Raw genomic sequence first — 461,373 nt, 5'->3', positions numbered from 1 at the left:
CTGACACAATCGGCGGTGAGCCGCCAACTCAGCCAACTCAGAAGCCTGTTGGCTGATCCTTTGCTCATTCGCGAAGGCAATACGCTGATCCCTACGCCCAAGGCGTTGCAGCTGCAAACAAAGCTTGATCACTGGTTTGTTGAGCTGGATGATCTTTTGGTGGCGGATACATTTGACCCGAGACATTGGCGCGGTGAGTTTGTGTTCTCGTCCAGTGACTATGTGGCACAGTATCTTCTTCCGGATGTGGTCGAATTATTGGCCGAGCAAGCACCTCAGGTGACGCTGACGTATCATCTCTGGCAACCTGATTTGGTTCGCCAGTTGGCCACGTCCTCTATTCAATTAGCCTCCAGTATGTCACTGACTCAACCCGAAGGGGTGTCGTCTGTGCAAATCGGTGAAGACAGCTCTGTTTGTGTGATGAGAGACTCGCACCCCTTGGCTTTAAAGGCGCACATCACGGTGGCCGATATGCTGGATTATGCCCATGTCAAAGTCATGGGGGGTGGCGACAAAGACAGCTATGTTGACGAAGCGCTCGCCAAAACAGGACAAAAGCGTCGCATTGCTCTTAATGTGCCCTTTTTTCATGCGGCGTCTCAATCCTTATGTCAGAGTGATTGTTTGCTGGTCATTCCAGAGCACATTGCGCGTAATTTAAAGCATCACTTTCCTCTGACCTATAAGCCGCTTCCTGTTGCCACACCACGGCATAAGTATTGGCTGATTTGGCATGCAAAATACGATAACGACCCTTCCCATATCTGGATTAGGACGCTGGTTTTGCAAGCTATGTCAAAAACCACCTATTCAATAGGCTATGATTTGAAATCATGATTACCATGCAAAATGATGATTTCATATAATAACGTCCGCTTGTTAAGCTGCCGTCTTCAATAGGCAGTGCCTGAATTCAAGGTGTATTATGACGTTATCTATTTGGTTTTCGCTTTTCACAATTTGTCTTCTTGGTGCCATGTCGCCTGGCCCGAGTCTCGCCATTGTCATGAAGCACAGTTTGGCTGGCAGTCGTCTTAATGGTTTAGCCACCGCATGGGCCCACGCCGCCGGAATAGGCGTGTATGCTTTAATTTCGTTACTCGGTCTTGCCGTGGTGTTTCATCAGCTACCGATACTGTTTAAAGCCATCAGCTACGCGGGAGCCGCGTATTTAGCCTACCTCGGCTTTAACGCGCTGCGTTCAAAAGGCGGTATCGCGGAGAAAATGGAATTGGGCCGCGCTGTTAGTGTGTTTCAGTCGGCGAAAGAAGGCTTTTTGATCTCGATTTTAAGCCCCAAAATTGCACTATTTTTCGCCGCGTTATTCAGCCCTTTTGTGGCTGAGGTAAGTGGTCTAACGGAAAAAACCCTAATGGTGGCGACGCCCTTTCTTGTTGATGGATTATGGTACACCTTGATGACCCTTCTGCTTTCCAGCCCCTTATTATTAGAGCGACTACGACGCAATGCGGTGATTGTTGATCGCTTATCTGGGGTGATGTTGATGCTTTTGGCGCTGCATATTCTGCTGTCCGTCTCATGAAACGATTACAACGATTAGCCCAGCACGATGCGGCGTTTTTACTTCTGTTTATATTCCTAGTGGCGCTGAGCCTACGTGGTCCAGTGACTGGCTTGCCGCCTTTGTTGGATCGAATCAGTGCCGATTTGCACCTCAGCAGTTCTCAGTCTGGTTTGCTAACCAGTTTACCCTTGCTGGCGTTTGCGTTTTTTGCCCCTGTGGCGTCTTGGCTCACTCGGTTCTTTTCCATTGAGCGCATTCTAGCGACCGGTGTGGGCTTGATTGCCGTGGGCATGGTAATTCGTGCCTTTGGCTCTATCAGCACCTTATATGTGGGAGCGATCTTTATCGGGGCGGGAATAGCCATCGGTAATGTGCTCTTGCCTAGCTTGATCAAGCGTGAGTTTGCGTCTTATGTGGTGCAACTCACGGCCATTTATGTGTTGATGATGAGCATCGGTGGCTTTTTGATGTCGAGTCTGGCTGTGCCCTTGAGCCAGTTCGCAGAGCAGCCGAGTGTCAGTTTGCCCATGAGTGGTTGGTCGTTCGCGCTGGCGTGCCAAACGCTGATGATTATTGTGCCTTTGGTGATCTGGTTTAGCGGTAAAATTCCCTTACATCCAGCACCAAAAACAGCCAGCAATGAGCCCGCTCAAACTATTTGGCGTTCTGTTACCGCATGGCAAGTGGCGGGTTTTTTGGCCTTTAATTCCTTACTCAATTACAGTGTGGTGGCGTGGGTGCCGTCCATCTTGGTGGATTATGGTTATACCGATTCCACCGCTGGGCTTTACCAAGGCTACTTGCAGTTAGCGGGGGCGCTGCCCACCTTGATTTTGGCGCCGTTTCTGAATCGCCTTGGCAGTCATCGACGGCTCTGCCTGTTCGCCACTGTTTTAACGTGTCTGAGCCTGCTGGGGTTTCTGCTGTTACCAAGCTGGTCTGGTCTCTGGTCGGTGGTTTTTGGATTTGGTATCAGCATGGGATTTATATTAGGGTTATCGTTTGTTAGTCTACGTACACACAGCCCCAAACACGCCGCTGCGTTGTCAGGTATGGCCCAGCTAATGGGATACACCTTGGCAGCAATAGGGCCCTATTTCATTGGGGTCTTGTACGATCGGCAGCACGCGTGGCAAGGCCCCTTGTATGTGATGTTGGGCATTGGGTGTGTTTGGATGTTGTTAGGTTGGCTGGCAAGCCCCACACCTCAACCCCACAAAAGCGCATCGAATTACAACGCCTAGTCAACGCGATGTCTGCCTTGTGGTACACTGCGTTACTTGTTATTTCGACGCTAACTATCGGATGTAAAGACCCTTATGGATCAACACACTGGCAACTTATTTATTTTGTCCGCGCCTTCGGGAGCGGGTAAATCTTCCCTGTATAAAGCGCTTTTAAAGGCCGATGACAAGGTGCGAATTTCTGTGTCTCACACGACACGTGCCCCCCGTACAGGTGAAGAACATGGTCGTGAGTACTATTTTGTCGATCATGAGTCCTTCTTGGATATGATCGCCGAAGACGCTTTTTTTGAGCACGCTCAAGTATTTGACAATTATTATGGCACTTCTAAAGCGTCCATTTTTAGTCTGCTTGAACAAGGCTTGGATGTGATTTTGGAGATAGATTGGCAAGGAGCACGTCAGGTCCGCCAACTTTACCCCAATGCCATTGGCATTTTCATTTTGCCGCCATCGCTACAGGCACTAGAAGAGCGTTTGAAAGGCCGTGCAACCGATGCTGACAATGTCATCCAACGTCGCATGTCTGAAGCCGTCAGTGAAATGTCCCATTACCACGAATACGACTTTGTCATCGTAAATGAGGATTTTGAAACAGCCTTATCTGAGATGTCAGCGATTTTTACGGCGATGCGCACCAAAACGGCCGTTATGCAGCAAAAAAATGGCAATCTTATAAATGATCTCTTGTCATTGTGAGAAGCCGTTAAGTAGAATCACCATTGGATAAATAGATAACCGAACACAGAGGTCAAAATGGCTCGAGTTACCGTAGAAGATTGTTTAGAAAATGTAGATAACCGCTTTGAATTAGTGATGGTCGCGTCAAAGCGCGCTCGTCAACTTGCGACTGGCGGCGAAGAGGCAAAAGTGCCTGCTGAAGACGATAAAGTCACCGTGATTGCACTGCGTGAAATAGCGGCAAATTTGATCAATGCAAAGAATGTTGATCAGCAAAAACGCCCACTGCACGAATTTTAATCTTGATGGTGTCATTCATGTCACAGTTGCCATGCTTCATTCATTTGTCAATGTGAGGTGAGCGATGTATACCATTGAAGATTTAGCACTGACCTTAAGTCAATATTTGCCTTACGAGCAAATCGCTAAAGTTAAACGCGCTTACTATTACGCTGAACAAGCCCACGACGGGCAAAAACGTAAAAGTGGCGAACCCTACGTCACCCATCCTCTCGCTGTCGCTGAAATTCTTTCTGAACTTCGGATGGATTGCGATGGGTTGACCGCTGCGTTGTTACACGACGTAATCGAAGACACAGGCATCAGTCGTGACGCATTGACCGAGCAATTTGGTGAAGGCGTTGCAGGCCTTGTGGATGGCGTCAGCAAACTGACCCACCTAGAATTTAATAGCCAAGTCGAAAAACAAGCCCACAATTTCCAAAAAATGGCCATGGCCATGGCCGATGACATTCGTGTGATCTTGGTTAAATTGGCCGATCGTCTGCATAATATGCGCACGCTCGATGCTATGCCAGCCCATAAAAAACGCCGCATTGCGCGGGAAACGTTGGACATTTATGCGCCTATTGCGAACCGACTTGGCATGTACAATGTCAGGGTAGATTTAGAATCCTTAGCCTTTCAAGCGTATTACCCGATGCGCGCCCGCATGTTACAAAAAGCCATCCATAAAAAGTATGGCCAACAACGCATCAAAGACACTCAAAAGCTCGAAGACACCATACGTTCTGAACTCGCCGCCGATTATATAGAAGCCAGCATCAGTGTCCGAGAAAAGCACATTTACAGTATTTACCAGAAGATGGACAAAAAACGTCGTTCTTTAGGTGAAATCATGGACGTAATGGGCGTGCGTATTGTCACTGACCGCCATGACAGCTGTTATCGTATTTTGGGCGTCATTCATGCCCTCTTCAAACCGATTGAAGGACGCTTTAAAGACTACATCGCCGTTCCGAAATCCAATGGCTATCAGTCGCTTCATACCACAGTATTAGGCGCCAACGGTATTCCCATGGAAATTCAAATCCGCACCGAAGAAATGGATTTAGTCGCCAACAACGGGATTGCAGCGCATTGGGCTTACAAAGTCAGTGGCACCTCAAACATGCCGAGCAACCATGACCGTGCGACAAAATGGGTGAAGAGTCTGTTGGAAATCCAACAAAAAGCCCGTAACCCTGTGGAGTTTGTTGATAATGTCAAAAGTGATCTGTTCCCTGATGAGGTGTATGTGTTTACGCCCAATGGCCAAATCATTGAATTACCGTCTGGGGCGACACCGGTGGATTTTGCCTATGGCGTTCATACAGAAATCGGCAATACCTGCATCTCTTGCCGAATAAATCGACGCTTAGCGCCATTAAGTACCCAGCTAGAAAGTGGTCAAACGGTTGAGATTATTACCGCCAAGAATGCTCAACCCAATGTGGCCTGGTTAAGTTTTGCCATTACGGGTAAAGCCCGCACCAATATTCGCCATTATTTAAAAGACAAGCAGCGTGAAAACGCCATTGTCATTGGTCATCGACTGCTGACTCGTTCACTGAATGCGTTTAAAACCAATATCGATGAACTGACCACTGAACAAATCACACAAGTATTATCAAACCACCAGCTCGCCACCATGGACGATTTGTTAGAGTCCATCGGTAAAGGCCGTCATGTGGGCTATTTGGTTGCGAGAGAACTGTTTCCCAATATCGATGAAGACACCTTGGTCACCCCAAAATCTTTCAAGGTCAATGGCTCCGAAGGCATGTTAATTTCGTATGCCAAGTGCTGTGCGCCTATACCGGGTGACCCTATTGTGGGCTATGTGCAGGTCGACAAAGGCATAGTGATTCATCACTCAAACTGCCCAAACATCCAAGATCACTTATCCAGCCCAGAGCGCTTTATTCGCATGGCTTGGGGCAAAGAAATCGAAGAAGAACTGAACATCAGCCTCATTGTCAGTTACATCAATGAGCGTGGCGCCGTCGCAAAAATTGCCAGTTCGATCAGCGATACCGATTTCCAAGTCTCTAACCTCGACATCATCGAACGTGGCCGTGTGAGCCGCTTGCGGTTGAGCATTACGGTAGCAAGCCGCGTAGGATTAGCGGATGTCATGCGTCGTATTAAAGCGGTACGCTGCGTAGAGAAGGTCACACGAGAAACCATTGTTGGGCGTTAAAGCGCCCGTACTTTTCCATTGATAGGATATTGACCATGTCAAAACATGTAATTCACACTGAAAACGCTCCTGCCGCTATTGGCCCTTATTCTCAGGCTGTTCGCGCTGGCAACACGGTTTATTTATCTGGCCAGATTCCTTTGGTTCCAGAAACGATGGAAGTGATCAGCGAAGACATCGTTGAACAAACCACTCAAGTGTTTAAAAACCTACAAGCCGTTTGTGAAGCAGCTGGTGGCTCTCTTCAACATGTTGTGAAATTTAACATCTTCATGACAGATTTGAGCAACTTCGCTACGGTTAATGAAGTCATGACACAGTTCGTTAAAGAGCCTTACCCTGCTCGTGCTGCGATGGGCGTGCGCGCTTTGCCTAAAGGTGTTCAGGTAGAAATCGAAGGCATCATGGTGTTGGAAGACTAATCTTCTTTACACCTATGCTCTGTCGATGAAAATTCGTCATAAAAAAGAGGCTTAGGCCTCTTTTTTATCGTGATGCGCCTCTCGCTATTTAGGCCTTGCCACCTCGTAGGGCATTAAACTCACGCAACAATACCTGATACCCGGCCACATAACTGGGATAACGTGGCACCCAGCCTTGCGATAACAGAAATTGCCCTTGGATGCGCTTTCCTGACGCCGGAACAAATTGGCTGGTGTCCTTTACTGCCACGCTGGCCCCTAGGCAGGTTGCTAGCCAAAGTTTTACTTCCCACATAGAGACCGGCGTTTGATCGGTCACAATTACCTGCTCAGGTAAGGTGTGCTGCGCTAATGCCATGTTAGCCAGGATCACTAGTGCAGAGACGACATCATCCCTGTGAATTCGGTTGGTCCAACTATTGGCCTCCCACTCTTTTCCGCTCAGTACCGTGTCTAATAACCTAAAACGCCCTGGTCCATAAATACCAGAACATCGCACAGTCACACTGGGCAGAGCAGCGGCCAATGCTTGTTCCGTTTCAACCAGTACTTTCGCGGTTGCTGAAGTAGGATGGGCGGGCGTGGTGTCATCTACCCATTCGCCTTGGTTTTGGCCGTAGACACTGGTGCTCGAAACAAAAACTACCGTTGGCAGTGTGTCCGTATTTTGATAGCGACGAATCAATACTTGGACCGTATCAAAATACGCCGCCCGATACGCATCTGCATGGCGTCCGTTAGGCGTCATGATCAAAAATATCAAGTCCGCGTCTGGCAAATCCTCATCGCGCATGTTCAGTAAATCTTTGGTAATACCTGTTACGCCCTCAGGAAAGACGCTTTTTGTGCGTCGAATGCCTGTGACGTCATGGCCTGTTGCAACCAGCTCTGCGGCTAAACCTGCCCCTAAATCACCGCAACCAGCGATCAGTACCTTTGCCATTTGTTTTCTCCAAAATCACCGTATGTGTCTATCGTCTTTGATGCTCAACCAGATTCCTCTAACACAGTCGTTCAGACCTTCCATTACGACAATCTATTGAGAAAAAAAGACGAAGTATTATTAAATTATGTATTATCATAGTTATTAACAATGAATCAGCCAAGGTAAAAGGTGTGCTATGACATTAACGGAATTGAAATACATTGTAATGCTGGCCGAAGAAAAACATTTTGGGCGCGCCGCGGATCGCTGTTATGTATCGCAACCCACGCTCAGTGTCGCCGTTAAGAAACTGGAAGAAGAACTCGGTACGGCGATTTTTGAACGCAGTAAAAGCTCCGTTTATGTCACACCTCTTGGCGAGCAAATCATCACCCAAGCCAAGCGGGTGCTGGATCAAGCGAACACCATCAAAGAGCTGGCGTCGTCTGGAAAGAACCAATTAAAAAGCCCACTCAAGATAGGCGCGATTTTTACCATTGCGCCTTACCTGTTTCCTTTTATGATTCCGTCCCTACACAAAATCACCTCAGGTATGCCGTTAATCATTGAAGAAGACCTCACTGAAAATTTACGCCCTAAACTGCGTAACGGCGAGTTAGACGCCATTATTGTGGCTTTGCCTTTTCGTGAGCCGGATGTGGTTACTCAGCCGATTTACGAAGAAGATTTCATGGTGCTGATGCCCAAGAATCACCCTTGGACCAAGCTCTCCAGCATAGAAACGGATCAACTATCGACCGATAACCTCTTGTTGCTTGGCAAAGGGCACTGTTTTAGTGAACAAGTGCTTGAGGCCTGCCCCTTGGTGACGGAAAGCGAATTTGGGGATGGCCGCACCATTGTTAATGGCAGTTCGTTAGAAACCATACGTTATATGGTGGCGTCTGGTTTGGGGGTCACTGTGTTGCCCAAGTCAGCCGCGATGAATATTAATCACGAGATGCTCGAAGTGCGTCCTTTTACGGCACCGGCACCAAAACGTACGGTGGCATTGGCCTGGCGCGCCAGCTTCCCTCGCCCTAAAGCCATAGAAGCGGTTAGCCAGTCTATTCGTGACGCTTGTACGCAATTGGATTTATAGAGAGGCGGCATGATCGACGGATTAGACACACAGGATGTTCGCGAGCTAAAAGGCGTTGGCGATGCAATGGCGGAAAAATTAGCCAAGCTGCATTTGAATACGGTACAAGATTTGCTGTTTCATTTGCCGATTCGCTATCAGGACAGAACCCGTGTTGTGCCCATTGGACAGTTGCGTTTTGGCGACGAAGCCGTGATAGAAGGACACGTCACTGGGTGTGAAGTCAAAATGGGCAAGCGTCGCAGCTTGTTGTGTCGAATCAAAGACCACACGGGCACCTTGTGTTTGCGTTTTTTTCACTTTTCCGCTGCGCAAAAAAAACAACTAGAAGCCGGTGTACGAGTCCGTTGCTTTGGGGAGATTCGTCGTGGCAGCAGCGGATTTGAAATCTATCACCCTGAATACAAGGTGATAGGCGAAGAGGAAACCCAAGAGGAGTCGGCACAGCTCACGCCAATCTACCCGCTTACCGAAGGGCTAACGCAAACCAAGATACGCCTGCTTTGTGAGCAAGCCTTAGAACGACTAACGCCCTATAACCTGCAAGAGTGGCTGCCAGACGAAATACGCGCTCAATTCAGCTTACCACCGCTCTGCGACGCGATTCAGTTCCTACATCATCCGTCAAGAGAAGCCAACCTAGATCAACTAAGATCGGGCAGCCACCCTGCGCAATACCGCTTATCATTTGAAGAGCTCATGGCCCATCAGCTATCGTTGATCGGTAAACGAGTCAAAGCCAAACAAGATGTCGCCATCAAGGTGCACGCCGCTGGTGAACTCAGCCAACAGCTGTTGCAACAATTGCCTTTTTCTCCCACTAAAGCCCAACAGCGCGTGTTTGGCGAGATTCTTGCGGATCTTGGTACAGGTCACCCTATGCTGCGATTGGTGCAAGGAGACGTTGGCTCAGGGAAAACCCTAGTGGCTGCCCTCGCCGCTGCGTCCGTCGTGCAAGCGGGCTATCAGGTGGCTATTATGGCACCGACCGAAATCCTCACCGAACAGCACTATATCAACTTTACCCAGTGGTTTACTCCTTTAGGACTAAAAGTAGCGTGGATGACAGGCAAGCTTAAAGGGAAAGTTCGGGAGAAAGAGCTGGCCGACATCGCGTCTGGCGCAGCACAAATCGTTGTCGGTACTCATGCACTCTTTCAAGACACGGTGGAATTCGATCGTTTGGCAATGGCTATCATCGATGAGCAGCATCGTTTTGGGGTGCATCAGCGTATGGCGTTACGAGAAAAAGGCATGAAGCACGGCTTTCAGCCCCATCAGCTCATCATGACCGCCACGCCCATTCCACGAACCTTAGCCATGTCGGCTTATGCCGATTTGGATTGTTCCATTATTGATGAGCTTCCACCCGGACGAACGCCTATCAACACCATTGTGGTATCGGACCAACGCCGACAAGAAGTAATTGATCGGGTAAAAAGTGCCTGTGAAGAAGGCAAGCAAGCCTATTGGGTTTGCACCCTAATAGAAGAATCCGAAGCCTTGCAATGCCAAGCCGCAGAAGACACGGCTCTTCTATTGCAAGAACAGCTTAGCGAGCTGCGTATTGGCTTGGTACATGGGCGACTAAAAGCACAAGAAAAAGCCGATATCATGGCGCAATTCAAAGCCGGCGATATCCAGCTGCTCGTTGCGACGACCGTCATTGAAGTGGGAGTCGATGTGCCTAACGCCAGTCTCATGGTGATCGAAAACCCAGAACGACTTGGGCTTGCGCAGCTTCATCAGCTGCGCGGACGTGTGGGTCGAGGTCAAGCCGCCAGCCATTGCGTCTTGCTGTACAAAGCGCCGTTAGGACAACAGGGCAAGGAGCGTCTTTCAACCATGAGAGAAACCAGCGATGGTTTCAAGATCGCTGAAAAAGACCTTGAACTGCGTGGTCCAGGTGAATTACTCGGCACTCGACAGACCGGACTCTGGGAGTTTAAGGTCGCCGATCTTCAGCGAGATAAAGGCTTACTGGACGACGTTCAGCGCGCGGCAAGCTTGCTGTACCATCACTATCCTGATCGTATTTCCCCTCTTTTATCGCGCTGGTTGCCTAATCACGGTCAGTACTTAAACGTGTAACCGCTTTTGTGGTCCAGTTTTTACAAAAATAGCGGTATTTACTTGCGCCTGAGCAAAAATTAATCAAAAATCTCCCCCATAAAGCCTGTTGGCTTAATTTCGTTTTTTACGCGCCATTACCGCCACAGTCGGCTAGAAGGAACTAACATGGACAGCTTATCCCCCCATTTTGAATACCCCATGCTCAGCCTACAAAACAGCGCTTATCGAATAGACGAGGACCGCATCGTTATTACGGTTGAACGCATTAGTAATCACAGAGACATAGACAACCTGAGTGGCACACTGCAATTACAACTGTGCGGGGTTCGTCAAGAGACGTTCGGCGCTTCAGAAACGCACGTTTTAGCGTCCACGACACTCGGTGAGTTACAAGGTCAACACGGCTTAATAGACTGTCATTACGATTTACTTTTCCAGTCGCCACCAGAGGGTATTTGGCAACTCGTGTTGCAACTGAGTGAATGGAACGGTACTGAATACCTGATATGTGATTCTGCCGATTTTACAGTGCCTTACCACGCTAACCCGCCTCACTTTTCTGTCGATACAGAAGAGGTCGTCGAGGCTGCATTAGAGCCCACTGTCGAGCCTGTTTTAGAATCGACTGTAGAACCCGTCGCTGAGCCTGTGACTCACGTAAAAAAAAACGCCACTGGTGGCGTCGATGGTTATCTCGCCATTAACAAGTCAAAAGTGGAAACGCTTTTAAGTATCAAAGGCGTGCCGAAGAAAACACTCGAGAAGTTGGTAAAAGAACGACCTTTTTCATCGGACAAAGCCGTTCTCAACATAAAAGGTGTAGGTCCTGTGATGTTGCAAAGGATAGTGACAGGGTTGATCACAACAAAACATAAAAAACAGTAGGCTATGTGGTTTCGGTCAAGAACAGCCCTGCTCATTGAACTAAGGAATACTCACTACCGTCGTATTCTTTACTTCTTCCATTGCCACATAAGTACGCGATTCTCGAACATGGGGCAGAGTCAATAGCGTCTCCCCTAGCAACAGGCGATAGGTATCCATATTAGACACGCGGGCTTTGAGCAGATATTCAAAATCCCCCGCGATTAAGTGGCATTCCAATATTTCTGGGATTTCAGTGACCGCGGCTTTGAACTCATTAAACCCCTCAGGAGAGGTGGTTTTGAGGCGAATTTCGACAAACACTAACAATCCGGCGTCTACTTTTTTGGGGTTAACCAAAGCACAGTAGCCCGTAATATAGCCATTGCGCTCCAAGCGACGCACGCGCTCTAAACAAGGGGTCGCACTTAACCCGACTCGACTCGCTAATTCCACATTTGATAAACGACCATTTATCTGCAACTCACGAAGAATTTTCTTATCTAAGCGATCAAGCGGTTTTGCTGAGTTGTCCATCTGGCGTGGATCTCCTTACATGACGTCAATTAATGTTCAATTCATAGAAGTCTACCACGCAGATCACAAATTATGGAAAGTGCTTTATTCATTATATTCAACATGGTTATTCAAACATGACACAACAAAGCACCAAAATGATGCAAAAAATTCATTTTGCTCCAAAAAAATCTTATCCTTTAAAAAACGCCTCATATTAGTGCAATTGAAAAGTCGAAATTTGTCGCTAAAGCCGCATTTTATTTGGTCTGGCGAAGGGCTGCTTTGACTTAAGTGAGCATTATTTTCACAGAAATCCGCCTTAAAAAGTGTAAGTAATGCGTATACCCCTCCTCTTTTCTGACATTTTATCCTTGACTACGCCTCAAAAGAGTAATTCTATAGAGGCATGCGATGAACTTTATAGAGACTTCGTCTGCATATACTTCATAACAAGAATAATCAAATGTTGGCATCATCCTTGCTTCGTTTACGATGAGTATTAAATACAAAGATTCTACAATCTGATATTCAACATAAAAGCAAAATGAAGATAACAGCAGTATGTAAAATAACCGCCTGGGAGGCTCAATATAATGAAATCGAATGTTGGTAAACTACTGTCTACAGCAGCAATCGCCGCCACAATCAGCGCTGGTGCTACCGCAGCAACGCTTGACGATGTTAAAGCAAAAGGTTTTGTTCAATGTGGCGTTAGCCAAGGTGTACCTGGTTTCTCTAACGCAGATGTTAACGGCGAATGGTCTGGTATCGACGTTGATGCTTGCCGAGCAACCGCTGCCGCTATTTTTGGTGATGCACAAAAAGTAAAATTCACCCCACTTTCTGCTAAAGAGCGTTTCACTGCGCTTCAATCCGGTGAAATCGATTTACTAGCTCGTAATACCACTTGGACTTACACTCGTGACGCTTCACTAGGTTTGGACTTTACCGCTGTAAACTTCTATGACGGTCAAGGCTTCATGGTTCGTAAAGACCTAGGTATTGATTCTGCAAAAGATCTTGACGGTGCAACCGTATGTACTGAGCAAGGAACGACAACAGAATTGAACATGGCGGATTTCTTCCGTAAGAACCAACTGTCTTACGTTCCGGTTGTAGTTCAAAAAGCCGATGAAGCACTGTCTGCATACGCTTCTGGTCGTTGTGATGTCTTCACAACGGATAAATCTGGCCTAGCGTCTCACCGTACTAAATTAGCCAATCCTGATCAGCATGTGATTCTTGATGACACTATTTCCAAAGAGCCTCTTGGCCCCGTTGTTCGCCATGGCGATAACCAGTGGAAAGACATCGTCACTTGGGCATTGTTTGTTCAAGTAAACGCTGAAGAAATGGGTATTTCTTCTAAAAACGTAGATCAGATCAAATCTGGTACAACCGATCCAGGTATCAAACGCTTGCTAGGTGTTGAAGGGGATATGGGCGCACAACTTGGCCTACCTGCTGAATGGGCTTACAACATCATCGCGAAAGTAGGCAACTACGGTGAAGTATTTGAACGTAACGTTGGTCCATCTACACCAGTAGGTTTGCCACGTGGTATCAACAAACTATGGACAGATGGCGGTGTCATGTACGCACCACCAGTACGCTAATAACGGAAGTATAACCCGCCTTGGGTATTGGCTCAGCGGCCTTGTCGCCGCTGAGTTTCTCCCCCCTTTCTTACACATCTGACGAGCATTTCATTTGCCTGAATTAAGATGAGCGATAAAACAAAACCTAATAACAGCATGTTGAATGATGCCGGGACTAGAGCCCTAATATTTCAAGTTTTGCTTCTCAGCGTTGTAGTTTTTGTAGGTTATTTCCTGTTCACCAACTTACAAAACAACCTTGATAATCGTGGAATCTCAACGGGGTTTGCATTTTTTAATGAGCCCGCTGGTTTTCCTATTCTAATGCATTTAATTGAGTACACAGATTCTGGTACTTATGGACGCGCCTTTGCCGTCGCGTTAATTAACACCTTCGTCATTTCTATGTTGGGTATCGTGTTGGCTACCGTTATCGGTGTCATCGTCGGTTTAGCAAGATTGTCCAATAACTGGCTTGTGGCTAGACTGGCCACTGTTTATGTGGAAACCTTGCGTAACCTGCCGTTACTGCTGCAAATGTTCTTCTGGTATTTTGCGGTACTTGCTGCCCTACCAGCACCACGTGACAGCTATGAATTTGGCGATTTTTTACTTAACAAACGAGGAATTTACTCACCTAACCCTTCATTCCAAGATGGATTTGGTCTTGTTGTCATGGGCTTTATTCTGTCTATTTTTGCCGCTATGGCATTAGTGGTTTGGGCGAAAAAACGTCAAACCAGAACAGGATTGTGGTTCCCAGCTTATTGGTCATCACTTGGTCTTATTATTGGTATTACTTTTCTAGCGTTTGCTATCGCTGGCTTTCCTTTAGAATTTGATCTACCACAAAAAAGTCGCTTTAACGTAACGGGCGGTATGGTATTACCCCCTGAGTTTGTTGCCGTGTTAGTCGCCTTGGCCACTTACACTGGGGCATTTATCGCTGAAATCGTGCGCGCAGGCATATTGTCTGTTAACTGGGGACAAACTGAGGCTGCGCGTTCATTAGGGTTACGCGATAACCTAACTCAGCGTCTAATCGTATTGCCACAAGCATTGCGTGTGATTATTCCTCCATTGACCAGTCAATACCTAAACTTAGCGAAAAACTCGTCACTTGGGGCTGCGATTGCTTACCCTGAATTAGTGTCTGTGGTTATGGGAACAACGCTCAACCAAACAGGTCAAGCGATTGAAACCATAGGTCTGTGTATGTTGGTGTACGGTTCATTGAGTTTAACCATCTCTATGTTTATGAACTGGTACAACAAGAAAATGTCTTTAATTGAGCGCTAGGAGGTAGATCATGGCTATTGAATTTAAACCATCACCCAGCCTTCCACCTCCAGTGAACTCTGTAGGTGCTGTGGCATGGCTGCGTAACAACTTGTTATCGTCGCCTCTTAACGTTGCTTTGACGTTATTCAGTTTATACATCTTGTATTTGCTGGTTCCTCCCATGATTCAATGGGGCATCGTCAATGCTACTTTCACTGGTGATACCAGAGCGGCGTGTACTGGTGGCGGTGCGTGCTGGGCATTTATTGGGGCGTATTTTGAGCAGTTTATGTACGGCTTGTACCCATCCGAAGAGACATGGCGTATTAATTTGTCATTGATCGCTTTGGTTGTGCTACTGGGCGCATTTGCGATTAAAACCATCAATAAATTTTACCTTTCTTTAGTGATTACTCTAGTTTACCCCGTCGTTGCTTACTTCTTGTTTGCCGGTGGTGTATTTGGTCTAGTCGTTGTTGAAACGTCTTTGTGGGGCGGTTTGTTCTTAACTACCTTGCTCGGTGTAGTGGGCATTGTTGCGTCCTTCCCACTTGGGGTATTGCTAGCGCTAGGACGTCGTTCAGACATGCCAGTAGCAAAGTCAGTGTGTATTGTGTTCATCGAAACCATTCGTGCTGTTCCCCTCATCACAATCTTGTTTATGGCGTCAGTTATGATTCCACTTTTCCTACCTGATGGTATGAATTTTAACAAGTTAATGCGTGTCATCATTGGCATCACTTTGTTTTCTTCTGCTTACATGGCGGAAGTAATACGTGGTGGTTTACAAGCCATTCCAAAAGGCCAATATGAAGCGGCTGATGCGATGGGCTTAACGTATTGGCAATCCATGATTCTGGTGATTTTACCGCAAGCGCTGAAGCTTGTTATACCGGGTATCGTAAACACCTTTATCGGCTTGTTCAAAGATACTACCTTGGTGTATATCGTTGGTATGTTTGACTTATTAGGTCGGATCCAAGCGGCTAACCATGACGCAAACTGGCTAGGCACCACCGTTGAAGGTTATGCCTTCGCAGGGTTTGTTTATTTTATTATCTGCTTTGGCATGTCGCGATACAGTATGTCGATAGAACGCAAGTTAGACACCGGACATAAGCGGAACTAGTTAAGAATTTGAGGCCTTTACAATGACAGATAGAAACATGGCACTTGCCCAACTTGAGCCGGGCGAGGAAGCGATCATAGAGTTTAAAGATGTTAATAAATGGTACGGTGATTTTCACGTCCTAAAAAACATCAATTTCAGTATTAAAAAAGGCGAGCGCATCGTGGTGTGTGGTCCTTCTGGTTCAGGTAAATCAACGATGATTCGTTGTATTAACCGTCTAGAAGAGCACCAAAAAGGAATCATTTCCGTTGACGGTGTGGAAATGAACGATAACCTCAAAAACATCGAGGCAATTCGTAAAGATGTGGGGATGATTTTCCAACACTTTAACTTGTTTCCTCATTTGTCGATTTTAGAAAACCTCACCTTGGCACCAATTTGGGTTCGTAAAAAGCCCAAAAAAGAAGCCGAAGAAATGGCCATGCACTATTTGGAGCGCGTCAAGATCGCCAACCAAGCATTGAAGTACCCAGGCCAGCTTTCTGGCGGCCAGCAACAGCGTGTGGCGATTGCCCGTGGTCTGTGCATGGAGCCTCGTATTATGCTGTTTGACGAACCTACATCGGCTCTTGATCCAGAGATGATCAAGGAAGTATTGGATGTTATGGTGCAGCTAGCCGACGAAGGCATGACCATGGTGTGTGTAACACACGAGATGGGCTTTGCGAAGAAAGTGGCGGACCGTGTGGTCTTTATGGACGCAGGGGAAGTCGTGGAATCTAATGAACCCCATGAATTCTTCAATAATCCACAACATGACCGTACACAAATGTTTTTGAGTCAGATTCTGAATCACTAATCAGAATCCAAATGCAAAATCTGTTATATTTACAAAGCCCCTTATTTGGGGCTTTTTTTGTTTTCGCTTTCACAAGGTAGAACCATGGAATCCGTCGTTGATTGTCAGCCAAGTCAGAGGTTACGTATTGTGCATTTAGCCGACAATACAGGGCGTTTGCAGGTTATTTTTCCTGAGAATTGCATGGTGGACATTGCTGCGGTGTCTCGCATCACTAAGCGACGCTTTGAACCCGTGGCGTGCTCTCACAGCGCAGGGAATACATTGGCCAAGCCAAACAATATGAGCACGCTGTTGGAAGCGTCCATTTTGCAAGAGGACTACGTCACCATTAAAACAAAAAGCGATGCAAGCCCCCGGAAAATAGACACATCAGCACTGAAAACATTATTTTCGGGACCGTTAAACCGCTTTGAAAACATCGCTATTAACACCCAAAAAATCAAGCGGCCTGCCGATAACCACGAAGAAGACGAAGCTCAAATTCTTCATGCTCTGGGTAAGTTTCAATCCATTCGATTAAAAACACGACTTGAGGAAACACTGGAGATTCCGCCATTACCAGCCTCTTCACACCGCATCATCCGCTTATCTTCGGACGAAACCGCGGGTACCGATGAGCTATGTGATGTGATCGCTCTGGACCCAAGCTTAGCCGCTCAGGTCGTCAGCTGGGCATCGTCGCCGTATTACAGCGCACCCGGTAACATAGAATCCGTCGAAGATGCCATCATTCGCGTATTAGGTTTTGATATGGTGATGAATTTAGCACTGGGCCTATCTATGGGAAACGGCTTTCAATCGCCCGACAATGGCCCACGCCATTATGAAGATTTTTGGATAGACTCTGTTTCTAATGCCGCCTTGGTGGAGTCTCTCGCAAAGCATACCCCAAGCCACCTTCGCCCGAAACTAGGCCATGCTTACCTTGCTGGACTACTCAATAATTTTGGCTACTTGGCAATCAGTACTATTTTTCCACCTCATTTTGCCATCTTATCTCGATACCAAGAAGCGAATGCACACCTACCATCAGAGTGGGTGGAAATGCAGGTATTGAATTTTACTAAAGAACAGCTAGGTTCTTGGTTATTACGTTATTGGAGTCTTCCAGACAGCATATGGATGGCCATTCGTTATAGCAAAAAACCGCACTATGATGGCCAACATGCGACCTTAGCAAAATTGCTTTATATTTCACGCTGCCTACGCCATGAAGAAGCAATCGACCCTGCGGCACTGGTTGCTGTGGGCCTTAGTATAGACCAAGCAGAAGCCTGTCGAGAGGCGGTTTATCAATCGTCTACGGAGCTAAAAAAAATGGTCGATTTAATGAATAAGATGAATGCATCCTAGTATTTTATGACAGTCATGAATTCAGCCGCAGCCCAACAGTTTGACTACCGCTGGGCCCCCGTTCATCGGATCAGCAAAACCAAGATTCCATCAGTTCTTTGGTATTGGTTAACCACACCCGCTTCTTTAACGGCCAAATTGCAGTGTCTAGGCGAATTGACCGTAGAGGTGATCGAAGATACCTGGGGTGAGCCAACATCACGGGAAAAAAAACGCCTAAACTTAAGACCAAGAGAAGCGGCTAGAATTCGCACTGTATTACTGCGCGTCGATGGTAAAGCGGTGATTTATGCACGTTCAGTGATTCCTGCTCGGTCACTAAGGGGGCACTGGCGACAAGTGAAGCATTTAAACAATAAACCCTTGGGAGGTTACTTGTTTCAACACCGATCTCTGAGACGCAGTGGCATTGAGATAACGCAATTGCCAAAACGTATGTTTCCCGATCAACCCACTGCGGTATGGGCAAGACGCTCTGTGTTTCATCAGTACGGTCCTGGCATACTGGTCAATGAAGCGTTTTTTGAGAGTATCCAACAATTGAAATCGCCTTTTGGAAGTATATGAACAAGATAAAAGACTACGCAGAATTAACTCGCTTTAACCGACCGATCGGCTCGTTATTGCTATTATGGCCGACTTTATGGGCTTTATGGCTCGCAGCAGACGGCCTGCCTCAATGGCATCTCATCGTCATTTTTATACTGGGTGTGTTTAGCATGCGTTCTGCGGGATGCGTCATCAATGATTACGCCGATCGCAAAGTGGATGGCCACGTGGAACGTACCAAAAACCGTCCCTTACCTTCCGGCAGAGTATCGGAAAAAGAAGCATTAGTCCTGTTTGCTGGGCTTTGCGTGGTGAGTTTTATCTTGGTGCTGTTCACCGACACCCAAACGATTCTTCTGTCTTTTGTCGGGCTGGGGCTTGCTGCCTTATACCCCTTTATGAAACGATACACTCATTTACCACAGCTTTTTTTGGGATTGGCTTTTTCTTGGGCGATACCCATGGCCTACAGCGCTCAGGGAGGCGATTTAGCGAGTTATGAACTGTGGATGCTGTTTGTCGCGAACTGTTTCTGGACCATTGCCTACGATACTTACTATGCTATGACTGACCGACCCGATGATATTAAAATCGGCATTAAGTCCACCGCCATCTTGTTTGGCCAGTACGATTTGTTGGTTATTATCGGCTTGCAAGGATTAACCCTCTCGTTGCTTGCTTGGATTGGCGTGATCGGTGGACTGGATTGGCCCTACTTTGTTTCCTTGATTGTATGCCTTGGACTTTTTTACCAGCAGTTCTCTCAAGCTAAGACACGGGACCGTCAGGCTTGCTTTCGTTCTTTTTTGGACAATAACCGCGTGGGATACTGTGTTTTTATCGGCTTGATAATGAGTTATTTAGTCTAAAATGTGGCAAACATGTGACATTTTAACCAAATTGTCACATTTACCCGCTTTAATAAAAACCGTTCCTGAGATGAGGATAATCCTGTGACCGGTAAAAAAGTATTAATTATAGATGACGAATCTTCTATTCGTGAAATGATCGCCATTGCACTTGAAATGGCAGGGTATGAATACCTTGAAGCGGAAAATATTCAGCAAGCCCATGAGATGATTGTGGACCATCGACCTGATCTGGTATTAGTGGATTGGATGATGCCAGGGGGCAGCGGTGTTGAGCTGACTCGTCGACTCAAAAAAGACAGCACAACCGCAGAAATCCCTGTGATTATCTTGACGGCAAAAAGCGAAGAAGATAACAAAATTCAAGGTTTAGAAGTGGGCGCAGACGATTACATCACCAAGCCTTTTTCACCAAGAGAATTGGTCGCTCGTCTAAAAGCCGTGTTGCGACGCGCCACTCCTCAGGGTGTTGACGAACCGATTGAAATTGAAGGCCTAATGCTGGATCCTGTCAGCCAGCGCGTCACGATTGGCAGTCGTCCTTTGGACATGGGACCAACAGAATATCGACTGTTGAAGTTTCTCATGACACATCAGGAACGTGCGTATTCAAGAGCGCAATTATTAGATCAAGTTTGGGGCGGCAATGTGTATGTTGAAGAACGTACTGTTGATGTTCACATACGTCGCTTACGTAAAGCCATTGGTAGCACCCACGACTTCTTGATACAAACAGTCAGAGGGACAGGCTACCGCTTCTCAACAAAAAGGGTTGTATGAAAACAATTTGGCGAAACACCATCACAACATGGTTTATCGGTCTTGCTGCCTGCATCGTTATTGGCTTAGTGCTGGGGCAATTGCTGGGTGTTTTGCTTTTATATGTTTTAGGGTCTTTGTACTGGCAGCTGTATCAGCTGTATCAGTTTCATAATTGGTTACGCCACTCTGGCCGTGCAGCTCCTCCTGAATCCGGTGGGATTTGGGGTGAAGTCTTTGATTCTGTGTATCGTTTACAAAAGAAACAGCGCAAATCAAAGCGTCGCATGCGTCAAGCGCTTACCCGTATAGAAAGCTCGACCACCGCTTTAAAAGAAGGCGTGATCATGGCGGATCACCAAGGTAATTTAGAGTGGTGGAACAATTCTGCTGCGCATTTTTTGGGGTTACAACGCCCTGTCGATCGGGGTCAGGTCATCACCAATATTGTTCGCAATCCGGACTTTTTTCGCTATTTTAGCCAAAAGCGCTTTGGAGAGCCTCTTGTCATCAAGTCCCCCGCAAAAGATGGCGTTTACTTAGAAATACAAACCACGCTGTACGATAAAAACGATCACCTAATTTTTGTGCGTGACGTTACTCGCTTGCATTTGCTTGAACAGATGCGCAAAGATTTTGTCGCTAATGCGTCCCACGAGTTAAAAACACCACTCACCGTTATTAAGGGTTATCTGGAAACCTTAGAATTATTCAAAGACAGCCTACCTGCGAGTATGCAAAAAGGCATTGTGAATATGTCTGAACAATCGGAACGCATGGAGCAACTCATCGAGGATCTTTTACTATTGTCTCGCCTTGAGAGCGACGATAAACGAGAAGAAAATCAATGGTATAAAGTCACCGACTTAATCAATGCCATTACTAAGGTGACCAATTTAATCCTCACCGATAAACACAAGGTGACACTGGACATTCCTAGCGACGCTCGCTTATATGGATCCTACAAGGAACTATACAGCGCCTTTTCGAATCTTGTGGTCAATGCGGTGAAGTATTCTCCAGATGGTGGCGACATCCTGATCAAGTGGGAAAACAATGAATTTAACGGCGTCTTTTCTGTTAAAGACAATGGCATTGGTATCGAACCTAGGTACATTCCAAGGCTCACAGAACGCTTCTTTAGAGTCGATAAAGGGCGTGGCTCAAAAACCGGCGGTACAGGGCTGGGACTAGCCATTGTGAAACACGTCTTACTTCATCACGACGCCAAACTGCAAATTCGCAGCCAACCTGGCTTTGGCAGCACCTTCTCCTGTCATTTTCCGGCGCATAGAACGCGAACCGACACTATTCCCGCGATTACCTCCAATAACAGCGAAACACCAAGTACTTAAAGGAAATCTTGCTCGTATCCCTTTTTACTAAAAAAGGGATACGAGGACTAAAAGTAAAAATAACGCTTACAAGCTGTCAAACAACTGGCTAATAAAGGCTTCTTTCTCACTGTCTTGATCAATCAAGCTCAATATTACCGTCAAAAACGTCGAGTCGTGCTTTTTCTCAGTCGTAGCGACCGACTGGATATAATAATTCAGACGATTAACCTTACCGCCAAACTCCAAGTCCAACACCGCTTGCCCCAAGACTTGAGGAACAATGTCGTCACTTTTTATAAACATGGTGGCTTCGGTCTTACTGAACTGCACGATCATGCAGCGAAATTGCTTCCCTTCAAACCTTACTGAAGTAGGAATTTTGACGTCTTTTATCACCGCCGCCGTGGCATCAGGGTTGATGAACTTGGTGGCTTTCACCGGGCTTGCTGCCTTGCCGGCCCCCATTAATACATCCAGTGATGACGTTGAACTGCCAGGTGCGTTTTTATCCCGTGGCTTTTGTGACGACAAACGATCTTCAATATTGTGTTTCTTCGCAGCCGATAAGACCTTGTTAATCAGTTGCTCACTTGAAAAAGGCTTACCAAGGTAATCGGTGACACCCGACTGCACGGCTTCAACCACATGACTCTTATCACCTCGGCTGGTGATCATCACAAAAGGCACACTATCTTTTTTGTATTTTGGCTGTTCACGACACCATTTTAAAAGCTCGACTCCCGTCATTTCAGGCATTTCCCAGTCACACAACACCATGTCAAACTGGATTTTTTCCATCATTTTTTGCGCTTTTCGGCCATTTACCGCGTCTTCAATCTCTGCCGCAGGAAATTGCTTACGTAAGGTGCGGCGGATCAAATCCCGTGTGAAAGAGGCATCATCGACAACCAATATTTTAAATGACATTACAAAATCCTATTCGTCGAAGGTAACAAGGTAGCATGCTCGCCCTGTTGTGACTGAAATACCGAAACCCATAAAAGAGTCGCAGCAACCACTGCGATCGGCATAACAAATAAATTAAAAAAAGGAATCGCTAAACTGACCATGACGATGCCGCCAAAAGTCCAACATAATAAGGGTTTCGAGCGCAGCGCCATTCTCATGTTATTAAAAGAAACTTTGTTGTTATCAAACGCATAATCCATATATTGCAACGACAACATCCACATAGAAAACAGCAGCAACAAAATGGGGGCAATCACATTCACCAAGGGCACAAACGTCAATAAAATCAACAACAAGAAACGAGGCAGAAAGTACAAAATCTTCTGACACTCACGCTGTAAGCTTTGACCAATTACCTTCATCACCACACTAAAAGTTAAACGCTCGTCAAACACTTTCCCCGTTTGTTTTTCTTCCACTTTTTCTGCCAAAAAAGCCATAAAGGGCGCCGCCAAGATATTCACCCCCACTGAAAAACTGTAAAACAACAGAATTCCTAACAGTGCCATAACGACTAATTCAAGTAACCAGTCAATAAATGAAACCCACTCAGGAAGATACCCCATTACAGACGCTACACCATCATCAAGGTAGCGAAAAGCCACTAGGTACAACAGGGCTATTAAAAGAACATTCGCCAATAACGGCGCTAATATGAACAATCTCAAATCTTTCGATAACACCAAGGGCAACGCCTTAATAAATGCCCCTGCGGCTTTAAACGGGTGTGTAATCACAATCTAGCAGTACCTTCATTAGGTTATATATGAAGCGAGAGAATATCATGAGGGCTTTCGAGGCTCCACAAAGCCCGTATAAAATAAAAGTGTCTCACGTAAATAAGTGGGTTTATTTGTCTATTCCCAAAACTCTTGTATTATGACGTAGCTGTATTGTTCGTTTTCATTATACACGCCAATCATAAAAGGCTTTTTATGCGTTTATTATCCTCTTTCATGACCTTGCTATTAGTACTGTCTAGTTCGTCTGTCAGCGCTTCAGATCAAGCCAAAGGTAGCGTGTTGCTGACGGTTTCTGGTGCGATTGATGCCAACGAAACACTTGAAGACATCGAATTTGACATGGCTATGCTCAACAAGCTACCGCAGTACACAGTGACGACACAAAATCCTTGGGCGAAAGGGCTTCATACTTATCAAGGTTTCTCTGCCGTAGATTTAGTAGCGCGTCTTGGTAGCCAAGCCAACCTGCTCCAAGTCAGTGCGTTAAATCGTTATATGACAGAGATTCCTCTCAATGATTTTGTCGAGAACGGTGCTATTTTTGCGACTCATCAAAACGGCCACGCCATGAGCGTTCGCAATCTTGGCCCTATCATGGTGATTTACCCATTTGATGATCGTAACGATTTAAAGTCCGAGGTCTTCTATGGTCGTTCTATTTGGCAAGTAAACCAAATAAAACTGGTGGTTACTCCAGAGTAGAAAGGGGCATCGTTTGAAAAACAAAGCGTGGTTTTCAAGGCTGAAACAGTGGAGTTTATACGGCTTCATCACGCTCATTCTGACCATCACTCTTGCCGTATTTGCTATCATTACTTATACCAGTGACAGTTCGAAAAACAATGGCCGCCGTATTTTCGAAAGCTCCATCTGGAACGCATTACAACTTCAAGTACAATCTTACCGTTTTATTAATTATCTCATCTTGCTGGAGGAAGAAGATCACCCTCTTGACGGTAAAGCGTATTTCGAATTCGATCTGCTGATGAGCCGCGTTGATCTTCTGAGAGTCGGTGAAGTGGGTGATCTGATTCGTACCTTTGAAAACGGTCGCACCTCTAGGTTATTGAACATCATCAATGGCGAGCTTGAACTGCTGAGTTTTCATTTATCCAAAATTGAAAGTGGCGATCTTGCTTATTTGCCCAGTCTCTTAGAGCGTCTGCAAAGTTTAGACGATCAAATCAATGAATTTATCACCCTAGTCAACAAGGGTAGCAATGAATTCATCACCGCTCAAAATGATCGGTTACAAAGTAATCTAAATATCATTCAAGTGCTTTCCATTGTGCTCTTGACCTTGTTGCTATGCTTATGCTTTTTCACCATTAAGGTCTTTATCGAACTAAAAGCGACTTTTCAACGACATAGCAAACTGCAAGCAAGCATTCAAGCGGTGCATGAAGACAAAGCCGATATGCTTTCTTTCATCACGCAAGAAATACGTTCGCCAGCTAGCGCTATTTTAGGCGTCGCTCATTCACTAAAAAACACCTCCTCTCATCAAGAAGCCAAGGCTCTATCGAAGCATGTTGAGGAGTCTGGTCAGCAGCTATTACAAACCGTAGAAATGCTATCTGACTTGGCTTTAATTGATGCTAAAAAACTCGATATTACGCCAACGACCGAATTTTTACAGAATCAAATAGAACGCTGTATGTGGTTGTTTGAGCCACAACTAACGCGCAAAAGCCTGTATAGCGTGGTGTATATCGATCCGTTGTTACCGAAGTTTATATCATTGGATTTCAATAGAATCAGGGTCATCATCACCGCACTACTGCAAAATGCCATTGCCCACACACCATCTGGCAGTATTAGTTTACAAATCCGACCATCGAGCTTAGTCATAACACCGGATCCTCTTCAGGAGGGCCAGGGCACCACTCGCATGTTCCAAATCGCCATCAGAGACACTGGACTGGGTATGTCCGATCAATTACAGCAAAGCTTAAGAATTAACCCCGCTTTGCCAATGCAGCAAGAAGGCCCCTTGCCAAGCGCCGTTGGCTTAAGTTTGGCGTTGTGCCACAAGCTGGTGTACTTCCTTGAGGGGCAAATGCATTTTTCTTGCGCATCACAAACAGGCTGTGAGTTTTGGGTGGACCTTCCCTATCAGGAAGCAAACCAAGCACCAGCGGAAAAATCCCCCCGTTTTCAGTGTTCACCACAAAAGCACGCCTTGATCATTGAAACCGATACGCATTTAGCCAAAATGATTGGGTTGCAACTGGCGAGCTTCAACATTCACGCTTCTTTATCAAAAGAGGGCTATCTTCACGAGAACAAAGAATACGATCTGATTATTCTGGGCAATACACCACACTTTGATCGCGACGGTAAGGAAGCCTTGCAACAATGGAAAAGTGTCTCATGCGCTGTGCTGAGCTACCATCCTAAGGCAATCAACACCATTGGCTACTCCGTAATGCCATTGTCGTTTCCACTCACACAAAGCCAGCTAGAGCCGCTACTAAGAACCTTATTCACTGTCCCGACAATACCTAAAACGACCAATACCTAAAACGACCAATTACAGTCCGTCGCTGCAATAAAAGTCGCCACAAAAGCAGCTAACCCCACTTGGTCTATCTCTGTAAATCGCCCTACTTTTGGGCTGTCCATATCAAACACGGCCACCAGCTTGCCATCCACTACCACCGGTAATACCAACTCAGAGGCCGAAGCAGCATCGCAAGCAATGTGGCCATCAAATGCATGAACATTCTTGATACGTTGAATTTGTAGACTTTCCGCCGCTTTACCACACACCCCCTTACCAAATGGAATACGCGTACAAGCCACTTTGCCGACATAAGGCCCTAATACCAGTTCATTATCACGTGCGAAATAAAACCCAGACCAATTCAAATCTTCCACTGTTTGCATCACAAAAGCAGAAAATTGCGCGGCATTGCAGATAAGGTCGCGTTCGCCACTTAGCAAGGCCGCTAATTGGGCGTTAAGGTCATGATAGCGCTCATCAGGTGAACAAGTAGGGGCAAGGTCTAGAGTAAACATAGCGGGTAACGCCTCATCGAAAAGGAAACGATGATAGCAAAGTCAGCCGAATAGCCCACCCGTAAAGACGTTTTTTACGTGAAATAAACAGGCCGTCGATTGAGGAAGCAGAAATCAGTATGGCAAAAAGTAACATCGGCTTCTTGACTGATCTGATCAGCCAAGAAGCCTAAGCACATGATCTATTTGGGTTTATAGTCGGCCGTAAGGTCGTTGAGACTCACGTGACGAACATCAACGCCCTTGATCATGAAGATCAAATGTTGACAAGTATGACGCGCATGGTCACCAATACGTTCAAGAGAGCGAAGTACCCAGATCACGTTGATCACGCGTGAAATACTGCGTGGATCTTCCATCATATAGGTCACTAAAGAACGCATCGCCGTGTTGTATTCTTGGTCCACAGTACGGTCTTGTTTGGCGACTTTCACCGCCAACTCGATGTCTAAACGCGCATAGGCGTCAAGCGCATCATGCACCATTTTCGATACCATCTGACCGATACGGTTGATCTCAACGTAACCACGCGGAGACTCCCCTTCCGACACGAGATTCAGTGTGAGGTTGGCAATTTTTTTGGCTTCATCACCAATACGCTCCAATTCACTCACCGCTTTACTGATGGACAAAATCATGCGTAAGTCGGAAGCCGCTGGCTGACGCTTAGCCAAAATACGGCGACACTCTTCGTCGATTAAACCATCCAATTGGTTAACGGTAGTGTCTTGATCTTTGACGTCTTCGGCCAAAGAGCCGTTACTATCAAGCAGCGCCTGCACGGCATCTTGTACCTGACTTTCAACCACGCCACCCATGGTTAAAAAATGCTGACGCAGGGCTTCCAACTCGTTATTAAACTGCTGGGAGATATGATCCGTTGTTAATTCTTTCATAATGCGTCCTCCGCCTAGCCGTAGCGGCCCGTGATGTAGTCTTCTGTTTGTTGTTTGTCAGGGTTAGTAAACAAGGTATTAGTATCACCAAACTCCACCAAATCACCCAAATACATAAACGCTGTGTAATCCGACACCCGTGCCGCTTGCTGCATGTTGTGCGTCACAATGGCAATGGTGAACTCATTTTTTAATTCGTGAATCAATTCTTCAATTTTTAACGTCGAAATCGGGTCCAATGCCGAAGCAGGCTCATCCAACAAAAGTACTTCTGGCTTAACCGCTACCGTACGAGCAATGACCAAACGCTGCTGCTGACCGCCCGACATACCCAGAGCACTTTCGTGCAAACGGTCTTTCACCTCATCCCATAGTGCGGCAGAACGTAATGCCCACTCAACAGTTTCATCTAACAAGCGCTTTTTATTAATGCCTTGTATACGCAAGCCATAAGCCACGTTTTCGTAGATGCTTTTCGGGAATGGGTTAGGCTTTTGAAAAACCATGCCAACACGACGACGAAGCTCAGCGACATCCGTCCCTTTCGCGTAAATATTTTCATCATGAAGGTTGATTTCACCGGTGATTCGGCACGTATCCACCAAATCATTCATACGGTTAAAGCAGCGTAACAAGGTAGATTTACCGCAACCAGAAGGTCCGATAAACGCGGTTACTTTTTTCTCAGGGATGACCATATTCACCCCTTTCAGAGCCGCTTTGTCACCGTAATATAGGTGCAAATTGTTGACCGATAGACAAACCTTCTCGTCTTCGATACGCAAAGCTTGTTGGCTACGCTGCATTGATGAAATATCAATAGAATGTGTTTTTACGTTGCTCATAATAATCTCTTCTCCGCCGCTTACATTTCCAGCGATTTGTATTTTTCACGTAGATGGTTTCGAATCGTTACGGCTGAGAAATTCAGCAAGGCAATAACAATCACTAGCAATAAGGCTGTTGCGTACACAAGAGGTCGTGCCGCTTCGACATTTGGACTTTGGAAACCCACATCATAAATATGGAAGCCTAAGTGCATAAACTTTTGGTCTAGATGAATGTAGGGGTAATTGCCATCTAAAGGCAGTGACGGCGCTAATTTTACCACACCCACCAACATCAAAGGAGCCACTTCACCGGCCGCACGCGCTACCGCCAGGATAACCCCTGTCATGATAGCCGGACTCGCCATAGGCAGTACCACACGCCATAAGGTTTCCGCTTTCGTTGCGCCCAAGGCCAAACTGCCTTCACGGACGTTGCGAGGAATACGGGCCAAACCTTCTTCCGTAGCCACAATTACCACGGGTAAAGTCAGTAATGCCAATGTGACAGATGCCCACATCAAGCCACCGGTACCGAAGGTCGGAGATGGCAAGGCTTCAGGGAAGAACGCCTGATCGATGCTAGACCCTAAAAAGTAAATGAAGAAACCCAAACCAAAAACACCATAAACGATAGAAGGCACACCTGCTAAGTTATTCACAGCAATTCGTATGGTTCGAGTTAGCCAACCCTGTGAAGCGTATTCGCGAAGATAAACCGCGGCAACGACACCAAAAGGCGTTACCAAGATGGTCATCAAGAACACCATCATTACGGTACCGAAAATCGCTGGGAAAACCCCACCTTCGGTATTCGCTTCACGAGGTTCGTCAGACAAAAACTCCCACAATTTAACAAAATAGAAGCCAATCTTCTCACCCACACCCATTGCATTCGCACGGTAAGCGTGAACAATTTTCGCTACGCCAATTTCTTGCACAGAACCGTCCATCGCCTCAACCGTAAAGCTATCGCGGTTAATTTGCGCATATAAGTCGATCAGACTCTGTTGAAGCACCTTGTACTCTTCATCGTACTGACTACGCTCTACCGTAAGATCCGCTTCGGCCGCTGGCGTCAACTCACCTTTTAACTCAAGGCTGCGTTGCTTTAAGCGAATACGCTCAAGACCATAGTTAATTTTACCTATGTCTTTTTTCTCGATTTTCTTAATTTCTTGGTGGATTTTATCCGCACGTTCGATGCTCTTTTGGAACACTTCCCATGTCGCTAAAGCCGATTCGGTTGGTTCATAATCGGCTGTTTCAGCCACGATTTGACCATTTTCTTTTACCGATTTTAAGTAACCGTACAGATTACCCCACTCATGACGCTCCGCCGTAAACAGCATCTCCGGGCGTTTTGATTCGGTAACGTATTCATCCAGCACCCAACGGAAATCCGTACCGTACACATCACGGTTACCCGTTTTGATCAGCGTACGTTGCATGAGATCAAAATCACCTGGAATATTGATACCCGCTTCTCGTAACTGAGCCACAGGCACTTCCACACTTTCAACACGCTCACCTATTAATTTGTAAGCGGGTTGTCCTGGCAACTCGTAGCGCGCCTCGACCACATCGGCAGGCCAAAAATGCCCTAGACCACGCACGGCAATCAGCAATAACAATCCGACAACCATGATCACCGAAATTGCTACAGCACCGGCGTTTAGCCACACCCATGGATCACCAGATTTTACCCATTCGGATACGGATTTTTTCTTAACTTTCATTTGAGTACTCATTATAGCGACCCGTATTTTTTGCGTAGGTGCTGACGCACGACTTCAGCAATTGTGTTCACCATAAAGGTAAAGATAAAGAGCACAAATGCCGCGAGGAATAAGATACGATAATGCGAACTGCCCACCGCAGACTCAGGCACTTCTACCGCTAAGTTGGCGGCCAAAGTACGCATACCTTCAAAGATATTGAAGTCCATAATCGGTGTGTTACCTGTTGCCATCAGTACGATCATGGTTTCACCTACCGCTCGGCCCATACCTATCATCACCGCAGAAAAGATACCTGGGCTCGCTGTAGGCAAAACAACACGAGTCATGGTTTGCCAATAGGTCGCACCCAAAGCCAAAGAACCTTGAGTGAGTGACTTTGGCACACTAAAGATAGCGTCTTCAGTAATAGAGAAGATAGTAGGAATAACCGCAAAGCCCATAGCAAAACCCACAACCAAAGCATTACGCTGGTCAAAGGTGATACCAAGATCATTGGTAATCCAACCACGAATATTACCGTCAAAGAAATTCAGCTCTATAAAAGGGCTCAAAGCCAAACAGAACCAAGCAAGGAATACCACAACCGGAATAAGCACCAGCGGTTGCCAACCTTCAGGCACCAACCAGCGAATTTGCTGAGGCAAACGGGACCACAAATAAGCAAACAAAATAATGCCTACTGGAAGCACCACTAGAATGCTAAACGTCGCCGCCAAATTTTCTTCTAGGAAGGGCGCAAAGAAAAGACCTGCCAAGAAGCCCAGGATGACCGTTGGTAATGCTTCCATCAATTCGATAACAGGCTTGATTTTTCGACGTAGGGCAGGCGCCATAAAATACGCCGTATAAATCGCACCACAAATGGCCAGTGGTACTGCCATCAGCATGGCGTAGAACGCCGCTTTTAGAGTACCAAACGCCAACGGCGTCAAGCTGTATTTTGGTTCAAAGTCGTTGTTCGCTGCGGAAGATTGCCAAGTATAAGTAGGCTCTTGATAACCTTCATACCAGACTTTGCCCCAAATAGAAGACCAAGATACTTCAGGGTGTTCGTTGTCGACGAAAAAGTAATGCAGGCCCTTACTGTCTTCTAGCAGCAGACCGTTAGCACGAGGTAAGAAACTGATTAGGCTTGCTGTACCGTCTGTTAATTTTTCATCCACAACTTGACGTGTCGACGTCGCATTGTAAATTGCCACGATACCGCGATCGTCTAGTGTGGCAAAACCCTTACGACGATGTTCCATCGCAAGATTTACCAAAGGCGCGGGCTGTTTCACATCACGAATAAACGTTAGGTGTTCTTCATTCGTAGCATTGTCGCGCACATTAAACCACTGACTCACACGACCAGACGAATCCGCCACCATGATGGAAGATTGACCTAGTAGATAAGACATGGAGACAAGGTTGGCATCGTCCTCAAACAAAGAAAGCGTATTTTTGAGCGTCAAGCTATCAAAATCACGAAGATCAAACTCACTCAATAGGCCTTTACGAGTCGCCACGTACAAGTAACGCTGGTCGCCACTGACTAACACACTGACAATGTCTTCGACGAAAGGCAGAGGCTGACTTTGCTCGCTCAACTCCACTTCGCCAGTAATGAAGTTAACGTCTTTGGTCACCTTAGTAACGGCACTTTGCTGATCGCCCACCGCCACCAAGGTTAAACTGTCACTGCCATCACGAATGCTGAGCTTTTTAATGGCAAAGTCCGCAACATTAATCGGTTCTTGACCGTAGGGGTATTCAATCACTGGGGTTATTTTACGCACACCGTCTGGATAAGAGATACGGTAGTCGTGTTTCACAATTAAGGCTTTACCGTCACTGTAACCAAATGCCATCAGCTGACTGGTATCAGACTCAACCGCAAACGCGGTTACTTCTTCGGTACGCAGGTTATCAACTGTATCCATCACACTACCATCGGCAACCGAGAAGAAGACCACATGGCCTTGATTGGTTACTCGCATACCCACTTCTGATTGCTCTTCTGCTGTTAGATAAAGACTGTCGCCTTTTTCTTCAGCGGGTACCGCGTAACTGGCTCTGGATTCAATAGTAGCCCCAGAAAAGAGCGGTGCTACTTCGTAAAGTAAATAAAAGCAAATCAGCAATACAGCTAAGATTACGCTGTTGCCTCCAATGGCAATGCCCATACTAGCCGTACGGTCTTTTAGGGCGCGAATTTTTCGGTGACGCTTTAATGCTGGAGTATTAAAGTCCAGCTCAGGCATCCGATGGTCAGTTGATTTAGTCATCCGCATTCATCTTTTTTAGTGTGACGTTTTTGTGACAACCTACAAACTAGAGAAAAGCAGGAAAGCCTCTCGGCTCCCCTACTTTATGATTCTCATGTGTAAGCCCGCTACGATGCTGCTTAGTTAATACCTAAATCTTTCAGGTACTTGTTTGCAACCGTTGCTGGTAGAGGAACATAACCGTCTTTTACAACTACCTCTTGACCAACTTTAGACAAGACCATTTTAATGAACTCACGCTGTAGTGGTTCTAATGGCTTGTTTGGTGCTTTGTTTATATAAACGTAAAGGAAACGAGACAGTGGGTATTTGCCAGCCGCTGCGTTTTCTTTTGTTGCTCCAACAAAAGCATCACCTTCTCTTTTCGCAATAGGTAGAGCACGAACGGACGACGTTGTGTAACCAATGCCAGAATAACCAATACTATTCAGCGAAGTAGAAACAGACTGCACAACAGAAGCTGAACCAGGCTGCTCGTTTACGCTGTTCTTAAAGTCACCTTTATAAAGAGCGTTTTCTTTAAAGTAACCGTAAGTACCAGACACTGAGTTACGACCAAACAACTGAATATCGCGGTTTGACCAAGCGCCTGATAGGCCAGCTTTACCCCATTTGTCGATGTTTTCGCTGTGGCCACCTTTACGAGTAGAAGAGAAAATAGCATCAAGCTGAGGAAGAGATAAACCTTCGATTGGGTTATCTTTGTGTACGAAAACCGCTAGCGCATCAATCGCAACAGGAACCGCTGTTGGCGCGTAACCGTGTCTTTTTTCGAAAGCGGCGATTTCAGTGTCTTTAAAAGCGCGAGAAGAAGGACCAAAGTTAGACGTGCCTTCTGTTAGTGCTGGTGGCGCAGTAGAAGAGCCGGCGGCTTGGATCTGAATATTAACATTTGGGTATAGACGCTTGAATTCTTCCGCCCATAATGTCATCAAGTTAGCTAAAGTGTCCGAACCGATGCTTGAGATATTGCCCGAAACGCCACTTGCTTTGTTGTAAGAAATCAAATCCGCATCCACACTCGCAGAAGCGTTCAAAGAAACGCCTACTGCTGCTGTCATTGCTAAACCTGCAACTAATTTTTTCATCACATAAACCCCAGTGGTTATAGTCAAAAATTTATGAGCAAATGCCCATAGCTCGTTCGATGGTTTTCACTATAAGGGGGATATGTGACAAAAATGTTAAAGAATGAAATATTTTAAAAAAACGTTTTAAGGACGTTTTCAATTGAGTCGATTGTTATGATCAATCAAGACTCGACTGCAAAATGCGGTATGATCGAGACCATCACACTAAAAAAACAATAGGACAACATCATGAAAGCCATGCAAATACAGGACTACGGCCCAGCCACTGATCTAATGCTTGCCGACGCTCAGCAGCCCAGCATTAATGAAGACCAAATATTGGTTCAAGTCGGCGCGGCTGGAGTCAATCCCGTAGACACTTACATACGTTCTGGCATCAATAACTATACGGCTAGCCGCTTTCCTCATACGCCGGGTTCCGACGGAGCAGGCACTGTTGTGGCATTAGGCACCAAGGTCACTGGATTTGAAATTGGACAGCGAGTCTACTTCAGCCGCAACCTAACCGGCTCTTCGGCGGAATATACTGTTTGCGCGGCCACACACACCTATCTGCTAGCGGATGCCTTGTCGTTTGAAGAGGGCGCCTGCTTGGGCATCCCTTATACCACCGCACACCGTGCTTTGTTTGGTCGTGCTAACGCCAAAACCGGCGATAAGGTACTGGTTCACGGTGCAACCGGCGCAGTAGGCCTAGCCACTGTCCAGCTGGCATTGGCGGCAGGCATGGACGTTATCGCCAGCGCTGGCACAACAGCGGGCGCCGAGCTGCTCCGTCAGCAAGGGGTTACTCAGGTAATCATGCACAATGAAAGTGACCATCTTGCCCCTTTCCAAACACTCGACAAAGGCTTCGACATCATTATTGAAATGTTGGCTAACCATAATTTAGACCAAGATCTTAAAGCCCTCGCGTTTGGTGGCTGTGTGGCCGTGGTAGGTAATCGCGGCACAGTAGAAATTAACCCACGAGATTTAATGGCGCGCGATGCGTCTGTGGTCGGTGTGGCGCTGGCCAACACCAAGCCACATGAGCTCGCCTTAATCGCCAAAGCGTTACGACCCTTATTTGAAATGGGGGTATTAAAACCTGTGATTCGCCACAGCTATGCGCTTACTGAGTTGGCTCAAGCCCACGAAGACGTTCTAAAAAGCGGCGCGCTCGGTAATCTAGTGGTACGAATTAACGACTAACCTTTCCTTTTTTATAGCCTTTATAAGCCTCGCGGCAGCGTCCTTTTGGTGATTACCCGTCGGTGCCGCGAGAATCATTTGCAGAAAAGGCGCTATTAAAGCGCCAATAAGGCCGTTATACTTTTGCTTTAAAAAGCGTGTTCCAAGCAACACATCTTAACTAGGGCGCATTTTGACAAAGTCTGATTCCGATGTTTTCAGCCTGCCAAGTGAAGCGGACACCCACGAACATGACTATCACCAATTGGTGGTCGTCCTTGACGGAAATACCGACTTCGATATCCAAGGCAAAGGCAAACAACTGCATACCGGTGAAGGGTGTATCCTTCCATCGGAGAACAGTCACGCATTTGCAGGGCTTGGTGATAATCGCATCATGGTGGTGAATTTGCCGGTGCCGCCCCAAAAAGGCATTACTGATGAAGAATACGAAATTGTCTCTCGTTTATTCGACCAAGCCGCCTATTTTCAGCTTAACCCCCGTTTACAGATTCTGGCATCCGCTTTGTCGGGTGAATTACAGCAATATCCAAACGATACCATGCTAGCGCGCGCCTGTGGCAACACATTGCTCAGTGCTATTCGCCATCAGGTGAACAACAAGGACATTCGTACTCGCGGTAACCACCTAGATATCGACAAACTCGATCAATTTATTGAACTGAATTTGTCTCGTCGTGTGCACATAGACCAGCTGGCAAATTTCTGTTTTTTAAGTGTCAGCCAGTTCCATGAACGTTTTAAAGATCGTACCGGCATGACGCCACACCAATACCTGATGCGCAAACGTCTTGAGCGTGCACAAAGTTTGCTAGCAGAAGGCTTCCCCCCTATTCAAGTGGCCGAAATGTGTGGCTTTTCCAGCCAAAGTGCCATGACCAATATTTTTTCCCAAACACTTGGTATTACCCCCTTAAAATACCAAAAGCAATTCGGCGGACGCTAGCCTTAGCGTATTCTTGACGTATTTCTAGATGATTTTATTAACCTGCCTTTAACCGCCCCATTTCTGGGCGTTAGCGTCCTTTCCCCTCTCGTTCTGCACAAGAAAGCAACACGCCTCTATTTATTCTTAGCCAGTCGGACTTTCTTATAAAAAAAAACGATTTTTTCGAAAGACAACCCCTCGGTTCTGTCACTAAAGTGTCAATATTATCCAGACATGCATTTTTTTGATTTTGTAGACCAAAAAGTGGTCAAAAAAGCATTAGATGCTCTATAACACTATGCGGCCTTAGTAAAAAATCGGTCGATTTTTTATATTAACGCGGGAGAATCCAACCATGTTTAAAGCGATTGAGGTGTTACAACCTAACTTCATTCAGCGTCCACTCAATGAATTGTGGCAGCTCATTTCCCCTCTTTATAAGATGGATGAAGAGAAATGGTTAAAGGAATTACTGCCTTTAGCCAAACCCAGCGACGCAGAGTTAATAGAACACACGGAAGCGGCTTCTAAACTGATTACCGCCGTGCGTAAAGACGACGACAGCATGTCAATGATTGACGCTCTATTGCTTGAATACAGCCTAGACACCAAAGAAGGCATCTTGCTGATGTGCCTAGCAGAAGCTTTAATGCGCGTACCAGACAAAGAAACCGCGGATGCCTTTATCAAAGACCGCTTAAGCGTGGCGGACTGGGCGTCACATGCCAAAAATTCTGACTCGTTTTTTGTCAACGCATCCACATGGGGCCTATTACTCACCGGCAAAATTGTCACCATGGATGAGAAAAAAGACGGCACACCAGCGAACTTGGTTAACCGCATGGTAAACCGCGTTTCTGAGCCTGTGATTCGTAAAGCCATGAACCAAGCCATGAAAATCATGGGCCACCAGTTTGTGCTTGGTCGCAGCATCAAAGAAGCTCTATCACGCGGGAAAGACTATCGTGAAAAAGGCTACACCTATTCCTTTGATATGCTGGGTGAAGCCGCATTAACGGCACAAGACGCCGACAAATATTTGCGCTCCTATGAACAAGCCGTAGAAAGCGTGGGCAATGATAGCTTTAAAAAAGGTCACCGTCCGACGATTTCGATCAAACTCTCCGCGTTGCACCCACGCTATGAAGTCGGCTGCGAAGAGCGTGTGATGACAGAATTGTTTGCCAGCGTGAAAGGGTTGATTGCCAAAGCCCGCGCGCTTAACGTCGGTATTACCATTGATGCCGAAGAAGCAGACCGTTTAGAGCTGTCTTTGCACTTGTTTGAGAAACTCTACCACGATGACGTTACTCGCGGCTGGGGATCATTCGGTTTAGTGGTTCAAGCGTACTCAAAACGCGCTTTACCCGTCCTTGTTTGGTTAACCGCATTGGCAAAAGAGCAAGGTGATCGCATTCCTGTTCGTCTTGTCAAAGGCGCCTATTGGGATTCTGAAATCAAACTGTGTCAGCAACGTGGTGTAGAAGGCTATCCAGTTTACACACGCAAAGAATCCACTGACGTGTCTTATCTTGCTTGCGCTCACTTCCTTTTGAGTGAACACGCTCGTGCCAATATCTTTCCACAGTTTGCGAGCCATAACGCTCACACCATCGCAACGATTAATTGCATTGCTACGAAACTGGGTGCCACCACCCAAGAGTTCGAATTCCAACGTCTACACGGCATGGGCGACGCCCTTTATAACTGTTTAATCAAAAACAGCGACATTTGTGTGCGTATTTACGCGCCGGTTGGCAGCCATAAAGATCTGCTCCCTTACTTGGTTCGTCGTCTTCTTGAAAATGGTGCTAACAGCTCCTTTGTTCACCGCCTCATTGATGCCAGCTACCCAGTGTCTGAACTGGTTGACCATCCGGTTACCACATTGGAAAAACGCAAGTCCTTGGCAAACCCACATATTAACTTACCGTCTGGTTTGTTTGAGGATCGTAAAAATTCCTTCGGTCCTAATATTGAGATTGAATCCGACTGGACGCCCTTTAAAGCGCAAATCGACACCTTCATGGGACAAGACGTTCAATGGCGTGCTTTCCCGATTGTCGGAGGTGAAAAAGTCGCTACAGGTCACACCTACTCCATTAACAGTCCTTATGACCACAGCCAAACCGCTGGGCAAATCGATTGGGCTGACGCTGGCACAGTGACTAAAGCCATTGACCTTGCCGAAGCCGCTTTCCCAGCCTGGTCAGCACGCCCTGCATCAGAACGCGCTGATTGCCTAGACAAAATGGCCGATTTAATGGAAGAAAACTACCCTGAGCTGATGGCACTTTGCCACCGTGAAGCGGGTAAAACGATCCAAGACAGCATTGACGAAGTGCGAGAAGCGGTCGATTTCTGTCGCTACTACGCGCAACAAGCTCGTAGTCATTTTGCTAACCCAACGCACTACAAAGATTTCTTAGGCCAAGACAAACAAGCCAAGCTAAACGGCCGCGGCGTGTTCACCTGTATCAGCCCATGGAACTTCCCATTGGCCATTTTTACTGGCCAAGTAGTAGCTGCCCTTGTAGTCGGTAATACCGTCGTCGCAAAACCCGCTGAACAAACCAGCTTGATCGCATTCCGCGCGGTTGAAATGTTGCATCAGGCCGGTGTTCCTGCTGATGTGCTTCACTTGCTTCCAGGTGACGGTGCCACTGTTGGCGCGCCATTGACCAGCGACAAGCGCATTGCTGGCCTGGCTTTCACTGGTTCCACTGGCACCGCGCAATTAATCAACCGTACCCTAGGGGCGCGTGACGTGGCTCCTGTGCCCATTATCGCTGAAACAGGTGGCCAAAACGCCATGTTGGTTGACTCAACGTCTTTGCCAGAACAAGTGGTTCGAGATGCAGTACGCTCAGCCTTCGCTTCTGCGGGACAGCGTTGTTCAGCTCTGCGTGTGCTATTCGTTCAAGAAGACATCGCTGATCGCGTCATTCCTATGATCAAAGGCGCCATGGCAGAGCAAAGCGTTGGCTTACCGTATCTGCACAGCACAGACGTTGGCCCTGTGATTGATAAAAAAGCCCAAAAAATGCTGCTTGATCACATTGAGCACATGAAAGTAGAAGGAAAATTAATCGGCCAAACTGCGCTGCCTGATTTTGCTGAAAACGGCACCTTCGTCGCACCAACTGCCTTTGAAATTGCCAGCATTGATCAGCTTACGGATGAAAAATTTGGTCCTATCATGCACGTTGTACGCTACAAAGCGCGCGATCTCGATAAGATCATAGACACCATCAATAATTCTGGTTTTGGTCTAACACTTGGGGTTCATAGCCGAAACGAAACCACCTGTGCACGCATTGCTAGCCGTGCAAGAGTCGGTAACCTTTACATCAACCGCGACCAAGTGGGTGCTGTGGTAGGCGTTCAGCCTTTCGGCGGACAAGGGTTATCCGGCACAGGACCAAAAGCCGGTGGTCCACACTATTTGCAACGCTTCGCTATCGAGCAAGACCTTTAAGGGGAGACATTACTATGACAATCGTACAACCTATCCAAATTCAGGTCGCTCAGAAAGTGTTTGAAGCGTGGGACAAAATAGGCGTCCACGGACGCGCGGATAAACTGTTACAAAGCCTCAACGCTTTCCAAAGCGACGAGAAAAAAATGGCCGTTTGGCAAATTGAAAACGCCAAAGCCAGCATCGCTGAAAAGCGCGTAATGCCAGGGCCAACTGGAGAGCGCAACGAGCTATCGACACAAGGTCGTGGTCCTTTCTTATGCATCAGCGCCCTAGAAGGTCGTCACGCTAAAATTGGTCTAGTGGGTCAGGTATTTGCCGCACTGATTGCCGGCAACCCTGTTATTACCGTAGGGCCCATCGGACAAGAAATCATGGATATGATTTCCCCCTTCGTTCCCGAAGGCGTGGTGCAAAACATTGCTGAGTCGGCACAAGATTCTTTAGTGGATGCCGACCACCTTGCAGGTGTTGCCACCCTATGCGACGCGGCACAAGCTCAACAACTGAGCCAACGCCTAGCGGCGAAAAGTGGGCTTATTTGCCAACTTATCGAAGAAACGGACGCGGAAAAACTCAGCGTTATTGCCAAACCGCATTACATACTGCGATTTGTCACCGAACGCACCGTGTCTAACAACACCACCGCTATCGGCGGTAACGCTACCTTGCTTGAACTGGGCAGTAAGAGCGACTAACATCCGCTCAATCTCAGAATAAAAAAAGCCCTTCTCTGATAAAGAAGGGCTTTTTCGTGTCTATATCAGAAAGCATTACATTATGGCGCAGTGTAATTCCACGACATGCGCTGACCACTTTCTGCTGAAAACTCCGCCAAGCACAAACCATACACCAATTGACACGCTTGCGTCATCGACACTGGCGCCTCGCCTTTACCAAGAATCGCATCGCGCAATTGTCCATAAAACGCGGCGTATTCTCCTTGGGTCGATGCCTCTTGAATCAACACAATCGTATCTTGAGAATGCGCCACAAAGCGCGTGTTACGCTGCTGAGCGGCTTGAGAAGGAAAACCGTCCTGCCAAGGCATCTGCCCCGCACGCAGTGCTTCTTCTTGTGGATCTAAACCCACACACTGCCAACTGCCTTTCGTAAATCGTGCATTAAACCGACGCATGTCACCCGCTTCAAACGGTGTTGATGCTAAACGAATGCGTTTATCATCGTAGCCCAGCTCAACCTCAAACCAATCGTGAGCCTGACCGCCCTCTCGCAACGTATCAATACTGGCGTGAAGCCACTTCGGCGGACCAAACAAACACAATGCCTGATCAAAAATATGCGGCCCTAAATCCCAAAAAATCCCCGTGCCAACACCAGGCTCTTCACGCCAGCGAGCTTGTGCCGTGGGACGAAAGCGATCAAAGCGCGAATCCAAATGCTTCAACTCGCCCAACTCACCACGATCAATCAGTCCTTTAAGACGCAAAAAATCCCCATCAAAACGACGATTCTGGTAAACACAAAACACCAAGCCTTTTTGCTTTGCTAGGGTACACAAGGCTTCTATCTGAGATAATTTGGTCACAGAGGGCTTTTCTAACAACACATGCTTACCGTTTTCCAACGCCAGCTTTGCCTGATCAAAATGCAAGGCATTCGGCGTCGTAATCACCACCAAATCCACATCAGACGCCGCAAATACAGCCTCAGCCGATGACACCACCGACGCCTCAGGAAACAACGCCCTCACCTCATCCGCTTTAGAACTGCAAACATACGCCAACGTCATGTCAGGATCATTCACCACAAACGGCGCATGAAACACCCGCCCAGACAAACCAAAACCCACCAACCCCACACGAATCGCCATGCTACACTCCTTTTCAAACTAAATACTTACAACTCTAAACAGTTTACATCTAATTGAAAAAAATTGCTTAGATTATCTAACCGCCTGATTTGCACTGACGCGCTTTGCTTGAAGGGCAAACGCAAAAGTGACAAAAGTAAGCTGAATCTTAATTCCTGCTGACGCGCTGAGCTGCGATGCATACACAAAGAAGTACTCTATTAGGTTATCTCGTTGTTTGATTTGCGCTGACGCGCTGAGCCTGCGAAGCAGGCGCAAGCAAATCAAATAACGAGATATTCCATCTACACCAAAGCTACAAAACTTCCAGTTTAGCAAACGACAACACCAGCCATTTAGTGCCTTCGTCGTCGAAGTTGACCTGTACTCGTGCTTGTGGGCCTTGGCCTTCGTAGTTGATCACCAAGCCTTCACCAAACACAGGATGATTCACTCGATCGCCCATATTCACCGTGACTTCTGGCGCCTTGTAAGCGTTTAATAAACTGCTGTTTTGCAATTTATTCTTTTCAGACTGGTAGTCTGGACGCTGCAACGACACAGGGCGACTGACTTGTGAACGCAGACGCACTTCCTCCAAACACTGCGGTGGGATTTCTTTAATAAAACGAGAGGGGCTATTAAACGACTCACTGCCAAACAAACGACGGGATTCCGCATAAGTGATATAAAGCTTTTCCATAGCTCGGGTAATGCCCACATAACAAAGGCGTCGCTCTTCCTCTAGGCGTCCTGGTTCTTCAAACGACATCTTGCTCGGAAACAGGTTCTCTTCCACGCCGGTTAAGAATACCAATGGGAATTCAAGACCTTTCGCCGAATGCAAGGTCATCAGCTGCACCGCGTCTTGATATTCATCCGCTTGTGCATCGCCCGCGTCTAATACCGCTTTATCCAAAAACGCCATCAGCGGAGAACTAAACTCTTCGTCCTCATCGTTCCAACTGAACCCTCCTGCAGCCCCCACCAATTCTTTTAAGTTTTCAATCCGCGCTTCGCCCTTCTCGCCTTTCTCCTTTTCATGGAACGGAATCAAACCGGCTTCCTCAATGATTTGCTCAAAAATGTCGTTCAGGTTCAAATCGGGTTGCTGGACTGTCGTACTCAAACCCTCAATAAGATGCAAAAACGCCTTGATCGCGTTGGTCGCGCGGCCCGGCATCAAGGACTGACGCACGACCTCTTGCGCGGCTTGCCACATAGAACAGCCGTTATCACGAGCGATTTCTCGCAAGGTTCCAATGCTACGTTCACCAATACCACGAGGCGGAACGTTAATAACTCGCTCCATCGCACCATCGTCATTCGGATCCAACGCCAAACGTGCATAGGCCAAGGCATTTTTGATTTCAAGACGGTCGTAGAATCTATGCCCACCATAAATCCGATAAGCAATCTGTTCCCTAACCAAGCACTCCTCAATCACCCGTGACTGAGCATTGGAGCGATACAGAATCGCCATGTCCGACAACGCCGTCCCCTTGTCACGCCATTGTTTGATAATGCCAAGAATAAAACGCGCTTCGTCTTGTTCATTAAAGCCAGCATAAAGAGAAATAGGCTCGCCTTCGCCACTGTCGGTCCAAAGCTCCTTACCAAGACGATCATCGTTGTGCTTAATCAAGCCATTCGCCGCATTCAAGATGTGCCCCGTAGAACGGTAGTTTTGCTCCAAGCGTATGGTTTGCACGTCTTTAAAATGCTTACTGAAGTGGTGAATGTTTTCGATTTTGGCCCCACGCCAGCCATAAATAGACTGATCGTCGTCGCCAACCGCGGTAATCGTGCCCTGATCACCCACCATAATACGCAACCAAGCATACTGAATGGTATTGGTGTCTTGAAACTCGTCCACCAGCACGTGGCGAAAACGCTCTTGATAGTGACGCAGCAAAGCTGGCGTGCTGAGCATCAGCTCATGAGCGCGCAATAGCAACTCGCCGAAGTCCAATAATCCACCACGCTCACAGGCTTCTTCGTAATGGTAGTACAGCTCGCGCATGCCTTTGGAGAAAGGATCATGGCTGTCAGGCACATGAGCGGCGCGACGACCTTCGTCTTTTTGTGCATTGATAAACCAAGAGACTTGCTTAGGAGGCCAGCGAGTGTCATCGATACTAAGCTCACGCATAATACGCTTAATTAAACGTAGCTGATCATCACTGTCCATGATTTGGAAGTTTTCTTTCAATCCAGCATCACGCCAATGGGCACGTAATAATCGATGCGCTAAACCGTGGAAAGTACCCACCCACATACCTTGTGGAGGAACGCCCACCAGCTGTTCGATACGACCCTGCATCTCGCGAGCGGCTTTATTGGTGAAGGTCACGGCCATCAGGCTGTAAGGTGATAGCTCGTAAGCGTGCATTAGCCAAGCGATACGATGGACCAAAACACGGGTCTTACCCGACCCAGCTCCAGCCAACACAAGGCTATTTTGTAAGGGAGCGCCAACGGCTTCCCGTTGCTTGTCATTCAATGAGTCGAGGATAAAAGAAACGTCCATAGATTCCGCCGTGGTTAATTAATATTTTTGTCATAACAAACGCGTAAAAATAAGTTGATTTTTAATCGATTTGCGTTTTTTATTAACGTGAAAATGAGTTGTCCGTCTATTTTGACTTTTTTCAACTGTCGATGACAGTGATCTATGCATTTCAATGTCATCGAACGTCCAGAAGGGTATAACGATGAGTAATTTTGCTGAAACACTAACTGAAGTAAAAACCGACATCATGCACGCCTCTATTAGTTTGGATAATGAAACAAAGGAGCGAAGCCAAAAGGAAGATGCCGCACGTATGTTAAAAGCCCGACGCGCCATTGAACAACATTTGGAACAGAAACGTTTAGATCGCGTTATTGCCAATGGCTGGGACGATTAACATTCCCTAGCAAGTACCAACGACAGACAGCGAGACCTAACAGCATGCTGGGTCACGCTTGCTCGTGTTTAATACATCATCGCGGCCCAGTGAGTTACACAAGCCTACTTTGACCGAACGTGCTCATGCTCAGTAAAGTCTTTTCCTAAAAATTCTAAAACAATGACATTTGTCTATTCTTTGTGCCGTTTTGGCTCAAATTATAGCGGTTACCCACGTCATGGAGTACCATAGCGCCTGATTTTGATATCTTTTAATCCATAATAAAAAAGAAAATAACCCTCTTGGGGAGTTACCATGTTTGAACATATCCAAGCTGCTCCTGCAGACCCAATTCTTGGCCTGAATGACGCTTACAGAAATGATCCAAATCCACATAAAATCAACCTAGGGGTTGGTGTTTATAAGGACGAACAAGGCAATACACCTATTTTAAAAGCCGTTAAACAAGCAGAAGAACGTTTGTTGGCCCAAGAAATCACCAAAAACTACCTTAGCATCGAAGGCGCTCCTGCTTACCGATCGGCTGTGCAAACGCTTTTGTTTGGTAAAGATCATCCCATTATTACCAAACAGCTTGCTCAAACGGCTCATACACCAGGCGGTACAGGCGCGTTGCGCGTCGCAGCAGAATTCATTAAAAAACACTTACCAGAAGCGACGATTTGGGTCAGTAACCCAACGTGGGCCAACCATCAGTCGGTTTTTCAATCTGTTGGTTTAGAAGTCGGCAGTTATGCCTATTACAATGCAGACAATAAATCCCTCGATTTTGAAGCGGTTCTCGCCAGCTTGTCACAGGTGCCTGAAGGGGACGTTGTGTTGTTTCATGGCTGCTGCCACAATCCAACCGGCATAGACCCAACCCCTGAGCAGTGGTATCAATTGGCTAAGCTTTGCAGCAAACAAGGCTTTTTGCCCTTGTTTGATTTCGCGTATCAAGGGTTTGGCCAAGGCTTAACCGAAGACGCACACGGCTTGCGCAAGTTTTTAGAGTACGTACCAGAAATGCTCATCGCCAGTTCATTTTCAAAGAACTTTGGCCTTTACAACGAACGTGTTGGTGCCTTGACTATTTTGTGTGAAACGGCTGAACAAGCCGAAACCACGTTTACACAAATCAAACGCTGTATCCGCACCAATTATTCCAACCCGCCTTCCCATGGCTCCGCCGTCGTCGCAGAAATTCTCAATGATGCGGAATTATATGCATTGTGGGAGAGCGAATTAAAAGCCATGCGGACTCGTATTCATGAAATGCGCAGCCTATTTGTGAACACGTTACGAGCAAAAGGCGTCAGCCAAGATTTCTCGTTTATCTCACATCAACAAGGCATGTTTTCTTTTTCTGGGCTAACACCGGATCAAGTGGCTCAATTACGCAAAGAATACGGCATCTACATTGTTGGCTCAGGACGCATTAGTGTGGCGGGTATGACCCACGATAACATGGGCCCACTTTGTGATGCGATTGCCGCGATTTTAAAGGGCTAAGCTCACATTTACTCGCCTTATTTACTCACCTTAGTGTGACGCAATAAAAACGGCTCCAACAAGTATGTTGAAGCCGTTTTTTTGGTAACTGGAGCGAGTATTTACTCAGTGCTCAATGGCGCTCAATTAACCAAAATCGTGATTGATTAAATCCAGCATGGGGTTGTAAAGCGGCTCCGTGGTTGCGCTCTGAGGTTTGCTCTCCGTCACCCTAGAATCTGGTGATGCAAGATCACTTTCGATGGCCTCAACCATCTCCGTCTTGTCGTCTTGATCATCTGCCTGTGCCTGATCTGACAGATCATCCGTCGCGGCCTCATCCGTTACTAGAGCATCAACGGCCAAATGCTCTGCCAAGGCTTTTGCTAACGGCTCAACATCATCAAGCGTCACATTCACCGCCAACCAATGGTCTGCGTCGGCTTCGTGACTGACCAGAGCCCCTGGCACGATCGCATGACGAAAGCTGGCCAATAACGCCGTCAAACGCGTCGAAGGTAATGGTGTAGACAAATACATCCACAAAGATAACCCTCCTTTGCTGGCAACAAAGCTCACGTGGTGACCAAGACGTGCTTCTAAATGCGCTTTAATGCGCTCAGCGTTCGCCCATACGTCTCGCGCACGCCGTGTTAGGGAACGCTTGCTATCTGACTGTAGAGCATCGCTTAACGCTTGCTGTTGGCCGTCATTCAGCGCCATGTCGGCACTTAAAAACGCGCCCTCTAATAACGCCTGATGTCGCCCCGGTACACACCAGCTGGCAGAACGACCCGCTTCTTTCGATTCCACGCCACCGATGTAAACAATATGATCTGAGGAATCCAGCGATTTGTAAGTCATAACAGAGCCAGCACGATAAGCAAGGTGTGAGCATAAATCCCACTCAATCACTGGTAGCTTAGTTTCTTCAATAATCGCCAACCAACGACGCAGGCTTAAGTTGCTGATTAGTTGCCCTGCAGGAAAAGAGAATTGACCAGGCAAGACAATCAAACGTACTGGCTTATCACGCAAACAACGCACGACCAAATCTAGATCGACACCCCGTTCTCCCGCGCTTAAAGTCACCACTTGGCGTCCTAAACTTTGCAATGTGGAAGTGATTCTCGGGTCACACGGTGTTAATACCAACACGATATCGCCACGCTGCGTCAAGGTTTGCACACTCTGAGTGAACATCACCAAAGGAGAGTGTCCCAACCAGAGGTGTGAGGCGTGCGTTTTGATGCCCAAACCTCTTAAATAGGTACTGACGGCCTCGCGTACCGCTAGATGACCTTTGCCTAATACAGGCAAAGGAGCTTCTTCTTGACGGACGTTGGGAAGCAGTAAGGTATCACCTTGATCCACCAACGCCACATGATGGGCCAGACACGACCATGCGGGCTTAGTACCAGCCTGGGCTAATTCCTGCAATGTATCCCCTGCAAGGAAAAGCGCCGCTTTGGTTTCGCTACGGTGACACACAAAATAGCCTGATTTAGGGCGAGATTCGATCCAGCCCTCTTCGCTCAATAACTCATATCCATGAATAACGGTATTTAAGCTCAAGCCCAATTGTTTTGATAATGTTCGTAGAGATGGCATACGGTCACCAGGAGAAATGGCTTCTTGCGACATTTGCTCCAAAAACCAGTCTACGACCCCTTTATATAAAAAATCCGCCACGCTTTTGTACCTTTTCTAGGGTAGGTGTTTAAATCTGTATTCAATCATTGTTGTTACACCCAAAAAACGCAAGTAAAACCCCTTATTTTCCGTTTTTAGTTTTTCTATTTTGATTTCTCTATTTTGGCGCGAATAAGGTACAATTTCTCTTATTTAGGGCTGATCTCATGGTTTTTGATCCTACATCACTTCGTCCCCTTTTCCCTATCTTGTCGCAACCCGCCTACGATCACCCATTAGTTTATCTAGATAATGCCGCCACGACTCAAAAGCCACTGTGGGTGCTGGACGCGATTCAAGACTATTATCGAAGCTTCAATGCCAATGTTCATCGAGGCGCACACTTTCTAAGTGATCGCGCCACCAACCGTTTTGAGCAGGCCAGAGAAACCGTCGCGCGTTTTATTAACGCGCCATTACAGAGCCACGTGATTTGGACAAAAGGCGCCACCGAAGCCATCAACACCGTGGCTTATGGTCTTGAGCACTTGCTCGAAAAAGGCGATGAAATCCTCATCACCAGTTTAGAGCACCACGCCAATCTAGTGCCTTGGCAACAACTGGCGTTTCGTACCGGCGCACGTTTACGCGTATTACCACTCACATCAAAAGGCGAATGGGAGGAAGAATATGCGCGTTATTTTACCGATCGCACACGTATCTTCGCTGCCACACAAATCTCTAACGCCATAGGTACAAGTACCCCGTTACAAGTCATGTTAGACCTCGCTAAACAGCAAGGCGCTTTTACGCTGGTAGACGGTGCCCAAGCGGTGGCCCATTACCCTGTTGATGTACAAGCATTAGACTGTGATTTCTATGTGTTTTCCGGTCATAAAATGTATGGTCCAACGGGGATCGGGGTCTTGTATGGCAAAAATCATGCATTAGAAGTCTTGATGCCGTATCAAACGGGCGGTGAAATGGTGCGCCATGTTTCTCATCAAGCCACCGAATTTAATGTGCTACCTTATCGACTCGAAGCAGGCACACCGCATATCGAAGGCGTTATCGGCTTGGCCGCAGCGTGTGATTTTCTCTGTACACAGGATCGCTTGGCTTTGTTGGCGTGGGAACAATCTCTCGCCAGACACGTTTACACAAGACTGCATAAGGCAGGTGGTATAGAGCTTTATTCGCCTGAGAAGAACACCACCTTGGTTTCACTAAGTGTACCCAATATCCATATCTTGGATTTGAACGCTTACCTAGATAGCCAAGGTGTCGCTGTCCGAGCAGGCAGTCACTGTGCCCATCCGTTAATGGCACAACTTGGCGTAGCCGGAACTTTACGTGCCTCCTTCGCTTGTTACAACACCATGGAAGAAGCCAATCGCTTCTGTGATGTTCTATTAGAAGCCATAGATCTATTAAACGAGGAGTAACAAGCAATGACTGACCCTTTAGGACAACAAAGGCCAATAGACATAAAAGCCCAACTACAAGCTTGCCGTAGCAAAGAAGACACGTTCAAAACCTTGGTGATGTTGAGCAAAACACAACCAAGACTGACAGCTGAAGAAAAGACCGAAGACAATAAAATAAAAGGCTGTGAAAGCGCGGTTTGGCTCATCATTGAAGAAAAAGATGGTCTACGCCATTTCAAAGCTGACAGCGACGCCAAACTTATGCGCGGCGTACTCGTCGCCATACTGAGCTTAGTAAAAGGAAAATCTCTCGCAGATATTCAACAAATGGATCTAAAAGCCGAACTGGCCGAACTCAACTTATCAAGCTACCTAACCAGCTCTAGAACCAATGGCGTATTAGCGATTTTGGACAAAATAACATCACACTAAAACTCTTCATTATCATCTTGCTTTAGGTTATTGATCTTAGTTTTACCCAAGATTTTCAACAACAGGTTACGACAAGATCTTAATATTGGGTATAAAATAGCTGCTACCCTTTTGGAGCTAAACAGCCAATAATTCAAACGGTTAAATACGCCAGATCGGCCGTTCAGCAAGGCTAAAAGATGAATAGCGTCCGCACCGTAGTATAGTTGCCCATCCATTTTCAACACCATACCTTGATCAAGGTCCAAACCCTTGGCGCTGATTTCTTGCAACACGGCTGGATTTTCTCTCGCATCAATAAGTACTAATTGCCCGACACTTTGACGTATGCGAACAATTTGACAATAAAAATGACAAGCAGGACATTCCTTGTCATAGATGAGCAGAATTTGTTTGTCTGTCATGCGTTAATTCGCTTTCTGAGCCAGTTTTTCCAATACTCTCGACACCGCCACAAACGCAAAAGAAGCCGTTACGGCGGTGCTAGCACCAAAGCCAGTGTCGCAGTTCATTTTGGTTTCTGTATCGCCTTTTAAACGCTGATGAGAAACCGTGCCGTCTCCTTGCGGGTAGCGCAATTGCTCGGTGGAATACACACATTCGATGTCAAATCGACGTTTCGGGTTGCGTGTAAAATTGTAGTAACGTCGTAGAAAGTTACGAAGTTTCGCTGCTAACGGGTCTCTTTCTGTTTTCGCAAGATCGCCAATTAGAATTTTCGTCGGATCAATTTGACCACCGGCGCCGCCAACCGTAATCACTTTGCGTTTATTACTTTTACTCCACGCCATTAGAGCGGCTTTAGGTTTAATACTATCTATACAATCTATAATATAATCAAACGGCTTGGAGAGAAGCTCAGGAATGTTATCTGGGGTAATGAAATCTTCGATGCAAGTTACTTGGCAATTTGGATTAATCAACTTGATACGTTCCGCCATAACATCGACCTTCGATTGACCAATGTTGCCATCTAAAGCATGTATTTGACGGTTGGTATTGGTGATGCAAACATCGTCCATATCAATAAGGGTAATGTGTCCAATACCTGAGCGAGCCAAGGCCTCAGCCGCCCAAGAGCCAACGCCGCCAATGCCGATGACACAAACCTGTGCTTGAGTAAAAAACTCATACGCAGCATCGCCATATAGACGGCGAATACCACCAAATCGTTGATCATCTGTCACTTCTTTTCTCCTCACAGGACGATCACCCTGCGCTTTTTGATGTCAATACGTGTATTCTTTGACTCAGTTAAGTACTAAAAATACCTATTATATTAAGACGAAAAATAATGAGCCCTAGCATTCAACAAGCCTTTGAACAACTTGGTTTGACACCAAGAGAAACTCAGCTTTACCAGACTCTATTAAAACTCGGTCCCTCGTCAATTCGAGATATTGCTGAACACAGTGGCATCAATCGAGGAACCACTTATGAGTCGCTTAAACAATTACAAAGTAAGGGTGTTGTGAGTTATTTTCCAAAAGGCAAACGCCGTTTTTTTACCGCTGAAAACCCGGATATTCTGTTAAATTTAGCGGAAGAAAAACGCAGCCGCCTTGATAAAACCATTGAGTCCTTAAAAAATACCATCATTCCGAGCCTACATCAGCAGCAGCCTGACTATCACCACACTAACGTGCGTTATTATGAAGGTGACGATGGGATAGAATGGGTACTGCGCGACATTTTAAACGTGGTGTCTGAACAAGACCATAAAGAATATTGTGTGTTTTCTTCTAAACCTATTCGACCCTTCTTATACCGCCCGTTTCCCAACTACACGAAACAACGCGTTAAGTTGGGCATTAATGTAAAAGTAATTGCTTTGGGTGACGGTGGCGAAGAAGCGGAATTATCAGAACGTAAGTGGATTAAGACGGAAGGTTCAGTCGATGCCAGCTATATCGCTATCTATCCCCCCAAATGTGCCATTATTTCTCTAGCAAGTAACAACTTTCCCTCTGCCGTGGTATTGGAATCCAAAGACATCGCCAAAGCACAGCAGATCATCTTCGATACTTTGTGGAAGATGCTCTAAAAAAACAACATTGCACTCAAATCACAGGCAATAAAAAAAGCAGCTCGAAAGCTGCTTTTTCTGACTTCAAACTCAACATTACCGCTTATTTGTGCTCGCGGAACTGCTGAATCGTACGCAAACGCGCAACAGCTTCTGCTAATTCCGCAGTTGCACGAGAATAGTCGACATCAGCTTGCTGATTAGCTATAAGCTCTTTCGCATGCTCTTTCGCTTTCACTGCAGCCTCTTCGTCCAGATCTCTTGCACGAGTGGCTGTGTTAGCCAAGACGGTGACACGGTGCGGTTGAACTTCTAAGAAGCCACCGGACACGAAGATTACCTCTTCGTCACCATTTTCTTTAACCACACGAACAGGACCCGCTTCTAACGTCGTCAATAATGCAGCGTGACCAGGCATAATACCTAAGTCACCATTATATCCTGAAGCCACAAGAAATTGGACCGAGCCGGAAAAAATCTCTTGTTCAGCGCTTACGATATCGCAGTGTACTGTGATAGCCATAAGTTGCCTCTCTTAGTCATACTTAGCAAAAACGTCTAATGACGCTTTTGCTACGCGTGATGGTTAAAGTTTCTTAGCTTTCTCGACGGCTTCGTCGATACTACCAATCATGTAGAACGCTTGCTCTGGAAGATCATCAAACTCACCATCCAAGATGCCTTTAAAGCCACGAATAGTGTCTTTCAAAGAAACATATTTACCTGGAGAGCCAGTGAATACTTCTGCTACGAAGAAAGGCTGAGACAAGAAACGCTGAATTTTACGAGAACGGTTAACCGTTTGCTTATCTTCTTCAGATAACTCGTCCATACCCAAGATTGCGATGATGTCTTTCAATTCTTTATAACGCTGCAATACCATTTGAACGCCACGTGCTACGTCATAATGCTCTTGACCGATAACGAGTGGGTCAAGCTGACGTGAAGTAGAGTCAAGAGGATCGATCGCTGGGTAGATACCCAAAGATGCGATGTCACGAGACAATACAACGGTTGCGTCCAAGTGAGAGAACGTTGTTGCTGGAGACGGGTCAGTCAAGTCATCCGCAGGTACGTATACCGCCTGAACAGACGTGATAGAGCCAGTCTTAGTAGAGGTGATACGTTCTTGAAGAACACCCATCTCTTCAGCTAGTGTAGGCTGGTAACCTACCGCAGATGGCATACGACCTAGCAATGCAGACACTTCTGTACCCGCAAGCGTGTAACGGTAGATGTTATCTACGAAGAAAAGTACGTCACGACCTTCGTCGCGGAACTTCTCAGCCATTGTCAAACCAGTCAAAGCAACACGTAGACGGTTACCTGGTGGCTCGTTCATTTGACCGTATACAAGAGATACTTTGTCGATTACGTTCGAATCAGTCATCTCATGGTAGAAGTCGTTACCTTCACGAGTACGCTCACCAACACCAGCGAATACAGAGTAACCGCTGTGCTCGATGGCGATGTTACGGATAAGTTCCATCATGTTTACGGTTTTACCTACACCGGCACCACCAAACAGACCAACTTTACCACCTTTCGCGAAAGGACAAACAAGGTCGATAACCTTGATACCTGTCTCTAGCAATTCGTTGCTAGAAGACTGCTCTGCGTAAGATGGAGCAGAACGGTGAATAGACCAACGCTCTTCTTCGCCAATAGGGCCTTTTTCATCGATTGGGTTACCTAGAACGTCCATAATACGTCCTAGTGTTTGAGTACCAACTGGTACAGAAACTGGCTTGTTTGTGTTTTCAACAACCAAACCACGTTTAATACCGTCAGTAGAACCCATGGCGATGGTACGAACAATACCGTCGCCTAGTTGTTGTTGAACTTCCAACACCAACGCTTTACCCTCAATGGTCAGGGCATCATATACTTTTGGCACGCTATCACGTGGAAATTCCACGTCCATAACAGCACCGATAACCTGTACGATGTGTCCGCTACTCATGTTCGGATCCTCTTAAATACCTAAATACCTTAAACCGCTGCCGCGCCACTGACTATCTCAGAAATTTCCTGAGTAATCGCTGCTTGACGAGCCTTGTTGTACACCAACTGCAATTCATCAATGATATCGCCGGCGTTGTCTGTTGCGTTTTTCATCGCAAGCATACGAGCTGCTTGTTCACACGCAATGTTCTCAACAACTGACTGATATACTTGAGATTCAATATAGCGAACCAATAATTCGTCCAAAATTTCGACGGCTCCTGGTTCATAAATGTAATCCCAGTGGTGCTGTAACTCTGTATTCTCTTCCGCTTTTAATGGCAAAAGTTGTTCAATCGTCGGGGTTTGAGTCATGGTATTCACGAACTCATTTGAAACCACATAAAGACGATCGATACGACCTTCATCAAATGCGTCTAGCATCACCTTTACGCTGCCGACTAAATTGTCAGCTTTAGGTGCATCACCTAAACCGGTGAAGGCTGCTGTTACATTTCCACCGTAGTTACGAAAGAAAGAAACCGCTTTACCGCCAATCGCACAAATGTCGATTTCAACATTCGAATCAGCAAACTGTTTCATATCTTTAATGGCTTTTTTGAACACGTTAACGTTCAAACCACCACATAACCCACGATCAGAAGAGATTACGATATAACCAACACGCTTCGCCTCACGTTCGGTAAGGTAACGGTGTTTATACTCAGGATTCGCATTGGCCAAATGACCAACTACTTGGCGAATTCGTTCCGCATACGGACGAGAAGCGGCCATACGATCCTGAGCTTTACGCGTTTTACTTGCCGCTACTTTTTCCATAGCACGAGTAATTTTACGCGTATTGTTAATGCTCGAAATCTGAGTGCGTATCTCTTTTCCGACTGCCATAATAGAACTGCCCTTGTGAGAATGTTATTTCACAAACTGCAAGAAAGTGGTGACAGGCTTTAATCGCTTGTCACCAAACTCATTACCAAGTTTGCGTCGCTTTAAACTTCTCGATTGCCGCTTTAAATGTCGCTTCAATCTCGCCGTTAAAATTACCAGTTTTGTTAATGTCAGCCATAAGATCAGTGTGCTCACTGTTCATGTAGCCCAACAAAGCCGTTTCAAAACTACCAATTTTGCTTGTTTCAACATCTTCAAGGAAGCCATCATTAGCAGCGTAAAGAACTACGCCCATATCAGCTACAGACATAGGAGAGAACTGCTTTTGTTTCATCAGTTCAGTAACCTGTTTACCGTGCTCTAGCTGCTTACGAGTCGCTTCGTCTAAGTCAGATGCGAACTGAGCGAAAGCCGCCAATTCACGATACTGAGCCAATGCAAGACGAATACCACCGCCAAGTTTCTTGACGATTTTAGTTTGTGCTGCACCACCTACACGAGATACCGAAATACCGGCATTCATCGCTGGACGAATACCGGCGTTAAATGAGCTCGTTTCCAAGAATATCTGACCATCTGTGATGGAGATAACGTTGGTTGGTACGAATGCAGATACGTCACCACCTTGAGTCTCGATGATTGGCAATGCGGTCAAAGAACCCGTTTTGCCTTTCACTTCACCATTGGTGAATTTCTCTACGTAATCAACGTTTACACGAGATGCACGCTCAAGAAGACGAGAGTGAAGATAGAACACGTCACCTGGGTAGGCTTCACGACCTGGCGGACGACGAAGAAGCAAGGAAATCTGACGGTAAGCCCAAGCTTGCTTGGTCAAATCATCATAAATAATCAACGCGTCTTCACCACGGTCACGGAAATATTCACCCATTGTACAACCAGTGTATGGCGCTATGTAAAGCATTGCTGCTGGATCAGATGCGCCAGCGGCTACTACTGTGGTGTATTCCATTGCGCCAGCTTCTTCAAGCTTACGCACAACGTTAGCAATAGTAGATTGTTTCTGACCGATCGCTACGTACACACACTTAATGCCAGAATCTTTCTGAGCAATAATGGTGTCGATTGCTAGAGCGGTCTTACCAATCTGACGGTCACCGATGATCAACTCACGTTGACCACGACCAATTGGCACCATGGCGTCAATGGCTTTGTAACCGGTTTGAATCGGTTGATCAACTGACTGACGTTCGATTACGCCTGGCGCCACTTTTTCAACTTTATCCGTTAGTTTTGCATCGATAGCGCCTTTGCCGTCGATTGGGTTACCCAATGCGTCAACAACACGACCAAGCAATTCAGGACCAATTGGAACTTCCAATATACGACCTGTACATTTCACTTTTTGACCTTCTACAAGGTCTTGGTATTTACCAAGTACTACTGCACCGACAGAGTCACGCTCTAGGTTCAAAGCAATACCATAAACACCACCAGGGAATTCAATCATTTCCCCGTACATAACGTCTGCCAAGCCGTGGATCAGAACGATACCGTCTGCCACGCTGACAATTGTGCCCTCATTTTGGGCATCAGAAGACACATCGAGGTTCTCGATGCGCTTCTTGATAATCTCGCTGATCTCAGATGGATTCAGTTGCTGCATGCTAAATTCCTCAACCCTGGTTTCGATTTAACGAAACACTAGGAGTTTATCGCCCCGGCCAGTTTCGCTAATTTACCGCGTACTGAACCGTCGATGATTAAGTCACCTGTACGGATAACCACGCCACCAATTAGGCTCGCGTCTGTTTCATTAGTTAAGTTGACTGTACGATCCAACTTTTTACTCAATGAATCGGCTAATGCTTGTGTTTGTTCCGCTGATAATTCGAATGCCGATGTAAACTTAACGTTTACAGCTTTCTCGTAGTTCAACTTGAACTGTAAAAACAACTCAGAAATAGCAGGAAGAAGCGATAAACGCTTGTTCACTGCAAGGGCTAACAAAAATGCTTTGCCTTGCTTAGTTGTTACTTCTGCACAAACATCAGCCAGAGCGTTTGCCTTCTCTTCCGCACTAAAAGCTGGATTACCAAGTGCTTTTTTGAGCTTAGGTTCCAATGTCACAGCGGCTAACGTATTTAACGTTTCAGCCCACTCAGAAATGTGGCCTTGTTCTCTAGCAACTTCGAAAACCGCTTTAGCGTACGGTCGCGCGACTGTTTTTAATTCAGCCATTAGACCCTCGCTTAAAGCTCTTTGGCGAGCTGTTCAACGATCTCGCTATGTGCTTTTTCGTCAATAGTGGCGCCCAAAATTTTCTCGGCTCCAGCAAAAGCCAAAACAGAAACTTGAGCACGTAATGCTTCTTTAGCACGCATGACGTCTTGTTCTATTTCAGTTTGTGCTGCTTCGCGCAGACGCTTGCCATCGGCAATCACCTGCTCTTTCGCCTCATCAATCATTTGGTTCGCACGTTTGTTGGCTTGTTCAATAATCTCGGCCGCGTTGTCTTTGCTTTCACGTAAAATTTGAGCGGCTTGTTCTTGTGCCAACTCAAGGTCACGTGAAGCGCGGTTCGCTGCTTCTAAACCGTCTGCAATTTTCTTGCTGCGCTCTTCGAGCGCAGCAATTACTGGTGGCCACACAAATTTCATGCAGAACCAGACAAAAATCGCAAACGAAATAGCTTGGCCTATAAGTGTGAGATTCAAGTTCACGCTAATATCCTCGCTCTAGTCGTTCAAAAAATAAATCACTTACAATAAAGCGACGTATTAGCCAGCAACCTGAGCAATGAATGGGTTAGCGAAAGTGAAGAACAACGCAATACCAACACCAATCATAGATACAGCATCCAAAAGACCTGCAACGATGAACATTTTGGTTTGTAGCATTGGTGCAAGCTCTGGTTGACGAGCACTCGCTTCAAGAAATTTACCACCCAAGATAGCAAAGCCAATCGCTGTACCCAATGCAGCTAAACCAATAAGGATTGCTACAGAGATAACAGTTAAACCAACTACAGTTTCCATTTTAACTCCTAGATTTTACAGTTTTAGATTCGAGGTTTATAAATTATTACTTTAATTACAATATTTTAGTGTTTCTCGTGAGCCATACTCAAGTACACAATCGTCAACATCATAAAGATGAAGGCTTGTAATGTGATAACTAGAATATGGAAAATCGCCCATGGCACAGACAACATCCACTGAACACCCCATGGTAAAATAGCAATTAGAATGAATATCAATTCACCCGCATACAAGTTACCGAACAAACGCAGCGCTAAAGAAACCGGCTTCGCCAACAAACCTACCATTTCCAACACAAAGTTGAATGGAATCATAATAGGCGTATTAAATGGCTGTAAAGTTAGTTCCTTCACAAAACCACCAAATCCCTTCATGCTAATGCTGTAGAAAATAATCAAAAAGAAGACAGACAAAGACAAACCTAAAGTAGCGTTAATGTCTGTTGTCGGAACGATTTTGAAATATTCTAAGCCAAAAATATCGCTGGCAATCCTTGGGACGAAGTCAACAGGGACCAAATCCATAAGGTTCATCAAAAATATCCACACAAAAATAGTCAGAGCCAAAGGCGCAATGACTTTACTTTTGCCGTGAAAACTCTCTTTGACAGAGTTATCAACGAACTCAACCATAAGCTCTACAAAATTCTGTAGACCTCTTGGCGTCTCCACTGATGCTTTTTTTGCCGCCATACGGAACAATGCTAAGAACAAAATACCCAAACCAATGGAGAATCCCATTGTATCAAGGTGTATCGCCCAAAAGCCCATATCCGAAGCTTGCTTAGATGTCTCCGCAATACCCCAGCTACCGTCAGGGTGTTGACCAAAGGTCAGATTCTGAAGGTGATGCTTTATGTATTCCGAAGCTGTTGGATTTTCACTTGCCATATTTATATCCACGCTCTTTCAATGATAAAAACTGTGCACCAATTAACCATTATTGTTTAATGATAACTGGGCTGAGCCAGTGGCTCAAAATTGCTAGAACAAAACCTGCAAAAAAACTTCCTACAGCCAAAGGTTTCACAAACATAAAAACCAAAGACAAGAGTAAAACAGTAAACACCAACTTTCCTGCTTCACCTCTGTAGAAAGATTTAACAACCTCTCTCGCAGGCATGACTTTTTTATAGCCAAATATTCGCCAAGCCATATATACATTGGGCAAAATACTCGCCAAAGCACCCAAAATAAAAGAGTACCCGCTCTGACAGCCAGCAATGTAGAAAATTCCCAAAGACACAAAAATAATTAATAAAAATTGCAGCATAACGAAACGATAGACCGCTTTTCTTCTCGCGGTGACTATTTCACTCGCGCTTAACGGCTTCGTTACTTTCATTACTAACTCTCTTTATTCACACAACAAAGTGCAATCAATGTGACGTTTTACAAAATTCGACGCATTATATGGGTATTAACAGCCGTGTTCAACTTAATCTCATGACCAGAATGTGAATGATGGCTATATGCCATCAACATTTTCATATCTGACTTTGTGACGTCATTCCTTAGTCGTGAAAAAATCCGCTATTAATAATTCTAAATGTTCAGGATTACGGTATTCAATCACCAGCTTACCTTTGCCTTTAGTAGAGGGCTGAATCTTAACCGCAGCGTTGATTTTTTGACTAATACGCTCCGCCTCGACACTCAAATCAGGTAAAATCGGCTTATTATTCGGATTAGAATCCACATGCTGAAGATTTTTTACCAGTTTTTCGGTTTCTCTTACCGATAAGGATTTGGTAACAACCTGAGAAGCGGCCTGAATTTGCTTGTCATGTTCTAGTGGCAGCAAGGCTCTGGCGTGACCCATTTCAATATCACCGTGCTCAAGCAAGCGTCGTACCTCGGGGGTTAAACCCAGTAAACGCAGTAAATTCGCAACGGCTGAACGAGATTTGCCTACCGTGTCGGCGACCTCTTGCTGTGTAAGATGAAAATCTTCCACCAAGCGTTGCAAGGCGAGTGCTTCTTCAACTGGGTTCAAGTCTTCACGCTGAATATTTTCGATCAACGCCAACACGACGGCGTCTGCGTCTTCAACATGACGCACTATTACCGGCACTTGGGTTAAGTTGGCCAGTTTAGCCGCACGCCAACGACGTTCGCCCGCAATGATCTCATACTGATTATGGCCATTAGGTCGCACCACAATAGGCTGCATAATGCCTTGAGTACGAATAGAGGCCGCTAGATCTTCTAGCTGTGCTGAGTTCATGTCACGACGAGGTTGAAATTTGCCTTTAGAAAGCCAATCAACAGGTAAATAGGTTAAGCCTTTTATTTGTTCATTATCAGACCCGCTTTCAACCTCATGTGTTGGGGTTGATTGTGGCGCTAATAATGCGTCTAAACCGCGGCCCAGACCTCTTTTTTTCATCGTCATGTCATTAAACCCTAATTAATAATAAAGCCGACAGAGTGTCTTCTTGTTGCTGCTGCAATATTCTTCTATAAAGCAGACTTACGAATAAATTCACCAGCCAATGCAAGATACGCGATGGCACCGCGAGACTGCTTTTCATAATGTAATACTGGCAAACCATAACTTGGTGATTCAGCTAATCGGATATTGCGAGGGATCACAGTATCAAACACCTTGTCACCAAAGTGTTTATGCAGCTGATTTGATACATCGTGCGTTAAACTCGGTCGCGGATCGTACATAGTTCGCAAGATCCCTTCTACTTCTAGTGAAGGGTTCAACGCCTGAGTAATGCGTTCAATAGTCTGTAGTAGTGCCGTAAGTCCTTCTAAAGCGTAGTATTCACACTGAACCGGAATAAGCACACCTTGTGATGCCGCCAACGCATTTACCGTTAGCATATTTAGTGCCGGTGGGCAGTCAAGCAGGACAAAATCGAAGTCCGTATCCACATCATACAATCCAGCACGCAAGCGAGTTTCCTTACTTGGTAATCCCAACAGAGCCACTTCGGCCCCAGTTAAATCCCCATTGGCCGGCAGCACCCAATAGTCACCTGGCATGCTTTTTTTCATCACTTCTTTGACGCCATGGGTTCCCACAAGCACGTCGTAAACACTGGTGTCTAATTCGTCTTTGGTAAAACCACTGCCTGTGGTTGCATTCCCTTGAGGATCAAGATCGATCAATAACACTCGGCGTTTCATGGCCGCTAAAGACGCCGCTAGATTGACGCAGGTGGTCGTTTTACCCACACCACCTTTTTGATTGGTCACTGCAATAATTCTTGCCATGGTCTATCCTTTACGCGCCATCACTACCATGTGACGCTCAGCCTGAATATTGGGCACAACGAGAGGATCCACGGAGATAATATTTATGGTGTCCGGCAGTGCGGCCAATTCATCACTAGGATAAACCCCCTTCATTGCCAAAAAATTACCCGTTTCTTTCGGAAGCGGTAAAGTCCAATTAATCATGTCTTGTATAGACGCAAAAGCACGTGAAATAACATGGTCGTATGTTCCCTGATGAGGGTGTTTTTCTACCCTTTCATTAGCCACTGTGACGTTACGAATACCCAGCTCCATTTTAACTTGTGTCAGAAAGCGCGTTTTTTTACCGTTGCTGTCTAGCAAAGTAAATTGCTTCTCAGGGAAACATATGGCCAAGACCATACCGGGCAAACCTGGGCCCGTTCCAACATCAATAATACGTTCCCCAGTAATAAATGGCCGCGTCGCTAAGCTATCTAACAGATGCAAAGAAACCATTTGTTCAATGTCACGAATGGCGGTCAAATTGTAGGCTTTGTTCCATTTTTCCAGCATGGTTAGATAGTTCACCAGCGTTTGAATGGTTTGATCAGTTAATGGGGCGCCCATTTGTTGGGCGCCTTTTTGAATGGTGTCAAAATGTGTCACAGTCGATCCATTTCTCTAAATTATTAGCCATTGAGGATTATCGGCTGATGATTCTAGGCACTTTTGCGTGCAATGGCACGTTTTTTCAAATGAATCAGAAGTAAAGACACGGCGGCTGGAGTGACCCCTTGAATTCGAGAAGCGGCGGCAAGCGTGGCTGGACGCAACTGCGTCAACTTCTGTTTGATTTCATTTGACAAACCTTCCATCTTTGAATAATCCAAATCATCGGGTAACGCCGTATTTTCCTGACGACGTAGACGTTCAATATCTTCGGCTTGACGAGAAATATAACCCGCGTATTTTACAGCAATTTGTACCTGTTCAGATACTTGCTCATCAACGGGCTCATCAAGAGCATTTTTTAAACTTGCCACATCGGCGTAAACGACATTCGGACGTTTAAGCAAATCTAACAAGCTGTACTCATGAGTGATCGGCGTTTCTAATTTGGGATTAATGACGTCGGCCTCAGGCGAATTTGGCACAATCCAGCTAGACTTAAGGCGCTGCGTTTCCAATTCGATAGCGTCACGTTTTTTGCAAAAAGCCGCCCATCGTTCGTCAGAAACCAAACCCAGTTCACGCCCTTTTTCTGTTAAACGCATATCCGCGTTGTCTTCGCGCAAAATTAGACGATATTCTGCTCGGCTAGTGAACATGCGATAAGGCTCTTTGGTTCCCATGGAAATCAAATCATCCACCAACACGCCTAAGTAAGCTTCGTCACGACGTGGTGTCCAAGCATCTTTCTCCTGTGCTAGTAATGCTGCGTTTAAACCAGCAAGCAATCCTTGCGCACCCGCTTCTTCGTATCCAGTGGTGCCATTGATTTGTCCAGCAAAGAACAAACCTGGCATATGCTTGGTTTCTAACGAATATTTTAAATCTTGAGGGTTAAAATAATCGTATTCTATTGCGTAGCCGGGACGAGTAATGTGTGCGTTCTGCATACCTTTCATCGAGCGAACCAGTTCAATTTGCACATCAAATGGCAATGAAGTGGAAATCCCGTTTGGGTACAACTCGTGCGTGGTTAACCCTTCTGGTTCGATAAATATTTGGTGAGAGATTTTATCCGCAAATCGAACGATTTTATCTTCAATAGAAGGACAGTAACGCGGTCCTATACCTTCTATTACCCCTGTATACATGGGAGATCTATCCATACCTGCACGAATAATGTCGTGAGTAACTTCATTGGTATGGGTAATGAAACACTCAATTTGTCGTGGGTGCATTTGACGATTGCCCATATAGGACATAATTGGTGTAATGTCATCACCAGGTTGTGCTTGCATCTGACTAAAATCAACAGAACGTGCATCTATACGTGGCGGAGTACCCGTTTTCAAGCGATCAACTCGGAACGGTAATGCCCGCAACTTTTGAGCTAAACCGATGGATGGAGGATCACCAGCGCGGCCACCAGAGTAATTTTCTAAACCTACATGGATGATGCCGCCTAAAAAGGTACCTGCCGTCAACACTACCGTTTTGCTGTTAAAGCGAATACCTGTTTGTGTAACAACACCTCGAGCTGCGCCATTTTCTACGATGAGATCTTCAACCGACTGTTGAAACAGCCACAGGTTTTCTTGGTTCTCCAGTTTTTCGCGCACGGCGGCTTTATAAAGTATGCGATCGGCTTGAGCACGAGTGGCTCTTACTGCGGGTCCTTTACGAGAATTGAGAGTTCGGAATTGAATGCCAGCCTTGTCTGTTGCCAACCCCATGATTCCATCTAACGCATCAATCTCTTTAACAAGATGTGATTTCCCAATACCACCAATGGCTGGGTTACAGGACATTTGTCCTAATGTTTCAATGTTGTGTGACAACAAAAGGGTTTTTACACCCATGCGAGCAGCGGCTAAAGCGGCTTCTGTACCAGCATGACCACCACCAACCACAATCACATCAAAGCGACTTGGGAAATCCACATAAACCTCTGACTAAGCTAAATATAAGTTGAATAACTGTGAGTAAATGAATAAAAAACGAACAGATTCGATAAGGTGGCCTAGTATATCGGCTAATTTTGAAAAAGAAAGACGCCTCACCTCGAATACCCGGTCATCAATATTAATAACTTAGTATATTATATATTTCTTTTTATGTTTGTTATGTTTATGTAGTAACAAAAAATCTGTGCATAACATTAAAAACCCCATACTTTGTAATTAGTTATGTTGATAACATCTTGTTAAGAGGTGGGGTAACTACCTGTGGTGTGGATAACTTATTCCTGTGCATAAAGTGCCTAGTTATACAGAGTGAATTTTTTTGTGTTGAGTTGTTAAAAACTGTGCAAAACTTCTTATCGATATATCACCATACTTATCAACAAGCTTTAAAAAAACTATTTTTTCTATTATATCCTTGAAAAATATAGTTTTTAGTTGATTAAAACGTCTTTTTCCACGTCTCGATCTTAAAAAACAATCCACAGGCAAAAAAGATAAAAAAAGTGAAAACTTCACATTTCCGCTCAATAAAGAATGTGCATAATATGGCATGTTAGTGGCTTGACAAAAACGCCTTACTACTTGTGCACAAGGTTGAGTGCGTTAAAAAGCCGCTAAGATTGTGTGTAACTTGATGAAAAACGCGCTTTTTATCGCAAAAGAGCTTCTACAAGACGAAAAAAAACGCCAACGACACTGAATGTGTCGCTGGCGTTTGAAGAATACTTTGTGTTGCTGAAGCGCTTATTTCAGATTCTTTAGACTCTGCATGTCAATAATAAAGCGGTATTTTACATTGCCTTGTTTCAAACGTTGGTAAGCTTGGTTAATGTCTTGAATTGAGATCATCTCAGCATCACACTCAATGTCGTGTTGCGCACAAAAATCCAACATTTCCTGAGTTTCGGCAATGCCACCAATCAGCGAGCCTGTCAGTACACGACGTTTTATAACAAGGTTAGCTGAGTGAACGGGCGGATTCATTGGCTCAATTAATCCCACTAAGATATGTGTGCCATCCACTTTCAGACAGTTTAAATAAGGATTTAAATCATGTTGGACAGGAATGGTGTCGAGTAAATAGTCGAATTGAAATGCTGCAGCTTGCATTTGTGCCTCGTCTGTCGAGACAATAACGTGATCCGCTCCTTGTTTCTTCGCTTCTGCGACTTTGCTTTCTGAACGAGTGAAAATGGTCACTTCGGCTCCCAGCGCTTTCGCAAATTTCACGCCCATGTGGCCAAGCCCCCCCATCCCAAGAATGCCCACTTTATCACCGGCTTTGACACCATGATGGCGAAGCGGAGAATACGTGGTGATGCCAGCACACAATAAAGGCGCGGCTTTACTGATATTTAATACACTGGGAATAGTCAGAACAAATTTTTCACGGACCACAATGTGATCCGAGTAACCACCATAGGTTAATGTTCCATCAATCAGATCGTGAGCACCGTAAGTGCCTACTGGGCCATCTTGACAGTATTGCTCTAAATCAGCAGCACAGTGGGAACAATGCTGGCACGAATCGACCATACAACCCACACCGACAATGTCGCCTACTTTATATTGGCTAACCTTGTTACCAACAGCCATCACACGACCAATAATTTCATGGCCAGGAACCACAGGGTATTCACTGGGTCCCCAATCACTTTCGGCTATGTGAATATCTGAGTGACAAACACCACAATAGAGAATGTCGATATTGACATCATCTTCGCGCAGCGCACGACGCTCAAAAGAAAAAGGGACTAAAGGGGTGGTTGCAGAAAGGGCGGCATAGGATTTTGCTTGACTCATAAATATTTACTCCAGTGTTTGAACATGAAATAGGTCCTAACCAGTGTAGAGTAAATACGTTAGCTTTGTGTTGTGCATTCTTGGGATTGTTTTGCCTATTTCTCTAAGTGGCGAAAACTTAACTTTTCCTACACAATCTGATTTAAATAATAAATTCATGAATATTGGCTGATGAGTACCTCAAAGATGACGGGAAATAGTTTAATAGATTTGATCAAACCTCTGGTCAGCGAAGATGGTTTCTCTGATACCTTAATTCCTCATGTTCGTCTCATGAGGTGTGCAAAATCTTTACCTCGTATGCCGCTTATTTACCGCCCTGGTCTCACAATTATTGTTCAGGGTCGAAAAATTGGTTATTTGGGTGATCGTGAGATTCACTACAACTCGGGTCACTATTTGGTTCAAACCTTGCCCTTGCCTTTCGAATGCGAAACCTTTGCCAGCCAACAAGAACCGCTTTTTGGAGTCTCTATTGACGTCGACCCTGTTTTATTGTCCGAGTTAGTCACTGTGTCTTCTGAAGATAACCTGCAGCCATCTGTTACTCATTTTCCCATGTCATCCGTCCCAATGAGTGATGACATGATCGAATCTGTGTCTCGTCTTATAAAGGCGTTGCATGATCCATACACCGCCAAAGTCATGGGGGAAAGCCGAGTGAGAGAGGTGATTTTTGAAGCGTTACAAAGCCCACAAGGTGCTGCACTACGGGCCTTAGTGGTAAATCAAGGGCGTTTTTCACTCATAGTAAATGCCCTGAAACAATTGCATCTTCAACTGGATCAAGACGTTCGAGTAGAACAACTTGCTGGAGACGCCAACATGAGCGTTTCGAGTTTCCATCACCATTTTAAAGCCATCGCAGGTTCTTCCCCTTTGCAGTACTTGAAGCGACTGCGCCTTTTGAAAGCGCAAATGCTGTTAAACCAAGGACAACTCAATGTTAGTCAGATTGCTTTAGAAGTTGGTTATAAAAGTGTGCATCAATTTAGCCGTGACTATAAACGCTACTTCGGCGCACCTCCGACAAAAGACAAGCTAAGAGAAGACGCAGTAATATAATTTTTTCTTTATTAAATTAATTTTATTGAATTAAATAGACGATTGGTCTAAATTAATACTTATGTTTTTTATTGCCTAGGTATACACACTTGCTCTCTATCCTTGATGAATCAGATACCATCATTAATCTGCCTAATAAACCCCGTCGTGGTCGTCCTAAAAAACAACCAAGCGATTCTTTGGATACCAAAGAGGCTTTGCTGCGTGCCGGTATGCTGATGTTGACGGAGTCTGGATTTATTCGCAGTGGTATCGACCCTATTCTAAAGTCTGTCGGTGTACCAAAAGGGTCTTTCTATCATTATTTTTCTAGTAAAGAATCGTTCGGTTTGGCCGTCTTAGCGCGTTATCGCCGTTATTTTGAAGCTAAGTTAGATGGTTTCTTACTGGATGAGGCTTTTTCTCCCCTAGAGCGATTACAGCGTTTTGCCCAAGACGCCCAGGATGGCATTGTCCGCCATGAATTTAGGCGCGGCTGTTTAGTTGGCAACTTGGAGCAAGAATCCAGTCTTTTGTCAGAAGCATTTCGAGAGCAGTTACAAGCGACCTATCGAAGCTGGCAGTCACGCGTTGCGACCTGTTTATCAGAAAGCCAAAAACAAGGCGAAATCGATCTACAAGACAGTATTGAAGAAACTTCTCAAGCATTTTGGATTGGGTGGGAAGGCGCGGTTCATCGTTCAAGATTAGTAAAAAGTACTCAGCCATTACGCTTATTTATAAATTTTTTCATTCAAGCGATTCAAAATACAACCCATTAACAATACACCAGGCAGCAAGCCTGAGTTTTTAGCTATTTAACTAGACGAACGGTCTAAAGTGGAGGATTTATGTTTAAAGGTTTATTGATTACCCAAGAAGACAAGAAAAGCGTGGCATCCCTTGTTGAGCTAAAAGAAAACCAACTGCCTGAAGGCGATGTTTTACTGGATGTACATTACACCAGTATCAACTTTAAAGACGGTTTGGCTATTACTGGGAAATCCCCCGTGGTGCGCTCTTTTCCTATGGTGCCGGGTATCGACTTAGTGGGGAAAGTCACCCAATGTGACTCAGGTGCTTTTGCGCAAGGTGACTGGGTACTGTTGAACGGTTTTGGTGTCGGTGAGACCCATTGGGGTGGAATGGCGGAGAAGGCGCGCCTCAAAAGCGATTGGCTAATACCGCTTCCGACGGGAATAGATCCTAAACAGGCTATGATAATAGGTACAGCGGGATACACTGCGATGTTGTCTGTGTTGGCACTGGAAAAGCAAGGCGTGACACCGGATTCCGGAGAGATTTTAGTAACGGGCGGTAACGGTGGCGTGGGCAGCTTTGCTATTCGTTTGCTTAATCGTCTGGGTTATCAGGTAGTGGCTTCCACAGGTCGTATGGAAGAAAGCGAGTATTTGAAAAGCCTTGGCGCTAATGAAATCATTGATCGCAACACGCTTTCTGAACCGGGTAAGCCTTTGCAAAAAGAACGTTGGGCCGGCGTTGTTGACTGTGTCGGTAGCCACACTTTAGCCAATGCCTGTGCGAGTACAAAATACGGCGGTGTGGTAACCGCTTGCGGCCTAGCGCAAGGCATGGACTTCTCGGCTTCTGTTGCGCCGTTCATTTTACGAGGCGTCAAACTGATTGGTATCGACAGCGTCATGCGCCCAAAAGCGGACCGAATAGAAGCGTGGCAGCGTCTTAGTGAGCTGCTGCAACCCGAAGACTTCGTTGCCATAGGAGAAGAGATTGGCTTAGAAGACGTGGTAGAAACGGCCCACAAATTGCTTGATGGACAAGTACGAGGTCGAATTCTAGTGAAAATACATCATTAACGGAGTCCATATGAAGATTGTGATTGCCCCTGATTCTTTTAAAGAAAGCCTAACCGCTCTTGAAGTGGCGAATGCCATTGAGGTCGGCTTTCGTCAGGTATTTCCTTTAGCTCAATACATCAAAGTACCGATGGCGGATGGCGGTGAAGGGACGGTGCAATCCATGGTGGACGCGACTCAGGGGCATGTCATTGATCTTGACGTGATGGGGCCATTGGGCAATAAAGTGAAGGCACAATACGGCATTTTAGGCCCGGTAGAGGGGAATACATCCACCACTGCCGTGATTGAAATGGCGTCCGCGTCAGGGTTGCATCTCGTACTCAGAGACCAACGAAACCCTCTAAAGACCACCAGCTATGGCACGGGGGAATTAATCAAAGACGCCCTTGAACGAGGCATTAAGCACATCATTTTAGGCTTGGGGGGGAGTGCCACCAACGATGGGGGGGTGGGTTTGGCCCAAGCGTTGGGCATTCAATTCCGAGACAAAGCCAATCAAGAACTGCCCTTTGGTGGCATGGCGCTCGCTCAGTTAAGTGATATTGATGCGAGCCAAGTGCACCCTCTTCTTGCTGAATGTCAGATTGAGGTCGCCTGTGACGTGGATAATCCCTTGTGCGGTGAGCGAGGCGCCTCTGCGATTTTTGGTCCACAAAAAGGCGCGACGCCAGAAGATATTGTCTTGCTGGACAAGGCGCTGAGCCATTTTGCTGATGTGATAGTGCAAAGTGGCTATCAGGAGAGTCGATTTATGGCAGGTGCGGGGGCCGCAGGCGGCATGGGGTTGGGTGTTAAGGTGTTTTTGAACGCAGAATTAAAGCCCGGCGTTGACATTGTAATGGGGACGGTTGGATTAGTGGATAAATTACAAGGCGCCGATTTGGTGATCACCGGTGAAGGCTGTATTGATGGGCAAACCGTGTATGGAAAAACCCCAATGGGTGTGTTGAAACAAGCCAATGTCTTGGGAATTCCTACTATTGGTATTGCTGGCAGTTTGGGCAAAGACGCTGAAGCGATTTTGGCTGAAGGGATGCGCGCCATTTTCCCAATTATTCCTGCCCTTGATCGTCTTGATAATCTGTTTGCCCAAGCCGAATACAACCTTATTTCAACCAGTCGCAATATCGCTGCCGTTATGATGTTAGGCCAAGCGTCTTGTTTTTAGTTAATTGCTTTTAAGGTGCTTAAAAAAGCCTACGCACAGAAATATTTTCAAGAAAAAACGCTACCCTTATGCTAATTTGAATGAAGATTCTTTGAATTCAGATCGTTATAAGGACATTGCCAATGAGTGAGCTCCAAAAAGTTCTTTACGTCGAAGATGACGTGGATATTCGTGAAATTGCGACGATTGCTTTGCAAGACATAGGCGGGTTGACCGTCGAAGTCTGCGAGTCTGGCACTCAAGCCCTAACTGTCATTGATGATTTTGCACCACAGTTGGTGTTACTTGATGTGATGATGCCTGATATGAATGGACCTGAGACCTTGGTTGCACTACGCCAACAAGGGTCTGTGACCGATGCCACTGTTGTTGCCTTCATGACCGCAAAAGTTCACCCTGAAGAGCTTGAACGTTACTATGAGCTGGGTGTTACCAATATTATCTCAAAGCCTTTTGACCCTATGACGCTGGCCGACGATGTGCGTGCCATATGGGACTCTGCCGAGCAAAAAAAGTCTTAAAAAAGTCGTATAAGATCGTTTATTCGTCAAACGAAGGCCCTTGCGTTGCGCTTTGAGCGCTCAAGTAAATGACATGAGAAGAGTCAATGAATCAATTATCTCTAAACGTGAGAATTGTGTTGCTGGTATTGGTTACCTGCGGAATATTAGCGGGTGGTATGCTGACGACCGTATATCGTCTAATGGTCCACGATTACGAAGTACTGGTGGCAGAACGAGAGTCTGCAGAAATAGAGCGCATGGCATCCGAGTTAGAATTGTCTTTAAAGCAGCGTTTGCTGGCGCTGGAGGCGTTTTCAACGCGATTTTTAGACGATGAAGGTGATTTACTTAGCGTGTCTGCGTTGCAAACCATATTAAGTAAATCTTCTGTGGCGAATGACCTTTTCCCCGATGGTTTACTGGCGTTTGATGAGACAGGTACTGCCCTTGCCGAGAGCCGTTTTGTTCCCGACAGAGTCGGTACGAGATATCTAGATCGTCCACATTTTCAGCGTGCTATGAAAACGAAAAAAGCAATTATTTCACAGCCCATTTTGGGTCGTACTACAGGTTTACCTTTATTGTCTTTTTTGCAGCCCATCCTATCGGCAAGTGGTGATATCAATGGCTATGTAGGGGGCCTGTTAGACTTATCAAATACCCCTCTTCTTGTCACCAGTCAGGTTTCAGAGACAGATACTAGCGTGACGACGATTATTATTGATCCACGTTACCGACTTTTTGTGTCCATGCAGGAAAAATTCACCAAGCCAGAGCCGCTGCCTGCAGAAGGTAAAGACGCTCTGGTGGATGCGGCCGTGGCAGTCTTGCCGGCGGGCAGCTTAATCGCATATCAAGGAAAACAATACCTGATTGCCACTGAGCAGCTAGATACTCTAGGTTGGGTTGTACTTCGTGCTATTCCCTACGAAGAAGCCATAGCGCCCGCAAAAGCCTCTTATCAGCACTTTTTGCTCATCACTCTACTCGTGATGTTTCTGGTCAGTTTAGCTGGGGCGTGGGTGGCACGAAGTCTGACGCGACCTATAGAAAAAATGACCCGACGAATTGATAATTTAGCGGATGAGGCCAAGTTCGACAGTGCTTTTCAAGAGCAAGGTGGGCCTGAGGTAAAGGCATTAGCTCGAGCGATGAACCGTCTGGAAAGTGAACGAAAAGCCGCAGATACCGCCATCCGTGAAGCGGAACGTTTTTTGTCTAGCGTACTTGAAGCGGCGTCTGAAGTGGCTATTATCGCTACTGATCGTGATGGACTTATTACCGCCTTTAACAAAGGCGCTGAGAATATGTTGGGTTATACCACAAGGGAGATGCTCCAAAAACAATCCCCCGCACTTTTTCATCTTAGTCACGAAATAGCCGCAAGATCGGCGCTGTTGAGTGCAGAATTCAATAAACCGGTTGAGGGTTTTCGTGTTTTTGTCGAAAAAGCAGAACAAAAAGGGTCTGAGACACAAGAATGGACATACGTCCACAAAAGCGGTCGCCATATTCCCGTATCGCTCGTGGTCACGACCATGCGCAACGAAGCGGGAGAGATTACGGGTTATCTAGGTATTGCAGAAGACATTACAGAACGCCAACGTATGGATCAAATGAAGAGCGAATTTATCTCGACAGTCAGTCATGAGCTTCGTACTCCTTTGACATCTATCTCGGGGGCTTTGGGTTTAATGGTGGGAGGCGGATTTGGCGTACTACCAGAAAAAGCCAATAAGCTGCTTACCACCGCTTACCGTAACAGTAAGAGACTGGCGTTATTGATTAACGACCTGTTGGATTTTGAAAAAATTGCGGCGGGTAAATTGCATTTCGATATGCAGATACAAGCACTGGCACCCCTGTTAGAACAGGCGGTCGAATCCACTCAGCAGTACAGTACCGAGCGACAGGTCGCGGTGATGCTTAGTGAAAATGAGCACAACGCCCTTGTTCGAGCAGACAGCCAGCGTTTAATGCAGGTGCTGGCCAATTTATTGTCTAACGCCATTAAGTTTTCACCCGAAAATGGTTCGGTGTTTGTCGATGTTGAAACCACAGATGACAGGGTAACGGTGAGCGTGGTTGATAACGGCCCAGGTATTCCTGAGGCGTTTCGTCATCGAATTTTCCAGCGCTTTGCGCAAGCGGATTCTTCAGATACCAGAGCCAAAGAAGGCACAGGTTTGGGGTTAGCGATTACCCGTGAGCTGGTAGAACGCATGGGGGGACGGGTTGATTTTGAATCAACAGAAGGCCAAGGGTCGCGCTTCTTCTTTGAATTACCACTCGTTCAGCTTGCCGCAGAAGTGCTTCCCGTTGAGGCAACCAAAGAAAATCAATCCGCGTCTATTTTAGTGGTTGAAGATGACGCTGACATCGCAAACCTGCTCGCTATCATGTTAAAACAAGCAGGTTATCAGGTGGACATTGCGCTTACTGGCAAAGAGGCACTGAATAGACTCCAGCAACAGCGTTACGATCTAGTGAGTTTGGATCTCATGCTGCCTGATATTGGTGGCTTAGACATCATTCGAACCCTACGCCAGCATTCCGTTACTCTGGATCTACCGATTGTGGTGGTGTCAGCCAAGGTTGAACAAGGTCAATTAGAGATTAATGGCGATGTATCAAACATTGATTGGTTGGCAAAACCCATTGATCAGCAACGCTTATTGAACGTGGTACAACAACAGTTGTGTTGTGTGAGACAAGAGCGCCATTCCCGGGTACTTCATGTGGAAGACGATGATGATTTGCATGATGTTATTTGTGCGATGGCAGGAGAGACATTCGAGTTTGATCTCGCGCAGACACTCGAAGAGGCGCGAATAAAACTGAAACAACAGCTGTTTGACGTGGTGTTGCTGGACATCGGTTTGCCAGATGGCTCGGGTTGGGACCTACTGCCAGACATTCGAATGTCTTTGCCTGAAGCTAAGGTGGTTATTTTGTCTGGGGAGGACATGACTGCAAAAGAGCGCGACCGAGTCGAAGCTGTTATGCTCAAGTCGCGGCTTTCTTCTCAAGAACTGCTAAGCGGTATCAATGCCCGTATTCATTCCTCGTGGTTAAAGCGAAATTACTTCCAGAACCAAAGCGAGACAGCAGGAAACGATAATCCTGAAAAATAGTCGATAAAATGACAAATCCTAACGTAACGTTAGTTGGGGATTGAGCGCTATAACCAGTTATCGCGCTCAATCTCTTCCACAAACATAGGTTTCGCGGTTAAAAAACCCTGATACTGGTCGCAACCAAATTGATGTAAAAAATCCAACTCTTTGGTTTTTTCAACGCCTTCTGCGATTACACTCATGTTCATGGTTTGGCCTAACTTTATCATCGAGTGCAGCAGTCGTGCGTCGCCGGTTTGTGACCAGTGCTGAACAAAACTACGGTCAATTTTAAGTTTTGCGGCATTAATGCGGTGTAAGTAACTGAGTGAACTGTATCCTGTACCAAAATCATCCAAGGCCAACCGGACCCCAAGCGCTTTTAGCGATTGAATCACGTGATTGGCTTGCTGCCAATCAGACAACAACAGGGATTCGGTAATTTCCAACACGATATTAGCGGGTGTGAGTTGATAGTGTGTAATCAGCGACTGCAGTAACGTCAAAAATGTGGGTTGCTGGATATCTTGAGCCGATAAATTGACCGACATGTACAATCTAGGATGTTTTGTTTGCCACTTTGCCAGTTGTGAAAGAGCCTGTTTAAGCATCTGCTCGGTAAGTTGAGAGACAATGCCCTGCTCTTCCATAATACTAATGAACTCACCAGGTCCTGATACCTGATTTCCTGAATGTCGCCAACGAGCTAGGGCTTCAAATCCTACAATTTGTCCGTCATTAACCGCAAAAATAGGCTGATAAGCCGCGACAAATTCACCACACATTAATGCTTTTTTGACCGCTTGTGTCACAACCAGCTTAGTTATTTCTTCGTTTTTCATTGCATAAGAGTAATAACAAACATCCGCGGTAGGCGCTTTTTTTGCTCTGAATAATGCCTCATCGGCATGATCTAATAATTCATCTGCGTTAACTGTTTCAGGCGTGGCCAAGGCTACCCCTATGTCCGCCATCAATGTGATAGTATTTTGAGCCTCCACGGATTGTGTACTTTCAACAGCCCTAGCTAAAGTTTGAATATAATGTTCCAGGGCAACTTGAGACACATGCCCTTTAGTCAGCACTAAAAATTCATCTCCACTTTCGCGACATAACATATCGTCGCTATGGATAGTTTGACTGAGCTCCCAAGCCAACTGCTGCAAAATTTGATCGCCATAATAGTAACCATACAAGTTATTTATCGTATGAAAATGCCGGATGTCGATTTTTAGTACGGCAAAAAACAAAGACGGATCTCGCGTTGTTAGTGCCTCATCGATCGCAATACGCATCTTGGTAAGCTTTGGAAGACCCGTGAGAGGGTCTTGGTTAATCGTCGCTTCAGATACTGTGAGTGAGACTGTTTTTGCCCTCAGTAAACGCCCTCGTGTCACCCTTGATTTGATAATCATCAATAAACGCCATGGCTCGATTGGCTTATTGACAAACTCATCGTTGGTGAGACGAGCGCATGCCAACTGAATATCTGTGTCAGCGGCTGACGACATAAACAATAATGGAATAGTAGCAAACTCTTCATGTTGACGGATAATTCTACCCAGTTCAATGCCACTGCAATTCGGCATGTGAACATCAATCAACAAGAGCTCAGGTTGCTTTTGCTCAAGCAGCGTTATAGCTGTTTCTGCACTGTTTGCGGTTGAGACACTATAACCTGCGTTAGACAACACAGAATCGTATAAACCGAGTAGGTCTTTGTCGTCGTCCACGACCATGACTCGGTAGGGTTCAATAGGGGCTAGGTTTAATTCAGCATGCAGGAGAGATATCAGTTTAGAGATGTCCAAGGGCTTTTTTAAAAAATGATTTCCGGCGGCTCGTACTGCTGCTAGACGCAACTCAAACGAATCAAAACCTGAGATGAAAATAACCGGCAAGGGGCATCCGTCTTTTTGACGCCAAATACCCACCTTGTTGGCGCCAGCAAAACGTTGACCCGAAAAGTCCATATCGACAATCAGCGCTAAAGGATTATGTTGAAAAATCGCATCTTCAAGTTGGTTTATGTCATCCAAGTAATGTACGCAATAGCCGTGTAGAGAAAGCGTTTCGCTTAATTGTGCGGAAAAGTCATGATCGTCATCCACCAACAATATGTTGATGATATTTTGGAAATGGGGCTGGGGGATGAGTGTAAGGTTTGGCTGATACTCGTCATTGTTGTCAGTAGAAACAACGGAATCTCGTTGAAGCGCAGCCAGCAAGGTGTTCAACGGATCAGCAATGGCACTGATGCGTTCTTGGTGTGATAAGCCGCGACATTCATAGCAGGCCACTTCCAGCTCACTCGCTAACAAAGACAGTTCTGCAAAACCGTACGCTTTTCCAGAACCGCCTAAACGGTGGGCAATGGCCATGAGCTTATCTGGCATGCGTGGATCATGTCTACCTGACTGCCAGATGTCTTCCATCTCTGTTTTGTATATTGCCAAATGGTTTTGATACGTTACACGAAGCTGGCGCATTTTCTGTTCTATTGACGTGCTTGGCTCTTTTGTTCCCATCACACCATTCCCTTGAGTAATTTGAATTTTCAGTCACTGCCTTTTAAATGTAGATGCAAATAAGACGTAAATCCAGAGACTACACCTTGTTCAATAGGTAAATAACATAGAGAAAGGATAGTCATGATTAAGATGACGATTTTTACGTCATTTTTACGCGCCAATCTCAGTGGCCTTTGTTAGAGTTTCGTCTGTGCTTTTTCTTTCCCATATTCATTTGGTCACAACTAGCAATATCATGAAACTATCCCAGCTTACGTATTATTTCGTCTTGATTGTCGTTAGTAGCGCATTATTGATCAGCTATGGTTTGGATCTTTGGTTGGGATCAAATGTTGCGATTTTATTGATTTTGCAGCTGTCTGTGGTTGTCGTCGCGTTATCATTTCATCCCCGCTGGGTGTATGTCATCGCTTTATTTGAAGCCTTATGTTTTAACTTCTTATTTACGGTGCCCCGTTATTCATTTGAGATGTTTAATCGCAATGACATGGTGAATGTGCTGGTGTTTTTATTGGTGGCAGCAGTAACCAGTAAGTTAGCCGAACTGTACCGCGATCAGCAGAGTCGTTTAAAACAAGAACAATTGCGCAATAGTATTTTATTGTCTGTTTCCCATGATTTACGCACTCCATTGGCGACCATTATTGGCACCCTAAGTACATTAAAAGAATACATGGATAAGCTCACCGAGAAAGAAAAAGCGGAGCTGTTCAACAGTGCTATCAGTGAAAGCCACCGACTGCATCAGTACATAGAAAACCTATTGCAAGCCACGAAATTGCACCATGGCGTGGTGGTCCCAAAGCAATCTGAACAGTCAGTGGTGACTATCATGCACCTTGTTGTAGAGCGATTTAGTCAGCAACAATCCCGCTTACATCTGCATACTGAGGATAGACTACCACTGGTTTCAGTGAGCTCGTCACTTATTCAACAAGCGATTTTTAATGTTGTCGATAATGCTTTGCGATACTCACCAGCAGACAAGCCTGTGACCATTTCTGTAAAGTCGTTAGACACAGATAATAAGACTCCTCAGGTTATTATTGAGGTACAAGATCAAGGGATTGGTATTAGCTCAGCCCAGTCTGAGACTATTTTTGAGCTGTTTTATTCAGTTGATGCTTTCAAGCGAAATGACAGCGGGACAGGCTTAGGTTTGGCGGTATCAAAAGGCATTATTGCCGCACATCAAGGTACGATTCAATCCGTTCCGGTTGAGCAAGGTTGTCTGATTCGTATTTGCTTGCCCGGGTGCTGTGAGACATTAGCTCATGGTAAAGGAGGGAATGTCTTATGACGTCTTATAAAATACTGGTGATCGATGATGAGCCTCAAATCCACACCTTTATTCGAATATCATTAATGGCAGAAGGGTTTACGTACCTTGGTGCACAATCTATCGCCGCGGCAAAACAGGTGATTCAACAAGATTCACCGCATTTACTGATATTGGATTTAGGCTTACCAGATGGCGATGGCATGGATTTGGTCAACCTTGTACGAGCCACAAGCAACACGCCGATCCTCATTTTGACCGCTCGCGATGAAGAAGAGGAAAAGATTCGTCTGCTTGAAGCAGGTGCGAATGATTACCTAAGCAAACCCTTCGGTATTCGCGAATTGATTGTTCGAGTGAAGGTTTTGCTAAGAGATTTAGTGAATACCCACTCACCTGCTGACATCCTAGAAACCAAAGACATTAAGCTAGAAATCAGTACCAACCAAGCGTGGTTTCAAGGTGTGCCCTTGGCGTTAACCAAGAAGGAATTTGCTTTTTTACGCATGCTCATGAAAACGCCAGACAAACTGGTGATGCAAGAAGATTTACTGGCCAACATTTGGGGGGTGACTCATACCCGAGATTCACATTACCTACGGATTTTGGTCAGTCAGCTGCGAAAAAAACTCAACGATAATGCCAATGATCAGCGTGTTATCAAAACGGAAGCTGGTCTAGGTTATCGCTTGTTATCTGATCGTTGAATTATCGAAAGACTTTTCAAAAATACGAATAAAAGGGAATCAATATGGCGCATTTTACGGTGATTGGTTTGGGTCGTTTTGGCATTGCAGCCAGCATGGAGCTGATTTATTTGGGGCATACGGTCATGGGGGTGGATCGAGACGCTAAGATTGCAAAAAAGTACGTTGATGATTTCACTCAAGTGATCATCTGTGACTCTACCGATGAAAACGCCTTAAAAGAGCTTGATTTGATTAACAGTGAAGCCGTGCTGGTGGCCATCGGTGAAGACATGGAGTCGAGCTTGTTGTGCATTTTGGCACTGAAAAAGCTGGGCGTGAAAGAGATTTGGGTCAAAGCAAGCAGTCGTGCGCACCATACTATTGTTTCTAAACTGGGTGTCGCTCGTATTATTCATCCAGAGGAAGAAATGGGAGTTCGAGTGGCACAGGCGTTGAACTACCCAATGGTGAACGATTATCTGTCGATTGGTCATGGTCTATATGTGGTGGAAATACACATAAAATCCCATTTGGATGGCCATCCGTTAGGCGATGTTCTCATTACGTCTAAAGGGCGTGTTGAAGCCGTGATGATCAAGAGAGAACAGGAAACTTTTTTGCACCTCAAAGAGGACTTTGTCCTGCGAGGTAATGATGTTTTATTGTTGTCTGGTACACGCACTTCTCTAAAATCCCTCGTACCAAGGTTGGTTTGATATGGTGATGTGGGACCCCTCGGTTTCTCCTATCGAAAGACACCCAAAAGCCGCTAAAAAGATCATGGCAGCACCGCCTTTGATACTGTGTGGCGGCTTTTTATTGTTGATTGTCATAGGAACATGTTTACTCAAACTGCCCATGGCCACAACAACCCCAATTGGTTGGGTACATAGCCTTTTTACTGCCACGTCAGCCGTCACAGTAACAGGGCTGGTGGTACAAGATACGGGCACGGTTTTTACGACTTTTGGGCAAGTCGTGATTGCGGTGTTAATTCAATGCGGTGGTTTAGGTTTAATGACCTTTGCTGTGGTCACTCTCGTTGCTCTAGGCGGCCGTATTGGCTTTTTGCAGCGCACGGTAGCCATTGAAGCCTTTAATCAAACTGACGCCTCTAGCATCGTTTCGACAGCGAAATCTGTGTTGCTGTTTTCTTTAATCGTCGAAGCCATTGGCATTTTAATTCTTGCGGTCCATTGGAGCGAGACACTAGGTTGGAAAACCAGTCTATTTCATGGCTTTTTTTACACCATCAGTGCCTTCAATAACGCAGGCTTTGCACTGAGCGCCGACAGCCTTGTTCCTTATGTGGCCGACCCTGTGGTGAATTTCACTATAAGCGGATTGTTTATTATCGGTGGTTTGGGATTTTCTGTCTGGATTGATCTAATGAAAAACCGCCGCTGGGCAAGACTTTCGCCTTACAGCAAGATGATGATAATTGGCACCATTCTCATCAATGCAGTGGCGGTGTTGGCCATTTATTTCATTGAGTATAATAACCCTCATACATTGGCACCATTGAGTGAAACGGGCAAATGGCTTGCCTCATGGTTTCAGGCGGTAACCCCAAGAACCGCGGGCTTTAACACGCTTGCGATAGATCAATTAGAAGACGCAACCACGGCTCTTATGTTGCTGCTGATGTTCATTGGAGGGGGGTCTTTGAGTACCGCCAGCGGCATTAAGGTAGTGACTTTTATGCTGTTAATATGTGCCACTTATGCGTATTTACGACGTGATTCTGAAGTCAACGTGTTTAAGCGAGAAATCCCCAAAGATGTGATCAGTAAAGCACTTGCGTTAACCATGATCTCAATTGGTGTGACTTGGTTGGCTATTTTTGGTCTCTTGATCAGTGAAAAACACGCCGACTTCCTAGATGTGGTTTTCGAAGCGGTCTCTGCACTTGGCACTGTGGGGTTATCTCGAGGGTTAACCGGAGACTTAAGTTACACAGGCGAATGCATCATTATTTTCTTGATGTTTATCGGCCGTTTAGGTCCACTTACACTGGCCTACTTTCTCGCCAGCCCAAGAAGCAAAAAAGTCCGCTACCCGAAAGTCAAAATGACCGTGGGTTAAGAGATTTTTCCGTGCTCTAAGTTGTAAGGCTTAGAGCACGGAATGCTTTTACGTGTTTATCACTTCCCGATACAAAATGAGCCAAAGATGCGGCCTAACAGGTCGTCGCTGGTGAAGGCACCGGTGATTTCGCTTAGGGCTTGTTGGGCTTCTTTGAGATCTTCAGCGAGCAATTCCCCGGCGCCGTGGCCGTGCAGTTGCTCGTTACCCGCGTCTAAAAAGCGGTTCGCTTTGTTGAGCGCTTCAATGTGGCGACGACGAGCAATAAACCCCCCTTCAGTGGTGCTGTCGAAGCCCATGACGGCTTTTAGATGTTCAGTCAAGTCGTCAACGCCCTCACCTGTTTTGGCTGATAGAGAGACAACAGGGACGCCTGAGACCATTTCTATACCTGTGCCTTCTTTGGTTAAGTCGACTTTGTTACGCACCAAGGTAAGGTGTTTGGTATTGCCCAGTTTTTCCATGAATTCTGGCCAGATTTCGCTTGGGTCTTTTGAGTCAATAGATTGGCTGTCGACCATCATTAGAATGCGATCTGCTTTGCTGATTTCGTCCCATGCGCGCTGAATGCCGATGCGCTCTACTTCGTCTGGGCTGTCGCGTAAACCGGCGGTGTCGATAATGTGCAGCGGCATGCCATCCAGATGGATATGTTCACGCAATACGTCTCGAGTGGTGCCTTCGATGTTCGTCACGATGGCGGACTCTTTGCCTGATAAGGCGTTCAATAAGCTGGATTTGCCGGCATTGGGGCGCCCAGCGATAACCACGCTCATGCCTTCGCGAATTAAGGCGCCTTGATTGGCTTCTTTGAGTACGTCAGCAAGCTTTGCTTGAATGCCCGCCAGTTCTGCGGCGACTTTGCCATCCCCAATGAAGTCGATTTCTTCTTCTGGAAAATCAATGGCGGCTTCCACGTAAATACGTAGGTGAATCAAGGCTTCTACCAGTTCATCAACGCGTTTTGAAAAAGCCCCTTGTAAGGAGCGTAACGCGCATTTAGCCGCTTGTTCTGAAGTGCTGTCGATCAAGTCGGCAATGGCTTCGGCTTGGGTTAAGTCCATTTTGTCGTTCATGAAGGCACGTTCGGAGAACTCCCCAGGACGTGCTAAGCGCGCACCAAGGGCAACACAATGACTCAACAGCATGTCCATGATGACAGGGCCGCCGTGTCCTTGTAGTTCAAACACATCTTCGCCAGTGAAGGAATTTGGCCCTGGAAAATATAAGGCGATGCCCTCATCGAGTTGTTCTTGGTTCGTGGTTTTGAAAGGCACGTAATGGGCATAACGTGGTTTGGGTTCAAAGCCGACAATTTGCTTTGCAATGGCCAGGCTTTTTGGGCCAGATAAACGAATGATCCCTACGCCACCTCGGCCGGGAGCGGTGGCTTGTGCGGCAATCGTGTCTTGATCTGTGGCGTACTGGAAATCGGTCATATTGAAACTCTGATATACGTTGGAAAGTGGGATTTTATCATCGAATGAGTGTCAGTCTAAACATAAAAAAAGGCCTCCCAATGGGAAGCCCTTTTTACGCTCAAACTATTAACGCGACAGCTAAGCTTCTTTTTCGATACGTTTTGTAATGATGTACTGTTGTACGATAGACAAGGTGTTGTTGACTACCCAGTACAGTACCAAACCACTTGGGAACCACAAGAAGAAGAAGGTAAATGCGATCGGCATAATCTTCATAATGCGTGCTTGCATCGGATCGGGTGGCGTCGGGTTTAGCATCTGTTGCCCCATCATACTTAGACCCATCAAGATAGGCAGCACGAAGTAAGGGTCCATAGAGGATAAGTCGTCAATCCATAAGAAGAACGGCGCATGACGCAATTCAACGGATTCCATCAAGACCCAGTAAAGCGCAAGGAAAACAGGCATTTGTACTAAGATCGGCAAACAACCCCCTAATGGGTTGATCTTTTCTTTCTTGTACAGCGTCATCATAGCTTGCGACATTTTTTGACGATCATCACCAAACTGTTCTTTTAACTTGGCTATTTCAGGACCAAATTTGCGCATTTTCGCCATCGAACGATAGCTTGCTGCGGACAGTTTAAAGAAGATAGCCTTCACACATACCACGACTAGGATAATGGCAATACCCCAGTTGATCACATAAGACTGAATAATGGTTAGCAACCAAAATAAAGGCTTAGCCAACCACCATAGCCAGCCGTAATCGACGGTCAATGCCAAATTTTCTGCCGTTGCTTCAAGGTGGTCTTGTAGTTTAGGGCCAACGTATAGAGTCGAGCTCAGAACCCCTTGACTGCCTGGTGCGATTTCAACCGGTGACCCAGTGAAGCCTATGATATTAAAGTCACCATTGGTACGAGCTTGTAATGTTACTTTCTGACCTTGCTCTGGAACCCAAGCAGACACAAAGTAGTGTTGCAAAACGGCAATCCAGCCTTGAGAGGTTGTTACCTTGACAGGCTCTTCGGCCATATCAGAGAAAGAAACTTTGCTGTACTTGGTTTCTTCATTGGAGATCGCGCCCCCTAGATAAGGTTGCAGCCCCATACTAGTTGCTTGGCTTGGATCAGGTGTGTTGTCACGCTTAATTTGCGCAAATAAACTGCCTCGCCAGCTGGATGAAGAAACGTTGTCAACAGTGATTAACTGACGGATTCGGTATTCGCCTCTAGTGAAACGGAACGTCTTGGTATACTTGATACCTTTGTCATCCGTGTAATATAAATTCACATCAAGAGAATCGTCGCCATCGGCTAGGGTGTAGTCCGTTTTTTCAGACTGATAAACAGGTCGACCATTTGGTGAAGCATCGGGACCATCTTGTCCAATTAACCCGCTTTGCGTTACGTAAGTACGAGCAGGATTATCTTCGAAGATCACAAAGTTGTCTGGCTGTCCAAGTTGTTTTTGGTAATCCAGTAAAGCCGCTTCTACAAAATCACCACCTTCTGGATTGATCGAAAGGCGCAACGTATCAGTTGTTACTGTGATCATTTTTCCAGGTGCGATATTACTCACACTTTGTGGAATCTCTGCATTCGCGTTTGGTTGTTGCTCTGCAGAGGGTAAGTCATTGCTCAATTGAGGGACAGCTTCAGATTGACTCTGAGAGCTTTGAGCTACGCTTTGAGTGGACTGAGAACCATAATCCTGGCTCCACTGTAAAAACAGCAAGTAGCCACTGATAAAAAGCGCACCCCATAAAAAGTAACGTCTGAAATCCATGGTATTCAACTAATTCGTTTGGTTAAACAGATAGGTTCATTGAACCCTGATAAAATTCACGCGCTATTAAACCAGCCTTTGGCAGTTTTTTCAGCCTATTTCTGATTATTGTGAGTGCGTTTTTTATTTTCGGATGGGCCGCTTGGTTTCAAGGCTTTTTTGACCAGCTGATCCCACGCTTTATTAAGCCGCTTTTGCAAAGTTGCGTTATCCAGATCTTTGATGCCCTGGCGAGCTAAAAAAATAATATCTAAACCACACAGCGGAGTTTTGTTGTGGCGAAAAGAATCACGCACCAAACGTTTGATACGATTCCTACCTACTGCGCGTTTATCCGTTTTTTTCGACACAATAAGACCCAACCGAGTTTGGTTGTCATCTCGTTTTCGTGCCAATAAAAGGAATTCGCCTGCAAAGACTTTGGAGGAGGTGTCATTAAAGACAGATTGATAATCCCCGGCATTCAGAAGTCTGACGTGCCGAGGAAAACAATATTCGGTCATCAGCGTACTTATGCGCTTAGAACCTTGCGGCCGCGAGCACGACGACGAGCGACAATTTGGCGTCCGCTTTTAGTTGCCATACGAGCACGGAAACCGTGGTTACGTTTGCGTTTTAGAACGCTAGGTTGGAAAGTTCTTTTCATCTTAATTCTCTCACTGAATGCAGTGTTTGAGTTTTGAGGGTTAGCTCGCGCCAAGCCTCTACATTTGATTGGTCAAATCAGGGCGCGGATTTTAGAGGGTTTTGTGAATATATTCAATGCCTCACTTTGGCTATTTTGCTGTGATTAAGTGAGAAAGTAATCCACACATTTCATGCATTACTTACACACAGGGTTATTTTCATTTAGTGGATAAGGCAAATGTTATCCTTTTAACTTATTCACAGGGTAATTTTTTAAAGACTATTTGTGTTTAAAAATCAAAAGGATAAAAAGATATCAACATGTTAGTATTGAGGCGATAAAACACCACGAGGCTGTGCGTAACTACCGCTCTTATCCACCGTAAAAAGGTTTTTTTCGCTCCTGTGTATAACTTGACCTGTTATTAACATGGGTTTATTTTTTTACGTAATTTGCAATTTTTTAATTATGTGTGGATAACTTTAATTGACCAAGGTAAAATCCGCCGCTTATCTGTCACCCAACCAGGAGTATGCCTACCGTGTCTTTGGAGCATTGGAACCTCTGCCTGCAGCGCTTGCAGAGTGAGTTTTCCACATCGCAGTTCAACACCTGGATTCGCCCTTTACAGGCTGAAATGACGCCAAATGGCGAACTGTGCCTAAGTGCACCAAATCGTTTTGTGTTGGATTGGGTGAGTAACAAGTATCAAACGCGCATTAAAGAGTTATTGTCTGAATTTGCTGGTGACGGTCTTGCACCGCCCTTAAAACTGGCTGTTAATACGCAGAATTTTGCTCAGGCTGGTCAGTTATCTTCCCCTCCTCCTCGTATTCAAAGTGAACCGACCGTCAGTCCGCTTAACAATGATGTGGCGAGAGAGTCCGGTTATCGTCCGGGCTTTGGTTTAATGGACGATGAAGAGGGACTGCCACACGCGGATCTAGAATTTGAAGCACCACTGACGCTATCGAGTACGGGGTTGCGCAGTGAACTTGAACCTTATGAGCAGGGCCAGTTACCGTTAACGGCACCAAAACGCAAGGTTCAGGTGGAAGGTGGTATTAATCACGGTGCGAACCTAAACAATTCGTTTACCTTTGATAACTTCATCGAGGGTAAATCCAACCAACTGGCGCATGCTGCGGCCTTACAAGTCGCTGAAAATCCCGGTGGTGCTTACAACCCGCTCTTCATATACGGTGGCGTTGGTCTTGGTAAAACTCACTTAATGCAAGCCGTCGGTACGGAGATGATGCGTCATAATCCGAACGCTAAAGTGGTTTACTTGCACTCTGAACGTTTCGTTGCTGACATGGTAAAAGCGCTTCAGTTGAACGCGATCAACGATTTTAAGCGTTATTACCGTTCTGTTGATGCCTTGTTAATCGATGATATTCAGTTTTTTGCCGGTAAAGATCGCACGCAAGAAGAGTTTTTCCACACCTTTAATGCTCTATTAGAAGGTGGCCAGCAGATGATTCTGACTTGTGACCGCTATCCTAAAGAGATCCAAGGTTTGGAAGATCGTCTTAAGTCACGTTTTGGCTGGGGTTTAACGGTTGCTATTGAACCGCCAGAATTAGAAACTCGTGTGGCGATTTTAATGCGTAAGGCTGATGAAAGTGGCATTAAGTTGTCCTACGATTCGGCGTTCTTTATTGCCCAGAAAATACGCTCGAATGTGCGGGAGTTAGAAGGCGCTTTGAAGCGTGTTATCGCGAATTCACATTTTACCGGCCGCGCGATTACGCCAGATTTTGTTCGTGAATCATTAAAAGACCTTTTGGCCTTGCAAGATAAGCTAGTGAACATTGATAATATTCAGCGAATTGTGGCGGAGTATTACAAAATCAAGATCAGTGATTTGTTGTCGAAGCGTCGTAGCCGTTCAGTGGCGCGTCCTCGTCAAGTGGCCATGTCATTAGCCAAAGAATTAACGAATCACAGCTTGCCAGAAATTGGCGATGCGTTTGGTGGGCGAGACCACACCACGGCGTTGCATGCGATTCGTAAGATTAAAGAACTGCAAGACACGGATTCTGATATTCGTGAAGACTACAAACAACTGATGCGAATTCTGACCACCTGATGGTCTAAGACTTTGAGTTTACGAGGAAAATAATGAAATTTTCAGTCGTCCGCGAGACACTTCTAAAGCCACTTCAACTAGTAGCAGGCGTTGTTGAACGCAAACAAACCATGCCGGTTTTGGCCAATGTGTTGGTAGAAGTGAAAGGCCAACTATTAACCCTGACGGGCTCAGACTTAGAAGTTGAGCTGGTCGGACACGTCCCTTTAGATGAATGCGAAGAAGGCCGTATTACCGTGCCAGCGCGCAAGCTCATGGACATTTGTAAAAGCTTACCAGAAAGCGCTGTGATTGAGTTTTCGTTGGATGAGCAAAAAGCCGTGATTCGTTCTGGACGTTCGCGTTTTAGTCTGTCTACCTTGCCTGCCGATGAGTTCCCGAACATTCAAGACATGCAAGGGGATCTGACGGTATCGATTGCACAAAACAGTGTGCGTCGTTTAATTGATCGAACGGGCTTTGCGATGGCAAACCAAGATGTTCGTTACTATCTAAATGGCATGTTGTTGGAAGTCGCTGACGGTCAATTGCGTGTGGTTGCAACTGATGGTCACCGATTAGCGACCGCGGTAGAAGACGCACAAGTCAGCGGTGATTTGACGCAAGTGATCGTACCTCGTAAAGGCGTGTTAGAACTTAACCGTTTGCTAAATGACAGTGATGATGTGGTTGAGCTAACCATAGGGACCAATCATATTCGTGCAAAAGTCGCGGAATATGTGTTTACCTCGAAATTAGTCGACGGCAAATTCCCTGATTATCATCGCGTTATTCCACGTAATAACGACAAAATTGTGATCGCCGATCGTTTGGAATTGCGCCAAGTGTTCTTGCGTGCATCGATTCTGTCCAACGAAAAATACCGTGGTGTGCGTTTGATTCTGTCCAATGGCATGTTGCAAGTGTTTGCCAACAACCCAGAACAAGAAGAAGCCGAAGAGTCTGTGTTGGTGCAATACCAAGGCGACAATATGGAAGTGGGCTTCAACGTCGGTTACTTGCTGGATGTGTTAGGCGTAGTGGACACTCAAGAAGTGCGTTTATCCTTGAATGATTCTAACAGCAGTGCCTTGATCGAAGAAGCACAAAGCCACGCAGCACAGTATGTTGTGATGCCGATGCGTCTCTAATTATCATTGCAAGAACAGACCTACTGCCCGCTTAATGTGTGAGAAATGACATCGTTAAGCGGGTGATCTTCCCTCCCCTAATGAAGGTTTAAGAGTTATGCCACTGGTGCGTTTGGACATCTCTCATGTTCGCAACCTTTCTAGTGTGCGCTTCGAGCCTTCGCCTCAAGTAAATGTCATCGTCGGTAAAAATGGCAGCGGCAAGACCTCTGTCTTAGAAGCCATCCATCTTTTGTCTTTAGGTCGATCTTTTCGTAGTCACAAACACAAAACCTATATCCAGCACGACAATGAGGCATGTCTGGTGTTTGCTCAATTGCAGCAATCGCAAGGCAGTCCGATTCGCGTGGGTCTTCAACGCCAGCGTGATGGCCGCATTGATGTGCGTATTCAAGGACAGCGTGCGCAATCCGTTGTAGAGCTTGCCGAACGCCTTCCTGTGCAGCTGATCAACCCTGATGCGTTTCGACTATTAGAAGGATCCCCCAGCGTTAGGCGACAGTTCATTGACTGGGGCGCGTTTCATTTCGATAAGGACTTCATTCAAGCGTGGCGCGGCTGGCAAAAAGCATTAAAACAGCGGAATACCTTACTCAGACGTGGTAAAATATCGGCCAGTTTATTGGCGGCTTTTGATCAAGAATTGATTCGGTTAGGCGAACGGGTGAATACCTCTCGAAAAGCTTACATCGAAAAATTAACACCGCATTTTGTGTCGGTTTTGTCATTGTTGACCACAGAGCTTGCCGTAGAATTGCAGTTTTTCCAAGGCTGGGACGCGCAGAAAAACTTACAAATGGCGGTTGAATCCGGGCGTGAGCGCGATATTGAATTGGGTTACACGCATACCGGCCCACAAAGGGCGGATTTACGGGTGAAAACCGCGACGGGCGACGCGTTAGACACCTTGTCCCGTGGTCAGCAAAAGTTAGTCGTATCGGCGCTTAAAATCGCCCAAGGTCAATTACTCATCGATATGGGTCGACCACTGGTGTTTTTGGTGGACGATTTGCCCGCTGAGTTAGACGCCAACCACAGACAAAAGCTTTGTCAGTTATTGGAGTCGTTAAACAGCCAAATTTTTATTACCAGTGTTGAGCCCGACACAACCGATTTTCATTGGGCTCACACCACAGACGTTCGTCAGTTTTCCATGAGTAATGGCGAATTGTCTTTATTGAGCAAAGGTTTGCAGGAGAGTTAAATGAGTGAAAATAATTACGATTCGTCCAGTATTAAGGTGCTCAAAGGGCTTGATGCTGTGCGTAAACGCCCAGGTATGTACATAGGCGATACCGACGATGGCACTGGCTTGCATCACATGGTGTTTGAAGTGGTCGATAACTCGATTGACGAAGCGTTGGCAGGTCACTGTGACACCATTACTGTACTGATTCATCCCGATGAGTCAATTTCTGTATCCGATAATGGCCGTGGTATCCCGGTCGATATTCATGAAGAAGAAGGCGTGTCGGCGGCAGAAGTTATCATGACGGTACTTCACGCTGGTGGTAAGTTTGACGATAACTCATACAAGGTTTCTGGTGGTTTGCATGGCGTGGGTGTGTCTGTTGTTAACGCCTTGTCAGAAAGTCTTACTCTCACTATCCGCAAAAATGGCAAAGTTTACGAGCAGCTTTATGTTCATGGTGTTCCTCAAGCGCCACTGGCGGTCGTTGGAGATTCTGATGGCGCTGGCACTACGATTCGCTTTAAACCGTCTGCCGACACTTTCACGAACATAATTTTTATTTACGATATTTTGGCGAAGCGTCTACGTGAGTTGTCATTCTTAAATTCAGGGGTCGCCATTCGACTTAAAGACGAGCGCACGGGGAAAGAAGATTTCTTCAATTACAGTGGTGGTTTGCGTTCGTTCGTTGAGCATTTGAATACCAATAAAACGCCTATTAACGATATTTTCCACTTTATTTGTCAGCGTGATGACCTAGAAGACGGTATCGCTGTAGAAGTGGCCTTGCAGTGGAACGAAGGCTTTCAAGAAAACATTTATTGTTACACCAATAATATCCCACAACGGGATGGTGGTGCCCACTTAGCGGGTTTTCGCAGTGCGCTTACGCGAACGCTAAACACATTTATTGAAAAAGAAGGCTTGGCGAAAAAGCAAAAAGTCGCGACCACAGGTGATGACTGTCGTGAAGGCTTAACCGCCATCGTGTCGGTAAAAGTCCCTGATCCAAAATTTTCTTCTCAAACCAAAGATAAACTGGTGTCGTCCGAAGTAAAAACAGCGGTCGAACAAGAAATGAGTAAACGTTTTTCTGAGTTTTTGCTAGAAAAGCCAAGCGAAGCTAAAATCATCGTCAACAAAATGATAGATGCGGCCCGTGCCCGTGAAGCTGCGCGCCGTGCCCGTGATATGACGCGCCGTAAAGGCGCGTTAGACATCGCAGGTTTGCCAGGTAAATTGGCCGATTGTCAGGAAAAAGACCCAGCGCTCTCTGAAATCTACCTAGTGGAGGGTGACTCTGCAGGTGGCTCAGCAAAACAAGGTCGTGATCGTCGTACCCAAGCGATTTTGCCGCTGAAAGGTAAAATCCTTAATGTCGAAAAAGCTCGTTTTGACAAAATGCTCGCCTCGGTTGAAGTAGGAACTCTGATTACGGCATTGGGTTGTGGCATTGGCCGAGACGAATTTAACGCTGACAAACTGCGTTATCATAGCATTGTTATCATGACCGATGCCGACGTGGATGGTTCGCACATTCGTACCCTGCTATTGACCTTCTTCTTCCGTCAAATGCCAGAAATTATCGAGCGTGGTCACATTTTTATCGCTCAGCCGCCCTTGTTCAAAATTAAACGCGGCAAACAGGAGCAGTACATTAAAGACGAACCTGCCCTAAACCATCACTTGATTGAAGTGGCATTAGACGGTGCTGCCATGTACGTCAACAGTGATGCCCCTGGCATTCAAGGCGAAGCATTAGCCAAGCTAGTGCGTGATTACATTCGCATTGAAGAAGACATTGAGCGTTTGTCGCGTGTGTACCCAAGAGATGTTATGGGGAAACTTCTGTACTGCAAACCGCTAACGATTGAAAACTTAGCCGACGAATCAAGTGTACTGGATTGGGTGGATGCGATTCGTCAGCAAATGCCACAAGACGCTCGCACTGGGTTCCGTTTTGACTTCTCAGTAGAAAAAGACGATGAGCGTAATTTGTATCTGCCGGTTGTCGACATCATGTCGCACGGTGTGTCTAATCGTTATCGCTTTGAATACACTTTCTTCCAGTCACCAGAATATAAGCGCATCGTTGCCATGTCGGAATTGGTGGAAGAGCTGTTCAGCGAGGAATCTTTCATACAGCGCGGTGAGCGTCGTGAAACGGTTGAAACCATCAGTGCGATGAAAGCCTGGCTAATGAAGGAAGCGTCCCGTGGTATGACGGTCCAACGCTACAAAGGTTTGGGTGAGATGAACCCTGAGCAACTTTGGGAAACCACCATGGACCCGAATGCGCGCCGTATGCTTCGCGTCACTATCGACGACGCCGTTGCCGCTGACCAAATGTTCACCACCTTGATGGGTGACGAAGTGGAACCACGTCGTAACTTTATCCAAGACAACGCCTTGAACGTCGCCAACCTAGACGTATAAGTGCTTCATGAGTAGATAAAAAAACGGTTAGAGTGAAAGCTCTAACCGTTTTTTTTGATCTAATTTGTATAACTAAGCAAGGTTAAAATGGCTTACAACGCGGCTTTGATGCTGACTTCAATGGACGTCGTAGAGCGGCCAATTAACGTGGATAGGTCTTTGCTGTCGCTGTGTAAGCCGCCTTTGGAAGCCCCTGTTTCCGAATCAGCTAGAATAGCAGAGAAGCCTTCTGGTAAGCCTGCGCCAACCAGAATCTTTGTGTATTCCGCTTCTGGTACATTTTGGTAGGCGACAGTTTTACCGGATACCTTGCTAATCGCGGCAGCGTATTCACTGAGCGTGAAGGCGTTGTCGCCCGCCAGTTCGTAGACTTTGCCAGCTTGTCCGTCTTTAACAAGCACTGCGGCCGCGGCCGCTGCATAGTCTGCACGCGCTGCAGTAGACAGTTTCCCATCTCCTGCACAACCGACCACACCGTATTCTAAAGCGGTCGCAAGGCCCATTGTGTAGTTTTCGGAGTACCAGCCATTGCGAAGTAGCACATGAGGTACGCCAGATTCCGCTAACAGATTCTCTGTTGTTACGTGTTCTTTTGCCAAAATAAGCGGCGATGTATCCGCGTTTAAGATACTGGTGTACGCAATCAAAGCAACCCCCGCTTCTTTGGCGGCATGGATGACATTGCGGTGTTGCTCAACACGTTGACCCACTTCGCTGGAAGAAACCAAGAGTACTTTTTCCACGCCTTGCATGGCCGCAACAAGAGAATCGAGATCGCTGTAATCCGCTTGGCGAATTTGAACGCCCTTTTCGGCTAAATCGGCGATGTTTTCTGGGTTACGAACCGCTGCCACGATTTGGTTAGCGGGTGTGGTGTTTAAAAGGTTATCGATAACTAGACGACCAAGTTGGCCAGATGCGCCGGTGATTAAAATCATAATATTCTCCTTTGAGTTTTAATTGGATAGAAGTAGAATAAATCACTAACAAACTTTTAGTAAGTACGTACAAAAAGGTAAGTATGAAAAATAATTTACAAGATTCTGTGAACGGCATGGCTCACTTATTTGAGCGAGGCGATGTGTTTTCAGACAAATGCCCTTCTCGTGATATTTTGAAACATGTGACGAGTCGCTGGGGGGTGCTGGTGTTGTTTGCTCTCAAGGATGGCGAAACGCATCGTTTTAGTGAACTGCGTCGCAAGATTTCAGGCGTCAGTGAAAAAATGCTGGCGCAAACCCTTCAAGCCTTGGAATTAGATGGCTTTGTTTTACGCACATCGTATCCTGTGGTGCCGCCTCATGTGGAATACAGCCTGACAGAATTAGGAGTGGGTGTAGCGGAACGGGTTGCTAATTTAGCAGATTGGATAGAGGATAATCTTACGGATATTCTTTTATTTCAGAGTCGTAAAAGGTAAGTAAGTGATTACTTACACTGCATTTTTTTGCCTTGCCCCTCAACTGAACGGAAGTATTTATGCGTGACGTCTATTAATAAATCATGCTGCGTGATTAAATCAAACATCAAATGCGCTATTCAGCATACAAAACAACAAAAATGGGTGTCGCCGCTATGAGAGAATTACACCGCACGTCGCTTTATTGCGCCATGTTTATTGCCGTAGGCGCTGTGGCTGGCTTGCTTGGGCCTAGCTTAATTTACTTGGCAGGGCTGGTTGATGTCTCAATGGCGGAAATTTCCATTATTTTTAGCGCCAGAGCCGTGGGAAACATTCTAGGGGCTTTGTTGGCTGGTCGCATGTTTGACCGTTGGCAAGGCCATCACTACCTTATTGTCATGCTGTTTTGTCTTATTGGCGGTTTGGCCCTAGTGCCCTTTTCGACCAGTTTACCCATGTTGGTGGTGTTGTTTTTCTTGTTGGGCGCGGCGGAAGTGTCTGCGAATGCCGGTGGCAACATGATGATGGTTTGGTTACACAAGGAGAAAGTGGGTTCCTATGTGACTGTGCTGCATCTGTGTTACAGCGCGGGTTGTATGTTAGCGCCTTTAATTCTTATTTTTGCACAGTGGACTGGAGGCGGCTATGGTGCGGGCTATTGGATAGTGGCTTTGTACGCTTTAGTCTTGCCGTTTTTTCTATGGCGTCAACCTAGTCCCACTTTTGAAGCGAGAGCGTCAGAGGTGGTCCCCGCTACCAAGCAGAAAGCGACGTTTGTGGCGTTTTTAACGGTGATTTTTTTGTATGTGGGTTTTGAGCTTACCATTGCGGGCTGGATCAGTACCTATGCCGTCTTGTCCGGCGCGACTCAAACGGCGGCAGCCATTTTAGTGACTTGGTTTTTTGTCAGTTTGTCCTTGGGGCGTTTGATTTCGGTGGTTTTGCTGCGTTGGATTGATCCTCGCCAAGGGATTTATGGTTTGTTGGCGATCAGTATCAGTGGCAGCTTAATGATGGTTTTGTCCGATGCGTCCTTGGTGCTCATTGCCTTGTGGCTTGGGCTGGGGTGTTCCGCTTTCTTCCCGATGTTATTTTCCTATGCGAATACCATCATGTCGCTGAACGGTAAGCGAACGGGCATTGTTTTTGTCTGTTGTGGTCTGGGGGCGCTGGTAGCACCATCGCTAACAGGGCCTATCATCGATGTTTTTAGTATCTCGGCTTATCCTTATCTGCTGTTGTTTTTGGCGGTTCTAATGGGCCTAAGTTGGCAACGTTTGTCTTGGATGACTCGATCGTCTTGATGTGAGTGAGCGTTTACCTCTTGGCCATTTGCTCACCACTCACCCACACTACATGAATCAATCGACTTCAGACTGTCTGTGGACATCGGTTTGGTTAGCTGTATTTCTGCAATGTGGAAATCGTAAAGGCAGCCAGATCCGTAAATACCTCAAACGGGAAGTCGATGGCTTTATACTGGGTTTCACGGCCTTTTCCGGTTAACACCAATACGGGTGAGCATCCACGCGCTTTTCCTGCCTGAAGATCCCTTAAAGAGTCTCCAACCATGATTGCAGGATAGTGTTCAAAGGATAAATCAAGTTCGGCCTCAATAGCTTCAATCATGCCGCTCTTAGGTTTACGGCAATGGCACTCGTCTTCTGGGCCGTGCGGACAATATTGAATTCCACTGATACGACCACCTTCGGCTTCCACTAACTGCGTCATTTTATCGTGCATGGCGTGCAAGGTGGTTTCGCTATAATAACCGCGCGCTATTCCTGACTGGTTGGTCACCACAAACACTTGAAAGCCCGCTTTTGATAACGCGGCGATGGATTTAATACTGCCTGGAAGCGGTTGCCATTCGTCTAGGGTTTTAACGTAAGCGTCAGAGTCTTGATTAATGACGCCGTCTCGATCGAGCAAAATAATGGGTTTAATCTGTTTGGCCATGGAGAGGGTCTCTTTTTGTTCAGTAAGATTAGTGAAATAGGGTTTGATGAATTGGGCTGTTTGTTTTCGACTATCTGGCTTCAGCAATGTCTGAAAAAGTGGTATTGCGACACACTCGGCTGAGATCGTCTGGTGCCAGACTGATGTCTAAGCCGCGCTGTCCTCCGCTGACATAGATCTTGTCAAACGCTTGTGCACTTAGATCAATGCAGGTCACTAAACGTTTCTTTTGCCCTACTGGGCTGATGCCACCGAGCAAATATCCAGTGACTCGTTCGGCTTCTTTTGCGTCAGCCATACGAAGTTTTTTCACCCCAAAAGCCTGTGCGGCACGCTTTAGGTTGAGCGTGCCGGTGACAGGGACAATGGCGACAAACAGATTTTTATCGTCGCTGACTAATAAGGTTTTAAAGACGCAAGCAGGATCAAGGTTGAGCTTTTGCGCAGCCTCTTCGCCAAAGTTAGAGCATTGTCTGTCGTGCTCGTATTCATGAATGCCAAACGCGATTTGGTGTTTGTTCAGTTCGTTAATAGCTGGCGTCATCTTTTTTTCCTGTCACTGTGTTATTTCTGCCAGAACATAGGCGTGAATAAGACCAGTAAGGTAAACACTTCTAAACGTCCAAGTAGCATAGCAAAACACAACATCCATTTCGCGGGATCACTAATGCTAGAAAAGCTAGAGGCGACTTCTCCCAACCCTGGTCCTAAATTATTTAGCGTTGCAGCAACCGCAGACCAAGAGGTGACTTGATCCAATCCTGTTGCCATTAAGCCAATCATTAAGACAATATAGATAAGCAAGTAAGCCGAGAAGAAGCCCCACACCGCTGAAACGACGCGTTCATTAACCGCCTTTCCTCCTACCTTGACAGGAATAACCGCACTTGGGTGGATTAAACGCTGAATTTCACGCATGCCCTGTTTCAATATTAATAGAATACGAATCACCTTCATGCCACCACCAGTTGACCCGGCACAACCACCAATGAACGAGGTGACGATCAGTAAGAAAGGTAAGAAATTGGGCCAAGCAGAAAAGTCTGTCGTACCAAACCCAGCCGTTGTGGCGATAGACACTGTCTCAAACAAGGCATAGCGAAGAGATGTGTCCCAGTCATAAGTAGATGTTAAAGCCAATACCAGAGTCGACAATATACAAGTACTGGATAAAACTAAGATAAAAAAACGTGCTTCAGGGTCTTTTAAATAATGCCAGACACTTCGGTGTCGCCAAGCAAAAAAGTGTAGAGCGAAGTTAAACGCCGACACTATCATGAAAAATACACAAATGAGTTCGATCGCGACACTGTTAAAATAGCCGATACTGGCATCGTGTGTTGAGAACCCGCCAATAGCGACCGTAGAAAAACTGTGGCTGATTGCATCGAATAGGCTCATACCCGCAATCCAATAGCCTAGGGCACACACCGTCGTTAAAGTGGCATAAATGAGCCAGAGTGCCTTTGCTGTTTCAGCAATACGTGGTGTTAATTTTGAATCTTTTACTGGCCCCGGAGTCTCTGCTCTATAAAGTTGCATCCCCCCAATTCCTAACATTGGCATAATCGCCACCGCCAAAACGATAATACCCATACCACCCAACCAGTTAAGTAACTGACGATAAAACAAAATAGACTTGGGCAGATCATCAATGCCAGTGAGGATGGTGGCCCCGGTTGTGGTTAATCCAGAGACGGATTCAAACAAGGCGTCGGTAAACGACAGGTTGGGTAATTCGGCTAAGTAAAATGGCACAGACCCAAACAAACCGAGCACTGTCCAGAATAAAACGGTTACCAAAAAACCGTCTCTAATTTTTAATTCTCCACGTGCATTACGTACGGGAAACCATAATAAGAACCCGCCAAGTATGTTGATGGCAAAGGCATATAAAAAAGCCGTGATTGTCTCATCAGAATAGATCATGGACACAATGATGGGCGGGATCAGTGCGATACTGAAAACCATGACCAATAAACCAATGACACGTAACACAACACTTAAATGCATACTCATTTCCTAGAGCCTGTCTCTCTTAGACGCGGACAGGTCTGCCTTTACAACCTACTTAATAAGCAGGGAAAAATTAAAAGAAGGTTAAGCCGACCTGAAACAGTTGCTCGACGGCTGGGATTTGCTTTTTGTTAGTCACAAAAATAATGACGTGATCTTCAGCCTGAATAATTAAATCGCCGGTCGCCACGAACATACTGTCTTCGCGCACTATTGCACCAATGGTGGCACCATCTGGTAGGTTTAAGCTGGCAATGCTTCGCCCCACTACTTTCGATGAACGATAATCCCCATGGGCTACCGCCTCTAATGCTTCGGCGGCCCCTTTACGCATCGAGTGAACGTTGACCACATCACCGCGTCGAATATAACTGAGTAATGAACTGATAGTGGTTTGTTGCGGCGAAATCGCAATGTCAATCATGCCTTCTTGCACTATATCTACATAGGCAGGGTTATTGATGATGGTCATAACTGTACGAACGCCGAGTACTTTTGCCAACATAGAAGACATGATGTTGGCTTCGTCGTTGTTGGTTAGCGCGCAAAAAACGTCGGTAGATTCGATGTTTTCTTCGAGCAATAATTCTTGCTTAGACGCATCCCCATTGAGCACTATGGTGTTATTGAGTGTTTCTGATAAATAACGACAGCGCTCTGGATCTCGCTCAATGATTTTAACGCGGTATTCTTTTTCTAAGCTCTGAGCCAATCGTTCCCCGATATTACCGCCACCTGCAATAATGATGCGTCGATAAGGAGTATCTAAGGGTCGCAGTTCGCTCATAACGTCTAGCACATCACGTTGTGCGGTGAGGAAGAACACCTCGTCGTTTGCCCGAATCTGCGTATTTCCGTCAGGTGAAATAGATTTTCCATCCCGATAAATAGCGGCAATCCGAGTCATTATAGAAGGCATGTGTTCTTTTAAATAACTAATTGGCTGATCAATTAAGGGGCCGCCCTTTTCGGCTTTAACTACTACCAGTTGCACTTTGCCATTTGCGAATTCCATGACTTGCAATGCACCGGGATATCGAATTAATCGACTTAAATGTTTAGTGACTTCTTTTTCCGGACTGATGCGAACGTCCATTGGAATCGCTTGATCGTTAAAGAGCGCGGGATACTGAGCGTAGACACTAGAACGCACACGGCCTATTTTTGTAGGAGTTTTAAAGAGAGTATGGGCAACCTGACAAGCAATCATGTTTGTCTCATCCTGGTTACTTACGGCGATCAGCATGTCAGCATCGTTACAACCTGCGCGATCTAACACGTCAGGGTGAGCGCCATTGCCTTCGACAGTTTGTATGTCTAAACGGTCTTGCAATTCTCTAAGACGATTGACATCCATATCAATCACAGTGATATCGTTATCTTCGCTTGCTAGGTTTTCTGCAAGAGTGGCACCAACTTGGCCTGCACCAATAATGATGATTTTCATAGTTTGCCTTAGAGCGTTGTGTAGAGTTTCGCTCTTTATCTAGAGTATGAGGTTCAATAACAGAAAGCATGATTTAATAATCGTGTTAACGGGCTGAGTAGCCGATTTTACATTCTTAATTCAGGTCACTAAGTGTAACCACATAAGGGCAAACATTTAACTTGAACTTGCAAAATACTCATTTTTTTTTCGGATGAATTTCGCCCTTATAAGTCCATGTGAATTCATCGCATTAACTTATGCACTTTCAGTCTTCAATTGTTGTTTTCAGATGAGGAAAGTGACTTTATTTTTACAATGACGACAGTCCTTTTTTGTAATGAAAATGTGACAGTTGCGAGTCTATATTTAGGATAAATTAATAAAAGAGAAACAAATCAGAAGTGACTGTTTCACGTGGAACAGTCACTTCTGGCCACAAAAGCAATTTCAGCAATTTCCTTTTTTTAAATACAAATAGTCTGCCTGTTAATCACTTCATCAAATAGCTGGCGTTAAGTTTTTTTCTGCAACAGGCAGTAGTAGAAACCATCGTGACCATCTTCATGCGGGAATAATTGTCGACCGTAACTAACAGGAATTCCCCACTCTGTAGCAAAACTTGGTGCTAATGAATTCAATGGAACTTCCGATGCGTCAGCTTGATTTGCCAAGAAATGTTGTATTTGTTGTTCGTTTTCTTCCGGCATTAACGAGCAAGTGGCGTACAACAGAAAGCCGCCTTGATTCAGCGTCGTCCAAACCTGTTTAAGAATCTCTCGCTGGATGATAACCAGATCATCAATATCGGCTGGTTTTCGATTGATCTTAATGTCTGGGTTGCGACGAATAACCCCCGTTGCAGTACATGGAACGTCGAGTAAGATTTTGTCGAAATGTTCGCCATCCCACCACGCATCAAGGTCACTCGCATCGGCACAAATCAATTGCGCCGAATAGCCAAGACGTGTCAAATTGGATTCGATTTTTTCCATGCGCCATGGTTCTAGTTCAACGGCAGTGAGTTCCATTGAGCTTAGTCCAGCAGAGTTGGCTTTCTCTAACAAGTGACCTGTTTTTCCTCCAGGCGCTGCGCAAGCATCCAATATTTTCTCGCCGTCTTTGGGCGATAAAATATGTGCGGAAAGCTGAGCCGCTTCATCTTGAACGCTAACATAGCCATCATCAAAACCTGGTAACTCTCCTACTCGAACGGCATTTCTTAGGTACAAAGCTGAATCTGAAAACTCGCCATTTTCTGCATTTATACCCAAGTCTAGGAGTTGCTCATTGTATGTTTCACGTGAAACGAGACTCTCGTTTACGCGAATACACATCGGTGGATGCGTGTTGCTGGCTTCAATTATTTTTTCAAGATGCTCTGGCCAATGCTTATTGAAACGCTTCACCAGCCATTTTGGCATGTTGAATTCTACCGAAGGTTGAGCTTCTAGAATCTCAACTATGTCGTCGGCCTCTCTTTGGTAACGACGTAGCACTGCATTCATTAACTTGGTTGCCCAGTCTTTTTTCAAGATCCGGCACGCTTCTACTGTTTCGTTTACTGCCGCATGATCAGGAGTGTTCATGTAGGTTAATTGATACAAACCTAAAAGTAAGACAGCGTATAAATCTGTGTCCTTTTCTTCAAAAGGATGCGCCAACAAATGCAATGCAATGCTGTTTAGTCTCGGGTACTGACGACACACACCGAAGCATAATTCTTTAAGCATTGGAGCGTGTTCGCTTGCTACATCCATTTGATGGCGAGCGAGTTGCGTACTAAGCGAGCCCTGTTGAAGCAGAATATTGGTAATGACTGTAACCGCCACTTGGCGAGCGCTTTGTGTGCTTGTGCTGGCGTGGGATGAAATGTTCTTGTCAAACTGGTTCATAGCGTCTGCTCAATAAGACCAAGACGTTGACCTATTTCTAAGGCGGCTTTGTGTTTGCCGTTTAAGGCGTCTTGGACTTTCATGCGCTTGCCGCCTGAAAATTGGATCTCAGTAATGAGGAGTGAACCTTGCCCAGTGGCAATGATAATACCCTTTTTGCTAACCACCAGAATATCACCAGGTATGGAAGTTTCATCGTCTACGCTGGCAATGTGTGCCGCATGAATTTTCATTACACCAGCAATGCTGTGGGTGTAAGCAACTGGCCAAGGTGACAAACCGCGAATTTGACGCTCGATTAATTCTGCTGAAGATGACCAGTTTACTTCGCCTTCTTGCTTGGTAAGTTTCGCGGCGTAGCAAGTGAGGCTTTCATCTTGTTGCTCTGGAAATAATGTATCGGCTTTGAACCTTTCTAGAGCTTCAATGAGTGCGCTACCACCAAGAACCGCCAAGCGATCGTGTAGTGTTTCTGACGTGTCTGTTGGTTTGATATCGCAGCGTGCTTTTAACAGCATGTCGCCCGTATCTAAGCCAACATCCATTTGCATGATAGTGATGCCAGTTTCGCTGTCTCCAGCCATCAAAGAGCGATGAATCGGAGCGGCACCACGCCAGCGAGGCAGCAAAGAAGCATGTACGTTGATGCAACCAAACTTAGGCGTATCCAATACTATTTTTGGCAGGATGATTCCGTATGCAGCGACAATCATAAGATCGGCTTCTAACGCGGCGAGTTTTGCCTTGTCTTCATCCTGTTTGAAATTTAACGGCTGATAAACTGGAATGTCGTTAGCGATAGCAAGTTGCTTAACAGGGCTCTGAACCAGCTTTTGGCCACGGCCTGCTGGACGATCTGGCTGAGTATAAACGCCGACGATCTCATACTGGTTTTCGAGTTTTGAATCTAAGATAGCTTGCAGGCTAGCCGCTGCAAATTCAGGTGTTCCTGCAAAAACAATACGAAGTGGTGAGGTTGGCATAAAGGTTCCTTAACAAAAAATCAGGCCAAAGCCTGATTTTACGATCTTAATATCAATGGTCACGTTATGAGAAAGGAGATATTTAACCTTTCTGTGCCAGTTTGTGGGCTTTTTCAAGTTTGCTTTTGATGCGGTTGCGTTTCAAGGGTGATAAGTAGTCCACCATGAGTTTACCATCCAGGTGGTCGACTTCGTGTTGCACGCAAACGGCCATGAGTTCGTCCACTTCTAATTCAAACGGCTTACCATGACGATCCAGCGCTTTCACCTTCACTTTGGCGGCACGGTAGATGTGCTCGTAAAAGCCTGGAACGGACAAACAACCTTCTTGAAATTCGTTGGGCTCGTCGTCGAGTACTTCAAATTCGGGGTTAATGAATACGATAGGTTGATTACGTTCTTCAGAGAAATCCATCACCACGAGTCGGTGGTGATAATCCACTTGGGTTGCAGCCAACCCCAAACCATTTTCGTCGTACATGGTATCGAGCATATCATCGATTTTGGTTTGCAGTTCATCGGTGAACTCGGTGATTGGTTTAGCCACTTTGCGTAAACGGTTATCTGGGTATTCAAGTACAGGTAAAACAGCCATGATCTTTTCCAACGATGTGTCTTTGTTCATGAGCAAAGAGGTCATCTCGCTCGTTTCATTTTGTCCATTGTAACGCAAGTCTGACTTTTGAGCAGTCTTCTCATGGCGGTTTTTTGGTCAATATGATTGAATAGCATTTATAGCCAGAGACTATTTACGCTTGGCTTTCGTTTTAGGATAAAACGATCACGATCAATAAACGCAAGGAAGCCACTTCAATATGGACACAGAAACCTCTTATGCCGCTGGGCTAACGCAAACCGATTGGCTGTGCTTGAGCTTTTTATCGGGTATTGGCCCTGCGCGTTTATCGCGTCTTTATACCTATTTAACACATGCATCATTCAGCGATGACTCACCACCCCGACTTTCTTATGAGTTGTTAAGAGCATTAAAGTGGCCCGACGAGACAGCCCGCGAGGCGATAGCCTATTTTGCTGATGGTTCTCTTAACAAAGAACAAGAAGCCAAACGTGATGAATCGTTAGCTTGGTTGGAGGACGATAACCATCACCTGGTGTTGCAAGAAGACGAATGTTATCCAACGGCGTTGAAAGAAATCTCCGTTGCCCCTGCTTTTATTTATGTGGAAGGACATCGTGATGTTTTGGCGTTGCCGAAAATAGGCATTGTGGGCGCTCGTAAATGTACTCGTTATGGTCGGGATGTTACCTTTCAATTTGCCGAGCAATTGTCTGCTCGTGGTATTTGTGTGGTGAGTGGTGGTGCCATGGGAGTGGATACCGCCGCGCATCAAGGGGCATTGCATAGCAAGACGACGCCCACTATTGGTGTCATGGGAACTGGCTTGTTTCATCGTTATCCGAATCACAATCAAAAGATGTTTGATGAGATCCTAGAACAAGGTGGCGCATTGATAAGTGAATACCCACTATCAACCCGCCCTCGCCCCCATTTGTTTCCACCGCGCAATCGCATTATCAGTGGTTTGAGTATGGGCATACTAGTGGCAGAAGCCTCGGTAAAAAGTGGCTCTTTGATCAGCGCCAGTTACGCCATTCAACAAAACCGAGAAGTCTTTGCATTACCAGGCCGATTGACCGACACGCAATCAGCAGGCTGTCATCAGCTTTTGCGACAAGGCGCAATCTTGGTCCGTCATGTGGAGGATATTATGACGGAGTGTCCAGCGCTGTCTTCTGCGTCAATAGTCAAACCGTCTGCTGAGAGTAAGGCGATCGATAAGGAATCAAGAGCTCATAGAAATAATAGGAAATCGTCGTCTACAGACAACAATCAACCGGCTGAGATTGTATCGCCATTGTTACCAAACACTTTTCATGCCTTACCGGAATTGACGTCGGATAATGCCAAGGTGGTCATTAAAATTATGGAGCAAGAAGGTCAAGCAATGGATTTTGATGCCTTGATTCGTCAAAGTAAAATGGACGCTGGATTGATGATGCAAGTGTTAATGGAGTTAGAGTTGTATGCTTGTGTGGAGAATCGAGAAGGCCTTTACCATCGCTGCTGACCGATGGTAAAGGCCTTTTTTTGAAGAAGACACGAGCGGGTTTAATCCATACCACCAAAAATATCTTGTTTGAGTTGCTTAATGTCGCGGCGCTCTTTTTTGTTGGGTTTATGGTCGGACATGATTCGGCCACCATAAGATTTGTTTTCTAAGGCGCGCTTTTCGCGTTTTTCTATTGAGGCTGGTGTTTCTTCGTATAGAAGCTGCGCCTCAGGCGCGCCACGACGTTGTTCACTGATGGCTTTGATCTCTACCACCTTTTCATCCCAACCTGCGCGTATGCCGATTAAAGCGCCTATTTCGACGTTTCGGCTGGCTTTGCCCTTACTGCCGTTGTAAGACACCTTACCGCCATCAATGGCTTCCTTGCAAAGTGAGCGAGTTTTAAAAAAACGGGCGGCCCAAAGCCACTTATCTAAACGAACGGCTTGTGGTGTTGACTGCTTTTCTGTTTTACTCATAAGAAATGCGTTGACCTTATTCTGTTGTCATATTTGAGGCTGTTATGCAGGACATTAGTAGACACCCCACTTTCCAAGCTCTTCAGAAAATAATACACGATGCGGCCGATGTGATCATGGAAATTTATCAGGGCGCGGACTTGGGTATCGAGCAAAAGCTCGACGACAGTCCAGTGACGGCCGCCGACCTTGCTGCCCACAGAGTGATTCTAGCAGGTTTGCAAGCACTTACCCCTGACATTCCCGTTTTATCGGAAGAAGAAGGTGTGGTGACGTTTGAAGAGCGTTCCCAATGGACTATGTTATGGATTGTTGACCCACTCGATGGTACGAAAGAGTTCATCAAGCGTAACGGTGAATTTAGTATTAATATCGCCTTGGTTGAAAATGGCGCGCCGATACTTGGTATGGTGTATTTACCGACGACAACAGAAGGCTATTTTGGTGTGACCAAAACCTGGCAAGGTTTACCGGTTGGCGCGATGAAATGGCAAGGCGATGAATATGAAAGCATTAACGTGAGAGAGCCTCGTGAGCCTATCATCGCCATGACGAGTCGCAGCCATGGCCCTGCTCTTCCCGCGTCTTTAAAAGACAAGTTAAAGCAAACCTACGAGCAAGTGCGTGAGCTACCCAAAGGCAGCTCCATAAAAGGCTGCCGCATTGCAGAAGGCATTGCCGATCTTCACTTACGTCGAGGGCCAACCAGTGAATGGGACACGGCCGCCCAGCAAGCCATCATCGAAGCCGCAGGCGGCATGCTGGTCACACCAGAGGGCAAACCCTTTCGTTACAACCAAAGAGAAACCCTACTCAACGGCCACTTCTTTGTGTCCGGTGCCGAGATCGCCCCCTACATCATGAACTGGTACCTTGAAAACAACGAAGGAGAACAAGAAAAGTAAGTTTACTCTTCTTGTTCTCCTTCGTTGTTTACCAGTCTTCGTTTTTGCCGTTCTGTTTTTCGCGGAGAATGAATAAGCGTATTTATCCCATAACTTTATTCGGTAACCAGAGTACCAGTTCAGGAAACATCATACAGATCGCTAACACCGACAGTTTAATAAGCACAAACGGCGCTACCGACTTATAGATATCCAGCATGCTGATGCCTGGTGGTGCTATCCCTTTAAGGTAAAACAAAGCGAATCCATAGGGTGGGGTTTGCACGGCAATTAAGATATTGAGAATCATCAAGATGCCAAACCAAATAGGGTCATAACCTAGCGATACAGCGATGGGCGTAAAGATAGGGGCGCACATTAATACAATGATAAATTCATCAATAATAAAGCCGAGCAATAACATGATCAGCTGGAACATGATGATCACCATAATCGGTGATAGCCCTAAATCTTGGGTAAAGCTCGCCACCATGTTTTGCACGCCCATCAACAAATGGAAGTTACTAAACACCGAAGCACCAAAGATAATCCACATGGCGACACTAACCAACAACGCGGCCTGCATACCGGCATTTTTGACCATACGAGGCTTAAGGCGTTTAAAAAACATCGCTAACAAAATGGCTCCGACGACACCGATGGCTCCGGATTCTGTTGGTGTTGCGATCCCCATAATGATGCTGCCTAAAACCACAAAAATCAGTATTAGAGACAGTAAGCCATCGCGGGCAGTGAACCATTTTTCTTTCGTTGTTGGCGCCACATCAGGCACCTTGTCTAATGGCGCCTTGTTGTGATCCAGTTTGCAGGAAATCACCACGTAAGCGACTAATAGCACAATGATGATCGCCGCAGGTACCAAGGCCGCGATAAACATGCGCCCAACGGAGTTTTGTGTTGCAGAGGCAAACATGATCATTGGAATGCTGGGAGGGATCAAAATACCCAAACCGCCACCGGCCATAATAACACCCAGTGCCAAACGTTTGTTATAGCCTCGTTCCAACATGGGACGCAGGGCGATACTGCCCGAGGTCATGATGCCCGCGCCGATAATCCCCACCATGGCGCCAATCATAGAACAAACAAAGATCACGCTGATAGCAAGAGAACCACGAACTCGACCTATGATCATCTGGCTGGCATTGAACATAGCATCGCCGATTCCCGACCGAGTTAATAATTGGCCCATGTAAATATATAAAGGAATGGCCAGTAAGATAAAGCTGAAGTGAGTGTCTTCTAATGTGGTGGGAATAACATTAAACAGCCCTTCTCCCCATGTCGCATAGCCGACGGCCATAGCAATGCCGCCCAGTGCCAACCCCACAGGAGCACCCAATGCAAAGGCGGCAAGAATGCAGGCAAGCAAAACGCCGGTTAACACTTCAATACTAATCATTTGGCGTTTCCTCTAAGTGGTTGCGTAAAGATGCTGGAAGCAGATTTTTGCCAGTGAATAAGTGATAACACTCTTCTAGCCAATCGCTTGTTAACTGAAGTGCGAGTAGCACACTGGCGACGGCCATCATGACCCAGTAATGGTGCATCTGTGGTGCCCATTCGCTCTGGCGACGGTAATTGAATTCTATGGCTTCTTCGAACTTGCCAATGCTCATTTTGCAGATCACGGCGACGAAAAAAATCGCCAAGCTAAAAGACAACATATTAAAAATATTGCGAATACGTGGTGACACTGTGTTGTATAAAATATCTACATTGATATGAGCTCGCTGCTGTTGCGCAAAAGCACCACCTAAGGCAGCAATGTAACCAAAGATAAAAAGTGATAAGTCGTAAGCCCAAATAGTAGGACTGTTTAAAAAGTAGCGTGCAAACACCTCAAAGGCGACGACAAACGCCAGTACCGGCATGAGGTAGGAAATGGAGTTGCCGATAAAGCTCACCAGCGCATGAGTTCCTAGGCAATAGCCTCTGATCGCTGTCACTATCATTATTTTTGTACCTTGTTAGGGTGAGTTTAGAGGGGGTAAAAAAAGTAAAGGAGACTCGATATTGCCTTAGTCTCCTTCACCTCTCGCGTTCCATTAAGTATAAGCTTTTTGACTCTGTATGCGCTTAATTGGCTTCTGAGCGCAGAACATCAATCAACTCTTTGCTGTATTTGTCAGCAGCAGAGTACTCATCCCATAGACCGGCGCCCGCTTGTTTCCATGCTGCTTTGTCTGCATCGCTTGGTGCTGGGCTCCACTGAAGGCCTTTTGCCTGCATTTCAGCAACGGCTTGTGATTCCCACAGTTTCGATTTAGTCATTTGCTCACGAGCATGAACCGTCGTGGCCGCAGATACGATAGCTTGAAGATCAGGAGACAGTTTGTTCCAAGCATTACGGTTAACTACGATAGGTAATACTTGTGCACCTGCTAAAGGAAGTGGGTACATGTATTTTGCTACTTCTACGTGGTTGCCATCGCGGTGGTCTATCATGTTAGAGCCGATAGAGCCGTCGATTACGCCAGTGGAAAGACTGGTGTAAATTTCAGACCAAGCCAAAGACACAGGAGACGCACCTAAATTACGTAGGAACTTACCGTAAGCACCTGGCGCACGGATTTTCAAACCATTGAAATCTTCAATCGAGTTAATCTGCTTTTTCGTAATAACGTAAACGGCAGGCTGGATGTAAGGGTCAAGCCAAACAAGACCTTGCTCGCCATACGCTTTTTTCAGAATAGGTGCCCAACCCTTTTCTTGGAACAAGGTGGTTAGTTCTGCAGCATCGCTTGTGCCACCAGGCAGACCGATTTCAACCAAACCAGCTGGTAGTTCACCCGCGTGCATGGATTGGAAAGGCGCACCCATAGAGATAAGACCGGTTTTCACCGCGCCTAAAATCCCTGTTGTACCCACGCCTTCACCAGAGTAAAGAACTTGTACCTTGATACGGCCATCGGACATGGCTTCAATGTTTTTTGCTAACCCTTCGTAAACTTCACCGTAAGCGGTACCGCGTCCGTATAAGTTGGCAAAACGCCAGTTGTGATCTGCTGCGTGAGCCGTAGAAGCGACAGCGCCTAGGCCAAGTGCGACAGCCAAAGAACTCGCAACCAATCGTTTTTTTACTTTTAGTATCGTCTTAATCATTGAGTTACCTCGAGAGCAAAAGTGCATAAAAAAGTCACATCCAAGATGGCGTGACACCTTGTATTCGATACTTTCAAAAAGCTTGCGTGCGTTAAAGCGCGCAAAATCTATCTAAAGTTTTGTCATCATCAAACAATCAAAAATACCAAAAGCCTTTATAAATCAGCTTACTAAGTCAAAGTCGACGCACCAAAAAAAACTTCACGCACAATATTGGTGCAAAAAAAGTATGATTCAGGTTCATCAAAAGCATGAAGAAAATAGATCTATGATGTTGAAAACGTGCATTTTTTTTGCATTTTTCTAGGGCGTCTTAGAAATCATAAGGTGATAAAATCTGTATGCATTGTTTTGGTGCGAAAGAAGTATGCAGACTTTTTTCTAACGCACCCATGAGTATGATTCTGAGCTAAATATTGCGATATTCAGGTTAATTCAAAACGTTTTATTTGTTGTGCTAGTTCGTTTGTTTGGTGGTAAACGTTTTTATTGGCTACCTGTATCGATTGAGTAGCGAGGTGATTATCTTCTATGTCATGGGCGATGATGTCCATATCTTGCGCCATTTGAGTGGTTGTTAATGCCACCTCTTGAATCGCTTGTGAGATCTCCTTGGTATTATTCATAGCCTCTAATGTGTTATTTTCGATTTGATGAATAGTAGCAACCGCGTTTTCGCCTTGCTCCTTACTGCGACTGACTTTTGTGAGACTGAGTGTCATGGCATCAATCACGGCTTGGGTTTCTTTTTGAATGTTTTCGACCTTTTTCGTGATGCTACCGGACGCTTTTACCGTTTGCTCTGACAGAGTTTTTACTTCGTCAGCCACAACGGCAAAACCACGCCCTGCTTCGCCTGCTCGGGCGGCTTCTATTGCGGCGTTGAGCGCCAATAAGCTGGTTTGTTCTGCTACACCTACGATGAGCTCTATCACCACATCAATCTCTTTTGACAAGGTTCCAAGGCGAGATACACGCTCGTTAGTGTCTTGAATGGTGTCAGCGACATCGCTGATGCTGGTCATGGCGTTGCGCATGGCGGTCACCCCTGTCGTTGCCGATTCATAGGCGACTTGGGCCGCACCCTGCACCACCAGAGTCATGTTTTGTACCGTACTGGCAGTCGCGGAAATTTCTTCGGTAGAGGTCGCCAATGTATTGCTTCGATCACGAATGCGTTCGCTGCCACTGACAATCGCTTGGATGCCATGATTCAGTTCATCGGCGGTGACAACCAATTTCTCATTGCTGCTTAGTAAATGACTAATTAAGCGTCGCAGGCTTTCTGACATTTGATTGGCCGCGATAAAAAGCTGCTGGAATTCATCTGGTTTGGTTGGTTGTTGCATTTGCTGATGGGAATGGAGCTTGCCTTGGGCAACGTCTTTCAAGACTTGTAAAACGGCGCTTAGGTTACGATTCAGTGAGTGGATCACCGTCAGCAAAATGCCCCCTATGGTAAAGGCCAATAGTACACAAGCAATGATCAAAGAATGCCGAGCCTGTTCGGCGGTATTGGATGAGCGAGTTTGCGCTTGGATCAATAAGGTATTTTGCAAATACTGGGCGTTTTGATTCATCACTTGCGTGTATTGATGACTTAATGTTGTTAGCCTGCTTTGCTGTTCTTTGAGCATGACAGATAATGAAATAACAGGGGCCAAAGCGTCTTCATAGGTTTGAATCATGGGGTTAAATACGTCCCCAAAGCCGATATTATTAATACTGTCTTTTAATGCTTTAAGAGCGGCATACAAGGCTTGCTGATGCTCAGCGTCACGATACGCAAGAAAGTCTTTCTCTTTTGCTCTTACTTCTTTAAAACCAGCGGAAAAACTGTCTAAGGCACTGAGTTGTTCCGCGAGCGTATTGGCTGACTGGTTTAACGCACCAATGGCGCCCGTGTCTCCGCTGAGTCCCAGTGAGGTCAAGGTTTGCAAGTTATTTTCCAGCGCCGCCAAGTATTCTGGTAACAAGGTTTGGCTGCTGATCAACAAGGTGCGGCCTTTTTCATCCATCAAATCCGGTCGCACTGTAAACCCTGATGCGGTGTCTTGTTTAATGGTTTGTAATGTTTGACGAAGAGTATCGGCATTCGACGTTGTCAACGATGACAGCTCACGCTCAAATTTTAGTAATTCGATTTCAACATTCTTTACATCTGTGGTTAACCGACTTAACTCAGCGGCATCGCCAGACGCCTTCGACATCTGCGTCAAGTTGTAAATAGAATACGCCCCAAAACCGGCATAGCCAACGCAGACCAAAATAACAATCGCAATCAGTTTTTGACGAACAGACAAAGCAATGGACATACTAACCTCCTTTTACTCCCTTTATCGCAAACAGCGTGCAGACGGGGCGCAATTAAAATGGCAAAAAAATAGGATGACAAAAAAAACCTGTTTACCAAACAAGATAAACAGGCCTAAATAATGTGCTGGAAGAACAAAATGAAAGGGCCAGTATCTCACTCTTCATTTCAAGGCAAGTAAGGGGGCGCTGTGGGCCATCTTACTAACAGAGCAACGAGATCAACGGGTGCGTTTGTTGCCCTAACCTCTGTTATCTACCTTAAAGAAGCAGAAAGGGGGATAAAAGTAGGATGAATCAATGTAAAGTTAGAGAATCAGCGAACTGATAAGTACAGCAAGCTAGGTCTATGGGCAAAAGAGGTATAGGTGATGAGCGCAAAAAATTATTCACTGGGGCAAGTTGGTGATTACGAAATTAAACAGCTAAAAGTGTTTAAAACCGTGGTGGACTGTGGCGGTTTTTCGGCTGCCGAGACATCGCTGAATATCGGTCGCTCTACCATCAGCCTGCATATCTCGAATTTAGAAGCTCGCCTCAATCTCGTGCTCTGTAAGCGTGGACGAGGAGGATTCTCGCTGACCGAAGAAGGCGTTATTATTTATAAAATGACGGAGAATCTACTCGATTCATTAGATGCTTTTCGAACCACGGTAAACAACCTCAATGCCAGTTTGACAGGAAGGCTTCGCCTAGCCCTATCAGATAAAGTCAGCCTTGATCCTCGTAGTCATTTTCCTGAATTGATTCAACGCTTTGCTACCGAAGCCCCAGAGGTATTGATCACGACGAATGTGGCGTCTATGTCGAACATAGAGCGGATGATTCTCAATGATGAAGCGGACATAGGCTTTATTCCCTACCATAGGCAACTGGATGGCTTAAGCTACGTTCATTTATACAGTGATGATTGCTATCTTTATTGTGGGAAATATCACCCATTATCTTCCATGTCACCTGAAGAACAAGAAGCAAAGGCCGACATTTACCCTGCTACGCACGCAGGTTTAAAACCCCACGAGGCGGTCAGTGAGCAAATTTCTCATATGAACCTCACGGCCATTTCGTATTTCTACGACAGCCGTCTTGCGCTTATTTTATCTGGAAAATACATCGGCTTTTTGCCAGAACAATACGCCCAGCCTTATGTTGACCAAGGCGCTATCGTCAAGGTGGCACCGAATGAGCGATCCTACACATTAGGCGTGGCAGTGATCTGTAAGAAAACCACACAACCCAATAAACCCCGTGAGCTGTTTTTAAAAGTGCTTCATCAAACGGTGGAAGAATTAATAGTGGCTCCGTATTAGTCGTAATATCGAGTATAATTATTTTTTAGTTTGTAAAGAAAGACGCGTTTGATTTCATTATGAAGTCATTACTTGTCCTTAATTCATGTATCAAGTGAGGGTAGAAAATTGGCTCAAAAGAGGGCTGTCGTACGCCAAAGTTTACCTGATGTTATCGCTACTGATTTGCGTAATCGAATTTTGTCTGGTGACCTAGCAGAAGGTGATCTTATTCGACAAGAATTATTGGCTGAAGAATATGATGTATCACGAATGCCGGTTCGAGAGGCGTTGAAACGGCTTGATTCGGAAGGGCTTGTTGTTTTTATCAACAACCGAGGCGCTACCGTTACAAAGCACTCCCTGGCTGAGATCGCTGAATTTTTTGATGTAAGGATTCTCTTAGAAGTTGATCTGCTTAAAAAGTCTATACCGTTAATGGAAGAACACCATTTTGATCAATGCAGCAACTTACTTGATGAAATGGAAGCGTCATACGCCGCTGGAAATGTGGCTGATTGGGGGCCATTAAATGCTCAATATCACGCCATGTTGTATGAAGCCGCAAATCAAAAGCTGACGATGCAGCTGCTTGAGCGCGTCAGTATGCAGGCAAATCGGTATGTCAGTATGCATATAGATCATCTCAGAAAAGCAGATAACGCTGAACATGACCATCGATCTTTATTTAATCTAGCTCGTTTACGTGATGTTGATGGCGCTGCAAATTTATTGAGAGTCCACCTTGAGAACACTAAGCAGCAAATACTAGAGTTGATTGCGATAACGCGCTCTAAATAACTCACTTCGTGTGAACTGAATACTGTTGCCAATAAAAGGAAACAGTATTCAGTTCCTCTTCATTGCCTACTTTATTCATGTTTTTTAAAAGTTATACGGCTTCTTTTATGATGCGTATACGTGTATTACTTGTACAATCTGTATTTTTGGATACAATATCCATATATTGATTTACTTCAAACGAATACTAATGGAGCAAGAACAACATGACTTTCATGCCACATGGTAAACATTTAATCGCTGGACAATGGGTCGTCTCAGATCAAACGTTCCAATCTTCCCCTGCTACTGGCGAAGCGCATGCCTTTGCAAAAGGCTCTGTTACGAATGTCAGCGACGCCGTTGAGGCCGCAGAATTGGCTTTTCTTGAGTATGGCTATTCTTCACGTGAAACACGTGCGAGTTTTTTAAACGTCATTGCTGATGAAATAGACGCCCGTGCTAATGACATTACCGCCATTGGTTGTGCAGAAACGGGATTGCCTGAAGCCCGATTAATCGGCGAACGTGGACGCACATGTGGTCAGTTACGCTTGTTTGCACAGCATATTCTTCAAGGTGACTATTTAGATAAGCGTCACGATGCGGCCTTGCCAGAACGTCAGCCTCTTCCTCGTGCTGACTTAAAACTTATACAGCGCCCTATTGGCCCTGTTGCCGTATTTGGCGCGTCAAACTTCCCATTGGCCTTTTCCACTGCCGGTGGCGATACCGCTGCGGCTTTGGCTGCCGGTTGTCCCGTTGTCGTAAAAGGACACAGTGCACATCCTGGAACCGGTGAAATTGTAGCCGAAGCGATTCATGCAGCCATCACAAAATGTGGCATGCCGGCCGGCGTGTTCAGTTTAATACAAGGCGGTAATCGTGAAGTCGGTTCTGCGTTGGTACAGCATCCATTGATCAAAGCGGTCGGTTTTACGGGTTCTTTAGCGGGAGGCCGTGCTTTATTCGATTTGTGTGCAGCACGTCCTGAGCCGATTCCCTTCTTTGGTGAATTAGGCTCCGTTAATCCCATGTTCTTGTTTCCCAATGCCATAGCAAACCGTGGAGAAGCGTTGGGCAAAGGCTGGGCCGCTTCTTTGACGATGGGGGCTGGGCAGTTCTGTACCAACCCTGGTATTGCCGTGTTGCTCGCTGGCACAGAAGCGGACGAATTTGTATCTACTGTGAGTAGTACTCTATCATCAGTACCCGCTCAAGTTATGCTAACGGATGGGATTGCGGAAGCGTATCGTTCTGGCCAAAAACGCATTGCGGCGGCGACAGGCGTACGTGAAGTACTGGCAACGTCTTGTGAGTTGCGTGATGCAACACCGTATCTTTACGCTACAACAGCGGCGGAATGGCTGAAAAACAATCAACTAGCCGAGGAAGTATTTGGCCCATTAGGGGTGGTTGTTTTAGCCTCTTCGATTGAGGAAATGTTGCAAGTTGCCAAAAGTTTAGAAGGCCAACTCACTTGCACTATCCATTTGGATGAGTCTGATATACGTGACGCAAAAAGCTTCCTTCCTGTACTGGAGCGTAAAGCGGGTCGTATCTTAGCGAATGCCTTTCCTACCGGCGTGGAAGTGTGTGACAGCATGGTTCATGGCGGTCCATACCCAGCGTCTACCAACTTTGGCGCGACGTCAGTAGGAACAATGTCGATTCGTCGGTTCTTGCGTCCAGTGTGTTATCAAGATATCCCCGCAGGATTATTACCAGCAGACCTTATCTAATAGTACCGTTTATTAGATAAAAAGAAGCCGCGCCAAGAGAGCGGCTTCTTTTTACCTGAACCATTAGAATGTACGCAATTAGGATTGACGCAATGTGAGGAGCTCTTCGTACAATGTTCGAGGAATTTCTATCGCATCACGCTTCATGTTTTTCTCGCGAGCCACATAACGTCGCTGAGAGGGTAAACGTGCACCTTGATCAATAATGTCTGCAAACAATCGCTCTGCTCGCTCATCATTGGCAACGGCTTTACCACCGCTCAATAAATTCGGATCGATCGCAATCAGTATTTCACCATGATAAGGCGCTTCGGGTTTGCCTTCGGCAAAGTCCATACTTTCTTTACTGGTAAGGTCGTCGATAAGCGGCCCTGCAAGTAATTCAATCATGATCGACAAAGCAGAGCCTTTATAACCACCAAACGTCAGCATGGCGCCATTCATCGCGGCTTCTGGGTCTGTGGTTGGTTTTCCATCTTTATCGATAGCAACGCCTTCTGGTAGCGCCTTTCCCGCTCTGCGATACAGTTCAACTTCACCTCTGGCAAATTGGCTAGTGGCAAAATCAAAGGTAAAGGGGTGTTTGCCTCTGCGCGGCCAGCTGAACGCTAAAGGGTTGGTGCCTAACGTACCGCGAGTACCGCCTGCAGGGGCGACCCATGCATGACTGGGAACCATGGCAATGGCGGCCAGTCCGGCTTCAGACAATTTTTCGACTTCAGGCCAAAGCGCAGAAAAGTGATAGCAGTTATTAATTGCCAGCGCGGCAATGCCGTTTTTCTTTGCCTTTTCTATTAATTGTGGCAGTGCGGCCTGTAAGGCAAGTAAAGACATTCCCTTGTTGGCGTTGGCTCGAACCACCGAAGGGCCTGCGTCTGTGATGGTAGGTACTGCGGTGCCATCGATGCGTCCAGATTTGATACTTTCAACACACATAAGTAGGCGATGAAGGCCGTGAGAGTGGCAATCATCTTGCTGACAGGCGTACATGATATCGGTGATGGAACGGGCGTGGTCTTCGTTAAAACCATTGCCCATGAGTATCGTTTCGCTTAGCTCACGCATTTCAGCCAAACTTAGTGTAACGTTATCGCTCATACTTTCTCCATTATGTTTTATTATTCTTACTAAGAGGCTAGGCTCCCCAAGTATCACTTAGCTTATAACCTTCAGGCCACGGATCGTCTGGGTCTAACATATGCTGATGTGTGCCTGTAATCCACCCTCGCCCACTGATTTGTGGAATCACGGCAGGGTGACCATTAACCTGAGTGGTTTCAATAATCTTGCCATTAAATTGCGAACCGATGATGGACGTTGCCATGAGTTCTTGCCCGACTGTCATCAAGCCTTTGGCGTGCATTAGCGCCATTCTAGCGGAAACCGCCGTACCGGTAGGGGAACGGTCGACTTTGCCGGGTTGGATCGCGACCGCTGATTTACTACTAAACCCCTTGTCTGTTGTTTCGATTGGACCACAAAAAGCACAAAAAGAAATGTGTTTCCAATTTGGATTCGTTGGGTGGGTAAAGCCTAACTCCTCATTCGCAGCATTGGTGATTTTCACGCCCAGCTGAGCAATGGCTTTGGCTTCACTTTCAACAATATCAAAACCTAACGATTTTGCGTCTACGATGACAAAACTGTCACCGCCATAAGCCGTATCAACCATAATTGTACCTAGCCCTTCGACTTCTAAAGGTACATTGATCTTATCGACAAAGCTTGGAACGTTTTGCACATAAATGCGCTGAGCTTTGCCGTCACGGCATTCCGCGCGAACATATACGAGCCCGCCGGGGGCTTCTAAAACGATGTCAGTGTAGGGTTCTTGCATCGGCAAGATTCCACTGTCTAAAAGAACCGTGGACACACAAATAGAGTTAGAACCAGACATAGGAGGCGTGTCTTCTGGCTCCATGATAATGAACGCGGCGTCAGCGTCAGGGTGCTTAGGTGGCACCAATAAATTCACATGGCGAAATACGCCGCCGCGAGGCTCGTTCAACATGAAATTACGTAAGGTTTTATCTTTTTCGATGAATGAACGTTGTTCCCACAAGGTGTTTCCGGGCGGCGGCGTCACGCCACCAACAATCACATCACCGACTTCTCCTTCGGCATGAGCGGAAATAACATGGATCGTTTTACGACTGCGCATAGTCTTGGATGCCCTCTAATGTCTGATGGATTATTGGAAACGTGTTGCAGAATAAGGCCGCATTGAAATACTGATTTGCCTTTCAGCCAGAAGATCGCTGACTAACTCGGCCGTACCGGCGGATTGAGTGAGGCCTAAATGGCCGTGCCCAAAGGCGTAAATGACACGTTTAGACTGAGTAGCGTAATCAATCACTGGCAAGCTGTCTGGCATGGATGGACGAAATCCCATCCACTGCTCTCCTCCTGTAATTTTCAGTTCGGGCAAGAAGCGAGCGGCTTTATTGAGCAGAACATCGGCGCGTTTATAATTCGGTTTAAGAGACAGGCCGCCGAGTTCTACGGCGCCACCGACTCGTATGCCTTGCCCTGCTTTCGACACAACAAAGCCGTGGTTACTGAACGTTATGTGGGTTTTAAGATCAAACGCGCCTGCTGGCAACGTTGTGTTGTACCCTCGTTCGGTGTCGAGCGGTAAATTGTCACCTATTGATTGCGCTAATGTTTTTGACCATGCGCCTGCCGCGATCACCACATAGCTTGCTTCATAATCTTCGTCATTGCTTTTTAAGATGACGCTGTTGTCTTTTAAATCAATGGCATTGATGGACGCAATGTGTATTTGACCACCTAATTTTTTGAAAGCGTCTGCTAAAAATTGTGTCCATTGGGCAGGGTGGACGACGTTTTTCCATTCTGGGGTAAAAGCCGCATGGGTAAAACGAGGGTGAATACCGGGCTGGATTTTAGCGATGGCTTCGGGGCTTTCTAGAAACTCGAATAGGACGCCGTGTTCTTTGCGTGTTTGCCAACCCGCGAGACTTGCTTTGAATTCGGCGGCGCCTTCATAAAGTTGTAACTGCCCTTCTCTTCGAATCAACGACTCACCATTGACGGCTGTAATTTGACGTTCTAGCGCGGCTTTCGATAACGCCATCAAACTGGCTTGTGCTGTGAGAGCAGCTTGGTATTTGTCTTTCCAACTGGCCCGCCAGAACTGGAACATCCAAGGCAGAATTTTTAACGCGTAAGCTGGGCGAAGTGATAAAGGGCCAAGGGGATCAAGGAGCCACTTTGGGGCTTTGCGCATAATACCAGGCGTGGCAAGTGGTATAACGTCCGCAAAAGCGAATGCCCCCGCGTTACCTGCTGATGTTTCAGCGGCGACGCCTTTCCGATCTAGTACAAGTACCTGTCTGCCTTCCGCCTGTAATTTAAGGGCGGTACTGATGCCAATAATGCCAGCACCAATCACAATAACATCCGGTTTCATTTTGTCGCTCATAGTGACTCCTTGCTCGTTTTAGCACCCTAGTACGATGCCTTTTTTGAGAGGATCGTTTGGGTTATTGATGAGTGTTGCTTCACGAGTGATAAAGGCCTGACCGGTAATAGACGGCACAATACTTCCTTTTGGAGCAGTTGGGCTGGTGGACAGTTCGTAACTCAACGTATAACCACTACCAATGGTGCTTTCTTGATAAATTTCCTCACCAGGGGCAAGTCGATTATCGGCCGCAAGGCATGACAAGCGGGCGGAACAACCAGTTCCACAAGGCGATCTATCGTAGGCATCGTCTGGGCATAGTACGAAATTACGCGTGTGTCCTTTCTTGGTAAGTGCAGGGCCATACAGCACAATATGATCGATAATACCGCCATTTCTCCCTTCAATACCTTGAGCGTAAATGGCTTCTCGAATGGCAATCCCTGCTTCCGTTAAACCACGAATATTGCTTGGTAGCACAGGAGTGGGACTATCATCGACCATAAAGAACCAGTTACCGCCGTAAGCAATATCACCAGTTACTTGACCAATGCCTTCTACTTCTAAGGTGATGGCTTTTTTGAATCGGTAACTGTCGATGTTTTTTACGGTGATCGTATTTTTATCGCTCAGTGTGACTTCAACAATACCGACCGGTGTTTCTATTTTATGAGTACCAATGCCAATTTTACCAATGTGAGCCAGTGTGGCGGCGACACCAATTGTGCCGTGCCCACACATACCAATGACCGCCGCCGCATCAAAATAGATAACACCAGCGACGCATTCAGGGTTTGTTGGTTCGGTCAATAAAGCGCCAACCATGGCTTCTTGCCCATAGGGTTCAAGCACCACAGAACGATAAAAATCTTTATATTCAGTTGCTAGACGAGCTGCCCTTTCCGATAAAGACCCTGATCCAAGATCAGGGCCGCCTTCTAGAATGACTCGGGTAGGTTCGCCTTCGGTATGGCTATCTACGATAAGCATTCAGTAATCACTCCATCTTGTTTTACCCACTGAGCAAACCACGTTTTGAAAAGCTGGTATTGTTTTTCGCAGTATCTGCGTTGCTCTCCGTTTAGTTCATCTGTTTCGTTAAAGTGTAAGCGATACTCTTCTTCACCATTCAATACCAATAGGTATTTAAAGAACAATACAAGCTCTGGACCTTCGTCAAAACTGGCAAGAACGGACATGGCTTCTTCTAATTCTTGAGCTCGTATACGAGCTTCTGCATGTCCAGCCGCGGCCATTTTTGAAAGATGAGTAAGCAACAAGACTTCTTTTGGTAATGCAGTACCGATACCGGTAATGGATCCTGTGGCGCCACAGTTTACGAATCCATGAAACACTCGAGTATCTACGCCAACCATCAACAACACTTCTTCATCGTTAGACGTAATGTTTTCAGCGGCATAGCGCATGGCTTCTTTACTGCCAAACTCTTTGAAGCCAATCAGGTTTTTGTGTTCTTTACGAAGTGCAAAGAAAACATCGGCTCGTGTTTCAAAACCGTATACAGGGCTGTTGTAGATGATGGCTGGAATAGACGGTGCCGCCGCAAGAATGGCTTTGAAATGATTAATTTGCGCAGAAATCACCGAGCCACGGGACAAAACACGCGGAATGACCATGAGGCCAGCGGCACCGACCTTTTCGGCATGGGCCGCGAGAGCGACAGCCGATTTCGTATTGATCGCTCCAGTACCAACCATGACGGGAACGCCCGCTTTAACAAGGCGATCTACGCCTTCCATACGCTCTTCATCCGTCAACAACGGCCAATCACCCATGGATCCACAATACACAACAGCAGACATCCCTGCTTCTATCATCTGTTTACCTTTTTTCACTAAGGCGTCGTAATCCGGTGTACGGTCTGCTTTGCATGGTGTCATTAAAGCCGGTATTACGCCGTAAAAAATATCTTTGTTCATCCTGTTACCTTTTTATTTTCATTAATAAATGTGTGTTTAGTATTGCGTGTTTAAACTAATAATATACGTTGTCTTAAACCGCCATAGGCTAGCGGACATTCATAAGAAATTTACGCGTGTGTTCTGACTGAGCGTCTTCAAAAATTTGTTGTGGTGGGCCAATTTCTTCCATGATTCCCTCATGGAAATAAGCCACTCTATCGGATACTTCACGTGCAAAGCCCATTTCATGGGTAACACAAATCATCGTCATCCCTTCTTCAGCAAGAAGACGCATGGTGTCGAGAACTTCGCCTACTTTTTCAGGGTCCAGTGCCGACGTCGCTTCATCAAATAACATGTATTCTGGCTCCATGGCGAGTGCGCGTGCTATGGCTAAGCGTTGTTGTTGACCACCAGACAATGAAACTGGGTAATTTTTTAACTTGTCGCCCAGTCCAACGTGTTTTAATTGTTTAGCGGCAAGCTCTAGAGCTTCCTCCTTAGACTTTCCTTTTACAATACGAGGAGCCAATGCCACATTCTCTAAGGTGGTTAAGTGAGGAAAACTGTTCCATTGTTGGAATACCATCCCCAGCTTTTGGCGCAATTTGTTAATGTCAGTATTCTTAGCGTGTACATCGGTGCCATTGATATGAACCGTACCTTGCTGAATGGCCTCAAGACCATTAATGCAGTACAGCAAGGTGGATTTCCCCGAGCCTGAAGAGCCAATGATGGACAATACTTCTCCCTTACTGACATCGAGGTTAATGCCTTTAAGAACATGAAGGTCGCCGAAGTGTTTATGCAGATCACGTATTTGAATCATTTCGCCCACCTTTTTTCGAATTTAGAAGCATAAAGTGAAATTGGATAAGAGAGCGCAAAGTAAAAAGCGCCAGCGATAGACAGTATGAGCAAGGGTTCTTGTGTTCTAGTAATAAGAATTTGACTGGCTTTAAGTAACTCCACATAGCCCAAAACAGAGACCAACGCGCTGTCTTTCATCACCCCAAGCACAACACCGATCCAAGCAGGAAATACAGTACGACCGCCAATGGGCAGAACAACATGAAACAAATCTTGCCAGTAAGTGAGACCAAGAGAGCGAGAGGCTCGACGCATGGACGTCTCAACGGACTCGATTCCGCCTCTTGCTACGTTGGTAACTAATGACGCGGTATAGAAAGTCAGAATGACAACACCAGAAAGAAACGGGTTAAGGTCCAAACCAACCATAGGGGCGAAATTATAAAAAAGCACCAACTGAATAAGCAGAGGGACAGAGCGAAAAACATCTAAAATAGGGGCAAGGATGATACCGGCCACCGATTTACTTTCATGGAGTACCCAACCGAAAACACAGCCCATCACACTGCCGATGGTAATCGACAGTATGGAAATCCAGAGCGTTTTAAGTGCCGCCTCTCCTAGAAACCAAAGGTCATTTGGATTAAAACCAGTAAAGAAGCTTACAGGTTCTTGCATAATATAAAGCCTCGTTAATATCGAAATAGACGCATCGCTAACAAGCGAGAGGCCCCTAGTACTATTTTGACAATGACATAGTAAATAACAGCCGCGACTGCAAAATACTCGAATACTCGGAAGGTTTTACTGGCAAAGAACTGAGTTTCCCCACTGAGTTCTTTAAAGCCAACTAGCATGCCTAGAGAAGACATTAGTACCGCCCAGACCATTTGATTGGTGATGGGGTAATAGACAATCCGTAAAACCTGAGGAATGACAATACGAGTGTAAGCTTGCCAACTGTTCATGCCTAAGCAGCGAGCCGAGTTGATTTGCATCACGGGAATGGCTTGGAAGCCGCCGCGAAAATTCTCAGCAAGGTAGCCTGCGCAGTTAAAACTGAGGCCTGTTAAAATAATAGTAAAAGGCGATAAGTTGATGCCAAAAGCACCTAAACCAAAGCCAAAAAAGAACAGCTGGAACAGAGCGGGTGTGTTACGTGCGATTTCGATCCACGTTACGGCAAACCACTTTAGTGGGCCTTTCATATTGATGCGCATTAACGCCAAGCAAAGTCCGATAACTATACCCAATAACATCGCCAACGAGGCTATTTCAAGGGTGACGAAACCCGCTTGGATAAGGTCGGGAAAGCTTTTTAAAACAGGCCGCCAATGGAAATTATAATCAAACATTTTGTTATCTCCTGAGGCTTCCCCTCTAATCACAAGAGGGAAAGCGATGAGTCATCCTCTATTTATTAATACATGACACCAGGGATACGCAGATCAGGTGCGTCACTTCCGACATATTTGTCCCAAAGCTCTTGATAGCGACCTGAACGAACTTGATGAGTTACAAACAGGTTTAAGTAATTCAACCAAGTGACATCCTGGCGTTTGCCAACAATGGAAGTGTAATCCGCCACCCAAGGCATACGTGGACCTGCTTCTAAATTAGCGTACTGCTGAGTGATGGGTTTAATGGCGGTGTTCGTTGTCAGGCCAATGTCAGCCTTGCCTTGCGCGACAGCAAGAAAAACCTCGTTTTCAGATTGGTAGCTCTGATACAAGTTTTCTTCTCCCCATTTCGCTGCGATTTTTAACCACTCCTGCTCTGGCAGAGTACCTAGCGCGGCGGCAACACGTTTACCGCGAATGTCGTCAATTGATGTGATGTTACTTTTTGAATTCACCACACCCTGAGAGTAATAAATGGCATAAGGAATACTAAATCCGACTGTTCGTGCGCGTGCCAAGCTGTCAGAGGTGCCACCAAACACAACATCAGCGCGACCTGTCGCGATAACCGGTAAACGTTCAGACCATGTGAGAGGCATTATTTTCACATCTACCTCCAGCGACTTAGCAAGATCGTGACAGTAATCCACGTCGAATCCTGCAGGTTCGTTATTCGCATCACGATAGCCAATCGGCGGGAAATCAAGTACCACGCCGCAGCGTAGCGTTCCTCTGTCTGCCACATCATCTAGCGTATCTGCTGTGACCGTGACGGAATTCAGGGCTGCGATAGACAAAAGCGCCGTTATTATTTTCTTCATTTTGAATATTCCTTTGTTTAGAGAGTTTATTTTTGTTTTTCGGGATATTGGATACAAAATACATTTTGAAATTAAGGACGTCAAGAAAGACTTAAAAATTAAACAAAGAAAATCGAATAAAAAGAGGGTATCTGGAGGCGTTAGTACTTAATAAGTGAATAACTACAATAAAAATAAGATGTTAGAAAACAAAAAAAGCCACTGTGTCACCACAGTGGCTTGGCGCAAGAATCATTCTTGCAAACGGAAGTCGATACTTTTTAAATCAAGTGGCTTATACAAGCTCTTTAAAGCAGCGTTTGAAGATTTCCATACCTTCGTCAATGATGTCCATTTCGATGGTCAAAGCGGGTAGGAAACGAATAACGTTACCGCGAATACCACAAGACAATAGCACTAGACCATGTTCAGAGGCTTTGCCTGACAGTTTTTTCGCCAGTTCTGGATAAGGTTTGTTGACGTCGCCATCGTGAACGAATTCCACCGCTATCATGGCGCCAGAGTTACGCACATCACCGATAATGTTTGGAAATTCCGCTTGTAATGCCGTCAGATGCTCAACAAAGCGTGTACCGATCTGCGTGGCACGCTCGCACAATTTTTCTTCTTCAATGACTTCAAATACAGCAAGACCAGCTGCACAACCAATAGGCGAGCCACCGTAAGTGCCACCTAATCCACCAGGAATTGGCGCGTCCATGATGTCAGCTTTACCCACCACAGCGGCTAACGGTACACCGCCTGCGATGCCTTTTGCCGTGGTCATTAGATCCGCTTCAATGCCCGCTTGTTCGTGGCAGAACATGGTGCCAGTACGCGCAAAACCTGATTGTATCTCGTCAAGAATCAGCAACATGCCATGGTCGTCACATAGCTTACGAAGTTTCTGTAGGAAGCTGGTAGAGGCCTTGTAGAAACCACCCTCACCTTGTACTGGCTCGATAATGATAGCCGCAACGCGAGAAGGCTCGATATCACAAGTGAAGCGCAATTGCAGGTCAGCAAGTGCTTGCTCTTCGGTAATTCCTAAATAGTCATTTGGGTAAGGAACATGGAAAATGTCGCTTGGGAAAGGACCGAAACCAATTTTGTAAGGGTTTACTTTACCGGTTAAGCCCATGGTCATGTTGGTACGACCATGATAGCCACCGTTGAAAGCAATGATGCCAGGACGGCCAGTGTGTGCACGCGCGATCTTGACGCAATTTTCTACCGCTTCTGCACCTGTGGTGACGAAGATAGATTTCTTCGGAGTGTTGCCTGGCGCTGCCGCGTTTAACTTTTCGGCTAAGGCCACCGCGGATTCGTATGGGCTGACCATGACGCAGGTGTGAGTAAAACGTTCGATTTGAGCGATGGTCGCTGCTTTCACTTTCGGATGGTTATGGCCTGTGTTTACCACGGCGATACCCGCACCGAAGTCGATATATCGTTTGCCTTCAACGTCCCAAATTTCTGCGTTTAGAGCACGGTCAACATACACTGGCGCCATATTAGCTTGGCCACGAGCGATGGCACTTTCTTTGCGTTTTTGTAGATCAGCGTTTTTCATTTTGTCTTTCACCTTTAGAGCAAGCTCTATGTACATGAAGCGGTGCCAGCACCGCTTGTTAATTTAGATAAGAGAGGTTGAGTAAGATAGAACCTTACGCCAAGCCGCCCATGCACAAGTATTTGATTTCTATGTATTCGTCGATGCCGTACTGAGAACCTTCGCGGCCACTACCCGATTCTTTCACACCACCAAATGGCGCAACTTCACTGGAAATAATGCCTTCGTTGATGCCCACCATGCCGTATTCCAAAGCTTCAGAAACACGCCAGATACGCGCAATATTTTGGGAGTAGAAGTAAGACGCCAAGCCAAATGGGGTATTGTTTGCCATGGCAACGGCTTCGTCTTCGGTTTTAAATTTGAATAGCGGAGCAACTGGGCCAAAGATCTCGTTAGAGAAAATGTCCATGTCTTCGGTAACGCCAGTCAAAATGGTTGGCTCGAAGAACTGCGCGCCAGCAGCCGTGGCTTTTGAACCACCAATTAACGCTTTCGCACCCTTTGCCATAGCATCGCCAACCAGTTGTTCCACTTTGCTAATCGCCGCTGGATTGATTAGCGGACCAATATTGACGCCTTCAGCAAAACCATCGCCTGTTTTGAAAGTAGCAACACGCTTAGCAAGCTTCTCTGCGAACGCATCGTACACACCTTCTTGCACTAAAATTCGGTTTGCACAAACACAAGTTTGGCCTGCATTACGGTATTTAGACGCAATCGCGCCTTCTACTGCGGCATCTAGGTCAGCATCATCAAACACAATGAAAGGTGCGTTGCCGCCCAGTTCCATCGAGGTGCGTTTAACGGTTTGCGCGCACTGAGACAGTAACAATTTGCCGACTGGTGTAGAACCGGTGAAAGACAATTTACGTACGGTTGGATGGCCAGTTAATATGCCACCAATGGCTTTCGCGTCTTTACCTACAACCACGTTCAATACGCCTGCTGGAATGCCTGCTTGATGGGCTAGTTCAGCCAGAGCCAACGCACACAAAGGGGTTTCGTCAGAAGGCTTAATGACAATCGCACAACCTGCAGCCAGTGCAGGGCCGGCTTTACGTGTGATCATGGCAATTGGGAAGTTCCAAGGCGTAATAGCCGCCACGACACCAATAGGCTGTTTGATGGTCAATACACGCTTGTCTTTGGCAAAGGTTGGAATCACATCGCCATTTAAGCGACGCGCTTCGTCGGCAAACCAATCAATAAAAGACGCGCCATAAGCCACTTCGCCTTTTGCCTCGGCAAACGGTTTGCCTTGCTCCAAGGTCATCAATGTCGCTAGGTCGTCTTGGTTGTCTAGAATAAGCTGGTTCCAACGGCGCAATAAAGTCGCGCGTTCTTTCGCTGTGCGGCCTTGCCATTCTTTCTGAGCTTTTTCAGCCGCCTCAACGGCTAGCGTTGTCTCTTCTGCGCCCAAATCGGCCACATCAATAATGTGTTCACCATTGGCTGGGTTGGTTATCGCGAACGTCTTACCAGATTTGGCCGCGACCCACTCGCCACCAATGTATGAGTGACGTTTCAGTAAAGAAGGCTGAGATAGTATTGCTGTCATAAAACACTCCAGACTAGGCTGCGGAAAATGGATAGAAAGTAAGCCACATAGCACCGCACTTTGAATATCATTCGATAGTAGGCAATGGCTAAGGTTTGAAAAATGAGAAGCTATCAATTCAATGTTTGATATTACTCAAACATTATAGGCAACATACTTTCTTGATAAGGTACTGTTTTGATGTCGCCTAGTGTTTATAAAAAGGCGTGTGGCACGCCTTGAGCATAACCTTATTGATAGGGTTGAACTGAAAAAAACAGCTTACGTCGTCATCAAGCGATTTTTGAGTATAATAGAGCCGTAATTTGAATGGCTGTCTGGTTATCAAAAATAGTGTATTGAGACAATTTAGAGGGTATGAAATTGGCACCAAAAAGAGCCGTTGTTCGTCAAAGCTTATCTGATGTGATTGTCGCAGATTTACGTCAGCGTATTTTATGCGGTGATTTGAAGGAAGGTACCTTGATTCGTCAAGAGCTTTTGGCGGAAGAATATGATGTGTCACGTATGCCTGTGCGAGAAGCATTAAAACGCCTTGATGCGGAGGGTCTCGTTATTTTTCAAAACAATCGAGGCGCGACGGTTACTCAGCATTCCCTTGATGAAATCGCAGAAATTTTCGACATTCGCATCATGTTAGAAGTGGATCTTTTTCAGCGTGCGATTCCTAACATGACAAAGAAAGAGTTTGCGGAATGTCAGACGATATTAGAAGCCATGGACGACTCTTATCAAGCCGGCAATATTGCTGATTGGGGGCCTCTGAATGCGTCTTATCATGGCAAATTATATGAGGCGGCGGGTCGTCTTCTGACGCAAGAGTTACTGAAGCGTGTGACCATGCAAGCAAATCGCTATGTCAGTATGCACATTGATAGATTAAATAAACGTGAAAATGCCAGCCACGATCATCACTTGCTACTTGAGCTTGCGCGTAAGCGTGATGTGTCAGGAGCGATAAAGCAACTTAGCGATCATCTAGTCAACACTAAAACCCAAGTCATAGAGCTGGTTAAGCTAACGCGTGCAGGGTAACCCTTTATTTCCCTCTTTCCTTTATCGTAATTTTTAAAGCGCTTTTGTCTATGTAGTTTCAAGCGATCTTGCTATCAGCGGCAAAATAGTAAACACTTGTGCTATCTTGTAAAATTGGATACAAAATACAATTGGTCATAACAAAATTTGTCATAACAATGAGGGTACTATGACGTTTACTCCCCATGGAAAACATTTAATTGCTGGTCAATGGGTAAGCTCAGAACAGCAGTTTCAGTCATCTCCAGCGCACGGTGATGCTTTTTTTTTCTCAAAAGGTAGTACGGCTCAAGTACATTTGGCCGTAATAGCGGCTGAAAATGCTTTCGAAGAATACAGTAGTATGTCGCGTGAAAAACGAGCGGCGTTTTTACACACTATTGCCGATGAAATTGACTTACGTGGCGATGAGATTACCGCGATTGGTCGTGCTGAAACTGGTTTACCCGAAGCACGCTTGCAGGGTGAGCGTGGGCGAACCTGCGGTCAACTGCGACTATTTGCGCAGCATATTCTTGAGGGTGATTATTTAGATCGTCGACACGATAAAGCCTTACCTGATCGTCAGCCTTTACCTCGTGCTGAGTTGCGGTTGTTGCAAAGACCAATAGGACCTGTTGCAGTATTTGGTGCATCCAACTTCCCTCTCGCTTTTTCGACTGCTGGTGGCGATACCGCTTCTGCATTGGCAGCGGGTTGTCCTGTGGTTGTTAAAGGTCATAGTGCGCACCCTGGGACGGGTGAGATTATTGCTGAAGCGGTTCACGCAGCGATCCAAAAGTGTGGTATTCCAGCAGGCGTATTTAGTCTTATTCAAGGCGGTAATCGTGATGTGGGAACGGCTTTAGTGGAGCACCCTTTGATTAAAGCGGTTGGCTTTACTGGTTCGTTAATGGGTGGACGTGCGCTATTTGATTTATGTGCCGCGCGCCCAGACCCCATTCCCTTTTTCGGTGAGCTTGGCTCAGTAAATCCAATGTTTCTTTTTCCCAGTGCGGTGTCAAATCGTGGAGAAGCCTTGGCGGCAGGCTGGGCTAGTTCATTAACGATGGGAGCCGGTCAATTCTGTACCAATCCTAGCGTGGCTATATTGCTAGCGGGACCCGACGCAGACGCTTTTGTGTCCAAAACAAAAGAAGCATTATCGGCGGTGCTTCCTCAAACTATGCTCACAGAAGGTATTGCGGATGCGTATCGAGAAGGGCAAAAGCGCATCGCAGGATTAACAGGTGTTCAAGAAGTGCTAGCAACCCACTCTGAATCACGCAGTGCCACGCCATATTTGTATACGACGACGACAGCAGAATGGTTAGCTAATGAAGCGCTGTCTGAAGAAGTGTTTGGGCCATTAGGGATTGTTGTCTTTGCGGAAAATTTGGATGACATGCGAAAAATGGCGAATCACTTAAAAGGCCAGTTAACCTGTACTCTGCATCTAGATGATGAAGATATTGAAGCGGCACGCACTTTTATGCCGATACTAGAACGTAAAGCAGGACGAATACTGGCCAACGCCTTCCCTACCGGTGTTGAAGTCTGTGACAGCATGGTTCATGGCGGCCCCTATCCTGCATCGACAAATTTTGGTGCGACCTCCGTCGGCACCATGGCCATTCGTCGTTTTTTGCGTCCAGTGTGTTACCAAGATATTCCCAATACCCTGTTGCCAACGGATTTGATCTCTTAATGCGTCACTGTGAATGCTTGTTGTGTAGAGTGTGAAAACGCTGTGCGCAATAAGCATTCATAGGAATACTCGACGGTTGTTCATTAATCAACTCTGCAACCAGTTCGGCTGTGCCTGCGGACTGAGTTAACCCCAAATGCCCATGTCCAAAAGCATATACAACACGCTTAGATTGGCTCGCGTAGCTAATCACAGGCAAGCTGTCGGGCATGGAAGGACGAAATCCCATCCACTGTCTACCGCCTTCGATGTTCAAGCCTGGTAAGAACTCTGCCGCTTTGTTGAGCAAAACGTCTGCTCGTTGATAATGTGGCTTCAACGTCAATCCACCCAACTCAACCGCCCCACCGATTCGTACACCTTCGCCTATTTTTGTCACCACAAAGCCGTGATTGCTAAAAGTTAGGTGGGTTTTTAAATCAAATGCTCTGGCAGGTAAGGTCGTGTTGTACCCTCGCTCTGTATCCAATGGCAAACTGTCTCCAATAGACTGTGCTAAGGTTTTTGACCAAGCACCAGCACAAAGGACCACTTGATTGGCTTCATAATCGGCTGAGTCACTTTTTAAGTTGACAGAGTCGTCTTTCAAATCAATAGAATGAATCGACGCGATGGCAATTTTACCGCCACGTTTTTCAAACTCGTTGGCCAAGTGCTGAGTCCATTGGGCAGGATCACAAACGTTTTTCCATTCTGGCGTATAAGCGGCATGGGTAAACCTAGGGTCAATGCCGGGCTGAATGTCAGCTATTGCCTCTGGCGTGAGTAAGAACTCATAGACAACGCCATGCGCTTGACGAGTTTGCCAGCCAGCAAGGCTTTCGTTAAATTCGGCTTGTCCTTCGTAAAGCTGTAACTGCCCTTCTCGACGAATCATGGCTTCACCGTTTACGGCATCGATTTGGCGTTCAAGAGCGGCTTTAGATAAATCCATCAAACTGGCTTGTGCCGCCAAGGCGGTTTGGTATTTGTCTTTCCAGCTGGCGCGCCAGAAGCGCAACATCCAAGGGAGGATTTTTAAGGCATAAGCCGGTCGGATAGACAAAGGGCCGAGAGGATCGATCAACCATTTTGGTGCTTTTCGCATAATGCCAGGAGTGGCGAGAGGAATCACATCCGCAAAGGCAAACACACCTGCATTGCCAGATGAGGTTTCGGCTGCCACACCTTTTCGATCCAATACCAACACTTGTCGACCTTCAGCTTGCAGTTTTAACGCAATGCTAATGCCGATGATTCCGGCACCAATAACAATCACATCGTGCTTTATTGTGTCCATATCCGATTCGCTCATCATCACTAATCCATTATTTGAAGTTGAATGCGTCATTGTTAAGACAGCTTAATGCCATTTCTCAACGAGTCGTTGGGGTTCATCACTAAAGTGGCTTCTTTGGTAACAAACGCCTGTCCAGTAATATTTGGGATAATGGTATCGCCTTTTGAAGGCTGATAGCTCAAACGATAACTGCTGCCAATGGTGCTTTCTTGAATGATTTCTTCATTGGGAGCAAGGCGATTATCTGCTGCTAGGCAAGCCAAGCGAGCGGAACTGCCTGTACCGCAAGGCGAGCGATCGTAGGCGTTGTCAGGACACAGAACGAAGTTGCGGCTGTGGCTATTCTCATTAAGTGCTGGCCCATAAAGAACAACGTGATCAATGATGCCACCATCTGTACCTGTTAATTGCTTTGCCTCAATGGCTTCGCGAATTTTGATCGAGACTTCCGTCAGGTCACGAATATTACTTGGAACAACAGGCACAGGGCTTTGATCGACAATAAAGAACCAGTTTCCACCATAGGCAATATCACCAGAGACTGTACCTATCCCTTCGATTTCTAAGCTCACATCTTTCTGTAAGCGACGGCTGACCACGTTTTTTACAGTCACTGTATTGGCATCAGACAAGGTGACTTCAACCACACCAACGGGCGTTTCGATTTTATGAGTGCCCATACCGATTTTCCCCATATACGCCAGCGTAGCTGCTACGCCAATGGTGCCGTGACCACACATGCCGATGACAGCTGCAGCGTCGAAATAAATCACGCCGGCCACGCATTCAGGGTTAACTGGCTCTACCAGCATCACGCCAACCATGGCTTCTTGCCCATAGGGTTCGGCTACCACGGAACGATAAAAATCTTTATGCTCCGTCGCTAATATCTTGGCGCGTTCCGCCAATGAGCCAGAACCTAAATCTGGCCCACCAGACACAATAACGCGGGTTGGTTCACCTTCCGTATGACTGTCTATGACTTGCATGTATCTATTACTCCACCTTGTGTAGCCCAATCTGCAAACCAGTCTTTGAAGAGGGCATATTGTTCTTCACAGTAACGACGTTGTGCGGCGTTAAGCTCGTCCGTTTCATTGAAGTGTAATCGATACGCTTCTTCGCCGTTTAAGACAAGCAAATATTTGAAGAACAATACCAATTCTGGGCCTTCGTCGAAACTGGCCAAAACGGAAAAGGCCTCTTCTAATTCTTGGGCGCGAACGCGGGCTTCGGCGTTGCCCTTCGCAGCCAATCGACACAGATTGGCGAGCAACAAGACTTCTTTCGGCAATGCTGTGCCAATACCGGTAATCGCACCAACTGCGCCACATTTGACGAAGCCGTGATAGACCGCTGTATCCACACCGACCATCAGCAAGACGTCATCGTCTTGGGAGGTGATGTTTTCCGCGGCATAGCGTAGCGCTTCTTTACTGCCAAACTCTTTAAAACCGACCAGATTCTTATGCTCAGTACGTAGCGCAAAAAACAAATCCGCTCGGGTTTCAAAGCCATACACAGGGCTGTTATAGATAATTGCTGGAATCGACGGCGCCGCGTCTAAAATCGCCTTGAAATGATGTTTCTGTGCGGCAATCACCGAGCCACGAGACAGCACACGAGGAATCACCATCAAACCCGCCGCACCAACTTTTTCCGCGTGCGCCGCTAATGCCACCGCGGATTTGGTATTAATCGCCCCAGTACCGACGACCACAGGAATCCCCGCATTTACTAAGCGCTCTACACCTTCCATACGCTCGGCGTCCGTCAACAAAGGCCAATCGCCCATAGAACCGCAATACACCACCGCAGACATCCCCGCCGCCATCATCTCCTTACCCTTTTTTACCAAATTATCGAAATCTGGCGTACGATCCGCCTTACAAGGCGTCATCAACGCCGGCATGATGCCATTAAAAACACTTACATCAAAAACGTCATTGCTCATCATTCACGACCTTTTTTAAGAAATTGAAGGATTTTACTAGCCATCTATCAAAATGGATTTTGTATCCAAAATATACCTAGAGTAAAAAGTAGTCAATAAATACTCTTCTTTTAGGTGGTGTTTTACATTCGCTCTTAGATGTTATGCTGGCTGCCCTTTTATGGAGCTTGTTCTATATGTCGTTTCTGAAGAGTTATTACCGCTAGAAGAGGTTTGTTTGCCCTATTTCGATCAGTTCATGAAGCAGTGGAAAGCCTATTTAACACAGCAGCTTTCCCAATGCGGGCTGTGTTATGAAGTCTCAGACGCTGGTGTTGCAGTGGATATTAAAGCCAATTCGCTGGCGTATTTTGCTTGGTTGAGGACGCATTCCATCGAACTTGTTGGAATCGATGAAGCAAGGGATGGAGTCGCATGGGTGATGCTGGAAAAGCAATTAAAAGCCTTTGCTGATAAAGCGGAGAAAGGCACGTTCGATCTTGTTTCGAAGCTGCACATTGAAGAAAGCCAAATTCAGATAGTTCTCAATTTTAGCTATGATGACGAGCAACATATCGTTTATGTGAGTTGATTTCCGCCTGCGCGGAAATGACGGTGCGTGAACAACCATAGGTTGTTCACGTAAAGAGCTCTGTAATCATTAAGCTTTCTTTGCTTTCTTATTCGGTAAGTCGGTAATCGTTCCAGCGCCGAGTTCTGCCGCTAAACCGACGGTTTCGTGGAGGCTTGGGTGGGCGTGGATGGTTAAGGCGATGTCTTCCAGTGTGGCGCCGAATTCAATGGCGAGTGTCAGTTCACCGAGTAATTCACCCGCGTGGGAACCCACGACGCCGGCGCCTAAGACGCGTTCTGTTGCTTCGTCATAAATGAGTTTGGTTTTGCCTTGGGTTGCGCCGGAAGCAATGGCGCGTCCGCTGGCGCTCCATGGAAAAACGGCGGTTTTAATATCGATGTTTTGCTTCTTCGCTTCGGTTTCGGTTAAGCCAACCCAAGCCACTTCTGGGAAAGTGTAAGCGATAGACGGAATGGCGAGCGGTTGGAAATCTACCTTGTGGCCAGCAATGACTTCGGCTGCGGTGTGGCCTTGATGTGATGCCTTGTGCGCCAACATTGGGCCGTGAGTAACGTCGCCAATCGCATAAATATTGGGTACAGATGTTTGGCACTTTTCATTTGTCAGTACAAAACCGCGTTCGTCTAATTTGACGCCGATGTCGGAAATACCCGCGGTTTTGCCATTCGGCGAGCGACCAACGGCGACCAGCACGGCATCCACTGAAAGGCTTCGCTCGCCATCTTTGTCTTGCATGGTGACGTTCAAGGCTTCTGGTGTGGCTTCTGTATTAAAATAGTTGATCATCGCAACATGAGCTTATGCACCATGTTAACAACGGATAAATGCATCTTGCCAGAGGAAGTCTGTATTGCCCTCGCGGCTTTTTATGATGTTAAAATAGAATGGTTAACCAAGGTGTTTATGAGGTTGGAGTCTATACAAGAAGACCACGCCAAAGGCCGAAGCATTCAGTTTCTTTCGACACTCCACGGCGCTTCTGTATTGGTACAAGCAACAAATCAAATAGAGTTTTACGAAACAGCGGTCGAGGCGTGGCGGTGATTATGCTGTTTTAATAACGAGACATATCATTTTGTGGCCTTGTTTGATTGATGTAAGATGGTGCCCTTCACTTACTGTACGACATAGGCTCACATTTACATGAGTACATCCGATAAGCATTTGCACAACCCCACTTTTGAATGGCGTTTTCTTCATCCTCGTTTTTGGGGGGTGTGGTGTATTGTTTTCTTATCTTTCTTATTGGCTTTTGTGCCTTTTCGTATACGCGATAAATTCGCTTGCAAATTAGCCAAGCTGGTAATCAAAAGAAAAGCCAGTTCGCTCAAGCGTGCTCGCTTAAACTTAGCGCAATGCTTTTCTGAAAAGACGCCTGAAGAGCGCGAGGCTATTTTGCTGAGCAGTATAGAAGTCGGTCTTCAGTTTTGCTTAGCGTATGGTGAATTGTTGGTTCGTAGTGAGAAATACAAAAAAAGCCGTGATGCCGTGTTTGGTGGGGAACACCTTTTTCCGCTTATTGAGAAGGGGGAGAATATCATCTCTTTGACGCCCCATTGCTGGTCGATTGATTATACCGGTTCTATGTTGGCATCTCGTGGTGTCACTATTACGACGATTATGCGTCCACAGAGAAACCCGGTGTTTGATTGGTTCATGCATAAGCAGCGTACGCAATATGGCCGAGGCATGGTGTACCCTCGTGATGCGAGCATTAAGCCGTTTTTAAAGTCGGTAAAAGAAGGTTGCTTGGGGTATTACTTACCCGATGAGGATCATGGGGCTCAGCAGTCGGTTTTTGTTCCCTTTTTTGATGCAGAAAAAGCAACACTGAAAGGCTTGGGCAAACTAACCAAGCTAACGAATGCGAAAGTGGTTCCTATGTTTCAGGCTTACAATGCCCAATCTGGGAAATACGAACTGCATATATTTCCTGCCCTTGAGAACTTCCCAACCGGTGACGAAACACAAGATGCGATTGTGATGAACAAAGCATTAGAAGACATGATAGGGTCTTGTCCAGAGCAGTACATGTGGATTTTGAATATCCTACGGACGCGTCCGGATGGCTCTCGTCTTTATTAACTAAGCCACTTTCTTCCTTTAAGATAAGACTCGATGGAGCATTTCATGTCAGTCAGCTCACCTGCCACGGTAACCCGCCTTGATGTCGAAGCGGTTAAAGACTATTTATTGTCACTGCAAGATCACATTTGCGCGTCATTAGAAACTATGGAACCCGAGATTCGTTTCAAAGAAGACGCTTGGGATCGTCCTAATGGCGGCGGTGGACGGACTCGTGTTATTGCGGGCGGCGAGATAATAGAAAAAGGCGGCGTGAATTTCTCCCATGTGATGGGCGACAACCTCCCTCCGTCTGCGACAGTCGATCGTCCTGAATTGGCGGGTGGCCGATTCGAAGCTATGGGCGTGTCGCTTGTTATTCATCCCAACAATCCTTTTGCTCCAACGTCCCATGCTAACGTGCGTTTGTTTGTTGTTTATAAAGACGATATGGCGCCTGTTTGGTGGTTTGGTGGAGGGTTTGATCTGACACCTTATTACGGCTTTGATCAAGACTGTATCCATTGGCATCAAACCGCTTACGATGCGGTGGAACCCTTTGGTGAAGGCTATTACTCACGTTTCAAAAAATGGTGTGACGAGTATTTTTATTTAAAACATCGCGGTGAGCCTCGCGGTATTGGTGGTTTGTTTTTTGATGATTTTAACGAAGGCAGCTTCGAGCATTGTTTTGCCATGATGCGAGCTGTGGGCGATGCTTATACAAAAGCCTACTTGCCGATTCTAGAGCGCCGGCATGATCACGAATTTAACGAGCAACAGCGTGATTTCCAATTACATCGTCGTGGTCGCTATGTGGAATTTAACTTGGTATTCGACCGAGGCACGCATTTTGGTCTACAAAGTGGTTTGGGCCGTACAGAGTCTATATTGATGTCCTTGCCGCCAGAAGTGCGCTGGACCTATGAATATCAGGTTGAGGCCGACAGCGACGAAGCCAAACTCACCGAGTATTTTTTGACCTCCAAAGATTGGCTTTGGGTTTAGTGTTTCGTTAGGTTTCGTATTTCAGCATTGCGCTTTGTACTTCAACAAAAGAGGACTTATTTTGGATCAATACGCCGTTGTCGGAAATCCGATTGCTCACAGCAAGTCGCCCAGTATTCATGCTTATTTTGCCCAGCAAACGGGACAACACCTGATGTATTCGACCTTGCTGGGTGATCTGGTTGAATTTGAAAACCAAGTGAGAGATTTTTTTGAAAAAGACGGCAAAGGCCTGAATATTACCGTGCCGTTTAAAGAGCGTGCATTTGCCATGTGCGATATTCTCAGCCAACGCGCTAAGCAAGCGGGCGCCGTGAATACTCTCATGATTGGAAAAAATGGCGACCTGTTCGGCGATAATACCGATGGTGTGGGCATGGTTCGTGACATTACTCATAACCACGGGCAAAGCTTTAAAGACAGGAGCGTATTGATTTTGGGGGCTGGTGGTGCAGTGCGTGGTGTGCTTGAACCTATTTTGGCCGAGAACCCGGAATCTGTCACCATCGCCAATCGAACGGTTGAAAAGGCGCAAGCTTTAGCGGATCAATTCGATTGCCTAGCATCGTCCTTTGAAGCACTAGAAGGTCCTTTCGACATCATCATTAATGGTACATCAGCCAGTTTATCTGGCAGTTTACCGCCATTAAAAGACGAACTAGTGAACGGGCAAACTTGGTGTTATGACATGATGTACAGTAAGGAGCGCACGGTGTTTTTACAGTGGGCGCACGAACATGGTGCTGTTGGTGCCGATGGCCTGGGAATGCTTGTTTGCCAAGCCGCAGAAGCGTTTTATTTGTGGCGACAAGTGCGTCCAGAAACCGCCAGTTTGGTTGATTCTATGCGTAAGCAGATGGAAGCCAGCTAAATAAGGAAAGTAGTATGAAAGCGCAGTGGTTCAATTCGGTCGATCAAATAGGCGAAGCTAAATGGCAAGCCGCTATTGGAGAAACTCGTTATCCCTTTGCGCAATTTGCTTTTCATCAAGCGTTAGAGCAAAGCAAAAGTATTGGCGACGGAACGGGCTGGTATCCAGAATATTTGTTAGTAATGGATGATGACGACAGTCCGCTCGCCATTGCCCCAACCTATTTGAAAACCCACTCTCAAGGCGAATTTGTGTTTGATTGGTCTTGGGCGGATGCTTACCAGCGTTACGGCATGCGTTACTTTCCTAAGCGTATTTGGGCGATTCCCTTTTCCCCTGTGACCGGCGTGCGGCTTTTTTCACACCTTGACCCAAAAGGCGATGATGTGGAGTTTTCTCATCTGTACCCTGCTCTTGCGGAATTGATGACTCAAGCCAATCAAGAACGCGACTTCTCCAGCTGGCATTTGTTGTTTACCAAGCCAGAACACGCGGCCTTGTTTGCGCCAAACAAAGATCTGATACAGCGCATTTCCTGTCAGTTCCACTGGTTTAACCGTGGTTATAAAGACATGGAAGAGTACTTGTCACACTTCTCGTCACGCAAACGCAAAACCGCCCGTAAGGAACGCGAAAAAGTCGCGAAGGAAGGCATCACACTGACTCGAACCATCGGCCGCGATTTAACCCCAGCCGACATCGATTTTTTCTATCTGTGCTATCAATCCACTTACGCCAAACGCGGACAACAGGGTTATCTCACCCGCGAATTCTTCGGTCAATTAGCGCAAGACATGGGCGAGCAAATCCTCTTAGTGCAAGCCTTTCGAGAAGGCGAAGCCATCGCCGCCTCTTGGTGTTTCTTCGACGATCATTCTTTGTATGGCCGTTACTGGGGCTGCATGGAAGAAGTGGATTGCCTGCACTTTGAAGCCTGTTACTACCAAGGCATCGAGTTTTGTTTGGAAAAAGGGTTACAGCATTTTGACCCAGGCACCCAAGGGGAACACAAAATCGCCCGTGGCTTTGAACCTGTGTTCAGCCACAGCATCCACTACATCGCCCATGAAGGCTTCCGCGACGCCATTGGTAACTTCTGCGAGGAAGAAGCTGAAGCGGTGCGTGAGTACCATCAAGACACCCACGAATTGTTGCCGTTTAAGCAAGAAATCTAGAATGTTTTCTCATTTGGGAGAGCTGTTTGGGCATTTTAAGGTATTCTAGATCAAGCTCTTCTTGGCAAAGTTGGTCATATCATAGGACACGGGCTTCTTATCGTATGTCCTTAGGGAAAAGCTTTCGCTAAACAAGTCCCACGGCTCGCAAATTGATTATATGGCGACACACACGCTCACTCAGCCCCAGAAGTAATACCCGACCGTAATAAACAAAATCACTGTTGCGAGCGCGCCGTATACCACAATTACTCTTTTCTCTAGGTAAGTCATACCTTTAGCATGCCGGTCATGATTACTTCTATCCATAACAAGTTGACGAATGATAGCAGACGCTCTTCCTACAACATTCATAAGCTTTGAGTTATTTGGTGTAGCAGTTATGGTGTCTTTAAAAAAGTTCCTGTCTCTCTCTACTTCTGGGATTTCGTCCACATTTACCACTCTAATTGAGTTAGGATCTACTCTAAGCTCCTTCAGTGATTCAAGCCCTCTTAAATGCTTAAGAAGCACCTCTTTACACTGTAGACTTTCTTCCGTAATAGCAAAATTTTTATCATTCTGGTGTGAGAATTCTCCACCAAAAATAGATGACTGCTTATCTTTCCCATCCTGTGTGAAGTACATAATATATAGAGCATTAGTTGGCAGGACGTATTCATTACCCTTGGTATTTACATTCTCAACTCTTGTGCAATAAAGTGCTGCAATATTGTCATTCCTGAGGCTTTCCGAACGAGGATGCCAGCGCCCTTTGGAACTCTTAGTTTTATATTTTCCCCGGCTCGTAGAAAGTATTATTGATCTCTTCAAATGCTTTTTTCTAAACGCTTCGTTAATATCAATGATAGTTGAGCCATAACTATAGTGAGAAACAGGGCTTAAAGTGCGAGTAACAGCCTCGAATGGAGGCAAAATTAAAGGTCGCTCACTAAATTCTTCCAGTTCAATATAGACATTCCTTCCCAACCTTAGATAGATTCCAAAAATGGCCTCGGATTTATCTTTATGATTCTCCAACGTTATAGAATTAACATACGTATCTTGGTAAAGAAGATCACTGCTCCAGACATATCTTGCTGTAATTTTAGTCGAGCTTTTCATTCGATAACTGGCATAGGCAGGTATGAATGTTATTATTGCAATGCCAACTGTAATAGCTCCGAAATATAGAGAGAAGAAAAGACCGAGCACTGATCGTCCCTCTTCCCCTATCGAAACTGCTTCCTGAAAAAATGATTCAATTATGTCCATATCCGTAACCTTATCGCGCCCTTTAATAGCTATTTATGTCCACTATGTTAGAGCAAACCATGGTGGCTTTCGCCCTTTTTTGTACTGCTTAACTCAGAGCTGTATTTTAGCGATACAACGTAGCCAAGGATGACACCATTTTCTCCATTTCTGCCCGCAGTTCTGGTGGGCCAATTACTTCTAGTTCAGCCCCAAAGCGTAAGAGTTCTGCACAACCGTATACCGATTCGCCCACTGGAAATCTGGCTCGGTGCCAACCTGATTCGTCCATTGGTTCTATCTGAGCTTGATTAACCGCATAGGAAGAGCAAACGTGTTGCATGATCTTTCTGCCGAGAGACGTTAAACGTACCTCGGCAATAATAGGAAACTGCACCACTTCCATTCGGCGTAAACTGTCTTGCCAAAATGCCGTTAAATTAAAGTCTTTGGGGCGTTCGAATGTTTCATCTAGTAAAGTTAATGATTCAATACGAGAGACTCTGTATGTCCGCACGTCTTTTTCTACCTGTGCGAGCAAATACCACTGACCGCCTTTTAAAACGATGCCCAGAGGTTGTAGCTGGCGATTAATTTCGCCTTTCCAGCTTTGATATTGCATGACAACACAGCGTTGTTCTAATACCGCTGTCATTAAGTCTGGCAAGTAAGTGACTTTTTCATCGTCAGAAAACCAATTGGGCGCATCCAGCAAAAATCGACTTTGTAAGCGGTCGATTTCAGGTCGTATGTTTTCTGGTAAGGCGGCCTTTAACTTTAATTGAGCATCGGCAAGGAGGGTGTCTATCCCCATTTTTTGCGCAGGACCAGACAACCCGGCTAAAAACAGTGTTTCTGCTTCTTTGGCGGAAAGCCCATTCAAACGGGTGCGATAACCTTGCAACAACCGATAGCCACCTTGCACTCCTTGTTCGCTGTAGACGGGGACGCCAATGGCGCTAAGTGCTTCGATATCCCGATAAACCGTACGAATAGAGGTTTCACAGGCGTCAGCCAATTCGGCGGCCGTGACCTTCTCGTGGGTTTGTAACATCATCAGCATTTTGAGTATTCGGCTGGCTCGCATGAAATTCTCCTTTCGCTGTTCTTTGTCATCGAGCTAAGTCATCTTGCCAACTAACAGCATTAAGCGAATGTTATTTCGCTAGTATAAAGTATAAACCTGACGCTAGATGTCAGGTTTAGTCACTAATATAGCTCATGTAACCATCAAAAATGATCTAACAACCTACTGAGGTAACGGATATGAGCGAGATTCAAAGCAAGCAAGACACCATCACCCTGTACCATGCTCCACAAACCCGAGGCACTGGCATTTGGGTATTGCTGGAAGAGTTGGGGATTCCCTATGACATGAAAGTGCTGAATTTCAAAACCGGTGAAAATCAACAACCAGAGTTTCTCGCTATCAATCCTTTGGGGAAATTTCCAACCCTTGTTCATAACGGCATAGTGGTTACTGAGCAAGTTGCTTGTTACACCTACTTGGCCGATCTGTTTCCTGAAAAAGGCTTAGCGCCTGCTTTCAATGATCCAAAACGTGGTGCGTATTTACGTTGGATGGCCTATCAAGGCAGCAGTTTTGAGCCCGCTGTGATCGACAAAGCGTTTAATCGCCCTGACGTCGCAGCGTCTCAATCATCCTATGGTAGCTTCGATAAAATGCTGCAAACGTTATTCGATCAAATTGCCAAAGGCCCTTATTTATTGGGAGAGGAGCTATACGCAGTGGATATTCTTTGGGGATTGAGTTTGAAGTGGTGCCGCACGTTTGGGTTAATTACGACGAACCCTGTGGTGGATGCCTACATTGACCGTGTTACATCACGCCCTACCTTCACAAGAGTGGAGGAAAAAGAGCAAGCGTTGTTGCTTGCCCAGTCCTAATCAAATCTCTAATTAAAACAAAGCATGAGTATCATCGGAGACTCATGCTTTTTTGTTTTTTAACTTAGTGTATGACTTGTTTATCAAACCTCTTGATGTGGTCCGAACAATTCATAATGAATGCGGTCTGCTTCTACCCCAAGGGTTAATAATTGCTGTTTAACGAACATCATGAAGCCAACGGGTCCACATAAGTAAAACTCGCCATCCGTCAGCGGTAAGCTGTCTTTTATTGCTTCTAATTGCATCATGCCGTTTAACACGCCGTCTTCTTCGCTGTTGGCTTGTTCGTACCAAGTGTGAATGGACAAATTCAGTTGTCCTTTCAAACTGTTCACGTGCTCTTTGAAGGAATGCTGGCCTTGGTGCGCACAAGCGTGTAAATAGCTGACTGGGTGGCTATATTGCTGCTTGGCGAGTGTATCCAATATGGCTTGCATGGGGGTTAAGCCAACGCCACCAGAAATCAGCACGACGGGCGTTTGCTTGTCTTTGAATACGAAATCACCGGCGGGTGGCATGGCCTCGATTTCATCGCCCACCTTTAGATGGTCGTGCAGGTAGTTCGACATAACGCCCTTGATATCGCCTGTGCCTTCGCGCTTGACGCTGATGCGATAGTGTTTACCATTTGGCGTGGTGGACAACGAGTATTGACGTATCTCATCGAACTCATTGCCTTTTGGGTGTAACTTAACGCCCAGATATTGGCCGGGTTGGTAGCCGATTACCGCGCCACCATCGACAGGCTCAAACACAAAGCTGGTGACCAAATCCGATTCTGGTGTTTTGGAAGCAACACGGAAGCGACGAAAATCTTTCCAACCGCCCTGTTGCCCGGCACGTTCGGCATACAGATCACCTTCGACTTTGATAAAGATATCCGCTAATTGTCCATAAGCCGCTACCCAAGCTTCTTCTACGTCTTGGGTAAAAGCGTCTGGGGCGAGTTCACGTAAGGTTTCAATCAGGTGGTGGCCAACAATGTCGTATTGATCTGGTTGAATATTAAAGCTGGTGTGTTTATGGGCAATGCGCATCACAGCACCAGTTAATACCTCAAGGTTATCGATGTGTGTCGCGTAAGCGGCGATGGCATTGAACAAAGCCGCAGGCTGACCGCCCGTTCTTTGGTGGGTCATGTTAAACACGTGTTTTAGCTCCGGATTGTGAGCAAACATACGCTGATAAAAATGTTCGGTAATAGCCGGACCAGCGGACGCTAATAAGGGAATCGTGGCTTTGACTGTGTCTATATGTTGTTGAGATAACATGCTTGTATCCTTTTGGCCAAGGTGAATAAAATCGGGTTATCTTCTCTATAGCGAAGTCCATGCCAATTTAAAATAGCCAATAAAATCAATTGGTTATTTTCAATCAAACTATTCAAGAGTCAATATGACTCGCTAAAATAAAAGTCTATATGATATCTTTGTGTCAAATTGACACGAGTAGTCATTCGTCCTATGAGTCGATCATCATGAATCAAGTTTCTAATAATGCGTTGTTGAGCTTTGCCCTCGACCTTGCCAGCGCCGTAACGCAACCTAATCGCTTCGAGCAATTGGTGTACGCGGTGCGGGCAACAATCAACTGCGATGCAGTGGTCTTGTTGTCTCACAGTAATGGCGTGCTGACGCCGCTGGCTCAGCGTGGTTTATCAGAAGATCTAATGGGGCGACGCTTTATTATTGATGAACACCCGCGCTTGAAAGCGATCAGTTGTGGGCATTATCCGGTTCGTTTTCCTGCCGATTCCGATCTCCCCGACCCTTACGATGGCATGGTGTTAGGCCACGATGAGAATTTACCTGTGCACTCTTGTATGGGCGTTCCGCTTTATTTGGAGGGTAAATTAATTGGTGTGGTGACCCTAGACAGCATCATGCCGGGTGTTTTTGATGATATTGATGCTCGTGCGTTGGAGATTATCGGCACCATGGCGGCCATGACGCTAAATACCGCCATCTTGATGGAAAAATTAGAAAACCAGTCGCAACATGCTCAAAACGTATTAAAAGTAATGGGCGAGCAAAGCCATGAAATGATAGGTCAGAGCAAAGCCATGCAAGACCTTAAGCAGTCGATTAATCTGGTTGCCCCCTCAGATTTTGCCATTTTGATTGAAGGGGAAACCGGCGTCGGTAAAGAGTTGGTTGCGAGAGCATTACATGAGCAATCTGCGCGCTCTGAAGCGCCTATGGTTTATGTGAACTGCGCTGCGATTCCTCATCATCTTATCGAAAGTGAGCTTTTCGGGCATGTAAAAGGGGCGTTTACCGGGGCAGACCGAGATCGAGACGGTAAATTTCTATTGGCCGATGGTGGAACTTTATTGCTCGATGAAATTGGTGAATTACCGTTGGAAGTTCAAGGAACGTTACTACGAGCCATTCAAAATCAAGAAATCCAAGCTGTTGGCAAAGATCAAATTCGAAAAGTAAACGTGCGTATTATTGCTGCGACTAACCGACATTTAGAAACCGAAGTGGCAGAGCATCGTTTTCGTGCGGATTTATTCCACCGACTCAGTGTGTTCCCTATTCAAGTCCCTGCGCTGCGCGCTAGACAAGGCGACATTGCTTTATTGGCAGGCTTCTTTGCTGAGCGTTTCCGTCGAAAATTAGGTCTGCAACAACTCACCTTGTCTGCGTCGGCAATCGATTTATTAGACGCTTATCACTGGCCAGGAAATGTGCGCGAGCTAGAGCATGTCATCTCCCGCGCTGCGCTTTTCGCCAAAGCGGACAATGCAACAGGGATTACTGTTATTTCATCAGCGCATTTAACAGGGTTACAAATTGATAATAGCGTTCAAAAAAAGAGACAGAATGACGAGACATCACCGCCAAGTTTTGACAAGCAAAAACCTATCGATTTGCGTTTAGAAACAGAAGCTTACCAACGTGAATTAATCCGTAAAGTGCTAGAAAACAACCAAGGAAACTGGACTAAGGCCGCTCAGCAGTTGTCTATGGACCGCGCCAACCTAGCTCGCTTGGCAAAACGCTTAGGGATTTTCGTTGCCAAAGAAGTACGCACTTAAAAACACCGGAATGAAGTTATTCAAAGCACAATGACATTCAAACGAGGTAGGCGATAGTTGCGAGGAAGAATGTCATTAGCTTTGATTGCAAGTAGTGTTGGAAATAATTTACTGGTGCCTCGCCGCACTTATTTGACGAATGCGTTCGGCCGGAAAAGCGAGCTGAGGCAGCAAATAGGCTTTCAATGCGTCTGGGTAATCTAGCTCATCCAGCGCTGCTGCCATGCAGTTTAACCACATGGCTTTTTCTTTTTCAGTCACGATTAAGTGGGCATGAGCTTGCGGTAAGCTGATGGGGCCGTACTTTTTTGAAAATAGCTTTTCGCCACCCATCCAACCGGATAAAAACGACACCAACTTGTCGATGGTCAGTGCCGTATTGCTCGGATGCATATCAAACAAAGGCCGAAATTCTGGCGTGTTTTCCATGATTCGGTAAAAGGTTTCGACTAATTTTTGCAAGCCTAGCAATCCGCCGACAGCTTGAAGAGTAGCATCGCCTTCGCCATAAACAGGTGGGTTAGACACCGTCATGTTATTCGGTGTCTTTTGGTTGGTTTTGTGCTTTTTTATCGGCTTTTTCTTGGTCCATTTTAATGGAGTTACGATATCCACCCAATGCCGCCAAAGCACCAATGATTAAGCTCATATAAAATGGAATGGAAAACAACAAGGTGATACTAATAAAAACAAAGCCGACGGCTAAACCTTCAAGATAGGGCTTTAGTTGCTTTGGCATAAGGTTTCTCCACAAGATAAAAATTAACGCGAGTTTAGCAAAGTTTTACGACGATGTGCGCATGATTGTGGAAAAAAGCATCACTTATCCCATATTAGAATGTTTGAATTTTATAGGGTTAAATCCGTTTATTTTTGTGGGTAAGTCCGCTTCAAACGAGAGCCATACTTGACAATCACGCGATTTTGACCAATTACTGCACAAATTGAGTAAAAACTGCCTCTAAATGTGAATAACTGCTATCATTTTCCACAGATCAAGGCGTTCCTGTTTTTCGATATTGATTGATTTTTATCCACAAGTGAGTCCCGTGTGTCAAAGTTATCCCCCAATGCTCTTTTTTGCTCGTATCGTGCAAATGCCGTATTAAATCAAAAAATTTGGCGCATGGCGTGGCCGCCGATGGTGGCTAATATAACTACGCCGTTATTGGGCTTAGTGGACACGGCGGTGGTTGGGCATTTAGGAACCGCAACGCATTTGGCCGCCGTGGCGATTGGCGCGAGTATTTTTAGTTTTTTGTTTTGGGCATTTGGCTTTTTGCGCATGGGCTCGACTGGATTGACCGCTCAAGCCCTTGGGCAAGGTGACGACAGACGCGTTCGTGAACTGCTGTTGCAATCGATTTTAATGGGCGTGTTTATCGGCTTAATGCTGATTCTTTTTCGTGGTCCGATTATTGATTTAGCCATTCGCTTAATGGCGCCCAGTGCGGAAGTGGAACCGTGGGCACGGTTGTATTGCGAGGCGCGTATTTTCAGCGCGCCAGCGGTATTAGCTGGGTATGCTTTGATGGGATGGTTCTTTGGCGTGCAATATTCCAAAGGGCCGTTGTGGATGCTGTTGGTGATCAATGTGGCCAATATGATTCTCGATTATGTCGCCGTTTATGGCTTGGGCATGGCGAGTGACGGTGTGGCGTGGGCGACGGTGTTTGCCCACTACATTGGTGTCACGGTTGCGGGTGTGTTGGCGTGGCATAAGTTAAAAGGCTTTTCTGGTCATGTTCCCCTAAGCGTTTTGGCGAAATGGCGTGAATACATGGCCTTGGTGAGAGTGAATCGCTACCTGTTTGTACGCACGATTCTCTTACTGCTGGTGATGTTGTTTTTCACGGCACAAGGGGCGCGCCAAGGGGATTCGATTCTGGCTGCGAATGCTGTCTTGCTGACTTTCTTGATGATTATTTCAAACGCCTTGGATGGCTTTGCGTTTTCGGTGGAAGCCTTGTGTGGTGAATACTATGGCCGCAAAGACAAAGCCAATTTTAAGAAAGTGATTCAACTTTCGACCTATTGGGCGCTGTTTGCCGCGGTTGTGCTGATGCTGATATTTTGGCTTTTTGGTAATCACATCATTGCGTTACTGACCAGTGTAGAAACGGTTCGGGACGATGCGGCACTGTACCTACCTTGGCTGATTTTTTTACCGCTGTTGGGCATTTGGTCTTTTATGTTGGACGGCATTTTCATTGGCACGACAAGCGTAAAGCAAATGCAAAACACCATGATCCTTTGTGTGGTCGGTGTGTTCTTCCCTGTATGGTTTATCACCCAAGATCTTGGTAACCATGGTCTATGGTTGAGCCAAGCCATGCTCTTTATCGCCAGAGCCATTACGTTGTATTGGTGTTACCTGCAAAACATGAAGAAAGGTGTTTGGTTCGCGAATTCATAAACTGGATTACTTCGTGTAAAGGACTCTGTTAATAATTGAAATTTTTCTAGCGACTGGGTTTGCTACCATGCATGACGTGTTCTTTTTTAAAGCCACAAAACATGGAGAGAATTCAATATGCCGAAGAATTTCTTAAGCGAATTAACCGGTTCTTTTGCCACGCCAGCCTTAGAAAACCCTACTGGCGTGATGATGGAAGCCGCGTATCGAGATTTAGGTCTGGATTGGCGTTACATCAATTGCGAAATCCAGCCGGATGATCTTAAAAACGCCGTGTTAGGTGCGAAAGCCATGAACTGGCGCGGTTTTAACTGCTCTATTCCTCATAAAGTGTCCGTTATTTCTCACCTTGATGACTTAGGCGAATCGGCTCGAATCATCGGCGCGGTTAATACCGTGGTGAATCGTGATGGTAAGCTGATTGGCGAAAATACCGATGGCCGTGGTTTTGTCGAATCCGTTAAATCCAGTTTAGAGCTAATCAAAAAGCGCGTTGTTTTGTTTGGCGCTGGTGGCGCGGCACGAGCGGTTGCGGTTGAACTGGCCTTGGCTGGTGTGGCAAACATAATCATAGTGAACCGTAATCAAGAACGCGGCGAAGAGCTTGCCAAACTGGTTGCCGATAACACGTCTGCTGGCGCGGAGTACCACGCTTGGACAAAGCAATATCAGATTCCTGCCGAGACGGATTTAGTGATCAATGTGACTTCTATTGGTTTGTTCCCGAATGTGGATGCGGAGCTAGATATAGACACAGATTTTATTAAATCTAGCATGGTAGTTGCAGATGGGATTTTCAATCCACCTGAAACTCGATTGATTCAAACTGCGAAAACTAAAGGCTGCACGACGGTCAATGGCTTGGGCATGCTTGTTCAACAAGGTGCAATTGCCTTCGAATATTGGACGGAAAAAACACCTTCTATCGAGGTGATGAAAGCCGCATTGAGTGATGCTTTGGACATCACAGAAAAGTAATGATCACAGGAATATCCAAAGATTGTTCAAAGCGAATTCTGGTGCTCGTTTCTACGTAGCGAGCGCTGGATTCGTGTTTCTTCTTGGCGCATGTTTAACAAGTTTTCTTCTACAAACACCAAATGGGAATGGGCGGCGGCTCGTGCAGCGTCGGCATTACCCTCCATGATGGCTTGGTATAAGGTTCTATGTTGTTCCATTATTTGGTGGCGAGCCGATTTCTTTTCAAAAAGGTTTTGTAGGTTACTCGAAATACTTTTTGCCAGCATGGCATGTAAGCTGCGTAGACTGTGCAATAACACCACGTTGTGGGCGGCTTCGGCAATGGTCATATGAAGTTCCATATCCAATTTCGCTTCCAAGTCAAAAATCTGGTTTTTATTGGCGTCGACGAGCTGATTAAAACACTGTGTCAGTTTGGCTTTGTCCGTTTCTGTGCTGCGCAACGCCGCATAGTAAGCCGCGAGACTCTCTAGCGCGTCGCGAAATTCCAATTGGTCGTACAAGAATTCATCGTGGGAGCTGAGTAAGTCTTGCAGTGGATCGGCAAAGGAGGTGCCAAGTTGTTCCGACACATAGGTGCCACCGCCATGGCGACTGGTGAGCACGCCACGGGCAATCAGTTTTTGAATGGCTTCTCGTAAGGAAGGTCGGGACACTTCAAAACGGGCAGCTAACTCTCTTTCTGGTGGCAGCTTTTGCCCCGCCGTAAAGCTTCCTTCTACAATCATGCTTTCTAATTCTTTCATGATGATGTCGGAAATTTTTGGTTGTTTAACGCGACTAAGTGAATGAATTGTCATGATTATTCCTGAAATATCTGCTTTTAAGGCGCTGTGTATAAGTCAAAAAGTGGTAAAGCCAAGGTATTTTATCGCTAAAATGGACGAAATAACCACTAAACTAATGATTGACAAAAGTCATCGGTCTTTTTAATGTGCCCTTATAGATTAAGGTAAATTGGTATTACCAATATATTCAGAGATTTGTTTTGTCCATGGGTCTTAGGTGGTGAAGGATTCACCTAAAAATACCGGTTGATTTAAACAAACTATGAAAAAACAAAAATAATGGCTCTAAACACGACCACTGTGGGATTTTTATGAAGGCTGACTCTACTGCTACGAACACGCTTGCACACAAAGCAACGCACTATCACGATCTGTATCTTGCGTTAAAAAACGTGATTGACGATGCTCGGCTTATCCGAGACCCCTTAAGAACCTTGGCTTATGGCACAGATGCGAGCTTTTATCGCCTGATTCCTCAGTTGATTGTTCGGGTAAATAATGAAGATGAAGTGCGCATCGTGTTAGAAGAAGCCAGAAAGCATGATTTGCCCGTCACTTTTCGTGCGGCGGGCACGAGTTTGTCTGGGCAGGCAGTGACCGATTCTATTTTGATACAGCTGTCCGATAACTGGAAAGGCCATCGTGTGCATGATCATGGCCATAGCATTTCATTGCAGCCTGGTATTATTGGTGCGCGAGCCAATCAATTACTGGCGCCCTTTCAGCGTAAAATTGGCCCAGATCCCGCGTCGATTAATGCCTGTATGATTGGCGGCATCGCGGCTAACAACGCCAGTGGTATGTGCTGTGGTACCGCGCAAAACAGCTACCACACGATTCAAAACGCCCGACTGATTTTTGCCGATGGCACTCTTTTAGACACAGCGGACGAAGCCAGCCGCGCCGCCTTTCGTGAACGTCATGGAGACTTGCTAAATACCTTAACGCGCTTGTCTCAAGACGTGATGGCAAATACTGCACTGGCAGACAAAATTAGACACAAATACCGTTTGAAAAATACTACAGGGTACAGTTTAAACAGCTTAACGGACTATCATGACCCCTTTGATATCTTGTTGCATTTGATGATTGGTTCCGAAGGTACTTTGGGCTTTATCAGTGAAGTGACCTACGAGACCGTGGTAGACCACCCTATCAAAGCCGCCGCGATGATCTTTTTTGACGATATGGAAGCGACCTGTCGAGCGGTTACTGAACTGAAACCGTCACCGGTGTCGGCAGTAGAGTTGATCGACCGCGCAGGCCTTAGAGCGGTAGAAGGAAAGCCTGGCATGCCGGACATTTTATCGTCACTTGGTCCACAGGCCGCCGGTTTATTGGTGGATGTCCGCGCGGCTGATGCCGAAGAATTAGAAGCCAATTTGGCCTTGGTGAAACAGGCGTTAAGTGGTCAAGCCACATTAAACCCGATTGAGTTTACCCAAGACAAAGTTATCTACGATTCTTATTGGAAGATTCGCAAAGGCTTGTTCCCTGCTGTGGGAGCGGTGCGTCCTGTGGGTACCACTGTCATCATCGAAGACGTGGCCTTCCCTATTGAAAAACTTGCTGAAGGCGTTTTGGAGCTACAAGGCGTCTTTCAAAAACACGGTTACAGTGAAGCAATTCTGTTCGGCCACGCGTTAGAAGGCAATTTGCATTTCGTGTTTACTCAAGGTTTTGATGATCCTAAGGAAGTAAAACGCTACGAACAGCTGATGGACGAAGTCGCGCAATTAGTCGCGGTAAAATACCAAGGCTCGTTGAAAGCGGAGCACGGCACAGGCCGCAACATGGCACCTTATGTGGAATTGGAATGGGGCAAAGAAGCCTACGATATCATGTGGGAGATCAAGCGCGCGTTTGACCCGCAAGGCTTGCTGAATCCTGATGTGATCTTATCCCACAATGCCAACTTGCATGTGCAAAACCTGAAACCCTTGCCAAAAGCCAACGACAAAGTTGATACCTGCATTGAGTGTGGTTTTTGCGAACCGGTTTGTCCGTCAAAAGCGCTGACCTTAACTCCTCGCCAGCGTATTGTGGTATGGCGTGAAATCCAGCGTTTGACCACAACAGGTGCGGACCCAGAGCGATTAGCACTATTACAAAAAGACTATGATTATCAAGCGATTGATACCTGTGCTGCCTGTGGCTTGTGTTCTACACAGTGCCCGGTTGGCATCAACACGGGGGATTTAACGCGAGAACTGCGCCACGATCGTCATCCAAACAGCAAAGTTGGTTATTGGGTCGCGGATCATTTTGAGGGAACAACAAAAGCTGCGAAATTGGGATTAAGTGTGGCCAGCGGTACGCGTCGAGTGATTGGCGATTCTGGCATGACAAAGGTCACGTCGTTGCTGAATAAAGCCTCTAAAGGTGTTGTGCCTCAATGGCATAAACAGACGCCGACGGCAGCAGGTTCTCTGGGTTCTATTCCCATCAAACAATGGGATGACACGCAAAAAGACGTGGTGTATTTTCCTAGCTGTGCGACCCGTGTCATGGGCGCAGGACCGAATGCAGAAGATAAACGCTCCGTTATGGAGGTGATGTTCTCTGTATTGCAAAAAGCCGGCTATAAAGTCATTGTACCCAAAGAGGTAGAAAGCCAATGTTGTGGCATGGCCTTCCAATCTAAAGGTCAATTTGATGCGGCGAAGCAAAAGTCTGATGAGTTAAATCGCCTCTTATTAGACGTCAGCGACAATGGCCGTATCCCCATCGTCTGCGACGTCAGCCCTTGCCTATCAAGTATGAAAGAGAGCTTAGACTCCCGTTTAGAACTGCATGAACAAGTGAGCTTTGTGTCTTCTCACGTCATGCCGAATGTTAGAGTAAGAGAAAAACTTGGTAAAATGGCCCTTCATGTCACCTGCAGCACCACTCGCATGGGACTCGCCGACAGCTTTGTACAGCTTGCCCACCAACTCGCCGATGAAGTGGTGATTCCGCCAGACATTACCTGCTGTGGCTTTGCTGGCGACAAAGGCTTCTCGACACCCGAGCTCAACGCCAGCGCCCTGAAAACCTTGGCTAAAGCTGTAGAAGGTTGCGAAGTGGGTTACTCCAACAGCCGCACCTGCGAGATTGGTTTGTCGGAACACAGCGGCATCGAGTATCAATCCATCGTCTATCTGGTTGATCAATTAACGCAATCCTCAGCTTCCTAATCGCTTTTCAAGAGGACGTTAACCGGTAAATCCGCAACAAAGACCAACGCCTCGTTACGGCGCTAAAGCGAGAACATCCACTCTGCGTTGGTCTTTGTTGCTTATATCTAGTGTTTAGGTTTCAACTTCTAGTGAAATATTAAAACCGTCAATAATCCGAAGTAACTGTTCTTCGTGGCTGATGATGCCGTCTGCCTCTTTTTGCTGGAGAGACACAAGTCTATCGTATAATTCACTTGGTTTTATTTTTAGTGATTTGAAGTAATCCTGTTGGAACTTAATATGTTTATTATCATCTCCGAAGCTAAATGTAGATACTCCTTGTCCCGATGTTAATTGCTGAACTCCTTTAAAACAATTTTCAATTATTTCTTCAGAGTTAATAGCTTTAGGCTGTGTTGATGTAGATTTGTAGTCGTGAAGTGTATATCCGTTGCCTTGAAGTGTATAGACAGGAAAAGAGTTAAAGCTAATGTCCGCTTTTTTGTCTATTGGTCTGTGTTTTAGTGCCAGTTGTGCATTGGCTAATACGGATTCTAATTTTAATTTTCCACTGTAAAGAGTGTTTCCAATAACTAGTCCGATTAAAGTAAGAATCGGGTATGTATTTTCTTTTAATTCTATTGAATCCAACACCATCTCTAGTTGCACGCAGATTTGCTTCACCCTACGTAGTGATAGGTGGTACTTGTTCTGTTCACAAATAAGGGCTACAGCAGCTCTCAATTCTTCTGCTGAATTAACCGCAGGTAATGTTGGAAGCGGTTCAAAATCTTCTTTCTCAAATATTTTTTCAGCGGTTAGAAATTCAAAATAATTTAATTCTGTAAGCGTTAAGCGTTGTTCGAAAAATCGACTGAGGTATTCATGGGAATCGAAGTCATGGCCGTAAACGGCTTTGATCGAATGTTGTAATTGATTGGTGTCGGTGGATAAAACAAAGATGAAGTCTGGAATATCAAATAAGTGTTTTACCGTCTCTAGCATCTCGATGGCGTAAGTTGGGCGGCAACGATCCAGTTCATCAATGAAAATGAAGACTTGTTTGTTAGGGTTGCCCTCAAGGGCGAAGTCGACAAGTTCGCGTGCCTGTTTCTTGAAGTCTTGGGTGAATTGCTTATGTCGTTTGTGCTGACTGGCGACTTCTAATCCTAGATCGCCCATATTCAAGTCGCCTTTTACAGCACTATGATTAGTGACGGAGCCTGTGGCAGCAGCAATTAGGTCGAGTATTTCGTTTGTTGCCGCTTCTCCGAAAAGGTGCCTACCTACAACCTTTGACCCGATTGGAAGTACGCTTTTGCCCATATTAAATATGGCGCTGGCGACGTTTCTTTCCGCATTTCGAAATCTTGCATCGTGGTTCTTGATGTTTGATTTGATCTGTTCAAGCAGTTCAGCAATGATGGTGGCGAGTGGATCATTTAGATAATCCGATTCCCAAGCATCTATCTTGATGGCTATGTGACCTTGCTTTTCGACAAGTTTTTTCCATTCGGTAACAAAGTAAGTTTTCCCTGTTCCCCAAGCGCCGTTTAGGTTCACAACATAGGCATTATCTTTTGTATTACGGCTTTTTAAGTATTGAGTAAAACGTTCTGCGAGTTCTTTTCTCTTATTCTTAGTCGCGCAATCGGTAAACGCTTTTGTTACTGTGTCGCTCATAGGACATTCCTTTGTTATATATCACAAAATCAAGACCAAGCTGTTTCCAGATCAACATCTCGCGGATGTTTGCGCTTTAGCGCCGGAGCGAGAGTTGATCTGGAAACAGCGTTACTGCGGACTAAAGCATAAAGGTCGAGTACAAGCCAAAGCCGCAGACGATGAGGAGCGCCCAGCCGATGAATTGGAAGAAGACGGGTGTTTCAGCTTTTTGAATGCGGTTGTGGAGCTTTTGTCCAAAGACGTGACCAATCAAGGCGCAAGGCAGTAACCAAAGCTGGTGGATGAGTTGTAGGTCTATGTCCGCAATTAAGAAAGAGACCATTTTAATGACGACTAAGATAAACCAGAGTACAAATAAGGTATCGCGCAGTTGGTGGCGTGGTACTTTGGTGGCGAAGACGGAGACGATGAGCGGTGCGCCGATTAAGGAAGTACCACTGACGTAGCCGCCGAGCATGAGGAAAATCGTATCGAGAAATCGGTTGTTGGTGTAAAAAGGGGTATTCAAGATATAAGACACGGCGAAGACGGCGACGATGACGAAAATCACGCCAGTGACTATGTCACCTGGTAAGGTGAGTAAGCCAAATACGCCGATCAGCTTTGGGACTATCATGATGCCAAGGGCTTTTTTCAAATAACCCCAAGCGATGTTACCCTGCGCCTCTTGCGGTGCTTCACCTCGCTCTGCGGCGAGTTGAGCTTGTTGCTTGGTGGCTTTTGCCCCTTGCCATGCAATCCAGCTGGAAAATACCAAGAGGTGGATGGAAATGATGGGGAGAAATAATAGCGGATCGTTTTTTACTAATAATAGAAAAGGCAACGCCAGGACGGCACCGCCGAATCCTAAGCCACTGCGAACAAAGCCGCTCCAGACAAAAATTATGCCGATTAGGGCGTATTGCCACCAAATTAAATTTTCCATGAGATCTCTTTTAAAAAAACTGAAGTAAGCAGATTGAGCATTGTAACCAATCTTATCAGGGCAAAGGAAAACGGAGGTGAAATTTATTTGTACTATTAATATATGGCCTTGCTAATATAGCCTTCATTTTAAGGAGTAATTGATTCATGAAGCATAGAATTATCTTTGCCGTGCTGATGTCGTTCACCCTATCGCTTATGATGTCGGCGTGGATTACGTATCTAAATATTGGTCTTAATGCGGATTTTGTGTCGATTTGGATGCATGCATGGGTATTGGCTTGGCCAGCGGCGGGCGTTATTTCGTTTATTGCAGGGCCTTTCTTGCATGGGCTAGCGTACAAGATTGCGGCGAAACTCTAGGTCGTTTGTCTACATATATAGACAATAAAAAACCCGCTGTATTTGCAGCGGGTTTTTGTTAGTAAGACTGATCAAGGTCGTGTGAATGATTTATTTGTTTGGTTTTTCATCCCAAACGCTAAGGTCAATATCCTCACGCACTTCGGGGTAATCTTCTGACTTGAATACCGGCGTATGAGTTTTCAGCTGGGTAAAATAGTCTTTGGTTAATTTTACCACCAGACCTGACAGCATCACGATGGCGATAAGGTTAATGGTAGCCATTAACCCCATCGCGGCATCGGCGACGTTGAATACCATGGCAACGCTCTCGTACGCTCCCCATGGAATCATGGCCAGAGCCAACACTCGTAGGATAAAGATGCCTGGTTTGTTGGCCCACTTTAGGTAAGTAAGGGCATTTTCTGCGTAGCTGTAGTTACCAATGATAGAGGTAAAAGCGAAGAAGAAAATGGCGATGGCAACAAAGTACTGGCCTGCACTACCTATGTGCGTCGTTAACGCGGTTTGAGTTAAGACGATACCGGTTTGACCGTTTCCTAAAGCGCCGGACAACAGGATCATTAGTGCTGTCGCAGTACAGATTAGAATAGTGTCAATGAATACGCCTAAAGACTGCACCATACCCTGAGAGGCTGGGTGGTGAGGGTTGGGTGTCGCGACGGCGGCGATGTTTGGCGCCGATCCCATACCGGCTTCGTTTGAAAATAAGCCTCGTTTGATGCCGTTTAACATAGCACCCAAGACACCGCCTGCGGCTTGCTCTATACCAAAGGCACTTTTAATAATCAGTGCGAAAGCCGCTGGTACTTCGGTGATGTTGGCAAAAATAACATACAAGGCAACAAGCAAATAAAGCGCTGCCATAATAGGAACCACAATGGCAGCAAAACGGGCAATTTTTCTGATACCACCAAAGATGACGAGCGCGGCCAACAACATAATGACAATGCCAGTTATATTGGTGTCTATACCAAAGGCCCCTTCCATCGCGCCTGCAATCGAGTTGGCTTGAACGGCGTTAAACACCAATCCAAAAGCCAAAATAAGTGCGAGAGAAAATATCGCACCCGCCCAAGGGGCTTTTAACCCTTTGCTGATGTAAAACGCGGGGCCACCACGCAATTGACCGTTTTGATCGCGTATTTTATAGAGCTGTGCTAAAGAGCTTTCAGCATAAGCGGTGGCCATACCAATCGCAGCCACCACCCACATCCAAAATATGGCGCCTGGACCGCCAAGAAACAAAGCTACGGCGACACCGGTAAGGTTCCCTGTGCCAACTCGTGAAGCCAAACTGGTGCATAAAGCTTGAAAAGGTGAAATGCCACCACGATCAGTTTGTGGGGCTTTTAGTACGGTACGAATGAATTCTGGGAAGTGCCTAATTTGGATGAAGCCTAATCTTAATGTGAAAAAGATACCAACAAAAAGTAGGCCATAAATAAGGATATAGCCCCAAAATACGGTATTTAGAAAATCTACGATAGCAGCCATGAAGGGCTCTCCCTTTTATACGATATGGTCATCGTTTTATTGTTTGTGGGTTAAACGTCAGCAGAATGATTTTGGTAAAAAATCCGCTTGGAAACGCTCTGAGGCGTTAAAAAGTGTGCAAGAGTAGCGATTTTCAAAAAAACCGCAACAAGTAAACGCGAGAAACGCACCAACAAAGTGCATTAAAAGTGCATGAAAAGTGGGTTTGTTTACATCTTGATGATATTGGAGGGTCTAATCGTGAAAAGGTCGATGTAGGTCATTGGCTTCAGCGCCAAAATCAGACAGAATTAAGCTTACATTTTATGAGGAAATACCGAGCATATTGACTTTTTCTTGACGTTCTTAATGTAAGTGGTCAAAATTCGAACAGCAGGTGCGTGTTTTATTTTGATGCAAAGTCCATTTTTTATTTGTTTTTCTGCGTTACGTGAACGTGAGTAAAGGGTAAACTAGGCTTTGTATGGTGATGTAATCTTTGCTATATTTCGCGCCACTAAATTCGTATTAAGCGAGCAAGAACGATATTTTCACTTTTTTGTGATCATTAAGCTGGATGGATAAATTGAAGCATTTTCAAGTCGTATCACATTCTTATTTAAATTCGATATCCAGTAACTTGGCGACGCTCTGGCGCCTTTTTGCGGTTGTTTTTTGCTTGTGCTTTTTTTTACTGTTGCATTTCATTTTTTCTATTCATGGCGGCAACTCGCTTTTTGCCTTGCATGACCCCATTCTTCAGGCTGAACTGCTGGTCAGTTTTGTCTTTGTTGTCCTATTTTTGATTGGTTGCTGGCTTTGTATGGCCAACAACAATCTTGCTCGCCAGACGCTGGCCTTCTTTGAAATTTGTGCGGTTGTCCCAAACGGTCAACCCTTTCGTGCTGCGGCGCGAAGCACAACAAGATGTAGAGCGCCCGTTTTCAGATTTAGGTGATCCAAAAGAGTTATTGCCACGTTAATGATATTAGCTAGGTAATGATTTTTGTGCTGTTTTCAGCATGGTGATCTTTACTGAAATACCCGGCATTGCCGGATTTTCGTTCTGCCGTTTGATACCCAAGTGGCAGGTTTGTAAACCCCGGGGTTAGAGGATGATTCTCTTGTTAACTCGTATCCTAAGTAAAGTCGCTTTGGCGGTAATGGTGGGCTTGTTGCTCGCTGGTTGTCAGGGTGGTGTGCTCGACCCAAAAGGGCAAGTTGGTATTGAACAGAAGCAACTAATCATAGTCGCTACTCTATTAATGCTGATTGTCGTAATTCCCGTTATTGTCATGACGCTGTATTTCGCTTGGAAGTACCGTGAAGGACGTGACGAAATTTATGAACCTAAGTGGTCTCACTCCACAAAAATAGAAACTATCGTTTGGTCTGTTCCAATCGTGATCGTCATCATTCTTGCGGTGATTACTTGGAAATCCACTCATGCTTTAGATCCCTACAAGCCTCTAGAACATGAAAAAGATCATATTAATGTTCAAGTCGTTTCGATGAACTGGAAATGGTTGTTTATTTACCCAGATCTTGGAATTGCTTCTGTGAACGAGCTGAGATTTCCAGCTAATGTTCCTGTGGCCTTCCAAATTACGTCTGAAGGTACAATGAACTCGTTCTTTATCCCGCAATTGGGTAGTCAGATTTACTCAATGGCCGCCATGGTAACTAGGCTTCACTTGATTGCAAATGAGCCCGGCACGTACGCTGGTATCTCTGCAAATTACAGTGGTGGCGGGTTCAGTGGTATGAAGTTTGACGCTGTTGCTACACCAACAGAAGAAGATTTCTATGCATGGGTAGAAGGTGTTAAGGCAGGATCTCATAATGTCATTAATAATGGCATCTTGGATCAAACCGCCTATGAGAAGCTCGCTGAATTTGATGCGGATGCTTACCATCACGTGCCAACACCAGTTCAGTATTACAACTCTATTGAATCAGGCATCTTCATGGATAATGTGATGAGACTGATGAAAGATCACGGCAGAGTTGAGTTGCTTAAAGGAACGGTTTTTGATCCTAAAATGATCCACGATAATTCCAGTCATGGTGTCATGAAGCATGATGGTATGAATCATGGTGATATGAATCATGGAGAGTCTCAACACTCATCGCATGATATGCATACGGAGGCTGAAAAATAATGTCTGCACTCTTAGGCAAACTCTCTTGGGATGCGCTCCCATATGACCCGATCGTTATTACCACACTTTGTGTGGTCGGCGTTTTGGTCTCTGTGCTCGCATTCTTTGTTATTAAAAATAAACTGCTGGGTCCGCTATGGTTTGACTGGTTGACCTCGGTTGACCACAAACGCATAGGCATAATGTACATCATTCTAGCTCTGGTGATGCTCGTTCGAGGTTTTACCGATGCGGTATTGATGCGTTTGCAGCTTGCGATGGCCACCAATGGTGATCCAGGTTACTTGGCACCAAGTCACTATGACCAAATCTTCTCGGTTCACGGTGTTATCATGATCATCTTTGTGGCGATGCCATTTATGACGGGTCTGATGAACATCGTTGTACCGTTGCAGATTGGTGCTCGTGATGTGGCCTTCCCATTCTTAAACAGCCTAAGCTTCTGGTTTACCTTTTCTGGCGCAATGTTGACAAACATTTCGCTTGGTCTTGGTGAGTTCGCGATGACAGGTTGGGTAGCTTATCCGCCGTTGTCAGGGTTGGAATACAGTCCTGGGGTTGGGGTAGATTACTATATATGGGCCTTACAGATAGCAGGTATAGGTACGACTTTAACAGCGGTTAACTTCTTAGTAACTGTGTTTAAAATGCGTGCTCCTGGTATGAAATTGATGGATATGCCGATCTTTACGTGGACCTGTACTTGGGCCAACATCTTGATCGCTGCCTCTTTCCCGATTTTGACTGCTGTATTGGGCATGTTGACGCTTGATCGTTACTTAGATTTCAGTTTCTTCACGAACGATCGTGGCGGTAACTCGATGATGTATATCAACCTGTTCTGGGCATGGGGTCACCCTGAGGTGTATATCCTTGTTCTGCCAGCATTTGGTATTTTCTCTGAGATCGTATCTACCTTTACCGGTAAGCGTTTGTTTGGTTACAAGTCCATGGTATGGGCAACAGCATCGATTTCCATTCTTGGTTTTATCGTTTGGTTGCATCACTTCTTTACTATGGGGTCCAGTGCGAACGTCAATGCCTTCTTCGGTATTATGACAATGATCATTGCCGTGCCAACGGGTGTGAAACTGTTTAACTGGTTGTTTACAATGTACCGCGGTCGTCTTCGTATTACCGTACCCGTACTTTGGACACTGGGTTTCATGGTGACATTTACTATCGGTGGTATGACAGGTGTATTGCTAGCTGTGCCTGGTGCTGACTATGTATTGCATAACAGCTTGTTCTTAGTTGCCCATTTCCATAACACCATTATTGGTGGTGCGGTATTTGGTTACTTGGCTGGTTTCGCTTTCTGGTTCCCTAAAGCAATGGGTTATCACCTCAATGTTAAATGGGGTAAAGCAGCGTTCTGGTGCTGGTTAGTTGGCTTCTTCTTAGCTTTTATGCCTTTGTACGTTTTAGGCTTCTTGGGTATGACTCGTCGTCTAAACTACACCAATAATCCAGACTGGAATATTTGGTTGTACATTGCGTTAGTCGGTGCCTTTGTTATCGCTGCAGGTATTGTGTGTCAGTTGATTCAGTTGTACGTCAGCTATCGTGATCGTCATCAGAACTTAGATACAACGGGTGATCCATGGAATGGCCATACACTTGAATGGTCGACTTCTTCACCACCGCAGTTCTATAACTTCGCTGTTCTACCTAAGGTCTCTGATCTTGATGCCTTTACGGACATGAAAGAAAAAGGTGAAGCCTATACTCGTCACGCGAGCTATGCCCCTATTCACATGCCAAGAAATACCATGGCAGGTGTCGCGATAGGTATTCTAAGCTTAGTGTTCGGCTTCGCAATGGTGTGGCATATTTGGTGGCTTGCTATTGTTGGTTTGGTTGGTATGGTGGGATCTTTCATCGCGCGCGCTTACACGAGTGATGTGGATTATTATGTACAACCAGACGAAGTGGCGCGCATCGAGAATGCTCACCTAGACAACGTGGCTAAGGGGTAATCATGAGCACAACACATATGAATACACATGACGCTCACGCAGAGCACGAAGAGCATCACGATACAGGTAAGGACACCATATTTGGGTTCTGGTTATATCTGATGACAGACTGTTTGCTATTCGCATCAGTCTTCGCTACCTACGCTGTGCTCTTTATGAACTCAGCTGGTGGGGTGACAGCCAAAGAAGTGTTTGAGCCTACTTTGAGTCTGATTTTGGTGGGAACGTCTGCGTTACTTATCTCAAGTATCACATTCGGCTTTGCCATGATCAGTGCTCATAAGAAGCAGCAAGCCAATACACTGCTGTGGTTGGCGGCAACATTTATTTTTGGTGCGGTGTTTATTGCGCTAGAGATTTATGAGTTTCATCACCTGATTTCTGCAGGTAATGGGCCACAAACAAGTGCATTCTTGTCAGCTTTCTTTACCCTTGTTGGGTTACATGGATTGCACGTTACGGCAGGTTTGTTCTGGATGATCGTCTTGGTAATTGAAATTATCAAAACGGGACTGACAGGCAGAGTATTAACTCGCTTAGGCTGTTTAAGTCTATTCTGGCACTTTTTGGATATTATCTGGATCTGTGTTTTCACCGTTGTTTATCTGATGGGGGCGATCTAATGAGCGATCATTCTTCTGAAGCGCATTCACACGGTAGTGTTAAATCGTACTTAGTGGGATTTATCTGGTCAGTGATTCTGACGGGTATCCCATTCTGGATGGTGATGACTGAAGCATTTGATAAGGGCCCAACATACATAACAATTGTATTGTTTGCTATTGTTCAGATTTTTGTGCATTTGAAGTATTTCCTTCACTTGAACTTTTCTCAGCAAGGTAAACTGGACACTTATTCATTTATCTTCTCTGCCGTGGTTATTGTGATGGTGGTTGGTTTATCTGTATGGATAATCTACGCTTCCAACGCAATGATGATGTAAGCAGTATAATCTGATGATTATGCGGACTTCTCTAATAGTAAGTCATGCACATCTAATGGGAGCCTATAGCGATGTTTAAGCGATACCTTCAGGTAACTAAGCCTGGCATCATTATGGGCAACCTCATTTCTGTTGCGGGGGGCTTTCTTTTAGCCTCCCGTGGCGAAATTGATTGGATTCTAATGCTAGCGACCGTCATTGGCTTGTCGTTAGTGGTTGCTTCGGGTTGTGCTATTAACAACTATGTTGATAGAGACATAGACGCAAAAATGCAACGTACTCGTAACCGAGTGACTGTAAATGGTGAAATGTCAGGAAAGGCGGCATTTTTTCATGGTGTTGTGTTGGGCGTAGTGGGCTTTGCTTTGCTGGCGTATTTTACAAACTGGGTAGCCGTTGCGTTTGCTGTGTTCGGTTATGTTGTATACGTTGGTTTGTACACCTTGTACTTTAAGCGCAAATCCGTTTATGGAACCTTTGTTGGTAGTTTGTCTGGCGCTGTTCCACCAGTGGTAGGCTACTGTGCTGCAGCGGGTCAGTTTGACGCTGGTGCGGCTATACTGCTGGCTATGTTTTGTATTTGGCAAATGCCTCACTCTTACGCTATTGCGATATTTCGTTACAAAGACTACGAAGCGGCAGGTATTCCTGTCTTGCCGGTGTCGCAAGGTATTGCGAAAGCGAAGCGTCATATCATATTACATATTGCCGCATTTGCGGTGGTTGCCTCTCTTCTGCCTTTGGCAGGGTATGTTGGCATCGGGTTTATGGTGGTGGCGTTAGCAACCAGTCTTTGGTGGCTGGCAATGGCATTACGAGGTTATCGTCCAGGGATTGATGTGAACGGCTGGGCACGACAAGTGTTTTTCTTTTCTATCATTACCGTGACGGCCCTTAGTGTGACCATGGCGTTGGATTTTAATGAGGTGTCTCCCAACTTGTTGGTGTTTTCAGCTCATTAGATTCTGTCTTACAAAACGGGCTTTCTGCCCGTTTTTTCTTTATTTCTCTTTTCTTCGTTTTTAACGCCTGCTTTTTATTTGTGTGATTATTGGGTATTTTGCCTACTTATCAGTCAGACTGTTTTACAGTCACTATGTTTTTTACGGTTTAGCTGACTAAACTCAATACCTTGTTAAGTGATTTATCAAATTAGACGAAAGAGTCGTTATGACTAAGCGTCTACATTCAAACTGGATGATATGAATGAAAGCCTTCTCGACCTTATGTTTCTCGCTGTTAACCCTGTTTTTCTGTAGCAGTTCGCTGGCCTACGCTGATGCGCTTCGTTGTGAGGCACTTGCCACACAGGCACCAGATAATGTGATGATTGAGGCGCGTTTGCACGCGCCGAGCAAAGACGTAACAGCGTCTTTTTGCTTGGTGTCAGGTGTCATGGCTCAGCGCATGGGAGTAGACGGGAAGCGCTACGCGGTTCGCTTTGAGCTTAGGTTGCCACAGTATTGGCAAGGGCGTTTTGCTTATCAATTTAACAGTGGCTATGGCGGTGAAGTCTCGCCAGCTATTGGCAAGTTGACAGGTCTCACAAGCCGTCAGTTTGCTATTAATCAAGGTTTTGCCGTTGTCTCTAGCAATGGAGGTCATGATGCCACTCAATATCCAGAGGACGGCTTGGCTGGGTTTGCAGGCTTTGGTCATGATCCGGAAGCACGCCGGTATTATGGTTACGCGACCATGCAAGCGTTAAACCCGATTGCACGAGCCTTAGTTGAAAGCTACTACCAGGCTCCTATTCGTTATGCGTACGGTCTTGGTCAATCTCATGGTGGGCGTATGGCGATGGTGGCTGCATCGCGTTTTCCTGAGATGTTTGACGGTTTATTAATTGGATACCCTGGTTTTAACTCTCCAAAAGCGGCACTACAGCATGCTTGGGATGTGCAAGCGTTACGTCGTGTGGATGATAAGATTCAGCAGGCTTTATCAAAGCGTGATCTTATGATTTTTACAAAAAGATTGTTGGATGAGTGTGACGCGCTAGATGGCATCAGTGACGATATGATTTTTGCGGTTGAGCCCTGTCAGAAAAAGTTTCAACCGACGGCCTTGGTGTGTAAAAGTCGTTTCGACCGCGACTGTTTGCCACTCAATACGGTGGCCGCTTTAATCAGAATGCAAAGAGGGCCACATAATTCACAAAATCAGTCGTTATATTCTAGTTGGGTCTACGATACAGGTATGCGTTCTGATAATTGGCGTACGTGGAAAGTGGAAAGCACCTTGTCTGGTTTAGACAATCAGCCAATGGGGGCGGTAGTTGGGGCGGCGGCTCTGGCTCATCTTTTTTCCACCCCACCGAGCCGTGTCCCCGGTGATATCTATGCGCTGGAGCATTATTTGTTTACCTTTGATTTTGACAAAGACGCGCCTAAAATTTACGCCACAAACCAACAATTCAAAACCTCCGCCATGGCACTCATGACGCCGCCCGGTGCGATAAAGCCTACATTGACTGAGTTTAAAGCCGCAGGAGGAAAAATGATCCTTTTTCACGGTAACAGCGACCCTGTGTTTTCAGTAAAAGACACAGTGCGTTGGTATGACTTTTTGGATTTTGGTCTAGTGGGGCGCACTCATGAGTTTGTTCGTTTGTATCGAGTCCCCGGTATGCCTCACGGTGAAGGTGGGCCTTCGGCCGATCGTTTTAATCTCTTGCAACCGTTAGTGTCGTGGGTAGAAAGCAACCAAGCACCGCAAGAGGTTGTCGCGGCAACCCGAGCGGATAACCCCGAAATCACCGCTCGAATGGCAGGTATAACGCGACCTTTATGTCCATACCCCGCTTATGCGCAATACCAACAGGGAGATTTGCGTCAAGCGAGCTCTTTTCAGTGTGTTGTCAGTCAATAGCGTCTTACGCTAGTACTGCCTAGAGGCAAAGGCTATCATGCGTGCTTGAGAATATCGTACTGTGTTTGAGTTTGATTGGGAGAGGATAATGAGCTCGTTAGATAGGCACTTTATTTTAGGCTACGGCAGTCTGATTAATGGTGAAAGTCGCGCTAAGACAGGAGAAACAGGCCGCGTTTGGCCTGTCAAACTGCAAGGCTTTGAGCGCCATTGGTCTGTTATGTCTACCGAATTTGGTATGAGCTCAGTTGCTGTGATTCCTGCTGCTGAGAAAGCCTGCAATGGCGTCTTGGTTGAAGTGCCTCATGACCAGTTTCCGCTGTTTGATGAACGAGAGCGTGGCTATCAGCGCGCAGTAATAACCTCAGCGCAATTAACCCCCTATCATGACGACAGCCTGCCGGAAGGCATCTACTGGGTTTATCATACGGATGAGGTGACAGAGCCTCATCATGAATGCCCTATTGCCTTGAGTTACTTGGATGTGATTTTGTCTGGCTGTTTAGAGCACGGAGACGCTTTTACTCAGGATTTTCTTACTTTAACCAAAGGCTGGGCGGCGCCTTTGTTGAATGACCGACGAGCACCGCGTTACCCTAGAGTACAACCTGAACTTTCTACTGAGCGTCTCAATGTTTTATTGGCGCCAGTGACCACCCTTTCTATAAAAGAGCTATCTGTTACTTATGAATCTTAATTCGACAAGCCAACTTTTGGTGCGCAACAACACCGAGTTGACGGGAAAAATCTTATTCGCCAATCCAGAAGACACGTATCCTCTGGATTTGAGCCGACAAGCGGATGTGTATGCTTGGTGCCAATCTAAAACGATCTATGACAGCTTGTTACGGGTTGGTTTTACAGAGGAAAAACTGTTTTTGGACGCCCAGTGGGCGCTCGAAAATGGCCGTGATTTTGACCATATCGTGGTGTACCAACCTAAAGCCAAAGAGCTACTGGACTATTTACTTGCCGCCACCTTGCCGTTATTAAAAGAAGGTGGTCGAGTTTGGCTGGTAGGCGATAATAAAAGCGGCGTTAAATCCTCTATGAAGCGCTTAGAGGGTGGATTAGATGACGTGGGCAAGGTAGATGGGGCAAAGCATTGTTTGCTTTACAACGGCTACAAGCGCCGTCCTGCAAAGCCATTTGTGCTCGCTGATTGGATTATTACATGGAAGCAAGACGTTGCTGGGCAGAGCCTAACCTTGTGCAGTCTGCCGGGCGTGTTTGGTCATGGAAAATTAGACAAAGGCACAGAGATCTTATTAAACCAGCTCAACCAACATCGCTTTATGAGTGACGTTGCCAGCGCACGAATTCTCGACTTTGGTTGTGGCGACGGCATTATTGCGCTTTGGCTGCATAATAAAACCGGTGCACGTATCACTGCATTAGACGACAGCGTGTTGGCCTTAAAAGCCACGGAATTAACCTTTACAGCAAACCAAGTGGGTGATGCGGTCACTATGGTTGCTTCTAATGGCTTAGATCAAGTAAAAGGTCGCTTCAATTATGTGGTGACGAACCCGCCCTTCCATACGGGTATCAATACCGATTACAGCATTGCTGAAAGTTTCTTTATGACGGTAAAACAACACCTGACGTTGAATGGTGAGCTGTTTGTGGTGGCCAACGATTTCTTGCGTTACCCACCGATTCTAGACGCGGCGTTGGGCTCTCATACTCGTTTGTATCGAGACAAAGGCTATGCCATTTATCATGGGCGTCAACCAAAGAAAAAGTAGCTGTTTAACGGCTAAGCACACAACCTCTGAACGGTCTACCGGATCGTTAATACGAACGAACAAAGCGTGCCCTTTATCAATCGGCGCGATTCGATATTAGGAACTTATTTTGAACAATAACGACATATTACGCCGCCTGCGTTACACCTTTGATTTGAAAGATCAGTCTGTCATGGCTATTTTTGCCGCTGCTGATGGCGTAGCCACTCAAGAGCAAGTGAACAGTTGGCTAAAAAAAGAAGACGATGCCGGCTATATTGAAATGACAGACATAGAAATGGCGACGTTTCTAAACGGTTTTATCAATGCCAAACGTGGCAAGCGTGAAGGCCCACAACCTGAGCCAGAAAAGCGTTTAACGAACAACGCCATCTTTATGAAACTGCGCATTGCCTTGAATCTTCAAGCCGAAGAAATTTTAGACATAATGTCATTGGCTGAGTTTAACCTCAGCAAGCATGAGCTCAGCTCTTTCTTTCGTAAGCCAGACAACCGCCATTACTGTGAATGCAAAGACCAAATCTTGCGTAATTTTCTAATGGGGCTACAGATACAATTCCGTCCTAAAACCGACGCTTAATTTGCCCGCTTGGCTCCCTTAAAAGCCGCTAACATTTTTACGATGTGGCGGCTTTTTCACATTATGTACAAAGATTACACAATGTGGATATCCTCCCTAGTGCCCCTTTGCGATATTGATCCCCTAATTATAAATATAACGATTCATCAACAGGGTGGTATCAAGATGCTAATGAAAAACAAAATTGCGCTAGCTGTTATGGTTGCGGGTATGTCATCGCAAGGCTTTGCACTGGATTTAGGGGAGTTTAATGGCACTCAATTCAGTATAGGCGGTTATGTTAAGGCTGAAGGCGTGTTTAATTCGCCTGATAAGAGTGACAGCACGTTTGAAGGCAGTGCCAGTCAATCGCGTTTAAACGTCACCACGAGTCGTAAAGAAGGTGACCACAGCCTAAAAGGCTTTATCGAAGGGGACTTTAGAGGGACATCGTCTGTATTTCGTTTGCGCCACGCAACATTATCCGTTGATAACCTTACAGTAGGCCAAACTTGGACGGGACAATTTTTTGCCAATGCGCCTTTTGATACCGAAATGATTAACTTCTACGGGACAGGCATAGGTACGGTTTCTGGAAATGGGGCGGTTGTTCGTCCAGACCTTGTTGTGCATTATGCAAAAGACGGATTGCGTTTGACCTTGCAAGACCCGCTCTATAACCGCGCCAGTCATCCTGATTTAGTGGCCGCATATACCCACCGCACGGCAGAAGGTCACGCCTTTAATATAGCCATGACAGGGCGTGATGTTGATATGACACCGTCAAGCACGACCGACAGTGACAGCAAATTTGGAGCCGCACTGTCTTTGGCGGCCAAGCTTAAATTAGGTGATACTAGCCTTTCGTTAAGCGGCTTCTCTGGTAAAGGCGCCGCGATATACGCGGGTTGGGGCTATAATGGCGCGGCAGGCACCGCGGGCGCTTCTGAACTAAACGGCAATGGCGAACTTTTAACCGTCAGTGGCTTTTCCGCGGGTGTCGGTCATAAGCTGAGCGATACGCTACGCGTCAATTTGCGCTACGGACAAGTCACGGCAGACGCATCAAGTCTTGCGGACGACACACTTAAAATTACCACAGCGAACGTAATTTACACGTATTTGCCAGGATTAGAGCTGGGTCTAGAGCTACGTGATCAGAATGCAGCGACGAACGGTGCACCTAGCGGCAACATAGCAACACGCCCAGCTGGACAGCAAGTGGAAGTCATGGCGATGTACAAGTTCTAAGAAAGAGTACTAACAAGAACAGACTGGGCTTCCCCCTTTTGCTCAGTCTGTTTTTTTTAATGTCTAATCAGTAGGAAAAGTCGCGTAACGTTTGCGAGGGCAGCTCGCCGATTTGTTCGCGATATTGCGCCGAAAATCGTCCTAAATTCGTAAAACCATATTTAAGAGCCACTTGCGTGACATTTTTAATACGCTCATTGTTTTTCAATTCCGCATGGGCGCTTTCCAGTTTCAAGCGGCGAACATAAGTGGACGGTGTTAGCCCTGTTTCACGCTCAAATAGATTATAGAGAGACTTTCGGCTAATTTGGCATAGATGGGCTAATTCTTCGATGGTGATATCGGTCGTAATATTGTCTAAAACATAATGACGAATACGCGTGATATGGCGATGCAAGGACTCGGCTGAAAGGGAGCCTGGAACAACCGTGTTATGAAATACATTAAGAATAGCGCCGCTTAGTAGCTTACAGTAATACACCAAGGCACGTTCACCCAGTGCGGATTTATCTTGCTGTAGCATGTCATTAAGCAAATTAAATAAGGGCCCAGCCATAGGGAAACGGCTGACTACTGGGGCAAAGTGAATCTGTTCAGTCGCGCAAAAATACCCAAATTCACGCACTGTTTGATGCAAAAACTCCGTCGGGATAGTCACAATCAGCTTTTTACAATCCGTCGAATCATACGATATCATCTGTTCTTTCGGCATGATCATCATAGAATCGCCTGCTCTGAGCATGCGTCCACTGTTATGGCACTGCTCAGTGCTGTGTCCGGTTAAAACTACGTGCAACTGATACCCAAGGTCGGCATTTGACATGCTCACATAGGACGCGATTCCGACCCCGTATTCCACAATAGAAAGCCCTCCGAACGCCTTAAATTTAAGCGTTGACTGCTTCTGTTGACGTGTTTTTTCCGTAAAATGATACTCACCAAATCCCTTATTGAATAAGATACTCGCAAGCGTTTGCGTAGAAGCATCGACGGCTTGAAGATCGTAGACAGAAAAATCAAATCTCATAACGACACACCAATACATTCATTATTTTTATAAGCCAGCTCGCTAACACATTAGCCGCTGGTACAGTGCCTTTTAAGTGTAATGCGTGGTGATATGACTTTGTCATCCATTTTTTAGATAAGTTCATCAATTATTGATATAGTAAACAGTTTTGTTTAAAACAATTTTGGCGAGTGGGTTGAGTAAGATGTGCCTTAAGCACTCCCCCAGCGACGATGGTCGTGAGGGAGTGTGGCATTAGTGCAGGAGAGGAAACAATTTATTCACGAGTATCTAAGTACGCTCTCAATGAGATGTCTGTCCATTGGCGAACTGCACTTAAATACTCGGCTTGTGAATCGAGTATCGTTTTGGCTAATGGGTCTTGCTGCGCTTGTTCTTGAAGTAGCTCTTGGTTGGCTTTTTTCATAGCGTCAAGCACCGCGGGTGGAAAATCGCGTACTTGAATCGTCGGAAACTCAGCTTTCATTTTCGCCCAACTTTGCGCGTTTTCATGAATGGCTTGATTGTACATATCAAATGCTGCCACTCTGAACGCTGTTTCTAAAATGACTTGCAAGTCTGCCGGTAAGTCATCCCACACTTTTTTGTTAACAAGAAACTGAGTCTCTGAACCTGGCTCATGCCACGCTGTGTAGTAATAAGGGGCTATTTTGTGGAACCCCATGCGTAGGTCAAAGGCTGGTCCAACCCATTCAAGCGCGTCAATGGTCCCACGCTCCAAAGACATAAACAATTCACTTGGCGGAATGTTAGTTGGGGTTGCGCCGACTTTAGCAAAAATCTCACCAGCAAATCCTGGGATGCGCATTTTCAGCCCTTGTAGGTCTTCAACAGAGCGTATTTCATTTTTAAACCATCCACCCATTTGGATATCGGAGTTACCGCCAGGGAATGACAGCAAGTTATGTGGCTCATACACTTGTTGCATCAATTCTAGGCCACCGCCTTGGTAGAACCAAGCGTATTGTTCGGTCGCCATCATGCCAAACGGCATTGAAGAAAAGTACAAGGTGTTGGGTACCTTACCTTTCCAATAGTAAGAGCTGGAATGGCCAAGATCGTATTGACCTGATTTCACAAGATCAAAGACCCCAAGAGGCGCCTTATGTTTGTTGGCGGAATCGATGCGAATTTGTAGACGACCGTTCGACATTTGTTCGGCTAATTTCGCCATGTTTTTAGGTGCATCCCCAAGAATAGGGGTATTAGCACCCCATGTTTCAGCCAGTTTTAACCGATAGACCTTGTCTTCGGCATGCAAGGCAACACTGGATAAAGCTAGGGACACGCCGACGAGATAACCGGCTATTTTTTTAGACGACATGGAGAGCATGAAAGGCATTCCTTATTCTGAATGTAAAAGTATGAATGACTATTTTTACCACTTTATTTATCGACATGACACTGTTAAACAAACTGGACAAGCCGCCTTTTAAAAAAAGATAAAAAAACGCCCTTGCGGGCGTTAATCAACTCAATATGCAGCTATCTTCTTTCTAAGAGAGATTGCCTGTTAGGCGGCCCCCTGTGAAATGATATCAATGCGCTTTTCTTCCACCGCATGGCAAGCAATGAGATGGTCTTTTTCCTGCGTTGTGTTTTCATCGAGTCTCAAAACGGGTGTCTCACTTTTGCAGCGTTCGTTGGCATAACTGCAACGTCCATGGAATGCACAGCCAGAAGGCGGATTGAGTGGTGAGGGTAATTCGCCCTGCAGTTTAATTCGCACACGACGTTTATCCGGAGAAAGCTGCGGTGTACTAGACAGCAAAGCCAAGGTGTAAGGGTGTTTCGGGTTCTCGAATAACTGTTCGCGAGTTCCTTGTTCTACCACTTTGCCTAGATACATCACCATCACGTCGTCAGCGATGTGTTCCACCACAGACAAATCGTGAGAGATGAACACATAGCTCAAGCCAAACTCTTGCTGCAAATCCATCATTAGGTTCAATACTTGTGCCTGAACGGACACGTCCAAGGCAGACACGGGTTCATCGGCCACGATGACATTTGGGTCAAGCATCAAACCACGAGCGATAGCAATACGCTGACGTTGGCCACCAGAAAACATGTGCGGATAACGTTCATAATGCTCTGCTTTCAAGCCTACTTTCGCCATGATCGCTAGGGATTTTTCTTTGCGTTCTGCTTTAGACAGCTTGGTGTTGATCACCAAAGGTTCTTCCAAAATAGCGCCGATCTTCTTGCGAGGATTCAGTGAACCATAAGGATTTTGGAAGATGATTTGGATTTTCTGGCGCAGCTTCGCCTGAGCGTCTGAACTCAAGGTTAGTAAGTCTTCACCTAGGTGAGCCAAACTGCCCCCTGTTGGTGTTTCAATCATGGTCAGCATTCGACCAAGCGTGGATTTACCACAACCGGATTCGCCGACGACTGCAAGGGTTTTGCCTTTTTCAAGGTTGAAACTAATACCATCAACGGCTTTCACTACGGCATCAGGCTTGAAAAAACCCTGTCTAACGTGATAATGCTGCTTGAGGTTTTCAGCCTTTAAAATTAATTTCTTATCTGATGCATTGTCGAATGAATTGTTGGATTGGTTCATGCGGTTGGTCTCCCTTCGCTGTCCAATGGCGTATGGCATTTGACTTGGCGATCAAGATCGCCTTGGTTCGCAGGTTCAACCTGACGACAATGATCTGTCGCATAAGGGCAGCGTGGGCTTAGCAAGCAGCCTAGAGGACGATCGTATTGGCCTGGAACCACACCTGGTAACGCTTCAAGACGTGCTTTGCCGGCAGCGGATTCTGGCAAAGAGGCCAGTAATGCCTGCGTGTATGGATGTTTTGGTGTACTGAAAACTTCTGACGCTGGGCCAGATTCCACGATTTGACCCGCGTACATAACGATAACGCGATGAGCGACTTCGGCGACTAAGGCTAAATCGTGCGTGATCAATACTAAGCCCATTTGCTTCTTGCGTTGTAACTCGATCAATAGATCAATGATCTGTGCTTGAATGGTCACGTCTAACGCGGTTGTCGGCTCGTCTGCGATCAATAAGCGTGGATCACAGGCAATGGACATGGCAATCATCACACGCTGGCTCATGCCGCCTGAAAGCTGATGAGGGTAATTATCCAAACGGGATTCTGGCGCTGGAATACCGACTTGTGTTAATAGCTCAATAGCGCGCGCTTTCAGTTCTTTCTTGCTGCCGCCTTGATGCGTCTTTAACGCTTCAATGATCTGGTAACCCACTGTGAAACAGGGGTTAAGGCTGGTCATCGGATCTTGGAAGATCATCGCAATGTCAGAGCCAGTCAGCTTACGACGTTGCTTTTCTGGCATAGCCTGTAAATCCTGACCGTCAAAGGTCAACTTATCTGCGCTCACTTTACCTGGGAAATCGATCAAGCCCATGATAGACAATGAACTCACACTCTTGCCTGAGCCAGATTCCCCAACGATGCCGAGAACTTCCCCTTCTTCGACCTTGTAACTAATGTTATCTACGGCGCGAAAATTGCCGAAGGTAACGCTTAAATTTTCCAACTGTAACAGTGACATAACAACCTCTCTTACTGTTTCAACTTGGGATCAAGGGCATCACGCAAGCCATCACCCATGAGGTTAAACGCCAGTACTGTGATCAAAATCATCAAACCGGGGAAAGTAACCACCCACCAAGCACGTTGCACGAACTGCAAGGCGTCAGCCAACATAGAACCCCATTCTGGGGTCGGTGGCTGTGCGCCAAGGCCAAGAAAGCCAAGGGCTGCCATATCTAGGATGGCACTGGAAAAGCCTAACGTTGCTTGCACGATTAACGGTGCCAAGCAGTTTGGCAAAATGCACACAAACATCAAACGCAATGGCCCCGCACCAATTACCTTAGATGAGGTGACATAATCCCGAGACATTTCCGCCATAGTCGCCGCACGGGTCAAGCGCACATAATGTGGCAGGGAAACAATGGAAATGGCCAACGCCGCATTCACAATGCTGGGCCCTAAAATCGCTACAATGGCAATCGCTAACAACAAACTTGGCATCGCCAACATGATATCGACGATACGCATAATTGCTGTGTCTATCATGCCTCTGAAATAGCCTGCTACAAGACCCAGTAAAATCCCCATGATCAAAGACGCAGTGACGGCGACGATACCCACGGCAATCGAAAGGCGCGAACCATAAATCAAACGAGATAAGATATCTCGGCCCACATCATCGGTTCCCAGTACAAAAGACCAGTTGCCGCCTTCTAACCAAGCGGGTGGCAACAACAGCGCATCGCGGTATTGGTCAGAGGGTGAATGAGGAGCTACCCAGTTGGCAAATACGGCCATAAAGCAAATGATGAAGATAACCACCAGACCAGCAACGGCACCTTTGTTGCTACTGAAGTAATGCCAGAACTCTTGCGCGGGTGTCATTGGCACGGGCGCGATCGATGGGGTATTTGTCGTGGACGTTGTTGTAGATGTTGTCATAAACGCCTCCTTATCGGCTGTGTCGAATTCGTGGGTTAACAATGCCGTAAGTGATATCTACCAAGAGATTCACGACAATGATGATACATGCGACGATCAAGATACCGCCTTGTACAACGGGATAATCACGGCGTCCAATAGATTCGATCAGCCATTTACCAATGCCCGGCCAAGCAAAGACGGTTTCGGTCAGGATTGCACCCGATAATAGAATCCCGACTTGCAGACCAATCACGGTAATGACGGGAATCAAAGCGTTACGTAGAGCGTGAATTACGATGACGCGCCAAGGGGCAATACCTTTCGCACGAGCGGTTCGAATATAATCTTCGCTTAATACTTCCAACATGGAGGAGCGTGTCATACGGGCAATCACCGCCATAGGAATGGTTCCCAGTACGATACTAGGTAAAATCAAATGAGAAACAGCAGAGGTAAAGGCGCCTTCCTCATCAGACAGTAACGAATCAATTAGCATAAAGCCGGTCACATCATCGATCCAATAGACCACATCGATCCGCCCAGAGACGGGAGTCCAACCCAAATTGACGGAAAATACCAACATCAATAATAGCGCCCACCAAAATATGGGCATCGAATAGCCAGTGAGGGAGAAGGTCATCACTGAGTGGTCAATCACGGTCCCCCGTTTAACCGCAGCGAAAATACCGGCTGGCAAACCGATTAAGATGGCAAAGATCGCCGCGCAGGTTGCCAGTTCAATGGTGGCCGGAAAGAGCGTTAAAAACTCTTTCATGACCGGTTCTTTGGTGATCAGAGAATTGCCTAAGTCACCCTGTAAGACACCGGTCACATAGCGAAAATATTGTACATACAAAGGTTGGTCAAATCCGAGCTGTGCACTCAACTCAGCATGGCGCTCGGCGCTCACACCGCGCTCGCCAGCCATGACCTCAATAGGATCACCGGGGATTAAGCGAATAAGGGTAAAAGTCAGCAAAGTAATTCCAAGAAAAGTCGGAATCACGAGGCTTAAACGACGAAGAATAAACTGGAACATAAAGGACTGGCTCTCTTGAGATGTTATTTGATCGAGCGAGGGCTCGGTCAGTAAAACACCTACTTACGGCCCAGCAAGTAGGTGTTTTGTTGTCCAAAGGACAGACTTCTTGTGATCAGCTTATTTGCTGACGTTGTAGAAGTAATGACCGCCTAAAGGATCAATCTTGTAGCCTTTGACTTCTTTACGAATTGGCTCGTAAACCACTGAGTGAGCAACCGTGATCCATGGTGCTTCGCGTTTGAAGACAGTTTGCGCTTCTTCATAGATCGAAGTACGCTCGGCTTTATCAGACGTCTGTTTGGCGTTTAACAATAAATTATTGAATTCTTCGTTACACCATTGCGCGCGGTTAGAACCACCAACGCCGTCACAGCCAAGCAACACGTATAGGAAGTTATCTGGGTCACCATTATCACCGGTCCAACCTAGCAATAAGGTCTCATGCTCGCCTTTTTTAGAACGGTTTAAATACTCGCCCCATTCGAAAGAAACGATTTCGGCTTTTACACCCACTTTAGACCAGTCTTCCTGAATAATCTCTGCCATACGACGCGCATTCGGATTGTACGGACGCTGAACTGGCATAGCCCAAATATTGGTAGAGAAACCGTCCGGATAGCCCGCTTCAGCCAAAAGCTTTTTCGCTTTTACTGGATCAAATGGGTAGTCTACGGTGTCCTTGTTATAAGACCACATAGTCGGTGGAATGGGATTTTTAGCCACTTTACCAGCGCCTTGGAACACAGCGTCGATTACGGCGTTTTTGTCAGTGGCCATATTCAATGCTTGGCGGACACGAACATCATTGAAAGGTTTTTTCTGTGTGTTAAACGCCAAGTAACCCACGTTCAAGCCTTCTTGGCTCATCAAGTTGATGTTTGGATCCGCCTCCATTTGTTTCAAATCCGCTGGATTTGGATAAGGCATGATGTCACATTCGCCCGCTTTCAGTTTGGCGTATCGAACGGACGCATCGGGCGTAATGGAGAAGACTAAACGATCGACTTTTGCTTTGCCCATCCAGTAATCTTCGAAAGCGGTGTAGCGAATCAAAGAATCTTTTTGGTATTGCACTTTTTGGAAAGGACCGGTTCCAACTGGATCAATGTCCAGCTTTTCTGGCGTGCCGGCTTTCATGAGTGCGTCGGCTTGCTCTTTAGAAAAGATCGATGCGAAATCCATAGCTAGGTTAGCAATGAAAGGGGCTTCTGGCTGATTAAGCACGAACTTGACGGTGTAGTTGTCAACTTTGACAATTTCTTTGATCAGTGTGTTCATGCCCATGCCGTTGTAATACTCATAAGAGCCGCTAGACACAGTGTGGTATGGGTGGTTCTTGTCACCTTGACGATTGAAAGTGAAGAGCACATCGTCTGCATTAAAATCGCGCGTTGGCTTGAAGTCTTTAGTGGAATGGAACTTTACGCCTTTGCGTAAATGGAATGTGTATTCCAGGCCATCAGCGGAGACTTCATAGCGTTCAGCCAAACCTGGCACTGTCTCTGTTGTGCCCAGTTTAAACTCGACCAAGCGATTGAACATGTTTTTTGACGTTGCATCGAAGGTGGTGCCTGATGTGTAAAATGCAGGGTTAAAGCCCTCTGGGCTTCCTTCTGAACAATATACCAAGGTCGTGGCGGCGTGAGCGGATGTTCCAATGGCGCCAGCGGCCATAAGTGCAAGCGATAGTTTAGCTAGCCCTGTTTTCATTATTAACTCTCCATTAACATAATTATTCTCGTGCTGAGCACGCGGGAAGTCGAATCAAGGTGTTCGTTACTTTTGTGATTATTGTTGGGTAGGTAAAGAGCGGCTTTACGGTCTTATCTTTACGATATTTAGAAACAAGCCCCACTCAAACTCCCAGTTCGAATGGGGCTGTTCTGCCTCATCCCTGAGCCCCCTTTCGCCATTGATGACAAGCTGGATTAATCCCAGCTCTCAAAAACAGCGTCTTTGAAGATTACTCAAGCCGGTCTAAATGACCAATCGAAATAATGATATGTCCTATGCGTGGAATGAATATCAACATCTTAAAAAGCCAAAATTAGGACTTTAAAGTGTTGAAAATAAAGGTCTTTATTCTTAAGGGATTGCGTAATAAAAGTGAAAATAAAGTGGCGAAGAGGCGGTAAAAAAGTTGAATATAAGAATGTGCAGTACGTTCGTTCAGGCTCTGTGTCGAGTCAAACAAGCCATTTTGGTATTGGGAATGCCGTTTTTAGCGCAAGGCCGTTTTTAGTGCAAGAAAGTGTCAGTGGCTTTCTGCTGGAGAGGTCGCATGATAAATCGGTAACTCCAGCCAGAAAGTGGCGCCTTGACCAAGTTCAGAGTTCACACCGACCTCGCCGCCAGACCGCAAAACAATTTCTCGACTGATGGCCAAGCCTAAGCCAGTGCCTGATTTTGCCTGAGAAGTGTGCTGCTCTAATTGCGAAAAGCGCTGAAACAGCCGATGCTGGTCAGAAGTGGCGATACCGGCTCCCTGATCTTGCACCGAAATTCTCACGCGATCGTCAATGACATCAGTACTGAGCCGCACTTCCGTGTTTGCAGGGGAAAATTTAATTGCATTGGATAAAAAATTAGATAACACCTGATGAATTCGGGCCGCATCCACCAATAATTGCACTTGTGGTGCGTTAACCAAGGTGATTTTAATGTTATCTTGGTTGGCATAAGGTTGGTTTTGCTCCACTGCTTCTTGCAATAGGTTTGGCAGAGACACCAAAGTCTCATTAAAGCGCATTTTACCGGCCATCAACTTGTTGATATCCAGTAAATCGTTAATCAAGATATTTAGGCGCTGGCTGTTTTTGTGCGCGATGCTTAATAGCCTTTCTGCTTTAGGGTTCAGTGCTCCACCGACTCCTCCTAGTAACAGACTCAGTGAGCCGGCAATAGAAGTTAAGGGGGTCCTAAGCTCATGGCTGACCGTTGACACAAAATCGTCTTTTAGTTTCTCTATGCGCTTAATTTCTCTGATGTCTTGAATGATGGTCCAAATATAGCTTTCGCCCTGACCATCGTTAAACAACACGCCATTCAGTTCTATATCAATTAACTCGCCATTTTTGTGCTTATAATGTTTAACGTAGGGTCCATATCGACTCGTTTCAGTCAGTGATTTAAGTTGCTGTTGTTCCGCCTCAGCATAATTTTTAGGCGTTAAATCTCTGTAACTTAACTGCTGTATTTCATCAATAGAGTAACCGGTAAGTTTTGTCATCGCGGGGTTAGCTTCCACGAAAGCGCCGTCGCTAAAACGGTTTAACAAAATAGGCAAAGGCGATAGCTGATACAGCGCTGACAGTTTTTGTTCTGACTGCTTCAATAACGTTTGCTGCTGCGACACCTCTCGTCTTGCTTGACGTTGTAAAAATGCGACTAGCAACACACCAAGGGTTAAGGTGACTAAACACAAAAGAGCCCATATTGACCAGGTTATTTTATTTGCGTGTTGCTGAGCGCTCAGCTGCTGGCTGATATCGTGCCAACTTACGCTAATTAATGGCCTGTTTTGTTGAGTGTTTTGGCCCCAAACAGGCCAAGGCAGCAGTGACACAGCAAAGGTTTGTTGGTTGAAGCTAAGGGTAATTTGTTGCGGCTCATTGATTTGCTCGGGTATCAACTTATTATCCAACCAAAATTGCAGCATGTCATCTTGGCTGGGGCTACTCCAAAAGTCAGTATGTAACCAATTCGCTTTTACGTCATTATGAAGTGCAGAGGTGACGTCCGGTTTTACTAATAGCGCAATATCTTCAGGGGGACTGTCTATCGATGAACGACGAAGGGCGATGTATTCTTGCCTAGTTGCAAACACGTTTTGCAGGTTAAAACCGAGTTCAATTACCGCCAAGGTTTCGTTCTGGCTATTGAGCACTGGTACCACCGCGCGTAAGCCTAGACCGTGTACGCCAAGCTCGGTGCCTGTTACTCGAACCGCATTGTTGATGCTGTGCATAATCAGCGGACGTATATTGATCAGGCTGTCACTATGGCGTTCAGGACGATGTGCTCGGAGTAAGGTAAACGCATCTGGTGCTAAATGAAGATGCAATTGGCTGGCGCCATAGGGCGTCATTTTTTGCCAGTAACCATTAAGTATTGGCAAAATTGCCTGACGTATAGGGGTAAGATCAGCCTCTGATCCTTGTTGCTGATAGCGCTCAGCAGCCTGCCGTAACCACTGCAGTAACTGCTGATCCACCGCGATCAGGTCAACGGCTATTTCAAGTTGTCGTTCGGCTTCTTGTTGTAATAGTTGCTGTTTAGCCTGCTGCATAAGCTGTATGTCATCAAGGCGTGATTGAAAATGACGGTCACGTTGTGCATCGTCATACCAAGCCGCTATTGAAAAAACAACCAAAACTAACGCGATGACAAAGGCATATAACTTAGACAATTTATTATCTTCCTGATGGACTTCAGCCAAGCAATGCCTCCCACAACTCGTTCTATTTTTTCAATGTGAATAAAGTACCAGAGTATAGGAAGGTTAAAGCCCATTGTCTTTCTTCCGTTGAAATAAATTTCTAACCATTCCAGCATATTGCGATTAACAAGCGCTAGCTTTTCGCTTTGTTGTCAAATGCTTTGATTAATACCGAAGTGTCTTGACGGCTTCGTCCTTCATTCATTAAATCTTGGTAGTCTTGATCAACCGCTTGGGTGAGGGGCAATGTTAAACCCATTTTTTCGGCTTGTGCTAAGCAAAGGCCTAGGTCTTTATGCATCCATTCAATGGCGAAGCCAAAATTAAACTCGTTTTTCGCCATGGTCGCGCCACGGTTTTCGAGTTGCCAAGAACCCGCGGCACCATGTTTTAACGTATCCACCAGTGTTGGTATGTCTAAACCGGCTTTTTGTGCAAAACGAATGCCCTCGGATAAGCCGGATAACACACCGCCAATGAGAATTTGATTGACCATTTTGGCTAGTTGTCCATTGCCGACAGGGCCCATGAGTGTGGTGGCTTTAGCGTAGCTGTTTAGTATGGGTTGCGCCTTGTTGAGATCGTTTACATCGCCGCCTATCATGACGGTGAGTACCCCGTTCACCGCGCCCGCTTGACCGCCTGACACCGGTGCATCCATAAAGACAAAGCCGCGTTCTTGGGCGGCTTGATGCAGCTCTTTTGCCACTTCGGCAGAGGCGGTAGTGTGGTCAATAAAAAGAGTACCCACTTTGGCTTGTTGGAATACGCCCTCCGGCCCCAAATAAACGGCACGTAAATCGTCATCATTGCCCACGCACGTTAACACAATGTCCGCTTCCTGAGCGGCAAGTGCTGGCGTGGCTGCGAACGTGCCTTGGTATTCTTCACACCAGTTTTGCGCTTTGTGTGTGGATCGATTGTAGACCACCACGCTGTGTCCAGCGTTGCTGACATGCCCCGCCATGGGGTAACCCATGGTGCCCAGTCCGATGAAGCTGACTTTCATTGTATTTTCCTCTTCTGTCTTTTACTCGTGTCAAATGATCATACTCAATCACGTATCAATTACGAGAGGCAAATAACCACCAAAAAGAGCATACAGAGCAAAAACACCTGATTTTAGAGACTTTTTGTGGGATTGAGTGCGGGTAAGACGGCGGTCTTGATGGGGTTAGTTGCTTGTGGATAAGTATGTGTAGCAAAATTCTATAGCATAGATTTGCCCGTAAAAAAAAGGCCATTTAGCACTACCCGTCTGTATTTTATACAAATTGTGTTGAGTTTCTTTTCAGCGTTGACTATGCCTGGCTTTGTCAATACCTTAAAACGCCAAAAAAGGCGTTATTTTTATGTCTTTTTAACGTCGCGTGTTTTTCATGCTTTTTAAGAAGGCGAGTCATATCGTCTTTGATTAAAAAAAAGCCATATAAAACATTGCGTTATCTAGATGTTATTCACGATGACGGCGTGTATCGCGTTAGCCAGTTGCTGGTTGGCTTGAGAATCAAGGTGAACGCCGTCTAGCGTGCTGGGTTCTACTTCTCCAGCGGCATTAAGAAATAAGCACTGGTTGCGAATCGCAATATCTTGATAATACTGGTGAAAAGACTGAGATTTTTCCATGGCGCCGGTAAAGCTTTCCGCCACCGTGCCAGTTGGGGATAAAATATTTGGTGGCGCAATCACCAATACAGATGGCGGTGCAAAATCGTAAGTATTTGGCATTCTTGACTTTTCAATCAGTTTTTCGACACCTTTCGAGGCCTCGTAGGCGCCCACATTAAAATGTCGCTTCAAATCATTGGTCCCTAACATAAGAATGAGCAGGTCGACTGGGCCAAACGTTTCTAAGGCCGCTTGCAAATACGACAAGCCATTGCGTCCTTCTAAGAAGGGGTCGTTCCAGAGTGTGGTGCGACCCGGTAAACCAAAATTAATCACATGGTGTTGTTGACCCAATAGGGCATTAAGTATGGTAGGCCATCGTAGGTGCTCTGGGTAGCGTCCACCGTTGGGGATACTGCCCCAAGTCAGAGAATCGCCGTAACATAAAATAGTCGCCATGATGTGCTCCTTAGCGTTTATCGTTACTTGAAAATATCGCAGTTACTAGATCGTTGTTATTCGCTGATTATTATTAGATAGTGTTAAACCTTGTCTGTATTACTTAGTTGTCTGTATTACTTAATAGTGTAGACAACCCACACTCAAACCGTGAATCAAATTCAATAGCGAGGTAAAAATGGCGGTCACGCTTTCTTATCAAAATGAAGAAATGCATCAGGCTTTTGAGCGACTGAAAAGTTTGGCTCAACGCCATACCATGCCCACGCTTGAAGAGCGTTTACAATGTCTTAAGCGTTTGGAGGTAGCTTTGTTGCACTCTGAACGCTCATTACTTGCCGCGTTGCAAAAAGACTTTGGCCATCGTGCGTTGGAAGAGTCTCGGTTGTTGGAGCTGGTGCCCGCCATGGGAGAAATAAAACACGCCAAGCGACACCTTAAGCAATGGATGCGGCCATCCAAACGCCGCGTCCATCTCAGTACCTTACCAGCGAGTGCTAAGGTGGTATACCAGCCTAAAGGCGTAGTTGGGATGATTTCGCCTTGGAACTACCCTGTACTGCTTTGCCTTGGGCCGTTAATTGGTGCTTTGGCAGCGGGCAATCGTGTGATGCTCAAGGTGTCGGAATATTGCCCTGAGACCAACAAAGTACTGCGGGATATAGTAGACCGTTCGTTAGGAGAAAACTGGCTAGAAATGGTCGAAGGGGATGCCGACGTTGCTAATGCGTTTAGCTTGTTACCCTTTGATCACCTGTTATTCACCGGGTCCACGTCGGTCGGGCGAATAGTAATGCGCAATGCTGCGGAAAACTTAACGCCTGTGACGCTTGAGTTAGGAGGGAAATCCCCGCTGCTGGTGGCGCCGTCTGCTGATTTAAAAGATACCGCGAAAAAGCTGGTGTTTGGCAAGCTGTTAAACGCCGGTCAAACCTGTGTCGCGCCAGATTATGTGTTTTGTCATCAAGATCAAAAACAAGACTTGGTTGATTATATTAAGCAAGAGCTTGCCGACTATTATCCTGAGGGCGTCTTGAGTTCAGACTACACCAGTTTAATTAACTCCCGTCAGTTTGACCGCTTGCAAGGCTATTTAGAGGAAGCCAGAGCTGAAGGAGTTGAATGCGATAATCTCATGCCACAGGGCCCGGCATACCGCGATGGCAAATTGGCTTTGCATGTGTTGCATCAGCCAACGGATGATTTACGCGTTATGCAGGACGAAATCTTTGGCCCTTTGTTACCGATTTTGCTGTATTCGGATATGGAAGAAGCCTTGTCCTATATTCATCAGCGGCCACGCCCTCTGGCCATGTATTTATTTACTCAGCAGACAGAAGATCAACGGCGCTGTGAAGAACGGATTGCCAGCGGCAGCTTGGTGATTAACCATACGCTTATTCAGGTCGCGCAAGCTGATTTGCCCTTTGGAGGCATAGGACCTTCTGGCATGGGCCTGTATCACGCCGAGGAAGGCTTTCGAAGCTTTTCCCATAGCAAATCTGTTTTACATAAACGAGGTAGGAATGTGCTTGCGCTGCTAAGGCCGCCCTATCGACGTCCAATCCATCGTTTAGTGGCGCGGTTTTGGCGTTTTCTGTAAGTGCTTTTTTGATGCCATAAAAAAGCCATGATGACCGAAATCATCATGGCTTTTTCGTGCCGGCTAAACGTTTATTTCAGTGCGTTTAGGCGTTTTGCAATGGCGTCTATTTCTTGGCTCATACGACTAAGCTCGCTGGAGTCTGTGGCATTACTGCCAGTCAGTTCCTGCAGTCGAGACACGAACATGCTGAGGTCTTGGGAGACTTTTTGCTGTTCGCCAGCGGCCACGGAGATCTGAGTGGCCTGATCGGTAATTTGTGAGAAAGCGTCAACCACTTGCTGTAGGTGAGCCGCTGTGGATTCGGCTGTCGTCACCGCGCGCTCGGTTTCACTCTGGCCTAGCTCCATGGAACTAACCGACTCTTTCGAAGCCACTTGCAAGCGACCAAGCACTTCTTCGATTTCTACCGCAGAGCTTTCACTTTTAGCTGCCAAATTTCTGACCTCGTCGGCAACCACCGCGAACCCGCGGCCTGTTTCGCCAGCACGCGCGGCTTCAATGGCGGCGTTGAGGGCTAAGAGGTTAGTCTGTTCAGCGATGTCACGAATCACCCCCAACATGCCGTTTGCTCGGCGGCTGTCCTCATCCAATTTAAGGATATTGGTTTGCGCTTGTGTCATGGCTTTGGTCAACGAACGCATGGTTTCGATAACGGTATTCATTTCTTTACCACTGCTGCGAACGTCTTGGTGAATGCGCTCCACCGTCTCTTTGGTTTCGTTGGCGTACATGGCCACGTCACGCGACGTGGCACCCAGTTCTTCGGTTGCCGCCGCTAGGGTGGTGTTTTCATCACTCAAGCTGGTTGCTTTGTGTAAAAAGTCGTTACTAAATTGACTCAATCGACCCGCATCACCCACTAAGTTGGCGGATTCTTTGTGGATTTGCTCCAGCAAATTTTTGAGTTTGTCCGCGTAAGCATTCACCGCTTGGCGCAAATCCCCCAACTCATTTAATTTTTCAATGTCCAGCGCTTTCGTGCTGCCGCCTTCTGCGAGCTCATTGATTTGTTTCGTGGTTTGATTAATTTTACCCAACAAACCGCGGAAGAAGAGTGCCGCGATGACAAAAACAATCACCAGTAAAGCGCCAACCGCCAGCATAAGGAAAAGCCCCATGCTTTGCGCTATTTCCGTCATACGAGCTTTGGGCACGACTAAGCCCACCGTCCAGCCTGTTTGAGGATGTTGGAAAAGACTGGCGTACGCTTCACCGCCCAGAATTCCGTCGTGATCCAACGTGACGACTTTGCCTGCCTGTGTCACTTTCCCTAATGCTGGCTGTAACCAAGAAAGCTGGTCGCCTAATTCTGCCGACGTTAGCATGCTGCCATCGCTTTTCACCAAGCTTACTTCCTCTTTTGGAAAGCTTAATACCTGACCTGTTTGATCGATCGCAAAGACATAGCCTTGGTTTTCTGCACCATATTGCTCCAGTGTTTCTGTTACTCCATCCAGCATCATGTCTACGGTCGCGACGCCAGTGAACTGGTTGTTGGTTTTCATTGGAATGGTACAGGTCACCATAGGAATGCCGGTGACAGGATCGATATAGGCTTCTGACCACGCACAAAGTTTCGTTGTGCTTCTTTTACCGACGGTGTACCAGCCTTCATTATGGTAACCAGATCCAGTAGGGTCATTGTAATCATCCAGGTAACTCATTTTAGCGCCATCACGCCCCCAGAAAAAGCTTCTACGTTCCGTACCCTGTGTAAAGGCGGAAGGTTCTGGCCAGATACCACCACCCGCAATGCTGGTGTCACCGTGATTATTGATGATGTCTGGAAACACCTTTTTGAATAAGGCCTCGTCTTTTGGCAGCTGAGTGCTGGCTAGTGCGAGTGTACTGGTTAAGAGTTGGATTTTTTCCAATTGGGCGCTGAGTAATTCATTTAACGCTTGCTGGTTTACGGAGATTTGTCGCTGTCTTTCAGCGGTCAAGTCGGGTTTGACTTTAAATTCAATGACCAAAAAAATACTGGCTAGCGCAAGCAAAAGAATGGCGGCTAAACCCATATTAATTTGTTGATGGATCCTCAACGGTGACTTCATAACAACCTCAATTGATCTGTGTGAGCGGGCGACATTCATTAAGAAACGATAATTATAAGACAGTAGTATTAAACACGCGTTGGTAGCAAGTGTCTTTTTGTACGCAATGCCTTGTCTTTGATGTCCTCATGACACTGTATCGTTCTTCTTGTTAATGTCTTTAATATCATTATAGGCATCTATTGAGTGTTGTGTAATGACCCTAATCTGCTGCGGGCTTACTCGTGTCCGTGCTTTGAGTCAGGTAATATAGACACAAATTTAGGAGTTTAAATTATGTTTCAACTTGTTCTTCTTAGTCATCAACAACACATTGATGTGGGTGATTTGTCACTCAACGCAGAGTTAATGGGATTGCCGAAAGATGTGCCTATTCATGTTCAGCAAACCTGTTTGATGGGCGGTAAGCAAACCGGTTCACGTTTGATTACGTTGACCATCGGCGACTCAGTGGTTCGTGTCGTGCCGACTCGAGGCATGGCGGTGCTTGATGTGGTCAGAAATGGTGTGCGCTTTGGTTGGGATTCTCCTGTGAAAGAGGTGGTTCATCCTAGTTTCGTGAATCAAGAAGCGTCTGGTGGCTTGGGCTGGTTAGATGGTTTTAACGAGATGATTGTGCGTTGTGGTTATCAATGGGCGGGTCATCCAGGACAAGATGGCGATGAGTTTTTGACATTGCATGGTCGTATTCAAAATACACCCGCCGACGAGGTGATTTTAGAGGTCGAGCAGGTGCCGCCTTATCGGGTGACTTTACGTGGTCGAGTCGATGAAAAGCGTTTTAAGTTCACTAACTTTGAACTGCAAACAGTATTGTCACTAACACCAGACGAACCTTATTTATTGGTTGAAGATACCTTGACCAACAAAGGCAGTTATCCGCGTGAATACCAAGCCATCTATCATAATAACTTTGCCCAACCGATTCTTGAAGATGGCGCGCAGTTACACGTTCCTATGGCGGAACTATCGCCTTTTAACGACTACGCCGCTGGTGGTTTGAGCGATTGGAATCAGATGCCAGCGCCAACGAAAGACTTTGACGAAATGGTGTTTAACATTCGTCCTATCAGTGACGAGAAGGGCTTTTCTCATGCCTTGTTACATAACGCCAACGCGAGTTGTGGCATAGAAGTCAGTTATCAAACCGGTACCTTGCCAGTGCTTACCGTGTGGAAAAATACGGACACACTGGAACAAGGTTATGTCGTGGGAATCGAGCCGGGCACCAGCTTTGCTTATAACCGCTCTTATCAGCGAGAGTTAGGTTTGGTGCCGACAATTGCTGCTGGCGAAGCTAAACACTTTGTGGTGCGTTTCGGCTTGTTAACGGATGGCGATCAAGTGCAAGCCAGTGTGGCGAATATCGACCAATTACAAGGTACTCAAACACCTCAAATCTTATCTACGCCAATTGTGCGTCTTGGTGCTTAACGGTGTTTTGAAGCTTGGCGATGGTTTGCGCGTGGCGCTTCCAATCGCCAGCTTCCATGTAAGGTGCCTTATCCAGCGTTTGATTGTATACGTAGACCCAACCACGGCCGTAAGGCGAAAAAACAGACTTGCGAATATAGAGTGAGTTGTCGGGTGTTTTTGGATCATAACCTTCCAGTTGGTCCAAAGACGCCAATACGTCGTCAGAAATCTTGTACCATTCTACCCGAATCCGAAAGCGATCATCGTGAGTGTAAACACTACCGGGATAGTCGCCTAAATTGTGCATGCGATATCCCGTCAACCAGCCTAAGCCAATGCGTTTGCATTCGGCGATAAGGCCGTGATTGTCCAGCCCCTCACGGAGTGTTCCGTATACAGCAACAATGTTTGTCGACATGTTGGATTCCATCTAATAGTGACCAAAGCCTACAAGATGAACGTGTGAAGAGCGTATTTCAATAGCGCCACCTAGAAATTACACCCCCACGACACAACCTTGATGCATTCATAAGATGGCAGACAATTTGACGACGGTTAGAGTGCCTGCTTTTTTTCATGATCTAGTAGCCAGCGTTTGCGTTCTAGTCCTCCGGCATAACCGGTTAAGCTGCCGTCTTTACCGATCACTCGATGACATGGAATGACAATAGCAATTCGGTTCATACCATTGGCTCTAGCAACCGCTCGAACGGCTTTGGGGTTATTGAGCCAAGTGGCTTGTTCTTGATAACTGGCGGTTTCGCCATAGGGAATCGTACCAAGCGCTTGCCAGACCGCGTTTTGAAAGTCCGTCCCCAACGTATGAAGCGTTACAGAAAAGGCTTTTCTGTGGCCTGAAAAATATTCTGTTAACTCTATTTTAAGCTGTTTTATATGGGCATTTTCGCCCGATATGATTGGTGCATTAAGACGGCGTTGTAAATCGACCAGCTCGTTTTCCAGGAGGGGCTTGTCGGCAAATTCTAACAGGCAAATACCGTCTTCTGTGGCACAGACGCGCATGGCGCCAATCGGGGTCGTTAACTCATCGGTTAGAATCACAATGTTCTCCCTACTAGGTATGTTGCAGCTTTCTTGAAAGATTTTTCAGCTTGCTTATGGGACTTTTGTCTTAGTTTTACTGGCTTTTGTACATTAACACTTTATTCGCTTATATGGTTTCTCATACTATTCGTCTTCTTTTTATCGATCTCTTTTTTCTCTGATTGCTCGTCATTGGGCTTATGTAAGGATATGGCTATGGATTATAGCGTGTTTACTGTCACACTCTTGATCGGTACAGGTTTTTTAGCGGGTATTATTAATACGCTTGCTGGTGGTGGTTCCAACCTAACGCTGCCTGCTTTGATGGTCATGGGAATGCCAGCTGATGTCGCCAATGCAACAAATAGAGTTGGGGTCTTCTTGCAGAATGTATCGGCCACGATTGGTTTCCGACAGGCTAAAAAGCTCGACAATGCCGATATTCTTCCAGTGATGATTCCTTCCTTGATTGGAGGTGTCTTTGGGGCTTTTGCCGCAAGTTACGCTCCTGAAGCTTGGTTGAAACCGCTTTTGCTGAGTGCCATGATAGGTATGACGATCATCATGATTGTCCGGCCCACCATGATTGCACCGCCAGAAGGGACAGTGCCCTTTAAAGTCTCTGAAAAGCCCAGTGCTTGGATCGCTTTATTTATTGCCGGTGTTTACGGCGGCTTTGTGCAAGCGGGCGTGGGCTTTATCCTGATTGCCGCCCTAGCTGGCACGTTACGTTACGACCTTGTTCGCACTAACGCGTTAAAAATGGTCTGCACACTGGGTTTTACTGCTTTGGCGTTAGGGGTGTTTATTTGGAACGACCAAATTCTCTGGATCCCCGGCTTGATCCTCGCCTCCGGCACCATAGTCGGATCCTACTTGGCGGTTAAACTGGCGATCAAAGCTAACCCCAACCATTTGAAATGGTTTCTCTTTATCATGACCGTTTGTGGCAGCGCCGCCGCGTTATTGAGTGACTAGAAAGATTAAATGCTTCTTCATTAATAAAGACGTTTTTATAAGTGAAATACAGCAGAGGGCTTAGCTTGTAGATGGTTTCTTCAGTCTTCATAAACAGAAGCCGCCTCAAATAGTCATTTGAGGCGGCTTCTAGGAACGTTACACAGGAGGCGTTAGCTTATTGCAGGCTACTTTCTGCTTGTTGAGGCGTTTCAACAGCACTTATACCTTGTTTGAGCAAGGCTAGACGCTCAATTTGAGAAAGAGAAGTAAGGTGAGAGTAGAGTGGTGCTAAATAACGTTTTTCTTTAATTTCAAGGAATTTTTTGTCAGAAAGATTATTTAAACGCTCTTCATTGATCACGTAGCAACCCGTGACGTTTTTGATCTGATCGGCGGCTCTAACGCGCATATTTAGTGGCGTAAACAAGTTGTTCTCAGCCAAAAAATGGCAAAAAGCTTTAGTAAACACTTCCATTTGTTGTAGTTCGCCTAAATAGCGTTTTACATTTTCAATAACTTCCGTTGGCTCGCCTTGATCATTGAACAATGGTTGGCCGTCCTCTGTGCCTACGTATTCGCTGTCTTCGTCAACACATACAGTAAAACTGTCTTGATCAGGGTTTTTGGCAAGTGCGAATGGGTAGCGACGAATGATCGCAGGAACGTAAGGCGCTTGCCATTTGCCATCTTCATCAATGAACAGGTTTTCGCCTTCATCTAGGCTAAGTAAAGCAACAGGTTTAAATTCATCCTGAGACTTGTCTTCTAAAAAAACAATCGGGTATACCGATGCTGCTTTAACAAACTCATGCACCATTACTGACGCGATATGAAATTTGCTGGCAAAATCAAAATTTTCAATAGCTTTCACTTTTAAGTTAGCGTGCTGTTCTTTATTTATAGGTGTCAATTTAGTGAACATCGCATTAAATCCTTAAGTATTCTTTTTAAAATAAGCAAGAGAAATTAGCATTGGTGTATTTTTTATTAGGTTAATCTAACTTTATTTGAAAAGCGATAGAGTAGACAATTTGTCTAAGGGTGTATGCAATCACGTTCAGTAGTTTTGCTATTTTTCACTATGAAATAATATGATGGCATCTTATTTAGTGGTATTTAACCAGCTTATTTTTTTGCAATTCGTCTTATCTAATTGAACACATAACTCAACTTTCACAGTAAGACATCGCTTATTTAGCGTGTGTCTCGTTAAGCGTTTTTAGAATGTAATTTTTTAAATCTGTTGTGGAAATGTCTGCCGTACGAGGAGCATATAAAACAGCAATCTGGTCTTTTTCTAATCGCTGACTCAGCGCATTCCAACGTTCGCTGCCTTGCCATTCATCACCACAGATAACGGCGTTGATGTTGAGCGAGGCTATCCATTGAGCGGCGGCGTCGGTTTGGGACATGGGCGCGCCAACCAAATGGACTTCATCGACAATCGATAGCGCGCTGAGTATGGCCATGCGATCTTGTTCAGACATCACCGGAGCGTAGCCTTTGCTTTGCTTGCCAAACGCATCGGGCGCAACCCCCACAACAAGGACATCCCCTTGTTGTTTGGCGTAATTAAGGTAGTTGAGATGCCCTTGGTGGAATAAGTCGAAGTAACCTAATGCGAGCACACGTCGTGGCTGGCTTTTCTGGATTGGCGGCTGGTCCTTCTGGGTTGGCTGAAGGTGTTTCTCGATGCCAGCCAGTAGCGGATCGTCTGCTTTATGTCGTCGTAAGGTGGAAAGGATATTTAGCGCCTTTTGTGTGTTGCCTTTGTTCCATTCACCGTAAAGACGTGAGTAGCCATAACACAGCGCGAGCCAAGAAAAATGCCGTAAGTTGGCGGCCGATACTATGGTGTCGAAATACGGATCAGGAATACGCCAATGTTCGCCATAAAGGGCGGCTAAAAACGCATCGGGTGCCGTTAAATGCCATATTTCTCCAGCAGGAGACATTTTGGCGTTAAGCTGAATAGGGGGAAAGTACGTGATGCGGTTCCAATCAAAGGGAATCTGATCCATCCAAAGTCCTGATATGGTTTCACCTGAAGGAAGCTCGGTACCATACCCGCACACATCCATGGTGATGCCAGAAGCTAGGTGTATAAAGCAGCGCGGGTTGATCAAACCATAAGAGCCCAACACTTCCTGCCAACCTAATTTTTTTAAAGCCTCAATGACGCTGGGCAGTTGCAGCCAATCGACACCGATATCCATGTCTTTGTCGTTATCTAATAATTGCCCAGTACGCTCAAGGCCGAGTAAGGTGCCAGCGGTAGCAAAGGCGTAAATCCCCTGCCGCTTTAGCTCGGCGAGAGTGCTCCATAATAAGGATTCGGCTTGAGGGCGATCAAACGCCGAGGCCTTTTTTATCGACTGGGGATAGGCCGCCGTCGAAACAAAGGATTGAGACAAAAACGCCCCAAGCGCTTGATGAAAAGCGTGGGAGGCTTGGGGTAACAAACGGCTTTGTTGATAGCACAATCCTAAGATGTGATACGACTCATGCAGGTAAGGTTTTTCGCGCAATAAAGCCTCAAGCCTTTCGATCCACGTGTGTCCCGTACCTTCTAAGACTGCCAACTGAGCGAGATAGATTTGTGGGATAATATATTCAGGCGCTTGCTCATAGACACGGTGAAGAAGTCTCTTGGCCTCTTGATATTGCTCAGCTCGAAAATGCTGTAAGGCGAGCTGTATGGTGTCATCAATATTCATCTCAAGTAGTCACAGATGGTTTCGTCCATATCGATTGCGATGCATTTTCTCACGTGTTGCTCCTAAAAAATAATGCTGGCGTTTTGTGTGACCTCAGTAAGGTTAACAAAATACCAGATTACCGTGATAAGGCTATATCAAATGTCATTGGGGCGTGGAATTTGACATGCGCTTGACATCCGTGTGTCATAGAACTGTCATTTCGTTGTTGTGTGGTTTCTGTATAGTAGTCAATAAAGTATTGGAATAGGGACGTTATGTCTGCAACATCTAGGTTATCGACGCTTCAAGAGCATGTATATTTTTTGCTAAACGAAGTCGAGACGCATTGTCAATTTGTGCAGTTGTTTTTTACCTCGCACTCTGTGGCTTTATTGCCGCGTATTCGCAGTCGTCGAGGTTATGTGCAAACACTGCGGGAAAAGGTCGACATTGAGACCGGGTATTTACTGGGGCGCCGCAAGTCGAGCACAGTATTTCACGCTCAGGTCAGTGCAATGCGGGCGTTGGCGATGGCATTAGATGCGTTGACTCAGCATTGTTTTGATTGTCTGCGAGAGGGCACCTTAGACACGCCTTATGAGCACCCAGCCAGCCAAGAGTGTCGCAAGCTGATAAAACGCATTAGTCGCGCTTTGCAGCTGGTAAAAGTGGGTTTGACGAACGATAAACGCCGAACAGGCATAAAACTAGGGCGTCGTACGCACAAGTTATTGGCGGATTATAATGCCTTACAAGCCAAGACCTTACAGACAAAAGAAGGGCTGAGCGATGATCAACTGAGAGCCGCGATTGTCAGTAATGTCAGTTTAAAACGCCTCATCGAGCAATTAGGCGCGGTGGCGGAATCCCTGATTAAAGCGGATCTTGGTCAGGTCGCCACATTGCAAAACTACCCTCATTTGCTCGACAGTGCCTCCAGCCTCAACTATGACTTAAAAGATTTAAACGTCAGACGTCTCGCCCTGACTCGATCGGGCAGTGCCATTGCGGCCATTACTCATAAAGACGAAGCTGGGCAATCGGTACTCGCCGTTTACAAAGAAGGCGAACAGGCCAAGATCGAAGAAGAGGTGGCGGGTGTCAATCAGTGGCGCCAAGTCGACCCACGTTTAGCGCCGAGTGTGTTATCTCAGCAAGGCGTGACGGGGGAGCAAGCCTCCATTTTAATTGAACATATTCCTGGCAAAACCCTAGAAAGCTTGCTGCTGGATGTCCAGCAAGACGGCCATCGTGATGGCGCTCAGGATGCCTTAAAAGCCCTGTTTAAAACCCTCAATCAAACTTGGAAAAGTACGCTGACTTCCGAGCCCTGTTGCGCCCATTTTATGCGTCAATTAGCCAAACGCCTTGACGACAGTCGTAAGGTCCATCCAGAATTTTTCACCAATGAGGAGCGCATTTGTGGCTACGTAAGCCCCCGTTTTGATGCGTTAGTTGAGTCGGTCGCCAAACGTGAAATACGGTGGCGCGCGCCCTTTTCGGTCTTAACCCACGGTGATTTTAATGTCGATAATTTGATTTATGATCCAGTGCAAAAGCGCGTCTATTTCATTGATTTACATCGCGCTTCCTATTTCGACTATGTACAAGATTTGTCGGTGCTGATGGTCTCTATTTACCGCTTGCAAGTCCTCAGTGGTGAGACGCGCAAACGCATGATGGACAGTGCCATTGAAATCTATCGATTTGGTCGACGTTTTGCTAAACGCCATCAAGATGATACCTTTGAACTGCGTTTAGCGGCCGGTTTGGCGCGTTCATTTGCCACTTCTACCCGTTTCATTTTTGATAAAAAGCTCGCTACCCGCATGCATTTGCGTGCGCGCTATGTGTTGGAGCGCTTGGCAAGATTGCCGCCCGAACAAGAAAAGACATTTCTTTTACCGTTAAAGGAGCTTTACATTGAATAAGCCGAAAATCGGGGTGGTTGGCATCCCAGGAAAATGGTCCACCGAAGTATTGGCAGATAGACTGGAAGAGCAAACGGGATTTCGTGCGGTGATCGATATGAGCCAAGTAGAGCTGCGCTTAGACACGAATCAATTGATGTTTCACGATTTGGATTTAATGACCCTAGATGGCTTGATCATCAAAAAGATCAGTGAAGTCTATTCTCCAGCGACGGAAGACCGTATTCACTTGCTGTCTTATGCCGAGCGCTCAGGGGTGAAAATGTTTAGTCCCACTCACAGTGTGGGCAACTTGATTAATCGCTTAAGCGGCACATTAGCCTTGCAGCAAGGCCATATTCCCATGCCAAAAACCCGTATAACAGAAGACGCAGAGCAAGCATTTGCTACGGTGCGAGAATTTGGTTCGGCTATTTTGAAGCCGTTATATTCAACCAAGGCGCGTGGCATGATGATTCTTCAGCAAGAAGATTCAGACGAGGCCGTGCGCGATGCGTTAGAAAAATACCGCCAAAACCAATCGATTTATTATATTCAGCAAACCGTGAAATTGGATGGCCGAGATTTGGGTATGGTGTTTGTGGGCGGTGAGTATCTTTGTACTTACGCGCGAGTAGGAGATAAAGATTCTTGGAATACCACCATCAATAGCGGTGGGCGTTACGAATTGTTTGAGCCAGACGCCGAATTGATTGAGCTGGGGCGTAGAGCGCAAGCCTGTTACGACTTAAGCTTCACCACGGTCGACATCGCGTTAACGGATCAAGGTCCCGTGGTGTTCGAAGTGTCGGCTTTTGGTGGCTTTAAAGGCGCATTGGAAGGCTGTGGTATTGATGCCGCCAGTGCCTATGTGAACTATGTTCTGCATGCCGTCGGCTGGCAAGTTAGTGACCTAAAGGAGTCGAAACAGCAGGAGGTGAAACAGCATGATTAAAAACATACTAAACGTGTCCCATGTGGATGAAGGGTTAACCCATTGTCACCATAACGTACGGCTCAAATTCGCCGATATGGTCGTTACTGTGCATTCGAACGAACCCATGCTACTGGCGGCTTTAGCGGACTATTACCGCAGCTACGGGAGAGCGCATAACGCAGGCCACAGCGAGAGTGCGCCAGTGGCGCTCGATGTGTATGCCATAGAGCAAGAAGACGTTGGTAATGAACTCGCTTGGCAGGAAGTACCCAGGGAAGCGGGTAAACAAGGCCGCAAAGAAGGTTATCTTGATGTGGAGGGCGGACGATGGATTAAAAAATTCAAAACCTCGATGAGCTTTTTACAACGGCCTAACCATCCTGTGGCAGTCGGCCCTTGTGTGTCCAACTTGGCACAGGTGGTGAATTTCATTAATAACCAGTTTTTAAATCACTACTTGCGACAAGGCTTTACTTTGGGTCATGCGTCGGCATTTTGTGTTAATGGCAAAGCCACCGCAATTGCCGCAGGGTCTGGTGGCGGCAAATCGACACTCATGCTGCGTTGCCTTGAGCACCCCCAGCGTCGATTTCTAACCAACGATCGTATTCTCTTTAAACAAACGGACCACGGCGCGCATGCAGTGGGTGTCGCCAAGTTGCCTCGAGTAAACCCAGGTACCTTGCTGCATTCCAATCGTTTGCGTCATATCTTGCCTGAGTCGCGTCAAAGCGCACTGCGTCTAATGACTCAAGGTGAACTTTGGACGCTGGAAGAAAAATACGACGTGCAAGTGGAGGACGAGTACGGTACTGATCGAGTGCAATTATCCAGTCAACTAACGCGACTGATTATGCTGGATTGGTCATTGGACAGCACAGAATCGACTCAATTGGAACGCGTGGACTTAGCTCAAAATGCCCAAGTGATCGAAGGCCTTCGTAAGCGTCCGGGGCCGTTTTATCAAGACAGACAAGGCGCCTTTGCAGACTTAGAGGCGATCGACTCGGTAGCCCATTACTGCGATGCCTTGGCCAATGTGGACGTGTACCGCTTAACCGGCAAGATTGATTTTGATCGCGCTTACGAGCTGATCAATGCGCTGGAGCTTGCCTAATGCCGTGCTTTGCGGTAATTCGTCACGGTGCTTACGAGCAGCTGCCAAACGTGCCCAGCGCGTTGCAGCCTTTTGCGTTAACCGTCGAAGGCGCACAGGAAGTGCACCAACAAGCCCAAGTATTTGCTCAGTGGTTAGAGGAAAATGACATCAAGTTAGATCCGCTGGTGGACTCTTCAACCTTACTTCGAGCTTGGCAAACAGCGTCGATTTATGTGGAGACGCTGCGCGACTATTTTGACGGCACGCCACAGATTGAGTCGTATTCGGCACTGTGCGAACGCAGTGTGGGAGCGGTGGCCAATTTGACCATTGACGAAATTGAGCGAGTTTTAGCCCTGGATCCACGTTTTTCAGCGCCGCCAAAAGGTTGGAAATCCGACAGTCATTATTGCCTGCCGTTTGATGGCGCCGAGTCTTTGTGGCAGGCTGGACAACGGGTGGCCGAGCATATTCAGGCGTGGCAGCGTCGCGTTCAGCATCAAGATGACCAGCGGCTTAAACTCTTTATTGGTCACGGTGCCTCGATTCGTCACGGAATGTGTCAGCTAGAGGTGTTGACGTTTGATGACATTAAAAGACTGAGCATGTTTTACGGGCACCCAGTGGTGTTCGACATAGCCCCTCAGTCGCCAATAAAACGCCGGTTTGGCGAGTGGAAACAGCGGCACACACTGGATGTGCCCGATTAACTGCTCGGTGGACCGAAAGACACTTTTAAAAGGTAACGAAACCATGTCTAGCCCTATTCCTGTTATTTCCCCTCGCCTTAATCACACCGACATCATTGCGCGTTTACCCAGTGAATGGACGGCGTGGCCAAGAGACGCTAGCTCGGTGAACAGCCATGTTTTAACGGCTTACAAAACCCCACCACGCTTTAAGAAAGACAAATTACGCTGGCCTAAACGTTCAGTGGTGTTTATTTCCGATCCTCATGCGGATGCTCAAGCATTCGAAGCCTCGTTGATTGCGGCCGGTGTAGCAGAGCGTAAGAAAAAAGCCGGACTAGGTCATTTAACACTGACCAAAAAAGGCAAAAAATCTGAAATCATTGTCGGCGGTGACTGTTTGGATAAGGGCCCCAGCAATCTTGAATTACTGCGTAGTGTCAAACAGCTCTACAAATTAAAAGCACGAGTGACCTTGCTAGCAGGCAACCATGATCTGCGTTTATTGATGGGATTACTCGCGCTGGCGCGTAAAAAAGACGTGGGCAACCAGCATTTCTTCGTGCGCATGGGGAAAAAAGTGGTGCCACTCTTTCGGGAAGTGTTTGACGAATATTTAGCGGACACCAAATGGGACCAAAAAATCCCCGACGAAGATACGTGTCGACAGCTTCTGTTTCCGGGGGATGACTGGTTCAAGGAATTTCCCTTTCACGCGGCGGGTTTTTTAACCTCAGAAGGGATCGACCGTGAAGTGCGTAAAATGGAATCTAAAAACCACAGCTTTGAAAAGCACTGTCATGCGGCCGGTTTGAGCTTGCGACAGGTGTATGCAACATCGTTAAAATGCCAGCAGCTATTTTTGCATAAGAAGGGGGAGTTTCACTGGTTCTTCCGTAAGATGGCGCTGGTGGCTAAGCGTGGTTCATTTTTGTTTCTACACGCTGGGTTAGATGACAGCATGGGGGAAATTTTGCTTAAGAGTGGTACGAAATATGCCAACAAAGCCTTTCATCGTAATCTTAAACGGCGCGATTTGTTCAGTTTCTACTACAGCTCTATTGCGAATACGTTTCGAACCAAGTACCGCGATGCGGATTTACCTCTGACGGTTCGTGGCGTAGACGCCATCCATAAAGCCGGCATTCATGTGGTGGTACAAGGCCATATTAACCGTCAGCAAGGTCAGCGCGTTACCATTAAAAAAGGGCTAGTGCACGTCGAAGCCGACATCACGCTGGATTGTCATTCACGCAAGGCAGAGGGATTAGACAGCTATGGTATTGGGGCGACTCTCATTGATAAAAAAGTGGGCATTGTCGGCTTAAGTTGCGATTATCCCACCGTTAAAGTGATGACCGCTGACGAATTACAAGACATTTACGTAGAGTCCGTATGAAATCAAAAACCGAATTTAGACATGAAGCCTTGCTTGACCCAGAAGACATCCAAGATGTCCTAAAAGCGTTATCGAAAGGTCTAGGAAAAGGCAAACTGGAGTTCAGTGACGAGAAAGAAGGCACATTAACGCTTGAGCCTAGCGGCTTGTTACGCCTGAAAGTCTCCGCCTATGAAGACGAAGACAGTCAACAGTTTGAAGTGAAAGTGCGTTGGGAAAAACGCCCTAAGCGCTTGAGTAAAACGCGCCCAGAAATTTCCTCTTAACGCTGGGTATTAAATCACAATGGGTTGCTCTAAAAGCATGGACGTTGATAACAGATATTGCTCGTTTAAGTAACTGAGTAATTCTGTGTTTACGTCTTGCTGAATGGTTGGCAACCCTTGGTTACCAAAGATACGATTGATTTCAAGCACATAGGGAACAGAGCCCACCATGGCGATATCGAAGCCTGCGTGATTAATGTCTAAGGATTGAGCCAAAAACGTAACCAGATCTTGGGCTTCTTTTGGTATCAAGGCCACTTCCACTTGACCGCCTTGGCTAACGTTGTTGTGGAAACCATTGTCAGACTGCAAACGCCAATACCCACTGACAATTTTATTGCCTACCCAAATGACGCGCATATCTCTGTCTATGGGTAAGTATTCTTGTGCGTACAGCACATCGGTTTGCGCCACATAATCACGCCATTGCCCCAGTGTTTCTATTAAAAACACGCCATTACCCATGCTGCTGCGAGGAATTTTTGCAACAAAAGGAGAGGGCATTTCATCCCAAATTTTCTCCGCTTCGTAGGGGGTGTTGGCGGCGATTAAAGTATAAGGATGTTGGTTCGGCACAACGGTACGAAAAGTACGCGTCATTTCTACCTTGTCATGGCCAATCATATAGGAGGCTAGACTGGGGAAAATACGCTTTTTTAAACCGTGAATCAGGGCGTTAAGTTGCCAATATTGCGGAAAAAGCAACCAATCGGCTTCTCTGATTTCGTCCAAATGATCATACATGGACTCTGGCTTTATATAGCGAACATGGGGCAAGTGAAGAGTTCTTAATGCGTCAAAAGAGATGATGTTCATAGCGGATAATCAGTGGCTAAACAGGCCGCGATTGTGGGGCCTGTTGCCAAAAAAAGAAACCATTTTCTGATTAATTATCACACATTTTTTACCTGTCCTCGGGGATGTCGAAGTCGACGGACAGAGTCAAAAATTAACATGGCCAGTGCCGACCAGATCAATATAAAGGTAGTGAGTTTTTCTGGGCTTAATGGCTCGTCGTACAAAAAGACCGCTAAGAAAAACATGCCGGTTGGGCCGATATATTGGAAAAATCCGAGCGTCACCATACTGACTCGGTTTGCTGCTGCCGCAAAGCACATCAGTGGCACCATGGTCACGGGTCCTGCAGCAAATAAAAGCCAATTAATCGTGGCGCTATTGTCGAACATATTTGCCGTTGGCGAGGTGCTTAAGGCTAAGTAAATAAGGGCGATGGGCAGCATAAAGGCGGTTTCTATTGCCATGCCGGTAAAACTGTCGACAGCAATTTTTTTGCGTATCAAACCATAAAAACCAAAGGAAATGGCCAGAATCAGCGCAATCCAAGGCAGTGATCCGAACTGAATAACCTCAAATACCACGGCACAAAAGCACAATGCTACAGCAGCTTTTTTTACCCTATCGAGCGTTTCTTTAAAGAAAATCACTCCCAGTAAGATACTGATCAGCGGATTAATGTAATAACCCAAGCTGGCACTGAGCATCTTATTGTTCTGTACTGCCCAGATAAAAGTCCCCCAATTCAAGCCAATTAATAGCGTTGAACCTAACATGGCTAGCAAGACTTTACGGGACTGCAATACCGTTTTTAGGGCCTCTGTGTAACGTAAGATTACGATCAAGACCAACACCAAAATACAAGACCAAATAACACGATGTGCCAACACTTCCTGGGCGGGAACAAAAGACATTTCCTTGAAATAAATAGGCGCAATGGCCCATAAGGTAAACGCAGTTAACGCATAGAAAATGCCGCTTCGAGACGAGGTTTGCATTGATGTCATCCTGTTCAATGAATCGTTATTATTAGAGCGTCGAGTGTATAACAATACTGGTCAGACGGTCAGGTTTTTATCGCTTAGACTTGCAGAAGGCCTAATGTCAAAAGAGTGGCACGGTGGTTATTGCCTAACAATCAGGATGGGTTTAAAGTTACCCCGAAATTTTTCATTTACATCGAACTTCGGGGCGGGGCGAAATTCCCCACCGGCGGTGATTTTCACTGGATTAATCATCTAGTGAAACAGCCCGCGAGCGCCTTGTTTCTTGTTTTAAGCAATGCTTTTTTAAGGAACAAGGGTCAGCAGATTTGGTGAGACTCCAGAGCCGACGGTCACAGTCCGGATGATAGAAGATCGACCAAGTAGCACAGGCCATTGCTCTTTATTGAGTGATGGTATGGGCTATTGACGTGTTTTTGTGCGTTTTAGCTCACACAGTTTTCCTGTGTAGGTGGCTTGGTACTATTCGTTCTCATCACCCCTGTGCATCTTACTTATTGGAGATATCAAAGATGGCAGGCACATTCTTTATCATGATCGCGTGTTTCACGTGGGCACTTGATACCCTGATTCGTTACCCTTTATTGGGCGCGGGTTATTCCACTTTGCAAATTGTGTTAATCGAACACCTTACCTTGGTACTCTTTGTCAGTCCTATGTTGTGGCGCTATCGCTATGTCTACCGCCATATGTCGATCAGCGGGTTTTCTTGCTTGTTTTTCATTGGTGGTATTGGTTCAGCGATGGGCACCTTGGCGTTTACCGAAGCCTTTCAGTATTTGAATCCGACCGTAGTGATTTTATTGCAAAAATTACAGCCTATCGTGGCCATTTTATTAGCGTACTGGCTACTAAAAGAGCGCATCGAAGGGGATTTTATGCGCTGGGCGGTGGTGATACTGTTCGGCAGTTTCGTGATGATGTGGCCAGATCTACGCCAACTAGGTGACGCTCAATGGCACTACTCTGATAATAACCTAGCGATTTTTAAAGGCTACGGTTACACCCTGATTGCAGTGATCGCTTGGGGCGCGGCTACCGTGTGCGGTAAATATTTATCTCATCAGCACATGCCCGCCAACGCCATTATGTCCGGCCGTTTTGTGGCAGGCTTGCTGGTGTTATTGCCATTAGCCATGGCGCAATCCGACAGCTTGATCGCCATGAAACCTATGGATTTAAGCTTAGCCATCGTGATGGCCTTGCTCAGCGGTTTTATTGGTATGTGGTTTTATTATCAAGGCCTGAAAACGGTACGAGCACAAGTCGCCACCTTAGCCGAACTGTCTTTCCCCGTCTTCGCTGCCGTGATCAACTGGTACTTCCTCGACATGGGATTAACCGCCTACCAAATCATCGGCGGTTTGGTGCTGATACTTGGCAACATCGGGTTGCGTATGAAAGAACTGAAAGACCCCGCTGTTGTTCGGCCTTCTAAAAATGCTTGAGTGCAAAAAAAGCCCCTTACGGGGCAAAAGTGACTTGAGCAATAACAATGGTACTTGTTGCCAAGTCGGTATTCCGACTGGATGTCGAGAATGAAGGACAAGGCGCTATGTTTCTGGTATGGCTATTGAATTTAAAAGTCCGCTAGCCAGCTAGAATCTACGGAGCCTTTAGCGGGTTTGTATTCTGCTCCAATTGGCGCTGAATAACCTAGCGCTTCTAATTTGGAAAAGATGTAGTGGTAGTTTAATTCTCCAGTATTGGGTTCGCTGCGAGCCGGTACTGAAGCAATTTGAATATGGCCTATTATCGGCATTAATCGTTCCAAACGACGACAAATATCACCTTCCATTATTTGCAAGTGATAACAGTCGAACATGAGTTTCACGTTGCTTCGATCTACTTTTTGCAAAATGTCTTCCGCTTGTGCTGAGGTTTGCAGAAAGTAGTTGGGTGCGTCGTAGTGGTTTAATGGCTCAATCAAGATGGTAATATTGTGTGTCTTTGCTTGATCCGCTGCGTATTGTAAATTGTCGATAAAGGTCTTTTCTGCCTCTTCACCAGAGGCAAAACCTGCCATTACATGAATATTTAACGCATTGATTTTACTGGCATAAACAATGGCTTGATCAATAGCGGCACGAGCTTCTACTTCTCTTCCTGGAATGGATGATAAGCCATTATCACCTTTTGATATATCACCGCGATCAGTGTTTAACCCTAACATCTGCAGACCTGTTTCATGCAGTGCATTTTTGACTTCATCGGCATCAAATTGATAAGGCCAATGACACTCTACGGCGGCATAACCGGCTTGATGTGCTAGCTTGATGGCTTCTGGTAAAGGCTGATCGTTCCATAAAAAGCCGAGGTTGGCGGAAAATTTCATAATTAGTCCCATTCCACATTAAATTTGGTGATGATTTGTTGGATCTGTGACTCGTCGAGCATTTTTGGCGAAAATCCACGCATCATCATGGCAAGTTTGGCGGTTTCTTCTAGCTCTTCGATTGCGTAAACGGCGGCTTCTAGATCTTTACCCGCCACGACAGGGCCATGGTTTGCAAGCATCACTGCAGAACGTTTACCGGCCAATCCGCGGATAGCATCACCCGTTTTAGGATCTCCAGGCATGAAGTAAGGTAACAGTTTGACCTTGCCCAGTTTCATGATGGAATAAGGAGTTAAAGGCGGTAAAAAGTTATCTTCATTTGCGTCTGGCATCATAGACATGGCGACAGAGCAGGTTCCGTGCAAGTGCACAATGGCATTTGCACTTGATCGGGTGCTGTAGAAGGCGTCATGCAGAGGCATTTCTTTCGTTGGCTGATGACCACTGATTAACTGGCCTTGTTGGTTAAATCGACTCAGTGTTGCGGGATCAAGACGCCCGAAGCAGCTACCTGTGGGAGTGACGAGAAGGCCGCCATCTTCTGTCCGAGCAGAAATATTTCCCGAGGAGCCACAGGTTAAGCCTCTATCAAATAAAGACTTTGCCATTAGACAGATTTGCTCTCGAAGTCTATTCTCGGCACTGCTCATAACATCATTTCCAAGGCTTTTTTGAAGAAATCCTGATCACCGAAGTTCCCTGATTTAAGGGCTATTAGTTTGGGTGAGCCGCCAGTAATTTCCGTTAATGGAACCCCTGGAGCAATGCTGGCTCCAATTTTTAGCATAGTGGGCTTCAACGCTTTTACGACTGCACCAGACGTTTCACCGCCAGCAACGATGAATTTAGTGACGCCTCTTTTATCCAACTCGGCAACAAGGTCCGCCATAAAATTTTCTACGACTTCACTAGCTTGAGCGACACCCAGTTCTGCTTGAACCTGCTTGATGTTTTCAGGCGTATCCGTAGCGTAAAACATAAGGGCGCCAGAGTGTCGGTGTTCGTCAAACCAAATAAGGAAGTCATTCAGCGTGCTTCTGCCAGAGGCAATGTCTAGCGGTGCAATTTTCTTTGATTGAAATGTTTCTTGGAAACGCGCTACCTGCTTTTGTGTCATAACGGAGCAACTGCCTGACAGTACGACAGCGTCGCCTTCTATCTTACTTAGTTCAGCAGAATTGCTACGGATCTTAAACAGACCTTTGTCTTCAAAGTTTTTTGCTAACCCGACCGACAACCCTGATCCACCAGTGAGTAGTTTTAAGTGCGCACTTGCTTTACCTATAGTGTAAAGATCGTCATTTGAAACCGTATCGACAACAGCATAGCGATGTTCTTTGGATAAATCATGAAAAGCCGTTTTGATACTTTCCGCGCCTTGTGAAACGATTTCAAATGGTACAAGTCCTGTTTTTCCTTTCGCTTGCGATGACATAACTCTTAACAAATTAGCGTCATTCATCGGTGTTAATGGGTGGTTTTGCATACCACTCTCGTTGAGTAAACTGTCATTGACGAAAAGGTGTCCCTTATACACTGTACGGCCGTTCACAGGTAAAGAAGGACAGATGATAGTGAATTCTTCGTTTAGGTTATCAAGCAGAGCGTCCGTTACAGGGCCGATGTTGCCGTTTTCTGTTGAATCAAAGGTTGAGCAATACTTAAAATAATACTGCTCGCAATGCTGTTTTTTTAGCCACTCAAGTGCCTCAAGTGACTGCGCTACAGCAACGTCGGAGGGCAGTGTTCGTGATTTTAGGGCGATAACAACGGCATCCGCTTCGGACAAATCAACTGCTCCACTCGGGACGCCAATAAGCTGAACCGTTCGCATCCCTGATTTCACCAAAAAGCTGGCTAAATCTGTTGCGCCGGTAAAATCGTCGGCAATGCAACCTAACAGTATGCTCATGGTAGGCTCCTTATTTAGCTGCTGGCAAAGTAATGCCAGGATATACTTTAATAACAGCCGAATCGTCTTCTTGACCAAATCCAGCAGCGCTGGCTGATAGGAATTGTTGATGGGCGCTGGCAGAAATAGGCAAGGGGAATTTAAATTCTTTGCCCGCTTCTAAAACAATTCCTAAATCTTTTACAAAGATATCCACCATGCTTTTAGGGGTATAATCGCCTGCTAGAATGTGTGGTACACGATTTTGGAACATCCAGGAAGATCCAGCACTGTTCGAAATAATTTCATACACCATTTCTGGATCAAGCCCTGCTTTAATGCCCAATGCCATTGCTTCTGCGGCAGCAGCAATATGCACACCAGCTAAAAGTTGATTGATCATTTTAACGGAAGCGCCACCGCCCACACTGTCACTGACTCGGTACAATTTCGCTGAAATGGCATCGAACAGGGGTTTGCAATCGGCAAAAGCATCATCGGAGCCAGAAGCCATAACTGACAATTCACCGGTGTTAGCTTTCGCCGCGCCACCACTGACGGGTGCGTCAATCATGCGTAGCCCAATAGCTTGTAATTTTTCATTTAATGTTTTCGCGTAACTGGCCGATGTTGTGCTTCCTAGAATAATAACAGCGTTCGCTTTTAAGCTATTTGCTATGCCATTTTTCCCAAATAAAACCTCATCGCATTGAGCTGAGTTTACCAACATAAGCAAGATGGCATCGGCTTCTTTCGTCGCCTCTGACAGTGTTGTGGCAGCAATACCGCCATGTTCTTTAAATGCAGCAAGAGCATTTGGGTTAAGATCAAAACCATAGGTGGTTAAACCCGCCGATACAGACGATTTAGCCGCCCCCATACCCATAGAACCTAAGCCAATAACAGAAACAACAAAAGACGTAGAAACAGACATAATGATCACCATAAAAAATAAAAGAAGTTGTAGTGTTACTTACTGCATTAGTTAAGGCCTGGGAGCCAAAGTGCGATACTTGGAAAAGCTATCACTAAGCCAAGAGCACAGATTTGCAACAAGATGAAAGGCCACAAGGAAAGAAAAATTTCCTTTAACGTAATGTGTGGTGGCGCAACACTTTTTAAGTAGAAAGCAGCAGGCCCAAATGGGGGGCTGAGATAGGATATCTGCATGTTCATTGAGAACAGGATTCCGAACCAGATTGGGCTATAGCCTAAAGAAACAATAATGGGAACAAAGATAGGCATGGCTAATAACGCGATACCAATCCAATCCATGAATAGGCCAAGAATAATTAAAATAGCCATCATGGTTAGAACGATATAAATAGGTGCGATATCCAATCCTAAAATAGCGGATTGGATAAACCGATTTCCTCCCATTAAGTTATAAACGCCAACGAGTGCGCTGGCTCCAATCCCGATCCAGATGATCATTCCGCAAGTATTCAGTGTTTGTCTCAAGCTATCTTTCATCATTTTAAAAGTAAGCTCTTTTCGAACAATAGTGGATATAATGACCCCAACTACGCCCATACAAGCCGCTTCAGTCACAGATGCGATGCCGGCATAGATGCTGCCTAATACCCAAACGGCAACTAACACGGGTAAGATGATACTTTTTAGTTTGACGGCTTTTTCAGCAAACGGGATGTCTTGCTCTTCTTGCGGTGCTGGTGGTCCCATATTGGGATCAATATAACAACGAACCAAAATGTAAATAATGTATAGAGAAGCTAATAATGACGCTGGAAGAATAGTTGCGACAAAGAGTTCGCTAATAGAAACGTTCGCCGTTAAACCATAAATAATCAATACAATACTTGGTGGTACCATGGTTCCTAATGAGCCGCCAGCGCATACGGTACCAATTGAAAGGCGTTGGTTGTACCCAAGGCGAAGCATTTGAGGTAAAGCCAACAGGCCTAAAAGGATGATTTCTCCACCAATAATGCCTGACATTGCCGCTAGAAAAACAGCAACAAACAAAGTTTGCACAGCGACACCGCCAGGAAGACGTCCTGCAAACATGCGTAAAGTGTTGTAGAGATCTTTGGCTATGCCGGATCTATCCAAGATCGATGCCATTAACACGAACATGGGTATGGATATGAGAACATACTCATTCACAAAGCTATAAATACGAGTCGTGACTAAAGGAATTGCCATTGGACCAAACCAGCCCAAAGCAAACACTAGAGCGACTAAGCCTGTAACGAAGGCGAGTGGTAGCCCGGTTAGAAGCAATACCAAAATGGAGCCAATCATCAGATAAGACGCGGCTTCAATGCCTATTTGCGATAATTCAAACATGCTTATCTCGCTTTTTTAATTGCACTGATTAATCGAAGAATGGATTGAACTGTCATCAACACTAAAATGATAAAAAGTCCGGTTTTCACAATGGCTGGTGTGGCCGGATTCCAAGCTGATCCAGACGTTTCTAGACGAAAGAGTCCTGATGGTGTGAAAAGGGCTTTATTGGTCATGATGTATCCAGCGTAAGCAATTAATGAGCAGAAAAAGACAGATAGCACGCCGTTTAAGACATCTAACCAATTTCTTACTCTTTGACTGACGGATTCGTAAACCATTCTAATGCTTATGTGCGTGTTACGAGCTAAACAGTAAGAGCCTCCATAAGCCATGCAAAGTGCGCATATCATAGTTGTTGACTCATGAACCCATATAGTTGGTGCATTAAAGAAATAACGACTTACAATTTCATAGAAACTGATCGCTACACTAATAATAAAAAGGTAAGAAACGTATCCGCCGACTTTATCTATCCAACGGTCTAATTCGTTGTCAAAGGTAATGTTGTTTAAATTATCAAAGATGGCAGCGTTGGGTTCTTCAGAGGTCACATTGGGTTGTTCATTGTTATTCATATTTTTATCCTAGAAAAAAAGTGGGGGCAGGAAAGCCCCCACCCGGAAAAAACATTATTTTGCTAGAAGACCTTGGCTTACTAGGTATTCAGATACCTTAGTGTAAACTTCTGAAGCCATCGGCGATCTATCAGCCCACTTTTTCCATTGCTGTTGCGCTATGCCACGGAATTTCGCACGTTCTTCTTCTGACCAACTGATGATTTCAATTGATGAATCTTGTCTCGCTTCAACGACTGAATCTCTGTCCATCATTTCAAGACGTTGAACCATGTCATAACCAAAGTCTCGTACAGATATTGACATAATCTCTTTTAATGCTGGAGACAAACTATCCCATTGCATTTTGTTCATAGAGACAGCAAGAGTTGGCATCGAGTGGAAGCCCGGGTAAAGCGGATACTTAGCGAATTTGTGCAAGCCTTGTGCTTGGTTTGTAGAGAAGACGCTGTAGTCAGCGGCGTCAATGACACCTTTGTCTAGAGCCGTATAAACTTCTGAACCTGGAAGGTTAACTGGTGCTGCACCAACGGCTGCAAACACTTCTTGAACCATGCCTTCCGGAGCGCGCATTTTGATGCCTTTAAAGTCAGCAACGCTACGGATTGGTTTTTTAGATACAAAGGATTCGACGCCAGTGGAAGCAGCACCGATAAACTGTAGCCCGTAAGGGTTGACCAGTTTGTTGTAAACTTCTTTGCCGCCGCCATATTCCATAAAGCCAATCATTTGAGAAGGGTGGCTCCATGCACCAACGAGATTACCCAACATAGCAAACGCTGGATCTTTACCACTAAAATAGGAAGGATCGGCAATATGACCTTGAATAATTCCAGCACCTACTGCGTCTAGAGTTTCGTTGTAAGACACGATAGAGTTCACCGGTACAAGTGAAATATCAATGTCCCCATTACTCATAATGCCAACGCGTTTAGCCCATTCTTGCTGGATCGCATAAAAACTGTCACCAGCTTGTGCACCACTTTGGAATGTCCAGTTGTATGTTGCTGCAAAGGTCGTTGTTGAAGCGGCAAGTATGGCCGTTGAAATGGCCAGCGTTGAGAAGACTTTTTTGGTTTTTTGGAGAGTTAAGGTGTTCATGTGTTATTCCTTTTTTATTTTTTGTTGGAACATAAAAATGACCATTTGATAGCGCTACCAAATTGCTCATTTGAAGGAGCTTAGCACAAATGATAGCGCTGTCAAACGGATGATAAAAAATACTTTGCTTATTTTTTACTCTCTAAATTAGCGTATGTACTTTTACGCTCAATAACAGAATAGCCGACATCGTGTTGAACAGAGGGAGGTACTGTACGGTGTTCTATTTTGTACAAAAGATACTCCGCCGCTTTTTTGCCCATTTCATAAAGTGGGATTGATACAGTGGTGAGAGGTGGAATTAGCTCTTCTGAAAAATGTAAATCATTAAAGCCCGCAATTGAAATATCTTCAGGAATACGGATGCCTTTTCTGTTGCACTCAAAAATAGCGCCTGCAGCCAAGTCATCATTACTAAAGCAAATTGCTTCAAGTTCGGGACACTCTGTGAATAATTGGGTGAATAGTTTCCCGCCTAGTTTGAAGGATGTGTTGCTCTGGCTAGTAATAACGTATCGTTCGTTTGTTTCACTGTATTCATGCATTGCCTGCTTGTAACCTTCCATGCGTCGTTGTGAGCGAGGATCCATTCTAGCGCCAATGAATCCTATTTTTTTGTAACCTGAATTTTGCAGGTGACGTACTAAATCATAGGAAGCTTGGAAGTGAGAGAACCCGACATTCATATCAATTGGGCAATCTGTTAGTTCCATTATTTGTACTACTGGGGTGTTAGAATTAAGTAGCAACTTTCGTGTGCTTTCGTTCTGATCGATGCCAGTCACAATAATCCCATCGGGACTTTGTTCAAGAAGTGTCCTCACTAAGGCTTCTTCCTGATCCATGGCATAGTGAGTATTAGCAAGCAAAATCCGATACCCTGCTGGTGTTAAGGTATCGTGAATACCATCCAACACATCAGGAAATACCGCATTCGAAAGCGAAGGGAAAATCACAGAGATGATTTTTGTTTCAGAAGACGCAAGGGATCGCGCAGCGTGGTTGGGAATATAACCTAACTCGCTTACTGCCGCGTAAATTTTCACACGTAATTTTTCGGATACTTGATCTGGCGACTTTAAGGCTCTTGAAGCGGTAATCGGACTAACACCCGCTTTTGCAGCAACATCTGACAAGGTCACTCGACCAGTACTTCGGCTGGATATGTTATTATTTTTATCGTTACTCATAGTATGCCCTATTGATTCATATACCCGTCATTGTTGATATTTTACAACAGAACGCAATATTTTCAGTAAATCCAAACGGTTATCTATTCGTATAAATAACGCTGGAAACCAATAAAAGTGTCGCGTATCGCCGATGGGGAGCCAAACTCTGCGGCGGCGTCACTGATGGTGTTGTATTTTAGTTCGACTAAGCTGCGCATCTTTTTAGGGGCCAGCTCTTGTACGCCATCCTCTATGTACTTATCTAAAATGAACTCGATAAACTCGACTTGCTTGTAGGTAAATGCTTTGGAAATACTGGGCTTAGCATTGAATACACGTTCTTTGCGGGTGTGAGTTTCTCTGGCATAAGCCACATAAGCTAACAAGTCATATACGTCGCTGTCTTTGGCATCGATAATATTTCTCATGCTATCGAGTTTTTCATCGTCGTAACCGGCTTCATGCAAATCCGTTAATAGCTTCTCTCGCGTTGTCGGGTCACTCCAGATGTTACGCAATTCATCCTCATTACGGAAAAAACGCGGTAGATCACCAAACATTTCACCGATAAATTGATAAGCCGTCAGCATGTCGCCATTTGCGCCCATAAACAAAACACTTTTCATGTGCTGTATCTGACGTGTTTTACCATCTGTTAATGTGATGACTATTTTCTCTGGTTTTTCTGGCTTACCGTCTTCATCCGTCGCGCAGCTGCATGGCGTGTTTCCGCAGTTTTGGCAAGGCTCGACCGAGCCATCAGCGCACTGACAAGGAGATTGTTGGCACACGTCACATGGCTCGTCTAGTGTATCAATTTGGCAATTACATGGATTAAAGCCACACTCCGAACACAGACAAGTACAAGGATTGGTATGGCAAATATCGCAAGGTTCTGGGTCTGTTTTTCCTTCTGGAGGCAGCGGGTCACCGTCCCATTCAGGGTCGGAAAAGTTATGATGCGCTTTGACGAAGTCGTAGATGGTGAAAAAGGATTTTCCATCATACATTCGCGTACCACGTCCAATAATTTGCTTAAACTCAATCATGTTTTTGCATTCACGCATCAACACGATATTACGCACGTTACGGGCGTCTACACCGGTCGATAACTTGCGTGACGTTGTTAATATAGTCGGTATGGTTTTTTCGTTATCACAAAAGGTGCGCAGGTCATTTTCACCCGCTGCGCCATCGTTGGCCGTAATGCGCACGCAATAATTAGGATTGGTTGTCCATTTTTTTGCATAAGCGTATTGGTTAATATAATTTCGTACTTGGCCTGCGTGTTCTTGAGTGGCACAAAATACGATGGTTTTTTCCTTCGGATTAATATGATCCATCCAATACTGCACGCGCTTTTCTTCCCGTTTTGGGATGGTGATGATGCGGTTAAAGTCACCTTCTTTATAGACTCTGCCGGGTTCTGGCTCGCCTTTAAAACTGACAGCATCGCCCGGCGTATACACGTATTCGTCCATGGTGCCGACAATGGGATAGACCTTAAATGGCGTTAAAAAACCGTCATTAATGCCTTCTTTTAAGGTGTAGCTGTAAACAGGCTCGCCAAAGTATTTATAACTGTCGGCATTGTCAGTGCGTTTTGGTGTTGCGGTTAAACCTAATTGCACGGCGGGAGAAAAGTAGTTAAGAATATCGCGCCACGAACTTTCATCATTGGCGCCACCGCGGTGACATTCGTCGATGATAATGAAATCAAAAAAGTCTTCTGGGTAGTGTCTGAAATTACAATCACTAGTATCGGTGAATAATGGTTGCTCGAAGTCTTCGCTTTCAAGCTCTTCTTCTGAGTCCAGGTTCCCGTTACTGGCGGCATTCGTTGCTGAATCCGTCATTAGGGTTTGGAAAATCGCCATAAAGATACTGGCGTTTTTAGGTACGCCTTTGGCTTTTTTGATTTCACTCGGCGTAATCCTGACCACGGCATCTTCACCAAAGGCCCCAAAGTCATTAAAAGCTTGTTTGGTTAAGACATTTCTGTCGGCAAGAAATAAAATACGTGGACGCTTTTTAGCGTTACTTGGATTTTTCGCTGCCTGCAAACTCCAGCGACTATGAAATAACTTCCATGTGATTTGAAACGCAATACAGGTTTTCCCTGTGCCTGTGGCAAGGGTCAGCAAAATACGATCTTTGCCTTGGGCAATGGCCTCTAACGCTTGGTTGATGGCGTTTTCTTGATAATAGCGCGGTTGCCAATCGCCTTTCTTTTCAAAAGGGATTTGGGAGAAACGCTCGCGCCATGTACTGGTAAACTCAGGTTCTGCTGCGCCGTTATTATTGCCACTGAAAGCGGCAGCCCACATTTCCTCAGGGCTTAAATAACGGTCTACTTGCTTCTCTTCGCCCGTTACCATGTCTATTTGGTAAATGTCATGGCCGTTGGTGGCATAAGCAAAACGACACTGTAGGCGCTGGGCGTAGTCTTTGGCTTGACGTACGCCTTCGGTGTAACTGAGGCTTTCTCGTTTTGCCTCAACCGCGGCTAATTTACGACCTTTAAACTCTAATACATAGTCGCACTTTAGGTTTGCAGCACGTTTACCGCCGCCTAAAATACGCCCAGCGGTTATCTCTACTTCACGACGAATAACACTCAGGTCACTCGCTGTCGGATCAATAACATTAGAATCACTAGCATTAGGGTTAACAACGCCCCAGCCGTCTAACGCTAATTTAGGTGAGATTAATTCAGCACGGGTTTCCGATTCGTTTCTAGTCATGATTATCATCCGTTTTTTTGACCGTGACATAACGCTGTTTAGGGCTTTTCGGTTTGTCTGGCAGGGTCATTTCTAGTTGCCCCGAATCGAGCAATGGTATTAAAAGGCTATCTCTAAAATGCTCTCGGTGACTGACCTCTAAATGCGCCATCATTTCTTTTGTTGTTCTTGGTTCTACGCAATAGAGTAATAGTGTTTCAGCTTGTCCGGTAGCTTGTCCGGTACTTGTCCAGTAGCTTGTCCGCTTTAACTCATCCCCAATGTAAATCAAGCCGCCGTCGTGAGCGTTTAAAAACGCCACCACGTCTTTTTCTAGTCCGTCCGTCAGCTGGCGTTTGAATTCCACTAGCCCTTGACTGTGGAAAAAGCCGACTAGAGGCTGTTGGTTTACATTGATAGTGTTCAGCATTAGATCATCCTTATCTAGTTACTCGACCGTTTTTGTTAACTCGCCGCTAAAGGCTTTTTGTAAGATGGATTTTTTGAGCTCGTCTATGGCTCTAATTTTGTCTGTATAAATTTTTTCTAGCGCTAATGTCTGAGTATTGAATTTTTTAATCTTTTTTAAAACTGAAGTTTGATCATTTAGTGCCGGAAGCGATAGTTCTAAATCAAGAACATCATGACGTGATATTCCTGGGATCGCAGCTCCATTAGCAAGAGACTGGAAATAATCGAACTGCATACTTAAAAACCAATAAATTAACTCACCTACGGAATACATAGGTCGAACAGCCATTAACTGTCGACTAATTGCTAACTCATCAGCAGACATCATATTTATTTTTCCGACGCCAGAGCCTTTCACTGTAATTAATATATCTCCTTGAATAGCTGTTCTTTTCGGGTATTCGGACCATTTAGTGACGATTGGATTGAATACACCAAAATCTGAAGGGCCAGTTAAATACCCAATCCCAATATTGTCATTATTGTAATCTTTTGCATCTATGTGTTGACCCGAAATAAGTTTACATAACTCACTTAATTTATGCTGTTTCCAACCATCACCTTTCTGGCTGAAGACTTGTTGTAGGTAGCTGTCGAATAACTCGCGGGCGTTTTTTAGGTTTTGTTCGGTTTTAGCGCGGGCTTGTTCTAATTCGACAAATACGGTGTCGAGAATTGACACGATGCGTTTTTGTTCATGAATTGGGGGTAAATCTAGGGTTAAGCCTTGAAGCTTTTTAATAGTCAACGTATCTACTGTTGCACCGTTCCCTTCATCTAACTGATCTCTCATCAACGAAGATTTTAACCACAAATTAATGTATTTACTTTCAACAGTAGAAGTTCGCTTTAACCAAAGAACACTTGCATCTTTGAAGTAGAAGCGGTCTTCATCACGAACAATATACGAATTACCAATAGTTCCAATTGCAGTGATCACAATGTCATCAGTACTTGGGACACCATACTTTGCTGAATATTCAGCATAGAGCTCTTCTGTTATAAAAAGGTCATTATCTACAATACCATTCTGAGATAATTTTGTTATTTCACGACCACGATAAAAAGGAACTCCTGATTTTTGCCATTGCGACTTCAGAACACGCTTACTTGAACCTATTTTAAATAGATCGCTTAGTTGAACTTTTTGAGCCATCACAACAACTCCTGAATCTTCGCTAATATCGCTTCGGATTCTTTATCCAGTGCAATGATGTCGTCAATAATGGCTTTCGGTTCACGCAGCGGTGCGGTTTCGGCGATGTTGGGGTTTTTTACCGATAAATCATAAGTGGTTTGGTCTATGTCACTGATGGCGAGCGACCATGATTTGTTAGAGCTCTCAAAGCCCTTTTGAAGTAATACAAAGTCCGCTAGGTCCTTGTCGTTCAGTGGGTTGGTTTTGCCCATGTTGCGGCCGACGTTGAGTTCGTAAAACCAGGTGTTTAAGGTGGGTTCGCCTTTGGTGAAAAACAGTACCACGGTTTTCACACCAGCACCGATAAAGGTACCGCCGGGGCAGTCGAGTATGGTGTGTAAGTTACAGTTTTCCAGTAGCTCTTTACGCAGTTTGATAGCGGCGTTGTCGGTGTTGCTTAAAAAGGTGTTTTTAATCACCACCGCCGCGCGGCCACCCGGTTTGAGCATTTTGATAAAGTGCTGCAAAAACAAGAAGGCGGTTTCGCCGGTTTGGATCGGGAAGTTCTCTTGGACTTCTTTGCGTTCTTTACCACCAAAGGGAGGGTTGGCCAATATAATGTCGTGCTGGTTGCTTGGCTGTATGTCCATGAGATTTTCAGACAAGGTATTGGTGTGTAACACGTTCGGCGCTTCGATGCCGTGCAATATCATGTTCATGATGGCAATCACGTAGGCCAGTGACTTTTTCTCTTTGGCATAAAAAGTACGAGTTTGCAGGATGTCTAAATCGCTGGTGCTTAGCGGTTTCTTCTCTCGGCCGCCTTGGCGAAGGTAATCAAAGGCTTCACATAAAAATCCAGCCGAACCGGCCGCGCCGTCGTATATGGTTTCGCCAATTTTTGGTTGCATCACATCGATCATGGCGCGAATTAACGGACGTGGTGTGTAGTATTCGCCACCGTTACGGCCGGCGTTGCCCATGTTTTTGATTTTGGCTTCGTACAAATGGCTCAGTTCGTGTTTTTCATCTTGTGAGCGAAAGCGTAATTGGTCGACTTTTTCCAAGGCGTCACGCAGTGAATAACCACTTTGAATTTTGTTTTTGATTTCACTAAAGATTTCGCCAATTTTGTATTGAATGGTGTTGGCGTTATCAGCACGTTGTTTGAAGCTTTTTAGATAAGGGAAGAGTTCGCCGTCGACGAAGTCCATTAAGTCATCACCGGTTAAGGCGTTGTTGTGGTCAAACTTACCTTCGGCGTCTTTTGGCGCCGCCCATGCGCTCCAACGATAAGGTTCGTCGATGATGAATTGGTAGGTTTCCATCATCATTTCGGCTTCTTGGGATCTGGTGAATTCAAGATCGTCGAGGTATTTTAAAAACAGCATCCATGAGGATTGTTCGGTGTAATCGAGCTCAGAAGAGCAGCCTGCGTCTTTGTGGAAGATGTCGTCGATGTTTTTAAATACTTGTTCAAACATTAATGTCCCTAGTGAGCGAGTGCTCTATTTCTCAATAATGGTACTTAGCTGGCTATCGTTTATGTTGTTAGCTCTGTCAGTGAATGGCTCAATTGTACTGTAAGTCTGTATTCTTGTTTGAATTTTTATGACATCAATGGGATTCCTCGGTAGGTTGTTTTGTATTTTTTACTGAGGCGTTTGTGGTATGAGCAAACTTCCTTTTTTGATGGCGCAAATATCGCCCTTTATTGGTGCTTTTTGCATTAGAATAGCGCTCTAAATTTGCCCGATAGGTCAGGTATTTTGCTTGGTGCATTGATTGTGTGCTGGCTGGCTTGGGTAGTTACGCTATTGTTATAAGGACGTTAGATGTCAAATACCTTTTCTAAGGCTGCGGATTCCGTGCCGAATACTCAGTGGTTGCCGGTGATTTTGCTGTGGGTGGCGGGGATTTCTGCGGCGATGCAGTTTGCGAAATTTTCCGTGTCGTTCGGGGATTTGCTGGTGTATTACGAGATGGGGCCGACGTTAACCGGTGCCTCGCTGTCTGCTGTGGGTGTGGCGGGCTTGGTGTTTGGGGTGTCGGCTGGGATGATCGCCAGTCGTGTGGGTTATTTAAAAGTGCTGGTCGGTGCGCTGATGCTGGGTGGCGTTTTGTCTTTTATCCAAGCGACCTTGCCTACGTTCCATGTTTTGTTGGTGACTAGGGTGCTGGAAGGCTTTTCGCAGCTGGGTGTGGTTGTTGCGGCACCGACGCTGATTGCGAAATTGAGCGCGCCTCATCATAAGTCTTTGACGATGGGGATTTGGGGGACCTTTTTTGGTGTGGCTTTTGCGGTGTGTGGCTGGATCGGCAAGCAGCTGCTGGAAGAGCATGGTATGACGACGCTATTTTTGAGTCACGGTGTTTTGATCACAGTCATTGGTGTGGTGTTATTTTTGGTGTTACGACAAAATTCGGTGCTGGACATAGCCGCTGTGGTTGGCAATCAAGGCGGCTTTTTTTCACAAATGGCGCGCATTTATCGCAACCCCCGTGCTTTGTTACCCAGCGTTATTTTTCTCTTTTACACGCTGACACTGGTATCTGTGCTGACCTACGTTCCAAGCTTGTCAGGCGATGCCGAAGGCAATAAGTGGATGCTGATTGTGTTGCCGTTAATCAGTACTAGCGGCACTTTTATAGCTGGAGCAATTGCTCAGTATGTTTTCAGACCGCAAAAAGTGGCCTTGTTGGCGTATTCTGGGCTGGCCGTCAGTGCGTTGGTTTTATCTGTGAGCGTGAATGGCTCGATTTGGTTTAGCGGTCTCGTGTGTGTGATGGTGTTGTTTTTGGGTATGGTGCCCGGTTCTGCGTTGGCGATGATTCCTACATTAGCGCGTAATCCCGGTGAACAGGCACAGAGTTACGGCTTAATGGCCCAGTTTGGCAATATTGGTGGCACCTTGGGGCCGCCAACGTTTGCAACGGCTATGGCCGCTTATGGTTTAAGTGGATTAGTCGGTTTGATTTTGTGTATTTGTTGCTTCGGCGTTTTTTTCAGCCTTTTGGCAGGGCGTATTAAGCCGGCGGTTTAACGCGTCTGTTATTAAAATACTCGCCAGTATTGCCAAATAAAGCCAATAATTCGGCCAAACTACTGTAATAATGTAGGACGGTGTCGAGTCTAATACTTAAGTGTGTTTTTAACGTCAGCCTGTTGTTGAGTTGAGCCGTCTTATTGGAGAGTTTGGGATGAAAAAAATTGGGTTACTGGTATGTATCTTTGCTTTGGCGGTGGGGTTCTTCTATTTTGACTTGAATCAGTTGTTAACGCTGGACGGTTTAAAGTCGGGTCTTGTGCAATTCGAGACGTGGCGCAGAGACAGCCCAATTTTTGTCGGTGGGGTCTTTTTGCTCTTGTACGTGATTGTGACGGCGTTGTCTTTGCCGGGCGCGGTGATCATGACCTTGGCCGCGGGTGCCTTGTTTGGCTTGTTTTGGGGCACGCTGATTGTGTCGTTTGCCAGCAGCATTGGTGCCACTCTCGCGTTTCTGGTGTCGCGTTATTTATTACAAGATACGGTGCAGTCGCGCTTTGGCGATCGTTTAAAAGCCTTTAACGAAGGCGTTGCACGAGACGGTGCCTTTTATCTGTTTACCGTGCGTCTTGTGCCTATCTTCCCTTTCTTTTTGATTAATTTGCTCATGGGTTTGACGACCATTCGTGCGTTCACTTTTTATTGGGTGAGCCAGGTGGGCATGTTCGTTGGTACTCTGGTGTATGTCAATGCGGGCACACAACTGGGACAGCTGGAAAGCTTATCTGGCATTTTATCGCCTTCTTTGTTGCTGTCTTTTGTGTTGTTGGGCGTGTTTCCGCTGATGGCGAAGAAAATTCTGGATGTTATTAAAGCACGACGTGTGTATGCGGGATTCACCAAACCCAAATCCTTTGATCGTAATATGATTGTCATTGGCGCAGGGGCCGGCGGCTTAGTAAGTGCTTACATTGCGGCGACGGTGAAAGCCAAAGTAACCTTGATTGAAGCCCACAAAATGGGTGGCGATTGTTTGAATTATGGTTGTATCCCAAGTAAAGCATTGATCAAGAGTGCGAAAGTCGCCCACCAAATGCGTCATGCTGAAAACTATGGTTTGAACAGCAGCGAACCGACGTTTTCGTTCAAAAAAGTCATGCAACGAATCCATGATGTAATAGCAAAAATCGAGCCTCATGACAGCGTTGAGCGTTACAGCAAAATGGGCGTCGATGTGGTGCAAGGTTACGCCAAACTGATCGACCCTTGGACGGTGGAAATTCAATTAAATGAAGGCGGAACGAAACGTTTAACGGCGCGCAGTGTTGTCTTGGCAACCGGTGCTCGCCCTTTTGTGCCGAATTTACCTGGCTTGGAAGAAGTGGGTTATTACACCAGCGATACTATGTGGGAAGCGTTTGCCAAGTTAGACGAGCCACCGAAGCGGCTGGTGGTGTTAGGCGGCGGCCCGATTGGCTGTGAATTGGCGCAAAGTTTTGCGCGTTTGGGCTCGACGGTGACGCAAGTGGAGCGCTCGGCTCGTATTATGGGTAGAGAAGACGAAGAAGTTTCTGCTATGGCGCAAGAAAGCTTAATCCAAGATGGCGTGATCATGCTGACTTCGCATAGTGCCGTGCGCTGTGAAAAAGAAGGTGAAGCAAAGCGTTTGATTGTTGAGCACGATGGACAAGAGTCGATGGTTGAATTTGATGCGCTGATTTGTGCGGTTGGCCGCGAAGCGCGTCTTGAAGGTTACGGCTTAGAAAACCTTGGCATTGAAACCAAAGGCACGATCGTTACCAACGATTATCTTGAAACCCTTTATCCGAATATTTTTGCTGCTGGCGATGTGGCTGGGCCTTATCAATTTACTCACGTGGCGGCTCATCAAGCTTGGTACGCCGCGGTGAATGCTTTGTTTGGTACTTTTAAAAAATTCCGTGTCGATTATCGAGTGATTCCTTGGACGACTTTTGTTGATCCTGAAGTGGCGCGAGTGGGCTTGAGTGAGCAAGACGCCAAAGAAAAAGGCATTGCCTACGAAATGGTGCGTTATGAATTAGATGATCTGGACCGTGCCATTGCCGACAGCGCCGCAAAAGGTTTCGTGAAAGTGCTGACGGTGCCGGGCAAAGATAAGATCTTAGGCGTCACGATTGTAGGCGAGCACGCTGGAGATTTGTTGGCCGAATTTGTGTTGGCGATGAAACATGGTCTGGGTTTGAATAAAGTGCTCGGCACCATTCATACTTATCCCACATGGGCGGAAGCCAATAAATACGCCGCAGGGGAGTGGAAACGTGCCCACGCGCCACAGCGTATTTTGAATTGGTTGGAAAAATATCACACATGGCGTCGAGGTTAAGTCGATGAAAACAATACGATCTTGGTTCTTGTCTTTATTGAGTGTTGCTTTTTTGGGTTTGTTTAGCGCTTTGGCAGGGGCGGCAAATACCTTCGATCATGGTCAATGGGATGCTTTGTTAAAACAGCATGTGCTGCCATTAAATGGGGGGCAGGCCACTCAGGTTGATTACCAAGGCTTTGCAGACGATAACGTGCTGTTGAAAGGGTATTTGGCGGAGTTATCTCGTGTGACTCAGGATGAGTTTGATCGCTTGTCTACCGACGAGCAATTGGCTTTTTTGATCAATGCCTACAATGCGTGGACGGTAGAGTTGATTCTGACCAAGTGGCCTGATGTGGACTCTATTAAAGAACTAGGTAGCTTTTTTCGCTCGCCATGGAGTAAGACGTTTATTCCGCTATTGGGGGAAACTCGATCTTTAGATGATATCGAACACGTTATGATTCGCGGCTCTGATCGTTACCAAGACCCACGTATTCATTTTGCGGTGAATTGCGCCAGTATCGGTTGCCCAGCATTACGCAACCAAGCCTATACCGGAGAGCAGTTAGAGGCTCAGTTAGAGCAACAAACACAGCTTTTCCTCGAAGATCGTAGTCGAAATCGAATAGAAGGCGGAAAATTAGCGCTTTCCTCGATTTTTAAATGGTATCGAGAAGACTTTGAAAAAGGTTGGAAAGGGTATGATTCACTGGAATCGTTTCTAGTGAACTACGCGGCTTCTTTGTCTCTCAGCCCTGAAGACATAACACAGCTCAAAGAGAAAAAGATGTCGATCCGCTTTTTAGATTATGACTGGGCGCTGAATAAAACCTGATAGAATATCGCCGGTGCAATTCTTGATATGGACGCGGCAGGAGAAAAGCGTTGGACATCTCTATACTGGTGTTATTTTTAGCGGGTTTGATTACGGGCTTTTCTAAATTTTCAGTGGGCGGTATGGGGTTGTTAATATTGCCCATCGTGATGATTGCCTTCCCAGGGCCTGAGGCTTTGGGGATGATTTTGCCGCTGTATATCATGACCGATATTATGGCGGTGTACAGCTACCGATCTAAGATCGCTTGGCATGTGCTGGCGCGTTTTTTACCTTTGGCCTTTTTGGGCGTTCTTGTTGCCAGCCATTTTTTGGCGAACATCGCAGCCGATCAATTTGTGAATTTTTTGGGCGTGACCATTCTTCTCATGATCGCCTTAGGCCTGTATCTGGATTTTCGTCCTGCTTCGTTTATGCAAAAGCCTTGGGTCGCTTATTCCATGGGCTTTTTTGGCGGCATAGTTACCATGATGGCAAATGCCGCAGGCCCCATATTTAGTCTCTTCTTATTGGAGCAAAAGCTCGATAAAGAAACTTATGTGAGTACTCGGGCTTGGGCGTTTTTTATTATTAACGTGGTGAAATTACCCTTTTATATCGGACTGGGCTTACTCTCACTTGAAACGACACAAGCCAGTTTGTATGCCTTACCGGGACTGATGGTAGGTTCTTTCATCGGCTATCACTTTTTGAAGAAGGTAAACCCGGTTCAATTTAAATGGATGATTCGCATCATGTCGATGATAGCCGCAGTAAAGTTGTTTCTTTTTTGATTAAAAAAAAGACTGCAAGGGCGTTCGCCTTGTAGTATTACTTATATTACCTTGTTCAATAATCAAGCCGCTCACCTCGCTGGAGCCGCAGTTAATCTATTGTGTTGCGGGTTTTTATGAAAAATATATCGAAAGATAACATTCGCTTAGAAGACATCCTAGACACAGCGCCTATCGCAGTGGCTTGGTCGAGTGTGACATCGGGTCGTATTGAGCACATTAATAAAGCGTTTAGTGCGTTATTTGGGTATGTTTTGCAGGATCTTCCCGATCTGAACACTTGGTTTTCTGATGCTTTTTCGGATGCTTCCTATTATCAGCAGGTAGTTGAGCCTTGGATACAAAATAATCAAGCACGACAACAAGACAGCGTGTCCATGGATGGAATCAGCGCCAGAATGTTGCGTAATGACGGTACCATTAGAAAAATAAACCTTTGTGTTTCTACATTAGGCGAAAAAAGACTGTGGTACTTTAATGACATTACCGAGCATTGGATTGCTGAAAGGCGGCTTCGGGCTCGCAGTAAAATGCTTGAAATGGTGGCAAAAAGCTCGGCTTTGAAGGACATATTGAATGTGATCGTGACTCAGATTCAGCAGGAAAGTCCACTGTCGTTGTGCAGTGTTTTACTGTTCGATCCGGTTGAGCAATGTTTAAGATTAGGCGCCGCACCGGATTTCCCTGACTTTTATAATCAGGCGATTGATGGCGTGAAAATTGGTTTAAATGTGGGGTCTTGTGGCACCGCTGCGTATTTGAATAAACGCGTTATCGTTGAAGACATTGCCACTCACCCATACTGGCAAGATTACACGCAATTGGCGGCTGAGGCAGGGTTAGCCGCGTGCTGGTCAGATCCGATAGTGTCTTCAAAAGGCGACTTATTAGGCACCTTTGCGATTTATAAGCGCCTTCCTTCTTCCCCAACTCAAAAAGAAATCGAGTTGATTGATTTCGCCAGCAATTTGGCGAGCATCGCCATCGAGAGCTATAGAGCGCAAGAAGCCTTGCAAAAACGAGCCTATTACGATCATTTGACGGGGCTGGCAAACAGAGGGTATTTTTTCCAACATTGCGACGCCTTGCTGAAACAGTCACGGGTAGAAGGCTTTCCTCTTGCTATCATCATGATGGATGTGGATCATTTTAAAGTGGTGAATGATAAATATGGCCATAAAATAGGCGATTTTGTCCTGCAAAAACTGGCCCAAGTCAGTGTGTCTGTTCTCAAACATACCGATGTAATAGCTCGAATTGGTGGTGAAGAATTTGCGATCTTGCTGCCTTTTACAGACAACAATTCCGCCCTAAAAAGTGCTGAGCAGCTAAGAGAAGTCATAGCGTCGAGCGTAGTGTTAAGTTCAAATCATGAGCAAGTGCGTTTTACCGTATCCCTCGGTGTGGCCTTTCGACAAAATGGTGAATGCACGGTAGATGAAATACTAAACAAAGCGGATAAAGCCTTATATCAAGCAAAAGCCGCCGGTCGTAACTGTGTGTTTTCGATGGGACTCATGACGTGAAGCAGTACTTGGCGGGCTACAGTCCACAGATACAACAACAGGTTCAGGATCTTCTAGAGTCTAAAAAGTCGGGCCCTTGGTTGCTGAAAAGATACCCTGCGGCTCATAGCTTGAGCGGTGCAAGTGGTTTGTACAGTTACGCGATGGATCTGAAAAACGATTTTATGCGCAGTTCACCGCCGATCAGTAAGGTGGTTTATGACGATAAGATCCACGTGATTAACAATGCGCTCGGTTTGCATACTTATGTGTCTAGAATGCAAGGTAGTAAGCTCAAAGCGAAAAATGAGATTCGTATATCCTCCTTGTTTCGTTCTGTCCCAGAGCCTTTTTTGAAGATGATTTTGGTGCATGAACTCGCTCATCTTAAAGAAAAAGATCACAACAAAGCCTTTTACAAACTCTGCTGTTACATGGAGCCTGACTACCATCAGCTTGAATTTGATCTTCGCGTGTACCTGAGTCATCGAGATTGCTTTGGGGAACTTTGGCTCTAGCATCACAACGCAATGGAAAGGGGAAAGCCATACGCTGTGATGCTTTTAACTTTATTAGAAGCTTTGAGAGACTAAGAGCGCCGCCGTGTAGCCTTGAGTACGATTTTTTGCCTTAAACTCTTTATAAGCGTGGAAAGAGATGAAGGGCAAACCTGGTCTGAAGAAGCTTAATTCTGGCCCGATCGCCATGACCGAGCTTCGATTACCGTTGACGATGTTGCTACTCGTTGGTGCTTTGTCATCTGTTAGCTGTTTGTAAACAAATCCGCCAAGACCTAAGGTCCAGTCTGTGAATTTCTGACCTAGGGCAAATTCATGACGATATTCCATGCCACTGGTATAAATGGTATCTTTATTTTCGGTATTGATGTCTAACTGAAAACTGGATGACACTTCAAATCCGCCTTCTGTTAAATAGGTGAAGTTGAAGGCGGGGGAAATAGTCCAATGATTAAGCCCCGTGGTGATGGTGTCATCTTTGTCATAGCGACCTGTTGGGATTTGTATTTGTAACTGAGTATTGGTCGCCAAATTATCCGCTGGATGCCACTGTAATATATAGGGAATAATCTGAATATCGCCTAGGCCGGAGTCTGATCCCACCACGGGAATATCGGCAACGGGAACACGACCATCAATATCCAAATCTAATAGGGGAATCACAATACCGTACCCATAATTAGCTCCTTGAAAAGTGTGTTCTGTCATCTTTATATGGGTCAAGGAGAGTGATTTTACCGTTTGGGAGAATTTCTCGAGTTTGTCATTACCCTTACTGTCTAGATTTTTATCGGCACGATAAATAGAGGACCTGATAGAGAAAGCACCTACATCAGTCACTGGCGGCATATAACCAGCACTAAAACCATAAATGCCAGGGGCCGTACTCGGAGCGCCATTTTCTGTGGCAAATGTTGTCGCTGAAACAGCCAAACCAACACTTATCGTCATTACCGAAATCAATGCATTGTGATTCATATCTTACTCTCTCTGCTTATTTGTTATTTTTATTGATACATCCAGAGCTAGCATGACAAGTGCCTATGGTTTATTCATATCCTATTTAGGATAAGAATGTGTTTTTAATGAAAGGATTCGTTGTGAATACGCAAGCGCGATGTTAATGACCAGAAATGCTGTATTGCTTAGAAAGCATTTGGCTATCATTTCTTTTTGGGCTCGTGTATTCTCATTTATTGCACTTTTTATCTTCTGTCGCTTTACCATAAAAATAATGAAATAAGTCGAGAACGGGTCCTCTATTCTGCCCGAGGCCATGAAAAAGACAGCGATTGCCAAATAGTGACAGCGTGAATGGTAGGTCTTTATTCGTTCTTACGTTGAGGGGATCGCATGTCTGCTTATTATGTCAATAAACTCTTACCTGAACTTTATCGCTGTGTGGATCATCCTATGCAGTGGGTCAAGGTGTTAGATCAATTGCGTGATGACCTTGATGTCAGTAGTGTCGTTGTGCAAGTGTTTGGTCGGTCTAATACTGGAGACTTGGTTCAAAACTGGGTAATGAGGGATTCATTTTCGCTAGCGAATGCGGCGTTGCATGATAAATGGGTGAATAATGCGGATAATCCTAGGATGCACACCGAAACAACGGATAGTCTAGCGATTATTCGGGACGAAGAAATTTTTTCTTTATCATCACCAACGGTTGAATGCTTTTATGAAAGACTTAAACAGGCACGTTTAGGTCACGCCATATCTCTTGAAATTAAATCTTCGAATAATCAGTACATTACTCTAATTGCTCATCGTAAATACGGTGATAAGCGAGGCTTTGGCCTATCTTTTGATGAGTGTTTTCAGCAATTAGCACCGCATATTCAGCAAAGTATAGTACTGAGCGAAAAGCTCAATACATTGTCTCTACAAAATGCTTATATTAATCAAGTAACTAATCATATCAATACTGGAATGATGCTACTCACACTTGGTGGTAGCGTATATTGGAGCAACCAATGTGCTACTGAACTGGTTCAGCGCTCTGAACATATTCGGTTGATCGACGGGCACCTGACCTTTACGCATTCTACTGACCAACAAGTGTTTAATGCTTTGTTTGCCAAGGCATCCCAGCAGAGAAAAGCTTTCCCTCGTCTAATTGCAACCATAGGTCAATATCGTTTAAATCCTCTTCAGTTATTAGTAACTTGTGTGAACGTTCAAGCTGGTGACAGTATGCCATCAGAAACGGTTATTGGGATATTTTTCTCTGAAAATGATAATGGCTTTGCGCAATTGGATTGTGCGCAACTGAATGTTACACAACTAAATAGGGAAGTTGGCCAGCTATATGGTTTGACGCCAGCAGAGTCTCGACTGGCGGTTGCCTTAGCGAATGGTTTATCTCTGGAGGAATATTCCCAGCAAAAAGGCGTCTCTATTGGTACTGTTCGCATTCAATTAAAAAGTATTTTCTCAAAAATGAACATCACTCGCCAACAAGAACTGGTTAGAATGCTGTGGGCTTCTGTCTCGGCCCGTACTCGTCCTGTTATTAATCCCTCCTTATCTATTGATTCTCAATCAAGTTAGTAAATACTTTTTCATATCCTATTTGGGATATGACTTCCCTCAATGTCGAGCCCATTATATGGATCATGTAGACACCTTTCCTGTGAATTAAGGTCCTAGCAAGGCGTTGTCACATATTATTTACAGCATTTAAAAAGACATTAGAGGAAACATAATGACTAAAATAAAAACATTCCGCCGACTAATGAGTACGGGTTTATTGTCTCTTGCTATTTTACCCGTTGCCGTTCATGCCGGCTCGGTTGTTGATCCGCTGGTGGCGGCGGTGGGTCCAGAATCTCGTGTGCCTATTGCGATACAAAATTTACGTTGGGCGATGTTGGATAGCAATGTGAATACTTTAACATTTCGCTCGATGGATCAATTGTTTACCACTCGTTATGTTGCCCGTTCAGGCCCCATTTCGCCCTTAATACACGAAGATCGTCCGCTTGATTTTTCTTATCAATTTGAAGGTGTAAGTTATCAACCTGAGCAATTTCTTGATCGTACTTTCACTAATGGTTTGTTGATCATGAAAGACGATAAGATTGTCTACGAAAATTACCGTAATAACACCAGTCAAGATACGCATTTTATGGCGTGGTCTATGACTAAGTCGCTTGTTTCTATTTTGGTGGGGATTGCCCTTGAAGAAGGTCGTATCAAGTCATTGGATGAAGACATTACCCTTTATCTTCCAGAACTCTCGAAAGGCGCCTATAAAGGCGTGACGATTCGTCAAGTTTTGAGCATGAGCTCAGGGGTGAAATACGAAGAGCGTTATGATTTTGCCAATCCTGGTACTGCGGCTCGTAATCATATTTTAGCCCTAGTAAAAAATGTGGCGCGCTTTGTGGAGCCTGCAAAAACCATAGAGCGTTTGCATGAGCCGGGCACCGTACAGGAATATAAAACCATTGATACAGCGGTGTTAGGCTTGTTATTAGAGCGAGTGAGTGGCGGCAGTAATGTGTCTAATTATATGGCGCAACATTTATGGGAACCATTAGGAGCACAAGCGGATGGTTTCTTTATTATGGATGGAGAGCCTGGAGTGGGTCGCGAGTTTACCGGTGCAGGCTACAGCGCCACTATGCGAGATTTTGCTCGAGTGGGTTCGATGATGCTGAACAATGGCCGCATCAATGGTAAGCAAATTGTCTCTCCTGAGTGGGTGAAAATGTCGACAGAGCCATTTTTGAAAGAAGACCCTAAGCTGGGCGGCTATGGATACCAATGGTGGACGATGCCAAACACCACAGCCTATTCAGCAATAGGACTACAAGGGCAGTATATCTATGTCGACCCTGACACTCGGACTGTGATTGTGAAACTAAGTTATTTTCCACAAGCGGAAATGGACATAGCAGAGCAAGAAACGATGGCATTTTTTAGTGCGGTATCTGCTTGGAATCCTAAAAAATAGTTTATAACTTATTAAGGGGTAAAAAAACGCGGATCAGGTTATGGACCTATCCGCGCTTTCTGTTTGTGGGCAGCGTTTTAAACGCGAGCCTCTTTGTTATTCAGAGGTATTGTTTTGTCTCGAATATGCGTGAGCTTTTTGGTCAAGTAAGCCAATAACACGCCGTATAGCGGGATGAATAACCCCAAGCTCACGATGAGCTTAAAGGCAAAATCTGCCAAGGCGATTTCTTGCCAATGCTGCGCCATAAATGGGTCAGGACTTTGGTAAAAGGCTATGCCGAAGAAGGCCAAGGTATCCAATCCATTGCCCAATAACGTGGAGGCAGCCGGAGCGATCCACCACTGTTTTAGTTGGCGTAGTCGATTGAATACTTGAATGTCCAATACTTGTCCTAGCAAGTAGGCCATTAAGCTGGCAATGGCGATGCGTCCGACAAAACTGTTGTATGTCTCTAATGCCGCAAAACCTTGAAACTCCCCTTGAGCAAATAAGACGGACAGCACATAAGACAGGATTAAAGACGGTATCATCACCAAAAAGATGATTTTACGTGCTAACGGTGCGCCAAAAATTCGCACAGTCAGGTCAGTGGCTAAAAAGATAAAAGGGAAAGTAAAGGCGCCCCACGTAGTGTGGAAGCCTAAGATGGTAAAGGGCAGTTGTACCAGATAGTTGCTGGAAGCAATAATTACTAGGTGAAACAAAGCAAGATAAATCAGAGCTTTGCTCTGTTGTGCAGGGGTAAACGTATTCATATGTGACCTTTTTCGTTTGATTGGGGTGAGGGAACCCAAATTAAAGCGCTCGAATGGAAGCCAACAAGCGCACAATGGTTTTTGACTAATGTCTCGCATTTGACCAGCTGGTCAAATGCGGAGCGTGATTATACAGGAAATGCTTGGTTAAAAAAGCGCCTATGAGGGATTAATTGTCCTCTTCGTTGGCGCTGTTGATACGAGCCAATCTGTCTTGCTCTTCTTCGAACGCTTCTTTGATCTCTTGCAGAACGGAGTCAACATCGGCTTCTTCTGTTGGTTCTTCAAAATGGCCGGTTAGCTCGGTATGAGGTGTTAGCTTACCCGCTTCAAAAAGCGCCCAGATTTCTTTGGCGTACTTGGTTTCCAACAAGTCAGGATCGAACATGCCGTAATAGTTGCGCATGTTGTTGACGTCACGTTCAAACATCCATTCCGCGTTGTTATTGGCGGCCGCGTCGACCGCTTGAGGAAAGTCAATAATCACGGGGCCGTTGGAGTCTACCAGAACGTTAAACTCTGATAGGTCACCGTGTACTAAGCCTTCGCAAAGCATGCGAACCACATCTTTTATAATCGCATCATGGTCTCGTCGTGCCTGTTCGGCGGTGAGTACTACATCGTTTAAGCGCGGCGCAACTTCACCGTTGTCGTCTGTGACCAGCTCCATGATAAGGACGCCATCAAAACAGCCATAGGGTACAGGCACCCTGACGCCAGCCTCAGCCAAGCGGAACATGGCATCGATTTCGGCGCTTTGCCATAAATCTTCCTGCTCGTCTCGACCAAATTTAGAGCCTTTTTCCATAGCACGAGAACGGCGGCTGTTGCGCACCTTTCGGCCTTCTCGGTATTGAACCGCTTGTTTAAAACTGCGTTTACCCGCCTCTTTGTACACTTTAGCGCAGCGTATTTCTGTGCCACACCTTACCACATAGACGGTGGCTTCTTTTCCGCTCATGAGTTGTCGAAGCACTTCGTCTATTAAGCCATCTTCGATGAGGGGTTGTATTCTTTTTGGGATTTTCATGTGGCTCGTTATACAGTGATTGAATGACAAATGACACGGTTTAAGGAGACAGCAATGCGTTTTTTAATCATATGTTCTCGTTACTCAACCATGTCATTGAAGTTAATACCTGCCGCTTTGATCAGGGGCTAGTGTCTACGTTATCAGATAAATCAATAGTAGCAATAATGATGGCGTTTTTCTGCGCCATGGCTCAAGCCAGTGCAAAAGATTTTGCTTAATCACCAAATTTACCCTAAGTCGAGGTATTCAGCGACGTTTTCTGTTGGGTTTTTTGTCTTTCGCTGTATTGAGGCCTAACGCCTTGGCTCTCAATGCCTTTTTAGAGGGCGCGCGTTTTGTGGTGGCTTGGATTAATTTATTTGGGTCTGGCTCAAATCCCGGTAACCATTGCACCACAAACGATTCGTTGAGAAGCTTTTCAATGTCGGCTAACAGATAGCGCTCTGCTTCTGTGACTAACGAAATGGCCAGTCCTGATGTGCCCGCGCGTCCTGTGCGTCCTATACGGTGAATATAATCTTCCGCGTTATAAGGGAGCTCATGATTGACCACGTAGTGTAATTGATCAATGTCGATGCCTCTTGCCGCCACATCAGTGGCGACCAGTGCTCTGATTTTTCCGGCTTTAAAATCGGCCAACACACGGTCCCGAGCGCCTTGGGATTTGTCACCATGGATGGATTGCGTGGCGATACCGTCTTTTTGCATTTCTGTGGCGAGCTCGTCGGCACCTTGTTTGGTGCGTGTGAAAATGAGCACTTGTTGCCAATTCTTCGAACCGATCAGAAAAGAAAGCAATGCGCTTTTTTGGTCTTTGTCTACGGCATAAACGCGCTGTTCCACCTGAGTTGCTGTGGTATTGCGATGGTCCACTTCGATTAACTGTGGATTGTTTAGTAAGGTTTTACTCAGGGTAAAAATGTCATCATTGAAGGTTGCGGAAAAAAACAGTGTTTGTCGTATTTCAGGCAGTTTTTTTAGGATTCGTTGGATGTCGATGATAAAGCCCATGTCCAACATTCTGTCTGCTTCATCTAACACTAAAGTCTGTAATGTACTGACGTCAATGAGGTTTTTCATGATGAGCTCGAGCAAACGCCCAGGCGTGGCAACCAAGACATCACAGCCTTGCTTTAGAGCATCAAGTTGGACATTAATACTGGCGCCCCCATATGCCACAACCGATTTTATAGGGAGATTTTGCCCGTATTTTACAAAGCTGGCATGAACCTGTTGCGCCAATTCACGGGTGGGGGTGAGCACAAGAATTTGGATACCGTCAGTCTGTTTTATGCTTTTTTGGTGAAGTATTCGGTGTAGGAGCGGTAGTGCAAACGCCGCGGTTTTGCCTGTGCCAGTTTGCGCGCCAGCCATGACGTCTCTGCCTTCTAACACCGTCGGGATGGCGGCAGTTTGGATGGGCGTTGGTGTGGTGTAACCCAGCTCGCTTACCTGATTTAAAATGTCTGGGTGAAGTCCTAAAGACGCAAAGCTCATGAATGTCTCGCTGATGTTCATAATACAAATTGAAACGTCTAGTCTAGCACTTCGTCTTAATGAGTTTGGTGCTTTAAATACAAAAAAAAAGCAGAACCTGATCACGTTCTGCTTTTTGTTTTTGGTGTGAGGCTTATTTAGTGGATGTATTGTATTCCATGATTAATTCGCCTTTTTTCTCCCAGTCGGCTTGCTCTTCGGCAGTGGCTTTTGGCGAGAAGAAGCCAAATTGAGCGTAGAACAAACCAATAACGGGAGATAGCCAGCACGCAAAGGCTAATGGGATATACAGTAAGTTTTCAAAGTTACCGTCACCAATCGTCAGACCCAAAGCGCCGATAACAAAGGCACCACCCGCATTCCAAGGAATAAGTGGTGACACCAAGGTGCCGCCTTCTTCAATGGCACGCGAAAGGTTTAGCGTAGAGTACTTCATGCCACGATAAACAGGAGCATACATGCGGCCAGGCAATGCGATAGAAAGGTACGGGTCGCCTGCGACAAGGTTGGTGGCGACAGAAGTCAGTGTGGCGGATGTTTGTACGCCACGGAAAGTCGATACCTTCGTCATGATTGAGCTAATAATAGACTCAAGGCAACCCGTTCTTTCCAGTGCGCCACCAAACCCCAAGGCGATTAAGATCAAGGAGATGGTCCACATCATGGACTGAATACCACCGCGATTCAGCAAACTGTTGATGGAGTCTGAACTGGTGGTGATAGAGTAGCCGCTGTTCGCGTAAGTAATGATATCGTGAATGCCTGCTCCTTGCGTGAAAGCGGCAACAATAGCACCCGCAACCACACCTGCAAAAAGCGATGGGATAGGAGGCATACGACGTACCGCTAGCACAATGACCACAAGGGCCGGAGCCAGCAACCAAGCCGAGATTTCAAAGTTGTTTTGCAGCGACGTTGTAATGGCAGTGATGCGTTCAAAAGAACCGTTGTCGTTATCAATCAGGGTAAAGCCCGCAATAAGATAAATCACTAACGCCGCCAACATGGCAGGCACGGTCGTTGGCATCATATTTTTGATGTGAGAGAAAACATCGGTGCCAGTGACCGCTGGAGCCAAGTTAGTCGTGTCTGATAAAGGAGAGACTTTATCGCCAAAAAACGCGCCTGATACAACAGCGCCCGCTGTCCAGTACATGGGGATTTCAAACCCTGCACCTATGCCCATTAGAGCCAGACCTACGGTACCTACTGTGCCCCAAGACGTACCAAGAGACAAAGAAACGACCGCACAAAGAATCATTGCAGCGGCTAAGAAAATTTGTGGTGAAAGTAGGGTTAAACCATAATAAATGAGCGTTGGTACGGTACCACTGGCGATCCAAACCCCCACCAGCATACCCACTAGAATGAGGACCGAAACAGAGGGCATAGACACGTGAATAACGCGGAAGATGCCTTCCTCAATTTGTTTCCAGCGTAAGCCTTGTTTGATGCCTACCAAGGCGGTGAGTGCCAAACCGATAGCGAGGGGGATATGCGGCGTGAAATCGCCAAAGTAGAAAATTTGTATGCCTAATAGAATCAATGTTAAAACGACGGGAACAAGAGCAAGCTGTAAGCTTGGCTTTTGCATCTCACCGTTGCTGGAGGTGTTTGTTGTCATCATGAGTTCCTTGTCTTGCTTTTATAATTAGGTGTAAAAAAGCCAAAGTCAGCCGCAAGAAATGCTTCCCTTTACTTTTCATATCTTTAGATATAGCAAGGATGACAAGCGAATTCACAAACAGGTCGTAATACTTTGTATGAACAATGTGAAAGTGACGAAGGCACCAATGGAAAGTCTATGAGGGCGTAACACGGCTTATGTATCCGCATTTATATGCTGATAAATGCGTTAAATTTGCTTTTTTAAGGCGGATTTGGAATAAAAAAACGACAATGCTTGATTATCCTGCCTGTTATCTCTGTCATACGAGTGCCATCCCTGTGTCATGATGGCTGACCAGATTCCTCATTTTCGTGAAGAAAGTGTTTGTTTTGGCGATTCTTGTGCTAGTTTGTAAACAGCTGTTTATAAATGACGTACTTCTTTACATGAAATTGATCGGCGTTTTGTGTCATGTCGTCGACTTATTTTTTTTGACCTTAGTTGATATAGTGAAAGTAATTATAGTGAAACGTGTTATAAAAAAGTCATTACAGTAAGTGTCATTTCAATGCTTCAATGCAGGAAATATTCGATTCACCTCTTACCTTTTGCAGTACTTAAACATGTTGATGTCAGACATTAAAATACTCGTCGTAGACGATTCAAGCGTCATTAGAGAAACACTCGAAAGCTATTTTGCCGCAGAAGGGTACACTGTGACTGGCGCAGAGACCGCCGAGGCCGCTGAGCAGCTTTTAAGCGAGCAGGAGTTTGACCTCATCTTGTTGGACATTCGTTTGCCTGGCAAAGACGGCCTTACATTAACCCGTGAGTTACGCAGCCGCTCAGAAGTGGGCATTATTTTGGTGACGGGCAAACAAGACGATATTGACCGTATCATTGGCTTGGAATGTGGAGCCGATGAGTATGTCTGCAAACCCTTTAATGCAAGAGAGATGCTGGCCCGCGGTAAAAATCTGATCCGCCGTGTGCAAAAACAGCGCGAGTCGGAGAAAAAACAAAGTGAAGAGCCGGTGATGCGCGCCATTGGTACTTGGCAGCTGGATACGGCGCGCCGTGTCTTGGTCAAATCAGATCGCAGTGTCAGCCAGCTGACAGAGGGAGAGTTTCAATTGCTGTTAGCCTTAAAAGCCAGCGAAGGCGAGGCATTAACGCGAGATCAGCTGATGGATCGAATTAAGAACCGCACTTGGAACGCCACGGATCGCACTATAGATGTGTTGATCGGTCGAATCCGTCGTAAATTAAGTGAAGACCCACTGTGTCCGCAAATGATCATTACCGTACATGGTGTGGGTTATCTTTTAAGTACACACACCGATGATGTGTCATGCGAGTCAGCGTAATTGCGAATCCCGTTCGTGTTTTATGCAGCCTATTTTGGCTGAGCGTGTCGTTTGGCCTAAACGCCTCCACCTTGTCTTCCTTGCAACAGGATGTGACTGTACCACCTTTGAAGGGACTGGCTGAGTTAACCGTCACCGTCTGTGGCAATAGTGCTTACCCCCCCGTGTCGTGGGTAAACAATCAAGGACAGACGGACGGCGTGAATGTCGCCGTGATGCGCCTTTTATTGGAACCCTTAGGGGTGACAGTAGACACTCGTCAAAACAGTAACTGGCGGCGTTGCTTAAAAGAAGTCGAGCTGGGCAATGTGGATATGTTGTCTGGTTTTAAGACCAAGCGACGCCAAGAGTACGCCATTTTCCTAGACGCTCCGGTCATTCGAGAGACCATCTACCTATATTATCCGATAAAACAACCCTTGAATTTTACCGATTGGACCGCCTTGTCTGGCCTTCGAGTTGGGGTGCTGATGGGGGACAGCTTTGGTAATGAAGTGGATGCCGCGCTCCAAGAGTACCCCAGTTTGGAGTTTGTATCGACGCAGGATCAGAACTTATTAAAACTGGCAGATAACCGCTTAGACGTGGTGCCCATGGGTAAGCTGTCGGGGCAGTTAGATCTTCAGCGCCTAGGATTAAAAAAGCAAATTGGTTCGACTAAAACCGATGTGAGCGATTTTTGGTACTTGGCGATATCAAAGCAATCGCCACTTGTGCCTTGGTTGCCCCTGTTAAATCAGCGCCTGAATCAGGTGTTAGCAGAGCCTGATGTCGTGAGCGAGTTGGTTGCGCGCTATTACCAAATTTACACCACAGATCTTGGTTTAGACCCTGAGTTGGATGATTCATTATGAGCCAAACAAGCAAGCTGGCGTTAATGCCGAATTGGTTGCGTTATAAGCAAACTCATCCATTGGCGTACCGAATTTTCATCAAGCTGCTGTCATTAAGCCTAGTATTAGCGCTGATTTCGACCAGTATTCAGGTATTCAATGAATATCGTCGGGAAACCGTCTCCATGCAACAACAAACCGATTACATCACCTCTTCCCACATAGAAGGCGTCCGCAAAGGGTTGTGGGACCTGGACAGTGAACAATTGGAATTGCAGCTCAAAGGCATCATGAACTTTACCAACGTCAGCGCGGTAACCCTGCATTCCGCCGACTGGCAAAACGACATTATTGTGGGTGATAAAAATGCCATCAGCAACCAAAAAGGGTTGGGTCAGGCTTTTCGTCACGCGGGGGCCACCCGTTTACCCATTTACTACATCAACCGAGATGGCCAGCAGACTGACCGTTTATTGGGCGAATTGACTGTTTATCATGACATTGCCGCCATGCAGTCAAAATTACTCCGATCCGCCATCGAGATTGCCTTATTCCAGAGCTTGTTAGTCTTGATCAATGGTGTTTTGTTGCTACTGATTGTGTATTTTATGGTGACGCGTCATCTGGAATATATGGCCAGTTACACTCGTTCTATTGGCGCAGGAAATTTAAAACAAAAATTGGTGTTGCCGCACAAAACCGCCCGGGCCGAGAGTGACGAGATTGATTCAGTGGTCAACGCGATGAACGACATGCGCGAGGCAATTTTAGCGGATATCAAGCAAAAAGATGTGATAGAAGCCGAACTACGCTATCACCGAGATCAGTTGCAAGAGCAGGTGAGTCGTCGTACTCGACGCCTGCAAGACGCCAAAGAAACCGCCGAAAAAGCGAATTTAGCCAAGAGCCAGTTTCTGGCCACCATGAGTCATGAAATCAAAACCCCATTGAACGGTATTTTGGGAATGGTGGAGCTATTGCAAAGTCAGCCGCAATTGCCACAAAGCCGAGAGAAGCTCGCGGCTATCTACCAGTCGGGCGACGCCTTATTAGAAATACTAAACGGCTTGTTGGACTATGCTCGTTTGGAAGAGGGCATGTACAGCCCTGAAATACGACCTTTTTCAATCAGTGAATTAGTGAACTCCACGAGTTTGCTGTTTACAGCGCAAGCGCAGAAACAAAATACCCAGCTCAATGTGCACATTAGCGACTCGATTCCAGACCGTTATCAAGGTGCGGCAGGGGCGCTGCGACAAATTTTGTCGAATCTGGTGTCCAATGCCATCAAGTTCACGCGCGACGGCACAGTTACCTTATCGGTGATGCCCGCCAACGATCATACTGAGCACCAAGGTGGCGTCATCATTGAAGTAGAAGACACGGGTATGGGCATTCCCGATCAATATCTAGCGCATATTTTTGAACGCTTTAGTCAAGCTGATGACAGCGTTACACGGCGCTTTGGTGGCACTGGCTTAGGGTTGGCGATCACCGCGCAATTGGTGCGTGTGTTAGAGGGTGAAATGGGCGTAGAGAGTGAAGAAGGACGGGGAAGCGTATTTTGGTTTTATGTGCCGCTTACACCGCTTGATGAAGGGCAAAGCCTGGTTACAGAAGAAATGAAAGCACCCCTAAAATTAGCGCCCATGTCGGTGCTTTTGGTGGAAGATACGCCGATTAATCAAGCGGTTACCACCGAGCTTTTAGAACAAGATGGCCATCAGGTAACCTTGGCCGTGGATGGTCAAGAAGCGCTGCAAAAAGCCAATCAGCAGCCTTTCGATTTGATCTTAATGGACATTCATTTACCCTCACTGAGTGGGCTTGATGTCGCCGACCAAATTCGCCATGGTCAGCAGATGAACGCCACGACCCCGATTGTGGCATTGACCGCCAATGTACTGCCCAGCAATGTGAAACAGTGCCACGATATTGGCATTCGTGCCGTCATTCCTAAGCCCTTTAACCGGGAACTCTTGTACCAAGTGATGGGGGAGCAACTGGATCGTAATAGCCAGATTGTCATGGATCATCATGTGAGCATTGGTTTGATCAATACCAGTCTGATTTACTCTCATTTGACGGCACTGGGTAAACAGCGCCTGCAAAAACTGGTGGCCTTATTTTCCTCTGCCATGGTGCGCGGCTTGGACGAATTGAGCGACATGAATGATCAACAAGATTGGTACGAATTGGCCGATATTGCCCACCGTTTGGCGGGTGACGCCGATGCGGTCGGTGCGCAAACCTTGGCCGCGGCGTTTCGACGCTTAGAGCATCATGACAGCGACCGCAATTCGCTCAATATGAGTCAAAATGACCACAGCGATGACATTGTTGCGCTTAGGTCACTTTATGAAGAGTCTTTGGCTCACTTAACCGACATCCTAGAGTGCAATACCGAGTTTAAAAGCGGTTAACGCGTAACGCGTCCATCGGAACCGCCGTCGGGCGATGCTCGACTTTGGCGAGCAGCAATTCCGCGCTAATCGCCGCTTGCGTAATCCCCAAATGTTGGTGGCCAAACGCGAAGCACAATCTCGGGTAACGCGGATGCAGGTCAATCACTGGCAAAGAATCGGGCAAAGACGGTCGATGCCCCATCCATTCGCTTGATTGAAGTGTCGGGTTGTCAAACAGCTTTGGTAACAAGCCTTGAGTTTGTGCACGCAATACCTGATAGCGCTTTTGAATAGGCGGCAAATGCACCCCCCCAATTTCACTCATCCCTACGGCGCGCAATCCCGAGTTTAAAGGCGACAGCACCAGCTTGCGTTCGGCCGACAGTATGGTGTGATGAATGCGGGTCGCATCATTGGGGAAGGTGACGTGGTAACCGCGTTCGGCTTCTAAAGGCACCTGAATATCCACCTGTTCTAGTAGGCTTTTGCTCCAAGCACCGCCACAAATCGCCACCTTGTCAAAGGTCATCGACTTTTCTATGAGACCGAGCTGTATTTCAGTCGATGCGGCCTTCAATGTGTGCACGCGCTGATGAATGAAATCTCCCCCTCGTGCCAAAAAGGCAGCAAACAAGGCCCGACACACTTCATGAGGGTCGGATAAGCGATAAATGTCCGGGAAAAACACCGCATGGCTCAGGGTCTCACTGAGTTCAGGCTCGAGCTGGGCTAAGGTTTGTCCTTCAACCAGTTCACACGCGATATCGTAACGCTGCATCTTATCGATCAGTTGATGCGCGGCGTGGCGATTGTTAGGGTTTTGCCACACGACTAGGTGTCCACCTTTCACCATTAGAGCGTCTGCGCCAATGTCTGTTAGGGTTCGTCGCCACGCATCGACCGCCAATCGATTCAACTGATGGATCATCTCTGTGCCGCGCTGCGCGGGTTCCGCTTGGGCGGCTTGGACAAAACGCCAATACCAGGGGGCGGCTTTTAACGCGTAGCGAATAGGAGTACAAATGGGGCCGTTTGGATCTAACCAGAGCTTAAATGCCGAGCGCAGCACCTCAGGTGTGCCCAAAGGGTCGATGATCTCAGTGGCTAAATACCCTGCATTTCCGGAAGAAGTGGCTGTGCCCGGTAATTTTTCATCTACCAAGGTGACCTTATAGCCGGCTCGTTGGGCTTCTAATGCGACACAAAGCCCCACCACGCCAGCACCAACAACAGCGAAAGTCATTGGTGAAGACGAGGCAGAATGGTTTTCAGTTGGGTGGTACATCATGCTTGCTCATAGGCCAAAATAGCCGCCGCTAGGTCTTCGCGGGAATCCCCCACCGATTTAAAGATAGTGATGGCCTGATCTGGCTCGGCAAGTGCCTGTCTGCCTGCATGGGTGTGACCACACAGTTCGGTCAGCTCAGCGTGTATGTCAGTCGCCGCGATAGCGCCTTCCTTAATCGGGATAATCAGATCGCCAGTTTCTGCCAGCGCACCCGCCCGCGTATCGACAAAAATAGCCGCTTTTTGCATAGCCTCATTATCGACTTCACGCATAGTTGGGGTGAAACTGCCTACTAAATCGACGTGTACGCCCGGTTTTAGCCAAGCACCAAAAAGGACAGGGTCATTGGCCATGGTGGCGCAGCTGATGAGGTCAACGTCTCCAGCGACGTCAGGCAAAGCTTGAGTGGTGCACAAGTAAGCGTTAAGACCTTGAGCGCGCACCTGTTCTACTAAATTGGTCGCTACATCAGGGTTACGATCCCAGACCCATACGGTGTCAATGGGCCGCACACTGCAATGGGCAGGTATGAGATGATGACCCATACGTCCAGCGCCAATCATCAGCATAGAGCGTGTGTCATCCCGTGATAAAAACGAGGACGCCAATGCCGAGGCCGCTGCGGTGCGAATCGCGGTGATGACATTGCCATCCATTTGCGCCAAGGTTTGGCCTGTTTTTCCGCAGCTTAATGTATACAAACTGGTGAGTCCAGGTAGCCCCTGTGCGTTGTTTCCAGGAAAGACGTTAACTTGCTTCACTCCGAGGTATTGGCCTTCGATCCACGCGGGCATCAGCAATAAAGTGGCTTGGGGAGCGTTGGGCACATCCATAAAATGGTGATGGCGTACGGGGGCCTGTACGTCGGCCACAAAAATAGCGCGCAGCGCCGCGACCATGTTTGGCCAGGTTAAACGTTCGCGTAATGTGTCTGCTGAAATGTGCATAGTGCGACTCCTTGTGACGTCAGTCGTTGCTCTGTTGAGGATGGTTATCATGCTAACCTGCCAAGCCAGCCAAGAGTTGACCGAAACTACCATGAATCATGCCAAGGCTATGCAGTCTGCAAAGGAGTTGATATAAAGACAGGAAACACGATGTAAATGAATAGGCGTAAAGCGATGCAAAGCGAAATTCGACGTAACCTAATTGCCCTGCAGCAAGGAGAGCATCTACACGATCACGCGCAAATTCTGATCGGCTGGCAAGGCAAGATGACTTGCGAATTGCCACCGCTGTCGCGTGCTTTGAGCCGAGGGCATTTTGCCTTGGCTCCTGACCATGTGCCACATCTGTTTTCTGGACAGTCTGAGGACTGTGAATTGCTGGTGGTTGACTTACACCAACAAGATCCGCTCATGACCTACATAGCGGAAAGTTCAGGCGTTTCATTGCATACCTTGATGTGCTCATCGTCGCTGTTTTCGCAATTGCCTGTGGAACTGATGGGGTGTTTGGCATTAACCGCCAAACAATTGCAGCACGGCGATGCAGCGATTAGGCGCCGAGTGAGCACACAAATGTTGCCGATGATTTTGTTGCAGGTGTCCGACATAATAACAGAGCAAGACAAAGTCTGGCGTAGCGTGGCGCATCAGCGGTTGGACCTGGCCGTACTGAACGCTTTGATTGATTCCCAAACGGATCAAACTTTCACCAACGAGTGGCTGGCGCAGTATTTTAATATGAGTGAAAGTCACTTTTATGTTGTTTGCCAACAACAGCTTGGCGTTAGCCCACAAAAATACATACTCGCGCGCAAACTTCAACAGGCGCATCGTCTTATCAAAAACACGACCATCCCGATCGCGGCCCTTGCGGATCAATTTGGCTTCGTCAGCGCGTCAGCGTTTTCCCGCGCCTATCGGAAATGTACCGGCTTGTCTCCACGACAAACGCGAACACGACCATAATTCATGGGGCTCATACGGCAATAAAATTTGCGGATTGTTTGAGCAGAAAAAGCCTGATTGATCAATACTTTAGTACACGGCCTGAAAAAGTAGTTAAATTTCATTTTTAAAATCCCCACCAGCTTAACAAAACTTATTCAGGCTCCCTGCTTGTCTTTGTTTTTACACATTACTCTGAAAACCGATTTATTATTAATAATTATCTATATATAAAACAACGACTTATTAAAAATAAAAGTTTTGTTGCAAAATTAAGTAAAAAATAAGAACTTTTTTCCCTGTTGTTTTGTTGTAATAAAGTTACTGAAATGTATTATTAATACCGAAAACATATGTTTTTAAGCATTCAGTCACTATAAAAACAACAAACATTTGGGTTTGAAACTATGAAAAAAACGATTCTTTACACTGCTATTGTCACTGGTCTTTTATCCGCTGGCGCCATTCACGCGGCCCCTGCTTTCAATGCAGACTTCGAGTTAGACACTACCACGATAAGTAAATCTGTAGGTGATAGCACTTACAAACAATCAGGCCGTGTTGCTTTAAATGTGACAGGTGAGCATACGGCAGGCGATAACTTTGTTTCCGGTAAGGGAACGGCATTGCTTAAAACTGATGGAACAACAGGCGTTGATGATGCGTTTATAAAGTTTGGTAACAGCGCATGGGATCTTCAAGCGGGTCGTTTTGAAGCGGCTAACTTGTTTCCACTAGGCAAAGACGTTGTGGTTGAGCATGCGGGTGGTGATGAAACTTCCGTGTATAACGCAGGTAATGCGCGTGGTCGTGCTGGTGCTGACAATAGTGGCCAAATTGCTCTTCATGTTAATGCCAGTGAAAACGTTAAGTTTGAACTAGGCACTATTTACGGCGATACAGGTGGTGATGAAACGACTGCCATTTCTGGTGTTCGCCCTGTTGTCACCATCATGACAGACAGCGTGACGTATACAGCAGGCTTCGAAAGCGTTAGCTACGATATAAGTGCTACTGAAAAAGTGGACATGTCAGGTTACGGTTTGGCGGCCAACTTCAATGTGGGCGCGGCCAACGTTAATTTGGCGGCAGCGTCCAGCAAAAATGATGTATCCGACAAAAAAGTGTCCTCTTTGACAGCTAACATGACCTATGGCAACTTTGGTTTAGGTTTGATCAGCTCCAGTGTAGACAATAAAACAGGCGATGATCCATCCTTGCTAACGACATATGTGGCTTACTCTATGCCATTGTTAGACATTGAAAACGCAACCGTTACTTTTGCGGCATCACATTCTACGGCTGACAAAGTCGCCGCAACAACGAATGACAAAACCACCGCAGGAAAAGTTCGTTTTAACTATAACTTCTAAGATGTAGTTAAAGAGAAGAACAATATCGCCGGTTACTCCCTTTTCTGGTGATATTGTTCTTTCTTTGCGCTATCGGACATCCTTTCTTCTTTTGTTCTCTTCTCTCGTTCTTTTACTTTTACTAATTTGCCGCTTATTAAAGAGTATTATTAGCGATGCTTTGCAATAACTCGCAAGGTCATCAAATCACTGTCTTTGGTGATGACCAAGGTTGGATCCACTCGTAAACAGCTACCAGCGAAGTGTCCCGCTACCGAAAAAGTACAGACTTGTGAGCGGTAACCTTCAATGTCAGGCAGTTTCCACAGAGCTTGAAATATTTGATCTTGATGGGAAAAACGCCCAGCGGTTTCTTCCATTAAGGCATCTTCGCCATCGTATAGGCTGATGTTAAAACCACAGCGACCAGCGATAGGCTTGCTAACGTAACCGTTAGTTTTTAACGCATCGCTTAGCTCAAAAGAGGATTCTAATAAATACGGATGATCGGGGAAAAGCATCCATAACACTGGCAAAATAGCCTTGTTGCTAGGAATAAGTGTCCAAAGAGGCTCATACACCATGACACCTTTGCGTAGTAAAACGTCTACCAAGCGCGGTGCTTCATTACGCGGCATATCCGTTTGGTAATTGCGTAGGCGCTGTTCGTCGTCGTCACATTCAGAACGAATTTGATCCAGCGCGGTTTCCCATGCCCAAGTTTTCCATACCCAACGAATTTTCACGCCATCCGCGTCAACTACGTCGCCGTCTTCGTCCCAGCGTAGGCTGCTGACGCCTTTGATGACTTTGCAGTTTAGGCCTGCTTTTTCCATGGTACGTTTCATGAAAAGAGCGTGGTAATTTTCTTCTAGATCCGTGTCTTGCATGATGTGAATCACGCCTTTTACATCGCTATTTTTCCACGCTTCAATCAATTCATCGGCAAGTTCTGTTGCTGAGCCTTCGCCTTCATTCGCACCATAATGTTTAGCCCATTTCTCCTGAATAATGCCCGCTTCCATGTAGCAAGATGCCGAGTCACAGTTGTATTCGTAGACCTTGATACCTTGAGCGGAAAGGCTGAAATCAAAGCGCCCAGTGATCATTTGGTTGCGACGGTTGTCCCAAGATTGATGGATTTTAGGCCATAAAGCAGAGGGAATGTTAAAGCTGGACAACAGATCTTCGTTTTGCAGAACGTAATCTGTGGCGTGCATAAACAAGGCGTGTAATTCGTTGGTGGCGCGCTTTAGCTCTCGTTCCGCGGTTTCCGTCATCACCATGTATTTGTAGTCGTCTTCCTGTCGACTGGCGAGTTTGTGCCCACCCATCATGTCGACAAAAGCTTCCTCTGCTGGATTCGCTACATTTAACCAAGCGCGAGATGCTTGGCCTTTGTTGGGTACATGACGTATTTGTAAATCAAATAAAGCCGGATCTTCAGGCGCAATATTTTCAGCATGTAGATCATCGTCAGTTTGTATTACCCAGCCCATAACCGACGCATCACCATAAGAACAACGTAACCAATAGCCGCCGTCTTCGCTAATGCGAGCATCTAATACTCGAGAATAGTCTTGGCCTTCTTGCCAGACCTGATGGCCGACGTTTTGCTCGACCAAGTACAAACGATCTGGCAAGACTTTAGTGACAATTGCCACATGACCCGTGATTTCAAATTCGCCACCTTCGTTCCAAATGAGTAGGGCGCCCACTTCAGGGTGACGCAATGAACCATTACGGAACGATTTTAGCGGCAAGCGGCTTTCATCGGTGATTAAGCGCGCCGAGGTAAGGCGAAAAATATCGTAGGCCATGGCGACGTCATCAAAGATGTAGCCTTTGTTGAGATACAACCAACGACGAGCAAATTCTACACACTGCCATTTGTATCCCATAAAAATACCATCCACATAACTGCGGTAGGCATGGCGATTGGGTAACTCGTTGTCGTCGGCAGAATCATAATCAGATGAATACACGGGCACATTCCCAGGAGCGATGCCTAGCAAGGTGCCAAAAGGAGCGACGAGACCGTTGGTTGTCATTATGGCGAAATTCCCCCACACAAAAAGTGCTTCATAGGGTCAAAGAAAGGCGATAAAAATATCGTCAGAAGGCTGGCAATATAGACCGTGCACAGAGGACCTGCAAGGTCTTACAAAGAGTATTTTTTGTACTGTATTCAGTAAAGAAAGTGCACGCGATTGTATTTTAAAATAACTGCCATATGTAGTGTTTATCCTTGGTATCAAGACCGAAACTTATTTTGGAGTTCATAATGACAAGCACCGCAAAAAATCTGTTTAGCCCAGTAAAAATGGGAAATCTAGAGTTACCAAATCGTTTTATTATGGCGCCTTTGACTCGCACACGTGCGCCTGGGCATCAGCCAAATGCCTTGATGGCAGAATATTATGCTCAACGTGCCAGCACGGGGTTGTTGATCACGGAATGCACCATGGTGACAGAAGGGACATCGGCGTTTGGTGATGATCCAGGCGTGTATTCCGCTGAGCAAATTGAAGGCTGGAAGTTAACAACGAAAGCTGTGCATGAAAAAGGCGGCCGTATCTTTATGCAAATCTGGCATGCAGGTCGTGCAGCCCATCCTTTGTTGAATGGTGGCAAAGAGTCGGTTTCTGCCAGCGCCATTGCTATCGATGGTGAAACCCATACACCAGAAGGTAAAAAACCATACGCAGTACCTCGTGCATTAACCGTTGATGAGATAAAAAGCATTGTGAATGACTTCCGTCAAGCCGCGATCAATGCGAAAGAAGCCGGCTTTGATGGCGTAGAAATTCATGGTGCGAATGGTTATTTGATCGATCAATTTTTGCGTGAAAGTTCAAATCAACGGACTGATGAATACGGTGGTTCTTTGGAGAATCGTTCGCGCTTTTTGATGGAAGTACTTGATGCGGTAACTGAGGTATTGGGCAGTGGCCGCGTGGGTTTACGTCTTTCTCCGCTTAACAGTTTTCAAAGTATGAAAGAAAGCGACCCTGTGGCTTGGACTCGCTTTTTGAGTGAACACTTAAACCGATTTAACTTGGCGTACTTACATTTGATGCGTGCAGACTTCTTTGCGGAGCAAAAAGCGGATGTGGTCAGTGTGGCTCGGGAGCACTACAAAGGTCACTTAATGGTCAACATGGGTTACTCGCCTGAAGAAGCCCATCAGGTTATTGAGAGTAATCAAGCGGACAGTGTGGCGTTTGGTAAAGGCATTCTTGCAAACCCAGATTTTGTTGAACGTGTTCAAACTGGAGCGGAATTAAACGAGCCTAATCCAGATACTTTCTACACGTCTGGTAAAGAAGGTTATACAGATTATCCGTTTATGACGATTTCTTAATTCAATAAAGCTTAAAAGAGGCGCTTCATCTGAAGCGCCTCTTTTGTCTGATCGAAAGGTTTTAACTATTTTCCTGTTCTTCTTCCTTACGCAAAAAGCCTGCCGCTTCTTCGTCTTTGGTAATGGCTGTTGGTATCTCTTCTCTATAAGCACGAGTTTGTTGGTTTAGCTGATGAATTTGTGAAGCGCTGCCAAGGTCCTTTTCATTGGTAATAGAGGCAATGGATTCACGACCTTTTAAAAATGTTTTTATGTCTCCGCGTATGCTTGCGAGCTCTTGATCATCTTTGTGCATTTCTAAAATATAGCGGGGGTGCTCTAAGTTGCGAACGCCTGTCGCTGCGAAAGTAGATGAGACAATACGAGTAACTACAATCCATGGTGTAATACTGCTGCGCACCAATGTATTTTCAGAACGTATACTGTCGTGAATACCGTTACCTGCGGAAAACTTTGACTCAGTAAAAGTACCCTCACATTTAAAATAAATCAGTAATGATTCAAATTGCATTTCAGCAAAGAAAATATGTGCTGAGTTTGTCATTAGCTTCGCAAAGGACGTGGTGATTATACTCATTAAAAGAAGGTGTAACGCGAGCATCGAGGACTCGACAAGAGTCGGTAAATTTTGGTCGGTTATAAAACGAGAAAAAGTTGATAATTTGATATATTGACTACTGCTGTACACATCAAGAGCGGCATAGACTAAGAAGAAAGTAATCACACTTGAAAGCACAAACAGAATATTGCCCGTGATTAAAGTTATCATTCTTGTGATGGCGAAACCGCTCCCTAGCTCCATCGGCTTAAGCTTGGGCTGAATTTCTTGGATCAGGCTGCCACTAAAGTTACCTTTTCCTTCGGTTTGTTCATTAAGTTGTGGTTCTAATTCCTCGTACACGCGATTTGGAACTTCTTTGTAGCGACGATCAGCCATAACGAGATTGTCTAAGTTGATAAATATTTCGTTAGGATGAACGGATTCTTGCCAGTTCTCGCGCAATTCTGAAACGTCTGTTTTAGGATTTGCATATTGCAATCGTTTTACCATCATAATACCAACCACGGCTGTTATTATCGTAGAGGTAATAAAAATACCTATTAGGTATAAATAAGTATTTAATGTAGGTAATGACGATTGAATGTTATCGATAACTTGCCAAGTCATTCTTGAGTTATCTATCCACCATGTTAGACCTAATGCGACTGCAACCGGTAAGATAAGAGACCAAATGACCACTTTAGCAATTGCCCCTGAACCTAACGTTTCAATGTGTCTTTCTGCATCTCTAGGTAAAGGCCTTGCTGCGCCACGCCAAATTGACATGACGTAAAAAAGTAAAATGACAGAATATATCGGAAATGTCACTTGACCTGCCACACCCACCAGCCCTGTTAACGTGACAAAAGCAACACAGCCAAATGCAATTAATGCAACCAAAGTTTTTACCCATGCGCCGAAAATTCGTTGCATTAAATTTCGAATAGGATAAGGCATAAAGAGTAGTTTAGGGATGAAGCTGTGTAGCAATCGAGCAAGAAAACCGATGGGTTCAAGAAAGGAGCTGTTTTTACGGCCAATCAGCATTTCTTTTAAAATACCACTTGAGTATGCAAGACTACCTTTCTCTTCGGCAGCGGTGCTCGATTCAGATTTGCTAAAGTTGTATGCTAGTGAAGTAGGATGGTTACGACCAACAAAATACCGTAGAGTTGAATATATGCCGCCGCCAAGTGCTTTAATACCACTCGTCAGGAGCATGGCACCAAAGAGTACAAAGAGCCAACCGGCCACTTTACTTATTTGAATGTAATCGACGGCCTCGATTAATAAATAAATACCAAATAGCAGCTGAATAAAGCCACGAATAGCCGTTACTATGCCTTCCTTTTTAAATGGATTTTTAAGTCCTAAATCGATAGATCCATAATCAAACGCCATTGAGTTCTCCTAAAATGTGCGCGGTATAAACTGAGTGAGGATATTGTATGGCAGGCAGATTAGGTGAGGTGAGGGGTGGTCTCCGTCTCCAAAAAGATCGTCATCCTGACATGGGGGCTAAGATACAGCGATGACGGCAGAACTTCTATCTATAAACAGGTTAAATCAGAAAAAAAATTATACATTTAGATTTTAAGACGATTAGCTTTCCTTACAAGAACAACCGTTAACAAAAGCTCTAAACATGATATTTTATGAATAACATGAATTCCGTTGGTCATATTCGTTTATCTCAGGAAGGTGTGATGTTGCATAGCTTTAAGCACACAGTAAAAAGGTTTTCAATAGTGGTTGTTTTCAGTCATCCCATCGCCAGTAATATTCATGTACCGGCTAGATAAAAAATGCCTGTATGAGAAGAACAGTATGTCAAACCACATTGCCGATATTATTAAAGCCCAGAACGGTGGTATGGCATTTTATCAAGAAGCACAAGGTCAGTTGGGCAATACACTTTATAAGGCCTTTTTAATCGTATGATTGAAGAAAAGAAAGCTGCGGCCGCCGGTTTGCACAATTTTGCCGTTGACGAACAAGGCGATTTAGATGCGGGCACCAGTAACTCAGTAAAGTCACAAAAAAGCCAACGTCGATGCTCGGACATCTCGTTGGCCTTTTTAATGGCTGCTTAATTCATTTTTTAGCTAGGCTATTTGGTTTGGCATCGCCTCAAAAGCTGGAATATCCCCTAAGTGCTCATCCCAGTTGCCTTTGCTGTTCATAAAGATATGCGCTTGTGGTGTGATATCAACGTCAGTGTCTAAGCAGCCAGCAGGAACGACAACTAAGCCGCGAGTTTTCGCATCGGTAGGCACGTTTGAGCCACACACAGAGCAAAAAGTACGAGCAAAGTTCGTGTCTTCTAGTCGATAAAAACTGAGTTTATCTTCGCCGCTCAACCAAGTAAGTGTAGCGCCCGGTGCAAATAAATTAGCGCAGTGAGCGGTGCCAGAGGCTTTTCGGCAACGGCTACAATGGCAAAGGAAGAACTTCTTAAATTCGCCCTCCAATTCAAATTTCACTGCGCCACATAGACAAGATCCAGTATGAAGGTGACTCATAATTGCTCGCTCCAAAAAGAGTTTTAAAGTTAAACGCCAACGGAAAACATACCTTTTAAATCATGTTTTGAATACGCTTGAAACGCTAACATAGTTTCGGTTTTCAAAATATAATCGATTTGAGCAATGTGTTGTCCTGTTACCACACCACAGGCGTATCGGCAATTACCTCTAATATTTCCTTACGAGAACTGAAGGCATCGATGCAGTTGCCGGTGTAATTTTTAGTGGAGTCTCTGCTTTTTTGCAATAAAGGTGCAGCCTAAGTGCATCTGTCGAAATGCGGTTGTTTTTAATCCTGCCATCGCCAACTATTCAATTAGGAACACGAAACAAAAGAAACGCTACTTAGCTTAGGAGGAAAGATGCAAAATCAAACTGCACATGCCCACCACATTACAGACATTGTTAAAGTAATGAACGGCGGTATTGAATTCTACCAAGAAGCGAAAACCAAATTAGACGACAGTACTTATAAAGCTTTTTTTGATCGTATGATTGGCGCTAAAGCGGAAGCTGTTGCAGAATTACAGCCATTTGCTGTCGCTCAGCAAGGTGAAGTAGAAACCGATACCAGTAACTTGGTGAAAGCCCGTCAGGCTTATACTAAATTAATGTCTAAAATTACTAGTGAAACGACCACCTTTACTTACGTTGACCAACTAGAAGAAGTGGAGGACAAGGTGCTCGAAGAACTTGATTTAGCGCTAGAAAGAAATCAAACCCAAGACTGTGAAGTCACTCTGCGCCGCGTGAAAGTCAGAATGAAAGAGTGCCACGACGAAATGAAAGCACTGCAAGTGACGGCCCAGCATTAACAATTTGTACTGTAATTAAACAGCGCCTTATTTTGCCGATTAGCACCAATTTTTGTGAACGAGATCAAGGTAAAAGCCACGAAAAATAGTCGCTGAATACTGTTTTAAAACAAAAGCCAGCATAGACAGTTAAGGGGGCAATGCTGGCTTTTTTATGTCTTTTCAACAGGTTAATTTATCGTCTTTAATGTTTAGACATCTAATCATTTATTGCAATTAAAGTCCGCTTTTGTCAAAGTAGGCGTAGAGGAGGAGCCTTTATGACCCATTCACAAAAGACGGCCACGGGAGCAATTTTGCTTCCGGTATTTATTCCAACCGTTATTGTTACCCTATTTCTTATCGTCGGAACCCTAAGTAATCCCGAGCTTGCAGGGGAGTTATTTCAAAGCGCATTGGCTTGGGTGACTCAAACCTTTGGCTGGTTTTACATGCTGGCTACGGCGATTTTTCTCGTATTTCTTGTTTGTATCGGATTTAGTCGCTGGGGGAATATCCGCTTAGGCCCAGACCATGGAGATCCTGAATACAGCTTTCCTGCTTGGTTTGCGATGCTGTTTTCCGCGGGCTACGGTATTGCCTTACTGTTCTTTGGCGTAGCAGAACCTGTCTTACACTTCTCCCAACCGCCTAATGCCACCGCAGAGACTATCGGTGCGGCTCGTGAAGCGATGCAAATTGCCTACTTCCATTGGGGCTTACATATTTGGGGCATTTACGGCCTGATGGGATTGGTGCTCGCCTATTTTGCTTTTCGCCATGGCTTGCCGCTAGCGGTTCGTTCGGCGCTTTATCCTCTGATTGGTGATCGTATTTATGGGCCTATTGGTCATATTGTCGATGTGTTTGCTATTCTCGGTACCATGTTTGGTTTGGCGACCACACTTGGCTTATCAGTCACACAGATCAACGCTGGCTTACATTACCTTTGGGAAGACATTCCGATTAACACTACGGTGCAAATAACCGCTATTGGCTTAATCACGTTAGCTGCAATTGGTTCTGTGGTTGCGGGTATGGATAAGGGTGTAAAAAATCTTTCGATTTTGAATATGTGCTTAGCGGTATTCATTATGGCGATTGTGTTTTTCGTTGGTCCAAGTATTCACATTCTTGATGCCTTCGTACAAAACACTGGTGCGTACTTAGGTAACATTGTAGAGCGTACGTTTAATCTTCAGGCTTATACGCAAAGTGATTGGATCGGCAACTGGACCTTGTTTATTTTCGCATGGACGATCGCTTGGGCACCATTTGTGGGTTTGTTTATTGCCAAGATTAGCCGTGGTCGTACTATTCGTCAGTTTATCTTTGGTGTGCTTGCTGTGCCGACATTATTTACCTTCCTATGGTTTGCTATTTTTGGCGATACCGCGCTGTATTTGATTATGGAGCAGGGTAAGAATGTCTTGATTGGCGAAGTACAGGCGGATCATTCTGTGGCATTATTCCAGTTTTATGATTTGTTGCCTTGGTCGACTTTCTTATCAGTCGTCACTGTATTTTTAATTATTACCTTCTTTGTTACCTCTTCGGATTCGGGCTCCTTGGTTGTCGATTCGTTGGCTTCTGGCGGTGCATTAGAAACACCCGTTTGGCAGCGTGTGTTTTGGGCGTCGCTTGAAGGTATTATCGCAGCAACGTTATTGCTGGCTGGTGGGTTAGGCGCATTGCAGACCATGAGTATCTTAGCGGCATTGCCTTTTGCCGTCATCATGTTGGTCGCAGCGCTTGGTTTGTGGCGGGCCTTGGTTATCGAAGGGCATCGTGGGGCAGCCGTGGAAGCCGCAGCGACACCGGGACGAGCCTTTAGTAACGAAGGCAGCTGGCGTAAACGTTTAAGTACCTTGTTTAAATTTCCTGGCGAAGCCAAGGTGACATACTTTATTAAAGATGTGGTGGAACCTGCGATGGAAGAAGTTCAAAAAGAGCTGGCGACACATGGTTGGAAAGCCAATATTACTCGAGAAGAAAATGGCGTGACTTTCCAGCTTGAGCGTGACGAAAAATTGGATTTCTTTTACCAAGTAGTTGCCACGGAACATGAAATACCAGCAGCGCACAGCGAGAACTCTAAATACGATACGCATTGGCAAGCTGATGTGTATATTCGAAATGGTGCGCTGGGTTATGAGCTCTATGGCTGTAGCCAAGATGAAGTGATACGTGATTTGATTGACCAACTAGAGCAGTACTTCAACTTCGTTGATGCTGCTCCTGGACAATTGCCTTGGAATACCGTGTCTTAATATGACAGGAATACGGCACAAAAAAAGCGGCATGCCTGCCGCTTTTTTTGTATGAGGAAATTAGACGTTCACGATTATTTAACTAATCATCGACTCCGGTACGATCACGCTTAAGGAGTTGGGTTTAATGATGATATCTAGCGTGTCTGCATCGCGTTTTTCGCCGTCTATGACATAGTGACCGATTTGGTTGATATCCACAGTAACGCGATGTGCTGATCGATGGAAAATACCATTGTGCCCATCAGTGGATTCGCTGTCTTCATGTCGATCGCCCATGCCAAGCATGGCCAATTCTGCCAAGTTCAATATTTGCATGCGTTCAGGGTCTAACCAAGTTAAATCGAGTTCGCCGTCCATAATATTGGGTACTCCTTTTCCTTGTGCGAGTAACGTAGTAACAGGTGCGGCATTAGCAATGGTTAGGCTTGGTGTTTTGATGGTAAAGGGCCCTTCATCATTGAGTTGCACAGTAAACTCATGCACTTCGTTTTGGCTTACCGCCTCCCATAAGCCCTGTAGATATGCTAGTTGGCCGTTGGTGCTTTTCTTCTCTCGGTCGGCTGTTGCAATCATTTGATGCTCAAATCCAACACCTGCCAGCAATAGCATGGGCTCACCGTTACAGGTGGCCGTGTCTATGCGTTGCTCGCAGCCATCAATCAGGTCGAAACAAATAGTTTCGATCGACGCTATTTTTGATGAGGCACCACACAGTACATGGTGAAGGGCATTTGCCGTTCCAAATGGGATGATGCCTAGCTTGATGTGAGTATCAATTAGGGCGGCTGCGACTTCAGTAACGGTTCCGTCTCCACCGCAAGCAATGACCATGTCGGGAGACGCTTTAACGGCTTCTTTAGCCAATGTGGTGCCGTTTTTCTCCAGCGTGGTGGTTCTTACTGTGACATCAAAATACGCAGAGAGATAGCTTAAAATATGGTCTTGCTGTTCCTCCCATTGACCATGACCAGACACGGGATTAGCGATTAGCCACGCGGAGTTTTGGACCACAAGCAGCTTATTGTCTAAAGCGCGTTTTAGATACCTAAATTGACGCTTGTTAAGTCGAACCGTTTGGCGTATCTCGCGTATTTTATCCATGATGTCGCTTGGAGATGACTGTGGATTTTGGCTGAGTAAATAGGCGGCCACCATAAACGCGGAACGGCCTCGGCCCAAGGCACAATGTACAACAACCGAGCGCCCTGTTTTACGATGGGTATGTATCCAGTTTAATGCGCGATGAATTTGTGTATCAGAAGGGACGGAATGATCAAGGATGGGAATATTCAGATAATCAATATCGTCTTGAAATGCCACCCAGTTTAATGAACTAAATTCTGCCGTAACGTCCAACACCGCACTGATTTTTTCACTTTTGATCTGATGAATATCGGAAGGAAACAAGCGTCTAGCAAGATACAGTCCCTCGTCAATCTTTTGTAAGGCTGGGACTGGATCGCTGCTTCGCGCCAAACTGTTATATAGCTGAGCACCCCACAAAAACGGCATAAATACCCAACGAATATAAATGGGTACTTTGCCATTGGAGCGTTTACGAAAAATCGTCGGTTTATTAAGCAGATAAGCCAAACTGACCGTAAAAAAAGATAAGGCACACCAAGCCCAAGCGAGTTGAAAATACACATTCTGCGTTGTCATCACCAGCAACACAAAAACCACCGCTATCAACAGATAGTAATTTGGCTTAAACAAGACAACTCTCCTAGTAGTCAGTCATGGTTTAAAAGAGTACCACACCTTCTTTTAAAAGGAATAAGGGTCTTGTGACTGAATCTTGATAGCGATTTAGTGTTGAATACTTTCTTGGAACTTTTTAGGTACTTCCAACCCCGCTGGGATATCGACATAGAGTGGGAGCGCTTTTTTTGAGCTGCGCTCTAATTCCATCAACAATAGTATCGCACTGTCAGCTAGCTCTACTCCTTTGACGAGTATAACGTCACCATTTTGATTAAGTAGGTCACGAGACAACACCATACCTGCTGCAAGCTGATCGGGCGCGACGCAGTGATCATAAAGAGGCTGCTCTATTTTATGCATATACAAAGACGCCTTAAGTGCGTCAACGGCACTTTTAGCGTAATAAATACCGGCTTTTGACTCTAAATAATCCATGGCTTCTTGTTGAGGCAAGGGTGTTTCAAACAACCGACCTGTGATTAACTCAATATAGTCATTAGCAACGGTTAATATTTGTGCTGACTTAGGAATAGAGGCTTCTTGCTTGCCTCCTGGGTATCCCTCGCCATTTAAATATTCTTTATGGTGAAGAATAATCTCTGCAACCTGCTGCAAAGGGCGAATACTTCTTAGCAAGGTCGCTCCTTGTAATGGGTATTGCCTGTATTCATCTTGTTGCTCTGCAGATAGCAAGACATAGGGCGTCATAAGCATTTCGTCGGAAAAGCTAATCTGACTCATATAGCGCATTTTGGCGGCTCGAATGAGGTGTATACGTTCTCGATGAGGCAAGTTTAATGCCTCGGCAATGTCTGTCACCAAGCTGGTGATATCGGGGACATCTGTCTTGGGCTTTGGATTGCGCATGTCTAAAAGATTGGCAAATAAATCAACTGTGCTTTTATAGTTCTCTTGTAGTGCGGCGTTGATCTCGATAATTTTTTGAGTGCGCTCTCTTACTGTGGCTTCTAAGGTCTCGTTCATTACGGTGAGCTTTTTGTTTTTCTGCTCAATCAAGGACTGCAAACGGGCATTTTGCTTCATCAGGTTTATTGTGACAAAGGCGTCGTTGACCAGTTTTTGCAACTGTTCGTCGTCCCAAGGCTTTTCAAGATAATGGGACACTTTGCCTAAATTTACCGCGTCGACAATGGCCTGCATATCGGCATAGCCTGTCAGTAAAATCCGCTTGGCATCTGGGTATTGTTCTGCCGCAATGGCCAAGAATTCAGGCCCCGACATTTCAGGCATGCGGGCATCTGACACTATGACGTCAATGGCATGCTGTTTTAAAATCTCAAGCCCTTCCTGGCCACTATTGGCAATGAACACATCACAGTCTGTTTTACGAAATAAACGCTTTAACGAAGACAGGACATTTTTTTCATCATCCACTAATAACAAGCCAGGACGTGTTTCTATATCCACTAAGACTAAAGACTCGTCGCTCATTCACTACTCTCCTTTGGAGGGGTTAAGTGAGTATTTCCATAGGGTAGCCAAATACTAAATTGTGTGCCTTTGCCCACCTCGCTGGCCACATAAATGGTGCCGTGATGGTCTTGAATGATACCGTAGGAAATCGACAGCCCCAATCCGGTACCAACGCCCACATCTTTTGTAGTGAAAAAAGGGTTAAAAATAGACGCTAGGTGCTCCTCCGCAATGCCGCAGCCATTATCGGAGACATTAATAGTAACACCGCCTGCATTTTCCGCCATCTCTATGGTTAACTCTCCTTGATCATCCATAGCATGGGACGCGTTAACAAACAAGTTTAAGAATACTTGTAATAGTTCTCCGCTGTTTCCCATGATGGGTGAGACGTCATTGAAGTGCGTATTCACAATGCCTTTGAATTTGAGTTCGTTATTGGCAAGTTTTAGCGCTTCCTCGATGATTGTCCTGAGTTGGCAAGCCGTTTTTTGATTGTCTGACTGACGAGCGAAGCGTTTTAAGCCACCGACGATGTCGATAATGCGCTTTACCCCTTGTTGAGATTCATTAAGCAGTGTTTGTGTGTCTTCCATCAGAAAGGTCATATCAATTTCTCGCCATACTTTATCAACGCTTTTGGCAGGCTCACTTATACTCAGATCTGTCGATTTAAGGGATACATTGGTTAACTCGTTAGATGCCTTTACATAGTCTATAAAGTCATTGAGGTATTCCCCAAGCGAGGTCAAATTGCTTTTGATAAAGCCCATTGGGTTATTAATTTCATGGGCAATTCCCGCTGACAACTGGCCAACGGTGGCCATTTTTTCGGATTGGACTAGTTTCTTTTGTGCTTCTATCAACGCTTCATTGGCATTGGTTAGCTCTCTGTGGCTCGCCAACAGTTTGTCTTCTTGGAATCTGTGTTCCAGTATGATGGCCAGTTGTTTGATGCCAGTTTCAAACACAGTAAGTACTTGATTTTGTTTGTCTGTTAATTCGTGACCAAATAAAAAAATAATGCCGCTAATACGCTCTAAACTGATAATAGGCATAGCAATCAGGGTATCGATAGTCTTGTTATCAATGACCAAATTCATGGTTTGAAGAAAGGTTGTTCTCTTTTCTCGAATCAGCTGCTCTGTTTCTGTCATGATGGTATTTATCTCACTGTCACGACTTCCTATGTTTTCTTCATACTGATCCGGATTCTTTAGTAGCGCAGAGTAGAAGCTTGGCTGGTTTTGATCAAGTGGAAAGTGCGCATACGTGGCAAAGGGTAGGTCACTTAAACGCATCATGTCGTTGATTATGACGGGCAAAAACTCACTCAGACGAGGCTTTTTTATCCCATACTGGCTTATGTGATTTAGAAACTTATTTTCCCGCACAGCAAAATACAATGAGTCGACGTTTTCCTTCAACGACAGATTGGCAAAATGCAGTTCGCGGCTTTTTTGTTCGAGGATGGACTCGGCATTTTTTCGTGCTTGACGCTCTCGCTTGAAAGCGGCTTCATATTCCATACAGCTACCCTAGTTTAGCCACGCTCTATAAGCATGGAGCAATGATCTGCTCCTTCATTCATACAGCAAGTGTGTTTAATGGTAACGGGAGTGCCGAAGTTATCGGCGGCTTGATGTACTAAACCTATGGCGAGTAAACACATTTTACGAGGCGACTGATAATAAAGAGTGACGCCGTTATCACGCTTTTCAGTAACAAGAATCTTGGGTGTTAACGCATCAGGGTACAGTTTATTTACTTCCACATGGATCACTGAATCTACCGCTTCGAGCAGAGACCAGAGATCAGGGAAATTCATCATTGAAGGCGGTAAGCTATGTGCTAAGCCACTGTATAAGTAACGCCCAAATGCTTCCACTAGGTCTGGTACAGGAACAGCGCTGTACTCTGACAAAGCAACAACGAGCGATAATATTTCTTGATCGTCGTACGTTTCGGCACTGGTATAAATCCCCCCGCTGGGTAAGTCACATTTATCCAGCAGCGTTTCCCAACACTCCATACCAAATTGTTCTTCGATCATTTCTTGAAAGTGATTAAAAACGGTACCTTTCATGGCTCTTGTCCTATTAAGAAGGTGAGTTAATAGAATAGACAAGAAAGCATAAAAAGTCCTATAGGGTAAGAGAATTTTCTGTCTTTGATCCCGTAAGGGAAAAGCCTTGTTTAACTGCTGGCAATCAGGTCGTTCAAAGCTTTGGAAATCAGGTCTTTTTTAACCAAAGTACGCTTAACCGGTTTATCAAACCAAAAGTCCATTGGTTGATCAAAGCCGATGCCGTGCATATAGTTGTAAAGCGCTTTACGCAGTCCGTCGCCCAGCATGTCGTGATCTGTGCCTGTTGGATCGGTGAAATCCACGTCGTTTTCCGCGAATAAGATATCAGGGCGTTCCGCGAGCGTGATGCCATATTCTTCGGGATTAATACCAATCGGGCTGTGTGCAGTGGCTGCGAATCTGTGCCAGAAGGCCGATTGGAAACACTCTTGTGCCATCATCTGACGCACCATTTCCAACGCATCAATGGTTTCTTGCTCGGTTTGTGTCGGGAAGCCATACATCAAATAAGAATGCACTAAAATATCTGCATCACTGAAGGCTTTGGTTACGCGAGCCACTTGCTCGACGCTGACGCCTTTTTTCATCAGTTTTAGTAATCGGTCGGACGCTACTTCAAGACCACCACTGACGGCGATACAGCCGGAATCTGCCAATAACTGACAACGCTCTGGCGTAAAGGTTTTTTCAAAACGAATATTGCTCCACCAACTGATCACTACGCCCCGTTCGATTAGGCGTCTTGCTAACGCAAACAAGGCTTTTGGTGGTGCGGCTTCGTCGACAAAGTGGAAGCCAGTCTGACCAGTTTCGGCAATCAACTCTTCAATACGATCCACCAGAATATCGGCGCCAGCCGCATCGTAACGATCAATGTAATCCAATGTCACATCACAGAAACTGCATTTACGCCAATAACAACCGTGGGCAATGGTCAGCTTGTTCCAGCGGCCATCGCTCCAGATGCGGTGCATCGGGTTGAGCATTTCACAGAGTGACAAGTATTCGGTTAACGGCAAACCATCGTAAATTGGCGTGCCAACATCGGTTTGCGGAATATCATGCAGCTCGGTGTTTTCATTGTAGTGAACGTATGGCTCGCCGTTTTCGTCTTCTGCAAGGAAGTAAGTACGCACTAACTCATCAATTTCACGCTTGCCGTCAAAGAATTCCAGCAAGGTCATAAAAGGACGTTCGCCATCATCCAGACAGATAAAATCGACAAACTCAAACACGCGAGGATCTTTCAGCGCACGTAGCTCAGTGTTAATAAAACCACCGCCCAGCACAACAGGGAGATCAGGATTAATGGCTTTACAAGTTTGCGCAATACGCAGCGCACCCAGCATATTACCGGGGAAAGGCACGGTTAACGCCACGACGCTGGGTTGGGTTTCTTCCAGATATTGCTCGACCAATTGCTCTAGAATTTCAGAGCTAAAGCTCGGCTCGCCCATAAGCGTATTGTAGAGATCATCAAAGCTTGGGTTAGCTGCCGCTAAGCGTTCGCCATAACGGCTCACTTCAAAATATGGGTCGACGCCCTGAGTGATCACCGCAGACAAATCATTGATAAACAGCGTGGCTAAATACTTAGCTTTGTCCTGCACGCCCAGCTGACCAAAAGCGGTTTTGAGTATATCGCCTGAGACGGCTTCCATCTGCGCAATGGCGTCGAACGCTGGGCCTTCTGGTAAAAAACGACGGGAGACAATACGCAACGCAAGACTGGAATCTTTGCCTTGTAAAAAGCGAATCACTGGCTCGACACAAAGACGATAGCGGTCAAATTCAGCTAAGAAACAAAACACCGCATCGGGCAGTTCATCGTCTTCAAATGACTCAAAATTGTCTTCTACATGCTGACGAATAATATCCAGCGCAGGCGCTGTCATCATCTCAAGAAACAGCTCAATGGCCGGGTCTCGTTGCACCGCCTCATAGCCCCGAGAGCGCAAAAAGCCAGTCAGATACGCCGTCGCGGGATACGGTGTATTCAATTGCGTCATGGGTGGGGTCATTAGAAGAACGGTCATAGCCTGCCTTTAAAATAAAACCTAATCGGAATAGGGCGGATTCTAACACTTTAAGGGGATCATAATCCTCAAAAAATGATTGCACAGCGAATGGACAGTTACCTGAATGTTTAAGGTTTTATCCCATTGCAAAACATTGGATGAAAGAAACCGAGTTCAAGCGACAGAATATTCATCTGACCCAGATGGCACCTTATGTTAGAGTACGCATCGTTACAGGTTGTTGACCTAAGTTGTCAGCAATAATAGGGAAGTCAGTGCAATTCTGACGCTGCCCCCGCAACGGTAAAAAAGTCAAACTTTGCCAATCAGCCACTGTGGTAAACCATGGGAAGGCGGTAAAGCCTGCATTCGCAACTTTTGAGTCCGGAGACCTGCCTGTAGCTGGGGGTTCCGCGTAAGCTGGAGCCAAATGTCACCACTGTGCGGGCGTGCTCAGTGCAACAGTAGATTCTAATATGAAAACTCAATGTATTACCCCTATGTTCACGAAGTCTTTCGTGGCACTTAGTCTTGTGTCCGCCATTTCGGCTTATGCAGATACCTCATCAAATTCATCGTTCATTTTACCGCCTTTGGTGGTCACTGCGACTTCTACCCCAGTGAGCATGGCGGACTCTCTCGCGTCTGTTACTGTCATAAGTCGTGAAGACGTTAAGGCACAGCAGGCACAAGAAATAAGCGAGTTACTCGCAGCTCAACCAGGTGTTGATGTGAGTTCAAATGGCGGTTATGGAAAAACGACCAGCGTGTATATGCGTGGTGCCAGCTCGGAATCGACTAAATTTCTGCTTGATGGCATTCCTCTGTATTCAGCCACATCTGGTGGTGCACCGTTTGAGAATATTCCGACTTCACTAATAGACCGACTAGAAATCGTGCGAGGCTCTAAGGCGACTTTATATGGCGCTGATACGGTTGGTGGCGTTATTCAAGTTTTTTTACCCGAAGCGAGCGATGATACGCACATGAATGTGTCTGTGGGCGGTGGGTCGTTTAATACGAAAACGGTCGATACCACGTTATCTGGTGCCAGTGATAACACACAATACCTTTTGTCGGCAGGAAAGTTCGAAACCGACGGGGACATTGTAAAAAAAGATAAGGAAGCTAAGGGCTATGATAACGAAAATATATTGCTCAACGTCGGGCATAATTTTGACAGCGGTGCGCGCATCAGTGGTTTGATGATGAACAGTGAAGGGCGCAACGAATATGTTGGTGACGAAAGTGACTATCAAGTCCAAGTAATCGGCTTGGGCGTTCGTCTACCGGTCATGGCGGATTGGGATACTGAGCTTAAGTTGTCTCAAACCCGTAACGAAAGTATTACGGTTTCTTCCAGAGATCAGTATGACTCCAAAACGAACACAGCTCGTTGGAGCAATACGTTTTGGGCTGGAGATCATGAATTTGTGCTCGGAGCTGAAACTTCCCAAGACAGTATTGATGTCTCACGGTACCAAGCACCAGACCGCAATAATGATGCGATATTTGCTCAGTCCCAGTTTGACTTCGGTCAAACCAGCCTGCAACTAAACCTTCGTCAAGATCGCAACAGTGCTTACGGTGATTCAACAACGGGAGGAGTGGCCGTAGGTTATAAACTTGATGACACATATACGTTACGTACGAGTTATGGCACGGCTTTCGAAGCCCCTACTTTTAATGACTTATATTACCCAAATAGTGGTGACCCAACACTGAATGCAACCAAATCTGACACCGTCGAATTGGGTCTTCGTGCTGATTATAACAACCTATACTGGGATGCAGCGGTGTTTGATGCTTCCTATGGTGATCTGGTTGTTTGGTCTAACTACACAGGTTCTTGGATAGCATACAATGTGGATTCTAAAGTCCAGGGTGTTGAGCTGTCATCCGGTCTAACAGTAAACCAATGGCAGTTAAATACTGCTCTGACTTGGCTAGATGCAAAAGATAATAAAACAGGTTTTCAGTTGCCTAAACGCGCTAAACGAAGCGCTCGTCTAAGTGCTGATCGTCTGTTTGATAAAGGCCGTGTTGGTGTAACCTTTATTGGTGCCGATGGACGCGCAGCAACGCTGGGCAGTTCGGAGACCATATCCGGTTATGTGACGATGAATTTACGAGCCAGTTATGATTTTGCGACGGATTGGAATGCCGAGCTCAGCATCAAAAATGCTCTCGATAAAGAATACCAAACGGCAAAAGATTACTTTAATCCTGGGCGTGGTGTTTTCTTAACGCTTAACTATTCGGCATTTTAATGGCTAATCCGATGCGTATTGTTTCATTCATGTTGATATGGTGGTTCGGCGGTGGGGCATTTGCGTCCGCCGCTTTTGCAGAACCCGTTTGTGTGGAGGATGATCGTGGCTTGAGTGTATGCCTCGATCATCCAGCAGTGCGCATCGCTGCTTTGTCCCCAGGCGCCACTGAGCTGATTTATGCCGCTGGCGCGGGTGACAAGGTGGTGGCTGTCGTGTCTTATAGTGATTATCCCGAAGCCGCCAAAAGCGTCACTTCAGTAGGCAGTCATACGCGCTTGGATTTAGAACGTTTGATTAGCTTGCAACCGGATTTGGTATTAGCTTGGGGAACGGGTAATCCAACGGAACAGATCGAAACACTGGCACGTTTGGGCCTGCCTGTTTATTACGTGGAGGCCCATGAATTCGAAGATATTGCTCGAAATATCGAAAACATGGGGGTGCTCGCTGGCACCAAAGAGCTGGCCAATCTTGAGGCGATGCGTTTCCGCACGGGTATTCAAGCGCTGCAGGAACGCTACAAAGAGGCCGCCCCAATCAAGACCTTTTATCAAATATGGGACGAACCACTCATGACAATGAATGGTAGCCACTACATGAGTAAAGCGGTCAATCTATGTGGTGGCGTCAATGTGTTTGCGGACTCGCCTCGCCTTATTCCACGTCTTAGTCGAGAAGCTATTCTGTTGAAAAATCCAGAAGTCATTATAACGGGTGATAGAGGCGAGCTGAAAACTGACTGGCTTAATACTTGGCTGTCTTTTCCCGACTTAGTTGCCACGCAGCGAGGTAATTTATTTTATGTGCCTGCCTCCCTCGTTCAACGTCCAACGCCGCGTTTATTAGAAGGCGCGCAAATTCTTTGTCAAAGGCTGGATACCGCTCGTGCTCGACGTTAAAACTCGTCATCTAACAAATCGTCGTTCCATCGCCTGGCCGCTTGTGGTGTTAGCTGGTGTATCGCTGCTGAGTATCGTCTTTTCGGTCACGCAAGGCAGTGTCAGTTTGTCGCCTTATTCGGTTTGGCAGGCATTACTTGGGCAAGGTTCAGGCCTTAATCAAACCCTGGTCTTGGAGTTGCGTTTGCCCCGTGTGATGGCGGCATTTGCAACGGGTGGATTGCTGGCGGTGGCGGGCGCTCTGATGCAGATTTTACTTCGAAACCCTCTTGCTGATCCCTATGTATTGGGGATTTCAGGGGGCGCGTCTGTGGCCGCACTGGCGGCGATTTTGTTGGGTATTAGTGGCATTTTGATGTCGGGCATGGCGTTTCTCGGTGCGGTGTTATCGACCCTATTGGTGTTCGGGCTTGCCTCGCGCTTGGGAAACATGGCGACCATGCGTTTGTTACTGACGGGGGTGGTGATTGCTGCTGGCTGGGGAGCATTAATTACGCTCATGTTGGCGCTTGCACCGCCTTACAAAATTCCTGGCATGTTGTATTGGTTGATGGGCGATTTATCCTATGCCAGCACACCATGGCTGGCTTGGTGTGTGTTGGTACCAACCTGTCTCATTCTGATGCCACTTGGTCGCAGTCTGAATGTGTTGGCTCGTGGGCCTTTGCAAGCGGCGGCACTTGGGGTAAATGTGAAAAGCGTGGAACGCCTAGTGTTTCTGTTAGCCAGTTTGCTCACGGCGATTGCGGTGACAACAGCAGGCAGTGTAGGGTTTGTTGGCTTGGTGGTTCCACACATGCTACGCATGGTATTGGGTAATGATCAGCGGCTCATTCTACCAGCAAGCGCTTTGGCTGGTGGTTGTTTAGTCACCTTAGCCGATACATTGGCACGTACTGTTATTGCGCCAGAACAACTGCCAGTGGGGGTGATTACGGCATTGCTTGGCGTACCCACCTTCTTGTATCTATTGCAGCGGGGGCGTTTATGACAACGCTTACGTTAACTCAATTACTGGCCGCTATCCCCAATAAACCCCGCCAATCAGAGTATGCTTTGTCATTAACTTTTAAGGCAGGTCAAATGTGGGGGATTTTGGGGCCAAATGGTGTCGGCAAAACCACCTTATTGCACACCCTCGCCGCTTTGAAAGTGCCAGCACTCGGCGCGATCGAATTAAATCATCAGCCAATTACGTCGTTGCACCGCTTAAAGCTTGCACAGCAAATCGGCATTATGTTTCAAGAGCATCAAGATGGCTTTCCCGCAACCGTGCTGGAAACGGTTTTATTAGGACGCTTCCCTCATTTATCGCCTTGGGAAATGGAAAACGAACAGGACCTAGCACTAGCGCATGCTGCGATAGACCGTTTGGATTTGTCACCGTTTCGTGAACGTGCGTTGAACAGTTTATCGGGTGGTGAACGACAACGTGCCGCGCTCGCTACGTTAATGGCCCAATCACCCGATGTATGGCTGGTGGACGAGCCGACCAACCATCTGGATCTACATTACCAAGTGGCCGTGATGGGCTTGCTAGCCGAGCAGGCAAACCTGAACAAAGTCGTGGTTATGTCACTGCATGACGTCAACGTCGCTGCCCAATGGTGTTCCCATGTTCTACTTTTGTACCCCGATCGACCACCTATCTGGGGTGATGCGAAAACACTGTTAACCCAGCAAAACCTAGAGCCGCTTTATCGTCAAAAACTCGCCATGACAAGACTCAACGGCAAACCCTTATTTGTGCCCGTGGCTTAGTCTACAGATCTAGGTGCTACGCGTACTCTTGAGTGAATGCCTTACAGAGTAATGGAGTTGTTATTATGGCGCCTCAAAACCATAACATTTTCCCAGCGAATGCAACATCACATAACGAAAGCTAGGCAATACAGAGTAAGGCAAAACCTAGCTATCACTACAAGAAGTCTTGCCTCTTACGACTGAAACTTTTTAGTCACTTGGTTAAGTTGCTCTGAAAGGTTGGCTAACTCTTCACTGGCCCTTGCTATGTACCCAATGGCTTGTTCGTTCTCCGTTGACATGGTGTTAATCGAATGAATATTTTCATTTATCTCACCAGCTACGCTGGATTGTTGTTCGGCTGCGCTCGCAATTTGTAATAACATATCGGAAGATTGCTCCACATAGTCAACGGCTTGTTTCAAGCTAGCGACGGTGTTCAATGTGGTTTGCGCCACTTGGTTCGCACTTTCAACACTAAGGTTCATGGTGTTCTTGGCGTCATTAGAGCCTTGTTGAAGCGCTTGGATGATGTGGGCGATTTGTTCGGTTTCTTTTTGCGTGTTCATGGCAAGGGTGCGTACTTCATCAGCAACCACGGCAAAGCCTCTTCCTTGCTCACCCGCTCTTGCCGCTTCTATGGCGGCGTTTAAAGCAAGCAGGTTGGTTTGGTCTGCAATGCCTTTGATCGTTTGCAAAACACTGGATATGTCATTTGCCCTGTTATTCACCTTGTCGACCTTCGCTGCGGCTTCGGACAAGGTAAGGGCGACTTTTTGGATGCTGTCGGAAACGTCAGATACTTGAGTCGCGCTCAATATCACCGCGGCTCGCGCCTGTTTGGTCGATTCGGCAACGTGTGAGGTGTTTTGTGCCACATCGTTCACACTGGCAGACATCTGATGCATCGCAGTGGCCACCAGCATGGTACTTTGGTGTTGCGCACTGAGGTTGTTGTTTGCTTGTTCTGTGGTCGACGCTAGCTCAAGAGCTGTGCTTGCTTGGCCTTCTGCTGCCGTGGTGATGTGTCGAATCAATTGCCTCAGATCGGTGACCATGGTAGCAAGTGATCGATAAATACCGGTTTCTTTGCCCGTTAATGCAAAGTCATGGGTTAAATTGCCAGCCGCCACCTGTTCGACAATTGACTGAATGTCCTTGGGTTCGCCTCCAATCGGGATGAGCACAGAACGGGCGACATAAAGAGCAATCACAATAACGGTTAGAAGGGTGAAAATCAGCAAACTTCCGGTAAAAACATACAGCCATCGAACATCGGCAAAGGCTTCTTTTTCATCGATCTCTGCCAAAATGGCCCATTGCAGCCCCGCAAATTCAAGCGGAGCATAGGCCGACAATACAGGATGATCGTTATAGTCCTTGATAATTTGGATGCCCGTTTTTCCCGATAGGGCTTCTTTTGCCGCGACCGTATCGACCTTCCCCGTTTCGGGCTGTAAAAAGGACGCAATAACGCTGTGAGTGTCGGGTGATAGAAAAGAGTCAGAGCGCATTAACCGGTCATTACCTATCAAATACGTTTCTCCCGTTTGGCCTAACCCTGCGCGTTCATTCATGATGTGATTCATATTTTGCAGCGGAAATTGAGCCACAATAGTCCCTTGATTTTGCCCATTTTTATCTATCATTGGTGCGGCTATAAAAGCGGCTGGACTGTTGTAAGAGGGGAGATAAAACGCAAAATCCACCACGGTGACTTGGTTCGTATTGTGATTTCTCGATCTAGAAAATGCCTCGCCAAGGCCACTGTTTTTAAAAGGGCCGGTACTGAGTGACGTTGCGTAATCAACTTCTTTGAAAACACTGTACACAAGATTCCCCTGGTGATTAACCAAGAAGATATCGTAAAACCCGAAGCGTTGTTGTACGTCGGATAGGTAAGCGTGAACATTGGAGTGAGCGATGTCATAAGAGGTATTCAAGGTCGACATCATCAAGGCGTTTTTACTGCCAATAGGATGGGGGTTTTTAACAAGATAAGCGTCCTGTAACAAAACCGCCGTGTCGGAGAGTTGATCGACCAACTGGCTAGTGTCTCCTAAACCATGATTAGGGTCTTGCTCTGTCAGTCTTGGGGCGAATTCGGATTGATAAAAGGCTTTTAGGGCCTGTCGCTTTTGTAAAAGCACGTCACTGGTAATGATTTGATTCTCATCACTTAACACCTGTGCAAAGGAGGTGCTTAGCGTGTTTACGGCGTCCTGAAGGTTGGGGTCACCCGCCATAAGCTCTACTTGATTAGTGAGCGTGGAAAGATACTGCTTAACAGTAAAGGTTTTGTTTTCTCGAACAGATTCTAGTTGATTAAACGCCTGTCTTTCCAAAGAAACAGACGCGATGTGTATGGCAACCGTCGCCACCAAAATAACCGGCAACAGACCGATTAACAACATGGTCATGACCATTTTATGAGTGAATTTCATTTACTTCTCCGCAATCTAATCTTCCATACCAAGAGCGGTACGATCGGGCAACGATCCTTACGTAATATGTTCGGTTTACATTGAATTTAGATTACAAAATCCTTTAAAAACCTAACCATATTTGTCTATACAAGGTAGTCGTGATTATTAAAAAGTAAAGCAACTGTAAAGGGTTTTGACTAAATTGCGCTCATCCAGCTGACTACAAATGGTCGAGCTATCGCTTTCATGCTCAAGAGTCACTGGATTTACAAAGTGAGCTCTGGCAACCACACAAACTTTATCTCAAGCTTAGCCGTCAGCAGGAAACGCGAGCGAAGCGTTACCAAGCCTTATTCAAATACCACATCCCAGAAGAAGAACTAGGACGGATTCGATCCGCTACGCATTCAGATATGGCACTGGGAAACGAACGCTTTAAAGAGGAGATCGAGAAGCTAACGGGTAGGCGAGTGACCCCCATTTTTTTTAGCAGCCTAAATTACTCAAGAATCGGCTTTAGATAATCAGGACCAAGTTGCTGCATTTGACGTTCAACCCAGTTGACTCTCTGACGAAGATAATAGGTTAAAGCGTTCGGATTTCGAGTGCGTGGGCTTGGTAGCATGATCGCCAATCGAGCGGCTTGGTTCATGGTGAGTTTACTGGCGGATCGGCCAAAATAATGCTGGCTGGCGGCTTCGACGCCGTAAATGCCTTTGCCAAATTCCGCTATGTTTAAATACACTTCGAGAATACGTTTCTTACCCCAAAGTGCTTCAAGGCTTACCGCAAAGCCTGCTTCCAGACCTTTACGAACAAAGCTACGACCTGACCAGAGAAAGAGGTTCTTCGCGGTTTGTTGGGTAATCGTACTCGCACCACGAAGGCTGTCGCCATCGTCGTATTGGCTTAGCGCCTTGCTGATAGCAGCAAAATCAACACCGAAGTGTTCAGGAAAACGTTGATCTTCGGAACCAACCACCGCCAGCGGCATATACGACGGCAGTTTATCAATGCTAATCCAATGTTGAGTGACCGGATAAGGGCTCTGCAACATAAACGCTGTTGTCGGTGGCGGTACAAACCGAAACAACCATAAGACGAGAACGAGAAACAGCAAAAACCGCCAGACAACAAACCAAATCCTGCCGAAAATACCTTGTTTACGCTTTGCCATTCAATGTCTCTTACGGGTTTTAACAAGGCTTTCTCGCCCGCGACGGGCATCAGTATAAACAAAAAAGATGTCTGCCTCCTTTAATTCTATTGCTCGATTCCTGTAGTATGCGCCCACTAACTTTTAACTATATATAAAACAATATCTTACTTTAGATTATCGCAATAAGGGCAATATCAAATGGCCGATTTTAAAACCCACGTTACCGTGGCTGCCATCCTCAGTACACCATTGGCCGCCAGTACGTTTATTATGGGCTTTGCCAACATGAACGAAGCCATTCTTTATGCCTTTGCTGGAACATTGGGTGGGTTACTGCCGGATATCGACGCCGATGACTCCGCCGCGATTCGATTGGTGTTTCGATTGTTCGGTGCCTTGGTCGCAGGTCTGGCGATTGCATTCGGCATGGATAAGTTACTCCATTGGCAAATACTCGCCTTAGCGATAGTCAGCTACCTAGTCGTGCGTTTTCCAATACAGTGGGTGTTTGAACAATTCACCATACACCGAGGCACGCTACACAGTTTGCTAGCCAATATCATGTTTGCCGCCCTCGCCGTGCCTACTGCTTATCACTTGTTCGCACTTGAAGCGAAAACCGCTTGGGGCATTGGCGGCTTCATATTCCTTGGCGCGACCATCCATCTAATATTAGACGAGCTATACAGCATTGAACTCTCAGGAATGCGCATCAAACGCTCGTTTGGCACCGCACTTAAACTCACCGACTGGGGCGAACCACTTGCATCACTTTTGTTAGTGCTCGGCTGTGCTTTGGGATATTGGCTAAGTCCAGATAGCAGCGATTGGCATTCTGCTTTTGCTTGGTTGCCCGAGTATGAAAGTTTAGCTGAGTGGATAAAGCAGGGATTGGATGGGCTCAATCACTTGTGGAGCTAGAACTCACAAACAAAGCATGCGCAGATCATTACTATTTTACCTTTAAATCTCTATCAAGTTGAGCGCCATCCATCATAGGTTCTGCCACATGAGGATGAATCTGCGTGAGGCCAGATTTCATTCCCAGTGGCTTAAATACCTTGTCGATAATTGGCTGCCTTTGTCATGCTCAATCATAATCTGCACTGGTAGTTCCAAGCATGTTCATGATTAACATAAAGGAAAAAATACCGTTATCATAATGTATCCACAGATGATTGTGATTAGGCGTATTTAAGTCCACTAGCTTACCTTGAAAGATTAAAAAGCGAACAGACAGTTTTTATCTACCCCAATACTGTTATCCATGATCGTTGTCGTGCAAATGTTGTATGTGTGCGACATGTTGGGCGAAAAAATTCGTCCCTTGGGGCAATGATTTTTATACAAATTGCTGTAAATTGGGGGCAGATGAAAATATCTATATTGAGATGCACTACAATCCGAACATTACCGATTATTAAACGAACGATGAAAGGCGAATAACCAAATGAGTCCAATGGAAATGGAAGCGCAGCGCACCTTAGTAGGAAAAGGTGTGCTGTTATGTTTAGCGGCGATGTTGGTATTCGCGTCACAAGATGCCGTGACAAAAATTCTCGTGCAGGATATGTCCGTGGCACAAGTGGTACTAGTGCGCTATTGGGTATTTGCCTTGTTTGCTATTGTTTGGGTGTCACGCACCAGCACCATTCGTCACGCATTGCGTTCTGTTCGCCCTAAGTTACAAGTATTGCGCTCCATATTATCCATCGCTGAGATTGCGATTTTTAATCTAGCTCTGCGTCATCTTGGCTTGGCAGAATCCCATTCGTTGATGGCGGCGTTCCCATTGATGGCGATTGCCTTGGCGGCACCCATTCTAGGAGAACGGGTAAACATGAAATCGTGGTTAGCGGTTTGTGTCGGCTTTGCCGGCACACTCGTTATCCTTCGGCCTGGGCTAGACGTCTTCAAACCTGAGTCATTGATACCATTAACCGCCGCCCTGTGTTTTGCCTGCTACCACGTCGTGACTCGTCAGGTGAGTTCAGCGGGTGATGGTTTTCATACCAACATACTGTATATGGCGTTGATTGGCTTTGTGTGTGCAACCCTCTTTGGTGTGACGGCATGGCGAGCACCAAGCACGCAGGAATGGATTTTATTGGCCGTGATCTCGATTATGAGTGTCGCCGCGCAGCTTTTGTTAGTAAAAGCGCTAGAGTATGCACCAGCCTCGGTATTACAACCGTTCAACTACAGCTTACTGGTGTTTGCCACCATTATTGGCTTTTTAGTATTTAGCGAACTACCAGACAGATGGACCATTGTAGGAGCGAGCATTGTCATTGCCAGTGGACTGTACGTGATCTACTTGCAGCGTGTTCGCGAATAGTTTTGATCTGATCCTGAACCGAATCCCTACAGCCCGACATGGAACTGGGGAATGACAGGTTTAAAAAAGAGATTGAAACGATCACGGGCAGGCGAGTCTCGTCTATGAAGCGAGGTCGGAAGCGGAGTCAGAGAGCTTAATTTTCATCTGACCCCAATTGTTGAACTGCAATTTAATCTAAGAAAATGTTTACGGAGCTAAGATTTTTATTACAAATCAAAATTGGGGTCAGATGAAAATAGAACACTGGTCGCCAGCTTGACTCAATAAGTGTTTACCCTAAGATATCGATTAGCCTGATATTTATGAACAGGATGTTCGTATCAGAGTCTTTTCAGTAAAGCTTATTTCAAAGGAGTGAAATATGGCGAGGCTTCCACGACTTTGCCCGATTGGCATCCCGCAACACATTATCCAACGTGGCAACAACCGCCAAGTGTGTTTTGCCAGTGAAGATGACTTCATCGCTTATGTGCATTGGTTAACGGAATACGCCCAAGAGTTTGATGTTAAAGTGCATGCATGGGTCTTGATGACCAATCATGTACATTTACTTGCAACGCCAATGACCGAGGGCAGTATCTCGAAAATGATGCAAGCACTGGGGCGTCGCTATGTCCGTTACTTCAACTACACCAACCAAAGAACTGGTACATTGTGGGAAGGGCGATTTAAGTCTTGTGTCATCAGTGCTGAGGAATACTTTTTTATCTGCCAGCGATATATCGAATTGAATCCCGTTAGAGCTAATATGGTCGCTCATCCAGCAGACTACAAATGGTCGAGTTATCGCTTTCATGCTCAGGAGTCACTGGATCTACAAAGTGGGCTTTGGCAACCGCATGAACTTTATCTCAAGCTTAGCTTTCAGCAGGAAACGCGAGCGAAGCGTTACCAAGACTTATTCAAATACCACATCCCAGAAGAAGAACTCGGACGAATTCGATCTGCTACGCATTCAGATATGGCACTGGGGAATGACAGATTTAAAGAAGAGATTGAGAAGCTAACGGGTAGGCGAGTGACGCCAAAAAAGCGCGGTAGAAAATCGAGTCAGATGGATTGATTTTTCATCTGACCCCAATTGCTCAATTGCTAATTTTCATCTGACCCGTTGCTATAAATGGTCGAGATATCGCTTTCATGCTCAGGAGTCATTGGATCTACAAAGTGAGCTTTGGTAACCGCATGAACTTTATCTCAAGCTTAGCCGTCAGCAGGAAACGCGAGCGAAGCGTTATCAAGCTTTATTCAAACATCATATATCAGAAGAAGAACTCGGACGGATTCGATCCGCTACGCATTCAGATATGGCACTGGGAAACGAACGTTTTAAAGAGGAGATTGAGAAGCTAACGGGTAGGCGAGTGACGCCAAAAAAGCGAGGTAGGAAACCAAGTCAGATGGATTGAATTTTCATCTGACCCCAATTGTTTCGGTAGGAAACCAAGTCAGATGGATTGAATTTTCATCTGACCCCAATTGTTTCCGTTAAGATAATAGTTACATTCTAGGCATTGTTCCTTGGTGTTGGATATACCTAACTGCAATTTAATCTAAGAAAATGTTTACGGAGCTAAAATTTTTGTTACAAATCGTCATTTCTTTAAGAAAATGTTTACAGGCTGTGTAAGTAAGCGTTTCTATATGGTTTATCTTGAGTATGATTTGTTATCTGGGCTTTTTAAAAATAGGCACCTAATGCGCCTTGTCCCAGTTGTCTCTAATTCCCGCTTCTACAAGCAAAGGCTCATTGAACATCCCAGAAGAAGAACTCGGACGGATTCGATCCGCTACGCATTCAGATATTGCACTGGGGAATGACAGATTCAAAGAAGAGATTGAGAAGTTAACGGGTAGGCGAGTGACGCCCAGGAAGCGAGGTAGGAAACCAAGTCAGATGGATTAAATTTTCATCTGACCCCAATTGTTCGCAATTGTTCAATTCGATCTGCTACGCATTCAGATATGGCACTGGGAAACGAACGTTTTAAAGAGGAGATCGAGAAGCTAACGGGTAGGCGAGTGACGCCTATGCAGCGAGGTCGAAAGTCGAGTCAGACAGATTAAATTTTCATCTGACCCCAATTGTTTGCCAATTGTTTGAATTTTCATCTGACCCCAATTGTTTGTGGATGGTAACGAAGCAGAAAAAGCCAGTTTCAGATGAAACTGGCTCATTCCTTGTAGATGAATGCTGAATCACTTTTTATAGTGGGTGGCCTGTTAAAGCTGTCTTCTTCTCATCCAGTATTGCCTGACTTGGCAAGAGTACAGCGCGCCTAAAAATCGCTAAATCTCGATAATTTCAATGATATGGATGGTAACGAAGCAGAAAAAGCCAGTTTCAGATGAAACTGGCTCATTCCTTGTAGATGAATGCTGAATCACTTTTTATAGTGGGTGGCCTGTTAAAGCTGTCTTCTTCTCATCCAGTATTGCCTGACTTGGCAAGAGTACAGCGCGCCTAAAAATCGCTAAATCTCGATAATTTCAATGATATGGATGGTAACGAAGCAGAAAAAGCCAGTTTCAGATGAAACTGGCTCATTCCTTGTAGATGAATGCTGAATCACTTTTTATAGTGGGTGGCCTGTTAAAGCTGTCTTCTTCTCATCCAGTATTGCCTGACTTGGCAAGAGTACAGCGCGCCTAAAAATCGCTAAATCTCGATAATTTCAATGATATGGATGGTAACGAAGCAGAAAAAGCCAGTTTCAGATGAAACTGGCTCATTCCTTGTAGATGAATGCTGAATCACTTTTTATAGTGGGTGGCCTGTTAAAGCTGTCGTGGTCGAAAACCGAGTCAGATGGATTAATTTTCATCTGACCTCAATTGTTTTATTTTGTTATGCTTTTGAAAAAGGATAAAGCTTATATTTCAATACGGTAAGGAAGTGTAATGAACAAAAATAAGATTAACTCTATCGATGAACTTTATAAATTATTTGATGAAAATTCAGAAATGGAAATTGATGCAGAGTTTTCTAAACAAACAAGATTAATTGTTCAAAGCCTAAATGCTAAGGGAGTGCATCTTAACAGATGGTGGGTTATGACTCCAACAAATTGGCAATGCCCATCCTGTAATAGAACAAAGCTTGAAATAGCTAGATTAGATCACCATGGGTTTGCTTCATGTCAGCTGCACGAACATCATGATCATATGAAAGATACTGTTAGAGAATTGTTTATTGAAAGTTCATCTAGTCGTGATGTTGTTGTGGCTGATTGCATGTCGGAGCGCTTCGCTATTAGAACTGCTTTTGCTATCTCTGCTTATGATAACACTGTTATTTGTGCTGATTGCAATAAAGCTGATGGAGAGGCAAAGAGATTATCTAATGCAAACCGTTATTTTTCATTCTCACCAAGCGAGATAGCAAAGTTTATAATAGTTAATCCTAATGAAGAGCATAGAATAGACCAAGAAAAAGCAAAAAATCTTTGGGATGAAAATAAATTTACTTTTGATAAGCGTATGGAAATTGCTGGGTTGATTGCAGATCTAGCTGCTAGCAATAATCATTGGTACAAGCCATCAACGAAAACATCAAAAGGTATTGAAAAAGATGCTAATTATTGGTTTTCATATTATGGCTTGTCAGAAATTGATAGGGAAAAAGAACCTCGTCAACTTTTATATAATCCAACTCCTTTCAAGGGGAGGGTGGACTTATGGAGAAAAACATTAAGGGCAGAAAATAGTCGGAAACCCACTCCCGGAGATGTTCAGCACTTAGTGAAAGTGAATGGAAGATTTTGGAACAAGGTTGATGATATTTGGGAATGTCCATGTTGCAAACGCTCTAAGTATGAATGCATTCAAATGTCCAAGAAGAATAAATGGGTTTTTGAAATTAAAAATATTTATTCGAATTGTGAAAGCTCTGATAAATACTGTGAATTTATAGATGTTTGTAATGAGTGTTATAAGACTTCTCAGCATTTAGGGCAAGAGGCTGTAAATAAATTGGAGAGAGATGATTGTTTTGATTTTAGAGGCGGCTATTATCAGAGTCTACTTTCTATTGATGAGTTGAGTAGGGTTATTGAGGCTAGGGCTAACTCTTCTCATGTTATTAACAATAAATTAGCTGATGAGTTAGTTTTTTTAGCTTCTAATAGAGCTATCAATCAAAATTATTTCGACTCGCCGAAACATAGAGAAGAAAGGCGAAGTTGATCTAAGGCGTTTTCTTTCAGTTTATTCTAAAGGGGGTAGAATAAAGGGTCAATTATATGTTGACCCTTTATATAAAAATTAAATTTTAGTTGGGATCTTAAGATAGTAGTCACTATTTGCAGACCAGCGGAGAGAGGAATAGCCGCCTACAAGTCGATGACCTACCCATCTAGTATCAATAATTGATGGCTCGTTTGGCAAATTAGCGAGTAAGAGTCTACCCATGAATTCAACCCATCTAGTATTAGGAATGGGAGTTGATCCATATGCATGTAATGATCTTCCTGATTCATAGAATGAAAGACTGTGAAATATCTCTTTTGGAAGCAAGTTAGATAAAACCTTTTTGGCTTTATCAATATCTTCTATTTTGCAGTTGAAATCTATCATTGGCATATGGTAATAGCGCGAACCGATTTTAAATTTAGAATGAAAGGCAAGCTCTTCATTCTCATTTAGTCGATTTAGCTGATCTAATAGCCAGGAATCAGATAAATCTAATTTCTTTACAGGAAAGGATTTTCTTTCATCTATTATTGATTGAGGTTGATATTTATAAATGCTAAATTCCAATTCAATATTTTCGTGTATTGAGTCAATTACTATGCTTATTGGGTGTGATTCTATGTTCATAGTGTTTTTATCTCAATTCCATTAAGTAAGCGATAGAACTGGAGTGCAAACTCATCAGTCATGCCTGATATATAGTCAATAATTAGCTGCAGCCTGAAATACCACTCTGTTATATCTGAGTTATCGATGTTAACGAGTTGCTCTTGATAGTGCTTAACGAGCTTGCTTGGAAGTTTTCCAAACATTCTGCTATGAAGATGAAGTCCTTTAGCGTTCCCACTCAATAAAAGATCGAAATCTTTTCTTTTTAAAGAAAGTAAAATTGAAAATTTTTCTAGAAGGCCATAAACAATGTTGTAACCGGCAATTTCTATATCTTCTGCTTCAGGTGACTTATATAAGTGCTCTCTACAAAATAATTTAATTATTTTTAGAGCTTTAGAGAATGGGTCTGTTTCATCTCTGTCAAAGAACCCAACAGTGAAATCTCCCCTTTCTATTGAGTCTATGAACCGCTTTGCTGCTTCATCTACATAAAGGTTTATCATATTTATACGAAATGAAATATATGATCCAATAATTCTATCTTCACCGCTTTTAGTTGGTATGCATTTCGCAATACTACCATCACTCAGTTCTTTAAAACTACTAGCTAGATGCTCTAAAACTTCTTCACTTTTTATTATGTTTTTTTCTATGCCATCCTCAATATCGCTGAGGCAGTACGCAATATCATCAGAAGCTTCCATAATATAAACAAAAGGATGTCTTTGTGATGGTTCCAGCTTCAATTCATGCCAAATGGTAGCTATATCATCGGCTTCAGAGGAAAAAACACCTACTTTTTTGTAATCGATCGTATTGTCTGTAGATAGTTTTGGATATTTAATCAGCGATGCAATTTGCGTATAAGTTAAATTTAAACCTTTTTTTCCTGCTTCTCCTTGCAATGTCATTGCAATACGAAGACCCTGTGGGTTACCGTCAAAGTTAGTGATATCAAGATAGTTTTTTGAACTGGGATCGATATCTTTATTTATAGAGTCATCGTAAAGACTAGGACCGTTTTTATTAAACCACTCTTTGATAGCCTCCTCTCCCAAATGCCCGAATGGAGGGTTGCCAATATCATGAAGAAAGCAAGCAGTTTCAACTATTGGCTCGATATGTTCAGATAAATATATTAAATCTTGATTTTGTTTTTCTATTGCTTTCTCAACTATCTTTTGCGCAATATATTTACCAATATGTGCAACTTCTAAAGAATGAGTTAGCCTACTTCTAACAGCCGCATTGCTCTCTAAAGAGAATACCTGAGCCTTACTCTGCATCCTGCGAAATGCTGGGGCAAAGACTACTCGCCCTCTATCACTTTCAAATTGTTGCTTAGGTGACCTGTCGCTTGGGCTCGTACTATCTCTAAGACGTTTAGTAGATATTAAGTGTTTCATGTGTAAATCCGTTTAATAAAATTAATGAAGATTTGCTAAATAATGCAGGTGTTGTTGAATGATGCAAATATTTAATGCGCCTCGTCCCAGTTGTTCCCAACCCCCGCTTCAACCAACAACGGCACGTCGATTTTGCTGCTGTTTTGCATGATGTCGACGATTTTCTTCTGTGCCGCATCAAGGTCTTTTTCAGCGACTTCGAAGATGAGTTCATCGTGTACTTGCATGATCATTTTCACGTCTAGGTCGGTTTCGGCGAGCCAATCGTGCATCTTGATCATGGCGCGTTTGATGATGTCGGCGGCGGAGCCTTGCATCGGGGCGTTGATCGCGGTGCGTTCCGCGGCTTGGCGCATCATGGCGTTTTTCGCTTTGATGTCTGGCAGGTACAAGCGGCGGCCGTAGATGGTTTCTACATAGCCTTTTTCTTTCGCACCTTCGCGGGTGTTTTCCATGTATTGCTGTACGCCTGGGTAACGCTCGAAGTAGCGTTTGATGTATTTGCCTGCTTCTGGGCGACCAATGCCCAGCTGTTTCGCTAGACCAAAGGCCGACATGCCGTAGATCAAGCCGAAGTTGATGGCCTTGGCACGGCGGCGCTGTTCTGTGGTGACTTCGTCTAGGCTGACTTCGAAGACTTCCGCTGCGGTGGCTTTGTGCACGTCGGCGTCTTTTGTGAAAGCGTCTAATAAGCCCGGATCTTGGGACAGGTGAGCCATGATGCGTAATTCGACTTGTGAGTAGTCGGCCGCTACTAACTTGTAGCCTTTAGGCGCGATGAAGGCTTGGCGAATACGGCGACCTTCGGCAGAGCGAATCGGGATGTTTTGCAAGTTCGGATCAGTCGACGACAAACGGCCTGTCGCGGTAATGGCTTGGTGGTAAGAGGTATGAATGCGGCCGGTTTTCTGGATCATCTCTGGCAGTTTGTCTGTGTAAGTGGATTTCAACTTAGACAAGCTGCGGTGTTCCATGATCAAACGTGGCAGTTCGTAGTCTTGCGCCAGTTCTTGCAAGATAGGCTCGGCAGTGGATGGCTGGCCTTTTGGTGTTTTCTTGATAACTGGCAAGCCTTGTTTTTCGAACAAGATGACTTGCAGTTGTTTTGGCGAGCTTAGGTTGAAGCTTTCGCCCGCTTGTTCGTGAGCTTTGATTTCCAGTTCTTGCAGTTTGCCCGCGATTTCGGTGCTTTGCAGGTGCAAGAGTTCTGGGTCGATCAAGGCGCCGGTTTGTTCCATTTTCGCCAATACCGGAATCAGTGGGCATTCGATGTCTTTAAAAATGCTGACCAATTCTGGTGTGGTTTCGATTTTCGGCCAAATTGCTTGATGCAAACGCAAGGTGATGTCGGCGTCTTCTGCCGCGTAAAACGCGGCGACTTCTAAGTCGATTTGGTTAAAGGTTTTTTGCTTCGCGCCTTTGCCGGCGATGTCTTCAAAGCTCACGTTGGTGTGGCCGAGGAACTTGCTGGCAAGAGTGTCCATGTCGTGGCGAGAGCTTACGGAGTTGTACACGTACGATTCCAACATGGTGTCGTAAGCGATGCCACGCAAGGTGATGTCGTAGTTGTTTAGCACGTTGGCGTCGTATTTTAGGTGTTGGCCGACTTTTGCTTGGCTGTCGTCTTCTAGCCAAGGTTTCAGCTGTTCTAGCACCCAAGCGCGATCTAGCTGTTCTGGTGCACCTTCGTAATCATGGGCGACAGGAACGTAGGCAGCTTCGCCCACTTCTACCGAGAAGGACAAGCCAACCAGTTCCGCAGCCATGTAATTGAGAGACGTGGTTTCTGTATCGAAGGCAACCAGTTCAGCAGCTTGGATTTTTTCTAGCCATTTGTTGAAGCTTGCTTTGTCTAAGACGGTTTCGTAGTTGGCTTCGATGTCGGATTTAACTGGCGTTTCCACTTGGCCGTCATTACCAACGGTATCGCTGGCGGTTTCTACGCTTGGCGCTTTGTCTAGATCAGACAACCAAGTTTTGAACTCCAGCTTAGTGAACCATTCACGCAGTTTTTCTTTGTCCGCTTCGCCGTTTTTCAATTCTTGTGGCTCGAAGGGCAGTTCTACGTCGCATTTGATGGTCGCCAAGGTATAAGACAGCTCGGCCATCTCTTTGTTGTCTTCCATTTTTTGCTTCATGGTTTTGGAGCCACGAAAGCCCAAGTCAGCGATCTCGTCTAGGCGATTGTAGATGTCTTTGATGCTGCCGAGTCCTTGCAACAAGGCCAAGGCTGTTTTTTCGCCCACACCCGGTACGCCTGGGATATTATCGACTTTGTCGCCCATCAGTGCAAGGTAATCGATGATGAGTTCGGGCGGAATGCCGAATTTGTCTTTCACACCTTGGATGTCCATGACGGTGTTGTTCATGGTGTTCACAAGGGTGACTTTGTCGGTAACCAGCTGCGCCATGTCTTTATCGCCAGTGGAGACGATCACCTCGCGGCCTGCTTCGCCCACTTGTTTGGCGATGGTACCGATCACGTCGTCGGCTTCTACGCCATCGATGATTACTAGCGGTAAGCCCATGGCTTCCACCATGCGGTGAATCGGCTCGATTTGTGGGCGTAGGTCGTCTGGCATCGGTGGACGGTGCGCTTTGTATTCGCTGTAGATCTCGTCGCGGAAGGTTTTGCCCTTGGCGTCGAAGATGATCACCATAGGTGAATCTGGGTAGGTTTTGATTAGGCTGCGGATCATACTGATCACACCGCGCGTGGCGTTGGTTGGGTGACCGTCGCTGGTGTGCATCGGTGGAATCGCGTGGAATGCTCGGTAAAGGTAAGACGAGCCGTCTACCAAGATCATGGGCGTGTTTTGTGTTTTAGAATCCGTAGCCAAAATAGAACCTCTTTTTAATCGGCGATTATGGGCACTATTCTAAGGGTTTATGGTGAATTTTTCAGTGTTAAAGACGATTTTATACTTGGTTAATTGACCTTTTGACGCTTATTGTGGAGCATAGGCGTGTTAATGCGACGTTTCATTTCTTGATGATGTTTTTGACTATTATTTTTTATCATAATCACAGGTAGTACCACTTGGCTGTTTACACTTCTCTATCCGATTCTGACATGCGCGCCTTAGTGGCTGATTATTATTTGGGTGAACTGGTTTCGTTCCAAGGCATTACTGGCGGCGTTGAAAATACCAATTATTTTTTGAATACCACAACAGGCAAGTATGTTTTGACCTTGTTTGAAGAGTTTGAGTTTGACGAGGTCCCCTACTTTTTAGACGTTGTCGCGCATTTGAAACACAAAGGTTTTAATGTTCCTGCGGCCTTGATTGACATTCATGGTGAACGCTTGCGTGTGGTCAAAGATCGCCCTGCCATTATTGTGGATTGTTTCCCCGGCAGTGGGTTGGAAAGCACCAATGTGGAAACCTGTCGTCAAATGGGAAGTGTACTGGCGAAGCTGCATTTAGCCGGTGAGGATTTTGCCACTCATCGTGAGAGCCATCGTGGTATGGCGTGGTGGCACAAAACGAGTGAGGCGATTGCGTCACAACTGGAACCGGAACAAGCGCAGCTGTTGTTGTCACAAATTGCGGAGTTCGATGCCTTTATTGCCGAGCACCCCGATTTGCCGAAAACCACCATTCATGGGGATTTGTTTTATAACAATACCTTGTTTGAAGGTAATCAATTATCGGCGATTATCGATTTTTACAACGCTTGCCATGCTTGGGTGATGTATGATCTGGCGATAGTGGTGAACGATTGGTGCTCTGACATAACCACCGGCGAATTAGACAACGCAAAATATCGTGCGTTACTCAAAGCCTACTTGCATGAGCGAGAGGCCAGCCCAGAGGAAGTGCTTGCGTGGCCTTATATGCTGCGTATTGCGGCGTTGCGTTTTTGGTTGTCTCGCTTAGAAGCGTGGCATGGAGCGAAACAGGATCCAGAGCGTTTGGCTCAGCAGCATGATCCACGTGAATTTCAACGTATTTTAGAAGCTCGTGTGCGTTATGCTCCGACATTGACGCTTGCCTGATATAGGAAACAGTATGGTGCGCTTTTGGTTTTGTCTTTGTATAGCCAGTATTTTGCTGGTAAGTAATGCGATGGCGCATCCGCATGTATGGGTCGATTCACAATATCGTATTAAAGTAGATCAACCATCGATAGATTCCCTTGAAGCCACTTGGAGTTTAGACTTATTTACCTCGACTAGTCTCATCGCAGAATATGACGTAAATGCGGATGGTGAGCTAACCGGCCAAGAGAAGCTGGACATGATCGAGATTTTTAAAAGTTTTGATCAATACGGCTATTTCATCAAGATGAAGCAAGATGGGGCCGACTTGGTGCCAGACAATGTGCAAGTGTTGGATGTGCGTATTCGAGATCAAATGCTGTGGGTTCGATTGGGTATTGCGTTGTCGGCTCCTATTAATGTTGAAACATCGACGTTAGGCTTTGCTTTTGGCGATGATGAATTGTATTTTGCCATGGAGCCTTTAGAAGAAGGTTTGGTACAGCTATCGGGCGCCTTGGCTGAGACGTGCACACCGAGTGAACGTGAAGCAGTAGAAATGTCTGTGGCGTTTTGGGTCGATTTGACGTGTCAATCCTAGTGGATTTTTATTGTTTTCGAGGATGAAAGCAGATGTTAGAGCATTTTCAGTGGTTGCCTTTCTTAGTGGCTATTAGCCTTCTTACTATGAGTCCTGGTGTTGATACTATTTTGGTGATGCGAAACGCGGCCCTAGGCGGCTGGCGTTTGGGCTTTTTGACCAGTTTGGGTATTTGCATGGGTTTGTTTGCTCATGCGGCTGTGTCTGCTTTGGGGTTGTCGGTTATTTTGTTGGGTTCAGCAGGCTTATTCACCGCGTTCAAAATCGTAGGGGCGGTGTATTTGGTGTATCTGGGCGTGCAAGCACTGCGTAGCGCCATGAAACCTGTGGGTATGACCTTCACGGTGGCGGATAAAGACGGAAAGCCACCTCGTGTGCTCAGTGCGTGGGGCAGCTTTCGCCAAGGACTATTATCGAATGTGTTAAACCCCAAGCCGATTATTTTTTATATGGCGTTCTTACCGCAGTTTATTGACCCGAGTCACTCGGCGTTGGCGCAATCTCTTTTTATGGCCTCCCTTCACTTTATCATAGCGATGGTGTGGCAAACGTTTCTTGCGCTTGTGGTTCATAAAGCGCGAGTTTGGCTGGCGCGACCAAAAGTGGCGCAAGCGTTGGATGGCTTCACTGGCGTATTGTTGGTGGGCTTTGGTATAAAACTCGCATTGAGTCAGCGCTGATCGCGTTGTTGAGTGCTTCTTTGGTTGTTATAAATGAGTTTATTAATTTCGACTTGGATTAAGTTCTTTTTCCTATTCGCGCCCTTTTTTGTGTTGTCTATGTTTCTTGCGTTAACGCGTGGAGAAACCGCAGCATCACGTAAACAGGTTGCCAATAAAGCCATTGTTGCGTCCGTGGCAATTGCCCTTGTGTTGCTGTTTTTTGGCGGTAGTTTGTTTGCTGTGCTTGGTATTACTTTGGATTCTTTCCGAATTGGCGCCGGGATTCTGTTGTTTATGTCGGCATTAAGCTTGGTACGCGACGGCACACGGAATCATGCGGTGGGGATGCCTAGCGAAGAACGTGATGATATTTCTGTGGTGCCCTTGGCCGTGCCGACTATTATTGGTCCCGCCACAATAGGTACCATACTGGTGTACGGTGCGGAGCTGCAAGGATGGGATCTGATTATTGGTATTGGTGGTCTGCTACTGGCTTTGGGCAGTTTGGCGATCATTTTGTATTCGGGTTCCATTATTGAAAAAATACTTGGCCGAACAGGCCTAAACGTATTGTCAAAAATTACCGGGTTGGTGTTGGCTGCGATGGCGGCACAGATCTTTATGAGTGGGGTGATGGGGTTTTTACAGCCTCAGCTCGCATCTTAAGGTTTTAGCGCGGTAGCAAATTCGCGCTGAAACAATGTCGCTTCTACATTTTTTCATCAAATGTGACGTTTTTTCGCCTTGGCTTCTCCTCGGGATTCAATTGTTATATCATAACAAAATTGTACCCAACTTTGAGTGAGAGCCAATTATGGCGAAAAACGTCGCTTTCTTTTTACTGTCTTTTTTATTGCTTCATAACTCTGCGTATGCGGCATTTGAAATGTCAGCTTATCAGGATTTTATCCGCTGGATCATGTCTCAACAGGCGGCCTTTCATCGTGAATTGGTGTCTTTAGTTCGCTCTATAAGCAAAGAGGGTAGTCCTGTTTTGTTGTGGGGTCTCATCACGACGAGCTTTTTTTATGGGGTCTTTCATGCGGCGGGTCCTGGTCACGGCAAAGCGGTGATTTCGGCGTATATGCTGGCGAGTAAAGCGCCCTTGCGTCGTGGTGTAAGTTTGTCATTTGCGTGTGCGGGTGTGCAAGCGGTGATGGCCATCGCGGTCATTCTGGTTTTGAGTCAGGTGTTTTCGTTAGCCGGCAGAGCCATGCAAATCAGCCGTTTCTTTGAGATCGCCAGTTTTGCGGCCGTTGGTTTGATTGGGGTCTGGATTTTAGTGCGTTTGCTACGAGGGCAATCTGGCTGCGGCCATGATCACTCTCATGACCATGACCATGACCATGACCATTCTCATGAACATAAACACGATCACGATCATGCTTGTTGCGCGCACCATGAAGAAGAAGCGAAAACTGCACGTCGCAGTATTTGGGCGATGGTGGCGGCGGTTGGTATTCGGCCTTGTACGGGGGCCATTTTAGTTTTGTTATTTTCTTTGAGTACCGGCATTTTCTGGTGGGGTGTTGTCGCCACGTTTGCGATGGCCTTGGGGACCGCGATTACGGTCGCTGTTTTGGCGGGAGTCAGTGTGTTTATTCGTGATACCAGTTTGTCGTTAAGCAATGAGCATCGTGCTTGGCGACAGCGTGTTTCCCGTGCGTTTGGTTTTTTTGCGGCGCTGGCGTTAATTATCATCAGTGTTTCCATGATCTGGAGTTACTTGAGTAACGCTGGGAGGGCATTTTAATGGCACAACACCCATCACATCAGGATGAGTCTCATCATGTCGGCCATGATCAGGATCATAGCCATGACCACAACCACAACCACTGCATTGATTCGGCCTTAGCGACAGCGGAAACCTTGTGTATTGAGCAAGGGCAGCGTTTGACGAAAGTGCGTCGTCGAGCATTAGAGTTGATATGGGAAAGTCACCGTCCGTTGGGGGCTTATCAGTTGTTGGCGAAATTAGCCGAAGAGGGGTTTAATTCTGCACCACCGACGGTTTATCGTGCCTTGGACTTTCTATTGGGGGCGGGGTTGATTCACAAGGTGGAATCGATGAATGCGTATCTGGGTTGTGCGCACGCAGACAAGGCGCACAAGGGATATTTTCTGATTTGTGACGAATGTCACAATGTCATGGAGTTTGATTACCAAGATATTCATGCGGCCTTGATCGCTAAAGCTGCACAACAAGGCTTTGAGTTGCGCGCAGAAACCATTGAACTGACGGGTTTGTGTGCGGAGTGCAAAGCCACTAACACAAGTGCCGCTAATACTCAAGGAACACGCACATGAGTAAACGCTTAGTGGTGTTTGATAAAATTGGTATTTCGTTTGATGGCCGAGTGCTGCTCGACAATATTGATATGAGTATCAGTGAAGGGGAAATCGTGACTTTGATTGGCCCCAATGGAAGTGGCAAAAGTACCTTGATACGTACCTTGCTCGGTTTGCAAGACGCCACGTCAGGCGAGATAGTCAGGCACAAAACTTTGCGCATTGGATATATGCCGCAAAAATTGCATATTGATCCGACTTTACCGCTAACGGTTAAGCATTTTCTGGCGTTGGTTCGAGGGGTGGATAAGCGTCAGATTCTGCCAACATTAGAAAAGCTGGGCATTGGGCACTTGCTTGGCTCTCAAGTCCATGTATTGTCCGGTGGCGAAACGCAACGTGTGTTGTTGGCGCGTGCGTTATTGAATAGACCAAATCTATTGGTGTTGGACGAGCCGGTCCAAGGCGTAGATGTGAACGGTCAGGTAGAGCTTTATAACCTGATAGAGAGCATTCGCAACGAGCTGCAATGTGGCGTATTAATGGTGTCCCATGACCTACATTTAGTGATGGCGAAAACGGACACTGTGGTGTGCATTAATCAGCATGTCTGTTGTTCCGGAAGTCCTCAACATGTAACAGGCCATCCTGCGTATCAAGCCCTATTTGGTGTGCCTGGTGCCGATGAGTCGATTGCCATTTATGCTCATCAACATGATCATGTGCATGACGACGACGGCCGTATTTTATCCGACGACAGTGACGCTCACGCTCACAATCACACGCAATGTCATCATTAACAAGGTGTCACCATTAATCAGACGTCACCATTCATCACCACACGTAAGCGAACTTTGGAGAAAGTAATACCATGTTGGATTTGTTAGTTAGGGCCTTAATAGGGGGGCTCGGGGTGGCTGCTGTCGCGGGGCCTTTGGGCGCTTTTGTGGTATGGCGTCGCATGGCTTACTTTGGCGATACACTCGCCCATTCGGCCCTACTGGGTGTGGCACTGGGCTTTTTATTCGATATTAATTTAAACCTTGCCATCATTGTTTTGTGCGTTGGGCTGGCTTTGGTGCTGGTGATGTTACAGAAAAAACACATCATTGCCACCGACACACTGTTGGGTATTTTAGCGCATTCGGCTTTGTCACTCGGTTTGGTGGCGGTGAGTTTTCTTGACAACATTCGCATTGATTTAATGGCGTATTTGTTTGGGGATTTGTTGGCCATTAGCCAAGCCGATGTGTATTGGATTTACGGTGGGGGTTTTGCCGTTATTGCTTTGCTGGTCACATTTTGGAAACCACTGTTGGCCATGACGGTGAACGAAGAGCTGGCAAAAGTAGAAGGGTACCCGGTTGAAGCTATTCGATTGTTATTGATGTTGCTGGTGGCTCTGGTGATTGCCGTAGCGATGAAAATTGTGGGGGTTTTGTTGATCACTTCCTTGATGATTATTCCGGCAGCCACCGCACGAAAACTTTCGAATACGCCCATTCAAATGGCCTCGTTTGCGAGTCTGATTGGCTGCTTTGCTGTTTGTGGTGGTCTATGGGCGTCTTATCGCTGGGACACGCCAACAGGGCCAAGTATTGTCGTGTGTGCGGCCTTTTTGTTTCTGCTGGCCTACACTTTTCCCTTTAAGAAAGTAAAGCGATTTGGCTAAAGCCCCTTCATCGCTTCACGTTTACTGGGTGTTTTAGAGTTGAGTCTTGAGAAAACGATCTAATGCCAATGCCCCTGCACCACGGAACATGAGCAAAAGCGCAATCGCCAACCATGTGGCGTGGGTTGGGTAGGCGTCAGGATAGACGAAAAATTGAATGACCAATGTCATGCAGGCTAACCCCAAGGCGGCGAAACGAGTAAATAAACCCACTAGGATGAGCGCGGGTAAAATATGCTCCGCTAAGGTGGCTAAAGTCGCCGCCACCATAGGGGAAAGCAGCGGTAAATTGTATTCATATTCGAACAGAAATACCGTGGTGTCTTTTAAAATAGGCCACCCTAGCTGCATTTCTAAAGCGATAATATCCAAAGAAAATCCCTCTATTTTGGTTTGCCCTGCCTTCCAAAAAACGGCCGCAATGGCAAACCTCGCGATCAATAAAACCAAGGGCTCTGGTAGTTTCTTAAAGAGATTTTCACTGGTGTGTAAAAAGCCAGACAACATAGTCTTTTCCTTAGTGGGTGAGCCTTTAGGCGTTTGAAATATTCGTTAATAATTGCCAATCAATCAGTTTTGCTAGGCTGACGCCAAGGCCAAAATGATCATCGTCGGGTATTGCCTCGCCCAATATTTTGCCTTGCAGAAGATGACGAATAAAAATCGCTTCGGGTTGGCTAACAATATGGCAGTCGCCATATAGATTGGACTTAGAGATGAGTAAGTACTCGCTTTTTTCTACTTGAATGTTTGCTAGCGATATGGAGTCTGGGTTTTTGTGGGCGAGATAAATTGACCCGATAGCATAGGGCGCCGCCACAATGTGTGTGCTTGAGGCCAGACTCAGCCGTAAGCGCGCTGGGTCATCCGCGTTATGAAACGCGGCCGAAATTTGTTCTCCTTTTAGACTTGTATGTTCCTGCGTGTTAGTAAGCGCCAATAAAGTAAATTCCAGTGCGGCTAGGTCACTTAAAAAAGCCAGACCTTGGGCAGGCTCAAAGTCACGAATAAAAGCGGCAAAGTCATCACCATAATCGCTGATGATGGCGCTTTTAGGGGGATGTTTCTGAACGTAGACTCTTGCCATGGCACGGAAAAAATCTTCGCCCACAATGGTTTGTGTCACAGGAAAAATATCGGCCAGTGTGTCTATTAGGGAAACAAAAATATTATTGCGGTACACGTTAAAACGCGCGGCCTTTTCGTCTTCCGAGTGGCCTTTTATATTTTCATAGAAGGCGTTGCTTTGATGGAACAAAGCCGCTTTAAAGGACGTATTCATCACGTTTTTCCCTCCGTGCTATGGCTCTTAATGTGTCAGCGTATTGCGCTTCGGCCAGTAATTCAGTGAGAGCAGGCAAATTGCCATCCCGTTCAATGAGCGTCGGTCGGTCTCCTATTGTGGTTAAGGCGTGCTGATATAAGTCCCAAACGTTATGGCAAATAGGCTGGTCATGACTGTCTATTTTTAAGGGCACTATGGGGTTGTTATCTAATGTGTGTCCAGCAAGATGAAATTGCCCAACCGTTTCTGCTGAACAGGCATTAATGTATTCGTAGGGGTTGCCGCCATGATTAAAGCAAGACACTTCGATGTTATTGATGTCTAGCAAGAGTCCACAACCGGTTCGCTTAATCATTTCACGAATGAAATCCGTCTCGCTGCGATCACTGTGCTGAAACTCAAAATAGGTAGACGGGTTTTCAATTAAGACTTGGCGTTTTAGCGTCGATTGCAGTTGATCTATGTGTTCGCAAACGCGGTTAAGTGTGGCTTGATCATAGGCCACGGGCAACAAATCATTCATAAAGGCGTTATCGTGGGTCGACCAAGCAAGGTGTTCAGAGAAAATGGCTGGCTGAACATCGTGTACCAGTTGAGCCACGCGCTTCAAATGCGCAGTGTCCAATGGCGTTTCACCGCCGATAGACAAACCAACACCGTGTATCGTAACAGCGTAATGCGCTCGAATGTGTTGCAAAAAATGTCGGGCGGGGCCGCCTTGGCTTAGATAATTTTCCGCATGGATCTCGAAAAACCCCAGTTCTGGGCGATTGTTCAAAATCTCATTGTAATAAGAGGGCTTTAGGCTGACGCCTGTTTTTTGTGTCAAGCTGGAAGGCGCTGACGCGCCTTGGCTTGATGTAGACGAAGATAACATGGTTATCTGTCTTAGAAGGCTTTTAATTGGCCATGGCCAGTCGAGGAAGTTTTCGACTCCATGTCCATACAAGTGCCCGCTGGCACAAGTTTCCACGCATTAGATTGGTAGTCGGTTTTTGAAGAGCCAGCACAGGATGTTCCAGGGCCAGCCGCACAGTCATTTTGGCCTGCTAACGCAACGCCATAGCATTTTTCCTTGCTAGCGGCTTCGGCAGGTGCGGCAACCGCCACAGTAGACAAAACGATAGCGGTACCAAGTGCAAGAGATAAAGACGATTTCGTGTGTTTCATGATGAGAACCTCATTGTTGTATGCAGGGATAAGACAGCATGTCTTATTGTTACAAAGCTTTGACGTCTCTTGATTTGGTTTTCTTACACGAAAAGAAAAAGAATTTTTATTTTTTTGTTTCTGGCACTTCGCCTTTGGTATAACTTTTTGAAATATGGCGTAATTCTTCCATTTGTTTACCAAACTGGCGACAGGATGGGCAGAGTGTGGTGTGCATTCCTATGGCCATTTTTTCTTTTCTGGTAAGAGGGCGATCCAGCTTTTCAGAGAGTAATTGCGTCGCTTGTTGGCAATTCATCATATTAGATGACCTCCTTTTGATACCAGTTGTCTTCAAGGCACTCGCGAAGTCGAAGGCGTGCTCGATATAAGGTGACATTGAGGCTAGTAACCGATATCGCTTCATTGTGGCAAATTTCTGCTGTGTCCATTTCCAAGAATTCGCGCATCATGAATAAGCGTCCGTATTTATTCGGAAGTGCCTGCAAGCAAGCGTCAAATACTCGCCAAAAGTGCTCGTTTTCAACGCCATGGTCTGGGTCGTTCCATTTTTTTGGCCGTTCACTTTTTTGCCAGCCCCCATTGTCATTGAACAATTGTTCCAACAAGGCTTCGCCATTATCGTTTGGCCCATCTTCTAATTGGCTCGCCGCTGTCAGGCGTTTCTCTTTGCGTAGCAAGTCAATGAGCTTATTTTTCAGGATCGAAAATACCCAGGTTTTCAGTGCGGCTTGACGGCCAAAACGATCAATATTTTGATAGGCCGATAGCATGGCTTCTTGAACCGCATCTTCTGCTAATTGGCTGTCACGTACCTGCAGTTGCGCAAATTTAATCATTTGGGTACGCAGGTCTTCCATAAAGAGACGGTCGTAAAAAAGTCCTGCCGATGGTGCGCTAGGCGTTAACTCGGATGCATGAGCAATGTTACTATCGTTGATCATTTAAGCCTCATATTCACTTGTATTAGACGCAGCAAAGGCGCTTTTATTACTGTTTTAAAGTGGATTGGCAGAATGAGCTTGATCCGCCTCTGCAAGATATTCGTCTTTCAGCTTGACGTAATTTAATCCAGCGTACTGAAAATATTCGATTTCTTTGTCATTCAGTGGCCGGATTTGTTTCACTGGAGATCCCATATACATAAAGCCAGTTTCCAAACGCTTGCCAGGTGGTACCAAAGAGCCCGCGCCGATAATGACTTCGTCTTCAATCACCGCACCATCAAGAATGGTGGTTCCCATGCCAACCAAGACTCGGCTGCCAATGGTGCAGCCATGCAACATGGCCATGTGCCCCACGGTGACGTCGTCGCCAATGGTCAGAGGATGACCCTCAGGCTTGTAAGTACTCGCATGGGTAATGTGCAGACAAGAATTATCTTGAATGCTGGTGCGTGCACCAATGCGAATGCGGTGCATATCGCCGCGTATAGCGACCAATGGCCAAACCGAGCTGTCTTCGCCTATGGTGACATCGCCAATAAGCACAGCGCTGTCATCGACCCAAACTCGGTCGCCTAATTGTGGTGTTTTACCACGGAAAGATTTCATCACCATACATCCTCTCTCATTGTTGGGGCCACGAATAAATGAAGGAACTATTAACACAATAGGGTTTAATGCATTGAAAAAGTATTAAGACAACCTATCTTAGTAAGCATAGTATTGACCAATGCAATACAGCGTTCAATTAATATAAAAGGATATCATGATATGTCACAGTCTGTATGGGACGCGACCAGCTTACCGAATTTTACCGACGTCGATGTTGCGAACATCGAAGCGGATCTAGAGAAACTACTGAAGCACAATCAATCGGCAATAGACGCCTGTGTGAGCGAAAACACTCAGCCTACCTGGGAAAGCCTTGTTTTGCCTTTGGATCAATTGCACGACGACCTAAACAATTTTTGGTCGCCAATTGGCCATTTGAATTCCGTAAAAAACACCCCAGAATTGCGTGCGGCTTATAACGCCTGCTTGCCAAAATTGACGCAGTTTTATACAGATCTTGGCCAGAACAAAGCCTTGTATCAAGCGTATAAAAATCTTGCTGAAAGTGAAGCAGCAAAAGAGCTGAATCAAGCACAAATCGAAGCCTTGACTCAAACGATCCGAGATTTTGAATTGTCTGGTGTGGGTCTAGAAGGCGAAGCCAAAAAACGCTATGGCGAGATCAGCCAGCGTTTGTCTGAGTTGGGCAGTCAGTTTGGTGAAAACGTGTTGGATGCGACACAAGCTTGGAGCAAGTTAATCACCGACGAAAGCGAGCTGTCTGGTTTGCCTGAATCGGCCCTAGCACAAGCGAAGCAAATGGCCGAAGCCAAAGAAAAGGACGGTTGGTTGTTCACCTTAGACTTTCCGTCGTACATGCCTGTAATGAGTTACGCTGACAACGCCGCGTTGCGCGAAGAAATGTATCGTGCTTTCGCCACACGCGCCTCAGATCAAGGTGGCGACATCAAATTCAATAACGCGCCTTTGATCGACGAGATTTTGGCATTGCGTCATGAGATGGCGCATATTCTCGGTTTTGAAAACTACGCTGAATTGTCCGTCGCGACAAAAATGGCGGACAACGGACAGCAAGTTATCGACTTCTTGGAAGATCTTGCTAAAAAATCAAAAAGCTCGGCAGAACAAGATCTTGCACAGCTAACAGCGTTTGCGAAAGACGAAAATGGCGTGGAAACATTGAATGCTTGGGACATGACTTACTACGCAGAAAAATTGCGTCAGCATAAGTACAGTATTTCTCAAGAAGAGCTGCGCCCTTACTTCCCAATGAACAAGGTTTTGTCTGGATTGTTTCACGTGGCACAAACTTTATTCGGCGTGGATATTCGCGAAGAAAAAGAATTTGATAGTTATAACAAGAATTTGCAACTTTTCACTATCAGCAAAGACGGTGAGGACATTGCTCGCTTTTATCTAGATCCTTATGCGCGTGAAGCAAAACGCGGTGGCGCATGGATGGATTCTTGTCGTACTCGTCGTCGCTTGAGCGACAATCGTTTGCAACTACCCATTGCGTATTTGGTATGTAATTTTACGCCACCTATCGGTAACAAACCGGCTTTGTTAACCCATGATGAAGTCACCACCTTGTTCCACGAATTTGGTCATGGCTTGCACCACATGTTGACTCAAGTGGATGTATCTTCTGTATCGGGCATTAACGGTGTGGCATGGGATGCTGTCGAGTTGCCCAGTCAATTTATGGAAAACTGGTGCTATGAGCCAGAAGCTCTCGCTCATATTGCAGGTCATTACGAAACAGGCGAGCCGCTGCCACAAGACTTGTTAGACAAAATGTTAGCAGCGAAAAACTTCCAATCTGGCATGCAGATGATGCGTCAATTGGAATTTTCCTTGTTCGACTTCCGTCTACACATGGAATACCAAAAAGGCATTTCTGTTCAATCCGTTATCAACGACGTACGCAGCAAAGTGGCAGTTACTACGCCGCCCGAATTTAACCGTTTCCAAACCAGTTTCTCACATATTTTTGCTGGTGGTTACGCGGCAGGCTACTACAGCTATAAATGGGCGGAAGTCTTGTCAGCCGATGCGTTCTCAAAATTCGAAGAAGACGGCATCTTCAATAAAGATACCGGTGCACGCTTCCGTGATACCATATTGGCCAATGGCGGCTCCCGTCCAGCCGCAGAATTATTCGCGGAATTCCGTGGTCGTGAGCCAAGCACCGATGCCTTATTGAGACACAGCGGCATCGCGGCGTAAACGTTATTTTAAGGCAGAGAGAATCATGACAGTAAAACGCTTTATTGCAGGGGTTGTTTGCCCTCGTTGTAGTGAGATGGATAAAATTCGTGCATGGCGCGATGACGAGGTTGAAAAACAATACCGTGAATGCATTTCCTGTGGTTACACAGATGAGCAGTCGACGGTTGTGCAGGCGCAACCAACGGAAATTCCAACTCGCGTCAATAAACCGCACAGCAGCGCACCGCAAGCGGAAGAAATGGTGATTAACTTTATACCCAATCCAGGTATGACCAAGCACTAGATTATTACAAGTTAGAGGGATCTTTATTGTGAAAATGATAGTGGAAGTGATTGGAAAGGTTGAACAAGGTTATAGCAATCCATATGAGTGCCTGGATGAGGATGGGAATTCTTTTATTGTTAAAGGCTTGCCTCGATCCAGTCAAATTAATGAGTGGATATGTGCTAATTTAGCAACGGATTTTGGTCTTCCTATTGCAGAATACGAGCTAGTTGAAATACCTGAAGAGCTATATTTTGAATTAGATTTTGATACTCAGTTTGATCTAGGTTGCGGCCCTATTTTTGGTTCGAAGAAAATCCAGTTGGCGCAGTGGTTTGAGCCTAAAACGATGCAGCATATCGTCACTGAAGAGGAAAAGTTAAAGATTTTCCTTTTTGATTATTGGGTGAAAAATGCTGATAGAAATAGTGATAACACGAACCTTTTGGTTAGTGATAAGCGTGTTAGAGTAATCGATCACAATAATGCTTTTGATAAAAAATACACGAGAAGTGATGTATTAAATCATCTTTTTTATGATCAGATTAACAAAAAATGGCTCAATGATTTGGTGTTTAGAGCCGATTTTATTGGACAGGTTGAAGATATTTTACTTAATTTAAATAACATTATTGGTTCTCTGCCAGAAGAGTGGCAGTATAGTGATTCACCTATCAATACCCTTAAAGCAGATGTTGATCTTGTTGCAATAGAAAACACTTTAAGCCGTTATACTGACGATGATTTTTGGTTTTTTGTATGAAAAAATATGCTTGCAAATACGTTGTTCTACGCTTTGCTCCCTACAGTGAAACTGGCGAGTTTGCCAATGTGGGCGTACTTCTTTATTCAAAAAGCCGTAATTTCTTTGTATTCAAGTTAGATACATCTGATATTGGTGCTAGGGTATCAAGGTTTTTTCATATTGATGATAAGCAAGTGTTCAAGTTTGCAATGGCTTCTTATCAGAAAGAATTAGCTTTTATTCAAGAACAAGTATCTCACCATTACATGACCGCACAAGAGGCTTTTGATTTCTTGGTGAAGCCTCGTGCAACCTTGCTGCGTTTTAGCGAAGTTCGAACCGTTATAACGGACTCAATTGACGGAACACTTGATAGCATATTTGCTCGTATGGTTAGCCACAGCTCAAGTTCTCAGGCTAAAAATAGGCAAAAACTCAGCAGCCTTTTAAGGTCTCAATTAAATTTTTTGCGCCTGGAAAGACCGTTTAGGCAGCATAGGTTTGCAAAAAGTGGGTTCGAAGCAACTTATAACTTTACGCAATTAGGTGAACAAGGCGAACCATTAAAGCTAATTCAACCTATTGAGCTAAGTGATCGACTGACTCCAAAAGAAATTTTTGAAGTGGTTGATGGTAATGAAGTACGTTTAAATCGTATGGCTAGCTTAGAATTGCTTCCCAAGAAAGTCCTTCTCCCGTTTTCTTTGAGCGAAAATAGGACGAAAGAAGCTGATGACGCTTGGTCTATTGTTAAAAGTGAGTTGAGCAATATTGGTGAATTAGTCGATATTCAGAATAAAGCAGCTATTGAGAAATTTGCGAAGCACTGATTAAACATAATTAAGCACACAAAAAAGCGGACCTTACTTCATCGTCGGTCCGTTTTTTTGTAAATGCTAGAAGCGATTAGTTATTAACCAACCAAAGAATATCTAACGGTTCAATAAGGCTTAATGAAGGCAAGTCTACCAACTCCTTGTTTAACAAGTTCATTGCGGTATCTTGTCCTATTAATTGGCTTAGTGATTGGCCAAGCGGCAGATGTTCAAGCGCTACCAGGTGTTCGCTCATGTTGGCGATGACGAGGAGTGTTTTATTCTCCATTTGTCGTTTAAAGGCGAACAGGTGTTCGCTGCCAAGGGGGACGAGTTCAAATTCTTGGGCGGCGAATAGGGTATTGTTCTTACGGATCTGGATCATCTCTCGAACGATCTGAGCGATTTTTCCTTGTGGTGTGCTGGTGTCTTCAGCTAGGGCAAAGTCTTGCTCTGTGAGTTTCTTACGGTGCACCCAGCGGCTATCTTCTGCTTTTGTCGGGTCGTTTAGGTAATCATCATTGTTTAGTACGCCAAGGTCGTCGCCTTGATACAGCAATGGAATGCCGGGCATGGCGAAGTTGATGCCGTTCAATAAACGAATGCGTTTGATGGCATGATCAAGTAACAGCGGATCGTCTGCGGCAATGGCTTTTTCCACACCAGCGAGTGATGCCAAGGTGCCGCAGACACGACAGTCGCCGTTGACGGGGTTTTCTTGGAATGGCACACCCGCCGCAAAAGAGCCTTCAAACTGGCCGGTATAGAACTGATTTAAGAAGCGACGGTGACCGAATCCGTCCATACCAAGACGGCTAGAAATAGCGTCGTCCCACAGCCAGCCGATGTCGTCGTGACAGCGAATGTAGTTAACCCAAGTGGTATGTTGTGGAATGCTGAAGCTGCGTTCAAGGGATTGATATAACAAATTGGTTTGACGTGTTGCCAAACTTTCCCACAGCAGCGCCATCATCAAAGGGTTATAAGACAGGGTGCACTCGTCCGCGCCAATGTATTTGTTCACTTCGTCTGGGTGAACTATGGCTTCGGATTTAAACACCACTTGTGGGGCCGCAATGTCTAGGCAAGCTTTGAATGCCTTGATGAGATTGTGCGCCTTCGGCAAGTTTTCACACACAGTGCCTTTTTCTTTCCAAACAAACGCGAGAGCGTCCAAACGTAACACATCACAGCCGTTTAGAATCAGGTGCAGCATCTCTTCCACAACAGCAACAAACACAGCGGGATTCGCGTAGTTCAAATCCCATTGGAATGAGTTAAATGTTGTCCAAACGTGGCGGTCTAATTCGGGCAAATAGGTAAAACTACCACGACGAATTTGTGGGAAAATTTCACGTACGGTTTGGTTGTATTCAAAGGCTTCCTGCTCCCCCATGAAATAGTAGTAGTCTTGGTATTCTTGTTCGCCCGATTTAGCGGCTTCCGCCCAACGATGCTCATCGGAAGTGTGGTTGAATACAAAGTCCAGCACCATGCGAATGCCTTTTTTGTGCAGCGCAGAGGCAAGATCTTTTAAATCTTTGTTGGTGCCCAAGTTTGGTGCGACTGTGCGGTAGTCAGAGATCGCGTAGCCGCCATCGCTGTTGCCTTCTGGTGAAAGATACAGCGGCATAAGGTGAACATAATTGACCCCAAGAGATTCGAAATAGGGGATCTTGTTGATCAGAGAACTTAAGTCATCAGCCAACAAATCCACGTAGACGGCAATGCCGACGTTCTTGTTTGATTCAAACCAAAATTCGGATTTATCTTTGATCTGAGCAGGGCGTTTTTTCTTTTGAAAATCGATAAAAGATTGCAACAACACTTTAAGATGAAAGTGCAGGTCAAAACAGTGTTGATAAAGTGGAAATACCTGCTCAAACAAGGGTTGGAAATTCGTTTCTAAGCGAGAGATAAAAGTGGATTTTTGTTGTGCCGTGAGTTGGCTGAAATCCAATTCGGATAACAGACGCTGTTGTGTTTTTTTCGCTTCGAAAGAAAAATCCATGACCATTTTGCTGCCTTTTGAAAAGGGTTCGTGATGTTAAGTACGAGTTAAGTTGTTATTTTGGTTGGATCGGTGAACACGTAAATGCCCCTCGCCTGCCACTGTGAAAACGTAGCGTAAGGGGTGGTGTGGGTCAATATGATGTTTTCTAAATACGGGCTTAATTTCCGAGACAATTAGTGCCTCGGAAATCAAAGATGAAAATAAAAAATTACTCGTTGTCGGCGTAGCCACTGCCGATGGCACTGAAAGGCATGTCAAGATCGAGTTCTGGCACCTGCAAACCAATCCATGCTGGAAAGGTATTGCTGTTTGGGCCAGGGAAAACCTTGTATTCGTTTGCCCAGGGGTAGCGGGTAACGGCGTCGCTGATTTTTGGGATGAGCGTTTCCGCTTTTTCGCCAGTAAGAGAGAGTACTTTTTCTGGTCTTGCGCCAAACCAGTATCTATCTGGCGTGGCTGTTTTGTATTCGGACAAAGCCGGTAAGCCACGATTAACACGCCATCCTACGACTTCGTAAACGGTGTACTCCATCGCGTTTTTTTCCTTAGTGGCGATCCAAGTATGCACTGCAAACCAGCCGCGCCAGCTAAACGCATCGGCCGCGTAAAATTCTATAACGGCCTCTTTTTCTGTTTCTGGCGATGGTGCGATACCGGCGGGTTCGCGACTTGCGGTGCGCCAGTCATCATTGGTGGAGCAGGCGCTTAAAAATAGCGTAATGAAGAGAAGTCCTAAGTACTTTGCCATGCTTTATCCTTGAGCGGTGAGCGTATATTTGATGGTTTTATGAACATAAAGATACGGGCTTTGTGTGGTGATTGGGTCATTATTTTTTATGAGAGGCGTTGATTCCCTATTTTTTGCTACATTCATAAATTAGACATAAAAAAACGCCAGAAAGCTGGCGTCTTAGGTTTGCAGTTTTCAATAAACCGTTAATTAGTTCATTTCAGTAATAAAGTCTTCTGTTGAACGACGTACTTTTTTCAGGTCTTTCAACCAGTCGCCTTCTTCTGCGCGGTAACCTAGAGGAAGCAGAATCACAGAGCGCAGTCCGCGTTCTGTTAGACCTAGAATCTCGTCAACTTTTGCAGGATCAAAACCTTCCATTGGCGTGCTGTCTACGCCTTCTTCCGCTGCAGCAATCAATGCCGTGCCAAGACCGATGTAAGCTTGACGCGCGGCATGTTGGTAATTCACTTCAGCGTCGCGAGGAGGGTAAGCTCCCAGAATCATTTGACGGTAGTTTTCCCAGCCTTCGTTTTCAAAGCCACGTTCGTCGTTGACGAGGTCGAACATCTTGTTGATGCGCTCTTCCGTGTAGTTGTCCCATGCCGCAAACACTAACAGATGAGAACCATCCGTGATTTGCGCTTGGTTCCAAGCATGAGGGACGATGGCTTCACGTAGCGCTTTGTTTTTTACGACGATGATTTCGTATGGCTGAAGGCCGCTTGATGTTGCTGTAAGGCGAATGGCTTCTAGAATACGATCTACTTTTTCTTGCTCAACGGCTTTGCTTGCGTCCATCTTTTTGGTGGCATAACGCCAGTTCAATTTTTCTAACAAATTCGACATTTCAATTCCTTGGTAAGGTTTGTGTATGCAAGCAATATGGGGCTGATTCTGGTTGAGTACAAGTGGTGTTTTCAGCAGGAAATGAGGAAGTTGAATGATCGGTTAAATGTTCGATTTTGTTGATATATTGCAATAATATCTGTAATAACGCCCTAAAATGGTTCATTTTTGAGTTGGGATGCATTAAGGTGCGGGCTTAAAATTGCTATGGACCTTTTTCTAATGACAATAAAGACAACCCCTTCATTAATGCAACGCTATTTACAAGGCAGTTTGGTATTACAAATTGCCATCGGCATACTCTGTGGCGTGGCTTTGGCATACGTCTCCCCTAGTACTGCTTTGTCTGTTAGCCTGTTTGGCGATTTTTTTGTGCAAGCCTTAAAAGCCATCGCGCCTATTTTGGTTTTTTTGCTGGTCATGGCATCCATTGGGAATCATAAACAGGCCCAGCAAAGTCATATCCGTCCTGTGATTGTGCTTTATATCGCTGGCACCTTTGTTGCTGCACTCACTGCCGTGTTGTTTAGCTTTGTTTTTCCGACAGAGCTTAGTTTGGTCGCTCCTGATCTAAGTCGGAGCGCGCCTCAGGGCGTGGGCGAGGTGCTGCAGACCTTGGTATTTAAAATGGTCGATAACCCTGTTAATGCTCTGGTCCAAGGGAATTATGTTGGTATCTTGACCTGGGCGATTGGCTTCGGTTTGGGTTTACGTCATGCTTCTGAAGCTACTCAATCTGTGTTGCAGCATATATCGACCAGCGTGACGGGGATTGTATCTTTCATTATCCGCTTGGCACCGTTTGGTATCTTTGGTTTGGTTGCCAGTACGATAGCGGCAACGGGCTTTGATGCTTTATTTGGTTATTCGCACCTGTTAGCGGTATTGATTGGTGCGATGCTGTTTATCGCGTTTGTTACCAATCCATTGTTGGTGTTCTGGAAGATTCGTCGTAACCCTTATCCCTTGGTGTTTCAGTGTTTAAGAGAGAGTGGAGTCACCGCCTTTTTTACCCGCAGTTCAGCGGCCAATATTCCGGTTAACCTAGATCTTTGTAAGCGCCTAGATTTGGATGAAGATACTTATTCAGTATCTATTCCGTTGGGGGCCACCATTAATATGGCGGGCGCCGCGATTACGATTACTGTCTTGACCTTAGCGGCGGTAAATACCTTGGGTATTTCGTTGGATTTTGGCACGGCACTTTTACTGAGTGTGATCGCAGCGGTGTCAGCCTGTGGTGCATCGGGCGTCGCGGGAGGGTCTTTGTTATTGATTCCGTTGGCGTGCAGCTTGTTCAATATTCCCAATGAGATTGCCATGCAAGTAGTGGCTGTTGGTTTCATTATCGGTGTGTTACAAGATTCGGCTGAAACGGCACTGAACAGTTCAACGGATGCGTTGTTCACCGCGGCCGCTTGTCTTGCTAATGACAAGAACTAGTTAGTTCAATATCCGCTGTAGAGCAAAAACAAAGAGGGGAAGCATTTGGCTTCCCCTCTTTGTTTTTATGGTTTTTGTGGTTTCTAGTTTAAAGCTTAAATTGGGTCACCAATTTATCCAGTTGAACAGACAGCTTTTGCAAGTTGGTGCTGGAAGCGGTGAGTTCATCGGCAATTTCAGACGTTTCTGTGGTTAGCTGATTTATCTCTTCGACGCTTTTGCTCATGTCATTGACGACAAGAGCTTGTTCTTCTGTGGCGGTCGCCACTTGTATGTTCATGTCACTGATCTGGCCAATGTGTGCGGTAATTTGCTCTAGTGAATTGTTGGCTTCATTCGCTTGATTAACAACGGTGTGACTTTGGTCTTGTCCAGATTGGATGGTGGCCACGGTCTTCGCTGATTGCTCTTGAAGTTTGTCGATCATTTTTTGGATTTCATCTGTGGAAGACGCAGAGCGACTGGCGAGGTTGCGAACTTCGTCAGCGACGACAGCAAAGCCTCGACCCTGTTCACCAGCCCGAGCGGCTTCAATGGCTGCGTTTAAAGCCAGTAAGTTCGTTTGCTCAGAAATGCTGCGGATGGTGTCTAATATGCTGCCAATCGAATCTGTCTGCATCGCTAGTGAGCCAATGTCTGTACTGATGTGCTGTATTTCGGTTGAGAGAGCGGACACACCTTGGCGAGCTCTAGCAACCAATTCAGCACCGTTGTGGGCTTGTTTATCGGCTTCTTGAGCGGCTCTTGCTGCTTGAGAGGCATTTTCAGCGATGTTTTCTACCGTTGCGCCCATTTCATGAATCGCTGTGGCGATTTGTGTCGTACGATCCCGTTCGTTTAAACAGTTGGAATGGGTTGCTTTGGCTTTTGCCGCAACGTCATTTGCGGTGTGAGCCAGCTGACGCGAGTTTTCCGCGACGTTTTCCATGGCGGTGCGAACCTTGCCAATAAAGAGATTAAAATGTTGAGCAATGTCACTGAGTTCGTCCTTGCCATTCATATTCATCACAGCCCCCAAGTCCAGTTTGTCGCTGGCACTGGAAATATGTTGTTGCAAGTAGGAGACACGTTGATTAAGACGACGTAACATCAGCCACGCAAAGAAGATGGACGCCACCAGTGCGATGGCAATTAACCCCATCATATTGGTTCGGCTAGTTTTATAGTTGTTTTGGCTTTGGACATAGCTTTGTTTGCCTTGTTCTAGCAATTCGTCCAATATTTTATTGACTGCGATGCGCATGACACCATAGCTTTTGGCGTATTGGTTTTTGTAGATTGCTTGAGCCGTGGCGACATCATTATTTTCTAGCGCCGTTAGCATTGGGGCTAGCTCGTCGGTTTTTACTTTGGCAAAAATGTCGATGACTTTTTGGACTTCCGCTCTCATTTGCGGATTAACTTGAGCGTCCAGTGCTTGCTTTAACGCCATGTCCATTTCAGGGATATCTTCAGTACGGGTGTCTTTGACACGAGATAAAACGCCCCTTTCATCGCGCAAGGCGGGAATATCTTGTAGAAAAATAACGTCGATACCGACGCGCATGCGAGGAATTCGAGAGGCCACTTCGGCCAAAGAGCGCATTGGCGCGCTGGTGTTTTGAGCGAGTTGTTTGGTTTGTTCTTGAGCACTAGAAAGACCGCTTAGCCCCGCCCAACTAATCAAGAAGAGCGCAAGACAAGGAAGAGCAATAACAAGAACGAACTGTGTCTTTAGGGACAGGTTTTTTAGCATCGCGAAGGTACCTAATTAAGGATTGTTTTTATTATTATGCACAGCGCTTGATAGTCATGTTTTCTCAACGTTTTTGTCTATCTGTAACGGCATAAGTAACAGCATAGATTGCGCCTACTCAATTGTGCAAGAAAGTTTATTTTAAGTTGTGTCTCTGCGTTATGTTATCCGTGATAAATGACACTTTATCTATGATGGCAAACCGTGTTCTGAGGTTTTTAAGCGCTACCGTTTACATCACCAAGAGGAGTTTACCTTGAGCAATGCCTTTCGATCCTTATCAAACCCGAATTATCGGCTTTGGTTCAGTGGCGCTGTTATTTCCAATATTGGAACCTGGCTGCAGCGCACGGCTCAAGATTGGATCGTGATTGCAGAGCTGTCGGATAATAATGCTTCCGCCGTGGGGTTAGTGGTGTTTTTGCAGTTTGCTCCGCAAATTTTTCTGTTACCCATCACGGGCTGGGTGGCGGATCGTATGGATCGTCGTCGGCTAATGTTTATCACGCAGAGCTTAATGGCGGTATTGGCGCTCATTTTGGGGCTCTTGGTGCTCAGTGGCCATGTGGTGTTTTGGCAAGTGTGTGTCTGTGCCTTGGCATTAGGCTGTGTGGCGGCGTTTGACGCGCCTGCACGGCATGCTTTTGTTTCAGACATTGTGAGTGAAAAAGAGTTGTCTAACGCGGTGGGATTAAACTCGGTTGCGTTTAATTCTGCGCGTCTGGTCGGCCCAGGTGTGGCCGGGTTGCTCATTGCCTTAGTGGGAACTGGGTGGGTGTTTATGATCAATGTGCTGACGTTTATTCCGCTGTTGATGGCACTGCACAGCTTGAAAAAACGCATGCCTGAGGCGGTGGTGGATAACAGTAAAGCGACGCCAGATATGACACGGTTTTTGGAGGGCTTTCGGTATATTTGGTTGCATCGGGAAATGGCTGTGATTTTGGTGATGTCGTTTTTGATTTGCAGCTTAGGGATGAATTTTTCGGTGTATTTATCGGCCATGACGGTGCAGGTTTTTCAGGGCAGTGCTGATCAGTATGGTTTATTGATTTCTATGATGGCGATTGGGTCTATTTCTGGTGCCTTGGTGACCGCTGGACGTCGCTCTTCGCCGACCTTTCGTTTTATGATTTATGTGGCGCTGATGTTTTCTATTAGTTGCTTGTTGGTGGCTCTGAGCCCGTCATTTTGGTCCTTTGCTGTATTGCTAATTTTGTTGGGCCTGAGTCTTCAGCTGTTTACCACGTCAACCGCCTCTTACATGCAAGTCGCTACCGAAAAGCGTTATCGAGGTCGGGTTATGGCGGTGGTGTTGGCGACGGCACTGGGCAGCACCGCGTTGGGCGCGCCTGTGGTGGGTTGGGTGGCCGATGCGTTTGGGGCGCGTTGGTCTATCGGCATGGGGGGCGTGTCAGGTATGGCGGCAGCAGCGTTAGGCTTTTGGTTTTTGCGCCGCCGCCAAGCGACGTAAGTCATTACAGCTGTTCAATATTGTCGACGCACCATTCTGCTCTTTGTAGGACGGCATGCTTTTGCGCATCGCTTTGTTTGTCCCAGTTGCCGTAAATCATGCCAATACGGGGATTTTTCGCAAGGCGTTCTCGATGTTTGACCATGAAGCGCCAATAGAGGCTGTTGAGTGGACAGGCTTGCTCGCCGACTTTATCTTTCACCTTGTAATGGCACGAAGTGCAATAGTCGCTCATTTTCTGAATGTAGCTGCCGCTTGCGGCGTAAGGTTTGGAGGCGATCCAGCCGCCATCGGCAAACTGGCTCATTCCACGGGTATTTGGTAGCTCGACCCATTCTAGGGCATCCACATAAATGCCGAGATACCACTCATCCACTTGGCTAGGTTCTATGTCCGTTAGTAAGCAAAAATTGCCCGTTACCATGAGTCGCTGGATGTGATGCGCGTAAGCGTAGTCGAGGGATTGCCCAATGGCATCGGCAAGACAATGCATCTTGGTGTCGCCATGCCAGAAATAGCTGGGTAAATCGCGATGGGCGTCTAGCGCATTCTGCTCTTGGTAATCGGGCATATTGATCCAATACATGCCGCGAACGTATTCGCGCCAGCCGAGGATTTGTCGAACAAACCCTTCGATCTGGGCAATGTCGATAGCGTCGTTTTCTTGATAACGGGCTATGGCAGAATCAATCACTTGCATTGGGCTGATCAGTTTAGCATTCAGTGCAAACGACAAACGCGAATGATACAGGCTCCAACTGTGCGGCGTTTTGCTGGTCATGGCATCTTGAAAACGGCCGAAGTTTGGCAGTAAATGCTCACAGAAGTAGGCGAGTAAATCCAGTGCATCTTGTTGGCTGGTGGGCCAAAGCAAAATATTATCGGCCTTGCCAATGGTAGTAATATTGTGACGCGCTAGGCGTTCAAGTAGGTATTGAACCTCGTACTGAAAGCACAAAGGCGCTGGGATGTTATTGAGGTCTTGGGCTTTGAGCTTGTTACGATTGTCGCTGTCATAATTCCATTTTCCGCCTTCGGGCTCCTTATCTGTGTTCATTAAGATGTTAAAGCGTTGGCGCATTTTACGGTAGAAGTTCTCCATACGCACACTGTGTTGCGGTTTAAAATACTGGGGAATGTCGTCAAATGGCAGCAGAAAATGCTCGGTTTCAAATAGGGTAACGGTTTGCTCAGCGTGTTCAAAAAGATGCTTGTATTGCATTAGAACGCGATGTTCATCTGGGCGTTGTAAGTCAATTGTCTGAATATTCTCTCGAACAGCGATAGCAAGAATCAGCGATTCAAGGGAGTGACCTTTGGTGTCGTCTAAAGTGAGGTAACACACCTGATGGCCCGCTGCCTCAAGTTCATTGGCAAAGGTTTCCATGGCCAAAAAAAACGCACAGAGCTTTTGCACATGATGTTTTACGTAGGTGGCTTCAGGGTGCAGCTCGGCGATCACGTACAAGATGCCAGGATCACATTGATCAAACCAAGAATGGGCGGCATTGAGTTGATCGCCAAGAATAAAGCGCAAGGTATGGTAGCGGAGGGTCCCTGTGTGTGTCATTAAGCTTCTCAATTGAAAATGTCTGTTGAGTATTACGTTGTCAAAAAGGCGTTAAATTGATCTTTGGTGAGAATAGCGTAGGCGTTTATCGCACCTTCTGCTTGACGTTGTCGTAGTAGCGTTTACCGAGTACCCTGTAAACGCTACTACCATACGGTGACTAGCTTGGGTAAATCGGCCAGTCAGCCGCATCGACCGAATCCAGTTGCGCATCGAACTCTTGACCTTGCCACTTGTTGATAAACTGTTGCTTAGGATCGTATTGTTCGGTTTGCTTTTGCAAATTAAAGCGACGGCCCCCTCTAGGGTCCGCACCAACCCCCGCGATGTACTGCCAGTTCCCCCAATTTGACCCTACATCGTAGTCCACCAATTGTTGTTCGAAATACGCAGCACCATAGCGCCAGTCGATGCCTAACTCATAAATCAAACAACTGGCGGCAATTTGACGTCCACGATTGCTCATGTAGCCCGTTTGATTAAGCTGTTTCATGCAGGCGTTGACAATCGGATAGGGGGTGTTGCCTTGGCACCATTTACGGAAACGTTCGGCATAAAAACTGCCTTGGTTACGCTGTTTAGACACACCTTCCACTAAAAATAACTGTTTACCGTGACAGCTTGCATACCAGTGAAAATATTCGCGCCACAGCAATTCAAAATAGATCCAATAGGTGGATTCATTGGCACCTTTGTCATTTTCGTAGACGTCTAACATGGTTTTTATTTGTCTTGCTGACAAACTGCCTTGTGCTAGCCAAGGAGAAAACTTGGTCGAATTTTCCCAACCGTCTAATGCATTACGTACGTCTTTATAGGTGCTTGGCAAGTCAGTAGAAAAATAGTCGCTGAGCTGTTGTTGAGCAGCTAATTCTCCACCCGTGAACAACGCGCTATCATCAATGGGCTTGGCCTTCCACGCTGTTATCATCTCAAATTTCACATCGGGAGCCGGTGGTAGTTCCAATACTCTGGGCAAAGGTGAAGCAATATCAATGGACTCAACTAGACGTCGAAATTTTGAAAACGAATGGGGTAAATCGTTGACATGGAAAGGCAGCTGCCATCGTTCAAAAAGGCTTAACCCATAATCCATGGTGATTTTCACATCGGGAAAGAGCGTTGCAATGCGTTTGAGTGCCTGCCGTTCATCCCAACCACCGTGATGATTGCGATAAATATGAGAAACAGGCCATTCATTTAACAACAGACTTAGGCTATTAAAAGCATCCAGTTGGCTGACATACAAAACTTGACCTAAATCCTGTAGCTGTTGTGCCACATCGTCCAAACCTTGGTTTAAAAAGCCACGACGTTGAGGCGACATGCCTTGTGTAGCATAGCGGCTTGGGCGTTTATGATGGGGCTCGTCACAATAGACACAGATTAACTGATCCACGTCTTGTGCCGCCCGCCATAGCATCTTTTGATCGGCACAACGTAAATCATTACCAAACCAAATTAAACCTAACTTCATTGCCTGCCCCTGTCATGTGACTGTTTTGTTATTTCAACCTTAACTTGTACGGCGCAAAAAACCGTTTAGATTGCTCTCCTTTGAAAAACTCTGGTGTTTAAAAAAGCCATATTACTTTTCTAAAGCGATCATGGGGGAGTGGAAATACTATGTTTGCTCTGACGCTTACAACGTTCAGAGCAATATTTCACTTGTGGCCAGTCGCGTTCCCATTTTTTACGCCAAGTGAAAGGGCGCTGGCAGGCTAAGCAGATTTTTTCTGGCAGGTGCGGTTTTTTATGGGCCATGGTTATCTCTTTGAGGTCATGCCGTGACGTGCCAAGACGGCTTTAGAGGCGTGGCGAACATCGCTGCGTTTGCGAAAGTTCCATAATCGATCGCGCGCTTCTTTGGCGGCTTTTTCGAGATCAATAAGGGGTTTTGGGTAATCTTTTCCGAGCGTAAAGTCGTTAAAAATCTCTTCCATAGGGGGTTGTAGCCAAGGCTGATGGAGATATTCATCGGGCAAGTTTTTGAGTTCAGGACACCAGCGGCGTATAAAAATACCGTCTGCGTCTTTTTCCGTAGATTGTTTAATGGGGTTGTATAAACGAATGGTATTAATGCCCGTGACCGAGGCTTGCATTTGAATTTGTGGGTAATGAATACCAGGCTCAAAATCAAGAAAATACTGTGCCAGCGGCAAACTGACCTGCTGCCAATGGATGTTCATGTGATGCGTCATAAAGCTGACCAGCATGGCGCGCATACGAAAATTGATGTAGCCGGTGTGCTTAAGGCAGCGCATACAGGCATCAATAATGGGAATCCCCGTTTGGCCCTCTTTAAATCGTTCAATGTCCGCCGGCACTTGATCATCGTTTCGGTAAGCAAACTGGGTGTAAGCCATGTTTTGTGGCAAGTACTCCATCTGACAGTCCCGCTCAAATTTTTGCATAAAATGGCAGTGCCAATGAACGCGTGACAAAAAAGCGCGTAAAGGTTTTTTCCAGCCATAGGGGGCATTGCCATAAAAGGCGGCCGTATTTTGATAAACCTGTCGAATGCTCACGTTACCCCAGGCAAGGTGTGCCGAAAGGCGTGAACAATGTTCTTGGCTTTGACTTGGACTGGAAATGCCTTTTTGATAACCCTTGCCTCGTGTCGCAAAAAAACTCTTGGTGACGTCTCTGGCGGCTTTTGGGCCGCCTTGTTGAAATGCCGGCACACGGATGAAGTAGGCTGGATCGAGCTCGGGAGGCTGATAGTCAGGGTATGTGACCGCTTGGTAACGGGACCAGTTAGGCGTTGCCAAAGGGGCTTCCATGGTGCGATACCAATGTGTTTGCCAATCAACCATACTGGATTTTCCTCGCACCACCGCACCGGTGGGGGATTCATGCCAAGCAATATGGTGTTCGGCCAACCAAGCCTTGACCTGAAGGTCGCGTTCAAAGGTGTTCTTTAACCCTATTTCTTCGTGGCTATAAACGGCTTGGATGTCAAATTGATCATGAAGCTGCTCGAGTAAGGCCAACATTTCCTGGCGAAAAACCCGTACCTCGCCGTTAAAGCGTGCCAGCTGCTGGTTTAAATCCTCTATGGATTGCCACACAAAGCGCCAATGTCTCAAGGTATAGTGCGCATCATTCAGCAACACGGGTTCAAAGTTATAAATCAGCAGTGTGGGATAAGGTGCGTCAAACGCTGCGGTTAAAGGCGCGTGATCAGACAACCTTAAATCACGCTTAAACCAAACCACGGTGATTTTGTCACGCATGAAAATACTCACCTGAGATGAAACAGATTAAATAGAGACACGACACAATCGTGCTTAGTCACAAGAGGTCATTTTGAACATAAAGTGCCCAAAGTGATGTAGGCTAATTGTTTTTTACGCGAGGTTAACAACATTGGATTACTTTTTTTTAAGGCGTGGGGGTATTTGTGGATCTTTACATTACACGGCTGGTTTTTATTAGGGTTGCAGTCTATGCTGCTCGCCTTTGGTTGATGTTTAGTCAATCGTGACTCTTTATTTACAAGGTGATGGGTACTATGTTTAGCAAACTTAAGATTTCACAGCGTTTGGGGCTTGGATTCGGGGTAATCTTCGCTCTACTGCTTCTGATTTCATTAGTTGGAATGCAGCGAGTTAATGTCATTGATAACACACTGACCAGTGTGCGCGATGGCGCTACATTAAAACAACGTAATGCCATTAACTTTCGTGGCAGCGTGCATGACCGTGCCATTGCGGTGCGTGATGCGGTATTAGCGTCCGATACAGCACGTTTAAATCAAGAATTGGCCTTGATAAAGCAGCTGGATTCTTTTTATCAGCAATCGGCTAAATCAATGAATCAATTGATGGCATTGCCTGAAACAACGGCGGTAGAAAAGAGGTTGCTAAAAGCCATCCAAGAGATTGAAGTGACAACACAGAAGTCGACGCAAGCTCTGCTAGAACTCATAAGACAAGGCAACACGGCCAGCGCGACCCAGTTGTTAATGCAAGACGTTTCGCCAAGCTATACCGAATGGTTAAAGCGCATTAACGCCTTTATTAACCACCAAGAAGATGTGATCAACGATGACATCGGTCTTGTCATGGGCGTGGCTAGTACCTTTGTTAACTTGATGTTAGTGGTCACACTAATCGCAGCGGTATTCAGTATTGTGGTCGCCATTACCTTGATTCGTAGCATACAGTCGCGCATTGGTGGAGAGCCTGAAGAGGTTGCTGCCTTGGTTCAACGCATTGCCGATGGTGACCTAAACGTTAAAATAGACACAGACTACCCCAACAGCATGATTGGCAGCGTACGCGCCATGGTATCGCGTCTACAGCAAATCATCCTCGACGTGCGCAGCGCCGCCGATGAGCTGGGCGTAGCCTCATCCGAGTTGAACACCACAGCGACTGAAAACAATCGTCGTCTTCGTCAACAATCTTCTGATACCACCCAGATGGCCGCGGCCATTAACGAAATGGCGGCCTCGGTTTCTGAAGTAGCAGGCCATGCTGGTCACGCTGCCGAAGCAACGAAAAAAGTAGACAAAGAAGTTGAGAGCGGTAACGTAAAAGTGAATGCCACGGCAGAAGCCATTATGAATTTGTCGAAGACATTAGAATTGGCATCGCAAACGGTCGAAAAAGTGTCCGATGACAGTGGCAACATTGAAAAAATCACCGACGTTATCAGTGCTATTGCAGAACAAACTAACTTGCTAGCGCTAAATGCCGCCATCGAGGCCGCACGCGCCGGTGAACATGGCCGCGGATTCGCAGTGGTCGCGGACGAAGTTCGCTCACTAGCCACTCGTACACAAGAATCCACCAGTGAAATCAGTAACATGATCGTCCGCTTGCAGGAAGGGTCTAGTAAAGCCGCTGACATCATGAACACCAGCCGTGAGCTAGCGCAAAAAACCGTTGATCAAACACAAGAAGCTCGCTCAGCACTGGCGAGTATCCGCGACGAGGTCATGGCGATCAACGACATGAACACCCAAATTGCGCAAACCTCTTCAGAACAGGAACGCGTGGCGGAAGACATGAATCTTAATATCACTCGAGTTCACGAAGCCACCATGGAAAGCGCCGCTGGATCAGAGCAAGTTGCCCAATCAAGCGAACGCCTAGCGCAACTGTCGAAAAAACTGACCACCAAAGTCAGTTACTTCAAGCTCTAACCCGATTAGACCAACCCAACGAAAAGGCCTTTTATAACAAAGGCCTTTTTATTTTAAATGGGCAAAAACTTTAACCTGACACAGCAAAGAATACGATTACTCGTATTTACTCAAGACCTTCGCTTTAAAAACATAACTACCAAATGGCACCAAAGACGCAACAAACCCCATCAAGGCATGCTTTGACGAAACCCCATAACGAGCCACACTTAACACCAGAAGCATATTAAACAAGATAAACAACCCACCATGAACCGGGCCAACCATGCTCACATACTCAGGCATATCCAATAGGCGTTTTAATGGCACGGCAATGAAAAGCAACAACAAAAGCGATGTGCCTTCTAAGATTGAAATGATACGTAACAGTTTCATACTAGGTCTCTTTTTGAAGTGTTTTGAAAAAATGGAACCAGTGCTAATCCGCCCCCAGAATAGCATGTTCACTTTCAAGAGAGTTATTTACTCTATTTTGCTGAATCTGCCATGAAACGACTCATTTTATAGCTACCGCATTGGTTTCAGCCAAGATACCTTCCTCTTCTAGGAAATCATCAAAGAAAGACCCAATGTGTTTGTTAGTCATTCTCAGCCTCTTTTTTACGCGAGGGGTTAGATGGAAGAAATTCAGTTTGGAGCCTTAACGCGACCTGACATCGCTCTACTCAGTAAGAACACCCCGCTCCCGGCGCAAGCGCAAGAATCGCTCTGGCGTTCTTACTGAGTAGAGCTCGTCGTTTACTTTATCCAGCGTACGGGCAAGATTTGCTTTAAAAGCTGAGTAACTTAGCGTATCCATATTTTACTCCTGCAAGAAAGTGTTCAACCTTTTTCTGTACGCAAAGACTTTAGCCTGTCTTAGTGACTGTGAAGCATCACGGGTAACATTTAGCCATATTTAAAATGAAGAGAGTGACGTAGCTTTCTAAACAAGCTCTAATTTTAGCTTTTTACCTAACGCTTTCGCGGCATTATCCAAGGTATGCAACGTGACAGACGTATTGTTTGGGTCAAGCAGTCTATCCAATCCAGAGCGACTTGTTTTCATCAGCTTCGCCATTTTTGTTTTGGACAAGTGTTCGTGTTTAATTTTTTGCTGAATCTGCCAAGCTACCACTCGTTTTATAGCCACAGCATTAGTTTCAGCTAAGATACCTTCCTCTTCTAGAAAATCATCAAAGGACGAGCCTATGTGTTTGTTAGTCATTTTCAGCCTCACGTTTGCGTTTTTTAGCTAAATCTAATTCGGGCTTAGGTGTCTTTTGGGATTTCTTTATAAAGCCATTGAGTAAAATTAATTCGTTGTTTTTAAAGAAAAATAACACCCTCGCAATACGACCACCTTCTAAGTTAGTGCGTACTTCCCACAGTCCATCTCCCATAGAACGACAGATGGGCATACCGACAGGCCAACCGTATTCTGCTGTTTTTATATCCTGTCCAATGGCGCTTCTATCCTCTTTTGTAAGAGACAATAACCATTCCCTGACAGGCTCACCTCCCGACGCAGTTCGGAAAAAGTGAACAGACACTTTCTTGTGTTTTATACTTTTCATAATTTTATTTGTACCATAAATGGTACGTTTCTGTATAGTTGTTTATAAATTTTGGTTTCATGCTGAGGAAATTCAGCTTGGAGCCTTAACGCGTTAGCGCTATTGTTAAAGCTAGTATCTGTATGAAACCCCTTTGTTTTTTTGTTGGTGAAGCGAACTTATCGTCTATGACTAAAGAAAAGTACATTCCATTAGATCGTCAATTTTCAATTATTTCGGAAGACCAAGAAGATCTAGAAAATAATGAGCTACTCTTTTCTTTAGGTCATTCAGCGCTAAAAACTTGGGTTGATTTAGAAGGTGAGTATCGCTGTGTCATTTTAGCCGAAGCCGGCGCTGGCAAGACGGAAGAATTACTCAATAAAGCCAAAGCCTTATTAGAACAAGGCAGACCGTCCTTTTTTATTCGTATTGAAGATATCGAGCAAGATTTTTATGACGCCTTTGAGGTTGGAACAGAAGATGAATTTAACGCTTGGCTAGAATCGATAGAGGAAGCTTGGTTCTTTTTAGATTCGGTCGATGAAGCAAGGTTAGAAACCCCAAGAGCTTTTGAATTAGCGTTAAAGCGATTCGCTAAAGGTATCAAAAAAGGTGCACATAGAGCGCATCTTTATGTTTCCAGTCGTCCTTACTCTTGGCGACCAGAAGCTGATCGAGAGTTGCTGAATAGACATTTGTTTTTAGCAGCAAAGAAATACGAAGATGACAATACAGAAGATAAGCTAACTCAACCTCAAAATGCTTTGACTGTATACGGAATGAGGCCTTTAGATGAGGAAAGAATTCGCTGTTTCTGTGAAAAAAGATCAGTGAATGACATTGATGAACTCTTAAGGGAAATTGATAGAGCGAGTATTTGGAGCTTGGCTCAACGGCCTCTTGATTTAGATAGTATTTTATCCAAATGGACAAAGGATAAAAAACTTGGTAGCCGTCTAGATCTACTAGAACACAGTATAAATGAGCAGTTAAGCGATGAACATAATATAGATAGAGCACAGCGTCAGCCGTTAAACCTAAATAAAGCTCAAGAGGGAGTACAACGTTTGGCCGCTGCCGTAGTTATGAATGGCCAATCAAGTATCAACATTCCCGATGCCTCGCTCGATAAATTGGGAATAGACGCAAAAGCCGTGCTGTCTGATTGGCGTCCGAATGATGTGAATGCTCTTTTGGAGCGCAGTGTTTTTAGCGATGTCATATATGGAGCGGTTCGATTCAGGCATCGTGATATCAGAGAACTGCTCGCAGCAAAATGGTTTGCTTACCTGATAGCTAATGGCGACAGTCGTTTATCTATAGAGCGTTTATTTATTGGTGAACAATATGGCGAGACAATCATTAGGCCAAGACTTCGATCCATTTTGCCTTGGTTAATATTGTGGGATACCAACATCAGAAACACTGTACTAAGTATTGATCCTGAGGTTGCTATTGAAGGTGGAGATCCATCTAAACTGCCTTTATCAGAAAGAAAAACCATTCTTAAAAATATAGTTCACCGTATTGCACAGGATGAAAACAATAGTACCGGAGGGGATAATAGCGCAATTGCAAGAATTTCGGATGTTGCCCTGACAAAAGATGCCTTGTTACTTATTAATCAACATAGCGAAAATGATGATGCCATTTTCTTTCTTGCTCGATTGGTTTGGCAAGGGAAAATGACGGACTGTGTTGCTCCTTTGCTGGAAATAGCTCTTAACTCTATCCGTGGGATTTATGCTCGACTTAGCTCTGTCCGAGCGGTCATGACCTGTGGCACCAATGAACAAATACACTCTTTATGGCAAGGACTCAACCAAAGCGAGGAAAAAATTCCACGTCGATTGCTATCGGAACTAATCGAAGAGACTGGCCCAACCAGTGAAAATATTCAGAATATTCTTCTCTCGCTTGGCAGGTTGCAATTGTCTCCGAATGAACGCTTTGAAGCAAATGGGTTAAGACGATCACTTCATCAATTTATCAACCGAATGCGAATTATTGGAAACGCTCTTATTTATCAGGAGTTTATTATTGGTTTGCTTGATTATCTTAACACTCCGCCGTATGTCGAGAAAAAAGATTGTAGGGTCTCGCAAGATAATTCATGGCTTCTTGGTATTGCCGTTAATCTTGTAGAGAGATTAGTAGAAATAAGGCATCCGTTTTCACTTGATGATAAAAGCCTATCCGTTCTTATGATGCTACCTCTTTATCATTCTTGGGGTGGAGAGCATTTTGATGATTATGAAAGTAACTTAGCTAAACTGATACCGCATTGGAGTGAGTTGAATGATCAGCTTTATTGGACTTGTATTGAACAGGAAAAAATAAAGCTACTTTCAGATCCTAAAAGCGAACCTTTGACTTCTGATGCTCCCATTTCTTGGCAAGGTCATTTTTGGGCATTTGATACGGTTGAGAGTTTCCAAAGACTGCTTTCATTTGTACGTTCTCGTGAATCAGAAAGTGATCAGTCTATTGCTCTCAGCTCAGCCTTCCGTCTTTATAAGGCGTTAGACAAACCATCAAATATGTTGGAGCAGCTAAGAGCGAGCGTAGAGCATAGTTCTATTTTGACTAATAAATTGAACATGCTGATTAATCCTCCAGTACCAGATTGGGAAAAAAAGCACATAGAAGATCATGAAAAACGCAGGAAAAAACTCGATGTTGTACAAGAGCAGAAAAAAGCGTCTCGTGATGCTTGGATAGCAGATCTAAAAAGTAACCCAGATCGTTTGAGTAACTCTATACACCTATATTTTGGTGAGGTGACGAATGACTTTTGCTGGATACTAGATGAGATTAATGATGAAAATTCAGTAAACCGAAGTAGTGGTTCAGGCTGGGTGAAATTGATCCCTGATTTTGGCTACGAAGTCGCTATTTCTTATCGTGATGCACTGATGAAACTTTGGAGAGTTTACACACCGTCATTACAATCAGAAAGTGGAATGAGAAATAACTCATACTCATACTCGCTTCTTCTTTCTCTGGCTGGTTTGGAAATTGAAGTTGCAGAACATTCGGAATTTCCGCATCACTTAAATGAATCAGAGATACATCATGTGTTGCGCTATACCACATGGGAGATTAATGGTTTTCCTAGTTGGTTTGAGAGCATGTACCGAGCATTTCCTTCGTTAGTTGCTGAAGCTGTTATCAAAGAGCTTATTTGGGAGCTAGAAAACGCAGATTTAGATTTGCATTACCGTATATTGGGCTCACTTGTTTTTGGTGCTCCTTGGTTGCATGAGGATATTGCGGTTAGCCTTTTAGAATGGGTTGAAGCTCATCCAAATAAACTGAATGCGAATAATCGAGGAGATTGTATACATCTTCTAATTTCTGGGAAGAGTGACCCTAATCGTTTGGTAAGTATTGCAAAACAAGAAATAGATAAAAGTAACGATTTAGATAGTGTTGCTTGCTGGTTTGCTCTTTTGGTTGATTGTGATCCGGTGAATGGCATTCCTCAGCTTGAACAATGGTTAGCAGGGTTTAAAAGCGAGTTAGTTAACCGAGCTGCACAAGTTTTTGTTACCGTTCTTGTTGGTGAAAGCCATAGATCATTTAGTGTTCCTAACGTAGATTACTTCAAGACACCAGAGCATCTGAAAAAGCTCTATGTCCTCATGCATAAATATATTCCGTCCAAAGAGGATATAAGCCGTGCCGACGGTGGAGTGTATTCTCCAGAGTTGAGAGATGATGCACAAAGTGCTCGGAGCGCACTGTTTTCCCTTCTATGTAATATGACTGGTTTTGCTAGTTATGCAGCTATCAAACAACTGATTGAAGAACACCCCGAGCCTGAGTATCGAAAATGGATGGCTCAACAAGCATATAAAAGAGCAATGGTGGATGGTGATTTAGAACTGTGGACGGTAGATCAGTTTGGCCAATTTGATAAAAATCAGACAATAACACCTGCAACACACCGCCAACTTTTTGATCATACGGTTAATAGGCTAATTGATTTGAAACATTGGTTAGAGCGAGGCAATGACAGCCCGTGGCGAACTTGGAAAAAAGCGGATGGCGAAACAGAAATGCGAACTTTGATCGCTGGCTGGCTCAATCAAAACAGTCATGGTCAATACACAACGGCCCAAGAGCCTGAACTGGCAAACGGTCAACGCATGGATATTTGGCTTCATAATACAAGCGTACAGTCTCCGGTTCCAGTTGAGCTAAAGCTACTAGATAAATCATGGAGTGGTCCTAAACTATGCGAACGCTTACGAAACCAGCTTGCGGGCGATTACCTTCGAGAGGAAAGTGCAGGGTGTGGAGTGTTTTTGTTAGTATCTCAAAATACAGAACCGACAAAGCGATGGGATATAAATGGTAAACGAGTTAATTTGAGCGAGCTTGCAGGAGCACTTAAAAACTATTGGCAAGGACTCTCTCACAATTATTCAGGTGTTGAGGATTTAGAAATAATCGTCATTGATTTGTTAGAAAGAAAGCGAGTGAGCAATTCATGAATTGGCTTACTGTAAAAAATTGAGTAGAAACAAACCACACACCGAGCTGTTTTATGCGCGTGCGCGTGGAGCGAGGCGGGTGGTTTGTTTCTGACTTGCCAGCAGAATTTTGAGTAAAAAAAACCGCCATCTCGCTAAGCCAGAGTGCGGTTTATGTGATTTTAGTTATCTGTTTAGTAACGAACCAACCAACGCGCTGAAACAACTTTTCGCGCTTGCGCGTGGAGCAAGGGGCGTTGGTCGGTTCGAGTGTCGCTGTCAGTGACGAATCAAGTAATCAAACGCGCCAAGTGCCGCTGTTGCTCCTGCGCCCATGGAGATGATGATCTGCTTAAAGGGGATGTTGGTCACATCACCCGCTGCGTAAACACCTTCGACAGAGGTACGGCCATGGGAGTCAATGATAATTTCACCACGGTTGGTTAACTCTAGAGTGTCCTTTAGGAACTCGCTGTTAGGCACTAGGCCGATTTGTACGAAGATCCCTGCAACGTCAACAGTGTGTGTTTCGTCGGTAGTGCGATCAGTATATTTCAACCCCGTAACTTTCTGACCATCGCCCAGGACTTCAGTAGTCATGGCGTTCTTAATGATGGTCACGTTTGATAAGGAGTTGGCTTTTTTTACCAAAACATCGTCAGCCCGTAGCGTATCTGCGAATTCAAAAACCGTAACGTGCTCTACGATACCAGCAAGGTCGATGGCGGCTTCAATACCTGAGTTACCTCCGCCAATAACCGCGGTTTTCTTGCCTTTAAAGATCGGGCCGTCACAGTGTGGGCAGTAAGCCACGCCTTTGTTACGGTATGTTTGTTCCCCTGGTACGTTCATTTCTCTCCAGCGTGCGCCGGTCGCCAATACAATGGATTTACTTTTCAGTATCGCGCCGTTTTCCAATTCGATTTCGATAAATTCTTTTTTTTCTAAACGGACAGCTTTTTGCATTTTCATTACGTCGACGTCGTAATCTAAAACGTGTTGCTCAAGACCAGCGACCAATTTTGGCCCGTCTGTGGCTTTCATGGAGATGAAGTTTTCAATCGCCATGGTGTCGGCAACTTGGCCGCCAAAACGTTCTGCGACTACACCTGTGCGGATGCCTTTACGTGCAGAATAGACAGCGGCGGCTGCGCCAGCTGGACCACCACCAACGACTAGCATGTCGTAAGGGGCTTTTTCAGACAGGCTTGCGACTTGCTTGTCGGCAGCACCGGTATCAACCTTGTTGAGAATTTCGTCTAGCGTCATACGGCCTTGACCAAATAACTCGCCGTTTAAGTAAATAGACGGTACTGCCATGATTTCACGCTGTTCTACTTCGTCTTGGAATAAGGCGCCATCGATCATGGTGGCGGTAATTTTAGGGTTCAATACGGCCATTAAGTTGACCGCTTGCACAACGTCTGGACAGTTGTGACAAGAGAGGGAAATGTACACCTCAAAATTCAATTCAGCGTCTAGAGACTTAATTTGCGCTTGTGTCTCTTGCGCTGCTTTGGACGGATGGCCGCCTGCTTGTAGTAGTGCTAGCACAAGAGAGGTAAATTCGTGGCCCATTGGGATGCCTGCAAAACGCACACGTGCTGCTTCGCCTTTTGGCGCGATGGCCATTTGCGGTGCACGACCTGATGCGTTTTCGTCAACCGTTAGGGTGATTTTGTCGCTTTTGAGCTCGGTGATTTCACGAGCCAATTCGAGTAATTCTTGTGATTTTGCGGAACCGTTTTTGGACACAGTAATTTCAATCGGATTAACGATATTCTGCAGGTATGTGCCCAACTGCTGTTTTAAGTTTGCTTCTAACATGATGATGAAACCTGTGTTTGATTGAGTGATTTACTGTGCTGGGAGTAAAAGGGGTCTGATGTGACCCCTTTTGGGTTCTTTATTCAGTCAGCTTAGATTTTGCCAACTAGGTCTAGAGAAGGTGTCAATGTTGCTTCGCCTTCTTTCCATTTCGCTGGGCAAACTTCACCTGGGTGAGCGGCAACGTATTGCGCTGCTTTTACTTTGCGAAGTAGATCTTGAGCGTCACGGCCAATACCTTCAGCCGTGATTTCCATTGCTTGGATTGTACCTTGTGGGTCGATCAAGAATGTCGCACGGTCAGCAAGACCTTGGCCTTCGCGCATTACGCCGAAGTTGTTGGTGATGTTGCCTGTTTGATCGCCAACCATGTAGTACTGGATTTTGCCGATTGTTTCAGAGCTTGCGTGCCATGCTTTGTGAGTGAAGTGAGTGTCTGTAGAAACAGAGAATACTTCAACACCGCGAGACTGAAGCTCAGCGTAGTTGTCTGCCACATCGCCTAGCTCCGTTGGACAAACGAACGTGAAGTCAGCTGGGTAGAAGAAGAATACAGCCCATTTACCTAATACATCTTTTTCAGAAATTTCTACGAATTCGCCGTTTTTGAAAGCTGTTGCATTGAATGGTTTGATTTGTGTGTTGATCATTGTGTTTCTCCTAAAGTGTTTAAGTTCGTTACCAACGAGACTCATATTAAGGAAAAACATAAAATAGATAAAATTGTTAATAACTAAAGTTTTGATTGTTAAAAACTATTTAATAATTCTGTCTTCCTCCTTATCTGGGTATTGTTGTCGGATGGATAGTATTTGAGCGTTAAGATTCTCAAGTAAAGGAACCAAGTTTGGGTCAAAATGAGTACCTGAACTGTTTTGAATATAGGCAAGAGATTCTTCTAAGCGCCATGCTTCCTTGTAAGGACGCTTCGACATGAGCGCATCGAGCACGTCGGCAATGGCGACGATACGACCTTCTAATGGTATTTCCTCTCCTTTTAAGCCATTCGGGTAGCCACTACCATCCCATTTTTCATGATGAGTCAGTGCGATGGTTTTGGCCATTTGCAGCATTGGATCGCTGTCTTCAGCAAATATTTCGCCACCATAAACCGTATGAAGTTTCATCTTTTCCCATTCTTCTGGGTTGAGCTTGCCCGGTTTTAAAAGAATGGCGTCAGAGATACCGATTTTGCCTACATCGTGCATTGGGGCTGCTTGGAAAATCTGATTAACCCACTCTTCATTGCCGCCGTATTCCTGGGCAATCATGCGTGCATAGTGACTCATACGAATCACATGGGCGCCTGTTTCATTATCTTTGAACTCTACCGCACGGCCGAGATGATGAATAATGCGGAGCTGACTAGCTTGCAGTGCTTTGGTGCGTTCGTCTACTTTTTTTTGCAACTGTCTATTTTGATCATACAAAGCGAGGTGGGTACGCACTCTGGCACGAACGATAGGTGGGCTGATGGGTTTGATAATGTAGTCTACGGCGCCTAAGGAAAGCCCTCTCTCTTCGTCTTTGATGTCGTGTTTGGCGGTCACGAAAATGATCGGAATATTGGCGGTGACGGGATTATTTTTTAGTCGTATACAGACATCATATCCGTCCATTTCAGGCATCATAACGTCTAGCAATATTAGATCTGGACGAGGTGATAAAGCAGCTATAGATAAGGCCTTTACTCCGCTCAAAGCCACTTTTATGACGCATTCGTCAGCGAGAGAAGCGACCAAAACGTCGATGTTGGCAGGAGTGTCATCCACAATTAAAATAGTCGCTTTATCTTCTGCATGGCTCGGTGTCGCTTGTTCAAACGTCATTGTTGTCATGTTACCTACTCATTAGTGTCTGCTAAGTTTTGAAGCATCTTCTAAACTCTGAAGCAGTACAGTGAAGTAATTTTCTGCCAATTCAAAATCGTAAAGTTTCAGAGCAGCAATGATTTTCTCTATGCTTCTATAAGTGTTTTCGTCTGTTGAATTGTTCAGTAGTATTTGTGCAAGGGGAAGTGCTTCTACAACATTTTCCGTAATATAAGTATTTAATCTATCAAGACTTTTTCTGAATTCTTGTGGCGCCATGGACGACTGTGTCGGAACGTCATTCGCTGGTGTCGCTTCATGGTTTGAATGCCATAACCGCAGATCATTTAATACATTAATTAAGTCGTGTTCCACAGATAACAGTATAGGCGATATATTTATTTCTTCTGACAAAGCGCGTTCAAGATGGCTGGCAGATGCTGATAATTCCATCATACCCAATGTCGCCGACACTCCTTTGAGAGTATGGGCGTAGCGACGAGCAGACTCTAGGTTTTTCATTTTCATGGCGTCTTTACACTCATCGATAAAAGTTACCTGTGTTTTTAAAAAGCGGCGTAAAAGACGAATGTAGAGAGGAGTCGTCAGCGTTCTTGCCAAGCCTAACTCCGTATCTATATGCATGCTATCAGGAAGCAGTTCGGAGTTTGTGTCATGGTATGAAGCGGGTGTGTATCCCGTATGTTTGATATTGAATTTAAGCCAAGTACGCAAGGTATTAAACATGGTTTCAAAATGGATAGGTTTGGCGATGTGATCATTCATCCCAGAGGCTTTTGCATATTGAATGTCATCTGCCATCACGTTGGCGGTCATAGCGATAATGGGTATATCTTTGTACTCTTGCATTGTGCGAATTTTTTGGGTTGCTGTGTAACCGTCCATGATCGGCATTTGGCAGTCCATTAAAATACAATCGAAGCGTTCGGATCCTAGTAAGTCGATGGCTTCTTGTCCGTTTGTCGCAGAGGTGAACTGGATACCGCTGCGAGAGAGTAATTCCTCGGCTAACTCGCGGTTGATTTCGTTGTCTTCGACCAACAATATATTGGCTCCGGCAAGTTCATAAGAAAATATGATGTGATTACTATCGCTCTTATGATCAATGAGCGAAATGGCGTCGGGGCCGCATAACTGAATGATTTGATCGAATAGGCTAGATGTCGTGACGGGCTTAGTTAAAAACGCCGAGATAGGCAATCCTTCACCCGCTTTGCGAGCATCGTCTTGTCCATGGGCCGTGACCATTATGATAGTGATAGGAGCATCACCTTTGGTCTCTGCAAGAATGGCCCTACAGGTGTCCATACCGTCAAGTTCAGGCATTTTCCAATCAATCAACATCATCGGATAAGGCTGCGATGTTGCCTTAAGTGATGCTATAAACTGAACGGCTTTGTGGCCATTGCTAAAGGTATGGCAGACAAGACCAAGCGCTTCTACGCTGGCTTTTAATACTTCTCTAGCGGTGTCATTGTCGTCAACAATGACGATTTGGTTGAAATTAGTATAGCTGCTGAGCGCATATTGGGATTCGTCATTTTCTGAGTGTTGGAACCTCACGGTAAAGTGAAAAGTACTGCCCTTATTTTCTTCGCTCTCGACCCAAATCTCGCCACCCATTAATTGGACCAATCGTTTTGAAATGGCAAGGCCAAGGCCTGTACCGCCAAAGCGACGGGTGGTCGACGTATCGGCTTGGGAGAACGATTTAAAAAGGTTACTTTGCTTGTCTTTATTGATGCCTATTCCGGTATCTTCCACCGAAAAGTGGATCATGTTTTCCTGCTGGTCTTGTTTTGAGCAAGTAGCACGTATGATGATTTCACCCTGTTTCGTGAATTTAACCGCGTTATTTCCGAGGTTAAGTAAGATTTGGCGAAGCCTAGTTGGATCACCAACGACTTGTTGAGGAACTGAGGCGTCAATGTCTATGATGAGCTCGAGGCCTTTTTCTTCTATTTTAAGTTCCAGTACATGGGCTACCTTGTGGATAAGGTTTGTTAGCGTAAATGGCACACTCTCAATGTCCATTTTGCGGGCTTCAATTTTTGAAAAGTCCAAAATATCATTGATAATATTGAGCAGTGAGTCGGCCGAATGACTGATTTTTTCAATATAACCGCGTTGTTTATTACTTAAGGGTGTGTGCAAAGCCAAAGAAGACATGCCGATGATGGAGTTCATAGGGGTGCGGATTTCATGGCTCATATTGGCGAGGAATTCGCTTTTGGCTTGGTTGGCGTTTTCCGCGGTTTCTTTTGCCGTTTGTAGCTCCTTAGTTTGCAAGGCAATATCGTTTTCTAGCTTTTCCTTATACTGTGCAAGAGACTGTTGTGAAATAAATTTTTCTGTCACGTCACGCCAAGATATTATTGTGGCGGGACGATCATTAAAAGAACTCGATAGCATGGTCATATCGGCATGAATAAGCTCGCCATCTGAGCATTTAAACTCCCACTCTGTTCTGGTGTTGCCATTCAAAGCGACTTGTTTAAAGCAGCGATGTAAGCGAGCTGAGGAAAGTGTGCCATCCGTCTGTTTATTGCGCGATATATCGCCCATTTTTTTTCCTAGTAAGGCGCCTTTTTCAGAGTATTTTAGAACTTGGACAGCGGCGTTATTGCATTCCACTATTTTTTCGCTCATTAAAATCCAAACAGGGTCTGGAGTGAATTCGAACATAGAACGAAAACGTTCTTCACTTTCGATAAAGCTAGAGAGCTGTCGAGTGACTCGGCGGGTAATTGCCCAGGCTAATAGTAATAACATTGCAATGGAAATACCGCTGATCCAAAGAACACGGGTTTTGACGCCTGTTAATTGATCCTCGATTTTTTGGTCAAGATTTTTTGAGTTAATTTGAACAAACTCACCAATTTGATCCATTAACCTAGGGAGGGGAGAAAACGTGCTTTCTAATAAATTAATAAGCTCGATTTTTTCCGCTGCGAGAGAGATGTACTCAATACGTTCTTGAAAAAGCCCTTTGCTTCCTAGTTTGATAACTTGTTCTGTTGTATCAAAAATATAGCCTTCGCCAAAAAGCGTCTTGCCAAGCGCGTATCTTTCTTGTTGAAGCCTTTCTGCTGCATCAGGGTGTACTTTGGCGGATTCAGCGATGACGTAATCTAAGCGATCTAGTGATGACTTTATTTGATTGTCTTTGAGGTCTGTGATGACATCTAATGAACTGGAAACAATCATCACATTCAATGCAACTTCTAGGGTGTTGATGTCTTCCATAGCGGTATTTAGTGCGGACTCAAGGCGGGACAATCGCAGTTGCAAATAAGCATTTGCAAGCGCATCTCTTTCCTCATAGGAAGAGGTATTATATTGATAAATAAGAAAGTTTTCTTGTAAACGATTGTTACCTGTCATGCGATAGGTGAGACGTTTTAACTGTTGGAGGTGGTTTATTGCTTTGCCTTTGATATCGAGTTGTACAACATCCTGATGGTGCTGTGTGTAGCGTATGTGCCAGTCGTTTATCTGTTTGGCTGTCGTGACTAGCTGTTGACCTTGTTCTGCTAATTGAGCACTAATCTTTTGCGTTTCCGAGTCGTTAGACTCAGTTTTAATGGTTACCACTGCACTGTTATACAAGTCAATATTGAAGTTGTGGTTGACGTCAGGGGGTGAGTCCTCAAACAATATTTGGCGCAGTTGGTCTCGATAGGTAGGAACGATATTTCTTAGCTCAGCAGAGGCGTTTAGGAGACTTGCTTGTTGGCTTCTTAAATCCTGTCTTTGTGAAGCGAGTGCTTGTAAGGTATTGGTTAATATAACAGCACCGATGAGAGAGGACATTAATGCGACGAATGCCAGTAGCCATACTAAAGGCGAGATGGATAGGTGATGTCGATCTAATGTCATCATAATAATGTACTAAGTCTCTCGTTTTAGTGATGGGTTACGGTATATCAGTGTGAGTGAGTTCTTGTAGTTCCCCATTGTGGATAACTTGTAACCAAATATGCCTCTTGTTGGGGTTCAGCACCGCCAGTTCATTTTGCTTCTGAGAGCCATGACTCTTCTTTGCGAGGTGTTTTAAACTTTCTTCAATTTCCTTGCTGGTAGGCAGGTTTTTGATTGGTAAAAGTGCCTGTCCAACAATCAGTGCATTAAGGTAACCTTCAAGTTGCATGGTGGTTGGTGGAGCCGTGTCACCAAAGCGCGCCATGTCTTCTTTTAATTGTTTGACAACGAAAGAGTGAGGGTCATTAAGCGAAGGTGTGGTTTGCGTGATGAATACTTTCGCTTTGGTATCGCCAATCTCTGCTTGTAAAGCCTCTAGTCCCGTAAATGAAAAGGCGGAAAATAAGGGCGTGATGCCAAAGCTCTCAAGTTGCTTTATAAAATTAGCACTGGTGCTGTAAGTACTGACCATGATGATGGCTTTTGGTATAGGAAAAACACCTAACACATCGGCAACAGAATGGCTCACTTCGCCACTATTACGCTGATGTCTAATCTGAAGTATGGCTGCTGAATCTTTTAGACCGACTTTTCTTAGTGCTTCTATTGTACTGGCTAGCCCTGCATCTCCGTAGCTGTCTTTTTGTGCAAAAATGGCAATTTCATCCGGTGCTATGTTCAAATCATTTACGAGAATGTTCACTAAATAGTTAGCTTCTTCTGTATAGCTTGCGCGGGTGTTAAAAATGAAGGGCGAAGGTCTTTCTGCTCTAATAGATTGTGCCCCAGTGAGCGGAGATATAAGGGGAATACTGTATTTGGATAACACACTAAGGGACGCCAAGTTGGTCGGTGTTCCAATGCTACCTAACATGGCTTTTACTCCGTAATCATTAATCAGAGAAGATACTTGTATCGGTGTTCGGCTCGGTTCGTAACCATCGTCTAAGGGGATGAGCGAGAGAGAATAGTTGAGTGTTTGACTATCATTGATACGTTTAAAGCCCAGCTCTATGCCTCGCACTGTTTGAGTGCCCATAAAAGTATTTGGACCGGTTAATGGTCCTGTAAAACCAAAGCGCAATTCCGCTGAATAGGCTGTCTTACCGAATAAGAAAAGGGACAGTATTAGACAAATAATGACTTTTAATCTCATAAACAGATGCAATCCCGTCGCTATGAAAGACAAAGGCCTTGTTTACTCAGTCTAAGACAAAAATACAGTAATGTAATGCGAGTTTAGTAAGAAAATGTCAAAGCTGGTTACCCAGCTTTGTGTTGGCCAGCAAGTTTCAACGCCATTGGGCGAGTCTGGCCATGTGCAAATGCCGTTCTTGCTCGGCTTGATCGACGGTGATAGGGGTAAACTGAATAACGTCTCCTGGTTGCTTTTGTGCCAAAATGCCGCCGCCAACACGACTGACACAGCCTATTTTGGGGTAACCACCGATGGTTTGCCGATCTTGCAGCAGGACAATGGGTTGACCGTCTTTCGGAACTTGAATGGCGCCATAGGCAATGCCTTCAGAGATAATCCCTTTTAAGTCGCTGTGGATCGCTTTGCCTTCTAGTCGATACCCCATGCGATCTGAGTGGGAAGACACTGAGTAATCACTGGAGAAAAAATTGGCTCGCTCTAAAGAGGAGAACGACTTGTATTGATACCCTAAAATAACCGGTATTTCTTTTTGACCGTAATGGGGAATCGCCAAACGCGGCACGGCTTTTTGTGGTTGATGAGAACAGGCTGAGTAAGGCAGTACATCGCCTCGTTGAAGCTTGTCACCTTTCCCCGTCAATCCACCCACCTTTTCACGCATGACGGTGGCCACACTGCCTAAGATGGGGTCGCAGAGAAAACCGCCTGATACCGCAAGGTACGCTCTTAACCCCCAAATAGGTTGATGAAACGCCACTACATCGCCTTTTTTCAGCGCATAAGTACGCCACGGTGAAATCTCTTTGTCGTTCAGCGTGGCACCAAGATCGGCTCCTGTGATGGCGATATTGGTGTTGGCTTGCGCCTCCAACGTGAGCATACCAAAGGTAATTTCGAGCTGTGGGCAGTTGCTGTTATTGCCCAGTAACGCATTTCCCCAACGAAATGCCATTTCATCCATAGGGCCACCGGTCGTCAGGCCAATGGACTGATGTCCGTGACGGCCTAGGTCTTGCAGAAGTGCTAATAAACCGGGTTTGATCACATTAAAAGCCATCCAGCTGACCTCCTTGAACTAAGAACTCGTCTCGTGAAATGGCTTCAAAGCGCACGGCGTCTCCCATGGCAATGAGCGCCAAGTTTTCACAGCCCCAGTCGATCAGATTAACGGGAGTACGACCAATAATTTGCCAACCACCTGGCGTTACACTGGGGTAAACCGCGGTTTGGTTTTCCGCGATGGCCACACTGCCAACGGGCACTTTTAAGCGCGGTGTGGTTTTTCTAGGCACATGCAATTCGTCTGGCGTATTGCCTAAAAACGCAAACCCTGGTGTAAATCCAATCGCGTAAGCCCGATACACTGTTTCGCTGTGACGTTTAATCACCTCGTTGATGCTGAGCTGACAATGCTTAGCCACGTCTTCCAGATCAGGCCCTACTTCTTTGCCGTAATACACAGGAATCACAACGTCGCGCTGATCGTTTAACGAAAAGTCATTTGGGTCAACGGCTTCAATAGACTGATGAAGCGCTTTGAAAATGGCAAATCGATCGTACTCATCGTCATCAAACACCACGAGCAGCGTGGTATAAGAGGGGACTAGGTCGATAATGCCATCAAGCCCCGTCAGTTTTTGTGTGACCAAGGCAATGTAATTCGAGGTTGCTTCGCTAATCACCTGACTAAAGGTCAATAAACAAGAGTGATTACTGACCATTTCAATGTGAGGGAAATTGTCACGGCTCATCATTTATATCGCGCTTGTGTTGCTTGATTGATTTAGCGTTAGACTTTCCACCAAGGTACGAATGCGCCTTACGGCATCCACCGCATGCTCACCATCGCCATGCACGCAAATGGTATCGGCATGAACGGCAAGACGCTTACCGGAGGCGGTGGTTAAGGTGCCTGTTTCGCACAGCTGCTCCACTTGTTTTTCGATCAAATCAAAGCTCCCGTGAACAGCCTTAGGTTCTTTGCGCGGCATTAATCGACCTTCATCCGTGTACAAGCGATCGGAAAACGCTTCAAACCAAACTTGAAGGCCATATTTCTTGGCCATTTTCTGGATTTGTGGCGCTTCTGGTACTGCCATCACCATGAGAGGTAGTGTCGCGTCTAGCTCGCTCACCGCTTGCATGACGGTCTCTAACACGGCAAAGTCCGCCATCATGGTGTTATACAAGGCGCCATGTGGTTTGACGTAATCTACCTGGGTGTTTTGGCTTTCGCAAATCCCTTTTAACGCGCCAATTTGGTATTGAATAATGGCTTTTAGTTCTTTTGGCGCTATGTCCATATTACGACGCCCAAAACCGACCAAATCAGGATAGGCGGGGTGTGCCCCTATGGTGACATTGTGCTGTTTTGCCAAGGCCACTGTGTTCGCCATCGTCAGTGGATCGGCCGCGTGAAAACCGCAAGCCACGTTTGCTTGATCTATATAGGGCATAATTTGATCGTCTAAGCCCATCGGCCATGCGCCGAAGGCTTCGCCCATATCGCAGTTTAATTTCATCGTAGACCCCTTTTGCTGGATTATCTTTGAGACATGGTGGCTGGTAAGTAGGTGACTATTTCAGGAAACACACTGATTAACACAATGGCCAAACCGATTAACAAAAAGAAAGGTAAGGCGGCTTTTGCGACATACAGAATGTTTTTCCCCGTGAGCGCTTGAATCACAAAGAGATTGAAGCCGACGGGCGGTGTGATTTGCGACATTTCCACCACCAAAACGATGAAGATACCAAACCACAAAAGGTCAATATTGGCCGCTTGAACCATTGGCAATATGACGGCTACGGTCAACACCACCACAGAAATGCCATCAAGGAAACAACCTAAAATAACAAACAGGATCGTCAGGTATAAAATCAATTCCATGGGAGACAAAGACATGCCGGAAATCCACAATGCCAAGGCTTTAGGAATGCCTAAAAAGCCCATTGCCAAGGTGAGGAAGTGCGCACCGACCAAGATAAAACCTATCATGCAGGAGCTTTTCACGGCCCCCAACAAGCTCTCCATAAAGCTGTGACGGCTGAGTGAGCCAGTTAACGCCGCGAGCACCAATGCCCCTGTTACGCCAATCGCAGCGGCCTCTGTTGGCGTTGTAATACCACCGTAGATTGACCCTAAAACAAAGCCAATTAAGCTGACAACGGGCAAGAGCTTACTTAAGCCTTTAAAACGTGCAGACCAACTGATTTCCTCTTTCTTTGTTTTGGGCAATTCGTCTTTGTGTAAATACCCCCAGATCATGGTGAAGCCCATAAACAAGCTCACCAATAATAAGCCGGGTAAAGCGCCGGCAATAAACAGGCGGGCGATGGATACTTCTGCTGCCACACCGTACACAATTAAGATAATAGACGGGGGGATCAACAAGCCTAATGTGCCTGATCCTGCTAAGGTGCCAATCGCCATGCGATCGCTGTAACCTTGTTTACGCAGCTCAGGTAAGGTCATGCGCCCAATGGTGGCTGCAGTGGCCGCAGAAGAGCCAGAAACGGCGGCAAAGATGCCACAACTAAGAATGTTCACGTGCAATAATTTGCCTGGAACGCCACCTAACCAAGGCGATAACCCTTTGAATAAATCTTCAGATAAACGCGTTCGAAACAGAACTTCCCCCATCCAAATAAACAACGGCAAAGCGGTTAATGACCAGGCGGTACTCGCCCCCCAGCTTGATGTCGCAAAAAGCAGATCAATTCTGTAGTTTTCGGAAAGAATTAAGCCCAAACCGCCTATGGCGATGAGCGTAAACGAGACCCAAACCCCCAAGGATAAAAGCGCCAGCATGGCAAACGCCAATAAAATCGCAATCCACATCATGTCCATTATATTTCCTCCAAAGACAGGGCGTCTTCTTGCTCGCTGTAAGTAGGCTGTTTGCCTTTAATTAACGCGACTAATGCATCTAAAATCGCCAAATTAAGGGCGACAACGCCCACTGCAACCGGTATTTGAGGAATCCAAAGAGGAATAGGGATGTAGCCGTGAGAGACTTCGTTAAAGATATAAGACTCATACACCATATAGCCGCAGGCATAGGACAAATAGCAGAGCAAGGCAAAGGATAAGGCTAAAATGATGCCTTCTTGGATTTTACGCGGTTTAGGTGAAAAGCGTTGAATCAGTAAGGTCACTCGAATATGGCCGCCCTCTCGAAAGGTATAAGCCAAGCCTAAAAAGGTAGAAGCCGCTAACGCATAACCGGCGAAATCTTCTGCCGAAGGAACGATAAAACCGAAGAGACGACCGACGATTTGTGCGAGTAATAACAAAGTAATGATAACGATACACAAACCGGACAACAGGCCAGAGCATTGATAAAGTTTTTCTTTTAATTGGCTCATAGTGTTCACTTTTTTTAATAACATAGAACCTCTCCTCGCTTCTCTCTTGCGAGGAGAGAAGCGCAAAGCCTTAATATTGATATCTTTGAAGAGGAGAGGGACTGTGTTTGTAGGTAATTAGTTTTGGTAGCGGGCTAAAATGTCACCGACTTCTTTTGGTGCTTCGGCTTTCCATTCTTCTGCCATCGTCTTACCAATCGCTTTAAGTTCTGCAATCAATTGCGGAGATGGGTCAGATACCGTCATGCCATTTTCTAGTAAGGTCGCTTTGTCTTTTTCAGCACGTGCCGCCACTCTTGTCCATCCTGCGGCTTCGGCATTTTGCGCAGCGGTTAGAATAACCTCTTGTGTCGCTTTATCTAAACGACGAAAAGCGCGTTTGTTTACCACAATAATATTTTTCGGTATCCATGCTTTGATATCTGTGTAGTTATTCACATAATCCCATGCTTGGCTGTCGACACCAGTGGACGGAGAGGTAATCATCGCTTGGATGATGCCCGTGCTCATTGCTTGCGGAATATCAGGCACTTGAATTGTGGTAGGCGTGGTACCCATCAAATCGGCTAGGCGCGAGGTAGATGGACTGTAAGCTCGCATTTTTTGACCTTGTAAATCGGCTAAGCTGTTTACTGGTTCTTTGCTATATAAGCTCTGTGCTGGCCACGCTACCGTGTAAAGTAGCATCATGCCGTCTTTGTCCAATTGCTTGTTGATGTCGGGTTTTGCAGCTTCCCACAGTTTTTTCGCCTCTTCAAACGAGGTAGCAAGAAACGGGATGTTGTCGTGTTTATAAATAGGGTTTTCGTTGCCCAAAATCCCTAGAAAAATTTCCCCTAGTTGTACTTGCCCGGTTCTAACTGAGCGCGGGATTTCCGTGTGTTTTACCAGAGAGCCACCAGAATGCACGGTAATGTTAAGCTCGCCATTGGTGTTGTCGCTGATTTCTTTTGCAAAGTCGTACGCTATTTGCGTTGGTAAGTTACCATCACCGTAAGGTGTCGGCATGAACCATTTCTCAGCAAAGCTGGCGGTGGAGGTCAGGCCGCTTATTGCAACGCCGCCAATGAATACTGCACGGGATAATGTCAACATATCTTGGTTCCTTTTTCGATTTTATTGTGTTGTTGAGTATAGTCGTTATTAATCACTGCAAAGTTTGCAGTCAACCAAGCATCTTTCGATGCCATTAGGCGCTTGTGCGTTACAGCACGGCAAGCGCAGTGTCTAGGATGTCCGTAACAAGCATTTTCCCTGGCGCATGGGTAATGCAGATAGGGGGCTTTGCGTTACGGATAGCGACTTGGGGTGTTACACCACAAGCCCAAAATACTGGGACTTCTTTGTCGTTTATGGTGACGGCATCGCCATAATCTGGTTTGCTTAAGTCACTAATGCCTATATCTTGTGGGCTACCAAAATGCAGTGGCGCTCCATGAGCTTTAGGAAAACGTGTGGTGATTTGAATGGCTCGAATGGCGTCTTTGGGGGTGTAAGGCCGCATGGTCACCACTGTGTTACCAAAAAAACGTCCGGCTGGTACCGTTTCTATATTGGTTTCAAACATGGACACGTTGACGGCTTCTTCAACATTTCTTGGCGTCAGACCCGCTTGTGAGAGCGCATTTTCAAAAGAAAAAGAACACCCCAAAACAAACGCAACCATGTCATCTTGCCATATATCCTCAATGTCTGAGCGGCTTTCCACTTTCACACCGTCACGGTACACATAGTATTCAGGAATATCGTGGCGCATATCTATGTCATGCCCAAGCTCTGGCATGTCATAGCGGCCCACTTCGGAGACGCCAATTAAAGGGCATGAAACGGGGTTTTTCTGACAAAAAAGTAAAAACTCATTGGCCCAATCGGCTGGCAAAATCACCACATTGCCTTGCATCGCGCCTTGCACTAAACCACTGGTAACACCAGTGTGTGATTTATGTCGGATGGCTTGACGCAAATCAGCCGTTTGTTGCAGTAGCGTTGACAGAGCAGATTTCATTTTGTTTTCCTTATTTTTGCCACAATGTGTTCCATTAAGAGTAGTTCTTGGCACTATGAAAAGTCTAATCGTGTTTTTTTGTGGGTTTTAATCAATTATTTTTATGAAGAGGTGCGATTGGAGATTTTTTTAACCCTTATTAACGCTCTGCCGTATTTTCCTAAGAGGCTTCTTGGCTTTGTTTCTGTTGATATTCTTGGGCGGAAATAACGGCAATATTGGTCGCAACCTCGGCTAATGGGTTAAAAGGTTCATCTGAGTAGGAAGCGGTAAAGGTCAAGTCGTTGGGGGTCCACACAGCACGGATTTTTCGTAGGCTGCCGGCTTCTAATTCTTTTGTAATCATGATGTTGGGTAAGGTGGCAATGCCAACGGCATCAATGGCCAAACTGCGACAAGAAGCGAGTGATGTGGACGCAAAAAAGTGCGCTGGGGGCCCGTCTAATTCGCGAAATTTTTGGTTGATTTCAACATAAGGTTTGGTTGCCCGTGCATAGGTAATAATAGGCCACTTTGCGAGCTCTTCTAGGTACAAAAGTCGATCCGGCAAATCCAGTTTGGGGCTTGCAACCCACGACAGTGAAAAGGTGCATAAATCACGATTGACAATGTTCGGCTCTGAAATAGGCCCCATCAATAACCCCAAATCTAGGGTGCGATCCTTAATGCTGGTGGTTAAGTTTGCACTGATATCCACCGTCATTTCTACGTCCAAATTGGGCATGTCTTTGTGCAAACGCGACAGAAAATCGGGTAGCCAGGTGTTCACTATGGTTTCTGACACCCCTAAGCGTAATACGCCAGAGTAGGCTTTTGAAAGGCCAGCACGTTTGCGCAACTGTTCGGTCTGATACAGGATTTTTTCAACATAGGGCAACAGCTCTTTGCCTTTGGATGTTAGAGTAATAGGGCTAGAGCCCCCTTCACGCTCAAATAGTTTCACGCCCAACTCTTCTTCTAACCCCGCTATGCGTGCGGAGATAGCCGGTTGTGTTGTATGTAAACGTTCGGCTGCTTTACGAAAATTGCCCAAAGAGGCCACCCATACGAAGGTTTCTAAGCGTTTGTAGTTCACGTTGTTAATCCAATGGCGAGTGAAGGGGCCGACAAGAGACGTCTCTCATTAAAAACGACCGTCTCATCAAGAGTATAAGCTCAGTACGGTTTGAGCAATCTTTTCATTAAGTCAGCCCAGATCCTTAGGAGTGGCACAAAGCTTGCGGTATGCTGTGCACCAAATAAAGAGGTTATGTTAACAATGAACAATCTGATCGCACTATTACTAAAGGGGCTGGTGGCGGTATTGCCGATTGGCCTGACGGTGTCTTTAATTTTTTGGTTATTGGCGACAGGGGAAGCACTGGCTAAACCGTTGCTTTTGTTTGTTATTTCAGAGAGTGTCTATTTTCCGGGGTTGGGCTTATTAACCAGTCTATTGACGCTGGTGTTGATTGGCTTGCTGGTGAATATGTATGGTGTTCGCTATCTGGTGAAAATTAGCCAAAATGTCTTTGAACGGATTCCCTTAGTAAAGTCCATTTATGGTGCTATTAAAGACATGATGATGGTATTTAATTTGGCGGAAAAAAAAGAAATGAAGAGCGTTGTGTCGATCGAATGGAACGGCGCTCAGGTGATTGGTTTTGTAACGGGCGAACAAACAGGTAAAAAGCTGTTCAAAGATCAGGACTTAGTGGGCGTTTATGTGCCGTTGAGTTACCAAATTGGCGGCATAACCCTTTACATATCACGAGATCGTTTGACGCAACTGGACATTGGCGTCGAGGAAGCCATGCGCCTTGCTTTGACAGCGGGTGTCCAAAGTCGCCCTAAAGAAAGACCCTAAAAAACGCAATCAGAACACTGTTTTGTCAACAGTGTTCTGATTGACGTATACATCATTAATGTGTGTCTAAGCCTTGTCTTGCCTTAAACATACCTTGTGATTTTCGTTCTAACATATCGTTCTCATACTGGCTACCTGTGTAGTCTCTGTAGGATCGAGTATGATAAAGATGAAACTGATTCGCTGTGAATTTACAAGACTTCACTTGTAACCCCAACGCTCTAAGCCGCCATTCTATGTCTGTATCATCGGGAATGGATGTTTCACCATAGCTTTCATCGAAACCATTAATAGCGATTAAGTCGCTTTTGAAACAAGAAAAATTGCAGCCAACAATAGACGAGGTTTTAGAGTAAATCCATTTTTGGAATAGAATGCTATGAGGCTTAATATAAATGCCCGCTTCGACATGACCTTCTAAGCAGTCTCTCCAAAGACTAGGTATTTTCTGGATATACTTACGCTCTAACTGTAAGGCACTCATTTTCCCAGTTCGGATTTTTTCGCTGTATTTAGGGCCTAAATTGACTCGACGCCCAGCAAGAACTTGCCCCTTTTTTGCTAACAGGGCATGACTTTCGATAAAGGTACTGTAGGGTAAGCAGTCGCCATCGATGAAAATAATATATTCCCCCGTGGACGCTAAAATCGCATTGTTTTGTGATCGTGACTTGCGAATCCCAATGTCTTCTTGGGAAGTATGTATCACTTCTAGGTCTTTAATAGTGCTGACAAATGAACGCATCTCATCACTATTGTTGTCTTCGGCGATAATAAGTTCGAAGTTCTTGTAGGTTTGTGTTCTGAGAGATTCTACAATTAATGATAAGGCTTCTACGTCTTTGTAGACCGCAACGATTAAACTGACCTTCACTTCACATCCTTCATGTTTAAAGCTAATGCTTCGCATACTCGCTTTATAAAGTTTCATAGATCCAAATAATAGCATCTATAAAATGCGAGTCACATCGAAATTTTGTCTGCTTGAGCGCTATTTTAATTGGTAAAGTGGTTTCATTTTTGCTGAAAATATTGGTGATTACACCTAAGTTCATTATCATGCACTTCTTTTTTTAGTAACTCATTAGAGTGATGTTGGTTAGTATGCAAAAGGCGTTGCAAACGCAGAAGACAGTCATTGTTGTCGGCGCTGGTCCTGCGGGCTTGATGGCCGCAGAGGGGATTTGTGCTGCAGGTCATCGTGTGCAGGTTTACGATGCGAAACCCAGTGCTTGCCGTAAGTTTTTACTGGCTGGGGTAGGTGGTATGAATATTACGCATTCTGAAGCTTACCCTGAATTTATTCAGCGCTATTACGAAAAGGCAGACTGGTTGGCAAAGGCCATTCAGCCGTTCGATGGCGAAGCCCTGCGCGCTTGGATCCATGATTTGGGTGTAGAAACCTTTGTCGGCACCTCTGGTCGAGTGTTTCCCAAAGACATGAAGGCGGCGCCTTTGCTGCGCAATTGGTTAAAGCGTTTGCGCGGATCCGGTGTCGAGTTTCACATGCGGCATAAGATGATTAGCCTGTCAGCAAATAGCTTAGTGTTCGATCATGCTGGAGAGCAGGTAACCGCCCAAGCCGATGCCATTGTACTGGCGATGGGGGGGGCAAGCTGGCCAAAATTGGGTTCAGATGGGGCTTGGGTTCCAGTACTGAGCGAAAAAGGGGTGACGGTTGCCCCCTTGCAAAGTGCTAATTGCGGTTTTTACAGTGAATGGAGTGAGCATTTACAAACGAGATTTGCCGGTAGCCCACTCAAAGACGTGGCCTTTCGTTTTGTTTTCAGAAATGGTCAAGAGGTGTCGAAAAAAGGCGAGTGCATAGTGACACGAGATGGCATGGAAGGCAGCCTGATTTACGCTTTTTCAAAATATCTGCGTGACGATATTCATGCTTTTGGCGAGGCCTCGCTGCTGATGGATTTTTTGCCACAGCAAAGCGAAGCTCAAACTCTGAAAAAACTCAGTAACACCAAACCAAAAGAGTCACTCAATAAATACCTTAAACGTACCTTAGGAATCAGTGGCGTTAAAATCGCCTTGTTGCACGAATCCTTCCCGAAAGACGTGTTGCAGACGCCAGACAGTCTCGCTCGGTGTTTAAAAGCAGTGCCCGTTCGTTTTTATAAAACCAAACCTATTGAAGAGGTCATCTCAAGCGCGGGCGGTGTTAGTGAAAACAGCGTCGACGAACGACTGATGCTTAACGCTATGCCAGGTGTTTTTTGTGCAGGGGAAATGCTGGACTGGGAAGCACCCACAGGCGGCTATTTGCTAACAGCGTGTTTTGCTACCGGTCAGTTAGCTGCAAAAGGCGTAGAAGAATACCTGCGATCTTAGTCTAATTAAAGTATAAAGTAGGACACAAAAAAATGCCCTAACCGAGGTTGTTTGGTTAGGGCATTTTACTTGTTCTCAAAAGTAAATGAGATTGTATTTCCTATTTGTTAAGAGAGATGACCGTGATAACACGACGATTGGCTTTACGGTTTTCTGGCGTATCGTTGTTAACTAATGGGAACTCTTCACCGTAACCGACCGCGGTCACTTGGTTTTTTTGTACACCTAGCTCTTTTATTAGTACATCAGCGATGGCTTGTGCTCGCTTTTCTGACAATATTTTATTGTAAGCGGCCGCGCCTGTGTTATCGGTATGACCTTCAATGGAGACACTGGCTGCCGTGTATTCATTCAAGAAGGCTGCAAGTTCTTCTATTTGTGGGTAAAACGCTTTACTGACTACGTTTGAGTTCGTGGCAAATAAAACGTCAAGCCTCACTTCTTTCTCTTCAGAGAACATAAGGTTACAGCCATTTGCGTCCACTTTAGCGCCAGCGCGAGTATTAGTGCAGGCATCTAGATGGTTAGGAACGCCATCTTTGTCTTCGTCTAACGCGCAGCCCGAGGCATCAATAAGAACCCCAGCCGTTGTATTTGGGCATACATCTTTAGCATCAATCACGCCATCATTGTCGGAATCAACAGGTGTCGGTTCGACAACAGGTGCTGGTTCGTTAACCGGTTCAGGTTCGTTGACTGGCGCTGGTTCGTTAACCGGTTCAGGTTCGTTGATTGGCGCTGGCTCGTTAACTGGGGCTGGTTCGTGCACCGCTGTTTGTTTGGGCTGACCGCCAAAAGTAAAATGCGCCCCTAGAGTAGTTAAATTATCTAGTTCGTGATCCTTGATGTCGTTAATCAGGCGAAAGTCAGCACGCAATGAAAAAATATCGTTTAGGGCGTATTTGATACCACCACCAAGATTGACTAGGGTGTTGTTTGCGCTTGAGCTTATTTCTTTTTTTCCGATACCTGCTGCCAAGTAGGGCGTCAGATTACCGTTCGTTTGCAGATGGTACAGTGTGTCTAAACGGTACTGTTGAAAGTCGACATTGGTGTTGTTGGTTGTCGTGTTTGTTACTGCGTCTACATAGACAAGCTCAACAGCCCAAGGGTTGCCAAATTGATAGCCAAGACCAAGGGAAATCGCGTCGACATTTTCAAGTCCACGATTATTGTCCATATTGTAATAGCCAATGCTTGGCGAAACAGTAAAACCTTCTTGTAACTGAGCTTGAGCGACAGAAGACGCAGCGAAAAGGCTAATAAATAGAACACGCTTGCTGTAGATAAAAGACATTTAATGTCTCCTAGTGAAAGTAAGTATATGAGCTTTGTGTGACGAAAGTTCAGTATGGCATCGGTTTAAGGATGCGAGTCAGAGGGCGTAAACCGTCTCATTCATCATTATAAATAAAGTCATTGGATAAAATCAGCAAGGGTTACAATTCAGTACAGATCTCTAAAAGCGTTACAGTTGAGTAACAGTTTGGCAACATATTGGTACGTTAGTGACGCTATTAAAGAAGGGTATGTCTGAGAAGAGCGTATGTTTTTAAAGAAAGGACACAAAAATGCCCTACACCAAGGTTTGGTGGTGTAGGGCATTGCTTGTTTGTGGTGTTGGACGCTTAGTTGTTTGTAATGACAGCGTCTACACGACGGTTTGCCATGCGGTTTTCTGCAGAGTCGTTGTCGAACAAGGGCTCGCTTTGTCCATAGCCAATCGCGTCAACACGGTCTTGTTCAACATCAAAGATATTGATTAAGACGCTCGCCACGGCTTGAGCGCGCTTTTCAGATAAGGTTTGGTTGTAGCTGGCTGCCCCTGTGTTATCTGTGTGCCCTTCAATAACAACGGTGCTATTTGGTTTTTCCTTGAGGTACTGTGCTAACTTTTCTATCTCAGGATAAAAGGCTTGTTCAACATCGGTTTTATTGTTGCCAAACTGGATATTTAGACGCAAAGGCGCTGGCGCTTCTACCGCCGCCGTTTGCTCTGTCGCTATGGGTTGATCACTTTGTGTTGCAGACGTTACTGGCGTTTTGTTCACGTCAGAATCAGACAGCGGAGCGGTGTTCTGATCCGTTGTAGGCTCTGATGACATAACAACAGTCGTGGTCGTTGCTTTCGTTTCTTCTTCAGAAGTGGTTGGCGCGGTTTCTTTTTGTGCTTGATACTGAGTTTCTTTCGCGGTTTCAGTGGTGTCTTTTACCGTTTTGGCCGTGTAAGCACGTGCTTCAGGTTCCGCTACCTTGTTCTCAGCATTGGGTTGTGAACGATTGGCAGAATTGCCAAAGGTCATTTGCACACCTAAAGAGCTTATGTGATCTAGATGGTTGTCTTCTACGTCATTCACAACACGAAAATCCGCACGCAGAGAAACCGTGTTATTGACTGCGTATTTTAGGCCACCGCCTGCGTTGATTTGTACATTATTATCTTCCGATGCACCGCCAAAGTCGGTGGTACCGACCCCAGCTGCCAGGTATGGGGTCAAGTTTAAGGTAGTAATGCTTGGCAAATGATACAGCCCGTCTAAACGATATTGGTCAACATCCACCTTGTTGCCAGTACCTGCTTGGGTAGTGTCTGCATTAAGGTAGACGAATTCGATCGCCCAAGGGTTATTGAACTGATAGCCTAGTCCCAATGAATAGGCCGCGTCATCTTTTATGTTTCTGTCATTGTCCATATTATAGTGGCCAATGCTGGGTGTTAGGGTGAAGCCTTCTTGTTGCTGTGCGAAGGAAAGTGTTGAAATAGACGAGGCGGCAAGGATGCTGCTTAAAATAGTCCTGCTTACTAAAGTACGTTTTGTGATGTTGAAAGACATGTTTTATCTCCTGATAACTGTCTGTGTTTTGTCGTTCTTTTCATCAGCATAACGCGTATTGCTTGCTTTAAAAAATCTCTCCGAAACGCCCAAGGTGCGTGTTATTCATCTGCTATTTCGCAATGATGACGAGATCTTGACCTAGGGGATGAGATTAGACATTTCCTTCACCTTTGAGGCGGGTTTTTGCTCTCAAAGGTGAAGGAAACAAGGCACTTATGACAGAAGATTTTCACTGTAAAGTTGGCTTGACGTCCTAAACGACGGCTTTTTGACGGCGTTTAGGATATTGCCACGATTCTTTATGGTCTAAGGCAAGGTGATACCGAGTGTATGTTCGGCTGAACGAACGAGGGCCTCATCAATCGGGGGCGGAGTTAAATCCATGCCTTCACTCAAGGCATTAACGACGGTTTCCAGTACCGCAATGCGGGTGTACCACTTGTGGTTAGCGGGAATAACATGCCAAGGCGATTGCTCTGTAGAAGTGAGTTCCAGCATGTCGTTAATGGCGTTTTCGTGTTCGTCCCACTTTTCTCTATTACGAATGTCCTCTTCTGTGAGCTTCCACTGTTTTAGTGGGTTACGTAGGCGTTCTTCAAAACGTTCTAGCTGCTCATCTTTGGAGATGTGTGTGAAGATTTTGATGATTTTGACACCATCATCGGTGAGCATGCGTTCGTATTCATTGATTTCTTGATACGCCCTTTGCCATTCCATGTCGCTGGCAAACCCTTCTACGCGCTCTGTTAATACGCGCTCATACCAAGAGCGGTCGAAAATGGCGAGCGTGCCAACTTTGGGCAACTTAGTCTGAAAGCGGTAGAGGTAATGTTTACCTTGCTCCTCAGCGCTCGGGGCTGCAATAGGGTGAACACGGTAACCCCTTGGGTCGAGATATTCGGTTAAGCGACGAATGGCGCCGCCTTTTCCACTGGCGTCCCAGCCTTGGAAAATAATAATGGCGCGCTTTCCTTGGTGATAATACGCTTGCTGGACGCGCTGCATTTCTTTTTGGCGTTTCTTTAAGATCTTGCGGTAGGTTTTCTTATCATCAATGGAATATTGTTTGTTGTCCACGTCACAGTGTTTCAGCGACATAACATGAGAAGAAAGAATAATCGGACTCGGTAAAAACATGCCTGGCTCCGTGGATGCAAAATTGAGCATTTACGCTAGGGTATTTTGGGAAAGACGTCAGTGTAATCTAAAAACATTTGTTTTAGCGAACGTCTCGTTCAGAAAATAATGGCGCTTGGTAAAGGAATTTAAGCAAAGGTGGGGATAAAGGGTTTTTTATACACAAAGAAACGCCCAGAAAAGACTGGGCGTTGTGCATAAGAGGTGCTCTGTTTTAAGCTATGAACTGCGCGTGTTGTCTGCTAGTTCACTGAGCAAGGCTCTTTGGGCGCTGCGATATTCCCCTTTTCTGGGCTTTGATAGCTGGTAAGAGCCATCACTTTGCAATATCCAGCTTTGCGTATTGTCCGATAAATAGTATTCCAGTTCCTTTTTAACTCGACGAGTTTGCTTGTAGTCCTGTAGCGGGAAAGCCACTTCAATACGGTTGTTCAGGTTTCGGTCCATGCCATCGGCGCTAGAAAGATACACTTGAGGGTTACGATCATTAAAGAAATAGTACACACGAGTGTGCTCAAGAAAGCGACCTATGATACTGCGCACCCGAATGTTTGAAGATATGCCTTTAATGCCTGGACGCAGGGTACAGATACCACGAATAATGAGGTCAATTTTTACGCCAGCTTGCGATGCCTTGTAAAGGGACTGGACAAGACGCTGCTCGGTCAAGGAGTTTACTTTAATGATGATGCGGGAAGGCTCGCCTTTTAGGGCATTCTGGGCTTCTTTATCAATCATTTCTAGCAAACGATCACGCAAGGTAAAGGGTGCGTGCAGCAGTTTTTTGACTTTAAGTTCTTTGCTCATGCCGGTCAGCTGTTGAAATACACGGTGCACATCTTCACCAATGTCTTTGTTACACGTCATGAAACTGTAGTCTGTATAAAGGCGTGCATTACCGGCATGATAGTTGCCTGTGCCCAAGTGCACATAGCGTGTCAAGTTGGTGCCTTCTCGGCGCACGATAAGGATCATTTTCGCGTGTGTTTTATGGCGTACTACCCCATAAACCACAATGGCGCCGGCATCTTGTAAGCGGCTGGCAAGCGCCAAGTTTTCGGCCTCATCAAAGCGCGCTCTTAATTCGATGACCACGGTCACTTCTTTGCCGTTACGTGCGGCTTCAACGAGCGCATTAGCGATGGGCGAACGTGCTCCAGTACGATATAAGGTTTGACGAATCGCCACTACGCTCGGGTCTTTCGCTGCTTCGCTCAAGAAGTCGATAACAGGGGAAAAACTCTCAAAAGGGTGCATCAACAAATAATCTTGTTGGCGAATCGCTTCGAACAAACCGCCAGAGCTGGCCAGTTTTTTTGGCAAACCGGGCGAGAATGGAGGGTACATGAGGTCTGGGCGATCGACCAATTCCAACACTGCCATTAAACGACTTAAGTTTACCGGCCCATCGATACAGTAAAGGTCTTGCTGTTCTAGATCGAATTGCTTTAATAAAGAATCAACAATGTGATCTGGGCAATTATCGGCGATTTCTAAACGCACCGAGCTACCATAATGGCGACTTTGTAATTCTGTGCGCAACGCGCCTGCTAAGTCGACGCCAATGTCATCTGAATCGACTTCCAAATCAGCATTTCGAGTCAGGCGGAATTGAAAACAGCCTTTTACGGTCATACCGGGAAATAGCTGTCCAGCGTGGGCATGGATAATAGACGAAAGAAAGACCAGGTTATCTCCGCCATCGCACACGTCATCAGGCAGCTTGACCAGGCGTGGTAATGAACTTGGAGCGGGTACGATGGCAAGACCGTTTTCACGACCAAACGCATCTCGACCTTCAAGCTCAACCACAAAGTTAAAGGTTTTATTGGCAAGGCGCGGAAACGGGTGAGCAGGATCGAGTCCGATGGGGCTAATAATCGGTAAGACGTTGTCACGGAAGTAACGTTTGACCCAAGCGGCTTGTTTTTCATTCCACACGCTACGGCGAATAAACTTAACGTTTTCATTGGCCAATTTTGGAAAGATGATGTCATTAAGAATACGGTACTGGCGACGTACCAACTTGTGCGCGTGTTCGCTTATTAGACTTAGTACTTTCTTCGGGTGCATGCCGTCAGGGCCGTTTTTTTCTCGGCTGTATTCAAGCTGGCTTTTTAACCCGGCGACGCGAATTTCAAAAAATTCATCCATATTCGAACTGAAAATACACAAAAACATCAGTCGATTTAATATTGGATGGTTTTCGTCCATGGCTTGTTCTAAGACACGTGCATTAAATTGCAAGTGGCTCAGTTCACGGTTGAAGTAAAGTTCAGGGTCCGCCAAATCAATTTCTTCTGGCAGCCGATCTTCTATCGCGACTTTGTTGGGGTCCTGGGGCTGTTCAGGAATGGGCTCTAGGACCAGCTCGGCGTCCAACTCTACGGGTGGGCTTGCGGTAACGCTGGTCGATTCTTTTTTTGCTGTTTCATTCACAGACTGCTCTGACATGTGCTTCTCTTACTCTTAAATACCGTTTAAATGTGTGTGATTGGTGCTTTTTGCGGACGTGTCTACAACCGTAGACAGATACCGACAAATTATACCAACCCAGCCTGCTGGTCACCGATTCCCTATGTTTTTAGGCACAAAAAAACCGGTACTTTTAGGTTTTCAGCAAGCGTGCTGCGTCTTTTGCAAAGTAGGTTAATATGCCATCGGCTCCGGCGCGTTTAAAGGCCAAAAGCGATTCCATCATCACGCTGTCTTTGTCTAGCCAACCATTTTGAAAGGCGGCCATGTGCATGGCGTACTCACCGCTTACCTGATAGGCGAAGGTGGGTACTTCAAGTTCGGTTTTTACTCGGCGAACAATATCAAGATAGGGCATACCGGGTTTCACCATGACCATGTCAGCGCCTTCTTCGATGTCTAGCATGACTTCGCGAATGGCTTCGTTTGAGTTGGCAGGGTCAATCTGATAGGTGAATTTGTTGCCTTTGCCGAGGTTGCCGCTTGAACCAATGGCGTCTCGGAATGGGCCATAATACGCCGATGCGTATTTGGCGGCGTACGCCATGATTAAGGTATTGATAAAGCCTTCGGCTTCGAGTCCAGCGCGGATTTCCCCTATGCGACCATCCATCATATCGGACGGTGCCACAATGTCTGCTCCCGCTTGGGCGTGGGATAGCGCCTGTTTCACTAATGTATCTACGGTGATGTCGTTAAGCACATACCCAGTTTCATCAATAATGCCATCTTGCCCGTGAGTGGTGTAAGGGTCTAGGGCGATGTCGGTGAGCACACCGAGTTCAGGGAAGGCATCTTTTAAAGCTCGAACGGCCCGCTGTACAAGGCCGTCGGGGTTGTATGCTTCTTCCGCCAGCAAGGACTTTTTATCGCTGTTGATAACAGGAAATAAGGCCAGCGTTGGAATGCCGAGTTCGACTAATTCTTTCGCTTCTTCCAGTAACAAGTCGATAGAAACGCGCTCAATGTTTGGCATTGAAGGAATGCTTTCGCGTACGTTTTCTCCTTCAATGACAAACATAGGGTAAATTAAATCGTCAGCGCTGAGGCGATGCTCGCGCATTAGGCGGCGAGAAAAATCATGTTTACGCATGCGGCGCATACGAGTGTATGGAAATGTCATCCAATATCGCTCCTGTTCGCAGTGTGAGAATGTACTCGAGTATTATGACAATATTAAGTCAGTGCTGGTGCAAAAGCCTTGTGTTAGGGCAAAACTTTACGCTTTACTCGCATTATGCTCGGTTTTTTATCAGTATTTTTATTCTAGCAGGGCCTCGGCCGCTTCTAGTTCTTCTTGTGCTTCGAACCAAGCTTCTTCGCTGTCTTCTCGCATTTTTTTCCATTTTGCTTCATCGCTGAGTAAGCGTTGCAAAGTGTCTTTTTTAGCCGCTTCATACAGACTGGCATCGGCCATGGCGTCTGAAATCTGATCAAGGTGTTCCTGTGCCGTTTGCACGGCTTTTTCAAGTTTCTCTATTTGCTTGCGCAAAGGGCGCAGCTTTTCACGCATTTCAGCGGCTTTACGGCGTTCTTCTTTGCGGTCAATTTTATCCAGTTTATCCGCGCCTAATTCGATTTTTTCCATTTGCGCTGCATTGGCTTGTCGGGCTTGTAGCCAAGCATGGTAAGCCGGCAAGTCCCCGTCGAAAGCTTGAATTTGGTGGTCGGCCACAAGATAAAACTCGTCGACTGTGCTGTTGAGCAAATGCCTGTCGTGGGACACCAGTAAGATGGCGCCTGGGAAGGCTTGCAGCGCTTCGGTAAGCGCTTGTCGCATGTCAATGTCCAAGTGGTTCGTCGGCTCATCCAAGACTAATAAATTGGGCTTTGTCCATGAAATAAGAGACAGTGCCAAACGAGCTTTCTCACCACCTGAAAAACCTTTTACTGGACGCAGTGCATCGTCGCCCACAAAGCCAAAACCGCCCAAATAACGACGAATGTCGCTTTCAAGTATCTTTGGTGTTAGTCGTTGAATGTGAAGCAGTGGCGACGCTTCTAGGTCGAGTGCGCTCAATTGATGCTGTGAAAAATAGCCAATCTTTAGGTTTTCTCCAGTGATTCTATCACCAGCAAGAATGGCAATCTCACCCACAATGGACTTGATCAGTGTGGATTTACCCGCGCCATTTGGACCTAATAAGCCGATGCGTTGCCCGTCTCTAAGGGCAAAATTGGTGTTGCCAAGCTGAATGGTCTTTGCACTCGCGTCTGAGGTATAGCCTAAGTCAGCCTGAGATAAATTAATCAATAACTGAGACGTTTTCTCCGCCACAGGGATGGTAAATTCAAATTGAGAATCGATGTGAGCAGGTCCGATAAGCTCCATTTTTTCGAGCATTTTTAGACGACTTTGCGCTTGTTTGGCTTTATCCGCTTTATAACGAAAGCGATCCACATACTGCTGTAGATGAGCGCGCTTTTCTTGCTGTTTCTCGAAGTTCGCCTGCTGTTGGGCGAGATGTTCAGCGCGCTGGCGCTCGTAGTCCGAGTAGTTACCCTTATATAGCACCAGTTGCTTTTGATAAAGATGAACAATGTGGCTGCAAATACCATCCAAAAAGTCACGGTCATGGGAAATTAATAATAAGGTGCCAGGATACTGGCGCAACCAGTTTTCCAGCCACATGACGGCGTCTAGGTCTAAGTGGTTGGTCGGCTCGTCGAGCAACAGCACGTCAGAAGGGCACATCAAGGCTTTAGCAAGATTGAGACGAATTCGCCAACCACCCGAAAAGTCAGACACAGGTCGATGCATGTCGGTCATCTTAAAACCCAAGCCTTGAAGCAGCGTTTCGGCTCTGGACTGGGCTGAATAGCCATGGGCGTTTTCGTACTCACCCAACCAGACCGCATGAGCATGATGGTCGCCGGTGGCTTGTGCCTTCGTGATGTGGCGTTCAATTTCTCTTAGTTTGTCATCACCGTCTAGACAATATTCCAAGGCACTGCGCTGTGTTTCTTCCACTTCTTGCGCCATAAACGCAATACGTCGCTGTCCTGGCAGAATAACGTCACCGGTATCGGCGTGTAGGTCGCCTTTGATCATGGCAAAAAGTGACGATTTGCCCGCCCCGTTGGCGCCAATAAGACCGACTTTTTGACCTTCAAAAATGGTGAGGTTGGCGTCTTCGAGTAAAAACTGAGTGCCGCGTTGTAAACTAACTTCCGTAAATTGGATCATAAAAACTGGAAATCTCTTGTCTCTGTCATGAAGTGTGCCATTGGCTTGTTAGGTAAGACACTAACCAGGTGGAACATTCTAGAGTGCTGTTCGCGTAAACGAAATAGCAAGTGTGCATATTCCCAGCACATAATGGTTTTAAAGTGGATGAATGTCTGTCTCAGGCGTAAAATGCTTTTCATACTTACTTAATTTTTCACTCAGACTTTTTCTGAGCAAGGTGTAATTTGTGAACGATCTAACCATTAATGAAATCCAGCGCTTTTCATTCGATAACACCAATGTCCGGGGTGAGCGCGTTTTACTAAACCAAGCTTACCAAGAGATTATTCAACGTAAAGAATACCCTTTACCCCTAGAAAAATTACTGGGTGAGTTCGTCGCTGCCATCGCTTTGTTAAGAGACATTGTGAAGATTGACGGTGTTTTGTCTATTCAGGCAAAGGGGAACGGTTTTTTGTCGACCTTGATGACAGAGTGCGATGAGCATCAAAACCTTCGTGGCATCGCCCAGTGGGATGACAGTCAAGTGGTGCCAGAGACCATTTCGTTGCAAGAGGTGTTAGCAGGCGGTTATTTGGCGATCACGATTCAGCCACGTAATGGCCAGCGTTATCAGGGCATCGTTGAGATTGTAGGCGACACCCTAGCAGAATGCCTAGAGCAGTATTTTTCTCAATCGGAGCAGCTGCCAAGCCGAGTGTGGCTGGCCGCAAACGGCGCTCAATGCGGTGGTTTGTTTTTGCAACGTCTGCCTCATGAACAGGCGAAAGAAGGCGACGAAGACGCGTGGGATCGTTTTACGCATCTTGCGTCAACGGTAAAAGAAGATGAATTGCTTGGTCTTGAAACAACCGAGTTGCTGCACCGATTGTATCATGAAGAAGAAGTTCGACTTTACGATACGAAAACCATGCAGTTTGGCTGTTCTTGTTCGCGCCAGCGTACCCAAGATGCGGTGATGTCTTTAGGCTTTGAAGAAATACGCGAGCTATTAATCGAACAAGGCAGCATAAAAGTAGATTGTCAGTTTTGTGCTGAAAAGTATGAATTCACCGAGAGTGACTTAGCTGGTTTATTGGGAGACCAAGCGAAAACTCACTAGGACGCAAACGTGGCGTGGCTGAGCAGGTCACGCCATGAAATGATCCCTATGACGTGATCGTCCTTATCAGTAACGGGTAAGCAGGAAATATCGACGCGTTTGAACCAAGTAATAATGTCTTTTACCGAGGTCTCAGCATTCACCGTAATCGGCTGTCGGGTCATAACTTGATGGGCCGCGCGATTTAGTGTGTCCAGGTCCCTTGGCTGTTCTGAGACGCTGTTGATAAATGGGCTAATGAGGCGTAGTAAGTCGCGATCTGAAATAATGCCAACCAGTTTGCCTTTTTCTATGACGGGCAAATGATGAAAGCCATGCATTTCCATTATTTGTCTCACTTTGGGTAAGCGTTCATCTATCTCAACACAGATGACATTTTGAGTCATGATATCTTGTGCTTTCATTGCCACACTCCAACATAGTAGTGAAGAGAATTTAGTATATTTATACTGAACATTTGCGTTTAAGTATAGCGAAAAAATGATCAAGCATTTTCATACTTTGTCGTTAAAATGATGTTTTTTGTGGCTAAAAAACGTGAAAAAAAGTGGTTTTAAGCAGTAGGTGAGACACGGACTGGCATATCTACTACTAAGGTCTCAAGACATTGCTTTTAAAATCCGTATAATCAAGTAATACCTGAACAGAGTACGACGTGAAAGCCGATCCAATGGATCCAGACGCGTATTCTTAAGAGTGAAATAAAAGCGAGCAGTATCATTAGCGCGACGCTGCGGGCCAAAAGCCAACTTTTTATTTTTCTCATATTCATCATTGGCTATGACACGGCGAAATCATATGACCTCAAATTCTGTAGACGTTTTACTAGTCGGGGGCGGTGCCATGAGCACTACCTTGGGCGTGTTACTCAAGCAATTGGATCCTAACATCACCATGCTGATGGTGGAGCGCTTGGACAGTATCGCAAAAGAAAGTACGGATGGTTGGAATAATGCAGGGACGGGGCATGCCGCCTATTGTGAACTCAACTATACCTCTGAAAACGACGATGGATCCGTGAACATTGATAAGGCCGTTTCAATTAATTCGGCCTTTGAAGTCAGTCTTCAGTTTTGGTCTTACTTAGTGGAGAAAGGCTTAATGCCTGCCCCACAAGAGTTCATACGCCGTGTGCCGCATCAAAGTTTTGTATGGGGTGAACGCAATGTCAACATGTTGAAAGCGCGTCATGCAGCAATGAGTGCTCATCCAGCCTTTAGAGAAATGCAATACACAGAAGACCGCGAGAAGATGGCTGAGTGGATGCCTCTTGTGATGAAAAATCGTGATCACAGTGAGCCATTGGCGGCAACGCGTGTTGAGCACGGTGCGGATGTGAACTTTGGTGCTATCGCTCGCAATATGGGTCAATACTTGCTGGGTCAAGAGCATTTTGACCTCAGTCTTAAGACTGAGGTTATTGCACTGAAAAAACGTTCCGACGGTCGTTGGAGCGTAGAGTTAGAGCAAAATGGCACACGAAAAACGGTTGACGCTAAGTTTGTTTTCCTGGGCGCTGGTGGTGGTGCTTTACCCCTGCTGCAAAAAGCCGAAGTGGAAGAGAGCAAAGGGTACGGTGGTTTCCCTGTAAGTGGACAATGGCTGGTGTGTGATAAACCGGAATTGGTTGAGCAGCATTTTGCGAAAGTCTACGGTGCTGCGCCTATTGGTGCGCCGCCAATGTCTGTTCCGCATTTGGACACTCGTATCATTGATGGTAAGAAAGCCATCTTGTTTGGTCCGTTCGCGGGTTTTACCACCAAGTTTTTGAAAACAGGTTCTTTCTTTGATCTGCCTAAAAGTGTGCGCTTTGACAACATTAAACCTATGTTGAGTGTAGGAAAAAACAACATGGATTTGACTCGCTATTTGATCAGCGAGGTCATGCAGTCCCATAAAGACCGCTGTAATTCATTGCGTCAGTTTTATCCAGATGCGAAGGATGAAGACTGGGAGCTTGCTTACGCTGGGCAGCGCGTACAGATTATTAAGAAAGATGAAAAAACCGGTGGCAAATTAGAGTTTGGTACTGAGGCCATAGCGACAGCCGATGGGTCTTTGGCCGCTTTGCTTGGTGCCTCTCCAGGAGCTTCTACAACGGTGAACACCATGATTGGTATTTTGGAACGCTGCTTCCCTGAGCAGGTAGCCTCCTCTGAATGGCAAGAGAAGATGAAAACCATGGTGCCATCTTACGGTCAGTCGTTGGTGAAAAATACTGACTTACTGTTATCGGTACGGGAACATACCTTGACCACCTTGCACTTAAAGCCTGAGTAGGTTGTTGTCATAATAGAGCAAAAAAAGCTGGGTGACCCCCAGCTTTTTTACATCAGGTCGACGAGAAAAGGTTTATTTAAAGAAGCGGTTTTTCTGGGCGTGGCGCGTAAGCGAACACGTCAGAGAAGCAGCGGTCTGCACTCAACCCTTTTGCTTCTAGTTGGTCTAGCGTGCCATAGACCATGCCCACTGAGCCACTAATGTAGGCAACACTGTGACTCAAGTCTGGGTGGTCCGCCAAAACAGCTTCATACAGCCAACCAGTGCGACCATGCCACTGATCGCTTTGCTCATTGACAACCACATCCAGCGTGAAAGGCGTGTATTTGTGCGCTTCTTCTAGCCAGGATTGTGCAAATACGTCTTCGGCCGTTCTTAATCCCCAATAAAAAGACACCTTCCCAGAAAAGTTCTGTTCAACCAATTCGCTGTATAGGCTCTTGATTTGTGCAAATCCTGTTCCTCCAGCAACCAACAAAATATGTTCTGGGTTCGATGCCATTACGCCATTTTTTAAGTGGCAATCTCCGCCAGGGGCTTTGATGTTAATTATCTTGTTAGACTGGAGATACTCTACGACTTTGTGAGCCAGTGATTCGGCATCAGAGACAAGAATATATAAGGTGACCTCTGGCAATGTCAGTGGCGCGCTGCCGATAGAATAGGGAACTTGTTCGCCTGTTGGTAATACCACCATTAAATATTGTCCCGCCTCAAAGTTCAGATCATCGGCTTGAAGGCGAATCTGATAGACGTTCTGATTAATGAGTTCAACAGCGTTTACCGTTGCGGTCATTTCTTTCATTTACACTACTCCAATTTAGGTCGCACTTGCCCTGATAGATGATTGGGCGAATATTAACAATCTATTGATCTGAATGAATAAAAAAAAACCACTTCAGGAAGTGGTTTTTCTCTGATAAATAGATCGACTTATTTATTTTTGCCTTTCATCGACTCAAAGAATTCGTCATTCGTTTGAGTAACTTTTAGGCGATCAATCAAAAACTCTGTCGCAGCCACATCTTCCATAGGATTCAACAGTTTACGTAAAATCCACATGCGTTGTAGTTCGTCTTCAGAGGTAAGCAAGTCTTCGCGACGAGTACCAGATCGACGAATGTTAATGGCGGGGAATGTGCGTTTTTCAGCTATCTTACGGTCAAGGTGTAACTCGGAGTTACCTGTGCCTTTGAATTCTTCAAAGATCACTTCATCCATTTTTGAGCCGGTATCAACAAGCGCTGTTGCTATTATTGTTAAGCTGCCGCCTTCTTCGATATTACGTGCCGCACCAAAGAAGCGTTTTGGGCGCTCCAGAGCGTTTGCATCCACACCACCAGTCAGTACTTTACCAGAAGAGGGGATCACTGTGTTGTAGGCACGGGCAAGGCGGGTAATCGAGTCGAGCAAAATCACCACGTCACGCTTGTGTTCAACTAGGCGTTTGGCCTTTTCGATCACCATTTCGGCCACTTGAACGTGACGTGCTGGCGGCTCATCAAATGTTGATGCAACCACTTCACCGCGAACCGTACGAGACATCTCGGTTACTTCCTCAGGACGTTCATCAATCAGCAAAACGATTAAATGACATTCTGGGTTGTTGCGTGTCACTGCATTAGCAATGTTTTGCAACATGAAGGTTTTACCCGCTTTAGGCGGAGACACGACTAAGGCACGTTGACCTTTACCTAGTGGGGCAACAAGATCAATGATGCGTGATGTAACGTCCTCAGTGGAGCCGTTTCCAGCTTCCATTAAAAGGCGTTCATCAGGGAATAAGGGGGTTAAGTTTTCGAAAAGAATTTTGTTGCGAACACTTTCAGGTTTGTCGAAGTTAATTTCGTTAACCTTTAAAAGCGCAAAGTAGCGTTCGCCATCTTTGGGTGGACGAATCTTCCCTGCAATGGTGTCACCTGTGCGAAGGTTGAAACGTCGGATTTGGCTTGGTGATACGTAGATATCGTCCGGACCTGCTAGGTATGAACAGTCAGGTGAACGTAAGAAGCCAAAGCCATCTTGAAGAATCTCTAAGATACCATCGCCGTAAATGTCTTCTCCACCTTTTGCGTGACGCTTTAGGATCGAGAAAATAACATCTTGTTTACGAGAACGAGCCATGTTTTCTAGGCCCATTTCAGATGCGATATCTAAAAGTTCGTGTACTGATTTCTGTTTTAAGTCGGTAAGATTCATAAACGGGTTTTGTATTAGCTCAATTGAGGGAAATTGACGGTATTAGAGTTAATTAAAGATAACTTTAATGTTTGTCTGGAAGTATTTAACAATGTATCAGCTACTCGGCACCAAAAAACACGAAACATTAAGGGTAACAATATGTCTAGGTTTAAATCAGCCCGGATAGGGCAAAGCCAATACAGCGCGAAACAATTTGATTGGGATCAAAACACGATTTTTTACTTATTTCATCGATATTAAGATCATCCATACTATAGTTCGAGTTAAAGGCGAGGTCTATAGTGAAACTCAGGAAAAAAACATTTTCTGGTAATTTTTTGATCAAATGAGCGGTTTTTCGAGTGATGACACCATGGTATTTACTGCGACGAGTGCAATGACACGGCGCGGGAACTGATATACTCTACGACTACTTACGACATCGGCAAGATAAGGCTTTACTGCATGCAATCACTTTTTTTGCAACAATCTCACGATTTCCCTTTCGAAAAAATAGCGGCCATTGATTTAGGCTCAAACAGCTTTCATATGGTGGTGGCTCAGGTAACCCATGGACAATTGCGTATTACCGGCGAATTTGGTGAAAAAGTGCAGTTGGCGGCAGGCTTGGTGAATGGTTATTTGGATGACGACTCTCAACAAAGAGGTCTAGATTGCTTGGCGCAATTCGCTCAGGTGATTGAAGGAATGCCACAAGGTTCAGTTCGAGTTGTTGGAACGAATGCCTTAAGGGTGGCAAAAAATCGCTACGATTTCATTGGTAAAGCCATGGACATAATGAGCCACCCCGTTGAGATCATTGCGGGTCGTGAAGAAGCGCGATTGATTTACGTGGGCGTTTCAAGAACTATGGATCATGGAGATGCGAAGCGCTTAGTGGTGGATATTGGCGGTGGCAGTACGGAATTCATTATAGGTCAGCAGTTAGAGCCTATCTTAACAGAAAGCCTTCACATGGGCTGTGTGAGTTTTAAGCAACGTTTTTTCGACGATGGCGTGATCAATAAATCCAACTTTCAGAAAGCGGTGACGGCCGCTCGCCTTGAGCTTCTCAGTATTCAAGATGATTATATCGATGAAACTTGGGATATCGCGATTGGTTCTTCTGGAACGATTAAAGCCGCTTACAACATTGTTAGAGAAAACAATTGGGGTAAAAAAGGCATCACCTTAAAAAACCTTAAACAGATTCAGAAAGTGCTATTTTCAGCCGGCCACGCAGACAATATTGTTGTACCTGGGCTCAAGCCAGAACGCAGACCCACGTTTGCTGCGGGTATTGCGATTTTAACCGCGGTGTTTGAGTGTTTTGACATTAAGCAGATGGACTTTTCAACGGGAGCCTTGCGCGAGGGCGTTCTTTACGACGTCATGGGGCGTTACGCAGAGACGGACATTCGAGAACGTACGGTTAACTACCTGTTGAATCAGTATCATATTGATACTGAACAGGCGAAATTAGTCACGCATACCGCTTTGTCGGCTTTAGCCCAAGTGAAAGATGACTGGAATTTAAATAGCATTTCCAGTGAAGACTTGTTGCGTTGGGCTGGACTGCTTCATGAGGTAGGGGCAGGGATTTCTCATAGCCGATATCACAAACACGGTGCCTATATTATCAGCGAATCCGATATGCCGGGGTTTTCGCAGCAAGAACAGCAAGCCTTAGCGAATCTTATTCTTCGCCACCGTCGAAAATTTACTCAATCGTTAGAGTTCCGGTTTACCAAAAGCGATCAACAAGATTTAGATCGCTTATCCATTCTGCTTAGGTTAGCCAATTTACTGCATCATGATCGCAAAGAAGGAGATATGCCCATTTTTACGCTAAAAGCGAATGATAAGAGCCTGCATGCAGAATTTCTACCTGGTTGGCTAGAGGGCCGCCCTCTTACATTAGCCAACCTTCAAAGAGAAGCCGAGGCGTTGGCGTTAGGCGGATATCTGCTAACATTTAGTTAATCTAAGTATTAGCACGTTGTGTCAGGTCAATCGTTCGATTGACCTGTATATGGCGGCCACTTCTTCTCGTTGCAGTCCATCGCTTCGGTGAAGTCTTCCTGTGCTCGAGGTGAGCTGCACTGACTCGTCTCCCTCCTTGTTTTCCGTATTGCTGTTCTGTAGACGACTGGCATCGCTGGTAGCGAGAGTCGATAATTGTTTGCCTTGTGTGGACAGCTTTACTGATGTAGAGGTCGGCTGATTTTGGGGTGATGATGTACCGCCAGCAAGCGGACTGGCTTGAGGCCATGAGTGCGGAATATAGCTCGACAGCAGTGAAACAGACAAAATAATCCCCCTTTAAAAACATAAATTGACGGTTCAATAGGGTACAGAGTGACTGTTTAAAGAATAGCCTGAAAACAAGAGAAATGCGTTAATTTTGCTTATTTTGTTTCCTATCCGTTTAGCCTAGTGCCATTCGTAAATAAGGGTGATATTGTTTGCACATTGTTATCAATAAGATGACGCAATAACGAATGTATTTAATAGGTGAAAGGTCTGCTTTACCATGCTAAAAACGCAACCACGACCTTCTGCGAGTCACTTTTTTAAAAAGGATGCGGCATGAGCCAAGAAAACTTACCAATTGAACATCTTTATTTTACGGAAACAAATCTAGAGCAAATTCTTGAGAACCTAGATATTGTTCGTAATCGAATTCACCCGCCTCAACCTGACGAAGATCGTGTGATCGATCAAGTTTTTCCTTCTGTGTGCCTGATTGGCTTAGGTCGCTGTGGTTCCAATATTGCGCTTGATGTAGCATCGCTTGTTTATGATGCAAGAACCAGTTATTTGCGCGAAGTAGAAAATCAAGAATTGTTAGAAAAAGACAAAGAGTTCAGCCCTATACGTTGGATTCGCAATCATTTACCGATCGAAAGCAAAGATGGATTCAAGCCCGTTTTTTTGATTGAACCGATTGTGCTCTTGGGAGACTTAGATAAAGACATCGAAGGCAGGATTCGTTTTTCTAACCAAGATGGCAGAACGCAATTCTTAGAAGAATACACCAAGTTGCAAATCATGGATTTGTCCGAAGTTCATGCAGGCGGCGCGGGTAACGCACCTATTTTAGGTCAGTATCTTGCCAAGATCATCTTGAATAAAGATGCTACTACGTTTCGCAATGAAAAGTGGAAACAATTGCATTCCTATCTTGTGGATTCTTGTGGGATTAAGGCCAACCAATCTCGTCTTTATTTTTACATCTTTAGTGCTGGTGGTGGTACGGGGTCGGGCATGGCGTCTGAATTCGGCTTGGCACAGCAGTTTTCGTATCTGAGCAAAACGTTTGATTATCGTGCTGACCAAAGTAAGGCAGAAGATAAGCGTCACAGCTTTGTGTTTGAACCTATCTTTACGTCAGGTATCTGTATTTTGCCAAATATCTCAGGAAAAAATGTTGAGATATCCGAGGCATTACATATCAATGCGGGTCGCTTGTTGACCAAGTATGTGTCTGAAGAGTGGAACTTCTCTTATAACGAAGAACGGGAAGATGATGAAGTACCGGCCGACGTTATGGAGCGCATTCGTCCTTGGAATTCGATGATGTTAATCTCGAACGACATCATGCGTTACGCTGAAGAGGAAGACGGTGGGGATGCCGACAATATCGACGTGAACACCATGGAGAAATACGCGAATCAGTATATCTCCCAGCAAATTTTTAACATTCTTACGGCGCAAGCGGTGACAACTGACTATGACGAGAATTATTTCCGTCGAGCGGGCATTGATATTGCGGAGACTATTCGCCTAGACGCCAACGATTTATTTATGAGTTTGGCGGGCCCAGTCGCAGTTGCTTACGCAGAAAGTGTGGTCAGTGAAGGTGCTAAGCAAGACAGTGTCGATATCGATGACTTATTCTGCCGCTCTATCGAGCTCCCTCATTTTAACAATGACACTTCCGCGATAGAGGGAGTGAGCGTACTACCAGTGGAGTCCGAGCGTTACCGTGAGTCCATTAAAAATTATCGCAAGAATAATTATGATGCCAGTACACTCAATCATCTTCACTTCTTTAAGAATTGTTCTTCCATAGTGTCCATTATTTCTCTGCCGAGGGATTATAAGCTGTCTTTCACCGCGTTAAACCGGTTAAAAATGCATTTAAACAAGTTGTTTCCTAACACGACACTGAAACGGTATGCCTTAGTGATAGGGGCGTCCGCTAACCTTTCTTTGACCACATTGATAGCGAAAAGCCCTTGTCTAAGTGATGACTTCTTAACGTTGATGGTGGCTTACATGAAGCGCTGTTTTGCTCGTGATGACTATCGTTATACCGATGAAATAGACAAAGCCATCATCAAAATGATTCAAGAAGATGATTTTGATGAAACCTTGCTGGATACCTTCTTTACGACCTATGAGAATCCAGCAAAGATTTTAGATACTAACTGGTATGCGATTAAGCCGATGTATGAGAAAAAGTATCGTGAGCTGATTGATAATAATCAGAGATTTGTGTCTATTAATGATATACGTTTAGACATTAATAATGTGAAGAACGCGATCAAATACCTTCGTGAAATTTATCGTCATCGCATCAGTAAAACCAATGTTCTGACACTAAATGGCTAGTGATCGAGAATAGGTATATAACTCATCAAGGCAACTCAATTGGGTTGCCTTTTTGTTTTGACGCTTTAAATGGAAAAATGTCATATTTGGCTCAACTATTGAATGATAAACAAACAGTTTTCTGATTGCTGGTAGATGTATTCTCGTGTGTTCTTCTATGAAGCATTTTTTTCGCACCATGATATTTTATATGAGCTTTTTTGGTGCGATTGTGACGGTTTAGGGTGTGTATGAACGAATTTTATTGGTTGTTAGTGGCCGCCACTTTTATTTTTATGATGCAGGCGGGCTTTTTGTGTTTAGAAAGCGGTCGAATTCGCAGCAAAAACAGCATTAATGTGGCGGCGAAGAATATATCGGACTTTATTCTCTCGACCATCATTTTTTGGTTGTTTGGTTTTGGCATTATGTTCGGTCAGTCGTTTGCTGGCTTGTTTGGTACCAGCGACTTTTTATTTGATGCGGAACACTCTCCATGGCAAATAAGCTTCTTTATTTTTCAAATGATGTTTTGCGGTACCGCGGCCACTTTGACCTCTGGTGCGGTGGCAGAACGTATGACATTTATGGGTTATTTGGCGATAACCGTGGTGTTAAGTGCGCTTATTTATCCTGTGGTAGGGCATTGGATTTGGTCAGGGGTTTTCTCGGATCAATCCTCATCTGGCTGGCTTGAGGCGTTTGGCTTTATCGACTTTGCTGGCGCGACCGTGGTGCATTCGGTTGGAGGATGGATCGCTTTGGCGGCCATTATGATCATAGGGCCGCGCATAGGGCGATTTGAAGAGGGAATACGCTTACCTCCAGGTAATAACTTACCACTATCAGCGCTAGGCACACTACTTATCTGGTTTGGTTGGATTGGCTTTAATGGTGGTAGTACATACGAGTTAAATAACAGTGTTCCCGTGATTATTTTAAATACTTTTATTGCTGCTGCGTGGGGTGGTTTAATCGCGGCGGCTATTAACTATTATCATGATGGTTACGTCGACGTGAACTTTGTATTGAACGGCACCATTGCGGGATTGGTTGGGATAACCGCAGCGTGTAATTTTGTGTCGCCAGGCGCGTCTGTGATCATCGGTGGTATGTCAGGCGTCATCGTCTATTATGGCAGCTTATTGATGGTGAAATGGCGTCTAGATGATGCTTTGGACGTTGTTCCCGTTCATTTATTTGCGGGGATTTGGGGAACGCTCAGTGTTGCTTTGTTTGGCCAGGCCGACAAGATAAATAATGGTCTTAGCTTTACTGACCAGCTTTTGGTGCAAATGTCAGGCATTATTGTGGTGGGGGTATACTGTTTTGTCGTAGGGTACGCGGCCATTTGGACCATCAACCGCTTTGTGCCATTGCGGGCTTCTAAGGAGCAAGAGGAGCAAGGATTAAATGTGGCGGAACACAGAGCCACCACGGAGTTGTTTGATTTATTGACCGCTATGCAATACCAACAAAATAACGCGGATTTTTCTCGCCCTGTTACGGAAGAGCCCTTTACTGAAGTGGGGCAAATTGCGCGCAAATACAATCAAGTCATTGAGCGTGTTAACAGTGAGATTGCCTTAAGAGACGACGCCCTGATGCGTTTTCAAGAAAGTGAAATCCGCAAATCCGCTATTTTGAATTCTTCCATGGATTGCATTGTAACCATTAACCGTTTCGGTTCTGTTATGGAATTTAATCCTGCTGCTGAGCGTACGTTTGGCTGTTTGAAAAAGCAGGTAGAGGGAAAAAGTTTTATCGGATTATTTGTCTTAGAAGAAGACAGAATGACCATCATCAATAGTTTGAACTCCGGCTTTTCGTCATCGACTGGGTTGATTCTTAATCGTCGCAATCCCTTCCGCTTGCAGCGCGGGCCGGGGGATTTCTTCCCTGCCGAAGTTTCTATCACTAAAGCCAACAGTGATAATGCTTATAACAGTGAATACACGCTTCACATTAGGGACACGACACGTCATGTTAAACTGCAGGAGCGACTTAGGGTCTTGGCGTACAGTGATACGCTAACCAGTCTATACAACCGAACGTACCTGATGGACGCTTTGGTGAGTGCCTTACTACTAGCAACAAAACAAAAAAACGCCGTAGGCTTATTGTTCTTAGATTTGGATAATTTCAAGATCATCAACGACACCCTAGGTCACAAGGCAGGAGACGAGCTGTTATGCGAAGTGGCTAAGCGACTTGTCGCTCTGTCCACCTCAAGTGATGTCATTGCCCGTTGGGGGGGCGATGAGTTTGTTTTCATGATGACAGAAAGCGTATCAGCGGTGCGTTTACTTGAGCGTGCTAAACTCATTTTGGATGCTATGCGGGCACCTTTTTTGTTAAATGGTCAATATTTTACTATTCCAACCAGTATTGGTATTGCCGACTCTGCAGAACAGCAGGTCGATGCTGAAAAATTGATACAGCAAGCCGATATAGCTATGTATTGGGCCAAACAAAAGGGTCGAGACAACGCGCAGTTTTATACACCTGAAATGGCGAATGTAGCGACTAGAAGGTTTGTGCTAGAAAAAGAAATCAACCAGGCGTTGGCGACTGACCAATTTACTCTAGCGTTTCAACCAAGGGTAAAAGGTGAAAAAACCAATATCCTAGGTTTTGAGGCTCTTATTCGCTGGCCGCATCCGTCAAGAGGCTCGGTTTCACCCGCCGAGTTCATACCCATTGCGGAGGAATCAAACCTCATTATAAAAATCGATGAATGGGTGATCGATCAGGCGTTGAAGCAACAGAAACTATGGCGTGATCAGGGGCTTTTGATTATGCCCATGGCCGTTAACCTTTCTGGTCGGCACCTAGTATCCGACTCCTTGGTGACGTATATTTCTGAAAAACTCGCCTTTTATGAGATTCAGGGCAATTTTTTAGAAATAGAAATTACGGAAGGGGTTTTGTTGCAAGACATTCAACGCTGTATTGATGTCATGATTGAGTTAAAAGCCCTGAATATTAAAATTTCTATTGATGATTTTGGTACTGGCTACTCGTCACTAAGTTATCTGCGGCGTTTGCCGCTCGATATTTTAAAGATAGACCAATCTTTTGTGGAAGAATGTGGCCATCACTCAGAAGACGCCAAGATCTGTGAAACGATTATTAATTTAGCGAAAAGCTTAGAGTTAGAGATCGTTGCTGAGGGAGTAGAAACCGCTCAGCAAGCCGATGCGCTAAAGTCGATGGGGTGCGATGTATTTCAAGGTTATTACTATTACAAGCCACTACAGGCTCATGATATTGAAGCATTGTTGACCAACAAGACACCGCTCATTTAATAGAATTCGATGGAGGGGATTCTCTATCTCGAATCGTGTCCATAAGCGCTTGGTTTTGTGTTTTCTCTGCAGGCTTATTACTATGATGCAAGGCAGTTTTCGCAATCATGTTAGCTGCCACAGGGGCGGTGATAAAGAGAAACAATGTGATCAGTAACTCTTGAATTGATAAAAAACCTTTTAGATGGCTCTGAAAAAACATTGAGGCGATTAACACCCCGGTAATACCTAATGTGGATGCCTTCGTTGGACTATGAAGGCGCATATATATATCAGGTAAACGAACCAGGCCATAAGAACCTACCAGTAAAAATACGCCGCCAGTAAGCAGGGATACGCTAATAATAATTTCGAGATAAAAAGGCATAATCTGTCCTTATTCAATAATGTCGCCGCGAAGCAAGTATTTACAGAGTGCTGCCGTACTCACAAAGCCTAGCATAGCGATTAACACAGCGGCTTCAAAGTACAGCGAGCTTCTTGCGTGTATTCCGTACAATAAAATCAGTGCGATAGCATTTATATACATGGTGTCTAGCGCTAAAATTCGATCAGAAATAGTGGGGCCTTTTAAAAGGCGCCACAGGTTCAGAATTAACGCGATACAAATGCAAATAGCCACCGCAATAATGGTGATGTTTAGCATCCAAAAATCTCCTTGATTGGCCTTTCATAACGCTGTTTGACCGATTCAATTAGTTCAGCTTCGTTTTCTAAATGCAAAGCATGAACAAAAAGCCATGCTTTGTCTTTTGATACTTCCGCACTCACAGTGCCAGGTGTCAAAGAGACCGTACTGGCCAATATGGTGATGCCAAGGTCCGTCGTCACATCAAGAGGAATAGCGACAAAGCCTGGCTTAAGCTTTTTAGCGGGACCAATAATCAACAAAGCCACCTCAACATTGGCCGTGATAATGTCTTTCATCACCATCAGAACATAACGTATGGCGAGCCATGGTCTGAGAATCTTAGGGTGATCGTCGCGCATCCCTGTTACTAGCCAAGGAATGGTAATTGCAAAAAATGACGCCAGTACAATATGTCCTGGGCTGACAGAGTTATTGAGCAAAAGCCAGACGATAAAGAGCAGCAAACTGTGAAACGGCATGGGTAGTAACATCATGGAGAGACTCCTGGTAATAAGCCGTAAGCAGAAGACTGGATATCATGTAAGTAAAAGGCAGCTTGCTGCGTAAACTCACTGATGACACCGCCAAAAATGACCAATAAAGGAGTGGTAAGCAATAAAAGCCCAATGCTGGTAATTTCCAAAGGTTTAGCGGGTTCTGCCTCGGCAGAACCGCTTCCGTTGTGGCGCCAGAAAAGCGTTGTACCTGCCCTTGAAAAAGCGACCAATGCACTCAAACTTCCCACCAATATCAGAGGCCAAACCCACATGGTTTGAGTGCTCGATTGGGTGGCTTGAAGAATCATAATTTTGCCGACGAAGCCAGAAAGTGGCGGCATACCAACCAAAGCCAGAGCCACTATAGCGAACGCAAAACCAATCATCTTAGGTTGTACAAAAGGTCGAGAACGGACAAAACGATCTTCGGCTTTGCCTCTTTGCCGCGCAATAACATCCGCTAATAAAAACAAGCCAGCGGAGGCGAGAGTGCTGTGTACCATGTAGTACAAGGCCGCTGAGGTCGCCGCTTCGGAATTAATCGCTGCGCAAGCCAATAAAGTGCCGCTGGAGACAATGACCAAGTTGGCACTGAGCGTTTTAAGGTTGGGGCTGGCAAAGACTCCGATACTACCAATGGTAATCGTCAGCAAAGCCAGAGGCCATAACCACGGTGTTGCAATATTGGCAAGCTCACCGGCATTTTCTCCGAAAATCACTGTGTAAACACGGAAAATGCTATAAACGCCGACCTTTGTCATAATCGCAAAAAGAGCTGCCACAGGCGCCGAGGCTGAGGAATATGTTTTTGGCAACCAAAAATGCATGGGTAACATAGCGGCTTTTAAACCAAATACCACAAGTAATAGAAGGGCACCGGTTTTAGCGATTGTGGCGGTTTCTCCTTGAAGCTGGCCCACTTTAATGGCCATGTCTGCCATGTTGAGTGTGCCTAACGTGCCATACAAGATACCAAGCCCAAACAAAAATAAGCTGGACCCAACCAAGTTTAAAATCACGTAGTGGAGTGCGGCTTGTGTCTTTTGTTTACCGCCCGCATGAATGAGTAATGCGTAAGAAGCAATTAACAGAACTTCAAAAAAGACGAACAGATTAAATAGGTCACCTGTCAAAAAAGCGCCATTAATGCCCATAATTTGAAACATAAATAAAGGATGGAAATACGCCCCACCTTTATCTTGTCCTGCTACCGCGTAAAGGATAACAGCGAGGGCAAGAAAGGCTGTCAGCAGAACTAAGAGACCAGACACTTTGTCCGCAATTAGTGCGATACCAAATGGTGCTTGCCATCCGCCAAGCGCATAAAGTTGTACGCCTTGATTGTTAATTTGATATAGCAATGCAGCACAAGACAGTAATAGAAATAGACAGCCGACAACAGAAGCCACTCTTTGCGAGTGAATGCTTCGTGATATGGGCGGCAAAAGCATGATTACGCCGAACAAAAGCGGAATCAAAACAGGAAAAATGCTTAAGTGTTGCATTTATGCATTTCCTCCATTCTTCTGCTCTGTATCTCCAGGCTGTTTTGGTAGTGTGCCATCCACATGATCGTTACCTAAATCGGCGCGTGCGCGCATGGCTAGAATGACAACAAAGGCTGTCATAGCAAAACCAATTACGATCGCGGTTAATACTAGAGCCTGTGGGAGCGGATCGCTGTACTGTTGCGACTCACCAAGTACAGCCGCCGAGTTTAGCCTGAGCCTTCCGCTAGCAAATAAAAACAAGTTCACTGCATAAGACAGGAGCGTTAACCCGATAACAACCGAAAAGCTTCGGCCTCTTAATGCGAGAAAAATGCCACAAGCTGTTAACAGCCCAACACACAATGCGTACATACCTTCCATTATTCATGCTCCTGTTGAGTTGGGCGTTCACTGGTGGTCAGCTGACCTAAATTCGCGAGGATCAGCATAGTGGCACCAACCACAGTTAGAAAAACACCAAGATCAAAAATCATGGCACTTGCCAATTCAAATTTACCAATAACGGGTAAATAGAAATAATCGAACCAAGAAGATAAGAAAGTATGACCAAACACCCAGCTACCTAAACCGCTTAGTGTCGCTATACCAATTCCTGAACCTATCATGATCTGATAATCAAACTTAATGCGTGTTTTAATCCATTCTACGCCGTGGGCAATGTATTGCTGGATAATTGCCACAGAAGTAACTAATCCAGCAATAAAGCCCCCTCCTGGCATATTGTGGCCGCGCAAGAAAATGTAGGCAGACACCAATAACGCCAGTGGGAGTAAGCTTTGAGAAATGACTTTTAACAGCATTGGATGTCTATCTTCTGACCAAGCCAAACCGTTACCGTCTGCAGAAGGCATGAACAGTCGCATTCTGGCAATAAGCTTGTAAATGCCCAGTGCGGCAATACCTAATACCGTGATTTCCCCTAAGGTATCAAACCCTCGAAAATCTACTAAAATAACGTTTACCACGTTGGTGCCCCCGCCACCCGTTTTACTGTTTTCAGTGAAAAAGGTTGAGATGCTATCCAATGGTCTCGTCATAAGGGCATAGCTAATGGTGCCAACGATTCCGCCAAACAAAGAGGCCAAACTCAAGTCCCGGACAATACGTCGTGGAGAAGACTCTTTTGGTGTTTTTTGGGGCAAGAAGAACAGAGCCAGAATTAACAAGATAACAGTAACTACTTCAACGGATAGCTGAGTTAATGCTAAGTCTGGAGCGGAAAATTTTGCAAAAGCCAAAGAGACAATAAGACCAACAACAGACAGTGTGATCAATGCAACTACGCGTTTACGGTGCCAAATAACAGTGGCTAAAGCCGAAATACACAGTAGCACAGCACAAGTAATGGATAGGGCATCCAGTGGGATTTCAGGTCGTTGTCCAGCCGTGGTATTCAGCTTTAACAACGAAGATGCCGTCATTACTACCGCAAACGCTAATACAAAGAAAACATAGCGTTGCAATGAGCCATTTTCAGCCCATGCAATCAATGCTTGAGACTGTCTAGTCAACCACTGGATAGCACTCTCAAACACCAGTTTAGGGTCGCTTGCGGGGAACTGCGCTTGGAACTTAAAGAGATGCGCGCGGTTTTTATACATCAACAAGCCGCCAATTAAAGCAATGATACTCATCACAAGAGGTAAATTAAAACCATGCCAAATAGCTAAGCTATAATCAGGTGCTGGCCCATTTAAAGTGGCATTTGCTGCTGCAAACAGTAAATCTCCAACCGCTAAACTTGGAAAAATACCGACAAACAAACAGATCGCCACGAGTATCTCAACCGGTACGCGCATGTAACGAGGCGGTTCATGAGGAGTTTTAGGTAAATTTATGGGTTCACCATTAAAGAACACATCATGAATAAAGCGCATCGAGTAAGCAACGGCAAAGACACCGCCCAGTGTTGCTAGAACGGGAATAAACCAAGATAGAGACCCTAAAGACGCTTGGTGTAAGGTCTCAGTAAAGAACATCTCCTTAGACAAGAAACCATTCATGAGAGGAACGCCGGCCATAGAAGCTGAGGCCACCATGGCTAATGTCGCAGTGTACGGCATGTACTTCCATAAGCCGTTTAAATTACGCATATCTCGAGAGCCGGATTCATGATCAATGATGCCAGCGGCCATAAACAGCGAGGCTTTAAAAATAGCGTGGTTAATAATATGAAAAATGGCCGCAACCGCCGCTAAGTCAGTGCCCATACCTAATAGCAGAGTAATCAACCCCAAATGACTGATAGTTGAGTTGGCGAGTAGCCCTTTTAAGTCATGTTGAAAAAGCGCGATATAAGCGCCAACAAGGAAGGTAATTAGTCCTGTTAAGCTAACAATAAGAAACCATAGATTCGTATCAGCTAACGCGGGGTAAAAGCGCGCCATTAAGAAGATACCCGCTTTTACCATGGTAGCGGAATGGAGATAAGCACTCACTGGTGTGGGTGCCGCCATAGCATTTGGCAACCAAAAGTGAAATGGAAATTGTGCTGATTTAGTGAAAGCACCAAGCAAGACTAGGACAACAATAATAGGATAGTTGGCGCTAGCTTTAATAAGATCGCCGTTGTCTAGAACGTCTTGTAAACTAAAGCTGCCGACGGTGTTTCCTAGGATTAATAGACCAGCCAGTAAAGCCAAACCGCCAGCACCCGTGACGGTGAGCGCCATTCTAGCGCCTTTTCTAGCTTCGGTTTTGTGTCCCCAAAAGCTGATGAGTAGAAAAGAACTGATACTGGTTAATTCCCAGAAAAACCATAACTGAATCAGGTTGTCGGACAATACTACGCCTAACATGGCAAACATAAACAAGATCAAGTATGCGTAGAACTTACCTATTGAATCTTTCGCTGACAAGTAATACCGCGCATACAGGATAACCAGCAAGCCGATGCCTAAAATTAAGATGGCAAATAGCATAGCCAACCCGTCTAGTCGAAACGCAAGATCCAGCCCGATAGCCGGAATCCAAGGGATGACAGCATGGAAGCGCTCACCTTGGAAAATGTCGCCAGCATGTGACAGAACCAAAAGCAACGTCAAAGCGGGTAGCGCTGCCGTCAGAAAAGCACAGGCTGTTCGGCTAAGATGAGCAGATAGGAGCGGGACCAAGGTTCCTAATAGAGGAAGAAACGGCAACCAAATGAGTGAGTTCAAGGTGAAAGCTCCCTTGTTGTTAGCGGTAATAAATTACTAAGGAACTGTGTCAGCATGGAGGTCTTCCTAGTCGTCTTTTTACAGTTGAGACTCGCACATGTTTATGTAATTAGATGCAGCGAGCGCAATCTTTTATTAACCTAATCAATAGCATGAAATATTTCAGCTACGCAAACATAAGAGAACCGTTAAGAGAAAAAGTTCCCTGAACGGCTCATTTGTGTGAGTGCTGTGTTTTTCTGTGCCTCACAGTACGGATCATACCACTAAGAAACTAGGATGCGTGAGAAACCTCGGCCATCAAGGTTTCAATATTCACCACCACTTCTAAGCTCGCTACCTCCATTTTGTCTAACATGTGCAGCATTTCTTCTGTGTTTCCAGCTGCGGCCGCTTTTAATGCCGCTCGGCCAGAGTCGTGCACTGCCTGATGAGGCTTTTCTATCGCTCTAAAACTTTTTGATTGTTGGTAATGCTTATGTCCATAACCTTTGTAATACCAATTTCCAAGTCGGCACTCTGTGTGTTTGTTGACCTCTTCATTGAATTTCTTTTTATCGATACGATTATACACATCGTTTTTCCAAACCGCGTGATCCAGCTTGACAGTATTCAAAAACGAGTGCGTGGCAGCGGTTTTGATAACTTGTTGCATATGGTCAGATCGCTCAATCACGTTTTCAACCACGGCATCAATTTGAGAAGACGAGGTCGCGACCTCGGCTGCACTCTGTTGGTTTTGATCAACCATCGACTTAATTTGTTCAGTCTGGTTAATTACTTGGCGAACGAGGTTTTCAACTTGTTCACTGGCAGAGTGAGTCTTGCTTGCAAGGTTACGAACTTCATCCGCAACGACGGCAAAGCCACGTCCAGCTGAGCCTGCACGAGCGGCTTCTATAGCAGCGTTTAGGGCCAATAAATTGGTTTGATCTGATATTTCTTGGATACTGGACACCAGTTGGCTGATGCTATTGGCGGTTTTGTCCAGTACATGGGCGGCTTCCATACTTGAACTGGCTTGTTGATTAATTAGGGTGGCACGATCACTTAAACGAGCTAACGCTTCTCGTGTATGACTGAACATGGTGTCCAATTGCTTCAGCTCTTGGCGCTCCTTAATCAAGCTTTCTGCGCTGTCGGCCAAACCAAAACGGATGGAATTTAACATGTCACCGCCACGTAGCTGAAAGCGTATGAGTTCTTGTCCTCCTTGGTGGTGATTCTCCTGCATAGCCGCTTCAGCTTTTAACTGATTGACTTGCTCTTCTAGTCGAGACAGTTGCACTTTGTGCGCGGTTTTCTCTTGCTCGATGTGTTGTTCCAATGTTGAAATTTGTTGTTTTAATGTTGAAGAAAAGAACATCTACCACCCTCTGCCAAACGCATATTTACTGAATAATTATGGAAAACATTATACTCATAGCGCCTAGCGGTTGGCATCGGTTACCAGGGGAAGTCATTAACTATTGTTATAAAGATTGATGTATATCGACTATTTCTATCATAGTGAAGCGACACAATGTTGGAAAACAAAATAAAGAATGAAAAACCCGTCGTGAAACGACGGGTTTTAAAATGTGCATCCTATTTGTACAGAGATAAGTCATTGATCAAAAATCATTTATCAATTTTGCCCATATTGCGAGCTATTAAATGCGTTTCTTAGCTAAAGAAAGACCATACAATACTGTGGTCAGAGCCCAGACTCCATAGCAGAACCACCGCAGCTAACAGTGCTTCAAGTATTAAAATGCCTACCCCCAGCGTCGTGCTGGATAAGATGAACCCTTGCTTATTATTAATGCCTAAGAAGCTGGGGATGCCGCGGTACATTAAATACCCTGTGTAAGCGACCCCAACAACGACCGCCAATAAGCATAACCAAATCATCGGATAAACCGCCACCAAACCACTCAAAAACATGGGGGTAGCAATATATCCCGCAAACACGATACATTCTTGGCGGGGTGGACGTTCTGGATGGTTACGAGCCATCCAATGAATGAGGCTCCCTACCAAAGCCACGGCCACCAAAATGAGTGCATAAAACATTAAACCAAGGCCAAGGCCGTCAGCGTAAGACACTTTTATCGCGGCTTCGCCTCCAAACGTCCAGCCAAACTGTGTTGTACCAATAAAAGTACTGACCACAGGAATGGCCGCCATCCAAAGTACATGGTGATAATACATATGGCTGACGGATTCGTGTTCTTCATTAATCGCGCGCCATTCTTTATCTGGATGATGAATAAGACCCCAAACATGATTGATCATGGATTCCCCCTTTGCTTTACAAAAAGCGTAATGGATTTGGAAAAATTCCTGATACAGCCACGCCCAAATAAAGTGGCTTATATGCAGTATAGATGCATACGCAGAAAGAAAATCAAAAGATGAAACTAATTTTGTATAAAAAGGCGCTTGTTAATGCGATTTGGTTTTATAGGTAGACAAATGAAGATAAATAATCATAACCTATTAGCTTAAGCGCCATAATAGCTTAAGTTTTATTTTAGGGTTAGAAATCCTAAGTCGGTGAGCTTTAGACAATAAAAAACCACCCGGAGGTGGTTTTTTATATGACTCACAAACACTGTGTCGTTTGTGAGTCGACTTCATTTTAAAAAGTGCAAACCCCTTTAAAATCAAGCCTTTAATTGGTGGAGGCGGGGGGGGTCGAACCCCCGTCCGTCAGTCCTCTGCCATCGGCTCTACATGCATAGTCACTTCAATTATTTGACCACGAACCGCCCGAAGGACAGGGTGTTAATGGCGAGCCTACTTAATCTTATAACCTTATCCCTAGGCGGGGCATCAGTTAGCATCTTGTAATTTATGATACTGCAGAATCTCTGGCTACAAGCAACCTGAGGGCAGCACACTAGCAGCGGTTTAGGCTGCTAAAGCGTAGTTTTCGTCGTTTGCGACTATAAAATTGATGCGGGGGATTTACGAGATCACGCATCACTCTCGACATGCACCTTTGGGTTTGTAACCGACGTCGAAACCATGTCGCCCCCAAAAAGTAACGCTAGTCTATCGCAAACAATGTGCTTACGCTAGAGATAACGCTGATATGCTTAATTTGTTCATATCCATAAACTATTTAATTAGTGTCTGTGCAGATGACATGTTAAGCACTGTGTTTCATTAATCGTTCTTTATCTCTTGACCAATCACGATCTCGCTCGGTATCACGTTTGTCGTGTTCTTTTTTACCGGTTACCAAGGCGACTTCGCATTTGATCTTGTTGCCTTTCCAGTAGAGCGCCATGGCCGCACAGGTTTTGCCTTTTTGCTCGGTGACTTGAATAATGCGCTCAAGTTCTTTGCGATTTAATAGGAGTTTGCGTTGACGCATGGGCTCACAGACAACGTGCGTAGAGGCACTCAGCAGTGGCGTAATACGCGCACCGACGAGCCATGCTTCGTTCTGGTGAATGATGACAAATGCATCGACTAATTGGGCTTTACCTTCGCGTAAACTTTTTACTTCCCAACCAGATAATACAAGCCCGGCTTCGAACTTCTGGTCAACAAAGTAGTCATATTTTGCACGTTTATTAAGCGCGATGGTGCCTGTACTGCTGGATTTTTTCTTTACTTTACTCATAGTTGAAAATTATACGATCGAAAGCGGCAAAAACCTATGCTTTTCTTGAGGTATATGCCGTAATGTAAGAAAATTCACACCTGAAAATCAAATTAATCTGGCTAGATGTTGTATGCGTTGCAGATGTTCGTGTTTTGTATCTATCCTTTAAAATACCGATATTGTACTTAGAGCCTAAATTTATGCCTGAAAGTCGTTGTTTACAAGGTATCTGGTCAAGCCCATGGATATTTATTTTTGCGGCTAGCGGGGCCGCTGTGGGTTTGGGCAATATTTGGAAGTTTCCTTATGTGCTTGGTCAGAATGGCGGCGGGGCGTTTTTAATTATTTATTGTTTGTGTCTTATATTGGTCGGTTTGCCGGTATTAATGGCAGAAGTGGCGCTAGGCCGAACGGTGCGCTCTAATCCGATCGATACCGTCAATGATCTAAGTGAACGGCATATTGTGCATCCTCTGTGGGTATTTGTTCCTTGGCTGGCAGGTATAACAGGTTTTCTTATTTTAACGTTTTACAGTGTGATCGCAGGTTGGGCGATGGCATACTTGGAACGTGCGGTTACCGGTAGTTTTCACGAAATTTCGCAAGCTGGGGCGCTGGATATGTTCAACGCCTTGTTGGCGTCACCCACAGAGATGTTGCTATGGCATTCTGTTTTTATGGGGCTTGTGGTCATTTCCGTGGGGCAAGATGTCACACGAGGTTTGTCTGCCATTGTTAAAATTCTGCTTCCTGCTTTAATCGTTACCTTGCTGTTGTTGGCGTCTTATTCCATGGTGATTGGCAATGCTCGTGAAGCCTTTGACTTTATGTTTCGTTGGTCTTGGCAGGATGTCACCTTTGATGTGTTTTTGGCGGCAATAGGGTTAGCGTTGTTTAGTTTAAGTGTTGGCATGGGGGCGATGTTTGCCTACGGTGCTTACATGAGTAAGCGCATGTCGATTGCTCGAGCGTGCAGTATTGTTGTGACGGTGGATTTAACGGTGGCCATTCTTGCTGGCTTGGTGATTTTTCCTTTGGTGTTTGCGACGCAAATCGATGTCGAAGCCGGTCCCAGTTTGACCTTTGTGTCCTTGCCCATTATTTTTGGTGGCTTATTGGGTGGACAGGTGTTTGCTGGGGTTTTCTTTTTGTTGTTAGTGGTTGCGGCGCTGACCTCAGCCATCCCTATGTTAGAATTGTTCGTGGCTTGGTTGCATGAAAGGTTTTACATTGCTCGGTTTAAAGCGGCCTTGTTAATGGGGGGGGCGGCTTGGTTGATGGGTGTTGCTGTGCTCCTGTCGTTTAACAATTGGGATATGGTGCTGATTTTTGGACTGAATGTGTTTGAGCTTTTAGATGGTCTGACCTCACTCATTTTATTGCCGCTTGGTGCCATTCTGTTGTCCATTTTAGTAGCATGGGTTGTCCCACGTTCTATGTTGCAGAACGAAATGATCACGAAACAAAGTAATCATTTTCAATGGTGGTACACCACATTGAAATACATCAGTATTCCGGCAATGATAGTGATTACTCTTGCTGGCTGGATAGGAGTGTAGTTTGAGTCATATAGAGCGGTTTGCTCATGTTAATTACAGTTGCGAACAGATGTTTGCCTTGGTCAATGATATTGATGGGTATCCTGAGTTTTTACCGGGATGTTTAGGGGCATCATTGATTTCAAGCACGCCCACCGAGATTGTGGCGTCATTAGAAGTGGGTAAGGGACCCGTTAGACAGTCTTTTACCACCAGGAATTTTCTAGAAGAATTCAGCCGGATTGAAATGACTTTGGTTAAAGGACCTTTCAAAAGTCTGCATGGCGTGTGGACTTTTACTGAGACATCACCAACCAGTTGTAAAATCATGTTGAATATTCGTTTTGAGCTAAGTGGAATGCTGAAATTTGCTTTCGGCGGTGTGTTTAGTCAAATTGCGAACACCATGGTGGATTCTTTTAGTAAGCGTGCCAAAGTGGTTTACGGTGAATAATATGAGAGTAGAAGTGGCTTATGCACTGCCGGAAAAGCAGAAAATTATTGCGTTAGATGTAGAAGACAGTTGCACAGTCCGAGAGGCAGTGCGTCTTTCTAATATTAACGTATTTTTTCCGGATGTCGACGTAGAAACGGTCAAAGTGGGGATTTTTGGTAAAGCCGTTCGCAATGCGGAAGAACAAACCTTAAAAGAAGGTGAGCGAGTGGAGTTGTATCGCGAACTGAAGGTTGACCCTAAGCAAGCTAGAGCCAACCGTGCAGCGAAAACATCTAAAGGTTAGTTGTTTGTGATTTGTGTTAAAGTGCCGTTATTGAAAATGAGTACGAGATCCTCCGCTTCACTTTGTTTGGTGTCGGCGTCAGCGTAACGAGAGGTGTACATGTAATGCCACTCATTTGGCTTAAATGTATCCCTTAACAACGGAGTGCCGAGTAAAAAAGTGACCTGAGATTCAGACATGCCAATTTGCAGCTGTGATCTTTGTTCCTCCGTTATTAGGTTTCCTTGTGTTACTGGAACCTTGTAAGGGGGTGGAAACAAACCGCAAGCGCTCAAAGAAAGCGCAGCGAATAGTACTAAAACTGATTTTTTCATTTGTATTATCCTTACTCTGGTGTGCTAATGATAAAGTAATTATCAACAAGATCGAATAGAGAATGACTCATGACTAGCGAAAATCAAGAGCTAAAGAAAGCGGGACTTAAGGTAACCTTACCTAGAGTAAAAATTTTACAAATTCTTGAAGGTGCAGGCGATCGTCACATGAGTGCAGATGACGTCTATCGTACACTGCTCGATCAAGGTGAAGATGTCGGCTTAGCCACCGTGTATCGAGTGCTTACTCAGTTTGAAACGGCTGGTTTGGTAGAGCGCCATCATTTTGAGGCAGGTACCGCAGTGTTTGAACTGGCTCGAGGTGATCATCACGACCACATGATTTGTTTGGACAGTGGTAAGGTCATTGAATTTGTTGATCCTATTATCGAGAAGCGTCAGCGTGAAATCGCAGATGAGCACGGTTTTGAAATTGAAGATCATAGCTTGATCATCTACGTGCGCCCAAAAAAGAAATAAATTTGGATGCTGGATAGCTTACTGATGCTAACCTTGAAAAAAGGGGGTAAACCACGAGTTTAACCCCTTTTTGTTTATTGCAGTTGCACATTCCCTAACATCTCTTGCGCGTGGGCAAGGGTTTGATCGGTGAGCTCTAATCCGCCTAATAAGCGGGCAATTTCGTGTGTTCTGTCCTGATCTTTAAGCAATTCGACTTGTGACGATGTCGCGTCATATTCCACACGCTTGCTAACACGAAGGTGTTGGTTGCCTTGCGCCGCGACCTGAGCCAAGTGTGTCACGCAGAAAACTTGTCCGCGTTTGCCTACTGATCTCAACATACGTCCGACGACTTCGGCGATACCGCCACTGATGCCTACGTCGACTTCATCAAACACCAGAGTTGGGATAATAGACGTATGGGCTGTCACGACTTGAATGCCCAGGCTGATGCGTGACAATTCGCCCCCTGAAGCGACTTTGCGCAGTGGTTGTGCTGGTTGGCCTGGGTTAGACGCTATCATGTATTCAATGTCTTCAAAGCCATTTGCAGAGACTTGATTGAGTGGTTGGCACTGAATAAAAAAGCGTGCATGAGGCATCCCCAAGCCATGAATTTGTTCCTCGACCTTTTGGGCAAGTTCGTCTTTGGCAATAATGCGCTTTTCCGTCAAGGTTGTAGCAAGTGCGGTTAGGCTTTCATACGCCTGTTCTTCCTTCTCTTTTAATGACTCAATGCCTTCTTCTTGCCCTTGCAAACTATTCAGTTCTGCTTCAACACTCTCGCGTAAAAAAAGTAATCCTTCTGGCAGAGTTCGATGTTTGCGTGCGGTATCGTAAATATCGGATAGGCGCTGCTCTACATCAGACAGGCGCTGTGGGTTTTGTTCTAGGGTGTCTTGATAATGGTGTAGGCTGTCCGCGGCTTCTTGAGCCTGAATAAGCGCAACGTTCATCATTTCTAAGGCATTTTCCAATTCTTTGGTTGCTGGGCGAATTTGGCTGGCACTATTGATGGCTTGGTGCAATAAAGAGCAAATATTGCCTTCATCACTGTCGATGAGAATGCTACTGGCTTGGTAAGCTTTAAACTGAGAGTCGGCAATATTAGACAAAAAAGCTTGTTCGTTCTCTAATTCTTCGATTTCGCCTTCTTTCAAGTCAAGTTGCTGCAGCTCTTGGGCTTGGTATGACAATAGTTGAATTTTAGCGTCTTGTTCTGAAGAGCGGTTGAGTTGTGCGTTTAACGCTTCTTTGAGCTGACGCCAGACAGAATACTGCTGACTGACTTTTTTACTCAAATCCGTCAGTTGGCCGTATTCATCCAATTGTTGTCTTTGGGCGTTCTTTTTTAGTAGGGACTGATGCTCATGTTGTCCATGGATATCCACCAGTTGGCTGCCGACTTCTTTCAGATCGTTTAACGTACAAGGCCGACCATTAATGTAGGCTTTGGAGCGTCCTTCCTTGCTGACAACGCGACGTAAAATACAATGTTGGTCACGTTCTAGATCTCGCTCTTCTAGCCATTTTTGTACATGCGGGTACGCCTGAATGTCAAAGCTGGCGCTGATATCGGCTTTTTTCTCTCCATGTCTGACCACCGCTGCGTCGGTGCGATCCCCCAAACAAAGCGACAGGGCATCCACCATGATGGATTTGCCGGCACCGGTTTCACCAGAAATGACCGTCATGCCTGTTTTGAACTCTAATTCAAGAGATTCGACAATGGCGAAATTGGAAATAGCGATGCTGGTCAGCATAGAAGACTCCGAAAAGGATAATATTTATATGGTTATTTATACAGTACTTGGTTGTTTTTTGACAAGCCCTGTACAGCGAATTTATTCCCATAAATTTAATGCGGCTTTAGTGTTGAAAGGCGCAAACCTGTCCCCATATAACAGTCACAGACAAAAAAATGTTTCTGTCATTTGGAGTTGAAGAATGAGTGAGCAGCAAAAAAATCCTAATCTAGACGCGGAGCAAGTTTTGAAAAGCGAAACGCAGAACGAAGCAGTTGAAGAACTTTTAGAGCCAGAAGCTGATCTATTAGAAGAAGTCACTGAGAATGATGAGCTTGCAAAAGCGCTAGAAGAAGTCGCTCAGTATAAAGAAGCGGCACTCCGCGCCCATGCCGACGCGCAAAACGTACGTCGTCGTGCAGAACAAGATGTCGAGAAAGCACACAAGTTTGGTTTAGAAAAGTTTGCTAAATCGGTTGTGAACGTTGCTGACAATCTTGAAAGAGCGTTGGCTTCTGCACCAGACACGGGTGAGTCTGATCCTGTGCGTGAAGGTGTTGAACTGACGTTAAAAGATTTGCTTGAGACGTTGGCTCGCTTTGAAGTGAAAGTAGTGGATCCCCATGGTGAACCGTTTAACCCAGAGCTGCATCAAGCCATCACTATGGTGCCAAACCCTGAATTAGAAGCGAACACCGTTATGGATGTTGTGCAGAAGGGTTACACCATTAATGGTCGCTTATTGCGCCCAGCAATGGTCGTTGTTTCCAGCGCGGCTTAAAAATTACTGTCATTTTTTTGACACTGGACGCTTGAAATACTTTTAAGCGTACCCAAATACAGAATTATCATCGTCATAAACGAATTTATTGGAGATACAAACCATGGGTAGAATCATTGGTATTGACTTAGGTACAACGAACTCTTGTGTTGCCGTATTGGATGGCGAAAAAGCTCGCGTTATTGAAAACGCTGAAGGCGATCGCACCACTCCTTCCATCGTCGCATTTTCCGAAGATGGCGAAGTCTTGGTAGGTCAATCTGCAAAACGTCAAGCAGTGACTAACCCAACAAATACTTTGTATGCGGTTAAGCGTTTGATCGGTCGTAAATTTAAGGACGACGTCGTTCAAAAAGACATCTCTATGGTGCCTTACAAAATTATTGCTGCAGATAACGGCGATGCGTGGGTAGAAGTAAAAGGCGATAAGAAAGCGCCACCACAAATCTCTGCTGAAGTTCTTAAGAAAATGAAGAAAACAGCAGAAGACTACCTAGGCGAGAAAGTGACAGAAGCGGTTATCACTGTTCCTGCTTACTTCAACGACTCTCAGCGTCAAGCAACGAAAGATGCTGGTAAAATCGCTGGTCTAGAAGTGAAACGTATTATCAACGAGCCAACAGCGGCTGCCTTGGCTTATGGCCTAGACAAGAGCTCTGGCGACTCTACTATCGCGGTTTATGACCTTGGTGGTGGTACATTCGATATCTCTATCATCGAAATCGCTGACGTAGATGGCGAGAAACAATTCGAAGTATTGTCTACAAATGGTGATACTTTCCTAGGTGGTGAAGATTTCGATATGCGTGTTATCGAATACTTGGCTGCAGAGTTCAAGAAAACATCTGGTATCGATCTACACAACGATCCACTAGCGCTACAACGTTTGAAAGAAGCCGGTGAGAAAGCGAAAGTTGAGTTGTCTTCTTCTTCTCAAACAGAAGTTAACTTGCCTTACATCACTGCAGATGCGACTGGCCCTAAACACTTGAACGTAAAATTGACTCGTTCTAAGTTGGAGTCTTTGGTTGAAGAGCTAGTATTGAAATCTCTTGAGCCTTGCCGTCAAGCATTGAAAGATGCTGATTTGACTGCTTCTGATATCGACGAAGTTATCTTGGTCGGTGGTCAGACTCGTATGCCACTAGTACAAGCGAAAGTAACGGAATTCTTCGGTAAAGAGCCACGTAAAGACGTGAACCCAGATGAAGCGGTTGCCATCGGCGCGTCTATCCAAGGTGCGGTTCTTTCTGGTGATGTGAAAGACGTTCTTCTTCTAGACGTTACACCACTGTCTCTAGGTATTGAGACTATGGGTGGTGTCATGACGGCATTGATCGAGAAAAACACGACGATTCCTACTAAGAAATCTCAGACTTTCTCTACAGCGGAAGACAACCAAAATGCGGTAACCATTCACGCATTGCAGGGTGAGCGTAAACAAGCGTCTCAGAACAAATCTCTAGGTCGTTTCGACTTGGCTGACATTCCACCTGCTCCACGTGGTGTGCCACAAATCGAAGTAAGCTTCGATATTGATGCCAACGGTATTTTGAGCGTGTCTGCGAAAGACAAAGCGACTGGTAAAGAACAGTCTATCGTTATCAAATCGTCTTCTGGTTTGAGTGATGAGGAAGTTGAAAAAATGGTTCAAGACGCTGAAGCGAATGCGGAAGAAGACCGTAAGTTTGAAGAGCTGGTTCAAGCTCGTAATACAGCGGACGGTATGATTCACGCAACTCGTAAAACTTTGACTGACGCTGGCGATAAAGCAACAGCAGAAGAAAAAGAAGCGATTGAAACAGCCATTACTGAGCTTGAAGAAGCGCTAACATCTAATGACAAAGAGAAAATCGAAGAGAAAACCAATGCGTTGACTCAAGCGTCTGGCTCTTTGGCTCAGAAGATGTATGCCGATGCTGAAGCGGCTGAGCAATCAGCAGGCGAAGGCGAGCAAGCTAAAAAGCAAGACGATGCCGTTGATGCTGAATTCGAAGAAGTAAAAGACGACAAGAAATAAGCATTAAGTACGTACTTTACCTCTTTTGGAGGTCACAGCGAGCACGGTTTTAGGACCGTGCTTTGCTATTTGCAATACGTTTTATTGATGACTTTTTAATTCAGGCTTTTTAATTCAGGAATTGCTGCGATGAGCAAAAGAGACTATTACGACGTTCTTGGGGTAGCCAAAGGCGCGGATAAGAAAGACATAAAAAAAGCTTATCGTTCTTTAGCGAATAAGTACCACCCAGATAAAAACCCAGATAACCCAGAAGCCCTCGAAAAATTCAAAGAGTTGGCTGAGGCTTATGAGATTTTGTCTTCTGACGACAAGCGCGCAGCTTATGATCGCTTTGGTCATGACGGCGTCAATGGTCAGGCCGGTGGCTATGGCGGCGGCGCTGGAGCGGGTGGTTTTAGTGATATTTTTGGTGATGTATTTGGTGATATTTTTGGCGGTGGTGGTGGCGGTCAAAGTCGCACGCGCCGTGGTTCTGACTTGCGTTACACGCTTGAGTTAGATCTTGAGCAAGCTGTGTGGGGTTGTGAAGAAAAAATTCGTATCCCAACGTTAGTGCATTGTAAAACGTGTGACGGTTCTGGATCCAAAAAAGGCTCGTCACCAAAAACTTGTGGTACTTGTGGTGGCGCAGGTCAAGTACGCATGTCTCAAGGCTTCTTCTCGGTACAACAAGCCTGTCCAGAATGTCACGGAGCCGGTCAGGTGATTTCGGATCCTTGTCATGATTGTCATGGCCAAGGTCGAGTACAAGAGTACAAAACCCTTAATGTGAAAATTCCAGCGGGCGTTGATACGGGTGATCGCATTCGTCTTTCTGGTGAAGGTGAGGCGGGCACGCACGGCGGTCCTGCAGGTGATTTGTTTGTGCAAGTCTCAGTTAAACCCCATCGTATTTTTGAACGCGATGGCGCCAATCTATACTGCGAAGTGCCCATTAGTTTTACCACGGCGGCATTAGGTGGTGAAATCGATGTGCCAACACTGGACGGGCGTGTGCGTTTAAAAGTCACTGCTGAGTGTCAGTCTGGTAAGTTGTTCCGTTTACGCAGTAAAGGCGTTAAGCCTGTGCGCGGTGGTCCAGTGGGTGATTTGATCTGTAAAGCGGTCATAGAGACACCGGTAAACTTAACAACACGTCAAAAAGAGTTACTCACTGAGTTCGCAGAAAGTATGGGCGAGGGGTCTGATCACTCGCCAAAACAGAAAAGCTGGTTTGATGGTGTGAAGCGTTTTTTCGACGACATTAAGAAGTAAGTTGGGCTTTTAAGCCAGGTGTGAAACATCGTTTTACACCTCTGTTATGTTCTAAAAAGAAAACGGCGCCTATTTGGCGCCTTTTTCTTTTAGCAAGTATTCTATGTAGCTGCGCAGCAAGCTGGCCGCGTTGGTAAAGCTTTTGTTATTAGGAATGATAAAGTCAGCTTTGCTACGAATGTCGATGGTTTTAAGTGAGGCCTTTCGAACGTGTCGCATATAACGACTGGTGACTTCATTAACATCTCGCCCACGTTCTGCAATGTCGCGCTTTAGGCGTCGTACAATAGCGATGTCCATATCGGTGTCCACATACAATAAATAGTCGACGGCGTCACGAATATTGGGGTCTTGAAACATCATATGACCTTCGACTAGCACAACGTGAGTTGGCTCTAAATCACGATAGCCTATTCGTTTGTGTTGGGCATGGTCGTAAACCGGAATCTCATTGGGTTGCTGACGGTTTTTGCAGTTATGAATGGCCAAAGTCAAACTCTCTAGATCAAGAGAGCTTAGGTCGTCAAAATTGTAAACGTCAGGGTCAATGTTGCCACAGCCGTTGTAGAAGCTGTCTTGGCATAGCACAGAAATTTTGTCTCCGTGACCTTCAGCCAGAAGAGAGCAAAGTCGACTTTTTCCACTGCCAGAAACGCCTGTAATGCCGATAACAAGAGCCATGTATTACCTCGGTATATAAAGTTTGTGAGCGCTCTGAATCAAAAGCGCTTATTGTGTTGTATTATATATCAAGTTCGGCTAATTTTGCCCGACGAACTCCATCAGAAATCTCACAGGGAAGACAAATGCGTAGAAAAACCATGTTGGTTTATGTGGTCTTAGCATTGGTTATAGCGCCGGTTAATCAAGCGCTTGCTAATAGCGCAAACAGCGCTGTTTTGCCCACGGCTAATGCCGCGGAATTGTTCGGATTGTCGTTTAATGATCTGAAATTGGTTGATCTAGCACAACACTTAAAAAACATGGGATTGCAAAGCTATCCGACTTACAAGGAAGGTATTGTGAGTTACGGTTTAGGGCCTGAAGGCATACTAGGTATCACCAATGCTACTCTTTATACGAATCCTTCAGGCTATGTCAGGCAGGCCCTGTTAACCGGGGTAATCCAAAGCAATGAAAAGCGTAAGGCGATCGGTGATGTTTTTTTTAACAAATACGGTGCGCCCAGCGAAGGTTTTTTGAACAAGGGAATTGGTCGATCGAAATGGCTATTTGATGACGGTACAGAAATTGATTTTCGTAACACCACCTATGACGTATCCATATTGTATGTTGATCTGCAGCCTAAGAAGAGCGCCCGTAATTCCGGACGGATTGATGTTGAGGCCCTGTCTCGGAAAAGTCGTTAGCCGTGTTTTGATGAAGGTGATAACTGCATGACGTTACTCCTTGAGCTAAATCTTCGCTTAGCCCATTTTATTCAACCGCATCTTCAGGATATTGCTCTAGCCTTGGTCGCCACTTGTTTGGTTATTTATGGGGATAAAGTGAACGCCTTCTTGAAGCGTCTAGTGTCTTCTTGGGTGTTTGTGGCTCGTGTGATGGCCTTTATCCTGATGTGTACTTTTGGTTATGGGTTGCTGACATTTTGGACTCAGCCTCTCGTGTATTGGGGAATCACTCAAGTCGAGTTCGTTTATCGCCCCTTGTTAGTGGTCTCTTGCTTCTGCTTTTTAGGGGTATTAGCAGAGAGAAAAAGGCATTTATAAAATAAATTCATGAAATTTCATGTCAATATTTGTTGCCAAATAACAACATTCTGGGCTTGAGGTGGCGGTTAAATACGTTCCTTTTAAGCATATGTAGTAAACTTTCTATACCTTTATGAATATCTCGTTATTTCCATAAAAAAACCCACTAAATATCAGATTTTAAAGGTTTTCTGTTGCCTTCTTACAATTTGTTTTTGTCTCAATCTGCCGTTAGACTGCGCTCACATTGATATAAACAGCGTCTTTTTTCGGGGGCAGAAAATGACAAGCACTTGGTTACAAACACTTTCGCAAGCAGAATCTATGATTCCTCTTTTAGGCAAACTGGGTCGAGAAAAAGCCGTCAAAGTTCAGTTGGCAGGCAATACTTTAATGGCAGACTCAGTGACTGGTTTGATGACAGCGTTCGATCAGCATCCTGAATTAGATCTTGCTCAAGTGTATCAAGTGTTAGAGCAAGTATTAGCCAGTGACACGGCGCACACCGTGATTGAGTTAGAGTCTCTTATTGCGGAAGCGGACGTGGCTTCTGTGCTAGCGACTCAATCAAACGATGGCTCTGAAACTCCCGTGGTACTGTATGGTTTTGGCCGCATTGGTCGTTTGCTAACACGCCGCATGTGTGCACTAGGCCACACGACGCCAGGTATGAGCTTGGCGGCGATTGTTGTGCGCAAAGCGTGCGATAATGATTTAGCCAAACGCGCTAGTTTGCTCAAATACGATTCTGTGCATGGCATTTACGATGGCTTAGTAAAAGTGGATGAAGAGAATCAGGCCCTGATCATTAATGGTGCTAGTGTGAAAGTCATCTACGCTTCTGACCCTGCAGACGTAGATTATCAAGCACATGGTATCAACAACGCCTTGCTTGTGGATAACACGGGCCGTTGGCGTGATCACGATGGTTTGAGTGTTCACTTGAATCGTCCAGGTATCGAACGTGTCGTACTGACTGCGCCGGGTAAAGAAATGAAAAACGTCGTTTTCGGTGTCAATGATAAAGATGTGACAGATGCAGATCGCATCGTATCTGCGGCGTCTTGCACCACTAATGCGATCACCCCCATTTTATCTGTTTTAGAAGACAAGTTTGGTATTGAGTCTGGTCATGTTGAAACCGTTCACGCTTACACAAACGATCAGAACCTAATCGATAACATTCATAAAGGCGATCGTCGTGGGCGAGCGGCTGGTATGAACATGGTAATGACAGAAACTGGCGCGGCTAAAGCGGTGTCTAAAGCCATTCCTTCTCTTGAAGGAAAGTTAAGCGGCAGCGCCATTCGTGTTCCAGTGATCAATGTGTCAATTGCGGTATTAAGTCTGACTTTAAAGACAGCGACCTCGGTAGAAGACATCAATCAATTACTGAAAGCGGCGTCTAACAGCGCTGAGCTAACAGGACAAATTGGTTATAGTGAAGAAGCCGATGCGGTTAGTTCCGACTTTATCGGTTCTGAGCAAGCGGGCATACTTGACTCTTTATCTACCAAGGTGCGCGGCAATCAAGCGACTCTCTATGTTTGGTACGACAACGAATACGGCTACAGCTGTCAGGTTGTTCGCCTAATGGAGAAACTTGCACAAGCAAATTTTAATTGTGCTGAGTTGCTTGAGGGCAAAGCAGCATAACCCATCAATGATCAGACACACTTTGTGTGTTCGTTAGCGGCGACCCTTGGGTCGCCGTTTTTTTTTGGTTAGCGATAAGAAGGGTCTATTGTGAGGGTGTGTTGATACCAAGCCAAAAAAAAGGCCGAACAAACGTTCGGCCTACAAAAGTAACTAGCAGTTGTGAATAACACCATTCTGTGGGGAATGTTGGTATTCCTCTACAACATGACTGTGGGGACATGCTCTAGAGTCAATACAGACCAGGCTGTATTGAGGGGTATTAGGCCGCTGTTCAACCTAAGAGATAAACATATTCTATTCGCTTGAATCTGATAGACAAACGATATAAATTGATCGCTTGAATTAGCTTAGCTAATCCAATATTCTCATGGCGTCCTTTTTGTAGAAGGCTGTGCGTAGATTGTGCAAAATGTTTCACCTCAACAAAGCGTCTTTGCAGTAGCTCAGCTCTTCTAAAAGGGCAGAGCGTTTTTTAAAGGTATACTGTATGAAATCAATACCCTTGGCTGGTTTAGGTACCTTCGCAATTGCCGCGCGACATTTAAGCTTTACCAAAGCGGCGCAAGAAATGCACCTCACTCAGGGCGCGGTCAGTCAACAGATTCGTCAGTTAGAAGAGCGCTTAGGGTTAACCTTATTTATTCGTTATCATCGTCGACTGGAATTAACGGTTGCAGGGGCCCGTCTTGCCGTACAGCTCAATCATAGCTTTAGTGAAATTAATGATCTCATCGCCGAATTACAAGATGACGAAACGTCCAATATTTTAACCGTCTCTGTGATGCCTTCTTTTGCTACCAAGTGGTTGATCCCAAGACTTGGCAGCCTGCAAGAGGCCTATCCTGATTTACAATTAAGAATTCAAGCCAATGATAGGGAAGTGAATTTTCAGCGAGATCGGATCGACGTTGCGATTGTCCACAGTCATGTGCATCACTCTAAAGGACACATTGTTCCTCTCATGAAAGACAAGGTGTTTCCCGTTTGCAGTCCTGCTTTTTTGCAGCAGAGGCCTCTCAGTCAGCCAAGTGATTTGGCTCAGGTGCCCTTATTAAATGACGACTCCGAGTGGCGTTTTTCCAGCCCCTATGCAGAATGGGAGAAGTGGCTGTCACGGGTCAACGCAAAAAATGTCAAACCTTCTCGCGGTATCAGTTTCAATCGAGGAGATTTGGCTGTGCAGGCGGCTATTGCAGGACAAGGCGTCGCCTTGGGCCGAACGCCGCTCGTGATGGATGACATTCAACAAGGAAGGTTGGTGATGCCATTTGAACAAACCTTAGATGAAGGACACGCCTATTTATTTGCATGCCCTGAAATGCAGCGACAGCGAGAGCCAGTTCAACAACTGCTTGCTTGGCTAGTAGAGGAATGTTCTCGGCATTCGCCCCAAGATGCGTTGACATTGCCCCATGCCTTGTAAGCGTGATGTGTATTAAGCCGAGCTATCAAGCAGCAGTTTAACGGACATGGCTAGGCACATAATAATGACCATGGGGCGAATAAGTTTTGCCCCTTTTGTGATGACAAGGCGAGAGCCAATTTGCGCACCAAACCATTGACCTATCCCCATTACAATGCCCAGGGCCCAGACCAAATGCCCGCCAAAAGCAAACATGGCTAAAGAGGCGAGGTTGCTGGTGGCGTTCAGTACTTTTGTATGGGCCGTGGCAGAAACTACCGTCATTCCCATTAGACACAAATACGCAGTGGAAAAGAAGGCGCCAGTGCCTGGGCCGATGAGCCCGTCGTAAAAGCCAATGCTAGTGCCAATGATAAGGGCAAACTGCACATGTGAGAGAGCTAATCGACTTGCTATATAAGGCTGAATTTTCGGTAAAAAGAAAAAAAAGATGGCCACCGCAATTAAGATAATAGGAATGGCTTTAAGCAGTACGCTGCTGTCTAAATAAGACACCAGCAAAGTGCCAATAACGGCCCCAATAGCGGTCATGGCAATGGGTAACCACATATCAGACAGTGTGACTTGGCCCTTTTTGATAAAATGATAAGACGCTGACACTGTGCCTGCGCAGCCTTGCAACTTATTCGTTGCCAGCGCTTCCGCTGGCGATAAACCTGCTGCTAATAGAACCGGCACCGTAATAAGGCCACCCCCTCCGGCAATTGCATCAATGGTGCCCGCTAAAAAAGCGGCCGCAAAGAGCAAAACATATACCCAAAGCGCGATATCGTAAAATACAAAGTCCATGATGTGCTGGTTCCTTGGGGTGGGGCTAAGAGGGGCTTAAGTAGACCAAAAAAAACCCACCTAGACAATGGCCTAGGTGGGTAAAAGGTAGGACTCATAGGGTGATACAAGACTTACTGAATATGGGATTGCACATAACTGTCTAGTGCATTTACCTGATCGGGTGTGAATTCAAGACCAAGCTTAGTGCGGCGCCATAATATGTCTTCTGCTGAATGGGCCCACTCATTGTGTATTAGGTGATCGACTTCCAGTTGATACAACTGATTGCCAAAATGCTGCCCAAGGTCGCTTTCTGAATTGGCTTTTTTCAGAAATGCATGGGACAAGTCGCCATAGCTGTTGGCGAAGCGGTGAGCCAAAGACGCGCCGATAAACGGATAGTCCTGTTGCAGTTTCATGGCGAACGCATCAAGTGACATACCGAGATTGCCACCGGGTAAAGGCTTGGAGTGCGTCCAAGGCGCGGCCAAATTATCAAAATACGGCTCTAATTTTGTCATAGCAGACAGTGCCAATTTACGGTACGTAGTGATTTTGCCACCAAAAATACTGAGCAGAGGTGCCTTGTTTTGCTGATCTTCCACATGCAACGTATAGTCCCTCGTCACAGCGGACGGGTCCGATGACTCGTCTTCCAGCAAGGGGCGGACACCAGAGTAGCTCCAGATCACATCGGCAGGCGTTAGGGTCTTTTTGAAGTGATCGTTCGTCACTTTCAAAATGTACTGGGTTTCTTCTTCAGAAATGGCAACCGCTTTAGGGTCACCCTTGTATTCCATGTCGGTTGTGCCTAACAGGGTATAATGTTCGCGGTAAGGAATCGCAAAAATGATCCGCTTGTCGGTATTCTGCATTATGAAAGAATTAGAATGCTGATAAAGCTTAGGCACCACTATGTGGCTGCCTTTGATCATACGAATGCCATACGGCGCTTTGCGTTCTAGCTTGGTTTCGATAAAAGATGATACCCAAGGTCCTGCTGCATTGACCAAGGCTTTTGCCGTGACCTCACGAGTTTCTTTGGTAAGTTGATCTTCTAAGCCTATAACCCATTGGTTATTAGAGCGTTTTGCAGAAACACAACGTGTTCTGGCAAATATTTCGGCTCCATCTCGCTGAGCGCTCAAGACGTTTGCAACTACTAGGCGTGCGTCGTCAACCCAGCAATCAGAGTATTCAAAGCCTTGTTTGATGTCTTCTTTGAGCGGGCTGTCGGCACCGTATTTAACGCCTTTTGATCCCATCAAGGTTTCGCGTTTGCCCAAATTGTCGTACAGGAACAAACCAATACGAATTAACCATGCAGGGCGGAGATGCGGGCGATGGGGCATCTGAAAGCGCATCGGTGTGACAAGATGCGGTGCAATCTTTAACAACACTTCACGTTCGTTCAGTGCTTCTTTGACAAGGCGAAATTCGTAATGTTCTAAATAGCGAAGGCCACCGTGGATCAATTTACTGCTTGATGACGAGGTTGCTTGTGCAAGATCCCCCATTTCACAGAGACCAACGCTAAGGCCTCGTCCTGCGGCATCGGCAGCAATACCGGCACCATTGATGCCGCCGCCAACGATAAATACGTCAAAATGGGATGGATTCATGTTAAGCCTCACGAAAGTATTGCAAATAGATTGTTCGAAAGTGAACATTTTTTTCAATACTAAACCTCTGTGTGGTGAATGACAACACAAATACGTGAAGAAATGCGCATTTTTTGGCTATTATTTGAACGTGCCGCTCTAAGTAAGGTTAGAGCGGGGTACGTCGTGGGCGGGAAGTTTGGGGGTTAGGTGTTTGCTTTAATCTTGGTTACTTAGGTGTGCAAAGCTCTAATCGTACTTCGTTTTCTTTCATTAATTTGATGATAGATTTAGGAGGGGGTAAGTCAGTGAACAGTCGATCCACTTGAGTAACATTGCCCAGTCGAACCACGGCATTACGCCCAAATTTGCCGCTGTCGGCCGCAAGAAACACCGTTCGAGAGTTGCTGATAATGCTTTGTGCAACGCGAACCTCACGGTAGTCGTAATCGAGTAATGAGCCATCATTGGGGTCTATGCCACTGATACCAATGATGCCAAAGTCGACACGAAATTGATTAATAAAATCGATAGTGGCTTCTCCCATGACGCCACCGTCACGAGATCGTACCGTGCCACCGGCGATAATCACGGTAAAGTCTTCTTTGGCGCTTAAAATCGCGGCGACATTTAAGTTGTTGGTAATAACCTGAAGCCCTTGGTGATTGAGTAAATGGCGTGCCACCGTTTCGGTTGTGGTGCCTATATTAATAAACAGCGACGCATTGTTGGGGATTTCGGCCGCGATGCGCTTGGCAATTTGCTCTTTGGCAGGCAGTTGTATGATTTGTCTTGTGGCGTACGCGACATTGGTGGTGCTGGAGTCAAAGCTGGCGCCACCATGGTGGCGGCGTATTTTGTCGGCTTTCGCTAACTCATTGATATCGCGGCGTATGGTTTGTGGTGTCACATCAAATTGACTGGCTAGTTCATCAATTGACACATAACCCTTTTCTTTTACTATGGCGACCATCTTATCTTTTCGAGAGAGTTGACCCATGGTTTTTCTTCCCCTAAAAAAGGTTACTACTTGCTAAGTATGTGCATATTAGTTTTAAATACATAATATTCGTATTCGAATGTATATGTTCAAAAAAACAAAACAACAATATAGGCTGCCCACTTTTGAGCGGCTGTGACTTCAAAGAGAATTCACTATGACGCATTATATTCTTGCTATCGATCAAGGCACCACCAGTTCTCGGGCGATTTTATTCGATACCAAAGGCACTCGAGTTGGGCAATCTCAACAAGAGTTTCCGCAGATTTTTCCAAATGACGGTTGGGTAGAGCATGACCCAGAAGATATTTGGACGTCTACCTTGTCTGTGTGTCGATCGGTCCTCAAGGATACAGGGATCAGCGCTGAAGAGATAGCAACCATAGGTATTACCAATCAAAGAGAGACCACCATACTGTGGGACACAGAGACGGGTAAGCCTGTATATAATGCGATTGTTTGGCAAGACAGACGCACCAGCGAATACTGTCAAACACTGAGCGATCAAGGGTTAAGTGAAAAGGTACAAGAAAAAACAGGATTACTGATAGACCCCTATTTTTCGGCCACCAAAATTCGTTGGATTTTAGACAATGTCGAAGGCGCTCGTGAGACAGCAAAAGCAGGACGATTGGCTTTTGGTACGGTAGACAGCTTTTTGTTGTGGCGTCTTACCAACGGAGAGTCTCACAAAACAGATGCGACGAATGCTGCACGTACTATGGCGTTTAATATTCATACTCAGCAATGGGACGATGAGCTGATTGCGTTATTGGATATTGGTGATGTGCTTTTCCCGGAAGTGATGGACTGTAGCGCTGACTTTGGCGTTATTGATGCGTCTTGGTTGGGCGCGGAAATTCCTGTTAACGGAATTGCAGGTGATCAGCAAGCCGCCCTTGTGGGCCAAGCTTGTTTTGCACCCGGTATGGTGAAAAGTACGTATGGCACGGGCTGCTTTCTGATTCTTAATACGGGTGACAAACCGATACGCTCTGACCATAAAATGCTTACTACCGTGGGATACCGCTTAAAGGGTGAAGTCACCTACGCCTTAGAAGGCAGTATTTTTGTGGCCGGTGCAGCGATCCAATGGTTAAGAGATGGCTTAAAGCTGTTTTCGGACGCCAAAGAAACGCAAAGTTTGGCGAAGCAAGCGCTAAACGATGATTCTGTGTATCTTGTGCCGGCTTTTACTGGGTTAGGTGCGCCATATTGGGACCCAGATGCACGCGGAGCCATGATAGGGCTCACACGGGATACCAGTGTGGCGGATATTGTGAGTGCGGGATTGCGTTCAGTGTGTTATCAAACCAAAGATCTGGTTGGCGCAATGGCACAAGATGGCGCCACGTTTAGCTCTTTACGGGTAGATGGTGGCATGGTTATCAATGACGTCATGGTGCAATTTTTGAGTGATGTGCTCGAAATAACCGTCGAAAGACCCCTAGTGACAGAAACAACCGCATTAGGAGCGGCGTTTTTAGCAGGATTGCAGGTGGGTCTATTTCAATCTTTAGAGGAAATCGAGCAGCTATGGACAGCCGATAAGAGCTTTGAACCCTCTATGGAAAAAGGCACGGGCGATAAATTGTATAAGGGGTGGCAAAAAGCCGTTGATCGAGTACGTACTAGAGCATAGTGATTACGTTTTGCTACAACCAGCATCTTGTATGAAAGGGCAAATACCGCTAAGTTTGATGCATTGTATTTTCTTTAAAGGGTATTAACGATGTCAAAGCAGTTTGCCGAAGTGCAAGAAGACGATTTTATGAAGTTCGGCGGTGAGCGCCCAAGCTATTTAGCCATCGAAGATGCTCTTATGAGTCTAGGCGGCCATGGTGTAGCGGGTAACAATTTCAAAAACGAGATGGTGAAGCTTGCTGGCTGGACCGGAGGGGCATTAACCACTTATGCACAGCGTGCTGCGGTTGCCAAAGCCGCGTTTAATCGTATCCGTGAAGAGCTTCCTAAGGTATCGACACCAGATGAGCTAAGAGCCGCTCTCAAGAAACCTAAGTAAGGCCTTGATAGAGACGCCCACGTTTTGTCACTGGACGCTCATGAAGAAAAAAGGGAAAGCGTGCTAACGTTTTCCCTTTTTTTGTCTGGATTCTATTCAGCGTCAGCAATGGCTTTTATGCCATACTCTTCGTCAAGAATGCGACCTATGACATTGTCACCCGCTAAATGGTGAGCGTATTGCATGTGTAAACAGCGCACCTTATCCCAGTTGGCGATACCGCCTATTCCTAATGTATCAAATAAAGGCTTAAAGCCTTTTTCTTCAATAATGGCTTTGTGTTCGTCGCTCATCACATCCCAGCGTCGTGCGATGTAGTCACGGTGAGAGGCATGGTGAGCCGCTTTAAGGCTTTCATCTTCCTGAATACGTTGTTCAAGCTCTTTGACAACGCCATGGCTTTCAATTTTGGCTAACGCTTTGTCAATGGCTTTACTGGATAGCCAATACAGCGTGGGAAAAGGCTGGTCAAATACCCAGGTTTCCATTTCTAGCACCTGCGGGGTGCCATTGGGTGAATAGTGGGCGATGGCATTGATGCCGCTAGGTGCACGACCAAGTTGTGCAGTAATAACGTCGATATCACGTTGTGAAAGAGTGGTTTTCATAAAATCTTATATTAAATAGGAATTAAAGTGTAAATGCAGGAAAGCTGGCAGCAAATTTTTGTATCCATTCGCCTGCGGCTTCGTTGTAATTAAGGCGTCGGCCTTCGTGTTTTGCTTGGCGTCGATAATGTTCTATCTGGGAGAGTTGTTCAATCATGCGAACGCAGTAGCATTCTTCTTCGGTAGGAAACTCAATGGCAATGTGGTAACCGTCATTGTGTTTTTTGCACCAGGCGATGCGGCCAGAAACACAAAAATTGGGGTCTATCTCTTCCAGTGTGATTCTAACCGAGCGGCCGCGATCGAAAGGTCGAAGGGTGACGTAAGTAATACCGACAAACCCCACCCTTGCTTCGCTAATCGAAGGAAAGGGCTGATCTTCTATTAGCGTAATGTCTAACGGAAGGTCTTTTGGGTGTTCAACAAATTCCATCGCAACAAACCAGCTACTGTTTAGATATTGATATTATCGGCCAAGAAGGCAGAGTGTTTAAAAAAGAATGCGAATTGTACGCTTTTTGTTCGGTCTGTACAGACGGATTTTAAGATACTAGTTCTGTACTTCATAACTTTTACCTATATAAAATCGACCAACTCATTGGACAAGGCGCGTTACTTGCCTATTTGGCACAACTGGCCAAGCGTCTTTAGGGCGGCGTCGGTTTTATTATCCCAATTTAGCGCATAGTTAAGCCGAAAGTGATGATGAAATTGACCCGTTAAGCTAAACGCTAACCCTGGCAGTATCCCTATGTCATTGTCTAGGGCTTGTGCGTGAAGTGCCATGGCATCGACGGTTTTAGGCAAGGTTACCCACAACAAAAACCCCCCATTCGGGTTTGAGGTTTGGGTTCCTTTGGGAAAATGCTCGGCAATCAATGATTGACACCGAGCCAGATTGTCTTGGTAAGTTAGGCGTGTTTTTCTGAGGTGTCGATCGTAGGCGCCATTTTCTAAAAAATTGGCAATCGCCGTCTGTGTGAGAGTCGGAATGGCCAAAGACTGCACATAGGCATAATGTTCGATCTTGTCTTGAAAGCGGCCACCGACGATCCAGCCGATGCGAAACCCAGGTGCAATGCTTTTGGAGAATGAGCTGCAGTAAATCACAGTGTTGTGTTTATCGTCAGCTTTGAGTGCGCGTTCACGTTTATCCCGATAGCTGAGTTCGCCGTACACATCATCTTCAATAAGTGTAAAACCAAATGCTAATGACAGACCGATGATTCTCTGTCGAGCTTGGTAGCTTAGGGTTGCGCCAACGGGATTCTGATTGTTGGGGGTGACTACACACGCTTTGATAGGCCATTTTTTAGCGGCTTTTTCCAATAAATCTAAGTCCATGCCAGCATCGGCTGAACAAGGTATCTCGATGGCTTTTAACTTCAGTACTTCAATGGCTTGCAGCACCCCATGATAAGTGGGGCTTTCAATCGCAATGGTATCACCGGCTTGGGCGACGGCCTGTAAAGACAGCATGATGGCATTTTGGCAACCAAGGGTAATGGTAATGTCATCAGGTTGCAGCTGACAGCCACTGTCTAGCATGCGAATGGCAATCTGGCGACGCAAATTGGGTGAGCCAGGTGTAAACTCGTAGGCCGCGCAAATTTCAGGTTCCAAGCGCATTAAACGCCCAACAGAACGTTGCAATTGTCTGATAGGCAAAAATTGACTATTGGGTATAGCCGCACCAAACTGAATAATATTGTCGTCTTGTGACACATGTAGCAAACGACGCAACATGGTATGGGTCGATACCTCGTTGACAGTAGGTGTTATTTTCAATGCCTCGGCGTGCAGCAGCTTGTGTTCTTGAACGAAATAGCCTTTTTGCGGACGTGCTTTGATCACACCTCGATCTTCAAGCAAGCTGTAGGCTTGAAGCACGGTGGCAACACTGACGTTCATTTGCTTGCTGGATTTGCGCACCGAAGGAATCTTTGCGCCTGGCAAAAAAATGCCTTCATGAACTTGCTGTTCAATTTGGTTGGCAATTTTTTCGTATAAGGGGCATTCCATAGAGTGAGTGTCGAATCAATAAATAGAGAACGAATTTACCAGATTGGTGAGATGAAAGGAATCAGCCGCAAATGAATCGACATGCTCAGGTGAGTATGTGAAACTCTTTTTCTATAAGATTTCGTTATAAACACCAGAGACTATGCAAAGAGACGGTTAAAGTCAGCAAAATGTTATATTCATGCATTAAACTCAGCTAAACTTGAGTATCTGGTCGAAATTACACGCTGGCACCAAGAATAATTTATTGTAGAGGTCCGTTATGTCGCTGTCTGTTATACAAAGAATTTTGCTTGGCTTTGGGGTTTTACTCGTGCTGTTACTCATAACGGCAGCTTCGGGTTTTATTGGTATTAAACAAATAGAAGACCGTATGAATGTGGTGACAGGCGAAGTCGCAGACATTTCAACGTCTAGCAATGCGTTAAAAGATGAGTTGGGCTTAGCCAATGCGGCCGTGTTGCAATATTTGTTAAGTCAATCACCTGATGCGCTAGGCAGTTTGTCGGAGCGTTTTCAAATCCATAAAAACCAATTTTCTGACGTGTCTTCACAGCTGTCGCGGCAGCTAGAAAATCATCCTGCAATGCGACAAGAATTGGGCGACATTACCGATGAAGTCGCGCGTTTTTTTGATTATACCGACGTTGCCTTTGCCAACCATAAAACGATGTTAGAGCTGCAGTCAGCGATTCCTTTTGACAAGCTCGACTTAAATGATGCAATCGCTTTTGCCTATGACGATCTCGAAATGCTGGTCGCAGACGGTAATACGCCAGAAATACAATTCGCTGCTTCCTTTATGCAAAGCCAAATAGATAATTTACGTTTGACGGTATATGACTATTTAGACACCAGTGATTTGAACAGCCTTCAGACCTTGCGCGATTCGATGCAGGCAATTGTGGTGACTTTGAGAGACCGCCAATCCTATCTTGATAATGGCAGTATTAATGCGCTACTGGATGAGATCGAAATAGGAGTATCGGACGAGAATGGTGTAGCCGCGAAACATTACGATAACACGCGTCTTAAACAAGCCTCTGAAGTTCTGGCGAAGCAATTATCAGACAGTATGGCATCCATAAACGAATCGGTTAGTGTGCTCTTAGCGAATGCTCAAACGATGGCGGTGGACGCAAAACAGGAAGCGAAAGAAGCAGCTACCTTGTCTGTCTATCTGTCCGGTATTATTTTGGCGGTTTCCGTGCTTATTGCAGTGATTGTGGCCTTGTGGGTCAGTCGCAGCATACGTTTACCACTTAATGAAGTTATGTCTGTTCTAGGGAAGATCTCAGAAGGCGACTTTACCCAGCGCAGCAAGGTGAACTCAAAAGACGAGTTTGGTGAGTTGTCTAAATGGGTTAATAATCTAGTTGGTAAGCTGCAGTCCGTTATGTCTGACATTGACCAGTCGGCTAACGAGGTTGCAGGATCGGCGCAAAGCAATGCTCGACGTGCCAGTGATGCTAAGCGTTTAGTATTGTCACAGAACGAAAGAACCACGGAAGTGGCTTCGTCAATGGGAGAAATGGCCGCGACGGTCAATCAAGTAGCGAAAAGTTCTGAAGTGATTTTGCATCAGATTCAGTTGGTGGATCAGAGATCCAGCCAGAATAGAATACAAATGGATGCCAATATCCAAAAAATTGAACATCTATTGGCGCAGATTGAAAACGCGACGCTTGTTGTCAATCAGCTCAATGAGTATTCACAAAGTATCGGCCGAATCCTAGAAGTGATTCAAGAGATTGCTGAGCAGACCAATTTACTGGCCTTGAACGCAGCAATCGAGGCGGCTCGTGCGGGAGAGCAAGGTCGTGGTTTTGCCGTAGTAGCTGACGAGGTAAGAACCCTAGCGACGCGAACGCATACTTCGACAGAAGAGATACAAAGGGTGATTGATCAACTGCAAAGTGGTGTGACAAAAACCGTGAGTAGCATGGAGGTTAGTCGAACCAGCGCGACAGCGAGTGCGGAAGAAGCCCGTTCAGTTGGCTTGTCTTTGGCGGAAATGCAGCACAGCATGATAGAGATTCGCGATCTAAGTACACAAATTGCGACCGCAGCCGAAGAACAATCTGCCGTGGCACAAGAGATTAATCAAAACGTGATGGACATATCGCGAATGTCAGATGAAGCCACGCAGAGCGCTGAGCAGAGTGAAAAAGACAGCGCAGGCTTATCTACCTTGTCTTCTCGTCAGAAAGCACTGCTGAGCCAATTTAAAATTGTTTGATGGCGTTTTTGCATTGGCTTGCGTTAGTATAATATTCCGTCATTTTTTGGAGATGCGTAGATATGTCGATTCTTGCTGGTGATATGCTGCCTTACGGTACATTTCAAGTGATGGGCGAAGAAGGCCCTGAAACGGTTGATGTGATTGAATTTTTTTCTGGTAAAACGGTATTGATGTTTGCCGTGCCGGGTGCCTTTACACCGACCTGTAGTGCCAGCCATTTGCCAGGTTATGTTGTTCACCTTGACGCATTGAAAGAAAAAGGCATTGATGAGGTGGTGTGTTTGTCGGTCAATGATGTTTTCGTTATGCATGCATGGGGAAAAGCTAATAACGCGGAACACCTCACTATGGCAGCGGATGGATTGGCCGAGTTTACCCATTCGATGGGGCTTGAACTGGATATTTCAGCCGCCAAAATGGGCGTTCGCAGCCGTCGTTACGCCATGCTAGTCACTAATGGCATTGTTCAACAGTTGTGGTTGGACGAACCTGGTGAGTTCCGAGTGAGTTCAGCTGAACACGTATTGTCACAGTTATAGGTGTTGATTCCGCCTTTCTTTGGGCAAACATAGTTTTAGACATAAAAAAACGACGTAATCTACGTCGTTTTTTATGTCTACACTGTACTGTCATACAGCGATTCCCCCGTTACTAATAGCCAAATAAACGAGGTAGAAAAGTTACTGTGCTTGGTATAAAAGTAATAACGACTAAGACAAATAACTGTATTAAAAAGAACGGGAATATTTGTCGAGAAATAGCCGCAATACCGACATTTGCAATGGAATTTGAAACAAATAAACAAATGCCCATTGGAGGGGTAATAAGGCCAATCATCAGGTTAAAGATCACCACAATGCCAAAATGTACTGGGTCGATGCCTAAGCTCATAGCAATAGGGTGCAGAATAGGCAGTAATATCAGCATGGCAGCGATCCCTTCAAGAAAGACACCTACCACCAGTAAAATCCCCATCACTAAGACAAGAAACATCCAAGGGCTGGAGACATGCTCTAACACCATCAAACTAATCGTCTGCGGTACTCTTGAAAACGTCAGCAGCCAGTTTGCAGCGGCTACCACAGCAATGATTATCAAGATCACAGAAGAGTCACGCATCGCTCTGATAAAAATACGAGGCAAGTTCGATAACTTCAAACTCTTAAGAATAAACATACCTGCTAAAAGGGCGTAAGCAGCGGCAAACGCAGCCGCTTCAGTGGGTGTTACAATGCCTGTTAGTATTGAACCGACAATGAAAATAGGCATGAACAGCGGAATTAATGCCTCAACAAAACACTTCCAGCGTTCTTTTGCTGAGAGTTTGGCTTTTAATGGCGCGTAATGACCCGCAAAAAAATAAACGTAAATGGACAGACCAACAGCCAAAAAAAGTCCTGGCGTGACCCCAGCAAGGAACAGTGCAGGGACAGAGACGCCTGTGGTGATTAAGGCATATATAATGACGGGAATGCTGGGTGGAATCATTGGGCCGATAACCGATGATGCAGCTGTTAGCGCTGCTGCAAAAGACCGTGGATAGCCTTCTTTTTCCATGGTGGGAATAAAAACCCGCCCAAGTGCCGATGTGTCCGCCACAGCAGAACCAGACAGCCCCGCAAAAATCACCGACGCCCAAATGTTGACGTGAGCAAGTCCTGCTTTCATATGTCCCACTAACGCATTAGCGAAATTAATAATACGTCTTGTAATACCGCTCTCGTTCATCAGTTCGCCAGCTAAAACAAACAGTGGAATGGCCAGAATAGAAAAAGAGTCTAAGCCGCTAAAAATACGTTGAGCGACGAGACTGACATTGAAAGGTAACGTATAGACATGACCAACAACGCCTAATAAGATCGCAAAAGCGATGGGGCTACCAATGATTAAAAGAACAATAAGAATTCCGATACCTAGCATGATTATTGTCCTTGCGATACGGTTTTAGGTTGGAAGTAATGGACGAGACGTATGAGAGCAGCGATAACAAGACAGACACCACCAATGACCATTGCAACTTGAAAATAGTACATTTGAATGCCTGTGCCGGGGGCCTGTATAGCGCCTCGTTTCATCATGAACAGATAACCAGAATAAGCAATGAAGCCGCCACTAATAAGGGCAACTGTGTCCGAAATACCATGTAAATAATGACGAGCCTTAGCGCCAACCAGATCTTCTAGGAAGGTGAAGCGAATATGAATGCCTTCTAAATAACACAATGCCATTCCAAACATAGTGCCATAGATCATGGCGTATTTTGCGACTTCTTCACTCCATTGTATGGGTGAATTAAATAAGTAACGACTCAGGCTGCTGGCTAATACAACGCCAAAGATAATGAGTAGTGAGGTGCCAGTTAATATTGCAAGAGTATTTTTGTAGAGGCGCTTCATGGTGAGCTTTCCGGATTGTGACAAAAGAAAAACAATCGAAAGCCGTTGAAAAAGGCTCTCGATTGCCTGTTTTTAAGTGCAGAGTTTATTTTGAGTTGCTAGCGACTTTTACAGACATTTGAGCGCGCTCGATCCACTCTGGCTGTACTTCACCTTTTAACCAGTTGATGACTGCTGGTTGCGCGATATCGCGAAACATAGCCATTTGAGCTGGTGTTGGTGTGGTGATTTGCATACCGTTTGCAGCAAGCGATTTTAGACCTTTTGCAGAGTTAAATTGCTGTACCGCACGGCCAAGTGTTCCTGCAACTTTTGCAGCACGATCAATAATGGCACGGTCTTCATCGCTCAATGATTGATAAAGATCTTCATTGATTAGTAGGAAGTCTGTGCCATAAACATGGCCATCTAGTGTTAGGTATTTTTGGAACTCATAGAATTTGTTCGCTTCGATTACACTAACTGGGTTTTCTTGCCCGTCGACAACGCCTGTTGTTAATGCTGATGGTACTTCAGGCCATGCGATTGGTGTAGGCTCGGCCCCAAGTGCTTTTACCATCTCAACGTACAATGGCAATGTTTGAACACGGATTTTTAGGCCTTTTAAATCTTTTGGTTCAGCAACAGGGCGTTTTGAGTTTGTGAAGTTACGGAAGCCTGTTTCACCATAAGACAGCGTTCGAAGTCCACTTGCTTTTAAACAATGTTCTGACAGTGCCTTACCAAACTCACCATCTAACACTTCCCAAGCAACAGGTGCTGATGGAAAAAGATAAGGAATTTCGAGTACGGCGGCTTCTTTACATACTTTTGCAAAGGCCCCAGACACCATAGTCATGCTTAACATTCCTTCTTGAGTGGATTGCACTAGATCGGTTTCACCACCAAGCTGGCTGGAAGGATAGACATTGACGGCAATACGGCCGCCAGATTCGGCTTCTACCAAGTTTTTGAACACTTCCGTGGCAGCGCCTTTTTTGGATGTGGTCCACTCTTGAGGATCTACATGTCCTATGGTTAGTGTAAGATCTGCCGCACTAACGCTGCTGATTGCACCAGCGGCCAGTAAACCCAGAGTGATTTTTTTTGTTAGATTCATTTTTACGTCTCCAAATTTGGGGCTACAGCGTCCCAGTTATATTATTTTTGTATTTTCCACCTCACTAATTCGTTAGGCGGGCTGTTCGGTATGGCTGATTTAACATTATTAAGGTGTAAATAATATAGGATCATTTCAAAAATACCCTATATTTTTTCCTTAACTCGCACAACGTATATAATGTTACTTAGGTTTAAACACATGCCCTGATGTTGGGGGTGTCGTCGATCTGCTTTGCTAAGCAGGGTATCCAAAATGTCGTAATTTTTATATTTTTAGAAATGAATTTTTAATGCCTATTGTATATCAAAAAAGGAATACGAAAATTATGTCAAGACACTTTTTTCTAAAAACCCTTTATATATCAATCTTATAATGCGATTTTCAATCAATGGGAATGGTATGTAGAGGAAGTGTGAGCAAAATTAAACGTTTACATGAATGGAAATTTATCTTGCCTTAAAATTGAGCTATCTCAAAATGCAATACCCTTTCGGCTAAATTGAAATAGCCAAACTTCCTGCAGAAAAGAATACTCTGACTAGATTAAGGTGACGTGATCTTCTGAGTTCTTTCCTCTCTTCTGATCCGCTGTTTTTGCCTTACCACCGTTTGTTACTTAAATAAGAATAGAGAGATGTAGCATGATTATAGATTGCCACGGACATTATACGACTACGCCAGCAGGCGTGGGTGAGTACCGCGATAAACAAAAAGCTCAGGTTGCTAAAGATCCCGCTTTTGTTGGTGAAAAAGGTAAAGTTATTGTTTCGGATGACGAAATTCGCGACAGCATTATCAATAATCAGCTGCGTTTACAGCAAGAGCGTGGCACTGACTTAACTATTTTCTCTCCCCGTGCTAGTTGGATGGGACACCATATTGGTAATGAATACACTAGCCAATACTGGACAGAACATCAGAACGATTTGATTCGCCGTGTTTGTGACTTGTTTCCTGAGAACTTTGCACCAGTTGCGCAATTGCCGCAATCTCCTGGTGTTGATCCAGGCAAGTCTGTTGCTGAGATCGTTCGTACGGTTGAAGAAATGGGCTTTATTGGTATCAACTTGAACCCAGATCCAAGCGGCGGTTACTGGCAAGATAAGTCTCTCGGTGATCGCTCTTTCTATCCTATCTATGAAAAAATGTGCGAATACGACATTCCTGCGATGATCCATGTAAGCGCGGCATGTAACGATTGTTTCCACACCACTGGCTCTCATTATTTGGGCGCAGATACCACTGGCTTTCAGCAATTGATGATGTCCGATGTTTTTAAAGATTTCCCGGAGCTAAAAATCATTATCCCTCATGGCGGCGGTGCTGTTCCTTATCATTGGGGACGTTTCCGTGGAATGGCGCAAGATCAAGGTTTTGACCTTGCTGAGCGCGTGTTGAATAACATCTACTTTGATACCTGTGTTTATCATCAGCGTGGTATTGATCTACTTCTTGATATTATTCCTACTAAGAACATTTTGTTTGCTTCTGAAATGATTGGTGCGGTACGCGGTATTGACCCAGAATCTGGTCACTATTTTGACGATACAAAACGTTATATCGACAACAACACCGTGTTATCCGCGGAGCAGAAACAAGCTATCTTTGAAGACAATGCTCGTAGCGTTTTTTCTAGATTAAAGGCGTAAGGCTAACGATTAAAGGGATAGGAAAGCATCATGCGAAACAATGTAGTAGTACAAAATATTGAACGAGCTGACCAAGCTGTCATTGACGGTTTGGCCGAATGCGGTGTAGCGACCATTCATGAATCTCAAGGTCGTGTTGGTTTATTGGCACATTACATGCGCCCAATCCAAATGGATAAAACCATTGCGGGGTCTGCGGTCACTATTTCTGGTGCGGCGGGCGATAACTGGATGATGCATGTTGCCATTGAGCAATGTAAAGCAGGGGATGTGATGGTGTTTGCGCCAACGTCTCCTTCCAATCATGGTTTTTTTGGTGATCTGTTAGCAACATCTGCTCAGTCTCGTGGCGTGGTGGGTTTGATTATCGAGGGCGGTGTTCGTGATACTCGTGACCTACGTGAAATGAATTTTCCTGTTTGGTCAAAAGCGGTGTTTGCAGAAGGGACGATTAAAGAAACCGTCGGTTCTGTTAACGTGCCTATGGTTTGCGCGGATGCCTTGGTTAACCCAGGTGATGTGATTGTAGCCGACGATGACGGTGTGGTTGTTGTGCGTCGTGAGAATGCGGCTGAAGTGTTGGAATTATCTCGTAAGCGTATGGCGAATGAAGAGTCAAAACGCGTACGAATGGCGAATGGCGAATTGGGCTTAGACATTTATGAAATGCGTCCACGTCTAAAAGAGAAAGGTCTAAAGTATGTCTAAACATTCTGGCGTCATAAAAAGTGCGCCATGTATGTGGATGCGTGGCGGTACGTCAAAAGGTGCTTACTTCTTAGCCGCAGATTTGCCGAATGATGTTGATGCTCGTGCGCAGTTTTTATTGCGCGTAATGGGATCGCCAGATGAACGTCAGATCGACGGCATCGGTGGAGCAGATCCGCTGGCATCAAAAGTCGCCGTGGTGAAAAAGTCTGAACGTGACGATGCCGATGTAGACTATTTATTCTTGCAGGTGTTTGTTGATCAAGCGATTGTGACCGATGCGCAAAACTGCGGCAATATTCTAGCTGGTATTGCACCGTTTGCGATTGAACGAGGCTTGGTTGAGGCCAAAGAAGGCGAAACCTCTGTACGTATTTTTATGGAGAATACCGGCCAAATCGCGGTAGCGCGTGTCGCGATAAAAGACGGTGAAGTGCAGTACGAAGGCGATTCTCGTATTGATGGTGTGCCCGGTTTTTCTGCTGCAGTGCCGATCGTTTTCCAAGACACCGCTGGATCAAGCTGTGGTGCTTTGTTGCCAACGGGTAATGTAGTCGATGTGATTGATGGCATTGAAGTAACCTGCATCGATAACGGTATGCCTGTTGTTATCATGCGTGCTGTTGATATGGGTATTACGGGTACAGAATCTCGTGAGGAGCTTGAAGCCAATGACGAACTGCGTGCGAAGCTAGAATCTATTCGCTTAAAAGTTGGCCCTATGATGAATTTGGGTGACGTGAAAGAAAAATCTGTTCCTAAAATGACCATGGTGAGTGCAGCGACGAATGGCGGTGCTATCTCTACTCGTACTTTTATTCCTCATCGTTGCCATGCATCGATTGGCGTATTGGGTGCGGTGAGTGTGGCGACAGCAGCCGTTCTGAAAGGCTCGCCTGCTAATGAAGTCGCAAGTTATCAGGCAAGCGCTCGTATGACTTTGGATGTTGAACATCCGATTGGCGCGATGACCGTGATTTTAGATCAACAAGAAAACGGCGATGTAGGTTCTGCGGCTATTTTACGTACCGCGAGAAAGTTATTTGATGGGCTGGTATTTGCTCATAGTAACGGTCTTTAATTCGCTGGTTTTTTTAGCATAACGAATTTTTTAAAGGTATTTGAACATGATGGACAAAGATTATATTCCATTTCATCCTGCTCCAAGCAAACCCGCTTTTAAAGCACCAGCGGGTGCAGTCGATGCGCATTGTCACGTTTTTGGTCCAGCGGATAAGTTCCCGTACCATCCAAAACGCAAATACACGCCTTGCGATGCGTCAAAAGAACAGTTGTTTGCCTTGCGTGATCATCTAGGTTTTTTTCGTAATGTGATTGTTCAGGCATCTTGTCATAGTACCGATAACTCGGCTTTGGTCGATGCGCTAGAAACAGCAGGTGATTTGGCTCGTGGCGTGGCGTTTGTTGATGATTCTATCACTCACGAAGAAATCGAAAAAATGCATGCTGTGGGCATTCGTGGTGTGCGTTTTAACTTTGTGAAACGTCTTGTTGATAGTACTCCGAGAGAAGTATTTTTCTCGATTGCAGATAAGATTCGTCCTTTCGGTTGGCACATTGTGGTGTACTTTGAAGCAGCAGATCTAGAAGATTTGATTCCTTTCTTGAAAGAATTGAATACAACGATTGTTGTCGATCATATGGGAACACCAAATGTTGCCAATGGTGTGGATCATCCAGACTTCCAACGTTTTGTTAACTTCATGGCGGATAATGACAATGTTTGGTGCAAGGTAAGTTGCCCTGAGCGTTTAACACAGCACGCGCCTGATTATTCTGATGTCTATCCTTTTGCCCGCACGTTGGTGGAAAAATTTTCTGATCGTGTATTGTGGGGAACGGATTGGCCGCATCCGAACATGAAAGTAGAAGCGCCAAATGATGGTCACCTTGTAGATGTGATTCCTCATATCGCGCCAACGCCTGAGCTACAGCAAGCCTTGTTGGTGGATAACCCTATGCGGCTTTACTGGTCATAGCTTTCCAGCTTAATGACGAATAAATACAATAAACAGAGGTGCGTTATGACGGTCAAAGATCCAACCCAGCCTGTACCAGGAACCTATCTTTTTGATGGTAAAATGGCCAAAAAAGGCTACGGGTTAAACAAAATGTGTTTCTCTTTCAATGAGCAAGCGGCTCGGGATGAGTTCAATCAAGACCCAGATGCTTACTGTGCGAAGTTCGGCTTAACCGACAGACAGATCAACGCCATTCATGAAAGAGACATTATTGGCTTGTTACAGGAAGGTGGCAGTATTTACTACGTGGCGAAATTTGCGGGATTGTTAAAACTGAATATGCAGGACATTGGTGCGATTCAAACAGGCATGACAGTAGATGAATTCAAAGCCATGTTGGTTAGACGTGGTTCAGGAGAAGAATAATGGCGACTATTATCGGTGCAGTAACAACCTCACATATTCCAGCAATCGCTAATGCCATGGCGAATAAACTTGAAGAAACCCCGTATTGGAAGCCTTTCTTTGATGGCTATCCGCCAGTACGTAAATGGTTAAATGAAAAAAAACCGGACGTGATTGTATTGTTCTATAACGATCATGGTTTAGAGTTTTTTATCGATAAAAAACCGACGTTTGCCATTGGCGTAGCAGATGAATACCACAATTCAGACGAAGGTTGGGGGATTGCGACCATTCCGCCCGTCACCGGGGAATCAGAGCTGTCTTGGCATATTGCTAACAGCCTAGTGGAAGATGGCTTTGATATGACCATTTGCCAAGAGATGAAAGTGGACCACGGCTTGACCGTACCCTTGAGTTTAATGTGGCCGGGGAATGATTACGGACATGTTAAAGTCATCCCCGTTTGCATTAATTGCGAGCAGCACCCCATGCCACAGCCAAAACGCTGTTATGCACTAGGCCAAGCCATTGGTAAAGCGATTGAGTCTTTTGACTCTGACATGACGGTTGCTATCTTTGGGACTGGTGGCTTGTCTCATCAGTTGGATGGCGAAGCCGCTGGTACGCTTAACCGCAAATTTGACCTTGAATGCATGGATAAGCTGGTGGCGTGTCCAGAAGAATTAACTCAATACTCTAATTTAGATTTGGTTAAAATCGGTGGCGCCCAGACCGTAGAGTTAAACATGTGGATCGCCATGCGCGGTGTATTACGGGGCAAAGTCACTGAGTTGCACTGCAATTATCATGCGCCTATTTCAAATACAGGAGCGGGGTTGTTATTGCTTGAGCATGAAATGCCCGAATAACACTCTCTTTGAACAGTCCCATCTTTGGTAAAGAAAAGCCATACTGATTAGACAGTATGGCTTTTTTATTGGGTGCAATATCACTCTTTAAAATTCTTCTGTGTCTATTTCCGCTTGTTGCGCTGTTGTGTAGCGTGTGCCGTGGACATTGTGTTGATTGATCATCTCATCTAGCAGGCTGACTTGTTTGGCATCCAGCTTTAATTGCGCTGCTTCAAGATTGTCTTTCATATGATTAATCGAACGAGTACCCGGAATGGGGACAATATTTTTGTCTTTTGCGTTAAGCCAAGCCAATGCTAGCTGAGACGGTGTGCAGCCGATGTCTTTCGCAAGGGCAAAGTAGTCGTTTAATAAGGCAAGATTGTTAGGATAATGCTCGGCGTTAAAGCGTGGCATGTTATTGCGAATATCTTTGGCTTCCAAATCAGCAACGTCTTTTAATGTGCCGGTTAAGAATCCGCGTGCTAATGGGCTGAAAGCAACAAAGGTAATGCCGAGTTTCTTACAGGCTTCTAACACGGCGATTTCTGGGTTACGTGTCCATAAAGAGTATTCGGACTGAATCGCAGTAATGGGAAATTCGTTGTGAGCACGGGTTAATGTCTCAGCAGATACTTCGGATAAACCAACGGCGCCTATTTTGCCTTCTTTCACTAACTCACCCAAAGCTCCTACGCTTTCTTCGATGGGCACATTGAAGTCTAAGCGATGTAAATAATACAAATCGATATGGTCTGTTTGCAGGCGTTTTAAGCTGTCTTCACACTGCTTGCGGATATTTTCTGGTCGGCCGTTAATCTCTTTTTTGCCATCGACCATGGCCATACCACATTTGCTGGCGAGGAATAACTCATCACGGCGATCTTTTAGTGCTTTACCGACCAAGAGTTCATTATTTCCGCCGCCATAAAGCGTTGCAGTATCAAAATGGCGATAACCCATTTCAAAGGCGTGATGAAGGGCTTTTATGGCTTGCTCTTCTGCAACCGGTGAGCCATAAGCATGGGATAAATTCATGCAGCCGAGGCCGATGTTTGGATGGGTTAAATAAGGGGGTTTTGGCATAACAATATCCTTAATAAAACAGGGAGCCGAAGCTCCCCATTTGAGTGTTATTGAGTCACTTTAAAGTATTGTCACTTTAGAGTATTGCGGTTTAGTCTTCTAGACATTCTTCTAAGCGATGAAGGGTTTCCATGGCGTCAATGGCTTGGGTGACACAAGCGTTCGGTGCACGACCTTCCTGAATCGCGGCAATGAACTCACGGTCTTGTAGCTCAATGCCGTTATTTGACACCGCCACACCAGAGAGATCAATCTTGCTCTCGCTGCCGTCAAATAGATCGTCGTAACGTGCTATATAAGTTCCATTATCGCAAATATAACGGAAGAAAGTGCCGAATGGACCGTCGTTATTGAAGGACAAAGATAGCGTACAGATTGCACCATTAGGCACTTTCATGCCGATGCTCATGTCCATGGCAATGCCAAGTTCAGGGTGAATCGGACCTTGAAGTGCTTGAATCTTGCTTGCTGTTTCGCCCGTTTGGTATTGGAACAAATCCACTGTGTGGCAAGCATGGTGCCATAGTAGATGGTCAGTCCAAGAACGCGCTTTGCCAAGGGCGTTTTTGTTTGAACGGCGGAAGAAGTAAGTTTGCACGTCCATTTGTTGAACGGTTAATTCGCCCGCCATGATTTTGTTGTGAATCCACTGATGGGATGGATTAAAACGGCGAGTGTGACCTGCCATCGCCACTAGACCTGTTTTCTTTTGTACTTCAACCACTTTGCGAGCGTCTTCGAAGTTATCTGCCATGGGGATTTCAGACATCACATGTTTGCCTGCTTCAAGGCATTGAATGGTTTGCGCCGCGTGCATTTGAGTCGGGGTCGCTAGAATAACAGCGTCCACGTCGTCACGAGCCAAACTCTCGGCTAGATCTGTAGTGTAATGAGGTACGCCGCGTTCTTGCGCGAACGCTTTGATGGCGTCTAGTTTGGTGCCAACCACAGAAACAACCTCTGCGCCTTCAATGGCCGCAATGGCGTCCATGTGTTTCATGCCAAAAGCGCCTGAGGCACCAGCGATACAAATTCTCATGAGTTGGCTCCTGTTTTTATAGGTGAATAATAGCCATCAAATCTAGCACTCGATATTGTTTTGGGATAATCCATAAACTGCCTCTGCTATTCATTTTTTGCAATAGTCCCGACATTAAGGCTAGCGAAAATGCTCAGCCATCTCTCTCAACAAACTCAGAAAATGTGTCTGGGTAAGCGTTGGAAGCCAGCTTTTTCGCACACAAAGGCCAATAGGTCTACGTGTATGCTCCAACGGAAAATCGAGTACATTCAATAATTCAATATTAATTTCCCGCTCGACCTGATGGGCTGAAATTAATGTTAAACGATCACTTTCGATCAATAATTCACGAATCAAAATCTGTGAACTGGATTCAACCAATCGAGTGGGCAAGGGGATTCCTGCGTCATTAAAAATATTTTCAAATGCTTGGCGAGTCGGGGTGCCTTTGGCAGGAACCACCCAAGAAAACTCGGCCAGTTCTTTGGCGCTCACCGGATGCTTGCCCGTTAAGGGGTGATCTTTACGAGCAACCACCGACAAAGGCGGAGACCAGAGCTCTTCTTGGACCACATCGTCAGATGGGGAAGGGTAGCGTAGCGCGCCTAAAATAATATCGATATCGCCTTGGCGTAGGTGATGCAGTAAATCGGCATAAGGGCCTTCCGTTACATTGATATTTACATCAGGGTGACGTTCGTTAAACTGCAAAATCGACTTAGGCAAAATAGTCATACGCGCCAACGGCATACTGCCAATCGTAATGGTACTGACATCTTTGTACTGTAATGCGTTGATCTCATAAATACCTTGGCGCAGCTCACCAAAAGCCAGTTTGGTGGCTTTTGATAAAGTTTGTGCGGCTTTAGTCGCGCTGGTGCCTAGGCTGTTTTTTTCAAATAACACCACCCCAAGTAAGCGCTCTAAGTCCCGTGCCGCACGGTGTACCGAAGACTGAGATACTGCCAAATTACGACTGGCAATGCTGAAGTTTTGCGCTTCACTGACCGCCACGAGCGCCCTCAGTTGAGTGGTGCTGATCATCGCAATCAGGTTTTTTTGCACTCGCTCTTTTGGTACGTTGTCTTTGACGACGTCCAGAGTGGCGGTTTGAATATAGTCGATCGCGCGGTACACCCTTTTTTGCCACACCTCACCGGATGCTGTGGGATACATGCCATCGGAATGACGCTCAAAGAGCGGTGCGTCCAGCAATGATTCTAATTTGGCAATGGCTTGTGTAATGGCAGGCTGTGACAGAAAAATATGTTCTGACGCTCTAGTGATGCTTTTAAACTCGGCAACCGCCAGAAAAACGCGTAAATGCCTTAGGTTGGGAATGGCAATTTCCATAAGGCCTCCTTAATAATTATTTATACAGACTATATCAAAAATGAATATCAAATAAACTAAGATTAATAACTTGTTCTCTCTATTTCCTCCTGTTTTAACGAATAGAGACTTCCAAAGATGGCTTTGTTATTTTTTTGCACGTTAGAGCGACTAAGAAAGATTGATATGATTTTTCCAATCAAAATACAGGTCAAATTGTCATACAACAAACCATGGGTTTTGGTATACGCTTCGTTCATCTTTGAAAAAGGAGGTGTTTTTATCCTTTATGACTCAATTATTAGCGTATTAACATTCTTTTTTGGAATACGTTGGAGGCAATTACAATGTTACATTTAGGTCTAATTGGTCAGGCTATTGCCGCTTCTCGATCTCCTTCTTTACACATGATGTTGGGTGAACTAAAGCAGTTGCCAGTGGATTACCAGTTGCAGGTGCCTGAAGACGATACGGCGGAATCTTTTAATGCCAAGCTTGCTGAAATTCGTGCCTTAGGTTTTGTCGGCACGAACGTTACTTTTCCTTATAAACAAATCGCCATCGACAGCGCAGACGAAGTAAATGACGCGGTGAAGAAAGTCGGTGCGAGTAACACCTTGTTGCTAAAAGACGGCAAAGTGTGTGCTTTTAATACCGATTACACTGGCTTTATTCGTGGTTACAAAGGTCGAGTCGGGGATTTACCAGCAGGTAAAGTATTGATGATTGGTGCTGGTGGAGTGGGGCGTGCGATTGGTTTTGCCTTGTTTGAAGTGGGTGCGACAGAAGTGTTGGTCACTGATTTGAGTGAACGCAGCGCACAGTCTTTGGTTGATGCTATTAATGAAGCTGGCTACAAGGCGCGTGTTGTTGTCAAAGAAGACATTGCAGAAGCGGCCGCTGAAGTGGATGGATTGGTAAACTGTACACCTGTAGGTCATTTGAAAAGTCCAGGCATGCCCCTAGCGGCAGAGTTGATTCAAGAGCAAAAATGGGCGTTTGATGCAGTTTACACTCCAATGGATACAGAGTTTTTGACAGAAGCCAATAAAAAAGGTCTGCAAATTGTGTCAGGCTTTGATTTATTCTTTTATCAAGGTATCGATGCGTTCGAAATTTTCACCGGTCAGGAAGTAACGGATGTGAAACCTGTTTGGGATCAGTTCCTTGAAAAATACAATGTCGTGAGTTCGTTGATTTAGAAGGTCTAGCCTTTATAGAATGAATTAGAGGGAAAGGCGCCAAATGGCGTCTTTTTATCATTTATTCTATGGGGCTCAGCAACGCAGATATCTTTGCTCGTGATATAGTGCCGAAGTCTTACAAAAAATAAAAGGTCCTTTGAATTTTCTATGATTAACTCCGATGACCGTAAATTGGTTGGGCAATCTGTCTATGAACAACTGCGTTCAGATATCGTGACAGGAAAGCTTTCACCCGGTGAAAAGCTTAAATTAAACGCTCTACGAATCCGTTACAGTGCCAGTGTGAATACCTTGCGTGAAACCTTGATGCGCTTAGTATCAGACGGTTTTGTGTTATTCGTTGATCAAAAAGGTTTTACGGTAAAACCTGTTTCTACGGCTGATTTGCTTGAATTATTAGAGCTGCGACAGATGTTAGAACTGTCGGCGGTGCGTAAATCCATGGAAAATAAAACGGGTCAAATGGAATGGAAATCGGCTTTGATCAGTGCGCATTTTCGTTTGAACTGTGTTGAAAAGCTGATGATGGAAGATGAAGGTAGTCATGTTCAGGCGTGGGAAAAAGCCGACCGAGATTTTCACGTTACCATGGTGTCTCATTGTGGTTCTCAGCAGCTTATTCGCTATCATGCTTCGGTGATTGAACTTTACATGCGTTATCAGGTGTTAGCGTTGCACCGTCGGCCATTTCGCGGGCAAGCATCCGTAGAAGAGCACCAAAAGTTGCTTCAACACCTTCTTGATGATGAAACAGAGTCTGTATTAGCTATTTTATATTCGCATATTCAAAAAGGCTTGTTCTTACCGGACTCTGAAAAAACACCATTAGAAATGAAATCTAAAGCCATCGCTTAATACTCATCTATCAGGGTATTTTAACCAATGAAAAACACAGAACCCTAACGTCAATCTACTGCATATAACCAAGAGGGTACCGTGACATGGAAGCCGTAATCAGCATCATCGCTCCGATCTTTTTTCTGATCTTCATAGGCTTTCTTAGTGTTCGTTACTCTGTTCTTCCTCAAGCGGCGATACTCGGCTTAAGTCGCTTTGTTTTATACCTTGCTATGCCTGCGTTGATCTTTATAAAGCTATCCAGTATGGCTCTAAATGAAGTCCTGCATTTTGACTATCTTGCCGTGTATGCCGCGAGTGGTCTAGCGACCTTTCTTATTACTGTGTTACTGAGCTGGCGATTACTTAAAAGTGGTTTGGTGGATGCTGGTGTGAGAGGCGTTGGGGCGACTATGTCAAACAGCGCTTTTATTGGCTTTCCTGTCTTATTGCAGTTTTTTGATTACCCTTTGACTCAGGCCTTTGTGATGGCATTGATGGTCGAAAATATTATTCTATTACCGGTTGGCTTAATTTTTATCGAAACCATGCTGGGTAAGAAAGAAAGTACTGGGCAAAGCCTACTTATGACCGTTCTAAAGCGTATTTCAACAAATCCGCTATTAATTGCCTTGGTCGTAGGGTTAGTATTTTCTGTGTTTGAATTGCGTTTGCCGAGCTTTATAGGCAAAGGGTTTGATTTGTTGGCAACAGCAGCTTCCTCGGTGGCTTTGATTGTTATTGGTGGATCTTTGGTTGGTGTGACAATTAAAGGTCAATGGGCGCCTATTTTACTCGTGGCGGTTGGCAAGTTGGTCTTATTTCCGGTGATTGTCACCTTGCTCTTATTACTGACACCCACTATGCCAAACGAATTAAAAATTGCATTGGTAATTTTTGCGTCGGTATCCATGTTCAGTTCTTATCCCATAATATGTGGGGAATATGGATCGCGCAGCTTCTGTGCGAGTACTTTGCTAATTACTACTGTGTTGTCATTTTTTACCTTAAGTGTCTTGCTGCGCTTTGTTGTATGAAAATATGGCAATGTGATTGATTGAATATTTACACTGATTTATAGGAGAAATTATTATGTCTACCATCATGGTATTGAACGGCCCAAATTTAAACCTACTGGGTACTCGTGAGCCAGCAACCTATGGTTATGAGACCCTAGCGGATGTGGAAGTGATGTGTCGCGAAGCGGCATTGTCATTTGGTCATGAGGTGGAATGTCATCAATCTAACCATGAAGGTGTATTGATTGATCTCATTCATGAAGCGGGTCGTCGTATTAAAGAGGGCGAAGTGTTGGGCGTAGTATTCAATCCAGGTGCTTATACTCACACCTCTGTTGCCCTTCACGATGCAATAAAAGGCGCGGATGTACCAGTGATTGAAGTTCATATATCCAACGTACATGCTCGTGAAGCTTTCCGTCATCATTCTTATATATCGCCTGCAGCAGCAGGGATTGTTGTTGGTATGGGCGTACAAGGCTATGTATTAGGTATTCAGGGCTTAGTGCATAAGCTTAAAGCTTAGTGTTTTGTTAGTGGAATGCTGCTCCTTGTCTCTGAGGGTAGGGGCAGCAAAGCAAAATATATTAACTTTCTTTCCTATTGTGGCGATGATCTATTGCTCATTAAATGGCAGGGCCGTCTTTATGGTAATGATCAATCGGCTTGTAATAGCTGTCTAAGGTTTGTGCAGTATCTCGAATCGCATTCATAAACATCTTAAGCGCCATAGATGGAACCGAGTCTGCGCGTGTTGTGAGGCCAACTGCGCCTAATGTTTCTTTTGTGTCGATAGGCAATTCATCCAGCTCACCATCGGAAATCTCCCGAGCGACTACGCCACGAGAAATGATCCACACCGCATCGTTGTTACGGATAAATTCCTTACCAAATGAATCGGACACAGTGTCGATTCGATCGGTGAGAGTACTAACGCCTTGGGACAATAAAAAACGATCTACATAGGGCGCGGTAATGGAACCTTTTGGCGGGTAGAGTACTGTGTAACTAGCAATATCGCTGATCTGGAAGTTTTCTTTTGTCAGCAATGGATGATTTGGGCGAACGGTAAAAGTGACTTGCTCGGAATACAAATGCTGGAACGATAAGCCAGACATGGCCTCCGGAACGCCTAATCGTCCGACCACTAAATCTAACTCACCAACGCGTAATTGACTCATTAACAAGGCGTTTGGGCCTGAGACTAAATGCAGGCGTACATCAATTCCCCCCGTGCGAAAGCGCTTCACGGATTCTGGCAAAATACTGGTCGCGACGGTCGGTAACACACCAATACTAATACGGCTGATGCCTTTTTGTTGCGCTTGGGCGATACGTTCTGTGCCTTCTCGTAATGCAGCAACACTGGTGCTGGCATGCTCTAGAAACACATTGCCGAACGGTGTCAGTTCAACGCCTTTTTTACTGCGCTCTAAGAGTCTGACGCCCAAAATGTCTTCTAGTTCTTTGAGTTTTTTTGATACGGCGGGCTGGGTGAGCGCTAATACATCGGCGGCGCGAACAACGCTGCCTTGGCGAGTGACTTCTAAAAAACATTGAAGGTGGCGATATTTAATACGGTTTTCTAACATAAAAAGTCTCCCATCGTACACGCATGGTTTCAGTCGCTGCTAATTGGCTATTAGGTAGTCAGCCACTAAGTAAGAAACACTAAGGAATCAGGCTCATTATAAGCGCTAATAAGGGAATGATTTTCCTATATTACACTCCTATATCCCGTCTTTGGAAAGGAGTTATGTATTCCTTTTTCGATATATTTTTAGCGCTTTATTTCATTCTTAATATGACGCTCAATATAAAAATCTTGTGCTAGCATCAATGTTAGTAAATATAGAAGCAAAAAACAGCTTTGTTTCTCATATATCGTTTTCGTTATGAAATGTAGACAGTCAGGGCGTAAGAATGAAAACAGCACTCGCAACCGTAACCATATCTGGCACGCTGAGAGAAAAATTCGAAGCGGCGGCAAAAGCCGGTTTCCAAGGCGTGGAAATCTTCGAAAATGACTTAACTCAGTTCGATGGTTCGCCGAAAGATGTGCGTCGTATGGCGCAAGATCTAGGCTTGGAAATTATTGCTTTGCAACCATTCCGTGATATGGAAGGTATGCCTGAGCCAATGCGCTCGCAAAAGGCCAAGATGCTGCAACACAAAATCGATGTTGCTCATGACTTGGGTACCAATCGTTTGTTGTTTTGCAGTAACGTGCAGTCATACTCATCTGCGGATCGTGACGTTTGCGCGGCGGACTTATTTGCTCTTGCTGAAATAGCCAAAAAAGAAGGCATCATGCTGGGTTATGAAGCCCTAGCTTGGGGTTACCATATTGCTGATTATCATGAAGCATGGGATCTAGTTAAGCGTGTTGATCACCCGAATTTGGGTATTATTTTAGATACTTTCCACATGTTTTCCCGTGGTAATACCCTAGATGTTTTGCGTGATGAGATTCCGCTAAACAAGATCGCGCTGGTGCAAGTGGCCGATGCGCCAAGTCTGCAAATGGACGTGTTGCAATACAGCCGACATTTCCGTTGTTTCCCCGGTCAAGGCGACATGCCAGTGGTCGAGTTTTTACAAGTTTTGAAAGACAAAGGGTTTGATGACTATTTGTCTCATGAAATTTTCAATGACGAATTCCGCTCTTCTTCTCCACTGGAGAAAGCCATTGATGGCATGCGTTCATTGATTTGGCTTGATGATCAAACGGTGAGTAAGCGTGAAGAAAAAACTGCTCCGATTGTGGCGCCACAAGTCAGCGATGTTGAATTTATTGAATTTGCGATCGAAGGTGAAAGCGGAGAAGCGCTGACCAATACTTTGGCTCAGTTAGGTTTCCATGAAACACACCATCATCGCTCTAAAAACGTTAGCTTGATGCGTCAGGGGAATATTAACCTGATCCTCAACCGTGAGCCGAAAAGCCAAGCCCACGAACATTACCAGAAACACGGTGTGTCAGTTTGTGCGATGGCGTTTGCCTCTGAAAATGTCAAAGCGACTTTGTCTCTTGCCGAGCGTTATCGAGTTGAGCGTTTTGATAATCAAGCTGGTCCAGGTGAATTAAATATCCCAGCGCTTCGCGGTATTGGCGATAGCTTGGTGTACCTTGTTTCAGCAGACGCCGCAGTACGCTTTTTCGAAGTGGACTTTAAACCCATTCAAGGCATTCAAGGTGAAACAGGCGTTGGCTTAACGCGCTTTGACCACATTGGCCAGACGGTTTCCAATACTGACTTTTTGTCGGCGTCTTTCTTCTATAAATCCGTGTTTGGTTTCGATATCGATGCCAGCCAAGATTTGCCCGATATTCACGGGTTAGTGGTAAGTCGTACCGCACTGAGCAAAGACAAACGTGTGCGTATTCCATTGAACATGACCAATGCTCGTGATGCTTCAGCACAGCGTTTTATTCAGAAATCCAAAGGCTCTGGTGTGCATCAAATTGCGTTCGCTTGTGATGATATTTTTGCTGCGGCAAAAAACATTGATAGCGAGAAGCAGCTGCCAATCCCACAGAACTATTATCGTGATATTGAAGCGCGTTTTGGCTTGTCTTCAGAGATGATTAAGAAACTGCAGTCACATAACATTATGTATGACCAAAATGACGAAGGTGAATTCTTTCATTTTTACACTGAAGAAGTGCATGGCGTCTTTTTTGAAGTGATCCAACGTGTCGGTGATTACAGCCGTTATGGCGAAGCGAATGCATTTGTCCGTCTTGCCTCACAGGCGCGCCAAGAGAAAAAATAAATCATTGTCATTGCGGGGAATGATGTATTTTAGGCGTATTCATTTGTGAGGAAATTATGCCGGAGGAAGAAAACTTCCTCCGGTTTTTTTTACTTCAATGAATGGAAGAGGAAGGAGCGTCTTTGGGCTGTTTTGCTGTCACTTGAAATTGACCAACCAGCGAGTTGAGTTTCAAGGCAGATAATCCAACGCGGGACGAACGCCTTTGTAGTGCCGCAATCGAACGTTGCATTTGTTCTGTGGCTGCACCCATTTCATGGACAGTTTTTGCGTTTTCTTTATTACTTTCATTGAGCAATAAAATAGCCTCAAACATGGTGTCGACTAAGGCGTACAAAGCACTGTCGCCCGTGTTAGTTTGCTCACTTGCTATCAGGTTTTTATCGACGTTTTCGGCGCCTTTTTCCATAAAATTCACAGCGCTTCGTGTTTCTTCCTGAATGCCTTCTAGCATGGCTTGTATCTCTTCTGCTGCAGCGGCTGTTTTGGACGCTAGGCTGCGTACTTCATCGGCCACGACGGAAAATCCACGTCCATGTTCGCCGGCTCTTGCGGCTTCTATAGCGGCGTTTAATGCCAATAAATTAGTTTGGTTGGTGATGTCCGAGATGGTGGTTATGATACCGGCAACTTCATTGGTTTTTTGATCTAGTGACTTTACCGATTCAGCTGTTGCTCGCACTACATCGCGTATTTCTTGTGTGCCTGTTTTGGCGTCTAGCAAGCGAGATTGTGTTTCTGCTGCCACTTGATTCATCGCTTGCTTCAAATCATCCGCGGTTTTCGATGCGTTTTGCACTTCGTCTATTTGTTGCTGAAACACTGTCAGCATGCTTTCAACCGTAGATTCGAGATAGTGCGAGGCTTGGCTTGCTTCTTCATTAGTGCGAACCATAAAGTCATTAGACTTTTTGACGTTGGTGCTGGCAGAGATAACTTGTCCCATAGTGGTATCAAGATTATCTATAAAGCTGTTCATCCAGCGTCCCATATCGCCGGTTTCGTCGTTGGCAAGATCGTCGTCAAGGCGCTGCTTAAGGTTGCCTTCGCCTTCGGCGATGGTTTGAATGACTTCCGTCATTTGGCTCATGCTACGGCTTATTTTTTTGGTACTGAGCCTATTAAACAGAAGCCCTGCGACAGCCAAGCTGGCGAAAGCCGCTACGCTAGTCAAGACAATGGATAAGTTGGTGTAAGCCTGTAATGAAGTGCTGACGATAAGAGGCACGCTGGAAGCCAAGAGGTAGCTTTTCATTAATTTTAAATTGATAGAGCGGCGACGGTAAACTTCTTCCAAATCGCCTTCGCACATCATTCCCCATGTGTCTGGGCTGCCTTTTAACTGAAAGGTAACGCCTTTACCGATAACAGGAATGTGTCGATAGTCAGAATAACCTGGATAAGTCACAAAAAGATTCTGGCCGTTCTTGATGGTTTCTCTTACACCAGGGTGCAATTCTTTTGTCGCTGGGTCAGTAAAGCGGATTTCAAATTCGGTGTGTTGCTGAACTTTAACGGTACCCCAGTTAGTGGTTATTCCACCTTTTAGGTTTTCGCCATGGCTGAAGGCATTGTCTTCAAAACGTGAACGGGAAAGCGCTGTTCCGGGGAGTATGGATTTATCGAACTCAGACTTCACCATGAACAAATAGTTGTCACCGGATTCTTTATAAATGTGTCCGGCTTCGCGTTGAATCAGATCGCCGACCACATCATTGGGGACACGTGCGCAAATGGCACCAACACTGACGCCATTTTGTTTAATTGGCAGGTAGAACATCAGGGTGACGGCGTCATGAAAATTTGAACTAGAAGCGCCGATATTAAGCGTGTTTTGGTCCAAGTATGGTCCATGGAGAAACTGTTGATTTAACCCTGCTTCTACCGCTTTGGCTTGTAAATCTGTTTTGTTGATACGGTTTTTTGTGGTGGAGCTGAGCACTTTGCCTTGCGTATCAATCACAAAGTATTCAGACACATCAGGTACTATGTTTAGACGTTCTTCTAGCGCTTCTTGTTCAATATGAGGGAATGAGCTAGTTATTATTTCTAATAAAACTTCTAATTGTGACCATTGATTATTCACCCAAGTGTTTAGCAGTTTTACCCTTGTGTTGGCGATGCTTTCAAAGGTCTTTTCAATATTGGGGTAGGTTTCTTTATTTAAGTAGCATGACCAATAAAGAGAGAGTCGACCATTGTTGCCAAACCAAGGTAACCAACGACGTTCTTTTGTGGAAAGTAACATCTGATTGCTCTTCAAACTCATATCTTTACTGCTCCGTTACGTTAAGCACTACTTTGTTGCAGGCACTTTGTGGAACTCTGAGAGAAGCAAGTTTTTTGCCATTGTTTTTTAAAAATCAAACTTTAGTTTGATGAACTGCGGTCTTATAAGAATACCTTATCATTCTTCTGTATAAGCTTTTGTAAGCAGTGATTTATTTAAAATAGGCAACTTTTCAAGTTGCACTCATTTGGTAACTTTTGGTGTTAAATTGCTCTTTTTTGGTTCGATATGATGGAAATGGGCAATGATATGGGGCTTTTAGAGATAAAGAGAGCATCCAGCCAAAAGAAAATAAGACGAATTTTGGGATGTGAGAGCATATAAAAACCGCCTCTCATCTAAAAATGAGAGGCGGTTTTTATAGTTGACTTAAAATAGCCAGCATCACGCTAAAAGATGAATAAACCATCATTCACTTGCGATGGTACCAATACAGAATGATGGTCTAGTTTTAGGCTGTTATTTTGGTTAATAGCGTTTAGTGTCTCTTCTCAAACGCGTCACGCGTGAGATTTTCAGGCTGGGTGTTTTTTACAACGACATTATCTTCAATACGAATGCCACCATAGGGCATAAAGTGTTGAATGCGCGTCATGTCACAACCATGTTGCGGGATATTGGCTTGCATTTTTTCGATGAGCATCGGTATGAAGTACAGCCCAGGCTCAATCGTGATGACCATGTTTTCTTCCAGTGTGCGGGTCAGCCGTAAAAACGGCGCATCTTCATCCGGTTTCCTTAAGGTGCCTACTTGGTCAATCTGATGGCCTCCTACATCGTGTACTTGTAGGCCCAGTAAGTGACCCAAACCATGGGGGAAGAACACCTGTGGTATGCGTTTCGCCAGCTGTTCTTCCACGCTTAATGCGCAGATTTTGTGCTCATGTAATAACTCCGCAATCCCTATCAGCGTTTGTTGGTGCAGGTCGCGAAACGCTACCCCTGTTACCGCGTTTTGGCAGAGTGTTTTTTCTATTTTGTCCAGATCGCCCACTAAGGCCCTAAAGTCATCCTCGTAGCGAGTGAATGTGCGTGTAATATCACTGGCGTAACCGTGCTCATTCGCGCCAGCATCAATTAATAAGGTACGAGCGTTTGGAATGTGGTCAGTGGCTTTGTGTTCATAATGTAATACGGCGGCGTGTTCGTTTAAGCCAACAATGCCTGGATAGGGTTCTTGTATTGCGGATTGTTGGCTGGCTTGTAAAAACGCCAAATGTATCTCTAATTCGCTTTTGCCTGCCAAGAAGGCGGCTTCCGCCGCCACATGGCCGGTTGCACCTCGAAGGCTGGCTCGGCGCATAGCCTCGATTTCGAAGGGGGTTTTGACGGCCTTGGAAAAATCCACATAGGCTTTTAAGCCGTCACACGGAATGGCAAAAGGCATCGGCTCTGGACCAAGCCAAGCCGTGTTGGTCGGTAAACTATTGAACCATTGATCGTCTTTTTTGGCCGGCACTATATGCCAATCTTTTTGCCAATCACCGCTTGGTACCGGATTGGCAGCGTGCCAAAAATCTTCACGTATAGGCCAAACCAGTGTCGGCTTTTGCCCGGCTTGTAGTACAACAAAAGTGTCTGCACCCAGCGTAAATGGTAGCCATTGCTGTGCTCCCGAATACGCATGAAAAGGGACGGTGTGATCATCCTGAAAGTAGTAGCACTTGCCCCCTGTGGCTAAAACAATGGCATTTAGGTCAAAGTGTGCCATGGCGTCTTGGTATCTCTGTTGTAAGACGACAAGGTGTTCTTGATACAATGTGGTCATAAAAGAACTCTTTTCATTCATAGGTGTTAGCTAAAACGCCGACCCGCTTCCGTGCCGTCTGCGTTGATTTTTTCAGGGGGAAATAACACAAAAAACCATAGATCATTTGGCAGGCAATGGAAGTTATTGTTTTGTATTCGCTTTTCTAAACAACACCTTGCCTACTTTGAGTAAGACATGCCCACAAAGCACTGAAACCAACGCCAAGATTAAATCGTTTTCAAATGCGTAGAAGTGCTTCAACATGTAGAAGATCGTAATGATTAAGATAATACGGACGATGCTATCGAGCAAGGATGTCGCTTTAGGGGATTCAAGCATAGGGTCTTTTCTCTGTGATAACTAAAAGCAAACTGTCCCATAAATTGGCTTGCAAGCCAATTCTTTAATCGATTAAGCCTTGAGCATACGTGGATATTGTCTTTTCTCCCAAGAAGTTTAATGTCACTATTTAGGCTGCGTGTATTTTTTAAACAAACCCTATAAGGAAGAGGATCCTTTTTATGAAATCGACGCTAGTGTGGGACTGGCCTGTGCGTGTGAGTCATTGGCTTATGGTGGTGTTGTTTAGCGGCTTGATCTTTACAGGGAAATCAAACGCGGATTATATGCAGTATCATTTTTATATGGGATACGGTTTGTCTGCGGTGATCATTGCTCGTGTTTTGTATGGTTTTTATGGTTCCTATTACGCGCGTTTTAGTCAATTTGTAAAAGGGCCAAAAAGCGCTTTTCGATTCGCCATGTCGCTGTTATCGGGCCGTCCCAAGAAGTACATAGGACATAACCCTGTGGGTGCCTTGATGGTGGTCGCGCTGCTAGTAGCGCTTACTGTGCAGTGGGGAACAGGCTTATTTAACAGTGACGAAGTATTTTGGTTCGGGCCGTTTAATACGCTTATTTCAGAAGAGTGGGTCAGTCAGTTAGCGTCCATCCATCGCTTCTTACCGGATATTTTACTTGGCATGGTGGCGGTGCATGTATTGGCGGTGTTTTACCATGAACTTTGCCTCAAAGAACGTCTTATTAACGCCATGATACACGGTCGTAAAACCAAGACAGAAAGCATACCCGCCACCGTGAAAACGCCTCGTTGGGGGGTGATTTTTTCCTTGAGCATGGGGATCGCCTGGTTGGCTGCCCTATGGATGATGCCAATTTAGTCATAATTATAAGTCAAATGACGAACATGTATAGACAAGTTGCTAGGAGCCTGTACCATACAGTTTGCAATCGTACCTTAATTAATCAATACGGAATCTTTTGTGTCAGATGTAACCAACCAACATTTAGCAAGCTTGTTTGATGATTTACCGGATGCCCCACAGCCCATTTACGCTAAATTAAAACAGGCGATTTCATTGAAAATCACCTCTGGTCAGTGGCAAGTTAACCAGCGTATACCGTCTGAGTCTGAAGTGGTGAAAGCATTGGGCGTCAGTCGTATGACGGTGAACCGTGCTTTACGCGAATTAACAGCAGAAGGTTTTTTGGTACGCCATCAGGGCTTAGGCACCTTCGTGGCGGAGAAAAAAGCTCATTCGGCACTGTTTGAGGTCCATAATATCGCAGAAGAAGTGGCCGCTCGTGGTCATAAACACCGCTCAGAGTTATTGGTATTAGAGTCCGCGAAAGCCACGGTAGAGGAAGCCATGACACTGGGGGTTCGTACTAACCATGGCATTTTTCGTTCTGTGGTGTTGCACTTTGAAAACGACTTACCGATTCAAATAGAAGAACGCATAGTGAATGCCAATCTTGCCCCAGACTACGACAAGCAAGACTTTTCTTTGCATACCTCCTATGAGTACTTAATGAGCGTCGCCCCCATGACAGAGGGCGAGCATCTCGTGGAAGCGATATTGCCTAATCCGATAGAGTGCGAGCGTTTGCGTATTCAAGCGTCAGAGCCATGTTTGCAAATTAAACGTCGCACCTGGGCGGGTGATGACATCGTCACGGCCGCGCGTTTACTTCACCCCGGATCTCGTTTCCAGCTTTTCGGACATTTTGGTCGTTAATCTAACTCAGTAGTTTTTATAAAAACGCCACGGCCTTTAGTTAATTTTGCATCGGCGTTTTGCGAGAAGATCACCATGCTATGAGCTTTGATGGTGAACGCATCGGCACCATGTATATCTAGTACGGCTTCTTCACAGGCGTAGAAACCACTGAACAAGGTGTCGCTAACTGACAGCAAGAGCGAGCAGGGGGCGGCGCATGCTTCAACCTTGGCTTGGGTATCGCTTTCTCGCACCATGATATTGAGGTCTTCAATCTTGCCATTTTTCAAGGTAGCGTGAGTCTTATCACCGCCAGAAAAGCGTGCTATGTCCAACACATTATTCAAAACATGAGTCTGGCGGTTGTGTGTGTCTGTGTTTGTGTCAGCGTGTTTGAGTGTCATGCCTTCACCAGACAGCAAGACTAGAGTGCGATGCAAGCCGCTGAAGTCGGAAAACATGCCATCTTCCACAACCGCTGCCTGACTAATACGAAAACGTAGGCCGCGCTCATCGTCATGGCGATGAATCTGTAGGGTTTCACCAAGTCCGTTTTTCCACGGCATTCGCTGGTATTGTGATTGCTCGATAATAATGAAATTAGGCATGGTACATGGCCTTTTTAATGACTTGAGTAAAGGCCAAACGGCTGCTTTCTTCTTGCTGGTGGTGGAAGTCTTTTATGGTGTGTTTGCCCGCGACAAAAACGTCTTTCACGAGGTTTTCATTGGTGGCAAATAGCCAACGGTTAAGTAGGTCTTTGGCTTCACTGGCGGCGATGAAAGGATGGGATTCATCCAGGACCATAAAGTCAGCTCGGTTACCTGTGGCTAAGCCCAGTGATACGCCGCATGCTTGATTTCCACCTAATAAGGCTTGTTGATAAAGGTTGTCACCCACACTGGTTTGGTCCGCACGGTACAGTCGGTTGCGCTGCTGATCGCGTAGGCGTTGCCCGTATTCATAGGTGCGTAATTCTTCGACAATCGATACGCTCACATGGCTGTCTGAACCTATTCCCCAGCGGCCGTTGTCTTGTTCGAAGGCGACGCCTGGGAAAATACCATCGCCAAGATTGGCTTCAGTAGTGGGGCATAACCCTGCAACGGCTTGGCTGGTGGCAATGGCGTGGCGTTCAGCGTCTGTTAAATGGGTGGCGTGAACCAAACACCAGCGCTCATTCAAACCGATTTCATTATGCAGCCATTCCACAGGGCGTTGGCCGCTGAAGGCTAAACTGTCTTGCACTTCCTTCTGTTGCTCGGCGATATGAATGTGTATTGGAACATCTTGTTTCAACGCAGAGAGTACGGTTTCTATTTGTAGCTTGGTCACGGCACGCAGCGAGTGAAAGCAAATGCCTAACTTGTGGCGAGTATGATTCGCTAACGCTTTCTCGCAGGCTTGATGTAATGCCAAATAAGAATCTGTGGAATTGATAAAACGCGCTTGTCCGGCGTTCGGTGCTTGTCCTCCAAAACCCGAGTGAGAATACAGCACAGGTAGCAAGGTTAAGCCCAGCCCTGACTCGTCCGCTGCAGTGATGATCTGATTCGACATTTCTCCGAGTTGACCATAATGCTTACCGCCAACATCGTGATGCAAGTAGTGGAATTCACCGACTTGCGTATAACCGGCTTTTAGCATGTCGATATAAAGCTGTTTAGCGATGATGTGTGCATCGTCTGGCGTGAGTTTTTGTACGATCTTGTACATCAGATCGCGCCAACTCCAGAAGCTATCATTGGGATTTAAGCTGACTTCTGCAGCACCGGCCATCACTCGTTGGAAGGCATGAGAGTGCACGTTGGCTAGCGTAGGCAAGACTGGGCCAGATAATACATGGCAGTCTGTTGTTGGTGCACTGTCTGCTTCAAAAGAGTGAAATTGACCATCTTTAACAGAGAAAAGCACACCTTTCGCCCAGCCTGAAGAGAGCAAAGCGCGTTCCGCAAAATAGTATTGAGTGCTATCGCAATGAGTTGAGTGTTGGCTAGTCACAAGTCATTTCCTAATTCAGTGTGGATCGTTTGAGTGTAATAGAAAATATAATGTATATACAAGTGTGTTTTTGATGTGTTTTTTTCTAGTCGATTAAGACGTATCTTGTTGCTTGTTTATTAAGATATTTTTGCGTTTACAAGACGTCGCTTTCCTATTTTTTATCGGATATGCGAGATTTTTTTTGAAAAATGGCTTGCATCTAGGAAAATTAGATTTTATCTTTATTTTAATTGTATATACATGTAAGTTTGGATGATTGAACGAAAACGTCTTATTTAAGGTTTAGAGGATTGAAAAATGACTAAGCAAACACTCGCTCAAAAACGTTACCGCGCAGGGGTCGTAAAAGCGGCCACAGGAACGACACTTACCGCCAAATCTTGGTTCACCGAAGCGCCAATGCGTATGTTGATGAACAATCTTGATCCTGATGTAGCAGAAAACCCAGAAGAACTAGTGGTTTACGGCGGTATCGGTCGTGCAGCACGTGATTGGGAATGTTATGACAAGATCGTTGAATCCTTAAAAGAACTGGAAGAAGACGAAACCTTACTGGTGCAATCTGGTAAGCCCGTGGGCGTGTTCAAAACCCACAGTAATGCACCACGAGTATTGATCGCTAACTCAAACCTGGTACCACATTGGGCGAACTGGGAACACTTTAACGAGCTAGATGCGAAAGGCTTGGCCATGTACGGCCAGATGACGGCGGGTTCTTGGATCTACATTGGTAGCCAAGGCATAGTGCAAGGTACTTATGAAACCTTCGTTGAAGCGGGTCGTCAACATTATGATGGCAACCTAACCGGTCGTTGGGTATTAACGGCAGGACTTGGTGGCATGGGTGGCGCTCAGCCACTGGCGGCCACTTTGGCTGGCGCGTGTTCGTTGAATATCGAATGTCAGCAAAGCCGTATCGATTTCCGTTTGCGTACTCGCTATGTGGATGAGCAAGCGACTGACCTAGACGATGCTATGGCTCGCATCAAAAAATACACAGCAGAAGGCAAAGCGGTGTCTATTGCGCTTTGCGGTAATGCAGCAGACATTTTACCTGAAATGGTAAAGCGTGGTATTCGTCCTGATATGGTGACAGACCAAACATCGGCGCATGATCCATTGAATGGCTATTTGCCAGCGGGTATGAGCTGGGAAGAGTATCGTGAAAAATCACAGACTCAGCCAAAAGAGGTTGTGATAGCGGCTAAACAGTCTATGGCGAAACATGTTCAAGCCATGTTGGACTTCCAAAAAATGGGCGTGCCGACGTTCGATTACGGCAACAACATTCGTCAAATGGCGTTAGAAGTGGGCATTGAAGACGCTTTTGATTTCCCAGGTTTTGTGCCTGCGTACATTCGTCCTTTGTTCTGCCGTGGTATTGGGCCTTTCCGTTGGGCAGCCTTATCTGGTGACCCTGAAGATATTTATAAAACCGATGCTAAAGTAAAAGAATTGATCGCAGATGATGAGCACTTGCATCGTTGGTTAGACATGGCTCGTGAACGTATCCAGTTCCAAGGTTTACCGGCGCGTATTTGTTGGGTCGGTCTCGGTCAACGTGCCAAACTTGGCCTAGCCTTTAATGAAATGGTTCGCAGCGGTGAATTGTCTGCGCCCATTGTTATCGGTCGTGACCATTTAGATTCTGGGTCTGTGGCGAGCCCGAACCGTGAAACCGAAGGCATGAAAGATGGCTCAGATGCGGTCTCAGATTGGCCATTATTGAATGCCTTGTTGAACACCGCATCTGGTGCAACTTGGGTATCTTTACACCACGGTGGTGGCGTAGGTATGGGATTCTCTCAGCATTCCGGCATGGTGATTGTGTGTGACGGTAGTGATGATGCGGCAGCACGTATTGCTCGTGTATTGCATAACGATCCAGCGACGGGCGTGATGCGTCATGCGGATGCGGGTTATGATATTGCTATCGATTGCGCGAAAGAGCAGGGGCTAAATTTACCAATGATCACTGGTGCTCAAGCGAAATAATACGCTGTTGATGGAAAAATTGTAGGCCGGATGAGGGAGGAACGACCGTTATCCGGCGTTTTGATTTGAGAATAATAATTTGAGGAACACCATGTTTGAATTAACGATTAAACCAGGTCAATTGACTCTAAATGAGTTGCGTCAGATTAGCCGCCGCCACGTGAAATTGACGCTAGACGAAAGCGCTTTCCCTGGTATCCACGCCAGCACGCAAGTGGTTAACGATGTCATCGCAGAGAACCGCACTGTATACGGTATTAATACAGGTTTTGGTTTGTTGGCGAATACGCGCATTGCACCAGAAGATTTGGATGAGTTACAGCGCAGTATCGTGCTGTCTCACGCGGCGGGCATTGGTGCTTTGATGGAAGACAAAACCGTCAAACTGATCATGGCATTGAAGGTAAACAGTCTAGCGCGTGGTTTCTCTGGTATTCGTCTTGAAGTGATCCAAGCCTTGTTGACCTTGATTAACAAAGAAGTTTACCCCTGCATTCCAAAAAAAGGCTCTGTTGGCGCATCGGGCGATTTAGCGCCATTGGCTCACATGAGCACCGTTTTGCTAGGTGAAGGCAAAGCCCGTTACCGTGGTGAAGTGATTTCCGGTCAAGCGGCCTTGTCTATTGCTGGATTAGAGCCTATTCAGTTGGCACCAAAAGAAGGTTTGGCGCTACTAAATGGCACGCAAGCGTCTACCGCCTTTGCTCTGGAAGGCTTGTTTGAAGCGGAAGATTTGTTCGCTTCTGCCATTGTGTGTGGTTCTTTGTCTGTCGAAGCGGCGCTAGGCAGCCGTAGCCCATTCGATGCACGTATTCATGAAGTGCGCGGACATCAAACACAAATTGACGCCGCTGCGGCGTATCGCCATTTATTGGGCGAAACGTCTGAGCTGGGCGATTCTCACCAAGGTTGTGAAAAAGTCCAAGACCCGTATTCATTGCGCTGTCAGCCACAGGTTATGGGTGCGTGCCTTGAGCAAATCCGCAGTACATCTAAAGTCTTGTGTGTGGAAGCCAATTCGGTATCGGACAATCCATTAGTCTTTGCCGCTGAAGGCGACATCATTTCTGGTGGTAACTTCCACGCAGAGCCTGTTGCCATGGCGGCAGATAATCTTGCCTTGGCGATTGCTGAAATCGGTAGTTTGTCAGAGCGTCGTATGGCGTTGTTGATCGACAGCAACCTAAGTAAATTACCACCATTTTTGGTGGATAACGGCGGTGTAAACTCTGGCTTCATGATTGCTCAAGTAACGGCTGCTGCGCTTGCGAGCGAAAACAAAAGCTACGCGCATCCAGCGTCTGTCGATAGTTTACCAACCTCGGCGAACCAAGAAGATCACGTCTCTATGGCGACCTTCGCTGCTCGTCGCTTGAAAGACATGGCAGAAAATACGCGCGGTATCTTGGCTGTTGAGATTTTGTCTGCGGTACAAGGCTTAGACTTCCGTGCACCTTTGAAATCCAGCAAACGTTTAGAGAATGCCCGTGCAACGTTACGTGCTCGCGTGCCTTTTTACGATAAAGACCGTTACTTCGCGCCAGACATCGAAAAAGCCAATGAATTACTATTGGAAGCGGTACATAACGAGACTATGCCTGAAGGGCTCTTGCCTAGTTTATAAGTAACCTAGCGCATAAATAACAAAGCTTATAGGTAAAGCGAAAAGTAAATATTTGAAAGGACAGCTATGACAAACGATACTCCAATGAAATTAGACAGCTTATGGCGTGGCGCTCATATCGCTACCATGAAAAATGGCCTGTATAGCGTGATTGAAAACGCAGCGATAGGCGTCGTCGGCGGCCGTATCGTTTGGATTGGCGAAGCGCAAGAACTGCCAGACTATGAAATTCAAAACGAGCATGATCTGGGCGGAGGTTGGGTCACACCAGGCTTGATCGATTGCCACACGCACCTTGTGTTTGGTGGTAACCGCGCAGGTGAATTCGAACAGCGGTTAAATGGTGTGAGTTATCAAGAGATCGCCAAGCAGGGCGGCGGCATTGCTTCCTCTGTGAAAGCCACTCGTGACGCCAGCGAGCCTGAGTTAATCGCCAGTGCTTCTCGTCGTCTAAAAAGTTTGATGGCTGATGGCGTAACCACAGTTGAGATCAAATCAGGTTATGGTTTGTCTCTCGATGCAGAGCTGAAAATGCTGAGCGTAGCGACGCAACTAGAAAAGCAATTTCCAGTGACGGTGAAACGCACTTGTTTGGCTGCCCACGCCATGCCGCCAGAATTTGACGACAAAGACGCTTATATTGATTATCTCTGTGACACGGTTCTACCAAAAGTGGCTGAGCTTGGCATGGCCGACGCCGTAGATGCTTTCTGTGAAGGCATTGCCTTCAGTACCGAGCAAGTGATGCGTTATTTTAAAACGGCTGAGTCGTTAGATTTGCCGGTGAAAATCCATGCTGAACAGCTGTCTTCATTAGGCGGTACTCGTATGGCATCGTCGTTCAAGGCGTTGTCGGCGGATCATATTGAATTCATTGAAGAATCTGATGTAAAAGCTATGGCAGATTCCGGCACGGTGGCTGTGTTATTGCCGGGCGCGTTTTTCACGCTAAAAGAAACTCAGCGTCCGCCGATTGCTTTGTTGCGTCAATATGGCGTGCCGATGGCGATTGCTACGGATGCCAACCCCGGAACCTCTCCTGCGTTATCGCTTCGCCTCATGATGAATATGGCCTGTACCTTGTTCGCACTGACGCCAGAAGAAGCCCTTGCTGGCGCGACGATTCATGCGGCAAAAGCATTGGGAATGTCTGATACTCATGGTAGTTTAGAGGTCGGTAAAGTCGCGGACTTTGTTTGCTGGGATGTAGAAAGTCCGGGTGAGCTAAGCTATTGGCTAGGAGGCGACCTAGTGAAAGCAAGAGTCTATGAAGGTAGAAAGTATGAAGGCCATATGTATAAAGGTCACAAGAGCCAAGAGGAAAAAGCATAATGACAACAGATGCCTCATTAAGCGTACCTGCATTTGAATTTGCGCAAGGGGATTCACCCTTGTTGGTCAGTATGCCGCATTCAGGTTTGAACCTGACGGCAGAGGTGCAAGCTGGATTGACAGATCAAGCTAAAAAATTGCCGGATACCGATTGGTTTATTCCCGAGCTTTATGATTTTTTAGCATCATTAGGCGTGGGTTTCATCAAGGCAAATTATTCTCGTTATGTGATTGATCTAAATCGTCCTTATGACAACAAACCACTTTATGCGACGAAAACCACAGGCCTATTCCCTGATATTTTATTCGAAGAGAGTCCTGTTTTTGTCGATGGCAAAGCGCCAACAGATGAGCATAAAGCTTTTTACAAAGAACACATCTGGAAGCCTTATCACGGCACGATTGAGCAAGAACTGGCGCGATTAAAAGCCAAATTTGGCTACGCTATCTTATTCGACGCACACAGCATCGCCGCCGAAGTGCCTATGTTATTTGAAGGTACGCTGCCAGACTTTAACTGGGGCACCAACGAAGGCAAAGCGTGTCATGAAGCCTTGGCCAATGTCGTCACCCAAATAGTGCGGCCAAACTACACGCAAGTGCTCAATGGGCGTTTTAAAGGCGGCTATATCACGCGCCATTTCGGCCAACCAAGTGATGGCATTCACGCTATTCAGCTTGAACTTTCCCAAGCCACGTACCTTAACGACGAGCTGGCAAAACAGTCAGAATATCAACTGGATGGAAAGAAACAGCCATTGATCACACAACAACTGAAAGACGTGATTGAGGCATTAACAGCAATTGCCTTGTAACATGCCTCTTCCCCTCAATCTTTCATTAAACTTTGCATCAGTTGCGTGAGCTCGACCAAGCTTGTGTCGAGTTTCTGTTGTTGCTTGTCACTCAAAGTGCGGTTTAGTTCTGTCATCATTTGGCTGTATATCACTTTGTTTTGCTCTGATATGGCGAGATGTTCGGCGCTTTTGTATTGGTTTGGGTTGATGATTAAGTCGCTGAGTTTGTTGTTGAAATGGTGGTCCGTTGTGTTACTAGGCCGATTATCAAACAGATTTTTGACAATGAGTTGCAGTCTATATTGGTAGGCTGTGCGGTACTCTGATGTTGATGAGAGTTGCTTGATATGGTCTCGAATGATGTCTTGCTGTTCTAAAGTAAGTGTCCCTATGTTGTCTTCGACTTCTGCAATGCGTTCTTTTTGACGCTCTGCTAAGCGTTTCTCAGGGCTGGTATTGGCTCTTCGGTCGGCTCTTTTTGTTGTATTTTCCTGCCATTCAGATAATAAGTCGTCCACTTGCTCTGGCGATAACGATTGAGCCATCACCGCCAGTTCAGGGGCGATTTTTTCACGTAAGTGTTTAGCGCTTTGCTGAACCTCATTAAAGACACTTAACCATGCTTCTTGGTCAAGGGGGCCAGTTTGTAATTGGCTTCTTAGTTGATTTATCTGTTGCTGATATTTGGGTAATTCTACCGTACGGTGCCATGTCTGCCATGTTTCCACACGATCGTCCAATTGTGATTTTTGCTCTGAAGTTAAAATAATGTAGTCGTCCAAATACCAATACAACAACCAATCTAGGTTGTTGTAGATAAACGACGAGGAACAAGCACTCAGCAAAAAGCTGAAGGCGATGACCAATAATAACTTTGTCTTTTTCATGTCGACCTCGCCTTATAAAACAGCACTGCATCCCTTGCAATTTATTTCATACTGATGGTTTTTCAGTCAAGTAAATAAAGGGTTATCGTGAATGAATCAGGAAATGAGACAAACTAACATCACGTCTACAAGGCACCGACCAGACAACCGCCCGTTCTTAACCAATCATACAGAAAGTCAGATCAAAATGACTGCAATTCATTACAATCCTCAGCTTGCTTACCTTGCGGTATCCATTGATACTTGAATACGGCTGTTGTTAATAATTGAGAAAACCAAATGAAAAAAAACTTACACCCTATAGACAGATCAATCCGAGGCATCATTGGTCTGCTTTTTACTGGCTTCGCACTTTTTAATGGGGCGTATTTAGAAGAACCTGTATTAGAAGTCTTAATCGGTGTGTTTGGTGTGCTGAACCTTATCTCTTTGTTTTTCGGTTGGTGCCCTGTTTATCACCTAGCGGGCATTAATACTTCTGACAATAAAAAGTAGAATATTTGTCATTATGTTAAGGGTTGTATGGCTTCTTTTTTAGAATTGCAAAAAGACAAATCCTTTCGCTTAAAGCTGATATCTATTTGCCTCATTTTAGCCCTTTCTGTTTCTATTGTTTATGTGGTTGTGTCTTACCGATTGGCTGCCGACCTTGGCATTAAAACCGAACTGGAGTCACTTCATAAGCAAGCCATGCTTATTCATAGTGAACTCATTATCAATGACAAAAACAGAGTGGCAGCTACTTCTCTGTCAAATGTTACCGCTCTTGAGAGCAAAGCACTTAAAGATAAGGTATCTGACTTAGTTAACAGAGTGTATTTTAACGATCATTCACATACGGATGAGCTGTACCTGAAAATAACTGGGCCTCGGTTAAACTTGGCAATCAGTCATCAATTCAGCCCAGTTCAAATAGAAACGTTAACAACAATGTTGTCACTCAGTCTAGAAAACATGCCATTAAGCGCTATGCAGAATGGCGTAAAAAAAGTCGGTGAAACTCAATTCATATGGTACATCGTTGACGAGAGTGACTATCAAGTTTTACTGGTAAAAACGGCTAGAAGCCTTGATGACACACTGGATTTTGTGATGAAACGTCTCACTATTACGTCAGTGATTGTCTTTTGGCTCGCTACTTGGTTTGCCCTTACCTTATCGTCATGGATGAACAAGCGTGTTCAGGATAAAAACGATGCGTTGGCACATCTAGCCACTCATGATTCGCTGACGGGTCTGCCAAACCGACTTTTTTTAGCTGATTTAATGCGCCTTTCCATTACTGACCACTCTCAATCTGAACAACGTAAACCCGCAAAATTGAAGAGCACGCCAGTCAAAGAAGGCTGCTTATTCGTCATCGATTTAGATAAATTCAAAGAAGTAAATGATGCATTTGGCCATGCCGCAGGCGATTTTTTACTCATCAGTGTCGCGCAAAAATTAAACGACATATTAGCTCCTTCTCAAACTCTGATCCGAACGGGTGGTGACGAATTTATTATCTGGGCACCTGAGATGTCGGCAAAAGAAGCCGAAACACTCGCAGCTCAACTTGTTATTGTCTGTAACGAACCGATCACTATTAACGATTTTTTTATCAATACAGGGGCCAGTGTTGGCTTTTCACACTACCCAAGTCATGCACAGGATGCAGAATCCTTAATCATCTACGCGGACATGGCGATGTATGAGGCCAAACAAAAGCGCTGTGGTTGGAGCATGTTCAGTGAAGTTAGTCCAAATAATGGACAGCAGCGCTTGAAACTGCGCGCCGATCTGGATAACGCCTTATCTCAAAAGCAGATTAAATTATACTATCAACCCAAGGTAATGTTGCAGAATGGCCAGGTGATTGGAGTTGAAGCATTAGCGCGCTGGTACCATCCAACCGATGGCCAGTTATCACCGGCTTATTTTGTTGACTTGATAGAGCAAGGGGGACGCGTTCAAGAGTTCGGAAGGTACATCATTCTCGCTGCTATTGAGCAAATGGCGGTCTGGCAACAACAAGGCATTTTAACGCCCGTTGCCATTAATTTGTCGCCGTTTAATCTACTCGACCCTGAACTACTGAGCTTTACACTGACCAGTCTAGAGCAGCACAAGGTAGCACCCAGTCAACTGGAAATAGAACTGATTGAATCCGCTACCAGCGTAAATATCGATTATATTGCGAGCAAACTCACTGATTTTAGAAATGCGGGCATAAAATTGGCAATCGATGATTTTGGAACGGGGATGAGCTCTCTTTCGTATTTGAGTAACTTGAACGTCAATCACATCAAGATTGATCGGTCCTTTATCGATAACCTTGAGCATGACCCTAAAAAGCGCGCCATTGTTTCCACCGCGATTGCTCTTGCCGAACCATTAAACTGCCAAGTCATCGCCGAAGGCATTGAAACAAAAGCTCAGGTCGACATCCTGATAAAGATGGGCTGTTTCTGTGGACAAGGTTATTATTTCGCCAAGCCAATGGACGTAAAGGACATAGAAGCCGTTTTATTAGAAAACACTACTCTGCCCTTTAGTTAACAACTGAATTTACAACCACACTCATAGCCAAACCAGTCTCTTTAATGTGCGACAGACCTCGGAAATCCGCCTATCGCTTTGGCTATCCAGTCTGCTGCATTAGGAATGATTTCCACCAGTTGTGGGAGGTCATTCACACAGAGAAACTTGATGTCAGGATCTGTCGCTCTGGTCAGCAGCGCTAGGGTGTCAGCGGGTGGCTGTCCCTTTCCTTGTCCACTGGTAATGTGAAGGTGGTCTTTTTGCGTACTGAGCTTAGCCTCTTCGTTGCGGATACATGCATGATTATGCAGCCCCTGAGGAAGAAATTGCTCCAAGTTACGAAACCTGTGCTTTATGTTGCTAAGGAAGTATTCGGGATACCGAGCAAACAACTCAGCCATTTTTGAGCGCCGAAAGGGGTGCACAACATGGGCAGAGGAAAACAATTCTGTAGAGGAAAACCCCATAATTTGGGCGGCATTTATCTGCATATAATGGTGAAACTTCGCAGGGTCATCTCGCATTTCGTCATTGTTGAGCACCTCGCTGTAGTCCACCCATTTACCGCGCAAAATAGGCATTACCCCATCAAAAATATCTGTCGGGGCCAGAGGTGCAGTCACGAATACATCATCATTGAAGTACATGAATCGTTCACTCAGTCCCTCAATCCGCCACAGCATGCTTTCAATAGCCAAAGAGTTAAACGTAGGTAAAACCTGAGTGTAACCATCAAAGATTTCCGAGTGATAGGCGAGATGTACCTTAGCCCTAATGCTTTCTGAGAGACTGGATAAATCGGGCCCTTCCTCATCAACCACAATCCAAATTTTACCGACCCAGGGAGCATGGTTTTCGATTGATTGGATGCAGTACAAAATTTCATCGTTACACATCCAGCGATGAGGATTCGACGCGTTTTCATGCAATGGTAACGACTCAATAGCCATATATTCTTGGCGCTTCTGGCGATGTGTTGCAGCGTTTCCATCGACCCAAGTGATAACAGCATCAATCGGCTCAAGTTGGCGTTCAGTTGTATTGCTTAGCATGTCAGTAGGTGTCTCTTAGATGAGGGTAATAATGGTTCAAGTTGATCGTCGAACAGGTCAATTCTTGATGGATTCACTCTTCAATAGGCTTACAAGATAATGAAGCATCTCTTTCGTTTTCCAGTAAACAAAAAAACTTGCTGATCCATTTTGCGCTATTCTCCCAAGGAAACCTTGTACTTGTTGAGAAAGGCTTGCTCTATTTCGCCTTTTATCGCCAAACGACCATGGTTCCAGAGGTTGATCAGTTCTCGTCTTTTATCATCGGGAATCTTTTTTGAAAAGATGGGTATTTCGACCAATTTTTTTTCTAAGCCGGGGCGTACGATTCGAAGGTCTTTGTCTAATTTTAATTGGTTTAGAACATGCTGAAGAACGAGGTCATTATCGGCGTATAGGTCGACGCGATTGTCTTTAATCATCTTAAATATGCGGTCTACAACATCATCGTGACCGGCGATTATTTCAATCAAATCAGCGTTTTTCGGATCATCAATATGGCTTTGATATTCCGTACTCATGGAACTGTAATCCCAACCTGGCCCTGTTGCAATTCGCTTACCTGTCAAAGAGTGAATGCCTTGATAACGCCAATCATCCTCTTTTCTAATCACAAAAGCAGAGTCATAAGAAAAAGTGGCTTCATTCGCATAAACAAAGCCGCTGTCTGAATCGGCTGAATAAAGGTATTCTGGCAACATATCGCACAGTCCTTCTGCGACCATATCAAGTCCTCTTGCCAAAGGCACTTCATAAAATGCCAATTGATAGCCTTTGGAAGAGTATATGTGTTCTACCATGTCGATCACCACGCCGCGCGCTGGCGCACCTTGTATGGGGAACATCGTCATCGGCGGCCAGTGGTCATAGCATACTTTTAATGTCATTCCATAGCTGGCATTCGGCACGGCTATCCCAGCAAAAGCGTACATTAAAAAAGCCAAAAGACTAAAACGGTTAACTTTCGACACGATCTCTCCCCTTATCTTTGGCACCGTACAATTTCAAATCAGCGCGTTTAAAGAGTTCATCAATCGATGTATCGCTTAGTTCGGATGATTCTACACCTAGACTTACCGTATAAGAGATCGTGTTACCTTCTACTTCTAATGCAGAATGACTAATCGCTTGGCATATCTTTTCGGCAAGCTGAGATGCATCGTCTAATTTGGTATCAAAAAGCAAAATTGCAAACTCTTCACCGCCCACCCGACCTAAAAGGTCTGTTTTTCTTAAAAATCCCTGAAGCGTCTGGGTGAAGTGAATAAGTACCTTGTCTCCAACAAAATGACCATAACTGTCATTGATACGTTTAAAGTAATCTAAATCCATCAAGATGAAGGACACAGTCGATTCTTGACGTTGAGAAAGAGCAAGCCTCTGTTGCGCAGCGTCAAAAAAGCTTCCTCTATTTAATATATTTGTCAGAGAATCTCTCGTAGCGAGATATTTGAGTTTTTTGTTAAGAGCTTGTAGGTCTTCTGTGCGTTTTGCAACGGCATCTTCTAACCAACTCCGTTTAGCCTGCTCATCTTCTATCAGTCGCTTTCTGTCAGAGGACATAGCAGCCAGCATGCTATTCATGTGTTCTTGAAGCTGGCTAAGCTCGTTATTTTCTGTGTTAGATAAATGAATACGTTTACTAATGCCTTGGCTTAATTGCACCTCGTTTACTTGCGACATTAATTCCTTCAACGGAGTGGCTAAGTATCGATCAAATGCCCAAATAAACAGCCAAAATAAGATCGTCAGCTTTATGAATGCGGTAAAAGCAATCAGGGCAAAACCAAACCAAACTCGATCTAACACCACACCAGACGATGAATAGAGTACTAGTGTGCCAAGGGGAATACGTTCACCATTTAGCGTCCTGTTTAACTCTAATTTTGAATCAAAAATAGACAAAGGAACGGATGAGTCGACATCGAATGTTTTCGATATGATATTTTGCGCATTTTTATCAAACACCTCCACACCTTCAATAATCGGCATTTGTACCAGCCCATCGGTGATCACATCAAGCTGGTTTTGATCGTATTGCCACAAGCTCGTCGAAATAGGACCGCGTACGGTTACTTCTAACTGTTGCAATTCACCAACAATAACAGCCTGTGTTTTCAAATATTCACTCAAAAACTGCACGCTTGTAATGACCAAGGTAACGACCATATAAATTGAAAAAATGACGCGCATCATTTTTTGGGATAGATTGTTTGGACGCAAGAACCTGACAAACATTACATAAACCTTTCCGATGAACGTTGAGGTAATTTTTACTGTAGCTGACTCTCGTACTCAATAAAACTTAGTTTACGTCATAACCAAACACTATACTGCATTCGTTGTTGTTATCTTTTTAGTGGTATCGTTGATTTTCTCACGAGACCGTTGCGTGTTTCATACAAGGCGCTTATCAAAGAGCCAGTGAATAGAAGACAATCAAAAAACCAACAGAATATAAGAATATGAAGTTGAAAAAAAAGGCCTAGATAGGCCTCTCTACCACGAATTTTTCAATTAAATGCGATTGAGTAAATCCGTTTTTTTCGAATGGTATTCATCGTCTGAGATCGCGCCCATGTCGCGTAATTTGGCTAATTTTTCAATCAACTGAATCGCTTCATCTACCGAGGTCGTATTTAAAACCTCCTGCGAGGCTTGTATCGTTGGTGCTGGTGAATAAGTTCTTGCAGGCGGCTCCATAAAGTTATTTTGAGGCGCTGGGGCGGGTGCAGAAAAAGACGAAGAACCAATGCCAGACACAACAGGGAGAGTATTGACCGGGATCGTGCCATATTGACTTGAAAAAGTCAGCGACGAATTACCACCCTGCTGCTGGCTAATGCCACCAATATTGTTGTCTAACGTATCATAAACCGTTACTTGACCATTCACTTCTACAGCAAGACGATTAGGGAAAATAGCGTAACGCGTGCTGTTTTGCGCACCACTGCTAAACGGCTGTCCTAGGTCGCCTGGCCACCATTGATTGCTGGATCTTGAGCCTTTTGGTGCTGGCATAAAAACTTGTGTATTTGCTAGGCCATTGGCCAATTCATTACACAGATTATCCACAGTCGATTTCAGGCCGTAATTAAACATATCACCCACCATGGTCATACCACCACGCATCCACTGGCCACCACCGCCCAACTCTGGACAGTTAAATTGCGCCATGGATCCGCTACCGTTATTCACGGCAATGAGCATGTGCAGGACGGCATCAAAACTTAGGTTGTAGCGATTGGAAAGGGAGTTAACGAGGTTTTGTCCATCTTGCGTTAAATTTTGCATTATTGTGCTCTCTTTGTAGGAACGTAGAGCTGTTCTCTTCCCTATAGCCATCCGCAAAAGGACACACATCGCCTAAGACATCGACATAAAAAAAGAGTAGGTTGCAGCATCATGCTGGCCAACAGATTTCGTGAGGGGTAAGTCTAACACATCCCCGTCTTACAATATGGTGACAAAGGGACGAATAGGAGGAATAACGTGTTTATTTTTTAACCGCCTTGTTTGAACAAAAAAGCAGATCACACAATGACCTGCTTTTTAAAAACTACGCTAGAAAAACACGATAGCTCATCTATATCGTGGCGCACTTGTTATTAAAGAAGACCGTCGAAATCCGACGCGCTATGACGCTCAGCAAGAGACACCTCTCCCCATGTACGGTTAACAATAGCCCCCCTCTTTACTGCTGGACGCTGCTCAATGGCTTTTGCCCAACGCAGTACATTGGTATAACTGGCCACATCAAGAAACTCCGCTGCGTCATACAAATTCCCCAGTACCAAGTTACCGTACCAAGGCCAAATGGCGATGTCGGCAATAGAATATTCGTCACCGGCTAGGTAGGTTTTATCCGCCAAATGCTTATCCAATACATCTAACTGGCGCTTAGTTTCCATGGTGAAACGATCAATAGGGTACTGCATCTTAGTCGGTGCATAGGCGTAAAAATGCCCAAAACCTCCGCCTAAATAAGGCGCTGAACCCATTTGCCAGAAAAGCCAATTGCGGCACTCTGTTTTGGCAGCAAAATCTTTTGGCACCAGCGCATCAAATTTTTCCGCCAAGTATTGCAAGATAGAACCCGATTCAAATACGCGAGTCGGTGGATTGGTGCTGTGGTCCATCAATGCGGGAATTTTTGAGTTAGGATTGATTTCTACAAAACCTGAGCCAAACTGATCGCCTTCGCCAATATTGATCAAATAAGCGTCGTATTCAGCGGCTGTGATGCCTAACGCCAACAGTTCTTCTAACATGATGGTAACTTTCTGACCGTTTGGTGTACCGAGCGAATGAAGCTGCAATGCGTGCTGACCAACAGGCAAAACTTTTTCGTGAGTGGCCCCTGCAACAGGACGGTTGGTACTGGCAAACTTACCACCATTTTCGGTATTCCAGGTCCAAACTTTGGGTGGAAGGTAATCTTGATGCGATGTTGTGTCAGAACTCATAACGTTTCCTTCAATTATTTTTCGGTCGTCTTGTTTATCAGTAACCTGTTAGTGCGCGTAATAAGACCAGTTGCCATTTTAATGCTCGACAAACGCTCGTTCGATCACATAGTCCCCTGGTACACCAATTTTGGGCGATTCTTTAAAGCCCAACTCATCTAGTAGGGCAGACGTGTCTTTGAGCATACTCGGACTCCCACAAATCATGGCTCTGTCGCTGATCGGATTAAGTTGCGGTAGGCCAATATCTTGCGCCAACTTTCCGCTACGAATCAAGTCGGTCAGACGCCCTTGATTGCGAAAAGGCTCACGGGTGACCGTTGGATAATAAATCAATTTATCACGTACTTGCTCGCCGAAGAATTCATTATCTGGTAATTCATTTTCGATGAAATCCGCGTAGGCCAATTCATTGACGTGGCGAACGCCATGAATCAAGACAATCTTTTCGTATTCATCGTAGGCATCAAAATCTTGGATGACACTCAAGAAGGGCGCTAAACCGGTACCCGTTGACAACAAATATAAGTGCTTTCCTGGAAGTAAATCTCGTGTCACTAAGGTGCCAGTCGGTTTGCGGCTTACCAATACGTCGTCACCCACTTTAAGATGCTGTAACCGTGATGTTAGTGGCCCATTAGGCACTTTGATGCTAAAAAATTCCAGGTGCTCTTCGTAGTTTGGGCTTGCAATGCTGTAGGCGCGCATCAAGGGGCGCGTTTCTGTTTCTAACCCTATCATCACAAACTGACCATTTTCAAAGCGCAAGCTAGGATTACGTGTGGTTTTAAAGCTAAATAAACTGTCGTTCCAGTGATGGACACTCAAAACTCGTTCAGTAACAAATGCGCTCATGTCTACTCCGTTTAAATATTTGATCAAGATAATCAATTAGTACGTATGCTATAGGACTTTCTTATATTTATTTAATTGATTATCTAGATGTCTTTAATATGCTCAGCATATATAGACCTACGTTCATGCCGTCGAAAAGATGCCTCAGTCTGACATTGAAATGCACAAACAATGGGGGATTAACTAGGAAGAACACAGTATTCGCCACTTTACACATACTCGCACACACGCTCTCGCTCTAGAATGAATCGTAAGAAGAAAATACATCGTAAGAAAAACAGGGCCTAATACGTCAAACCCATGACAGCATTGGTCATCCCCTTTTATGATCTGAGGATTTTTTATATGACAAGAAGATCGAATCTGGGCAACGCCTTAGGGCTAGCTCTTTTAACCGCCACAGCGACACTGAGCAATATGACATACGCAGCACCACAAACGATGATGGTGGCTGGTGGCTGTTTCTGGTGTGTGGAATCTGACTTTGAGTCAATTAAAGGCGTCAGCGATGTGGTTTCTGGTTACTCTGGAGGTCACACTAAAAATCCAACCTATCGACAAGTATCCGCAGGAAACACCGGGCACTTTGAAGTCGCCGTCATCTACTTTGATGATGACATCGTTTCCCTAAAAGCATTAGCAGACTATTACTGGAAAACCATTGACCCAACCGATGATACAGGTCAATTCTGTGATAAAGGTGCCCCCTACAAAACCGCAATGTTTTACCAAACTGATCAGCAAAAAGCGGTTTTTGAAGCCTCTCTTGCTAGAGTTGAAAAAACCAAGCCTTTTAAAGAAAACATAGTGACACCAATTCTTCCCGCAAAAACCTTTTATCCTGCCGAGGAATATCATCAGAGCTACTACACAAAGAATCCGATTCGCTATGCTTATTATCGAGCCAGTTGTGGACGAGACAGCCGAATCGAGAGTTTATGGGGCGAGGTTGTTAGTCACTAATACGCACGTATAAATCAAATCATTTTACTTTTTAAAAGACGCTCATTATGAACCCAATTCTTCAAGCTCAGTTAAATCATAAATCTATTCGTCAATACACAGACAAAACTATTGATGAAGTATTACTCAAGCAACTTATCCAATGTGCTCAAGGGGCCGCTTCTTCTAGTTTTATTCAGGCTTACTCTCTTGTACAGGTCTCTAATAAAGAAAATCGTCAGAAGATCGCCACACTGGCGGGCGGTCAAAAATGGGTGGAATCAGCCGCGGAATTTTTCGTTATTTGTGCAGATCTAACTCGTGTGGAATATTGTAGCCTTGCACAAGGGTTGGGGGAATTAGAGGGCAATACTGAACACTTTATTGCGGCCACAACAGACGCGACGTTTTTTGCACAAAATCTAATGCTGGGTGCAGAGTCTGTTGGTCTTGGTGCCGTCTTTATTGGTGGTATTCGTAATGATCCCGCACAAGTGGCTGAGCTATTGAACTTGCCTAACCAAGTATACCCTGTGTTCGGTCTTTGCCTTGGTTACCCAGATGCGCAACCGGATCTTAAACCACGTCTACCTGTCGATGTTATTCTTCATAAGGACAGTTACGACAGCGGCCGCTGCGCAGAAAATGTAAAATCTTATGACGCTCAAATGCAGGCTTACTATCAGAGCCGTGGCGATAATCAAAAGAACAGTAATTGGTCAGAACAAACAGCGACAGCTGTACAAAAAAAGAAGCGCGAGCACATGCTCGGCTTCTTGCAACAGCGTGGCTTTTTGAAGTGCTAATTAAAAACGCTTGGCGGGGGAAAGCGCCTCTAGCATTGGGGAATTTTCACCGTCCATAGCTTGTATTAATAAGGCAGACGTCGTGGGGCCAAGGGTGAAACCTTGGTGACCATGACCAAAATGCCACCAAAGACCTTTATGGTTGGGTGCTTCACCGACCAGTGGCAGCATATCGGGTAAACATGGCCTAGTGCCCAACCATTGTGGCTCCTCCACTTGTTTACCAAGATCCATTAGCTCGTTCAGGGCTTTTTCGCCTCGTTTCAGCTGACGGGTGTCTATTGGCGCATCCATAGGTACGAGAGCCGCTCCTGTTGTCACTCGAAGTCCTTGTTTCATAGGAGCAGCAAGCACGCCGTTAGCCACATCTAAAAACGGCTTTTTCGGCATCTTACTTGGAGAGAAATGTCCATGATATCCACGCTTATAGACCATAGGTATGTGATAACCAAAACGCTTTAATACCGCCGGAGACCAAGGCCCAAGTGCCACGACCACTTGTTCTGCGTCAAGCTGTCCTTCGTCGGTCATCACCTGCCAACCCGTCGCACTGCGCTGCAGTGTGTTGGCGTCCCCTTTGAGGCATTTCCCGCCTCGCGCCACAAATAAGTCACAATAGGCTTGCGTTAATTCGCCTGGCGAGGAGCAACCCCAACTCTGATTAAAATGCACCACCCCCGCTGGGGTTGTGTTTAAAGCAGGCTCTTCTTGTTGATAAAGCTTTCCTTCTAAAGCGCGTGAAGTGACACCATATTCTTTTAAAAGAAACTCGGCTTTTCGAGCCGCTTTATCAAATTCTTTTTCTTCTCGGTGCAACATCACCAAGCCATCTCGTCGAATCAAATCTTCCGATCCAGACGCTAGAATTAAGCCTTCATGATCCGCAGTAGAACGAAAGGTTAACTGAGAATAAAGCTTAGAAATCTGCGCATGTTTTGCTGCCGAGGAATGACGAAAATAAGACCACAAGGCGGGCGCCATTTTCAACGCACCATCAAACTGCCATGTCACGTCGTTGCTTATCTCAAGGGCATATTTAAACAGCGTTGCCAGCTCTCTAGGCAACGCATAAGGTTCAGCGGCCTCAACTTGAATCATGCCAGCATTACCATAACTGGTTTCCAACCCCGCCTCTTTTCGGTCTACGATCGTCACCTGATGGCCTCGAGCTTGCAGCGCTAAAGCACTGCTTACTCCCACCATACCCGCGCCTAACACGACAAAATCCGCCATATCCCTACCTCATTATCTTAATTATCGGTATCTCTTTTTCCGTCTTCATGAATCTCATCTAGATCAAGAGGGCTCGATGCCACCTCTTTTGGCTCTTCTTCTGCGAATTCACGAATAAAAATCCCCCAGAAGGCCATAAACAAGGCGGCAACTAAGGGCCCCATAACAAAACCATTAATACCAAACATAGCAATACCGCCTAATGTAGACAAAAGCACCAAATAATCCGGTAACTTCGTATCACGCCCAACAAGGATTGGTCGTAAGATGTTATCCGCAAGACCAATCACCAAAACCCCATAAGCGGTTAATATCATCGCCGGTACAAAGTCACCCACAGCGGTAAGATACACAGCAACAGGAACCCATACTATGGCGGCTCCGACAGCAGGTAACAAAGAAACAATCGCCATTACCACGCCCCACAATAGAGCGCCTGTAATACCTAAAGCCCAGAAGATAATCCCCCCCAGCGCCCCCTGAATAATAGCTATGAGCAAGTTGCCTTTTACGGTCGCTCGAGTAACCTCGGCAAATTTAGCAAACAGCAAACGCTCTCGTTCATCCCCCAATGGCAAAGCTTTGATCATCAAATCAACCAGCTTGCTGCCATCTCGAATCAAGAAAAAGGCCAAATAGATCATCAACGCCAAGCTAAGAAAAAATTCAAAGGTATTTTGCCCAACACCAAGCGCCTGTTTGGCGAGGAACTGGCTGCCACCCAAAAAGGCACTGACAGCACGATCTCTTAATTCACCAAAGTTAATATCAAACTGAGCCAGAAACGTTTGTATTGCAGGAAAAGACCGATTTATTTGGTCAATGTATTCTCCAGGGCGAATTTGACCATCTTGAATCTTTTGATAGATTCCCATCCCTTCTGTGATCAGTGCCGCTCCCAGCACAAGCACAGGGATAATAACAATGACCATACAAATGAGTAAGGTAATTAACGCATTGATATTGGGCTTGTTACCAAGTTGACGAGTCAGCCTTTGTTGCACGGGAAAGAAAATAAGCGCTACGGCCACAGCCCAAAAGATTGGGCCAAAAAACGGTTTCATCAGTAATATAAAGGCAAACGACACCCCCACCAGCATGGCAAGAAAAGTTCGTGTTTCCAGTTTTGCGTACATAATTTAACACCCTAGAGAATGAGCGAATACAAACAGGTAGGTATTGTGACTGAAAGGAGTGTAGTAATACCAGTTGAATACAAAGACATTCACTCAATTTAATGCATAGCGCAACAGTCGACTGAAGAGAGCCTGGCATTAATTGATCTAACGCCTCCTTCTGCCGCTAAGTTGGCTGCTTTTGGCGAAAAAGGAATGAAATTTGGTTTGATAGGTTCGTCTGAGTTGTCTAAACTTCTGAAACACTGAGTTAAAGAATCCTTCCTTCAATTTACTAATAAAATAAGATTATAAATTCTCGTAATTTCTTTATAAAATACTCGGAGTGCGGCCTAGTGTCACCAGTGTCGTTTCAGATGATTAAATCTTTATTCTGCATCATGGAGTTCCTTTATGCGCTTTAGCCAAAAAATCGTTGCAATGTCATCTCTCTTGCTGGCATTGACAGTCGGCTTATTAAGCGTACAGCAGCTCATAACTGTCCGTACCGAAGTCGAAACCATAGTAAAAAGCAGCCTTAAGGAAATGGTGGCAGGGGTAGGGAGTACCATTAGCGCAGAAATCAGCAACAAAAAAGCTCAAGCACAGACGATGACAGAGAGCATCTCTTTGAACCCAACGGATCGTGATTACGTTAAGCAGTTGCTTGAACAGCCTTCGATTAAGAAGAGCTTTCTTGCGGTAGGGCTGGGTTATGAATCTGATGCCGTCGTTGTTGAAAATGATGATGGTTGGGCACCTGATGCCAGTTATGATCCGCGAGTGCGTCCTTGGTATGTAGGCGCCAAGAGTGAGAAAAAGCAGATTGTGACAGCGCCTTATGTGGATGTGTCTACTAAACAAACCATTATATCCATTGGTAATCCTGTCTATGACAAACGCACGTTTGTTGGTGCTATGTTTTACGATTTAGAACTGGGCGGCTTGTCTGAACTTGTGAACTCCATTAACTTATTTGATGCGGGTTATGTGTTTTTAGTCACTGAGAAAGGGCAGGTGATTGCCCATCCAAACCCAGAAAGCAATGGTCAGTCAGTGTCTAACGTATTGCCGAATGTGAGTATCAAAGAAGGATTGCAGAATGTTCAAGTGGAAGGCGTTCAGAGCCTTGTAGGTATTGCAAGTGAAGCAAGTCAAGGCTGGTATGTGGTCGCGGTGGTTGATGAAAATAAGGCCTATTCTGCACTGTCGACATTGCGAAATAATGCGCTTATCTTTGGTGTGTTGGGCATTCTTATCAGCATCGTGGTGATGACTTTATTAATTCGAACTTTGCTGCGTCCATTAGATGATTTAAATGCAGCCATTCAAGATGTTGCGACAGGAGAGGGCGACTTAACCAAACGTATTGCAATGAGCAATACCCCTGAATTTGCAGAGTTAGCGCAAGGGTTTAATCAATTTTCTGAAAGCTTGCAGGGTCGCATTACCCATTTGAAACGGCTGGGTGAGGATGTCGCTGCCAGTGGCTCACAATCGCTCACCGGTTCACAACGATCTGCGCAGGCTATGCAGGAACAGCTCAAAGAACTCGAAATGCTAGTAACCGCCATTCATGAAATGGCATTAGCGTCCAACGAAGTAGCAGAAAACGCTCAAAAAGCCTCTGCCTCAGCAAATGAAGTAGACCGTATCACAATGGAAGGCTCGGTTGTGGTCAGTGAAACCGCGAAATCCATTGACGCTCTATCGAATCGCATTGACCAGGCAGTAGAACAGGTTAGAGGTTTAGAACATGCGACAAGCAATATAGAAACCATCTTGGCAGTCATAAATGAAATTGCAGACCAAACTAATTTATTGGCACTCAACGCGGCGATCGAAGCGGCGCGTGCCGGTGAATCGGGTCGAGGGTTTGCCGTAGTGGCGGATGAAGTTCGTACACTGGCGCAGCGTACCCAAGAATCAACCACTGAGATTCGAGGTATGATTGAGCAATTACAAAATGGTTCTGCAGCGGTCTCTAATGCAATGACTGAGAGTCGTAATACTGCCGTCCAAGCAGTAGAGAATGCGAAACTTGCTGATTCGGCATTAATTCGTATCCGTGAGTCGATTGAGCAGATTAGTGGTATGAACGCGCAAATAGCGTCAGCGGCACAACAGCAAAGTCATGTGGCGGAAGAAATCAATCAAAATGCGGTGAAGATTAAAACCCTGTCGACCTCGGTAGTGGATCTTGCTCAAGAGTCCAGCCAAGCGATGGCAACACAGAAGTCCCATACGGAAGCGCAAAAATCGATTTTGGATCACTTCAAAGTATAAGCACACTGGACAATTGTATAGCAGAAAAAGCCAACTCATTGAGTTGGCTTTTTTATATCAGAAAAAAATTATATCAGAAGAAAGATACTTAGCTTACCGGAGAAGTAAGCAGTAAATGTCAGGTCAGTGCTATTTCTTCAACCCCAAGTAGTTCTCTATGCCTTTGATCTTATCTTCTGCGTGGTGGTTGACGTAGAGCACGGTGGTTTCTTTGCCCTCACAGATTTTTTCGATGAGGGCGAGGACGAGCTGGCGGTTCATGTCGTCGAGGCCGAGGCAGGGTTCGTCTAGAATCAAGAGTGGTGGGTGTTTCACCATGGCGCGGGCAATGAGCAGTAGGCGCTGGTCGCCATAGGATAGTTTGTTAAAGGGTTGGTCGGCGCGGTCTGTCATGCCGAGCAGTGCAAGCCATTGGTCGGCGATTTTCTTCTGGTTATCGGAGGATTTGGTGTACATGCCGATGCTGTCGTAGAAGCCAGAAATAATCACGTTTTTGCAACTGGTGCTGACGCGGTATTCCCATTGCAAGGATGTGGAAACATAGCCAATAAATTGTTTGATCTGCCAGATGCTTTCGCCGTTACCACGCTGGAATCCGAAGACGAAAATATCGTTGGTGTAGCATTGCGGGTGATCGCCAGTGATCAAAGACAAGACGCAGGTTTTGCCGCTGCCATTGGGGCCACTGAGTTGCCAGTGCTGGCCGCGTTCAATGGTCCAATCGAGTTTGTCTACTATGATTGTATCGCCGTATTTGATGGTGGCTTGGTTGAGTGTCACCAGTGGCTGTCTTGGGTCGAGTGCGGGCAGTGTATTGGCTGGGTCGGCCTCTGGGATGTCTAGATCTGTGGTTTTCAAATGCAGTAATTGGTACAGCTCGTTGAAGGCGTTTTCATCGCTTTTGTCTACCGTCAGTGCTAAACGTCCATGATCAACATACGCAATATGAGTAATAAAGTCAGGCATTTCATCGAAGCGGTTTAGCACCATGACCATGGGGGTGGTGTCTATGATGGAAGCAAGGTGAGCTTGCAGCATGGCAAGGGTGTCGACGTCTAAACCATCAAAGGGTTCGTCTAATATCAGCAAGTCAGGCTTGTTCGCCAACGCGCGAATTAACATGACTTTGCGGGTTTCGCCGGTAGAGAGTTTGCGAAAGGCGCGATCCAACAGTGGATAAATACCGAACTTTTCCACTAATTCCTGTGCAAGATCTGGATCGGCGCAATAATCAAAGATCATTTCCCGTACTGGCGTGCCAAGGGAAATCACGTCCATGATGTCGGCGTCGTCTTTTTTCAGTTCTTTAGCAATCAGCCCCGCTTGGGCCTCAAAGGATACTAATCCCACGTTTTTAGGAAGGCAAGTGACGGTACCGCGTTCAATATCGCCAACACCGGCTAATACAGCGGCTAAAGCCGACTTCCCAGCACCATTGGTGCCAGTAATCACCCAATGCTGGTTGGGTTCAATGGTCCAATCAATCTCGCTTAGGGTAAAGCGATCATCAAAGTTCACCGTTACTTTTTCGAAGAGAATATTGTCTAAGCGGAGGCTGTCCATGGTATTTCCTAATGTTTTGTTTAGAACCAGTGGAGACAAAAAAGCCGAGTTTTGACGCTCGGCTTTTTGTATTTAATTTCTAGAAGAAATTAAACGATTTTTTTCATGTCCGCCATGTGACCACGTAGCACTGTGCCAACGGCCTCAACAGGGTGAGAGCGAAGCGCTGCGTTCACTTCGATCAAGCGCTTGTTGTCTACGCCATTGTCTTCTACAGAAAGTCCTTTACCGATTACGTCAGTTTTGATGTCTTTCATGAAGTCAGCCAATAGTGGTACACACGCGTGGTTGTATAGGTAGCAACCGTACTCCGCGGTATCAGAAATGGTCGCGTTCATTTCGTACAATTTCTTACGAGCGATGGTGTTCGCGATCAATGGTGTTTCGTGTAGCGACTCGTAGTAAGCCGATTCTGCAACAATGCCCGCTGCTGTCATGGTTTCGAAAGCAAGCTCAACGCCCGCTTTCACCATGGCCACCATCAAGATACCGTTGTCGAAGAATTCTTGTTCAGAAATTTCTACATTGCCAGCCGGTGTTTTTTCGAAATTGGTTTCGGCTGTCTCTGCACGCCATGTGTGAAGTTTCACATCGTCGTTTGCCCAATCTTCCATCATGCCAGAAGAAAAGTTGCCGTTGATGATGTCATCTTGGTGCTTGTTGTACAAAGGACGCATGATCACCTTTAGCTCTTCAGAAAGATCGAACGCTTTGATCTTGGCTGGGTTAGAAAGACGATCTAGCATGTTGGTCACGCCGCCGTATTTCAACGCTTCTGTGATGGTTTCCCAACCGAATTGGATCAACTTAGAGGCGTAACCTGGGTCGATGCCTTCTTCAACCATTTTGTCGAAGCAAAGGATAGAACCCGTTTGTAACATACCACAAAGGATAGTTTGCTCACCCATAAGGTCAGATTTTACTTCCGCAATGAAAGAAGACATCAAAACGCCTGCTTTGTGACCGCCCGTGCCCACAGCGTAAGCTTTTGCTAGCGCAAGACCTTCGCCTTTAGGATCGTTGTCTTCGTGAACCGCGATCAATGTTGGAACACCGAAACCACGAACGTATTCTGCGCGAACTTCAGAACCTGGGCACTTAGGCGCCACCATGATGACAGTCAAATCTTCACGGATTTTCATGCCTTCTTCTACGATGTTGAAACCGTGAGAGTAAGACAAGCAAGCGCCTTCTTTCATCAAAGGCATTACGGCTGTAACAACAGGCGTGTGTTGCTTATCAGGTGTTAGGTTTAAAACCACGTCTGCGGTTGGGATCAACTCTTCATAAGTGCCAACAACAAAACCGTTTTCCGTAGCGTTTTTCCAAGATTGACGTTTCTGAGCAATGGCTTCTGGACGCAACGCGTAAGACACGTCAAGACCAGAATCACGTAGGTTCAAGCCTTGGTTAAGACCTTGTGCACCACAACCGATAACCACCATTTTTTTGCCTTTCAACGCTTCTACGCCGTCTGCAAATTCAGAGCTGTTCATGAAACGACATTTTGCTAGTTCTGCTAGTTGTTCACGTAGCGGCAAGGTATTGAAGTAGTTAGCCATGTTACACATCCTATAAGATAAATTACGGTATCTGCGATAAAAACACGCCGATATTAAAAATGGATTACACAGTCGCCAAGCCATGTTTTTCATGACGTCCTGCGAGTAGGGCTAATGTATCCTAGGGCAATCTTTTCGTAAATTGATATATTCGCAATACAGTGTCCCATTTTTTGCAAACATGATTTAGAATCGAGCGGTAATAAAGATAAGGCCCCATCATGAATATAAAAACCTTAAAGCAATTTCTCGCCTTGGCGGAAACATTGAACTTCGGACGTGCCAGCGACGAATGCCATATCAGCATTTCCGCCCTGTCGCGTAACATTCGACAGTTAGAGGAAGAGCTTGGTGTTGCCTTGTTCAACCGCGACAATCGTACGGTTGCCTTGACTCAAGAAGGGCAGAAATTCTTAAAATACGCTCGAGATACCAGCCGTCAGTGGAACTTGATTCGTCATGAGTTAGCGGACAATTCCGACCAGCTCCGTGGTGAAATCAGTTTGTATGGCTCGGTTACGGCCAGTTACAGCTTTTTGTATGAATTATTGCGTCGATTTCGTGTGGCTTATCCTGGCATTGAAATCAAGCTGCGTACTGGTGACCCAGAACACGCTATTGCCCATATTCTTGATGGCAAAGAAGACATTACCATTGCTGCCAAACCCGCAAACTTGCCCCGTGGCGTGGCATTTAAACCCATGGCAGTATCACCCCTATTGTTTATTGCACCGATAGACCAGCAGGTGCCGAATGTGCCCAGTCATGTGCCAGAAAGCGTACAAGAATGGGCGAACATTCCGATGATTTTGTCAGAAAGCGGCGTGTCGAGAGCGCATGTGGATGACTGGTTTCGTCAGCGGGACATCACCCCACGTATCTACGCCCAGGTGACGGGTAACGAAGCTATCGTGAGCATGGTGAGTTTGGGATTTGGCATTGGCGTAGTGCCAAAGATAGTGTTAGACAACAGCCCTCTTAGGGAAAGGGTGCAAGTGTTGGACGTAAAACCGGAGCTAGCGCCTTATGACATTGGCCTATTTGCGCTAAATAAAAGTCTAAAAAACCCTATGGTAGAAGCATTTTGGAGCCTAATAGAAGAAAGCGTTTAGACGTTGAAAAGTTACCAGAAAAACGCACAGCAAAAAAATGCCTTTCTGTTCACATCGAAGCAGAAAGGCATTAAAAACGAGGTTTAATAAAACTAAGGCACCCTAGTCAGTGGAAAGCTTACTTCCAACCACCTTGGTCCATCAATTTAACGGCTAGGCGGTTGTTTTCACCCAACACACTCAAAGAAACATTGTCAGCTTTGAAATTACCAAATTTGGCTAAGCTCTTGGGTGGCGTAATGCCTTCCACAACCGCGTATTCGTTATTGACATCGGCGTACCATTTTTGACTTTCTTTGTTGGTTAAGAACTCAACAAGCTTAATCGCATTGTCTTTGTTTTTGGAAGATACTGTCATACCAATACCACTGACGTTAACGTGAGTACCGCGTTCGTTTTCACCTTGGTTAGGCCAAAACACCGATAACGCGTTGTACACATCACGGTCTTCTTGCTTGTCACTTTGACCTAAACGACCAAAGTAATAGGTGTTAGCAACCGCAATATCACAAACGCCCGCCGCCGCCGCTTTAATTTGGTCCGTATCACCGCCCGCTGGTGGACGTGCAAAGTTTGCTACTAGACCTTTGATCCATTCTAACGTTTTGGCCTCACCGTGGGCGTCTATCATAGAAGCCACCATAGACTGATTGTAAATGTTGCTAGAAGAGCGAATACAGATTTTGCCTTTCCATTTTGGGTCAGCAAGGTCTTCGTAGCTAGACAAGCTGGAAGCCGACACGGTATTTGGATTGTAGAAAATCACTCGCGCACGCTGAGACAAACCGTACCAGTAGCCATCACGGTCTTGTAAGTGGCTAGGCACCACTTCCTTTAATTGTTTGGTTTCAAACGGTTGCAATACGCCTGCATCTTTTGCACGGTATAAGCGACCAGCGTCTACAGAGATGAATAAGTCAGCAGGGCTAGCGGTGCCTTCAGACTGAAGACGGCTCAATAGGGCATCGGCGCTGCCAGTGACCAAGTTTACTTTAACGTCATATTCTTTTGAGAAAGTGTCTAATAGGGGCGCGATTAACGCTTCAGAGCGAGCAGAATAGATGTTCACTTCGCCTGCTGCCTGAGCAGAGACGCTGGCAATAGACAGCAAAGAAGTACCCACCACGGCGCAAACCGTGGATGTTTTACGAACAGAAGAAACGAATGTTTTTTTCGCAGAGTGCGTCATTATTTTTCCCTTTCTAGATGATTAATTGGCTAAGCGACTCATTTATGTAAATGAATCTGATTTGTAATAACAACTATGAAGGATTGTAATGACTCTCCAACAATTTTACAAACACTAATGTAAACAATTCCTGTTTAGATTTTGTCTTGCAAAAATGCATATTTCTCCTAACTTGCCGCTTCACTTCTTGGCCAATAAATGAACAATAGCGCAGCTTACTCAATCAAGACTTTTTAACCCGCAGGCCCCTATGATCACTATGGCTTCTTTAGAAGACAACGTTTCCCGTCGCACCCAATATATACGAGTGTTTTTGCTTGGACTCAGTGCGTTTATTTTTAATACCACAGAGTTTGTTCCTGTGGGTTTGTTGTCTGATATCGCAGACAGCTTTGCTGTATCACCCGCACAGGTAGGGTGGATGTTGACCGTGTATGCTTGGATCGTGGCGCTTATGTCGCTTCCCATGATGTTAATTACCCGAAAAATAGAGCGCAAAAAATTACTACTTTGCCTGTTTGTATTATTTGTTATTAGCCATGTGCTCTCGGTGGTTGCTTGGAATTTTACGATACTTTTAGTAAGCCGGATTGGCATCGCGTTTGCTCATGCTATTTTCTGGTCGATTACGGCCTCTATCGCGATTCGAGTGGCGCCACAAGGAAAGCAAACCTTTGCGCTCAGTGTGCTGGCCACGGGAACTGGCTTGGCCATGGTGCTTGGCGTGCCGGCGGGTCGTATCATAGGTCAATGGTTGGATTGGCGAGCGACCTTCGCGATTATCGCTTTAGTGGCCGTGATTATTATGGTGGCCATGTATCGGTTGTTACCTAGTTTGCCCAGTTTGTTTTCTGGATCGCTGAAAAAAGTTCCTGAAGTACTGGGGAATAAAGTGCTTATCGCCATGTACTTTTTTATCTTTGTCACCTTCTCTGCGCATTATTCAGCCTACAGTTATATAGAGCCTTTTTTGAAAAACATTGGCTCGGCCACAGAACAATTTACCACGCTGATTCTCTTGTTATTTGGTGTGGCTGGTATCGCAGGCAGTGTGATATTTAGCTATTTTGGAGATAAATTTAATACACCCTTATTACTCAGCAGTGTCTTATTGGCCTCGATTGGAATGGGGGCCTTATACTTTGTCGCCGCCACGCCGAGTTGGCTAATAGTGTGTGTGTTATTCTGGGGCGCTTCCATCATGATCATAGGTTTGAGCATGCAGATTCGCGTGTTAAAAATCGATAACACGGCGGCTGACATCATAATGTCTTTGTATTCTGGCATCATTAACTTGGGAATTGGCGCTGGTGCCTTGATAGGTGGGCAGATGTTACATAGAGTAGGCTTAGCCAGCGTAGGCTTTACTGGCGCTGTGCTGGGCTTAGTCGCGATTGTCGTACTGGTGCTACTATTAAAGCGAACGGCTCACGCGCACTCGCTTTCTCAATAGATGGTCAGCGCGGTGCGAACTCACCTAGTATAAAGGCTGTAAGCGAATCTCTAACGCATGTTCAACCACCAACAAGAAGGTGACAGGTTATGTCTAAAAAGTCGAGTTTGCTCTCCGATGGTATGGTAAATCGTACCGTTTCTGAACAAAACATTAAAGAAAGCATTTTGCATCACCTGCGCTATTCCTTAGTACACCTCCCAGAACAAGCGACCCCAAGAGACTGGTGGTTGGCTCTGTCATTGGCGATTCGCGATCGCATTACAGACGACATGTCTGACACCCAAATAGTACACAACCGCGATAATGTAAGACGGGTTTACTACCTCTCAATGGAATACCTGATGGGTCGCATGTTGATTAACAACGCCCACAACATTGGGGTCTACGATGACGCTAAGCAGGCGATTGAAGAGTTAGGATTAGACTGGGAGCAAATCTGCGATGAAGAAATGGACATGGGATTGGGGAATGGGGGCTTAGGTCGATTGGCTGCGTGCTTTTTAGATTCCTTAGCCACTTTGGATTTACCCGCGATTGGTTACGGTATTTATTACGAATTTGGTTTGTTCAAACAAGAATTTCAACAGGGAAAACAAGTAGAGCACCCAGATACCTGGCTGAAATACGGCACCCCATGGGACATTATTCGTCCAGAATACTCTCAAACGATTCAGTATTACGGCCGAGTCGAAACCGTCTTTGACAGTGCTGGTAATGCGCGTCCTGTTTGGGTTGATACCCGCAGTGTGATGGGCGTGCCTTTTGACATTCCGGTGGCGGGCTATGACACTAAAACGGTGAACTTCTTGCGCTTATGGTCGTCCCACTCTACTGAAGACTTTGATTTGGAAGAGTTTAACAAGGGCGATTATGTGGAAGCAGTGCGGTCTAAAGCCATGGGCGAGACCATTTCTAAAGTGCTGTACCCTAATGACCAAAATGCCAATGGCAAAGAATTACGACTCGTGCAGCAGTACTTTTTTGTTGCGTGCTCTTTAGCGGATATTTTACGCCGTTTCGAAAAAATGAACTCGAATTGGACATCACTTCCAGAAAAAGCCACCATTCAGCTTAACGATACTCACCCAGCCATTGCCATCGCGGAACTGACGCGCATCCTGCTAGACGACAAACACCTAGACTGGGACACCACCTGGGATATCGTCACACGAACCTTTGCTTATACAAACCACACCCTGTTGCCGGAAGCACTAGAAAAATGGAGTGTGGGACTATTTGAAAAAGTGTTACCGCGACATTTACAGCTGATCTATGAAATCAACCACCGCTTTATGGGCGAAGTTGCCCAACATTGGCCGGGTCGTAATGATATCCTTCAAGCCTTGTCGATCATCGAAGAGGGTGATCACAAGATGATCCGCATGGCGCATTTGGCGGTGATAGGCAGTCACACCGTCAACGGTGTTGCCGCGCTGCATTCTCAATTGTTGAAAACAGACCTATTCCCACACTTTGATCAGTTCTATCCGGGCAAATTTACCAACAAGACCAACGGCATCACCCCTCGTCGTTGGCTGCTTAATTGCAATCCAGGACTGGTCGATCTTTTTAAACAATACGGCATTAACAGTGAATGGCCGAAACACCTTGAGCACCTGCGTAAGCTGGAAAACTTCCTTGATGATACAGTCTTTTTAGACGCCTTTATGGCCGTGAAGCATCAAAACAAGGTACAACTAGCTGCCATTATCCAAAAAGAGTGCGGTATCGAGGTCGATCCTTCCGCCTTGTTTGATGTGCAAATTAAACGCCTGCATGAATACAAGCGTCAGCACCTCACCCTGTTAAATATTTTGACCTTATATCGTCGCGTATTGAATAATCCTGACATGAACATGGTGCCAAGAGTGTTTATTTTTGGCGCGAAAGCCGCGCCGGGTTACGCATTGGCGAAAAATATCATTTATGCCATCAATGCAGTGGCAGAAGTCATTAACAACGACCCTCGCACACAGGGTAAATTAAAAGTGGCTTTCTTGCCAAATTACCGAGTGTCCTTGGCGTCACATATTATTCCCGCGGCGGATTTGTCTGAACAGATTTCAACGGCAGGCAAAGAAGCGTCTGGAACTGGCAACATGAAGCTGGCGTTAAATGGTGCTTTAACCATAGGCACAATGGATGGTGCAAACGTAGAAATTCTTGAAGAGGTCGGGCCAGACAACATCTTTATCTTTGGTCTAAACGTCGATCAGGTTCAAGACTTAGACCGAAGCGGATACAACCCACACCATTATTACCATCAAGACAGCGAATTAAAAGCCGCGCTAGACTGGCTTTGCTCAGGGCATTTCTCGCCACATAACTCACATGCCTTTGATGACATCCGCTACAGCCTGCTCGATGGCGGTGACCCATATAAGGTAATGGCCGACTATCGCGCTTACATGGATTGCCAACAACGGGTGTCAGACGCTTACCAAGACAGACCACGCTGGGCACGCATGGCGGTCATCAACACAGCGCGCATGGGGAAATTCTCATCGGATCGCACCATCCAAGAATACGCCGACGAGATATGGAAATTGCCCGCGCATTCGGTGTAACTCAATCATACCGATTACTGAAGCGCTTTTGATTTAATGCCCCTATGTAATGAGGGGCATTAGGTCACCGAAACCGCAGGTTGTCTCTATTGAGCTGGTCAATAGAGGTTTTGCCCATGAGTTTCATGTCGCGTTCGAGTTCGGCTTTCATTAAGCCTAGGGCGCGTTCGACGCCAGGTTGTCCTGCGGCCGCGAGTGGGTATAAGTACATGCGGCCGATGCCGACGGCTTTGGCGCCGAGCGATAAGGCTTTGAGTACGTGGGTGCCGCGCTGTACGCCGCTGTCGAAGATAACGTCGATTTCATCGCCCACTTCATCAACGATTTCCGCCAGTTGATCAAACGAGCTGCGAGAGCCATCAAGCTGACGTCCGCCATGGTTAGAAATAATAATGCCAGTACAGCCAATTTCCACTGCTTTACGAGCATCTTCTCGGCTCATGACGCCTTTCAAACAAAACTGACCATCCCAGAATTTTACCATTTCTGCCACGTCATCCCAGTTCATCGACGGGTCGAGCATGTTGGTAAAATAGTCGCCAATCGAGGTTGCACCATTGCCCATGTCGACGTGTTCTTCTAATTGCGGTAAGCGAAATTTTTCGTGGGTGACGTAGTTAATGCCCCACATGGGTTTCATAATAAATTGCAATATGCCACTCAAATTAAGACGAAACGGGATAGAGAATCCAGTTCGAAGATCTCGTTCGCGGTTACCGCCAGTGATGGAGTCCACGGTTAACATCATCACTTGTATGCCAGAGTCTTTGGCACGTTGCATCATGGCACGATTCAGTGCGCGATCTTTATGAAAGTAAAACTGATATACCTGAGGCGTGGTAGTTTGCTTGGCAATTTCTTCCATGCTCACGGTGCCAAGGGAGGACACCCCAAACATAGTGCCGTATTTCTCCGCCGCGCCAGCAACGGCTCTTTCGCCATCATGGTGGAATAAGCGTTGTAGTGCTGTGGGTGAGCAATAGATGGGTAACGCCAGCTTTTGTCCCATAACGGTCACAGACAAGTCTACGTCTTTCACGCCAGTGAGCACATTGGGCACTAGGTCGCAGGTTTCAAACGCCGCGGTATTACGGCGATAGGTTGTCTCGTCGTCAGCGCCACCATCAATGTAATTAAAAATCGGGCCTGGCAGGCGTTTCTTCGCCAAGGTGCGAAAGTCTTGGAAATTGTGACAATCTTTGAGACGCATAGCTTTACCTCGTTCTCTGGGGGAATAGAGTTAACTGTTTTTATTGTTAAGATTGGCTCCTTTTAAGGTGCCACTATAAACGTACACTATAGTCTTAGTTTCATTTGCAATAAATACGACATAAACTAATAAACTCTTTCTTAAAACAACCTAATAAAATAGGAATCAACTCATTGAACGCCGCCGATTTAACGCTTTTCGTGAACGTTGCCGATGCTGGCTCTTTTAACAAAGCTGCGCGGTACGTGGGTATGTCGACGCCTGCGTTGAGCAAAAAGATCAGCAAACTCGAGCAAGATCTAGGAGTACAGTTGATTCACCGTACCACAAGACGCTTGAGTTTGACTGAAGCGGGAGAGAGTTTGTATGTCCACGCTAAAAACATAGAAGGCCAAGTCAGCGACGCCATTGCGTCTGTCTCGGCGTTTAGTCAGGGCCTGACGGGCAATATCAAGCTATCAGTGCCGACGATATCGGGCGAGCTCTTATTGGCAGAGGCGATTGCAGAGTTCTGTCACAAGTACCCAAACATCACCATAGACATGCGGCTAGAAAATGACTTTGTGGATCTTGTGGCAGAAGGCCTAGATCTTGCTATCCGCACCGGCAAGCTGGAAGACTCCAGCCTCATTGCCAAACCCTTGATCGAGTCTAACTGGATCGTCTGTTGCTCGCCAAGTTACCTAGAGCGTCATGGTGAGGTCAGGAATCTAGCCGCATTGAAAGACCATAATTGCCTGGCTTATACCTACCAGGCCCAAGGTTCTTTTGATTGGCGTTTTACTCGAAATGGCGTGGAAGAAAGTGTGCGCATTAGCGGCAGCTTTGCCACTAACAATGCTCAAGCGTTACGCAAGGCTGCTTTGGCAGGGTTTGGCATTGTGTACGTGCCACGCTGTAGTGTGTATGAAGATTTACAGGAAGGTAAACTCATTGCGATTTTAACCGATTATCAGCCACGTCGACTTGGCGTGTATGCCATTTACCCTTTTACCAAATATTTGCCTGAAAAATTAAGGCGGCTAATAGAACACCTAAAACAAGCTTATCAACTCAAGAAAGATTATTTTTAGCTAAGCCATACTGAAAATAGGCTTTTCATTTGGTGGTTTTGTCCCTAATCTTACCTCTTTTACTAGCTTTATTAGGAGCTTCTATGTCAGGTCAAGGTTCCGGTGGCAACGTGCTTGCAGCTATTTGCAGCGTGTTTGTTCCAGGTTTAGGGCAATTAGTCCAAGGGCGTATTTTTATGGCCTTTTTCTTTTTTCTAAGTACCGCTGTCAGTTATGCACTCGGAGCGACGGTTATTCTGTTTTTCATGTGGCTGGTGGGGGCGGTATTTCATCTTTGGGCGATTATTGATGCTGCACGATTCACGCGTTTTCCACTGTAATAACGCTGGCGATGGGCACACTAGCATCGCTTAGCGTGCCATCAAATGGACAATATTTGTCTAGGTAAGCCGGCATGTATACCCTATGATCCTTACACTACCTCTAGGTGAAATTGCTTAGCCCGTCTGCGCTCGTTTTAAGGGAAGAAATGCCATGAAAATTTTTAGCTGTCAGGAATGTCACCAAGTCGTCATGTTTGAGAATACGCATTGTGAACAATGTTCGTCTTTGTTGGGATTCCTGCCAGACCAGTTAGTGATCAGTGCATTAACCCCTGTTGATGGCGCTTGGCAAGCTTTGGCAGATACGTCGGCGACACCGAAACGTTGGTACTACTGCGAAAACCACCAACATCAAGTCTGTAACTGGATGGTGGAAGAAGGCGGCAGTGCGTTTTGTATTGCCTGTGATTTAAATCGTCACATTCCAAACTTAGCTAAAATTGAAGAGCGTCAAGCGTGGCAAGAATTAGAATTTGCCAAACACAGACTAGTCTATTCTCTATTGCGCCTTGGTTTGCCTATTATAAGCAAAAGCCAAGCGCCAGAAGAGGGCTTGTCGTTTGACTTTATTTCTGAAAACAACGTGGTACCAGAAGACGTTAGTGCCATGACAGGTCATGCCTCAGGTCAGGTCACCATCAATGCTGCTGAAGGCAACTCGGCCGACCGTGAGCAAATGCGCGAAGACATGAACGAGTCTTACCGCACGGTTATTGGCCACTTTCGCCATGAAATTGGTCATTATTACTGGGAAGTGATTGTGGCCGAAGACGAACAGCTGCTAGAAGAATGTCGGGCGATTTTTGGCGACGATCGTGAAAGTTATGCCGAGGCATTAGAGGCCCACTACAACACCCCTAATCCAGAATGGCAAGCCGAGTTTATTAGTGCTTATGCCTCATCACATCCATGGGAAGATTGGGCGGAAACCTGGGCGCACTACTTGCACATTATTGATACCTTAGAAATGGCCAGCGACCTAGGTTTAAGCTTGCAGCCAACGGGAACCAATCAACAAAGCTTGGCTGTTATGGTCAACATTGACCCTTACCATCACGACAACTTCGATGACATTTTGGCCCAGTACGTGCCCTTGACCTTTGCGGTGAATAACCTGAACCGAGGTATGGGACAACCGGATTTGTATCCTTTTATTCTGGTGCCAGCGGTGCGCAACAAGTTAAACTTTGTGCACAAACTGCTGCAAAAGCAGGTTCGCTAAGCCTGTGGCATGCTGACACACAAAAAAATAAACCGCATAGGTTATTGATAACCCTGAGCCTGCAAGGTAAATAAATGCGCGTATTGTCCTTGTAGAGCCAAGAGTGATTCGTGAGTACCACGCTCTTTGATTTGCCCATGTTCCATAACGATGATTTCGTGGGCGAGTCGAACGGTGGAAAAGCGGTGAGAAATCAGAATCGCCATCTTGGCCTTGGTATGTTCTTGAAAATGCTGAAAGATATTGGCTTCTGCTTGTGCATCCATGGCCGCTGTCGGTTCATCTAGCACTAAAATATCGGCGTCTTTGCGCATGAAAGCCCGAGCTAAGGCGATTTTTTGCCATTGCCCGCCAGACAATTCTTGCCCACCTTTAAACCATCGACCAAGCTGAGTTTGGTAGCCTTGTTCTAGCTCGTCAATAAAGTCGGTAGCCTTGCCAAGCTCAGCGGCTTTTTTCCAGCCGCTTTCATCGTTGAATCTGTCGTTATCGCCTGCACCAATGTTTTCGCCGACAATAAATTGATAACGCACAAAGTCTTGGAAAATAACCCCAACACGTTTTAATAGGGTGGCTTCATCCCATTCGAGCAAATCCAATCCGTCCAGCAAAATCCGCCCTTGTGTTGGATTATAAAGGCGCGTCAGCAACTTGATTAGCGTGGTTTTACCTGAGCCATTTTGTCCTACAATCGCAAGGCTATGGCCAGGACGAATGTGGAGATTGATATTAGCTAGGGCAGGACGTTCACTGCCTGGATATTGGAAAGAGACATCTTCAAAACGAATGCCATCGTTGGGGGTGGGTCCCGCTAATAAACCTGATGTTGAAAGCGGCGTCTCTTGTTCTAGATATTCATAAAGATTGGATAAATACAAATTATCTTCGTACATGCCACTAATGGCGGTAAGTGATGCGGATACCGAGCTTTGACCCTGTTTGAATAAGAGCAAATACATGGTCATTTGACCCAAGGTGATCGCGCCAGTAATAGTGTCGCTTATAATCCAGCCATAGGCGCCATAAAATACCAGTGTGCTTATCACACCGAGTGCGAATCCCCAGCTTTCGCGGCGTAAAATCAGCCTCTTACTTTCTTTGAATAGCTTGATGAATATTTCGGTGTAGCGCTGCAAAAAACGGTCACCCAGTTGGTAGAGGCGCACCTCTTTAATGTTGTCTTCCCGAGCCAACAAGGTTTCTAAATAGTTTTGCTGACGGACTTCGGGGGAACGCCAACGGAACATCAAAAAAGCATCACCAGAAAACTTGGCTTCAGCAATAAAAGATGGCAGTGCGCCACACACCAAAAGCACCAGCGCCCAAGGGGAAAAGTGCCATAACAAGACCGCAAAGCTGGACAAGGTGATCGCGTTCTGCAACAAGGCAAAGGTTTTATTGACCAGTGCTAATGGTCGGCTGGAAGCCTCGCGTCGAGCACGAACCAGCTTGTCGTAGAATTCAGAATCTTCAAAATGAGACAAGGTGAGATTTTGGGCTTTTTCTAAGATCAATAAGTTCACTTTTTGCCCCAACAAGCCTTGCAAAATGGCTTGCTGTGCGGTTAAAGCACGCTGCGCGGCGGCAATCACCAAGACTAAAATGCCTTCGAGTAACACATAGTTGAGGGCGACTTGATAATGCAAAACTTGATCTTGTTTGTAACTTTCCATTGCCGCCACGACGGCATCCACGATCAACTGTCCCACATACGCCATGGCCGCGGGCGTGACACCGGCCACTAGGGTCGCTAATGCCAAACCAATCGTGAGCGCGGGCGAGGTTTTCCACACTAAGTCAATGGCACGACGGCTATAACGAAAGACCCCCAACATGTTTTTATCGACGATATTATTAGAGGAAGCAGTCGGTTTCATGAAAAGTCCAAAGTGTCAGAGAATTGTCAGAGGGTCAAAGCAACAGTGTCGCAAGTATAAATCATTCAGTCAGAGTTTTACCCATTAAAAAAACCATCCCTTAGTGCCCGATAAGATGATTTCTCGGGTTTTGATCGTTTGACTATAGTGAAAGCCAATAAAATCGACACAGGCTGTGTTGTCGTGACAGATGAGAGATAGTTGATATCCTCTCTGACCTAAAGGACAGGGATTCCTACTGCTAGCGCTTGATGTCCCAAGCGGAGAATATTGTTTGCGCTGTTGATACCACTATGACGATCACGCCAGAGTGTAACCTGAAAGTGAACTTCACAGATCCTTATATCGTTGTGGGGCAAACCATTCTTTTGAATCCGAAATTAGAAGGCAAAGTCACCAACTACCGAGACTTAAACGATTCTAAATACACCATAGCGACGAAACTGGGAGCAACGTCAGATTTCGCCGTCAAACGTTATATGAGTCAGGCCAAGCTGAACTTGTTTGAAACAGAATCAGAAGGCGTATTGGAAGTGATCAACGGTAATGCCGATGCGTTCGTTTATGATTTGCCTTACAACGCCATCTACGCCTCTCAGAATGAAGGCAAAATAGTGCATTTAGATGAGTCCTTTACTTATGAGCCACTGGGCTTTGCGATTCGTAAAGGCGACCCAGACTTTATGAATTTCTTGAATAATTACCTCGCGCAAATTAAAGGTGACGGCACTTACGACAAGATTTACTAAAAATGGTTTGAGAGCACGTCTTGGATTAACAACATTCAGTAAGACAACAGTGGCGCCGTAAAGCGCCACTTTTTATACGTTTTTTTTATGCGTTTTTTGAGTTAAAACACGGTCTGGAACCTTTCATTAATGGAAAAACAATCTCATCTGCTTTTATGGAAAGCAGTCTTCGTGCTAATCCTTGTCGGGCTGGGTTTTGGTATTTATGCGGCCAGTAAAAGCATTGACTACACCTGGCGATGGGAGCGTATCCCCCAGTATATAATCAACACTGAAGCCACAACGGTCAGAGCGCCTTTTGACGGCACAGCGACACTTGAGAAAGGCAATCAGCTGGTGGTGACGTCGGATTACGGTGATGATCCTCTCATCCTCAACAAGTTTGATACCTTGCTGGTCAGTAACGGTGATTTGGTGTTCGAAGGCGACCCGCTGGTCGAAATAGAAAATTGGAATATTGGCCCACTGACATGGGGCCTAGTGATGACGCTGCAATTGTCTGTGGTGTCGTTAGTGTTTGCCGTGGTCATTGGCTTGTTTGCAGGTTTGGCTCGATTGTCTAGCAATCCTGCGCTGCGATATTTATCGATCACTTACATCGAGCTCATTGGTGGCACGCCATTATTAGTTTAGATTTTTATCCTTTACTTTTTTATTGGCACCTTGTTTGATCTAGATCGTTTTACCGCTGGGGTAGCGGCTTTTCTTTACATCTGACAACCCACGCTTACAGCGTTTTCTTGGTCAGTGTATTCAATAGGTGATCTGATCGTCGAGACCTTGCGTATGAATGTCATTATGGCGATTACTTGAGGACAAATTGTGACTCCAGATGTTTCTAGAATCATTGAAATGGCGTGGGAAGATCGCACGCCATTCGAAGCAATACAAACCCTATACGGCTTGTCGGAACCGGATGTGATACTTTTAATGCGTCGTAATCTTAAGTCAAAGACGTTTAAGAACTGGCGCGCCAGAGTCTCTGGTCGAGCAAGCAAACACATGGCCCTTCGCAATCCTGAAATTACTCGTGGTTATTGCAAAACCCAATACAAGATAAGGGCCAACAAAGGGCGATCCTAGCGAGACCGTGGGTTTTCGTACCAGAATTATCAACGAACCACTAAGCTATGCCGCATTACGCGGCATCGCTCTCAACAAATTCTATTGTGTCATCGTGGTCAAATACCACATTACTTTCTTCTTCACTGTACAAGGCATCTTCGTCGGGCTCGATGATGAGGTCTTCCAGCGCTTTTTGTGGTGCCGTTTTTGGGCTAGCCTGTTTGGTGTCTACTTGCTTATTGTCATCTAGCTTGGATGGCGGTTTTTTGTTGGCCGCTTTTTTAGCATTCTGTGATGTCTTTTTCTTATCGCTTAAAATCGCTAAAACCGCGTCTTTTTGTTGTGCAAGATACATAGACAGCGCTTCTTTTTGAACTTGATCGCTGACCAATTCACTTTGATCTAGTACCTCGTATAGAGCGTCTGCAGTGTCTAGTAATTTGTCATAGGCATCGGCTTCTGCTTTCGAAGTAAAGGTCATTTTTTCGATTCCATCGCGTTCAACAACATATTTGATAATAACAGGCATGGTCCACCTCTGATAAATAATACTGTATAAATATACAGTGTTGTTTTCCTGCTTGTCTAGCGTTTTTTATTTGTTGATCACAGCAATGATTGGTAAAGTGGCGCTCTTGCTAAAGGAAAACGCGTTTATGCAATTTGACCTCTCACAATTTGATTTTTCTCAACTCAATTTTTCTTTCATCACAGACCATGTAGAAGTGGTGTTAACGCTGTCTTGGGTGGTGATGTTTTACATTGGTCGCCGCTATACAAAGCGCGCAATTCGGCAGAATAAGCGCATTGAACACGACAAAAAGCGCCAACGCATCAACTCGGTTGACAACATCTATAACCTGATTCTAGTCGTGGGTTTTATCATAATCTGGTCGTCCGAATTGCAAAATATCGCCATTTCCATTGCCGCTTTTATGGTGGCCTTGGTGATCGCCACAAAAGAATTTATCGCCTGTATCGTTGGGGCTTTTTATCGCGCCAGCACTCGACCGTATCAAGTCGGAGATTGGATACGCATTGCCAATTACGAAGGCGAAGTGACCGACAGCGACTGGTTATCTACCACCTTATTTGAAGTGGATTTAAAAGGTGGCACTTACACTTATACCGGCCGTACTACCGTGGTGCCAAACAGCGTGTTGCTTGTGCATACGGTGCAAAATCTAAATTACATGCGTCGTTATGTGACGCACACTTTTTCGATTTCTCGACAAACCGACGATGTGAATTTGTATTTAATAAAAGAACAAATCCTGGAAAAAATCCGCGAATACAGCGAGCACTTTCATGACGTCGCGATTCGCTATAACAGCTTGATTGAAAAGCGATTAGACATCAAAATTTCAGGGCCCGAACCCAGAGTTCGAATCACCACAACCCCAGAAGGGTTTAACACCTTTACCGTGTCTTTGTTTTGCCCGACGGAAGAAGCGGTTGAGATTGAACAAAAAGTCATCGAAGCTTTTATGGCGTTTTGGTTCGAAAAACGCGACGCGCGCGCGATTGCTCTAAGGGGAGAAGGATGAGACATTACAAGAGTATATATGCACTGTTGTTGGTCGTTTTGTCACTGCTGTTAACTGGCTGCAATAGCTTTATTGTCAGTGAAGAAGACGTCAATGCTGAAGTCACAAAACAACTGGCAGAGCAATCCACACACCAAATTACTCTGCTTGTAGAAGGCAATGCGCTTAACTTAGATTTACAGATTACCAGCGCTAAAGTCGATTTTACGGCCCGCGATGGCGGCTTGGTATTGGTCGATTTAAACAGCGACATGACAGGCACCTTGACCGCATTTGGCCAAGTTATATCGCTGACTACCGAGGTCAATCCCTCTTTTGAATCTGGGGTACGTCTCGAAGAAGATCGAATTTATTTAGTGGCACCTAAAATTACTAAAATTGATGTAAAGGGCGCCAGTTTTAGCGACAAAATGCTGCGTTCAACCTTAGGGGGATTACACGGTGACTTTGAAAAAGCCTTAGTGACCTACTTTGATGAACATCCCGTGTATGTGTTAAATAATTCCCCTTTTGAAAAAACCGCTGCCTCCTTAGTGAAAGGCATCATCATTAAAGAGGATGCTTTAGAGCTGTCGCTTTTTTAAACGCCAAGCACAGATTCTGTCTGAAGAGTCTAGGTAAGTGCATCCATAGTCACTATAATGGCGCGATAATTAACGATCGAATATAAGATTAAGGAAACCAGATGCCCATTACAGACAATCAAGTTGTTCAATTTCACTACACTTTGCGTCATGGTGAAGAGCTGATCGAAACCTCGGCAGGCAAAGACCCAGCGGCCTACCTGCATGGCCACGGTAATGTTATTCCAGGACTTGAAAAAGCCATGGAAGGAAAAGAAGTGGGCGACGAGTTTGAAGTAACAGTAGCTTGTGCCGATGCCTACGGTGAGCGCCATGAAGATCGTCAGCAACAAGTGCCAGTAAAACACTTACAAGGCGCAAAACGTTGGAAAGCCGGCATGGTCGCCATGGTTCAAACAGACAAAGGTATGCGTCAGGTGACTGTGGTTAAAGTGGGCTTGAAACACGCTACAGTCGATTTGAACCACCCATTGTCTGGCAAAGACCTGACCTTTAATGTTCAGATCGTGGATGCGCGAGAAGCCACCAATGACGAGATCGCCCATGGTCACGCCCATGGTGTGGGTGGTCATCACCACTAATCATTGAGTTATTCTGCATAACCAAAGCCCCTACGACGGACAGCCGAGTAGGGGCTTTGGCGTTTTTACGGACGAGGGAAATAAATTAATAAGAATCGTTATCAACTGCTTGACAGATTGGTGTTCCCCACACATTATTGATAATAATTATCATTTATATGCGAATAGGGAGAAAGCGATGAGTCATTATTTGGTGCCATTTTCAGTGCTCGAGCAAACCATTCAAGCTGGCCAGTGTGCAGATTCGCCCGATGTGCTCTACTATTACTTAAACGTGACGGAAGAATACGCTGAACGTTTGAGCATTAACGATGCGGTACGACTGCATCAGCGTGTGTTTTATGTGTTACTGGATACCGTCTGTGACACCAGCCTTGCGCTGCATTGGCGTCAAACCTGTTTAGACAAGGTGTATCTTCCTTTGTCGCATCTCAAACACTTAATCGTGACCTATCAAGACGCCAGAAACTACTTCAAAATGGAGCACAACCTGCGGATTTTGAGTCACTACTTTCTTTCTTCTTTTGAACAACAAGGACAATATTAAGCAATGAATATGCGTATTGAAAAAGACAGCATGGGCGAATTAGAGGTTCCAGAAAAGGCCCTGTATGGCGCGCAAACACAACGCGCCATAGACAACTTTCCCATCAGTAATGAACCGCTTCCAGAAGCCTTTATTCGCGCCTTAATTTTAATAAAAGCCGCCGCTGCTCGGGCCAATAAAGCCCTAGAATGCTTAACACCAAAACTGTCTCAAGCCATTCAAAACGCCTGCGATGAACTGTTAAACGGCGAAGACCTGATGCAGCATTTCCCCGTTGATGTGTTTCAGACTGGCTCTGGCACTAGCTCGAACATGAACGCCAACGAAGTGATTGCCACCTTGGCCAGCGTCTATTATGGATCTGTTGTGAATCCAAACGACCATGTCAATTATGGTCAGAGTAGTAACGACGTTATCCCCAGTGCGATTCATGTCAGCGCCACGTTAGAGTTGACCGGTCATTTGCTGCCCGCTCTGACACATTTACGGGACACCATTATTGAAAAAGGCGATTCGCTTGCGGGCTACACAAAAACAGGTCGCACTCATTTGATGGATGCGATGCCCGTTCGGTTAGACCAAACGTTTCATGCTTGGGCGGCGCAGTTGCAAGACAACATCGACAACTTAACTTACTTAGAAAATAAAACCACCCAACTTGCTCAGGGCGGAACCGCCGTTGGTACTGGCATAAATTCGCATCCAGAATTTGCCGACGTCTTTGCCAAAGAGCTGTCTGACTTAACCAAAGTCACCTTTACCAAAGGGCGTAACTTCTTTGCCCTGATCGGCTCTCAGGACACGGCGGTGGCTCTGTCTGGTCAGCTCAAAGCCGTAGCAGTGACCTACATGAAAATTGCCAATGATCTTCGTTGGATGAACTCTGGGCCATTGGCCGGGTTAGGTGAAATTACCTTACAGGCTCTGCAGCCAGGTTCATCTATTATGCCGGGCAAGGTGAATCCGGTGATACCAGAAGCCACGGCTATGGTAGCCGCACAAGTGATTGGTAACGACGCGGCGATTACTATCGGCGGGCAATCGGGCAATTTTGAATTAAACGTCATGTTGCCCATGATTGCTAAGAACCTACTAAACAGCATCAAACTACTGGCAAACAGCGGACAGCTTCTAGCCGACAACGCCATTGCAACGCTCAGTGTGAATGACGATAGATTGAATCAAGCACTGCATCGTAACCCGATTTTAGTCACCGCTCTTAATCCCATCATTGGTTATGCCAAAGCCGCTGAAATCGCCAAAAAAGCCTACAAAGAAGGTCGTCCAGTGGTGGATGTGGCCGAAGAAGCAACGGACTTAAGTCGAGAGGAATTATTGGCTCTGCTTGATCCAGCTAAATTAACCCACGGTGGGCTATGAGCCAGCATGATGGAAAAAAGAGGATGGATTCATTAAGTTTACGACCTGTTGAGATGGCCGATGCCGACCTTTTATTACTGTGGCGTAATGATCCAGACACCCGCCAAGCCTCTCATAATACCGATGAAGTGACGCTTGCATCGCATCTTGTTTGGCTTGAGTCTTCATTAAGTGACCTGTCAAAAAGGCGCTTGTGGATAGCCGCAGTCGATGGTGTCGCGGTGGGCACTTGTCGAGCAGATCGAATGGCAGGTGTTTGGGAATTGTCTTGGACGGTTGCACCAGAAGCGCGCGGAAAAGGCGTTGCTCACCGCATGCTGTCCAAAATGGTGCTGTACTTTGAAGAGCCGCTGGTGGCGCAAGTGAAAATTGGTAATATGGCATCGATAAAAGTCGCTGAACGCGCTGGATTTGTCTTAGATAAACAAGAACAGGGAGTGCTCTTCTATGTTTATCCTAATGCCTCTTTTAGGGCAGACTAGTCATCAAAGCGAATACGAACTTTCGGTTCGTTTGGCTTTTCCGCGGTTGGTTTACGCAGTGGGTCGACCAACTTTTCTAAGCCATTGATTTTAATTTCTAGCGCTAATTGTAACCATTGCCCTAGATTGCCATTCGGCCAACCTTCGTGAGCAAACCAGAGTAAATAGGCTTCAGGTAGATCGATTAAAACTCGACCTTGGTATTTGCCAAATGGCATGGTCTGACGAGCAACTTGAACGAGATCTTGTTGTGAAAACATGGGTTTCGCTTTATGCATTAGAGTGAGACCTTTGCACGATTACTGCGCTTAGCAAATACTTTGTTAAAAACAGACTCAAAATGCTCATTTATAACTATAAACTCCGCTTTCTCGTCTATTTTTGCCTCGTCTTGCCTTCGCTCATGACACCGTGCAAAGGTCTCAGCGTGAATAATAAGTGCGTGTATTTAAACATACGTGGCTTATTTGGCAAATGGCGGATCTTGTTTAAAACGCTGAATCAGGTAGTCACAAATACTTTGTAACTTTGGTGATGATTGACGAACTTTCGGGTAAACCAGCCAAACGCCGCTGTATGGATACTGATATTGCGTGAGTAGAGGGATGAGCTGACCGCTGGCGAGATCGTCGGATACATAATAATCTGGTAATTGTGCGATCCCCAAGCCTTTGCGCACGGCATCCAGCAAAGCTAGACCAGAATTGCTGCGCCACTGGCTGCTTACCTTTACTTCTTTACGTTGTCCATCTTGTTGAAATAGCCAATGACTTTTGGAACCGATCAAGCAACGGTGTTTGTTTAATTCGGCTAACGTATGCGGCATGCCGTGCTGATCTATGTATTCTCGTGACGCACAAAGGTATTCGACCCGATCACACAAACGTCGTGATAAATGGCTGGAATCCTTCATCGCCCCCATGCGAATAGCCAGATCATATCCTTCTTCGATCAAATCCACCGAACGATTGGTGAGGTGAAAATCCAGCTCAATTTTTGGGTGGTTCAATAAAAAGTCGTTCATCAAAGGCGCAATGTAACGTTCACCAAAGGTGGTTGCACAGGTCAATTTAAAGGAACCAATCGGTGCTTGATTAAGCGTGGAAATCACTTCTTCGGCACTGCTTAATGCTTCAGGTAAGCCTCGACAATGCTGGTAATACAATTCTCCTGCTTCGCTTAATCGAATACGCCTTGTGGTGCGAAATAGCAGTGTCGTACCTAGCTCGGCTTCGAGTTGAGTGATTAAGCGACTAATATGAGACGCCGACACGCTGAGCTTAATCGCTGCCGCCGAAAAGCTACCTTGTCTGACAACTTCGACGAACGCTTCCATGGCTTCCCAGTTCTTCATAGTCTTTTTGTACCGATAAATGAATGTGTGGCGTGATGATTGAGTTGTTACATTATAACTCAATTCAGTGTTTTTAAAATGATTGTTGCTGTATGGCAATAATCATTTTCCAAATGGGAGATTATCCTTGTAATCATTTGCGTCTACACTGGCGGTATCGAAAATGAATTTAAACACACTTTGGAGTGCGCTATGAAATGTAAAGCTGCTGTTGCTTGGGGCCCAGGCCAACCACTGAAAATTGAAGAAGTTGATGTTCAAGATCCGCAAAAAGGCGAAGTACTTGTTCGCATGGTCGCAACAGGCGTTTGTCACACAGACGCGTTCACCTTATCTGGTGAAGATCCAGAAGGTGTGTTTCCTGCGATACTAGGCCATGAAGGTGCTGGTGTGGTTGAAGCCGTAGGCGAAGGCGTTACGACGCTTAAAGTGGGTGATCACGTTATTCCTTTATACACAGCTGAATGTGGCGAGTGTAAATTCTGTAAGTCTGGTAAAACTAACCTATGTAGCGCGGTTCGTGAAACTCAAGGTAAAGGCCTAATGCCAGACGGTACAAGCCGTTTCAGCATTAATGGCGAGCCAATTTTTCATTACATGGGCACATCTACCTTCTCTGAATACAGTGTTGTTCCAGAAATTTCTTTAGCGAAAATCCATGTCGATGCGCCACTAGAAAAAGTCTGCTTGCTAGGTTGTGGTATCACCACGGGTATCGGTGCTGTACTAAACACGGCGAAAGTGGAAGAGGGCGCAACGGTTGCTGTGTTTGGTTTGGGCGGCATTGGCTTGTCTGTTATCCAAGGTGCTCGCATGGCAGGCGCTTCTCGCATTATCGCTATCGACATCAACGAATCTAAGTTTGAAATGGCGAAACAATTCGGTGCGACTGATTGCATCAATCCGAAGAAATTCGATGCGCCAATTCAACAAGTGATTGTTGAGCTTACAGACGGTGGCGTGGATTACTCGTTCGAATGTATCGGTAACGTGCAGGTAATGCGTCAAGCGCTTGAGTGCTGTCACAAAGGTTGGGGCGAATCCATCGTCATCGGTGTGGCTGGTGCGGGCCAAGAAATCTCCACGCGTCCATTCCAATTGGTCACCGGTCGAGTCTGGAAGGGTTCGGCTTTTGGTGGCGTAAAAGGTCGCAGCCAATTGCCAGGTTACGTAGAAGATTACATGAATGGCAAGATCGAAATTGACCCATTCGTGACACACACCATGCCGCTTGAGCGCATCAACGAAGCGTTTGATTTGATGCACAAAGGCGAGAGTATTCGTACTGTCATTCTGTTCGATAAGTAAGCTTTCGATAAATGATCGTAATGATACCGTATTGATAAGCCCGCTAAGCGGGCTTTTTTAACACATCTAAGGAGACAGCGATGGAATTGTTATCCAGCACCAAAAGCTTCGGCGGTTGGTTGAAGCGTTATAAGCATGAAAGCTTGTCAGTGAAAAGCGAAATGACCTTTGCTATTTACCTGCCGCCACAAGCCGAAACGCAAAAAGTCCCTGTTTTGTATTGGTTGTCAGGTCTGACCTGTAACGATGAGAACTTCACCCAAAAAGCGGGCGCATTTCGTAAAGCAGCCGAGTTAGGTTTAGCCATTGTTTGTCCAGATACCAGCCCACGCGGCACGGACTATCCGAACGAACATGAAAGCTACGACTTTGGTTCTGCAGCGGGTTTTTACGTAAACGCCACGGTTGAGCCTTATTCGAACACCTACCACATGTACGATTACGTGGTGCAAGAGTTGCCGCATTTGGTCGAAGCGAATTTCCCTGTGACAGACAAGCGTTCTATCTCTGGTCACTCAATGGGGGGGCATGGTGCTTTGATCTGTGCGTTAAAGAATCCAGGCAAGTATCAATCTGTCTCGGCTTTTGCGCCAATTGCGAATCCAACCAACTGTCCTTGGGGCGAAAAAGCCTTCACCGGATACTTGGGGGAAGACAAAGCCACTTGGAACGAATGGGATGCGACTTTGCTGATAGAGAAAGCAAGTGAGCGCTTACCTTTGTTTATCGATCAAGGCGAAGCCGACAACTTCTTGGTAGAACAACTCAAACCAGAAGCCCTAGAAGCGGCCTGTGAAAAAGCAGGGCACCCAATTACCCTACGTCGTCAACCGGGCTACGACCACAGCTACTTTTTTATCGCCAGCTTCATCGACGATCACCTAGAGCATCATTCTAGAGCCTTGGGTTAATTACTGAGTTTGTTTTTTTATAGGAATAGGCAAAAGCGATCCACGGGCCGCTTTTTTAGTCAGGGGTAGTGCTTGTTAGGAGGAGGCTTAAACTAAGCGGAGGTAACAAGCCAGGTTCCCCAGCCTATGGTTGTGAGTTTAAGGTGCTGGGCGAATATGGGTAATTGGATTGGAAAGTCATCTTGGATAGTGGCAAGAAGGTATTGATTTACTTGATAGCTTTAGTGTCCACTGTAAGGAAGTAAAGGATAGAAATCTTTAATCTAATTAACAGGCCTAATCATGCAATCTTTTGATGAGTTAATCGCGTTACGTAAAACCCTTCATCAGAACCCAGAGCTGTCTAATCAAGAACAAGCCACGGCGGTTCGGATTTTGAACGAATTTCAAGCTTTCTCGCCAGATGAAGTTATTACTGATCTTGGTGGAACGGGGCTGGCGTTTGTCTTCAATGGTGCTGAAAGTGGTCCAACGACCTTGATTCGTAGTGAGCTAGATGCACTACCAATCCAAGAAACCAATAGTTTTGCGCATCGCTCACAAGTGAAAGGCGTTTCTCATAAATGCGGTCACGACGGGCATATGAGTATTGTGACGGCATTGGGTGCGGAGTTTGCGAAACATCGTCCTAAGAAGGGACGTGTTGTGTTGTGTTTTCAACCGGCAGAAGAAACCGGTATGGGCGCGATTCAAGTCGTAAACGATGCGCGTTTTGCGGCTCTCATTCCTGATTATGCTTTTGCTCTGCATAATTACCCTGGCTTAGAGTTAGGCAAAGTTGCGGTGCGAGCAGGTACGTTTAATTGTGCATCTCGGGGCATGATTATTCATTTAAAAGGTAAAACTTCCCACGCAGCGCATCCGGAAAACGGTGTCAGTCCTGCCAATGCCATGTGCCAAATTATCCAAGAGCTAAACTCACTGCCAGCAAAGATTCCGCATCAAGCAGGCGTTGGTCGAAATTGGGTGACGGTTATCCACGCCAAATTAGGCGAAATTGCTTTTGGTACTGCACCGGGCGATGCGGTGGTGATGGTGACGTTGCGCAGTGAAAGTAATGAAGGTATGCAAACTCTGGTAGAGGAAGCCGAGCGCTTTTCTCATGCTGTGGCAAAGAGTGAAAACCTGAGTATTTCATTTGAATACGATGATGTATTTCAAGCCAGCGTTAACTCTCAACAAGGTTGTGATTTGGTGGTCTGTGCTTGTGATAATACGCAAACGCCTTTTGTATTATTAAATGAACCAATGCGTTGGTCAGAAGATTTTGGTCAGTTTACTGCCACCGCAAAAGAAGGTGCTATGTTTGCCTTGGGCGCTGGGCAAACGAGCCCGCAATTACATAATCCAGACTACGATTTTCCTGATGGTTTGCTTCCCGTTGGTCGAGAGTTGTTTTTGGATATTATTCGTCAAATAAATGGTTTGGAGGTTGTTGCATGATTCAATATCGCGTTGCTGCTTCCGCTGAGCTTACTGATGTAAAAGCCTTACTGCCCAAGGATGTTGAATTGCGTTAAAGCTTAATCATTTCCTGAACTCTACACTTTACATCGTGTCTTATGTCTTTCTAAAGTCATCATGCGATAAATTCAATAAAAAGGGTCTGTAATGGATGTTTTGCTCAATCTACTCGACGAATATGGGCATCTTGCTTATGTGCTGCTTTTTTTATATTGCGCGATGAAGAGCGGTGCCTTGCCATTGTTTGCTGGGATGGGCGCGCAGTATGGGTACTTAGATTTATCTTTGGTGATGTTGGTGGTGTTTTGTGGTGGCTATCTAGGGGATGAGTTGCGTTTTTACTGGGTGCGACGTTATGGGGAGGGCTTTATTACGACTCGACCTAGGCTGGCTAAACTCGCCAGTAATGCAAAACTCTTGCTTAATCGTTATGGGCTAATTTACATGTTTATCTATCGTTATCCAAAGGGTATGAGAACGATTGGCGCCATTCCCGTAGCCTTAACCAAGATAAAATGGATTAAGTTTACTTGCCTCAATGCGGCATCCGCGGCCCTGTGGACAGCCATATTAACCGGAGCCGGCTTCGTTTTTGGTCGAACGTTAGAAAACCTTGTCAGCCAGCAGTGGGGCGTATTTAGCGTTGTGCTGTTAGTTGTCTTTTTAGCATTGTCCTATTTAGGCTGGCGGACTGTTAACGTCTCTTCAAATGATAAACCCCAAACCTGATCTCGCTGTTGGGGTTGGGTTGATGATGCCGGGTATGATGTATCGGCACATCGGTAACATGTCAATCTGTCTCGGCCTTTGCGCCTATTGTTAACCCAACCGATTATCCTTAAAAAGCCTTTAAATACTGCTGAAAGCCCCTAGGGCCTAGTGAGTAAAAGGTTTCTAACTTGGTAGTGTTGGCAGGCCCAATCTGATGTATCGGTACATCGGTAACGTGTTAATCGCTCGATTTTGTCCATAATTGAGTTAATATTTTGATTAATTATTGGCTCGTGGTGTGCGATTCGGTTTCGAAACTTTCTGATTTTCTCCAAATCATTAAAAATACTGCCTCGTAACTGATTGAACGGCATGTTGACTGGAGCATTTGGAAACAGTGAATGTAAATGCTGCTGCCAAAACTGTTGATCGTAGTTGCTGACAAACATTTGTTGCCAAAAGTTAAATGTGAGTTCTGGTATAACTTTGCTTGTACGGTTGTTGATACTTCGTTTGTCACGAGCTTTTGTTAATTCGTCTCTGTACCTCCGAGGTAATGTCAGTTCCAAACTTCGTTGCCATGGCCACTGACCACCAAACTGTGATTCAAAAATTTCAGCGATTGCATTCCTAATCACAATTTCGCAAATATGCATAGGTACAAGCAATGCAGCAGACACTTGGCTGTTCCAAATGTAAAGTTCTAGAGCCTTTGTCTGATCTTGGTTGGTTACACTCAGATAGGTAGCCATTCTCGGACGAGAGAGCGTTTTTAGAATGGAGGTGTTAGGCACTTGATATCCTTATCGATGCTTATTATCCGGTTACTTTACATTTATTCATGTTATTCGAACAACCATTGGACTATGTGTGAATAAAAATTTATTAGCAAAAATTTCTAGCACATCAAAGATAGGCTAGAAATTAAGAAAAAATCAAACTATACTTTTGCAGTGAGCTACTAGGATCGTGGGTTAAAGCCTCCCTTGTAGACAATTGAAAAAAAGCCCGTGTCCTTGGATGCGGGCTTTTTTTATATCTATGTCCCATCCTAAAATACGTTGACATAAA

The 461,373-nt window shown here is 45.6% G+C and carries 402 protein-coding genes, 1 other RNA gene, 1 pseudogene and 2 riboswitches (1 of these 406 only partly in view); of the genes and pseudogenes, 191 read left to right on the top strand and 213 right to left on the bottom strand.

The window, feature by feature from the left end; all coding sequences use genetic code 11:
- From EBI00_RS07630 to EBI00_RS07600, 7 genes are all read left to right on the top strand, one after another.
- A protein-coding gene (locus EBI00_RS07630; RefSeq protein WP_174714903.1) for a LysR family transcriptional regulator crosses the window boundary here: on the top strand, positions 1 to 840 show its 3' portion. Its footprint begins 90 nt before the window's first position; only the last 840 of its 930 coding nucleotides appear in the window; its start codon lies off the left edge, out of view; it ends in the stop codon at positions 838 to 840.
- 88 nt (positions 841 to 928) lie between these two features.
- On the top strand, positions 929 to 1,546 hold the full coding sequence (locus EBI00_RS07625; RefSeq protein ID WP_123095316.1) for a LysE family translocator: 618 nt from the start codon (positions 929 to 931) through the stop codon (positions 1,544 to 1,546).
- Positions 1,543 to 2,772, top strand: coding sequence for an MFS transporter (locus EBI00_RS07620; protein WP_123095315.1), 1,230 nt, complete (start codon positions 1,543 to 1,545; stop codon positions 2,770 to 2,772). The genes EBI00_RS07625 and EBI00_RS07620 overlap by 4 nt, the downstream gene beginning before the upstream one ends.
- A 75-nt stretch (positions 2,773 to 2,847) precedes the next feature.
- Complete coding sequence (gene gmk, locus EBI00_RS07615) at positions 2,848 to 3,471, top strand: guanylate kinase (protein WP_123095314.1); 624 nt, start codon at positions 2,848 to 2,850, stop codon at positions 3,469 to 3,471.
- Between the two features lie 57 nt (positions 3,472 to 3,528).
- Positions 3,529 to 3,753 (top strand): DNA-directed RNA polymerase subunit omega, encoded by a 225-nt coding sequence (gene rpoZ, locus EBI00_RS07610; RefSeq protein ID WP_123095313.1) that lies wholly within the window; start codon positions 3,529 to 3,531, stop codon positions 3,751 to 3,753.
- 64 nt (positions 3,754 to 3,817) lie between these two features.
- Positions 3,818 to 5,935, top strand: coding sequence for a RelA/SpoT family protein (locus EBI00_RS07605; protein WP_123095312.1), 2,118 nt, complete (start codon positions 3,818 to 3,820; stop codon positions 5,933 to 5,935).
- Between the two features lie 35 nt (positions 5,936 to 5,970).
- Entirely contained in the window at positions 5,971 to 6,357 is a 387-nt protein-coding gene (locus EBI00_RS07600; protein ID WP_123095311.1) for a RidA family protein, read from the top strand.
- 88 nt (positions 6,358 to 6,445) lie between these two features.
- Here EBI00_RS07600 and EBI00_RS07595 read toward each other — a convergent pair whose 3' ends face one another.
- Positions 6,446 to 7,300, bottom strand: a complete 855-nt coding sequence (locus EBI00_RS07595; protein ID WP_123095310.1) for an NAD-dependent epimerase/dehydratase family protein — start codon at positions 7,298 to 7,300, stop codon at positions 6,446 to 6,448.
- Between the two features lie 178 nt (positions 7,301 to 7,478).
- Here EBI00_RS07595 and EBI00_RS07590 point away from each other — a divergent pair, with 178 nt between their 5' ends.
- The 3 genes from EBI00_RS07590 (at position 7,479) to EBI00_RS07580 (ending at position 11,342) form a co-directional block, all read left to right on the top strand.
- Positions 7,479 to 8,384: a hydrogen peroxide-inducible genes activator gene (locus EBI00_RS07590; protein ID WP_123095309.1), complete on the top strand. Its 906-nt coding sequence runs from the start codon at positions 7,479 to 7,481 to the stop codon at positions 8,382 to 8,384.
- Positions 8,385 to 8,393: 9 nt separating this feature from the next.
- A complete protein-coding gene (recG, locus tag EBI00_RS07585; RefSeq protein WP_123095308.1) occupies positions 8,394 to 10,475 on the top strand; it encodes an ATP-dependent DNA helicase RecG in 2,082 nt (693 codons plus the stop codon).
- A 147-nt stretch (positions 10,476 to 10,622) separates the two neighbouring features.
- A complete protein-coding gene (locus tag EBI00_RS07580) occupies positions 10,623 to 11,342 on the top strand; it encodes a ComEA family DNA-binding protein (RefSeq protein ID WP_123095307.1) in 720 nt (239 codons plus the stop codon).
- A 39-nt stretch (positions 11,343 to 11,381) separates the two neighbouring features.
- Here the strand turns inward: EBI00_RS07580 and lrp are convergent, their stop codons facing one another.
- Positions 11,382 to 11,858, bottom strand: coding sequence for a leucine-responsive transcriptional regulator Lrp (lrp, locus tag EBI00_RS07575; RefSeq protein WP_123095306.1), 477 nt, complete (start codon positions 11,856 to 11,858; stop codon positions 11,382 to 11,384).
- A gap of 575 nt (positions 11,859 to 12,433) precedes the next feature.
- Here lrp and EBI00_RS07565 point away from each other — a divergent pair.
- The 9 genes from EBI00_RS07565 to phoR all read left to right on the top strand — a co-directional run bounded on the left by EBI00_RS07565 (position 12,434) and on the right by phoR (position 21,538).
- Positions 12,434 to 13,456 carry an amino acid ABC transporter substrate-binding protein gene (locus EBI00_RS07565; protein ID WP_123095304.1) on the top strand — a complete coding sequence of 341 codons (1,023 nt, stop codon included), beginning with the start codon at positions 12,434 to 12,436 and terminating at the stop codon, positions 13,454 to 13,456.
- Between the two features lie 108 nt (positions 13,457 to 13,564).
- The gene (locus EBI00_RS07560; protein WP_123095303.1) at positions 13,565 to 14,737 is read left to right on the top strand and encodes an amino acid ABC transporter permease; all 1,173 of its coding nucleotides are present in this window, start codon (positions 13,565 to 13,567) and stop codon (positions 14,735 to 14,737) included.
- 10 nt (positions 14,738 to 14,747) lie between these two features.
- Complete coding sequence (locus EBI00_RS07555) at positions 14,748 to 15,848, top strand: amino acid ABC transporter permease (RefSeq protein WP_123095302.1); 1,101 nt, start codon at positions 14,748 to 14,750, stop codon at positions 15,846 to 15,848.
- Between the two features lie 22 nt (positions 15,849 to 15,870).
- Positions 15,871 to 16,650: an amino acid ABC transporter ATP-binding protein gene (locus EBI00_RS07550; protein WP_123095301.1), complete on the top strand. Its 780-nt coding sequence runs from the start codon at positions 15,871 to 15,873 to the stop codon at positions 16,648 to 16,650.
- Between the two features lie 84 nt (positions 16,651 to 16,734).
- Positions 16,735 to 18,006, top strand: coding sequence for an HDOD domain-containing protein (locus tag EBI00_RS07545; RefSeq protein ID WP_123095300.1), 1,272 nt, complete (start codon positions 16,735 to 16,737; stop codon positions 18,004 to 18,006).
- Positions 18,007 to 18,021: 15 nt separating this feature from the next.
- The gene (locus EBI00_RS07540; RefSeq protein WP_241556979.1) at positions 18,022 to 18,573 is read left to right on the top strand and encodes a chorismate--pyruvate lyase family protein; all 552 of its coding nucleotides are present in this window, start codon (positions 18,022 to 18,024) and stop codon (positions 18,571 to 18,573) included.
- On the top strand, positions 18,570 to 19,424 hold the full coding sequence (gene ubiA, locus EBI00_RS07535; RefSeq protein WP_123095298.1) for a 4-hydroxybenzoate octaprenyltransferase: 855 nt from the start codon (positions 18,570 to 18,572) through the stop codon (positions 19,422 to 19,424). The genes EBI00_RS07540 and ubiA overlap by 4 nt, the downstream gene beginning before the upstream one ends.
- Before the next feature lie 84 nt (positions 19,425 to 19,508).
- On the top strand, positions 19,509 to 20,204 hold the full coding sequence (phoB, locus tag EBI00_RS07530) for a phosphate regulon transcriptional regulator PhoB (RefSeq protein ID WP_123095297.1): 696 nt from the start codon (positions 19,509 to 19,511) through the stop codon (positions 20,202 to 20,204).
- Complete coding sequence (phoR, locus tag EBI00_RS07525; protein WP_123095296.1) at positions 20,201 to 21,538, top strand: phosphate regulon sensor histidine kinase PhoR; 1,338 nt, start codon at positions 20,201 to 20,203, stop codon at positions 21,536 to 21,538. Before phoB ends, phoR begins: the two co-directional genes overlap by 4 nt.
- A gap of 66 nt (positions 21,539 to 21,604) precedes the next feature.
- On the opposite strand, the gene EBI00_RS07520 is transcribed toward phoR, so the two are convergent.
- Entirely contained in the window at positions 21,605 to 22,447 is an 843-nt protein-coding gene (locus EBI00_RS07520; protein WP_123095295.1) for a response regulator, read from the bottom strand.
- A complete protein-coding gene (gene cysZ / locus EBI00_RS07515; RefSeq protein ID WP_123095294.1) occupies positions 22,447 to 23,226 on the bottom strand; it encodes a sulfate transporter CysZ in 780 nt (259 codons plus the stop codon). The genes EBI00_RS07520 and cysZ overlap by 1 nt, the downstream gene beginning before the upstream one ends.
- 198 nt (positions 23,227 to 23,424) lie before the next feature.
- On the opposite strand from cysZ, the gene EBI00_RS07510 reads away from it, so the two are divergent.
- Both EBI00_RS07510 and EBI00_RS07505 read left to right on the top strand, forming a co-directional pair.
- The gene (locus EBI00_RS07510) at positions 23,425 to 23,934 is read left to right on the top strand and encodes a putative pterin-binding protein (protein ID WP_123095293.1); all 510 of its coding nucleotides are present in this window, start codon (positions 23,425 to 23,427) and stop codon (positions 23,932 to 23,934) included.
- Positions 23,935 to 23,947: 13 nt separating this feature from the next.
- Positions 23,948 to 25,756, top strand: a complete 1,809-nt coding sequence (locus tag EBI00_RS07505) for a sensor histidine kinase (protein ID WP_123095292.1) — start codon at positions 23,948 to 23,950, stop codon at positions 25,754 to 25,756.
- On the opposite strand, the gene EBI00_RS07500 is transcribed toward EBI00_RS07505, so the two are convergent.
- The 6 genes from EBI00_RS07500 to EBI00_RS07475 form a co-directional block, all read right to left on the bottom strand.
- Positions 25,753 to 26,253, bottom strand: a complete 501-nt coding sequence (locus tag EBI00_RS07500) for a GAF domain-containing protein (protein ID WP_123095291.1) — start codon at positions 26,251 to 26,253, stop codon at positions 25,753 to 25,755. The two genes, EBI00_RS07505 and EBI00_RS07500, sit on opposite strands and share 4 nt — an antisense overlap.
- 182 nt (positions 26,254 to 26,435) lie before the next feature.
- On the bottom strand, positions 26,436 to 27,149 hold the full coding sequence (gene phoU, locus EBI00_RS07495; RefSeq protein ID WP_123095290.1) for a phosphate signaling complex protein PhoU: 714 nt from the start codon (positions 27,147 to 27,149) through the stop codon (positions 26,436 to 26,438).
- A gap of 14 nt (positions 27,150 to 27,163) precedes the next feature.
- The gene (gene pstB / locus EBI00_RS07490) at positions 27,164 to 27,994 is read right to left on the bottom strand and encodes a phosphate ABC transporter ATP-binding protein PstB (RefSeq protein WP_123095289.1); all 831 of its coding nucleotides are present in this window, start codon (positions 27,992 to 27,994) and stop codon (positions 27,164 to 27,166) included.
- Between the two features lie 20 nt (positions 27,995 to 28,014).
- Positions 28,015 to 29,715: a phosphate ABC transporter permease PstA gene (gene pstA / locus EBI00_RS07485; protein ID WP_123095288.1), complete on the bottom strand. Its 1,701-nt coding sequence runs from the start codon at positions 29,713 to 29,715 to the stop codon at positions 28,015 to 28,017.
- Between the two features lie 11 nt (positions 29,716 to 29,726).
- Positions 29,727 to 31,985 (bottom strand): ABC transporter permease subunit, encoded by a 2,259-nt coding sequence (locus EBI00_RS07480; protein WP_123095287.1) that lies wholly within the window; start codon positions 31,983 to 31,985, stop codon positions 29,727 to 29,729.
- A gap of 119 nt (positions 31,986 to 32,104) precedes the next feature.
- Positions 32,105 to 33,073: a PstS family phosphate ABC transporter substrate-binding protein gene (locus tag EBI00_RS07475; protein ID WP_123095286.1), complete on the bottom strand. Its 969-nt coding sequence runs from the start codon at positions 33,071 to 33,073 to the stop codon at positions 32,105 to 32,107.
- Positions 33,074 to 33,304: 231 nt separating this feature from the next.
- Between EBI00_RS07475 and EBI00_RS07470 the strand changes: the two genes are divergently transcribed.
- The 4 genes from EBI00_RS07470 to EBI00_RS07455 all read left to right on the top strand — a co-directional run bounded on the left by EBI00_RS07470 (position 33,305) and on the right by EBI00_RS07455 (position 39,374).
- A complete protein-coding gene (locus EBI00_RS07470) occupies positions 33,305 to 34,270 on the top strand; it encodes an NADPH:quinone reductase (protein ID WP_123095285.1) in 966 nt (321 codons plus the stop codon).
- Positions 34,271 to 34,442: 172 nt separating this feature from the next.
- Positions 34,443 to 35,216: a helix-turn-helix domain-containing protein gene (locus EBI00_RS07465; protein ID WP_123095284.1), complete on the top strand. Its 774-nt coding sequence runs from the start codon at positions 34,443 to 34,445 to the stop codon at positions 35,214 to 35,216.
- A gap of 337 nt (positions 35,217 to 35,553) precedes the next feature.
- Complete coding sequence (gene putA, locus EBI00_RS07460) at positions 35,554 to 38,676, top strand: bifunctional proline dehydrogenase/L-glutamate gamma-semialdehyde dehydrogenase PutA (protein WP_123095283.1); 3,123 nt, start codon at positions 35,554 to 35,556, stop codon at positions 38,674 to 38,676.
- Positions 38,677 to 38,690: 14 nt separating this feature from the next.
- Positions 38,691 to 39,374, top strand: coding sequence for a 1-pyrroline-5-carboxylate dehydrogenase (locus tag EBI00_RS07455; protein WP_123095282.1), 684 nt, complete (start codon positions 38,691 to 38,693; stop codon positions 39,372 to 39,374).
- 80 nt (positions 39,375 to 39,454) lie between these two features.
- On the opposite strand, the gene EBI00_RS07450 is transcribed toward EBI00_RS07455, so the two are convergent.
- Both EBI00_RS07450 and uvrD read right to left on the bottom strand, forming a co-directional pair.
- Positions 39,455 to 40,510: a Gfo/Idh/MocA family oxidoreductase gene (locus EBI00_RS07450; RefSeq protein ID WP_123095281.1), complete on the bottom strand. Its 1,056-nt coding sequence runs from the start codon at positions 40,508 to 40,510 to the stop codon at positions 39,455 to 39,457.
- 295 nt (positions 40,511 to 40,805) lie between these two features.
- Positions 40,806 to 43,019 (bottom strand): DNA helicase II, encoded by a 2,214-nt coding sequence (gene uvrD, locus EBI00_RS07445; RefSeq protein ID WP_123095280.1) that lies wholly within the window; start codon positions 43,017 to 43,019, stop codon positions 40,806 to 40,808.
- 184 nt (positions 43,020 to 43,203) lie between these two features.
- Here uvrD and EBI00_RS07440 point away from each other — a divergent pair, with 184 nt between their 5' ends.
- Both EBI00_RS07440 and EBI00_RS07435 read left to right on the top strand, forming a co-directional pair.
- Positions 43,204 to 43,398: a PA3496 family putative envelope integrity protein gene (locus EBI00_RS07440; RefSeq protein WP_123095279.1), complete on the top strand. Its 195-nt coding sequence runs from the start codon at positions 43,204 to 43,206 to the stop codon at positions 43,396 to 43,398.
- A gap of 297 nt (positions 43,399 to 43,695) precedes the next feature.
- A complete protein-coding gene (locus tag EBI00_RS07435) occupies positions 43,696 to 44,892 on the top strand; it encodes an amino acid aminotransferase (protein WP_123095278.1) in 1,197 nt (398 codons plus the stop codon).
- A gap of 126 nt (positions 44,893 to 45,018) precedes the next feature.
- Here EBI00_RS07435 and EBI00_RS07430 read toward each other — a convergent pair whose 3' ends face one another.
- Positions 45,019 to 46,563, bottom strand: a complete 1,545-nt coding sequence (locus EBI00_RS07430; protein WP_123095277.1) for a GntR family transcriptional regulator — start codon at positions 46,561 to 46,563, stop codon at positions 45,019 to 45,021.
- Positions 46,564 to 46,730: 167 nt separating this feature from the next.
- Between EBI00_RS07430 and EBI00_RS07425 the strand changes: the two genes are divergently transcribed.
- Both EBI00_RS07425 and EBI00_RS07420 read left to right on the top strand, forming a co-directional pair.
- Positions 46,731 to 47,948 (top strand): aminotransferase class V-fold PLP-dependent enzyme, encoded by a 1,218-nt coding sequence (locus EBI00_RS07425; RefSeq protein WP_123095276.1) that lies wholly within the window; start codon positions 46,731 to 46,733, stop codon positions 47,946 to 47,948.
- A gap of 6 nt (positions 47,949 to 47,954) precedes the next feature.
- Positions 47,955 to 48,362 (top strand): SufE family protein, encoded by a 408-nt coding sequence (locus EBI00_RS07420; protein WP_123095275.1) that lies wholly within the window; start codon positions 47,955 to 47,957, stop codon positions 48,360 to 48,362.
- Here the strand turns inward: EBI00_RS07420 and EBI00_RS07415 are convergent.
- Together EBI00_RS07415 and tcdA are read right to left on the bottom strand one after the other, a co-directional pair.
- Positions 48,359 to 48,766 (bottom strand): DCC1-like thiol-disulfide oxidoreductase family protein, encoded by a 408-nt coding sequence (locus EBI00_RS07415; RefSeq protein ID WP_123095274.1) that lies wholly within the window; start codon positions 48,764 to 48,766, stop codon positions 48,359 to 48,361. The two genes, EBI00_RS07420 and EBI00_RS07415, sit on opposite strands and share 4 nt — an antisense overlap.
- 3 nt (positions 48,767 to 48,769) lie before the next feature.
- On the bottom strand, positions 48,770 to 49,549 hold the full coding sequence (gene tcdA / locus EBI00_RS07410; protein ID WP_123095273.1) for a tRNA cyclic N6-threonylcarbamoyladenosine(37) synthase TcdA: 780 nt from the start codon (positions 49,547 to 49,549) through the stop codon (positions 48,770 to 48,772).
- A 107-nt stretch (positions 49,550 to 49,656) separates the two neighbouring features.
- Between tcdA and EBI00_RS07405 the strand changes: the two genes are divergently transcribed.
- On the top strand, positions 49,657 to 50,406 hold the full coding sequence (locus EBI00_RS07405) for a TrmB family transcriptional regulator (protein WP_123095272.1): 750 nt from the start codon (positions 49,657 to 49,659) through the stop codon (positions 50,404 to 50,406).
- An 85-nt stretch (positions 50,407 to 50,491) separates the two neighbouring features.
- Here EBI00_RS07405 and EBI00_RS07400 read toward each other — a convergent pair whose 3' ends face one another.
- The 14 genes from EBI00_RS07400 to EBI00_RS07335 form a co-directional block, all read right to left on the bottom strand.
- Positions 50,492 to 50,911 carry a F0F1 ATP synthase subunit epsilon gene (locus tag EBI00_RS07400; protein WP_114410473.1) on the bottom strand — a complete coding sequence of 140 codons (420 nt, stop codon included), beginning with the start codon at positions 50,909 to 50,911 and terminating at the stop codon, positions 50,492 to 50,494.
- A gap of 63 nt (positions 50,912 to 50,974) precedes the next feature.
- Positions 50,975 to 52,351: a F0F1 ATP synthase subunit beta gene (gene atpD, locus EBI00_RS07395; protein WP_123095271.1), complete on the bottom strand. Its 1,377-nt coding sequence runs from the start codon at positions 52,349 to 52,351 to the stop codon at positions 50,975 to 50,977.
- Between the two features lie 29 nt (positions 52,352 to 52,380).
- On the bottom strand, positions 52,381 to 53,241 hold the full coding sequence (atpG, locus tag EBI00_RS07390) for a F0F1 ATP synthase subunit gamma (RefSeq protein ID WP_123095270.1): 861 nt from the start codon (positions 53,239 to 53,241) through the stop codon (positions 52,381 to 52,383).
- A gap of 82 nt (positions 53,242 to 53,323) precedes the next feature.
- Positions 53,324 to 54,868, bottom strand: coding sequence for a F0F1 ATP synthase subunit alpha (atpA, locus tag EBI00_RS07385; protein ID WP_123095269.1), 1,545 nt, complete (start codon positions 54,866 to 54,868; stop codon positions 53,324 to 53,326).
- Between the two features lie 38 nt (positions 54,869 to 54,906).
- The gene (locus EBI00_RS07380) at positions 54,907 to 55,443 is read right to left on the bottom strand and encodes a F0F1 ATP synthase subunit delta (RefSeq protein ID WP_123095268.1); all 537 of its coding nucleotides are present in this window, start codon (positions 55,441 to 55,443) and stop codon (positions 54,907 to 54,909) included.
- 11 nt (positions 55,444 to 55,454) lie between these two features.
- Entirely contained in the window at positions 55,455 to 55,925 is a 471-nt protein-coding gene (locus tag EBI00_RS07375; RefSeq protein ID WP_123095267.1) for a F0F1 ATP synthase subunit B, read from the bottom strand.
- A gap of 57 nt (positions 55,926 to 55,982) precedes the next feature.
- On the bottom strand, positions 55,983 to 56,240 hold the full coding sequence (atpE, locus tag EBI00_RS07370; RefSeq protein ID WP_087610906.1) for a F0F1 ATP synthase subunit C: 258 nt from the start codon (positions 56,238 to 56,240) through the stop codon (positions 55,983 to 55,985).
- A gap of 65 nt (positions 56,241 to 56,305) precedes the next feature.
- On the bottom strand, positions 56,306 to 57,133 hold the full coding sequence (gene atpB, locus EBI00_RS07365; protein ID WP_123095266.1) for a F0F1 ATP synthase subunit A: 828 nt from the start codon (positions 57,131 to 57,133) through the stop codon (positions 56,306 to 56,308).
- 49 nt (positions 57,134 to 57,182) lie between these two features.
- Positions 57,183 to 57,587, bottom strand: coding sequence for an ATP synthase subunit I (locus tag EBI00_RS07360; RefSeq protein ID WP_123095265.1), 405 nt, complete (start codon positions 57,585 to 57,587; stop codon positions 57,183 to 57,185).
- A 162-nt stretch (positions 57,588 to 57,749) separates the two neighbouring features.
- Positions 57,750 to 58,637: a ParB/RepB/Spo0J family partition protein gene (locus EBI00_RS07355; protein WP_123095264.1), complete on the bottom strand. Its 888-nt coding sequence runs from the start codon at positions 58,635 to 58,637 to the stop codon at positions 57,750 to 57,752.
- Positions 58,638 to 58,702: 65 nt separating this feature from the next.
- Entirely contained in the window at positions 58,703 to 59,470 is a 768-nt protein-coding gene (locus EBI00_RS07350; protein WP_123095263.1) for a ParA family protein, read from the bottom strand.
- Between the two features lie 3 nt (positions 59,471 to 59,473).
- Positions 59,474 to 60,100: a 16S rRNA (guanine(527)-N(7))-methyltransferase RsmG gene (rsmG, locus tag EBI00_RS07345; protein ID WP_123095262.1), complete on the bottom strand. Its 627-nt coding sequence runs from the start codon at positions 60,098 to 60,100 to the stop codon at positions 59,474 to 59,476.
- 53 nt (positions 60,101 to 60,153) lie between these two features.
- Complete coding sequence (gene mnmG / locus EBI00_RS07340) at positions 60,154 to 62,043, bottom strand: tRNA uridine-5-carboxymethylaminomethyl(34) synthesis enzyme MnmG (protein ID WP_123095261.1); 1,890 nt, start codon at positions 62,041 to 62,043, stop codon at positions 60,154 to 60,156.
- Positions 62,044 to 62,811: 768 nt separating this feature from the next.
- The gene (locus tag EBI00_RS07335; RefSeq protein ID WP_123095260.1) at positions 62,812 to 63,870 is read right to left on the bottom strand and encodes an NAD(P)-dependent alcohol dehydrogenase; all 1,059 of its coding nucleotides are present in this window, start codon (positions 63,868 to 63,870) and stop codon (positions 62,812 to 62,814) included.
- A 186-nt stretch (positions 63,871 to 64,056) separates the two neighbouring features.
- Between EBI00_RS07335 and EBI00_RS07330 the strand changes: the two genes are divergently transcribed.
- From EBI00_RS07330 to EBI00_RS07305, 6 genes are all read left to right on the top strand, one after another.
- On the top strand, positions 64,057 to 64,935 hold the full coding sequence (locus EBI00_RS07330) for an AraC family transcriptional regulator (RefSeq protein ID WP_241556978.1): 879 nt from the start codon (positions 64,057 to 64,059) through the stop codon (positions 64,933 to 64,935).
- An 89-nt stretch (positions 64,936 to 65,024) separates the two neighbouring features.
- Positions 65,025 to 65,696 (top strand): acrylate utilization transcriptional regulator AcuR, encoded by a 672-nt coding sequence (acuR, locus tag EBI00_RS07325; protein WP_241556977.1) that lies wholly within the window; start codon positions 65,025 to 65,027, stop codon positions 65,694 to 65,696.
- 69 nt (positions 65,697 to 65,765) lie between these two features.
- A complete protein-coding gene (gene acuI / locus EBI00_RS07320) occupies positions 65,766 to 66,749 on the top strand; it encodes an acrylyl-CoA reductase (NADPH) (RefSeq protein WP_123095258.1) in 984 nt (327 codons plus the stop codon).
- Between the two features lie 10 nt (positions 66,750 to 66,759).
- A complete protein-coding gene (locus EBI00_RS07315; RefSeq protein ID WP_123095257.1) occupies positions 66,760 to 67,920 on the top strand; it encodes a glycerate kinase in 1,161 nt (386 codons plus the stop codon).
- 122 nt (positions 67,921 to 68,042) lie between these two features.
- Positions 68,043 to 68,441, top strand: coding sequence for a response regulator (locus tag EBI00_RS07310; RefSeq protein WP_123095256.1), 399 nt, complete (start codon positions 68,043 to 68,045; stop codon positions 68,439 to 68,441).
- A gap of 86 nt (positions 68,442 to 68,527) precedes the next feature.
- Complete coding sequence (locus EBI00_RS07305) at positions 68,528 to 71,557, top strand: ATP-binding protein (protein WP_123095255.1); 3,030 nt, start codon at positions 68,528 to 68,530, stop codon at positions 71,555 to 71,557.
- 47 nt (positions 71,558 to 71,604) lie between these two features.
- Here the strand turns inward: EBI00_RS07305 and EBI00_RS07300 are convergent, their stop codons facing one another.
- Positions 71,605 to 74,067 carry an EAL domain-containing protein gene (locus EBI00_RS07300; RefSeq protein ID WP_123095254.1) on the bottom strand — a complete coding sequence of 821 codons (2,463 nt, stop codon included), beginning with the start codon at positions 74,065 to 74,067 and terminating at the stop codon, positions 71,605 to 71,607.
- Positions 74,068 to 74,305: 238 nt separating this feature from the next.
- Between EBI00_RS07300 and EBI00_RS07295 the strand changes: the two genes are divergently transcribed.
- Genes EBI00_RS07295 through EBI00_RS07280 form a run of 4 tightly spaced genes read left to right on the top strand, consistent with a single transcriptional unit; the run spans position 74,306 to position 78,123 of the window.
- Positions 74,306 to 75,370 (top strand): sensor histidine kinase, encoded by a 1,065-nt coding sequence (locus EBI00_RS07295; protein ID WP_123095409.1) that lies wholly within the window; start codon positions 74,306 to 74,308, stop codon positions 75,368 to 75,370.
- Positions 75,367 to 76,056 carry a response regulator transcription factor gene (locus EBI00_RS07290; RefSeq protein ID WP_123095253.1) on the top strand — a complete coding sequence of 230 codons (690 nt, stop codon included), beginning with the start codon at positions 75,367 to 75,369 and terminating at the stop codon, positions 76,054 to 76,056. The genes EBI00_RS07295 and EBI00_RS07290 overlap by 4 nt, the downstream gene beginning before the upstream one ends.
- A gap of 44 nt (positions 76,057 to 76,100) precedes the next feature.
- The gene (locus tag EBI00_RS07285) at positions 76,101 to 76,754 is read left to right on the top strand and encodes a potassium channel family protein (protein WP_123095252.1); all 654 of its coding nucleotides are present in this window, start codon (positions 76,101 to 76,103) and stop codon (positions 76,752 to 76,754) included.
- 1 nt (position 76,755) lies between these two features.
- A complete protein-coding gene (locus EBI00_RS07280; protein WP_123095251.1) occupies positions 76,756 to 78,123 on the top strand; it encodes a TrkH family potassium uptake protein in 1,368 nt (455 codons plus the stop codon).
- A 59-nt stretch (positions 78,124 to 78,182) separates the two neighbouring features.
- Here EBI00_RS07280 and mnmE read toward each other — a convergent pair whose 3' ends face one another.
- The 4 genes from mnmE to rpmH all read right to left on the bottom strand — a co-directional run bounded on the left by mnmE (position 78,183) and on the right by rpmH (position 81,981).
- A complete protein-coding gene (gene mnmE / locus EBI00_RS07275) occupies positions 78,183 to 79,562 on the bottom strand; it encodes a tRNA uridine-5-carboxymethylaminomethyl(34) synthesis GTPase MnmE (RefSeq protein WP_123095250.1) in 1,380 nt (459 codons plus the stop codon).
- Between the two features lie 120 nt (positions 79,563 to 79,682).
- The gene (gene yidC / locus EBI00_RS07270) at positions 79,683 to 81,335 is read right to left on the bottom strand and encodes a membrane protein insertase YidC (RefSeq protein ID WP_123095249.1); all 1,653 of its coding nucleotides are present in this window, start codon (positions 81,333 to 81,335) and stop codon (positions 79,683 to 79,685) included.
- Positions 81,336 to 81,430: 95 nt separating this feature from the next.
- On the bottom strand, positions 81,431 to 81,838 hold the full coding sequence (gene rnpA / locus EBI00_RS07265; RefSeq protein WP_123095248.1) for a ribonuclease P protein component: 408 nt from the start codon (positions 81,836 to 81,838) through the stop codon (positions 81,431 to 81,433).
- A gap of 8 nt (positions 81,839 to 81,846) precedes the next feature.
- On the bottom strand, positions 81,847 to 81,981 hold the full coding sequence (rpmH, locus tag EBI00_RS07260) for a 50S ribosomal protein L34 (protein ID WP_084035504.1): 135 nt from the start codon (positions 81,979 to 81,981) through the stop codon (positions 81,847 to 81,849).
- 514 nt (positions 81,982 to 82,495) lie between these two features.
- Between rpmH and dnaA the strand changes: the two genes are divergently transcribed.
- The 4 genes from dnaA (at position 82,496) to gyrB (ending at position 88,813) form a co-directional block, all read left to right on the top strand.
- Complete coding sequence (gene dnaA, locus EBI00_RS07255) at positions 82,496 to 84,055, top strand: chromosomal replication initiator protein DnaA (RefSeq protein WP_421930365.1); 1,560 nt, start codon at positions 82,496 to 82,498, stop codon at positions 84,053 to 84,055.
- A 32-nt stretch (positions 84,056 to 84,087) separates the two neighbouring features.
- Entirely contained in the window at positions 84,088 to 85,185 is a 1,098-nt protein-coding gene (gene dnaN / locus EBI00_RS07250) for a DNA polymerase III subunit beta (RefSeq protein WP_123095247.1), read from the top strand.
- A 97-nt stretch (positions 85,186 to 85,282) separates the two neighbouring features.
- Positions 85,283 to 86,389, top strand: coding sequence for a DNA replication/repair protein RecF (gene recF, locus EBI00_RS07245; protein WP_123095246.1), 1,107 nt, complete (start codon positions 85,283 to 85,285; stop codon positions 86,387 to 86,389).
- Complete coding sequence (gene gyrB, locus EBI00_RS07240) at positions 86,390 to 88,813, top strand: DNA topoisomerase (ATP-hydrolyzing) subunit B (protein ID WP_123095245.1); 2,424 nt, start codon at positions 86,390 to 86,392, stop codon at positions 88,811 to 88,813.
- A 92-nt stretch (positions 88,814 to 88,905) separates the two neighbouring features.
- Here the strand turns inward: gyrB and EBI00_RS07235 are convergent, their stop codons facing one another.
- Positions 88,906 to 89,751 (bottom strand): SDR family oxidoreductase, encoded by an 846-nt coding sequence (locus tag EBI00_RS07235; RefSeq protein ID WP_123095244.1) that lies wholly within the window; start codon positions 89,749 to 89,751, stop codon positions 88,906 to 88,908.
- A gap of 83 nt (positions 89,752 to 89,834) precedes the next feature.
- On the opposite strand from EBI00_RS07235, the gene EBI00_RS07230 reads away from it, so the two are divergent.
- Both EBI00_RS07230 and EBI00_RS07225 read left to right on the top strand, forming a co-directional pair.
- Entirely contained in the window at positions 89,835 to 90,233 is a 399-nt protein-coding gene (locus tag EBI00_RS07230) for a winged helix-turn-helix transcriptional regulator (RefSeq protein ID WP_123095243.1), read from the top strand.
- 155 nt (positions 90,234 to 90,388) lie between these two features.
- Positions 90,389 to 91,519, top strand: coding sequence for an MFS transporter (locus EBI00_RS07225; protein WP_123095242.1), 1,131 nt, complete (start codon positions 90,389 to 90,391; stop codon positions 91,517 to 91,519).
- Positions 91,520 to 91,613: 94 nt separating this feature from the next.
- On the opposite strand, the gene gmhB is transcribed toward EBI00_RS07225, so the two are convergent.
- The 7 genes from gmhB to def all read right to left on the bottom strand — a co-directional run bounded on the left by gmhB (position 91,614) and on the right by def (position 99,089).
- On the bottom strand, positions 91,614 to 92,174 hold the full coding sequence (gene gmhB / locus EBI00_RS07220; protein ID WP_123095241.1) for a D-glycero-beta-D-manno-heptose 1,7-bisphosphate 7-phosphatase: 561 nt from the start codon (positions 92,172 to 92,174) through the stop codon (positions 91,614 to 91,616).
- 70 nt (positions 92,175 to 92,244) lie between these two features.
- The gene (gene ybaK, locus EBI00_RS07215; RefSeq protein WP_123095240.1) at positions 92,245 to 92,718 is read right to left on the bottom strand and encodes a Cys-tRNA(Pro) deacylase; all 474 of its coding nucleotides are present in this window, start codon (positions 92,716 to 92,718) and stop codon (positions 92,245 to 92,247) included.
- Positions 92,719 to 92,738: 20 nt separating this feature from the next.
- Entirely contained in the window at positions 92,739 to 94,187 is a 1,449-nt protein-coding gene (locus tag EBI00_RS07210) for a TrkH family potassium uptake protein (RefSeq protein WP_123095239.1), read from the bottom strand.
- 76 nt (positions 94,188 to 94,263) lie between these two features.
- Entirely contained in the window at positions 94,264 to 95,637 is a 1,374-nt protein-coding gene (gene trkA / locus EBI00_RS07205; RefSeq protein WP_123095238.1) for a Trk system potassium transporter TrkA, read from the bottom strand.
- Positions 95,638 to 96,131: 494 nt separating this feature from the next.
- A complete protein-coding gene (gene rsmB / locus EBI00_RS07200) occupies positions 96,132 to 97,511 on the bottom strand; it encodes a 16S rRNA (cytosine(967)-C(5))-methyltransferase RsmB (protein WP_123095237.1) in 1,380 nt (459 codons plus the stop codon).
- Positions 97,508 to 98,494 (bottom strand): methionyl-tRNA formyltransferase, encoded by a 987-nt coding sequence (gene fmt, locus EBI00_RS07195; RefSeq protein ID WP_123095236.1) that lies wholly within the window; start codon positions 98,492 to 98,494, stop codon positions 97,508 to 97,510. Before fmt ends, rsmB begins: the two co-directional genes overlap by 4 nt.
- An 82-nt stretch (positions 98,495 to 98,576) precedes the next feature.
- A complete protein-coding gene (gene def / locus EBI00_RS07190; protein WP_123095407.1) occupies positions 98,577 to 99,089 on the bottom strand; it encodes a peptide deformylase in 513 nt (170 codons plus the stop codon).
- Between the two features lie 220 nt (positions 99,090 to 99,309).
- Between def and dprA the strand changes: the two genes are divergently transcribed.
- Positions 99,310 to 100,584, top strand: a complete 1,275-nt coding sequence (dprA, locus tag EBI00_RS07185; protein WP_123095235.1) for a DNA-processing protein DprA — start codon at positions 99,310 to 99,312, stop codon at positions 100,582 to 100,584.
- A 41-nt stretch (positions 100,585 to 100,625) separates the two neighbouring features.
- Here the strand turns inward: dprA and EBI00_RS07180 are convergent, their stop codons facing one another.
- The gene (locus EBI00_RS07180; RefSeq protein ID WP_123095234.1) at positions 100,626 to 101,045 is read right to left on the bottom strand and encodes an RNA-binding S4 domain-containing protein; all 420 of its coding nucleotides are present in this window, start codon (positions 101,043 to 101,045) and stop codon (positions 100,626 to 100,628) included.
- A gap of 44 nt (positions 101,046 to 101,089) precedes the next feature.
- On the opposite strand from EBI00_RS07180, the gene cysQ reads away from it, so the two are divergent.
- Positions 101,090 to 101,950: a 3'(2'),5'-bisphosphate nucleotidase CysQ gene (gene cysQ / locus EBI00_RS07175; protein WP_123095233.1), complete on the top strand. Its 861-nt coding sequence runs from the start codon at positions 101,090 to 101,092 to the stop codon at positions 101,948 to 101,950.
- 82 nt (positions 101,951 to 102,032) lie between these two features.
- Here cysQ and EBI00_RS07170 read toward each other — a convergent pair whose 3' ends face one another.
- The 4 genes from EBI00_RS07170 to EBI00_RS07155 form a co-directional block, all read right to left on the bottom strand.
- Positions 102,033 to 103,352 carry a TRAP transporter large permease gene (locus EBI00_RS07170; protein WP_206612560.1) on the bottom strand — a complete coding sequence of 440 codons (1,320 nt, stop codon included), beginning with the start codon at positions 103,350 to 103,352 and terminating at the stop codon, positions 102,033 to 102,035.
- A complete protein-coding gene (locus EBI00_RS07165) occupies positions 103,345 to 103,905 on the bottom strand; it encodes a TRAP transporter small permease subunit (RefSeq protein ID WP_123095232.1) in 561 nt (186 codons plus the stop codon). Before EBI00_RS07165 ends, EBI00_RS07170 begins: the two co-directional genes overlap by 8 nt.
- 124 nt (positions 103,906 to 104,029) lie before the next feature.
- Complete coding sequence (locus EBI00_RS07160; RefSeq protein ID WP_174714902.1) at positions 104,030 to 105,055, bottom strand: TRAP transporter substrate-binding protein; 1,026 nt, start codon at positions 105,053 to 105,055, stop codon at positions 104,030 to 104,032.
- Between the two features lie 425 nt (positions 105,056 to 105,480).
- Positions 105,481 to 107,370, bottom strand: coding sequence for a methyl-accepting chemotaxis protein (locus EBI00_RS07155; protein WP_123095231.1), 1,890 nt, complete (start codon positions 107,368 to 107,370; stop codon positions 105,481 to 105,483).
- 369 nt (positions 107,371 to 107,739) lie between these two features.
- On the opposite strand from EBI00_RS07155, the gene EBI00_RS07150 reads away from it, so the two are divergent.
- From EBI00_RS07150 to EBI00_RS07140, 3 genes are all read left to right on the top strand, one after another.
- Positions 107,740 to 108,678: a LysR family transcriptional regulator gene (locus tag EBI00_RS07150; protein ID WP_123095230.1), complete on the top strand. Its 939-nt coding sequence runs from the start codon at positions 107,740 to 107,742 to the stop codon at positions 108,676 to 108,678.
- Positions 108,679 to 108,786: 108 nt separating this feature from the next.
- Positions 108,787 to 109,458: a GntR family transcriptional regulator gene (locus EBI00_RS07145; protein ID WP_123095229.1), complete on the top strand. Its 672-nt coding sequence runs from the start codon at positions 108,787 to 108,789 to the stop codon at positions 109,456 to 109,458.
- A gap of 206 nt (positions 109,459 to 109,664) precedes the next feature.
- Positions 109,665 to 111,179, top strand: a complete 1,515-nt coding sequence (locus tag EBI00_RS07140) for an aldehyde dehydrogenase (NADP(+)) (protein WP_123095228.1) — start codon at positions 109,665 to 109,667, stop codon at positions 111,177 to 111,179.
- Between the two features lie 78 nt (positions 111,180 to 111,257).
- Here EBI00_RS07140 and EBI00_RS07135 read toward each other — a convergent pair whose 3' ends face one another.
- The 11 genes from EBI00_RS07135 to EBI00_RS07085 form a co-directional block, all read right to left on the bottom strand.
- The gene (locus tag EBI00_RS07135) at positions 111,258 to 112,277 is read right to left on the bottom strand and encodes an Ldh family oxidoreductase (protein WP_123095227.1); all 1,020 of its coding nucleotides are present in this window, start codon (positions 112,275 to 112,277) and stop codon (positions 111,258 to 111,260) included.
- A gap of 37 nt (positions 112,278 to 112,314) precedes the next feature.
- Positions 112,315 to 113,340 (bottom strand): trans-3-hydroxy-L-proline dehydratase, encoded by a 1,026-nt coding sequence (locus tag EBI00_RS07130; protein WP_123095226.1) that lies wholly within the window; start codon positions 113,338 to 113,340, stop codon positions 112,315 to 112,317.
- Between the two features lie 30 nt (positions 113,341 to 113,370).
- Positions 113,371 to 114,624, bottom strand: a complete 1,254-nt coding sequence (locus EBI00_RS07125) for an NAD(P)/FAD-dependent oxidoreductase (protein WP_206612559.1) — start codon at positions 114,622 to 114,624, stop codon at positions 113,371 to 113,373.
- A gap of 18 nt (positions 114,625 to 114,642) precedes the next feature.
- Positions 114,643 to 115,596, bottom strand: coding sequence for a 4-hydroxyproline epimerase (locus EBI00_RS07120; RefSeq protein ID WP_123095225.1), 954 nt, complete (start codon positions 115,594 to 115,596; stop codon positions 114,643 to 114,645).
- Positions 115,584 to 116,546 (bottom strand): dihydrodipicolinate synthase family protein, encoded by a 963-nt coding sequence (locus EBI00_RS07115; protein ID WP_123095224.1) that lies wholly within the window; start codon positions 116,544 to 116,546, stop codon positions 115,584 to 115,586. Before EBI00_RS07115 ends, EBI00_RS07120 begins: the two co-directional genes overlap by 13 nt.
- An 88-nt stretch (positions 116,547 to 116,634) precedes the next feature.
- Positions 116,635 to 117,357: an amino acid ABC transporter ATP-binding protein gene (locus EBI00_RS07110; protein ID WP_112135363.1), complete on the bottom strand. Its 723-nt coding sequence runs from the start codon at positions 117,355 to 117,357 to the stop codon at positions 116,635 to 116,637.
- The gene (locus tag EBI00_RS07105) at positions 117,354 to 118,016 is read right to left on the bottom strand and encodes an amino acid ABC transporter permease (protein WP_123095223.1); all 663 of its coding nucleotides are present in this window, start codon (positions 118,014 to 118,016) and stop codon (positions 117,354 to 117,356) included. Before EBI00_RS07105 ends, EBI00_RS07110 begins: the two co-directional genes overlap by 4 nt.
- A gap of 14 nt (positions 118,017 to 118,030) precedes the next feature.
- On the bottom strand, positions 118,031 to 118,693 hold the full coding sequence (locus tag EBI00_RS07100) for an amino acid ABC transporter permease (protein ID WP_123095222.1): 663 nt from the start codon (positions 118,691 to 118,693) through the stop codon (positions 118,031 to 118,033).
- 65 nt (positions 118,694 to 118,758) lie between these two features.
- Positions 118,759 to 119,559, bottom strand: coding sequence for a transporter substrate-binding domain-containing protein (locus EBI00_RS07095; protein WP_123095221.1), 801 nt, complete (start codon positions 119,557 to 119,559; stop codon positions 118,759 to 118,761).
- Between the two features lie 274 nt (positions 119,560 to 119,833).
- Positions 119,834 to 121,111 (bottom strand): 4-aminobutyrate--2-oxoglutarate transaminase, encoded by a 1,278-nt coding sequence (gene gabT, locus EBI00_RS07090; protein ID WP_123095220.1) that lies wholly within the window; start codon positions 121,109 to 121,111, stop codon positions 119,834 to 119,836.
- Positions 121,112 to 121,205: 94 nt separating this feature from the next.
- Complete coding sequence (locus EBI00_RS07085) at positions 121,206 to 122,672, bottom strand: NAD-dependent succinate-semialdehyde dehydrogenase (RefSeq protein ID WP_123095219.1); 1,467 nt, start codon at positions 122,670 to 122,672, stop codon at positions 121,206 to 121,208.
- Between the two features lie 357 nt (positions 122,673 to 123,029).
- On the opposite strand from EBI00_RS07085, the gene EBI00_RS07080 reads away from it, so the two are divergent.
- On the top strand, positions 123,030 to 123,707 hold the full coding sequence (locus tag EBI00_RS07080; RefSeq protein ID WP_241556976.1) for a GntR family transcriptional regulator: 678 nt from the start codon (positions 123,030 to 123,032) through the stop codon (positions 123,705 to 123,707).
- Between the two features lie 169 nt (positions 123,708 to 123,876).
- Positions 123,877 to 125,394 carry an aldehyde dehydrogenase (NADP(+)) gene (locus tag EBI00_RS07075; RefSeq protein WP_123095218.1) on the top strand — a complete coding sequence of 506 codons (1,518 nt, stop codon included), beginning with the start codon at positions 123,877 to 123,879 and terminating at the stop codon, positions 125,392 to 125,394.
- 4 nt (positions 125,395 to 125,398) lie between these two features.
- Here EBI00_RS07075 and EBI00_RS07070 read toward each other — a convergent pair whose 3' ends face one another.
- The 3 genes from EBI00_RS07070 to EBI00_RS07060 are packed head-to-tail and all read right to left on the bottom strand — an operon-like array spanning position 125,399 to position 128,627.
- Positions 125,399 to 126,724: an NAD(P)/FAD-dependent oxidoreductase gene (locus tag EBI00_RS07070; protein WP_241556975.1), complete on the bottom strand. Its 1,326-nt coding sequence runs from the start codon at positions 126,722 to 126,724 to the stop codon at positions 125,399 to 125,401.
- A 2-nt stretch (positions 126,725 to 126,726) separates the two neighbouring features.
- Positions 126,727 to 127,662, bottom strand: a complete 936-nt coding sequence (locus EBI00_RS07065; protein WP_123095217.1) for a 4-hydroxyproline epimerase — start codon at positions 127,660 to 127,662, stop codon at positions 126,727 to 126,729.
- Positions 127,650 to 128,627, bottom strand: coding sequence for a dihydrodipicolinate synthase family protein (locus tag EBI00_RS07060; RefSeq protein WP_206612558.1), 978 nt, complete (start codon positions 128,625 to 128,627; stop codon positions 127,650 to 127,652). The genes EBI00_RS07065 and EBI00_RS07060 overlap by 13 nt, the downstream gene beginning before the upstream one ends.
- A 160-nt stretch (positions 128,628 to 128,787) precedes the next feature.
- Between EBI00_RS07060 and EBI00_RS07055 the strand changes: the two genes are divergently transcribed.
- Positions 128,788 to 129,198: a hypothetical protein gene (locus EBI00_RS07055; protein WP_241556974.1), complete on the top strand. Its 411-nt coding sequence runs from the start codon at positions 128,788 to 128,790 to the stop codon at positions 129,196 to 129,198.
- Positions 129,199 to 129,267: 69 nt separating this feature from the next.
- On the opposite strand, the gene EBI00_RS07050 is transcribed toward EBI00_RS07055, so the two are convergent.
- Entirely contained in the window at positions 129,268 to 129,987 is a 720-nt protein-coding gene (locus tag EBI00_RS07050; protein ID WP_338322917.1) for an FAD-dependent oxidoreductase, read from the bottom strand.
- A 21-nt stretch (positions 129,988 to 130,008) separates the two neighbouring features.
- On the opposite strand from EBI00_RS07050, the gene EBI00_RS07045 reads away from it, so the two are divergent.
- The 5 genes from EBI00_RS07045 (at position 130,009) to EBI00_RS07025 (ending at position 134,319) form a co-directional block, all read left to right on the top strand.
- On the top strand, positions 130,009 to 130,245 hold the full coding sequence (locus tag EBI00_RS07045) for a hypothetical protein (RefSeq protein WP_123095215.1): 237 nt from the start codon (positions 130,009 to 130,011) through the stop codon (positions 130,243 to 130,245).
- A gap of 99 nt (positions 130,246 to 130,344) precedes the next feature.
- Positions 130,345 to 131,286, top strand: a complete 942-nt coding sequence (lpxM, locus tag EBI00_RS07040) for a lauroyl-Kdo(2)-lipid IV(A) myristoyltransferase (RefSeq protein ID WP_123095214.1) — start codon at positions 130,345 to 130,347, stop codon at positions 131,284 to 131,286.
- A 45-nt stretch (positions 131,287 to 131,331) separates the two neighbouring features.
- The gene (gene hemF, locus EBI00_RS07035) at positions 131,332 to 132,273 is read left to right on the top strand and encodes an oxygen-dependent coproporphyrinogen oxidase (RefSeq protein ID WP_123095213.1); all 942 of its coding nucleotides are present in this window, start codon (positions 131,332 to 131,334) and stop codon (positions 132,271 to 132,273) included.
- 61 nt (positions 132,274 to 132,334) lie between these two features.
- Positions 132,335 to 133,144 carry a shikimate dehydrogenase gene (aroE, locus tag EBI00_RS07030; RefSeq protein ID WP_123095212.1) on the top strand — a complete coding sequence of 270 codons (810 nt, stop codon included), beginning with the start codon at positions 132,335 to 132,337 and terminating at the stop codon, positions 133,142 to 133,144.
- A gap of 14 nt (positions 133,145 to 133,158) precedes the next feature.
- Positions 133,159 to 134,319, top strand: a complete 1,161-nt coding sequence (locus tag EBI00_RS07025) for a GNAT family N-acetyltransferase (protein WP_123095211.1) — start codon at positions 133,159 to 133,161, stop codon at positions 134,317 to 134,319.
- Positions 134,320 to 134,499: 180 nt separating this feature from the next.
- Here the strand turns inward: EBI00_RS07025 and EBI00_RS07020 are convergent, their stop codons facing one another.
- Together EBI00_RS07020 and EBI00_RS07015 are read right to left on the bottom strand one after the other, a co-directional pair.
- Positions 134,500 to 135,573, bottom strand: a complete 1,074-nt coding sequence (locus EBI00_RS07020; protein WP_123095210.1) for a hypothetical protein — start codon at positions 135,571 to 135,573, stop codon at positions 134,500 to 134,502.
- 106 nt (positions 135,574 to 135,679) lie between these two features.
- Positions 135,680 to 136,639 carry a helix-turn-helix transcriptional regulator gene (locus tag EBI00_RS07015; protein ID WP_123095209.1) on the bottom strand — a complete coding sequence of 320 codons (960 nt, stop codon included), beginning with the start codon at positions 136,637 to 136,639 and terminating at the stop codon, positions 135,680 to 135,682.
- A 179-nt stretch (positions 136,640 to 136,818) separates the two neighbouring features.
- Between EBI00_RS07015 and EBI00_RS07010 the strand changes: the two genes are divergently transcribed.
- On the top strand, positions 136,819 to 137,460 hold the full coding sequence (locus EBI00_RS07010) for a glutathione S-transferase family protein (protein ID WP_123095208.1): 642 nt from the start codon (positions 136,819 to 136,821) through the stop codon (positions 137,458 to 137,460).
- 83 nt (positions 137,461 to 137,543) lie between these two features.
- On the opposite strand, the gene hmpA is transcribed toward EBI00_RS07010, so the two are convergent.
- The gene (hmpA, locus tag EBI00_RS07005; RefSeq protein ID WP_123095207.1) at positions 137,544 to 138,734 is read right to left on the bottom strand and encodes an NO-inducible flavohemoprotein; all 1,191 of its coding nucleotides are present in this window, start codon (positions 138,732 to 138,734) and stop codon (positions 137,544 to 137,546) included.
- Positions 138,735 to 138,940: 206 nt separating this feature from the next.
- Between hmpA and norR the strand changes: the two genes are divergently transcribed.
- Positions 138,941 to 140,506 (top strand): nitric oxide reductase transcriptional regulator NorR, encoded by a 1,566-nt coding sequence (norR, locus tag EBI00_RS07000; protein WP_174714901.1) that lies wholly within the window; start codon positions 138,941 to 138,943, stop codon positions 140,504 to 140,506.
- A 108-nt stretch (positions 140,507 to 140,614) separates the two neighbouring features.
- On the opposite strand, the gene EBI00_RS06995 is transcribed toward norR, so the two are convergent.
- Positions 140,615 to 141,040, bottom strand: coding sequence for a group II truncated hemoglobin (locus EBI00_RS06995; RefSeq protein ID WP_123095205.1), 426 nt, complete (start codon positions 141,038 to 141,040; stop codon positions 140,615 to 140,617).
- Between the two features lies 1 nt (position 141,041).
- Complete coding sequence (locus EBI00_RS06990; protein ID WP_123095204.1) at positions 141,042 to 141,245, bottom strand: hypothetical protein; 204 nt, start codon at positions 141,243 to 141,245, stop codon at positions 141,042 to 141,044.
- A 387-nt stretch (positions 141,246 to 141,632) separates the two neighbouring features.
- On the opposite strand from EBI00_RS06990, the gene EBI00_RS06985 reads away from it, so the two are divergent.
- Both EBI00_RS06985 and aroE (EBI00_RS06980) read left to right on the top strand, forming a co-directional pair.
- Positions 141,633 to 142,922: an MATE family efflux transporter gene (locus EBI00_RS06985; protein WP_123095400.1), complete on the top strand. Its 1,290-nt coding sequence runs from the start codon at positions 141,633 to 141,635 to the stop codon at positions 142,920 to 142,922.
- A 117-nt stretch (positions 142,923 to 143,039) separates the two neighbouring features.
- Entirely contained in the window at positions 143,040 to 143,900 is an 861-nt protein-coding gene (gene aroE, locus EBI00_RS06980) for a shikimate dehydrogenase (protein WP_123095203.1), read from the top strand.
- A 26-nt stretch (positions 143,901 to 143,926) separates the two neighbouring features.
- On the opposite strand, the gene EBI00_RS06975 is transcribed toward aroE (EBI00_RS06980), so the two are convergent.
- Complete coding sequence (locus EBI00_RS06975) at positions 143,927 to 144,703, bottom strand: FCD domain-containing protein (protein WP_123095202.1); 777 nt, start codon at positions 144,701 to 144,703, stop codon at positions 143,927 to 143,929.
- Between the two features lie 299 nt (positions 144,704 to 145,002).
- Between EBI00_RS06975 and EBI00_RS06970 the strand changes: the two genes are divergently transcribed.
- Positions 145,003 to 147,867, top strand: coding sequence for an FAD-binding and (Fe-S)-binding domain-containing protein (locus EBI00_RS06970; protein WP_123095201.1), 2,865 nt, complete (start codon positions 145,003 to 145,005; stop codon positions 147,865 to 147,867).
- A 114-nt stretch (positions 147,868 to 147,981) separates the two neighbouring features.
- Here EBI00_RS06970 and EBI00_RS06965 read toward each other — a convergent pair whose 3' ends face one another.
- Together EBI00_RS06965 and EBI00_RS06960 are read right to left on the bottom strand one after the other, a co-directional pair.
- Positions 147,982 to 149,532 (bottom strand): KAP family P-loop NTPase fold protein, encoded by a 1,551-nt coding sequence (locus tag EBI00_RS06965; protein WP_123095200.1) that lies wholly within the window; start codon positions 149,530 to 149,532, stop codon positions 147,982 to 147,984.
- Between the two features lie 121 nt (positions 149,533 to 149,653).
- Positions 149,654 to 150,460, bottom strand: coding sequence for a sulfite exporter TauE/SafE family protein (locus tag EBI00_RS06960; RefSeq protein ID WP_123095199.1), 807 nt, complete (start codon positions 150,458 to 150,460; stop codon positions 149,654 to 149,656).
- Between the two features lie 146 nt (positions 150,461 to 150,606).
- On the opposite strand from EBI00_RS06960, the gene EBI00_RS06955 reads away from it, so the two are divergent.
- Positions 150,607 to 150,822: a DUF2798 domain-containing protein gene (locus EBI00_RS06955; RefSeq protein WP_123095198.1), complete on the top strand. Its 216-nt coding sequence runs from the start codon at positions 150,607 to 150,609 to the stop codon at positions 150,820 to 150,822.
- A 90-nt stretch (positions 150,823 to 150,912) separates the two neighbouring features.
- Here EBI00_RS06955 and EBI00_RS06950 read toward each other — a convergent pair whose 3' ends face one another.
- On the bottom strand, positions 150,913 to 152,319 hold the full coding sequence (locus tag EBI00_RS06950) for an alanine/glycine:cation symporter family protein (RefSeq protein WP_123095197.1): 1,407 nt from the start codon (positions 152,317 to 152,319) through the stop codon (positions 150,913 to 150,915).
- A 556-nt stretch (positions 152,320 to 152,875) separates the two neighbouring features.
- Here EBI00_RS06950 and EBI00_RS16080 point away from each other — a divergent pair.
- The 11 genes from EBI00_RS16080 (at position 152,876) to EBI00_RS06895 (ending at position 163,811) form a co-directional block, all read left to right on the top strand.
- Positions 152,876 to 153,256, top strand: a complete 381-nt coding sequence (locus EBI00_RS16080; RefSeq protein WP_123095196.1) for a hypothetical protein — start codon at positions 152,876 to 152,878, stop codon at positions 153,254 to 153,256.
- Positions 153,257 to 153,413: 157 nt separating this feature from the next.
- Positions 153,414 to 154,460: a ubiquinol oxidase subunit II gene (gene cyoA, locus EBI00_RS06940; protein WP_123095195.1), complete on the top strand. Its 1,047-nt coding sequence runs from the start codon at positions 153,414 to 153,416 to the stop codon at positions 154,458 to 154,460.
- Entirely contained in the window at positions 154,460 to 156,439 is a 1,980-nt protein-coding gene (cyoB, locus tag EBI00_RS06935) for a cytochrome o ubiquinol oxidase subunit I (protein WP_123095194.1), read from the top strand. The genes cyoA and cyoB overlap by 1 nt, the downstream gene beginning before the upstream one ends.
- Positions 156,440 to 156,441: 2 nt before the next feature.
- On the top strand, positions 156,442 to 157,062 hold the full coding sequence (cyoC, locus tag EBI00_RS06930) for a cytochrome o ubiquinol oxidase subunit III (protein WP_123095193.1): 621 nt from the start codon (positions 156,442 to 156,444) through the stop codon (positions 157,060 to 157,062).
- Positions 157,062 to 157,382, top strand: coding sequence for a cytochrome o ubiquinol oxidase subunit IV (gene cyoD / locus EBI00_RS06925; RefSeq protein WP_123095192.1), 321 nt, complete (start codon positions 157,062 to 157,064; stop codon positions 157,380 to 157,382). The genes cyoC and cyoD overlap by 1 nt, the downstream gene beginning before the upstream one ends.
- A 71-nt stretch (positions 157,383 to 157,453) precedes the next feature.
- The gene (gene cyoE, locus EBI00_RS06920) at positions 157,454 to 158,344 is read left to right on the top strand and encodes a heme o synthase (RefSeq protein WP_123095191.1); all 891 of its coding nucleotides are present in this window, start codon (positions 157,454 to 157,456) and stop codon (positions 158,342 to 158,344) included.
- A gap of 244 nt (positions 158,345 to 158,588) precedes the next feature.
- Positions 158,589 to 160,253, top strand: a complete 1,665-nt coding sequence (locus EBI00_RS06915; RefSeq protein ID WP_123095190.1) for a tannase/feruloyl esterase family alpha/beta hydrolase — start codon at positions 158,589 to 158,591, stop codon at positions 160,251 to 160,253.
- A gap of 88 nt (positions 160,254 to 160,341) precedes the next feature.
- Positions 160,342 to 160,950: a gamma-glutamylcyclotransferase family protein gene (locus EBI00_RS06910; protein WP_123095189.1), complete on the top strand. Its 609-nt coding sequence runs from the start codon at positions 160,342 to 160,344 to the stop codon at positions 160,948 to 160,950.
- Positions 160,940 to 162,001, top strand: a complete 1,062-nt coding sequence (locus EBI00_RS06905; protein WP_123095188.1) for a class I SAM-dependent methyltransferase — start codon at positions 160,940 to 160,942, stop codon at positions 161,999 to 162,001. The genes EBI00_RS06910 and EBI00_RS06905 overlap by 11 nt, the downstream gene beginning before the upstream one ends.
- A 109-nt stretch (positions 162,002 to 162,110) precedes the next feature.
- Positions 162,111 to 162,581, top strand: a complete 471-nt coding sequence (locus EBI00_RS06900; RefSeq protein ID WP_123095187.1) for a YehS family protein — start codon at positions 162,111 to 162,113, stop codon at positions 162,579 to 162,581.
- 171 nt (positions 162,582 to 162,752) lie between these two features.
- On the top strand, positions 162,753 to 163,811 hold the full coding sequence (locus EBI00_RS06895; RefSeq protein WP_241556973.1) for a hypothetical protein: 1,059 nt from the start codon (positions 162,753 to 162,755) through the stop codon (positions 163,809 to 163,811).
- Between the two features lie 67 nt (positions 163,812 to 163,878).
- Here the strand turns inward: EBI00_RS06895 and EBI00_RS06890 are convergent, their stop codons facing one another.
- From EBI00_RS06890 to EBI00_RS06845, 10 genes are all read right to left on the bottom strand, one after another.
- Positions 163,879 to 164,838: an AraC family transcriptional regulator gene (locus EBI00_RS06890; RefSeq protein WP_158600739.1), complete on the bottom strand. Its 960-nt coding sequence runs from the start codon at positions 164,836 to 164,838 to the stop codon at positions 163,879 to 163,881.
- Positions 164,839 to 165,097: 259 nt separating this feature from the next.
- Entirely contained in the window at positions 165,098 to 166,165 is a 1,068-nt protein-coding gene (locus tag EBI00_RS06885; RefSeq protein ID WP_123095399.1) for a TRAP transporter substrate-binding protein, read from the bottom strand.
- 189 nt (positions 166,166 to 166,354) lie between these two features.
- Positions 166,355 to 167,407: a peptide ABC transporter ATP-binding protein gene (locus EBI00_RS06880; protein ID WP_123095184.1), complete on the bottom strand. Its 1,053-nt coding sequence runs from the start codon at positions 167,405 to 167,407 to the stop codon at positions 166,355 to 166,357.
- Positions 167,404 to 168,372: a dipeptide ABC transporter ATP-binding protein gene (gene dppD / locus EBI00_RS06875; RefSeq protein ID WP_123095183.1), complete on the bottom strand. Its 969-nt coding sequence runs from the start codon at positions 168,370 to 168,372 to the stop codon at positions 167,404 to 167,406. The genes EBI00_RS06880 and dppD overlap by 4 nt, the downstream gene beginning before the upstream one ends.
- An 11-nt stretch (positions 168,373 to 168,383) precedes the next feature.
- Positions 168,384 to 169,298, bottom strand: coding sequence for a dipeptide ABC transporter permease DppC (gene dppC, locus EBI00_RS06870; RefSeq protein ID WP_123095182.1), 915 nt, complete (start codon positions 169,296 to 169,298; stop codon positions 168,384 to 168,386).
- 10 nt (positions 169,299 to 169,308) lie between these two features.
- Positions 169,309 to 170,319 carry an ABC transporter permease subunit gene (locus EBI00_RS06865; RefSeq protein WP_123095181.1) on the bottom strand — a complete coding sequence of 337 codons (1,011 nt, stop codon included), beginning with the start codon at positions 170,317 to 170,319 and terminating at the stop codon, positions 169,309 to 169,311.
- 120 nt (positions 170,320 to 170,439) lie between these two features.
- Positions 170,440 to 172,032: an ABC transporter substrate-binding protein gene (locus EBI00_RS06860; protein WP_123095180.1), complete on the bottom strand. Its 1,593-nt coding sequence runs from the start codon at positions 172,030 to 172,032 to the stop codon at positions 170,440 to 170,442.
- 544 nt (positions 172,033 to 172,576) lie between these two features.
- On the bottom strand, positions 172,577 to 174,760 hold the full coding sequence (locus EBI00_RS06855) for an ATP-binding protein (RefSeq protein ID WP_123095179.1): 2,184 nt from the start codon (positions 174,758 to 174,760) through the stop codon (positions 172,577 to 172,579).
- A 133-nt stretch (positions 174,761 to 174,893) separates the two neighbouring features.
- Positions 174,894 to 175,769 (bottom strand): NAD(P)-dependent oxidoreductase, encoded by an 876-nt coding sequence (locus EBI00_RS06850; protein ID WP_123095178.1) that lies wholly within the window; start codon positions 175,767 to 175,769, stop codon positions 174,894 to 174,896.
- A gap of 437 nt (positions 175,770 to 176,206) precedes the next feature.
- Positions 176,207 to 176,827: an SGNH/GDSL hydrolase family protein gene (locus EBI00_RS06845; RefSeq protein ID WP_123095177.1), complete on the bottom strand. Its 621-nt coding sequence runs from the start codon at positions 176,825 to 176,827 to the stop codon at positions 176,207 to 176,209.
- Between the two features lie 178 nt (positions 176,828 to 177,005).
- On the opposite strand from EBI00_RS06845, the gene EBI00_RS06840 reads away from it, so the two are divergent.
- Positions 177,006 to 178,430: a coniferyl aldehyde dehydrogenase gene (locus EBI00_RS06840; RefSeq protein ID WP_123095176.1), complete on the top strand. Its 1,425-nt coding sequence runs from the start codon at positions 177,006 to 177,008 to the stop codon at positions 178,428 to 178,430.
- 71 nt (positions 178,431 to 178,501) lie between these two features.
- Here the strand turns inward: EBI00_RS06840 and EBI00_RS06835 are convergent, their stop codons facing one another.
- The gene (locus EBI00_RS06835) at positions 178,502 to 180,487 is read right to left on the bottom strand and encodes a methyl-accepting chemotaxis protein (RefSeq protein WP_123095175.1); all 1,986 of its coding nucleotides are present in this window, start codon (positions 180,485 to 180,487) and stop codon (positions 178,502 to 178,504) included.
- A gap of 276 nt (positions 180,488 to 180,763) precedes the next feature.
- On the opposite strand from EBI00_RS06835, the gene EBI00_RS06830 reads away from it, so the two are divergent.
- Entirely contained in the window at positions 180,764 to 181,921 is a 1,158-nt protein-coding gene (locus EBI00_RS06830; protein ID WP_123095174.1) for an aldose 1-epimerase family protein, read from the top strand.
- On the opposite strand, the gene EBI00_RS06825 is transcribed toward EBI00_RS06830, so the two are convergent.
- Both EBI00_RS06825 and EBI00_RS16235 read right to left on the bottom strand, forming a co-directional pair.
- Positions 181,893 to 182,321, bottom strand: a complete 429-nt coding sequence (locus tag EBI00_RS06825) for a gamma-glutamylcyclotransferase family protein (RefSeq protein ID WP_241556972.1) — start codon at positions 182,319 to 182,321, stop codon at positions 181,893 to 181,895. The two genes, EBI00_RS06830 and EBI00_RS06825, sit on opposite strands and share 29 nt — an antisense overlap.
- Before the next feature lie 137 nt (positions 182,322 to 182,458).
- Positions 182,459 to 182,965, bottom strand: a complete 507-nt coding sequence (locus EBI00_RS16235) for a methylated-DNA--[protein]-cysteine S-methyltransferase (protein WP_277749195.1) — start codon at positions 182,963 to 182,965, stop codon at positions 182,459 to 182,461.
- Positions 182,966 to 183,163: 198 nt separating this feature from the next.
- On the opposite strand from EBI00_RS16235, the gene EBI00_RS06815 reads away from it, so the two are divergent.
- On the top strand, positions 183,164 to 183,925 hold the full coding sequence (locus EBI00_RS06815; protein WP_123095172.1) for a sulfite exporter TauE/SafE family protein: 762 nt from the start codon (positions 183,164 to 183,166) through the stop codon (positions 183,923 to 183,925).
- Between the two features lie 157 nt (positions 183,926 to 184,082).
- Here the strand turns inward: EBI00_RS06815 and EBI00_RS06810 are convergent, their stop codons facing one another.
- Complete coding sequence (locus EBI00_RS06810; RefSeq protein ID WP_123095171.1) at positions 184,083 to 184,829, bottom strand: SapC family protein; 747 nt, start codon at positions 184,827 to 184,829, stop codon at positions 184,083 to 184,085.
- A gap of 268 nt (positions 184,830 to 185,097) precedes the next feature.
- Positions 185,098 to 186,624, bottom strand: a complete 1,527-nt coding sequence (locus tag EBI00_RS06805) for an adenylyltransferase/cytidyltransferase family protein (RefSeq protein ID WP_123095170.1) — start codon at positions 186,622 to 186,624, stop codon at positions 185,098 to 185,100.
- 257 nt (positions 186,625 to 186,881) lie between these two features.
- Between EBI00_RS06805 and EBI00_RS06800 the strand changes: the two genes are divergently transcribed.
- The 6 genes from EBI00_RS06800 to EBI00_RS06775 are packed head-to-tail and all read left to right on the top strand — an operon-like array spanning position 186,882 to position 192,906.
- Positions 186,882 to 188,537, top strand: coding sequence for an aminoglycoside phosphotransferase family protein (locus EBI00_RS06800; RefSeq protein WP_123095169.1), 1,656 nt, complete (start codon positions 186,882 to 186,884; stop codon positions 188,535 to 188,537).
- Positions 188,530 to 189,471 (top strand): GAK system ATP-grasp enzyme, encoded by a 942-nt coding sequence (locus tag EBI00_RS06795; protein ID WP_123095168.1) that lies wholly within the window; start codon positions 188,530 to 188,532, stop codon positions 189,469 to 189,471. The genes EBI00_RS06800 and EBI00_RS06795 overlap by 8 nt, the downstream gene beginning before the upstream one ends.
- Positions 189,464 to 190,570 (top strand): HprK-related kinase B, encoded by a 1,107-nt coding sequence (locus EBI00_RS06790; RefSeq protein ID WP_123095167.1) that lies wholly within the window; start codon positions 189,464 to 189,466, stop codon positions 190,568 to 190,570. The genes EBI00_RS06795 and EBI00_RS06790 overlap by 8 nt, the downstream gene beginning before the upstream one ends.
- On the top strand, positions 190,570 to 191,262 hold the full coding sequence (locus EBI00_RS06785; protein WP_123095166.1) for a histidine phosphatase family protein: 693 nt from the start codon (positions 190,570 to 190,572) through the stop codon (positions 191,260 to 191,262). The genes EBI00_RS06790 and EBI00_RS06785 overlap by 1 nt, the downstream gene beginning before the upstream one ends.
- Positions 191,263 to 191,305: 43 nt before the next feature.
- Complete coding sequence (locus EBI00_RS06780; protein WP_123095165.1) at positions 191,306 to 192,640, top strand: metallophosphoesterase; 1,335 nt, start codon at positions 191,306 to 191,308, stop codon at positions 192,638 to 192,640.
- Positions 192,637 to 192,906, top strand: a complete 270-nt coding sequence (locus EBI00_RS06775) for an amphi-Trp domain-containing protein (RefSeq protein ID WP_123095164.1) — start codon at positions 192,637 to 192,639, stop codon at positions 192,904 to 192,906. Before EBI00_RS06780 ends, EBI00_RS06775 begins: the two co-directional genes overlap by 4 nt.
- 9 nt (positions 192,907 to 192,915) lie before the next feature.
- Here EBI00_RS06775 and EBI00_RS06770 read toward each other — a convergent pair whose 3' ends face one another.
- Both EBI00_RS06770 and rarD read right to left on the bottom strand, forming a co-directional pair.
- Positions 192,916 to 193,722, bottom strand: coding sequence for an ATP-grasp domain-containing protein (locus EBI00_RS06770; RefSeq protein WP_123095163.1), 807 nt, complete (start codon positions 193,720 to 193,722; stop codon positions 192,916 to 192,918).
- Between the two features lie 77 nt (positions 193,723 to 193,799).
- On the bottom strand, positions 193,800 to 194,699 hold the full coding sequence (gene rarD / locus EBI00_RS06765) for an EamA family transporter RarD (protein WP_123095162.1): 900 nt from the start codon (positions 194,697 to 194,699) through the stop codon (positions 193,800 to 193,802).
- A gap of 180 nt (positions 194,700 to 194,879) precedes the next feature.
- A riboswitch (FMN riboswitch) is annotated at positions 194,880 to 195,064 on the top strand.
- Positions 195,065 to 195,217: 153 nt separating this feature from the next.
- On the opposite strand from rarD, the gene EBI00_RS06760 reads away from it, so the two are divergent.
- A complete protein-coding gene (locus EBI00_RS06760; protein WP_123095161.1) occupies positions 195,218 to 196,153 on the top strand; it encodes a DMT family transporter in 936 nt (311 codons plus the stop codon).
- Positions 196,154 to 196,284: 131 nt separating this feature from the next.
- On the opposite strand, the gene EBI00_RS06755 is transcribed toward EBI00_RS06760, so the two are convergent.
- The 12 genes from EBI00_RS06755 to EBI00_RS06700 form a co-directional block, all read right to left on the bottom strand.
- Complete coding sequence (locus tag EBI00_RS06755; protein ID WP_123095160.1) at positions 196,285 to 197,040, bottom strand: hydroxypyruvate isomerase family protein; 756 nt, start codon at positions 197,038 to 197,040, stop codon at positions 196,285 to 196,287.
- A gap of 2 nt (positions 197,041 to 197,042) precedes the next feature.
- Complete coding sequence (gene otnC, locus EBI00_RS06750) at positions 197,043 to 197,693, bottom strand: 3-oxo-tetronate 4-phosphate decarboxylase (protein ID WP_123095159.1); 651 nt, start codon at positions 197,691 to 197,693, stop codon at positions 197,043 to 197,045.
- The gene (otnK, locus tag EBI00_RS06745) at positions 197,690 to 198,955 is read right to left on the bottom strand and encodes a 3-oxo-tetronate kinase (protein ID WP_123095158.1); all 1,266 of its coding nucleotides are present in this window, start codon (positions 198,953 to 198,955) and stop codon (positions 197,690 to 197,692) included. Before otnK ends, otnC begins: the two co-directional genes overlap by 4 nt.
- A gap of 10 nt (positions 198,956 to 198,965) precedes the next feature.
- Complete coding sequence (gene ltnD, locus EBI00_RS06740) at positions 198,966 to 199,868, bottom strand: L-threonate dehydrogenase (RefSeq protein ID WP_123095157.1); 903 nt, start codon at positions 199,866 to 199,868, stop codon at positions 198,966 to 198,968.
- A gap of 47 nt (positions 199,869 to 199,915) precedes the next feature.
- Positions 199,916 to 201,244, bottom strand: a complete 1,329-nt coding sequence (locus EBI00_RS06735) for a TRAP transporter large permease (RefSeq protein WP_174714899.1) — start codon at positions 201,242 to 201,244, stop codon at positions 199,916 to 199,918.
- Between the two features lie 2 nt (positions 201,245 to 201,246).
- Positions 201,247 to 201,822 (bottom strand): TRAP transporter small permease subunit, encoded by a 576-nt coding sequence (locus tag EBI00_RS06730; protein WP_123095156.1) that lies wholly within the window; start codon positions 201,820 to 201,822, stop codon positions 201,247 to 201,249.
- A gap of 54 nt (positions 201,823 to 201,876) precedes the next feature.
- Positions 201,877 to 202,923 carry a TRAP transporter substrate-binding protein gene (locus EBI00_RS06725; RefSeq protein WP_123095155.1) on the bottom strand — a complete coding sequence of 349 codons (1,047 nt, stop codon included), beginning with the start codon at positions 202,921 to 202,923 and terminating at the stop codon, positions 201,877 to 201,879.
- A 128-nt stretch (positions 202,924 to 203,051) separates the two neighbouring features.
- Positions 203,052 to 204,113 carry an HTH-type transcriptional regulator GntR gene (gene gntR / locus EBI00_RS06720; protein ID WP_123095154.1) on the bottom strand — a complete coding sequence of 354 codons (1,062 nt, stop codon included), beginning with the start codon at positions 204,111 to 204,113 and terminating at the stop codon, positions 203,052 to 203,054.
- A gap of 83 nt (positions 204,114 to 204,196) precedes the next feature.
- Positions 204,197 to 206,839, bottom strand: a complete 2,643-nt coding sequence (gene hsdR, locus EBI00_RS06715; protein ID WP_123095153.1) for an EcoAI/FtnUII family type I restriction enzme subunit R — start codon at positions 206,837 to 206,839, stop codon at positions 204,197 to 204,199.
- Entirely contained in the window at positions 206,832 to 207,248 is a 417-nt protein-coding gene (locus tag EBI00_RS06710; protein WP_123095152.1) for a Fic family protein, read from the bottom strand. Before EBI00_RS06710 ends, hsdR begins: the two co-directional genes overlap by 8 nt.
- A gap of 18 nt (positions 207,249 to 207,266) precedes the next feature.
- Positions 207,267 to 208,445 carry a restriction endonuclease subunit S gene (locus EBI00_RS06705; RefSeq protein ID WP_123095151.1) on the bottom strand — a complete coding sequence of 393 codons (1,179 nt, stop codon included), beginning with the start codon at positions 208,443 to 208,445 and terminating at the stop codon, positions 207,267 to 207,269.
- Complete coding sequence (locus tag EBI00_RS06700; protein ID WP_123095150.1) at positions 208,445 to 209,911, bottom strand: class I SAM-dependent DNA methyltransferase; 1,467 nt, start codon at positions 209,909 to 209,911, stop codon at positions 208,445 to 208,447. The genes EBI00_RS06705 and EBI00_RS06700 overlap by 1 nt, the downstream gene beginning before the upstream one ends.
- Positions 209,912 to 210,262: 351 nt before the next feature.
- Between EBI00_RS06700 and EBI00_RS06695 the strand changes: the two genes are divergently transcribed.
- The 6 genes from EBI00_RS06695 to EBI00_RS06670 all read left to right on the top strand — a co-directional run bounded on the left by EBI00_RS06695 (position 210,263) and on the right by EBI00_RS06670 (position 217,395).
- Entirely contained in the window at positions 210,263 to 211,471 is a 1,209-nt protein-coding gene (locus EBI00_RS06695; RefSeq protein WP_123095149.1) for an MFS transporter, read from the top strand.
- Positions 211,472 to 211,628: 157 nt separating this feature from the next.
- Entirely contained in the window at positions 211,629 to 213,779 is a 2,151-nt protein-coding gene (locus tag EBI00_RS06690; RefSeq protein ID WP_123095148.1) for an FAD-dependent oxidoreductase, read from the top strand.
- 4 nt (positions 213,780 to 213,783) lie between these two features.
- Positions 213,784 to 214,599 (top strand): DUF547 domain-containing protein, encoded by an 816-nt coding sequence (locus tag EBI00_RS06685; protein ID WP_123095147.1) that lies wholly within the window; start codon positions 213,784 to 213,786, stop codon positions 214,597 to 214,599.
- 50 nt (positions 214,600 to 214,649) lie between these two features.
- Positions 214,650 to 215,372 carry a sulfite exporter TauE/SafE family protein gene (locus EBI00_RS06680; protein WP_123095146.1) on the top strand — a complete coding sequence of 241 codons (723 nt, stop codon included), beginning with the start codon at positions 214,650 to 214,652 and terminating at the stop codon, positions 215,370 to 215,372.
- A 116-nt stretch (positions 215,373 to 215,488) separates the two neighbouring features.
- A complete protein-coding gene (locus EBI00_RS06675) occupies positions 215,489 to 216,898 on the top strand; it encodes a diguanylate cyclase (protein WP_123095145.1) in 1,410 nt (469 codons plus the stop codon).
- Entirely contained in the window at positions 216,895 to 217,395 is a 501-nt protein-coding gene (locus EBI00_RS06670; RefSeq protein WP_123095144.1) for a YgjP-like metallopeptidase domain-containing protein, read from the top strand. The genes EBI00_RS06675 and EBI00_RS06670 overlap by 4 nt, the downstream gene beginning before the upstream one ends.
- A 54-nt stretch (positions 217,396 to 217,449) precedes the next feature.
- On the opposite strand, the gene EBI00_RS06665 is transcribed toward EBI00_RS06670, so the two are convergent.
- Positions 217,450 to 218,373, bottom strand: a complete 924-nt coding sequence (locus EBI00_RS06665) for a SphA family protein (RefSeq protein WP_123095143.1) — start codon at positions 218,371 to 218,373, stop codon at positions 217,450 to 217,452.
- A 375-nt stretch (positions 218,374 to 218,748) separates the two neighbouring features.
- Between EBI00_RS06665 and EBI00_RS06660 the strand changes: the two genes are divergently transcribed.
- Positions 218,749 to 219,948: a helix-turn-helix transcriptional regulator gene (locus EBI00_RS06660; RefSeq protein WP_123095142.1), complete on the top strand. Its 1,200-nt coding sequence runs from the start codon at positions 218,749 to 218,751 to the stop codon at positions 219,946 to 219,948.
- A 154-nt stretch (positions 219,949 to 220,102) separates the two neighbouring features.
- A complete protein-coding gene (locus tag EBI00_RS06655) occupies positions 220,103 to 221,356 on the top strand; it encodes a serine hydrolase domain-containing protein (RefSeq protein WP_241556970.1) in 1,254 nt (417 codons plus the stop codon).
- A gap of 77 nt (positions 221,357 to 221,433) precedes the next feature.
- Here the strand turns inward: EBI00_RS06655 and EBI00_RS06650 are convergent, their stop codons facing one another.
- The 4 genes from EBI00_RS06650 to nhaC form a co-directional block, all read right to left on the bottom strand.
- On the bottom strand, positions 221,434 to 222,114 hold the full coding sequence (locus EBI00_RS06650; RefSeq protein WP_123095140.1) for a 7-cyano-7-deazaguanine/7-aminomethyl-7-deazaguanine transporter: 681 nt from the start codon (positions 222,112 to 222,114) through the stop codon (positions 221,434 to 221,436).
- Positions 222,115 to 222,283: 169 nt separating this feature from the next.
- Positions 222,284 to 223,144, bottom strand: coding sequence for a PA4780 family RIO1-like protein kinase (locus EBI00_RS06645; RefSeq protein ID WP_123095139.1), 861 nt, complete (start codon positions 223,142 to 223,144; stop codon positions 222,284 to 222,286).
- A 249-nt stretch (positions 223,145 to 223,393) separates the two neighbouring features.
- Complete coding sequence (locus tag EBI00_RS06640) at positions 223,394 to 224,644, bottom strand: DEAD/DEAH box helicase (protein WP_123095138.1); 1,251 nt, start codon at positions 224,642 to 224,644, stop codon at positions 223,394 to 223,396.
- A gap of 133 nt (positions 224,645 to 224,777) precedes the next feature.
- On the bottom strand, positions 224,778 to 226,268 hold the full coding sequence (gene nhaC, locus EBI00_RS06635; RefSeq protein ID WP_206612557.1) for a Na+/H+ antiporter NhaC: 1,491 nt from the start codon (positions 226,266 to 226,268) through the stop codon (positions 224,778 to 224,780).
- 608 nt (positions 226,269 to 226,876) lie between these two features.
- Here nhaC and EBI00_RS06630 point away from each other — a divergent pair.
- From EBI00_RS06630 to EBI00_RS06620, 3 genes are read left to right on the top strand one after another with little or no spacing between them, the layout of a single operon-like run.
- Positions 226,877 to 227,620, top strand: a complete 744-nt coding sequence (locus EBI00_RS06630; protein WP_123095395.1) for a response regulator — start codon at positions 226,877 to 226,879, stop codon at positions 227,618 to 227,620.
- Entirely contained in the window at positions 227,605 to 228,474 is an 870-nt protein-coding gene (locus tag EBI00_RS06625; RefSeq protein WP_123095137.1) for a substrate-binding periplasmic protein, read from the top strand. Before EBI00_RS06630 ends, EBI00_RS06625 begins: the two co-directional genes overlap by 16 nt.
- On the top strand, positions 228,471 to 230,876 hold the full coding sequence (locus EBI00_RS06620; RefSeq protein ID WP_123095136.1) for an ATP-binding protein: 2,406 nt from the start codon (positions 228,471 to 228,473) through the stop codon (positions 230,874 to 230,876). The genes EBI00_RS06625 and EBI00_RS06620 overlap by 4 nt, the downstream gene beginning before the upstream one ends.
- Here the strand turns inward: EBI00_RS06620 and EBI00_RS06615 are convergent.
- Positions 230,863 to 232,146, bottom strand: a complete 1,284-nt coding sequence (locus EBI00_RS06615) for an NAD(P)/FAD-dependent oxidoreductase (protein WP_123095135.1) — start codon at positions 232,144 to 232,146, stop codon at positions 230,863 to 230,865. The genes EBI00_RS06620 and EBI00_RS06615 overlap by 14 nt on opposite strands.
- On the bottom strand, positions 232,143 to 233,093 hold the full coding sequence (lhpI, locus tag EBI00_RS06610; RefSeq protein WP_123095134.1) for a bifunctional Delta(1)-pyrroline-2-carboxylate/Delta(1)-piperideine-2-carboxylate reductase: 951 nt from the start codon (positions 233,091 to 233,093) through the stop codon (positions 232,143 to 232,145). Before lhpI ends, EBI00_RS06615 begins: the two co-directional genes overlap by 4 nt.
- Before the next feature lie 156 nt (positions 233,094 to 233,249).
- On the opposite strand from lhpI, the gene EBI00_RS06605 reads away from it, so the two are divergent.
- Positions 233,250 to 234,059, top strand: coding sequence for an AraC family transcriptional regulator (locus tag EBI00_RS06605; RefSeq protein WP_123095133.1), 810 nt, complete (start codon positions 233,250 to 233,252; stop codon positions 234,057 to 234,059).
- Between the two features lie 386 nt (positions 234,060 to 234,445).
- Positions 234,446 to 235,411, top strand: coding sequence for a carbohydrate porin (locus EBI00_RS06600; RefSeq protein ID WP_123095132.1), 966 nt, complete (start codon positions 234,446 to 234,448; stop codon positions 235,409 to 235,411).
- A gap of 149 nt (positions 235,412 to 235,560) precedes the next feature.
- Here EBI00_RS06600 and gss read toward each other — a convergent pair whose 3' ends face one another.
- Positions 235,561 to 237,441: a bifunctional glutathionylspermidine amidase/synthase gene (gene gss, locus EBI00_RS06595; RefSeq protein WP_123095131.1), complete on the bottom strand. Its 1,881-nt coding sequence runs from the start codon at positions 237,439 to 237,441 to the stop codon at positions 235,561 to 235,563.
- Between the two features lie 233 nt (positions 237,442 to 237,674).
- Between gss and EBI00_RS06590 the strand changes: the two genes are divergently transcribed.
- Positions 237,675 to 238,754, top strand: coding sequence for an alkene reductase (locus tag EBI00_RS06590; RefSeq protein WP_123095130.1), 1,080 nt, complete (start codon positions 237,675 to 237,677; stop codon positions 238,752 to 238,754).
- Between the two features lie 61 nt (positions 238,755 to 238,815).
- On the opposite strand, the gene EBI00_RS06585 is transcribed toward EBI00_RS06590, so the two are convergent.
- Positions 238,816 to 240,696 carry a hypothetical protein gene (locus EBI00_RS06585; protein ID WP_123095129.1) on the bottom strand — a complete coding sequence of 627 codons (1,881 nt, stop codon included), beginning with the start codon at positions 240,694 to 240,696 and terminating at the stop codon, positions 238,816 to 238,818.
- A 536-nt stretch (positions 240,697 to 241,232) separates the two neighbouring features.
- Here EBI00_RS06585 and EBI00_RS15965 point away from each other — a divergent pair.
- Positions 241,233 to 241,388: a hypothetical protein gene (locus EBI00_RS15965; protein ID WP_158600737.1), complete on the top strand. Its 156-nt coding sequence runs from the start codon at positions 241,233 to 241,235 to the stop codon at positions 241,386 to 241,388.
- Between the two features lie 12 nt (positions 241,389 to 241,400).
- On the opposite strand, the gene EBI00_RS06580 is transcribed toward EBI00_RS15965, so the two are convergent.
- Positions 241,401 to 241,817: a GFA family protein gene (locus EBI00_RS06580; protein WP_123095128.1), complete on the bottom strand. Its 417-nt coding sequence runs from the start codon at positions 241,815 to 241,817 to the stop codon at positions 241,401 to 241,403.
- Between the two features lie 365 nt (positions 241,818 to 242,182).
- Here EBI00_RS06580 and EBI00_RS06570 point away from each other — a divergent pair, with 365 nt between their 5' ends.
- Both EBI00_RS06570 and EBI00_RS06565 read left to right on the top strand, forming a co-directional pair.
- Positions 242,183 to 242,635, top strand: a complete 453-nt coding sequence (locus EBI00_RS06570; RefSeq protein ID WP_123095127.1) for a PA2169 family four-helix-bundle protein — start codon at positions 242,183 to 242,185, stop codon at positions 242,633 to 242,635.
- A gap of 260 nt (positions 242,636 to 242,895) precedes the next feature.
- On the top strand, positions 242,896 to 244,884 hold the full coding sequence (locus EBI00_RS06565) for a BCCT family transporter (RefSeq protein ID WP_123095126.1): 1,989 nt from the start codon (positions 242,896 to 242,898) through the stop codon (positions 244,882 to 244,884).
- 78 nt (positions 244,885 to 244,962) lie between these two features.
- Here the strand turns inward: EBI00_RS06565 and EBI00_RS06560 are convergent, their stop codons facing one another.
- From EBI00_RS06560 to EBI00_RS06540, 5 genes are all read right to left on the bottom strand, one after another.
- Positions 244,963 to 246,603 (bottom strand): diacylglycerol kinase family protein, encoded by a 1,641-nt coding sequence (locus tag EBI00_RS06560; protein WP_123095125.1) that lies wholly within the window; start codon positions 246,601 to 246,603, stop codon positions 244,963 to 244,965.
- 93 nt (positions 246,604 to 246,696) lie between these two features.
- Positions 246,697 to 248,043: a response regulator c-di-GMP phosphodiesterase, NosR family gene (nosR, locus tag EBI00_RS06555; RefSeq protein WP_123095124.1), complete on the bottom strand. Its 1,347-nt coding sequence runs from the start codon at positions 248,041 to 248,043 to the stop codon at positions 246,697 to 246,699.
- Positions 248,040 to 249,554, bottom strand: coding sequence for a sensor histidine kinase (locus tag EBI00_RS06550; RefSeq protein ID WP_123095123.1), 1,515 nt, complete (start codon positions 249,552 to 249,554; stop codon positions 248,040 to 248,042). Before EBI00_RS06550 ends, nosR begins: the two co-directional genes overlap by 4 nt.
- Before the next feature lie 14 nt (positions 249,555 to 249,568).
- Entirely contained in the window at positions 249,569 to 250,111 is a 543-nt protein-coding gene (locus EBI00_RS06545; protein ID WP_123095122.1) for a heme NO-binding domain-containing protein, read from the bottom strand.
- Between the two features lie 110 nt (positions 250,112 to 250,221).
- The gene (locus EBI00_RS06540; protein ID WP_123095121.1) at positions 250,222 to 252,150 is read right to left on the bottom strand and encodes a B12-binding domain-containing radical SAM protein; all 1,929 of its coding nucleotides are present in this window, start codon (positions 252,148 to 252,150) and stop codon (positions 250,222 to 250,224) included.
- A 200-nt stretch (positions 252,151 to 252,350) separates the two neighbouring features.
- Positions 252,351 to 252,546: riboswitch (cobalamin riboswitch) on the top strand.
- Positions 252,547 to 252,608: 62 nt separating this feature from the next.
- Here EBI00_RS06540 and EBI00_RS06535 point away from each other — a divergent pair.
- From EBI00_RS06535 to EBI00_RS06520, 4 genes are read left to right on the top strand one after another with little or no spacing between them, the layout of a single operon-like run.
- Complete coding sequence (locus EBI00_RS06535) at positions 252,609 to 254,402, top strand: TonB-dependent receptor domain-containing protein (RefSeq protein ID WP_123095120.1); 1,794 nt, start codon at positions 252,609 to 252,611, stop codon at positions 254,400 to 254,402.
- Positions 254,402 to 255,304, top strand: a complete 903-nt coding sequence (locus EBI00_RS06530) for a cobalamin-binding protein (protein WP_123095119.1) — start codon at positions 254,402 to 254,404, stop codon at positions 255,302 to 255,304. The genes EBI00_RS06535 and EBI00_RS06530 overlap by 1 nt, the downstream gene beginning before the upstream one ends.
- Positions 255,291 to 256,295, top strand: a complete 1,005-nt coding sequence (locus EBI00_RS06525) for a FecCD family ABC transporter permease (RefSeq protein ID WP_241556969.1) — start codon at positions 255,291 to 255,293, stop codon at positions 256,293 to 256,295. The genes EBI00_RS06530 and EBI00_RS06525 overlap by 14 nt, the downstream gene beginning before the upstream one ends.
- Positions 256,292 to 257,065 carry an ABC transporter ATP-binding protein gene (locus EBI00_RS06520; protein ID WP_123095118.1) on the top strand — a complete coding sequence of 258 codons (774 nt, stop codon included), beginning with the start codon at positions 256,292 to 256,294 and terminating at the stop codon, positions 257,063 to 257,065. Before EBI00_RS06525 ends, EBI00_RS06520 begins: the two co-directional genes overlap by 4 nt.
- A gap of 176 nt (positions 257,066 to 257,241) precedes the next feature.
- Here EBI00_RS06520 and EBI00_RS06515 read toward each other — a convergent pair whose 3' ends face one another.
- Together EBI00_RS06515 and mtgA are read right to left on the bottom strand one after the other, a co-directional pair.
- On the bottom strand, positions 257,242 to 259,491 hold the full coding sequence (locus EBI00_RS06515; protein WP_123095117.1) for a methyl-accepting chemotaxis protein: 2,250 nt from the start codon (positions 259,489 to 259,491) through the stop codon (positions 257,242 to 257,244).
- Between the two features lie 481 nt (positions 259,492 to 259,972).
- Positions 259,973 to 260,650 carry a monofunctional biosynthetic peptidoglycan transglycosylase gene (gene mtgA / locus EBI00_RS06510; protein ID WP_123095116.1) on the bottom strand — a complete coding sequence of 226 codons (678 nt, stop codon included), beginning with the start codon at positions 260,648 to 260,650 and terminating at the stop codon, positions 259,973 to 259,975.
- Between the two features lie 180 nt (positions 260,651 to 260,830).
- On the opposite strand from mtgA, the gene EBI00_RS06505 reads away from it, so the two are divergent.
- The 5 genes from EBI00_RS06505 (at position 260,831) to EBI00_RS06485 (ending at position 267,158) form a co-directional block, all read left to right on the top strand.
- A complete protein-coding gene (locus EBI00_RS06505; RefSeq protein ID WP_123095115.1) occupies positions 260,831 to 261,553 on the top strand; it encodes a metal-dependent hydrolase in 723 nt (240 codons plus the stop codon).
- Positions 261,554 to 262,082: 529 nt separating this feature from the next.
- Positions 262,083 to 262,970, top strand: coding sequence for a DMT family transporter (locus EBI00_RS06500; RefSeq protein WP_206612556.1), 888 nt, complete (start codon positions 262,083 to 262,085; stop codon positions 262,968 to 262,970).
- 364 nt (positions 262,971 to 263,334) lie between these two features.
- Positions 263,335 to 264,036, top strand: a complete 702-nt coding sequence (locus tag EBI00_RS06495) for a transposase (protein WP_123095114.1) — start codon at positions 263,335 to 263,337, stop codon at positions 264,034 to 264,036.
- Between the two features lie 642 nt (positions 264,037 to 264,678).
- Positions 264,679 to 264,879 carry a hypothetical protein gene (locus EBI00_RS16075; RefSeq protein WP_206612555.1) on the top strand — a complete coding sequence of 67 codons (201 nt, stop codon included), beginning with the start codon at positions 264,679 to 264,681 and terminating at the stop codon, positions 264,877 to 264,879.
- A gap of 995 nt (positions 264,880 to 265,874) precedes the next feature.
- Positions 265,875 to 267,158, top strand: coding sequence for a hypothetical protein (locus EBI00_RS06485; protein WP_123095113.1), 1,284 nt, complete (start codon positions 265,875 to 265,877; stop codon positions 267,156 to 267,158).
- Between the two features lie 78 nt (positions 267,159 to 267,236).
- On the opposite strand, the gene EBI00_RS06480 is transcribed toward EBI00_RS06485, so the two are convergent.
- From EBI00_RS06480 to polA, 3 genes are all read right to left on the bottom strand, one after another.
- Complete coding sequence (locus EBI00_RS06480; protein WP_123095112.1) at positions 267,237 to 267,791, bottom strand: primase 1D-like protein; 555 nt, start codon at positions 267,789 to 267,791, stop codon at positions 267,237 to 267,239.
- The gene (gene dgt, locus EBI00_RS06475) at positions 267,788 to 269,182 is read right to left on the bottom strand and encodes a dGTPase (protein ID WP_123095111.1); all 1,395 of its coding nucleotides are present in this window, start codon (positions 269,180 to 269,182) and stop codon (positions 267,788 to 267,790) included. Before dgt ends, EBI00_RS06480 begins: the two co-directional genes overlap by 4 nt.
- Positions 269,183 to 269,253: 71 nt before the next feature.
- Positions 269,254 to 271,989 carry a DNA polymerase I gene (gene polA / locus EBI00_RS06470; RefSeq protein WP_123095392.1) on the bottom strand — a complete coding sequence of 912 codons (2,736 nt, stop codon included), beginning with the start codon at positions 271,987 to 271,989 and terminating at the stop codon, positions 269,254 to 269,256.
- Between the two features lie 233 nt (positions 271,990 to 272,222).
- Between polA and EBI00_RS06465 the strand changes: the two genes are divergently transcribed.
- From EBI00_RS06465 to znuB, 8 genes are all read left to right on the top strand, one after another.
- Positions 272,223 to 273,182, top strand: coding sequence for a homoserine kinase (locus EBI00_RS06465; RefSeq protein WP_123095110.1), 960 nt, complete (start codon positions 272,223 to 272,225; stop codon positions 273,180 to 273,182).
- Positions 273,183 to 273,195: 13 nt separating this feature from the next.
- The gene (locus EBI00_RS06460; RefSeq protein ID WP_174714898.1) at positions 273,196 to 273,765 is read left to right on the top strand and encodes a DUF1007 family protein; all 570 of its coding nucleotides are present in this window, start codon (positions 273,196 to 273,198) and stop codon (positions 273,763 to 273,765) included.
- 32 nt (positions 273,766 to 273,797) lie between these two features.
- Complete coding sequence (locus tag EBI00_RS06455) at positions 273,798 to 274,445, top strand: LysE family translocator (RefSeq protein WP_123095109.1); 648 nt, start codon at positions 273,798 to 273,800, stop codon at positions 274,443 to 274,445.
- Between the two features lie 33 nt (positions 274,446 to 274,478).
- Positions 274,479 to 275,093 (top strand): MarC family protein, encoded by a 615-nt coding sequence (locus EBI00_RS06450; protein ID WP_123095108.1) that lies wholly within the window; start codon positions 274,479 to 274,481, stop codon positions 275,091 to 275,093.
- A gap of 148 nt (positions 275,094 to 275,241) precedes the next feature.
- A complete protein-coding gene (locus tag EBI00_RS06445) occupies positions 275,242 to 276,180 on the top strand; it encodes a nickel/cobalt transporter (protein WP_123095107.1) in 939 nt (312 codons plus the stop codon).
- A complete protein-coding gene (locus tag EBI00_RS06440) occupies positions 276,180 to 276,734 on the top strand; it encodes a Fur family transcriptional regulator (RefSeq protein ID WP_241556968.1) in 555 nt (184 codons plus the stop codon). Before EBI00_RS06445 ends, EBI00_RS06440 begins: the two co-directional genes overlap by 1 nt.
- Positions 276,731 to 277,516 carry a zinc ABC transporter ATP-binding protein ZnuC gene (gene znuC, locus EBI00_RS06435; RefSeq protein ID WP_123095106.1) on the top strand — a complete coding sequence of 262 codons (786 nt, stop codon included), beginning with the start codon at positions 276,731 to 276,733 and terminating at the stop codon, positions 277,514 to 277,516. The genes EBI00_RS06440 and znuC overlap by 4 nt, the downstream gene beginning before the upstream one ends.
- Positions 277,517 to 277,587: 71 nt before the next feature.
- Positions 277,588 to 278,388, top strand: a complete 801-nt coding sequence (gene znuB, locus EBI00_RS06430; protein WP_123095105.1) for a zinc ABC transporter permease subunit ZnuB — start codon at positions 277,588 to 277,590, stop codon at positions 278,386 to 278,388.
- A gap of 33 nt (positions 278,389 to 278,421) precedes the next feature.
- Here znuB and EBI00_RS06425 read toward each other — a convergent pair whose 3' ends face one another.
- From EBI00_RS06425 to EBI00_RS06395, 7 genes are all read right to left on the bottom strand, one after another.
- Positions 278,422 to 278,895, bottom strand: a complete 474-nt coding sequence (locus EBI00_RS06425; protein ID WP_123095104.1) for a DoxX family protein — start codon at positions 278,893 to 278,895, stop codon at positions 278,422 to 278,424.
- A gap of 25 nt (positions 278,896 to 278,920) precedes the next feature.
- A complete protein-coding gene (locus EBI00_RS06420; protein ID WP_123095103.1) occupies positions 278,921 to 279,670 on the bottom strand; it encodes an HvfC/BufC N-terminal domain-containing protein in 750 nt (249 codons plus the stop codon).
- Entirely contained in the window at positions 279,654 to 280,550 is an 897-nt protein-coding gene (bufB, locus tag EBI00_RS06415) for an MNIO family bufferin maturase (protein ID WP_123095102.1), read from the bottom strand. Before bufB ends, EBI00_RS06420 begins: the two co-directional genes overlap by 17 nt.
- Before the next feature lie 11 nt (positions 280,551 to 280,561).
- Positions 280,562 to 280,843 (bottom strand): BufA1 family periplasmic bufferin-type metallophore, encoded by a 282-nt coding sequence (locus tag EBI00_RS06410; protein WP_123095101.1) that lies wholly within the window; start codon positions 280,841 to 280,843, stop codon positions 280,562 to 280,564.
- A gap of 106 nt (positions 280,844 to 280,949) precedes the next feature.
- Positions 280,950 to 281,144: a zf-HC2 domain-containing protein gene (locus EBI00_RS06405; protein WP_123095100.1), complete on the bottom strand. Its 195-nt coding sequence runs from the start codon at positions 281,142 to 281,144 to the stop codon at positions 280,950 to 280,952.
- A gap of 1 nt (position 281,145) precedes the next feature.
- Positions 281,146 to 281,787 carry an RNA polymerase factor sigma-70 gene (locus EBI00_RS06400; RefSeq protein WP_123095099.1) on the bottom strand — a complete coding sequence of 214 codons (642 nt, stop codon included), beginning with the start codon at positions 281,785 to 281,787 and terminating at the stop codon, positions 281,146 to 281,148.
- A 54-nt stretch (positions 281,788 to 281,841) separates the two neighbouring features.
- Positions 281,842 to 282,402, bottom strand: a complete 561-nt coding sequence (locus tag EBI00_RS06395) for a gamma carbonic anhydrase family protein (protein ID WP_123095098.1) — start codon at positions 282,400 to 282,402, stop codon at positions 281,842 to 281,844.
- Positions 282,403 to 282,558: 156 nt separating this feature from the next.
- On the opposite strand from EBI00_RS06395, the gene prlC reads away from it, so the two are divergent.
- The 4 genes from prlC to EBI00_RS06375 are packed head-to-tail and all read left to right on the top strand — an operon-like array spanning position 282,559 to position 286,432.
- Entirely contained in the window at positions 282,559 to 284,589 is a 2,031-nt protein-coding gene (prlC, locus tag EBI00_RS06390) for an oligopeptidase A (protein ID WP_123095097.1), read from the top strand.
- Positions 284,590 to 284,614: 25 nt separating this feature from the next.
- Positions 284,615 to 284,875 (top strand): YheV family putative zinc ribbon protein, encoded by a 261-nt coding sequence (locus EBI00_RS06385; protein ID WP_123095096.1) that lies wholly within the window; start codon positions 284,615 to 284,617, stop codon positions 284,873 to 284,875.
- Positions 284,876 to 284,909: 34 nt separating this feature from the next.
- Positions 284,910 to 285,620 carry a HipA family kinase gene (locus EBI00_RS06380; RefSeq protein ID WP_338322918.1) on the top strand — a complete coding sequence of 237 codons (711 nt, stop codon included), beginning with the start codon at positions 284,910 to 284,912 and terminating at the stop codon, positions 285,618 to 285,620.
- Positions 285,617 to 286,432 (top strand): DUF3037 domain-containing protein, encoded by an 816-nt coding sequence (locus EBI00_RS06375; protein ID WP_123095094.1) that lies wholly within the window; start codon positions 285,617 to 285,619, stop codon positions 286,430 to 286,432. Before EBI00_RS06380 ends, EBI00_RS06375 begins: the two co-directional genes overlap by 4 nt.
- Positions 286,433 to 286,508: 76 nt before the next feature.
- Here EBI00_RS06375 and EBI00_RS06370 read toward each other — a convergent pair whose 3' ends face one another.
- The 3 genes from EBI00_RS06370 to EBI00_RS06360 all read right to left on the bottom strand — a co-directional run bounded on the left by EBI00_RS06370 (position 286,509) and on the right by EBI00_RS06360 (position 290,010).
- Positions 286,509 to 288,428 carry an alpha-amylase family protein gene (locus EBI00_RS06370; protein ID WP_241556967.1) on the bottom strand — a complete coding sequence of 640 codons (1,920 nt, stop codon included), beginning with the start codon at positions 288,426 to 288,428 and terminating at the stop codon, positions 286,509 to 286,511.
- Positions 288,429 to 288,639: 211 nt separating this feature from the next.
- Positions 288,640 to 289,179, bottom strand: coding sequence for a DUF3750 domain-containing protein (locus EBI00_RS06365; protein ID WP_123095092.1), 540 nt, complete (start codon positions 289,177 to 289,179; stop codon positions 288,640 to 288,642).
- Between the two features lie 192 nt (positions 289,180 to 289,371).
- Positions 289,372 to 290,010 carry an NAD(P)H-dependent oxidoreductase gene (locus tag EBI00_RS06360; protein WP_123095091.1) on the bottom strand — a complete coding sequence of 213 codons (639 nt, stop codon included), beginning with the start codon at positions 290,008 to 290,010 and terminating at the stop codon, positions 289,372 to 289,374.
- Between the two features lie 222 nt (positions 290,011 to 290,232).
- Here EBI00_RS06360 and sstT point away from each other — a divergent pair, with 222 nt between their 5' ends.
- Positions 290,233 to 291,453 (top strand): serine/threonine transporter SstT, encoded by a 1,221-nt coding sequence (gene sstT / locus EBI00_RS06355; RefSeq protein WP_123095389.1) that lies wholly within the window; start codon positions 290,233 to 290,235, stop codon positions 291,451 to 291,453.
- An 88-nt stretch (positions 291,454 to 291,541) separates the two neighbouring features.
- Here the strand turns inward: sstT and EBI00_RS06350 are convergent, their stop codons facing one another.
- Complete coding sequence (locus tag EBI00_RS06350; protein ID WP_123095090.1) at positions 291,542 to 293,188, bottom strand: methyl-accepting chemotaxis protein; 1,647 nt, start codon at positions 293,186 to 293,188, stop codon at positions 291,542 to 291,544.
- A gap of 256 nt (positions 293,189 to 293,444) precedes the next feature.
- Here EBI00_RS06350 and EBI00_RS06345 point away from each other — a divergent pair, with 256 nt between their 5' ends.
- Entirely contained in the window at positions 293,445 to 294,662 is a 1,218-nt protein-coding gene (locus EBI00_RS06345) for an MFS transporter (protein WP_241556966.1), read from the top strand.
- A gap of 4 nt (positions 294,663 to 294,666) precedes the next feature.
- On the opposite strand, the gene EBI00_RS06340 is transcribed toward EBI00_RS06345, so the two are convergent.
- From EBI00_RS06340 to EBI00_RS06325, 4 genes are all read right to left on the bottom strand, one after another.
- The gene (locus EBI00_RS06340; RefSeq protein ID WP_123095088.1) at positions 294,667 to 296,232 is read right to left on the bottom strand and encodes a cryptochrome/photolyase family protein; all 1,566 of its coding nucleotides are present in this window, start codon (positions 296,230 to 296,232) and stop codon (positions 294,667 to 294,669) included.
- A gap of 160 nt (positions 296,233 to 296,392) precedes the next feature.
- On the bottom strand, positions 296,393 to 297,709 hold the full coding sequence (locus EBI00_RS06335) for a DASH family cryptochrome (protein ID WP_123095087.1): 1,317 nt from the start codon (positions 297,707 to 297,709) through the stop codon (positions 296,393 to 296,395).
- 128 nt (positions 297,710 to 297,837) lie between these two features.
- On the bottom strand, positions 297,838 to 297,996 hold the full coding sequence (locus EBI00_RS06330; protein ID WP_123095086.1) for a DUF2256 domain-containing protein: 159 nt from the start codon (positions 297,994 to 297,996) through the stop codon (positions 297,838 to 297,840).
- 2 nt (positions 297,997 to 297,998) lie between these two features.
- The gene (locus tag EBI00_RS06325; RefSeq protein ID WP_123095085.1) at positions 297,999 to 299,468 is read right to left on the bottom strand and encodes a cryptochrome/deoxyribodipyrimidine photo-lyase family protein; all 1,470 of its coding nucleotides are present in this window, start codon (positions 299,466 to 299,468) and stop codon (positions 297,999 to 298,001) included.
- A 278-nt stretch (positions 299,469 to 299,746) separates the two neighbouring features.
- Between EBI00_RS06325 and EBI00_RS06320 the strand changes: the two genes are divergently transcribed.
- The gene (locus EBI00_RS06320; RefSeq protein WP_123095084.1) at positions 299,747 to 301,384 is read left to right on the top strand and encodes a methyl-accepting chemotaxis protein; all 1,638 of its coding nucleotides are present in this window, start codon (positions 299,747 to 299,749) and stop codon (positions 301,382 to 301,384) included.
- Positions 301,385 to 301,480: 96 nt separating this feature from the next.
- Here EBI00_RS06320 and EBI00_RS06315 read toward each other — a convergent pair whose 3' ends face one another.
- From EBI00_RS06315 to EBI00_RS06295, 4 genes are all read right to left on the bottom strand, one after another.
- Positions 301,481 to 301,759 carry a DUF3817 domain-containing protein gene (locus EBI00_RS06315; RefSeq protein ID WP_123095083.1) on the bottom strand — a complete coding sequence of 93 codons (279 nt, stop codon included), beginning with the start codon at positions 301,757 to 301,759 and terminating at the stop codon, positions 301,481 to 301,483.
- 286 nt (positions 301,760 to 302,045) lie between these two features.
- Positions 302,046 to 302,183 carry a type II toxin-antitoxin system Phd/YefM family antitoxin gene (locus EBI00_RS16045; RefSeq protein ID WP_174714897.1) on the bottom strand — a complete coding sequence of 46 codons (138 nt, stop codon included), beginning with the start codon at positions 302,181 to 302,183 and terminating at the stop codon, positions 302,046 to 302,048.
- Positions 302,184 to 302,309: 126 nt separating this feature from the next.
- A complete protein-coding gene (locus EBI00_RS06300; RefSeq protein ID WP_123095082.1) occupies positions 302,310 to 302,591 on the bottom strand; it encodes a helix-turn-helix domain-containing protein in 282 nt (93 codons plus the stop codon).
- Complete coding sequence (locus EBI00_RS06295) at positions 302,584 to 302,940, bottom strand: type II toxin-antitoxin system RelE/ParE family toxin (protein ID WP_123095081.1); 357 nt, start codon at positions 302,938 to 302,940, stop codon at positions 302,584 to 302,586. Before EBI00_RS06295 ends, EBI00_RS06300 begins: the two co-directional genes overlap by 8 nt.
- 167 nt (positions 302,941 to 303,107) lie before the next feature.
- On the opposite strand from EBI00_RS06295, the gene EBI00_RS06290 reads away from it, so the two are divergent.
- Positions 303,108 to 307,421 (top strand): NACHT domain-containing protein, encoded by a 4,314-nt coding sequence (locus tag EBI00_RS06290; RefSeq protein WP_148039073.1) that lies wholly within the window; start codon positions 303,108 to 303,110, stop codon positions 307,419 to 307,421.
- Between the two features lie 258 nt (positions 307,422 to 307,679).
- Here the strand turns inward: EBI00_RS06290 and ahpF are convergent, their stop codons facing one another.
- The 13 genes from ahpF to EBI00_RS06225 all read right to left on the bottom strand — a co-directional run bounded on the left by ahpF (position 307,680) and on the right by EBI00_RS06225 (position 323,587).
- Positions 307,680 to 309,227, bottom strand: coding sequence for an alkyl hydroperoxide reductase subunit F (ahpF, locus tag EBI00_RS06285; protein ID WP_123095079.1), 1,548 nt, complete (start codon positions 309,225 to 309,227; stop codon positions 307,680 to 307,682).
- Positions 309,228 to 309,319: 92 nt separating this feature from the next.
- Positions 309,320 to 309,877, bottom strand: coding sequence for an alkyl hydroperoxide reductase subunit C (gene ahpC / locus EBI00_RS06280; RefSeq protein WP_011978188.1), 558 nt, complete (start codon positions 309,875 to 309,877; stop codon positions 309,320 to 309,322).
- Between the two features lie 105 nt (positions 309,878 to 309,982).
- The gene (locus EBI00_RS06275) at positions 309,983 to 311,065 is read right to left on the bottom strand and encodes an HD-GYP domain-containing protein (protein WP_206612553.1); all 1,083 of its coding nucleotides are present in this window, start codon (positions 311,063 to 311,065) and stop codon (positions 309,983 to 309,985) included.
- A gap of 12 nt (positions 311,066 to 311,077) precedes the next feature.
- Positions 311,078 to 314,941: a response regulator gene (locus EBI00_RS06270; protein ID WP_123095078.1), complete on the bottom strand. Its 3,864-nt coding sequence runs from the start codon at positions 314,939 to 314,941 to the stop codon at positions 311,078 to 311,080.
- A gap of 34 nt (positions 314,942 to 314,975) precedes the next feature.
- Positions 314,976 to 316,136: an ABC transporter substrate-binding protein gene (locus EBI00_RS06265; RefSeq protein WP_123095077.1), complete on the bottom strand. Its 1,161-nt coding sequence runs from the start codon at positions 316,134 to 316,136 to the stop codon at positions 314,976 to 314,978.
- Positions 316,137 to 316,272: 136 nt separating this feature from the next.
- Positions 316,273 to 317,196 (bottom strand): 5-oxoprolinase subunit C family protein, encoded by a 924-nt coding sequence (locus EBI00_RS06260; RefSeq protein WP_123095076.1) that lies wholly within the window; start codon positions 317,194 to 317,196, stop codon positions 316,273 to 316,275.
- A complete protein-coding gene (gene pxpB, locus EBI00_RS06255; RefSeq protein ID WP_241556965.1) occupies positions 317,186 to 317,893 on the bottom strand; it encodes a 5-oxoprolinase subunit PxpB in 708 nt (235 codons plus the stop codon). Before pxpB ends, EBI00_RS06260 begins: the two co-directional genes overlap by 11 nt.
- Entirely contained in the window at positions 317,894 to 318,661 is a 768-nt protein-coding gene (locus EBI00_RS06250; protein WP_123095075.1) for a 5-oxoprolinase subunit PxpA, read from the bottom strand.
- Between the two features lie 20 nt (positions 318,662 to 318,681).
- Positions 318,682 to 319,989, bottom strand: a complete 1,308-nt coding sequence (locus EBI00_RS06245; RefSeq protein ID WP_174714896.1) for a TRAP transporter large permease — start codon at positions 319,987 to 319,989, stop codon at positions 318,682 to 318,684.
- Positions 319,989 to 320,531: a TRAP transporter small permease gene (locus EBI00_RS06240; RefSeq protein WP_241556964.1), complete on the bottom strand. Its 543-nt coding sequence runs from the start codon at positions 320,529 to 320,531 to the stop codon at positions 319,989 to 319,991. Before EBI00_RS06240 ends, EBI00_RS06245 begins: the two co-directional genes overlap by 1 nt.
- Before the next feature lie 93 nt (positions 320,532 to 320,624).
- On the bottom strand, positions 320,625 to 321,602 hold the full coding sequence (locus EBI00_RS06235) for a TRAP transporter substrate-binding protein (RefSeq protein ID WP_123095073.1): 978 nt from the start codon (positions 321,600 to 321,602) through the stop codon (positions 320,625 to 320,627).
- A 109-nt stretch (positions 321,603 to 321,711) separates the two neighbouring features.
- On the bottom strand, positions 321,712 to 322,512 hold the full coding sequence (locus EBI00_RS06230) for a putative hydro-lyase (protein WP_123095072.1): 801 nt from the start codon (positions 322,510 to 322,512) through the stop codon (positions 321,712 to 321,714).
- A 160-nt stretch (positions 322,513 to 322,672) separates the two neighbouring features.
- On the bottom strand, positions 322,673 to 323,587 hold the full coding sequence (locus EBI00_RS06225) for a LysR family transcriptional regulator (RefSeq protein ID WP_123095071.1): 915 nt from the start codon (positions 323,585 to 323,587) through the stop codon (positions 322,673 to 322,675).
- 183 nt (positions 323,588 to 323,770) lie between these two features.
- Here EBI00_RS06225 and EBI00_RS06220 point away from each other — a divergent pair, with 183 nt between their 5' ends.
- Positions 323,771 to 324,358 carry a DUF502 domain-containing protein gene (locus EBI00_RS06220; RefSeq protein WP_123095070.1) on the top strand — a complete coding sequence of 196 codons (588 nt, stop codon included), beginning with the start codon at positions 323,771 to 323,773 and terminating at the stop codon, positions 324,356 to 324,358.
- A gap of 55 nt (positions 324,359 to 324,413) precedes the next feature.
- On the opposite strand, the gene EBI00_RS06215 is transcribed toward EBI00_RS06220, so the two are convergent.
- Positions 324,414 to 325,232, bottom strand: coding sequence for a glycosyltransferase (locus EBI00_RS06215; RefSeq protein WP_123095385.1), 819 nt, complete (start codon positions 325,230 to 325,232; stop codon positions 324,414 to 324,416).
- A 230-nt stretch (positions 325,233 to 325,462) separates the two neighbouring features.
- Between EBI00_RS06215 and EBI00_RS06210 the strand changes: the two genes are divergently transcribed.
- Positions 325,463 to 326,701: a TIGR03862 family flavoprotein gene (locus EBI00_RS06210; RefSeq protein WP_123095384.1), complete on the top strand. Its 1,239-nt coding sequence runs from the start codon at positions 325,463 to 325,465 to the stop codon at positions 326,699 to 326,701.
- A gap of 100 nt (positions 326,702 to 326,801) precedes the next feature.
- Here EBI00_RS06210 and EBI00_RS06205 read toward each other — a convergent pair whose 3' ends face one another.
- From EBI00_RS06205 to EBI00_RS06180, 6 genes are all read right to left on the bottom strand, one after another.
- A complete protein-coding gene (locus EBI00_RS06205; RefSeq protein ID WP_123095069.1) occupies positions 326,802 to 327,998 on the bottom strand; it encodes an OmpA family protein in 1,197 nt (398 codons plus the stop codon).
- Between the two features lie 331 nt (positions 327,999 to 328,329).
- Positions 328,330 to 329,535: an OmpA family protein gene (locus EBI00_RS06200; protein ID WP_123095068.1), complete on the bottom strand. Its 1,206-nt coding sequence runs from the start codon at positions 329,533 to 329,535 to the stop codon at positions 328,330 to 328,332.
- Positions 329,536 to 329,844: 309 nt separating this feature from the next.
- Complete coding sequence (locus EBI00_RS06195) at positions 329,845 to 330,675, bottom strand: polyphosphate kinase 2 family protein (RefSeq protein WP_123095067.1); 831 nt, start codon at positions 330,673 to 330,675, stop codon at positions 329,845 to 329,847.
- A gap of 219 nt (positions 330,676 to 330,894) precedes the next feature.
- Complete coding sequence (gene ppk1 / locus EBI00_RS06190; protein ID WP_123095066.1) at positions 330,895 to 333,129, bottom strand: polyphosphate kinase 1; 2,235 nt, start codon at positions 333,127 to 333,129, stop codon at positions 330,895 to 330,897.
- 154 nt (positions 333,130 to 333,283) lie between these two features.
- Positions 333,284 to 334,273, bottom strand: coding sequence for a porphobilinogen synthase (gene hemB, locus EBI00_RS06185; RefSeq protein ID WP_123095065.1), 990 nt, complete (start codon positions 334,271 to 334,273; stop codon positions 333,284 to 333,286).
- A 138-nt stretch (positions 334,274 to 334,411) separates the two neighbouring features.
- Positions 334,412 to 336,337 (bottom strand): ABC-F family ATP-binding cassette domain-containing protein, encoded by a 1,926-nt coding sequence (locus EBI00_RS06180; RefSeq protein ID WP_123095064.1) that lies wholly within the window; start codon positions 336,335 to 336,337, stop codon positions 334,412 to 334,414.
- Between the two features lie 229 nt (positions 336,338 to 336,566).
- Between EBI00_RS06180 and hslO the strand changes: the two genes are divergently transcribed.
- The gene (gene hslO, locus EBI00_RS06175) at positions 336,567 to 337,442 is read left to right on the top strand and encodes an Hsp33 family molecular chaperone HslO (RefSeq protein WP_123095063.1); all 876 of its coding nucleotides are present in this window, start codon (positions 336,567 to 336,569) and stop codon (positions 337,440 to 337,442) included.
- Here hslO and EBI00_RS06170 read toward each other — a convergent pair.
- Positions 337,439 to 337,846, bottom strand: coding sequence for a CBS domain-containing protein (locus EBI00_RS06170; RefSeq protein WP_123095062.1), 408 nt, complete (start codon positions 337,844 to 337,846; stop codon positions 337,439 to 337,441). The two genes, hslO and EBI00_RS06170, sit on opposite strands and share 4 nt — an antisense overlap.
- A gap of 370 nt (positions 337,847 to 338,216) precedes the next feature.
- On the opposite strand from EBI00_RS06170, the gene mqo reads away from it, so the two are divergent.
- On the top strand, positions 338,217 to 339,722 hold the full coding sequence (gene mqo, locus EBI00_RS06165) for a malate dehydrogenase (quinone) (RefSeq protein WP_277749192.1): 1,506 nt from the start codon (positions 338,217 to 338,219) through the stop codon (positions 339,720 to 339,722).
- 76 nt (positions 339,723 to 339,798) lie between these two features.
- Here mqo and EBI00_RS06160 read toward each other — a convergent pair whose 3' ends face one another.
- Both EBI00_RS06160 and rho read right to left on the bottom strand, forming a co-directional pair.
- Positions 339,799 to 340,527: an NAD(P)H-flavin reductase gene (locus tag EBI00_RS06160; protein WP_123095060.1), complete on the bottom strand. Its 729-nt coding sequence runs from the start codon at positions 340,525 to 340,527 to the stop codon at positions 339,799 to 339,801.
- A gap of 128 nt (positions 340,528 to 340,655) precedes the next feature.
- Positions 340,656 to 341,921 (bottom strand): transcription termination factor Rho, encoded by a 1,266-nt coding sequence (rho, locus tag EBI00_RS06155; protein ID WP_123095059.1) that lies wholly within the window; start codon positions 341,919 to 341,921, stop codon positions 340,656 to 340,658.
- Between the two features lie 447 nt (positions 341,922 to 342,368).
- Here rho and EBI00_RS06150 point away from each other — a divergent pair, with 447 nt between their 5' ends.
- Positions 342,369 to 343,886 carry a Ppx/GppA phosphatase family protein gene (locus EBI00_RS06150; protein WP_123095058.1) on the top strand — a complete coding sequence of 506 codons (1,518 nt, stop codon included), beginning with the start codon at positions 342,369 to 342,371 and terminating at the stop codon, positions 343,884 to 343,886.
- A gap of 21 nt (positions 343,887 to 343,907) precedes the next feature.
- On the opposite strand, the gene EBI00_RS15935 is transcribed toward EBI00_RS06150, so the two are convergent.
- Positions 343,908 to 344,213, bottom strand: coding sequence for a hypothetical protein (locus tag EBI00_RS15935; protein ID WP_148039072.1), 306 nt, complete (start codon positions 344,211 to 344,213; stop codon positions 343,908 to 343,910).
- Between the two features lie 279 nt (positions 344,214 to 344,492).
- Between EBI00_RS15935 and EBI00_RS06145 the strand changes: the two genes are divergently transcribed.
- Positions 344,493 to 346,520 carry a hypothetical protein gene (locus EBI00_RS06145; protein WP_123095057.1) on the top strand — a complete coding sequence of 676 codons (2,028 nt, stop codon included), beginning with the start codon at positions 344,493 to 344,495 and terminating at the stop codon, positions 346,518 to 346,520.
- 230 nt (positions 346,521 to 346,750) lie between these two features.
- Complete coding sequence (gene amt, locus EBI00_RS06140) at positions 346,751 to 349,807, top strand: ammonium transporter (protein ID WP_123095056.1); 3,057 nt, start codon at positions 346,751 to 346,753, stop codon at positions 349,805 to 349,807.
- Here the strand turns inward: amt and EBI00_RS06135 are convergent.
- The 11 genes and pseudogenes from EBI00_RS06135 to smpB all read right to left on the bottom strand — a co-directional run bounded on the left by EBI00_RS06135 (position 349,800) and on the right by smpB (position 359,220).
- On the bottom strand, positions 349,800 to 350,174 hold the full coding sequence (locus EBI00_RS06135; protein WP_123095055.1) for a Na+/H+ antiporter subunit G: 375 nt from the start codon (positions 350,172 to 350,174) through the stop codon (positions 349,800 to 349,802). The two genes, amt and EBI00_RS06135, sit on opposite strands and share 8 nt — an antisense overlap.
- Positions 350,175 to 350,183: 9 nt before the next feature.
- Entirely contained in the window at positions 350,184 to 350,453 is a 270-nt protein-coding gene (locus tag EBI00_RS06130) for a K+/H+ antiporter subunit F (RefSeq protein ID WP_123095054.1), read from the bottom strand.
- The gene (locus tag EBI00_RS06125; RefSeq protein WP_123095053.1) at positions 350,447 to 350,932 is read right to left on the bottom strand and encodes a Na+/H+ antiporter subunit E; all 486 of its coding nucleotides are present in this window, start codon (positions 350,930 to 350,932) and stop codon (positions 350,447 to 350,449) included. The genes EBI00_RS06130 and EBI00_RS06125 overlap by 7 nt, the downstream gene beginning before the upstream one ends.
- Complete coding sequence (locus EBI00_RS06120) at positions 350,929 to 352,440, bottom strand: monovalent cation/H+ antiporter subunit D (RefSeq protein WP_123095052.1); 1,512 nt, start codon at positions 352,438 to 352,440, stop codon at positions 350,929 to 350,931. Before EBI00_RS06120 ends, EBI00_RS06125 begins: the two co-directional genes overlap by 4 nt.
- Entirely contained in the window at positions 352,441 to 352,806 is a 366-nt protein-coding gene (locus EBI00_RS06115; protein ID WP_123095051.1) for a Na+/H+ antiporter subunit C, read from the bottom strand.
- Positions 352,806 to 355,604 carry a monovalent cation/H+ antiporter subunit A gene (locus EBI00_RS06110; protein ID WP_123095050.1) on the bottom strand — a complete coding sequence of 933 codons (2,799 nt, stop codon included), beginning with the start codon at positions 355,602 to 355,604 and terminating at the stop codon, positions 352,806 to 352,808. The genes EBI00_RS06115 and EBI00_RS06110 overlap by 1 nt, the downstream gene beginning before the upstream one ends.
- Positions 355,605 to 355,878: 274 nt before the next feature.
- Positions 355,879 to 356,259 carry a CZB domain-containing protein gene (locus EBI00_RS16280; RefSeq protein ID WP_241556983.1) on the bottom strand — a complete coding sequence of 127 codons (381 nt, stop codon included), beginning with the start codon at positions 356,257 to 356,259 and terminating at the stop codon, positions 355,879 to 355,881.
- 30 nt (positions 356,260 to 356,289) lie between these two features.
- A pseudogene (locus EBI00_RS16275) lies at positions 356,290 to 356,691 on the bottom strand (methyl-accepting chemotaxis protein); the annotation flags it as partial.
- A gap of 578 nt (positions 356,692 to 357,269) precedes the next feature.
- A complete protein-coding gene (locus EBI00_RS06100) occupies positions 357,270 to 357,881 on the bottom strand; it encodes a Yip1 family protein (protein WP_123095048.1) in 612 nt (203 codons plus the stop codon).
- A 384-nt stretch (positions 357,882 to 358,265) separates the two neighbouring features.
- Positions 358,266 to 358,627, bottom strand: a transfer-messenger RNA (tmRNA) gene (gene ssrA / locus EBI00_RS06095).
- A gap of 113 nt (positions 358,628 to 358,740) precedes the next feature.
- A complete protein-coding gene (smpB, locus tag EBI00_RS06090) occupies positions 358,741 to 359,220 on the bottom strand; it encodes an SsrA-binding protein SmpB (protein WP_123095047.1) in 480 nt (159 codons plus the stop codon).
- 182 nt (positions 359,221 to 359,402) lie between these two features.
- On the opposite strand from smpB, the gene EBI00_RS06085 reads away from it, so the two are divergent.
- The 3 genes from EBI00_RS06085 to EBI00_RS06075 are packed head-to-tail and all read left to right on the top strand — an operon-like array spanning position 359,403 to position 361,480.
- Positions 359,403 to 360,761, top strand: a complete 1,359-nt coding sequence (locus EBI00_RS06085; RefSeq protein WP_123095046.1) for a sodium-dependent transporter — start codon at positions 359,403 to 359,405, stop codon at positions 360,759 to 360,761.
- A 1-nt stretch (position 360,762) separates the two neighbouring features.
- A complete protein-coding gene (locus tag EBI00_RS06080; RefSeq protein ID WP_123095045.1) occupies positions 360,763 to 361,194 on the top strand; it encodes a type II toxin-antitoxin system RatA family toxin in 432 nt (143 codons plus the stop codon).
- Position 361,195: 1 nt separating this feature from the next.
- On the top strand, positions 361,196 to 361,480 hold the full coding sequence (locus tag EBI00_RS06075) for an RnfH family protein (protein ID WP_123095044.1): 285 nt from the start codon (positions 361,196 to 361,198) through the stop codon (positions 361,478 to 361,480).
- On the opposite strand, the gene EBI00_RS06070 is transcribed toward EBI00_RS06075, so the two are convergent.
- The gene (locus tag EBI00_RS06070; protein ID WP_123095043.1) at positions 361,477 to 361,794 is read right to left on the bottom strand and encodes an outer membrane protein assembly factor BamE; all 318 of its coding nucleotides are present in this window, start codon (positions 361,792 to 361,794) and stop codon (positions 361,477 to 361,479) included. The two genes, EBI00_RS06075 and EBI00_RS06070, sit on opposite strands and share 4 nt — an antisense overlap.
- Before the next feature lie 69 nt (positions 361,795 to 361,863).
- Here EBI00_RS06070 and fur point away from each other — a divergent pair, with 69 nt between their 5' ends.
- A complete protein-coding gene (fur, locus tag EBI00_RS06065; protein WP_123095042.1) occupies positions 361,864 to 362,274 on the top strand; it encodes a ferric iron uptake transcriptional regulator in 411 nt (136 codons plus the stop codon).
- Between the two features lie 74 nt (positions 362,275 to 362,348).
- On the opposite strand, the gene recN is transcribed toward fur, so the two are convergent.
- Positions 362,349 to 364,019: a DNA repair protein RecN gene (gene recN / locus EBI00_RS06060; protein ID WP_123095041.1), complete on the bottom strand. Its 1,671-nt coding sequence runs from the start codon at positions 364,017 to 364,019 to the stop codon at positions 362,349 to 362,351.
- A 184-nt stretch (positions 364,020 to 364,203) separates the two neighbouring features.
- Between recN and grpE the strand changes: the two genes are divergently transcribed.
- The 3 genes from grpE (at position 364,204) to dnaJ (ending at position 368,059) form a co-directional block, all read left to right on the top strand.
- Positions 364,204 to 364,782, top strand: a complete 579-nt coding sequence (gene grpE / locus EBI00_RS06055; RefSeq protein WP_123095040.1) for a nucleotide exchange factor GrpE — start codon at positions 364,204 to 364,206, stop codon at positions 364,780 to 364,782.
- 103 nt (positions 364,783 to 364,885) lie between these two features.
- Complete coding sequence (dnaK, locus tag EBI00_RS06050; protein WP_123095039.1) at positions 364,886 to 366,802, top strand: molecular chaperone DnaK; 1,917 nt, start codon at positions 364,886 to 364,888, stop codon at positions 366,800 to 366,802.
- Positions 366,803 to 366,931: 129 nt separating this feature from the next.
- Entirely contained in the window at positions 366,932 to 368,059 is a 1,128-nt protein-coding gene (dnaJ, locus tag EBI00_RS06045; RefSeq protein ID WP_123095038.1) for a molecular chaperone DnaJ, read from the top strand.
- Positions 368,060 to 368,128: 69 nt separating this feature from the next.
- Here dnaJ and EBI00_RS06040 read toward each other — a convergent pair whose 3' ends face one another.
- Positions 368,129 to 368,740 carry a uridine kinase family protein gene (locus EBI00_RS06040; protein ID WP_123095037.1) on the bottom strand — a complete coding sequence of 204 codons (612 nt, stop codon included), beginning with the start codon at positions 368,738 to 368,740 and terminating at the stop codon, positions 368,129 to 368,131.
- Between the two features lie 125 nt (positions 368,741 to 368,865).
- Between EBI00_RS06040 and EBI00_RS06035 the strand changes: the two genes are divergently transcribed.
- The 4 genes from EBI00_RS06035 (at position 368,866) to gcvA (ending at position 372,853) form a co-directional block, all read left to right on the top strand.
- The gene (locus EBI00_RS06035) at positions 368,866 to 369,429 is read left to right on the top strand and encodes a uridine kinase (protein WP_123095036.1); all 564 of its coding nucleotides are present in this window, start codon (positions 368,866 to 368,868) and stop codon (positions 369,427 to 369,429) included.
- 27 nt (positions 369,430 to 369,456) lie between these two features.
- Complete coding sequence (locus EBI00_RS06030; RefSeq protein WP_123095035.1) at positions 369,457 to 369,789, top strand: DUF3392 domain-containing protein; 333 nt, start codon at positions 369,457 to 369,459, stop codon at positions 369,787 to 369,789.
- 264 nt (positions 369,790 to 370,053) lie between these two features.
- On the top strand, positions 370,054 to 371,427 hold the full coding sequence (locus EBI00_RS06025) for a glyceraldehyde-3-phosphate dehydrogenase (RefSeq protein WP_123095034.1): 1,374 nt from the start codon (positions 370,054 to 370,056) through the stop codon (positions 371,425 to 371,427).
- A gap of 490 nt (positions 371,428 to 371,917) precedes the next feature.
- The gene (gcvA, locus tag EBI00_RS06020; RefSeq protein WP_123095033.1) at positions 371,918 to 372,853 is read left to right on the top strand and encodes a transcriptional regulator GcvA; all 936 of its coding nucleotides are present in this window, start codon (positions 371,918 to 371,920) and stop codon (positions 372,851 to 372,853) included.
- Between the two features lie 12 nt (positions 372,854 to 372,865).
- Here the strand turns inward: gcvA and EBI00_RS06015 are convergent, their stop codons facing one another.
- The 3 genes from EBI00_RS06015 to EBI00_RS06005 all read right to left on the bottom strand — a co-directional run bounded on the left by EBI00_RS06015 (position 372,866) and on the right by EBI00_RS06005 (position 376,225).
- Positions 372,866 to 373,642: a TSUP family transporter gene (locus EBI00_RS06015; protein WP_123095032.1), complete on the bottom strand. Its 777-nt coding sequence runs from the start codon at positions 373,640 to 373,642 to the stop codon at positions 372,866 to 372,868.
- Positions 373,643 to 373,755: 113 nt separating this feature from the next.
- On the bottom strand, positions 373,756 to 375,246 hold the full coding sequence (glpD, locus tag EBI00_RS06010; RefSeq protein WP_123095031.1) for a glycerol-3-phosphate dehydrogenase: 1,491 nt from the start codon (positions 375,244 to 375,246) through the stop codon (positions 373,756 to 373,758).
- 208 nt (positions 375,247 to 375,454) lie between these two features.
- Positions 375,455 to 376,225 (bottom strand): DeoR/GlpR family transcriptional regulator, encoded by a 771-nt coding sequence (locus EBI00_RS06005; protein WP_123095030.1) that lies wholly within the window; start codon positions 376,223 to 376,225, stop codon positions 375,455 to 375,457.
- 157 nt (positions 376,226 to 376,382) lie between these two features.
- Between EBI00_RS06005 and glpK the strand changes: the two genes are divergently transcribed.
- Both glpK and EBI00_RS05995 read left to right on the top strand, forming a co-directional pair.
- Positions 376,383 to 377,867, top strand: coding sequence for a glycerol kinase GlpK (gene glpK / locus EBI00_RS06000; protein ID WP_123095029.1), 1,485 nt, complete (start codon positions 376,383 to 376,385; stop codon positions 377,865 to 377,867).
- A 90-nt stretch (positions 377,868 to 377,957) separates the two neighbouring features.
- Entirely contained in the window at positions 377,958 to 378,248 is a 291-nt protein-coding gene (locus EBI00_RS05995) for a hypothetical protein (protein WP_123095028.1), read from the top strand.
- A gap of 92 nt (positions 378,249 to 378,340) precedes the next feature.
- Here EBI00_RS05995 and EBI00_RS05990 read toward each other — a convergent pair whose 3' ends face one another.
- The 3 genes from EBI00_RS05990 to EBI00_RS05980 form a co-directional block, all read right to left on the bottom strand.
- Positions 378,341 to 378,856, bottom strand: coding sequence for a DUF501 domain-containing protein (locus EBI00_RS05990; protein ID WP_123095027.1), 516 nt, complete (start codon positions 378,854 to 378,856; stop codon positions 378,341 to 378,343).
- A 22-nt stretch (positions 378,857 to 378,878) separates the two neighbouring features.
- Complete coding sequence (locus EBI00_RS05985; protein ID WP_123095026.1) at positions 378,879 to 379,289, bottom strand: energy transducer TonB; 411 nt, start codon at positions 379,287 to 379,289, stop codon at positions 378,879 to 378,881.
- A 179-nt stretch (positions 379,290 to 379,468) separates the two neighbouring features.
- On the bottom strand, positions 379,469 to 380,878 hold the full coding sequence (locus EBI00_RS05980; protein ID WP_123095025.1) for an aminotransferase-like domain-containing protein: 1,410 nt from the start codon (positions 380,876 to 380,878) through the stop codon (positions 379,469 to 379,471).
- 262 nt (positions 380,879 to 381,140) lie between these two features.
- On the opposite strand from EBI00_RS05980, the gene EBI00_RS05975 reads away from it, so the two are divergent.
- Both EBI00_RS05975 and EBI00_RS05970 read left to right on the top strand, forming a co-directional pair.
- Complete coding sequence (locus EBI00_RS05975; protein ID WP_123095024.1) at positions 381,141 to 383,117, top strand: methyl-accepting chemotaxis protein; 1,977 nt, start codon at positions 381,141 to 381,143, stop codon at positions 383,115 to 383,117.
- 62 nt (positions 383,118 to 383,179) lie between these two features.
- The gene (locus EBI00_RS05970; RefSeq protein WP_123095023.1) at positions 383,180 to 383,659 is read left to right on the top strand and encodes a peroxiredoxin; all 480 of its coding nucleotides are present in this window, start codon (positions 383,180 to 383,182) and stop codon (positions 383,657 to 383,659) included.
- A 112-nt stretch (positions 383,660 to 383,771) separates the two neighbouring features.
- Here EBI00_RS05970 and EBI00_RS05965 read toward each other — a convergent pair whose 3' ends face one another.
- The 3 genes from EBI00_RS05965 to EBI00_RS05955 all read right to left on the bottom strand — a co-directional run bounded on the left by EBI00_RS05965 (position 383,772) and on the right by EBI00_RS05955 (position 386,615).
- The gene (locus EBI00_RS05965; protein ID WP_174714895.1) at positions 383,772 to 385,040 is read right to left on the bottom strand and encodes a TRAP transporter large permease; all 1,269 of its coding nucleotides are present in this window, start codon (positions 385,038 to 385,040) and stop codon (positions 383,772 to 383,774) included.
- A gap of 2 nt (positions 385,041 to 385,042) precedes the next feature.
- On the bottom strand, positions 385,043 to 385,516 hold the full coding sequence (locus tag EBI00_RS05960; RefSeq protein ID WP_123095021.1) for a TRAP transporter small permease: 474 nt from the start codon (positions 385,514 to 385,516) through the stop codon (positions 385,043 to 385,045).
- An 85-nt stretch (positions 385,517 to 385,601) separates the two neighbouring features.
- A complete protein-coding gene (locus EBI00_RS05955; protein WP_123095020.1) occupies positions 385,602 to 386,615 on the bottom strand; it encodes a DctP family TRAP transporter solute-binding subunit in 1,014 nt (337 codons plus the stop codon).
- A gap of 644 nt (positions 386,616 to 387,259) precedes the next feature.
- Here EBI00_RS05955 and EBI00_RS05950 point away from each other — a divergent pair.
- Genes EBI00_RS05950 through EBI00_RS05925 form a run of 6 tightly spaced genes read left to right on the top strand, consistent with a single transcriptional unit; the run spans position 387,260 to position 392,231 of the window.
- Positions 387,260 to 388,267, top strand: coding sequence for an amidohydrolase family protein (locus EBI00_RS05950; protein ID WP_123095019.1), 1,008 nt, complete (start codon positions 387,260 to 387,262; stop codon positions 388,265 to 388,267).
- 30 nt (positions 388,268 to 388,297) lie between these two features.
- Complete coding sequence (locus EBI00_RS05945) at positions 388,298 to 388,975, top strand: 4-carboxy-4-hydroxy-2-oxoadipate aldolase/oxaloacetate decarboxylase (protein WP_123095018.1); 678 nt, start codon at positions 388,298 to 388,300, stop codon at positions 388,973 to 388,975.
- Positions 388,968 to 390,056 (top strand): 4-oxalomesaconate tautomerase, encoded by a 1,089-nt coding sequence (locus EBI00_RS05940; RefSeq protein WP_123095017.1) that lies wholly within the window; start codon positions 388,968 to 388,970, stop codon positions 390,054 to 390,056. The genes EBI00_RS05945 and EBI00_RS05940 overlap by 8 nt, the downstream gene beginning before the upstream one ends.
- A 46-nt stretch (positions 390,057 to 390,102) precedes the next feature.
- Positions 390,103 to 390,975 carry an amidohydrolase family protein gene (locus EBI00_RS05935; protein WP_123095016.1) on the top strand — a complete coding sequence of 291 codons (873 nt, stop codon included), beginning with the start codon at positions 390,103 to 390,105 and terminating at the stop codon, positions 390,973 to 390,975.
- Positions 390,976 to 391,020: 45 nt separating this feature from the next.
- The gene (locus tag EBI00_RS05930) at positions 391,021 to 391,383 is read left to right on the top strand and encodes a protocatechuate 4,5-dioxygenase subunit alpha (RefSeq protein ID WP_123095015.1); all 363 of its coding nucleotides are present in this window, start codon (positions 391,021 to 391,023) and stop codon (positions 391,381 to 391,383) included.
- On the top strand, positions 391,383 to 392,231 hold the full coding sequence (locus EBI00_RS05925; RefSeq protein ID WP_123095014.1) for a class III extradiol dioxygenase family protein: 849 nt from the start codon (positions 391,383 to 391,385) through the stop codon (positions 392,229 to 392,231). Before EBI00_RS05930 ends, EBI00_RS05925 begins: the two co-directional genes overlap by 1 nt.
- 87 nt (positions 392,232 to 392,318) lie before the next feature.
- On the opposite strand, the gene EBI00_RS05920 is transcribed toward EBI00_RS05925, so the two are convergent.
- From EBI00_RS05920 to EBI00_RS05910, 3 genes are all read right to left on the bottom strand, one after another.
- Entirely contained in the window at positions 392,319 to 393,299 is a 981-nt protein-coding gene (locus EBI00_RS05920; protein WP_123095013.1) for an aldo/keto reductase, read from the bottom strand.
- Between the two features lie 91 nt (positions 393,300 to 393,390).
- Positions 393,391 to 394,338: a Gfo/Idh/MocA family oxidoreductase gene (locus tag EBI00_RS05915; RefSeq protein ID WP_123095012.1), complete on the bottom strand. Its 948-nt coding sequence runs from the start codon at positions 394,336 to 394,338 to the stop codon at positions 393,391 to 393,393.
- Between the two features lie 120 nt (positions 394,339 to 394,458).
- Entirely contained in the window at positions 394,459 to 395,673 is a 1,215-nt protein-coding gene (locus EBI00_RS05910) for a LysR family transcriptional regulator (RefSeq protein WP_123095011.1), read from the bottom strand.
- A 326-nt stretch (positions 395,674 to 395,999) separates the two neighbouring features.
- Here EBI00_RS05910 and EBI00_RS05900 point away from each other — a divergent pair, with 326 nt between their 5' ends.
- The 4 genes from EBI00_RS05900 to aroQ all read left to right on the top strand — a co-directional run bounded on the left by EBI00_RS05900 (position 396,000) and on the right by aroQ (position 399,239).
- Complete coding sequence (locus tag EBI00_RS05900; RefSeq protein ID WP_123095009.1) at positions 396,000 to 396,854, top strand: shikimate dehydrogenase family protein; 855 nt, start codon at positions 396,000 to 396,002, stop codon at positions 396,852 to 396,854.
- 150 nt (positions 396,855 to 397,004) lie between these two features.
- Positions 397,005 to 397,712 carry a GntR family transcriptional regulator gene (locus tag EBI00_RS05895; protein WP_123095008.1) on the top strand — a complete coding sequence of 236 codons (708 nt, stop codon included), beginning with the start codon at positions 397,005 to 397,007 and terminating at the stop codon, positions 397,710 to 397,712.
- A gap of 86 nt (positions 397,713 to 397,798) precedes the next feature.
- Entirely contained in the window at positions 397,799 to 398,731 is a 933-nt protein-coding gene (locus EBI00_RS05890) for an AEC family transporter (protein ID WP_123095007.1), read from the top strand.
- Positions 398,732 to 398,786: 55 nt separating this feature from the next.
- Positions 398,787 to 399,239: a type II 3-dehydroquinate dehydratase gene (gene aroQ, locus EBI00_RS05885; RefSeq protein WP_123095006.1), complete on the top strand. Its 453-nt coding sequence runs from the start codon at positions 398,787 to 398,789 to the stop codon at positions 399,237 to 399,239.
- A 100-nt stretch (positions 399,240 to 399,339) separates the two neighbouring features.
- On the opposite strand, the gene pcaQ is transcribed toward aroQ, so the two are convergent.
- Positions 399,340 to 400,305: a pca operon transcription factor PcaQ gene (gene pcaQ, locus EBI00_RS05880; protein WP_123095005.1), complete on the bottom strand. Its 966-nt coding sequence runs from the start codon at positions 400,303 to 400,305 to the stop codon at positions 399,340 to 399,342.
- 331 nt (positions 400,306 to 400,636) lie between these two features.
- Here pcaQ and EBI00_RS05875 point away from each other — a divergent pair, with 331 nt between their 5' ends.
- A complete protein-coding gene (locus tag EBI00_RS05875) occupies positions 400,637 to 402,490 on the top strand; it encodes a bifunctional sugar phosphate isomerase/epimerase/4-hydroxyphenylpyruvate dioxygenase family protein (RefSeq protein WP_123095004.1) in 1,854 nt (617 codons plus the stop codon).
- A gap of 94 nt (positions 402,491 to 402,584) precedes the next feature.
- On the opposite strand, the gene EBI00_RS05870 is transcribed toward EBI00_RS05875, so the two are convergent.
- The 3 genes from EBI00_RS05870 to EBI00_RS05860 all read right to left on the bottom strand — a co-directional run bounded on the left by EBI00_RS05870 (position 402,585) and on the right by EBI00_RS05860 (position 406,869).
- Complete coding sequence (locus EBI00_RS05870) at positions 402,585 to 404,738, bottom strand: methyl-accepting chemotaxis protein (protein ID WP_241556962.1); 2,154 nt, start codon at positions 404,736 to 404,738, stop codon at positions 402,585 to 402,587.
- 520 nt (positions 404,739 to 405,258) lie between these two features.
- On the bottom strand, positions 405,259 to 406,548 hold the full coding sequence (gene pepQ / locus EBI00_RS05865) for a Xaa-Pro dipeptidase (RefSeq protein ID WP_123095002.1): 1,290 nt from the start codon (positions 406,546 to 406,548) through the stop codon (positions 405,259 to 405,261).
- A gap of 123 nt (positions 406,549 to 406,671) precedes the next feature.
- A complete protein-coding gene (locus EBI00_RS05860; protein WP_123095001.1) occupies positions 406,672 to 406,869 on the bottom strand; it encodes a hypothetical protein in 198 nt (65 codons plus the stop codon).
- Positions 406,870 to 407,051: 182 nt separating this feature from the next.
- Here EBI00_RS05860 and EBI00_RS05855 point away from each other — a divergent pair, with 182 nt between their 5' ends.
- Positions 407,052 to 407,711, top strand: a complete 660-nt coding sequence (locus tag EBI00_RS05855; RefSeq protein ID WP_123095000.1) for a cytochrome b/b6 domain-containing protein — start codon at positions 407,052 to 407,054, stop codon at positions 407,709 to 407,711.
- 102 nt (positions 407,712 to 407,813) lie between these two features.
- Positions 407,814 to 408,569: a histidine utilization repressor gene (hutC, locus tag EBI00_RS05850; RefSeq protein ID WP_123094999.1), complete on the top strand. Its 756-nt coding sequence runs from the start codon at positions 407,814 to 407,816 to the stop codon at positions 408,567 to 408,569.
- Here the strand turns inward: hutC and EBI00_RS05845 are convergent.
- Positions 408,566 to 409,159, bottom strand: a complete 594-nt coding sequence (locus EBI00_RS05845) for a HutD/Ves family protein (RefSeq protein WP_123094998.1) — start codon at positions 409,157 to 409,159, stop codon at positions 408,566 to 408,568. The genes hutC and EBI00_RS05845 overlap by 4 nt on opposite strands.
- Positions 409,152 to 410,552, bottom strand: coding sequence for a formimidoylglutamate deiminase (locus EBI00_RS05840; protein WP_123094997.1), 1,401 nt, complete (start codon positions 410,550 to 410,552; stop codon positions 409,152 to 409,154). Before EBI00_RS05840 ends, EBI00_RS05845 begins: the two co-directional genes overlap by 8 nt.
- Before the next feature lie 300 nt (positions 410,553 to 410,852).
- Between EBI00_RS05840 and hutU the strand changes: the two genes are divergently transcribed.
- The 4 genes from hutU to hutG all read left to right on the top strand — a co-directional run bounded on the left by hutU (position 410,853) and on the right by hutG (position 416,321).
- Positions 410,853 to 412,550 (top strand): urocanate hydratase, encoded by a 1,698-nt coding sequence (gene hutU, locus EBI00_RS05835; RefSeq protein WP_123094996.1) that lies wholly within the window; start codon positions 410,853 to 410,855, stop codon positions 412,548 to 412,550.
- A gap of 91 nt (positions 412,551 to 412,641) precedes the next feature.
- A complete protein-coding gene (gene hutH / locus EBI00_RS05830) occupies positions 412,642 to 414,174 on the top strand; it encodes a histidine ammonia-lyase (protein WP_123094995.1) in 1,533 nt (510 codons plus the stop codon).
- A 66-nt stretch (positions 414,175 to 414,240) separates the two neighbouring features.
- Positions 414,241 to 415,506: an imidazolonepropionase gene (hutI, locus tag EBI00_RS05825; RefSeq protein ID WP_123094994.1), complete on the top strand. Its 1,266-nt coding sequence runs from the start codon at positions 414,241 to 414,243 to the stop codon at positions 415,504 to 415,506.
- Complete coding sequence (gene hutG / locus EBI00_RS05820) at positions 415,506 to 416,321, top strand: N-formylglutamate deformylase (RefSeq protein ID WP_123094993.1); 816 nt, start codon at positions 415,506 to 415,508, stop codon at positions 416,319 to 416,321. The genes hutI and hutG overlap by 1 nt, the downstream gene beginning before the upstream one ends.
- 14 nt (positions 416,322 to 416,335) lie before the next feature.
- On the opposite strand, the gene EBI00_RS05815 is transcribed toward hutG, so the two are convergent.
- The gene (locus EBI00_RS05815; RefSeq protein WP_123094992.1) at positions 416,336 to 417,190 is read right to left on the bottom strand and encodes a DUF6279 family lipoprotein; all 855 of its coding nucleotides are present in this window, start codon (positions 417,188 to 417,190) and stop codon (positions 416,336 to 416,338) included.
- 279 nt (positions 417,191 to 417,469) lie between these two features.
- Between EBI00_RS05815 and EBI00_RS05810 the strand changes: the two genes are divergently transcribed.
- Positions 417,470 to 417,685, top strand: a complete 216-nt coding sequence (locus EBI00_RS05810; protein WP_123094991.1) for a YgaP family membrane protein — start codon at positions 417,470 to 417,472, stop codon at positions 417,683 to 417,685.
- A gap of 27 nt (positions 417,686 to 417,712) precedes the next feature.
- Positions 417,713 to 419,728, top strand: coding sequence for a putative bifunctional diguanylate cyclase/phosphodiesterase (locus EBI00_RS05805; RefSeq protein WP_123094990.1), 2,016 nt, complete (start codon positions 417,713 to 417,715; stop codon positions 419,726 to 419,728).
- Positions 419,729 to 419,769: 41 nt separating this feature from the next.
- Here the strand turns inward: EBI00_RS05805 and EBI00_RS05800 are convergent, their stop codons facing one another.
- From EBI00_RS05800 to EBI00_RS05775, 6 genes are all read right to left on the bottom strand, one after another.
- Positions 419,770 to 420,762: a Stealth CR1 domain-containing protein gene (locus tag EBI00_RS05800; RefSeq protein WP_123094989.1), complete on the bottom strand. Its 993-nt coding sequence runs from the start codon at positions 420,760 to 420,762 to the stop codon at positions 419,770 to 419,772.
- 155 nt (positions 420,763 to 420,917) lie between these two features.
- On the bottom strand, positions 420,918 to 421,733 hold the full coding sequence (locus EBI00_RS05795) for a substrate-binding periplasmic protein (RefSeq protein WP_206612552.1): 816 nt from the start codon (positions 421,731 to 421,733) through the stop codon (positions 420,918 to 420,920).
- Positions 421,720 to 423,000 carry a sensor domain-containing diguanylate cyclase gene (locus EBI00_RS05790; RefSeq protein WP_123094988.1) on the bottom strand — a complete coding sequence of 427 codons (1,281 nt, stop codon included), beginning with the start codon at positions 422,998 to 423,000 and terminating at the stop codon, positions 421,720 to 421,722. Before EBI00_RS05790 ends, EBI00_RS05795 begins: the two co-directional genes overlap by 14 nt.
- Positions 423,001 to 423,279: 279 nt before the next feature.
- Positions 423,280 to 424,056 (bottom strand): SHOCT domain-containing protein, encoded by a 777-nt coding sequence (locus EBI00_RS05785; protein WP_123094987.1) that lies wholly within the window; start codon positions 424,054 to 424,056, stop codon positions 423,280 to 423,282.
- A 314-nt stretch (positions 424,057 to 424,370) separates the two neighbouring features.
- Positions 424,371 to 425,228: a glutathione-dependent disulfide-bond oxidoreductase gene (gene yghU, locus EBI00_RS05780; protein WP_123094986.1), complete on the bottom strand. Its 858-nt coding sequence runs from the start codon at positions 425,226 to 425,228 to the stop codon at positions 424,371 to 424,373.
- Positions 425,229 to 425,306: 78 nt separating this feature from the next.
- Entirely contained in the window at positions 425,307 to 426,083 is a 777-nt protein-coding gene (locus EBI00_RS05775; RefSeq protein WP_123094985.1) for a ferredoxin--NADP reductase, read from the bottom strand.
- A 345-nt stretch (positions 426,084 to 426,428) separates the two neighbouring features.
- On the opposite strand from EBI00_RS05775, the gene msrA reads away from it, so the two are divergent.
- Positions 426,429 to 427,046 carry a peptide-methionine (S)-S-oxide reductase MsrA gene (msrA, locus tag EBI00_RS05770; RefSeq protein ID WP_123094984.1) on the top strand — a complete coding sequence of 206 codons (618 nt, stop codon included), beginning with the start codon at positions 426,429 to 426,431 and terminating at the stop codon, positions 427,044 to 427,046.
- Positions 427,047 to 427,093: 47 nt separating this feature from the next.
- A complete protein-coding gene (gene nfsA, locus EBI00_RS05765) occupies positions 427,094 to 427,831 on the top strand; it encodes an oxygen-insensitive NADPH nitroreductase (protein ID WP_123094983.1) in 738 nt (245 codons plus the stop codon).
- Here the strand turns inward: nfsA and EBI00_RS05760 are convergent, their stop codons facing one another.
- A complete protein-coding gene (locus EBI00_RS05760) occupies positions 427,832 to 429,064 on the bottom strand; it encodes an NAD(P)/FAD-dependent oxidoreductase (protein WP_123094982.1) in 1,233 nt (410 codons plus the stop codon).
- Between the two features lie 17 nt (positions 429,065 to 429,081).
- Positions 429,082 to 430,200: an AI-2E family transporter gene (locus tag EBI00_RS05755; protein WP_123094981.1), complete on the bottom strand. Its 1,119-nt coding sequence runs from the start codon at positions 430,198 to 430,200 to the stop codon at positions 429,082 to 429,084.
- A gap of 393 nt (positions 430,201 to 430,593) precedes the next feature.
- Here EBI00_RS05755 and EBI00_RS05750 point away from each other — a divergent pair, with 393 nt between their 5' ends.
- Entirely contained in the window at positions 430,594 to 432,465 is a 1,872-nt protein-coding gene (locus EBI00_RS05750) for a methyl-accepting chemotaxis protein (RefSeq protein ID WP_123094980.1), read from the top strand.
- 129 nt (positions 432,466 to 432,594) lie between these two features.
- Here the strand turns inward: EBI00_RS05750 and modF are convergent, their stop codons facing one another.
- Complete coding sequence (gene modF / locus EBI00_RS05745) at positions 432,595 to 434,028, bottom strand: molybdate ABC transporter ATP-binding protein ModF (RefSeq protein ID WP_123094979.1); 1,434 nt, start codon at positions 434,026 to 434,028, stop codon at positions 432,595 to 432,597.
- An 89-nt stretch (positions 434,029 to 434,117) separates the two neighbouring features.
- Positions 434,118 to 435,590: a ketol-acid reductoisomerase gene (ilvC, locus tag EBI00_RS05740; protein WP_123094978.1), complete on the bottom strand. Its 1,473-nt coding sequence runs from the start codon at positions 435,588 to 435,590 to the stop codon at positions 434,118 to 434,120.
- Positions 435,591 to 435,811: 221 nt separating this feature from the next.
- Between ilvC and ilvY the strand changes: the two genes are divergently transcribed.
- On the top strand, positions 435,812 to 436,702 hold the full coding sequence (gene ilvY / locus EBI00_RS05735; protein WP_123094977.1) for an HTH-type transcriptional activator IlvY: 891 nt from the start codon (positions 435,812 to 435,814) through the stop codon (positions 436,700 to 436,702).
- Positions 436,703 to 436,820: 118 nt separating this feature from the next.
- Here the strand turns inward: ilvY and EBI00_RS05730 are convergent, their stop codons facing one another.
- A complete protein-coding gene (locus EBI00_RS05730; RefSeq protein ID WP_123094976.1) occupies positions 436,821 to 437,891 on the bottom strand; it encodes a Fe(3+) ABC transporter substrate-binding protein in 1,071 nt (356 codons plus the stop codon).
- A gap of 259 nt (positions 437,892 to 438,150) precedes the next feature.
- Here EBI00_RS05730 and EBI00_RS05725 point away from each other — a divergent pair, with 259 nt between their 5' ends.
- Positions 438,151 to 439,344, top strand: a complete 1,194-nt coding sequence (locus tag EBI00_RS05725; protein ID WP_241556961.1) for a sugar transporter — start codon at positions 438,151 to 438,153, stop codon at positions 439,342 to 439,344.
- Positions 439,345 to 439,433: 89 nt separating this feature from the next.
- A complete protein-coding gene (locus EBI00_RS05720) occupies positions 439,434 to 441,914 on the top strand; it encodes a glycogen/starch/alpha-glucan phosphorylase (RefSeq protein WP_123094974.1) in 2,481 nt (826 codons plus the stop codon).
- A gap of 64 nt (positions 441,915 to 441,978) precedes the next feature.
- On the opposite strand, the gene EBI00_RS05715 is transcribed toward EBI00_RS05720, so the two are convergent.
- Positions 441,979 to 443,124, bottom strand: coding sequence for an alpha-hydroxy acid oxidase (locus EBI00_RS05715; protein ID WP_123094973.1), 1,146 nt, complete (start codon positions 443,122 to 443,124; stop codon positions 441,979 to 441,981).
- Between the two features lie 173 nt (positions 443,125 to 443,297).
- Between EBI00_RS05715 and EBI00_RS05710 the strand changes: the two genes are divergently transcribed.
- The 3 genes from EBI00_RS05710 to EBI00_RS05700 all read left to right on the top strand — a co-directional run bounded on the left by EBI00_RS05710 (position 443,298) and on the right by EBI00_RS05700 (position 445,742).
- Complete coding sequence (locus tag EBI00_RS05710) at positions 443,298 to 444,197, top strand: LysR family transcriptional regulator (protein ID WP_123094972.1); 900 nt, start codon at positions 443,298 to 443,300, stop codon at positions 444,195 to 444,197.
- An 83-nt stretch (positions 444,198 to 444,280) separates the two neighbouring features.
- Positions 444,281 to 444,517 carry a hypothetical protein gene (locus EBI00_RS05705; protein WP_123094971.1) on the top strand — a complete coding sequence of 79 codons (237 nt, stop codon included), beginning with the start codon at positions 444,281 to 444,283 and terminating at the stop codon, positions 444,515 to 444,517.
- Positions 444,518 to 444,671: 154 nt separating this feature from the next.
- Positions 444,672 to 445,742, top strand: a complete 1,071-nt coding sequence (locus tag EBI00_RS05700; RefSeq protein WP_123094970.1) for a zinc-binding metallopeptidase family protein — start codon at positions 444,672 to 444,674, stop codon at positions 445,740 to 445,742.
- A 41-nt stretch (positions 445,743 to 445,783) separates the two neighbouring features.
- Here the strand turns inward: EBI00_RS05700 and EBI00_RS05695 are convergent, their stop codons facing one another.
- The gene (locus EBI00_RS05695; protein ID WP_123094969.1) at positions 445,784 to 447,619 is read right to left on the bottom strand and encodes an ABC transporter ATP-binding protein; all 1,836 of its coding nucleotides are present in this window, start codon (positions 447,617 to 447,619) and stop codon (positions 445,784 to 445,786) included.
- A 293-nt stretch (positions 447,620 to 447,912) separates the two neighbouring features.
- Here EBI00_RS05695 and EBI00_RS05690 point away from each other — a divergent pair, with 293 nt between their 5' ends.
- From EBI00_RS05690 to EBI00_RS05680, 3 genes are all read left to right on the top strand, one after another.
- Positions 447,913 to 448,368, top strand: coding sequence for a transporter substrate-binding domain-containing protein (locus tag EBI00_RS05690; protein ID WP_241556960.1), 456 nt, complete (start codon positions 447,913 to 447,915; stop codon positions 448,366 to 448,368).
- Positions 448,369 to 448,539: 171 nt separating this feature from the next.
- Positions 448,540 to 449,001 carry an ABC transporter permease subunit gene (locus EBI00_RS05685; RefSeq protein WP_241556959.1) on the top strand — a complete coding sequence of 154 codons (462 nt, stop codon included), beginning with the start codon at positions 448,540 to 448,542 and terminating at the stop codon, positions 448,999 to 449,001.
- A gap of 189 nt (positions 449,002 to 449,190) precedes the next feature.
- On the top strand, positions 449,191 to 449,451 hold the full coding sequence (locus EBI00_RS05680) for a TIGR03643 family protein (protein ID WP_421930364.1): 261 nt from the start codon (positions 449,191 to 449,193) through the stop codon (positions 449,449 to 449,451).
- A gap of 55 nt (positions 449,452 to 449,506) precedes the next feature.
- Here the strand turns inward: EBI00_RS05680 and EBI00_RS16270 are convergent, their stop codons facing one another.
- Entirely contained in the window at positions 449,507 to 449,962 is a 456-nt protein-coding gene (locus EBI00_RS16270; RefSeq protein ID WP_123094967.1) for a YebG family protein, read from the bottom strand.
- A 127-nt stretch (positions 449,963 to 450,089) separates the two neighbouring features.
- Here EBI00_RS16270 and EBI00_RS05670 point away from each other — a divergent pair, with 127 nt between their 5' ends.
- From EBI00_RS05670 to EBI00_RS05645, 6 genes are all read left to right on the top strand, one after another.
- On the top strand, positions 450,090 to 450,980 hold the full coding sequence (locus EBI00_RS05670) for a mechanosensitive ion channel family protein (protein ID WP_123095382.1): 891 nt from the start codon (positions 450,090 to 450,092) through the stop codon (positions 450,978 to 450,980).
- Positions 450,977 to 451,564, top strand: a complete 588-nt coding sequence (locus EBI00_RS05665; RefSeq protein ID WP_123094966.1) for a DUF1439 domain-containing protein — start codon at positions 450,977 to 450,979, stop codon at positions 451,562 to 451,564. The genes EBI00_RS05670 and EBI00_RS05665 overlap by 4 nt, the downstream gene beginning before the upstream one ends.
- A 101-nt stretch (positions 451,565 to 451,665) precedes the next feature.
- Complete coding sequence (locus EBI00_RS05660; protein WP_123094965.1) at positions 451,666 to 452,145, top strand: FKBP-type peptidyl-prolyl cis-trans isomerase; 480 nt, start codon at positions 451,666 to 451,668, stop codon at positions 452,143 to 452,145.
- A 178-nt stretch (positions 452,146 to 452,323) separates the two neighbouring features.
- Entirely contained in the window at positions 452,324 to 452,692 is a 369-nt protein-coding gene (locus tag EBI00_RS05655) for a hypothetical protein (RefSeq protein ID WP_123094964.1), read from the top strand.
- Between the two features lie 3 nt (positions 452,693 to 452,695).
- On the top strand, positions 452,696 to 454,072 hold the full coding sequence (locus tag EBI00_RS05650; RefSeq protein WP_123094963.1) for a class II fumarate hydratase: 1,377 nt from the start codon (positions 452,696 to 452,698) through the stop codon (positions 454,070 to 454,072).
- 23 nt (positions 454,073 to 454,095) lie between these two features.
- Positions 454,096 to 454,554, top strand: a complete 459-nt coding sequence (locus EBI00_RS05645) for a GNAT family N-acetyltransferase (protein ID WP_123094962.1) — start codon at positions 454,096 to 454,098, stop codon at positions 454,552 to 454,554.
- Here EBI00_RS05645 and EBI00_RS05640 read toward each other — a convergent pair.
- Positions 454,551 to 454,832 (bottom strand): DUF3820 family protein, encoded by a 282-nt coding sequence (locus tag EBI00_RS05640; RefSeq protein WP_421930363.1) that lies wholly within the window; start codon positions 454,830 to 454,832, stop codon positions 454,551 to 454,553. The two genes, EBI00_RS05645 and EBI00_RS05640, sit on opposite strands and share 4 nt — an antisense overlap.
- Positions 454,833 to 455,017: 185 nt before the next feature.
- A complete protein-coding gene (locus tag EBI00_RS05635) occupies positions 455,018 to 455,908 on the bottom strand; it encodes a LysR family transcriptional regulator (RefSeq protein ID WP_123094961.1) in 891 nt (296 codons plus the stop codon).
- Positions 455,909 to 456,100: 192 nt separating this feature from the next.
- Between EBI00_RS05635 and EBI00_RS05630 the strand changes: the two genes are divergently transcribed.
- The 4 genes from EBI00_RS05630 to EBI00_RS05615 all read left to right on the top strand — a co-directional run bounded on the left by EBI00_RS05630 (position 456,101) and on the right by EBI00_RS05615 (position 460,320).
- Positions 456,101 to 457,216: an S-(hydroxymethyl)glutathione dehydrogenase/class III alcohol dehydrogenase gene (locus EBI00_RS05630; protein WP_123094960.1), complete on the top strand. Its 1,116-nt coding sequence runs from the start codon at positions 456,101 to 456,103 to the stop codon at positions 457,214 to 457,216.
- A gap of 80 nt (positions 457,217 to 457,296) precedes the next feature.
- Positions 457,297 to 458,127, top strand: a complete 831-nt coding sequence (gene fghA / locus EBI00_RS05625; protein ID WP_123094959.1) for an S-formylglutathione hydrolase — start codon at positions 457,297 to 457,299, stop codon at positions 458,125 to 458,127.
- Positions 458,128 to 458,409: 282 nt separating this feature from the next.
- Positions 458,410 to 459,570, top strand: coding sequence for an amidohydrolase (locus EBI00_RS05620; protein ID WP_123094958.1), 1,161 nt, complete (start codon positions 458,410 to 458,412; stop codon positions 459,568 to 459,570).
- Positions 459,571 to 459,738: 168 nt separating this feature from the next.
- Positions 459,739 to 460,320: a DedA family protein gene (locus tag EBI00_RS05615; RefSeq protein WP_123094957.1), complete on the top strand. Its 582-nt coding sequence runs from the start codon at positions 459,739 to 459,741 to the stop codon at positions 460,318 to 460,320.
- Positions 460,321 to 460,460: 140 nt separating this feature from the next.
- Here EBI00_RS05615 and EBI00_RS05610 read toward each other — a convergent pair whose 3' ends face one another.
- A complete protein-coding gene (locus tag EBI00_RS05610) occupies positions 460,461 to 461,096 on the bottom strand; it encodes an Abi family protein (RefSeq protein ID WP_123094956.1) in 636 nt (211 codons plus the stop codon).
- Between the last annotated feature and the right edge of the window lie 277 nt (positions 461,097 to 461,373).

The organism is Marinomonas hwangdonensis, assembly GCF_003721245.1.
Lineage (GTDB): Bacteria > Pseudomonadota > Gammaproteobacteria > Pseudomonadales > Marinomonadaceae > Marinomonas > Marinomonas hwangdonensis.
The sequence above is the reverse complement of the archived record's forward strand: the minus strand, read 5'-3'. Positions and strand labels throughout refer to the sequence as shown.

Coding starts and splice junctions, on each gene's coding strand:
- EBI00_RS07115 (WP_123095224.1), bottom strand. CDS start 116,546: ATGAACAAAGATATTTTTTACGGCGTAATACCGGCTTTAATGACACCA.
- EBI00_RS05760 (WP_123094982.1), bottom strand. CDS start 429,064: ATGGCGGATTTTGTCGTGTTAGGCGCGGGTATGGTGGGAGTAAGCAGT.
- EBI00_RS05755 (WP_123094981.1), bottom strand. CDS start 430,200: ATGTACGCAAAACTGGAAACACGAACTTTTCTTGCCATGCTGGTGGGG.
- EBI00_RS06005 (WP_123095030.1), bottom strand. CDS start 376,225: ATGGGTCAACTCTCTCGAAAAGATAAGATGGTCGCCATAGTAAAAGAA.
- lpxM (WP_123095214.1), top strand. CDS start 130,345: ATGAGTACATCCGATAAGCATTTGCACAACCCCACTTTTGAATGGCGT.
- EBI00_RS07435 (WP_123095278.1), top strand. CDS start 43,696: ATGTTTGAACATATCCAAGCTGCTCCTGCAGACCCAATTCTTGGCCTG.
- EBI00_RS06100 (WP_123095048.1), bottom strand. CDS start 357,881: ATGATCAATCATGTTTGGGGTCTTATTCATCATCCAGATAAAGAATGG.
- putA (WP_123095283.1), top strand. CDS start 35,554: ATGTTTAAAGCGATTGAGGTGTTACAACCTAACTTCATTCAGCGTCCA.
- EBI00_RS05615 (WP_123094957.1), top strand. CDS start 459,739: ATGGATGTTTTGCTCAATCTACTCGACGAATATGGGCATCTTGCTTAT.
- EBI00_RS05715 (WP_123094973.1), bottom strand. CDS start 443,124: ATGCGTCTCAAAGATTGTCACAATTTCCAAGACTTTCGCACCTTGGCG.
- yidC (WP_123095249.1), bottom strand. CDS start 81,335: ATGGATTTCAGACGTTACTTTTTATGGGGTGCGCTTTTTATCAGTGGC.
- EBI00_RS06070 (WP_123095043.1), bottom strand. CDS start 361,794: ATGAAAAAATCAGTTTTAGTACTATTCGCTGCGCTTTCTTTGAGCGCT.
- EBI00_RS07155 (WP_123095231.1), bottom strand. CDS start 107,370: ATGTCCATTGCTTTGTCTGTTCGTCAAAAACTGATTGCGATTGTTATT.
- EBI00_RS06540 (WP_123095121.1), bottom strand. CDS start 252,150: ATGACCGTTCTTCTAATGACCCCACCCATGACGCAATTGAATACACCG.
- EBI00_RS05920 (WP_123095013.1), bottom strand. CDS start 393,299: ATGCCAAAACCCCCTTATTTAACCCATCCAAACATCGGCCTCGGCTGC.
- gss (WP_123095131.1), bottom strand. CDS start 237,441: ATGACAACCAACGGTCTCGTCGCTCCTTTTGGCACCTTGCTAGGCATC.
- EBI00_RS06615 (WP_123095135.1), bottom strand. CDS start 232,146: ATGATGTACCACCCAACTGAAAACCATTCTGCCTCGTCTTCACCAATG.
- EBI00_RS07140 (WP_123095228.1), top strand. CDS start 109,665: ATGACTTTCATGCCACATGGTAAACATTTAATCGCTGGACAATGGGTC.
- recF (WP_123095246.1), top strand. CDS start 85,283: ATGCCACTGGTGCGTTTGGACATCTCTCATGTTCGCAACCTTTCTAGT.
- EBI00_RS06545 (WP_123095122.1), bottom strand. CDS start 250,111: ATGAAAGGTACCGTTTTTAATCACTTTCAAGAAATGATCGAAGAACAA.
- EBI00_RS06835 (WP_123095175.1), bottom strand. CDS start 180,487: ATGAAGTCACCGTTGAGGATCCATCAACAAATTAATATGGGTTTAGCC.
- EBI00_RS06830 (WP_123095174.1), top strand. CDS start 180,764: ATGTTTCAACTTGTTCTTCTTAGTCATCAACAACACATTGATGTGGGT.
- EBI00_RS05845 (WP_123094998.1), bottom strand. CDS start 409,159: ATGCCTAATTTCATTATTATCGAGCAATCACAATACCAGCGAATGCCG.
- dnaN (WP_123095247.1), top strand. CDS start 84,088: ATGAAATTTTCAGTCGTCCGCGAGACACTTCTAAAGCCACTTCAACTA.
- EBI00_RS05730 (WP_123094976.1), bottom strand. CDS start 437,891: ATGACGCACTCTGCGAAAAAAACATTCGTTTCTTCTGTTCGTAAAACA.
- EBI00_RS05890 (WP_123095007.1), top strand. CDS start 397,799: ATGGAAGCCGTAATCAGCATCATCGCTCCGATCTTTTTTCTGATCTTC.
- EBI00_RS06235 (WP_123095073.1), bottom strand. CDS start 321,602: ATGTTGACATTATCCCGTGCAGTATTCATTGGCGGCGTTGCAATAAGC.
- acuI (WP_123095258.1), top strand. CDS start 65,766: ATGTTTAAAGGTTTATTGATTACCCAAGAAGACAAGAAAAGCGTGGCA.
- amt (WP_123095056.1), top strand. CDS start 346,751: ATGAACGAATTTTATTGGTTGTTAGTGGCCGCCACTTTTATTTTTATG.
- EBI00_RS07310 (WP_123095256.1), top strand. CDS start 68,043: ATGAGTGAGCTCCAAAAAGTTCTTTACGTCGAAGATGACGTGGATATT.
- EBI00_RS05945 (WP_123095018.1), top strand. CDS start 388,298: ATGCGAAACAATGTAGTAGTACAAAATATTGAACGAGCTGACCAAGCT.
- atpB (WP_123095266.1), bottom strand. CDS start 57,133: ATGGCAAGTGAAAATCCAACAGCTTCGGAATACATAAAGCATCACCTT.
- EBI00_RS06735 (WP_174714899.1), bottom strand. CDS start 201,244: ATGTTTGAATTATCGCAAATAGGCATTGAAGCCGCGTCTTATCTGATG.
- EBI00_RS06710 (WP_123095152.1), bottom strand. CDS start 207,248: ATGCTGAACACTATCAATGTAAACCAACAGCCTCTAGTCGGCTTTTTC.
- rpoZ (WP_123095313.1), top strand. CDS start 3,529: ATGGCTCGAGTTACCGTAGAAGATTGTTTAGAAAATGTAGATAACCGC.
- EBI00_RS05860 (WP_123095001.1), bottom strand. CDS start 406,869: ATGCTTGAATCCCCTAAAGCGACATCCTTGCTCGATAGCATCGTCCGT.
- EBI00_RS07510 (WP_123095293.1), top strand. CDS start 23,425: ATGCGTTTATTATCCTCTTTCATGACCTTGCTATTAGTACTGTCTAGT.
- EBI00_RS06665 (WP_123095143.1), bottom strand. CDS start 218,373: ATGAATCACAATGCATTGATTTCGGTAATGACGATAAGTGTTGGTTTG.
- EBI00_RS06895 (WP_241556973.1), top strand. CDS start 162,753: ATGAAAAACAAAATTGCGCTAGCTGTTATGGTTGCGGGTATGTCATCG.
- EBI00_RS05695 (WP_123094969.1), bottom strand. CDS start 447,619: ATGAAACCGACTGCTTCCTCTAATAATATCGTCGATAAAAACATGTTG.
- gmhB (WP_123095241.1), bottom strand. CDS start 92,174: ATGGCCAAACAGATTAAACCCATTATTTTGCTCGATCGAGACGGCGTC.
- EBI00_RS05720 (WP_123094974.1), top strand. CDS start 439,434: ATGTCTAAAAAGTCGAGTTTGCTCTCCGATGGTATGGTAAATCGTACC.
- cyoD (WP_123095192.1), top strand. CDS start 157,062: ATGAGCGATCATTCTTCTGAAGCGCATTCACACGGTAGTGTTAAATCG.
- EBI00_RS06195 (WP_123095067.1), bottom strand. CDS start 330,675: ATGTTTTTACCGAGTCCGATTATTCTTTCTTCTCATGTTATGTCGCTG.
- EBI00_RS07105 (WP_123095223.1), bottom strand. CDS start 118,016: ATGCAAGAACCTGTAAGCTTCTTTACTGGTTTTAATCCAAATGACCTT.
- EBI00_RS07415 (WP_123095274.1), bottom strand. CDS start 48,766: ATGACAGACAAACAAATTCTGCTCATCTATGACAAGGAATGTCCTGCT.
- EBI00_RS05985 (WP_123095026.1), bottom strand. CDS start 379,289: ATGGAATTTGTTGAACACCCAAAAGACCTTCCGTTAGACATTACGCTA.
- EBI00_RS06485 (WP_123095113.1), top strand. CDS start 265,875: ATGAACAAAAATAAGATTAACTCTATCGATGAACTTTATAAATTATTT.
- EBI00_RS06230 (WP_123095072.1), bottom strand. CDS start 322,512: ATGAAATCTGCTCTGTCAACGCTACTGCAACAAACGGCTGATTTGCGT.
- EBI00_RS06445 (WP_123095107.1), top strand. CDS start 275,242: ATGGCGAAAAACGTCGCTTTCTTTTTACTGTCTTTTTTATTGCTTCAT.
- EBI00_RS06375 (WP_123095094.1), top strand. CDS start 285,617: ATGAAAAAATATGCTTGCAAATACGTTGTTCTACGCTTTGCTCCCTAC.
- phoR (WP_123095296.1), top strand. CDS start 20,201: ATGAAAACAATTTGGCGAAACACCATCACAACATGGTTTATCGGTCTT.
- EBI00_RS06890 (WP_158600739.1), bottom strand. CDS start 164,838: ATGAGATTTGATTTTTCTGTCTACGATCTTCAAGCCGTCGATGCTTCT.
- EBI00_RS07335 (WP_123095260.1), bottom strand. CDS start 63,870: ATGAGTCAAGCAAAATCCTATGCCGCCCTTTCTGCAACCACCCCTTTA.
- EBI00_RS05975 (WP_123095024.1), top strand. CDS start 381,141: ATGTCGCTGTCTGTTATACAAAGAATTTTGCTTGGCTTTGGGGTTTTA.
- EBI00_RS06275 (WP_206612553.1), bottom strand. CDS start 311,065: ATGACAACAATGACGTTTGAACAAGCGACACCGAGCCATGCAGAAGAT.
- trkA (WP_123095238.1), bottom strand. CDS start 95,637: ATGAAAATCATCATTATTGGTGCAGGCCAAGTTGGTGCCACTCTTGCA.
- EBI00_RS06810 (WP_123095171.1), bottom strand. CDS start 184,829: ATGTTCACTAAATTGACACCTATAAATAAAGAACAGCACGCTAACTTA.
- EBI00_RS06550 (WP_123095123.1), bottom strand. CDS start 249,554: ATGGAATATGAAGCCGCTTTCAAGCGAGAGCGTCAAGCACGAAAAAAT.
- EBI00_RS07590 (WP_123095309.1), top strand. CDS start 7,479: ATGACATTAACGGAATTGAAATACATTGTAATGCTGGCCGAAGAAAAA.
- EBI00_RS06955 (WP_123095198.1), top strand. CDS start 150,607: ATGAAGCATAGAATTATCTTTGCCGTGCTGATGTCGTTCACCCTATCG.
- fur (WP_123095042.1), top strand. CDS start 361,864: ATGACTAGCGAAAATCAAGAGCTAAAGAAAGCGGGACTTAAGGTAACC.
- rpmH (WP_084035504.1), bottom strand. CDS start 81,981: ATGAAAAGAACTTTCCAACCTAGCGTTCTAAAACGCAAACGTAACCAC.
- EBI00_RS07165 (WP_123095232.1), bottom strand. CDS start 103,905: ATGATAGTGACAGCGATCAGAGGCTATTGCCTAGGAACTCATGCGCTG.
- EBI00_RS06460 (WP_174714898.1), top strand. CDS start 273,196: ATGGTGCGCTTTTGGTTTTGTCTTTGTATAGCCAGTATTTTGCTGGTA.
- EBI00_RS06805 (WP_123095170.1), bottom strand. CDS start 186,624: ATGAATATTGATGACACCATACAGCTCGCCTTACAGCATTTTCGAGCT.
- EBI00_RS06480 (WP_123095112.1), bottom strand. CDS start 267,791: ATGAACATAGAATCACACCCAATAAGCATAGTAATTGACTCAATACAC.
- EBI00_RS16280 (WP_241556983.1), bottom strand. CDS start 356,259: ATGCAACAAGTTATCAAAACCGCTGCCACGCACTCGTTTTTGAATACT.
- EBI00_RS06440 (WP_241556968.1), top strand. CDS start 276,180: ATGGCACAACACCCATCACATCAGGATGAGTCTCATCATGTCGGCCAT.
- nhaC (WP_206612557.1), bottom strand. CDS start 226,268: ATGACAACAAACACCTCCAGCAACGGTGAGATGCAAAAGCCAAGCTTA.
- EBI00_RS06240 (WP_241556964.1), bottom strand. CDS start 320,531: ATGTTATTAAAAAAAGTGAACACTATGAGCCAATTAAAAGAAAAACTT.
- EBI00_RS07470 (WP_123095285.1), top strand. CDS start 33,305: ATGAAAGCCATGCAAATACAGGACTACGGCCCAGCCACTGATCTAATG.
- EBI00_RS06300 (WP_123095082.1), bottom strand. CDS start 302,591: ATGACTAACAAACACATAGGCTCGTCCTTTGATGATTTTCTAGAAGAG.
- hmpA (WP_123095207.1), bottom strand. CDS start 138,734: ATGTTATCTCAACAACATATAGACACAGTCAAAGCCACGATTCCCTTA.
- hutH (WP_123094995.1), top strand. CDS start 412,642: ATGTTTGAATTAACGATTAAACCAGGTCAATTGACTCTAAATGAGTTG.
- hsdR (WP_123095153.1), bottom strand. CDS start 206,839: ATGACTAGAAACGAATCGGAAACCCGTGCTGAATTAATCTCACCTAAA.
- EBI00_RS06075 (WP_123095044.1), top strand. CDS start 361,196: ATGAGAGTAGAAGTGGCTTATGCACTGCCGGAAAAGCAGAAAATTATT.
- EBI00_RS05655 (WP_123094964.1), top strand. CDS start 452,324: ATGAGTCATTATTTGGTGCCATTTTCAGTGCTCGAGCAAACCATTCAA.
- EBI00_RS07440 (WP_123095279.1), top strand. CDS start 43,204: ATGAGTAATTTTGCTGAAACACTAACTGAAGTAAAAACCGACATCATG.
- EBI00_RS05800 (WP_123094989.1), bottom strand. CDS start 420,762: ATGCTAAGCAATACAACTGAACGCCAACTTGAGCCGATTGATGCTGTT.
- EBI00_RS06455 (WP_123095109.1), top strand. CDS start 273,798: ATGTTAGAGCATTTTCAGTGGTTGCCTTTCTTAGTGGCTATTAGCCTT.
- aroQ (WP_123095006.1), top strand. CDS start 398,787: ATGTCTACCATCATGGTATTGAACGGCCCAAATTTAAACCTACTGGGT.
- EBI00_RS07620 (WP_123095315.1), top strand. CDS start 1,543: ATGAAACGATTACAACGATTAGCCCAGCACGATGCGGCGTTTTTACTT.
- pstB (WP_123095289.1), bottom strand. CDS start 27,994: ATGAGCAACGTAAAAACACATTCTATTGATATTTCATCAATGCAGCGT.
- msrA (WP_123094984.1), top strand. CDS start 426,429: ATGACAAGAAGATCGAATCTGGGCAACGCCTTAGGGCTAGCTCTTTTA.
- EBI00_RS06425 (WP_123095104.1), bottom strand. CDS start 278,895: ATGTTGTCTGGCTTTTTACACACCAGTGAAAATCTCTTTAAGAAACTA.
- polA (WP_123095392.1), bottom strand. CDS start 271,989: ATGATCTTGGTAGACGGCTCGTCTTACCTTTACCGAGCATTCCACGCG.
- atpE (WP_087610906.1), bottom strand. CDS start 56,240: ATGGAAACTGTAGTTGGTTTAACTGTTATCTCTGTAGCAATCCTTATT.
- cyoB (WP_123095194.1), top strand. CDS start 154,460: ATGTCTGCACTCTTAGGCAAACTCTCTTGGGATGCGCTCCCATATGAC.
- EBI00_RS06630 (WP_123095395.1), top strand. CDS start 226,877: ATGTTGATGTCAGACATTAAAATACTCGTCGTAGACGATTCAAGCGTC.
- cyoA (WP_123095195.1), top strand. CDS start 153,414: ATGATTCTCTTGTTAACTCGTATCCTAAGTAAAGTCGCTTTGGCGGTA.
- uvrD (WP_123095280.1), bottom strand. CDS start 43,019: ATGGACGTTTCTTTTATCCTCGACTCATTGAATGACAAGCAACGGGAA.
- EBI00_RS05875 (WP_123095004.1), top strand. CDS start 400,637: ATGAAAACAGCACTCGCAACCGTAACCATATCTGGCACGCTGAGAGAA.
- EBI00_RS06320 (WP_123095084.1), top strand. CDS start 299,747: ATGTTTAGCAAACTTAAGATTTCACAGCGTTTGGGGCTTGGATTCGGG.
- ppk1 (WP_123095066.1), bottom strand. CDS start 333,129: ATGTCAGAGCAGTCTGTGAATGAAACAGCAAAAAAAGAATCGACCAGC.
- EBI00_RS06770 (WP_123095163.1), bottom strand. CDS start 193,722: ATGAACATCATCTCTTTTGACGCATTAAGAACTCTTCACTTGCCCCAT.
- EBI00_RS06380 (WP_338322918.1), top strand. CDS start 284,910: ATGATAGTGGAAGTGATTGGAAAGGTTGAACAAGGTTATAGCAATCCA.
- EBI00_RS07300 (WP_123095254.1), bottom strand. CDS start 74,067: ATGGGAACAAAAGAGCCAAGCACGTCAATAGAACAGAAAATGCGCCAG.
- EBI00_RS06780 (WP_123095165.1), top strand. CDS start 191,306: ATGTCTAGCCCTATTCCTGTTATTTCCCCTCGCCTTAATCACACCGAC.
- EBI00_RS07015 (WP_123095209.1), bottom strand. CDS start 136,639: ATGCGAGCCAGCCGAATACTCAAAATGCTGATGATGTTACAAACCCAC.
- EBI00_RS06790 (WP_123095167.1), top strand. CDS start 189,464: ATGATTAAAAACATACTAAACGTGTCCCATGTGGATGAAGGGTTAACC.
- EBI00_RS06330 (WP_123095086.1), bottom strand. CDS start 297,996: ATGGCCCATAAAAAACCGCACCTGCCAGAAAAAATCTGCTTAGCCTGC.
- EBI00_RS16045 (WP_174714897.1), bottom strand. CDS start 302,183: ATGGATACGCTAAGTTACTCAGCTTTTAAAGCAAATCTTGCCCGTACG.
- ahpF (WP_123095079.1), bottom strand. CDS start 309,227: ATGTTAGAAGCAAACTTAAAACAGCAGTTGGGCACATACCTGCAGAAT.
- EBI00_RS06815 (WP_123095172.1), top strand. CDS start 183,164: ATGGATTATAGCGTGTTTACTGTCACACTCTTGATCGGTACAGGTTTT.
- recN (WP_123095041.1), bottom strand. CDS start 364,019: ATGCTGACCAGCATCGCTATTTCCAATTTCGCCATTGTCGAATCTCTT.
- EBI00_RS06570 (WP_123095127.1), top strand. CDS start 242,183: ATGCAAAATCAAACTGCACATGCCCACCACATTACAGACATTGTTAAA.
- EBI00_RS07150 (WP_123095230.1), top strand. CDS start 107,740: ATGAGCGCAAAAAATTATTCACTGGGGCAAGTTGGTGATTACGAAATT.
- otnC (WP_123095159.1), bottom strand. CDS start 197,693: ATGAGCAGTGCCGAGAATAGACTTCGAGAGCAAATCTGTCTAATGGCA.
- EBI00_RS06755 (WP_123095160.1), bottom strand. CDS start 197,040: ATGAAATTTTCCGCCAACCTCGGCTTTTTATGGAACGATCAGCCTTTA.
- EBI00_RS06625 (WP_123095137.1), top strand. CDS start 227,605: ATGCGAGTCAGCGTAATTGCGAATCCCGTTCGTGTTTTATGCAGCCTA.
- EBI00_RS07475 (WP_123095286.1), bottom strand. CDS start 33,073: ATGAAAAAATTAGTTGCAGGTTTAGCAATGACAGCAGCAGTAGGCGTT.
- rho (WP_123095059.1), bottom strand. CDS start 341,921: ATGAATCTTACCGACTTAAAACAGAAATCAGTACACGAACTTTTAGAT.
- ltnD (WP_123095157.1), bottom strand. CDS start 199,868: ATGTCTGTTTCTACGTCTTTTGTTGTTTCTGTTATTGGCTTAGGTTCT.
- EBI00_RS06040 (WP_123095037.1), bottom strand. CDS start 368,740: ATGGCTCTTGTTATCGGCATTACAGGCGTTTCTGGCAGTGGAAAAAGT.
- EBI00_RS05895 (WP_123095008.1), top strand. CDS start 397,005: ATGATTAACTCCGATGACCGTAAATTGGTTGGGCAATCTGTCTATGAA.
- EBI00_RS06985 (WP_123095400.1), top strand. CDS start 141,633: ATGGCGTGGCCGCCGATGGTGGCTAATATAACTACGCCGTTATTGGGC.
- otnK (WP_123095158.1), bottom strand. CDS start 198,955: ATGAGCATACTGTTAGGTTGCATTGCCGACGATTTTACCGGCGCAACA.
- EBI00_RS07360 (WP_123095265.1), bottom strand. CDS start 57,587: ATGAAAGTAACGAAGCCGTTAAGCGCGAGTGAAATAGTCACCGCGAGA.
- EBI00_RS06420 (WP_123095103.1), bottom strand. CDS start 279,670: ATGAATACGTCCTTTAAAGCGGCTTTGTTCCATCAAAGCAACGCCTTC.
- EBI00_RS07100 (WP_123095222.1), bottom strand. CDS start 118,693: ATGTTTGATTATAATTTCCATTGGCGGCCTGTTTTAAAAAGCTTTCCC.
- EBI00_RS06580 (WP_123095128.1), bottom strand. CDS start 241,817: ATGAGTCACCTTCATACTGGATCTTGTCTATGTGGCGCAGTGAAATTT.
- EBI00_RS07545 (WP_123095300.1), top strand. CDS start 16,735: ATGGAATCCGTCGTTGATTGTCAGCCAAGTCAGAGGTTACGTATTGTG.
- EBI00_RS06030 (WP_123095035.1), top strand. CDS start 369,457: ATGACGTTACTCCTTGAGCTAAATCTTCGCTTAGCCCATTTTATTCAA.
- EBI00_RS05620 (WP_123094958.1), top strand. CDS start 458,410: ATGCAATCTTTTGATGAGTTAATCGCGTTACGTAAAACCCTTCATCAG.
- EBI00_RS06620 (WP_123095136.1), top strand. CDS start 228,471: ATGAGCCAAACAAGCAAGCTGGCGTTAATGCCGAATTGGTTGCGTTAT.
- EBI00_RS05950 (WP_123095019.1), top strand. CDS start 387,260: ATGATTATAGATTGCCACGGACATTATACGACTACGCCAGCAGGCGTG.
- norR (WP_174714901.1), top strand. CDS start 138,941: ATGAATCAAGTTTCTAATAATGCGTTGTTGAGCTTTGCCCTCGACCTT.
- grpE (WP_123095040.1), top strand. CDS start 364,204: ATGAGTGAGCAGCAAAAAAATCCTAATCTAGACGCGGAGCAAGTTTTG.
- EBI00_RS07290 (WP_123095253.1), top strand. CDS start 75,367: ATGACGTCTTATAAAATACTGGTGATCGATGATGAGCCTCAAATCCAC.
- EBI00_RS06530 (WP_123095119.1), top strand. CDS start 254,402: ATGGCTAATCCGATGCGTATTGTTTCATTCATGTTGATATGGTGGTTC.
- EBI00_RS06520 (WP_123095118.1), top strand. CDS start 256,292: ATGACAACGCTTACGTTAACTCAATTACTGGCCGCTATCCCCAATAAA.
- EBI00_RS06640 (WP_123095138.1), bottom strand. CDS start 224,644: ATGAGCTTTGCGTCTTTAGGACTTCACCCAGACATTTTAAATCAGGTA.
- EBI00_RS06685 (WP_123095147.1), top strand. CDS start 213,784: ATGAAAACAATACGATCTTGGTTCTTGTCTTTATTGAGTGTTGCTTTT.
- EBI00_RS07160 (WP_174714902.1), bottom strand. CDS start 105,055: ATGATTAAGACGATACTAAAAGTAAAAAAACGATTGGTTGCGAGTTCT.
- EBI00_RS06205 (WP_123095069.1), bottom strand. CDS start 327,998: ATGTCTTTTATCTACAGCAAGCGTGTTCTATTTATTAGCCTTTTCGCT.
- EBI00_RS06775 (WP_123095164.1), top strand. CDS start 192,637: ATGAAATCAAAAACCGAATTTAGACATGAAGCCTTGCTTGACCCAGAA.
- EBI00_RS05970 (WP_123095023.1), top strand. CDS start 383,180: ATGTCGATTCTTGCTGGTGATATGCTGCCTTACGGTACATTTCAAGTG.
- lrp (WP_123095306.1), bottom strand. CDS start 11,858: ATGGACAACTCAGCAAAACCGCTTGATCGCTTAGATAAGAAAATTCTT.
- EBI00_RS07085 (WP_123095219.1), bottom strand. CDS start 122,672: ATGACAGCAATACTATCTCAGCCTTCTTTACTGAAACGTCACTCATAC.
- glpK (WP_123095029.1), top strand. CDS start 376,383: ATGACGCATTATATTCTTGCTATCGATCAAGGCACCACCAGTTCTCGG.
- EBI00_RS06210 (WP_123095384.1), top strand. CDS start 325,463: ATGCAAAAGGCGTTGCAAACGCAGAAGACAGTCATTGTTGTCGGCGCT.
- EBI00_RS06690 (WP_123095148.1), top strand. CDS start 211,629: ATGAAAAAAATTGGGTTACTGGTATGTATCTTTGCTTTGGCGGTGGGG.
- EBI00_RS07210 (WP_123095239.1), bottom strand. CDS start 94,187: ATGCATTTAAGTGTTGTGTTACGTGTCATTGGTTTATTGGTCATGGTT.
- EBI00_RS06655 (WP_241556970.1), top strand. CDS start 220,103: ATGACTAAAATAAAAACATTCCGCCGACTAATGAGTACGGGTTTATTG.
- pxpB (WP_241556965.1), bottom strand. CDS start 317,893: ATGATGAGCCGTGACAATTTCCCTCACATTGAAATGGTCAGTAATCAC.
- EBI00_RS06325 (WP_123095085.1), bottom strand. CDS start 299,468: ATGCGTGACAAAATCACCGTGGTTTGGTTTAAGCGTGATTTAAGGTTG.
- EBI00_RS07025 (WP_123095211.1), top strand. CDS start 133,159: ATGAAAGCGCAGTGGTTCAATTCGGTCGATCAAATAGGCGAAGCTAAA.
- EBI00_RS05995 (WP_123095028.1), top strand. CDS start 377,958: ATGTCAAAGCAGTTTGCCGAAGTGCAAGAAGACGATTTTATGAAGTTC.
- EBI00_RS07135 (WP_123095227.1), bottom strand. CDS start 112,277: ATGAGCGATAACGTTACACTAAGTTTGGCTGAAATGCGTGAGCTAAGC.
- EBI00_RS07595 (WP_123095310.1), bottom strand. CDS start 7,300: ATGGCAAAGGTACTGATCGCTGGTTGCGGTGATTTAGGGGCAGGTTTA.
- EBI00_RS06150 (WP_123095058.1), top strand. CDS start 342,369: ATGCAATCACTTTTTTTGCAACAATCTCACGATTTCCCTTTCGAAAAA.
- EBI00_RS06245 (WP_174714896.1), bottom strand. CDS start 319,989: ATGGACATGATGTGGATTGCGATTTTATTGGCGTTTGCCATGCTGGCG.
- mtgA (WP_123095116.1), bottom strand. CDS start 260,650: ATGGCAAAGCGTAAACAAGGTATTTTCGGCAGGATTTGGTTTGTTGTC.
- EBI00_RS05705 (WP_123094971.1), top strand. CDS start 444,281: ATGTCAGGTCAAGGTTCCGGTGGCAACGTGCTTGCAGCTATTTGCAGC.
- fghA (WP_123094959.1), top strand. CDS start 457,297: ATGGAATTGTTATCCAGCACCAAAAGCTTCGGCGGTTGGTTGAAGCGT.
- EBI00_RS06145 (WP_123095057.1), top strand. CDS start 344,493: ATGAGCCAAGAAAACTTACCAATTGAACATCTTTATTTTACGGAAACA.
- EBI00_RS07425 (WP_123095276.1), top strand. CDS start 46,731: ATGGTTTTTGATCCTACATCACTTCGTCCCCTTTTCCCTATCTTGTCG.
- EBI00_RS06965 (WP_123095200.1), bottom strand. CDS start 149,532: ATGAGCGACACAGTAACAAAAGCGTTTACCGATTGCGCGACTAAGAAT.
- EBI00_RS05635 (WP_123094961.1), bottom strand. CDS start 455,908: ATGAAGAACTGGGAAGCCATGGAAGCGTTCGTCGAAGTTGTCAGACAA.
- EBI00_RS06260 (WP_123095076.1), bottom strand. CDS start 317,196: ATGGCTTTTAATGTGATCAAACCCGGTTTATTAGCACTTCTGCAAGAC.
- EBI00_RS05690 (WP_241556960.1), top strand. CDS start 447,913: ATGACGATCACGCCAGAGTGTAACCTGAAAGTGAACTTCACAGATCCT.
- EBI00_RS06315 (WP_123095083.1), bottom strand. CDS start 301,759: ATGAAACTGTTACGTATCATTTCAATCTTAGAAGGCACATCGCTTTTG.
- EBI00_RS07010 (WP_123095208.1), top strand. CDS start 136,819: ATGAGCGAGATTCAAAGCAAGCAAGACACCATCACCCTGTACCATGCT.
- EBI00_RS05915 (WP_123095012.1), bottom strand. CDS start 394,338: ATGAGAATTTGTATCGCTGGTGCCTCAGGCGCTTTTGGCATGAAACAC.
- aroE (WP_123095203.1), top strand. CDS start 143,040: ATGCCGAAGAATTTCTTAAGCGAATTAACCGGTTCTTTTGCCACGCCA.
- EBI00_RS05940 (WP_123095017.1), top strand. CDS start 388,968: ATGTCTAAACATTCTGGCGTCATAAAAAGTGCGCCATGTATGTGGATG.
- EBI00_RS06565 (WP_123095126.1), top strand. CDS start 242,896: ATGACCCATTCACAAAAGACGGCCACGGGAGCAATTTTGCTTCCGGTA.
- EBI00_RS07520 (WP_123095295.1), bottom strand. CDS start 22,447: ATGTCATTTAAAATATTGGTTGTCGATGATGCCTCTTTCACACGGGAT.
- yghU (WP_123094986.1), bottom strand. CDS start 425,228: ATGAGTTCTGACACAACATCGCATCAAGATTACCTTCCACCCAAAGTT.
- EBI00_RS06295 (WP_123095081.1), bottom strand. CDS start 302,940: ATGAAAAGTATAAAACACAAGAAAGTGTCTGTTCACTTTTTCCGAACT.
- EBI00_RS07295 (WP_123095409.1), top strand. CDS start 74,306: ATGAAACTATCCCAGCTTACGTATTATTTCGTCTTGATTGTCGTTAGT.
- EBI00_RS06585 (WP_123095129.1), bottom strand. CDS start 240,696: ATGGCGTTTGATTATGGATCTATCGATTTAGGACTTAAAAATCCATTT.
- EBI00_RS05805 (WP_123094990.1), top strand. CDS start 417,713: ATGGCTTCTTTTTTAGAATTGCAAAAAGACAAATCCTTTCGCTTAAAG.
- EBI00_RS07550 (WP_123095301.1), top strand. CDS start 15,871: ATGACAGATAGAAACATGGCACTTGCCCAACTTGAGCCGGGCGAGGAA.
- ahpC (WP_011978188.1), bottom strand. CDS start 309,877: ATGATCAACACACAAATCAAACCATTCAATGCAACAGCTTTCAAAAAC.
- EBI00_RS05645 (WP_123094962.1), top strand. CDS start 454,096: ATGGATTCATTAAGTTTACGACCTGTTGAGATGGCCGATGCCGACCTT.
- EBI00_RS07540 (WP_241556979.1), top strand. CDS start 18,022: ATGAATTCAGCCGCAGCCCAACAGTTTGACTACCGCTGGGCCCCCGTT.
- EBI00_RS07095 (WP_123095221.1), bottom strand. CDS start 119,559: ATGAAGAAAATAATAACGGCGCTTTTGTCTATCGCAGCCCTGAATTCC.
- EBI00_RS07225 (WP_123095242.1), top strand. CDS start 90,389: ATGAGAGAATTACACCGCACGTCGCTTTATTGCGCCATGTTTATTGCC.
- EBI00_RS07600 (WP_123095311.1), top strand. CDS start 5,971: ATGTCAAAACATGTAATTCACACTGAAAACGCTCCTGCCGCTATTGGC.
- EBI00_RS07555 (WP_123095302.1), top strand. CDS start 14,748: ATGGCTATTGAATTTAAACCATCACCCAGCCTTCCACCTCCAGTGAAC.
- EBI00_RS07405 (WP_123095272.1), top strand. CDS start 49,657: ATGAGCCCTAGCATTCAACAAGCCTTTGAACAACTTGGTTTGACACCA.
- EBI00_RS06960 (WP_123095199.1), bottom strand. CDS start 150,460: ATGGAAAATTTAATTTGGTGGCAATACGCCCTAATCGGCATAATTTTT.
- modF (WP_123094979.1), bottom strand. CDS start 434,028: ATGGACAGCCTCCGCTTAGACAATATTCTCTTCGAAAAAGTAACGGTG.
- gcvA (WP_123095033.1), top strand. CDS start 371,918: ATGAAATCAATACCCTTGGCTGGTTTAGGTACCTTCGCAATTGCCGCG.
- EBI00_RS05990 (WP_123095027.1), bottom strand. CDS start 378,856: ATGAAAACCACTCTTTCACAACGTGATATCGACGTTATTACTGCACAA.
- EBI00_RS06650 (WP_123095140.1), bottom strand. CDS start 222,114: ATGAATACGTTTACCCCTGCACAACAGAGCAAAGCTCTGATTTATCTT.
- smpB (WP_123095047.1), bottom strand. CDS start 359,220: ATGAGTAAAGTAAAGAAAAAATCCAGCAGTACAGGCACCATCGCGCTT.
- glpD (WP_123095031.1), bottom strand. CDS start 375,246: ATGAATCCATCCCATTTTGACGTATTTATCGTTGGCGGCGGCATCAAT.
- EBI00_RS06825 (WP_241556972.1), bottom strand. CDS start 182,321: ATGTCGACAAACATTGTTGCTGTATACGGAACACTCCGTGAGGGGCTG.
- recG (WP_123095308.1), top strand. CDS start 8,394: ATGATCGACGGATTAGACACACAGGATGTTCGCGAGCTAAAAGGCGTT.
- EBI00_RS07065 (WP_123095217.1), bottom strand. CDS start 127,662: ATGCAAGTCATAGACAGTCATACGGAAGGTGAACCAACCCGCGTTATT.
- hemF (WP_123095213.1), top strand. CDS start 131,332: ATGTCAGTCAGCTCACCTGCCACGGTAACCCGCCTTGATGTCGAAGCG.
- dprA (WP_123095235.1), top strand. CDS start 99,310: ATGGACACAGAAACCTCTTATGCCGCTGGGCTAACGCAAACCGATTGG.
- EBI00_RS07080 (WP_241556976.1), top strand. CDS start 123,030: ATGAAATTGGCACCAAAAAGAGCCGTTGTTCGTCAAAGCTTATCTGAT.
- znuB (WP_123095105.1), top strand. CDS start 277,588: ATGTTGGATTTGTTAGTTAGGGCCTTAATAGGGGGGCTCGGGGTGGCT.
- EBI00_RS06910 (WP_123095189.1), top strand. CDS start 160,342: ATGAGCTCGTTAGATAGGCACTTTATTTTAGGCTACGGCAGTCTGATT.
- EBI00_RS06125 (WP_123095053.1), bottom strand. CDS start 350,932: ATGATGTTACTACCCATGCCGTTTCACAGTTTGCTGCTCTTTATCGTC.
- EBI00_RS05935 (WP_123095016.1), top strand. CDS start 390,103: ATGATGGACAAAGATTATATTCCATTTCATCCTGCTCCAAGCAAACCC.
- EBI00_RS07050 (WP_338322917.1), bottom strand. CDS start 129,987: ATGATCAACTATTTTAATACAGAAGCCACACCAGAAGCCTTGAACGTC.
- EBI00_RS06015 (WP_123095032.1), bottom strand. CDS start 373,642: ATGGACTTTGTATTTTACGATATCGCGCTTTGGGTATATGTTTTGCTC.
- EBI00_RS06725 (WP_123095155.1), bottom strand. CDS start 202,923: ATGAACACCTTAACTCTCCAAAAAACCAAAAAAGTCTTCTCAACGCTG.
- gabT (WP_123095220.1), bottom strand. CDS start 121,111: ATGAAAAACGCTGATCTACAAAAACGCAAAGAAAGTGCCATCGCTCGT.
- EBI00_RS06730 (WP_123095156.1), bottom strand. CDS start 201,822: ATGAATAACAATGAACAACCCAATGTGACCTCTGAAGAACCCAACGCT.
- EBI00_RS07305 (WP_123095255.1), top strand. CDS start 68,528: ATGAATCAATTATCTCTAAACGTGAGAATTGTGTTGCTGGTATTGGTT.
- sstT (WP_123095389.1), top strand. CDS start 290,233: ATGACAATAAAGACAACCCCTTCATTAATGCAACGCTATTTACAAGGC.
- EBI00_RS06600 (WP_123095132.1), top strand. CDS start 234,446: ATGAAAAAAACGATTCTTTACACTGCTATTGTCACTGGTCTTTTATCC.
- EBI00_RS06605 (WP_123095133.1), top strand. CDS start 233,250: ATGAATAGGCGTAAAGCGATGCAAAGCGAAATTCGACGTAACCTAATT.
- atpA (WP_123095269.1), bottom strand. CDS start 54,868: ATGCAGCAACTGAATCCATCTGAGATCAGCGAGATTATCAAGAAGCGC.
- EBI00_RS16270 (WP_123094967.1), bottom strand. CDS start 449,962: ATGCCTGTTATTATCAAATATGTTGTTGAACGCGATGGAATCGAAAAA.
- mnmE (WP_123095250.1), bottom strand. CDS start 79,562: ATGACCGATTTCCAGTACGCCACAGATCAAGACACGATTGCCGCACAA.
- EBI00_RS06130 (WP_123095054.1), bottom strand. CDS start 350,453: ATGCTAAACATCACCATTATTGCGGTGGCTATTTGCATTTGTATCGCG.
- EBI00_RS06880 (WP_123095184.1), bottom strand. CDS start 167,407: ATGAACCAATCCAACAATTCATTCGACAATGCATCAGATAAGAAATTA.
- EBI00_RS06035 (WP_123095036.1), top strand. CDS start 368,866: ATGCGTAGAAAAACCATGTTGGTTTATGTGGTCTTAGCATTGGTTATA.
- znuC (WP_123095106.1), top strand. CDS start 276,731: ATGAGTAAACGCTTAGTGGTGTTTGATAAAATTGGTATTTCGTTTGAT.
- EBI00_RS06220 (WP_123095070.1), top strand. CDS start 323,771: ATGAACAATCTGATCGCACTATTACTAAAGGGGCTGGTGGCGGTATTG.
- EBI00_RS07125 (WP_206612559.1), bottom strand. CDS start 114,624: ATGAGCGACAAAATGAAACCGGATGTTATTGTGATTGGTGCTGGCATT.
- EBI00_RS06395 (WP_123095098.1), bottom strand. CDS start 282,402: ATGGTGATGAAATCTTTCCGTGGTAAAACACCACAATTAGGCGACCGA.
- EBI00_RS07455 (WP_123095282.1), top strand. CDS start 38,691: ATGACAATCGTACAACCTATCCAAATTCAGGTCGCTCAGAAAGTGTTT.
- EBI00_RS06645 (WP_123095139.1), bottom strand. CDS start 223,144: ATGAAAATCCCAAAAAGAATACAACCCCTCATCGAAGATGGCTTAATA.
- pepQ (WP_123095002.1), bottom strand. CDS start 406,548: ATGACCACATTGTATCAAGAACACCTTGTCGTCTTACAACAGAGATAC.
- gntR (WP_123095154.1), bottom strand. CDS start 204,113: ATGAGTAACGATAAAAATAATAACATATCCAGCCGAAGTACTGGTCGA.
- EBI00_RS05630 (WP_123094960.1), top strand. CDS start 456,101: ATGAAATGTAAAGCTGCTGTTGCTTGGGGCCCAGGCCAACCACTGAAA.
- EBI00_RS06660 (WP_123095142.1), top strand. CDS start 218,749: ATGTCTGCTTATTATGTCAATAAACTCTTACCTGAACTTTATCGCTGT.
- EBI00_RS06845 (WP_123095177.1), bottom strand. CDS start 176,827: ATGGCGACTATTTTATGTTACGGCGATTCTCTGACTTGGGGCAGTATC.
- hutU (WP_123094996.1), top strand. CDS start 410,853: ATGACTAAGCAAACACTCGCTCAAAAACGTTACCGCGCAGGGGTCGTA.
- EBI00_RS07060 (WP_206612558.1), bottom strand. CDS start 128,627: ATGAGCAATGACGTTTTTGATGTAAGTGTTTTTAATGGCATCATGCCG.
- EBI00_RS07400 (WP_114410473.1), bottom strand. CDS start 50,911: ATGGCTATCACAGTACACTGCGATATCGTAAGCGCTGAACAAGAGATT.
- prlC (WP_123095097.1), top strand. CDS start 282,559: ATGTCACAGTCTGTATGGGACGCGACCAGCTTACCGAATTTTACCGAC.
- EBI00_RS06370 (WP_241556967.1), bottom strand. CDS start 288,428: ATGGATTTTTCTTTCGAAGCGAAAAAAACACAACAGCGTCTGTTATCC.
- EBI00_RS06675 (WP_123095145.1), top strand. CDS start 215,489: ATGAAAAATATATCGAAAGATAACATTCGCTTAGAAGACATCCTAGAC.
- EBI00_RS06180 (WP_123095064.1), bottom strand. CDS start 336,337: ATGATCCAATTTACGGAAGTTAGTTTACAACGCGGCACTCAGTTTTTA.
- EBI00_RS06700 (WP_123095150.1), bottom strand. CDS start 209,911: ATGTTTGAACAAGTATTTAAAAACATCGACGACATCTTCCACAAAGAC.
- EBI00_RS06170 (WP_123095062.1), bottom strand. CDS start 337,846: ATGAAAGCACAAGATATCATGACTCAAAATGTCATCTGTGTTGAGATA.
- EBI00_RS07055 (WP_241556974.1), top strand. CDS start 128,788: ATGGAGCTTGTTCTATATGTCGTTTCTGAAGAGTTATTACCGCTAGAA.
- fmt (WP_123095236.1), bottom strand. CDS start 98,494: ATGCCAACCTCACCACTTCGTATTGTTTTTGCAGGAACACCTGAATTT.
- gmk (WP_123095314.1), top strand. CDS start 2,848: ATGGATCAACACACTGGCAACTTATTTATTTTGTCCGCGCCTTCGGGA.
- EBI00_RS05660 (WP_123094965.1), top strand. CDS start 451,666: ATGCCCATTACAGACAATCAAGTTGTTCAATTTCACTACACTTTGCGT.
- EBI00_RS06760 (WP_123095161.1), top strand. CDS start 195,218: ATGGCAGGCACATTCTTTATCATGATCGCGTGTTTCACGTGGGCACTT.
- hutI (WP_123094994.1), top strand. CDS start 414,241: ATGACAAACGATACTCCAATGAAATTAGACAGCTTATGGCGTGGCGCT.
- EBI00_RS06495 (WP_123095114.1), top strand. CDS start 263,335: ATGGCGAGGCTTCCACGACTTTGCCCGATTGGCATCCCGCAACACATT.
- EBI00_RS07180 (WP_123095234.1), bottom strand. CDS start 101,045: ATGAGTAAAACAGAAAAGCAGTCAACACCACAAGCCGTTCGTTTAGAT.
- EBI00_RS07130 (WP_123095226.1), bottom strand. CDS start 113,340: ATGCGCAGTCGTAAAACGATCCATGTTATTTCCGCTCATGCCGAAGGA.
- EBI00_RS06450 (WP_123095108.1), top strand. CDS start 274,479: ATGAGTTTATTAATTTCGACTTGGATTAAGTTCTTTTTCCTATTCGCG.
- bufB (WP_123095102.1), bottom strand. CDS start 280,550: ATGTTATCTTCGTCTACATCAAGCCAAGGCGCGTCAGCGCCTTCCAGC.
- EBI00_RS06800 (WP_123095169.1), top strand. CDS start 186,882: ATGTCTGCAACATCTAGGTTATCGACGCTTCAAGAGCATGTATATTTT.
- EBI00_RS06410 (WP_123095101.1), bottom strand. CDS start 280,843: ATGAAACACACGAAATCGTCTTTATCTCTTGCACTTGGTACCGCTATC.
- EBI00_RS06120 (WP_123095052.1), bottom strand. CDS start 352,440: ATGCAACACTTAAGCATTTTTCCTGTTTTGATTCCGCTTTTGTTCGGC.
- EBI00_RS06335 (WP_123095087.1), bottom strand. CDS start 297,709: ATGAAGTTAGGTTTAATTTGGTTTGGTAATGATTTACGTTGTGCCGAT.
- EBI00_RS06840 (WP_123095176.1), top strand. CDS start 177,006: ATGGCGGTCACGCTTTCTTATCAAAATGAAGAAATGCATCAGGCTTTT.
- EBI00_RS05650 (WP_123094963.1), top strand. CDS start 452,696: ATGAATATGCGTATTGAAAAAGACAGCATGGGCGAATTAGAGGTTCCA.
- EBI00_RS06705 (WP_123095151.1), bottom strand. CDS start 208,445: ATGGCTCAAAAAGTTCAACTAAGCGATCTATTTAAAATAGGTTCAAGT.
- EBI00_RS06850 (WP_123095178.1), bottom strand. CDS start 175,769: ATGAAAGTCAGCTTCATCGGACTGGGCACCATGGGTTACCCCATGGCG.
- EBI00_RS07420 (WP_123095275.1), top strand. CDS start 47,955: ATGACTGACCCTTTAGGACAACAAAGGCCAATAGACATAAAAGCCCAA.
- EBI00_RS06160 (WP_123095060.1), bottom strand. CDS start 340,527: ATGAAAGAAATGACCGCAACGGTAAACGCTGTTGAACTCATTAATCAG.
- EBI00_RS06695 (WP_123095149.1), top strand. CDS start 210,263: ATGTCAAATACCTTTTCTAAGGCTGCGGATTCCGTGCCGAATACTCAG.
- EBI00_RS06590 (WP_123095130.1), top strand. CDS start 237,675: ATGACAAGCACCGCAAAAAATCTGTTTAGCCCAGTAAAAATGGGAAAT.
- rarD (WP_123095162.1), bottom strand. CDS start 194,699: ATGCAAACCTCGTCTCGAAGCGGCATTTTCTATGCGTTAACTGCGTTT.
- EBI00_RS05785 (WP_123094987.1), bottom strand. CDS start 424,056: ATGCAAAATTTAACGCAAGATGGACAAAACCTCGTTAACTCCCTTTCC.
- ybaK (WP_123095240.1), bottom strand. CDS start 92,718: ATGACGCCAGCTATTAACGAACTGAACAAACACCAAATCGCGTTTGGC.
- EBI00_RS06250 (WP_123095075.1), bottom strand. CDS start 318,661: ATGAAATTAAACTGCGATATGGGCGAAGCCTTCGGCGCATGGCCGATG.
- EBI00_RS05790 (WP_123094988.1), bottom strand. CDS start 423,000: ATGTTTGTCAGGTTCTTGCGTCCAAACAATCTATCCCAAAAAATGATG.
- EBI00_RS07280 (WP_123095251.1), top strand. CDS start 76,756: ATGGTGATGTGGGACCCCTCGGTTTCTCCTATCGAAAGACACCCAAAA.
- lhpI (WP_123095134.1), bottom strand. CDS start 233,093: ATGCACATTTCAGCAGACACATTACGCGAACGTTTAACCTGGCCAAAC.
- EBI00_RS06785 (WP_123095166.1), top strand. CDS start 190,570: ATGCCGTGCTTTGCGGTAATTCGTCACGGTGCTTACGAGCAGCTGCCA.
- rnpA (WP_123095248.1), bottom strand. CDS start 81,838: ATGACCGAATATTGTTTTCCTCGGCACGTCAGACTTCTGAATGCCGGG.
- EBI00_RS06025 (WP_123095034.1), top strand. CDS start 370,054: ATGACAAGCACTTGGTTACAAACACTTTCGCAAGCAGAATCTATGATT.
- EBI00_RS05725 (WP_241556961.1), top strand. CDS start 438,151: ATGGCTTCTTTAGAAGACAACGTTTCCCGTCGCACCCAATATATACGA.
- hutG (WP_123094993.1), top strand. CDS start 415,506: ATGACAACAGATGCCTCATTAAGCGTACCTGCATTTGAATTTGCGCAA.
- EBI00_RS05665 (WP_123094966.1), top strand. CDS start 450,977: ATGAGACATTACAAGAGTATATATGCACTGTTGTTGGTCGTTTTGTCA.
- EBI00_RS16080 (WP_123095196.1), top strand. CDS start 152,876: ATGGATAAATTGAAGCATTTTCAAGTCGTATCACATTCTTATTTAAAT.
- EBI00_RS07380 (WP_123095268.1), bottom strand. CDS start 55,443: ATGGCTGAATTAAAAACAGTCGCGCGACCGTACGCTAAAGCGGTTTTC.
- EBI00_RS06515 (WP_123095117.1), bottom strand. CDS start 259,491: ATGAAATTCACTCATAAAATGGTCATGACCATGTTGTTAATCGGTCTG.
- EBI00_RS06915 (WP_123095190.1), top strand. CDS start 158,589: ATGAAAGCCTTCTCGACCTTATGTTTCTCGCTGTTAACCCTGTTTTTC.
- EBI00_RS06385 (WP_123095096.1), top strand. CDS start 284,615: ATGACAGTAAAACGCTTTATTGCAGGGGTTGTTTGCCCTCGTTGTAGT.
- EBI00_RS07230 (WP_123095243.1), top strand. CDS start 89,835: ATGAAAAATAATTTACAAGATTCTGTGAACGGCATGGCTCACTTATTT.
- EBI00_RS07330 (WP_241556978.1), top strand. CDS start 64,057: ATGACGGGAAATAGTTTAATAGATTTGATCAAACCTCTGGTCAGCGAA.
- EBI00_RS05670 (WP_123095382.1), top strand. CDS start 450,090: ATGCAATTTGACCTCTCACAATTTGATTTTTCTCAACTCAATTTTTCT.
- EBI00_RS06970 (WP_123095201.1), top strand. CDS start 145,003: ATGAAGGCTGACTCTACTGCTACGAACACGCTTGCACACAAAGCAACG.
- EBI00_RS06535 (WP_123095120.1), top strand. CDS start 252,609: ATGAAAACTCAATGTATTACCCCTATGTTCACGAAGTCTTTCGTGGCA.
- ilvY (WP_123094977.1), top strand. CDS start 435,812: ATGAATATAAAAACCTTAAAGCAATTTCTCGCCTTGGCGGAAACATTG.
- dppD (WP_123095183.1), bottom strand. CDS start 168,372: ATGTCACTGTTACAGTTGGAAAATTTAAGCGTTACCTTCGGCAATTTT.
- EBI00_RS07120 (WP_123095225.1), bottom strand. CDS start 115,596: ATGCTTATCGTAGATAGCCATACCGAAGGCGAACCTACCCGAGTCATT.
- EBI00_RS07625 (WP_123095316.1), top strand. CDS start 929: ATGACGTTATCTATTTGGTTTTCGCTTTTCACAATTTGTCTTCTTGGT.
- ilvC (WP_123094978.1), bottom strand. CDS start 435,590: ATGGCTAACTACTTCAATACCTTGCCGCTACGTGAACAACTAGCAGAA.
- pstA (WP_123095288.1), bottom strand. CDS start 29,715: ATGAAAGTTAAGAAAAAATCCGTATCCGAATGGGTAAAATCTGGTGAT.
- gyrB (WP_123095245.1), top strand. CDS start 86,390: ATGAGTGAAAATAATTACGATTCGTCCAGTATTAAGGTGCTCAAAGGG.
- EBI00_RS05855 (WP_123095000.1), top strand. CDS start 407,052: ATGAAATCGACGCTAGTGTGGGACTGGCCTGTGCGTGTGAGTCATTGG.
- EBI00_RS06950 (WP_123095197.1), bottom strand. CDS start 152,319: ATGGCTGCTATCGTAGATTTTCTAAATACCGTATTTTGGGGCTATATC.
- EBI00_RS05900 (WP_123095009.1), top strand. CDS start 396,000: ATGTTACATTTAGGTCTAATTGGTCAGGCTATTGCCGCTTCTCGATCT.
- EBI00_RS07070 (WP_241556975.1), bottom strand. CDS start 126,724: ATGACGCATTCAACTTCAAATAATGGATTAGTGATGATGAGCGAATCG.
- EBI00_RS06400 (WP_123095099.1), bottom strand. CDS start 281,787: ATGATCAACGATAGTAACATTGCTCATGCATCCGAGTTAACGCCTAGC.
- EBI00_RS06265 (WP_123095077.1), bottom strand. CDS start 316,136: ATGAGATTAAAAGTCATTATTTGTCTAATACTGTCCCTTTTCTTATTC.
- EBI00_RS06200 (WP_123095068.1), bottom strand. CDS start 329,535: ATGTCTTTCAACATCACAAAACGTACTTTAGTAAGCAGGACTATTTTA.
- EBI00_RS07285 (WP_123095252.1), top strand. CDS start 76,101: ATGGCGCATTTTACGGTGATTGGTTTGGGTCGTTTTGGCATTGCAGCC.
- cysQ (WP_123095233.1), top strand. CDS start 101,090: ATGCAGGACATTAGTAGACACCCCACTTTCCAAGCTCTTCAGAAAATA.
- EBI00_RS05700 (WP_123094970.1), top strand. CDS start 444,672: ATGAAAATTTTTAGCTGTCAGGAATGTCACCAAGTCGTCATGTTTGAG.
- EBI00_RS05925 (WP_123095014.1), top strand. CDS start 391,383: ATGGCGACTATTATCGGTGCAGTAACAACCTCACATATTCCAGCAATC.
- EBI00_RS07170 (WP_206612560.1), bottom strand. CDS start 103,352: ATGATTAGTATTGAAGTGTTAACCGGCGTTTTGCTTGCCTGCATTCTT.
- EBI00_RS06990 (WP_123095204.1), bottom strand. CDS start 141,245: ATGCCAAAGCAACTAAAGCCCTATCTTGAAGGTTTAGCCGTCGGCTTT.
- nfsA (WP_123094983.1), top strand. CDS start 427,094: ATGAACCCAATTCTTCAAGCTCAGTTAAATCATAAATCTATTCGTCAA.
- EBI00_RS06085 (WP_123095046.1), top strand. CDS start 359,403: ATGCCTGAAAGTCGTTGTTTACAAGGTATCTGGTCAAGCCCATGGATA.
- nosR (WP_123095124.1), bottom strand. CDS start 248,043: ATGAGCGACGAGTCTTTAGTCTTAGTGGATATAGAAACACGTCCTGGC.
- EBI00_RS06350 (WP_123095090.1), bottom strand. CDS start 293,188: ATGCTAAAAAACCTGTCCCTAAAGACACAGTTCGTTCTTGTTATTGCT.
- cyoC (WP_123095193.1), top strand. CDS start 156,442: ATGAGCACAACACATATGAATACACATGACGCTCACGCAGAGCACGAA.
- EBI00_RS06860 (WP_123095180.1), bottom strand. CDS start 172,032: ATGAAAACAGGGCTAGCTAAACTATCGCTTGCACTTATGGCCGCTGGC.
- dppC (WP_123095182.1), bottom strand. CDS start 169,298: ATGACAACATCTACAACAACGTCCACGACAAATACCCCATCGATCGCG.
- EBI00_RS15965 (WP_158600737.1), top strand. CDS start 241,233: ATGATTGAAGAAAAGAAAGCTGCGGCCGCCGGTTTGCACAATTTTGCC.
- dnaK (WP_123095039.1), top strand. CDS start 364,886: ATGGGTAGAATCATTGGTATTGACTTAGGTACAACGAACTCTTGTGTT.
- EBI00_RS06365 (WP_123095092.1), bottom strand. CDS start 289,179: ATGGCAAAGTACTTAGGACTTCTCTTCATTACGCTATTTTTAAGCGCC.
- EBI00_RS05870 (WP_241556962.1), bottom strand. CDS start 404,738: ATGTTACTTTCCACAAAAGAACGTCGTTGGTTACCTTGGTTTGGCAAC.
- EBI00_RS06290 (WP_148039073.1), top strand. CDS start 303,108: ATGACTAAAGAAAAGTACATTCCATTAGATCGTCAATTTTCAATTATT.
- EBI00_RS07350 (WP_123095263.1), bottom strand. CDS start 59,470: ATGGCAAGAATTATTGCAGTGACCAATCAAAAAGGTGGTGTGGGTAAA.
- EBI00_RS05775 (WP_123094985.1), bottom strand. CDS start 426,083: ATGAGCGCATTTGTTACTGAACGAGTTTTGAGTGTCCATCACTGGAAC.
- EBI00_RS07500 (WP_123095291.1), bottom strand. CDS start 26,253: ATGTTTACTCTAGACCTTGCCCCTACTTGTTCACCTGATGAGCGCTAT.
- phoU (WP_123095290.1), bottom strand. CDS start 27,149: ATGAAAGAATTAACAACGGATCATATCTCCCAGCAGTTTAATAACGAG.
- EBI00_RS06135 (WP_123095055.1), bottom strand. CDS start 350,174: ATGCCTTTTTATCTCGAAATTATTATTAGCGTATCCCTGCTTACTGGC.
- EBI00_RS05965 (WP_174714895.1), bottom strand. CDS start 385,040: ATGCTAGGTATCGGAATTCTTATTGTTCTTTTAATCATTGGTAGCCCC.
- def (WP_123095407.1), bottom strand. CDS start 99,089: ATGGCTGTTTTACCTGTACTTGAATACCCAGATAACCGTTTACGCAAA.
- EBI00_RS06405 (WP_123095100.1), bottom strand. CDS start 281,144: ATGATGAATTGCCAACAAGCGACGCAATTACTCTCTGAAAAGCTGGAT.
- EBI00_RS07110 (WP_112135363.1), bottom strand. CDS start 117,357: ATGATTCAAATACGTGATCTGCATAAACACTTCGGCGACCTTCATGTT.
- EBI00_RS05910 (WP_123095011.1), bottom strand. CDS start 395,673: ATGGAAATTGCCATTCCCAACCTAAGGCATTTACGCGTTTTTCTGGCG.
- EBI00_RS05980 (WP_123095025.1), bottom strand. CDS start 380,878: ATGGAATGCCCCTTATACGAAAAAATTGCCAACCAAATTGAACAGCAA.
- EBI00_RS05640 (WP_421930363.1), bottom strand. CDS start 454,832: ATGCATAAAGCGAAACCCATGTTTTCACAACAAGATCTCGTTCAAGTT.
- EBI00_RS07075 (WP_123095218.1), top strand. CDS start 123,877: ATGACGTTTACTCCCCATGGAAAACATTTAATTGCTGGTCAATGGGTA.
- cyoE (WP_123095191.1), top strand. CDS start 157,454: ATGTTTAAGCGATACCTTCAGGTAACTAAGCCTGGCATCATTATGGGC.
- rsmB (WP_123095237.1), bottom strand. CDS start 97,511: ATGAACCAGTTTGACAAGAACATTTCATCCCACGCCAGCACAAGCACA.
- EBI00_RS05750 (WP_123094980.1), top strand. CDS start 430,594: ATGCGCTTTAGCCAAAAAATCGTTGCAATGTCATCTCTCTTGCTGGCA.
- EBI00_RS07315 (WP_123095257.1), top strand. CDS start 66,760: ATGAAGATTGTGATTGCCCCTGATTCTTTTAAAGAAAGCCTAACCGCT.
- EBI00_RS06340 (WP_123095088.1), bottom strand. CDS start 296,232: ATGACACACACAGGGACCCTCCGCTACCATACCTTGCGCTTTATTCTT.
- EBI00_RS06270 (WP_123095078.1), bottom strand. CDS start 314,941: ATGATGACATTAGATCGACATCACCTATCCATCTCGCCTTTAGTATGG.
- EBI00_RS06865 (WP_123095181.1), bottom strand. CDS start 170,319: ATGTTCCAGTTTATTCTTCGTCGTTTAAGCCTCGTGATTCCGACTTTT.
- dnaJ (WP_123095038.1), top strand. CDS start 366,932: ATGAGCAAAAGAGACTATTACGACGTTCTTGGGGTAGCCAAAGGCGCG.
- atpG (WP_123095270.1), bottom strand. CDS start 53,241: ATGGCAGTCGGAAAAGAGATACGCACTCAGATTTCGAGCATTAACAAT.
- EBI00_RS05810 (WP_123094991.1), top strand. CDS start 417,470: ATGAAAAAAAACTTACACCCTATAGACAGATCAATCCGAGGCATCATT.
- EBI00_RS07580 (WP_123095307.1), top strand. CDS start 10,623: ATGGACAGCTTATCCCCCCATTTTGAATACCCCATGCTCAGCCTACAA.
- EBI00_RS07235 (WP_123095244.1), bottom strand. CDS start 89,751: ATGATTTTAATCACCGGCGCATCTGGCCAACTTGGTCGTCTAGTTATC.
- EBI00_RS06505 (WP_123095115.1), top strand. CDS start 260,831: ATGGCCGATTTTAAAACCCACGTTACCGTGGCTGCCATCCTCAGTACA.
- EBI00_RS07045 (WP_123095215.1), top strand. CDS start 130,009: ATGTTAACAACGGATAAATGCATCTTGCCAGAGGAAGTCTGTATTGCC.
- EBI00_RS07450 (WP_123095281.1), bottom strand. CDS start 40,510: ATGGCGATTCGTGTGGGGTTGGTGGGTTTTGGTTTGTCTGGGCGGGTG.
- atpD (WP_123095271.1), bottom strand. CDS start 52,351: ATGAGTAGCGGACACATCGTACAGGTTATCGGTGCTGTTATGGACGTG.
- EBI00_RS06885 (WP_123095399.1), bottom strand. CDS start 166,165: ATGTCGTCTAAAAAAATAGCCGGTTATCTCGTCGGCGTGTCCCTAGCT.
- EBI00_RS05815 (WP_123094992.1), bottom strand. CDS start 417,190: ATGAAAAAGACAAAGTTATTATTGGTCATCGCCTTCAGCTTTTTGCTG.
- EBI00_RS07480 (WP_123095287.1), bottom strand. CDS start 31,985: ATGACTAAATCAACTGACCATCGGATGCCTGAGCTGGACTTTAATACT.
- EBI00_RS06115 (WP_123095051.1), bottom strand. CDS start 352,806: ATGGAAGGTATGTACGCATTGTGTGTTGGGCTGTTAACAGCTTGTGGC.
- EBI00_RS05955 (WP_123095020.1), bottom strand. CDS start 386,615: ATGAATCTAACAAAAAAAATCACTCTGGGTTTACTGGCCGCTGGTGCA.
- EBI00_RS05930 (WP_123095015.1), top strand. CDS start 391,021: ATGACGGTCAAAGATCCAACCCAGCCTGTACCAGGAACCTATCTTTTT.
- EBI00_RS07565 (WP_123095304.1), top strand. CDS start 12,434: ATGAAATCGAATGTTGGTAAACTACTGTCTACAGCAGCAATCGCCGCC.
- dnaA (WP_421930365.1), top strand. CDS start 82,496: ATGCCTACCGTGTCTTTGGAGCATTGGAACCTCTGCCTGCAGCGCTTG.
- EBI00_RS05960 (WP_123095021.1), bottom strand. CDS start 385,516: ATGAAGCGCCTCTACAAAAATACTCTTGCAATATTAACTGGCACCTCA.
- EBI00_RS06360 (WP_123095091.1), bottom strand. CDS start 290,010: ATGTCGAATTTGTTAGAAAAATTGAACTGGCGTTATGCCACCAAAAAG.
- EBI00_RS06905 (WP_123095188.1), top strand. CDS start 160,940: ATGAATCTTAATTCGACAAGCCAACTTTTGGTGCGCAACAACACCGAG.
- EBI00_RS07560 (WP_123095303.1), top strand. CDS start 13,565: ATGAGCGATAAAACAAAACCTAATAACAGCATGTTGAATGATGCCGGG.
- EBI00_RS07020 (WP_123095210.1), bottom strand. CDS start 135,573: ATGGACATAATTGAATCATTTTTTCAGGAAGCAGTTTCGATAGGGGAA.
- EBI00_RS06500 (WP_206612556.1), top strand. CDS start 262,083: ATGAGTCCAATGGAAATGGAAGCGCAGCGCACCTTAGTAGGAAAAGGT.
- EBI00_RS07355 (WP_123095264.1), bottom strand. CDS start 58,637: ATGACGATGAAAAAAAGAGGTCTGGGCCGCGGTTTAGACGCATTATTA.
- dgt (WP_123095111.1), bottom strand. CDS start 269,182: ATGAAACACTTAATATCTACTAAACGTCTTAGAGATAGTACGAGCCCA.
- hemB (WP_123095065.1), bottom strand. CDS start 334,273: ATGACATTTCCATACACTCGTATGCGCCGCATGCGTAAACATGATTTT.
- EBI00_RS06975 (WP_123095202.1), bottom strand. CDS start 144,703: ATGACAATTCATTCACTTAGTCGCGTTAAACAACCAAAAATTTCCGAC.
- ubiA (WP_123095298.1), top strand. CDS start 18,570: ATGAACAAGATAAAAGACTACGCAGAATTAACTCGCTTTAACCGACCG.
- pcaQ (WP_123095005.1), bottom strand. CDS start 400,305: ATGTTAGAAAACCGTATTAAATATCGCCACCTTCAATGTTTTTTAGAA.
- EBI00_RS07605 (WP_123095312.1), top strand. CDS start 3,818: ATGTATACCATTGAAGATTTAGCACTGACCTTAAGTCAATATTTGCCT.
- EBI00_RS06995 (WP_123095205.1), bottom strand. CDS start 141,040: ATGACGGTGTCTAACCCACCTGTTTATGGCGAAGGCGATGCTACTCTT.